Annotated in this window: 413 protein-coding genes, 34 tRNA genes, 3 rRNA genes, 1 other RNA gene, 2 pseudogenes, 3 riboswitches and 2 other annotated features (2 of these 458 cut by a window edge); of the genes and pseudogenes, 110 read left to right on the plus strand and 343 right to left on the minus strand. The window is 38.7% G+C overall.

Annotated features, from left to right (window positions below; genetic code table 11):
- From AC3B5S_RS01820 to AC3B5S_RS01890, 15 genes are all read right to left on the minus strand, one after another.
- Nucleotides 1–1,310, minus strand: partial view of a DNA translocase FtsK gene (locus tag AC3B5S_RS01820; protein WP_489790006.1) — the 5' portion only. 964 nt of this gene lie to the left of the window's left edge; only the first 1,310 of its 2,274 coding nucleotides appear in the window; it begins with the start codon at nucleotides 1,308–1,310; its stop codon lies beyond the left edge, outside the window.
- A 210-nt stretch (nucleotides 1,311–1,520) separates the two neighbouring features.
- Nucleotides 1,521–2,936, minus strand: coding sequence for an oligosaccharide flippase family protein (locus AC3B5S_RS01825; protein ID WP_489757347.1), 1,416 nt, complete (start codon nucleotides 2,934–2,936; stop codon nucleotides 1,521–1,523).
- Between the two features lie 20 nt (nucleotides 2,937–2,956).
- A complete protein-coding gene (locus AC3B5S_RS01830) occupies nucleotides 2,957–3,955 on the minus strand; it encodes a Stealth CR1 domain-containing protein (RefSeq protein ID WP_489790007.1) in 999 nt (332 codons plus the stop codon).
- Complete coding sequence (locus AC3B5S_RS01835) at nucleotides 3,955–5,064, minus strand: hypothetical protein (RefSeq protein ID WP_489769106.1); 1,110 nt, start codon at nucleotides 5,062–5,064, stop codon at nucleotides 3,955–3,957. Before AC3B5S_RS01835 ends, AC3B5S_RS01830 begins: the two co-directional genes overlap by 1 nt.
- A 75-nt stretch (nucleotides 5,065–5,139) precedes the next feature.
- On the minus strand, nucleotides 5,140–6,183 hold the full coding sequence (locus AC3B5S_RS01840) for a glycosyltransferase (RefSeq protein ID WP_489769107.1): 1,044 nt from the start codon (nucleotides 6,181–6,183) through the stop codon (nucleotides 5,140–5,142).
- A 10-nt stretch (nucleotides 6,184–6,193) separates the two neighbouring features.
- On the minus strand, nucleotides 6,194–7,246 hold the full coding sequence (locus AC3B5S_RS01845; RefSeq protein ID WP_489769108.1) for a glycosyltransferase: 1,053 nt from the start codon (nucleotides 7,244–7,246) through the stop codon (nucleotides 6,194–6,196).
- Between the two features lies 1 nt (nucleotide 7,247).
- A complete protein-coding gene (locus AC3B5S_RS01850; RefSeq protein ID WP_489757342.1) occupies nucleotides 7,248–7,946 on the minus strand; it encodes a sugar transferase in 699 nt (232 codons plus the stop codon).
- A gap of 31 nt (nucleotides 7,947–7,977) precedes the next feature.
- The gene (locus AC3B5S_RS01855) at nucleotides 7,978–8,823 is read right to left on the minus strand and encodes an LCP family glycopolymer transferase (RefSeq protein ID WP_489757341.1); all 846 of its coding nucleotides are present in this window, start codon (nucleotides 8,821–8,823) and stop codon (nucleotides 7,978–7,980) included.
- Nucleotides 8,824–8,870: 47 nt separating this feature from the next.
- Nucleotides 8,871–9,575 (minus strand): CpsD/CapB family tyrosine-protein kinase, encoded by a 705-nt coding sequence (locus AC3B5S_RS01860; RefSeq protein ID WP_489769110.1) that lies wholly within the window; start codon nucleotides 9,573–9,575, stop codon nucleotides 8,871–8,873.
- A 27-nt stretch (nucleotides 9,576–9,602) separates the two neighbouring features.
- Entirely contained in the window at nucleotides 9,603–10,325 is a 723-nt protein-coding gene (locus AC3B5S_RS01865; protein WP_489790008.1) for a YveK family protein, read from the minus strand.
- Between the two features lie 416 nt (nucleotides 10,326–10,741).
- Complete coding sequence (locus AC3B5S_RS01870; RefSeq protein WP_489790009.1) at nucleotides 10,742–11,143, minus strand: DUF1149 family protein; 402 nt, start codon at nucleotides 11,141–11,143, stop codon at nucleotides 10,742–10,744.
- A gap of 11 nt (nucleotides 11,144–11,154) precedes the next feature.
- Complete coding sequence (gene trmL / locus AC3B5S_RS01875; protein WP_489790010.1) at nucleotides 11,155–11,664, minus strand: tRNA (uridine(34)/cytosine(34)/5-carboxymethylaminomethyluridine(34)-2'-O)-methyltransferase TrmL; 510 nt, start codon at nucleotides 11,662–11,664, stop codon at nucleotides 11,155–11,157.
- Nucleotides 11,665–11,967: 303 nt separating this feature from the next.
- The gene (locus AC3B5S_RS01880) at nucleotides 11,968–15,246 is read right to left on the minus strand and encodes a pectate lyase-like adhesive domain-containing protein (protein WP_489790011.1); all 3,279 of its coding nucleotides are present in this window, start codon (nucleotides 15,244–15,246) and stop codon (nucleotides 11,968–11,970) included.
- 369 nt (nucleotides 15,247–15,615) lie between these two features.
- Nucleotides 15,616–16,779, minus strand: coding sequence for an AI-2E family transporter (locus tag AC3B5S_RS01885; RefSeq protein ID WP_489757335.1), 1,164 nt, complete (start codon nucleotides 16,777–16,779; stop codon nucleotides 15,616–15,618).
- Nucleotides 16,780–16,789: 10 nt separating this feature from the next.
- A complete protein-coding gene (locus AC3B5S_RS01890) occupies nucleotides 16,790–17,149 on the minus strand; it encodes a PTS glucitol/sorbitol transporter subunit IIA (RefSeq protein WP_489757334.1) in 360 nt (119 codons plus the stop codon).
- A gap of 93 nt (nucleotides 17,150–17,242) precedes the next feature.
- Between AC3B5S_RS01890 and AC3B5S_RS01895 the strand changes: the two genes are divergently transcribed.
- On the plus strand, nucleotides 17,243–18,262 hold the full coding sequence (locus AC3B5S_RS01895; protein WP_489790012.1) for a lactonase family protein: 1,020 nt from the start codon (nucleotides 17,243–17,245) through the stop codon (nucleotides 18,260–18,262).
- Nucleotides 18,263–18,287: 25 nt separating this feature from the next.
- Nucleotides 18,288–19,115 carry an undecaprenyl-diphosphate phosphatase gene (locus AC3B5S_RS01900; RefSeq protein ID WP_489769113.1) on the plus strand — a complete coding sequence of 276 codons (828 nt, stop codon included), beginning with the start codon at nucleotides 18,288–18,290 and terminating at the stop codon, nucleotides 19,113–19,115.
- A gap of 60 nt (nucleotides 19,116–19,175) precedes the next feature.
- Here AC3B5S_RS01900 and AC3B5S_RS01905 read toward each other — a convergent pair whose 3' ends face one another.
- Genes AC3B5S_RS01905 through yjbM form a run of 3 tightly spaced genes read right to left on the minus strand, consistent with a single transcriptional unit; the run spans nucleotide 19,176 to nucleotide 21,512 of the window.
- On the minus strand, nucleotides 19,176–20,060 hold the full coding sequence (locus tag AC3B5S_RS01905; RefSeq protein WP_489790013.1) for an RluA family pseudouridine synthase: 885 nt from the start codon (nucleotides 20,058–20,060) through the stop codon (nucleotides 19,176–19,178).
- The gene (locus AC3B5S_RS01910) at nucleotides 20,060–20,857 is read right to left on the minus strand and encodes an NAD kinase (protein ID WP_489790014.1); all 798 of its coding nucleotides are present in this window, start codon (nucleotides 20,855–20,857) and stop codon (nucleotides 20,060–20,062) included. The genes AC3B5S_RS01905 and AC3B5S_RS01910 overlap by 1 nt, the downstream gene beginning before the upstream one ends.
- On the minus strand, nucleotides 20,835–21,512 hold the full coding sequence (gene yjbM, locus AC3B5S_RS01915; protein ID WP_489769116.1) for a GTP diphosphokinase: 678 nt from the start codon (nucleotides 21,510–21,512) through the stop codon (nucleotides 20,835–20,837). Before yjbM ends, AC3B5S_RS01910 begins: the two co-directional genes overlap by 23 nt.
- A 297-nt stretch (nucleotides 21,513–21,809) precedes the next feature.
- Between yjbM and AC3B5S_RS01920 the strand changes: the two genes are divergently transcribed.
- Entirely contained in the window at nucleotides 21,810–22,436 is a 627-nt protein-coding gene (locus tag AC3B5S_RS01920) for a DsbA family protein (RefSeq protein ID WP_489757328.1), read from the plus strand.
- Here the strand turns inward: AC3B5S_RS01920 and AC3B5S_RS01925 are convergent.
- The 4 genes from AC3B5S_RS01925 to AC3B5S_RS01940 all read right to left on the minus strand — a co-directional run bounded on the left by AC3B5S_RS01925 (nucleotide 22,387) and on the right by AC3B5S_RS01940 (nucleotide 25,380).
- Nucleotides 22,387–23,295, minus strand: coding sequence for a competence protein CoiA (locus tag AC3B5S_RS01925; RefSeq protein ID WP_489790015.1), 909 nt, complete (start codon nucleotides 23,293–23,295; stop codon nucleotides 22,387–22,389). The two genes, AC3B5S_RS01920 and AC3B5S_RS01925, sit on opposite strands and share 50 nt — an antisense overlap.
- Nucleotides 23,296–23,383: 88 nt before the next feature.
- Entirely contained in the window at nucleotides 23,384–24,025 is a 642-nt protein-coding gene (locus tag AC3B5S_RS01930) for an adaptor protein MecA (RefSeq protein WP_489769118.1), read from the minus strand.
- Between the two features lie 74 nt (nucleotides 24,026–24,099).
- Nucleotides 24,100–24,501: a transcriptional regulator SpxA gene (spxA, locus tag AC3B5S_RS01935; protein ID WP_489757325.1), complete on the minus strand. Its 402-nt coding sequence runs from the start codon at nucleotides 24,499–24,501 to the stop codon at nucleotides 24,100–24,102.
- 141 nt (nucleotides 24,502–24,642) lie between these two features.
- A complete protein-coding gene (locus AC3B5S_RS01940; RefSeq protein ID WP_489774833.1) occupies nucleotides 24,643–25,380 on the minus strand; it encodes an MBL fold metallo-hydrolase in 738 nt (245 codons plus the stop codon).
- A gap of 27 nt (nucleotides 25,381–25,407) precedes the next feature.
- Here AC3B5S_RS01940 and AC3B5S_RS01945 point away from each other — a divergent pair, with 27 nt between their 5' ends.
- Nucleotides 25,408–25,821, plus strand: coding sequence for a hypothetical protein (locus AC3B5S_RS01945; protein WP_489757323.1), 414 nt, complete (start codon nucleotides 25,408–25,410; stop codon nucleotides 25,819–25,821).
- Between the two features lie 68 nt (nucleotides 25,822–25,889).
- Here AC3B5S_RS01945 and AC3B5S_RS01950 read toward each other — a convergent pair whose 3' ends face one another.
- Complete coding sequence (locus tag AC3B5S_RS01950) at nucleotides 25,890–26,303, minus strand: CopY/TcrY family copper transport repressor (RefSeq protein ID WP_489790016.1); 414 nt, start codon at nucleotides 26,301–26,303, stop codon at nucleotides 25,890–25,892.
- Nucleotides 26,304–26,422: 119 nt separating this feature from the next.
- On the opposite strand from AC3B5S_RS01950, the gene AC3B5S_RS01955 reads away from it, so the two are divergent.
- Nucleotides 26,423–26,953, plus strand: coding sequence for a DapH/DapD/GlmU-related protein (locus AC3B5S_RS01955; protein ID WP_489769120.1), 531 nt, complete (start codon nucleotides 26,423–26,425; stop codon nucleotides 26,951–26,953).
- A 126-nt stretch (nucleotides 26,954–27,079) separates the two neighbouring features.
- Here the strand turns inward: AC3B5S_RS01955 and ptsP are convergent, their stop codons facing one another.
- The 3 genes from ptsP to AC3B5S_RS01970 form a co-directional block, all read right to left on the minus strand.
- Nucleotides 27,080–28,813 (minus strand): phosphoenolpyruvate--protein phosphotransferase, encoded by a 1,734-nt coding sequence (ptsP, locus tag AC3B5S_RS01960; RefSeq protein WP_489790017.1) that lies wholly within the window; start codon nucleotides 28,811–28,813, stop codon nucleotides 27,080–27,082.
- Nucleotides 28,813–29,079 (minus strand): phosphocarrier protein HPr, encoded by a 267-nt coding sequence (locus AC3B5S_RS01965; RefSeq protein ID WP_489757319.1) that lies wholly within the window; start codon nucleotides 29,077–29,079, stop codon nucleotides 28,813–28,815. Before AC3B5S_RS01965 ends, ptsP begins: the two co-directional genes overlap by 1 nt.
- Nucleotides 29,080–29,215: 136 nt before the next feature.
- Nucleotides 29,216–29,401 carry a hypothetical protein gene (locus AC3B5S_RS01970; protein ID WP_489757318.1) on the minus strand — a complete coding sequence of 62 codons (186 nt, stop codon included), beginning with the start codon at nucleotides 29,399–29,401 and terminating at the stop codon, nucleotides 29,216–29,218.
- Nucleotides 29,402–29,884: 483 nt separating this feature from the next.
- Here AC3B5S_RS01970 and AC3B5S_RS01975 point away from each other — a divergent pair, with 483 nt between their 5' ends.
- On the plus strand, nucleotides 29,885–32,125 hold the full coding sequence (locus AC3B5S_RS01975; protein ID WP_489757317.1) for an ATP-dependent Clp protease ATP-binding subunit: 2,241 nt from the start codon (nucleotides 29,885–29,887) through the stop codon (nucleotides 32,123–32,125).
- Nucleotides 32,126–32,216: 91 nt separating this feature from the next.
- Here the strand turns inward: AC3B5S_RS01975 and AC3B5S_RS01980 are convergent, their stop codons facing one another.
- The 8 genes from AC3B5S_RS01980 to AC3B5S_RS02015 form a co-directional block, all read right to left on the minus strand.
- On the minus strand, nucleotides 32,217–33,080 hold the full coding sequence (locus AC3B5S_RS01980; RefSeq protein WP_489757316.1) for an aldo/keto reductase: 864 nt from the start codon (nucleotides 33,078–33,080) through the stop codon (nucleotides 32,217–32,219).
- 29 nt (nucleotides 33,081–33,109) lie between these two features.
- Nucleotides 33,110–34,114 (minus strand): aldo/keto reductase, encoded by a 1,005-nt coding sequence (locus AC3B5S_RS01985; protein ID WP_489757315.1) that lies wholly within the window; start codon nucleotides 34,112–34,114, stop codon nucleotides 33,110–33,112.
- 23 nt (nucleotides 34,115–34,137) lie between these two features.
- The gene (locus AC3B5S_RS01990) at nucleotides 34,138–34,668 is read right to left on the minus strand and encodes an NAD(P)H-dependent oxidoreductase (RefSeq protein WP_489757314.1); all 531 of its coding nucleotides are present in this window, start codon (nucleotides 34,666–34,668) and stop codon (nucleotides 34,138–34,140) included.
- Nucleotides 34,665–35,060, minus strand: a complete 396-nt coding sequence (locus tag AC3B5S_RS01995) for a MerR family transcriptional regulator (protein ID WP_489757313.1) — start codon at nucleotides 35,058–35,060, stop codon at nucleotides 34,665–34,667. Before AC3B5S_RS01995 ends, AC3B5S_RS01990 begins: the two co-directional genes overlap by 4 nt.
- A 102-nt stretch (nucleotides 35,061–35,162) precedes the next feature.
- Entirely contained in the window at nucleotides 35,163–36,044 is an 882-nt protein-coding gene (locus AC3B5S_RS02000) for a DUF4097 family beta strand repeat-containing protein (RefSeq protein ID WP_489757312.1), read from the minus strand.
- Nucleotides 36,041–36,712, minus strand: coding sequence for a DUF1700 domain-containing protein (locus tag AC3B5S_RS02005; protein ID WP_489769124.1), 672 nt, complete (start codon nucleotides 36,710–36,712; stop codon nucleotides 36,041–36,043). Before AC3B5S_RS02005 ends, AC3B5S_RS02000 begins: the two co-directional genes overlap by 4 nt.
- Nucleotides 36,684–37,019 carry a PadR family transcriptional regulator gene (locus AC3B5S_RS02010; RefSeq protein ID WP_489769125.1) on the minus strand — a complete coding sequence of 112 codons (336 nt, stop codon included), beginning with the start codon at nucleotides 37,017–37,019 and terminating at the stop codon, nucleotides 36,684–36,686. Before AC3B5S_RS02010 ends, AC3B5S_RS02005 begins: the two co-directional genes overlap by 29 nt.
- A gap of 109 nt (nucleotides 37,020–37,128) precedes the next feature.
- Entirely contained in the window at nucleotides 37,129–38,706 is a 1,578-nt protein-coding gene (locus tag AC3B5S_RS02015; RefSeq protein ID WP_489790018.1) for a peptide chain release factor 3, read from the minus strand.
- A gap of 416 nt (nucleotides 38,707–39,122) precedes the next feature.
- Here AC3B5S_RS02015 and AC3B5S_RS02020 point away from each other — a divergent pair, with 416 nt between their 5' ends.
- Nucleotides 39,123–39,584 carry a hypothetical protein gene (locus AC3B5S_RS02020; RefSeq protein ID WP_489757308.1) on the plus strand — a complete coding sequence of 154 codons (462 nt, stop codon included), beginning with the start codon at nucleotides 39,123–39,125 and terminating at the stop codon, nucleotides 39,582–39,584.
- Nucleotides 39,585–39,635: 51 nt separating this feature from the next.
- On the opposite strand, the gene AC3B5S_RS02025 is transcribed toward AC3B5S_RS02020, so the two are convergent.
- Nucleotides 39,636–40,172, minus strand: a complete 537-nt coding sequence (locus tag AC3B5S_RS02025; protein WP_489757307.1) for a DUF402 domain-containing protein — start codon at nucleotides 40,170–40,172, stop codon at nucleotides 39,636–39,638.
- Between the two features lie 66 nt (nucleotides 40,173–40,238).
- Nucleotides 40,239–41,018 carry a recombination regulator RecX gene (gene recX / locus AC3B5S_RS02030; RefSeq protein WP_489790019.1) on the minus strand — a complete coding sequence of 260 codons (780 nt, stop codon included), beginning with the start codon at nucleotides 41,016–41,018 and terminating at the stop codon, nucleotides 40,239–40,241.
- Between the two features lie 83 nt (nucleotides 41,019–41,101).
- Between recX and rlmD the strand changes: the two genes are divergently transcribed.
- The 3 genes from rlmD to AC3B5S_RS02045 are packed head-to-tail and all read left to right on the plus strand — an operon-like array spanning nucleotide 41,102 to nucleotide 43,121.
- Nucleotides 41,102–42,478 carry a 23S rRNA (uracil(1939)-C(5))-methyltransferase RlmD gene (rlmD, locus tag AC3B5S_RS02035; protein WP_489790020.1) on the plus strand — a complete coding sequence of 459 codons (1,377 nt, stop codon included), beginning with the start codon at nucleotides 41,102–41,104 and terminating at the stop codon, nucleotides 42,476–42,478.
- Between the two features lie 23 nt (nucleotides 42,479–42,501).
- Nucleotides 42,502–42,849 (plus strand): hypothetical protein, encoded by a 348-nt coding sequence (locus AC3B5S_RS02040; RefSeq protein WP_489790021.1) that lies wholly within the window; start codon nucleotides 42,502–42,504, stop codon nucleotides 42,847–42,849.
- Nucleotides 42,846–43,121 (plus strand): hypothetical protein, encoded by a 276-nt coding sequence (locus AC3B5S_RS02045; RefSeq protein ID WP_489790022.1) that lies wholly within the window; start codon nucleotides 42,846–42,848, stop codon nucleotides 43,119–43,121. The genes AC3B5S_RS02040 and AC3B5S_RS02045 overlap by 4 nt, the downstream gene beginning before the upstream one ends.
- A gap of 8 nt (nucleotides 43,122–43,129) precedes the next feature.
- On the opposite strand, the gene AC3B5S_RS02050 is transcribed toward AC3B5S_RS02045, so the two are convergent.
- From AC3B5S_RS02050 to AC3B5S_RS02065, 4 genes are all read right to left on the minus strand, one after another.
- Nucleotides 43,130–43,552, minus strand: a complete 423-nt coding sequence (locus tag AC3B5S_RS02050; RefSeq protein ID WP_489790023.1) for an OsmC family protein — start codon at nucleotides 43,550–43,552, stop codon at nucleotides 43,130–43,132.
- A gap of 382 nt (nucleotides 43,553–43,934) precedes the next feature.
- Nucleotides 43,935–45,095 (minus strand): hydroxymethylglutaryl-CoA synthase, encoded by a 1,161-nt coding sequence (locus AC3B5S_RS02055; protein ID WP_489790024.1) that lies wholly within the window; start codon nucleotides 45,093–45,095, stop codon nucleotides 43,935–43,937.
- Nucleotides 45,079–46,344, minus strand: a complete 1,266-nt coding sequence (locus AC3B5S_RS02060; RefSeq protein ID WP_489790025.1) for a hydroxymethylglutaryl-CoA reductase, degradative — start codon at nucleotides 46,342–46,344, stop codon at nucleotides 45,079–45,081. The genes AC3B5S_RS02055 and AC3B5S_RS02060 overlap by 17 nt, the downstream gene beginning before the upstream one ends.
- On the minus strand, nucleotides 46,323–47,501 hold the full coding sequence (locus tag AC3B5S_RS02065) for a thiolase family protein (RefSeq protein WP_489790026.1): 1,179 nt from the start codon (nucleotides 47,499–47,501) through the stop codon (nucleotides 46,323–46,325). Before AC3B5S_RS02065 ends, AC3B5S_RS02060 begins: the two co-directional genes overlap by 22 nt.
- A gap of 47 nt (nucleotides 47,502–47,548) precedes the next feature.
- On the opposite strand from AC3B5S_RS02065, the gene AC3B5S_RS02070 reads away from it, so the two are divergent.
- Entirely contained in the window at nucleotides 47,549–47,845 is a 297-nt protein-coding gene (locus AC3B5S_RS02070) for a hypothetical protein (protein ID WP_489769134.1), read from the plus strand.
- 131 nt (nucleotides 47,846–47,976) lie between these two features.
- Here AC3B5S_RS02070 and galU read toward each other — a convergent pair whose 3' ends face one another.
- Genes galU through map form a run of 3 tightly spaced genes read right to left on the minus strand, consistent with a single transcriptional unit; the run spans nucleotide 47,977 to nucleotide 50,677 of the window.
- Nucleotides 47,977–48,870 carry a UTP--glucose-1-phosphate uridylyltransferase GalU gene (galU, locus tag AC3B5S_RS02075; protein ID WP_489757294.1) on the minus strand — a complete coding sequence of 298 codons (894 nt, stop codon included), beginning with the start codon at nucleotides 48,868–48,870 and terminating at the stop codon, nucleotides 47,977–47,979.
- A 52-nt stretch (nucleotides 48,871–48,922) separates the two neighbouring features.
- Nucleotides 48,923–49,876: a YihY/virulence factor BrkB family protein gene (locus AC3B5S_RS02080; protein ID WP_489757293.1), complete on the minus strand. Its 954-nt coding sequence runs from the start codon at nucleotides 49,874–49,876 to the stop codon at nucleotides 48,923–48,925.
- A gap of 12 nt (nucleotides 49,877–49,888) precedes the next feature.
- Nucleotides 49,889–50,677, minus strand: coding sequence for a type I methionyl aminopeptidase (gene map / locus AC3B5S_RS02085; RefSeq protein WP_489757292.1), 789 nt, complete (start codon nucleotides 50,675–50,677; stop codon nucleotides 49,889–49,891).
- 199 nt (nucleotides 50,678–50,876) lie between these two features.
- On the opposite strand from map, the gene AC3B5S_RS02090 reads away from it, so the two are divergent.
- Both AC3B5S_RS02090 and AC3B5S_RS02095 read left to right on the plus strand, forming a co-directional pair.
- The gene (locus tag AC3B5S_RS02090) at nucleotides 50,877–51,326 is read left to right on the plus strand and encodes a flavodoxin (RefSeq protein WP_489757291.1); all 450 of its coding nucleotides are present in this window, start codon (nucleotides 50,877–50,879) and stop codon (nucleotides 51,324–51,326) included.
- Nucleotides 51,327–51,348: 22 nt separating this feature from the next.
- Entirely contained in the window at nucleotides 51,349–51,795 is a 447-nt protein-coding gene (locus tag AC3B5S_RS02095) for a GtrA family protein (protein ID WP_489757290.1), read from the plus strand.
- Nucleotides 51,796–51,853: 58 nt separating this feature from the next.
- Here AC3B5S_RS02095 and AC3B5S_RS02100 read toward each other — a convergent pair whose 3' ends face one another.
- Nucleotides 51,854–53,209 (minus strand): serine hydrolase domain-containing protein, encoded by a 1,356-nt coding sequence (locus AC3B5S_RS02100; RefSeq protein WP_489769135.1) that lies wholly within the window; start codon nucleotides 53,207–53,209, stop codon nucleotides 51,854–51,856.
- A gap of 120 nt (nucleotides 53,210–53,329) precedes the next feature.
- Here AC3B5S_RS02100 and AC3B5S_RS02105 point away from each other — a divergent pair, with 120 nt between their 5' ends.
- Nucleotides 53,330–54,250, plus strand: a complete 921-nt coding sequence (locus AC3B5S_RS02105) for an aldo/keto reductase (protein WP_489774813.1) — start codon at nucleotides 53,330–53,332, stop codon at nucleotides 54,248–54,250.
- A 100-nt stretch (nucleotides 54,251–54,350) separates the two neighbouring features.
- On the opposite strand, the gene wecB is transcribed toward AC3B5S_RS02105, so the two are convergent.
- The 5 genes from wecB to AC3B5S_RS02130 form a co-directional block, all read right to left on the minus strand.
- On the minus strand, nucleotides 54,351–55,502 hold the full coding sequence (gene wecB / locus AC3B5S_RS02110) for a non-hydrolyzing UDP-N-acetylglucosamine 2-epimerase (RefSeq protein ID WP_489769137.1): 1,152 nt from the start codon (nucleotides 55,500–55,502) through the stop codon (nucleotides 54,351–54,353).
- 256 nt (nucleotides 55,503–55,758) lie between these two features.
- Nucleotides 55,759–55,832, minus strand: a tRNA-Arg gene (locus AC3B5S_RS02115).
- Between the two features lie 39 nt (nucleotides 55,833–55,871).
- Nucleotides 55,872–57,068: a DEAD/DEAH box helicase gene (locus AC3B5S_RS02120; protein WP_489769138.1), complete on the minus strand. Its 1,197-nt coding sequence runs from the start codon at nucleotides 57,066–57,068 to the stop codon at nucleotides 55,872–55,874.
- A gap of 7 nt (nucleotides 57,069–57,075) precedes the next feature.
- On the minus strand, nucleotides 57,076–58,059 hold the full coding sequence (locus tag AC3B5S_RS02125; RefSeq protein ID WP_489769139.1) for a Gfo/Idh/MocA family protein: 984 nt from the start codon (nucleotides 58,057–58,059) through the stop codon (nucleotides 57,076–57,078).
- A 1-nt stretch (nucleotide 58,060) separates the two neighbouring features.
- The gene (locus AC3B5S_RS02130) at nucleotides 58,061–58,810 is read right to left on the minus strand and encodes a GH25 family lysozyme (protein ID WP_489769140.1); all 750 of its coding nucleotides are present in this window, start codon (nucleotides 58,808–58,810) and stop codon (nucleotides 58,061–58,063) included.
- A gap of 74 nt (nucleotides 58,811–58,884) precedes the next feature.
- Here AC3B5S_RS02130 and AC3B5S_RS02135 point away from each other — a divergent pair, with 74 nt between their 5' ends.
- Nucleotides 58,885–60,192 carry an APC family permease gene (locus AC3B5S_RS02135; RefSeq protein WP_489757283.1) on the plus strand — a complete coding sequence of 436 codons (1,308 nt, stop codon included), beginning with the start codon at nucleotides 58,885–58,887 and terminating at the stop codon, nucleotides 60,190–60,192.
- 98 nt (nucleotides 60,193–60,290) lie between these two features.
- Here AC3B5S_RS02135 and adhP read toward each other — a convergent pair whose 3' ends face one another.
- The 3 genes from adhP to AC3B5S_RS02150 form a co-directional block, all read right to left on the minus strand.
- The gene (gene adhP / locus AC3B5S_RS02140; RefSeq protein ID WP_489774810.1) at nucleotides 60,291–61,310 is read right to left on the minus strand and encodes an alcohol dehydrogenase AdhP; all 1,020 of its coding nucleotides are present in this window, start codon (nucleotides 61,308–61,310) and stop codon (nucleotides 60,291–60,293) included.
- Nucleotides 61,311–61,489: 179 nt separating this feature from the next.
- Complete coding sequence (locus tag AC3B5S_RS02145) at nucleotides 61,490–62,521, minus strand: branched-chain amino acid aminotransferase (RefSeq protein WP_489757281.1); 1,032 nt, start codon at nucleotides 62,519–62,521, stop codon at nucleotides 61,490–61,492.
- Between the two features lie 165 nt (nucleotides 62,522–62,686).
- A complete protein-coding gene (locus tag AC3B5S_RS02150; protein ID WP_489769142.1) occupies nucleotides 62,687–63,418 on the minus strand; it encodes a GntR family transcriptional regulator in 732 nt (243 codons plus the stop codon).
- A 153-nt stretch (nucleotides 63,419–63,571) separates the two neighbouring features.
- Here AC3B5S_RS02150 and AC3B5S_RS02155 point away from each other — a divergent pair, with 153 nt between their 5' ends.
- Together AC3B5S_RS02155 and AC3B5S_RS02160 are read left to right on the plus strand one after the other, a co-directional pair.
- Nucleotides 63,572–64,945: a glycoside hydrolase family 1 protein gene (locus AC3B5S_RS02155; protein ID WP_489774809.1), complete on the plus strand. Its 1,374-nt coding sequence runs from the start codon at nucleotides 63,572–63,574 to the stop codon at nucleotides 64,943–64,945.
- A gap of 72 nt (nucleotides 64,946–65,017) precedes the next feature.
- On the plus strand, nucleotides 65,018–66,340 hold the full coding sequence (locus AC3B5S_RS02160) for a PTS sugar transporter subunit IIC (protein WP_489757278.1): 1,323 nt from the start codon (nucleotides 65,018–65,020) through the stop codon (nucleotides 66,338–66,340).
- 186 nt (nucleotides 66,341–66,526) lie between these two features.
- Here AC3B5S_RS02160 and AC3B5S_RS02165 read toward each other — a convergent pair.
- The 30 genes from AC3B5S_RS02165 to AC3B5S_RS02310 all read right to left on the minus strand — a co-directional run bounded on the left by AC3B5S_RS02165 (nucleotide 66,527) and on the right by AC3B5S_RS02310 (nucleotide 74,325).
- A tRNA-Leu gene (locus AC3B5S_RS02165) sits at nucleotides 66,527–66,611 on the minus strand.
- A 33-nt stretch (nucleotides 66,612–66,644) separates the two neighbouring features.
- Nucleotides 66,645–66,715, minus strand: a tRNA-Cys gene (locus AC3B5S_RS02170).
- Between the two features lie 9 nt (nucleotides 66,716–66,724).
- A tRNA-Gln gene (locus AC3B5S_RS02175) sits at nucleotides 66,725–66,796 on the minus strand.
- A 10-nt stretch (nucleotides 66,797–66,806) separates the two neighbouring features.
- Nucleotides 66,807–66,880: transfer RNA gene (locus AC3B5S_RS02180), tRNA-His, on the minus strand.
- Nucleotides 66,881–66,890: 10 nt separating this feature from the next.
- A tRNA-Trp gene (locus AC3B5S_RS02185) sits at nucleotides 66,891–66,961 on the minus strand.
- Between the two features lie 7 nt (nucleotides 66,962–66,968).
- Nucleotides 66,969–67,051: transfer RNA gene (locus AC3B5S_RS02190), tRNA-Tyr, on the minus strand.
- A gap of 5 nt (nucleotides 67,052–67,056) precedes the next feature.
- Nucleotides 67,057–67,129 (minus strand) — tRNA-Phe (locus AC3B5S_RS02195).
- 6 nt (nucleotides 67,130–67,135) lie between these two features.
- A tRNA-Asp gene (locus AC3B5S_RS02200) sits at nucleotides 67,136–67,209 on the minus strand.
- 3 nt (nucleotides 67,210–67,212) lie between these two features.
- Nucleotides 67,213–67,286: transfer RNA gene (locus AC3B5S_RS02205), tRNA-Met, on the minus strand.
- Nucleotides 67,287–67,296: 10 nt separating this feature from the next.
- Nucleotides 67,297–67,384: transfer RNA gene (locus tag AC3B5S_RS02210), tRNA-Ser, on the minus strand.
- Nucleotides 67,385–67,414: 30 nt separating this feature from the next.
- Nucleotides 67,415–67,502 (minus strand) — tRNA-Ser (locus AC3B5S_RS02215).
- A 2-nt stretch (nucleotides 67,503–67,504) separates the two neighbouring features.
- Nucleotides 67,505–67,578, minus strand: a tRNA-Ile gene (locus AC3B5S_RS02220).
- 3 nt (nucleotides 67,579–67,581) lie between these two features.
- Nucleotides 67,582–67,652 (minus strand) — tRNA-Gly (locus AC3B5S_RS02225).
- Nucleotides 67,653–67,667: 15 nt separating this feature from the next.
- Nucleotides 67,668–67,740: transfer RNA gene (locus AC3B5S_RS02230), tRNA-Phe, on the minus strand.
- A gap of 6 nt (nucleotides 67,741–67,746) precedes the next feature.
- A tRNA-Asp gene (locus AC3B5S_RS02235) sits at nucleotides 67,747–67,820 on the minus strand.
- A 3-nt stretch (nucleotides 67,821–67,823) separates the two neighbouring features.
- Nucleotides 67,824–67,897, minus strand: a tRNA-Met gene (locus AC3B5S_RS02240).
- A 37-nt stretch (nucleotides 67,898–67,934) separates the two neighbouring features.
- Nucleotides 67,935–68,008: transfer RNA gene (locus tag AC3B5S_RS02245), tRNA-Ile, on the minus strand.
- Nucleotides 68,009–68,014: 6 nt separating this feature from the next.
- A tRNA-Met gene (locus tag AC3B5S_RS02250) sits at nucleotides 68,015–68,088 on the minus strand.
- A 19-nt stretch (nucleotides 68,089–68,107) separates the two neighbouring features.
- Nucleotides 68,108–68,181: transfer RNA gene (locus AC3B5S_RS02255), tRNA-Pro, on the minus strand.
- Between the two features lie 9 nt (nucleotides 68,182–68,190).
- Nucleotides 68,191–68,264, minus strand: a tRNA-Arg gene (locus AC3B5S_RS02260).
- Nucleotides 68,265–68,273: 9 nt separating this feature from the next.
- Nucleotides 68,274–68,359 (minus strand) — tRNA-Leu (locus tag AC3B5S_RS02265).
- Between the two features lie 14 nt (nucleotides 68,360–68,373).
- A tRNA-Gly gene (locus AC3B5S_RS02270) sits at nucleotides 68,374–68,445 on the minus strand.
- 4 nt (nucleotides 68,446–68,449) lie between these two features.
- Nucleotides 68,450–68,522 (minus strand) — tRNA-Thr (locus AC3B5S_RS02275).
- Nucleotides 68,523–68,565: 43 nt separating this feature from the next.
- Nucleotides 68,566–68,648, minus strand: a tRNA-Leu gene (locus AC3B5S_RS02280).
- Between the two features lie 4 nt (nucleotides 68,649–68,652).
- Nucleotides 68,653–68,725 (minus strand) — tRNA-Lys (locus AC3B5S_RS02285).
- Nucleotides 68,726–68,727: 2 nt separating this feature from the next.
- Nucleotides 68,728–68,800, minus strand: a tRNA-Val gene (locus AC3B5S_RS02290).
- Nucleotides 68,801–68,815: 15 nt separating this feature from the next.
- Nucleotides 68,816–68,932, minus strand: a 5S ribosomal RNA gene (gene rrf / locus AC3B5S_RS02295).
- A 73-nt stretch (nucleotides 68,933–69,005) separates the two neighbouring features.
- A 23S ribosomal RNA gene (locus AC3B5S_RS02300) occupies nucleotides 69,006–71,922 on the minus strand.
- A 155-nt stretch (nucleotides 71,923–72,077) separates the two neighbouring features.
- Nucleotides 72,078–73,644: ribosomal RNA gene (locus AC3B5S_RS02305) — 16S ribosomal RNA — on the minus strand.
- The 16S, 23S and 5S rRNA genes sit together here with 26 tRNA genes alongside, the layout of an rRNA operon.
- 273 nt (nucleotides 73,645–73,917) lie before the next feature.
- Complete coding sequence (locus AC3B5S_RS02310; RefSeq protein WP_489757277.1) at nucleotides 73,918–74,325, minus strand: CvfD/Ygs/GSP13 family RNA-binding post-transcriptional regulator; 408 nt, start codon at nucleotides 74,323–74,325, stop codon at nucleotides 73,918–73,920.
- A gap of 70 nt (nucleotides 74,326–74,395) precedes the next feature.
- On the opposite strand from AC3B5S_RS02310, the gene AC3B5S_RS02315 reads away from it, so the two are divergent.
- Nucleotides 74,396–75,379: an NAD(P)/FAD-dependent oxidoreductase gene (locus tag AC3B5S_RS02315; protein ID WP_489769144.1), complete on the plus strand. Its 984-nt coding sequence runs from the start codon at nucleotides 74,396–74,398 to the stop codon at nucleotides 75,377–75,379.
- A gap of 67 nt (nucleotides 75,380–75,446) precedes the next feature.
- Nucleotides 75,447–76,082, plus strand: coding sequence for a VTT domain-containing protein (locus tag AC3B5S_RS02320; protein WP_489757275.1), 636 nt, complete (start codon nucleotides 75,447–75,449; stop codon nucleotides 76,080–76,082).
- A gap of 53 nt (nucleotides 76,083–76,135) precedes the next feature.
- Here the strand turns inward: AC3B5S_RS02320 and AC3B5S_RS02325 are convergent, their stop codons facing one another.
- The 5 genes from AC3B5S_RS02325 to AC3B5S_RS02345 all read right to left on the minus strand — a co-directional run bounded on the left by AC3B5S_RS02325 (nucleotide 76,136) and on the right by AC3B5S_RS02345 (nucleotide 79,931).
- Complete coding sequence (locus tag AC3B5S_RS02325; RefSeq protein ID WP_489757709.1) at nucleotides 76,136–76,771, minus strand: TIGR01906 family membrane protein; 636 nt, start codon at nucleotides 76,769–76,771, stop codon at nucleotides 76,136–76,138.
- On the minus strand, nucleotides 76,771–77,544 hold the full coding sequence (locus AC3B5S_RS02330; RefSeq protein WP_489757274.1) for a TIGR01457 family HAD-type hydrolase: 774 nt from the start codon (nucleotides 77,542–77,544) through the stop codon (nucleotides 76,771–76,773). Before AC3B5S_RS02330 ends, AC3B5S_RS02325 begins: the two co-directional genes overlap by 1 nt.
- Before the next feature lie 7 nt (nucleotides 77,545–77,551).
- Nucleotides 77,552–78,163, minus strand: a complete 612-nt coding sequence (locus AC3B5S_RS02335) for a YutD family protein (protein WP_489757273.1) — start codon at nucleotides 78,161–78,163, stop codon at nucleotides 77,552–77,554.
- A gap of 1 nt (nucleotide 78,164) precedes the next feature.
- On the minus strand, nucleotides 78,165–79,556 hold the full coding sequence (locus AC3B5S_RS02340; protein ID WP_489769145.1) for a bifunctional metallophosphatase/5'-nucleotidase: 1,392 nt from the start codon (nucleotides 79,554–79,556) through the stop codon (nucleotides 78,165–78,167).
- A gap of 63 nt (nucleotides 79,557–79,619) precedes the next feature.
- On the minus strand, nucleotides 79,620–79,931 hold the full coding sequence (locus tag AC3B5S_RS02345) for a hypothetical protein (protein ID WP_489757271.1): 312 nt from the start codon (nucleotides 79,929–79,931) through the stop codon (nucleotides 79,620–79,622).
- Nucleotides 79,932–79,961: 30 nt separating this feature from the next.
- On the opposite strand from AC3B5S_RS02345, the gene AC3B5S_RS02350 reads away from it, so the two are divergent.
- Nucleotides 79,962–81,380, plus strand: a complete 1,419-nt coding sequence (locus AC3B5S_RS02350) for a glycerophosphodiester phosphodiesterase (protein WP_489769146.1) — start codon at nucleotides 79,962–79,964, stop codon at nucleotides 81,378–81,380.
- Nucleotides 81,381–81,439: 59 nt separating this feature from the next.
- Nucleotides 81,440–82,837 (plus strand): dipeptidase PepV, encoded by a 1,398-nt coding sequence (gene pepV, locus AC3B5S_RS02355; RefSeq protein WP_489774806.1) that lies wholly within the window; start codon nucleotides 81,440–81,442, stop codon nucleotides 82,835–82,837.
- Nucleotides 82,838–82,974: 137 nt separating this feature from the next.
- Here the strand turns inward: pepV and AC3B5S_RS02360 are convergent, their stop codons facing one another.
- The gene (locus AC3B5S_RS02360) at nucleotides 82,975–84,141 is read right to left on the minus strand and encodes an MFS transporter (RefSeq protein WP_489757268.1); all 1,167 of its coding nucleotides are present in this window, start codon (nucleotides 84,139–84,141) and stop codon (nucleotides 82,975–82,977) included.
- Nucleotides 84,142–84,387: 246 nt separating this feature from the next.
- Here AC3B5S_RS02360 and AC3B5S_RS02365 point away from each other — a divergent pair, with 246 nt between their 5' ends.
- Nucleotides 84,388–87,219 (plus strand): transglycosylase domain-containing protein, encoded by a 2,832-nt coding sequence (locus tag AC3B5S_RS02365; protein WP_489757267.1) that lies wholly within the window; start codon nucleotides 84,388–84,390, stop codon nucleotides 87,217–87,219.
- Between the two features lie 96 nt (nucleotides 87,220–87,315).
- Here AC3B5S_RS02365 and ccpA read toward each other — a convergent pair whose 3' ends face one another.
- Nucleotides 87,316–88,323 (minus strand): catabolite control protein A, encoded by a 1,008-nt coding sequence (gene ccpA / locus AC3B5S_RS02370; RefSeq protein WP_489757266.1) that lies wholly within the window; start codon nucleotides 88,321–88,323, stop codon nucleotides 87,316–87,318.
- A gap of 149 nt (nucleotides 88,324–88,472) precedes the next feature.
- Between ccpA and AC3B5S_RS02375 the strand changes: the two genes are divergently transcribed.
- Nucleotides 88,473–89,576, plus strand: a complete 1,104-nt coding sequence (locus AC3B5S_RS02375; RefSeq protein WP_489757265.1) for a M24 family metallopeptidase — start codon at nucleotides 88,473–88,475, stop codon at nucleotides 89,574–89,576.
- 82 nt (nucleotides 89,577–89,658) lie between these two features.
- On the opposite strand, the gene AC3B5S_RS02380 is transcribed toward AC3B5S_RS02375, so the two are convergent.
- Nucleotides 89,659–89,937 carry a hypothetical protein gene (locus AC3B5S_RS02380; RefSeq protein ID WP_489757264.1) on the minus strand — a complete coding sequence of 93 codons (279 nt, stop codon included), beginning with the start codon at nucleotides 89,935–89,937 and terminating at the stop codon, nucleotides 89,659–89,661.
- Nucleotides 89,938–89,951: 14 nt separating this feature from the next.
- A complete protein-coding gene (locus AC3B5S_RS02385; RefSeq protein ID WP_489757263.1) occupies nucleotides 89,952–90,353 on the minus strand; it encodes a DUF948 domain-containing protein in 402 nt (133 codons plus the stop codon).
- Nucleotides 90,354–90,463: 110 nt separating this feature from the next.
- On the opposite strand from AC3B5S_RS02385, the gene AC3B5S_RS02390 reads away from it, so the two are divergent.
- Nucleotides 90,464–91,372: a mechanosensitive ion channel family protein gene (locus AC3B5S_RS02390; RefSeq protein ID WP_489757262.1), complete on the plus strand. Its 909-nt coding sequence runs from the start codon at nucleotides 90,464–90,466 to the stop codon at nucleotides 91,370–91,372.
- A gap of 133 nt (nucleotides 91,373–91,505) precedes the next feature.
- On the opposite strand, the gene AC3B5S_RS02395 is transcribed toward AC3B5S_RS02390, so the two are convergent.
- The 36 genes from AC3B5S_RS02395 to AC3B5S_RS02570 form a co-directional block, all read right to left on the minus strand.
- Nucleotides 91,506–92,099, minus strand: coding sequence for an XTP/dITP diphosphatase (locus AC3B5S_RS02395; RefSeq protein WP_489790027.1), 594 nt, complete (start codon nucleotides 92,097–92,099; stop codon nucleotides 91,506–91,508).
- A 3-nt stretch (nucleotides 92,100–92,102) separates the two neighbouring features.
- Nucleotides 92,103–92,897, minus strand: coding sequence for a glutamate racemase (gene murI / locus AC3B5S_RS02400; RefSeq protein WP_489790028.1), 795 nt, complete (start codon nucleotides 92,895–92,897; stop codon nucleotides 92,103–92,105).
- 140 nt (nucleotides 92,898–93,037) lie between these two features.
- On the minus strand, nucleotides 93,038–94,318 hold the full coding sequence (dltD, locus tag AC3B5S_RS02405; RefSeq protein ID WP_489757259.1) for a D-alanyl-lipoteichoic acid biosynthesis protein DltD: 1,281 nt from the start codon (nucleotides 94,316–94,318) through the stop codon (nucleotides 93,038–93,040).
- Nucleotides 94,311–94,553 carry a D-alanine--poly(phosphoribitol) ligase subunit DltC gene (gene dltC, locus AC3B5S_RS02410; RefSeq protein WP_489757258.1) on the minus strand — a complete coding sequence of 81 codons (243 nt, stop codon included), beginning with the start codon at nucleotides 94,551–94,553 and terminating at the stop codon, nucleotides 94,311–94,313. Before dltC ends, dltD begins: the two co-directional genes overlap by 8 nt.
- An 83-nt stretch (nucleotides 94,554–94,636) precedes the next feature.
- Entirely contained in the window at nucleotides 94,637–95,857 is a 1,221-nt protein-coding gene (gene dltB / locus AC3B5S_RS02415; RefSeq protein ID WP_489757257.1) for a D-alanyl-lipoteichoic acid biosynthesis protein DltB, read from the minus strand.
- On the minus strand, nucleotides 95,850–97,361 hold the full coding sequence (dltA, locus tag AC3B5S_RS02420) for a D-alanine--poly(phosphoribitol) ligase subunit DltA (RefSeq protein ID WP_489790029.1): 1,512 nt from the start codon (nucleotides 97,359–97,361) through the stop codon (nucleotides 95,850–95,852). The genes dltB and dltA overlap by 8 nt, the downstream gene beginning before the upstream one ends.
- Before the next feature lie 11 nt (nucleotides 97,362–97,372).
- Entirely contained in the window at nucleotides 97,373–97,513 is a 141-nt protein-coding gene (locus tag AC3B5S_RS02425; protein WP_489757255.1) for a teichoic acid D-Ala incorporation-associated protein DltX, read from the minus strand.
- A gap of 172 nt (nucleotides 97,514–97,685) precedes the next feature.
- A complete protein-coding gene (gene trxA / locus AC3B5S_RS02430) occupies nucleotides 97,686–97,994 on the minus strand; it encodes a thioredoxin (RefSeq protein WP_489757254.1) in 309 nt (102 codons plus the stop codon).
- Nucleotides 97,995–98,071: 77 nt separating this feature from the next.
- On the minus strand, nucleotides 98,072–100,426 hold the full coding sequence (locus tag AC3B5S_RS02435) for an endonuclease MutS2 (RefSeq protein WP_489790030.1): 2,355 nt from the start codon (nucleotides 100,424–100,426) through the stop codon (nucleotides 98,072–98,074).
- 251 nt (nucleotides 100,427–100,677) lie between these two features.
- Nucleotides 100,678–101,220, minus strand: coding sequence for a CvpA family protein (locus tag AC3B5S_RS02440; RefSeq protein ID WP_489757252.1), 543 nt, complete (start codon nucleotides 101,218–101,220; stop codon nucleotides 100,678–100,680).
- Between the two features lie 24 nt (nucleotides 101,221–101,244).
- A complete protein-coding gene (locus AC3B5S_RS02445; RefSeq protein ID WP_489757251.1) occupies nucleotides 101,245–101,550 on the minus strand; it encodes a DUF1292 domain-containing protein in 306 nt (101 codons plus the stop codon).
- Between the two features lie 12 nt (nucleotides 101,551–101,562).
- On the minus strand, nucleotides 101,563–102,003 hold the full coding sequence (gene ruvX / locus AC3B5S_RS02450) for a Holliday junction resolvase RuvX (protein WP_489757250.1): 441 nt from the start codon (nucleotides 102,001–102,003) through the stop codon (nucleotides 101,563–101,565).
- The gene (locus AC3B5S_RS02455) at nucleotides 102,000–102,263 is read right to left on the minus strand and encodes an IreB family regulatory phosphoprotein (RefSeq protein ID WP_489757249.1); all 264 of its coding nucleotides are present in this window, start codon (nucleotides 102,261–102,263) and stop codon (nucleotides 102,000–102,002) included. Before AC3B5S_RS02455 ends, ruvX begins: the two co-directional genes overlap by 4 nt.
- Before the next feature lie 111 nt (nucleotides 102,264–102,374).
- Nucleotides 102,375–105,017 (minus strand): alanine--tRNA ligase, encoded by a 2,643-nt coding sequence (gene alaS / locus AC3B5S_RS02460; protein ID WP_489774801.1) that lies wholly within the window; start codon nucleotides 105,015–105,017, stop codon nucleotides 102,375–102,377.
- Between the two features lie 327 nt (nucleotides 105,018–105,344).
- Nucleotides 105,345–106,688 carry a DEAD/DEAH box helicase gene (locus AC3B5S_RS02465; RefSeq protein ID WP_489757247.1) on the minus strand — a complete coding sequence of 448 codons (1,344 nt, stop codon included), beginning with the start codon at nucleotides 106,686–106,688 and terminating at the stop codon, nucleotides 105,345–105,347.
- 32 nt (nucleotides 106,689–106,720) lie between these two features.
- Nucleotides 106,721–107,662 carry a DHH family phosphoesterase gene (locus AC3B5S_RS02470; protein WP_489757246.1) on the minus strand — a complete coding sequence of 314 codons (942 nt, stop codon included), beginning with the start codon at nucleotides 107,660–107,662 and terminating at the stop codon, nucleotides 106,721–106,723.
- A gap of 9 nt (nucleotides 107,663–107,671) precedes the next feature.
- Nucleotides 107,672–108,817 carry a DNA polymerase IV gene (gene dinB / locus AC3B5S_RS02475; RefSeq protein ID WP_489774799.1) on the minus strand — a complete coding sequence of 382 codons (1,146 nt, stop codon included), beginning with the start codon at nucleotides 108,815–108,817 and terminating at the stop codon, nucleotides 107,672–107,674.
- The gene (gene zwf, locus AC3B5S_RS02480; protein WP_489774798.1) at nucleotides 108,774–110,261 is read right to left on the minus strand and encodes a glucose-6-phosphate dehydrogenase; all 1,488 of its coding nucleotides are present in this window, start codon (nucleotides 110,259–110,261) and stop codon (nucleotides 108,774–108,776) included. Before zwf ends, dinB begins: the two co-directional genes overlap by 44 nt.
- Before the next feature lie 274 nt (nucleotides 110,262–110,535).
- The gene (gene yajC, locus AC3B5S_RS02485) at nucleotides 110,536–110,967 is read right to left on the minus strand and encodes a preprotein translocase subunit YajC (protein ID WP_489769159.1); all 432 of its coding nucleotides are present in this window, start codon (nucleotides 110,965–110,967) and stop codon (nucleotides 110,536–110,538) included.
- A gap of 66 nt (nucleotides 110,968–111,033) precedes the next feature.
- Complete coding sequence (gene tgt, locus AC3B5S_RS02490; protein WP_489757242.1) at nucleotides 111,034–112,176, minus strand: tRNA guanosine(34) transglycosylase Tgt; 1,143 nt, start codon at nucleotides 112,174–112,176, stop codon at nucleotides 111,034–111,036.
- A gap of 186 nt (nucleotides 112,177–112,362) precedes the next feature.
- Nucleotides 112,363–113,400: a tRNA preQ1(34) S-adenosylmethionine ribosyltransferase-isomerase QueA gene (queA, locus tag AC3B5S_RS02495; RefSeq protein ID WP_489769840.1), complete on the minus strand. Its 1,038-nt coding sequence runs from the start codon at nucleotides 113,398–113,400 to the stop codon at nucleotides 112,363–112,365.
- Nucleotides 113,396–114,412 carry a Holliday junction branch migration DNA helicase RuvB gene (gene ruvB, locus AC3B5S_RS02500; RefSeq protein WP_489790031.1) on the minus strand — a complete coding sequence of 339 codons (1,017 nt, stop codon included), beginning with the start codon at nucleotides 114,410–114,412 and terminating at the stop codon, nucleotides 113,396–113,398. The genes queA and ruvB overlap by 5 nt, the downstream gene beginning before the upstream one ends.
- A gap of 16 nt (nucleotides 114,413–114,428) precedes the next feature.
- Nucleotides 114,429–115,025 carry a Holliday junction branch migration protein RuvA gene (gene ruvA, locus AC3B5S_RS02505; RefSeq protein ID WP_489769161.1) on the minus strand — a complete coding sequence of 199 codons (597 nt, stop codon included), beginning with the start codon at nucleotides 115,023–115,025 and terminating at the stop codon, nucleotides 114,429–114,431.
- Nucleotides 115,026–115,034: 9 nt separating this feature from the next.
- Nucleotides 115,035–116,945, minus strand: coding sequence for a DNA mismatch repair endonuclease MutL (gene mutL, locus AC3B5S_RS02510; RefSeq protein WP_489757238.1), 1,911 nt, complete (start codon nucleotides 116,943–116,945; stop codon nucleotides 115,035–115,037).
- Between the two features lie 119 nt (nucleotides 116,946–117,064).
- Nucleotides 117,065–119,656: a DNA mismatch repair protein MutS gene (gene mutS / locus AC3B5S_RS02515; RefSeq protein WP_489757237.1), complete on the minus strand. Its 2,592-nt coding sequence runs from the start codon at nucleotides 119,654–119,656 to the stop codon at nucleotides 117,065–117,067.
- 58 nt (nucleotides 119,657–119,714) lie between these two features.
- Complete coding sequence (locus AC3B5S_RS02520; RefSeq protein ID WP_489757236.1) at nucleotides 119,715–120,497, minus strand: TIGR00282 family metallophosphoesterase; 783 nt, start codon at nucleotides 120,495–120,497, stop codon at nucleotides 119,715–119,717.
- Between the two features lie 177 nt (nucleotides 120,498–120,674).
- A complete protein-coding gene (gene groL, locus AC3B5S_RS02525) occupies nucleotides 120,675–122,306 on the minus strand; it encodes a chaperonin GroEL (RefSeq protein WP_489769165.1) in 1,632 nt (543 codons plus the stop codon).
- Between the two features lie 63 nt (nucleotides 122,307–122,369).
- Nucleotides 122,370–122,654 carry a co-chaperone GroES gene (gene groES / locus AC3B5S_RS02530; protein WP_489757708.1) on the minus strand — a complete coding sequence of 95 codons (285 nt, stop codon included), beginning with the start codon at nucleotides 122,652–122,654 and terminating at the stop codon, nucleotides 122,370–122,372.
- 349 nt (nucleotides 122,655–123,003) lie between these two features.
- The gene (locus tag AC3B5S_RS02535; protein ID WP_489757234.1) at nucleotides 123,004–124,935 is read right to left on the minus strand and encodes an LTA synthase family protein; all 1,932 of its coding nucleotides are present in this window, start codon (nucleotides 124,933–124,935) and stop codon (nucleotides 123,004–123,006) included.
- Nucleotides 124,936–125,258: 323 nt separating this feature from the next.
- Entirely contained in the window at nucleotides 125,259–126,236 is a 978-nt protein-coding gene (gene manA / locus AC3B5S_RS02540; RefSeq protein WP_489769166.1) for a mannose-6-phosphate isomerase, class I, read from the minus strand.
- A gap of 108 nt (nucleotides 126,237–126,344) precedes the next feature.
- On the minus strand, nucleotides 126,345–126,974 hold the full coding sequence (locus AC3B5S_RS02545; protein ID WP_489757232.1) for a redox-sensing transcriptional repressor Rex: 630 nt from the start codon (nucleotides 126,972–126,974) through the stop codon (nucleotides 126,345–126,347).
- 103 nt (nucleotides 126,975–127,077) lie between these two features.
- Nucleotides 127,078–129,702, minus strand: a complete 2,625-nt coding sequence (locus AC3B5S_RS02550; protein WP_489790032.1) for a glycoside hydrolase family 38 N-terminal domain-containing protein — start codon at nucleotides 129,700–129,702, stop codon at nucleotides 127,078–127,080.
- 21 nt (nucleotides 129,703–129,723) lie between these two features.
- The gene (locus AC3B5S_RS02555; RefSeq protein WP_489790033.1) at nucleotides 129,724–130,821 is read right to left on the minus strand and encodes a PTS fructose transporter subunit IIC; all 1,098 of its coding nucleotides are present in this window, start codon (nucleotides 130,819–130,821) and stop codon (nucleotides 129,724–129,726) included.
- A gap of 22 nt (nucleotides 130,822–130,843) precedes the next feature.
- The gene (locus AC3B5S_RS02560) at nucleotides 130,844–131,164 is read right to left on the minus strand and encodes a PTS fructose transporter subunit IIB (protein ID WP_489757229.1); all 321 of its coding nucleotides are present in this window, start codon (nucleotides 131,162–131,164) and stop codon (nucleotides 130,844–130,846) included.
- A 20-nt stretch (nucleotides 131,165–131,184) separates the two neighbouring features.
- The gene (locus AC3B5S_RS02565) at nucleotides 131,185–131,631 is read right to left on the minus strand and encodes a PTS sugar transporter subunit IIA (RefSeq protein WP_489769169.1); all 447 of its coding nucleotides are present in this window, start codon (nucleotides 131,629–131,631) and stop codon (nucleotides 131,185–131,187) included.
- 2 nt (nucleotides 131,632–131,633) lie between these two features.
- Nucleotides 131,634–133,559 (minus strand): BglG family transcription antiterminator, encoded by a 1,926-nt coding sequence (locus AC3B5S_RS02570; protein WP_489769170.1) that lies wholly within the window; start codon nucleotides 133,557–133,559, stop codon nucleotides 131,634–131,636.
- Nucleotides 133,560–133,920: 361 nt separating this feature from the next.
- Between AC3B5S_RS02570 and AC3B5S_RS02575 the strand changes: the two genes are divergently transcribed.
- The gene (locus AC3B5S_RS02575) at nucleotides 133,921–135,843 is read left to right on the plus strand and encodes an ABC-F family ATP-binding cassette domain-containing protein (protein ID WP_489790034.1); all 1,923 of its coding nucleotides are present in this window, start codon (nucleotides 133,921–133,923) and stop codon (nucleotides 135,841–135,843) included.
- Nucleotides 135,844–136,002: 159 nt separating this feature from the next.
- Here AC3B5S_RS02575 and AC3B5S_RS02580 read toward each other — a convergent pair whose 3' ends face one another.
- The 4 genes from AC3B5S_RS02580 to AC3B5S_RS02595 form a co-directional block, all read right to left on the minus strand.
- Complete coding sequence (locus AC3B5S_RS02580; protein WP_489769171.1) at nucleotides 136,003–137,343, minus strand: aspartate aminotransferase family protein; 1,341 nt, start codon at nucleotides 137,341–137,343, stop codon at nucleotides 136,003–136,005.
- A gap of 177 nt (nucleotides 137,344–137,520) precedes the next feature.
- Complete coding sequence (gene tsaD, locus AC3B5S_RS02585) at nucleotides 137,521–138,540, minus strand: tRNA (adenosine(37)-N6)-threonylcarbamoyltransferase complex transferase subunit TsaD (protein WP_489790035.1); 1,020 nt, start codon at nucleotides 138,538–138,540, stop codon at nucleotides 137,521–137,523.
- Nucleotides 138,541–138,881: 341 nt separating this feature from the next.
- Nucleotides 138,882–139,604 carry a tRNA (adenosine(37)-N6)-threonylcarbamoyltransferase complex dimerization subunit type 1 TsaB gene (gene tsaB / locus AC3B5S_RS02590; RefSeq protein ID WP_489774787.1) on the minus strand — a complete coding sequence of 241 codons (723 nt, stop codon included), beginning with the start codon at nucleotides 139,602–139,604 and terminating at the stop codon, nucleotides 138,882–138,884.
- Between the two features lie 54 nt (nucleotides 139,605–139,658).
- The gene (locus AC3B5S_RS02595) at nucleotides 139,659–140,177 is read right to left on the minus strand and encodes a folate family ECF transporter S component (protein WP_489790036.1); all 519 of its coding nucleotides are present in this window, start codon (nucleotides 140,175–140,177) and stop codon (nucleotides 139,659–139,661) included.
- 34 nt (nucleotides 140,178–140,211) lie between these two features.
- Nucleotides 140,212–140,308, minus strand: a riboswitch (THF riboswitch).
- An 81-nt stretch (nucleotides 140,309–140,389) separates the two neighbouring features.
- On the opposite strand from AC3B5S_RS02595, the gene AC3B5S_RS02600 reads away from it, so the two are divergent.
- Entirely contained in the window at nucleotides 140,390–141,358 is a 969-nt protein-coding gene (locus tag AC3B5S_RS02600; RefSeq protein WP_489757221.1) for an asparaginase, read from the plus strand.
- 485 nt (nucleotides 141,359–141,843) lie between these two features.
- Here AC3B5S_RS02600 and AC3B5S_RS02605 read toward each other — a convergent pair whose 3' ends face one another.
- Entirely contained in the window at nucleotides 141,844–143,790 is a 1,947-nt protein-coding gene (locus AC3B5S_RS02605; protein ID WP_489790037.1) for a PTS sugar transporter subunit IIABC, read from the minus strand.
- 228 nt (nucleotides 143,791–144,018) lie between these two features.
- Between AC3B5S_RS02605 and treR the strand changes: the two genes are divergently transcribed.
- Both treR and treC read left to right on the plus strand, forming a co-directional pair.
- Complete coding sequence (gene treR / locus AC3B5S_RS02610; protein ID WP_489790038.1) at nucleotides 144,019–144,744, plus strand: trehalose operon repressor; 726 nt, start codon at nucleotides 144,019–144,021, stop codon at nucleotides 144,742–144,744.
- Between the two features lie 9 nt (nucleotides 144,745–144,753).
- Nucleotides 144,754–146,421, plus strand: coding sequence for an alpha,alpha-phosphotrehalase (gene treC, locus AC3B5S_RS02615; protein WP_489790039.1), 1,668 nt, complete (start codon nucleotides 144,754–144,756; stop codon nucleotides 146,419–146,421).
- A gap of 178 nt (nucleotides 146,422–146,599) precedes the next feature.
- Here treC and AC3B5S_RS02620 read toward each other — a convergent pair whose 3' ends face one another.
- Entirely contained in the window at nucleotides 146,600–147,685 is a 1,086-nt protein-coding gene (locus AC3B5S_RS02620; RefSeq protein WP_489774784.1) for a PTS sugar transporter subunit IIC, read from the minus strand.
- 138 nt (nucleotides 147,686–147,823) lie between these two features.
- Nucleotides 147,824–148,057: a binding site (T-box leader), on the minus strand.
- Nucleotides 148,058–148,136: 79 nt separating this feature from the next.
- Nucleotides 148,137–149,063: a homocysteine S-methyltransferase gene (gene mmuM / locus AC3B5S_RS02625; protein WP_489790040.1), complete on the minus strand. Its 927-nt coding sequence runs from the start codon at nucleotides 149,061–149,063 to the stop codon at nucleotides 148,137–148,139.
- 113 nt (nucleotides 149,064–149,176) lie between these two features.
- Between mmuM and AC3B5S_RS02630 the strand changes: the two genes are divergently transcribed.
- Complete coding sequence (locus AC3B5S_RS02630) at nucleotides 149,177–150,529, plus strand: amino acid permease (protein ID WP_489757707.1); 1,353 nt, start codon at nucleotides 149,177–149,179, stop codon at nucleotides 150,527–150,529.
- A gap of 129 nt (nucleotides 150,530–150,658) precedes the next feature.
- Here the strand turns inward: AC3B5S_RS02630 and AC3B5S_RS02635 are convergent, their stop codons facing one another.
- The 3 genes from AC3B5S_RS02635 to AC3B5S_RS02645 form a co-directional block, all read right to left on the minus strand.
- A complete protein-coding gene (locus AC3B5S_RS02635; protein WP_489769175.1) occupies nucleotides 150,659–151,366 on the minus strand; it encodes a glucosamine-6-phosphate deaminase in 708 nt (235 codons plus the stop codon).
- Between the two features lie 86 nt (nucleotides 151,367–151,452).
- Nucleotides 151,453–152,616, minus strand: a complete 1,164-nt coding sequence (locus AC3B5S_RS02640; RefSeq protein WP_489757706.1) for a hypothetical protein — start codon at nucleotides 152,614–152,616, stop codon at nucleotides 151,453–151,455.
- A gap of 345 nt (nucleotides 152,617–152,961) precedes the next feature.
- Nucleotides 152,962–154,188 carry a NupC/NupG family nucleoside CNT transporter gene (locus tag AC3B5S_RS02645; RefSeq protein WP_489757214.1) on the minus strand — a complete coding sequence of 409 codons (1,227 nt, stop codon included), beginning with the start codon at nucleotides 154,186–154,188 and terminating at the stop codon, nucleotides 152,962–152,964.
- Nucleotides 154,189–154,537: 349 nt separating this feature from the next.
- Between AC3B5S_RS02645 and AC3B5S_RS02650 the strand changes: the two genes are divergently transcribed.
- Nucleotides 154,538–155,188: an HD domain-containing protein gene (locus tag AC3B5S_RS02650; protein WP_489790041.1), complete on the plus strand. Its 651-nt coding sequence runs from the start codon at nucleotides 154,538–154,540 to the stop codon at nucleotides 155,186–155,188.
- A 122-nt stretch (nucleotides 155,189–155,310) separates the two neighbouring features.
- Here AC3B5S_RS02650 and AC3B5S_RS02655 read toward each other — a convergent pair whose 3' ends face one another.
- The 12 genes from AC3B5S_RS02655 to AC3B5S_RS02710 all read right to left on the minus strand — a co-directional run bounded on the left by AC3B5S_RS02655 (nucleotide 155,311) and on the right by AC3B5S_RS02710 (nucleotide 163,720).
- The gene (locus AC3B5S_RS02655) at nucleotides 155,311–156,033 is read right to left on the minus strand and encodes an alpha/beta hydrolase (protein WP_489790042.1); all 723 of its coding nucleotides are present in this window, start codon (nucleotides 156,031–156,033) and stop codon (nucleotides 155,311–155,313) included.
- Entirely contained in the window at nucleotides 156,030–156,782 is a 753-nt protein-coding gene (locus AC3B5S_RS02660; protein WP_489757211.1) for an acyl-[acyl-carrier-protein] thioesterase, read from the minus strand. Before AC3B5S_RS02660 ends, AC3B5S_RS02655 begins: the two co-directional genes overlap by 4 nt.
- On the minus strand, nucleotides 156,779–157,660 hold the full coding sequence (rsmI, locus tag AC3B5S_RS02665) for a 16S rRNA (cytidine(1402)-2'-O)-methyltransferase (RefSeq protein ID WP_489757210.1): 882 nt from the start codon (nucleotides 157,658–157,660) through the stop codon (nucleotides 156,779–156,781). The genes AC3B5S_RS02660 and rsmI overlap by 4 nt, the downstream gene beginning before the upstream one ends.
- A 1-nt stretch (nucleotide 157,661) precedes the next feature.
- On the minus strand, nucleotides 157,662–157,991 hold the full coding sequence (locus AC3B5S_RS02670; RefSeq protein WP_489757209.1) for a DNA replication initiation control protein YabA: 330 nt from the start codon (nucleotides 157,989–157,991) through the stop codon (nucleotides 157,662–157,664).
- A 2-nt stretch (nucleotides 157,992–157,993) separates the two neighbouring features.
- Nucleotides 157,994–158,932 (minus strand): hypothetical protein, encoded by a 939-nt coding sequence (locus tag AC3B5S_RS02675; protein WP_489757208.1) that lies wholly within the window; start codon nucleotides 158,930–158,932, stop codon nucleotides 157,994–157,996.
- Nucleotides 158,932–159,258 carry a cyclic-di-AMP receptor gene (locus tag AC3B5S_RS02680; RefSeq protein WP_489757207.1) on the minus strand — a complete coding sequence of 109 codons (327 nt, stop codon included), beginning with the start codon at nucleotides 159,256–159,258 and terminating at the stop codon, nucleotides 158,932–158,934. The genes AC3B5S_RS02675 and AC3B5S_RS02680 overlap by 1 nt, the downstream gene beginning before the upstream one ends.
- 2 nt (nucleotides 159,259–159,260) lie before the next feature.
- Entirely contained in the window at nucleotides 159,261–159,899 is a 639-nt protein-coding gene (gene tmk / locus AC3B5S_RS02685) for a dTMP kinase (protein ID WP_489757206.1), read from the minus strand.
- Between the two features lie 69 nt (nucleotides 159,900–159,968).
- Entirely contained in the window at nucleotides 159,969–160,568 is a 600-nt protein-coding gene (recR, locus tag AC3B5S_RS02690; protein WP_489757205.1) for a recombination mediator RecR, read from the minus strand.
- A 17-nt stretch (nucleotides 160,569–160,585) separates the two neighbouring features.
- Nucleotides 160,586–162,295, minus strand: coding sequence for a DNA polymerase III subunit gamma/tau (gene dnaX / locus AC3B5S_RS02695; protein WP_489790043.1), 1,710 nt, complete (start codon nucleotides 162,293–162,295; stop codon nucleotides 160,586–160,588).
- A 152-nt stretch (nucleotides 162,296–162,447) separates the two neighbouring features.
- An RNA gene (gene ffs, locus AC3B5S_RS02700) (signal recognition particle sRNA small type) lies at nucleotides 162,448–162,535 on the minus strand.
- A gap of 107 nt (nucleotides 162,536–162,642) precedes the next feature.
- The gene (locus AC3B5S_RS02705) at nucleotides 162,643–163,137 is read right to left on the minus strand and encodes a nucleoside deaminase (RefSeq protein WP_489757203.1); all 495 of its coding nucleotides are present in this window, start codon (nucleotides 163,135–163,137) and stop codon (nucleotides 162,643–162,645) included.
- Nucleotides 163,112–163,720, minus strand: coding sequence for a class I SAM-dependent methyltransferase (locus tag AC3B5S_RS02710; protein WP_489757202.1), 609 nt, complete (start codon nucleotides 163,718–163,720; stop codon nucleotides 163,112–163,114). Before AC3B5S_RS02710 ends, AC3B5S_RS02705 begins: the two co-directional genes overlap by 26 nt.
- Before the next feature lie 911 nt (nucleotides 163,721–164,631).
- Here AC3B5S_RS02710 and AC3B5S_RS02715 point away from each other — a divergent pair.
- Entirely contained in the window at nucleotides 164,632–167,922 is a 3,291-nt protein-coding gene (locus AC3B5S_RS02715) for an Ig-like domain-containing protein (protein WP_489757201.1), read from the plus strand.
- Nucleotides 167,923–167,990: 68 nt separating this feature from the next.
- Here AC3B5S_RS02715 and AC3B5S_RS02720 read toward each other — a convergent pair whose 3' ends face one another.
- The 18 genes from AC3B5S_RS02720 to AC3B5S_RS02805 form a co-directional block, all read right to left on the minus strand.
- Complete coding sequence (locus tag AC3B5S_RS02720; RefSeq protein WP_489790044.1) at nucleotides 167,991–169,529, minus strand: ABC-F family ATP-binding cassette domain-containing protein; 1,539 nt, start codon at nucleotides 169,527–169,529, stop codon at nucleotides 167,991–167,993.
- Between the two features lie 79 nt (nucleotides 169,530–169,608).
- Nucleotides 169,609–169,977: a 50S ribosomal protein L7/L12 gene (gene rplL / locus AC3B5S_RS02725; protein WP_489757199.1), complete on the minus strand. Its 369-nt coding sequence runs from the start codon at nucleotides 169,975–169,977 to the stop codon at nucleotides 169,609–169,611.
- A 30-nt stretch (nucleotides 169,978–170,007) separates the two neighbouring features.
- Nucleotides 170,008–170,517: a 50S ribosomal protein L10 gene (rplJ, locus tag AC3B5S_RS02730; RefSeq protein ID WP_489790045.1), complete on the minus strand. Its 510-nt coding sequence runs from the start codon at nucleotides 170,515–170,517 to the stop codon at nucleotides 170,008–170,010.
- A 24-nt stretch (nucleotides 170,518–170,541) separates the two neighbouring features.
- Nucleotides 170,542–170,658 (minus strand) — a sequence feature (ribosomal protein L10 leader region).
- Nucleotides 170,659–170,676: 18 nt separating this feature from the next.
- Nucleotides 170,677–171,360 carry a 50S ribosomal protein L1 gene (rplA, locus tag AC3B5S_RS02735; protein WP_489757197.1) on the minus strand — a complete coding sequence of 228 codons (684 nt, stop codon included), beginning with the start codon at nucleotides 171,358–171,360 and terminating at the stop codon, nucleotides 170,677–170,679.
- Nucleotides 171,361–171,446: 86 nt separating this feature from the next.
- The gene (gene rplK / locus AC3B5S_RS02740; protein WP_489757196.1) at nucleotides 171,447–171,872 is read right to left on the minus strand and encodes a 50S ribosomal protein L11; all 426 of its coding nucleotides are present in this window, start codon (nucleotides 171,870–171,872) and stop codon (nucleotides 171,447–171,449) included.
- 379 nt (nucleotides 171,873–172,251) lie between these two features.
- The gene (nusG, locus tag AC3B5S_RS02745) at nucleotides 172,252–172,800 is read right to left on the minus strand and encodes a transcription termination/antitermination protein NusG (RefSeq protein ID WP_489757195.1); all 549 of its coding nucleotides are present in this window, start codon (nucleotides 172,798–172,800) and stop codon (nucleotides 172,252–172,254) included.
- Between the two features lie 148 nt (nucleotides 172,801–172,948).
- Entirely contained in the window at nucleotides 172,949–173,122 is a 174-nt protein-coding gene (secE, locus tag AC3B5S_RS02750) for a preprotein translocase subunit SecE (RefSeq protein WP_489757194.1), read from the minus strand.
- 11 nt (nucleotides 173,123–173,133) lie between these two features.
- Nucleotides 173,134–173,283 (minus strand): 50S ribosomal protein L33, encoded by a 150-nt coding sequence (gene rpmG / locus AC3B5S_RS02755; protein WP_489757193.1) that lies wholly within the window; start codon nucleotides 173,281–173,283, stop codon nucleotides 173,134–173,136.
- A 35-nt stretch (nucleotides 173,284–173,318) separates the two neighbouring features.
- Nucleotides 173,319–173,930 (minus strand): hypothetical protein, encoded by a 612-nt coding sequence (locus AC3B5S_RS02760; protein WP_489790046.1) that lies wholly within the window; start codon nucleotides 173,928–173,930, stop codon nucleotides 173,319–173,321.
- Nucleotides 173,931–174,003: 73 nt separating this feature from the next.
- The gene (locus AC3B5S_RS02765) at nucleotides 174,004–175,410 is read right to left on the minus strand and encodes a D-alanyl-D-alanine carboxypeptidase family protein (RefSeq protein WP_489790047.1); all 1,407 of its coding nucleotides are present in this window, start codon (nucleotides 175,408–175,410) and stop codon (nucleotides 174,004–174,006) included.
- Nucleotides 175,347–175,874 carry an NYN domain-containing protein gene (locus tag AC3B5S_RS02770; RefSeq protein ID WP_489757190.1) on the minus strand — a complete coding sequence of 176 codons (528 nt, stop codon included), beginning with the start codon at nucleotides 175,872–175,874 and terminating at the stop codon, nucleotides 175,347–175,349. The genes AC3B5S_RS02765 and AC3B5S_RS02770 overlap by 64 nt, the downstream gene beginning before the upstream one ends.
- Nucleotides 175,875–175,877: 3 nt before the next feature.
- On the minus strand, nucleotides 175,878–176,651 hold the full coding sequence (rlmB, locus tag AC3B5S_RS02775) for a 23S rRNA (guanosine(2251)-2'-O)-methyltransferase RlmB (RefSeq protein WP_489757189.1): 774 nt from the start codon (nucleotides 176,649–176,651) through the stop codon (nucleotides 175,878–175,880).
- A complete protein-coding gene (locus tag AC3B5S_RS02780; RefSeq protein WP_489757188.1) occupies nucleotides 176,632–177,045 on the minus strand; it encodes a Mini-ribonuclease 3 in 414 nt (137 codons plus the stop codon). Before AC3B5S_RS02780 ends, rlmB begins: the two co-directional genes overlap by 20 nt.
- Complete coding sequence (cysS, locus tag AC3B5S_RS02785; protein WP_489790048.1) at nucleotides 177,042–178,454, minus strand: cysteine--tRNA ligase; 1,413 nt, start codon at nucleotides 178,452–178,454, stop codon at nucleotides 177,042–177,044. Before cysS ends, AC3B5S_RS02780 begins: the two co-directional genes overlap by 4 nt.
- A 67-nt stretch (nucleotides 178,455–178,521) precedes the next feature.
- Nucleotides 178,522–180,012, minus strand: coding sequence for a glutamate--tRNA ligase (gltX, locus tag AC3B5S_RS02790; RefSeq protein ID WP_489769185.1), 1,491 nt, complete (start codon nucleotides 180,010–180,012; stop codon nucleotides 178,522–178,524).
- A gap of 221 nt (nucleotides 180,013–180,233) precedes the next feature.
- Nucleotides 180,234–188,279, minus strand: coding sequence for an immunoglobulin-like domain-containing protein (locus AC3B5S_RS02795; protein ID WP_489790049.1), 8,046 nt, complete (start codon nucleotides 188,277–188,279; stop codon nucleotides 180,234–180,236).
- 135 nt (nucleotides 188,280–188,414) lie between these two features.
- Entirely contained in the window at nucleotides 188,415–189,782 is a 1,368-nt protein-coding gene (radA, locus tag AC3B5S_RS02800; protein WP_489757184.1) for a DNA repair protein RadA, read from the minus strand.
- 26 nt (nucleotides 189,783–189,808) lie between these two features.
- The gene (locus tag AC3B5S_RS02805; RefSeq protein WP_489757183.1) at nucleotides 189,809–190,345 is read right to left on the minus strand and encodes a dCTP deaminase/dUTPase family protein; all 537 of its coding nucleotides are present in this window, start codon (nucleotides 190,343–190,345) and stop codon (nucleotides 189,809–189,811) included.
- 93 nt (nucleotides 190,346–190,438) lie between these two features.
- Between AC3B5S_RS02805 and AC3B5S_RS02810 the strand changes: the two genes are divergently transcribed.
- The 3 genes from AC3B5S_RS02810 to AC3B5S_RS02820 all read left to right on the plus strand — a co-directional run bounded on the left by AC3B5S_RS02810 (nucleotide 190,439) and on the right by AC3B5S_RS02820 (nucleotide 192,840).
- Nucleotides 190,439–190,753, plus strand: a complete 315-nt coding sequence (locus AC3B5S_RS02810; protein ID WP_489757182.1) for a GNAT family N-acetyltransferase — start codon at nucleotides 190,439–190,441, stop codon at nucleotides 190,751–190,753.
- Complete coding sequence (rpiA, locus tag AC3B5S_RS02815) at nucleotides 190,740–191,426, plus strand: ribose-5-phosphate isomerase RpiA (protein WP_489757181.1); 687 nt, start codon at nucleotides 190,740–190,742, stop codon at nucleotides 191,424–191,426. Before AC3B5S_RS02810 ends, rpiA begins: the two co-directional genes overlap by 14 nt.
- 70 nt (nucleotides 191,427–191,496) lie before the next feature.
- Nucleotides 191,497–192,840 (plus strand): C1 family peptidase, encoded by a 1,344-nt coding sequence (locus tag AC3B5S_RS02820; RefSeq protein ID WP_489774772.1) that lies wholly within the window; start codon nucleotides 191,497–191,499, stop codon nucleotides 192,838–192,840.
- 240 nt (nucleotides 192,841–193,080) lie between these two features.
- On the opposite strand, the gene AC3B5S_RS02825 is transcribed toward AC3B5S_RS02820, so the two are convergent.
- From AC3B5S_RS02825 to AC3B5S_RS02840, 4 genes are all read right to left on the minus strand, one after another.
- On the minus strand, nucleotides 193,081–193,578 hold the full coding sequence (locus AC3B5S_RS02825; RefSeq protein ID WP_489774771.1) for a shikimate kinase: 498 nt from the start codon (nucleotides 193,576–193,578) through the stop codon (nucleotides 193,081–193,083).
- A gap of 3 nt (nucleotides 193,579–193,581) precedes the next feature.
- A complete protein-coding gene (aroA, locus tag AC3B5S_RS02830; protein WP_489774770.1) occupies nucleotides 193,582–194,871 on the minus strand; it encodes a 3-phosphoshikimate 1-carboxyvinyltransferase in 1,290 nt (429 codons plus the stop codon).
- A gap of 97 nt (nucleotides 194,872–194,968) precedes the next feature.
- A complete protein-coding gene (gene aroC / locus AC3B5S_RS02835) occupies nucleotides 194,969–196,135 on the minus strand; it encodes a chorismate synthase (RefSeq protein ID WP_489774769.1) in 1,167 nt (388 codons plus the stop codon).
- A gap of 9 nt (nucleotides 196,136–196,144) precedes the next feature.
- Complete coding sequence (locus AC3B5S_RS02840; protein WP_489790050.1) at nucleotides 196,145–197,203, minus strand: serine hydrolase domain-containing protein; 1,059 nt, start codon at nucleotides 197,201–197,203, stop codon at nucleotides 196,145–196,147.
- 358 nt (nucleotides 197,204–197,561) lie between these two features.
- Here AC3B5S_RS02840 and AC3B5S_RS02845 point away from each other — a divergent pair, with 358 nt between their 5' ends.
- The gene (locus AC3B5S_RS02845; RefSeq protein ID WP_489790051.1) at nucleotides 197,562–199,649 is read left to right on the plus strand and encodes a KUP/HAK/KT family potassium transporter; all 2,088 of its coding nucleotides are present in this window, start codon (nucleotides 197,562–197,564) and stop codon (nucleotides 199,647–199,649) included.
- 111 nt (nucleotides 199,650–199,760) lie between these two features.
- Here AC3B5S_RS02845 and AC3B5S_RS02850 read toward each other — a convergent pair whose 3' ends face one another.
- Nucleotides 199,761–200,441, minus strand: coding sequence for a 2,3-bisphosphoglycerate-dependent phosphoglycerate mutase (locus AC3B5S_RS02850; protein WP_489769195.1), 681 nt, complete (start codon nucleotides 200,439–200,441; stop codon nucleotides 199,761–199,763).
- Nucleotides 200,442–200,454: 13 nt separating this feature from the next.
- On the minus strand, nucleotides 200,455–201,396 hold the full coding sequence (locus AC3B5S_RS02855) for an AEC family transporter (RefSeq protein ID WP_489769196.1): 942 nt from the start codon (nucleotides 201,394–201,396) through the stop codon (nucleotides 200,455–200,457).
- 111 nt (nucleotides 201,397–201,507) lie between these two features.
- Here AC3B5S_RS02855 and lepB point away from each other — a divergent pair, with 111 nt between their 5' ends.
- Nucleotides 201,508–202,092 (plus strand): signal peptidase I, encoded by a 585-nt coding sequence (gene lepB, locus AC3B5S_RS02860; protein ID WP_489757172.1) that lies wholly within the window; start codon nucleotides 201,508–201,510, stop codon nucleotides 202,090–202,092.
- On the opposite strand, the gene AC3B5S_RS02865 is transcribed toward lepB, so the two are convergent.
- Nucleotides 202,089–202,985 (minus strand): cation diffusion facilitator family transporter, encoded by an 897-nt coding sequence (locus tag AC3B5S_RS02865; protein ID WP_489757171.1) that lies wholly within the window; start codon nucleotides 202,983–202,985, stop codon nucleotides 202,089–202,091. The genes lepB and AC3B5S_RS02865 overlap by 4 nt on opposite strands.
- Before the next feature lie 252 nt (nucleotides 202,986–203,237).
- Nucleotides 203,238–203,447 carry a hypothetical protein gene (locus tag AC3B5S_RS02870; protein WP_489757170.1) on the minus strand — a complete coding sequence of 70 codons (210 nt, stop codon included), beginning with the start codon at nucleotides 203,445–203,447 and terminating at the stop codon, nucleotides 203,238–203,240.
- 226 nt (nucleotides 203,448–203,673) lie between these two features.
- On the opposite strand from AC3B5S_RS02870, the gene AC3B5S_RS02875 reads away from it, so the two are divergent.
- Nucleotides 203,674–204,606 carry a DUF5067 domain-containing protein gene (locus AC3B5S_RS02875; RefSeq protein WP_489769198.1) on the plus strand — a complete coding sequence of 311 codons (933 nt, stop codon included), beginning with the start codon at nucleotides 203,674–203,676 and terminating at the stop codon, nucleotides 204,604–204,606.
- Nucleotides 204,607–204,913: 307 nt separating this feature from the next.
- On the opposite strand, the gene rpsI is transcribed toward AC3B5S_RS02875, so the two are convergent.
- The 35 genes from rpsI to rpsJ all read right to left on the minus strand — a co-directional run bounded on the left by rpsI (nucleotide 204,914) and on the right by rpsJ (nucleotide 223,187).
- Nucleotides 204,914–205,306, minus strand: a complete 393-nt coding sequence (gene rpsI / locus AC3B5S_RS02880; protein ID WP_489757168.1) for a 30S ribosomal protein S9 — start codon at nucleotides 205,304–205,306, stop codon at nucleotides 204,914–204,916.
- A gap of 13 nt (nucleotides 205,307–205,319) precedes the next feature.
- Nucleotides 205,320–205,763 (minus strand): 50S ribosomal protein L13, encoded by a 444-nt coding sequence (gene rplM, locus AC3B5S_RS02885; RefSeq protein WP_489757167.1) that lies wholly within the window; start codon nucleotides 205,761–205,763, stop codon nucleotides 205,320–205,322.
- A gap of 149 nt (nucleotides 205,764–205,912) precedes the next feature.
- On the minus strand, nucleotides 205,913–206,656 hold the full coding sequence (truA, locus tag AC3B5S_RS02890; RefSeq protein WP_489769199.1) for a tRNA pseudouridine(38-40) synthase TruA: 744 nt from the start codon (nucleotides 206,654–206,656) through the stop codon (nucleotides 205,913–205,915).
- Nucleotides 206,657–207,454: an energy-coupling factor transporter transmembrane component T family protein gene (locus AC3B5S_RS02895; protein ID WP_489774763.1), complete on the minus strand. Its 798-nt coding sequence runs from the start codon at nucleotides 207,452–207,454 to the stop codon at nucleotides 206,657–206,659.
- Entirely contained in the window at nucleotides 207,447–208,310 is an 864-nt protein-coding gene (locus tag AC3B5S_RS02900) for an energy-coupling factor transporter ATPase (protein ID WP_489757164.1), read from the minus strand. Before AC3B5S_RS02900 ends, AC3B5S_RS02895 begins: the two co-directional genes overlap by 8 nt.
- Nucleotides 208,286–209,122, minus strand: a complete 837-nt coding sequence (locus AC3B5S_RS02905; protein ID WP_489774762.1) for an energy-coupling factor ABC transporter ATP-binding protein — start codon at nucleotides 209,120–209,122, stop codon at nucleotides 208,286–208,288. Before AC3B5S_RS02905 ends, AC3B5S_RS02900 begins: the two co-directional genes overlap by 25 nt.
- 199 nt (nucleotides 209,123–209,321) lie before the next feature.
- Entirely contained in the window at nucleotides 209,322–209,702 is a 381-nt protein-coding gene (rplQ, locus tag AC3B5S_RS02910) for a 50S ribosomal protein L17 (RefSeq protein WP_489769202.1), read from the minus strand.
- Nucleotides 209,703–209,722: 20 nt separating this feature from the next.
- Complete coding sequence (locus AC3B5S_RS02915; protein ID WP_489757161.1) at nucleotides 209,723–210,658, minus strand: DNA-directed RNA polymerase subunit alpha; 936 nt, start codon at nucleotides 210,656–210,658, stop codon at nucleotides 209,723–209,725.
- 69 nt (nucleotides 210,659–210,727) lie between these two features.
- Nucleotides 210,728–211,123: a 30S ribosomal protein S11 gene (gene rpsK / locus AC3B5S_RS02920; RefSeq protein WP_489755290.1), complete on the minus strand. Its 396-nt coding sequence runs from the start codon at nucleotides 211,121–211,123 to the stop codon at nucleotides 210,728–210,730.
- 21 nt (nucleotides 211,124–211,144) lie between these two features.
- Nucleotides 211,145–211,510 (minus strand): 30S ribosomal protein S13, encoded by a 366-nt coding sequence (gene rpsM, locus AC3B5S_RS02925; RefSeq protein WP_489757160.1) that lies wholly within the window; start codon nucleotides 211,508–211,510, stop codon nucleotides 211,145–211,147.
- Nucleotides 211,511–211,528: 18 nt separating this feature from the next.
- A complete protein-coding gene (rpmJ, locus tag AC3B5S_RS02930) occupies nucleotides 211,529–211,645 on the minus strand; it encodes a 50S ribosomal protein L36 (RefSeq protein ID WP_045922249.1) in 117 nt (38 codons plus the stop codon).
- A 49-nt stretch (nucleotides 211,646–211,694) separates the two neighbouring features.
- Complete coding sequence (infA, locus tag AC3B5S_RS02935) at nucleotides 211,695–211,913, minus strand: translation initiation factor IF-1 (RefSeq protein WP_489757159.1); 219 nt, start codon at nucleotides 211,911–211,913, stop codon at nucleotides 211,695–211,697.
- Between the two features lie 107 nt (nucleotides 211,914–212,020).
- Nucleotides 212,021–212,677: an adenylate kinase gene (locus tag AC3B5S_RS02940; RefSeq protein WP_489790052.1), complete on the minus strand. Its 657-nt coding sequence runs from the start codon at nucleotides 212,675–212,677 to the stop codon at nucleotides 212,021–212,023.
- An 18-nt stretch (nucleotides 212,678–212,695) separates the two neighbouring features.
- Complete coding sequence (gene secY / locus AC3B5S_RS02945; protein ID WP_489757157.1) at nucleotides 212,696–214,000, minus strand: preprotein translocase subunit SecY; 1,305 nt, start codon at nucleotides 213,998–214,000, stop codon at nucleotides 212,696–212,698.
- Nucleotides 214,000–214,440, minus strand: a complete 441-nt coding sequence (gene rplO / locus AC3B5S_RS02950) for a 50S ribosomal protein L15 (RefSeq protein ID WP_489757156.1) — start codon at nucleotides 214,438–214,440, stop codon at nucleotides 214,000–214,002. The genes secY and rplO overlap by 1 nt, the downstream gene beginning before the upstream one ends.
- 29 nt (nucleotides 214,441–214,469) lie before the next feature.
- Nucleotides 214,470–214,652, minus strand: coding sequence for a 50S ribosomal protein L30 (gene rpmD / locus AC3B5S_RS02955; protein ID WP_489757155.1), 183 nt, complete (start codon nucleotides 214,650–214,652; stop codon nucleotides 214,470–214,472).
- An 11-nt stretch (nucleotides 214,653–214,663) separates the two neighbouring features.
- Entirely contained in the window at nucleotides 214,664–215,164 is a 501-nt protein-coding gene (gene rpsE, locus AC3B5S_RS02960) for a 30S ribosomal protein S5 (protein ID WP_489757154.1), read from the minus strand.
- Nucleotides 215,165–215,182: 18 nt separating this feature from the next.
- Entirely contained in the window at nucleotides 215,183–215,548 is a 366-nt protein-coding gene (rplR, locus tag AC3B5S_RS02965; protein ID WP_489757153.1) for a 50S ribosomal protein L18, read from the minus strand.
- A 30-nt stretch (nucleotides 215,549–215,578) separates the two neighbouring features.
- A complete protein-coding gene (gene rplF / locus AC3B5S_RS02970; RefSeq protein WP_489757152.1) occupies nucleotides 215,579–216,115 on the minus strand; it encodes a 50S ribosomal protein L6 in 537 nt (178 codons plus the stop codon).
- Nucleotides 216,116–216,142: 27 nt separating this feature from the next.
- On the minus strand, nucleotides 216,143–216,541 hold the full coding sequence (rpsH, locus tag AC3B5S_RS02975) for a 30S ribosomal protein S8 (protein ID WP_489755280.1): 399 nt from the start codon (nucleotides 216,539–216,541) through the stop codon (nucleotides 216,143–216,145).
- A 26-nt stretch (nucleotides 216,542–216,567) separates the two neighbouring features.
- A complete protein-coding gene (locus AC3B5S_RS02980; RefSeq protein ID WP_489755279.1) occupies nucleotides 216,568–216,753 on the minus strand; it encodes a type Z 30S ribosomal protein S14 in 186 nt (61 codons plus the stop codon).
- 20 nt (nucleotides 216,754–216,773) lie between these two features.
- Nucleotides 216,774–217,316 carry a 50S ribosomal protein L5 gene (rplE, locus tag AC3B5S_RS02985; protein ID WP_489757705.1) on the minus strand — a complete coding sequence of 181 codons (543 nt, stop codon included), beginning with the start codon at nucleotides 217,314–217,316 and terminating at the stop codon, nucleotides 216,774–216,776.
- 25 nt (nucleotides 217,317–217,341) lie between these two features.
- Nucleotides 217,342–217,605, minus strand: coding sequence for a 50S ribosomal protein L24 (rplX, locus tag AC3B5S_RS02990; RefSeq protein WP_489757151.1), 264 nt, complete (start codon nucleotides 217,603–217,605; stop codon nucleotides 217,342–217,344).
- 31 nt (nucleotides 217,606–217,636) lie between these two features.
- Nucleotides 217,637–218,005 carry a 50S ribosomal protein L14 gene (gene rplN / locus AC3B5S_RS02995; protein WP_489755276.1) on the minus strand — a complete coding sequence of 123 codons (369 nt, stop codon included), beginning with the start codon at nucleotides 218,003–218,005 and terminating at the stop codon, nucleotides 217,637–217,639.
- A 39-nt stretch (nucleotides 218,006–218,044) separates the two neighbouring features.
- Nucleotides 218,045–218,320 carry a 30S ribosomal protein S17 gene (rpsQ, locus tag AC3B5S_RS03000; protein ID WP_489757150.1) on the minus strand — a complete coding sequence of 92 codons (276 nt, stop codon included), beginning with the start codon at nucleotides 218,318–218,320 and terminating at the stop codon, nucleotides 218,045–218,047.
- Nucleotides 218,321–218,336: 16 nt separating this feature from the next.
- Entirely contained in the window at nucleotides 218,337–218,534 is a 198-nt protein-coding gene (rpmC, locus tag AC3B5S_RS03005) for a 50S ribosomal protein L29 (protein WP_249514631.1), read from the minus strand.
- Nucleotides 218,524–218,958 (minus strand): 50S ribosomal protein L16, encoded by a 435-nt coding sequence (gene rplP / locus AC3B5S_RS03010; RefSeq protein ID WP_489757149.1) that lies wholly within the window; start codon nucleotides 218,956–218,958, stop codon nucleotides 218,524–218,526. The genes rpmC and rplP overlap by 11 nt, the downstream gene beginning before the upstream one ends.
- Nucleotides 218,959–218,961: 3 nt before the next feature.
- Complete coding sequence (rpsC, locus tag AC3B5S_RS03015) at nucleotides 218,962–219,645, minus strand: 30S ribosomal protein S3 (RefSeq protein ID WP_489757148.1); 684 nt, start codon at nucleotides 219,643–219,645, stop codon at nucleotides 218,962–218,964.
- Nucleotides 219,646–219,665: 20 nt separating this feature from the next.
- Entirely contained in the window at nucleotides 219,666–220,019 is a 354-nt protein-coding gene (rplV, locus tag AC3B5S_RS03020; protein ID WP_489757147.1) for a 50S ribosomal protein L22, read from the minus strand.
- 17 nt (nucleotides 220,020–220,036) lie between these two features.
- Nucleotides 220,037–220,315, minus strand: coding sequence for a 30S ribosomal protein S19 (gene rpsS / locus AC3B5S_RS03025; protein WP_489755271.1), 279 nt, complete (start codon nucleotides 220,313–220,315; stop codon nucleotides 220,037–220,039).
- 38 nt (nucleotides 220,316–220,353) lie between these two features.
- Entirely contained in the window at nucleotides 220,354–221,193 is an 840-nt protein-coding gene (gene rplB, locus AC3B5S_RS03030; RefSeq protein WP_489757146.1) for a 50S ribosomal protein L2, read from the minus strand.
- A gap of 17 nt (nucleotides 221,194–221,210) precedes the next feature.
- The gene (rplW, locus tag AC3B5S_RS03035) at nucleotides 221,211–221,498 is read right to left on the minus strand and encodes a 50S ribosomal protein L23 (RefSeq protein WP_489757145.1); all 288 of its coding nucleotides are present in this window, start codon (nucleotides 221,496–221,498) and stop codon (nucleotides 221,211–221,213) included.
- A complete protein-coding gene (gene rplD / locus AC3B5S_RS03040) occupies nucleotides 221,498–222,121 on the minus strand; it encodes a 50S ribosomal protein L4 (RefSeq protein ID WP_489757144.1) in 624 nt (207 codons plus the stop codon). Before rplD ends, rplW begins: the two co-directional genes overlap by 1 nt.
- A gap of 26 nt (nucleotides 222,122–222,147) precedes the next feature.
- Nucleotides 222,148–222,837 (minus strand): 50S ribosomal protein L3, encoded by a 690-nt coding sequence (gene rplC / locus AC3B5S_RS03045; RefSeq protein ID WP_489757143.1) that lies wholly within the window; start codon nucleotides 222,835–222,837, stop codon nucleotides 222,148–222,150.
- Between the two features lie 41 nt (nucleotides 222,838–222,878).
- The gene (gene rpsJ / locus AC3B5S_RS03050) at nucleotides 222,879–223,187 is read right to left on the minus strand and encodes a 30S ribosomal protein S10 (protein ID WP_489757142.1); all 309 of its coding nucleotides are present in this window, start codon (nucleotides 223,185–223,187) and stop codon (nucleotides 222,879–222,881) included.
- Between the two features lie 264 nt (nucleotides 223,188–223,451).
- On the opposite strand from rpsJ, the gene AC3B5S_RS03055 reads away from it, so the two are divergent.
- Nucleotides 223,452–224,006 carry a cysteine hydrolase family protein gene (locus AC3B5S_RS03055; protein ID WP_489757141.1) on the plus strand — a complete coding sequence of 185 codons (555 nt, stop codon included), beginning with the start codon at nucleotides 223,452–223,454 and terminating at the stop codon, nucleotides 224,004–224,006.
- Nucleotides 224,007–224,072: 66 nt separating this feature from the next.
- Here AC3B5S_RS03055 and fusA read toward each other — a convergent pair whose 3' ends face one another.
- Genes fusA through rpsL form a run of 3 tightly spaced genes read right to left on the minus strand, consistent with a single transcriptional unit; the run spans nucleotide 224,073 to nucleotide 227,126 of the window.
- Nucleotides 224,073–226,166 (minus strand): elongation factor G, encoded by a 2,094-nt coding sequence (gene fusA, locus AC3B5S_RS03060; protein ID WP_489757140.1) that lies wholly within the window; start codon nucleotides 226,164–226,166, stop codon nucleotides 224,073–224,075.
- 35 nt (nucleotides 226,167–226,201) lie between these two features.
- Nucleotides 226,202–226,672, minus strand: a complete 471-nt coding sequence (gene rpsG, locus AC3B5S_RS03065; RefSeq protein ID WP_489757139.1) for a 30S ribosomal protein S7 — start codon at nucleotides 226,670–226,672, stop codon at nucleotides 226,202–226,204.
- 40 nt (nucleotides 226,673–226,712) lie between these two features.
- Complete coding sequence (gene rpsL / locus AC3B5S_RS03070; protein WP_489755262.1) at nucleotides 226,713–227,126, minus strand: 30S ribosomal protein S12; 414 nt, start codon at nucleotides 227,124–227,126, stop codon at nucleotides 226,713–226,715.
- A 299-nt stretch (nucleotides 227,127–227,425) separates the two neighbouring features.
- On the opposite strand from rpsL, the gene AC3B5S_RS03075 reads away from it, so the two are divergent.
- The gene (locus AC3B5S_RS03075) at nucleotides 227,426–228,103 is read left to right on the plus strand and encodes a prepilin peptidase (RefSeq protein WP_489774760.1); all 678 of its coding nucleotides are present in this window, start codon (nucleotides 227,426–227,428) and stop codon (nucleotides 228,101–228,103) included.
- Here the strand turns inward: AC3B5S_RS03075 and msrA are convergent.
- Nucleotides 228,095–228,613 (minus strand): peptide-methionine (S)-S-oxide reductase MsrA, encoded by a 519-nt coding sequence (gene msrA, locus AC3B5S_RS03080; protein ID WP_489757137.1) that lies wholly within the window; start codon nucleotides 228,611–228,613, stop codon nucleotides 228,095–228,097. The genes AC3B5S_RS03075 and msrA overlap by 9 nt on opposite strands.
- A gap of 143 nt (nucleotides 228,614–228,756) precedes the next feature.
- On the opposite strand from msrA, the gene AC3B5S_RS03085 reads away from it, so the two are divergent.
- Nucleotides 228,757–229,539, plus strand: a complete 783-nt coding sequence (locus tag AC3B5S_RS03085; protein ID WP_489774759.1) for a TraX family protein — start codon at nucleotides 228,757–228,759, stop codon at nucleotides 229,537–229,539.
- 71 nt (nucleotides 229,540–229,610) lie between these two features.
- Here AC3B5S_RS03085 and rpoC read toward each other — a convergent pair whose 3' ends face one another.
- The 22 genes from rpoC to pth all read right to left on the minus strand — a co-directional run bounded on the left by rpoC (nucleotide 229,611) and on the right by pth (nucleotide 255,240).
- The gene (rpoC, locus tag AC3B5S_RS03090) at nucleotides 229,611–233,252 is read right to left on the minus strand and encodes a DNA-directed RNA polymerase subunit beta' (RefSeq protein WP_489774758.1); all 3,642 of its coding nucleotides are present in this window, start codon (nucleotides 233,250–233,252) and stop codon (nucleotides 229,611–229,613) included.
- Between the two features lie 14 nt (nucleotides 233,253–233,266).
- Nucleotides 233,267–236,938, minus strand: coding sequence for a DNA-directed RNA polymerase subunit beta (gene rpoB / locus AC3B5S_RS03095; RefSeq protein WP_489790053.1), 3,672 nt, complete (start codon nucleotides 236,936–236,938; stop codon nucleotides 233,267–233,269).
- Nucleotides 236,939–237,159: 221 nt separating this feature from the next.
- Nucleotides 237,160–239,625, minus strand: coding sequence for an ATP-dependent Clp protease ATP-binding subunit (locus AC3B5S_RS03100; protein WP_489790054.1), 2,466 nt, complete (start codon nucleotides 239,623–239,625; stop codon nucleotides 237,160–237,162).
- Nucleotides 239,626–239,982: 357 nt separating this feature from the next.
- A tRNA-Pro gene (locus AC3B5S_RS03105) sits at nucleotides 239,983–240,056 on the minus strand.
- Between the two features lie 3 nt (nucleotides 240,057–240,059).
- Nucleotides 240,060–240,133 (minus strand) — tRNA-Pro (locus tag AC3B5S_RS03110).
- An 8-nt stretch (nucleotides 240,134–240,141) separates the two neighbouring features.
- Nucleotides 240,142–240,213: transfer RNA gene (locus tag AC3B5S_RS03115), tRNA-Gly, on the minus strand.
- A gap of 36 nt (nucleotides 240,214–240,249) precedes the next feature.
- Nucleotides 240,250–240,323 (minus strand) — tRNA-Arg (locus tag AC3B5S_RS03120).
- Between the two features lie 9 nt (nucleotides 240,324–240,332).
- Nucleotides 240,333–240,418, minus strand: a tRNA-Leu gene (locus tag AC3B5S_RS03125).
- Between the two features lie 14 nt (nucleotides 240,419–240,432).
- Nucleotides 240,433–240,504: transfer RNA gene (locus AC3B5S_RS03130), tRNA-Gly, on the minus strand.
- A gap of 26 nt (nucleotides 240,505–240,530) precedes the next feature.
- Nucleotides 240,531–240,603: transfer RNA gene (locus AC3B5S_RS03135), tRNA-Lys, on the minus strand.
- Nucleotides 240,604–240,682: 79 nt separating this feature from the next.
- Complete coding sequence (gene lysS / locus AC3B5S_RS03140) at nucleotides 240,683–242,173, minus strand: lysine--tRNA ligase (RefSeq protein WP_489757132.1); 1,491 nt, start codon at nucleotides 242,171–242,173, stop codon at nucleotides 240,683–240,685.
- Nucleotides 242,174–242,184: 11 nt separating this feature from the next.
- Nucleotides 242,185–243,177, minus strand: coding sequence for a tRNA dihydrouridine synthase DusB (dusB, locus tag AC3B5S_RS03145; RefSeq protein ID WP_489769205.1), 993 nt, complete (start codon nucleotides 243,175–243,177; stop codon nucleotides 242,185–242,187).
- 138 nt (nucleotides 243,178–243,315) lie between these two features.
- Nucleotides 243,316–244,188, minus strand: coding sequence for an Hsp33 family molecular chaperone HslO (gene hslO / locus AC3B5S_RS03150; RefSeq protein ID WP_489774753.1), 873 nt, complete (start codon nucleotides 244,186–244,188; stop codon nucleotides 243,316–243,318).
- A 108-nt stretch (nucleotides 244,189–244,296) separates the two neighbouring features.
- Nucleotides 244,297–246,369 (minus strand): ATP-dependent zinc metalloprotease FtsH, encoded by a 2,073-nt coding sequence (ftsH, locus tag AC3B5S_RS03155; RefSeq protein ID WP_489757129.1) that lies wholly within the window; start codon nucleotides 246,367–246,369, stop codon nucleotides 244,297–244,299.
- A gap of 189 nt (nucleotides 246,370–246,558) precedes the next feature.
- The gene (gene hpt, locus AC3B5S_RS03160) at nucleotides 246,559–247,101 is read right to left on the minus strand and encodes a hypoxanthine phosphoribosyltransferase (RefSeq protein ID WP_489757704.1); all 543 of its coding nucleotides are present in this window, start codon (nucleotides 247,099–247,101) and stop codon (nucleotides 246,559–246,561) included.
- Between the two features lie 8 nt (nucleotides 247,102–247,109).
- A complete protein-coding gene (gene tilS / locus AC3B5S_RS03165) occupies nucleotides 247,110–248,432 on the minus strand; it encodes a tRNA lysidine(34) synthetase TilS (protein WP_489769207.1) in 1,323 nt (440 codons plus the stop codon).
- Between the two features lie 39 nt (nucleotides 248,433–248,471).
- Nucleotides 248,472–248,879 carry a S1 domain-containing RNA-binding protein gene (locus tag AC3B5S_RS03170; protein WP_489757127.1) on the minus strand — a complete coding sequence of 136 codons (408 nt, stop codon included), beginning with the start codon at nucleotides 248,877–248,879 and terminating at the stop codon, nucleotides 248,472–248,474.
- A gap of 16 nt (nucleotides 248,880–248,895) precedes the next feature.
- Nucleotides 248,896–249,261, minus strand: a complete 366-nt coding sequence (locus AC3B5S_RS03175) for an FtsB family cell division protein (protein WP_489774751.1) — start codon at nucleotides 249,259–249,261, stop codon at nucleotides 248,896–248,898.
- Between the two features lie 96 nt (nucleotides 249,262–249,357).
- Nucleotides 249,358–249,600 (minus strand): RNA-binding S4 domain-containing protein, encoded by a 243-nt coding sequence (locus AC3B5S_RS03180; RefSeq protein ID WP_489757125.1) that lies wholly within the window; start codon nucleotides 249,598–249,600, stop codon nucleotides 249,358–249,360.
- A gap of 16 nt (nucleotides 249,601–249,616) precedes the next feature.
- On the minus strand, nucleotides 249,617–251,146 hold the full coding sequence (locus AC3B5S_RS03185; protein ID WP_489790055.1) for a putative polysaccharide biosynthesis protein: 1,530 nt from the start codon (nucleotides 251,144–251,146) through the stop codon (nucleotides 249,617–249,619).
- 4 nt (nucleotides 251,147–251,150) lie between these two features.
- A complete protein-coding gene (mfd, locus tag AC3B5S_RS03190; protein WP_489790056.1) occupies nucleotides 251,151–254,672 on the minus strand; it encodes a transcription-repair coupling factor in 3,522 nt (1,173 codons plus the stop codon).
- A 10-nt stretch (nucleotides 254,673–254,682) separates the two neighbouring features.
- On the minus strand, nucleotides 254,683–255,240 hold the full coding sequence (pth, locus tag AC3B5S_RS03195) for an aminoacyl-tRNA hydrolase (protein ID WP_489757122.1): 558 nt from the start codon (nucleotides 255,238–255,240) through the stop codon (nucleotides 254,683–254,685).
- 410 nt (nucleotides 255,241–255,650) lie between these two features.
- Between pth and AC3B5S_RS03200 the strand changes: the two genes are divergently transcribed.
- The 3 genes from AC3B5S_RS03200 to cbpA all read left to right on the plus strand — a co-directional run bounded on the left by AC3B5S_RS03200 (nucleotide 255,651) and on the right by cbpA (nucleotide 257,600).
- On the plus strand, nucleotides 255,651–256,622 hold the full coding sequence (locus AC3B5S_RS03200; protein ID WP_489757121.1) for an L-lactate dehydrogenase: 972 nt from the start codon (nucleotides 255,651–255,653) through the stop codon (nucleotides 256,620–256,622).
- Nucleotides 256,623–256,776: 154 nt separating this feature from the next.
- Nucleotides 256,777–256,920 (plus strand): hypothetical protein, encoded by a 144-nt coding sequence (locus AC3B5S_RS03205; protein ID WP_489757120.1) that lies wholly within the window; start codon nucleotides 256,777–256,779, stop codon nucleotides 256,918–256,920.
- 14 nt (nucleotides 256,921–256,934) lie between these two features.
- Nucleotides 256,935–257,600, plus strand: coding sequence for a cyclic di-AMP binding protein CbpA (gene cbpA, locus AC3B5S_RS03210; RefSeq protein ID WP_489757119.1), 666 nt, complete (start codon nucleotides 256,935–256,937; stop codon nucleotides 257,598–257,600).
- Nucleotides 257,601–257,673: 73 nt separating this feature from the next.
- Here cbpA and thiW read toward each other — a convergent pair whose 3' ends face one another.
- From thiW to AC3B5S_RS03250, 8 genes are all read right to left on the minus strand, one after another.
- On the minus strand, nucleotides 257,674–258,183 hold the full coding sequence (thiW, locus tag AC3B5S_RS03215; RefSeq protein ID WP_489757118.1) for an energy coupling factor transporter S component ThiW: 510 nt from the start codon (nucleotides 258,181–258,183) through the stop codon (nucleotides 257,674–257,676).
- Between the two features lie 152 nt (nucleotides 258,184–258,335).
- Nucleotides 258,336–258,424: riboswitch (TPP riboswitch) on the minus strand.
- Between the two features lie 44 nt (nucleotides 258,425–258,468).
- On the minus strand, nucleotides 258,469–259,182 hold the full coding sequence (locus AC3B5S_RS03220) for a C39 family peptidase (protein WP_489769211.1): 714 nt from the start codon (nucleotides 259,180–259,182) through the stop codon (nucleotides 258,469–258,471).
- A gap of 183 nt (nucleotides 259,183–259,365) precedes the next feature.
- Nucleotides 259,366–259,710, minus strand: coding sequence for a type II toxin-antitoxin system PemK/MazF family toxin (locus AC3B5S_RS03225; protein ID WP_489757116.1), 345 nt, complete (start codon nucleotides 259,708–259,710; stop codon nucleotides 259,366–259,368).
- Entirely contained in the window at nucleotides 259,694–259,957 is a 264-nt protein-coding gene (locus AC3B5S_RS03230) for a ribbon-helix-helix domain-containing protein (protein WP_489757115.1), read from the minus strand. Before AC3B5S_RS03230 ends, AC3B5S_RS03225 begins: the two co-directional genes overlap by 17 nt.
- Nucleotides 259,958–260,187: 230 nt before the next feature.
- Nucleotides 260,188–261,312 (minus strand): alanine racemase, encoded by a 1,125-nt coding sequence (alr, locus tag AC3B5S_RS03235; RefSeq protein ID WP_489790057.1) that lies wholly within the window; start codon nucleotides 261,310–261,312, stop codon nucleotides 260,188–260,190.
- Nucleotides 261,272–261,673, minus strand: coding sequence for a holo-ACP synthase (gene acpS, locus AC3B5S_RS03240; RefSeq protein WP_489757113.1), 402 nt, complete (start codon nucleotides 261,671–261,673; stop codon nucleotides 261,272–261,274). The genes alr and acpS overlap by 41 nt, the downstream gene beginning before the upstream one ends.
- An 11-nt stretch (nucleotides 261,674–261,684) precedes the next feature.
- A complete protein-coding gene (gene cshA, locus AC3B5S_RS03245) occupies nucleotides 261,685–263,190 on the minus strand; it encodes a degradosome RNA helicase CshA (protein ID WP_489790058.1) in 1,506 nt (501 codons plus the stop codon).
- 331 nt (nucleotides 263,191–263,521) lie between these two features.
- Nucleotides 263,522–264,889 carry a UDP-N-acetylmuramoyl-tripeptide--D-alanyl-D-alanine ligase gene (locus AC3B5S_RS03250; RefSeq protein ID WP_489790059.1) on the minus strand — a complete coding sequence of 456 codons (1,368 nt, stop codon included), beginning with the start codon at nucleotides 264,887–264,889 and terminating at the stop codon, nucleotides 263,522–263,524.
- A 93-nt stretch (nucleotides 264,890–264,982) separates the two neighbouring features.
- Here AC3B5S_RS03250 and AC3B5S_RS03255 point away from each other — a divergent pair, with 93 nt between their 5' ends.
- The gene (locus AC3B5S_RS03255; protein ID WP_489757110.1) at nucleotides 264,983–266,197 is read left to right on the plus strand and encodes a multidrug efflux MFS transporter; all 1,215 of its coding nucleotides are present in this window, start codon (nucleotides 264,983–264,985) and stop codon (nucleotides 266,195–266,197) included.
- A gap of 94 nt (nucleotides 266,198–266,291) precedes the next feature.
- Here the strand turns inward: AC3B5S_RS03255 and AC3B5S_RS03260 are convergent, their stop codons facing one another.
- The 5 genes from AC3B5S_RS03260 to AC3B5S_RS03280 form a co-directional block, all read right to left on the minus strand.
- Nucleotides 266,292–266,540 (minus strand): type B 50S ribosomal protein L31, encoded by a 249-nt coding sequence (locus AC3B5S_RS03260; protein WP_489757109.1) that lies wholly within the window; start codon nucleotides 266,538–266,540, stop codon nucleotides 266,292–266,294.
- A gap of 111 nt (nucleotides 266,541–266,651) precedes the next feature.
- Nucleotides 266,652–267,920 (minus strand): UDP-N-acetylglucosamine 1-carboxyvinyltransferase, encoded by a 1,269-nt coding sequence (murA, locus tag AC3B5S_RS03265; protein WP_489757108.1) that lies wholly within the window; start codon nucleotides 267,918–267,920, stop codon nucleotides 266,652–266,654.
- A gap of 153 nt (nucleotides 267,921–268,073) precedes the next feature.
- Nucleotides 268,074–269,687 (minus strand): CTP synthase, encoded by a 1,614-nt coding sequence (gene pyrG, locus AC3B5S_RS03270; RefSeq protein WP_489790060.1) that lies wholly within the window; start codon nucleotides 269,685–269,687, stop codon nucleotides 268,074–268,076.
- 238 nt (nucleotides 269,688–269,925) lie between these two features.
- Complete coding sequence (gene rpoE, locus AC3B5S_RS03275) at nucleotides 269,926–270,468, minus strand: DNA-directed RNA polymerase subunit delta (RefSeq protein ID WP_489757703.1); 543 nt, start codon at nucleotides 270,466–270,468, stop codon at nucleotides 269,926–269,928.
- A gap of 287 nt (nucleotides 270,469–270,755) precedes the next feature.
- Nucleotides 270,756–271,190: a YwiB family protein gene (locus AC3B5S_RS03280; protein ID WP_489757106.1), complete on the minus strand. Its 435-nt coding sequence runs from the start codon at nucleotides 271,188–271,190 to the stop codon at nucleotides 270,756–270,758.
- A gap of 65 nt (nucleotides 271,191–271,255) precedes the next feature.
- Between AC3B5S_RS03280 and AC3B5S_RS03285 the strand changes: the two genes are divergently transcribed.
- The 3 genes from AC3B5S_RS03285 to mscL all read left to right on the plus strand — a co-directional run bounded on the left by AC3B5S_RS03285 (nucleotide 271,256) and on the right by mscL (nucleotide 273,924).
- Nucleotides 271,256–272,074, plus strand: coding sequence for a lipoate--protein ligase family protein (locus AC3B5S_RS03285; protein WP_489774746.1), 819 nt, complete (start codon nucleotides 271,256–271,258; stop codon nucleotides 272,072–272,074).
- A complete protein-coding gene (locus AC3B5S_RS03290) occupies nucleotides 272,067–273,407 on the plus strand; it encodes an HD domain-containing protein (protein WP_489774745.1) in 1,341 nt (446 codons plus the stop codon). Before AC3B5S_RS03285 ends, AC3B5S_RS03290 begins: the two co-directional genes overlap by 8 nt.
- A gap of 142 nt (nucleotides 273,408–273,549) precedes the next feature.
- Nucleotides 273,550–273,924: a large conductance mechanosensitive channel protein MscL gene (gene mscL, locus AC3B5S_RS03295; protein ID WP_489757103.1), complete on the plus strand. Its 375-nt coding sequence runs from the start codon at nucleotides 273,550–273,552 to the stop codon at nucleotides 273,922–273,924.
- 196 nt (nucleotides 273,925–274,120) lie between these two features.
- Here the strand turns inward: mscL and AC3B5S_RS03300 are convergent, their stop codons facing one another.
- The 3 genes from AC3B5S_RS03300 to purR form a co-directional block, all read right to left on the minus strand.
- The gene (locus tag AC3B5S_RS03300; protein WP_489757102.1) at nucleotides 274,121–275,095 is read right to left on the minus strand and encodes a ribose-phosphate diphosphokinase; all 975 of its coding nucleotides are present in this window, start codon (nucleotides 275,093–275,095) and stop codon (nucleotides 274,121–274,123) included.
- Nucleotides 275,096–275,121: 26 nt separating this feature from the next.
- Nucleotides 275,122–276,513: a bifunctional UDP-N-acetylglucosamine diphosphorylase/glucosamine-1-phosphate N-acetyltransferase GlmU gene (glmU, locus tag AC3B5S_RS03305; protein WP_489790061.1), complete on the minus strand. Its 1,392-nt coding sequence runs from the start codon at nucleotides 276,511–276,513 to the stop codon at nucleotides 275,122–275,124.
- 70 nt (nucleotides 276,514–276,583) lie between these two features.
- Nucleotides 276,584–277,429 carry a pur operon repressor gene (gene purR, locus AC3B5S_RS03310; RefSeq protein WP_489757100.1) on the minus strand — a complete coding sequence of 282 codons (846 nt, stop codon included), beginning with the start codon at nucleotides 277,427–277,429 and terminating at the stop codon, nucleotides 276,584–276,586.
- Between the two features lie 323 nt (nucleotides 277,430–277,752).
- Between purR and AC3B5S_RS03315 the strand changes: the two genes are divergently transcribed.
- On the plus strand, nucleotides 277,753–278,667 hold the full coding sequence (locus tag AC3B5S_RS03315) for an L-lactate dehydrogenase (protein WP_489769219.1): 915 nt from the start codon (nucleotides 277,753–277,755) through the stop codon (nucleotides 278,665–278,667).
- A gap of 165 nt (nucleotides 278,668–278,832) precedes the next feature.
- On the opposite strand, the gene AC3B5S_RS03320 is transcribed toward AC3B5S_RS03315, so the two are convergent.
- From AC3B5S_RS03320 to AC3B5S_RS03350, 7 genes are all read right to left on the minus strand, one after another.
- Nucleotides 278,833–279,066, minus strand: coding sequence for a Veg family protein (locus AC3B5S_RS03320; RefSeq protein WP_489757098.1), 234 nt, complete (start codon nucleotides 279,064–279,066; stop codon nucleotides 278,833–278,835).
- Between the two features lie 75 nt (nucleotides 279,067–279,141).
- Nucleotides 279,142–280,029: a 16S rRNA (adenine(1518)-N(6)/adenine(1519)-N(6))-dimethyltransferase RsmA gene (gene rsmA, locus AC3B5S_RS03325; protein ID WP_489769220.1), complete on the minus strand. Its 888-nt coding sequence runs from the start codon at nucleotides 280,027–280,029 to the stop codon at nucleotides 279,142–279,144.
- A complete protein-coding gene (rnmV, locus tag AC3B5S_RS03330) occupies nucleotides 280,019–280,591 on the minus strand; it encodes a ribonuclease M5 (protein ID WP_489757096.1) in 573 nt (190 codons plus the stop codon). Before rnmV ends, rsmA begins: the two co-directional genes overlap by 11 nt.
- Nucleotides 280,578–281,357 carry a TatD family hydrolase gene (locus AC3B5S_RS03335; protein ID WP_489769221.1) on the minus strand — a complete coding sequence of 260 codons (780 nt, stop codon included), beginning with the start codon at nucleotides 281,355–281,357 and terminating at the stop codon, nucleotides 280,578–280,580. The genes rnmV and AC3B5S_RS03335 overlap by 14 nt, the downstream gene beginning before the upstream one ends.
- Nucleotides 281,358–281,372: 15 nt before the next feature.
- Entirely contained in the window at nucleotides 281,373–283,382 is a 2,010-nt protein-coding gene (metG, locus tag AC3B5S_RS03340; RefSeq protein WP_489790062.1) for a methionine--tRNA ligase, read from the minus strand.
- A 443-nt stretch (nucleotides 283,383–283,825) separates the two neighbouring features.
- Entirely contained in the window at nucleotides 283,826–284,521 is a 696-nt protein-coding gene (locus AC3B5S_RS03345) for an NAD-dependent protein deacylase (RefSeq protein ID WP_489790063.1), read from the minus strand.
- A 12-nt stretch (nucleotides 284,522–284,533) separates the two neighbouring features.
- Nucleotides 284,534–285,469 (minus strand): hypothetical protein, encoded by a 936-nt coding sequence (locus tag AC3B5S_RS03350; RefSeq protein ID WP_489790064.1) that lies wholly within the window; start codon nucleotides 285,467–285,469, stop codon nucleotides 284,534–284,536.
- 120 nt (nucleotides 285,470–285,589) lie between these two features.
- Between AC3B5S_RS03350 and AC3B5S_RS03355 the strand changes: the two genes are divergently transcribed.
- Nucleotides 285,590–286,102, plus strand: coding sequence for a YbhB/YbcL family Raf kinase inhibitor-like protein (locus AC3B5S_RS03355; protein WP_489757091.1), 513 nt, complete (start codon nucleotides 285,590–285,592; stop codon nucleotides 286,100–286,102).
- 111 nt (nucleotides 286,103–286,213) lie between these two features.
- On the opposite strand, the gene AC3B5S_RS03360 is transcribed toward AC3B5S_RS03355, so the two are convergent.
- The 10 genes from AC3B5S_RS03360 to trpS form a co-directional block, all read right to left on the minus strand.
- Nucleotides 286,214–287,116, minus strand: coding sequence for a Ppx/GppA phosphatase family protein (locus AC3B5S_RS03360; protein ID WP_489790065.1), 903 nt, complete (start codon nucleotides 287,114–287,116; stop codon nucleotides 286,214–286,216).
- Nucleotides 287,117–287,240: 124 nt separating this feature from the next.
- On the minus strand, nucleotides 287,241–288,128 hold the full coding sequence (locus tag AC3B5S_RS03365; RefSeq protein WP_489757089.1) for a DNA/RNA non-specific endonuclease: 888 nt from the start codon (nucleotides 288,126–288,128) through the stop codon (nucleotides 287,241–287,243).
- A 765-nt stretch (nucleotides 288,129–288,893) separates the two neighbouring features.
- The gene (locus AC3B5S_RS03370) at nucleotides 288,894–289,058 is read right to left on the minus strand and encodes a hypothetical protein (RefSeq protein ID WP_489757088.1); all 165 of its coding nucleotides are present in this window, start codon (nucleotides 289,056–289,058) and stop codon (nucleotides 288,894–288,896) included.
- A 180-nt stretch (nucleotides 289,059–289,238) separates the two neighbouring features.
- Nucleotides 289,239–290,723, minus strand: coding sequence for a CAP domain-containing protein (locus AC3B5S_RS03375; protein WP_489757087.1), 1,485 nt, complete (start codon nucleotides 290,721–290,723; stop codon nucleotides 289,239–289,241).
- A 1-nt stretch (nucleotide 290,724) separates the two neighbouring features.
- Complete coding sequence (locus tag AC3B5S_RS03380; RefSeq protein WP_489757086.1) at nucleotides 290,725–291,153, minus strand: hypothetical protein; 429 nt, start codon at nucleotides 291,151–291,153, stop codon at nucleotides 290,725–290,727.
- 455 nt (nucleotides 291,154–291,608) lie between these two features.
- On the minus strand, nucleotides 291,609–292,928 hold the full coding sequence (locus AC3B5S_RS03385; protein ID WP_489757085.1) for a PTS sugar transporter subunit IIC: 1,320 nt from the start codon (nucleotides 292,926–292,928) through the stop codon (nucleotides 291,609–291,611).
- A 23-nt stretch (nucleotides 292,929–292,951) separates the two neighbouring features.
- On the minus strand, nucleotides 292,952–293,476 hold the full coding sequence (locus tag AC3B5S_RS03390; RefSeq protein ID WP_489757702.1) for a GrdB-related putative oxidoreductase: 525 nt from the start codon (nucleotides 293,474–293,476) through the stop codon (nucleotides 292,952–292,954).
- Nucleotides 293,477–293,492: 16 nt separating this feature from the next.
- Entirely contained in the window at nucleotides 293,493–294,449 is a 957-nt protein-coding gene (locus tag AC3B5S_RS03395; protein ID WP_489790066.1) for a glycosylasparaginase, read from the minus strand.
- A gap of 15 nt (nucleotides 294,450–294,464) precedes the next feature.
- Nucleotides 294,465–295,775, minus strand: coding sequence for a Sapep family Mn(2+)-dependent dipeptidase (locus tag AC3B5S_RS03400; RefSeq protein ID WP_489790067.1), 1,311 nt, complete (start codon nucleotides 295,773–295,775; stop codon nucleotides 294,465–294,467).
- A 237-nt stretch (nucleotides 295,776–296,012) separates the two neighbouring features.
- Nucleotides 296,013–297,029, minus strand: coding sequence for a tryptophan--tRNA ligase (gene trpS, locus AC3B5S_RS03405; RefSeq protein ID WP_489757082.1), 1,017 nt, complete (start codon nucleotides 297,027–297,029; stop codon nucleotides 296,013–296,015).
- Between the two features lie 1,049 nt (nucleotides 297,030–298,078).
- Between trpS and helD (AC3B5S_RS03410) the strand changes: the two genes are divergently transcribed.
- Complete coding sequence (gene helD, locus AC3B5S_RS03410) at nucleotides 298,079–300,367, plus strand: RNA polymerase recycling motor HelD (protein WP_489790068.1); 2,289 nt, start codon at nucleotides 298,079–298,081, stop codon at nucleotides 300,365–300,367.
- A 230-nt stretch (nucleotides 300,368–300,597) separates the two neighbouring features.
- Here the strand turns inward: helD (AC3B5S_RS03410) and coaA are convergent, their stop codons facing one another.
- Nucleotides 300,598–301,527, minus strand: coding sequence for a type I pantothenate kinase (gene coaA / locus AC3B5S_RS03415; RefSeq protein WP_489774731.1), 930 nt, complete (start codon nucleotides 301,525–301,527; stop codon nucleotides 300,598–300,600).
- A 95-nt stretch (nucleotides 301,528–301,622) separates the two neighbouring features.
- Here coaA and AC3B5S_RS03420 point away from each other — a divergent pair, with 95 nt between their 5' ends.
- Nucleotides 301,623–302,210 (plus strand): SGNH/GDSL hydrolase family protein, encoded by a 588-nt coding sequence (locus AC3B5S_RS03420; RefSeq protein ID WP_489757079.1) that lies wholly within the window; start codon nucleotides 301,623–301,625, stop codon nucleotides 302,208–302,210.
- A 139-nt stretch (nucleotides 302,211–302,349) separates the two neighbouring features.
- On the opposite strand, the gene AC3B5S_RS03425 is transcribed toward AC3B5S_RS03420, so the two are convergent.
- The 4 genes from AC3B5S_RS03425 to AC3B5S_RS03440 form a co-directional block, all read right to left on the minus strand.
- A complete protein-coding gene (locus AC3B5S_RS03425) occupies nucleotides 302,350–303,756 on the minus strand; it encodes an amino acid permease (protein ID WP_489769235.1) in 1,407 nt (468 codons plus the stop codon).
- Nucleotides 303,757–304,331: 575 nt separating this feature from the next.
- Nucleotides 304,332–304,988: a beta-phosphoglucomutase gene (gene pgmB, locus AC3B5S_RS03430; RefSeq protein ID WP_489757077.1), complete on the minus strand. Its 657-nt coding sequence runs from the start codon at nucleotides 304,986–304,988 to the stop codon at nucleotides 304,332–304,334.
- Nucleotides 304,985–307,798 (minus strand): alpha-L-rhamnosidase, encoded by a 2,814-nt coding sequence (locus tag AC3B5S_RS03435; RefSeq protein WP_489769843.1) that lies wholly within the window; start codon nucleotides 307,796–307,798, stop codon nucleotides 304,985–304,987. The genes pgmB and AC3B5S_RS03435 overlap by 4 nt, the downstream gene beginning before the upstream one ends.
- Before the next feature lie 160 nt (nucleotides 307,799–307,958).
- On the minus strand, nucleotides 307,959–309,662 hold the full coding sequence (locus AC3B5S_RS03440; protein WP_489757075.1) for a glycoside hydrolase family 3 protein: 1,704 nt from the start codon (nucleotides 309,660–309,662) through the stop codon (nucleotides 307,959–307,961).
- Nucleotides 309,663–309,844: 182 nt separating this feature from the next.
- On the opposite strand from AC3B5S_RS03440, the gene AC3B5S_RS03445 reads away from it, so the two are divergent.
- The 8 genes from AC3B5S_RS03445 to AC3B5S_RS03480 all read left to right on the plus strand — a co-directional run bounded on the left by AC3B5S_RS03445 (nucleotide 309,845) and on the right by AC3B5S_RS03480 (nucleotide 321,101).
- A complete protein-coding gene (locus AC3B5S_RS03445) occupies nucleotides 309,845–310,855 on the plus strand; it encodes an AraC family transcriptional regulator (RefSeq protein WP_489757074.1) in 1,011 nt (336 codons plus the stop codon).
- A gap of 257 nt (nucleotides 310,856–311,112) precedes the next feature.
- Entirely contained in the window at nucleotides 311,113–311,841 is a 729-nt protein-coding gene (locus tag AC3B5S_RS03450; protein WP_489757073.1) for a hypothetical protein, read from the plus strand.
- 100 nt (nucleotides 311,842–311,941) lie between these two features.
- Nucleotides 311,942–313,675, plus strand: a complete 1,734-nt coding sequence (locus tag AC3B5S_RS03455) for a hypothetical protein (protein WP_489757072.1) — start codon at nucleotides 311,942–311,944, stop codon at nucleotides 313,673–313,675.
- A 255-nt stretch (nucleotides 313,676–313,930) separates the two neighbouring features.
- Entirely contained in the window at nucleotides 313,931–315,229 is a 1,299-nt protein-coding gene (locus AC3B5S_RS03460) for a PTS sugar transporter subunit IIC (RefSeq protein WP_489757071.1), read from the plus strand.
- A gap of 10 nt (nucleotides 315,230–315,239) precedes the next feature.
- Nucleotides 315,240–316,646 (plus strand): glycoside hydrolase family 1 protein, encoded by a 1,407-nt coding sequence (locus AC3B5S_RS03465; protein ID WP_489769240.1) that lies wholly within the window; start codon nucleotides 315,240–315,242, stop codon nucleotides 316,644–316,646.
- Nucleotides 316,647–316,852: 206 nt separating this feature from the next.
- The gene (locus AC3B5S_RS03470; protein ID WP_489757069.1) at nucleotides 316,853–318,061 is read left to right on the plus strand and encodes an MFS transporter; all 1,209 of its coding nucleotides are present in this window, start codon (nucleotides 316,853–316,855) and stop codon (nucleotides 318,059–318,061) included.
- A 27-nt stretch (nucleotides 318,062–318,088) separates the two neighbouring features.
- Entirely contained in the window at nucleotides 318,089–319,555 is a 1,467-nt protein-coding gene (locus AC3B5S_RS03475) for a GH39 family glycosyl hydrolase (RefSeq protein WP_489757068.1), read from the plus strand.
- 355 nt (nucleotides 319,556–319,910) lie between these two features.
- Nucleotides 319,911–321,101, plus strand: a complete 1,191-nt coding sequence (locus AC3B5S_RS03480; protein ID WP_489790069.1) for an MFS transporter — start codon at nucleotides 319,911–319,913, stop codon at nucleotides 321,099–321,101.
- A gap of 130 nt (nucleotides 321,102–321,231) precedes the next feature.
- On the opposite strand, the gene AC3B5S_RS03485 is transcribed toward AC3B5S_RS03480, so the two are convergent.
- The 12 genes from AC3B5S_RS03485 to AC3B5S_RS03540 form a co-directional block, all read right to left on the minus strand.
- Entirely contained in the window at nucleotides 321,232–322,410 is a 1,179-nt protein-coding gene (locus AC3B5S_RS03485; RefSeq protein ID WP_489757066.1) for a CynX/NimT family MFS transporter, read from the minus strand.
- A 178-nt stretch (nucleotides 322,411–322,588) separates the two neighbouring features.
- Complete coding sequence (locus AC3B5S_RS03490; RefSeq protein ID WP_489757065.1) at nucleotides 322,589–322,987, minus strand: PTS sugar transporter subunit IIA; 399 nt, start codon at nucleotides 322,985–322,987, stop codon at nucleotides 322,589–322,591.
- Nucleotides 322,988–323,067: 80 nt separating this feature from the next.
- Nucleotides 323,068–325,359 carry an RNA polymerase recycling motor HelD gene (gene helD, locus AC3B5S_RS03495; protein ID WP_489790070.1) on the minus strand — a complete coding sequence of 764 codons (2,292 nt, stop codon included), beginning with the start codon at nucleotides 325,357–325,359 and terminating at the stop codon, nucleotides 323,068–323,070.
- 1,074 nt (nucleotides 325,360–326,433) lie between these two features.
- Nucleotides 326,434–327,210, minus strand: a complete 777-nt coding sequence (locus tag AC3B5S_RS03500) for a hypothetical protein (protein WP_489774726.1) — start codon at nucleotides 327,208–327,210, stop codon at nucleotides 326,434–326,436.
- Nucleotides 327,211–327,244: 34 nt separating this feature from the next.
- Nucleotides 327,245–328,030: a hypothetical protein gene (locus AC3B5S_RS03505; RefSeq protein WP_489769246.1), complete on the minus strand. Its 786-nt coding sequence runs from the start codon at nucleotides 328,028–328,030 to the stop codon at nucleotides 327,245–327,247.
- Between the two features lie 19 nt (nucleotides 328,031–328,049).
- Nucleotides 328,050–328,832: a hypothetical protein gene (locus tag AC3B5S_RS03510; RefSeq protein ID WP_489757061.1), complete on the minus strand. Its 783-nt coding sequence runs from the start codon at nucleotides 328,830–328,832 to the stop codon at nucleotides 328,050–328,052.
- Complete coding sequence (locus tag AC3B5S_RS03515; protein WP_489757060.1) at nucleotides 328,825–329,547, minus strand: ATP-binding cassette domain-containing protein; 723 nt, start codon at nucleotides 329,545–329,547, stop codon at nucleotides 328,825–328,827. The genes AC3B5S_RS03510 and AC3B5S_RS03515 overlap by 8 nt, the downstream gene beginning before the upstream one ends.
- Nucleotides 329,537–329,914: a GntR family transcriptional regulator gene (locus AC3B5S_RS03520; protein ID WP_489757059.1), complete on the minus strand. Its 378-nt coding sequence runs from the start codon at nucleotides 329,912–329,914 to the stop codon at nucleotides 329,537–329,539. Before AC3B5S_RS03520 ends, AC3B5S_RS03515 begins: the two co-directional genes overlap by 11 nt.
- A gap of 176 nt (nucleotides 329,915–330,090) precedes the next feature.
- Nucleotides 330,091–330,621, minus strand: a complete 531-nt coding sequence (gene hdcB / locus AC3B5S_RS03525; protein WP_489757058.1) for a histidine decarboxylase maturation protein HdcB — start codon at nucleotides 330,619–330,621, stop codon at nucleotides 330,091–330,093.
- 46 nt (nucleotides 330,622–330,667) lie between these two features.
- Entirely contained in the window at nucleotides 330,668–332,152 is a 1,485-nt protein-coding gene (locus AC3B5S_RS03530) for an amino acid permease (RefSeq protein ID WP_489757057.1), read from the minus strand.
- A 19-nt stretch (nucleotides 332,153–332,171) separates the two neighbouring features.
- Entirely contained in the window at nucleotides 332,172–333,107 is a 936-nt protein-coding gene (gene hdcA / locus AC3B5S_RS03535; RefSeq protein WP_489757056.1) for a histidine decarboxylase, pyruvoyl type, read from the minus strand.
- Between the two features lie 331 nt (nucleotides 333,108–333,438).
- On the minus strand, nucleotides 333,439–334,491 hold the full coding sequence (locus AC3B5S_RS03540; RefSeq protein WP_489790071.1) for a lipoyl protein ligase domain-containing protein: 1,053 nt from the start codon (nucleotides 334,489–334,491) through the stop codon (nucleotides 333,439–333,441).
- Nucleotides 334,492–335,193: 702 nt separating this feature from the next.
- Here AC3B5S_RS03540 and AC3B5S_RS03545 point away from each other — a divergent pair.
- From AC3B5S_RS03545 to AC3B5S_RS03570, 6 genes are all read left to right on the plus strand, one after another.
- On the plus strand, nucleotides 335,194–335,754 hold the full coding sequence (locus AC3B5S_RS03545) for a TetR/AcrR family transcriptional regulator (RefSeq protein ID WP_489757054.1): 561 nt from the start codon (nucleotides 335,194–335,196) through the stop codon (nucleotides 335,752–335,754).
- Between the two features lie 140 nt (nucleotides 335,755–335,894).
- A complete protein-coding gene (locus AC3B5S_RS03550; protein WP_489790072.1) occupies nucleotides 335,895–338,411 on the plus strand; it encodes a hypothetical protein in 2,517 nt (838 codons plus the stop codon).
- Nucleotides 338,412–338,616: 205 nt separating this feature from the next.
- The gene (locus AC3B5S_RS03555) at nucleotides 338,617–339,522 is read left to right on the plus strand and encodes a proline-specific peptidase family protein (RefSeq protein ID WP_489769250.1); all 906 of its coding nucleotides are present in this window, start codon (nucleotides 338,617–338,619) and stop codon (nucleotides 339,520–339,522) included.
- A 615-nt stretch (nucleotides 339,523–340,137) separates the two neighbouring features.
- On the plus strand, nucleotides 340,138–340,809 hold the full coding sequence (locus AC3B5S_RS03560; protein WP_489774720.1) for a histidine phosphatase family protein: 672 nt from the start codon (nucleotides 340,138–340,140) through the stop codon (nucleotides 340,807–340,809).
- A 214-nt stretch (nucleotides 340,810–341,023) separates the two neighbouring features.
- A complete protein-coding gene (locus AC3B5S_RS03565) occupies nucleotides 341,024–341,671 on the plus strand; it encodes a TetR/AcrR family transcriptional regulator (protein WP_489774719.1) in 648 nt (215 codons plus the stop codon).
- Nucleotides 341,672–341,691: 20 nt separating this feature from the next.
- Nucleotides 341,692–342,522, plus strand: coding sequence for a glycosyltransferase family 8 protein (locus tag AC3B5S_RS03570; RefSeq protein ID WP_489774718.1), 831 nt, complete (start codon nucleotides 341,692–341,694; stop codon nucleotides 342,520–342,522).
- On the opposite strand, the gene AC3B5S_RS03575 is transcribed toward AC3B5S_RS03570, so the two are convergent.
- Entirely contained in the window at nucleotides 342,519–344,282 is a 1,764-nt protein-coding gene (locus AC3B5S_RS03575; RefSeq protein WP_489774717.1) for an ABC transporter ATP-binding protein, read from the minus strand. The two genes, AC3B5S_RS03570 and AC3B5S_RS03575, sit on opposite strands and share 4 nt — an antisense overlap.
- Before the next feature lie 99 nt (nucleotides 344,283–344,381).
- On the opposite strand from AC3B5S_RS03575, the gene AC3B5S_RS03580 reads away from it, so the two are divergent.
- From AC3B5S_RS03580 to AC3B5S_RS03590, 3 genes are read left to right on the plus strand one after another with little or no spacing between them, the layout of a single operon-like run.
- On the plus strand, nucleotides 344,382–345,161 hold the full coding sequence (locus tag AC3B5S_RS03580) for a 1-acyl-sn-glycerol-3-phosphate acyltransferase (protein ID WP_489790073.1): 780 nt from the start codon (nucleotides 344,382–344,384) through the stop codon (nucleotides 345,159–345,161).
- Complete coding sequence (locus AC3B5S_RS03585) at nucleotides 345,158–346,114, plus strand: glycosyltransferase family 8 protein (RefSeq protein ID WP_489769254.1); 957 nt, start codon at nucleotides 345,158–345,160, stop codon at nucleotides 346,112–346,114. Before AC3B5S_RS03580 ends, AC3B5S_RS03585 begins: the two co-directional genes overlap by 4 nt.
- Nucleotides 346,111–346,965: a lysophospholipid acyltransferase family protein gene (locus AC3B5S_RS03590; protein WP_489769255.1), complete on the plus strand. Its 855-nt coding sequence runs from the start codon at nucleotides 346,111–346,113 to the stop codon at nucleotides 346,963–346,965. Before AC3B5S_RS03585 ends, AC3B5S_RS03590 begins: the two co-directional genes overlap by 4 nt.
- Nucleotides 346,966–347,205: 240 nt before the next feature.
- Here the strand turns inward: AC3B5S_RS03590 and AC3B5S_RS03595 are convergent, their stop codons facing one another.
- The 7 genes from AC3B5S_RS03595 to AC3B5S_RS03625 all read right to left on the minus strand — a co-directional run bounded on the left by AC3B5S_RS03595 (nucleotide 347,206) and on the right by AC3B5S_RS03625 (nucleotide 354,355).
- Nucleotides 347,206–347,862, minus strand: a complete 657-nt coding sequence (locus tag AC3B5S_RS03595; protein ID WP_489757044.1) for an amino acid ABC transporter permease — start codon at nucleotides 347,860–347,862, stop codon at nucleotides 347,206–347,208.
- A gap of 13 nt (nucleotides 347,863–347,875) precedes the next feature.
- On the minus strand, nucleotides 347,876–348,514 hold the full coding sequence (locus AC3B5S_RS03600) for an amino acid ABC transporter permease (RefSeq protein ID WP_489757043.1): 639 nt from the start codon (nucleotides 348,512–348,514) through the stop codon (nucleotides 347,876–347,878).
- Nucleotides 348,514–349,326, minus strand: coding sequence for a transporter substrate-binding domain-containing protein (locus AC3B5S_RS03605; protein ID WP_489790074.1), 813 nt, complete (start codon nucleotides 349,324–349,326; stop codon nucleotides 348,514–348,516). Before AC3B5S_RS03605 ends, AC3B5S_RS03600 begins: the two co-directional genes overlap by 1 nt.
- 11 nt (nucleotides 349,327–349,337) lie before the next feature.
- Nucleotides 349,338–350,075, minus strand: a complete 738-nt coding sequence (locus AC3B5S_RS03610; RefSeq protein ID WP_489757041.1) for an amino acid ABC transporter ATP-binding protein — start codon at nucleotides 350,073–350,075, stop codon at nucleotides 349,338–349,340.
- A 102-nt stretch (nucleotides 350,076–350,177) separates the two neighbouring features.
- Nucleotides 350,178–351,368, minus strand: coding sequence for an MFS transporter (locus tag AC3B5S_RS03615; protein ID WP_489790075.1), 1,191 nt, complete (start codon nucleotides 351,366–351,368; stop codon nucleotides 350,178–350,180).
- A gap of 167 nt (nucleotides 351,369–351,535) precedes the next feature.
- Nucleotides 351,536–353,341 carry an FtsX-like permease family protein gene (locus AC3B5S_RS03620; protein ID WP_489790076.1) on the minus strand — a complete coding sequence of 602 codons (1,806 nt, stop codon included), beginning with the start codon at nucleotides 353,339–353,341 and terminating at the stop codon, nucleotides 351,536–351,538.
- Nucleotides 353,342–353,602: 261 nt separating this feature from the next.
- On the minus strand, nucleotides 353,603–354,355 hold the full coding sequence (locus AC3B5S_RS03625; protein WP_489790077.1) for an ABC transporter ATP-binding protein: 753 nt from the start codon (nucleotides 354,353–354,355) through the stop codon (nucleotides 353,603–353,605).
- A gap of 135 nt (nucleotides 354,356–354,490) precedes the next feature.
- Here AC3B5S_RS03625 and AC3B5S_RS03630 point away from each other — a divergent pair, with 135 nt between their 5' ends.
- From AC3B5S_RS03630 to AC3B5S_RS03665, 8 genes are all read left to right on the plus strand, one after another.
- Entirely contained in the window at nucleotides 354,491–355,936 is a 1,446-nt protein-coding gene (locus AC3B5S_RS03630) for an APC family permease (protein ID WP_489757037.1), read from the plus strand.
- 159 nt (nucleotides 355,937–356,095) lie between these two features.
- Nucleotides 356,096–357,382 (plus strand): GTPase HflX, encoded by a 1,287-nt coding sequence (gene hflX / locus AC3B5S_RS03635; RefSeq protein WP_489790078.1) that lies wholly within the window; start codon nucleotides 356,096–356,098, stop codon nucleotides 357,380–357,382.
- A 268-nt stretch (nucleotides 357,383–357,650) separates the two neighbouring features.
- Nucleotides 357,651–359,294, plus strand: coding sequence for a peptide ABC transporter substrate-binding protein (locus AC3B5S_RS03640; RefSeq protein WP_489790079.1), 1,644 nt, complete (start codon nucleotides 357,651–357,653; stop codon nucleotides 359,292–359,294).
- 184 nt (nucleotides 359,295–359,478) lie between these two features.
- Nucleotides 359,479–361,119 (plus strand): peptide ABC transporter substrate-binding protein, encoded by a 1,641-nt coding sequence (locus AC3B5S_RS03645; protein WP_489790080.1) that lies wholly within the window; start codon nucleotides 359,479–359,481, stop codon nucleotides 361,117–361,119.
- A 79-nt stretch (nucleotides 361,120–361,198) separates the two neighbouring features.
- Entirely contained in the window at nucleotides 361,199–362,134 is a 936-nt protein-coding gene (opp3b, locus tag AC3B5S_RS03650; protein WP_489769262.1) for an oligopeptide ABC transporter permease, read from the plus strand.
- Nucleotides 362,134–363,153 (plus strand): ABC transporter permease, encoded by a 1,020-nt coding sequence (locus tag AC3B5S_RS03655; protein ID WP_489757032.1) that lies wholly within the window; start codon nucleotides 362,134–362,136, stop codon nucleotides 363,151–363,153. Before opp3b ends, AC3B5S_RS03655 begins: the two co-directional genes overlap by 1 nt.
- Before the next feature lie 13 nt (nucleotides 363,154–363,166).
- A complete protein-coding gene (locus tag AC3B5S_RS03660; RefSeq protein ID WP_489757031.1) occupies nucleotides 363,167–364,243 on the plus strand; it encodes an ABC transporter ATP-binding protein in 1,077 nt (358 codons plus the stop codon).
- Nucleotides 364,243–365,196, plus strand: coding sequence for an ABC transporter ATP-binding protein (locus AC3B5S_RS03665; RefSeq protein WP_489757030.1), 954 nt, complete (start codon nucleotides 364,243–364,245; stop codon nucleotides 365,194–365,196). Before AC3B5S_RS03660 ends, AC3B5S_RS03665 begins: the two co-directional genes overlap by 1 nt.
- Before the next feature lie 70 nt (nucleotides 365,197–365,266).
- On the opposite strand, the gene AC3B5S_RS03670 is transcribed toward AC3B5S_RS03665, so the two are convergent.
- The 7 genes from AC3B5S_RS03670 to AC3B5S_RS03700 form a co-directional block, all read right to left on the minus strand.
- Entirely contained in the window at nucleotides 365,267–366,427 is a 1,161-nt protein-coding gene (locus AC3B5S_RS03670; RefSeq protein ID WP_489774708.1) for an MFS transporter, read from the minus strand.
- Nucleotides 366,428–366,440: 13 nt separating this feature from the next.
- Nucleotides 366,441–367,547, minus strand: a complete 1,107-nt coding sequence (gene menC, locus AC3B5S_RS03675; protein ID WP_489774707.1) for an o-succinylbenzoate synthase — start codon at nucleotides 367,545–367,547, stop codon at nucleotides 366,441–366,443.
- Complete coding sequence (menH, locus tag AC3B5S_RS03680) at nucleotides 367,537–368,346, minus strand: 2-succinyl-6-hydroxy-2,4-cyclohexadiene-1-carboxylate synthase (RefSeq protein WP_489790081.1); 810 nt, start codon at nucleotides 368,344–368,346, stop codon at nucleotides 367,537–367,539. Before menH ends, menC begins: the two co-directional genes overlap by 11 nt.
- Nucleotides 368,336–370,063: a 2-succinyl-5-enolpyruvyl-6-hydroxy-3-cyclohexene-1-carboxylic-acid synthase gene (menD, locus tag AC3B5S_RS03685; RefSeq protein WP_489790082.1), complete on the minus strand. Its 1,728-nt coding sequence runs from the start codon at nucleotides 370,061–370,063 to the stop codon at nucleotides 368,336–368,338. Before menD ends, menH begins: the two co-directional genes overlap by 11 nt.
- A 41-nt stretch (nucleotides 370,064–370,104) precedes the next feature.
- Nucleotides 370,105–371,376, minus strand: coding sequence for an isochorismate synthase (locus AC3B5S_RS03690; protein ID WP_489790083.1), 1,272 nt, complete (start codon nucleotides 371,374–371,376; stop codon nucleotides 370,105–370,107).
- A 500-nt stretch (nucleotides 371,377–371,876) separates the two neighbouring features.
- Entirely contained in the window at nucleotides 371,877–372,548 is a 672-nt protein-coding gene (locus tag AC3B5S_RS03695) for a C40 family peptidase (protein ID WP_489769267.1), read from the minus strand.
- A 153-nt stretch (nucleotides 372,549–372,701) separates the two neighbouring features.
- Nucleotides 372,702–373,250, minus strand: a complete 549-nt coding sequence (locus AC3B5S_RS03700; RefSeq protein WP_489790084.1) for an AAA family ATPase — start codon at nucleotides 373,248–373,250, stop codon at nucleotides 372,702–372,704.
- Between the two features lie 327 nt (nucleotides 373,251–373,577).
- Between AC3B5S_RS03700 and AC3B5S_RS03705 the strand changes: the two genes are divergently transcribed.
- A complete protein-coding gene (locus AC3B5S_RS03705; protein ID WP_489757022.1) occupies nucleotides 373,578–373,802 on the plus strand; it encodes a DUF2187 domain-containing protein in 225 nt (74 codons plus the stop codon).
- 57 nt (nucleotides 373,803–373,859) lie between these two features.
- Here the strand turns inward: AC3B5S_RS03705 and AC3B5S_RS03710 are convergent, their stop codons facing one another.
- Nucleotides 373,860–374,480, minus strand: coding sequence for an LVIS_2131 family protein (locus tag AC3B5S_RS03710; RefSeq protein ID WP_489757021.1), 621 nt, complete (start codon nucleotides 374,478–374,480; stop codon nucleotides 373,860–373,862).
- Nucleotides 374,481–374,898: 418 nt separating this feature from the next.
- On the opposite strand from AC3B5S_RS03710, the gene nrdH reads away from it, so the two are divergent.
- The 5 genes from nrdH (at nucleotide 374,899) to AC3B5S_RS03735 (ending at nucleotide 379,756) form a co-directional block, all read left to right on the plus strand.
- Entirely contained in the window at nucleotides 374,899–375,132 is a 234-nt protein-coding gene (nrdH, locus tag AC3B5S_RS03715) for a glutaredoxin-like protein NrdH (protein ID WP_489774703.1), read from the plus strand.
- Nucleotides 375,132–375,509 (plus strand): class Ib ribonucleoside-diphosphate reductase assembly flavoprotein NrdI, encoded by a 378-nt coding sequence (nrdI, locus tag AC3B5S_RS03720; RefSeq protein ID WP_489769269.1) that lies wholly within the window; start codon nucleotides 375,132–375,134, stop codon nucleotides 375,507–375,509. The genes nrdH and nrdI overlap by 1 nt, the downstream gene beginning before the upstream one ends.
- Nucleotides 375,490–377,664, plus strand: coding sequence for a class 1b ribonucleoside-diphosphate reductase subunit alpha (nrdE, locus tag AC3B5S_RS03725; protein ID WP_489774702.1), 2,175 nt, complete (start codon nucleotides 375,490–375,492; stop codon nucleotides 377,662–377,664). Before nrdI ends, nrdE begins: the two co-directional genes overlap by 20 nt.
- 473 nt (nucleotides 377,665–378,137) lie before the next feature.
- A complete protein-coding gene (nrdF, locus tag AC3B5S_RS03730; protein WP_489774701.1) occupies nucleotides 378,138–379,106 on the plus strand; it encodes a class 1b ribonucleoside-diphosphate reductase subunit beta in 969 nt (322 codons plus the stop codon).
- 338 nt (nucleotides 379,107–379,444) lie between these two features.
- Entirely contained in the window at nucleotides 379,445–379,756 is a 312-nt protein-coding gene (locus tag AC3B5S_RS03735; RefSeq protein ID WP_489757016.1) for an ArsR/SmtB family transcription factor, read from the plus strand.
- Nucleotides 379,757–379,949: 193 nt separating this feature from the next.
- On the opposite strand, the gene AC3B5S_RS03740 is transcribed toward AC3B5S_RS03735, so the two are convergent.
- Genes AC3B5S_RS03740 through AC3B5S_RS03750 form a run of 3 tightly spaced genes read right to left on the minus strand, consistent with a single transcriptional unit; the run spans nucleotide 379,950 to nucleotide 382,506 of the window.
- Nucleotides 379,950–380,849 (minus strand): ribokinase, encoded by a 900-nt coding sequence (locus tag AC3B5S_RS03740; RefSeq protein WP_489769270.1) that lies wholly within the window; start codon nucleotides 380,847–380,849, stop codon nucleotides 379,950–379,952.
- Nucleotides 380,850–380,852: 3 nt separating this feature from the next.
- On the minus strand, nucleotides 380,853–381,521 hold the full coding sequence (gene rpe / locus AC3B5S_RS03745; protein ID WP_489769271.1) for a ribulose-phosphate 3-epimerase: 669 nt from the start codon (nucleotides 381,519–381,521) through the stop codon (nucleotides 380,853–380,855).
- Nucleotides 381,514–382,506, minus strand: a complete 993-nt coding sequence (locus tag AC3B5S_RS03750; protein WP_489769272.1) for a LacI family DNA-binding transcriptional regulator — start codon at nucleotides 382,504–382,506, stop codon at nucleotides 381,514–381,516. Before AC3B5S_RS03750 ends, rpe begins: the two co-directional genes overlap by 8 nt.
- Before the next feature lie 171 nt (nucleotides 382,507–382,677).
- Here AC3B5S_RS03750 and AC3B5S_RS03755 point away from each other — a divergent pair, with 171 nt between their 5' ends.
- Nucleotides 382,678–384,066, plus strand: coding sequence for a PTS transporter subunit IIC (locus AC3B5S_RS03755; protein ID WP_489790085.1), 1,389 nt, complete (start codon nucleotides 382,678–382,680; stop codon nucleotides 384,064–384,066).
- A gap of 63 nt (nucleotides 384,067–384,129) precedes the next feature.
- On the opposite strand, the gene AC3B5S_RS03760 is transcribed toward AC3B5S_RS03755, so the two are convergent.
- The 3 genes from AC3B5S_RS03760 to AC3B5S_RS03770 are packed head-to-tail and all read right to left on the minus strand — an operon-like array spanning nucleotide 384,130 to nucleotide 385,832.
- Nucleotides 384,130–384,495 (minus strand): DUF1634 domain-containing protein, encoded by a 366-nt coding sequence (locus AC3B5S_RS03760; protein ID WP_489757015.1) that lies wholly within the window; start codon nucleotides 384,493–384,495, stop codon nucleotides 384,130–384,132.
- Nucleotides 384,496–385,353, minus strand: a complete 858-nt coding sequence (locus AC3B5S_RS03765; RefSeq protein ID WP_489757014.1) for a sulfite exporter TauE/SafE family protein — start codon at nucleotides 385,351–385,353, stop codon at nucleotides 384,496–384,498.
- On the minus strand, nucleotides 385,350–385,832 hold the full coding sequence (locus tag AC3B5S_RS03770) for a hypothetical protein (protein ID WP_489774700.1): 483 nt from the start codon (nucleotides 385,830–385,832) through the stop codon (nucleotides 385,350–385,352). The genes AC3B5S_RS03765 and AC3B5S_RS03770 overlap by 4 nt, the downstream gene beginning before the upstream one ends.
- A gap of 234 nt (nucleotides 385,833–386,066) precedes the next feature.
- Here AC3B5S_RS03770 and AC3B5S_RS03775 point away from each other — a divergent pair, with 234 nt between their 5' ends.
- From AC3B5S_RS03775 to AC3B5S_RS03785, 3 genes are all read left to right on the plus strand, one after another.
- Nucleotides 386,067–387,401 carry an amino acid permease gene (locus AC3B5S_RS03775; protein WP_489774699.1) on the plus strand — a complete coding sequence of 445 codons (1,335 nt, stop codon included), beginning with the start codon at nucleotides 386,067–386,069 and terminating at the stop codon, nucleotides 387,399–387,401.
- A 232-nt stretch (nucleotides 387,402–387,633) separates the two neighbouring features.
- Nucleotides 387,634–387,858, plus strand: a complete 225-nt coding sequence (locus tag AC3B5S_RS03780) for a hypothetical protein (RefSeq protein WP_489757719.1) — start codon at nucleotides 387,634–387,636, stop codon at nucleotides 387,856–387,858.
- Entirely contained in the window at nucleotides 387,839–388,024 is a 186-nt protein-coding gene (locus AC3B5S_RS03785; RefSeq protein WP_489757011.1) for a hypothetical protein, read from the plus strand. The genes AC3B5S_RS03780 and AC3B5S_RS03785 overlap by 20 nt, the downstream gene beginning before the upstream one ends.
- A 396-nt stretch (nucleotides 388,025–388,420) precedes the next feature.
- Here AC3B5S_RS03785 and nagA read toward each other — a convergent pair whose 3' ends face one another.
- From nagA to AC3B5S_RS03800, 3 genes are all read right to left on the minus strand, one after another.
- Nucleotides 388,421–389,581 carry an N-acetylglucosamine-6-phosphate deacetylase gene (gene nagA / locus AC3B5S_RS03790; RefSeq protein WP_489790086.1) on the minus strand — a complete coding sequence of 387 codons (1,161 nt, stop codon included), beginning with the start codon at nucleotides 389,579–389,581 and terminating at the stop codon, nucleotides 388,421–388,423.
- Between the two features lie 129 nt (nucleotides 389,582–389,710).
- The gene (locus tag AC3B5S_RS03795) at nucleotides 389,711–393,796 is read right to left on the minus strand and encodes a hypothetical protein (protein WP_489790087.1); all 4,086 of its coding nucleotides are present in this window, start codon (nucleotides 393,794–393,796) and stop codon (nucleotides 389,711–389,713) included.
- Between the two features lie 955 nt (nucleotides 393,797–394,751).
- On the minus strand, nucleotides 394,752–398,894 hold the full coding sequence (locus AC3B5S_RS03800; RefSeq protein WP_489790088.1) for a hypothetical protein: 4,143 nt from the start codon (nucleotides 398,892–398,894) through the stop codon (nucleotides 394,752–394,754).
- A 1,048-nt stretch (nucleotides 398,895–399,942) separates the two neighbouring features.
- On the opposite strand from AC3B5S_RS03800, the gene AC3B5S_RS03805 reads away from it, so the two are divergent.
- Nucleotides 399,943–400,008: a putative holin-like toxin gene (locus AC3B5S_RS03805; RefSeq protein ID WP_489757701.1), complete on the plus strand. Its 66-nt coding sequence runs from the start codon at nucleotides 399,943–399,945 to the stop codon at nucleotides 400,006–400,008.
- Between the two features lie 901 nt (nucleotides 400,009–400,909).
- On the opposite strand, the gene AC3B5S_RS03810 is transcribed toward AC3B5S_RS03805, so the two are convergent.
- Nucleotides 400,910–403,576 carry a BspA family leucine-rich repeat surface protein gene (locus AC3B5S_RS03810; protein ID WP_489790089.1) on the minus strand — a complete coding sequence of 889 codons (2,667 nt, stop codon included), beginning with the start codon at nucleotides 403,574–403,576 and terminating at the stop codon, nucleotides 400,910–400,912.
- Between the two features lie 413 nt (nucleotides 403,577–403,989).
- Between AC3B5S_RS03810 and AC3B5S_RS03815 the strand changes: the two genes are divergently transcribed.
- Together AC3B5S_RS03815 and AC3B5S_RS03820 are read left to right on the plus strand one after the other, a co-directional pair.
- On the plus strand, nucleotides 403,990–408,366 hold the full coding sequence (locus AC3B5S_RS03815; protein ID WP_489790090.1) for a hypothetical protein: 4,377 nt from the start codon (nucleotides 403,990–403,992) through the stop codon (nucleotides 408,364–408,366).
- Between the two features lie 493 nt (nucleotides 408,367–408,859).
- On the plus strand, nucleotides 408,860–412,723 hold the full coding sequence (locus AC3B5S_RS03820; RefSeq protein WP_489790091.1) for a pectate lyase-like adhesive domain-containing protein: 3,864 nt from the start codon (nucleotides 408,860–408,862) through the stop codon (nucleotides 412,721–412,723).
- Between the two features lie 165 nt (nucleotides 412,724–412,888).
- Here AC3B5S_RS03820 and AC3B5S_RS03825 read toward each other — a convergent pair whose 3' ends face one another.
- From AC3B5S_RS03825 to AC3B5S_RS03860, 8 genes are all read right to left on the minus strand, one after another.
- Nucleotides 412,889–413,053 (minus strand): hypothetical protein, encoded by a 165-nt coding sequence (locus AC3B5S_RS03825; RefSeq protein ID WP_489769284.1) that lies wholly within the window; start codon nucleotides 413,051–413,053, stop codon nucleotides 412,889–412,891.
- A gap of 211 nt (nucleotides 413,054–413,264) precedes the next feature.
- Nucleotides 413,265–413,435, minus strand: a complete 171-nt coding sequence (locus tag AC3B5S_RS03830; RefSeq protein ID WP_489790092.1) for a hypothetical protein — start codon at nucleotides 413,433–413,435, stop codon at nucleotides 413,265–413,267.
- A gap of 675 nt (nucleotides 413,436–414,110) precedes the next feature.
- Nucleotides 414,111–414,275 (minus strand): hypothetical protein, encoded by a 165-nt coding sequence (locus tag AC3B5S_RS03835; protein ID WP_489769286.1) that lies wholly within the window; start codon nucleotides 414,273–414,275, stop codon nucleotides 414,111–414,113.
- Nucleotides 414,276–414,497: 222 nt separating this feature from the next.
- Entirely contained in the window at nucleotides 414,498–414,653 is a 156-nt protein-coding gene (locus tag AC3B5S_RS03840) for a hypothetical protein (RefSeq protein ID WP_489769287.1), read from the minus strand.
- 215 nt (nucleotides 414,654–414,868) lie between these two features.
- The gene (locus AC3B5S_RS03845) at nucleotides 414,869–415,036 is read right to left on the minus strand and encodes a hypothetical protein (RefSeq protein ID WP_489769288.1); all 168 of its coding nucleotides are present in this window, start codon (nucleotides 415,034–415,036) and stop codon (nucleotides 414,869–414,871) included.
- Between the two features lie 313 nt (nucleotides 415,037–415,349).
- Nucleotides 415,350–418,055, minus strand: a complete 2,706-nt coding sequence (locus tag AC3B5S_RS03850; protein ID WP_489790093.1) for a BspA family leucine-rich repeat surface protein — start codon at nucleotides 418,053–418,055, stop codon at nucleotides 415,350–415,352.
- A gap of 503 nt (nucleotides 418,056–418,558) precedes the next feature.
- Nucleotides 418,559–421,063 carry a hypothetical protein gene (locus AC3B5S_RS03855; protein WP_489790094.1) on the minus strand — a complete coding sequence of 835 codons (2,505 nt, stop codon included), beginning with the start codon at nucleotides 421,061–421,063 and terminating at the stop codon, nucleotides 418,559–418,561.
- Nucleotides 421,064–421,443: 380 nt separating this feature from the next.
- On the minus strand, nucleotides 421,444–422,499 hold the full coding sequence (locus tag AC3B5S_RS03860; protein ID WP_489790095.1) for a D-alanine--D-alanine ligase family protein: 1,056 nt from the start codon (nucleotides 422,497–422,499) through the stop codon (nucleotides 421,444–421,446).
- Nucleotides 422,500–422,784: 285 nt separating this feature from the next.
- Between AC3B5S_RS03860 and AC3B5S_RS03865 the strand changes: the two genes are divergently transcribed.
- Nucleotides 422,785–423,726 (plus strand): DUF1002 domain-containing protein, encoded by a 942-nt coding sequence (locus AC3B5S_RS03865; RefSeq protein WP_489756997.1) that lies wholly within the window; start codon nucleotides 422,785–422,787, stop codon nucleotides 423,724–423,726.
- Between the two features lie 68 nt (nucleotides 423,727–423,794).
- Here the strand turns inward: AC3B5S_RS03865 and AC3B5S_RS03870 are convergent, their stop codons facing one another.
- Together AC3B5S_RS03870 and AC3B5S_RS03875 are read right to left on the minus strand one after the other, a co-directional pair.
- Nucleotides 423,795–425,162: a bacteriocin secretion accessory protein gene (locus AC3B5S_RS03870; RefSeq protein WP_489769292.1), complete on the minus strand. Its 1,368-nt coding sequence runs from the start codon at nucleotides 425,160–425,162 to the stop codon at nucleotides 423,795–423,797.
- A complete protein-coding gene (locus AC3B5S_RS03875; protein WP_489790096.1) occupies nucleotides 425,155–427,329 on the minus strand; it encodes a peptide cleavage/export ABC transporter in 2,175 nt (724 codons plus the stop codon). Before AC3B5S_RS03875 ends, AC3B5S_RS03870 begins: the two co-directional genes overlap by 8 nt.
- A gap of 237 nt (nucleotides 427,330–427,566) precedes the next feature.
- Here AC3B5S_RS03875 and AC3B5S_RS03880 point away from each other — a divergent pair.
- Nucleotides 427,567–427,683, plus strand: a pseudogene (locus AC3B5S_RS03880) (type II toxin-antitoxin system mRNA interferase toxin, RelE/StbE family); the annotation flags it as partial.
- Nucleotides 427,684–427,775: 92 nt separating this feature from the next.
- Here the strand turns inward: AC3B5S_RS03880 and AC3B5S_RS03885 are convergent.
- The 3 genes from AC3B5S_RS03885 to AC3B5S_RS03895 all read right to left on the minus strand — a co-directional run bounded on the left by AC3B5S_RS03885 (nucleotide 427,776) and on the right by AC3B5S_RS03895 (nucleotide 429,596).
- On the minus strand, nucleotides 427,776–428,132 hold the full coding sequence (locus AC3B5S_RS03885) for a hypothetical protein (protein WP_489769294.1): 357 nt from the start codon (nucleotides 428,130–428,132) through the stop codon (nucleotides 427,776–427,778).
- A gap of 21 nt (nucleotides 428,133–428,153) precedes the next feature.
- Nucleotides 428,154–428,915 (minus strand): CPBP family intramembrane glutamic endopeptidase, encoded by a 762-nt coding sequence (locus tag AC3B5S_RS03890; protein WP_489769295.1) that lies wholly within the window; start codon nucleotides 428,913–428,915, stop codon nucleotides 428,154–428,156.
- 144 nt (nucleotides 428,916–429,059) lie between these two features.
- Nucleotides 429,060–429,596, minus strand: a complete 537-nt coding sequence (locus AC3B5S_RS03895) for a hypothetical protein (protein WP_489769296.1) — start codon at nucleotides 429,594–429,596, stop codon at nucleotides 429,060–429,062.
- 194 nt (nucleotides 429,597–429,790) lie between these two features.
- Between AC3B5S_RS03895 and AC3B5S_RS03900 the strand changes: the two genes are divergently transcribed.
- The 3 genes from AC3B5S_RS03900 to AC3B5S_RS03910 all read left to right on the plus strand — a co-directional run bounded on the left by AC3B5S_RS03900 (nucleotide 429,791) and on the right by AC3B5S_RS03910 (nucleotide 431,408).
- Entirely contained in the window at nucleotides 429,791–430,420 is a 630-nt protein-coding gene (locus AC3B5S_RS03900; protein ID WP_489769297.1) for a helix-turn-helix domain-containing protein, read from the plus strand.
- Between the two features lie 169 nt (nucleotides 430,421–430,589).
- Nucleotides 430,590–430,736, plus strand: a complete 147-nt coding sequence (locus tag AC3B5S_RS03905) for a hypothetical protein (protein WP_489769298.1) — start codon at nucleotides 430,590–430,592, stop codon at nucleotides 430,734–430,736.
- Nucleotides 430,737–431,069: 333 nt separating this feature from the next.
- The gene (locus AC3B5S_RS03910) at nucleotides 431,070–431,408 is read left to right on the plus strand and encodes a hypothetical protein (protein ID WP_489769299.1); all 339 of its coding nucleotides are present in this window, start codon (nucleotides 431,070–431,072) and stop codon (nucleotides 431,406–431,408) included.
- Nucleotides 431,409–431,497: 89 nt separating this feature from the next.
- On the opposite strand, the gene AC3B5S_RS03915 is transcribed toward AC3B5S_RS03910, so the two are convergent.
- From AC3B5S_RS03915 to AC3B5S_RS03925, 3 genes are all read right to left on the minus strand, one after another.
- Nucleotides 431,498–431,686 (minus strand): hypothetical protein, encoded by a 189-nt coding sequence (locus tag AC3B5S_RS03915; protein ID WP_489769300.1) that lies wholly within the window; start codon nucleotides 431,684–431,686, stop codon nucleotides 431,498–431,500.
- A gap of 89 nt (nucleotides 431,687–431,775) precedes the next feature.
- Complete coding sequence (locus tag AC3B5S_RS03920; RefSeq protein ID WP_489769301.1) at nucleotides 431,776–431,955, minus strand: ComC/BlpC family leader-containing pheromone/bacteriocin; 180 nt, start codon at nucleotides 431,953–431,955, stop codon at nucleotides 431,776–431,778.
- A gap of 40 nt (nucleotides 431,956–431,995) precedes the next feature.
- Nucleotides 431,996–432,178: a hypothetical protein gene (locus AC3B5S_RS03925; protein ID WP_489769302.1), complete on the minus strand. Its 183-nt coding sequence runs from the start codon at nucleotides 432,176–432,178 to the stop codon at nucleotides 431,996–431,998.
- Nucleotides 432,179–432,612: 434 nt separating this feature from the next.
- On the opposite strand from AC3B5S_RS03925, the gene AC3B5S_RS03930 reads away from it, so the two are divergent.
- A complete protein-coding gene (locus tag AC3B5S_RS03930) occupies nucleotides 432,613–433,281 on the plus strand; it encodes a helix-turn-helix domain-containing protein (RefSeq protein WP_489774686.1) in 669 nt (222 codons plus the stop codon).
- Nucleotides 433,282–433,441: 160 nt separating this feature from the next.
- On the opposite strand, the pseudogene tnpA reads toward AC3B5S_RS03930, so the two are convergent.
- From tnpA to AC3B5S_RS03945, 3 genes and pseudogenes are all read right to left on the minus strand, one after another.
- Nucleotides 433,442–433,648, minus strand: a pseudogene (gene tnpA, locus AC3B5S_RS03935) (IS200/IS605 family transposase); the annotation flags it as partial.
- Between the two features lie 172 nt (nucleotides 433,649–433,820).
- Nucleotides 433,821–433,949 carry a bacteriocin gene (locus AC3B5S_RS03940; RefSeq protein ID WP_489774685.1) on the minus strand — a complete coding sequence of 43 codons (129 nt, stop codon included), beginning with the start codon at nucleotides 433,947–433,949 and terminating at the stop codon, nucleotides 433,821–433,823.
- A gap of 92 nt (nucleotides 433,950–434,041) precedes the next feature.
- The gene (locus AC3B5S_RS03945; RefSeq protein ID WP_489774993.1) at nucleotides 434,042–434,713 is read right to left on the minus strand and encodes a ribonuclease H family protein; all 672 of its coding nucleotides are present in this window, start codon (nucleotides 434,711–434,713) and stop codon (nucleotides 434,042–434,044) included.
- Between the two features lie 82 nt (nucleotides 434,714–434,795).
- On the opposite strand from AC3B5S_RS03945, the gene AC3B5S_RS03950 reads away from it, so the two are divergent.
- The 3 genes from AC3B5S_RS03950 to cls are packed head-to-tail and all read left to right on the plus strand — an operon-like array spanning nucleotide 434,796 to nucleotide 437,511.
- A complete protein-coding gene (locus tag AC3B5S_RS03950; RefSeq protein WP_489774684.1) occupies nucleotides 434,796–435,632 on the plus strand; it encodes an alpha/beta hydrolase in 837 nt (278 codons plus the stop codon).
- A gap of 1 nt (nucleotide 435,633) precedes the next feature.
- The gene (locus AC3B5S_RS03955; RefSeq protein ID WP_489769306.1) at nucleotides 435,634–436,029 is read left to right on the plus strand and encodes a hypothetical protein; all 396 of its coding nucleotides are present in this window, start codon (nucleotides 435,634–435,636) and stop codon (nucleotides 436,027–436,029) included.
- Between the two features lie 21 nt (nucleotides 436,030–436,050).
- Nucleotides 436,051–437,511 carry a cardiolipin synthase gene (gene cls / locus AC3B5S_RS03960; RefSeq protein ID WP_489769307.1) on the plus strand — a complete coding sequence of 487 codons (1,461 nt, stop codon included), beginning with the start codon at nucleotides 436,051–436,053 and terminating at the stop codon, nucleotides 437,509–437,511.
- Between the two features lie 88 nt (nucleotides 437,512–437,599).
- Here cls and AC3B5S_RS03965 read toward each other — a convergent pair whose 3' ends face one another.
- Nucleotides 437,600–438,073: a hypothetical protein gene (locus tag AC3B5S_RS03965; RefSeq protein WP_489756984.1), complete on the minus strand. Its 474-nt coding sequence runs from the start codon at nucleotides 438,071–438,073 to the stop codon at nucleotides 437,600–437,602.
- A gap of 246 nt (nucleotides 438,074–438,319) precedes the next feature.
- Between AC3B5S_RS03965 and AC3B5S_RS03970 the strand changes: the two genes are divergently transcribed.
- Nucleotides 438,320–439,156 (plus strand): aldo/keto reductase, encoded by an 837-nt coding sequence (locus tag AC3B5S_RS03970; protein ID WP_489756983.1) that lies wholly within the window; start codon nucleotides 438,320–438,322, stop codon nucleotides 439,154–439,156.
- Nucleotides 439,157–439,239: 83 nt separating this feature from the next.
- Here AC3B5S_RS03970 and AC3B5S_RS03975 read toward each other — a convergent pair whose 3' ends face one another.
- A complete protein-coding gene (locus tag AC3B5S_RS03975) occupies nucleotides 439,240–440,625 on the minus strand; it encodes an MFS transporter (RefSeq protein ID WP_489756982.1) in 1,386 nt (461 codons plus the stop codon).
- A 254-nt stretch (nucleotides 440,626–440,879) separates the two neighbouring features.
- Here AC3B5S_RS03975 and AC3B5S_RS03980 point away from each other — a divergent pair, with 254 nt between their 5' ends.
- On the plus strand, nucleotides 440,880–442,445 hold the full coding sequence (locus AC3B5S_RS03980; RefSeq protein WP_489756981.1) for an Nramp family divalent metal transporter: 1,566 nt from the start codon (nucleotides 440,880–440,882) through the stop codon (nucleotides 442,443–442,445).
- 84 nt (nucleotides 442,446–442,529) lie between these two features.
- Here the strand turns inward: AC3B5S_RS03980 and AC3B5S_RS03985 are convergent, their stop codons facing one another.
- From AC3B5S_RS03985 to AC3B5S_RS04005, 5 genes are all read right to left on the minus strand, one after another.
- Nucleotides 442,530–443,225, minus strand: a complete 696-nt coding sequence (locus AC3B5S_RS03985; protein WP_489756980.1) for a MurR/RpiR family transcriptional regulator — start codon at nucleotides 443,223–443,225, stop codon at nucleotides 442,530–442,532.
- A gap of 102 nt (nucleotides 443,226–443,327) precedes the next feature.
- Nucleotides 443,328–443,648, minus strand: a complete 321-nt coding sequence (locus AC3B5S_RS03990) for a PTS lactose/cellobiose transporter subunit IIA (RefSeq protein ID WP_489756979.1) — start codon at nucleotides 443,646–443,648, stop codon at nucleotides 443,328–443,330.
- A 14-nt stretch (nucleotides 443,649–443,662) separates the two neighbouring features.
- Nucleotides 443,663–443,974: a PTS sugar transporter subunit IIB gene (locus AC3B5S_RS03995; RefSeq protein WP_489756978.1), complete on the minus strand. Its 312-nt coding sequence runs from the start codon at nucleotides 443,972–443,974 to the stop codon at nucleotides 443,663–443,665.
- A gap of 48 nt (nucleotides 443,975–444,022) precedes the next feature.
- Entirely contained in the window at nucleotides 444,023–445,321 is a 1,299-nt protein-coding gene (gene celB / locus AC3B5S_RS04000; RefSeq protein ID WP_489790097.1) for a PTS cellobiose transporter subunit IIC, read from the minus strand.
- A gap of 16 nt (nucleotides 445,322–445,337) precedes the next feature.
- On the minus strand, nucleotides 445,338–446,783 hold the full coding sequence (locus AC3B5S_RS04005; RefSeq protein WP_489790098.1) for a 6-phospho-beta-glucosidase: 1,446 nt from the start codon (nucleotides 446,781–446,783) through the stop codon (nucleotides 445,338–445,340).
- A gap of 246 nt (nucleotides 446,784–447,029) precedes the next feature.
- Between AC3B5S_RS04005 and AC3B5S_RS04010 the strand changes: the two genes are divergently transcribed.
- Complete coding sequence (locus AC3B5S_RS04010) at nucleotides 447,030–448,136, plus strand: DUF871 domain-containing protein (RefSeq protein ID WP_489790099.1); 1,107 nt, start codon at nucleotides 447,030–447,032, stop codon at nucleotides 448,134–448,136.
- A gap of 118 nt (nucleotides 448,137–448,254) precedes the next feature.
- On the opposite strand, the gene lplA (AC3B5S_RS04015) is transcribed toward AC3B5S_RS04010, so the two are convergent.
- The 5 genes from lplA (AC3B5S_RS04015) to AC3B5S_RS04035 form a co-directional block, all read right to left on the minus strand.
- Nucleotides 448,255–449,268 (minus strand): lipoate--protein ligase, encoded by a 1,014-nt coding sequence (gene lplA, locus AC3B5S_RS04015; protein ID WP_489790100.1) that lies wholly within the window; start codon nucleotides 449,266–449,268, stop codon nucleotides 448,255–448,257.
- Nucleotides 449,269–449,295: 27 nt separating this feature from the next.
- Nucleotides 449,296–450,309 carry a lipoate--protein ligase gene (lplA, locus tag AC3B5S_RS04020; RefSeq protein WP_489790101.1) on the minus strand — a complete coding sequence of 338 codons (1,014 nt, stop codon included), beginning with the start codon at nucleotides 450,307–450,309 and terminating at the stop codon, nucleotides 449,296–449,298.
- 72 nt (nucleotides 450,310–450,381) lie between these two features.
- Nucleotides 450,382–450,954 (minus strand): energy-coupled thiamine transporter ThiT, encoded by a 573-nt coding sequence (thiT, locus tag AC3B5S_RS04025; RefSeq protein ID WP_489769314.1) that lies wholly within the window; start codon nucleotides 450,952–450,954, stop codon nucleotides 450,382–450,384.
- Nucleotides 450,955–450,994: 40 nt separating this feature from the next.
- A riboswitch (TPP riboswitch) is annotated at nucleotides 450,995–451,094 on the minus strand.
- A gap of 125 nt (nucleotides 451,095–451,219) precedes the next feature.
- Complete coding sequence (locus AC3B5S_RS04030) at nucleotides 451,220–451,957, minus strand: DUF4811 domain-containing protein (protein ID WP_489756971.1); 738 nt, start codon at nucleotides 451,955–451,957, stop codon at nucleotides 451,220–451,222.
- A gap of 2 nt (nucleotides 451,958–451,959) precedes the next feature.
- A complete protein-coding gene (locus tag AC3B5S_RS04035) occupies nucleotides 451,960–453,417 on the minus strand; it encodes an MDR family MFS transporter (protein ID WP_489774992.1) in 1,458 nt (485 codons plus the stop codon).
- A gap of 265 nt (nucleotides 453,418–453,682) precedes the next feature.
- Here AC3B5S_RS04035 and AC3B5S_RS04040 point away from each other — a divergent pair, with 265 nt between their 5' ends.
- The 9 genes from AC3B5S_RS04040 to AC3B5S_RS04080 form a co-directional block, all read left to right on the plus strand.
- Nucleotides 453,683–454,144 (plus strand): MerR family transcriptional regulator, encoded by a 462-nt coding sequence (locus AC3B5S_RS04040; protein WP_489756970.1) that lies wholly within the window; start codon nucleotides 453,683–453,685, stop codon nucleotides 454,142–454,144.
- A gap of 175 nt (nucleotides 454,145–454,319) precedes the next feature.
- The gene (locus AC3B5S_RS04045; protein WP_489756969.1) at nucleotides 454,320–455,057 is read left to right on the plus strand and encodes a DUF475 domain-containing protein; all 738 of its coding nucleotides are present in this window, start codon (nucleotides 454,320–454,322) and stop codon (nucleotides 455,055–455,057) included.
- A 238-nt stretch (nucleotides 455,058–455,295) separates the two neighbouring features.
- Complete coding sequence (locus tag AC3B5S_RS04050; RefSeq protein WP_489756968.1) at nucleotides 455,296–456,501, plus strand: betaine/proline/choline family ABC transporter ATP-binding protein; 1,206 nt, start codon at nucleotides 455,296–455,298, stop codon at nucleotides 456,499–456,501.
- Nucleotides 456,494–457,126 carry an ABC transporter permease gene (locus AC3B5S_RS04055; protein ID WP_489756967.1) on the plus strand — a complete coding sequence of 211 codons (633 nt, stop codon included), beginning with the start codon at nucleotides 456,494–456,496 and terminating at the stop codon, nucleotides 457,124–457,126. Before AC3B5S_RS04050 ends, AC3B5S_RS04055 begins: the two co-directional genes overlap by 8 nt.
- Nucleotides 457,127–457,138: 12 nt before the next feature.
- The gene (locus AC3B5S_RS04060; protein ID WP_489756966.1) at nucleotides 457,139–458,074 is read left to right on the plus strand and encodes an osmoprotectant ABC transporter substrate-binding protein; all 936 of its coding nucleotides are present in this window, start codon (nucleotides 457,139–457,141) and stop codon (nucleotides 458,072–458,074) included.
- Nucleotides 458,075–458,734: an ABC transporter permease gene (locus tag AC3B5S_RS04065; protein ID WP_489756965.1), complete on the plus strand. Its 660-nt coding sequence runs from the start codon at nucleotides 458,075–458,077 to the stop codon at nucleotides 458,732–458,734. It abuts the gene before it with no gap.
- 91 nt (nucleotides 458,735–458,825) lie between these two features.
- On the plus strand, nucleotides 458,826–459,251 hold the full coding sequence (locus tag AC3B5S_RS04070; protein ID WP_489756964.1) for an Hsp20/alpha crystallin family protein: 426 nt from the start codon (nucleotides 458,826–458,828) through the stop codon (nucleotides 459,249–459,251).
- Between the two features lie 203 nt (nucleotides 459,252–459,454).
- Complete coding sequence (locus AC3B5S_RS04075; RefSeq protein WP_489757699.1) at nucleotides 459,455–461,005, plus strand: APC family permease; 1,551 nt, start codon at nucleotides 459,455–459,457, stop codon at nucleotides 461,003–461,005.
- A 58-nt stretch (nucleotides 461,006–461,063) separates the two neighbouring features.
- Nucleotides 461,064–461,373 carry the start of an aldo/keto reductase gene (locus AC3B5S_RS04080; protein ID WP_489790102.1) on the plus strand. It continues 560 nt past the right edge of the window, so the window shows 310 of its 870 coding nt (coding positions 1–310); its start codon is at nucleotides 461,064–461,066; the stop codon falls past the right edge of the window.

Here is a 461,373-nt window from a genome sequence, read left to right on the forward strand (position 1 = left end):
CCACTACCGGTGGAACCCGCAATTAGTAAATGCGGTAATTGCGCCAAATCACACATTGCAATTTGTCCATAGACATCTTTGCCCAAGGGAACAGCCAAAACCTGTTGCGCATGCTCTGGTTGATTTTCAATAATTTCGCGAAAGGAAACCATAGAAGGCGTTTGGTTCGGGACCTCAATGCCAATATAAGGCTTGCCAGGAATAGGGGCTTCAATACGCAAGTCTTTGGCGGCCAAGGCCAGAGCTAAATCGTCCGCTAAATTAACAATACGACTGACTTTAACACCAACTGCCGGCTGAATTTCGTACTTCGTAACTGTGGGCCCCAGCGTAGCTTTTTTAACTTCCACTTCAACTCCAAAACTAGCTAAGGTTTCTTTTAATTTTTTCCGATTTTGATCAATTAATGCATACTCCTGCGATTGATCTGCTGGCGGAACTTGTTTGAGCAACGAAAGATCTGGCAATTGATAATATTCATTGGATACGCTACTAGTGACTGGTTGTAAATTAGGGGTTACCGGTTTTAAAGTTGGGGGCGTTTCAATTTTAAAATCATCATCCCCTTGAGTTGCTGGCTCAGTTTTAGGAACAGCTGGCTGATTGTGATCTGAACTTTCAGTTGCAGAACGTTGCGGTTTTAATTTTCGATTCGTTAAATGTGGCTCATGAACTGGCTGTTCTTGATAAGCTGTTTTTAAATAATTACCTAACCATTGACAACCACTAATCATTTTTTGAAACACCATTACTACTTGTTTAATCTGCACATTCAAAATCATTAGTATCCCACAGATTATTAATAAACCACATAATAAGTAAGTTCCGGGCATCGAAAATAATTCTTGGAACAGTGTCAGTAACCAAGCACCCAGCATTCCACCACCAACATTTGAAGCCACTTGATTAATAGCTATATCTCCCGCTAACATGCGCCACGTGATATGAACTAAATCATGACTTAATTGTAATTGCTTAAACAAAGCCGCATGCATTAACATTAACAAACTGCTAGTAACAAAGATGATTCCCCATAATTGTTTACCAGCTAAGCGCGGTATCCGCCCCAAAACAAACATACTAAGTCCAACAATAGTTACTACAACCGCTAACACTTGAAATCCGTTACCAACTAAAATGCGGTATAAATTAGCACAAAAGCGCCCAACTAGACCTAATTTAAAATCCGCCAAAATTGAAAGCAATACTAGTGCTAAGCCCACCAAATTGATAACATAATCCGCTTCTTTTACTTGTGCATGTTTTTTACGCTTCTTCTTACTAGTTTGTACCGCTTTTTTACGAACCATTTTCTTCTCCCATTAACATTACTTGACTAATCGTTGAACAAGCACAGCCATTAAAATAATGTTTTTTAACCAGTCTCTAGAATTTAAATGATCTATCGTTACTTACTACCGGTTTGTCTTCACCACTATTTTTAGTGTCTTATAATATAGTATTAAAAAAGCCGACCAAGTACCAGCCCGCTTACCTTTTTTTACCAATCTTTATCAAAATTAATGTTGCTTGAGTAAATTTAACACAACTGTTTTAACTTGCGGATGTAGAATCCACAACAAACTAAAATAGATTACTACGCCTAAAACCACTTCTAATAATAGCGTAACAATGTTAAAGCTTAACCACAAGTTCAGTTGATAAACCACTAAGAACATGATACTACCAGCTAAAAAGGCTTTCCAGCAATCTCCAAACAATTCTTTCCAAGAAACTACTTTTCTGAGCGCAAATAATTCATAAAGTAAGATACTACTTTCCACTATTACCATGGCAAAGGTGGCACCTATTTGTCCAAAAAATTTGGCTAATGGTGGATTCAACAATAAACTCACCAGCGCTCCTACTAAAATTGCTTTCGTATAAGTTGCTGTTTGATTAGTGGGAATTAAATATTGATTACCCAACACATTTTCCCAGGCAATAATGACAATCACCACTGCTTCTAGCATCGTTAATACACTCACAACTTGATAATGGTGACCTAGAAAAAACGGAATAAATTTGGGTGCAATGGCAGCCAAACCAAACATAATTGGCACAGCCAAATAACTAATTCCGTTAAATAACAAACATAGATAACGTTTGACTTTAGTCAAATTGCCTTGAGCAAACATTTGCGCCATTCGTGGTAACATGACGGTTCCTACCGCCGTGACCACCGCTAATGCTAAGCGGACAATTCGATCAGCGTAGTCAAACATCCCTGCAGCAGTAACTGAAACTAACCAACCCAGAATAGTTTTGTTAAACGAAGTATATAAGGATACTGAAATTTGGGGTATAAAAAACAGTAAGGCTTGACGGAAATGCTTAGAAAAATGCAATGGCCATTGCGGCCAAATCACATAGTTTTTGAGATAAGTAAACATAGATAAATTACCTAACAATTGGGCTACAGAAGTAATAAGAATATAGATGACTGTATCTGCTTTCGACTTAACCAAAATAAAAATTAAAACCAAGGAAATGAGTTTGACCACAAAGTTACGCATCACCGTCACTTTAAAATTTTCTAAGCCCATAAAAAACCACGAAATATCAAATGCCGTGGCAATAATTAAAACAGATTGTGCCATGTAAGCCATGACATATTGCTTCTGTCCTATTAATAAGAGCGCAAATAACCCCAGGGTTACAAACATCATAATAAGTCGTAAACTAAATAATTCCCAAAAAATTTGTGATAATGTGCGTCGATCTTGGCGATGATAAGCCACCTCTCGGTTGCCGTAAACTGATATTCCTAACGAAGCCAGTAATACAAAATATTGCGTATTGGAAGCCGTAAAGGCCACAATACCAGAATTTTTTGCTCCCAAAACGCGGGCAATATATGGCATCGTGACTAACGGAATTAGTAATACAAAAATTTGGTAAACTGCGTTATATAAATAGTTCTTAATTAACTGCACTACTAAAATCTCCCATTGTTTTAATTTTTTTCAAACGATGATTTATGGGGTAATCTTTGCTCCAAAATTCCCGCCAAATTATTCTGCACATCCAGTAATTGTGTCGTTGTCATTGGAACATCATTCACACAAATAGTTTTACAATGCCGATCAGTTAAAGCTGTTTGAATAGCAGGCAAGTCAGTTAATGGTAAATATTTACCAAAACGATAGCTGCGCGGTTGAAATTGTCCCGTGCACAGCTGCCAGTAACGAACCAACCAAATGGTCAGATCACCATTTGAGCGCAAGCGGTGTTTGTTAGTCTGTAAAAATTGTTGAGGAAATTGTTCTGCCAAAGCTTGTAACACACTTTTTTTGAGTGATAGTGGAATATGAAAGTCCATAAAACCACTAAACTTGGTATAAGGCAACAAAAACAAAGTCCGTAAATTATAGGGGCCGTTACGCCAATTAAAAAATTTTGACCAATAGTTTTTTACCACTGCTTTTTGGGTAAATTGCGAGTTAATCAACTTGACATCATTAGCCATCGAGCTTTCAATTCCATCAATCTCTGGGCAAATGGGGGATAAAGCGGCGGTATCTTTAGGTAAATCATGCACAAAAAAATCTGTAGGTTGCACTGGTCGGGTTAACAACGTATCGTCATTAAATAAAATAAAATTTTCAGACAATTCAGCTATTTGGTATAGATTGATTTCAATCACATTGGAATTAAAAGTCGGAAGAAATTCCGTTGGAATAAAGTCGCGATGATCAACGACTTGTAACTTTGCATGATGCTCAACTAGCCACTGTGGCACTTGTTGATCCGTTATTAAAAAAATTTTGTGAATCCATGGCGCAAAATCAGCTAAAGAACGCAAGACATACTTTAAGGTATCAAAATCTCGGTACCGTGCTGCTCCATTTAAAAACTGATCTGCTTGGGGTTGATAATGATTTTTTTTAGCTAACCACTTAGGATCATTGTCATTAACCCAAGTAATTACAGCATCAATATTTGCCTCGGACATCATTTACTCTCCTTTTGGGCCGAATCGTTCATAAACCAAATTAATAAACCAATATTGTACTGAAAATAATTTAAACGCGATTCCATTAAACTAACGAGACAAACAACGACGACTAAGGCAAATAGTTGAAAATTATGTCGTTGAATTAAGCGTTTGATGACAGCGCTGAGATAGCCTAGAAAAATAATAATGGAAATCAGACCCGTCCGCATTAAAATGGAAAAATAAGAATTATCGATGACGTTGCGGTTTAAATCTTGATAAAAACCACTTCCAGTGGGGATAAATTGTCCCCAAATAGTCACCGGATAATAATTCCAAACGTTATTCATGTAAGCTAAACGATTGGATAATAATTCATTCAAACGCCAATAAAAATTACTGCCCGAAAAGTTAGTAATCAAACCAACTGAAATCCCAGTAAAAACCCAAGGTAACACCATCCACATTAAGATCCATGTTTTAGATAGACCGGCCGATTGCTGCCAATTAAAATACAAATTAAACAGCAATAACACCACTAATCCTAATTCGGTGGAGCGTGAATCAACCATAACCATATTCCATATAAAAACTGCAAGAATGGTGAAATTAACCAGGTAAGGATGCTTGCGCCCGTAAAGAAACGCTAAATCACCCATCAAAGCCAGCAACATTTGTCCCGTCGTATTCGGATGATCAAATCCTAACGAAGAACGTAAGCCACTACCATTACGATTCAATAAGAGATTGGGAATGAGGTGCATAATTGACAAAAGTATAACTAAACTGACCGCCACAAGCCGCATTAACCAATCTTTTTTAACAAAAGCTCTAACGGGCACATTTTGTGCACTAAAAATAAAGACAATTAACACAATAAAGACGGTTGTATGTGACGTCACGGAAACCATGATCGCCATGATCATGCTCCCCACCAAAACTAAAAATTCAGTTAAAGAATAAGTGCGCCAAAGTAAAAAGGGACCAAACCCCAGCATGGAAACAATCAAAAAAGGAAATTGCAGTGTCGTGGTTAGCCCTAAATTACTCGTCATTAATACAATATAACCAAATAAGTAAATACCGTACATATTCAGCCAAATTTTAGACCTCAATTCCCATTGCACTAATTATAATCTCCTTTGAGTTACTTACAGTTTCCATTACACTCACATTACCTAGCTGCTGACTGCAGCAAAATTTTATTGATAAATCTGACTAAACTGCTGTTGAAACCGATCCAAACGGTTAATTTGCTGAGCTTTTTGCTGGGCTGCTACAGCTTTAGAATGGTACAAAGTCGGTGATTGTAAGAGCTGCATAATAGCCGTTACAAATTCTGCCTTCGTCTGCACTAAAGCTCCGCAAGTGGAATCAACAATTTCAACAAGCCCCCCAACCGGTGGAGCAATCACTGGTTTGGCCAGTAACAAACTTTCCAACGCCACTAAACCAAAACCTTCATAATCAGAAGTGATGACTAATAACTTAGTAGCATTAAGATATACATACTGATCTTTTTGAAAGCCCAATAAAGTAATATTATTTTGCAATCCTTCTTGCCTAATCATTTTTTGTAATTGCGTCATTAAAGGCCCTGAGCCTAACATTGCTGCTTGCAAATCAGGCTTTCTTTTAACTAGTTCTGCCATAATAGCGACAAATTTCAAAGGTTGCTTAGCCGCCACTAATCGTCCAATAAATAAGCAATCCCACTGCTTCTTCAGTGTTTGAGCAGACTGTAATTGTTGCTTAATGCTTTGTGGATTAATCACATTTTCAATAGCTGTAAATTTATCAGTAATCAGTTTCTTGAATAAAAATTCATCTAAAACAGCTTTTGACACTCCAATCACTCGGTCGTAACTCAAACTACTCACTGCATATAATAATGACCGCCACGTCAAATGTGTCATTTGGGGATCATTACTATGCAATTGGGAAATAATTTGAATTTGGCTTTGATGACAATAATGAGCATTGGCTGCTAAACACAAACTGGCGACCACATCATGACCTTGGACAATATCTGGCTGATATTGTTCAATCACTTGCCGGACAATCCTAGGAGTTAATTGCTGAACAATAATATGTTGAACATGAGCTGCACTTAAATAGTCATCAATTACTCCTGATGGTGAAACATAAGCTTGCTGATAGCCAGGAACTAAGGTGCAAATATTTAAAACCGTACTTTCCAAGCCACTAAAAATATTTGTACGCACAAAATGTAGAATCTTTTTCACAATAGTTTCCTCATGAATTATATAATTGGTAATATTTTTTAACCATCCGTCGTACATCATAATTCTGCAGCACGCTTTTTTGGGCAGCTCTACTATATAAATCAGGTTGCTTTAATAACTCGTTTAATGCCGCCACAGCTTGCGGTAAATCGGCAACCACCAAGCCTGTTTGCTGATCCTGAATCACTGCTTGATTACTAGCAATGTTACTGACTATGCAGCTATTCTGGCAATACATCGCTTCTAATAATGCCAATGATAATCCTTCCCATTTAGACAATAAAATGAAAATTGACGTTTGTTTGAGAATAGCCAATACTTGCTCGTGCGCTAACCAACCTAAAACTTGAATATTTGGCGCCGTTAATTGTGACTTCAAGGGTCCATCACCCAACCACAAAAACTGTTGTTGCGGAAACTTTTGCGCCAACTGATTAAAAAACTTCGGATTTTTTTGTTCACTAATGCGCCCTACCGTTACAATCGCATGCTGATATGGCAAATCAGTTGGCTGAATTGGATCAATTGCTTGGACGTCAATACCATTATTGATACATTGTACATTTTTAGTAACTTTTTGAGCTTGCTGGTACTCACTGAAACTCACCGTGACTGTTTGCACACGTTTGCGGTATCCTAATAATTTTTCAGCCCAAAAATATAAATTTAATTGGGGCTTTGACTGCGGTGCGTTTAAAAAACTATAACCATGTGGTGTGTAAAAAATTTTGGTTTGTGCATTAAATGGTAACAAGCGACCTAAAAAGCCCGCCTTAGAAGAATTCAAATGTACAATATCGGGCTGTAAAGTTTTAAGTAGTTGATACAAGTGACAATATGCGCGACTATCGGCTATCAAATTTAAACTGCGTTGAAAGTCTTTAATTTCAATTAATTTGATCTGACTTGAAAACAGATCAGCCACATTCTCGGGTGTTTGCGCGCGGCGACCATACAAAATGATAATTTCAAAATCTCCAATTAACCCTTGCGTTAACTCCCGTAAAAAAGTTAACACCCCGCCACCAAAAGATTCCACAATATAAACTAATCGTCGTTTCAACTTAATAAGCTCCTACGTGTTTAATGACACTGATAATACTTTTCCAAAAAATCCAAAAATCAAAGCTAAAAGAGGCATTTTTAACGTAATATAACTCCAAGGAACAGCGTCTGGGATAAGGAATATTACTGCGGCCACAAGCCTGCCAATATCCTACAATCCCAGGGCGCATCGACAGTAATTGTTTAATTCTTTGGGGCGTCCGATAATTCCGCAATTCTGATGGAACTAACGGTCGCGGACCAATCAAACTCATTTCACCTTTTAAAATATTCCAAAATTGTGGTAGTTCATCTAACGACCACTTACGCAAGAAAATTCCCACTTTAGTCACGCGTGGATCTTGCTCAATCGGAATTTTATAGTCATTAGCAACATACAATTGATTTAATTGCGGATCATTTTTCAATAATACATCGGCACCAACAACCATTGTTCTTAATTTATAAATCGTAAATAATTGGCCATTTTTACCCACACGCTGTTGCCGATAAAAAATGGACTGGTAGTCACCATGCATTACATAAATTAATTTGATAATTAGCGCCGCTATTACCAGGACTAGTAGACCAATAATTGCAAATATAATATCGCATAATCGTTTACTAATTAGATAAAATTTAATATTTAATCCTTTGTCAGAAGTATTCCATGTTTTTGTCGTCAGTTTAAATTGTGGCTTAACTTTACGTTCCTCCACTATTTTCTTATTCCCCTTTCATCAGGTTATACTATTTTAATTGTTGTTTTAATGCTTGTTGCACCTGTAATTTGACCGTCTTAGAACTAGTAGGCAGTAATTGATACTTTTTGACGTGTTGCGTAACACCACGATAATGCAGTGTCAAATGTTGAAAGTCGGCAAATGTCAAATTAGTTTGGACATTATCTTCCAAACTATTGAGCAGGTCTGAATAACTAGTTAAAGTTTGGGGCTGATAAATTTTCCGAATCAAAGCTTGAACAACTTGATCTTGACGTTGTTGACGTACAGTGGCACCAACGGCCACATAACGGATTACTTTTTGACCATCAAAAGGCGTTTTTTGTGGAGCCGATTGCCCCGTTAAGGATAAGTAATTCATTTGAATGCCCCCAACGTTATCTACCAAGCGACCTAAGCCCGGTAAATTTAAAGCAAAGTAATAATCTACTGGAATTTTTAGGTAATTTTGAACTAAATTAATGACCAAGTTAATATCTTTTTGATTGTAGGCTTGTCCTAACAAAACTTTTTGCTTTTGCGAAGAAACAGCAATTTTTTCACTTAAACTAGTCAAGGTCACGGTTTTAGTTTGCGGATTCAAAGTTGCTACAGTTAGCGAAGGCAGAGAACTGTGGCTCACCTTGCGCGAATTATTAATTCCCAATAGCAAAATAGAAATTGGTCGCTGTTGTTTGATGGTTGACTGAGTCGTATGTCGTAAATTGTGCGCAGCTTTAGGATGATAAATATTTTTACTAGCAGAATAAACATCATAATATAATTGTGCGGCGTAAGTGACACTACCAACAACCACTAAACTAATCACTATGACAATAAAACTTTTCAACCAATGTTTGACTTGTTTACCCATTATTTTACCTTCCAATCAATTTAACAATTGTGAAGCTATTGTAGATTTTAACCGTAGTAATACCCAGATTGTGCTTGCATAGCATAGTCATTACAAATTACGCCAAAGATTGTGGAGTGTACTAAATTCAAGGTTTCTTGCGCTTGCATCAATGATTTTTTAGTAGTCATTCCCGGACGAACCACTAACAACGAGCCTGTAACTTGCCGCGACAAGATTTGTGCATCTGTTACCGCCAAAACAGGTGGAGCATCAAAAATTACCAAATCAAACTTAGTTTCCATTTGCTGCACGAGATGCTGCAAATTATTGGAATTAAGCAATTCTGCTGGATTAGGTGGCCGAAAACCACTAGTAATTAATGATAAGTTGGGAATTTTAGTTTCTTGAATACAGTCAGTTAGGCTAACTTGATCAACTAACAAATTGCTGAGTCCGCTTTGATTATTGATGTTAAAAGTCCGATGTACCGTTGAACGGCGCATATCCGCGTCCACTAATAAAACGCGTTGTGCTGCTTGCGCAAAGACCACTGCTAAATTAGCAGCCACTGTGGACTTACCTTCACCTAAACTTGGAGAAGTTAACATCATGGAATATAAAGGGTGATCTTTAGTCGCAACAAATTGTAAATTAGTTCGAATCGTACGAAATTGTTCCGTGATTGGCGATTGCGGTTTAAAAAAGCTAATCAAACTCACTCCATTTAATTGCTCTCGATCATGAGTATGTGATCTGTACTTCTTAAACATCAATTCACTCTCCTATTGTGAAATAACTTAACTATTTTTGAGTAAAGATTCTTGATTTTCAGACAATCGTAATTGCTTTTTGGAAATTTTCGCAACCCGCCCCATAATTGGTAATGCTAATTCTTGTTTGATAAATTGTTCGTCCTTCACCGTTTGATCGGTTAATTCCAAAAGAATACTTAAAAAGAGCCCTGACAATAATCCCAGGAAGCTGCCTAAGCCTAGAAATAACATTTTAGGAGGAAAAGTCGGCTTCTGGGGTAATTTAGCTTGTGAAATAATTGCAATCTTATCTACATTTAAGTATCGTTGAACATTTTTTTGAAACATCTGTGCTAATAAATTAGCTGTTTCCGTTGCTGCAAAACGATCTTTATCTGTTACTACAATGCTAAACATCAGTGAATTAGGTGCTTGTTTAATCTTAACTTCTTTTTTCACCTGCGCACTACTGCGATGTACGCCTAATTGATCAAGGTGGGTTACCGTTTGTTCAAGTACCACATCCCCCGTCACAAACTCCTTATACGTATTAACTAATTGCAAATTATTATTGACATCATTATCTGTTTGCTGTGACTGATGAGGTAAAGTTGCCACCACTTGTGTTTGCGCTTGGTACTGCGGTTTTAAAATTACAAACGTTAAAATAGCCGCCACGCCCAATCCGACAATGACACAATTAATCAACATTTGCCAATGTTTTTTAATAATTAAGTCTAAACGAAGTAGATTAATTGTTGGATTCAAATTCCTACCTCCCTTATTAAGAATGAGACCAAAAGAAATTTTTAATGATTGATCCAAGTAATAATTTCTAAAAGTCTAAAGTCGATGTCTTGCTAAATTCAAGCATTTAATTACAGTTAATAATTTTGTGTCGATACCGGTATTGTCGACTGCTGAGCGATTTTTACCTCTAACTATTGTAGAGTTAACACTAAATTAATACCTAAATTATACTATAATTTATATTAACAATCACTAAAACTGCTTATTTCTGTTAATTATTTTATTTAAAATCTTTTTTACTTTTTTCAAATCAATATTGTTAAAATAACTCTCAAAAACCACAAAAAAAGACCGATTATCACGCTTAACTTTAAAAGTTTTACCACTTTTAAAGTTAAACATGCCTCAGTCTTATCAACTTATTATCAACTTAATTAATTATCCTGAATTTCTCCTGAACCAAAATCCGCCTGAAAGTCCAAATGATAACCATGTTCTAAAGTCAAAGCCGTCACTTGATAAGTAATGGTTTGAATTTGTTCAATCATCGGTTGTGATAATTGTGCAACCATTTCCGGTGTTATTTCTGATAGCTCACCTGTAAAATCAGGCAATTGAAAAACTTGTCCAATTAATCCAGAAACGGCAAATTTCGCTTGAGCTGGATGAACATTAAACGGTGTTAAAATTTGCACCATTTTCCCTGATAATTCTTCACCATCGGCTACCGGATAATCTTGAACTTGAACTTGAATGTCCGTTTGTGGCTCAGATTGGGGATCAACTAAATCATAATGAAACGATTGCACAACAACGGGTCCTGTGTTAACTTTCATACTCACATCTCCTAATGTAACTTATCATGTTCATAACGATGTGTTAATTCTAACCCAGCAAAATGCTGTTGTCGAACTGCTTCATAAATTACCAAAGCACAACTATTGGACAAATTTAAAGCCCGAATGTTTTGAGTCATTGGTATTCGCAGGCACTTTTCAGGATTATCGCGCATAAATTTTTCCGGCAAACCCGTCGTTTCTTTACCAAACAAAAAATAATGATCCACATCCGTATTGGAATAATCAACATCACTGTAAACTCGATCGGAAAACTTGCTAATCAAATACAAATAACGTTGATCGGGTACACTAGCCAAAAAGTCGGTTAAATCATCATGCATCACCAATTTAACCTTATCCCAATAATCCAAACCGGCGCGCTTCATATGCTTATCATCTAAACTAAATCCTAATGGTCGAATCAAATGCAAGACAGTATCGGTCCCCGCACAAGTTCGGGCAATGTTGCCAGTATTAGCTGGCATTAACGGTTCAAAAAGTGCAATATGATTAGTCATGTATCAAAGCTTCCTTTATATCAGTTTTCTACAAAAAAACGCATCCCCTCGGCAAATGCAGCAAGAAGATACGTTAAATTACTTCTGATTAAGCTCTTTTATCAAACCAGGTCTGATAAAAGAGTTTAAGTTAAGTCCACGTTTAATAATATACAACTTATTTAATAGACTGACAAGTCAAAATGAGTACTTAACTAACTAAATTCCGATAGAATTCAACTTGTTTTCAAAAAATATACTTTAAAGTGGCCATAACTGTCCAGTATTATTAATGAATAATTAGCCTTGAACAGAGCAGTAACCTTAATTAACGCTGTTGGTCAAAGACCAAGCTAAACAACCTGTATGATTTTTTGTAGGCATCGTTGTGGCAGCACTAACATTTTTTAAATATGGCCCTTGAGGAACATTCTCCATCGTTTGCGGATCAATCGTCCATGAATGGGAAATATCTAAAATATTATCGACAATTGGTGGCTGATCATTTTGGAAAATTGCTAATGGCGTCGTCGTAATTTGTGAACTAGCTAGACCTTCACCATAGTATAGGGGCAAATTAGCCGTCCCCAAATCATCCCCAACTTGATTGTCCAGCTTAACGTTAACTGCCCAATTCGTTGCTTGATGATCCGTATCGGTTACCGCTAAATTACCATCTAATGCAGTAATGGGAATATTATGATGATCATTAGCACGCTGCTGACCAAAATCTAATTTGGTAGGCACTTGCAGCGTCAATTCTCCCTTCACCGCTAAGGTCGTTGCTCCGGGCAAAATGGTATCGTGATAAGTCACTGTCGTCTGCGGATTAGTATTATTGGCTGCATCAGTTAACAGAACTTGCAGTTGATCACCTGAATTCAAACCGTGCAATCGCTCTAAACGCCACTGACCCGCGCTATCAACTTGCGTATTCTCTGAAGGCATCGACGAATATTTAAGACTACCATCAGCGTTTAAAATTCGCCACGAAACGATTGCATTAGCAGCCGCTGTCCCCGTCAATTCAGTCGTGGAGGGTACAATTTTTGTCAGATTAGTGGCGGTTTGATTGTTCGTTAAGGTCGACTTGGCGGATAAAACTTTGGCTGGTAGTGGTGGTGTTTTATCAACGACAGTTTTTTCACTATCATCAAAATCTTTTTGTGGTTCGGACACAATGGCACTTGAACTATAATGTCCGTTGTCATAAGTACCATTTCGCCAAACTCGTAAAATCTTAATTTTCGTTCCTGTCGGCAGTAGTTGCAAATCAGGCGCAGCAATTTTCATCACGCCCTTAATTGTTGTTTGATCATAATAAGTGTCTTGTAGTGCAGAAGTCCCGCGCAAAATTTTGACGGTGCCATCAGGTAAAGTAACCTGTAATTCTGCCTGCACTTCATTATCTAAGCCCGGTCTTAAGGCATCGTTCTCGGCGGGAACTTGCGCTTTGAGCCAAATATATTTATCAGTATTGGCTGGATCAATAAACTGATTATTCGTATCTTGTAACCAACTCACTTTAGCGGGCGTGACGTTAGCTGTCATCCGCGTAATTTTATTCAATCCTTTAGCACCACTTTTAGCCAATGGAGTTTCTAAATATTGTTTAAAATCAGCGGCTTCTGTCGCATCGCTGTCAGAAGTTGGAACTACAACTTCAAATAATTTGGCAAACAAACCAGATGTCGATTGATAACTAGCACCAACGTGTTGCCAATTTCCCGAAGGATTGCCATTGATGTCACTATTACTGTCCCAAACTTGTAAAGGTAAAGCATTATGTTGAAAAGTACTGTTCTTAGAACCATCAAACAAGTAACTATTACTACCACTTGGAGCTTGATTTTGAAAATCAAAGTAGCGCGGATACGGCATATTAAATGTTAATTTTTGCCCACTAGGAGCAGAAAAAATTCCTCCCTTCGGATAATTACCGCGCGCTACGAAGGAAATCTTATCATTAGCAGTATCCCCTGCATCAATTTTTAACGGTGTCGAATTCGTCATAATGGCAGCACCACTTTGAGCAGCAACCAAAACTTGCGAATTAGGATCTTTTAAAACAAAAGAATTATACGGATCAACGGTGCCATCAGCTCGAGCATCGCGATACAAAATACCTTGTCCACCAGATTCACCTGCACTAGGCGTTCCTACCGCATTATTATTATGCAGATTAAACTCGGCTCCTTGGGAAACAGAAATTTTATTACCCATTCCGTACATCCGAATACCGGGCGGATTGTCCCCTTTACTATTCACATTTTGATAATTTTGATTAACATTGACTTTCGCATTGCCCTGAATATCAAAGAACATGCCGCCAGTCCAAATAAAACGCACCGCCGGATTGGTCGAATCACCACCACCGCCTTCGCCGCGGGTAGCATTCAATGTCGTCGTTTGATCATTGGCAGCACCAGTAACTTTAAACTGACTATTATTGCCTGAGATACTGATCGCAGAACCATTAATATTTTTAATCGTTAAATTGGAACCACTGGCTAATGTAAAGAGTGAATTAGCTCCATAGATTCGAATGACTCCAGATTGATCCAAATTTCCTGCATTGTTATAAAGAACATTAATTTTGGAATGATCATTAATATTCAGATTTAGACCAAAATAATTGCGTTGCGTGGTATTATCATTGGCACTATTTAAGAATAAATTATAATTTTTAGTATATAAATCACTTGCTTGAACAGCGGCAATGGTCGAGTTCTTGATATTAACTGTTTTATCAACACTTAAATTACTATTCATATTCGGGAACATGATATAATTATTAGCTTGAATTTGTAACTTACTATCATTGATAGTTAATTGACTACCACTAGAACTATTCATCACAATCGCATAATCGTTAGTATTACCAATACTAGTTTGAACCAGATCGGCACTCACTTGTTGTGACACATTAGCATGATCAAAAGTTAGTTGAACTGGCGCTTGGGCTTTTTCAGCTGTGTAAAAGCCGCCATTAATAATGGTACTGTTCGTATTAGTATTATCCATATCCGCCGGTGAAGCATTAGTTGTCAGATTGGTATCTTGAACCACCAGGTTTCCTTGAGTGGCTGTAAAACAATAATAAGTAGCAGCACTAGTATGATCAGAAACCACATTAGCATCTTGCACCGTGGTCGTCCCCTGAGTTAATGAGATGGTTTGCTTGGCAGTATTGATTTGATAATTGTTAAAATTAATGGTTTTATCAGTCGTAATGCTCGGCGAAGAAGTAGCTGTTAAATTATTCGTTAAAATAATGGTAGCTACTTGTGGGTTTTGAACCTGTTCACAAAATTCTGCCCAAGTACTAACACTCACAGTCGTGGCATCTGGAATTGGTGTTTGGTGCTGTGTTTTATAACTTAATTTATTAGTTAAGTCAGTTGTGAAATTCGTTTGCATTTGCAATAAATCACTATAATCACTACGCAGTAAATTCTGACTCCAATCACCTGTGACTTGATTACTACGACTTAAGCCAACTGGTAAACCCTGATTTTGAATTAACTGCTCTAATGCAATACCTTTAAGCGTCTCCGCTCGTAACGTGGTTGCGTAAAAGACACTTTCAACCATAACTATCATTAAAATCAAAAACTTGATATGACGTCGATCAGCGCATTTTGTGATAAAGAAACCTCCCAATGATTCATCTACAAAAACATCACGCTAAGTATAACTTTCAGCTAATATTTTATCAATTTCTTATTATAAATAATAAATTCCTAACAAATCTGTAAAAAACATTTAACTCATACTAACCAATCAGTTTTTTTAGTTTAGTTTAAAATTTTAATTAAAATTTAGCTTTTTTAAGGCTAAATTTTCGAATTAGCCTCAATAAAAAAACTAATTTGGAAAATTTTATCCAAATTAGTTAAATTCATGAACCTTTTTTACATAGCTGTGCTTAGTTATAAGCACAAGTTTGTTCTTGCATTATTTGTTCTTGCATTAATGGGAATCTTTTGGCTGTTGTGTTTCTAATAAATTTTCATCTTGGTACCAATTAGAATTAGTTTCAAACCAATTAAATGTTTTAGTGAATAGAATTTTTAAAATAGCATACATTGGAATGCCTCCAATAACTCCTAATAAACCAAACATTCCGCCTGAAACCAATAATACAAAGATCGTCGTTACTGGATGCATATTCATTTTATTGCCCACAACTAACGGTGAAACCACGCGCGTTTCAATAGTTTGTTCAATAGCAAAAATAATAATTACACTAAAAATCATTCGGTGTCCGGATAATAAAGCCAGAATCACCGCGGGCAATAAGCCAATTGCCGAGCCGACATAAGGAATCAGATTGCAAATTCCCGCAAAAATCCCTAACAGAATACCATAAGGCATGCCCACTATTAAATAGCCAACACTAAACATCACTGCGACCCAGAAAGCGACCGTTAATTGTCCACGAATATAAGAACTAAGTGCCGCATTGATTTCGCTTAAAGTCTGTGCTGTCGCTGCTTTTAAGCGATTAGGGATAAATTTTAAAATTGCTGGTTTAATTTTTTGATCATCCTTCAGTAAAAAGAAGAGGACAAACGGTGCCGTTAAAAAGATCATGATCACATTGGAAATAACTCCTAAAGCCGAAGTAAAATTATTCCAAGCCGTATCAAAAGTCCCGCCCAAACTGTTCATAAAAGTATCCGAAAATTTACTCCAAGATAAATTATCTTGCAGATGCAAATTTTGTAAATGCGGCTCATGGCTAATTGCATTAATCGTATGTTGAATTAAATGCCAGTAGGCCGGCAAGTTTTTGATTAAAGATGTTGCCTGACTCTGTAAAATTGGGATCAATGTCAAAATTGCCCAGACTAAGATACATAAAATCACTAAAAAAACGACTGCAATAGCTACAATTCGATTCAAATGCAACCGCCGTTGCAAAAAATTGGTCAACGGCTTAATTAAATAATACAAGATCATGGCCACAATTAAAGGTGGACAAATAATTCCTAAAATTTGCCACAATGGGCGAAAAACATAACTAATTTTAGCAAAAACCGCAATGATCAAAAATAATAAGAGTACATTCAGTAAAACCACTGTAAACTTATTATTTAAAAACCATTTTGTAAACCAAGTTTTTTTTTTCATACTTACCTCATTATTGTTCATAACAAATGATAGAGCCAACTTGTAGCTTTGGCATTGTACCTGTTACATAAACACCGTTAATCTGGGGATTACTGGGAGCTTTTTGGAAATACAAGATCGTATGACCAATGGCTCGCAATTGATCGTTGACCTGTTGACCAACCGCTTGAATTGTAAAACTGTGGTGATCAATCATTATCTTTTGTCCTACTTGTAAATTTAACAATTGCTGCTGTCCCGCGGCAAACTCTTGAATCAGAGCAACTTTGCGCAAATCCAAGGTTGCACTGGAATTGAATAATATCAAAAAATCATCACTCGAATCAAGTGCTTGTGGACCAATTTCAGTTATTTTTGCTTTGATTTCCATATCTTTTACACTCACTTTTATGATAAATTACTATAATACTACCAGCATTTTAATGGAAGTTGTTATAAAATGTTGTTCAAGGAGGTTTTCTTCATGCAAGAAAAATTATTAATCGGTGGTTACACAAAACAAACCAGTCAGGGAATTTATCAATTAGAATTTGATACACAAAAAGCTAGCCTGTCTGCAGCTCATTTAGCTGTCAAACTACAAGGACCAACCTACTTTACAATTTCTAATAATAATATTTTATATTCCATTGTTCAAGATGGCGACCAGGGCGGGATTGCCGCGTATGATCTCAATAATAACTTTAACTATCTGGGCAGTGCCCTACAAACTGGAAGTTCACCGGCTTATGTGGAAGTAGCTGAACAAAAACAATTAGTTTTTTCCGCTAATTTTCATACTGGAATTGTGACAATCCATAAAATTAATCCCGACAAAACTCTCACCATTACTGATACCATTCAATTAGAAGGCAGTAGTGTTAAACCAGAACAAGAAGCAGCTCATCCGCACATGGCTCATCTCACACCTGATGAACAACTAGTTGTCTGCGATTATGGTACAGATCAAATTACTACTTACCAAATTGATGATCAAGCACACGCTACATTAAATAGTACCTTTACTGCTCCTGCTGGTAGTGCGCCGAGACATTTGGTCTTTAACCCGCAACATCCTGATTTAGCTTATTGTATTTGTGAATTAAGTTCTGTGGTTTTAGTTTTACACTATGATCACGGCCAATTTAATTTATTAGATTCCTATCACTTACTACCGCAAGAATATTTAGGTGAAAATACTGCCGCTGCTATTCGCATCAGCGCTGACGGTCAATATCTCTATACTTCCAATCGGGGCCACAATTCCCTAGTTTCATTTCGGATTAGTGCTGATGGTAAGAAACTGGAACATTTACAAACCATCAAAACACAGGGTGATTTTCCGCGTGATTTTTGCTTAGATCCTACGGGCCAGTTTGTTTTAGTGCCGCACCAAAAATCCAATGACGTTACGATTTTTAATCGTGATTTAGATTCCGGTCAATTAACTTTTAACAATCACGATTGTCAAGTTCCCGAGGGTACTTGCATCAAATTTTACTAATCACTAATCTGAAACGAGGAAACTGATGTTAAACATTTTTAAAGCCATTATTTTAGGCATTATTGAAGGAATTACAGAATTCCTCCCTATTAGCTCCACGGGGCATTTATATTTAGCTAATGAATTTGTTAAATTAAAGGAATCCACCGCCTTCATTAATATGTTTATGGTGGTGATTCAATTAGGCGCCATCTTGGCCGTGGTCGTAATTTACTTCCATAAATTAAATCCTTTTTCACCCACCAAAGATAATCAGCAAAAAAAATCAACTTGGGTTTTATGGTTGAAAGTATTACTAGCTTGTTTGCCTTCTGTCATCATTGGCCTACCATTAAATGATTATATGGACGAACATTTTAATAACTGGCAAGTTATTTCTGCCACTTTATTAATCTATGGGATTTTATTTATTATCATTGAAAATTGGAACAAAAAACGTCAGCCTCGGTTAACGAACTTGGATAAGTTACCTTATTCGATTGCTTTAGCCATTGGTGTCTTTCAAGTTTTATCATTAATTCCCGGAACCTCACGCTCCGGAGCAACTATCTTAGGCGCCATTTTAATCGGCACTTCCCGCTTTGTGGCCACAGAATTTTCATTTTTCTTAGCTATTCCAACAATGGTTGGTGCTAGTGGTTTAAAACTGGTTAAATATTTTTTGCATGGTAATACTTTTACTGTCATGCAAACTAGTGTCTTATTAGTCGGCACATTGGTTTCATTTATTGTAGCTTATCTATCAATTAAATTCTTACTCAACTACATTCAAAGAAACGATTTTAAAGCCTTTGGCTGGTACCGAATCATCTTAGCAATCATCGTTATTGGTTACTTTGGCTTTTTGAAATAATATTGTTGATATTAAAAAGGTTGCAGTTTTTAACCTGCAACCTTTTTTCATACATAAAAATTAACTTTTGCTGACTAAACGAGTTAAATCTGAAGGTAATGGGGCCTGAATAACAAGCTGTTTTTGCCCAATTGCATCAAAGAAACTTAACTTTGAGCAATGTAGTGCCTGTCTTTTAATTAAAGGACTAGCTCCCCCGTAAGCTTGATCACCTAGTAGCGGATGCCCAATTGCTGCAAAATGAACACGGATTTGATGTGTTCGCCCCGTAATCAGTTGCACTTTAACCTCCGTGAAATCCGACATACGATGCAATACTTGATATTTGGTTAAAGCCCATTTTCCCTGTTGGTCGACACAACGCAAATTATGATTTTTAGGATCTACACCAATTGGTAGATCAATTTCGCCTTGATTAGCAGATAAGTGTCCTTCTATTAGGGCTATATACTCTTTGGTGATACTTTGTGTGCGAAACTGTTGATCAATTAAGTGATGTGCATAAGCATTCTTAGCAAATGTCAAAACGCCTGAAGTATCACGATCTAATCGGGATACCAAGTGAATCACATCATTGACTTGGTGCGTTCTTTGTAAATAAGCCTTCACCAAATTAGCCATTGTTACAGTCGTTAACCCCTTTGCAGGTAACGAAGCAATCCCGGCTGGTTTATTAACTAATAAATAGTTATCATCTTCATATAAAACTGCCAGTGCCCCTGAAATGGGTTGAATTTGCTCGGAGCCTTGTTCAGTTGGTAAAGTGACAATAATTTCATCACCCACTTTGACTTTAAAGCACCAATAACGTCGTTTGTGGTTAACGTAAACATGTCCTTGATGATATTGAATTTGTTTGAGTTGCGTTTTAGAAAAGCCTTGTTGCTGTAAAAATTGTCGTAAATTTTGTTCATTAGAACTGGTCTTGAGCCACCGATAATTCATTAACTACCATCCGTTAAAAATGCATTCCGTACTCGTTGCCAAAAATTCTTGGTACGATAAGATGCAATTTGAATTTTTTCATCTGCAATTTGGTATTGAGTTTTTTCAACTAAATTTTTATCATAAGCCAAATTATCTACGGTCAAAACATAATCAGTTGCCATCTGTGGTACCACGGTAATCACTTGACCTTTAGGCAAAATTAAAGGTGAATTAACGGTCCGATAAACACGATTATTAATCGGTGCTACTTCATTAAACTGCATCACTTCTAAATTAGGATTAATAATGGCGCCACCAATAGACTTTGCATAAGCTGTCGAGCCTGTAGGAGTAGAGACCGTGATACCATCTCCGCGAAAACGTTCAAATAATTGACCGTCAATTAAAATGTCAGCGCGCATCGTTTGAGAAACCCGTTTCAACTGCGATTCGTTTAACGCCAAAAACTGTCGACGACAACCATTCGTATACTGTATCTGAACTTTTAGCAATGGATAAGTAACCACTTGTTGGGGTCCTTGTAAAATTTGTTCCACTAGTTCATCTACTTCAGAATCTTTCCAATCAGTATAAAAACCTAAGTGTCCCGTATGAATGCCAACAAATTGCACTTGATCTAATTGCTGGGCGAATTTATGAAAAGTACTCAAAAAAGTCCCATCGCCACCAATTGTAATGACTAGGTTTGGGTCTTTTTGAGTAATTACTACTCCAGCTGCTAATAACTTAGCATTTAATTGCTGGGCCAATTTTCGCGATAAATCTTTAAAATTATTTTGAATCCACACCTTCATGTGGTTGTTTCTCCTTTGATTGCTTCGAATTATTAAATTTTTGATTAGCAAAATATTTAGGGGCATCTTGAATTTCTTCACGGATTTTAGACATTTCTTCATCCAACATGAAAGATGCTTCTGCAGCCCTTTTTAAACGCGAATTAATATCTTCTGGAAAATCTCCTTGATATTTGTAATTTAAAGAATGCTCAATTGTTGACCAAAAGTTCATAGCCAATGTACGAATTTGAATTTCTGCTAAAATTTCCTTCACACCGGTGGCTAATTGGACTGGATACCGTAAAACCACGTGATAGGAACGATAACCACTAGGCTTACTGTTAGTTACATAATCACGTTCCTCAACCACCGACAAATCCGTACGATTATGCAAAATATCAACTACTTGATAAATATCTTCCACAAATTGGCATTGAATTCTTAAACCAGCAATGTCCTGCATATCCTGTTCCAATAATTCCGGTGTGATAAACCGCCGTTGCATTTTTTCTTTAATACTGGCTACAGTTTTTACCCGGCCCGTTACGTATTCAATTGGCGAATGTTCTCCTAAATTGATAAATTCTTTGCGCATACTACGTAATTTGATTTTTAATTCGTCAACTGCTTGTTCATATGGCAATAAAAAAGTATCCCAATTTTGATCATTCATTTTAATCACCTCGCCCGTTTAACTATAACATAATGCTTGTCATTTCCAGTTTAAATTTATTTTTTATTTGAAAAGACTGCAATCCGAACATTATTTTAATTCCTACCAAATAAGTCCCTTGGTTCTATCATCCTAAAACTCCAGCTTTTACGTTAAAGTTCGTTTTTTAAACATCCAAAGCTGTTCAAAATCGCGCTTCACTGAACTTTTGAAGGCTTATTATTTGAAAAATATTTCAGATCTGGTATCTTAATTTATATATGTTCTAATTATGGGGTTTTAGGAGGTATTAGCAATATGTGGGAAGTATTTGTTTTTGTTAATCCGATTGGTCAACGTTGTTTAAAAACGGAACAATTAATTATTGATTTTGCTAAAAAGCATCACATCAATGCACATTTTAAGTTTGTCGCTTTAAACAATTTTTTATCAATGGATCATTATTTAAAAAACAATAACTATAACTTACACGACATTAATCTGCGCAATAAGTTAACCGATGATGTTTATCAAGCAACACTTTATTATAAAGCAGCTACTTTTCAAGGCAACAAAAAAGGCCGCCAATTCTTAATTAATCTTCAACATGCCATCAACTTTCAATCGCAAAAATTTACGATTCAGTTAATGCAAGAAATTGCTCAAAGCGTTAATTTAGATTGGCGTACAATGGTTAAAGATACTAAAAATGAATTAACCTTGAGCCAATGCATTGAAGATCAAAAAATTGCTTCTGAATTAGGAATCAATGAAACACCGACAACGGTAATTTATGATTATTCTCAAAATCAAGAAGCCCAAGCCTTTTGTTTGAAGAATTGTTCACCGATTGAATTGACGACAGTCTTAAAATCATTAATCTCTGATACTGAGCTTAATGATCAACAAATTGCTGCCAATCCTGTTTTGCATTTAGTAAAGTAATTTCTGAATTAATTAGGGGAAAATCAGAAAGAGCTTGAATGTTAAAATGATAAACTAATGGCAAATAACAACCTAGGTATTTATAAATGGGAAACACCGTCTGCGACGGTGTTTTTTTGACCCAATCAAGCAAGTTTTGCTGTTGTTGATAACACCAATTTTGAAATTGAATAAACTGCTGGTCAGGATAACGACAGTGTGTCAGATACCATTGTGACCAATCAATCGTAGCAATTTGATAATGACTAGATGGCCTTTGAAATTGTAACAGTTGCGTCCAGGTATAAATCTTTTTCATTTGCCAAAATAATTGTCTACTACTCGGATTCAAAGCAAAATGATAACACAACCGCAAAAAATCTTCTCGTGGTAATTTATACAAAATGTAATATCCCCACTGCTGATTAAAACTCAATAAACCTTGGCTGTGTGTTAATTGATTTTTCAACCGGTAATGTCGCGGTCCAAAAATCCACAACGGATGTAACCCTTTTTTTAAATACTGCTGTTGGCGTGTTGCTAATTCTTGCGAACTAATGGGCGAACATTGATATTCCACTGCTAACCGAAATTGATGGTTATAAGCATAGACATCAATGCGCTGCTTGGGATCTATAACATATTCTAATTGAACGGTAAATTGTTCACGCAACCATTGCGCTAACCATTGTTTACCTTGCAGATGGATTGGCGTTTCATTATTTCCCGCATGTGAAACCACATGTCGAAAATAAGGTCGCTGCTGCTGGCGCACAACTAATTGTACTGGTTGATGACATTGCGGACAAAATACCGCTTGTGGTGCTTGATATTCGGACGCATATATTAATTCTCCGGCTTGATTCTTTGCTACTAACATATAATTAACACCTTATTTTAATTACAAAAAAGATACTAGTTTTAATTTGAATTAATCAAATTAAAACTAGTATCTTTAAGAGAATTATTTATGCAAAATAATAACGTGTTAATTCCAATGCAGATTGTTCCATCACTAAATGACCATACTCTGACAACATTGGCTCAGACACATTAGCCAATTGGCCGTATTCTTTAGCCAAGGCAATAATATCAGCAACACTAACGCTACGTAATTGATCAGTATAGATAATTAATTCTAAATAATATTGACCTTGAAGTTGGTACAAGTTACTAACAACCGAATTAACTCGTAAAGCTTTACTTAATTCCACGAAATCTTCGAACTCAGAAAAACTAAAAATAATTGTTTTTATTGGGTCATCAAGATTAACTAAATCATCATTGGAAGAATCTGTTTCTGTGGGATTAGCCACAACGTCTAATGCTTGCAAAAGATCATGGTCTTCTTCAGTATCTTCTTGTTTTTGATCAGGAACTTTAGTTATTAATAACTCTAAGCCCTTATGACTTGGAATAACCTGAAAGGTAACGGTCTGATCTTTAACAAATGTATGAGTTGTATCTACTTCTTCTAAAATATTATAAAAGAAACTCTCAATTTGCTTGCGATTACCTAATAAATCTAGAACCGTTACTCCACGTTCCTTTAAGTCATGACTTTCCAATGTTACTCGAATCATGTTTTCATTAACGTGTTCCACTTCCATGGCTGACCCACCTCACTTATTAATTTATTCTAACAGGCATCACCAGAAAGTAAAAGGTTAATCTGAAAAATTTACTAATTAAATGCTTGCGCACGTTGTAGTTCTCGTAATTCCATTACCCGAATTGCTCTTGGCAAAAAGCGGCGAATTTCGTCTTCATTGTAGCCCACTTGCAAACTTTTCTCATCCATCATAATTGGACGTCTTAATAAGCCTGGATTTTTTTCAATTAAACTGATTAATTGATCAACCGTTAAATCATTTAAGTTAACATTTAAAGCCTGATAAGCTTTAGAACGCTTGGAGATGATTTCTTCGGTACCATCTTCAGTTAATTGAAGAATTTTTTTAATTTCATCTTTTGAAAGTGGTTGTGCAAAAATATTTCGCTCTTTATAAGGAATATTATTGTCCTCAAACCATTTTTTGGCTTTCCGACAAGAAGTGCAACTTGGAGATGTGTATAAGGTTACCATATAGAATTTCTCCTTTTTTAAATAATTTAGCGATTATTTTTAATCACAATTCAATTATAGGTAAGTCAAAATTTAATGTCTAGCTTTCTGCTTAGCTGAGGGCTTAACTACAACGAATCAGCAATCTTTGTCGGAATAGCCCTAATCAATTACCTTGCGCCAGCCAGTATTGGCCCGAGCAACCGGAATCTCACCAGCGGCTTGTTGCGTCTCAGCAACTAATTTATCTAACGGATAATTTTGTGGTAAATGAGAAATTAATAAGGCATCTACTTGAGCATCATGGGCCAGCTGTCCTGATTGAGTAGAAGTCATGTGCCACAATTGCCCTGTCTTAGCTGTTCCAAAATTAGTATCGGTAATCAATAAATTAGATTTTTGAGCAAAAGTAGCTAGATCAGCAAAATAGGCCGTATCAGCAGTAAAAGTCAGCACTTTATTTTGCGAATCAGTAATACGAGTTGCAAAAGTTGGCACTGGATGAATAGTTTGTTTAAAATCAAGCGTAAAGGGACCCAAGTTTAACGATTGCAACGGCGAATAAGCCTTTGCTTGTGTAAAATTACCAAATGTTAAACTAGCAAAATTCAATGGGTCTTGAGTATGACCATAGATGGGCAAAACAGCTTGTTTTTTGGTTCCTTCATGTAATTGCCAATAATATTGTAAAACACCAATATCAGCAATATGATCATGATGATAATGAGTTAAAACTACCGCATCTAACTGCAACGGATCCAAAACATTTTGTAATGAATTTAAAACACCACTACCGCAATCCAACAGCAAGTTATAGCCCTGGTCTTGTAATAAGTAACCAGTCGTTGCTTGTTGACGGTATGGATAACCGCCATAATAACCTAAAACTGTGATCTTCATTATTTACACCTCATAAGGAGAATTAATATGTCCAACATTAAATTAATTTTTGGTACGCAATCCTTTTTAACCACATATTTGAATCAGAATAGTCTATTTGCACATAATGTGCAACACCCGCATGATTATTTATTAATTCAAAAAAATGTCGCGCCGACACAAAAAAATGTCTGGCAAACCGTATTTCCACAAGCTAAGCTCACCATTGCAACACACTTTTACTTGGCTTTTATGCAGTTAAATACAGACAATCGGGCACTTTTAATTAATCAAGCGGTCAAGTTACCTAGTCATAGTATCTTGTACCAACAACTTGAACAACCAGAACTGTTAATTATTACCTCACATCCTCAAATTTTACAAACAGTCAGTCAATTACTAAATATTTCCGTCAAGCAACTCAATGCTTCTTTAACTGGCTATCTCCAAGTTGGGCAATGACATCAACGTAAAAACAATTAGTTGTCAAATATGCCAGCTGTTCTGCTAATTAAATTCTATGTTAATTACTATTTACAATGTGCAGCCTTTAAACAATTACAAGCAATTGTCTGTGGCGCGGTCTTTTCTTTTTGTGACAATAATTGTTTTAGTGCTTGAAGATCTGCTTGGCTCAAATTAATTTGCTTCACCAAATTAATTAAGGCCGCTCCCTGCTTCATTGCGCAAAGATGCTGAAACAAATCAACAACCGCTTGATTCATCATTTGTTCTTCTTGAACTAACGGATAATAAATTTGCGGACGATGCGACTTATCAACCCCCACTACCTGCTTTTTAGTTAAGCGCGTAATCAAGGTTTTAATGGTATTAGGTTGCCACTTAGTTTGTTCCAAGTTAAGTACGATTTCATTAGCTGATGCCGATTTTAAAGTCCATAACACTCGCATGACTTCCCATTCTGAATTGGAAATACTCTCCATTAACTTTTCTCCTTCAAATTATCATTGTCAATTAACAAGCTGGCGCTCTCATAGTCTCATAATTAACTTGCAATAGTTCCTTAAACAATTATAATAGCCTGTAAAAAAAGGATATTGCGATGTCACTATTAGATTTTACCACTCCTGAATATCAAGCAACTTACCGGCCTGCAATTGACCGTAACATGCAACTAGTACAAGAATTAAATACCGGTTCAAGATCTCAACAAGAGATTCATAAATATTTATGTAAAATTACCGGCCACACAGTTGATCACAGTGTCTCCTTGAAATTGCCCTTTTATACGGACTTTGGAGGCAATATCCATTTTGGTAAAAATATTATTATTAATACCGGCGTAATGTTTACTGATTTGGGTGGTATTTTTTTAGAAGATCATGTCATGATTGGACCCCGAGCATCATTAATTACTGTAAACCACTTAACCGATCCTAGTCAAAGAAATATTTTAGATTTAAAACCTATTCATCTACAAAAAAATGTTTGGATTGGTGCCAATGCTACCATTTTACCGGGTGTGACCATTGGCGAAAATTCTATTGTTGCTGCTGGTGCAGTAGTTAATCATGATGTACCTGCCAATCAAATGGTTGCTGGCGTTCCGGCTAAAATCATCAAAACATTGTAAGGTTTCACATCTAATTGTTTTCCACTTTCTAATTCGATCAAATAAAAAAACTAGGCCAAAAGTTGTTCTCTACAATTAAGTAGTCTCAACTTGATCCTAGTTTTTTATTTGCTATTAATTAAATAATTACTTACGATGTGTCGCAACAAAATCGTTAACTAACTTTTCATTATCCGCATTACTTAAGGAAACATTCAAAGCTTGATTGACTAAGTCTGATAACTCTGTCGTATCCAGATGCTTCATCAATGAACGTACTCGTAAAATGGAAGTAGCACTCATTGAATATTCATCTAAGCCCATACCTAACAATAATGGTACCATGACAGAATCGCCAGCTGCTTCACCACACATACCAACCCATTTGCCTTCTTGATGGGCCGCTTTAATCACATGATTAATTAAGCGTAAAATAGATGGGTTGTATGGTTGATAAAGATAAGAAACGTGTTCATTACCGCGGTCAGCAGCCATAGTATATTGAATCAAATCATTCGTTCCAATACTAAAGAAATCAACTTCTTTAGCAAATTGATCTGCTAAAACGGCCGCTGCTGGAATTTCAATCATGATTCCAACTTCTAAATTGGCATCAAATGGAATCTGCTCAGCAGTTAATTTATCCATTTCTTCTTGTAAAATACCTTTAGCTTGACGGAACTCTTGAAGAGTAGCAATCATTGGGAACATAATCCGCAACTTGCCATAAGACGAAGCGCGTAGCAAAGCCCGTAATTGTGTCCGGAAAATATCTTGACGATCCAAACTAATTCGAATAGCCCGATAACCCAAGAATGGATTCATTTCTTCAGGCAATGGTAGATATGGTAAATGTTTATCACCACCAATATCCATTGTCCGTACAACAACTGGTTTACCATCCATACCTTCTAAAACTTCTTTATAAGCTTCAAACTGATCGTCTTCAGATGGTAATTCGGCAGAATCCATATACAAGAATTCAGTCCGATACAAGCCAATTGCTTCCGCACCATTGGCCTTGACACCAGCTAAATCTTTTGGTGTTCCAATATTAGCTGCAATTTCAAAATGCTTCCCATCAGCAGTCACGGTCTGAGCACTCTTGAGCTTAGCCCATTCTGCTTTTTCTTCAGCATACTGATCAGCTAAATCTTGGTAGTGTTTAACGTCGTCAGCGCTAGGGTTGATGACAGCATCACCGTGAACACCATCAACAATTAATTCATCGCCTAACTTAACATCCGCAGTAATCGTATCTGTACCCACAATGGCCGGAATTTCCAACGAACGTGCCATAATAGCTGAGTGCGCAGTCCGTCCGCCGATATCAGTAATAAAAGCTTTAACATACTTTTTATTTAACTGTGCTGTATCACTTGGCGTTAAATCGTGTGCAACGATAATAACTTCGTGATCAATCAAGGCCGGATTAGGTAATTCAACCCCTAATAAATGACTCATAACGCGCTTCGAAACATCGCGTACATCAGCCGCCCGTTCTTGCATGTACTTATTATCAGTCATCGCTTCAAACATGGCGATAAATTTGTTAGAAACATCACTCAAAGCTTGTTCAGCATTAACTTTATCGTCTTTAATTTGTTGAGCAACTGCACCCGTAAATTCGGGATCAGCTAAAATCATTTTGTGGGCATCGAAAACTTGAGCTTCTTCTTCACCCAAAGCCTCTTTAGCAGCATCTCTAATTGTTGTCAATTCAGCATCAGATTGCTTGATCGCAGCTTGCAAGCGTTCTGCTTCAGCTGTTGTATCAGTCACTGTCTGCTTTTTAAAGGATAAATCAGGTTGCACCAATAAATAAGCCGGTGCATTCGCAAAACCATCACTGGCAGCAATTCCCTTTAAAGTCTTCGTCATTAGTCTGAAAGTCCTTCTTTAGTCATGGTTTCGGAAATAGCAGTGATTGCTTCAGCAGCATCATCACCATCAGCGGTAATCGTTACATCAGCGCCTTGACCAACACCAAGAGACATCACACCCATAATAGATTTCAAATTAACTGTCTTACCATCATATTCTAAGTTAATGTCAGAGCTAAACTTGCTAGCTGCTTGTACTAACATTGTTGCAGGACGTGCATGAATTCCGGTTTCTGCAATTACGTGAAAATCTTTCTTTTCCATATTTAATAACCTCTCTTTAAGCCTAATTTTCATTTTGAGTGAAAAGGGTTAACTTAACATCAAAACTACATTACCATTATTCAAAATACAAGGCAAGTTTTTTCCAATAAAATTCCGAAGCCATCAGCCTTAATAACTAATTGCTTCCGTTTTCAGAAAATTTATATGTGACACGCCCATTTCGATGTGCAGAACCAATAATTTGTTTATGCTGAGGACAATTTAGCCACGCTTGATTAAATTCAAAAAAATGTTCACTATCAACTTCTATTTGATCAATTTTTCCAGCAATTAAATCTAAAATTTCTTGTTCGTAATCCATTTTCTACCTCACAATGCAAAATACTTTAATAACTAAATCATTCCTTATATACTGTGTTCAACATGTAAAGTCAAGTATTTTTAAACAAAAAATTCATTTTTTTGTTTTTAGCACTTGCATGTTGAGAGTGCTAATTGTATAATTCACATTGTACTAATAATTAGTACTCAATCGTCAAACACTCCTGAAGTAAAACTCAATAAGTACGGTTGGGACAAAGCTATTCAGAAATTGAGTACCAACTGCATCCAACATAAAGTATGAACTTTTACTTGATTGTTCGGTGTAGTTCAGCCCCAAATTCTGATTTTCAGAGCACCATAAAGAAAAAATATTTGTATTAAATATGAATATTTTCTTTATGTCTCAACTTCACTTAACAAGTGTGTTCTTTTGAAGACAATTGTGGTTTGAACTTCACGATTCAATTCAACGGTTTGAAAATTGATCTAAATTCTTCTTCAGAAAGGTGGAATGTAGTTAATGCTTTGCCAAAACTGTCATAAGAATGAAGCAACTATCCATCTCTACACTAGTGTTAATGGACAACGCGCAGAAGTAAATTTATGCCAAAGTTGTTATCAAAAGTTGCGTGAGCAACAAGCGATGGGAGGTAATTCAAATATGAATAACGATCCATTTGGCTTTGGAGATCTTAGTTCTCTATTTGGCGCCATAGATCCACAACAAGAAATGCGTCGTCAGCAACAAATGTCCGCACAAAGCCAACGTAGTGGCGGTAACAATAATAATGGAAATAGTATTTTAGCCCAATTTGGGGTCGATCTTACTGCTCAAGCGAAGGACGGGAAAATCGATCCAGTGATTGGTCGTGATAAAGAAATTGAACGTGTCATTGAAATTCTCAATCGGCGTACTAAAAATAATCCCGTTTTAATCGGTGAAGCTGGGGTTGGTAAAACTGCCGTTGTAGAAGGATTAGCCCAAAAAATTGTCGATGGCGAAGTTCCGGAAAAATTACAAGATAAACGTGTCATTCGCTTGGATGTCGTTTCTTTAGTTCAAGGAACTGGCGTGCGGGGGCAATTTGAACAACGCATGCAAGAATTGATTAAAGAATTGCAAAGTAACAAAAACATTATTCTCTTTATTGATGAAATTCACGAAATTGTCGGTGCTGGTAATGCTGAAGGTGGTATGGACGCTGGTAATGTCTTAAAGCCCGCCTTAGCACGTGGCGAATTGCAATTAGTTGGTGCGACAACTTTTAATGAATATCGGCAAATTGAAAAAGACTCTGCTTTAGCCAGACGTTTACAACCAGTCGAAGTCAATGAACCTAGTGTTGAACAGACTCTGCAAATTTTAAAAGGCATTGAACCAAAGTACGAAGCTTATCATCATGTCAAATATACCCCAGAAGCGATTAAAGCGGCAGCGGTGTTATCAGATCGTTATATTCAAGATCGTTTTCTACCTGATAAAGCTATCGATTTATTAGATGAATCTGGTTCACGAAAAAATCTTACTTTAAATCCTGTTGATCCTAAAGAAATTGAGAAAAAAATCAAAGCGGCGGAGGCTAATAAGCAAGCAGCCTTAAAACAAGAAGATTATGAAAAAGCTGCTTTTTACCGCGATCAAACCAAAAAGCTCGAAAATGTTCGTGATAATAAAACCGATACTGAAAAAGAACCCAAGGTAACTGAAAAAGATATTGAAAGTATCGTGGAAGAAAAAACTAATATCCCCGTTGGTGAATTAAAGGCGCAAGAACAAGAACAATTGCGCAACTTAACACCTGAACTTGAAGCTCATGTCATTGGTCAGGATAAAGCCGTAGAACAAGTTAGTCGGGCAATTCGCCGTAATCGAGTTGGTTTTAACAAAACGGGACGGCCAATTGGATCCTTCCTCTTTGTAGGACCGACTGGCGTTGGTAAAACCGAATTGGCTAAACAATTAGCACGCCAACTCTTTGGTAGTGAAGATTCCATGATTCGCTTTGACATGTCGGAATACATGGAAAAGCACAGCGTTTCTAAATTAATTGGTTCCCCTCCAGGGTATGTCGGTTATGAAGAAGCGGGACAATTAACTGAACAAGTCCGGCGGCATCCGTACAGTTTAATTTTATTAGATGAAATTGAAAAAGCTCATCCGGATGTTATGCATATGTTTTTACAGATCTTAGATGACGGCCGTTTGACCGATTCTCAAGGACGTACTGTCAGCTTCAAAGACACCATCATTATTATGACGTCGAATGCTGGGCAAGGTGAAAGTGAAGCCAGCGTTGGCTTTGGTGCTGAGGCCAATGGCACCACTAATTCCGTATTAGACAAATTAGGCAATTACTTTAAACCTGAATTTTTAAATCGGTTCGACGGCATTATTGAGTTTGATCCGTTATCTAAGGACAGCTTATTAAAGATTGTCAACTTAATGATTCAAGACACTAACAAAATGATTGCTGATCAAGGTTTAGATATTGAAGTTACCCAACCTGCCAAAGAAAAGATTGTGGATTTAGGTTACGATCCAGCCTTGGGTGCTCGTCCTTTACGGCGGGTCATTCAAGAACAAATTGAAGATCGTGTGGCCGACCATTATCTTGATCATCCTAAGGAAAAGCATCTTAAAGCAGTGTTAGACAATGACAACATTAAAATTGAAACTAATAATGGTGAAACTAAAAAAACTGCTGAAAATAAGACAAAGACTTCTTCCGATGATGACAATCAAGAGCAGTCGAAAAAATAAGCAGCTTTAATTATAGTTACTAAAAAAGCGAATCAGTTGAAAGATTGGTTCGCTTTTTTTACATATTTCTATATTTCAAACATTAAAGTTTTTAGAGACTGGTCAAAACTGGATGATTTAAATAATCATAAACGCGACGTACTTCACTAATTTGGTTTAAATCTAACATTTGTGGATGTTTCAAGTCCATATTGGTAATCTCTTTCATTTCTGAATCAGTTAATGTAAAGTCCCAAATATCTAAATTTTCTTGCATTCGTTTTTCATGAACCGACTTAGGAATAATAACTACGCCTCGTTGAATATTCCATCTCAAGATCACTTGCGCTGTTGACTTGTGATGCCGTGAAGCAATTGTTTGCAAACATTGCTCGTGAAAAATGTCTTGTCGACCTTCCGCAAAAGGTGCCCACGCTTCGGGTTGAATTCGTTGTTGCCTCATAAAATCAAGCTCTGCAGTTCTCTGAAATAGTGGATGCGTTTCAATCTGATTAATCATTGGTTGAATGTCAAAATTAAAACTTAAGTCCAATAAATTAGTTGTTGAAAAATTGCATACGCCAATTGCTCGGATACGGCCTTGTTGGTACAACTGCTCCATTGCTCGCCAAGAACCATAATAATCAGCTAGCGGCATATGAATTAAATATAAATCCAAATAATCTGTGCCTAATTTTTGACAAGACTTTTCAAATGCCGTTAGCGTGGCCTGATAACCCATCTCCGGAATATAGGCTTTAGTGGTCAAAAAGATCTCGTGTCGCGGAACGGAACTTTTTTGCAATGCTCGCCCCACTGCGGTTTCATTTTGATAACTACTAGCGGTGTCTAATAACCGGTAACCGGTATTCAAAGCTTTTAAAACAACTTGCTCACAGTCCTTATTAGCAACTTGAAAGACACCAAAACCTTCCTGCGGCATTTGCACACCATTAGCTAGCTCAACTGTTTTCATCTGATCACAGCTTTCTTATTTAGATACAATTATTTCTTTTCATCTAATAACACAACGCCCTCAGGGGGATTTTGATCAATCGCGCCCACAATTGGGTGCGGAACATACGGTTCTTCTAAATATTGCACATCTTCTGGGGTCAGTTGAACATCTAAAGCTTGGACGGCACTATCAAAATGCCGTGCTTTGGTAGCTCCAATAATTGGTGCTGTCACACCTTTAGCCCATTGCCAAGCAATTGCAATTTGTGCCATAGTAACCTGATATTTATCAGCTAACTCATGCACCCGTTGCACGATTTTGACATCTTCGGCTTCCATCCGATCATACTTCCCCACTGCTACCCGGTCTGTCTTGGCTCGTAAAGTATCACCTTGCCATGTGGAACGTGCCAAATGGCCGGCGGCCAACGGACTATATGGCATTAAGGATACATCATATTGTTGACAAATTGGAATCAATTCGTGTTCGTCTTCACGATATAACAGATTATAGTGGTTTTCCATAGCTTGAAATTGTGCCCAACCATGTTGTTGCGCCACTAACTGCATATTATGAAATTGATAACCATACATGGCAGAAGCACCAATTGCTCGAACCTTACCCGCAGTCACTAACTCATTTAAAGCTTCCATAGTTTCTTCAATCGGAGTCTGATAATCAAACCGGTGTACCAAATATAAATCGACATAATCTGTGCCTAGACGTTTTAACGTCCCATCAATTTCATGTTGAATGGCTGTTTTGGATAACCGCCCGGGATTAAAATAAACCTTCGAGGCAATAACAACTTGATCCCGCGCAACATTCTTTTTGAGTGCTTGACCTAAATACTCCTCACTAGTTCCTTTTGAGTAGCCATTGGCTGTGTCAAAAAAATTGACTCCTAAATCTAAAGCATGTTTAACCACTTGTTCCGTCGCCGCAGCATCCAACGTCCAATCATGCATGGTTCCTGCTTTGCCAAAACTCATGGCTCCTACACACAAGGGTGAAACTTGAATATCGGTCTTTCCAATTGTTTGATATTGCATTGTAATTAATCTCCTATTCTTATTTAACCAAAAGTGGCCAGTGGCGCTAACCGTTTGGTATGCAGATACTGATTATATTTTTGTGCTTGCTGTTGTAACTGTGCATCGCTCAAGCTAGAAGCTCCTAACGTCACAAATGGTTGCATGAATTGCATTTTGATCAAATGACAAGTTGCTTGAAACGAACGCAATAATTCATTAACGGTATATTGCACAAATTGCTCACGGCCATAATTATTAGCTCCCGGAGAAACCGCAATCACCAATTCTTTGCCAGCCAAAGCGGTGCCTTGACCACCAAAGTCACCTTGCAATACGTCACATTCCCATTGTTTCAACAATGCAGGCGCACTATACCAATACATCGGAAATTGTAAAACAATACGCTGATTGGCGGTCAACAATTGTTGCTCAGTTTTAATATCAATGTGAAAATCAGGATATAATTGATACAGATCACGTACTACAATATCCGCAGTTAAAGCCTGACTTAATTGTCGGTTCACTCGTGAAGTTGTTAAATGCGGATGAAATAATAAAACTATTGTTTTCATGATTCCTCCTGACTAAAGATGGGATACTCTTTCACTTGTCCTGTTTCGTATAAATTAATTTTATGATCCAAACGTTGAATGGACTTGTGAAGACTGACTTGTTTTTGCTGCAGTATGGCACGCTGTTGTTCCAACAAAGTTTGACGTTGTTTTAAAGTCTTGGGTCCCTGTTGCATTAAACGAACATATTCAATTAATGGCTCTACCGCCACTCCTGAATTACGCAAGCAAATGATCATTTCAATTAAATCTTGAATTATTTCCGGATAATAGCGATTACCATTGGGCTTGCGAGGAATCGGCGGCAACAAACCAATTTGTTCATAATAACGCAACGTTGCCGGCGTAATATTGTACTTTTGACTAACCGCAGTTATCGACAAATCCTTCATACCATCACCTCTAAAACTAAAATTAACTTACTTAACAAAAAAGCTAGGATTATTTTTAATCCTAGTTTCATCATATTACTTAAAGTTAACTTTAAGTCAATATTAATTTAATGTTATGTGACTATCTTGTGCTTTTAAATTTAGTTGTTCTAAATTAACTGTACTATGGTGAACCCAGTAATTTTGGATTTGCCGACCAGCAATTTTTAAGACCGTGGCGTGTCCTTTGATGCGATAATTAATAGCTGGTTGGCGCAATTGAACATTTAGATGACTATCAGCCAACTGTAAGTGCGAACTATCTTGTAAAAGTAAATCCTGCATTTTAACTCGCGAGTCCTGTAATCGACCTTGTAAATTAGCTTGCACATGTTGGGCCTGCACGCTACTATCAGCTAGCTGCCAACGCCAACTTGGTAATTGACAATTTTGAACTCGCAAATTGGAGTCCCACAATTTTGTTTGTGCTTCTTGCTGAGCTTGAACGTTTTTTAGTGTTAAGTGACTATCATGTTGCTTCACTAATAACTGTTGCAGTTTTAACTGCTGCACTTGAACGTTGGAATCGGTTGTTTGCAAGCGCAACTGCCGAAGATCATGTTTCTTGGGCACTGTCAGCACTAATTTTGGGGCCTTGGTTCCGGCTATATTAACAAAGTTAAAATTCGGTTGCTTCGTAATGACTTGCAGCTGTTGACCATTTTGTTTGATTTTCACGGGCTGTTTATAAGCACCAATTAACTGCAATTGGTAAGCTTTACCTAATTTAATTTGTACATCAGTATCGGAACTATTGAGCGCAAGCTCTTGAAATGCTGGTAATTTTCGCTTAATTTGCACTTTCTTGTTATTACTAAGAACTGTTACTTTCGCAGTTAGTGAGTGGCTAATTAAGGACTGAAAACCATTATTAGAGGCCCCAATAATTAACAAAACCAATCCTAATAAAAAGATTGCCAGACTAGTCTGATACCATTTTTTCATGATTGATCTCCTCGGTGTAATGATTTTTTTTGAAAATAATTAGTTTTCAAAAATTTTTGTCCCAAATGACGAATCAAAACTACGCCCCGATTAGTCAAATAACGCATCAACTTGATTAACAGCGGTCCTAAGCCAACTAAAATTGCTAACATCATCAACGCAATTCCGAGATAAAAGCACCCCACTGCCCAATGAGCGGTCATTAGAAGTGGTGTAATTTTGACCAGAAGGAAAACACTACTGAATAAACAAGCCAACATAACTGCAATAAAGATTACCACTAATGCAACGATTAACACTAATATTGCTAAAAAGGCGCCCACCACAAGTAAAATGGCAGGAATTCCAATGGGGGCAGCCAACATTCCTAAGACAATCCACCAAATCACATGCAAATTATGGCGCGAAGACTTTTTAGCTGCAATTGGCGCCGCTGGCTCAGTAACTGTTGGCAACAAAGGATCCGCTGCTAAGTAATAATCAGCTAAAATTTTATGGGCTAATTGTTTGGGCGTTCCCAATTCATCATCTAATTGCCAGCGTTCTTTAAAACCAGCATCTAAAATAAATTCTTGGTAAAACAAGATCACATCTTGAGCTTCATCAACTGGCAAAGCAGTTAAGTTGTTCTTCAGTTCCTCAAGATAACTTTTCACGATTGAATTCATGAGCTTCCCCCATCACCTGATTAATTTGTTGACTAAACTGTTGCCAATCAGCTTGAATCTGACCAAATAGCTCTTGCCCCGCCGCCGTTAAATGATAGTAGCGGCGGTTACGTCCCTGATAGGGCTGATCATATGTTTCCAAATAACCATTCTTTTTTAAACGTCGTAAGACGGGATAAATCGTCGATTCAGAAATATCTAAAATACCCTGTACTTGTTGTGTCAAAGCGTAGCCATACAAATCTTGGGTACGCAAAAATGATAAAACCGTACCATCTAATAATCGCGTGGGAACTTGAATTGCCATCACGCTATCTCCTTTAATGTTATATTTCATATAGTATTATATGATAAAAAAGCATCATTGACAAATGTGCCAATGATGCTTTTACAAATTTCATCCAAAAATGACTCAATTAGAGTTTCGCAGTTAATTGCACATCTGGATACTTATTTTCAAACCATTGTTCAGCAAAACGGTTTTCAAATAAGAATAAAGGTTGATCATCTAAATCTTTGACTAAAATGTTTCGACTAGAAGACATAGCCGGATCAAGTTGGTCGGGATTAATCCAGCGGGCAATCCGGGAACCAATCGGTTTCATAATCACTTCTGTGTTATATTCATTTTGCATTCGAAATTTAAAGACTTCGAATTGTAATTGCCCGACGGCACCTAAAATATAATCGCCCGTTTGGTAATTGCGGTAAAGTTGCACCGCCCCTTCTTGTACCAATTGTTGCATTCCTTTATGAAAGGACTTTTGTTTCATCACATTTTTGGGAATAACATCCATAAATAACTCCGGTGTAAATTGTGGTAAGTCTGGGTATTGCACTGCTCGTTTACCAGCATAAATGGTATCGCCAATTTGAAAATTGCCCGTATCATATAAACCAACAATGTCACCCGCAACTGCATTCTTTACTTGTTCACGCTGATCTGACATAAATTCAGTCGCATTATTTAAACGGAGTTGTTTCTGGGTTCTATTTAAAGTGACATCCATTCCCTTTTCAAATTCTCCGGAACCAATCCGGACAAACGCAATTCGATCACGATGCTTAGGATTCATATTGGCTTGAATCTTAAAGACAAAACCGGAAAATTCCGGATCATCGGCGGCAATTGTCGAATCATCAATTAATTGATGTTCACTAGGAGCTGGTGCTAATTGTAAGAATTGATCTAAAAAGGTTTGTACCCCAAAGTTGGTCAAGGCAGAACCAAAGAAAACGGGGGTTTGTTGACCTTGAGCAATCTTGACGGGGTCAAAAGCATTACCAGCTTCCTTAATCAGTCCAATTTCCTCTAAAGTCTGTTGATAAATACTATCCGTCGTCAGCGGCTGCTCTGGACTTAAATGTCCTTGATCATCTAACGGTAAAAAGCGCTCATCAGCGTTTTTGGGATGATACAATTCAATCCGATTATTACTCAAATCATATAATCCTTGTAAGGTTTTACCGCTACCCATCGGCCAATTCATCGCACAACCTTCAATATCTAAAAGGTCTTCCAATTCGCCAATTAAATCCAAGGGTTCACGACCATCCCGATCTAATTTATTCATAAAAGTAAAAATGGGAATTCCCCGTTGTTTAACCACTTTAAATAATTTCTTGGTCTGTGCTTCGATCCCCTTAGCCGAATCAATCACCATCACCGCAGCATCAACGGCCATCAAAGTCCGATAAGTATCTTCGGAAAAATCCTCATGACCAGGCGTGTCCAAAATGTTAACATGCTTGCCCTGATAATCAAATTCCATCACCGAACTAGTGACTGAAATGCCCCGCTTCTTTTCAATTTCCATCCAATCTGATGTTGCATAATTACCAGTTTTTTTACCCTTAACCGTGCCGGCAGACCGAATTACTCCACCAAATAATAACATTTGTTCCGTAATTGTGGTCTTACCAGCATCCGGATGCGAAATAATCGCAAACGTCCGTCTTTGGTTAACCGCCTGTTTTAAATCCGATTGCTTCATTTGATTACTCTCCATTAATTAATATTTATATTTAACAGCAAAGAAAAATATACTCATTAAAAGAAACTACTTTTAAAAATTAAGCGTTCCCTTATTGGATATTTAAATTGCACTTTCACACTATTATTAATGATTTTGACTACTAATTGCTGTAGTTTACATGTCATGTTCTCCTTTAAAAATAAGTTCTGACCAAAAATGCTGAACAGCTCAGTTACTAACGCCTAAAATTAGTTCTTAACTAAAAAATTTAGTCATTATTAAATCAAAGTATCTTCCTTTTAGCACGATATTCATCTAAATTTTAACCATCATTTTTTCTGCTCGCCAATTCTGACTTTGGAGTAGTTGACGTACCATTTTTTTACAACAAATGCTAAAATTAACTTTGAATCAAGAAATGAAAGGACCTCATTATGTCTAATAAAAAAGTTTTTGTAATTTACACTTTCTTATTCATTATACCTTATCTTTTATGTCTCGCTTTAATCGGCACTGGTTATGATGCACTTGTTAATCATTATAACAGTTGGTGGCGGTTAATTATATGTGCAATTATTGGTGCAATTTTAATGGTCGCGGTTAAATCAATTGCTCATCGGCCCATCAAAATTATTACCCATCAAACAACTAATCGTTCACTACGCACCATTATTAATTTTTTCAATATTGATTACAGTTTAACCAATTTTTATCTCAACTTTATTATTGATTTTATTTTAACCATTACCGCAGCTAAGTTAATCCATGTATTCTTTCAACCTTATCGCATTCAGGGTACTTTGATGGGATGGTTGATTGCCCTCTTAGTTCTCTCTTTAATTCTAGCTTCCAACCTAGAATACAGTACCTTAAGTATTGATTCTTCCCAAAAATAACGTATTAAAAAAGCAGGAAAACCTGCTTTTTTAATTTACATAGTCAATTCCTCAAGCACGATGCAATAATTCTTGATATCTTTGATACCATAAGGCAACATACCCGGGCGAAAATGGTCCTTTTTTAGTTTCAACCCAATCAATTAAAGTTTCCGTACTTTCCTTTAAGATCTGATCAATTTCTGAAGAATAACGCCACATTCGTTTATGAGCCGCATATTCATCCACATCCAATAGGCGTTTTTCACCATCCGGAAATACTTTAACATCTAAATCATAATCCACATACTTCAAAGCCTCACGGTCTAACACAAAAGGCGTTGCCAAATTACAATAGTAAGATGGACCATTTTCTCGTAACATTGTGACAATATTAAACCAATAATGTTTGTGAAAATAAACTAAAGCTGGCTCACGGGTAAACCACCGCCGATGGTCACTTTCAGTTACTAAAGTTCGGTCATTACAACCAATCAATTCATTTTCACTAGTTTTCAAAACCATTGTATCACGCCAAGTACGATGCAAATGACCATTATGCTTATAGCTCTGGATTGCTATGTAATCTCCTTCTCTTGGAACTTGCATAGTTGAACCAGCTTTCCACTTTCTCACGCAATTAAATTATATCAAACTAGGCCGTTTATGCCACAACTATTTTAAGTTTTCGAGTTGGGGACGAATTTGGTCACTTGTAAAGCCGCGCTGTAATAAAGCTGCGTATAGTTTGTTGCGCCCTTGATCTTTTGCTTGATAACGAGGCCACAATTTTTGCAGCGTCTTTTGGAGTAATTCTTGTTCTTGATCTTCATCTTTTATTTGGGGTAAATCTTGCAGAACTAATTGATTAATCTCACTACTAAATCCGGCAGCCATTAAACGCTGTAAGACCTTTTGTAAACGTCTTTTATGCGGATGTTGTTGATTTTGATGCCAACATTTTTGCGCTAATTTCGTAGCATTAATTACTTGTTGTTCAGTGGTATACAGTTCTAACGCTTGCTGAATTAAAGTCGGAGCAATGTGTTTTTGTTGCAATTTATGTTGTATTTTCTTTGGACCATCTAATGTCGTTTTAAATTCCGTTCGGACAAAACTTTCCGCATATTGTAAATCATCTAAGTAATGATTTTTTTCTAGTTTAGTAATAATCGCGGTAATCGTTGGAGTGTCAACATCTTGACGCTTTAAGTAAGTTTTAACTTCGGCAGTACTGCGTAATTGATAACTCAAATAATTTAAAGCTTGATTATAAGCGTAATCTTTTTGTTCCGATTGTTGTATTTGCTTAACCTGTTCAGGTGTTAGCATTTGATCCTTGATTAAATGAAACTTAATCAAGACATTTTCGCCTACAGCAAAAGCAAACTGGTCATCTAAAAAAATATTATAGCGTCCCGGACGTTTTTGTGCGGTAATTTTGGTAATTTTCACGAATTATTATCTCCTCTGCACCTATGCTATACTAGCTTTAATAACTTCATCATGGTCACAATTTAATTTAAAGGAAACTAATTTTGAAAGATCAAAAAGCAACTGTTCAAATAGGACAAACCATTTCAATTATTATCAAAAAAATGGGCATTAACGGCGAAGGTATCGGCTATTACCAACAAAAGTTAGTTTTTGTACCTCAAGCTTTACCCAATGAACTAATCCAATGTGAAATTACCCAAATCCAGCCTCATTTTTTACGCGGTAAATTGCTATCTTATCAAAAACCCAGCTCTTGGCGCAATTTACAGCCACCTGCTTTGTACAATCAGGTTGGCGGTTTAGAATTGGCCCATCTGAAATACTCAGCACAATTAAAATTCAAACGTTCCATCTTAAAACAAGCCTTACAGCACTTCAAACCAGCCGGCTACCAACATTATTTCTTAGCGTCAACTATTGGCATGGCTAACCCGTGGCATTATCGTAACAAAGCCCAATTTCAATTACAAGTCCAGAACGGACACGTCACCTGTGGACTCTATCAAAACCACACACATCAAGTAGTTGATTCACTTCAAATGCCGACGCAAAGTAAATTAACACTCAGTGTGTTGCAACGCTTGGTTCCTATTATTGAACAATTGAACTTACCAATTTATGATGAACAAAAACAAGCTGGAATTTTTAAAACGGTGGTCGTGCGGCAATCACACGCTCAACAAGAAGTTCAATTAACTTTAATTACACACTCCCGTAAATTTCCAAAATTAAAACAATTTTTACAATTAGTTCAGCAAGATATTCCCGAAGTCCAAGGAATTTTTCAAAATTATAATCCGAAAACTACGAGTGAAATTTGGGGTGAGGAAACCAAACTTCTTTGGGGTCAAGAATATCTGCCTGAAGTGATTAACCAACAACAATTTTTGCTGTCTCCCCGTGCTTTTCTACAATTAAATTACGAACAAACACAAAAGTTGTACCAACTGGTTCTAAAAGCCCTTAACCCTCAAGCCCATGACATTATTGTCGACGCTTACGCCGGTGTTGGTACAATTGGCCTGAGCATCGCACCTTATGTTCAACAAGTTTTAGGTAGTGAAATAATCCCTGAAGCTGTCCACGACGCCAATTTAAATGCCCAAGTTAATCACTTAACCAATGCGCATTATCAATTAGGAACCACCGCAGAATTATACCCCCAATGGTTACAGCAAGGCATTCAGCCCACTGGACTGGTTGTTGATCCTCCCAGAACTGGTTTAGAACATAGTTTAGTTCAATTGCTGGTGAAACAAGGACCTCAAAAACTGCTGTATGTTTCTTGTAATCCTTCTACCTTAGCGCGTGACTTACGTCTGTTAACTAAAAGTTACCATGTTAAAAAGATTCAACCTTTGGATATGTTTCCGCAAACCCCACATGTCGAAAGTTTAACCATTCTTCAACGCCATTAAGTTTTGTAGAAAGGACTGTTTCGATGCCACAAAATTCAGTAACTTCTCTTCAGATTACTTTTGATCGGCACGGCTGTAAACCATTCTTTAAAAAACATGCTGGTCAAAAACAAATCGTGTCACAAAAAATCGCCAACGTCCTGAGTCGCGAACTAAGTACAGGCATGACTAAGATTAAATTAGCCACAGAGCAAAAAATTGCTGGTCATCCTTGTTACGAATTGCGCCTCAATTTAGGGACCATTGGTTCCGCCCGCATCGCTTTTACAGTCTACGATAAACAAGTACAGGTGATTTTCATTACGAGTCAACTCCAAAAGGCCACCTTTACTCACGACTTAAAGCAAGTCTTAAAGGGAGTTATTTTATGAAAAGTATCCCCATTAAACAAGCTGCAACCCTAATTAAAAAAATTACCAAAACTAAACAAGCGCAAACTTTAACACTCTTGACACGCAAAAAAGACCGCTTCTTAACCATCTTAATTGCTAATCAACAGCTTACCCTCACTGAGCACGGTTATCTTAACCAGAAGGTGACTTATTCTTTAACTGACCGGCAATTAAAACACCAATTGCAAACGGCTTTTAAGCGCGAATTTCCGCGTAGCCATCAAATTTACATTTCTCAAAGTAGCAACTGAAGCTAAAGCTAATTCAGTAATTTGACAGAATAATTAGGACTGCCACTTAATAGCTTAGAAACTGGACAGCGTTTTTCAGCTTGGTCAACCATTTCCTGGGCGTGAACTTGACTAACCCCCGGAATATTGACGCGCGCTTGCACCAAAAATTCTAAACCGGTATTTGCTTTAATCATTTTCACGTGCACATTCACACTGGCACGATGCTCTAATCCTTGTTCAGACTCGATAGCTTGTAAGGTTGCATTTAAACAAGTACTTAGTGCTAAGCCCAATAACTGTTCAGGATTAGTTCCCGGAACATCACCTTTTTGTGGATCACTAACCGCTACACTAATCTCATGCGGTACATAAGCATAGCCTTGAATTCCATCTTGATTATAAATATCTGTCTCGTATAATGTGTGTGCTTTGGCAATATCTGTCAACATTTTTACATCTTCTCTTTCTACTAAAAGCTAGATAATTAAAAAGCCAAGGAAAGATTTCCCCGGCTTTTTTAGATGAGACAAGCAACTGCTCCCAATCCATTTTGACACAAAAACTTTTAACTTGCCTATTAATTCATCCAAAAGACTACTTGTAATAAATAAGAAAGTTTGATGTCTGATAAACAGGAACATCCGCATTGACCAATTTTATCTTTAGAATGAATTTGTAAAGTTTTCGACTAATTGCCGAAACTCTTACCTGATCCATTTTAAAACTATCACCTTATCGAAAGATGCACATTGCATCCTGATAGCAGTTGCAGTAAGGTTTCATCTCACCACGTCTTTATTATAGTCTGTTTTGTAACCGATTTCTACTATTTTATTGATATTTTCGTTCATGATTAACAATTTTAGCTAAACGATGGGCCGCCTGCGGATCCGAATTGGCTAAAACTTGGGTCGAGCCATCAGTCACTAAACTGTGTTGAAATTGTTGTTCATATTGTTCTATCGTTAATTGTTGCCGCTGGCGCAACAATTGTTGATGCTTCTCTATGTTTAAACCAGCGCGAAAATGTGGCTGTAAAATACCAAAAAAGAGTTCTGCTTCTGAGCCCGAACCGTAACTATATAGACCAATCGATTCTCCCGGATGTAAGCTGGTATCATTTTCTAATAAAGACAGTAAACTCAGATACAAAGAACCCGTATAAATATTGCCCACTTGTTGGCCATACATAATGCTTGCCTCAAAACGGTGGGTTAAGCGCTGATAATCCGGTTCTGAAATTTTAGAGGCCAAACTTTTTAAAGCTTTGCGTCCCATTTTGGAAAAGGGAATATGAAATAACAAGGCTGCCAAATCAGACACTGCCAATACATCACTAGTCACAAATTGTTGCCATAACTCTGTAAACATCGCGATGTAAACTTCTTCGGAGTATTTCCCCCGAGCAAAAGCTTCCGTCGAATAATTCGGGCGCCAAAAATCCCCTGTACTTTGACTCATATAAAATGACTGTTCTTCTAAAACTAAAATTTGTGGATCAGACCCCACTAACATGGCCACCGCACCAGCACCCTGGGTGACTTCGCCGGCACTTTTTAAACCATACCGAGCAATATCGCTAGCAATTACTAAGGCTTTTTTATGCGGATGTAAGCGCACAAAATCGGCTGCTAATTGCAGACCAGCAGTAGCTCCAAAACAAGCCTCTTTTATTTCTAAGGCACGTAAATTAGTTGGTAAAGCTAATACCTCTTGAACAAAGAGGGCTGAAGCTTTCGATTGATCAACGCCACTTTCCGTACCTACTATCACTAAGCCCAATTGCTGTTGGTCTTGAAGCGTCAATAACGGCTCAGCCGCATTAGCCGCCATAGAGACAATATCTTGATCTAATGGTGCTACAGCCATTTTTTGTTGGCCAATCCCAATCAAGTATTTATTGGGGTCCACTTGGCGGGCACTAGCCAAATCTTTTAAATCTAAATATTGGTTGGGTGTATAAAAATCAATCTTATCAATGCCGACTTTCATAATTTTCTCCTAAACGTAATTGTTGTAAAATCTGGCGAGCTGTTTGTAAGTTAGCCTTGGTGGGTGCTAACCGTAATTGTTTAACTACTGGTTCAACCTCTGTTGCTGTAGCCCCGGCCATCAACGCTAAACTTTTAAATTGTAAATTCATATGTCCGGCTTGAATGCCTTGTGTGACTAAAGCTCTGAGTGCCGCTAAATTTGAAGCCAACCCCACACTAGCAACAATACTCATTAACTGTCGTGCAGAAGGTTGTTGCAAAATTTTCATACTTAATTGGGCCATGGGTAAGGTCGAAATTGCACCGCCTAAACTACCTAAAGGCAACGAAATTGTAATTCGACCAACTAACAATTCATCTTGGATTTGCCAAGAAGTCCACGTTGGTCGCTGCTTAGATAATCCAGCATAACTCGCCGCATTAATACTGCGCGGATCATTACCGGTGGCTAACACTACAGCGTTAATACCGTTCATAATGCCCTTATTATGCGTTGCAGCTCGTAAAGTAGATTCTTGGGCAAACCGGGTGGCAGCGACAATTTTTTGAGCTACGACTTTACCGGTATCGTGTTTCGTCGCCAAATCAGGTAAGGCAAAAGCGGCTGTTGCCGTAACTGATTGTTGGGGGGCCTGATTAGACAAGATGGCCATTAACAAACTTAACTGTGGCAGTTGTGTGGCTAAATATTGGGCCACTGCCTCAGCCAGAGTATTGACTATATTAGCGCCCATAGCTTCACCAGGATCAACTAATAAGAGAAATTCCACAAAGTCGGCTGACACATGAACACTAACTTGTTTTAGTCCCCCGCCGTATTGTTCTAGACTAGGATGTGCGCTCAGAGCAACTTGGCGGATCATTGCTAAATGCTGGTTCAAAAAAATCTGTGGGGTTTTTAATTGTCCTTCAAACACAATTTGACCAATTAAGCCCGCGCGTTGGACTGTTGTTTGAAAACCGCCCTTTGCCAAACAACGCTTGGCGGCATTACTGGCAGCCGCAATCACTGATGGTTCTTCCGTAGCCATGGGAATCAATAACGATTGTCCATCAATCACAAAATTTTCTGCCAAACCTAGCGGCACTCCAAAAACTCCAACTTGATTTTCAATTAAATTAGTCGCGATAGCCGTTGGCAAATTAGGATAAGAATGTAATAATTCTAAATCTGCTGTCGTTAAAATTCCCGTCTGATATAATTGCTGTAAACGCTGCTTAGTTGTTAATTCATAGAATTTGACCATTGCAAATTTTCCACCTCTAATGCTATTGCTTGACCACCACCAATACACAAGGCTGCGATCCCACGATGTTGGTGAGTTCGCTGTAAATTGTGAATTAAAGTAGTTAAAATACGAGCGCCAGAAGAACCTAACGGATGTCCCAAAGCCAAAGCACCGCCAGTGATATTATATTGACTATCGGCAATTTGTAATTCTTGTCGCACTAACAAAGCTTGACTACTAAATGCTTCATTAACTTCAAACAAATCAATGTCGGCAACTGTTTGTTGTTTTTGCGCCAGTAATTTTTGAATAGCAATTACTGGGGCATAACCCATTAATTGCGGTTGGTACCCCACTTCTTGATAAGCGGTAATTTTAGCTAGTGGTTGCCATTGATTCCTACAGGCCACATTAGTAGTCGTTAAGACAAGTAAGCTAGCACCATCACTTAGCGGTGATGCATTCCCCGCTGTCACTAACCCCTCAGCCTGAAATGCGGGGGATAATTGTTGTAAAGCCGATAACGTAGTTTGCGGGCGCACGGTTTCATCGGCCGACAACCCCGTAATCGGCAAAATTTCTTCATCAAACCAACCAGCAGCTTGCGCTTGCACCGCTTTTTGTTGTGACTGTAGTGCAAATTGATCTAACTGCTGCCGCGTTAAATGATATTTTCGATTTAAATTTTCTGCTGTGATTCCCATCGGTTGCTGACTAAAAGCATCCGTCAAACCATCATTAAACAACGTATCCTGCCAATCATCGGTTGCAAAATCTTGTTTAGTCAAGCGCGCTGCCACTGCTGGTGCCTGCGACATACTTTCCACACCGCCAGCCAAAACAACTTGAGCATCATCTAACATTAATGCGCTTTGCGCTAGTCGAACTGCTTTCAGCCCTGAACCACAGACTTGATTAACAGTCATTGCCGTCCCCGTCAAATCTAACCCAGCATTTAACTGGACTTGACGCGCAATGTTTTGTCCGCTCCCCGCTGTTAAAACACTACCTAAAATCACCTGCTGAATCAGTTGGGGAGCGATCTTTTCTTTCACTAAAATCTGTTGACATAATTGGGTTGCCAATTGAACTGCTGTAAAATCTTTGAAACTACCTTGAAATTTACCGGTTGGCGTCCGATAGGCAGCAGTAATTACAATCTCATTCAAATTCAAACTTTTTACTCCTGTTAATTTATTGAATAATCATTAAGGAGGCCACAATGGACACTCAAACTTTAATAAAACTTTTGCTGGATGTGAAAACTAATTTACTAGTTTTTTATGAAGATAATCAGCATAAAACTTGGGGAATCTCTAGTATATCATCAGAATTTACTAATGAAAATCATTATTTAATATTAAATTTGCAATCTCACAATCATTCTTATCAAGTTTGGGAATTAATCACTCTGCTTAAAACCAAATCTGCTCAAGCCTTAGTTTACGTGAAATTTTCAAAAAAATATCACCAAATCTTTGGTTTAAGATTTGGTGATAAACATATTTATCTCAAGTAATACTACACTCAAAAGCCGCTTAGCAATTGAGTAATAAACTTGCCCTTTAAACTGACCAAGTCAGCTGTCACTAGAAACCAGCTACTAATAAGCACGCACAGCCAAATATCATGACCAAAAATCATAATATTTTATTTTTTATCTGCTGCTAATTGTTGGCCTAAATTAATAATATATTTGCGAAGTTCATCTTTCACTTCGGGATGATTCAACCCATATTCAATACTAGTTTTCATATAACCAAATTTATTACCAACATCAAATCGTTCGCCTGTAAATTCATGTGCAAACACCCGTTGGGTTTTATTTAAGCGATCAATCGCATCTGTTAGTTGAATTTCGTTGCCCGCACCGGGAGCCTGCGTATCCAGCATAGCAAAAATATCCGGCGTCAACAAATAACGCCCAATAATTGCTAAATTGCTTGGTGCATTTTCCACAGCGGGCTTTTCTACAAAATTATTAACCCGATATAATCCTGGCTTAACTTCGCCATCTGGATCAATCACTCCGTACTTAGAAACATCTTTTTGAGGAACCTGCATGACAGCTAAGGTCGAAGCATGCGTTTCATTATAATCATTAATTAATTGCTTGGTCAACGGTACTTGATCTTTCATTAAGTCATCACCAAGCATTACAACAAACGGTTCGTCACCTACAAAAGACTTGGCTAAGCTCACCGCATCCCCTAAACCATTAGGATATGACTGACGCGTAAAATACAAATTTACACCAATGTTGGTTGTATCTTGTACCACTTTCAATAGTTCATCTTTATGCTTAGATTTCAAATTTTGTTCTAATTCTGGTGCTGAATCAAAATGATCTTCAATGGGGCGTTTACCCTTGCCAGTAATAATTAAAATATCTTCAATTCCGGAAGCTTTGGCTTCTTCCACAATAAATTGAATCGTAGGTTTATCCACGATGGGCAACATCTCTTTTGCCATTGCCTTAGTAATGGGCAAGAATCGGGTGCCTAATCCTGCTGCTGGAATAACCGCTTTTCTAACTTTTTCCATAGATAATTGTTCCTCTCATGGTAAAATATGTTCTCATCATACAACAAAATAACTATTTATGGTGATTTTTTCGTTGTTGGTAAAACTGTTTTAAACCACCAGATTGTTCTAACTGACCTTGAAATGCTTGAAGCACAGCGGCATTAATGGCAGCCCCGATCAAAAAGATATACGCAAGAAAGTTAAGCCACAATACTAGAATAAAAAAAGTACCAATCGTGCCATAAGAATGCCAGCGACTACCAAAATATTTAATATATAACGAAAAGCCTTGTGATAATAAACTAAAACCTATTGTTGTAAACACCGTTCCTGGCCAAACATAACTAATCTTTTCGTGAGAATTCGGCAAAAAGATATAGGCGACTAGTAAGATGACGACTAAAACCAAACCGGTTACCGGCCATTTCCAATGAATAAATTCTTGTAGTAACTTCGGTCCCCATAAAACATAGGATTGCAACCAATTTAATAATTGTTGCCCAACTAAAACTGTCAGAAACAGTATTAACAAAATCACAATTAATGAAGTGGTTACCAAAATCGCTACACTTCTTAGAATAAGAAAATTTAACAATGATTTTTTTGTATAAATAGTTTGATTATCTAATCCATAAACTTGGTTAATACTTCGTTTTAAAATATTAACCACCCCTGAACTAGACCAGAGTGTTCCCAAAATACCAAATGACAGCAGCCCGTTACTTTTTTGAGTCAATAATTTAGTTAAGATTGGGTCAATAAATTTAATTAAACGCGTCGGCATTAAATTTTGGGCATATCCTAGTAACATTTGCGGATCCAAATGAAATAATGGTAACGCACTACCAACCAATGAAATTAGTGGAAAAAATGACAGTAAGCCGTAATAAACTACTGCTTTGGAAGAAAGACCAATATTGCCACTTTTAATCCGTTGCATCACTAATTGACAAAAATAAATCAATTTTTGAAACCACGTTAAATCAGAAGCAAATAAGGACTGTTTTTCTTTATCAGAAGCCAAATTATTATCCTTTTACAAATATTTTTGATCACCAATAGGATCTTGCGAAGTTAAAATTTTAGGACCATCTTTGGTAATAGCCAAGGTGTGCTCATACTGAGCTGAAGGAGTTCCATCAGCTGACACAAAATATTCCCAATTATTATCTGTAAACTTGCTGGTAATTTCCCAAGTTCCCAAGTTAACCATTGGTTCAATGGTAATAGTCATGCCTTCTTTGAGCCGTAAGCCCTTGCCTGGTTCACCATAATGGGGCACATTCGGTGCTTCGTGCATCGTCGGTTGAATCCCGTGACCAATTAAATCACGCACATCACCCATATGTTCTTGATCTTCGACATAATGTTGAATAGCGTAACCAATATCACCTAAGCGATTACCGACTTGAGCCTGATCAATTCCTAAATATAAAGCTTTTTTAGTGACTTCCATCAAATGCTTTTTTTCGGGCGAAATTTCCCCCACAGCATAACACCAGCAGGAATCACTTTGATAACCATCCAATTCAACTGTCATATCGACTTTCACAATATCGCCGTTTTTTAAAATCAAACTGTGGCGTGGTTCTGCATGCGCTACTTCATCATTCACACACACACAAGTTGCGTAACGATAGCCTTCAAAACCTTTTTCTGATGGATGCCCACCATGATCTGTAATAAATTTATCAGCAAACTTTTCAATTTCAAAACTAGAAATTCCCGGTTTGATAATGTTCCGTAAACCAATATGGGTTTGCGCCAACAAAGCACCTGACTTTCTCATACCTTCAATTTCTCTAGCTGATTTTAATGTAATCAAACAAGTTACCTCCACTCTTTCACGCTAATTTTATTATAGCTCAACGGACGAATAATTGACTAATAATTTCCTTTTTACTTTCAAACGCTCAAAAAATTTTAGAATTTTTAAACTTATTAATAAGTATCTAGCTAGTAATTTATCCAAATCAAAATTATGATATAATAGTTGCCGAGATTATGGGAATGGAGCAAGATTCGTGACAAAAGTAAAAATCGTTTATGCCAGTATGACTGGTAATGATGAAGATATGGCAGATATTTTAAGTGAAGATTTTGAAAACGCCAAGATGGAAGTGGACGTCTCAGAAATCTCCCAAACTGATGTCCAAGATTTTCAAACCGCCGATCTCTGTATTGTGGTTAGTTACACTTATTCTGATGGCTTAGAAGGTAACATTCCAGACGAAGGCCTCGACTTTTATCATGACTTACAAGAAGCCGACCTCTCAGGCAAAATCTTTGGTGTTTGTGGTTCAGGCGATACTTTTTATCAAGATTTTGCCATTGCAGTTGATCATTTTGAACAAGCATTTGAACAAGCTGGAGCCATCAAAGGCGCCACTAGTGTCAAAGTAGAGCTCGCCCCGCAGAGCGCCGATATTGCTAAATTAGACCACTTTGCCCAAACATTGATTGACCTATTCTAAGTAAGAGAAAAGAAGTTGACTCATGGATATCTATAAAAAGCATCGCGATTTTATTGTTTACACATTTTATGGTTTCTTAGCTTCTGTTATTAATGTCTTTGCTTTTCATATTTTACACAATCACTGGCGTATTAATATGTTAGTTGCCAATACTGTCGCCTGGCTGATTGCGAATGTTTTTTCTTTCATTGTTAACAAAAAAATTGTCTTTCAAAGCAGCTATCAAAATTGGAAAACTTTTATCCAAGAAAGTGGACTTTTCCTTTCGCAGCGGTTACTGTCATTAATTTTAGATAATATTTTGATGTGGATTGGCATCAGCCTGTTACAATGGAACAATTTAATTGCTAAAATGTTAGACCAAATCATCGTTGGTTTAGTCAATTATTTATCCACGCAAGCTATTTTTTTGCGAGAAAATAGCGCCATGATTCAACATCTACATCAGCGGATTCATCGTGAAAAATGAAAGCACGATCAAAAAAAAGGTGAGATAAAAGTCTCACCTTTTTTAATTACCATCATTATTACTGCCGTGAAAAAATGATCGGTTCATTTAGTGCTGTTTCTGCAAACAAAGCAATTTGTTGTTGCGTAATGTTTAATTGTACGATTTTATTCAATGGAGCAATATCAATCCAAGCTTGTCCCTTTAAATCAGTGACAATAGCAAAATCAAATTGCGCAAATTTAATATGCAACTGCCCCTGCTCTGCACACAACTCTAAGCGACCATACCCCGGATTAGCGTAGACACCTAACCACTCTGGACGACTCAAAACAACTTGTTTAGTAGCCCCAAATTGTTGTTGTAGCTGCTGCTTTTTTTGGCTAGCTTTTTGATGGTCATCTTGTAAAATCTTGTGTGTCCAATCAACTGTTGGTAATTGAGCTGCTTGATCAATTATTTGATAAGCCAAACCAAACATTGCATTTGTTGAATCTAAATTGGTGACCATGCCAAAAGCTAAATCTAATTCCGGTACAAAACCTAAAATTGCACAATAGCCAATAAAAGAACCCGTATGATAAAAATATTTATACCCGCGATAGGTTTCCATCATCATTCCAAAGCCGTAAGCACTCAATTGTGGCTGGGCATAATTGCGACTAGGTTGCATAACAATTTGTGGTTGATACATTTGCGCCGCATTATTATGTGACTGTTGTTGATAATTCTGCAATTGAAATTGCGCCCAGGTCAATAAATCTTGTGGCTTTGCTAACATACTGCTGGCCCCACCTAAATGACCAGGAGACATGAATTGCATTGGACGATAATGATTACCTTCTGGCAAATAAGCTGGAGCAATTTGTTCTAACGCTACTGCTTCATCATGTACATAAGTATTAGTTAAGTTTAAATCTGTTAATAGATGTTGTTGTAGATAAGAATAATAATCCGTTCCTAAAACCTGCTCTAACGCAAATGTTAATTCAGCAAACATTAAGTTACTGTATTGCATTTTATAGCGTAGATCAACGTTCGGTTTTAAATATGGCACTTTCGTGACTACTTGACTTAAACTCAGTGGACCATTGGTAAAGCGCATTAAATCATGTGCCGGCACTCCACTACGATGACATAACAAATCACGCCACGTTAAATGTTTAGTAGCATAATCATCATAAACTTTAAATTGCTGCCAACTATCAATAATCGGTTTATCCAAATCTAAAACGCCCTGATCAGCTAGTTGACAAATGGTGGTTGCCAGAAAACTTTTGGAAATGGAACACAGGGGAAAGACCCATTGATCATCATAATCACCGTATCCCTGAACCATCGTTTGATCATGACTCGCTATTCCGACTCCACAAGCGGGCAAGTTGAACTGTTGAATACTATTAGCTAAAGTTTCATTTAATTGTGCAAAATCCATTAAATTTTCTCCTTTTTAATCATATTATAAAGAGTTAATTTAAAAAAACAAGTTACCAAGTCAATTGGTACAAATCGAACTCGTTTCGTCGTATACTTATTTTCATCAGGAGGTTCTTCAATGAAATATTTGCAGATTAGTCCAAACTTACCACCAGTATCCACTGTAGCTTTAGGTCTTATGCGCTGGAAAGATTTATCCACGGCTCAAGCCACTGCTAATTTAATTGCTGCCCAACAATGTGGTATTAATTTCATTGATTCTGCCGATATTTATGGCAATGGTCAATCTGAACAAGTTTTCGGTAATGCTTTCACTACAGGCAATTTTCAACGCGAAGATTGGATTATTCAATCTAAGGCTGGTATTGTCCCGGGTCAACGTTATGATTTTTCAGCGCAATATTTATTGCACAGCGTCGAGCAAATTTTACAGCGCCTGCAAATCGATTATTTAGATTTGTTTATTTTACATCGCCCCGATCCACTGATGGATTTAGCAGAAGTTAATTCGGCTTTTCAACAACTACAGCAAGCCGGTAAAGTCAAAAACTTTGGCGTTTCCAACTTTAATGCCGCCCAGATTCAACTTTTACAATCAGGCTTATCTACTCCAATAGTTGTAGACCAATTGCAATTTAGCTTAGCTCATACTCAACTGATTGACTTTGGCTTACATGTTAATATGGCCAACGCTTTCGCTATTGATCGCACTGGCGGCACTTTAGAATATTGTCAACAACACCACTTGACCCTTCAAGCTTGGTCACCTTTTCAAGCTGATTTTTCGAAAGGAACTTTTATTAATAGCGCACAATTTCCGCATTTAAACCAAGTTTTAGCCCAATTGGCCCAGAAATATCAAACTAATAAAAATGCGATTGCCGCTGCTTGGATTCTACGCCATCCCGCCAAAATCCAAGTTCTCTTAGGAACTACGCAGCCCAAACATATTATCTCTAGCAGTGAATGTACTGATTTTTCATTGAGTCGTCAAGAATGGTACGATCTGTACTTGGCAGCTGGTCATGATTTACCTTAAATCAAATGCCTATTGTTAGGACTAATTTATGACTTTTAAAGTACCATGAAAAAAAGATGTTCGTATTACTGCGAACATCTTTTTTAACAAATAATTCATTTTATTTATGGTAACTAAACTCCGCTGGACGCTGCGCTAATTGTTGAAAATGATAACGAATAGCCGCACAAATGCGTTCACTCGCTAAACCATCACCATAGGGATTTTTGGCTTGAGCCATCGCTTGATAAGCTGCGGAATCATCTAACAGTTGACTCATTGCCGCTTTGACCTTTTGGGGATCAGTACCTACTAATTTCAAAGTCCCGGCTTGAACTCCCTCGGGACGCTCCGTCGTGTCACGTAAAACCAATACTGGCTTACCTAAAGCTGGGGCTTCTTCTTGAACACCGCCAGAATCGCTCATGATAAAATAAGACCGCGCAGCCAGATTATGAAAATCTAACACATCTAACGGATCAATTAAATGAATGCGTTCATGATCACCTAAAACTTCATGAGCAGCTTGTTGAACCACTGGATTTAAATGAACGGGATAGATAATTTCTACATCAGAATGACTTTGGACGACTTCTAGCATCGCTTGAAACACTCGTTTCATCGGTGCACCTTGATTTTCTCTGCGGTGCATGGTCACCAAAATCATTCGCTTATTATGGTCAACAAGATCTAAAGCGTGATGATGATAGTCACTTTGGACAGTTTGTTCCAGCGCATCAATGGCAGTATTCCCAGTGACGAAAATTTGTTCTGCTGGATGATTTTCAGTTAATAAATTAGCTTTGCTTTGCTCCGTCGGCGCAAAATACAAATCCGCCAGATCATCGGTCATTTGCCGATTCATTTCCTCAGGCCAAGGTGAATACTTATTCCAAGTACGCAACCCCGCTTCCACATGACCAATCGCCGTTTGGTGATAAAAAGCTGACATGGCAGCCGCTAACGTGGTGGTTGTATCGCCATGTACTAACACAATATCCGGCTGTTCTTGTTCAAAAACATCATCCATGTCTAGCAAGACTGAACTAGTAATTCCACTTAATGATTGCTTTTTCTTCATAATGTTCAAGTCATAATCTGGATGAATATGAAAAATATCCAAGACTGAATCTAACATTTCTCGATGTTGAGCAGTAACAACTGTGGTGGTTTGAAAGTATTGGGCTTGCTGCTGTAATTTCAAGACCAAAGGTGCCATCTTAATGGCTTCTGGACGCGTTCCAAAAACCGTCATAACCTTGATTTTTTGCAAAAGTGTTCCTCCTCAATCACCTATTTTATTTACACTAGGAGTTTTTTTATGATTTATTTAATAATTTGCGGCATATTATTATTAATTTGCGGCTTTAGTTTAGTTTTTACTTTTGATCAAATTTTACACCAACATTGGCGCTACAGCTTCTTTTTTATTTTAAGTTTAATTATTTGTGGTTTAATTTTTTATTTCTTTCAAACAAAATTTTTGAAATAAAAAAGCCGCAGATCACTAATGAACAGCGGCAACACGATGATCTCGATCGGATTCGAACCGATGACCTACTGCTTAGGAGGCAGTTGCTCTATCCAGCTGAGCCACGAGACCATGGTTTAATCTTGCCACGAAATAACTCAACTGTAAAGATTATTTTTTGACACCATGATAACCTTGGCGTTTTTGATCACGTTGTCGTTTTTTAGAACGATGCCGAATAACTTTTGCTTTAGCCCCACTTTTGGAGGACTGGGCCGTTACCAACTGTTCATCAACTAACTGCACTTTCCATAATTTAATATGTTGCGCTTGCAATAATTCTTGTAATTGTCGAAAATCATGTTCGTTACCTAAAGTAATTACCTCGCCGTTACGCCCCATCCGACCAGTCCGACCGCTACGATGAATATACTCTGTTAAATTTTGCGGATTGTTCCAATTAATGACTGTCGTTAAATCTGGCAAATCCATGCCCCGAGCTGCTACATCCGTCGTCAATAAAAGTGAAGTATCACGCTTTTTAAAATTAGCTAGTGCATCAGCCCGCCGTTTTTTCGGATCACTGGTATCTAATACTGTAAAATACGTTTTACGATACCGCATATCGGCAGCGTATTGGTGTAATTCTTTACTAGATTGATAAAAAACTAAATTGCGTTTGTGTTTGCGATGTGCTAAACGTTGTAAAGTAGCTGCTTTTTGTGAATTACTCGTCAATAAAAAGTAATGCTTGATCCCCGCCCGAAACTGTTGGTCGGCACGCAAATCAATCTTGAGAAAATCTTGAGGAAACCACTTAGACAATTCTTGAAAAATCGGCGCCGCCGTCGCTGAAAACAAGGCTAATTGAAACTGACCTTGCAAGCGACCCAATAAATCCCGTACCGGCGTCAATTTATCCATCAACAAATCATCAGCCTCATCAATGACCACCGTCTGGATTTTATTTAATTTAAATTTGCGTTTAACAACTAGATCTTGAATGCGCCCAATTGTTCCGACAACGACCTCAGGTTTTTGTTTTAAATGTTCAATTTGCCGCTGAACATTAGCACCTCCAATCACCTCTAACACCCGTAACTGGGGATTTAAAGAGCGTAACACATTGCGCGTTTGAATAGCCAACTCCTGAGAAGGTTCCAGTACTAGTAACTGAATCCCACCATTAAGCGTTAATTTAGACAATAACGGCATTCCAAATGCTAATGTTTTACCAGAACCAGTAGGAGCTAAAGCCAGTAAGGATTTTCCTTGTTGTAGCGGTTCATAGACTTGTTCTTGAATCGGTGTCAAACTTTGAAAATGATGTTGCTGATAATATTTTTGATAAATCTTTGGTATTTGCATATTTTCCTCATTTCTCATCGGCAGTAAAGTGAATTTTCGCTGCTAAGCGCACCGTTGTTAAAATTTGATTCACTTGATCAGCTAATTGCCAGAGCCGTAAGAATTCTTTGTGATCATGTTGTTGAATAATTTGACTAAAAACTTGCGCTTCCGCCAGCATCGGATTGTGATCCGCAAATTTTTGCACTTGCTGGTTTTGATCATCCCAAATTTTTCGAATGGTGCCACCATCATTAAATAAAAGCGTTTGGTGATTACTATAAATTTCCGATGGTAATAAAGAGTTACTAATTTTGCCTACTAATAGGGTTACGTCGAACTCGTGATAATGTAAGACTAAAGTCCCTTGACCATCAACTTTCGTCGCAATCATTTGCGGAAAATACTGAGCCGTTAGTGGTTGTCCAAATAAGCAAAGGGCATCATAAATTAAATAAACTCCCAAATCATACAAGGCGCCGCCCGAAAATTTGGGTGAAAACACATTCGGTTCTTGGCCCGCTAAGACTTGATCATAGCGACTAGAGTATTTGCGATAAATAATCGTGGCGCCCGTAATTACTGGTAATTCGGCCACTCGTTGTTGTAATTGGTGAAATTCAGTCTCATGAATATGCCGGGCAGCTTCAAAAACAAATAACTCCGGATGTTGTTTTAAAAAAGCTTTAATTTGTAAAAATTCAGAGCGCGTGGAGACCAACGGTTTCTCTACAATCACATGTTTGTGGCATTCTAAAGCGGCCATAATATCTTGAAAGTGACAACTATTAGGTGAAGCCACATAGATCACATCAACTTGGGAACTAGTAAAAAGTTGTTCACGTTGATCGACTAACTTAACGTCTTCTATTTTTAATTGCTGCGCCAATTTTTGAGCATGACTTAATGTGCGTGAATAAATTGTTGTCAATTGAAAACTAGCCGTAGCCTGAATTGCTTGCACAAATTGTTTAGTGATCCAATTGGTACCAATTACACCTAAACGTAACATTTTACCAACCTCCTGTTTGCAAAAAAGCCGCCCATTGCTGCTGATTGCCGTTAAACACTAATAAACTATACTGATTGGCAGTTGCCAAACTAGGAATGCGTCCAGCATCCGTATATTGCCAAAATTTCACTTGATCACCCTTAATGGGATGGGGTCTAGTCTGTAAAATACCGCCACATGAATTATGATTGATCAAATAATTCAAGGCTGGATCTGTTTGAATTAAAACTGGGCGCTGATAATATTTTACCAGCAAACTTTGTAATCGTGAAACAGATTTATCAATTTGGTGCGCAGTTAACTGCGAAGCTGAGGGAGCTTTAACTTGCAGAACTAACGGTAACGTTCCTACTCGAGTACCAACACTAGCCTTAATATTAGTAAACTGGGCCTGTGGTGAAGTTTGCCAACTAAAATCATGCTCAATACCATACGGTAATTGCGCGCCTTGAATCCGCCAATAATTACTTAAGAATGCATCATCAAAATAATCTGCACCTTGAGTGGCCCTTAAATAAACAAAATCTATGCCATGTTTCTTCAGCAAATGAAAGTCCTGATAGCCATCCGTTTGACTCAAGCTAACTCCTAAAACTGGATAGTTGCTAGTACTGGGACGACCACTTTTTTGCCAATAATTGAAAATTTGTTTACTCACAAAAAGCCCTGCCAAAACCAATAATAAAAAGCCCACAAAGAGCAGTTGTTTTTTATGAAATTTTTGTTGACGGACCATTAATCGTGACTGCATTAAAAATCTTTGCCTCTCTCTTAAAATCAAGTACAATACTCAGTATTAAGAAAATTTAGTTAGGAATGAAGCAAATGAAACGTCAATTATCTCTTTTCTCGGCTCTGGCTACCGTCATGGGGACTGTCATCGGTGGCGGAGTCTTTTTTAAAGTTGCTAGTATTACGCAATTAACCAAAAGTTCCTGGCTTAGTATTTTAGTTTGGCCATTAGCCGGAATTATTACCCTCATGGCTGGTTTAACCGTTGCCGAATTAGCTGCTACTTATCCTGAAAACGGTGGTCCCGTTAAATACCTCAGCGAAATTTATGGACCCAAGATTGCTTTCTTGTTTGGTTGGTCCTTAATCATTGTATACTATCCCGCTAATATTGCAGCAATTTCCATCGTTTTTGGAACGCAAGCACAACAACTATTTAATTTACCACACATTTCGCCAACCATGTGGGCGCTAATGTGCCTTTTTTCATTAGTTATTGTCAACTGGTTAGGTAGTAAGCTCAGCAGTCAAGTACAAAAATTGACTTTAATTATTAAATTGATTCCAATTATCGCTATTATTATTGCTGCCTTGGGGTTTAATACCACTAACAATTTAAATTGGAGTCATTTAACATCAGCCTTAACCTTTCAACATCCGCAAGCTTTCGGGCAAGCTTTACTCGCTACTTTATTTGCCTACGATGGTTGGCTAAGCATTGGTAATTTAGCTGGTGAAATTAAACGTCCGGAAAAAAATTTAGCGCATGCTATTATTTGGGGATTAATCGCCGTAACCATTGTTTATACTTTACTCAACTGGAGCTTTATCAAAATTTTGCCCTTTACCCAAATTGCGGGCAATCAAAACGCTGCTATGCAAACGGCCCAAAAATTATTTGGGCCGCTGGGTGGCAAAATTTTAACCATCGGTATTTTAGTATCAGTTTATGGTGCAGTGAATGGTCACTTAATGGTTGGTTCTCGCATGCCGTATACTTTAGGTATTCAAAAACAATTACCAGCAGCCCATTTTTTTAGCCATTTAAATGCCAAAACAAAAATGCCCACCAACAGTTTATTATTCGAAAGTTTAATTGCCGTCATCATGATTTTTTCGGGAACTTTTGACACTTTAACCAATATGTTGGTTTATATCTCTTGGATCTTTTCAATTCTTCTGTTCATCGGAATTTTTATTCTCCGTAAAAACAAACCTAATTTGCAGCGACCGTATCAAATTATTTGGTACCCCATCCCTCCTATTTTAGCAATTTTAGGTGGTTTATTTATTGTGATCAATACTACGGTCAGTCAACCATTACTAGCCTTAGCCGGTTTGGGATTAACCTTAACTGGCTGGCCCGTTTATTACTGGCAGCACCGCCAATTGCAAAATTAAGTACTAATTATGAATAATCTAAAAAGTGATGCGACTAAGCACAATTAGTTCAAACCAACTGTGCTTTTGTCACATCACTTTTTGTTTTGGCTAAAATATTAATTATTAGTAAAATCAACTACCATTCGTCCAACAATTTGATTGTTTTTCATTTCATCAATAATATCGTTAATTTCCGATAATTTACGTGTTTGGACAATCGGCTTTACTTTTTGTTCAGCTCCAAAAGCAAAAGCTTCAGCCAAATCTTGCCGAGTACCAACTAATGAACCAGCAACTTTAATCCCATCTAAAACAGTCTTAGAGATATTTAAAGACATGTCTCCTTGAGGTAAAGCAATCGCTACTAACGTTCCGTCTGGTCTTAATGAGTTAACTGCCGATGTAAATGCCGACGGGCTCACAGCCGTAATAATTGCACTATGAACACCACCAACTTTAGTTTGTAAAACATCAGCAGCATCTTCGGTTTGCGAATTAATTGTCAGATCAGCCCCTAACTTTTTAGTAGCTTGCAATTTTTCATCATTAATGTCGACTGCTGCTACATGCGCACCAAAAACATTCTTAGCATATTGTACTGCTAAATTGCCTAAGCCACCAGTGCCAACCACTTCAACCCATTGACCAGGACGAACATTTCCGGTCTTCAAGCCCTTATAAACTGTTACTCCCGCGCAAGTTAGAGAAGTAGCCTCAATCGGATCTAAATCAGCGGGAACTTTAACTGCATAGTCAGCAGGAACGATACATTCTTCAGCCATCGCACCGTCAACATTAAACCCAGAGTTTAAAACATTACGGCATAAAGTTTCACGGCCAGTCGTACAATATTCGCAATGCCCGCAGCCTTGATAAAACCACGCAATTGATACTCGATCACCAATTTTTAAAGTAGAAACTCCAGCGGCTACTTGAATCACTTTACCAACACCTTCATGCCCGATAATGCGGCCGGGAACTTTACCAAAGTCACCCGCGGCTACATGCAAATCCGTATGACACAAGCCACAGTATTCCATCTTAACTAAAGCTTCACCGGCTCGCAGATCACGTAACTTAACATCTTTAATATCAACATAACCATCGCAATTGTCCCGTACTACTGCTGCTTTCATATCAGTTAACCTCTTTTTGATTTTTTGAATCCCACAATTGAATTTTAAGTGAATATCTTCACATGGTCAAGAGATTTTTTAATTTTTACTTAAAAAACAAAAAAAGCATTTAATATAATTAGTTTATAACTATATTAAATGCTTTGAGATTTTAATTGAAGTTTATTAATAAATTGCTTTTATTCAACTGGTTCAACCCAGCCTTCAGGTCCTTTGCGATCACCAAATTGAATGCCAGTTAAGATGTCATACAACTTCTTGGTCACTGGTCCGACCTCAGTTTGACTATAAAAGACGTGCATCTTACCATTGTGCTCCAAACCACCAATTGGTGAAATAACTGCCGCTGTACCACAAGCCCCAGCTTCTGCGAAACGATCTAAATCATTGATATAAACATCACCTTGCTCAGTTGGCATGTTTAACTCATGCTCAGCTAAATACAAAAGTGAATATTTGGTAACACTCGGTAAAATAGATGGTGATTTTGGTGTCACAAACGTACCATCTTTCGTAATTCCAAAGAAATTGGCTGATCCAACTTCTTCAATCTTTTCATGATTAACCGGATCCAGATAAACACAATCGGAAAAACCATGCTTTTGCGCAGCGTCACCAGGCATTAAACTAGCAGCATAGTTACCACCAACTTTACTTTGTCCAGTTCCTTTATGCGCTGCCCGATCATATTGCGAAGTGGTGAAATTAGTTGGTGTTAAACCACCTTTAAAGTAATTACCAACTGGCATTGCAAAAATCCGAAAAATATATTCAGTTGCCGGATGTACACCAATCATGCCGCCAACACCCATCATAATTGGTCGTAAATATAACGTTGCTCCGTTACCATAAGGTGGCACAAAATCAATGTTCGCCTTCACCACTTGTTTCACAGCATCTACAAACATGTCAGTTGGTACTTGTGGCATCAACAGACGCTGACAACTGTTTTGCATTCGTTGCGCATTTTGATCGGGACGGAATAATTGCACATGACCATCTTTAGTACGATAAGCTTTTAAACCTTCAAAAACTGATTGTCCGTAGTGTAAGGCCGTTGAATCCTCATTAATTGTTACATCACTTTCGGTGACCAAACCTTCATCTTGCCATTGACCATCTTTGTAAGTTGCCTGGTAGCGATAAGGTAAGTCTAAGTAATTAAATCCTAAATTATTAAAATCAACCTCTGATGCTTTTACTTTAGCCATCTTACTTACCTCTCTTTTTAATTTTTATTTAATTTAAAGAATAGCATTAAATCCTATTTTGTCAAGAATGGTTTTATAGAAATAGCTTATCTTTTAATTTTTATTAATTTAAAAATAGCTATAATTAATTTTAATTAATGTTGCATTCTTAATAAATTAGTAGCGTCACTTAGTATGTCCTGGCAGATAAACTGTAATTTGCTCTTTATCATATCGATGATGTGTTTCAGACAATTCAAACGGAACATTATTTTCTAAAAAAACGACCTGACGCAAACGCAAAATGGGATCAGAATTTTGACAAGCTAAATACTGTTGGTCAGCTGCCGTGGCTTTTGCAGCACTAATCTTACGGTAAGCAGCACCAATTTTTTGATGCAACGTGGTTTCAATGTAACGATAGACTGAAGCCTTTAAAACCGTTTCATCGATGCCGGGCACAATTTTGACTGGCATTTTTGTATACTCCAAAGCATAGGGTTCGCGATCGACTAAACGTTGGCGTTGAATATCATAAACCATTTCGTGCGGTGTCAAATTTAGTAACTGACACTCTTCAGCATTAGGATAGCGAATTTGAAATTGAATAATTTGACTGGTCACACGACTTTGATCACCAACTAATTTAGTCGTACCAATATATTGATCCACTGCACGATCAAAGTGAGAAGTTTTTAACACGGTAGTTCGAACAAAAGTCCCCGCTCCTCGCTGAGTATAGACCAAGCCAACCTTTATCAACTGTTCAATGGCTTTGCGAACTGTTACGCGACTAGTTTGAAATTCTTGAGCCAATTTACTTTGCTGTGGAAAAGGTGTTCCCGGTAAATACGTTCCGTTTTGAATCCGTTTTTTTAAAGTTGCAGCAATGATTAAATATTTAGGTTTTTGTGCCATCAACTGATCCCACCTTTTTATCACTTGAATTAAGTTTATCACTCTCCACTAGGCCATTGAAAGATTCAATAAAAAGTATTTACATTTAAAAATAAATGTCTATACTTAAAAGTGGTTTTAAATGTTAGCGATTACAAAAAAGGAGTATAAATTATGACACAGTTACCAGATAACTTTTTCTGGGGTAATTCTACCTCTAGTATGCAGACTGAAGGTGCAGCTAACGAAGGTGGCAAAGGCGCTTCTGTTTATGACCTACGCCCCAGTGGCCCCAACAATTCTGATTGGTCGGTAGCCATTGATGAATATCACCGCTATCCCGAAGATATTGCCTTAATGAAGGATTTAGGAATGAACTTCTATCGTTTTCAAATCTCTTGGAGTCGTGTGCAACCTGATGGCGAAGGCCAGTTTAATAAACAAGGTCTCAAATTTTATCATGACTTAATTGATGAATTACTTAAAAATGGTATTCAACCGATGATTTGCTTATATCATTTTGACATGCCTTTAAAGCAAGCACAAAAATATAATGGCTTTGTGAACAAACATGTGGTTGACAATTTTGTGACTTACGGTCAACAAATGGTGATTGAGTTTTCTTCACAAGTCAAATATTGGCTCACGTTTAACGAACAAAATTTATATAGTACCCAAGAAGCCTTTCATTGTAGTGGCTACTTAAAGGGGCAAAAAACTACTCGTGAACTGTTTCAAATTCAACATAATTTAGCTTTAGCTCATGCGCGTATCGCTAACTTTATTCATCAAAATTATCCTGATTTAAAAATTGGCGGAATGGAAGCTTTCCAAGAAATTTATCCCGCTACTGCTAATCCACAAGATGTGGCCGCAGTTAGAAAATTTAAAGAATTTACAGATTATAATCTTTTGCGCATTTTTACTGAAGGACAATATTCAGACGAAGTAGTGGCCTTTATGAAGCAACAACACTTAGAAGACATTTTACAAACTAGTGAGCTAGCTGAAATCAAACAAACCCGTAGTGATTTTATCAGTTTTAGCTATTATGCAACCTCTTGCCTAGACAGCTCTAAAATCCCCGTTGGGACTATTCCTAATGACTTTGGTTCCGTAGGTCATGCGCATAATCCTTATTTACAAACTAATGAATGGCAGTGGCAAATTGATCCCCAAGGTTTTTATGGTATTTTAATGGACTTAGCTAACCGCACTCACTTACCGATTTTCCCAATTGAAAATGGTCTTGGGGTCCGTGAAAGTTGGGATGGTCAACACGAAATTAATGACTATTACCGTATTAACTACCATCGCCAACATTTGGTGGCCTTGAAACAAGCAGTCCAAGATGGAGCTCACGTTATTGGTTATTTGGGTTGGGGGTTAATTGATATTCCAAGTTCCCAAGGCAATGTGGATAAACGTTATGGCGTTGTTTATGTCAATCGCACGAATCATGATCTCAAAGATTTAAAACGGGTCCCCAAAAAAAGTTATCACTGGCTGCAAAAAGTAATCCAATCCAATGGTAATCAATTATTTTAATTGTAAATAGACCAACAGTGAAACACGAGCAAATATTCTTCAATCAGATTTAACCATAAGGAGGTTGTTTTAATGGCTCAAACTGCTTCAGCAAATAAAAGTCGTGGCAAACGCTTTTTTGATAAATTTACTGAAATTTCTGTCAAAATTGGTAATGAAGTTCACTTACGCTCTTTGCGAGATGCTTTTGCCACAATCATGCCCCTCTTCATTTTAGCTGGCTTAGGTGTCTTAATGAATAATGTAGTCTTTCCTCTATTTGCTCATGGCAAAACCTTAGCCAATTTACAAATTTGGGGCAGTGACATTAGCAACGGGACCTTAAACATTGCCGGATTAGTTTTAGCACCAGCAATTGGTTATACCTTATCAGTTAATAAAAAGTATAAGAACGGAATTCTTGCGGCTATTATTTCCTTAGCTAGCTTAATTATTATGATGCCCGCTACAGTTAAGTTAACCATTGCCCACAGTACGAAAAATATTAACGTCACCGGTGGCTTATCTTATACTAACTTGGGCACCACAGGAATGTTCTCTGGCATTATTATTGGATTATTAGCAACCGAATTATTTATTGGTTTATCAAATATTAAACATTTAAAAATTCATCTCGGGGAAAATATTCCGCCAGCGGTAGCCGCTTCGTTTAACGACTTGATTCCCTCTATCTTAACTTTAAGTATTTTTGCACTCATTTCCGCCCTATTGATGGTTTTCGGTAAAACTAACTTGATTGACCTGATTACCAACTTAATTCAAGAACCATTACGCGGCTTTACAACTAGCTTACCGGGGATGCTTTTTATCTATAGTGTAGGAAACTTTCTCTTTACTTTAGGTATTCACCAAACAGTTATCAATGGGACTTTACTGGATCCATTATTATTAATCAATATGAATAAGAATATGGCAGCCTTTGAAGCACACAAACATATTCCCTATATTTTGACTTATACTTTTCGCGATGTGTTCGGAATGATTGGTGGTACGGGCTGTACCTTGTGTTTATTAATTGCTATTTTTATTTTTTCCAAAATGAAATCCAGCAAAGAAATTGCGGGATTAGCCATTGCGCCTAGTATCTTTAATATTAATGAACCCGTCATCTTTGGCTATCCTATCGTTTTTAATATTCCTATGATGATTCCCTTTGTTTTAATGCCCGTCATTGGTGATTTAATTGCTTACTTTTTCACAGCCATTGGTTGGATGAATCGTGTCGTGGTTTTAGTTCCTTGGACCACTCCGCCCCTCTTAAATGCTTATTTATGTACTGCCGGTGATTGGCGTGCCGTCATTGTACAATTATTAATTATCATTATCGGCGTGCTATTTTATTTACCATTCATGTTTATTAGTGAACGTACAATGCAAAAAAGCGCACAATTGTAAAATTAAAATAAACAAATTTTAAAAAACAAGTCTTGTTTGATTTTCTGACCAAACAAGACTTGTTTTTTAAGGTTCTATAATATTGAGTGTTGATAAGTATTTCGTCGGCACTCTTTTTTATGTAGACCAATTTATTTTGAAACACAAAAAAACAGCTAACATAATTAAGTTAACTGTTTCATCAGATACCGGTGATCGGGGTCGAACCGATACTCCTTTAACAGGAACTGGATTTTGAATCCAGCGCGTCTGCCAATTCCGCCACACCGGCAAAATATTAATAATAAACCATGGCTAAAGCCAAAGGCGGTAACCGGATTTGAACCGGTGGTCAAGGTTTTGCAGACCTCTGCCTTACCACTTGGCTATACCGCCAGGTAAAAATTGGGTTAGCTGGATTCGAACCAGCGCATAATGGAGTCAAAGTCCATTGCCTTACCACTTGGCTATAACCCAATAAAGAAAGGGCGGTATATGAGACTCGAACTCATGTATGCCGGTGCCACAAACCGGTGTGTTAACCAACTTCACCAATACCGCCAGGATATAACAGGGATAGTAGGAGTTGAACCCACATCGACGGTTTTGGAGACCGTTGTTCTACCATTGAACTATATCCCTATTATGATGGAAGGGAGTGGATTCGAACCACCGAACCCGAAGGAGCGGATTTACAGTCCGCCGCGTTTAGCCAGACTTCGCTACCCTTCCATAAATGGCGCGGGACAGAATCGAACTGCCGACACATGGAGCTTCAATCCATTGCTCTACCGACTGAGCTACCGAGCCATCTAACGGTCCTAACCGGACTTGAACCGGTGATCTCCTGCGTGACAGGCAGGCGTGATAACCAACTACACCATAGGACCAAATTGCGGGAGTAGGGTTTGAACCTACGACCTTCGGGTTATGAGCCCGACGAGCTACCAGACTGCTCCATCCCGCGATAATTATAAAGGAGGATGTGGGATTTGAACCCACGCACGCTGTTACACGCCTGACGGTTTTCAAGACCGTTCCCTTAAGCCACTTGGGTAATCCTCCAAATCGCAATAAACATGGAAAAAATTCCAACGGAGAAGGAGGGATTTGAACCCTCGCGCCGCTTACGCGACCTACACCCTTAGCAGGGGCGCCTCTTCAGCCACTTGAGTACTTCTCCAATGGGCCTAAATGGACTTGAACCATCGACCTCACGCTTATCAGGCGTGCGCTCTAACCAGCTGAGCTATAGGCCCATAAGCGGGTGACGAGAATCGAACTCGCGACAACAGCTTGGAAGGCTGTGGTTTTACCACTAAACTACACCCGCAATCTTTAACAAAAATGGCGCGGGACAGAATCGAACTGCCGACACATGGAGCTTCAATCCATTGCTCTACCGACTGAGCTACCGAGCCATCTAACGGTCCTAACCGGACTTGAACCGGTGATCTCCTGCGTGACAGGCAGGCGTGATAACCAACTACACCATAGGACCAAATTGCGGGAGTAGGGTTTGAACCTACGACCTTCGGGTTATGAGCCCGACGAGCTACCAGACTGCTCCATCCCGCGATAATAAAATCTTACCACAAAGTCCATAAAAAATCTATGGACCTTGTAGGACTCGAACCTACGACCGAACGGTTATGAGCCGTTTGCTCTAACCAACTGAGCTAAAGGTCCGATTAATAGCGGCGAAGGGGATCGAACCCCCGACCTCCCGGGTATGAACCGGACGCTCTAGCCAGCTGAGCTACACCGCCATAGCTATTAAAAAGCTAATCGGGAAGACAGGATTCGAACCTGCGACCCCCTGGTCCCAAACCAGGTGCTCTACCAAACTGAGCCACTTCCCGAAAAAAACATGCACCCAGTAGGAGTCGAACCTACAACCTTCTGATTCGTAGTCAGACACTCTATCCAATTGCGCTATGGGTGCTCATTATAATGCCGAGGACCGGAATCGAACCGGTACGGTAATCACTTACCGCAGGATTTTAAGTCCTGTGCGTCTGCCAGTTCCGCCACCCCGGCGTGATTATAATGAAAGCGGAAGACGGGATTCGAACCCGCGACCCCCACCATGGCAAGGTGATGTTCTACCACTGAACTACTTCCGCAAAATGCCGACTAGAGGATTCGAACCTCCGACCCTCTGTTTACAAGACAGATGCTCTGCCAGCTGAGCTAAGTCGGCATAATAAAAATAAAACTATAACATATTTCAAAGAACATGCAAGTGCGGGAGAAGGGACTTGAACCCATACGTCCAAAGGACACTAGAACCTAAATCTAGCGCGTCTGCCAATTCCGCCACACCCGCAAAATGAGTCGCGTGGGGCTCGGACCCACGACCCACGGCTTAAAAGGCCGTTGCTCTACCAACTGAGCTAGCGACTCAATGGAAGATACAGGGCTCGAACCTGTGACCCTCTGCTTGTAAGGCAGACGCTCTCCCAACTGAGCTAATCTTCCAAGATAATAAGAGCAGCATGGCAACGACCTATCCTCGCAGGTAGTTTCCCACCAACTACTTTCGGCGCTGAGAAGCTTAACTTCTGTGTTCGGCATGATTCCAGGTGTTTCCTCCTCGCTATCGCCACCACACTTGCTCTCTTCTTACCTTCTGAAAGAACCTTAGTCCTCTCAAAACTGAATATTATGTTCTTACTCGACACCCTTGGTTAAGCCCTCGACCGATTAGTATTGCTCAGCTCCATGTATCACTACACTTCCACTCGCAACCTATCTACCTCATCTTCTTTGAGGGGTCTTACTTCATTACTGAATGGGAAATCTCATCTTGAGGTGGGTTTCACACTTAGATGCTTTCAGCGTTTATCCCTTCCATACTTAGCTACCCAGCTATGCCTTTGGCAAGACAACTGGTACACCAGTGGTATGTCCATCCCGGTCCTCTCGTACTAAGGACAGATCCTCTCAAATTTCCTACGCCCGCGACGGATAGGGACCGAACTGTCTCACGACGTTCTGAACCCAGCTCGCGTACCGCTTTAATGGGCGAACAGCCCAACCCTTGGGACCGACTACAGCCCCAGGATGCGATGAGCCGACATCGAGGTGCCAAACCTCCCCGTCGATGTGAACTCTTGGGGGAGATAAGCCTGTTATCCCCAGGGTAGCTTTTGTCCGTTGAGCGATGGCCCTTCCATACGGTGCCACCGGATCATTAAGCCCGACTTTCGTCCCTGCTCGACTTGTCTGTCTCGCAGTCAAGCTCCCTTCTACCTTTACACTCTACGAATGATTTCCAACCATTCTGAGGGAACCTTTGGGCGCCTCCGTTACTGTTTAGGAGGCGACCGCCCCAGTCAAACTGCCCACCTGACACTGTCTCCCGCCGTGCTTCAACGGCGCGGGTTAGAGCTTTCATATAACAAGGGTAGTATCCCACCAGCGCCTCCTTCGATACTAGCGTACCGATCTCTACGGCTCCTACCTATCCTGTACATGTTACACAAAAACTCAATATCAAGCTACAGTAAAGCTCCATGGGGTCTTTCCGTCCTGTCGCGGGTAACCTGCATCTTCACGGGTATTATAATTTCACCGAGTCTATCGTTGAGACAGTGCCCAAATCATTACGCCTTTCGTGCGGGTCGGAACTTACCCGACAAGGAATTTCGCTACCTTAGGACCGTTATAGTTACGGCCGCCGTTTACTGGGGCTTCAATTCTGGGCTTCGACCGAAGTCTAACTCATCCTCTTAACCTTCCAGCACCGGGCAGGCGTCAGCCCCTATACGTCATCTTACGATTTTGCAGAGACCTGTGTTTTTGATAAACAGTTGTTTGGGCCTTTTCACTGCGGCTGGCTCTTACACCAGCACCCCTTCTTCCAAAGTTACGGGGCTATTTTGCCGAGTTCCTTAACGATAGTTCTCTCGCTCACCTTAGGATTCTCTCCTTGACTACCTGTGTCGGTTTGCGGTACGGGTATTCAGTGTCTCACTAGAAGCTTTTCTCGGCAGTGTGACTATTGTGCTTCGCTACTTTAATTTCGCTCCCTATCACAACTCATCCTTCGCGGTTATAAGCATTTGACTCATATCCAGACTCGCTGCTTAGACATGCTTTTCCAGCTGCATGCTCACAATTCATCTCCTGCGTCCCTCCATCGTTCAAACAACACTGAACAGTACAGGAATCTCAACCTGTTTTCCATCGATTACGCCTCTCGGCCTCATCTTAGGTCCCGACTAACCCTGGGCGGACGAGCCTTCCCCAGGAAACCTTAGTCATCCGGTGGACCAGATTCTCACTGGTCTTTCGCTACTCATACCGGCATTCTCACTTCTAAGCTCTCCACCAGTCCTCTCGATCTGGCTTCTTCGTGCTTACAACGCTCTCCTACCACGTACATCTTTCGATGCACATCCACAGTTTCGGTACCATACTTAGCCCCGGTACATTTTCGGCGCAGAACCACTCGACTAGTGAGCTATTACGCACTCTTTAAATGAGTTGCTGCTTCTAAGCCAACATCCTAGTTGTCTGTGCAGTTCCACTTCCTTTTCCACTTAGTATGGATTTTGGGACCTTAACTGGTGATCTGGGCTGTTCCCCTTTCGACGATGGATCTTATCACTCACCGTCTGACTCCCGGAGAAAGATCTTTGGCATTCGGAGTTTATCTGAATTCAGTAACCCATGTTGGGCCCCTAGTCCAAACAGTGCTCTACCTCCAAGATCCTCTTCTCCGAGGCTAGCCCTAAAGCTATTTCGGAGAGAACCAGCTATCTCCAAGTTCGTTTGGAATTTCACCGCTACCCACACCTCATCCCCGCAATTTTCAACTTACGTGGGTTCGGTCCTCCAGTGCGTTTTACCGCACCTTCAACCTGGACATGGGTAGGTCACTTGGTTTCGGGTCTACGACTACGTACTCGCTTTCGCCCTATTCAGACTCGCTTTCGCTACGGCTCCGTCTTCTCAACTTAACCTCGCACGCAATCGTAACTCGCCGGTTCATTCTACAAAAGGCACGCCATCACTCTTTAACGAGCTCTGACTACTTGTAGGCACACGGTTTCAGGATCTATTTCACTCCCCTTCCGGGGTGCTTTTCACCTTTCCCTCACGGTACTTGTTCTCTATCGGTCACTAGGGAGTATTTAGCCTTGGGAGATGGTCCTCCCTGCTTCCGACGGGGTTTCACGTGCCCCGCCGTACTCAGGATACTGGTAGAGTGTCTCTGATTTCGCCTACTAGACTATCACTATCTCTGGTTCAGCTTCCCAACTGATTCAGCTATCTTCGACTATCTCACGTCCCAGTCCTACAACCCCAAAGAGCATGCTCTCTGGTTTGGGCTCTTTCCGTTTCGCTCGCCGCTACTCAGGAAATCGATTTTTCTTTCTCTTCCTATGGCTACTTAGATGTTTCAGTTCACCACGTCTTCCTCACTTACAACTTTCGTCGCAGTGTGACTAAGCTTTACCTTAGCCGGGTTCCCCCATTCGGATATCTCCGGATCTTCGTTTACTTACAACTCCCCGGAGCATTTCGCTGTTCGTTGCGTCCTTCTTCGGCTCCTAGTACCTAGGCATCCACCGTGCGCCCTTATTATCTTAACCTTAATTACTACTGTTTCTTACTTTCTTCGAATCTCTCGATTCTCGGTGTCTTTCTTCTCATAATATTCAGTTTTCAAAGTACTAATGTTTGAGAGTAGACCTCTCAAAACTAAACAAAGTTTCTTGCCAACTGCTTTCCGTTTATTTTTCCTTAGAAAGGAGGTGATCCAGCCGCAGGTTCTCCTACGGCTACCTTGTTACGACTTCACCCTAATCATTTGTCCTACCTTAGACGGCTAGCTCCCCGAAGGGTTACCCCACCGGCTTTGGGTATTACAAACTCTCATGGTGTGACGGGCGGTGTGTACAAGGCCCGAGAACGTATTCACCGTGGCATGCTGATCCACGATTACTAGCGATTCCAACTTCATACAGGCGAGTTGCAGCCTGCAATCCGAACTGAGAATGGTTTTTAGAGTTCTGCTTGCCCTCACGAGTTCGCTTCTCGTTGTACCATCCATTGTAGCACGTGTGTAGCCCAGGTCATAAGGGGCATGATGATTTGACGTCGTCCCCACCTTCCTCCGGTTTGTCACCGGCAGTCTCACTAGAGTGCCCAACTTAATGCTGGCAACTAGTAACAAGGGTTGCGCTCGTTGCGGGACTTAACCCAACATCTCACGACACGAGCTGACGACAACCATGCACCACCTGTCTTCCTGTCCCCGAAGGGAACCCTGTATCTCTACAGCTTTCAGGAGATGTCAAGACCTGGTAAGGTTCTTCGCGTTGCTTCGAATTAAACCACATGCTCCACCGCTTGTGCGGGCCCCCGTCAATTCCTTTGAGTTTCAACCTTGCGGTCGTACTCCCCAGGCGGAGTGCTTAATGCGTTAGCTGCAGCACTGAGAGGCGGAAACCTCCCAACACTTAGCACTCATCGTTTACGGCATGGACTACCAGGGTATCTAATCCTGTTCGCTACCCATGCTTTCGAGCCTCAGCGTCAGTTACAGACCAGAGAGCCGCCTTCGCCACTGGTGTTCTTCCATATATCTACGCATTTCACCGCTACACATGGAGTTCCACTCTCCTCTTCTGCACTCAAGTTTGACAGTTTCCGATGCACTTCCTCAGTTAAGCTGAGGGCTTTCACATTCAGACTTTTCAAACCGCCTGCGCTCCCTTTACGCCCAATAAATCCGGACAACGCTTGCCACCTACGTATTACCGCGGCTGCTGGCACGTAGTTAGCCGTGACTTTCTGGTTGAATACCGTCACTACTTGAGCAGTTACTCTCAAGCACGTTCTTCTTCAACAACAGGATTTTACGATCCGAAAACCTTCTTCATCCACGCGGCGTTGCTCCATCAGACTTTCGTCCATTGTGGAAGATTCCCTACTGCTGCCTCCCGTAGGAGTTTGGGCCGTGTCTCAGTCCCAATGTGGCCGATTACCCTCTCAGGTCGGCTACGTATCATCGCCTTGGTGGGCCTTTACCTCACCAACTAGCTAATACGCCGCAGGTCCATCCTTTAGTGACAGCCGAAACCGTCTTTCATTCCTTAATCATGTGATTAAGCACTTTATGCGGTATTAGCAACTGTTTCCAATTGTTATCCCCCGCTAAAGGGCAGGTTACCTACGTGTTACTCACCCATCCGCCGCTCGCGTCCATATCTTCCTACCCGAAGGTATTCCGTTACTTCTGCTCGCTCGACTTGCATGTATTAGGCACGCCGCCAGCGTTCGTCCTGAGCCAGGATCAAACTCTCATTTTTTGTTAGTTTGTTGACTCAGACTTAGAACTCTAACGTTCTTTGTCTTCTTTATTACTTTTAAATTGACAGGTTCTTTTTCAAGAACCCAGCACTTGGCTTTTAAAGAAACTTTGTTCAGTTTTCAAAGATCTACTTAACTTTTTGTTGATTACCACTTGATTAAGTGGCTCATTTAGTTTATCATCTTATCATGAGCTTGTCAACTGTTTTTTTTATTTGCTTAACAGTGACGCGCATGACTCATTGACAACAGAAAATATATTATCAACTTTTTTACCCTTTTGCAACCCCTTTTTGACATTTTTTTGATTTTTTTTCAATTTTCTGTAGTTCTTCCTTAATCCAAGCCTCTTTATGCCTGGCAATTGTATGATAACCGATGTTCTTTTGTTGATCGGTCCAGTAACTTTTTCGATTATAATGTTGACTATCATATAAAACTGGCTTTAATGCTCGTAATGATAAACTGATTTTTTCATCATATTCATCAATATTTAGGATACGCACTTGAATTACCTGTCCCAAATGTAAAAGCTCAGAAATATCATCAACATAACCATTCCGAAATTCCGAAATATGAATTAATCCTTGTCGATTACTATCCTTTATTTGGACAAATGCACCATAAGATCTAATTCCCGTAACGGTTCCTGAGACAACCTGGCCTATCGTTAAATCCATAAAATTATTACCTCTTTACTAAGATTAACATATAATATTAACCAATGTAATTATATTTGAGGTGCTACTTATGAAAGATAAAACGTTTGATGTCGCAATTATTGGTGGAGGGCCAATCGGGATTTTTACTGCTTATTACGCTGCTATGCGGGGCTTAGATGCAGTCTTAATTGAAGGAATGCCTAATCTAGGAGGCCAACCACGCAACTTATATGCGCAAAAAAAGATTTACGATGTTGCTGGCAAATTTGGCATTACTGGTCAAGGTTTGATTGATGATCTAATTCAAACTGGAACCCAAATTCAGTATACTAAGCGATTAAATACCATTGTCAATAATATAGTTAAACAAGATGATATTTATCAATTAGTAACTAATCGTCAAGATATTTTCGCTAAAGCCGTCATCATCACCGTCGGCAATGGTCCTTTCAAGCCGCGCAAATTAGCCTTTGACTATGATCAAAAACTCGAAGGCCATCAGTTAGACTACTTTGTTCAAGATATTAATTCTTATCAGAACAAAACAGTGTTGATAGCTGGAGGTGGTGATACTGCCGTAGATTGGGCCTTAACAATCAACAAAATTGCACATAAAACTTTTCTCTTACATCGCAGAGATCAATTTCGTGCGTTAGAATCTAGTGTCCAGGCTTTAAAAGAATCTACCATTCAACTATTAACGCCCAAAATAATCACTAACCTTGTGTTAGCTGACAATCAGCAACTAACTGTTAGCTATAAAGAAGTGGGACAAAATCAAGTAGAGACTATTAATGTTGACAAATTATTAGTTAACTATGGCATTATGAGTGATTCACGTCTTTTAAGAAATTGGGAGCTTAAACTTCAAGGCCCGTTTATTCAAGTTGATTCCAAAATGCGAACCAATCGTCCTAATATTTATGCTGCCGGCGATGTCGTTAGCTATCCGGGGAAGCAGCGCCTAATTACTTTAGGATTTAGTGAAGGCACCATTGCCGTTAATTCTGCTGTTGAGGCAATCAATCCGAAGAATAGTCGTTTAATGCACAGTTCTTCCATGTTCAATTAAGTTTTTATGGAACTTCTCACTAGCAACCAGTAAAATATACATCAAAAGCAAAAATTAAGGAGTCTTTATGCAACTAATTGATTTTGTAATGAATGTCGACAAACACCTTGCTGGGTTGGTTAACCAATTTGGTAACTGGTCTTACATTATTTTATTTTTGATTATTTTTATCGAAACTGGAGCAGTCATTCTTCCATTTTTACCCGGTGACTCACTTTTATTTGCTGCTGCCGCTTTAGCAGCCAACAAAGCTAGTGGGCTTAATGTTTGGTTATTATTTTTACTCTTTCTGCTGGCTGCCATGGGTGGTGATTCTTGTAATTATTCAATTAGTAAGTATCTCAATCATTGGCTGCAAGGAAAAGCTTGGTTTCATAAACTGGTTAAACCCGAATATATCAATCAAGCTCAAACATTTTTTGATAAACATGGTGGTAAAGCCATCGCTATGGGCCGATTTATTCCAATAGTTCGCACGTTTGTACCTTTTGTAGCCGGCAGTGGCGCATTAAAGTATCGACGTTTCTTGCACTATAACTTCATCGGTTCTTTTATCTGGGTTAGTATTTGTTTAATTTGTGGGCACTTTTTTGGCAACTTGCCCTTCGTTCAAGAGCATTTTTCCATGATTGTACTGGCAATTATCGTCATTTCGGTACTGCCTGCCGTCGTGGGCATGCTTCGGGCCAAATCAACTAAATAAAAACTATTAAAAAAGGCTGAATTCTTCTAATTGATAGAATTCAGCCTTTTTTATTATGATTTTAGTCTTTTTTGGGCATAACAATGTTGCCAATATAAGCTTATTAATACCAATAATTCAAAAACTAGAAATGCTAGTATAAAGCAATGTAAAAAGAAGGTATCTGGCAAAATATTAATAACCGGATCTTTTAACGGATCAAACAACCAATCATTATTGCGAAAAAGAAGCTGGTGAAATACTACAAAAAAGCCATCAAAATCTAAACCAGCCAATGCCCCTAAGATTAACGGCACTACTCCTAAAATTCGCAACCATTGCAAATTAATCGTCATTAAAGGTAATAATTGGTGGTGCTTTTGCCACCAAATAATGATTGCTCCACTGAACAGCCATACTAAGCCCACTAATAAAAACAGCTCCTTGACCTCTCGAAAATGTTCCAAGCCCTGAGCCGAACTAAAAAAGTTAGCCAATACCAAATGTTTTTTTAACGGATTAATTAAGTACAGCATAATTTGACCATAATTATGCCAAATTTGATGATTAGAAAGGTGCACTACCAAATTTAATTGTAAATAATGTAAGTCACACCAAAAAATCAAAAAACTGCCTAAAATCGTCACGATCACAGCCGACGTTAAAATAAAAACTAAACTAACTACCAAAAAATTGAGGTTTAATATCATCAATCCACACGCCACTCATCCAAACTAGCAATTTGATAAGTTGGTTTGCGCGCATATTGTGCCACTTGTGCTGGCGTACTGACCCCTGTATAAACTAAGATTGTATCAATTCCGGAATTAAAACCACATTCAATATCTGTATGATAATTATCACCAATAATGGCCACTTGTTGGCGTTGCCAACCTAATTGTTTCAAAGCAAAATCAGCAATCGTCCGTTCCGGTTTACCAATATAAATAGCTTTTTGTTGTGTCGAAGTTTCCACAAAAGAAACAATTGACCCCGCTCCAGGGACTAATCCACGTTCATTGGGCAAATTAGTGTCCGCATTGGTTCCAATAAATTGCGCACCATTTTTGATCGCCAACGTAGCTACTTCTAATTTATGGTAAGTTAAATCTGTGTCTAACCCCACTACTACATAATCAGGATTGACCTCTGAATACTGAATACCAGCTTGAAAAAGTGCCGACTTTAAGCCCCATTCACCAATCACGAAACAAGTATTTGCTGCCGAAAGTTGATGGTGTTGAATATAATCAGCACTCGCTGCTGCCGGGGTAATAATTTGCTGCGGTGTCACCTTAATCTGATGATTAACACGTAAATTATCAGCCACCTGCTGTGGCGTTTTGGTAGTATTATTACTCAAAAAAGCAAACGGAATCTGTTGTTGCTGTAATCGCGTAATAAAGCGTGCGGCGGCAGCAATTTTTTGCCGCCCCCGATACATTGTTCCGTCCAAATCAATTAAATAGCCTTGATATTTCATACTTCATTTATCCTTGTTGTTTAAGATTTCGAATTTTAAAATTGGATTTTTTAGTAACTTTTCCCCGTGAATGAACCACAGGCGTTTTCTTTAGTGAACGGCGCTTAAACTGTTGCGCCGTTGTTTTAACTTTATGCTGATTCGCATACTTTTTTTGAATATTACGCTTTTTAATCAGCTGTTTATGAACTTCGGGGGCCTTTTGTTCCCGCTCTAAGACAAAATAAGCACAGCCAAAATTACAATATTCTAACAGATAATCCTGCAGTGTATTAATCTTTTGATCAATCTTGGCATGAATTCGATTATTATCATAGAACCCCCGTAAGCGTAATTGCCCGTAGCCCCAATCGCCGACAATATAATCGTACTTTTGTAAAACGGAATTATAACGTAGCGCCAGCCGATTTAAATCCAAACCATTCTGGTGGTTAGTGACAATCAAATACGGTTCTTGATTGATTTTAATCTGTTCAGGACTAATCTGTAAAACTTCAGCCGCTGATTGTTCCGCCTCGTCTGATAACTCATCATTTGTCACAGCAATGGCATGTTCAATACTGCGACTCAGAATCGATTTTTTTTTCGTCGCTACAGTAACGCTCTTTTTCTCTGGCATACTAATCACCTTCTTTTATTAATGGAAATTTTTGTTGCAAATACTTCCCTAACACTTCCCGTAAAAAATCAGGGTACAAAATCGTATTCTGACCAACAATTTGCAAAGTAGGGAAAAAAGGAATAAACAAATAATGATCCAGTAAAGCAATTTGATACTCTTTTTGTGGTTGAATTTCTTGACCGCAATAAAATACGCGGTTAGTTGTTGCATCAAATTCTACGCCTGAAAAGAAAATTTCACCAAAAATTTTGCCACGAAAGCCCATTCCTTTTTGATGAAAGTTCCGCAAAAAATTACGATTCTTTTCTACTTCCATGATAAAGCGCCAAAAATCTCGCCCCTTTAATTTGGTAATCATTAAATGAATGGCATGCGGTAATTGGCGATGCAAATCGTCCGCTGTAATTACCCCCGCAGATAAATCTGTCAAAAACAAGCCACTATTTAGCATTGCCGCTGGCACCTGAGTTCGTTCCAACAAAGCCTGTAGTGTGAGTTTTAAAGCTGCCTGCTTGGCAAAAGGATCTTGCGTTAAGGTGAACGGTAAGTTGGCGATTTTTTGTTGACGGAGTAACTGGTGTCCCTGATCTTCATACTTAGCAATCACAGCTTGGTCGTCGTCTTGACTTGGCATTTGAGCTACCGTCACTGTTTGGGCTTGTTGTTTAATTAGTTGATGATCAGCCAAAGTTAAAGTCACGGTCCCAACGTGTTGCCCATACTTGCCAGCAGCTGTTAATAATGTATGATCAATTAATTGACCTTGCGGTAACAAATGATGCGTATGCGAACCAATAATCAAATCTAATTGTGGATATTGCCGAGCCAAGCGTTGATCTATTGGCAAACCTAAATGCGACAATAAGATTAAGACATCCACCTGTGGCCGCACGGTTTGAATCAAGTTTGGTAAAACTTCATCAACCATTTGAATTTGCCAACCAGCTAAGGGATACGTTAAGGTATAAGGTGCCGTCAAGCCTAAGACACCAATTTTCGTTTGCTTGGAAGTTTGTAGAATCTTATAATCTTGCACAAATGCTGGGGGCAGGCCATTTTTTTCTTTCAAATTACCTAAAATCACATCAAAATTAGCTTGATCATACATATGTTCTAAATCTTGATGGCGATAATATAGACCTTCACTGTTACCAATCGTCACTCCATCATAATGTAATTGATTCATCCATTGAACATTAGCTTGCGCTTTAGTCGCTTCAGTTAAGGGATGCTGCCGATCCGAAGCATCACCCAAATCAAACAAAAGCAGCGTTTGCCCCGCCTGCTTGGCTGACGTTCGTTGTTGTTGAATGAACCGCTCAATTTTGGGAAAATTTTCAAAATGTGAATGCAAGTCGTTAGTATGGATTATCTGAATTTCTTCTGACATACTTTTCCCCCTCTGGTTAATTTAGTTCCACCGATGACTTATTAAAAGTATTATCATATAATCTTAGTTAATGTTATTAGCATGTAAAATTTGTTCAAAGGCAGTTTTAATGGGGCCAGCGGGCTTTTCCCATTCCTGCCAATGATCAAAATCTTCTTTAGGAAAAGTATATGTTTTATTAATATAGTCTTCATAGACTTGAACAGCTGTCGAATGTGGAATATTTAGCTGCAAAATGCGGACTTCTTTAATCATTTTCCGTTCCGCAGCTAACTCCGCGCGCCCATTCATAAACATATTGGCAATTTCATAATAACGACTGCCATCATTTCGCGTAATCTGTTCAATTAAATCTAAAGTTTGATAATCGTGCAAAAAATCCGCTCCTTTAAGAGGTTACAGTCTGTGTTTAAAAAATCTTTCTTTTCTATTCTACTATTAATTAGTCTAATTTTTAATACCGGTTTTATTGTGGTTGGTCATCGTGGCGATCCGTTAAAGGCCCCCGAAGAAACTTTTGCTAGTATTGATGCGGCCTTTAGTGATGGTGCGCAATGGGTTGAATTAGACGTTCATGAATCTAGTGACAATCAATTGATCATTTCTCACGATCGTAATTTGCAGCGAGTAACTGGCGCCAATTTAATCGTCTCCCAACATCCGGCTAGCCAGCTGACACAACTCAAGCAAAGTAACGGTCAAAATATTTATACAATTGAGCAGTTGTTTAGCCATTACCAAAATAACCCTAACGTTAAGTTTTTAATTGAAACTAAAAAAACTAAGCATAACAATCCCCAAAATATGGAACAACTCTTAGTTAATGCTATCAATAAGTACCACATGCAGTCCCGCATTATGGTTCACTCTTTTTCAATTGATAGTTTAAAGAATATGCAACAACTCGCGCCCCAAATCCCACGAATTTTTATTGCCGGAAGTCTGGGACGTTTAAATTTTGACGTTTTCACACATACCAATGCAGTTAACGTCTCTTCAGCTTTACTAACCCCGGAATTAATTAGTCAATTGCACGCCATTGGGCAACAGGTCTTTGTCTGGGATGAAATGACTGAAAATCCCAAGCAATGGAATTGGCTTGTTAATCTGCCCATTGATGGGGTAGTGACTAATTTTCCGGCGCGGGCTAGTTATTATCAACAATTAAAACGCCAAGCTAATCAAAGTAACGTGAGTTTTGACGCCACTTTGATTAGTCAAAATCCACAAATAATCTGGGAAAATCCTTACCCACAGTCACCACAAAAAGGCATGTTACAGCCCAATGACACCGTTCATGTCCAAAAAATTGTGCGCTGGAATAACGACAATTACTTACAAATTGATAACAATCGTTTTATTACTGCTAATGGTTTAGTACAAAGTGACTTTGTTGCCAATCTTGCTCCCTTTTTAAATCAAACAGTTATCCCCGAAAATAACAAAGTTAATCGCAATTTATATTTACAGCCGGCTACTAAAGCTGCCCAAAAAGGCAGTTTAAACTGTAATCAAGCTTATCAAATCACTGCCTTGCAAAATATTGATGGCCATAATTGGGCCCAAATCAATAATCAAGGCTGGATCAAACTGAAAAATTTATTGGTCTTAGCGGCCAACCCAGATTTGAATCCACAACTAACCACAACGGATCCCTTAATTAATAATTTGAATCATCCGATTGATATTAATACTCAACAAGCTCTACGCTCTAATGCTAACCGCCCACCAAGCGCCCACCAAGTTTCTAACTTACCAGCGATCACTTATACCGATTTGGTCGCTAATAACCTCACTGCTTTAAAAAATAATATTTGGTGGTAAATACCACAGTTGAAATCTGCTATATTAGTAATGATTGATTGAACAACAGGAGGTTTATTATGAATTGGAAACAATTAGCAACCAATTATCAAACAGCAATTTTAAATGATTTACAAACATTAGTGGCCATTAATAGTGCCAGCGATGAAGACCATCAAAGTTCTACTTTTCCCTTAGGACCTGGTCCGGCCAAAGCTTTACAGCAAATGCTAGCTCTGGGTGAACGGGATGGCTTTACAACTAAAAATGTCGATAACTTAGGGGGGCACATTGAATACGGTCAAGGCGAAAAAATTTTAGGTATCTTTGCCCATATGGATACCGTTCCTGCTGGAGAAGGCTGGGACAGCGATCCTTTTTTGTTAACCCAAGTAGACGATAAATTATTTGGTCGTGGTACTTTAGACGATAAAGGCCCCGCATTAGCAGCTTACTATGCCTTAAAAATTTTAAAAGACCAAAATTTTCAGCCTCAAAAGACTATTCGATTAATCTTCGGAACTGATGAAGAAAATCAGTGGCGAGGTGTTAACCGTTATTTAGAAGTTGAACCACTCCCGGATCTGGGATTTTCACCAGACGGTGAATTTCCTGTAATTAATGGCGAAAAAGGCATTGCTTCATATGAACTACACTTTGCCCCCCAAACCAGTGAAGGTGAACAAATTTTAATTAGTTTCAACAGTGGTTTACGGCCTAACATGGTTCCGCAAAGTGCAACTTGTCAAATTCAAACACTGGACAGTTCCAAAGTCGTTAATGCTTTTAATCAATACTTGAAACAAAACCCAAAATTACAAGGCAATGCTTTAATTCAAGATCAAATTGTCACACTCAAATTAATCGGTCAAGGTTCCCACGCGATGGAACCAGAAAATGGTTTAAATGCCGCCACTTTTCTAGCCAACTTGTTAATTAACTTGCCATTAGATCAGCCTGGACACGACTTTCTTCAAACTATTGTTGACAACTTTCATCTAGACTATCTGGGCAAAAAAGTAGGTATTAACCATCAAGACGTAACAATGGGTGCTTTAAGTCAAAGTCCCGATATTTTTGAATATCAACTGAACCAAGGTGGCCAAATTATCGTTAATGTCCGTTATCCTAAAGGCATCACTGCTGATAAAATAGCCACACAATATCAAACAGCTATTCCTAAGGCTACCGTCAAATTGGCTGCCCATGCTCAAGAACCACATTTTGTGGAAGCTCATGACCCACTAGTCAAAGAATTATTAACTGCCTATCAAAATCAAACTGGTGATTATCAAAGTAAACCGATGACCGTCGGCGGTGGAACCTATGGCCGCTTACTAGAACGTGGCGTCGCCTTTGGCGCTTTAATGCCAGGAGCCGCTAATGTCATGCACCAAGCTAATGAATATATTACTTTAGACAACCTACTAACTGCCACCGCCATTTATGCAGATGCCTTGTGGCGCTTATGTAAATAAAGAACACAAAGAGATTGGGATTAAAGACACTTCAAAGTTAAATCTAATAAAATACGTTTAACTTTTGCAGTGATCTAAGAAAAAATTATTCATATTTCATTATGAAAATTTCTTCGATGCCCAATCTCTTTTTTGTTCTATTCTTTAGATTTTTGTAAAACAGCCACCCTTTGTACAATTAACGTTATCACAAAAGAAATGAATAAAATAATTGTCACCAATAGATACGGACTATTAGCTCGCCAATCCATCAACATCCCCGAAACTAACGGGCCAACGACGTTACCCACACTCGTCAAGGACGTATTAAGACCATTAATTAAACCTTGATTAGCATGACTCATCTTCGTCAGAACCGTCGTAATCGAGGGCCGCAACAAATCAAAAGCCGTAAAGACAATCAAAGTAGCAATAATCACTACTACATGATTATGTGTTTGTGTGATCCATAAAGTGGCTACTGAGCCTAACAAAAAGCAAATCGCAATTAGGCGAATTTCGCCAACAGAGCGAGTTAACCAATCAAACAAAACCACCTGAAAAAAGAGGGAAATAATTCCATTTAAAGTTAAGACTAAAGCAATTGAGCTCATGTTAAAATGAAAAACTTGATTAACATAAATACTATAAATACTTTCAAAGCCCTGCAAACCAAATGATGAGATAAAAATCATGACAAATAAAATCAATAAAATAGGAGTCATAAAAGTCCGCCAATTAATTTTGGCAACAGCTTTTTGCGTAGTGGTTTTGACATTAGGTAAACAAAAGAAGGTAAAAATACTACTGATTAACCCCAAGACTCCTGCGGCCCAAAAGGGTAATTTATAAGTAACATTAGCAAGCAAGCCCCCAATTCCGGGTCCTAAAATTAACCCCCCACTAAAAGCCGCGGAAATCCAACCAATGACTTTGGCACGTTGCTGTTGATTGGTCATATCAGCAGCCATGGCCATTGAAGTTGGGACAAACATGGCTGCTGAGATACCGCCAATAATACGTGAAACATTAAATAACCAAAAATAGTTCGACACCGCAAACAAAAATTCAGAAAACATATATAAGACTAAGCCTGTTAAAATCACTGGCTTACGTCCGACACGATCAGAAATCCGGCCCATAATCGGGGACACAATAAATTGCGCCAAAGCGTATAACGAACTCATAATTCCCACGTCAGTTGTCGTTAAATCATAAGCTTTCTTAATATAAGGCTGAACGGGAATCACCAAACTAATTCCCAAACAAATTAAAAAGTTTCCCACTACTAGAATATAAATGGCCCGTTTTGCTTCTTTATTCACGTTTTAACGCCTCCTAAACAAAAAGCTCAATAACAGGTTTAACTAAAAACCAATTATCAAGCTATTGACTGCTAGCTAGTAAATTAGATTAATGATAGCATATTATCTGCTGAAGATATACTTTAGATTTTAATCATTGTCATCAGATGAATTATCTTGTTGTATAATAATTAGAATAGATTTATTATTGCCCAAATAATTCTAGGACTATCAAGAACTAAATTATAGCCAAAGGTAGGTTTTTTTGTGAGAAATCAAGATTCATGGTGGGACCGGCTTTTTAATAAGCTCCGTAACCATTTTTTAGAAACTGATCAACCAATTGGAGTTCATTCCCAAAATCATTTTCGTTCGCAGCCTGCACCACAGCCAACACCAAGCGCCCCGACTCCAAATTCCAATCGGGTGGTAGACCCCGACGATTTACCAACTACTTGGACCGGACGGATTACCCTTGGCATCAGCGTTATTCGGAAACTATTTTTAGTACTTTTTGTCGCTGGTATTTTAGTCATTGGCTTAGGAGCAGGAATTGGTGGCGGCTATTTAACTGCTATTATTAGCCGTGAACCGATTCCTAGTTATACTAGTTTAAAAAATCAAATTGAAAAAGTCGATCAATCGACGACGCTTTATTTTGCCAATAATGTCAAGATGGAGCGGGTTCCTTCAGATACCAAACGCCAACCGGTCAAGTTTAATCAAATCTCGCCTTATCTTAAAAAGGCCGTCGTTGCCACAGAAGATGAAAACTTTTATCAACATCACGGCGTCGTTCCAAAATCAGTGATTCGCGCCATCTTGGGGCAAATTACGGGTTACGGAACGCAAACTGGAGGTTCCACTTTAACGCAGCAATTAGTAAAAATGCAAATCCTTTCATCAGAAACCACTTGGAAACGGAAAGCGACTGAAATTTTGCTAGCTACCCGTTTAGAAAAGCATTTTTCCAAATCGCAAATTTTAGAATCCTACTTAAATGTCATACCTTTAGGCCGCAATAACCGTGGCCAAAATATTGCCGGTGTAGAAGCTGCTGCAGAAGGTTTATTTAATACCTCCGCAGCCAATTTAAGCTTAGCTCAAGCTGCTTTTATTGCTGGTCTACCACAAAGTCCTTCAGTTTATACTCCGTTTGACCAAAGCGGTCATTTAAAACAAAACTTAAAGCTTGGTTTAAAACGTAAAGATATTGTTTTGTTTAGAATGTATCGCAGTGGTGATATTACGCATCAACAGTATTTAACTGCCAAAAAAGTTGATCTCTCCAGTCAATTCATTGCCCATCAGGCTGCGCCAAAAACCAAAATTAAATATGGGTATCTGTATAATTTACTGACTGATAAATTACGGGTCAAGTTGATGCACCAATTGGCGACAGAAAATAAATTAAGTTATCACCAAGTTACGCATGACAAAGATTTATATCAAGTCTATTATCAAAAAGCCAACCAAATGATGAGTGAACATGACTACCATATTCATTCAACCATTAATAAAGATTTATATGATAATATGCAAACTGCGTTTGCTCAAAATGCCGACTTATTGGGAACCACACATCAATCAACCGCCAAAGATCCGAATACTGGTGTCAATGTTAAGGTGCAAGAACCCGTGCAAAATGGTAGCATTTTGCTAGACAACAAGACTGGTGCGGTCTTAAGTTTCGTGGGTGGCCGTGATTTTAAAAAGAACCAACTCAACCACGCTTTTGATACGCTGCGTTCACCTGGATCTTCCATTAAGCCAATGTTAGTTTACGCGCCCGCCATTGAAAATGGACTCATTGGTAGTAAGAGTCTAATTGCGGACTTTAAAGTTAAATTTGGCAAATATGCGCCAACCGATTTTGACGATACCATCGGTAATAAATTTGTGCCGGCTGACAAAGCTTTAGAGCAATCATTAAACATTCCAGCAGTCCAGTTGTACCAGAAGTTACAGCAAAAAGTTAATCCCAAAACTTATATGGATAAAATGGGCTTAGCTTTAAGTAACCGAGAATATCACGAACTAGGTATTTCTTTAGGTGGGACTCGTAATGGTTTCAGTGTTGAACAAGAAGCCAGTGCGTTTTCTACTTTTGCCAATCAAGGTGTCCATGTTAATCCGTATTATATTTCCAAGATTACTGATGTTAATCACCATGTTATTTATCAACACAAAACCAAAAAACAGCGCGTCTTCCAAAAAGGGACCTCTTATATCATGCAACACATGATGCACGGAGTTATTGAACAAGGAACAGCTTCATCCTTAACTTACCAATTAAACTTTAATTACAAGAATGCCTTTGGTAAAACCGGAACTTCGAATAACTTCCGTGATAACTGGTTTGTTGGTAGTACACCAGGGGTCACATTAGCTTCGTGGATGGGTTATGATAATTTATACGGTCATAACTACAATTTAGCCGAAGATTCCACAGAGACGAACCAAACTACTTGGGCTAATTTAATGAATAGTGTCTACCAAACTAATCCCCAACTTCTCAAGGCCAATCAAACAATGCAACGTCCGACAAGTGTGCATGCCCAAAAAGTTCTCAGTGCTACTGGTACTTTGCCTGGTCATACCACTTATCAAGGCTATGACACTGATCTTAATTCGCCTTTGACAACCAGCTTATTTTATAAGCAAACAGCCCCATCACTTAGTCACCACTTTGCAATTGGTGGTACTAATAAAAATTATCGTTTATTCTGGAATCATTATTTTGGACGCGATAACGGCTACGGTGTAACCCAATACTTGGATGACGAAACGCCAAGCCATAAAACCAATCGTAAACGTAGCTCCAATGGTTTACCGGATTCTCTTTTAGGCGATTATGTCCCACCAACTCGCAGTACAGAAAATTCCAACAGTATTTCCAATAGTGAAAGTAACAATTCCTATAACAATTCGACGATTAGTGGTGCTGGAAGTAATACTAATTCAACCAGTACTTCGCAATTACCAGCCACTAATAGTCCGACCAATAATTCAACTTCTTCAACAGTCGATACTCCTCCAGCAACTACCCCCAATGAAGACAGTACTACTACCAATCAATCTAATGATTTGGAACAATAGCAAACAAAAAGACGTCGTATCAGAAAAAATTCTGATAACGGCGCCTTTTTTATTTAAGTTGGAACCAAAATTCTAAGCGATTTTCATTCCAATTTTTTATTTAGTAGTATTACGTTTAATTAAGCTGTAAGGTAAGCTAACTTCCAATTGATCCACAGGTTCATTATTCATCAATTTAGTTAACATCCGCATTGCAACGGCACCAATATCATACAACGGTTGAGCAATTGACGTCATTTTGGGGCGTGTAACATCACACAAAATGGTATTACTGCTAGTAATCAATTCAAAATCTTCCGGAATCTTAACGCCCGTTGTCGCTGCTGCATTGACAATGCCGGCCGCCAATAAATCATTAGCCACATAAACTGCTGTGGCCCCACTTTCATGAATGGCATCCCAAACTGCAGCCCCTGCTTGTAAATTGTAAACTGTTTCGAAAACATTACTGGAAGAATAAGTTAAGCCGGCTTGTTCTAAGGCATCACGATAACCTTGTAAACGATATTTGCCATTAATTGAGTTACTTAAATCATCGGCTACCATGGCAATTTGTTGGTTGCCATTATTGATTAATAATTGCACTACATCACGAACCGCTGTGCGATAATCAATATTCACACTAGCAATCTTGCCGCTATCATCAATCGCACCAGCGAAAACTACTGGCACGCGAGAATTAATCATTTCTTTATGCAATTCAGGTGAAACACTTTCTCCCATATAAATAATTCCATCGACTTGCTTAGCCAATAATTCATTAAATAATTGTTGTTCACTGACAATGCCCTTATTTAAACTAGTCAACAAAATATTATATTTATACATTGAAGCAACGTCATCAATTCCTTTAGCTAGATTAGCGTATAACAAATCCGTCATACTAGGAATAATGACACCAATCGTGGTACTCTTTTTGCTTGCTAGACCACGTGCCACCGCATTGGGCCGATAATGTAATTTATCAATTACCGCCATTACTTTCTTACGCGTAGTTTCTTTAACATTATTATTCCCATTAACAACCCGAGACACAGTTGCCATGGATACGCCAGCTTGTCGGGCCACATCCGTAATTGTTATGTCTTTCTCTGGTTTATCCATTTTCAATACCTCAACTCAATTGAACTTATTTTCATTTATTTTCATAACTAATTTAACAAAAATCAAGCATATTTGCAAGCGCTTCGATGAAAATACATCATTTTTTCAAAAAGTGCTATACTTGATATAATTATGTTGGGAGGTATGACATGAATCATTTACAAAGTTTACAACAATGGGTTACTGATCAAAATTACGATGTTGTTTATATTAGTAATCCAACTGATATTTTATATTTCACAGGTTTTCATAGTGATCCTGAAGAGCGCGTGCTAGCATTATTTGCTTTTCCAGATGCTGAGCCGTTCTTATTCACACCGCAATTAGAAGTTGGTGCCGCCAAAAAAGCCGGCTGGAAACATGATGTGTTTGGTTATTTAGACCATGAAGATCCATTCCAATTAATCGCTGATCATATTAAAGAACGAACCAGTAAGACTACTAATTGGGCAATCGAAAAAGCCGATTTATCCTACATTCGTTATGAAGCAATTAAGAAACAATTTCCAGATGCGCAATTTCCTGGCAATGCTTCTGAATTCTTGGATCAATTAAAATTAATCAAGTCACCAGCAGAAATTGAATTGATGAAAGAAGCTGGCAAACAAGCTGATTATGCCTTTAAATTAGGGTTTGAAGCTTTATCAACTAGCCGCACGGAACAGCAAGTAGTAGCTGAAATTGAGTATGGTCTGATGAAACAAGGTGTCATGCATACGAGTTTTGATACTATCGTTCAGTCCGGTGACAATGCTGCTAATCCACACGGTGTACCAGAAAAACGTAAAATTGAGGCCAATGCCTTGGCCCTCTTTGATTTAGGAACTGTCAACCAGGGTTACATGAGCGATGCAAGTCGGACAGTAGCTTTTGGCACTTTAAATGATCAACAAACAGATATCTATAATGTTTGTTTGGAAGCCCAATTAGCTGCCATGGATGCTGCTAAACCAGGAATTACCGCTGAACAATTAGATGCGATTGCGCGCAAGATTATTACAGACGCTGGTTATGGTCAATACTTCATCCACCGGCTTGGTCACGGCATTGGCACTTCTACGCATGAATTTCCATCAATTATGGAAGGCAACCAGATGGAATTAAAACCTGGTATGTGCTTCTCTATTGAACCTGGAATTTATGTTCCTGGTGTCGCAGGTGTGCGGATTGAAGACTGTGTTTACTTAACAGACAATGGCTGTGAAGCATTTACCCACACCACTAAAGAATTACAAACTATTCCGGTTCGTTAAGTTAAATCGCGCTTGAATCTTCCAGAATAATATCATTTGCTTATCTTATGTAATAAAAAAATGAGGTTAACACCTCATTTTTTTAATCTTCAGTTTTGACAATTTGACTTTCATCTAATTTGATATCATCAAAATTGGTTTTAGTGTCATCATTGGCCGAGGTAACATTTTGGTGTAATGTTTGAGTATTCTGATGATGCAAAATTTGCTGAACTTGACCAAAATCAAATTGCGCTAATTGACTTAAATGTTCAATCACGTAATCAGTAATTTCACTTTGATGCTCCTGCCATTTTTTAAAGGCCCAATAACTTAAACCTGTACCTAGTACTGTGCCTAAAATAAACTTACCTTTTGCCATTTTAGATTACCTCTTTATTTCTTACGATAGATCTTCCACGCTACTTTTGCTAATTTACCGGCAGTTTTGGGACTTAACTTGCCCAAATGTAATTTAGAACTAGCTTCAGATTTATCAGTCATTTTTTCTAAACTCGTTCCTACATTTTCCAAAGTTCCAAACAATGGATTCAAACTTGCTATTTTTGAATTAACATCATCCATCAATACATTTACTTTGGCAGTTAAATCATTGCCCTGATTAGCGATTTTATCAACATCGATCGTTAACGTCTTAACAGTTTTAGTAGTTTCTTCAACAGTAGCTTGTAAGTTCTTTAAAACCTTCGCTAATTGAACCAACATCATTCCTAAAAAGATTACTAAAACTACAAAGGCTAAAGCTGCAATTAAGCCTGCTACTTGTCCCAATGTCATATTAATTCCTCCAGTTTTTGTATTATCATTATAAATTCTATCATCAATTCATGACAACGGCAATTTTAGCGGTTATACTTTAAACTAGTTCTTAAAGGAGTGTACTTTCATTGAATAATATTTTAGGTAAATATAACCTCAATAATAATACGCAACAACAGCAACAAAACAATGCTAATCACAATCAATTATTCTGGCAACAGCTCAATAACCCCCAATACTGGATTAACTTACTGAATACAATCGTCAGTGACTTGATCAAGATTATTCTATTAACTATTGCCTTTTGGCTACTTTATAAATTAGGCCGCCGCTTTGTTTCGCGGATTGCCAACAATCTAAAAAGTAGTGAAACTAGCTCCAATCGTACGCGCACGATTGCGACTTTAACTCAAAATATTTATTTTTATTTTTTAGCCTTTATTTACATTTATATGGTTCTATCTATTTTGGGCGCCCCCGTCGGTACTTTAATTACCGGCGCCGGTATTTTCAGTTTGGCTTTAGGGCTCGGTGCTCAAGGCTTCGTCAGTGATGTGGTTACTGGCTTTTTCATTCTAGTGGAACAACAATTTGACGTTGGCGATTCAGTTACCGTGGGCGATATTTCTGGCACAGTCACTTATATTGGTTTACGAACTACGCAAATTCGCAGTGCTGACGGTACTTTGAATTATGTTCCCAATCGCAATATTACCATCGTTAAAAACTTATCCCGCGGTAACATGACGACAATTATTAACTTACAGTTATTTCCGCATACGGATATTAAAGCTGTCACCAAAGTTTTGAGTCAAGTCAATCAACAACTAACTCCCGAAGATCCTGATTTAGTGAATGCGCCGCATTTATTAGGACCAACGGATGTTGTGAACGGCATCTTAATTTATCAAATTCAAATTGATACTCGTAATGGTGCCCAACTAATTGTTAAACGTAAATTTTTGGAGGCTTATCTAGCCGCGTTACAAACTGCTAAGATTGCTCTACCCGAAAATAAACTTGATTTAACCCAATAAATTGTCGCAATTAAAAGACAGAAATGGTTAGAAATTTAATAATTTCCTGCCACTTCTGTCTTTTTTATAGCTTGTTAAAATTGACGATTTGTGTAAAAGAATATTGGCTTTAATCTAGTCAATTAACTAGCATCTAACCTAATTCTTGATAAGCTGTCACAAACTTTTTCAGAGCTTGTGCTCGATGACTGACTTGATTCTTTTCAGCGGTAGTTAACTCGGCCAAAGTTTTCTGTAGTTGTGGCACATAAAACAAGGGATCATAACCAAAGCCATCATTGCCTCGCGGAACTGTTAATATTAAGCCATCCAACTGTCCTTTAACCACTAATTGTTGCTCTTGAATGGGATCTTTATAAACTAAAGTCGTGACAAAGTGGGCAGTTCTTTGCTCCAGAGGAACTCCGCCTAATTCCGCTAACAGCCGCGCATTATTGGCAGCATCATCATGATCACCGGCATAACGCGCTGAACGTACCCCAGGTTGCCCATGTAACGCATCAACCATCAACCCTGAATCATCAGCAAGTGTTGGCAAATTTAATTCTTTGATGGCTGCGTTAACTTTTAACCACGCATTTCCCTCAAATGTCGTAGCGGTTTCGGCAACGTCCGGCACTTGTGGATAATCTAATAATGTGGTAATTGTAATTGCTTGTTGTGCTAATAATTGCTGTAATTCTCGAACTTTATTTGCGTTCTTGGTTGCCACTAATAACTTTTTCATTGATCAAACCTCCACTTGCTGCGCTGTAATCGGTTGTTGTAACCATTGCGTTGCTAACTTTTTAAATTGTTGCGCAGAGCCAGTAGTATAGTACTGATGTTGAGCTAAGTGATCTGGAGCAGCTGTTAAATTCTGTTGCTGTAAAAAATCTTTTAATTCAACGACCGCAGCACTACCCGCATCAATTAGCTGAACTTTAGGCCCCATTGCTGCTTGAATTAAAGGTGTCAGTAACGGAAAATGGGTACACCCTAAGATTAATGTATCTAACGACTGCGGCATTAATGGCGCTAACGTTTGTTGAACTAGCAATTGGGCAGCTGAACTTTTTAAATCACCTTGTTCCACCAACGTCACAAATTCCGGTGTTGGTAAACCGCAGATTTGTATCTGTGGCGCTAACTGCTGAATTTCTTTTTCATAAGCTTGAGAATTAATGGTGCCCTGGGTCGCAATTAATCCCAATTTATTTTGCTTAGTTTGGCGAACTGCTTGACGACTGCCCGCATCAATCACGCCAAAAATGGGAATTGGAAATAATTGTTGCATTACTGGTAGGGCCGCAGCGGTTGCTGTATTACAAGCAATTAAAACTACTTTCACCTTTTTAGTGATTAAAAAAGCAATTAACTGTTTGGTAAATTGCTGGATTTCTTGCGGTGAACGAGGGCCATATGGCAACCGTGCCTGATCACCAATAAAAACAGAACTTTCAGCTGGTAATAATTTTAAAGCAGCCTTGACTGCCGTCAACCCACCCAATCCGGAATCTAAAAAACCAATTGGCCGATTATCCATCGACTCACACCCTTCAAATTTAAATTGTAATTAATACTTGAATTTCTAGTGTACTACAAATGAGCGGCTATATGTAAAAATGCAGTCCAATTAAGCTAGAGTTGATACAATCTCAATCTTACTGAACTACATTTTAAGCATTAGTGATATTTATTAGAGATGGTAGTAGGTTTACGCTGCTGCCAATCTTTGGTATAGAAATAATCTTTTAAATGGTAACTAGTCTGTTGTGGCTGTTTTTCGTGCACAAATTGATTAATACCTTGATCAACCTTAACCCAGCCGCGCCAGCCTAAATGAATCGTATCTTGCATAAAGTAAGGTATATTACCATCAGAATGCAAATCTAAAATATGCTGAAAACCTTGGGAACGTAACTGATAAGTGATTTTATGGTCAAAACGATTTAGCATGGACTCCTGTAAACCAGTATAGTCCATCCATTGCCGATTAATCGGTGGAATCACAAATAGAGGTGTCACGTGGTGTTTTTGAAATTGATTTAATAATAATTGAAAATCAGAAAATTCTGGGCCATATTCATAGGTATAGTGTTCTTGACTATTTTTTAATCCCCGCATAGAGTTCTTTAATTTCTGATTATAAAATTTATTTTCAATCCCCAAATTATTATCAGTGGAGTGTTCTTGACCTAAGTCTTTGGCCATCACATCTAATTGTTGGTAATTATAATGCTCAGGCAAAGCGCGCGCATGTTCAGCAATCATTGCTCGACGATCTTTTATGAAAAAGCGCGTAAATAATTGATCCTGATGCTGCAAGTTTTTGCTAGCTAAACCAGTAATCATCAAGCGTTGCTCGGCATTAATTGGTTGGCCGGCGGCAATATTTTTTAATGCACTTTCCACATTTTCGTCGGCACTACCTGCCGGCATACTTAACAAGCGTCTAGCAGCGTAACGATCCGCTTCAGTCTGTGGTCGGGCATGATTAATAAAATATGTCGCTTGTTGCTTAGAATAATAGTAGTCAAACATATTTTTATCAACGCCCTTTTGCACGAACCATTGCGGCGAAATAATTACAACTACGCGGTGATGATCCAAATGCTTTCCCATGGCTTGTGCTGAAAAGAAATGCGTCAAAGACTGCGTTCCTGGAGCTCCCAATAAAAATGGTTGGTAGCCACGGTGGTACTTCTGCGTCAAGACAGATGGATGAAAAGAATCAAACCGTGATAATTCTGAAGACCCCATAATCATCAAATAATTCTCATCCAAAGCTCTATCTTTAATTTGATCACCACGCAAAACATTCGCTGATAATGAAGTGGCGGCCTTTTTGACCGTGGTAGCTCCTGGTGCGGGCACTTTCAACGGACCGTATAAAACTAATAAGGCTAAAAGTGCCGCGGTTAACATTGGAGCAATAATTTTGATTAACTTTTTAAAGTTACTCATTGGCCAGATCTTTTACCTTCGCAATAATTTTATTCGGTGTATCCCATTCGCTACGCTCTAATTCGGAAACCGGAACGTCAATACCTAATTGCTGCTGTAATTCGAGTAATAATTGCACCGTAGCCATCGAATCCAACAAACCACTATCAAATAATGATTCATCTAAATTTTCCTTCACAGAATCTGTCCCTGTTAAATCTGCCAAAATATCTAAAACTGTTGTTTGAATATCCATAATCATTGATCTCCTTTAATTTTACTTAAATTAGATAAAACTATATCCAATTTGATGAACTATTACCGCATTAACCAGTTTGTTTAATTAAACCATAATTGGTTTAAAAAGCCCGAAAAGATTAAAAAGCTAAAACAAACTGTATTAAAAGTTAAAAAGATGCCCAAATATTTGGTCCAGCGATTAGACGGAATTTGTTTACGATGCCGTTTCTTAAATCTTAACCAAGCATCAGTCCCGATAATTAAACAGGCGTGAAATAACCCATACACAATATAGTACCAGGTCTCGCCGTGCCAAATTCCCATTAAACCAAACAAGAGCAAATAACCTATATTCGCCATTGCGATCCGACTCTTTAAAACTTTATGCTTCATCGCCCAAAAAACAAAACGCATATAAATATAATCACGGAACCAGAAGGACAAACTCATATGCCATCGATTCCAAAATTCTTTAATATTCGGTGCCAAAAACGGTTTATTAAAGTTAATCGGAGTTTGAATTCCCATTAAATAACTGGTCCCAATTGCAAACAAACTGTAACCGGCAAAATCAAAGAACAAATACATACTATAACAATACATAACTAAAATCACATAAACAGATAGTCCTAAAAAATGACTATTGCGTTGCAATAAGGCAATGTGCTCCAAACGCGGCAACATTACCGTTCCAAATAGGTAACCTAAAAGAAACTTATATAAAAATCCTAAAAAGATATTATGCAGCCCTTTACCAATAAGCTCAACATATTGAGCTTGCGTCGGCACATTATCGTAATCTTTAATAAAGCGCCGGTAACGGTCAATTGGTCCCGATGACAACGTTGGGAAAAATAATAGAAAATGTAAGAATTTTCCTAAATGAAATTCCTTAATAGCACCGTCGCGAATTTCCATTAACATTCCGACCGTTTTAAAAGTTAAATAACTAATTCCTAAAAACGCCACAATCGAATCCCGCCCGTGATCAAAGAGGGGCGTAAACTTAACAATTGCTACTTGAATAATAGATAAGAAGACTGCTAAGGCAAAAATTCCAAATTTATTAGGTGAGTCTTTCTTCGTCCGATAATGACTGTAGCTTGCCACGATAATGACTTGGATAATCGTATACCCAATTAAAGCTAAGCCTTGTTTCAGTTTATCATTGTCAAAAATTAAAACCAAAAAGATCAGCGAAATGATTGTTTCGTACCACCGCCAACGCTTACCATGATATAAACCAATCATTAATGGCAGTAAGGCAATGAGTAACAGAATAAAATACTGTGGATTTTGATAGGGTTGCACATTAGGCATGATGATTTACCTCAGCCATCAATTTTTTCCGATCAATTTTGCCATTAGCGGTTTTCGGTAAAGCTTGTCGTACCTCAATGCGCTGGGGCACCATATATGACATGACATTTTGTGCTAACTCTTGCTTTAAGGTGGTAGATGCTTGCTCTAGTTCTTGATTCAAGACTACAAAAGCCACCAATTGGCTCACCTTATGCTGCGCATCATAACGCGGAACAGTGACGGCTTGATCAACTTGTGGCAAAGCCGCTAAATTTTGATCAATATCTTCTAGCTCAATGCGATAACCATGTAACTTCACCTGAAAATCCGTGCGTCCACGATAAAACAATAAACCGTCCGAATCCATAGTTGCCAAATCGCCAGAACGGTAAGCCAAACGTCCAGCCTGTTTTTCAAAAGCTTGAGCCGTTTTATCAGGATTATTCAAATAGCCCTTCGAAACACTGGGACCACTAATAATCAATTCCCCGGCTTGGGATGATTGTCCTAATTCATCAACCAAGGTAATATTCGTGTCAGCTTTAGCATAACCAATTGGTAAACGCTCATACTGTTCAATGATCTGTGGAGTGATTTCAATCGAAGTTACCGCAACACAAGCTTCAGTTGGTCCATAGGTATTAAAGACTTGGGCTTGTGGAAAACGTTGTAACAGTGTTTGGGCTGTACTGCGCGTTAATTCTTCACCACAAAACAAAAAATGCTGTAATTGTGGATAGTGTTGTTGATCAAAATTTTTATCTAATAAGCACAATTCCACAAAAGATGGTGTTGAAACCCATTCCTGTAAGTCTAGTGTCGGTAAAACCTGAAATAATTGCGCAAAGTTATCAGTCGTTGCTTGATCTAAAGCCAATAATTTGCCACCCAACACTAAAGTCGGATACAAGTCCATTACCGACAAATCAAACGAATACGGCGGCTGTGATAAACAACGAACTTGCTGTGGCAAATTAAAATCAGATAACATCCAATTAACATAACTTAGCAAATTATTATGACTAATTTGAACTCCCTTAGGTACCCCCGTAGTCCCCGAAGTAAAGATAATATAAAAATTATCATCACCTTGGACACTTAAATCAGAATCTAATGGTGGTTGTGAACTAACCAAAGCGGTCTGTAATTGCTGTGGTGTAACAGTTATCACATCCAGAGTAATTGGCAACTCTTGGACACCAATTACCGCCGCTGGGTGAGCAATCTCACTAATTTGTAGTAAGCGCTCATTGGGTGAATGAACATCAACTGGAATATAGGCATGACCGGCTTTGACACAAGCTAACATAACCACTACAGTTTGAAAACTTTGATCTCCATAAATCATGACCGGCTCACCAGTCGGCAAGTCCAAACTTTGCAAATAAGCTGCTAATTGTTGACTATCATGAAATAATTCTTGATAAGAATGCTGACCGGCAGTATCTTGATAGCAAATAGCCGGATTATCTTGCGCAATCTGATCGATTGTTGTCAAAAGATTAGTTATTTTTTCATTCAAAAGGCTTCCTCCTAAAATTCATTGTAGATGAATTTACTATTATTAATACCAGAATAACTATATAAATACACCAAAGCCATAATGATGAGAAAATACAGTAAAGTCAACGATACAAACCGCACTGTTGGATGCTGCCAAAATTTTTTGAACATAAAAACTCCCCAAACTAAAAAATTTAAACAAACACATTATAACGCAATATTCTAAAAAAAAAGAACTTTCCCTCTACTACTTACAAAAAAATATCTTTTTTGCACAGTGTAAACAAAAAGTTCCTCATAAATTATTTATTAATAACTATCAAATAACGCAGCACAGTCCTGTTTAGGAGTGTTTAGCAATTACTTGTTTTAATTGGTCTTCACTTTGATAACCTACCAAAGTTTCCACAACTTGACCATCTTTTTTCAAAATTAAAGTTGGGATTGCCCGAATACCAAATTGTTCTGGTGTCTTGGGATTAGCGTCAACATCCATTTTGGTAAATTTAACATCATCGTATTGCTCAGATAATTTTTCAACTACTGGTGATTGCATCCGACAAGGACCACACCAAGTTGCCCAAAAATCGGTCAACACCAAGCCTTCTTTAGTCTCATTTGCAAAATCCTGATCAGTTAAACTGTCAACCATGAGCTCATCTCCTTTAAATAATTACACAATTTATTATAACAATTATCTATTCAGAAACCAATTAATTGCCTGGCACTTTAGCCAAACTTCACAATGGTTGCACCCTGGCCACCAGAACTAGCTGGGGCATATTCGAAAGATTTAATACGAGAATTTTGTCGTAACATTTTCCAAACGCCTTTGCGAATCACTCCTGTACCAAAGCCATGCACAATTGTGACCTGCCCGTAGCCCGCCATCAAGGCTGAATCCAAATACTGCTCCAAATCATTCATGGCCTCTTCATAACGTTCGCCTCGTAAATCAAGCTTTAAGGGGACGTTAGTGTGTGCCCGCTTTTGGGAAAAATGACTCTGTTGCGCAGCAGCTACATTTTTGACCTTAGTTAACTGTTCCGGTTTTAATTTCATTTTGATAATTCCCAACTGCACTTCAAAATTACCTTTTTTATCCTGACCAACAACCACTCCATCTTGACCGTATTCATCAACATGGACATCATCGCCCACTTTGATCTGTTGCTTGCGTTTTTCCCGTTGCAAGACCTTATTTTTTTTGAGCACGGGGTCTCGATGCAAGTTTTTCAAACCAGTTTTGGCCGCAATAATTCGATCTTCTTTGATTAAATTAGGGGCTTTTTTTTGTAAACGGTGCAAATCTTGAATAATTTGGTCTGATTGTTGTTGTGCTTGATCCACCAGCTGATTGGCTTGTTGACGAGCCTGATTTAAAATTTGATCTTGTTGTTGTTCTAAAGCTTGTTGCTCTTGTTTTAATTGTCGTTCTTGCGCTTGCAGTTGTTGGGATTGTTGTTGATAATGCTGATATTGTTTTTCAAATTGCTTCCGCTGACGCTCTAGATCTTGAATCATTTCATTCAAATCTTGATCAGCGCCACTCTGTAAATGGCGTGCCCGCTCAACAATCGTGGTTTGCATCCCTAGTCTTTGAGCAATATCAAAAGCATTACTACTTCCTGGAATCCCAATTAACAATCGATAAGTAGGCTTTAAAGTTTGCAAATCAAATTCCATGGAAGCATTGGTTGTTTGCGGATAGTTATAAGCAAATAATTTTAACTCAGGATAATGGGTGGTGACCATCAATAAGCAATGACTTTGACTCATCGCCTCAATTACAGCAATTGCCAAGGCTGCTCCTTGTTGTGGATCCGTGCCCGCACCTAATTCGTCTAATAAAACTAAACTAGAATCGCTTAATTGCGGTAACATTGTAATAATGTTGTCCATATGTGACGAGAACGTACTCAAATTTTGTTCGATTGATTGTTCGTCACCAATATCAGCAAAAATTTCAGTCATGACTGCTACTTTACTCCCCGTTTGTGCAGGAATAAATAACCCCGATTGCGCCATTAATTGCAATAAGCCGACCGTTTTTAACGTTATCGTCTTACCACCCGTATTTGGACCCGTAATAATTAAATTCTGAAAATCTTGCCCCAAATTAATCGTATTCGCTACGACCTGTTGCGCATCAATTAGCGGATGACGTGCTTGATTTAAAGCAATAACTTGATTAGCAGTGACTATTGGCTGAGTAGCTTGTTGTTGTTGCGCCAATTGTGCTTTAGCTTGAATTAAGTCCAATTGGCCAATTAAATCGCTGTCTTGTTGTAACTCGGTGACGTAAGGTCGCAATAAATCACTTAATTGCTGATAAATGCGTTGAATAATTTGTTTTTCTAAAGCTTGTTGCTCTTGAATCGTATTATTTAAATTAATGACACTCTGAGGTTCTACATAAACTGTTTGACCACTAGCACTTTGGTCATGAATAACTCCACCAAAGTGATTGCGTGCCTCTTGACGCACAGGTAAAACTAAGCGGCCATCGCGAATGGTAATTAAATTTTCTGTGAGATATTTGCGACTATTGCCTTGTAAATAATGATCCATTTGGGCCCGTACTTTTTGTTGCGAATGATTAATTGTCCGTCGAATTTGCTTTAATTGCGGATCAGCATCATCTAACAGATTCCCTTGTTCATCGACCGATTGCTGCAAACGTTCATTAATACTAGCTAGTGTAACGAGTTGCTCACCATAGCGGTATAACTGATTTAATGACACCCCATCAACACGTAATTGATCAAAGAAAGTCTTTAATTGATTGCTAACCCGTAATACACTACTAACTCGATATAGTTCATTACCATTGAGCACTGCGCCAATTTTAATGCGCTTTAATTCAGATTGTAATTCGTGAACCGGTTCTAACGGCAAATCTTGTGCTAAGCGATGTAATTCCACAATATCGGCAGTTTCATCCAGTAATTGCTGCACCAAAGACCGCTTGGTTTGCGGTTTTAATTGTTTCAGTTGTCGTTTTCCAGGCTCTGTTATTAAAAATGGCGTCATTAAATTTAAAACTTTGTCGTACTCCAACGTTTCTAAAATCCGTTGATTCATCTTGTTCTTCCTTTATTGTTAAATTAATTTCACAACATTACATCAATATTGTTCGTCAGCTGGCGCTGTCTGTATAACTACCAGCATACTTTGAATAAATTTTCAGTAGTGGTTAATTTTCTAACCAAACAAAAAACTGAGTCCAAAGTTCTTAGAATTTGCGATAACCTAGACAAATCTTTTCAGTAAGCACACCTTTTGATTTGTTCCCATTATTTTGCATGTTCTAAATAACTTTATGCTCAGTTTCTTTATAAAACACCAATTAACAAATTAGTAAACAATTGTGTTAGTCCAGTTGAGTAACGGATCATTGTTGAAGCAATTGTCGAACGACTTAAAATATGCTGCAAGCCCGTAATTGGAATTAAGGCTAAAATATATAAGACCATAAAAATTCCCACATAATTGCATACTAAAGCCAAAATTGCACTCAAAGGGCGATTAAAATCGCCGCCGAAAGAAAGATACGTCAAATCGTTAAAATACGCTCCAACTATTCGCGTTAAACACCAACCACCAAAAACCACAAATAAGAATGCAATTCCTAAATAAAAGGAACTATCTAAACTTAATCGTACACGTTGACTAAAAAAAGCAAAATAGCTTTGCGGCGAAGCGGATGGATAAGGAACAATTAAGTCTAATTTAGGACCTAACCAGCGATAAGTGCCCCACGCACAAACGAAACTAATTACATAACCGATTGTATAAACGCTTTGCAGCGCTAATCCTCTTCTAATCCCAGCATAAATTCCGTAAGCCAAAGTTAGAATTATTAATACACTTAACATTCTGACACCTGATCATTATAAAATTTATTGTTGTGAATTATCTTCATCACTAGAAAAGGTATTTAAAACTTCCTGTACCATTTCCCACTCATCGTCATCAGTAATTGGCATCAAGTCACCAGAAGTTACATCCCCATTTTCATCAGGAATAAAGCTAAAAGCTTGAATTTCAATTTCATCGTCATCTTCTTGAGCAGCGCGATACATTAGAACATATGATTTGCCATAATCATCCGAATCAAATGTAAATAAAATTTTATAAACTTCTTGGTTGCCTTGATCGTCACTTAAGACAATTTCTTGGTCAATATTTTCAGGTTTGCCGTCCATTAGTTAACCTCTCTACTGTGGATTAGCCTTTTGATAGGCCAGTTTATCTAAATAATTTTGCAGAATCATCATCGCTGCGACTTCATCAATTACTTGATGACGTTTATGCCGTGATACATCAGCCTCTTCAATCAACATCCGTTGAGCTTGCACTGTCGTTAAGCGTTCATCAATATAATCAACGGGTAAATTAAACTTTGTGGCAATCATTTTACCATATTCTTGGGATTTAGTAACACGTTCACCCTCAGAATTATCCATATTTTTAGGTAAGCCCACGACAAATTGCTCTACTTGATATTGCTGTACTAACTGTGCCAAGCGCTCCAAACCAAACTCTTGTTGGTCTTCATCAATACGGATAATTTCTACACCTTGAGCAGTCCAGCCTAGTAGGTCACTCACCGCGACACCAACGGTCTTGGAGCCAACATCTAAGCCCATAATTCTCAATGATTGTCACCATTTTCTAAATAATAACGAACTAATTCTTCAATAATTTCATCCCGCTCATGCTTTAGAATCAAATTACGCGCATCATTATAACGGGGAATATAAGCTGGATCACCCGACAACAGATAACCTACAATTTGGTTGATAGGATTATACCCCTTATCTTCCAGTGCCTTATAAACCTTTTGCAAAGTATCGCGAACATCCTGTCTTCGACTCTCGTTGAAGTCAAAGCTCATTGTATTATCTAAAGAACTCACAAGCTACACCTCTTTTTATAATCCTTATCATACTCAAAAACTGATTCAATCACAAATCTATTTTCAAGTAATCATTATATCATAGTCTAAAAAGAGGTCCTTGACCATTGATTAAGCTTGAGCAATTAATTGACGGGCCAAAGTTAAAGCTGCATCTAATCCAGTAGCATCTTTCCCGCCCGCCTGGGCTAATTGAGCGCGACCACCGCCGCCGCCATTGATTTTCGGAGCAATTTGCTTAATTAATTGTCCAGCTGTCAATCCTTGGGCAATCGCCTTAGAACTAGCAGCTATAATTAAATTAGCTTTACTTCCGTTTTTAGTTCCCAATACCAAGACATCTGATTGCGACTTTTGCTTCCAAGTATCTGCCATTTGCCGCAATTCATTCATTCCCGTATCGGGTACGGCTGTAATAATCGCTGTCATGGAACCAAGTTGTTCAACTTGATTTAATAAGTCACCGGCTTCTTGTTGGGCCACCTTGGTTTTTAAATCTCGTAATTTTTGCTTAGTACTCTTTAATTCGGCGGTCAATTGTGTGACTTTTTCAGGCAAAACTTTCATCTGCGGAACTTTTAATTCTTGCTGCATTTGTTGCAAATAATGCAACTGTTCTTGATCGGCCTCGTAAGCTTCTTGGCTTGTAACCGCCGTAATTCGTCTGACACCGGAACCAATAGCTGTTTCAGCAATAATCTTAAACATGCCAATTTCGGCCGTATTTTTGACATGCGTACCGCCACAAAATTCCATGGAAAAGTCAGCAATTTTCACAACTCGGACTTGATCACCATACTTGTCATCAAATAGTGAAATGGCACCTAATTTCTTCGCCGATTGCAAATCTGTTTCAATCGTTTCTACAGGAATTTCTTGCCAAATTTGTTCATTAACGATTTGCTCAATTTGGCGCAACTGCGCGTCAGTCAAACGATCTAAACTAGTAAAATCAAAGCGCAGATAATCTGGCTCGACTAATGAACCCGCTTGATGGGTTTTATCGCCCAAAACATTCCGTAACGCCTGATCCAATAAATGCGTAGCTGTATGATTCCGCCGGACTTTTTTCCGGAAAGTTTGATCAATAGCTAAATGATAGGTTTGGCCTTGCACCAACGGTGCTTTGACATCAACTAAATGTAAATTTTGACCATTTGGTGCATGTTGAACGTCGATAACTTGGGCAACCGTGGTTCCGTTTTGATCTTGAATCACCCCAATATCGGCCACTTGACCACCCATTTCAGCGTAAAAAGGCGTTCGATCAAAAATTAATTGTGCTTGACCAGCTTTGACCTCAGCAACTGTTTGATCAGCCACGATAATCGCTTGTAAAACACCATCATCAATGCTCATTTGGTCATAGCCGACAAATTCACTCTCAATGTTTAAGCCCATTAATAATTGATCTTGATTGCCCATGGACTGTTGCTTACCACGTGCTTGCCGAGCACGTTGCTTTTGTTGCTCCATTTGGGCATCAAATCCAGCACGATCGACACTTAAACCTTGCTCTTGTGCTGACTCAACCGTTAATTCATACGGAAAACCATAGGTATCAAACAATTTAAAAGCCGCACTACCACTAATTTGTTGGCTGCCGTTAGCTTTAACTTGAGCAATCGTTTCATTTAGCAAAGCTAAACCATCATTCAGGGTTTCGGCAAACCGCTTTTCTTCACTAGCAATCACCTTTTGAATGTATTCTAATTGGGCCAATATCTCTGGATAATAACTGTCCATAATTTTTCCAACTACGGGAACTAATTGACTTAAAAATGGACCTTGGATTCCTAGTTTATGACCATTTAAAACCGCACGTCGAATTAAACGCCGCAAAACATAGCCCCGACCTTCATTCGAAGGCAAAGCGCCATCACCAATTGCAAAACTAACCGTCCGCACATGATCGGCAATAATCTTAAAAGCCACATCATCGCTAGCAACAGCACCATAATGTTTATCAGCAGTAAAAGTTTCTGTAGCTCGAATGATTGGTAAGAACAAATCAGTTTCAAAATTTGTTGGTGCATTTTGAATCACGGAAACAATCCGTTCTAAGCCCATACCAGTATCAATATTTTTATGTGGTTGATCCACATATTGACCGTCAGGCAAATGGTTTAACTGGGAGAACACGATGTTCCAAATTTCCAAGTAACGTGCATTTTCGCCCCCAGGATAATTCTCAGGATCGTTTTCCGCAACATCATTATTTTCCTGTCCGCGATCATAAAAGATTTCAGAATCTGGACCGCAAGGACCCACCCCAATATCCCAAAAGTTATCTTCAACTTTATAAATATGATCAGGCCGCACACCTTGTTTAATCCAACAATCATACGCCGCTTGATCCTTAGGATAAACTGTGACAAATAATTTTTCCGGATCAAAATCAAACCACTCGGGACTAGTCAACAACTCCCATGCCCAAGCAACAGCCTGATCTTTAAAATAATCACCGACTGAAAAATTACCTAACATTTCAAAAAAGGTTTGATGCCGAGCAGTATGTCCCACATTTTCAATATCATTAGTACGAATACTTTTTTGTGCCGAAACTAAACGCGGATTTTTCGGAATTACTTCACCATCAAAGTATTTCTTCATCGTTGCTACACCAGAATTAATCCACAATAATGTTGGATCATCTTTGGGTACTAATGATGCACTTGGCTCAATCGTATGACCTTTTTGAGCAAAAAAATCTAAGAACATTTGGCGCACTTGCGCACTAGTCATTTGTTTCATAATTTCACTCCTCAATAAAAAAACAAAATCATTGCTTCACAAGGGCGCTTAAGCGTGGTACCACCTTGATTGCAACGATTTTGTCGTTTGCCACTTCATTTATTATTTTAATTTAAACGTTGGGAGCACTGCATTAAAACCAACAGGTAATTCCACCAACCTTACCCTCTCTCAAGAAAGTTTGAACACAGCATATCCAATTAATTTTAATAATAATTTTAAAATTCTAGAAAGTCAATTCTTTTTCAATAATCTGCTCATAAAAAATGCCTCCAAAAATTAAGATTATTGTCCTAATTCTCAGGGAGGCATATCATACTAAACACTTTAGTGCTGTTGTTTCCGCATTTTTTTGCGTTGATTGCGCTGAGCACGTTGTTCTATTTTACGTTTTTGCCGTCGGTCTTGGTCAACCGCTTGTTTAATTTTCTTACGATAACCAGGCTTTTTCTTCTTCTTTTCTTTTTTAACTAAGCCGACTAATGTTGGATCTAACTGATGCTGCGAAGCCGTGCGTTGTTGGCGGCGATCATGCTGATGGGTCGCAACTAATTCACCGTTTTTAATTTCTTTAGCTGCAAATTTGATTCCTAAATTTTCTAAATGTTGTAACTTTTCTTCCTCTTCCGGCGCATATAACGTAATAGCGCTCCCAGCCATTTGATTGCGCCCAGTCCGTCCCACGCGGTGAACAAAAAAGTCATCATCGTCCGGAATTTCATAATTAACTACATGAGAAACTCCCGGAATATCAATCCCCCGAGCAGCTAGATCAGATGCTACAACAAATTGATAATCCATATTTTCAATCGCCTTCATGGTGCGCTTACGTTCCCGTGGCGTTAATCCACCATGAATGCGGGCAACATTTAACCCTTTAACTTTCAAAAAATTAAAAACTTCATCAACCGTTTTTTTCGTATTCGCAAAGATTAACGCTAAATACGGTTGACCTAAGGTTAAAACTTGATATAAAACAGTCTTCCGATCCCGTCCACGCGTAAAAATTGCCAAATTCGTAATATTAGGGGCAATAATTGTTGGAACCGCTAGTTTAATCACTTGTGGTTCATATAAATATTTTTTCAAAAATGGTTGTAACTTATCCGGAATTGTTGCTGAAAACACCATCGTTTGTAATTTGTCAGGCAAACTGCTGGCAATATGGTCGACCTCTTGCAAAAAACCTAAATCCAAAGTCATATCAGCTTCATCAATCACAAAATATTTAGTTTGGTAAACCAAGAGCGCCTGATTTTTGATCAAATCCCAAATTCGTCCTGGAGTACCAATAACAATTTGAGGTTGCTGCTGTTTCAAGTGTTGTACTTGTTTTAATTTATCGGTTCCTCCAACATATAAACCAATGTGCAAATCTAAAGTACTCGTTTGAATTAATTGCTGTGCTGCTTCGCGAATTTGATACGCTAATTCCCGACTGGGAGCAGTAATTAATAATTGTACTTGTTTAGTAGCCGTTAACTGATTAATTAACGGTAACAAATATGCGTGCGTTTTGCCACTACCCGTTTGTGCCTGGACAATCACATCATGACCTTTTTGGATCACTGGAATGACTTGCTGTTGAACGTTAGTAGGCTGCTGAAAATTAATTTTAGTCAGCGCTGTCTTTAAAAATTCTGCAAAATGGTAATCTGCAAAATTAGCCATAATTTTAACCTCAAATTTCCTTAATCTCTATCTTAATCGTCTAATTTAGCTTGTAGTTGCTGATAAATTTGTTCCACCTCTGCCAAATCTTGCGCATTAGCACCACTAGCTAGTGGATGTCCGCCACCATCATGTTGTGCTGCCAAATCATTAATGGCTACTTGCTTAGAACGCAAATGAATACGGTAAGTGCCATCAGCTTTAGCTACCGCAATGACCCAAGATTGAACATTCTTTAACCGCCCGGGTGTCCCAACGACCACATGGGCATCTGCCTGCTGTAAACCTAATTTCGTTAACAATTCAGCTGGCAAAACCACTTTGGCTGCACCATTAGGAGCAATCACCAAATGTTCAAAGACATAACCTTGTAATTTGGCTTGTTCTAACGTCATTTGCCCCATATTGCGATTTAAAGCGGCGGCATCAAAACGATAACCAATTAATTGCGCAGCTAAAGCTAAAGTATGAGAAGTTGTACTTTGATACATGAAGCGTCCCGTATCACCGACTATTCCTGCATATAAAGCGCGGGCTGCTTGGTCCGTGAAAACCAAATCAGAACCAGCACTATTAATTAAATCACCGATAATTTCTGAACAACTCGAAGCACTCGTATTCACATACTGTAAATCACCATATGAATCCACATTGGGATGGTGATCAATCTTAATCAGTTTTTCACCTTCACTATAACGCTGATCACTAATGCGCGGTTGATTAGCTGTATCAACGACAATCACTAATGCTTGTTGATACTGCAGATCACTAACTTGATCCATCGTACTAATCCAGTCTAAATCACCGACTGACCCCCCCGCTAACAAAACCGTTTTATCCGGATAAGTTGCTTGAATGCTGGATGCTAAACCTAACTGTGACCCTAGAGCATCTGGATCAGGATTTTCATGTCGATGGATAATGATTCGCTCATATTGTTTAATTTGGGTAATAATTTCTCCAAAAGTATTCATAATCTTCTCCTAAAAAAGCTCAATTTCCTCAAAATTTTGTGGCACTAAGTTGGTTACCGTAATTCCTAATAAGCGCAGTGGTTGATTCTCTAACATTAAAGTGGCTAACAATTCTTGACTAGTTTGGTAGATTAATTGTGCATTATTAGTCCAATTAGTCAAAGTTTTGCGCCGTGTATAAGTCACAAATTCCATCGTCCGAACTTTTAAAACAATCGTTTGCCCATGCAGCTGCTTTTGTTGCAAAGTTTGTGCCACCGATTTTGCCTGTTCCTTTAAAACATCATTAATCTCTTGGTCATTAAAAATTGGTCGATCAAAGGAACGTTCATTACCAATCGATTTATGCTGGCGCTGTGCGCTCACTTGGCGATCATCAATTCCGTGAATTCGCTGATACAAGAGAAAACCCGTTTTTCCCAACAATCGCGTTAAAAAAGTCACTGGACATTGCTGCAACTGTTGACCGGTAGTTAAGCCAGCTTGTGCTAGTTTAGCCTGTGTGGCTTTACCAATACCATGTAATTTAGCAATCGGCATCTGCGCCAAAAAATTCAACGCTTGGTTGCTACTAATTACCGTGCGCCCGAATGGTTTAGCATAATCAGATGCCATTTTAGCTAAAAATTTATTATAAGAAATTCCTACCGAACAAGTTAATTGTAATGAATTCTTGATAGTATGCTGAATTAACGCGGCAACCTCAATTGGATCTTCCATCTGCAAATGATTATGCGTTATATCTAAATAAGCTTCATCAAACGCTACAGGCTCCCAAACAGCCGTAATCTTCGCAAAAATCTGGTGAATTTGTTGTGAAACTTGCCGATATAACTTAAAATTCGGATCCGTAAATTGCAATTGCTCAGCAGGGATTAACTCCAATGCCTTAATCGCTGGCATTGCCGAATGTACCCCAAACTTCCGCGCCTGGTAATTAGCAGTAGTAATAACGCCATGACCATTGTGCAAGCGCGGATCGCGAGCAATGACTAGCGCTTTATGGCGATAAGCTGGATGCTCACGTTCTTCCACTGAAGCGTAAAAAGCATCCATATCAACATGCAGAATTTGACGTTGATCATTAATAACAATGGGTAATTCCCAAAAATCAGAGTTCAAGATTATCCGAATTCCAAATCCACTCGTTGCCATCTTTCGCTAATAAATCGTCACTAGCTTGAGGGCCAAAACTATTACTATAGTAATTAGGGAACTCAGGCTGAATTTGATCAAAATATTGGCGAATCCGATCAATAAAGCGCCAAGTGTAATACTGTTCTTGCCAATTGGTAAAATTAGTTTGATTGCCCAACAAAATATCAATTAATAATTTTTCATAGGCTTCCTGTGAGTTAACCATGCTATCTGACAATTCATGAAAATCTAAAGTTTTCAAAGAATTGCGCAAACCCTCTCCTGGTGTCGTCAAGTTCAAACTCAATTTAATTCCCTGCGTTGGTTCTACTACAATTGTCAGTATTGGTCGACAAGGTCTGATTTGTTGCGGTAAAACTTGAGCAAAAATATTATCAGTTTGTTCATTAAAAACAATATCAATCCGCGTAGCTTTCTGACGTAATCTCTTACCAGAGCGAACATAAAATGGTACATTTTGCCAACGTTCATTATCAATCAAAATTTTTCCAGCAATAAAAGTTTCTACGACTGAATTATCGGCTACATCATCCGCTGCTCGATAAGAGCGATGATAACCTTTCTTATCAGTACCATATTGACCGCGCACAAAATAGCGCTCAACTTCTTGAGCTGAATATAACTGTAATTGCGAGAATAATTTGACTTTTTGTTGGTGCACTGCATCAGACGTAAAGACCGACGGCTGATCCATCGCCAATAACCCCAAAATTTGTAAGGCGTGATTTTGAATCATATCACGCAAAGCACCAGCTGTTTCATAATAACCCGCACGTTCACCCACACCCAAGGTCTCAGCCAAGGTAATTTGCACATTATTAATATACTGCTTATTCCAAACAGCTTCTAACATCGGATTCGTAAAGCGAAGAATCGGCAAAGCCTGAACCATTTCTTTTCCCAAATAATGATCAATACGATAGATCTGTTTTTCTTGGAAAGTGGCTGCAATACTATCGTTTAATTCCTGTGCGCTTTTTAAATCACGCCCAAATGGCTTCTCGATGACCAAACGGTTAAAACCCGTCGCTGTTAATAAATGTTCTGAATTAATATGTTGTGCCACCACTCCAAAAAACTTGGGCGCAATCGCCATATAAAAAATTTGATTAGCGCCAGTTTGATATTTTTGATCTAAACTAGATGCCAATTTTTTTAAGGCAACATAGTGTTCGGCATCATTAACATCATGTGATTGATAATAAAAATGTTGTAAAAATTGATCAATCTGGTCTTGATCGGCAGTTTCATCAACAATTGATTGTAAAATCGTTTGCCGAAAATATTCGTGGCTCCAAGCCCTTCGCGCTGTACCAATTACTGCAAAATGCTGTTTTAAATAACCTTTTAAATATAATTTAAAAAGCGCAGGATATAATTTACGGTGTGCTAAATCACCTGAGCCACCAAAAATAATAAAAATAACTTTTTGTTCCTGCATTATTCATACCTCACACATCGTAATTTTTGTTTTTGGATTGTAGTTATATAAAAATTACTCCAACATAATAATTACAACCAATTAAAAACCGTCTTCAAACTTAACTAATTGCAGCTAACAAAAAGAGGTTGGGGCAATAATTATCATGTTCTAAACTAACTAAACATTGATTAATTATTGTACTCCAAAAGTCTAAAATTTGTGGCAAACTTACTCAATTATCGTTAGTTTTCAAATTTCAGCGACTTTTGTCCCAACCTCTTCAAAACTCAAATTATTTATCTGCTGTTTCAGTAGTAGTGTCATCATCCGCTTGACTAGCAGGAGCAGCATCGTCACTAGCCGCTTCATCTGACTTTGCTGGTGCTTTAGTTTCTGTCTCAGCCTTAGCTGTTGTCGCTGATTTAGTTGCGGCTGGTTTATTGACACTTCTAATCGCTGAACGATTAAACGTTAAATAAATTCCATCACAGTCGATCACGATGGTCTTTTCTGCATCATTAATCGTATCAATCGTTCCGTAAAGGCCACCGATGGTGACGACCGGATCACCAACTTTTAGTTGACCCAACATTTTTTGACGTTGTTCTTGTTGCTTTTTTTGTGGGCGCCACATCGTAAAATACATAAATACAATTAAAATGACGAAAAAGAGTAATAACATCATGTTACCACTACCACTTGCTTTAGCTGCCAATAAGTTCAATTGCTCCACCTCTAGTTTGATTTTACTACTATTCTAACAAACAATCCTTGAAAACACAGTAACTCATTAAAAATTCTTTGCGTTTTTTTCATTAAAGCCGTACTGTTCGAAGACCTGTTGCTTCAAGTCTAATAAATTATCATCCCGAATTGCTTGGCGAATTTGCGCCATCAAATGCACTAAATAATATAAGTTATGATAACTTGTTAAGTGAATGCCAAAAGTTTCATCAACCTGCAGTAAATGTCTGATATAAGCCCGAGAATAATTTCGACAAGCATAACAATCACAATTCGGATCTAACGGGCCAAAATCGTGGGCATATTGTGCATTTTTGACGACCAAACGCCCATTAGAAGTCATGCAAGTTCCATTACGCGCAATCCGTGTGGGCAAAACACAATCAAACATATCAATTCCACGAATGACACCATCAATCAACGAATCAGCTGTACCCACGCCCATCAAGTATCGTGGCTTATTTTCCGGCAAAAGTGGCGTCGTATAATCTAAAACTTGATTCATTTGCGTTTTCGATTCACCAACAGATAAACCGCCAATAGAGTAACCAGCAAAATCTAATGAAACTAAATCTTTGGCACTTTGCTGCCGCAAATCTTTAAAACCTGCGCCTTGAACAATTCCAAAAATCCCCTGCCGGTTAGGATTACGATGCGCTCTTAAACCACGTTCTGCCCACCGCGTTGTACGTGCAATTGATTTTTGCAAGTAATCATGTGATTCAAAGAAAGGCGGACATTCATCCAAGCTCATCATAATATCTGGGCCCAAATCATTTTCAATATGAATGGCCTTTTCTGGTGATAAAAACATCTTACGCCCATCTAAATGGCTCTTAAAAGTAATACCTTCTTCACTAATACCGCGCCTTTTGGCTAAAGAAAAAACTTGAAAGCCACCAGAATCGGTTAGTATGCCACGATCCCAATTCATAAACTGGTGCAAACCACCTGCTTCACGCACCAACTTAGAACCAGGCCGTAACCATAAGTGATAGGTATTAGATAAAATGACCGTTGCTCCGATTTCCTTTAATTCCTCTGGTGACATAGTTTTGACACTGGCTTGTGTCCCAACAGGCATAAAAATCGGGGTCTCAAAAGTTCCATGCGGGGTAATTAATTCGCCTAACCGGGCGCCAGTATGTTTTTCTTTTTTGATTAAATGATATTTAATTGGTTGTTCCATATAAAACTCCAAATTTCTGTATATTATTGGACATCGTACTGCACCAAATAACAACTCATTGCTTCAACAATGTGGTCCTAACTTGGGTAATGAAGTTGAAAAAATTACTTAGCAATTGAGTGCATAAAAATGTTCGTCTCTATTCACGATAAATTCCGTTTGCCTCAACTAATTTTTACTGCAATTTTATTTAATAAACATTGCATCACCAAAACTGAAGAACCGATATTGCTCTTTAACTGCGTGTTCATAAGCATTTAAGATATTTTCGCGTCCGGTAAAAGAAGCTACTAACATCACTAAGGTGGACTTAGGTAAATGAAAATTAGTAATAAACTCATCCACCACCCGCCAACGATAACCAGGCTTAATAAAGATATCAGTCCAGCCACTGTCTGCCTTAATTTTTCCGTCAAACTTCGTTCCAATTGTTTCTAAAGTTCGAATAGAAGTGGTACCCGTTGCAACAATTTTGCCACCATTAGCCTTAACTTCATTTAAAGTTTGCGCCGCTGCTTCACTCAAACGGTAAAACTCACTATGCATCTGATGATCATCAATATTTTCTTCAGAAACTGGCCGAAAAGTTCCCAACCCCACATGTAAGGTTAAATAAACTAACTTAACACCCTTAGCTTGGACTTTCTCTAATAAGTCTTTCGTCCAATGTAAGCCAGCTGTAGGGGCCGCTGCTGAACCTTCTTCTTTGGCATAGACCGTTTGGTAACGATCAGGATCAGCTAATTTTTCTTTGATATAGGGCGGTAAGGGCATTTCACCTAATTGTTCTAAGATTTCCATAAAAATCCCATCATAATCAAAGTGCACCATCCGGCCACCGTGTTCCAATTCCTTCGTAACCGCACATTTTAACTTTCCATCACCAAATTCGACGACGGTCCCCACTGGTGCTCTGCGTGCTGGTTTCATCAAAACTTCCCAGTCATCACCCTCGGTATTATTTAATAATAAAACTTCTAAGTGTGCCTGCGTCTTTTCCTTAATGCCATACAAGCGAGCTGGTAAAACCTTAGTATTATTCATTACTAAAGCATCACCAGGATTTAAATAATCTAGAATATCAAAGAAGTGTCGATCTTGATATTCACCAGTTTGATGATCTAACACTAACATGCGTGATTGGTCGCGGTTTTTAATCGGAGTTTGTGCAATTAATTCCTGAGGTAAATGATAATCAAAATCTTCTAACGTTAACAATTTAATTCTCTCCTTTAGTTAATGGAATCCCTAAATGTTCATAGGCTTTGGGGGTCACCACCCGACCACGGGGGGTCCGCTTTAAGAAACCTTGCTGTAACAAATATGGTTCGTTCACGGTTTCAATTGTTTCTTGTTCTTCACCTAAATTGACAGCCATCGTTTTAATTCCTAACGGCCCACCCTGATACAGATTAATCATCATTATCAATAATTTGCGATCTGTCTGATCAAGCCCTTGATCATCAACTTGTAATTGGTCTAAGGCCGAAGCTGCCAAAGTTTGATCAATTTCTGCTTGACCAGAAACCTGCATAAAATCGCGGACACGCTTTAATAAACGATTAGCTACGCGCGGTGTTCCGCGTGAACGCCGTGCTAGTTCATGCGCACCGGCGCTGGTTACAGACACATTTAAAACCTGAGCGGAGCGTTGGACAATTTGCGTCAATTCGGCTTCATCATAAAAAGCCATGTGTTCGACAATCCCAAAGCGACTCCGCAAAGGTGAAGATAATTGGCCTGCCCGAGTCGTCGCACCAATCAAGGTAAACGGCGGTAATGGGTAATGAATTGCGTGGGCATCGGAGCCTTGACCAACGACGATATCAATATAAAAGTCCTCCATCGCCGAATACAAAATTTCTTCAATATTTTTTGGTAGACGATGAATTTCATCAATAAATAACACGTCACCAGCTTGTAATTCACTCAAAATAGCAACCAAATCACCCGGTTTTTCAATTGATGGCCCCGTCGTTGTTCGCAGATTGACTTGTAACTCATGGGCAATCACCAAAGCTAGCGTTGTCTTACCTAATCCAGGCGGTCCGTACAACAAGACATGATCCAGTGCTTCCTGGCGCTTTAAAGCTGCTTGAATATAGACATGCAATTCATGTTTAACTTTTTCTTGTCCCAAGTACTGGTCCAAAGTTTGAGGCCGTAAAGATTGTTCAACCGCCGCTTCTTGATCATCGAGAATTTGATCATCAGTTAAATGATCCTTGTCAGACATCTAATCACCTCAGTTCTTAATGTAATAATTTTAAACCTGCCCGGACGTAATCACCTGCATTCTGGGCCGTTACTTTACTTAAAGCCGTTTCAATCTTTTGTAATTCTTTTTGAGAATAACCTAAAGCGGCTAACGCTGCTAAGCCATCAGCAAAATCTTTATTAGCAGTTGCTGTTGGTACATGACTAAATAAGTTAGAGGGATTGGTTGCCAGAGTTGTTTTGGGTAATTTATCTTTTAAATCCAAAACAATTTGTTGCGCCGTTTTTCTACCAACACCAGGAAACTTCGTCAGAAATTGCACATCGTCGCTCCCAATTGCTTCAATCAATCCCGAATGATCATCGTCAGCCAAAATAGCTAACGCACTTTTGGGACCAATTCCAGAAACCGAAGTTAATTGTAAAAATAATTGTTTTTCTGCTAAGTCATAAAAACCATAGAGGGATTGATCATTATCACGAATAATTTGTTCAATATAAAGCTTGAGCGGTTCGTCTGTCTGGTAACGATAAGGGTTCGCCACCAAGATATGATAACCAATGTGTTGGACCTCTAATACCACATAAGTGGGATAAATCGCCGTAATAATTCCCTGAAAATATTCAAACACAATAAAACCTCACTTAAACCGTCTAGATTGATGGGGATCTTGAATTCTCTTAAACATCTTTTGGATTTCCGCATCACTAAAATGAATTAATGTCGGCCGCCCATGCGGACAATTATACGGATTTTGGGCTTGTGCTAATTGATCCAAAATTGCCTGGGCCTGAGGCCGGTCCAAATGATGATTAGCCTTAATAGATAATTTACAGCTCATAGTAATCGCTGTTTGTTCTCGAAAACGGGCTATATTAATTTTACCGTCTTGCAAAATATAATCAATCATTTCTCGAATCGTCTTTTCTTCTTGCTCAACGCCAATCCAAGTAGGATGGCTAGTTACCACAAAACTATTTTGTCCAAACGGAGCAATCTCCACCCCCACCTGACGTAATAAATCTAAGTGTGCACTTAAAGTAATCGCCTCTGAATTAGCGTAATCCAAAATTAACGGTACCAATAATTTTTGTTGATCGCTACTAACTTGACCAATTGCTTGACTAAATTGCTCATACTTCACCCGTTCTTGGGCAGCATGTTGGTCAACCAGATAAAAACCATCACCACTTTGAGCTACTAAATAAGTTTCATGAATTTGTGTCAGGAATTGTAATTGGGGAAAAGCTGATTTGGATAACGACTGTTGTGCCACTGACTTGACTTTGGGTGTAGCATCCGACGCTTTTGGTGGTAATTGCGTCAGAGTGGCATCTTGTTGAGCAATTTGCTGCATTTTTTGATCCCATTGTTGTAGATGCTGAGGATCTTGAAAGATTTCTTGTAAATGCACTGCTCCTGGTTGAATCCAATTAGTCGTTGGCGTGGTCTTGGTAACAGATGGTTCACGTAAAAAAGATGTTGCCGCATTAAATGACTCATCAGTTTGCACAAAAGGCGGTCTTGGTTTGGAGGGAGTTGTTTTTAAAGCATCCGGAATTAAATTTAATTGCCCCAATGCTTGTGCAACGCTTTGTTCAATTAAATTAGCTAATTGTTGTTCTTTACTCAAGCGAACTTCACGCTTGGTTGGATGAACATTAACATCAACTAATAACGGATCAGTCGTAATTTCTAGAACACCTATAGGATAGCGCCCAACCATTAGCTTTGAACCATACCCCGCCAAAAAAGCTTTACTTAATTGATAATTATGAATATAGCGTTGATTAATTAACAGTGCGATATAATTGCGGTTAGCTCTCGTTTGTTCTGGCAAAGATAAATAGCCTTGAACCTGAAAATCAGCATCAACACCTTGACAAGCAATTAAGTCAGCTGCTACTTTGCGGCCATAGATCCCCGCAATAGTTTGTTTGAGATCGCCGTTACCAGAAGTTCGCACTAAGGTTTTCTTTTCATTGTTTAATCTCAACGCAATCTGGGGGTGACCTAAGGCTAGATGATTTACAACCTCAACTACTTTTTTTAACTCAGTATTTAAAGTTTTGATATATTTTAACCGCACGGGTGTATTGTAAAATAAATCGGTCACCACCACTGTGGTCCCCTTTTTAGCCGCGGTCACCTGTGGCGTTTGGAATTGTCCACCTGCTACTTGCAACAGCGTGCCACTGGCTCCATCAGTACTAGTAGTAAGCACGACCTTGGCAACTGCAGCAATACTAGCCAAAGCCTCACCCCGAAACCCTAAAGTCTGTACATTAAATAAGTCCTGGGTTGAACTGATTTTACTAGTGGCATGCGGTTGAAACGCTAGCTGAACTTGATCTCTAGCAATACCATCACCGTTATCAACAACCTTAATTTGCGAAATACCCGCATCTTGCACTTGAATTTCAATTTGTGTTGCGTGTGCGTCAATTGCATTTTCTACTAATTCTTTGACCACGGATGCTGGCCGTTCTACCACTTCGCCTGCGGCAATTTGATTACTTAAAGTACTTGGTAATTCATGAATTTCTGCCATTGAATATCCCTACTCTAATCTAATTTACAGCTAATGTTTACTAACACAATTGGCTTGCAAAACTTCTCAGCAGTTAGTATTGCTACTACTTAATTTTTGAACAACTTTGATGCAGAAAATTAATGTAATTTGGCTTGTAATTGATACAAGAAATTTAACGCCTCTAATGGCGTCATATTCAACACATTAGCTTGCTGCAATTCTTGTAATAATTCTTGATGAGTAGCATCACTTTCTGAAAATAAAGATAATTGTTGCTCCACTGGGGCTTCTTGTACCTGATTAACGACGGGTTGGACTGCTTGGGAAACTGGTGTTTTTTGTAAATTAGTCGGTTTGTGTTCCAGATTATCTAAAATCTCTTGTGCCCGCTGTAATAGATCAGTCGGCAAACCTGCCAATTTTGCAACATGAATTCCGTACGACTTATCAGCGGGACCTGCTAAAACCTTATGCAAAAAGACTAATTGCCCATTTTCTTGAGTTGCATCCACGTGTACATTCGTTACCGTGGTTAAATCTTGAGCTAATTGGGTTAATTCATGATAGTGTGTGGAAAACAGCGTTTTGGCATGAACTGTTTGATCTAAATACTCAATAATTGCCTGTGCCAAAGCCATTCCATCATAAGTCGCCGTTCCCCGCCCAATTTCATCAAAAATAATCAAAGAATTACTCGTCGCGTGCTGCAAGGCATCATTGGCTTCCATCATTTCGACCATAAAGGTGGAATTGCCCGCAATTAAATCATCAGCGGCACCAATCCGCGTAAAAATCTGATCAAAAATCGGCAGCGTAGCCGCATCGGCGGGAACAAAACATCCAATCTGCGCCATAATGACAATTAACGCCGTTTGCCGCATATATGTGCTTTTACCAGACATATTAGGACCTGTAATTAATAAAATATCAGTTTGATCGTTCATCTTCACATCGTTAGGAATATAACTATCACTACCTAATACTTTTTCAACCACCGGATGACGACCATTAACAATTTTAATTTCATGATTGTGCGTAAATTGTGGGCGAACATAATGCTGATCCTCACTAATTACCGCAAAACTTTGTAAAACATCCAACTGGGCTAAAATTTGAGCTAAAGCTTGAATTTGCTCAATTTGTTCTTTAATTTGTTGCCGAACTTGTTTGAATAATTGGTGTTCTAGTAACGTCGATTTTTCTTCTGCTTCCAAAATCAAACGTTCTTTGTCTTTTAATTCCGGCGTAATATAGCGTTCTGAATTAGTTAATGTCTGCTTGCGTTCATAGCGATCCGTGGGCACCTGGGCTTTATTCGCATTAGTTACTTCAATATAGTAACCAAACACCCGGTTAAAACCAATTTTTAAGTTCTTAATGCCTGTAGCTTGTTGTTCATCTGCTTGTAGTTGAGCAATCCAAGCCTTCCCATTCGTCATCGCACTACGGTATTGATCGAGTTGTTGATCGTAATGATCCCGAATTAAGTTACCTTCCGTCACAGAAATTGGCGGATCGTCAACAATCGCTTGTTGAATCAATTGCACAACTTCCTGACATTCTGGCATTTTGGTTAACAAATCATCTAGTAACGGATCATGTAAATCTAACAAAGTTTCCTTAATTAAAGGAACTTGCTGTAAAGAAGTTGCCAATTGAATCAAATCGCGCCCATTAACATTGCCAAACGCAATTCGCCCGGCTAAACGTTCCAGATCATAAACCTTCGTTAAATAATCTTGTAAATTGCCCCGTTGAAAAAAATTATCCAATAAAATTTGAACTAAATCTTGACGCTTTTGAAGAAGAGCTGCATCTAGTAATGGGCGTTGCAGCCATTGCTTTAACAAACGGCTACCCATCGCAGTCTTAGTTTTGTCTAATAGCCAAGCTAATGTCCCTGACTTTTCTCCGGTCCTTAGGGAACGAAATAATTCTAAGTTACTTTGAACATTGTGATCCATTTGTAAATATTTACTAGTTTGGTAAACTTGGGCGATCTGCAAGTGCGCCAAAGAACGTTTTTGAGTTTCAATTAAATAAGAAATTAAATAAGTAATCGCCTGACGTTGGAGCTCAGACTGGACTTTTTGCGTCACAAAAGCTACTTCGGCGTAAGCTTGCTGGGGTTGCTCACTGGATACCAAAATTCCCATCTTTTTTAGTTGGTCCTGTTGGTCTTGATCTAGAGTGGCCGCAATCACAACTTCCTTAGAGCGTAAATTTAATAATTCATTTTGAACTTGCTGCCAATTATGAAACGCAGTTACCCGCACTTCACCGGTGGACAAGTCCGTATAGGCAAAACCATATTCTTGATCTTGAAAAATTACGGCCGCCAAATAATTATTCTCTCGGCTTTGATTCGGCTTATCTTCCAAACTAGTTCCTGGCGTGACTAATTTGATAATCCCGCGCTTGACCATCCCCTTAGCTTCTTTGGGATCTTCTAATTGCTCACAAATAGCAACTTTATACCCTTTATCTACCAAAACATCAATATAACTTTGCACGGCATGGTGGGGCACCCCACACATGGGAATCGGATCAGCGGCATTTTTATTACGGGCTGTCAAGGTTAATTCTAGTATTTGTGCCCCTTTGATTGCATCATCGTAAAACATTTCATAGAAATCACCAATCCGATAAAACAAAAAAGCATCTGGATAATCCTTTTTAATTTTTAAATATTGTTGCATCATTGGTGTATCTTTAGTAGTTTGTGGCATACAAAACTCCTCTAGGCTAGGATCTTATTGATCAGATTAATTCAAAAAACAACAACTTTTATTCAACAAACGGACGATCCGGATTAATTTGATACGCATGAATTTTATTTTTCGTTTCTAGATCAATTACGCAATAATTAATTTGGGGACGACCATGTTCCGTTAATTCATAACGAGTTGGTCTCTGTGTTAAAAAGCGGCGAATACTACTCTGGGCTTGAACGCCAATAATTCCGTCATAATCCCCCGTCATGCCCACATCTGTCAAAAATGCTGTCCCTTTCGGCAGAACTCGGGCATCATTGGTTTGCACATGTGTATGTGTCCCGACAACTGCCGCCACTCGACCATCTAAATAGTAAGCCAATGCCGCTTTTTCACTAGTTGTTTCTGCATGAAAGTCAATAAAAATTTGCGCTTGATCCGGAATTTGCGCCAATAATTGATCAGCTATTTGAAAAGGGTCGTCAATTGCATTCATTAAAGCGCGCCCCTGTAAATTAATTACTGCTAATTGCTCCTGATTGACTTGTTTAATTGTCATTCCTGCTCCCGGAACTGCCCCAGGGTAATTAGCAGGTCGCACCAAATTATCATTCTGTTCCAGTAAATCATTCACTTCTGACTGATCAAAAGCATGATTTCCCAGTGTAATCACATCTGCTCCCGCTTTTAAAATCTTTTTAAATTGTTGTTCCTTAATGCCTCGTCCTTTAGCAGCATTTTCACCGTTAACAATCGTCACTTGGGGGCGAAAATGTGCCTTGATTTGTGGAAGATATGTTTGCAAAGCTTGCAGTCCCAAATCTCCCATGACATCACCCACAAAAATAATTCGCATAAATACTTTCCTTATCTATTATTTAGCTACTTAAGACTTAATGATACCACTAAAACTTCTGCTAATTAATCTCATTAATGCCGAAGTGTTTGAGAATTAGTAATTGACGCAAAAATCCGTGCGATTAAAAAAAGACATTTCCGAAGAAATGTCTTTTTGATTAACAATCAATATTAATTACATCATACCGCCCATACCAGCATTAGGGTCAGCTGGTGCTGCAGGAGCAGCAGGTTCAGGCTTATCAGCAACAACAGCCTCTGTTGTTAAAATCAAAGCCGAAACGCTGGCTGCATTTTGTAAAGCAGAGCGAGTTACTTTAGTTGGGTCAATAATTCCGGCCTCAACCATATTTTCCCACTTGTCAGTTGCAGCATTATAACCAACTTCATTATCTTGTGCCTTCAAATGTTCAACAATAACAGAGCCTTCTTTGCCGGCATTTTCGGCAATTTGCCGAACTGGTGCTTCTAAAGCCCGCTTAACAATGTTAACACCGGTTTGCACATCACCAGTTTCGCCTTCAGCTAATTTGGCAACAGCTGGAATGACATTCATCAAAGCTGTACCACCACCAGCAACGTAGCCTTCTTCAACAGCGGCCCGCGTAGCATTCAAAGCATCTTCAATCCGATATTTGCGTTCTTTTAATTCAGTTTCAGTAGCGGCACCAACTTTAATCACACCAACGCCACCAGCTAATTTAGCTAAACGTTCTTGTAACTTTTCACGGTCAAAGTCAGAAGTTGTTTCGCTAACTTGCTTCTTAATTAAATCAACCCGTTCATCAATCGCATCTTTGGAACCAGAACCTTGGACAATTGTTGTGTTGTCTTTAGTAACAGTTACACGACCTGCTTGACCTAATTGATCAATGGTTGTGTCTTTTAATTCTAAGCCTAAATCAGCTGTAATGACAGTACCACCAGTCAAGATCGCAATATCTTCTAATTGTTCCTTACGACGATCGCCAAAACCAGGTGCTTTAACAGCTACAACATTGAACGTGCCCCGAACCTTGTTCAAAACCAATGTTGGTAAAGCTTCACCATCAACATCATCAGCAATAATCAATAAAGCTTTGCCTTGTTGCACGATTGATTGTAATAATGGCAAAATATCTTGGATGTTAGAAATCTTCTTATCAGTAATTAAAATGTATGGATTATCTAAATCGGCTTCCATTTTATCGTTATCAGTTACCATGTATTGTGATAAGTAACCACGATCAAATTGCATACCTTCAACAACATCAGAAGTTGTTTCAATACCCTTTGATTCTTCAATGGTAATTACACCATCATGACCAACTTTTTCCATCGCATCGGCAATTAATTCACCAACTTGTTGATTGGAAGAAGAAACTGCGGCAACTTGAGCAATTTGATCACGACCACTAACTTCGTGAGAAATCTTTCGCAATTCATCGACAGCAGTAGCAGTAGCCTTCTCAATTCCCGTCCGAATACCAACAGGGTTCGCACCAGCAGTTACGTTCTTCATGCCTTCTTGAATAATGGCTTGAGCTAAAACTGTCGCAGTGGTTGTACCGTCACCGGCAATATCATTAGTCTTTGAAGCAACTTCAGAAACTAATTTAGCACCCATATTTTCAAAATGATCTTCTAATTCAATATCTTTGGCGATAGTTACACCATCGTTGGTAATATTTGGAGAACCATAGGATTGTTCCAAAACAACGTTACGACCTTTAGGTCCAATTGTTGTTTTTACTGTATCTGCTAATTTATTAACGCCTTCAAGCATCTTAGCCCGTGCGTCTTCTGAAAATTTAATTTCTTTTGTCATTTTTCAGCCACCTCAATTATTATTTAATACTTTATGTTCTTAATTTCTAATTAATTACAAAAATTAGTCAACAATTGCCATGACATCTTTTTCATGCATTACGAGATATTTTTGGCCGTCATACTTAACTTCTGAACCAGCATATTTATCAAATAAGACTTTATCGCCTTTTTGAATGCTTAATTCAATTGTTTTACCTTCTGGTGTCCGTTCACCGGCGCCAACAGCAATAACTTCACCAACTTGTGGCTTTTCTTTAGCATTATTGGCTAGAACAATTCCACCAACTGTTTGTTCCTTTTCTTCATCAACTTGTACCAGAATACGATCACCTAATGGCTTTAACAAAGTAATCCCTCCAAATAAAAACATTTTTAGCACTCTTAGCACTCATCTTTATATAGTGCTAATACAAGTTCTATAATAACATGTTCCTTTCCAGATGCAAGTATTTCCGTTTAAAAATATTCGGAAAACTTACTTTTTTACAGTAGCACAGATTGCTTTGAAAACACATTAATTGGCTCAAAATCTAGTAATCTTCCTTTGCTTTTTTTAATCAAAAAGTCGCCCGTAATGGACGACTCACTTGATTTATCAAATTTGGAGCATAAAGAGCTTTCAAGACACGTATGCAATTATTAGATAATTAATTTTGCAAAATAGTTTTCAAATTGTTGACCCGATTCAGCTATGACTAGCGAGGAATTTGAAACATACCATCCTTTTTAGCGTAAGCTTTACCATAAGTCATATCATATTCTAATAACCGATAATCTTTATAAACTCGTGATTGATCCCACTTAGCATTTTTAGGGCCGTGAACATTTTTAGCAGTTAACGCATACGTATCGTTGCTTACTTTGGTTCGATTCTGTTGGCCCGTACCAGAAATTTGTAGTGGTTTGGTCAAAACTGGAACTTGCTGTTGTAATTGTTCCAATAATTGATAAAACGGGGTTTGCGGATAGTTAAGTTGTTGCAATAACTGTAAGGACATATAGTTGGGCGAGAAGTAATTATAATGATGCGTCTGTAAAGGAAAATTAGCCGCCATCACAAACGGCGTTGCATGAGAATACAAGGTATTCTGATTGAAGAGATCATCATAAATACCATCACCAGGATAATGATCGCCATACATGACAATTAACGTTTTTTGCTTAGCATGTTGATAATGTTGCACTAATTGCTTAAATGCTTGATCCGAATCGTGAACTTCTTGAAGATAAGCTTCTAATTTTTTAGTCTTATCAGCATCTCCGGCTACTTTATTCTGGAGTTGATAAGAACTTTTGGGACCTATTTCTGCTTGATAAGGCATATGGTTTTGCATCGTCAACATCAAACTAAATTGGCGACTAGACTTTTTTTGTTGTGCATAAAAGTTCGGATAGGCGGAGGCATCTGTATCATACAAACCATGTGGTGACTTCTTTAAATGCTGTAATTTCGATTGATCTTGGAATTTATGGATACCGATCGCTGGATAAGCTTGATTTCTACGATACATAGTGCCGGCATAAGGATGGTAGGCCTGTGAATTATAGCCAGCATCATTTAAATAATGCATGACACTCGGAAAATATTTTTTATTAGGTAAAATATCCTGATAGGGCGTATTGTTTAAAAAGTAATTGGAGAAACCTGTATTGGCTTCAAATTCAATATTAGCCGTACCCCCACCAAAACCAGGAGACACCATATAGCCCCCAGCTTGTTGGACCGTTGGATTCGTAATCATCTTAGAAATATAAGGCATCGGATTTTTATTGCCAACAAGGGGATACCATTTCTGTGTCCGTAAAGGATTGGTTAAAGATTCATTTAAAATATAAATAATGTTAACTTTCCCAACTTTTTTCCCTTGATTGGCTTTAACCAAACCTTTTTGATAACGTTTAGTAATTTGCTTCATAGTCGCCGCGCTATAATTAGCAGGCTTAATCATTGGCGTAGAATGGGCATTAAAGACAAAACCAATTAAAGTACCCCGATTACGATAATTGGCCAATTGTGAACGATCAACATTAGTAATATTATGCTTCGCCAATTGTTTAGAAGCAAAAGAGCGCGTATTTCCTGCTTGTGAGAACAAGCTTAAAGCTATTATTGCTAACACCAAAAAGCCAATTCTCAACGGCCACAGCACCCGATGATTTTTTAACCACAAGCCTTTGGTAACTTTGTGTAACAGGTAGGCCGCTACAAGTAGTAATACAATGCCAATGGCTAAAAGTAATAATGATTGCCAACTGACCATTTTAATTAAACCACCAGCTTGACCAGCCATGTTTAAATCATTAGGTAACAATGGTTCAGAACGTGAAATAATTTTATTAAAGTCCACATATAAAATAATACTGAAAATAATGACGCTCAGGGATATTCCCCACCAATAATCACCTAACAGCGCAATTAGCATCGTTATAATAACTACTAGGCAAAACCAGTTGATTCGCGTGACGACAGGATTATTCTTAATTTCCCAGAACATCTCATGATAGCCGTGTGTCAAACTACCGGTTAAAGCTAGTTGAAATTCAAAATAAAATCCGTAAGCAATTAAACACACTAAAAGTACTTGCAGTAAAAAATACATAAAGCGTTTGACAGTTAGATTATGCACAATAAATCCTCTTTCGACTTAAATTAATACAGTTTTAAATTTTAGCACAATCTAATTTAGATAGGTATATTACTAGCATAATTTGCCGATAAGTCAAAAGCAGTTAAAATGCGGTATTACAAAAAATATTAAATTAAATATTTAAAAATGAGGTTGTAACTAGCAGCTAAATTGCTTTTGTCACAACCTCATATTAAGTATTAAAAAGTCGGAACAAAAAAATTTCGTAAATCAAACAAACCTTCTCCGCTGATAGTGACTTCAAAAGTCAAAAATCTGTGTTTAACTTCTCAAAACTTTTTGTCCCGACTCTTTTTTGAATATTAATCGACCTTGTCAATTGCTTCGGAAGCAATTATTTGGAGATTTTCCCCTTGAAATTGCCAAGCAGTAATTGGCGCCGGAATAATAAAGTGATCACCTAACTGTAACTCGTAGGTTTTCCCAGCAATCACTAGCTGTCCCGTTCCGGAAATCACGGAACATAAGGTGTAAGCACCCAACTGATGTTGCAAACTTAAAGCATCATTTTGCACTTGTAAGCCCCACACTGCAAAGTATGGCGAAACAGGTGGTTTCACATAAGTGGTGATGGAACTAGCACCAAATTGCTGGACCGCTTGATTAAGTTTTGGTGTTTGGAAAGGAACAGTAATCGTATCTAGAGCCTGTTTTAAATGCAGTTGGCGTTTTTGACCGGTAGCTTGTTCAATACGATCATAATCATACAAACGATAAGTAGTATCACTACTTTGTTGTGTTTCTAAGGCAATAATTCCTTGATTTAACGCATGAACACACCCACTAGGCACAAAAACAAAATCTCCTGTTTTGACTGGCATTTTTTTGAGCAAATGTTCCCAGTCCCCCGAGTCAATCAGTGCTTGTAATTCTGCCTTAGTTTGCGCATTATGTCCATAAATCAAATAGGCACCAGGCTGGGCATCAATAATATACCAACACTCCGTTTTGCCTAGCTCACCTTCATGTGCTTGGGCATAAGCATTATCTGGATGCACCTGAACTGATAAACTAGCTTCCGCATCTAAAATCTTAGTCAATAAAGGGAAAACTTTTCCTTGCGGGTAACCAAACAGCTCTGGTTGTTTTTGCCATAGTTGGGCTAAATCTTGCCCAGCAAAAGGTCCATTTTTAACAGTTGATAAACCATGAGGATGAGCAGAGATGGCCCAACATTCTCCCACTTGACCATCAGGTATGCGATAACCAAAACGTTCTTGTAGCTTACGCCCACCCCAAATTTTTTTTTGGAAAGCGGGTTGTAAAAACAATGGTTCCATCTAATACCTCCTAATAAAAGCAGCCGTAATCAACCAAAATTACTACTAACTTACCGCAAAATTCTCGCCTTACAAGCTAAAAGGTGAATCAAAAGTTAAACATTTAATTTAACTATAGTTATCTAAGAAATAAATTAATGTTTGTAATTCATTCGCTAAATCAACATTGTGCACGCGCACAGAATTAGGAGTTGCCAATCTTAACGGCGTAAAGTTCAAAATACCCTTGACGTTGGCTGCTACCAGTTCATCAGCGACCTTTTGTGCACTGATGACTGGTACTGACAAAATCACAACATCAATCTGTTCATCTGCTAAACGTTGTTCTAAAGAATCGACATCATAAACTTGCACACCATTGACAGTTTGGCCGATTAATTCCGGATTCTGATCAAAAGCGGCCGTAATCTTAATATTGTTCGTCTGTGAAAAGTTATAGTTTAATAATGCACTACCTAAGTTACCTACTCCGACCAACGCTACTTTCGTCGTTTGACTTTGGTTAAGTAACTTTTTAAAAAATTCCAGCATTGGTTCAACTTCGTAGCCGTAACCCCGCTTACCTAAAGAACCAAAGTAAGAAAAATCACGCCGAATCGTCGCACTATCCACTTGAACAGCTTTAGCTAATTCTGTTGAGGAAATCTTTTTAGTATTGGAATCATTTAAAAATTGAAAGTAACGATGATACAACGGTAAGCGCTTAATAGTAGCATTTGGTATTTTGTATTTTGTCATGGTTAATATCCCCTTGTGAACAAGTATAATTGATACTTTCAGTATCTACCTTTTAATATCACAATGTCAAGTAAATAAAATCACAAAGTTATTACCTTGAAAATTAACCATTAATTTTGATAAAAGTTGCCATCTCATACGGTGCTAGTTGTTGCGCGTCTGCTTGTAAAGACTGAACTTCTTCTAACGCATTGGTTCGTTGAAAACCAGCCGCTAAGAATTCCGTTAAAGCAACCGTTTTATTCGCTTGATTACTCAATCTAACCACAATCGCATTCTGAATTGTATAAGCACAGTAGAGAGCCGTAATCGTTACATCCGGATCCAACCGTAAGAAAGTCGCTTGGCGTGGTAACTGAGGTAATGATTTATCAAATTCAACATCCCAAATTTTATTGTCTAACCGATTGACAAATAAATTCAGTTTTTGTAACTGGTAATTAACATTGGGGGCCAACCAATTTTCAGCAGTCCGTGCTAACTGATTCTCGTCTAAGTCCGCAACTGCCACTAATCCAAACGCAAAATGATTTAAGCCGATTTCTTCAGCTAGTGGTGTTGGCGTCATCTGATGACCGACACTAGTAGTGTCGCCCGAAGCTCGCCCGGGACGCCACAATAAATTGGGTTTTCCTAATTGACCCGTAGTGGCTAGTAAAGTGACGGCAAAGCTTTGATTCAATAATTCGTATTCTTTCATGCCGCCACTTAACAAAAACAAACCTTGCTTGGGCTCATACATGCCCACAACTTTATCAAAGTTGTAAAGATTGACCGGTTTTTCAACAAACTCGTCTTGCCAATTATCCGCAATAGGCAAATTAGTAGTGGTTCGAAAACCGCCTTGAATTTGCGCCCACGCCTGTGAACTTTTGATACCCGTGTTAATCTTTAATCTCAAGCGATGATCTAAAGCTTGGTTGTCAATAATTAATTGACCATCTAACACCGAAGAACTTGTTGCTAAACTTAAAATAATTTTGAAGTTCACGTCAATTAATTGCGGATGGTCCTTTTGCCTTTCAGCTAAAGATTTAGGTAACTGCCAAGTACCTTGAACCGTCATAGTTTGTAAATTAGGAGCAGTCTGCACTTGACATTGTCCAGTTAACGGCAAGCTGACTTCTTGTTCCTGCGGTAAAGGCGAATAATCATACGTATCACCATCATTACCCGAATCTAAAATTTCTAACAGCTGTGGATAAACGTGACCTTGCGTTTGAGCAGTAAAGCTTGTTTCTGTGTATTGAACTTGCCACTTTTGATTGTTAATGGACACAGATGAACTATCTTCTAAAGTTGCTAGCTCCGTTGAAGCTACTTGATAAGAAACCACCTGATAGCCTAATCCCTCGTAGTGCATCTTTAACCGAACCGTCAATCGATAATAGCCCGGTTCATCTTTAAATTCAAAACCTTTGGCGGTTTGTTGCATAATGTGCTCACGTTTAGGGACATAAGTTGCACGAACTAGAACAGCTTGATATTGTTCAGCAAATTTCACTTTTTTACTAGTCGTTAAAAATTCTACTTCTTGATAACCATCAAATACCCGTGGTGAAGTATTAAATAATAACAATTGATTACTATCCAGATTTAAACGTTGCGCTAAGCGCTTCTTAATATAATTTTCAATTCCGGCAGCAAGTTCGAAACCTTCTTTGAAACGTTGCTGAACATCAACAGCAACGTTATCCGTAATACTACCGCCTAATGTATCATGTGGTTGACACTTTAATAACTTTTTCCAAAGTTTTAAAACTAATCCGTTGGACACTTTGATTCCACAAGCTTGGGCAATAACCAGCATCGGTTCAACTCGACGTAAAATTTGTTGTTCTAACTTGAAATTTTGACGTTTAAGCTGCGAGCGCACTGAACCAATCGTCCGATGCACCCGTGAATAAGTGGGATAACGTAATTCACCTTGATACTGAGGTAAATCCTGGTGGCGCAATTGTTGCATAAATTGGGGATAACTGCTCAACACTATTTGGTGTTTACTATATTGATTTAATTGTTGAATTACCTGGGAAATATTATGAATAATATTCATCTGATCAATCCCCGAAGGAATTAAAACGGGATCATTATGACCATGTTTAGCTTCTAGGTCAATCCCTGGGTCTAATCTTTGCTCGACAAACTCTTGTAAATGCTGCTTCGAATTTAAATCAATTTGCCCCGTATAATAACCTAAGGGAAAGTTAGCTGCATAAACTTGGTTATTTCCCAAGCCCTGCCACTTAAAGTAAACTGAATCGACTTGTCGAGCAAAATTAGTACCCCGCCAGCAAATAAAATCTTGAATGCCGACTTGATTTAATAGCATCGGTAATTGTGCATTAAAACCAAAGGTATCCGGTAAATAGCCAATCATCATGGCCTGCCCAAAGAGTTGGCGACTGCCGATAATGCCAATCACTAAATTACGAATAATGGATTCACTATCTGGTATTAATGCATCTGTTTGGGTATACCAAGGACCAATAAATAATTGCTTGCGCGAAACCAATTGCTTAATTCTCTGTCGATCTTCTGGATGAATCGTTAAATATTCCCCCACAATCGATAATTGCCCATCGAAAGTAAAGTTAGCCTCTGGATGTTGCTCTAACTCTGTTAAAACCTCACCGAATAATTGATCACTGAGAACTTGAGCATCTTGAGTTGTAAAATACCATTCGCGATCCCAATGAGTATGATTAACAAAATGTGCCGTTACCATATATTATTTACTCCCATATTTTTATTCAAATTCAATCTTAATATCTTCTTCGTCTGCTTCACCATCAACATCTGGCGTATCATTTTGGTTAAAATCAACGGCTAACGGCGCCAATATTCCAATAATCAAAGCACAAGCAAAGAGTCCAATTAGATATGCCCACCAGTTAGTTACTGTTACTGCACCATAAATACCACCAACTGGTGGAATCTTAGCTTGAGCACCTAATAAAATCGCAAGTGCGGGGCCCACTGCTCCAGCAAGCATATTAATGGGAATCAATTTTAACGGACTAACTAACGTAAACGGAATGGCCCCTTCAGTAATACCAATAAACCCCATGAACCAATCACTACGTCCAGCATCCAATAATTCATTAGAAAAACGTTTTTTATAAAACAAAGTAGCAAACGCATAGCCTAAAGGAATACCAGCAATCGCAATATTTACAATCATTGCCGGAGTATAAACTTTTTCTGCCAATAGCACATTACCAGCCATCCAAGCCGCTTTATTAATTGGACCACCTAAATCAGATCCAATCATCGCTCCCATAATGATCGCTAGAGTCATCGCGCTGACCCCGCTGTTACTCATTGCTTTAATCCAAGCGACTAAAGAACTATTAATCCAAGCCAATGGTTGCTTCAATAAGACACCCATTAATAACGCCACGACTATGGTCGATAAAAGTGGTACTACTACTAATGGCATAATGGATTCATATTTAGCACTGACACGGATCTTGTCATGGCACCATTTAGCAGTATAACCAGCTGCAAAACCAGCAACCAATGCTCCTAAAAACCCCATGTTGGAACTAGAAGCTAAGGAACCACCAATAAAACCGGCAGCTAAAGCTGGCTTATCACCAATGGCATAAGCAATATAACCCGCCAAGACAAGATTAACTAAGCCGACACCAATCCAACCAACAGCCTCAATTTGACCCATGTAAAACCAAAAACCCGTTTTATAATGATCAAAACTTGTAATGCCAAATAATAAACCAATTAATTTAGGTACAGCCACGACTAGCGAACCACCAATAACTACGGGTAACATGTAAGAAATCCCCGACATTAAGTAGCCTTTCCACTGTGATAATAACTTTTTCATAATTTTCACCTCTGAAGCGTCACTAAGCTTTTTTCTGAGCCACTGCTTTCATCACTTTGTTAATTACTGCCTTCGGTTTTTTAATGCACATATTGATATCCACGCGAACGGTGGGAATCCCCTTAAAACGATCCATTTTTTCAATTTTTTGGTCAGAACCAATTAACAAGAACTTCGCACTTTGAGCTTCTTGTTCCGTGATTTCATTTTTGAGACCCATAGCTCCTTGTTGTTCAACCTTGGCTGAAAGCTGCAGTTCTTGGGCGGCTTTCTCTAATGCTTTAGCAGCCATAGGGGTATGGGCTAAACCTGCGGGGCAAGAGGTAATTGCTACAAAATCCATAATTTTACTTCCTTTTCGCTTTAATTATTAGTTAAAATTTGATAAACATCTTGAACGCTTTGACTAGCAACCAGTGCTTGGCGCTTTGGGGCATCAATTAATGAAGTGGCCAGATTGGCTAATAATTGTAAATGCTCCTGCGCACCATCTGGAGGAGCTAACATCACAATGATTTGTTGAACTGGTTGATCATCAATCGTTTGCCACTCTGATAACGGACTTTGGGTCCGAATAAACAAAATTGCTGATTGCTTAATCGCCTGAGAAAGCGTGTGGGGGATCGCAATCCCATCCTGCAATCCTGTTGAAGCCTGTTGTTCACGCTCCTGTAGCGATTCATAAATTGCTTGTTCGTCGTCACCTACGCCTAAACTAACTGCTTTTTGGGCAATAAAATGAAACACCTCAGTTTGCGAACGTAGCGGTTGATTTAAAAAAATTTGGTTCTTCGTCAAAATCTTATCCATCCTTATCCATCCTTTATTTCTGTTGAATATTGCAAACATTCAACGACCGTTTCAACATCTTGCGCATTTCTCAACTGCTTCATTTGCTTAGCATTTTGTGTTAAATCGTAGAAATAATCATAAATGTCATCTAAACTGTCCTTGACTGTATCGTTAAACGCCATAAAGAAAACTACATAAACCGTTTCCTTACCCCACAAAATTCCTTTTTGAGAAGTTAAAATACCAATGACCGGTTTTAAAACATGTTCGGCAGCCCCATGGGGAATAGCGTAAGTTCCTAAAGCCGTGGAAGCTAATTGTTCTCGCTTCCAAGCTGACTCTTGCATCGTATCTTTCACGTAATGATTAGCCACTAAAGCTTGCGTAATTTCTTGAATAGCAATTTGGGGGCTTGGTGCTGTTGAATCAACAATGATTGCTGGTTTAGCCACCAAATCCAAAAAAGTTGCTTTCAAATATTTATCGTGCCAAATCTTTTGGCTTAATTGGCGTAACAACTGCAGTTCTTGCTGATTTAACAGTGGACTAACTTGAATGACTACTTGTTGTGTCTGTAATTTAAGCGGAATCGTTGTTAAGATAATGTCAGCACTCACAGGTTTTCGTAATAGCTCAGTCACCGATAAAGTCCCAATTACATTGAGTTTCGGTAACTTATCCTGAATTTTTTGCCGAATTAATTCAGCAGTTCCATAACCGGTACTGCAAACGATCACGACACTAACTTCACGGAATTCTTTTTGCTGCCGCTCGCGAAATGATTCCAAATGTAAACACAAATAGGCCACTTCATCCTCGGGAAAGCGAACTTGATATTTTTGAAAAATAGCATCTGCTAAAGTCAGAGCTTGATCAAAGGCTTGGGGAAAATTAACTTTCACTTGATGACGATACGGATTGTCAATTTTGATGCCATTTTTGATGCGTACCAAAGCCGGTTGCAAATGCAAAGTCAAGTTTTGAATTAATAAGTCATCATAGTTAACCAAAACTTGCTGTAACCAAGTCACTAACTCTTGATTAGAATTTTCACTCGCTGGACTAGGCAGATAGCCTTCTTCAATCGCTACAATATGCACATTTAAATTATTAATTTCTACTGTTGATAACTGGCAGTGAAATTCTTGTTCCACTAACGCAACCAAACGTTGGGTATTAGTAGATATTGCAAATGAAGCTACTGTTTTGGTAGCTGGTGGTGCTTTTTGAGATTGAATTTTTTGAATCGCTAACGCTAAATGAATCAATAAAGATTCATACTGGTATTCACTAATATTACCGGGTAATTTTTGTAAAAATTGATTTAAAACCTTTTGCGTTCGATCCAAAATTTTTTTGTCAACTAGCTGGCTCAAAGCTGGAGGGACTTGAAAATTGCGGGTGAGCCGACCAGTACTTTGATTTTGCTTAATCTCTTCGCCCCAATACATTTGAATAATTTGTGTCTGAAAATGGCGTAATTCAGCTTCAGAATTATTGAGCCTAATGCCTTGTTGAGAAGTACTAAACTGTAAATGATAATTTTGTTTCAGAGAACTCAAATCACGCTCTAAGGTACTGCGACTGACAAAAAAATGGGCGGCCAAGTCATCTAACAAAACTGGTTGCTGGGCTTTGACCAAGAACGAGACTAAATTAATTTGCCGTTCCACGGCATCATTGTTAGGATTCATTGGTGGAAATAAATTTAACAAGTCTTTGGTAGAACCTGTAAAGTAAATGCCATAGCCTTTTTTGCGAACTAATTTAACGCCGTATGGTTGGACAAATTGCTCAACTTGCTTCAAATATTTAGCTACCGTTTTGCGCGATAGGCCTGTGTATTCCATTAAATCTTGATAATGGACAACTGGTTTTGACAAAATAAATTGAATAATACTTTTTGTAATAGTTTTTGGTGAATGCTTTGGCGCCAAACGGATCACTCCTTAACTTTTACATTTTCATCATAATGTAACCGGCTTCAAAAATTAACTTCAAAAAAGTACACTTACCTTAGGTGTACTTTGTCGCTGATTGTTTCAGAAAAAATAACTTCAAATATTGATCAAGATGACAATTTAAGCTGGTTTCAACATTAGCTACCGTTTCAACGAACATTATTGACTAACGCCGTGTTAAAATAAGATTAACTAGAATTCGATTAGCCAAAATTATGTTTCCGCAAACTTTTCACACAGTGATACTAATCTATAATATCAAGCAATAATTGGTGCATAATTTTAACAACGGATAACATCATCCGCCCCCAGATTCGAATGTAATTTAAACTTTAGGAGCTTAAAATTGTTAATTGTACAAGGACAAAATATTGAACGTCGTTTCGGCAGCGATGTTTTATTCAACCATTTAAATTTTCAAATTGCCGAGCAAGCCCGAATTGGTTTAGTCGGACCTAACGGAGCTGGTAAATCAACTTTATTAAAAATCATCAATCAAGAACAAGACGCTGACGCCGGACATATGATTTATCAAAATAATTTAAGTATCGGTTACTTAGCACAGAATCCCACCTTTCAATCCGGGAATACTATTTATGAAGAAATGGAACGGATATTTGAAAAAGTGCAGCAAGATGAACGTCAATTACGTTCTTTGGAACAGCAAATTGCACAACAGAGTAGCCAAGGCGCCACTCCTGCTTATCAAAAATTATTACAACAATACGACCAGTTACAAGTAAAATTTAAAGATGAAAATGGTTACGGCTTCCGATCTGAAATTCGTTCGGTCCTAACCGGTTTTGGTTTTAGTGCTGAGCGCTTTGATGAACCAGCTTTACACTTATCTGGTGGTGAACAGTCCCGCCTAGCTTTTGCCAAAATGTTATTGGAACAACATGATTTATTAATTTTAGATGAACCCACTAATCATTTGGACATTGATACTTTAAATTGGCTCGAAAAATATTTACAAAGTTATCGCGGAGCACTGTTAATCGTGTCTCATGATCAATATTTTTTAGACCATACGGTCAAGGAAATTTATGCGCTAGAAAATGGTACTTTAAAACATTACACGGGTAATTATTCACGTTATTTAAAATTACGAGCTGACGATTTGGACTTAGCATGGAAAGCATATAACAAACAACAAGAAGAAATTAAAAAAACGGAAGACTTTATTCAAAAAAATATCGTTCGAGCTTCCACCACCAAACGTGCCCAAAGCCGCCGCAAGCAATTAGAAAAATTAGAGCGGCTACCTCGCCCACAAGGAACACCAAACAATGTCCATTTTCAATTTACCGTGCATAAAGATAGCGGCAATGACGTCTTACAGGTCAAAGATTTACAAACCGGATATCCGGATAAACAATTAAATCAGGCAATTACCTTTAAGCTCAAAAAAGGCGAGCGCTTGGGAATTATTGGTCCTAACGGTGTCGGCAAATCAACCTTAATTAAAACGTTAATTAAGCAATTATCACCGCTTGCAGGTAGTATCGAATGGGGCACTAACGTCCAAGTTGGCTATTATGATCAGACTTTAAACCAATTAGATTCTACGAAAGATGTCTTGCATGATATTTGGGATGCTAATCCGACTATGGATGAAAAAGATATTCGAACAGTTTTAGGATCATTTTTATTTCAGGCAGACAGTGTCTTTAGTACCGTTCAAGATCTATCTGGTGGTGAAAAAGCACGGTTAACTTTATGTAAATTGGCCTTGGAGCACAATAATTTATTAATTATGGATGAACCAACTAACCATTTAGACATCCAAAGTAAAGAGATCCTTGAAAAAGCCTTAAAAAATTTCGCTGGCACAGTCTTATTTGTTTCTCACGATCGCTACCTATTAAATGAAATTTCGACCAAATTACTCGAATTGCAACCAGCAGAAAGTACCATCTATCTAGGTAATTACGATTATTATTTAGCTAAAAAAGAAGAGAATTTAGCCCTTCAAGAACAGCAAACTGGCGCCCAGAATGCGGAACATTCAACAACCAGTCAAGGTCAACAGGATTATCAACAATCCAAGGCCCAGCAACGCGCCCAACGTAAAAAAGACCGAGAATTAGCAGCCTTGGAAACTCAAATTGATCAATTGGATCAACAAATTGACCAAATTAACCAGGAAATGTTACTCCCTGAAAATTTGAGTAGTTACACTAAATTACAAGATTTACAAGAACAATTAACTACATTGACTGACCAAAAAGAAACAGCCGAAAATCAATGGGAAGCACTACTAGATTAACGGCAAAGAGGTTAATGCCAAAATATTCAGTCTTGACTAAAAAAATCCTAGCTGATGTTCGTTTAAGAACAATCATCGCTAGGATTTTTTGTTAAAAATAACTTTTGGATGCACTAAAAAATGAGACTTAATTACCAACTGTTCGTAATTTGGAGCTGATTACCAGCCAATATGTTGATCACCACTAGGTAATTCCACTTTACCAGCAGCCACATCTTGACAAGCTTGGTCAATGATCTGAAAAGCCTGTTGTAATTGTTCTTCAGTAATTACTAGCGGTGGCTGAAAACGCAAAATATTTCCCCGTAAACTAATCATAACCGCTCCTAAATCAAAAATTCGCGTAATTAGCTTCGTTGTCAATTCAACATCAGGCTGCTTGGTTTGGGGATTAATAATATCAATCCCTCCATTTAAACCATACATCCGTACTTCTCCAATAAAGTCATATTTGGCTTGCTCCTCTTGGAAGAATTGCTCCGCAATTTTACCTAAATTGTGCGAACGTTCCACCAAATGTTCCTGTTCAATCACATCAATTGTTGCATTGGCCGCGGCAGTCACCACTGGATTACCAGCTGTTGTATAAACATTAGCCGGAGCCGCTAAGGATTCCATGATTTCTTTTCGACCTAAAACAGCACTTAACGGCATGCCTGAAGCCAACGACTTGCCCATGGACATTAAATCGGGTTCAATCCCAAAATGTTGAATTGACCACCACTTACCCGTTCTTCCCATGCCTTGGTTAACTTCATCAATTGCTAATAAAATTCCATTATCATGCGCAAATTGGGCCACTAATTCTAAATATTGCTGGGGGGCTTTTACAATCCCACCATCACCTTGAATTGGTTCAATCAAAATAGCGGCTACCTCTTCAGCCGGTAAATAAGTATTGAACGGTAATTGAAATTCGTGAAACATCCGTTGCACAAAATCTGCTTCACTTTCGCCAGCTAACTTTTCGTGGCTGTCAGGATAAGGTACTCGAATGATATCTGGCAATAATGGTCCCATTTTCCGGGCCATGTTTAAACTAACACTTGAAACACTCATTGAACCGTAAGTAGAGCCATGATAAGCACCCGTAAAGCAGACAATATATGGCCTTTTAGTATACGCGCGCGCAAACTTAATAATTGCATCGTTAGCATCTGAACCAGAGTTACCCCAAGCAACTTCTACTGGTCCACTCATCGGCGCTAATTTAACCAAGCGTTGGGCTAGTCGAGCGGTAGTGGGATTGGCAAAATAAGCTGGCGTATATTCAATAAGATTTTGGGCTTGTTCACAAATAGCTTGCACAACGTGCGGGTGCGCATGCCCCGTATTTGTAGCCGAAGCACTAGCTAATAGATCAATATACTGGTGGCCATTTTCATCTGTTAAAATAGCCCCTTCTCCTTTTTTAATTACTAAATTAAAATATTGAATTCGTGAAGCTGTGGCTAAGGCCTGACTTTCTGCTTGCAAAATTTGTTGATTACGATCAGTCATTTCTAATCATCTCTTCTTAATAATTAAATTTAAATTAGTTTATCATTAAAAATAAATTTTAGCAATCACTGATTTTCCCACAAAGTTTGCTCCAACTAAAATAACAGCTAACAGTTATGTCATCATAGCTGTCAACTGTTAAAAAACAATCATTTTAAATGAAATTTAAGCAATTAATTATTCGCCAACGTAACTAAAATCTAATCCTGGATCAGCATTCAGTGTTAAAGGACTAAAATCTTGCTTTCGATATTTAACATCCGCAAAAGCGCCAATCATTGCCGCATTATCGCCACATAAGCGTAATGGTGGAAAAATTAACTCAATTTTGGAATCAATTTCAGTCTGCAAACGTTCGCGCAAACCGGAATTAGCTGCTACCCCGCCAGCAACAATTAATTGCTGCGTCGGATATTTTTGTAACGCGCGCTGAGTTTTAGTAACCAAAATATCCAAGACATCTGCTTGAAAACTAGCAGCAATATCTTTTTTATTAATCTGTTCACCGATTTGATCAGCATGATGAATCGTATTAATCACGGCACTTTTAATACCACTAAAACTAAAGTCTAGATTATCTTCGCTCAGCATTGCCCGCGGAAATTGATAAGTAAGCTTGCCTTCGTGAGCCCATTGGTCAATGGTTTTACCAGCTGGATAATTAACCCCCAACATTCGACCAACTTTATCATAAGCCTCACCAACGGCATCATCACGAGTGTCGCCCAAAATCTGAAAATCGCCTGGTGCAGTTAAATAAACTAATTCTGTGTGCCCGCCAGAAACCACTAAAGCTAACGCTGGATACTTAATTTCACTCACTAAATTGGCTGCATAAATATGTCCTGCCAAATGATTAACACCAATTAATGGTAAATTATGTGCCCAGCTAATCGTTTTAGCCGCCATCAAGCCCACTAATAAAGAGCCCACTAATCCTGGACCATAGGTTACAGCTACCGCCGACAAATCCTTATAATTTACTTTAGCTTGTGCTAAAGCCAACTTTGTGCAATGAATAATTTGTTCAACATGATGGCGACTAGCAACCTCGGGAACCACGCCGCCAAAACGCTGATGACTTTTAATCTGTGTCGCAATCACATTTGATAAAATTTCCCGGCCATTTTTAATAACTGCAACACTCGTTTCGTCGCAACTACTTTCAAATGCCAAAATCAATACGTCTTGATCCATCATTAACCTCTTCTCAAATACTGCAACCAGTAGCGATAAGAAGTTGAGTATAGCCTAGAATAAGGCCATAAGTTTTGGTTTTTAAACTTGAGGACTTATTCGTAGCTAGACGCAGGCTTCTGCTGCTGGGTGCGCTATATCAAACACTGCAACAAAAGCCGGTTAAAAGCTGAGGATTAACCTAAACTAAGATCTTAAGTCGGTCTTTTGGCTTGAAGTCTTAGTTGTAGTTAAGCGCAAGCTTTTGGCTTTTGGTGCGCTATATCAAACACTGTAGCAAAAGCCGGTTTAGAATTGCCAACACTCCGGTCACTTGCTTACAGATATTTTTTATTATATTTTTAAACATCTTGTACATAATCTTGCTGATGCTGAGCCAAATCAGGATGATCTTTCCGCCAGACTAATTCGGCTTGCGTTTGACGCAGATAATTCGGAACAAAACTATCTAAATCTGAAACCGGTGATTGAGCCAATCCCAAATCAACTAATGATTGTGCTTGTGGAAAGCCATCATTTTTAATTTGTGCCTGTGGTAGTTGCTCATTAATTAACCCGACCATTTCATTAGTCAACTGGCCCACAATCATAATCGGTTGTTTTAATGTCTTTAAGTTACTTAACAAATCTATTAAGCGCATATGACTTTCCTGCACTAACGCTTGAAGTTTTCCAGATTGCTGCTGATAAACACCCGCAAAAACATTTAAATTACGTGCATCCATTAAAGCAACAATAACTCCTTGAAAATCAGACACATTTTGTGCTAAAACCTGCAGACCAGAAATGCCGACTAAATCCTTCTTTAAGGTCCAAGCTAACATCTTAGCAGTTGTTACAGCAATGCGAAGCCCTGTAAATGAGCCAGGCCCTTGTGCTACAACAATTCGATCTAAATCTTGAGGTTGCCAACCGGCTGTTTTCACTACTTGATCAATAGCTGGTAATAATTTAATACTATGTGACTTTAAATTCGTTTCACTGACCTGTGCTAAGACTTGATGATCTAAAGCACTGGCCACACTTAAAGGTTGATTAGAAGTATCAATGGCTAAAATCTTCATTACAAAATTACATCCTTATAATTATTCTAAATTCACTATACTTCAAATTTTGTCTTAATGAACAGTAAAATTACGGTTTTGTAACCATTTGAATAATAAAACTAAAATAATTGTTTGAATTGGAATAAAAACAAATTCTTTTATTCCTCGAATCCATAACATTTGACCAAAATTTAAATTTCCCAAAACGCAAACCCAAAGAGTATTTAACAGCCAATTAACAATGAGCGTCACTTCAATTGTGGTCATTAATAAGCGTTGACTAGTGGGCTGATTATGATACAAATTGATTCCATATAAAAAGCCAGTGACTACAGCTGACAACGTAAAGCCCCAAAAAAATCCACCTTGTGGTGGAAAGATAGTATTAGCGATAATATCGGCAATCAGGGCAGCTAACGTTGACTTAGCGGGACCAAAATAATAACCAATTAAGGCAGTAATCACAAAACCAAAACCGACTTTTAAAAAACTTGGCCCTAAGTGAATGCGACCGACAATGACTTGCAAAGCCGTTAACATCGCTAACCAAGTGATATTAAAGGTCCGATTGTTTAACTGTAATTTATTCATTTTAAGCATCTCCTAAAGGAGCTGCCACTGTGATCGTGGCGAATGCGAGAATAAAACCGCAAGCTATCGCTTTTCGTCCAGCGTTCACATTCCGTTCCGCCAGCACTTAACGCTTTATTCCCTACTCCAAGATTTTTAACTTCTTAACCATATCATAGATTCAAACAAACATGTTAAAATTACTATAATAATTGTAAAAAGAGGCTTAAACCGTGAATAAAAAAATTTTAGTTTTACACACTGGTGGGACTATTTCCATGTCAGAAGACGAGCAAGGTAATATTAAACCCAACGCCCAAAATCCGTTAGCTAATTTAGAACTACCTAATTCTGATCAACTACAAATTATTTCCGAGGAAATTTTTAATTTACCGTCGCCACATATGACACCCAAACAAATGCTAATGTTAACCAAGCGTTTACGCCAAGCGGCACAAGAAGGCTTTTTTGGTGCCGTCGTCACTCACGGTACCGATACTTTAGAAGAAACGGCCTTTTTCTTAGATTTAACTTTAGATAATGACATGCCGGTCGTGGTTACTGGTGCAATGCGTTCATCCAATGAAATTGGTAGTGACGGACTGTATAACTTTCGTTCGGCGATTCAAGTAGCCAGTTCAAAAGCATCAATTGGTCAAGGCGTTTTAGTCGTCATGAACGATGAAATACATTCAGCCCGTTACGTCACTAAAACTCACACTACTAACGTCGCCACTTTTCGGACTCCAACTTTTGGTCCCATTGGGATTATCTCTGAGGGTCACGTCAATTATTTTCAAGAAATTGTTCCACATCAACACTTGCCAATTACCAATATTGTCGATCATGTTTATTTAATCAAAGCTTATGCTGGCATGACTGGCGAACTTTTTGAGGCCCTAGATCAAGAACAAACACAAGGCGTCGTCATTGAAGCCCTAGGTGCTGGCAATTTACCTCCAGCTACTTTAACCGCAGTTCATAACTTGTTGGACCATCATATTCCAGTAATTCTAGTATCACGTTGCTTTAATGGTATCGCTGAACCGGTTTATGATTATGAAGGTGGTGGTGTCAATTTGGAAAAAATGGGCATTACTTTTTGTCGTGGCCTCAATGGTCAAAAAGCTCGCATCAAATTATTAGTGGGAGTTAGTGCGGGATTAAATAATCAAGAATTACATCATTATATTAATAATTAACACTGCAACAAAAGCCGCTTAAAAGCTTAGGATTAACCTAAACTAAGATCTTAAGTCAGTCTTTGACTTGAGGGCTTAGTTGTAGTTAAACGCAAGCTTTTGACTTTTGGTGCGCTATATCAAATACTGCAACAAAAGCCGCTTAAAAGCTTAGGATTAACCTAAACTAAGATCTTAAGTCGGCTTTTGACTTGAGGGCTTAGTTGTAGTTAAACGCAAGCTTTTGGCTTTTGGTGCGCTATATCAAACACTGCAACAAAAGCCGCTTAAAAGCTTAGGATTAACCTAAACTAAGGTCTTAAGTTGGTCTTTGGCTTGAGGGCTTAGTTGTAGTTAAACGCAAGCTTTTGGTGCGCTATATCATACTGCAACAAAAGTTGGTTAAAAACTTCAAGTTAAAAGGCAAGACAATCATGGAAAAAATCCCAGATTATCTTGCCCTTTTATTTAGTGGTTAACTTTTGCTGCAACCACTTTTATTTTCACTAAGCTTTGCCAGGACGCTTAGCTTTTTCAACTTTTTGACCCATGACCATTTCGTCATTGTAGCCCCAGAACCAAGTGACAAGAAAGGCAACTACAATCGTGACAGCGCTAGCTAATAAGAATGCGTAAAAACTATGCAAGTCACCAGGATTTTTCGGGTTGAAGAAACTAGAAAAACCAATTAATCCACCTGTAAAGCCAAACATTGTTCCGTGCATTAAACCAGTAACTAAGCCACCAAAAGCGGCACCAATAGATCCAGAAATAAAGACTTTCTTATAGCGTAAGTTAACACCATAAATTGCCGGTTCAGTGACCCCACAAAAGGCACTAATCATGGCTGCAAAACCTAATTCTTTAATATCTGACTTCTTAGATTTAATCGCTACTGCTAAAACTGCCGCTCCTTGAGCAATCATTGTTGAACAAACAATCGCATTGATGGCACTTTGTCCGGTACTAGCAATCTGTTGTGCCACCAGTGGGACCACGCCCCAGTGAAAGCCAAAGATAACCAAAACTTGATACAAGCCACCAATAATAAAGCCGCCGAGCCAGCCAGAAACAGAAACTAACCAGTTGATTAAGACTGCTAAACCATTCGCAATCGTTTGAATAATTGGTCCAGTAATTACTAAAGTAATCGTAGCGACTATTAAAATCGTAATTAACGGGACAAAAATCATTTGTAGATAGGTTGGCAAAACTCGTTTTAACCATTTTTCACATTTCATTGCCAGCCAAGCTGCTAGAATCATTGGAAAAATTGAGTAAGTATAATTTAGAAATTGAAATTTCAACCCACCCAAACTAAACATTACTTTACCAGCTTTACCCCATGTCACTAATTGTGGATATGCTAAGACTCCACCAATCACTGCGGCAATAATGGGATCACTCCCCAAACGTTTAGCTGCACTAAAACCAACTAAAACTGGTAGGAAGAAGAAAGCTGAATCTGCCATTGCACTGACCGTAACATAAATGGCACTCTTCGTACTTAATAAAGAGCCCAATTGCGGTAAAGTTAACAGCGCCAATAAACCTTTAATAATACCCGAGGCTGCAATAACACCAATGACGGGGCTCATAGATCCCGTAATAAACCCAATTAAGTTACCAATTGCCCGAGAAAATGGATTACCACCCGTTTGTGGCGTTGTTGCTGCGGTGGCATCGTCATCATCAGTCTTCGCTAACTCTGGAAAACGCTTTAAGATGGCATCAAAAGCGTTCGCTACCCCGTCGCCAATGACTACTTGATACTGGCCAGAAGCATGCATGACGTTTAAAATTCCACGTTGATTTTTCAAGATATCATCATTAGCCTGAGATTCATCTTTTAAATAAAATCGTAAGCGGGTGATACAGTGAATGACACTTTTAATATTGTCCATGCCACCAACGTTTTTAATAATAAAAGTTGCTAATTCATCATAAGATAATTTTTTATCAGCAGTAGCCGTGGTAGCTTTTGCTTTGAAGTAAGCCTTAGCTACCGGTTGACCTGATTGAACTGTAGCTTCAGTTAAATCTAAACCGTCTAAATAGTCATTGGAATTAGTAATGACCACAATAATTGTAGATTGTAAATCATGTTGCTTAATTGCGGCTAAATCCATTTTGGCCAGTGGCGCACCAGCTTTAATTTTTTGACCGGTTTGAACTGCCACTTCAAAGGCTGAACCTTTAAGATTGACCGTATCAATTCCCATGTGAATTAAAACTTCTAAGCCACTAGCTGTCGTAATACCAATTGCGTGCTTAGTTTCCGCAACCATCGTAATTTGACCACCAACTGGTGCTACCAGTTGACCATCAGTTGGCTCTAAGCCAAAACCTTGGCCCATGGTTCCCTGACTAAAAACAGGATCGTTTACTTTACTTAAAGCAATGGTTTGACCATTGGCCGGAGCTAAAAGCTGCTCCTCTTGATTAATAGCCATAATTTTCCCTCCCATGAAACGCTTACAGGGCATATTTTAAACTTGTATAGACAAGTTGTCAATTACTTAATTACAGCCAATTACTTTAACAGCAGTCAAAAGCTTTTTTAGCAATAAATTCAAGCAAGTAATTCCAGATCAAGTTAATTTTTTCTTTTTATTCTTGGTTTCTTTACTTGTCTAGACAAAAATAGCTATAATATAATTAATTATTGAAAGGACTTCAAAATGACAGAATCAAAAGCCGTGCTCATTGCCAAAGATTTGGCTTCTAAAATTCAACATCAGCAATTTCCCGCCGGAACCTTTTTACCGACTGAAAACCAATTAGCTACTCTATACGGAACTGCCCGCGAAACAATTCGCAAAGCTTTAGCGCAACTCAACGACTTGGGATTGATTCAAAAGATTCGGGGGAAAGGCTCCGTCGTTTTAAATCTCGAAAAATATTCTTTCCCGATCTCTGGAATTACCAGTTTTGCTGAATTAAATAACTCTTTAAAAATGCACGCTCAGACTCAGGTCTTAACTTTAAAAAAGATGGCTACAGCACCTAAAATGTTTCAAGCAAAATTTGCAAATGAGTCTGTCCAAAAGGGCATCTACTTAGAACGTTTACGCTTGATCAACGATGAACCGGCAGTACTAGATTGTGACTTTTTATTTACTCCTCCAATTAATGACTTACCGATGTCCGCCGCTCAAACTTCCATTTACCACTATTTAGAACAAGAATTGGGTCTGGAAGTCTCTTACGCCACCAAAACCATTACAGTCGAACAGGTCACGCCACAACTTCAAGCAAAATTGCACCTTAATAACAACTTAGTCGTGTTAGTGGCCAGTCACAGCTTTTTAAGCGACACTACTTCTTTTCAGTTAACATTATCCTTTCATAATCCTAGTAAATTTAAATTTGTGGATTTTGCTCGAAGAAAAAAAATTAAACTTTAGGAGACAATTATGACTAATTTAGGTAAAAAAGTGATTTACCAAATTTATCCCAAATCGTTTTACGATTCCAATAATGACGGTATCGGCGACCTGCGGGGAATTATTCAAAAAATTGATTATCTTAAAAAATTAAACGTCGATATGATTTGGTTTAATCCATTCTTTGTCTCACCCCAAAAAGATAACGGCTATGATATTGCCAATTATTACCAAATTGACCCGCTGTTTGGTACTATGGCCGATTTTGAAGAGTTAGTTGCTAAACTCAAGCAAATTAATGTTGATGTCATGCTAGACATGGTCTTTAATCATTGTTCCATTGAAAACGAGTGGTTTCAAAAAGCCCTTGCTGGCGATCAAGAATACCAAAAATTCTTTTACTTACGTAAAGCTAAGCCCAATGGTCAACTACCCACTAATTGGCAAAGTAAATTTGGCGGTCCCGCTTGGTCCCGCTTTGGACAAACGGATTATTACTACTTACATCTCTATGATCCCACTCAAGCGGACTTAGATTGGCATAATCCACAAGTTCGCCAAGCCGTTTATCAAGTGATTAATTTCTGGCGCAATAAGGGGGTCAAGGGGTTTCGCTTTGATGTCATTAATGTCACCGGCAAAGCTGCTGTCTTAGTAGATTCCAGTAATCCACTGCAAGAAAAAAGCTTATATACGGATACACCGATCGTGCACCAATACCTCAAAGAAATGAACCAAAATAGTTTTGGACAAGATCCCGAAGCCATTACGGTTGGTGAAATGTCGTCCACAACTATTCCAAATTCGATTGCTTATTCGAACCCTGATAGTCATGAATTATCAATGGTTTTTAATTTTCATCACCTAAAAGTTGATTATTTAAATGGTGAAAAATGGTCCAAAATGCCGTTTGATTTTATGCAATTAAAATCTTTGTTGACTCAATGGCAAGAACAAATGGATCAAGGCCATGGTTGGAATGCTTTATTTTGGAACAATCATGATCAACCAATGGCACTCAATCGCTTTGGCGATCCGGGCAAATATCGGATTAAGTCAGCGCAAATGTTAGCTACTGCGATGCATTTACTGCGGGGAACACCTTATATCTACATGGGCGAAGAAATTGGCATGATTAACCCTTCGTATTCGTCGATGGACGATTATGTCGATATTGAAAGTAAAAATGCTTACGCAAAACTAATTAATCAGGGTTTAACTACCAAAGAAGCCTTAACTATTATACAAACTAAATCGCGTGACAATTCCCGCACGCCTATGCATTGGGACGACAGCCAGTATGCTGGCTTTAGTCAAGTCCAACCGTGGTTGTTGCCCACTGATCAACAAACTATCAATGTTCAAGCCGAATTAGCACACGGAGCAATCTTTGATTATTATCAACAATTAATTCATTTACGCAAAACGGAACCACTAATCTCAGATGGGCACATTCAAATGTTCTTAAAAAATGATCCGCAAGTTTTTGCCTACAGCCGTTACCTTGACAACCAATCACAGCAATTATTAGTTTGGACTAACTTTTATGGTCAAGACACCACTGTTGTTTTACCTAAAAATTTACAAAATAAACCGTGTCAGGTAACAATCAGTAACTACCAAGTTCAATTAGAACAACTGCCCCCGACGCTGAAATTACAACCCTATGAAGCACTAGCCGTTAAAATTAATTTATAAACATTAAAAATACCAGCCGGTTTTTGTAATTAACAAAACTGACTGGTATTTTAATAATTGCCGAACTTGGGGTCAAAAGATAACTTGTATTGGAGACAAAGATTTTGCTCCACAGGCTAGAAGTTTATTTTTACCACCAATCAATCGGCAAAAGTTTTTTAACTAAATTGCTACATTATTAAACTACTTCAACGTGTAACTGACCATCTTTCACTAATTTAACTTTCAACATGAGTTTGTAAATCACTAATGAAAGCACTGCCGGCACTACCACACCCATAATCAAGTAAACTACCAAAGCTTTCGGATTACTTGATGCGAGATTAATTGGCACAATCAATGAATTCAGACCTAAACCTGCCAAAGTATAACTAACTTTAAAATGAAACACGATCGTCGCAATCGGTGCGGCAACCACCGCCGAAATAAATGACGGTACAGCTAACATCGGATTGATTAACAAATTAGGAAATTGAATTTTTGGTGTAATAAAACCTTGCGCAATATTGGCACCTAAATTATTTTGCCGCCAAGAAATCGCTAAAAAGCCGACAAATTGTGCAGTTGTACCAATTAAGGCCGCCCCTGACGAGAGTGGATCTAACATGACTGCCACTGCTAAGGCTGCTGAAGAAGCTGGCGTCATTAAAAATAGTGACCAAGCAAATGAGACACAAATAGAACCTAAGAGTGGATTAACCTGCATTGATTGAGCAATGAATTGACTCAACCAATTTAATGCCGGTGTCGTAACACTTGCCAAACCTAAACCGGAAATCGTCCCCACTAACGTTGCACTTAATGGAACCAAGATCATATCTAATGGTGTTTTACCGGTTAAGTATTTACCAACCAAAGCGGCAATCAATCCGGCAGCAACCGCGCTAATCGGTTGTCCTGAAGTAAAAATTCCCGAATGGGCCGCTTCCACCAACATATTGCCAGTGGGCGTCACCCCTTTCATAGCACTACTTGTGAAGTAAACTGCATTCGCCCCAATTGTCGATGAAATCATCGAACTAAACATTACTAACGAGTTCGTTCTTAATTGAGTTGCAATAACCGCCCCAAAAGCAGGAGCTAACATCCACTGCGCAATGGCTCCAACTTGGTAGAGGGCGTGCCAGTGTACAAAATTAGCAATGGATTGAATCAACAAGCCCACACCTAACATTACTAAGACCGCATTCGATACCCCCGCAGATACTGTATAGACATAATCTTTAACAGTCATCTTATGTTCTTGTTGCACTGTTTCTTCCATAACTAAACACTCCCCATCTCTTCAATATCAACTTGCATCCATTGACTAAATTAAAAATTATTAATGATAACATTCAAATCTTCCTGCGCAGTTTTTACCAAGAGTCAAAAAAAGCCCTTTTAAAGAGTAAATGCTCTTTAAAAGGGCGTCAGTTCACGCGGTACCACCTTTTACTAAACTTATCCGAACTAACCAACTTGATCAGAATCAACTAATTCGCGGCAGTGATAACGGCTGCTTTCCGGTAAAACTTAATTAATTTTCAGTTAACAACTAAGAAGTGAGATTCACATAAGACCTTTCACCTGCTTGCACCTAACCAGGCTCGCTAATAAAGATGTTTATGCTGTTTGTCTTCCTTAACGTTTTTTAATTTTTAATTTAATTGTTTTTAATGATAACCAGAGATGTGGTGCTTGTCAACCCTAAAATTAATTTTTTGTAACTTTATTTAATAATTATCTAAGCAAGTCCTGATTTGCTTCATATCTGCTGGCGTGGTACGACAACAACCGCCTAACACTCCCGCCCCTAATTCTAGCCACTGCGGCACTAAATCTTTAAATTGCAAAGCATCAGCCGTTTTTTGCCAAGTTTTAGTCAGCGGATCATACGTATCTCCATTATTCGGATAAACAATAACTGGTTTAGTGGTGTTTTGTGTAACTGCTGGTAATAATTGCGCCACATTGTCTAAGGCGGTGCAATTAAAGCCTAAAGCTACTATTTGAGGATGAACAGCAAAATACTGCACCGCCGTAGCCAATTTGGTTCCGTCACACAAACTATCTTGACCATCCACACTAAATGATAACCAAGCACCAAATTGGGGAAATTCCGTTTCTAATAAATCTACCAAGGCTTGGGTTTCTGCAAAATTCGGCATCGTCTCAAAGGCAAACAAATCAACGCCCGCTTCAGCCAAAATTTGCAGCCGTGGTCGATGAAAGGCTTGGTACTGTGCTTTGGTTAGCTGATAATCACCACGATATTCACTGCCATCCGCTAAATAAGCACCGTAAGGCCCAATGTCACCCGCAATTAAAACGGGACGTTGTGCAGATTGTTGGCGAACTTCTTTAGCCAATTGGCCAGAGCGTGCAATCAAATCCTGCGCCGTTTGTTCACTGTAACCAGCCTGCACAAAAGCTGGAATATTTGCTTGGTAACTATTCGTCGTCAAGACTTCACAACCAGCTTCTAAATAACTTTGATGAACCTGCTTAATCGCCGCGGGATTAGTAATTAACGCTTCCGCAGACCATAAAGTATTGTCAGTATCAACGCCATTTTTCTCCAGTTCACCCGCCATTGAACCATCAATTAAACGGACTTTTTCTTGGAAAAATTGGTGGACTTCCTTTAATTTCATTGCCATTTCACTCCTCATTGCTATCAATTATACTTTAATGATATTATAATCTGTGCAAATTTAATACACAGAATAAGGTGTAAAATGTGAAAAAAACTCAAACTGATCTCAAAAGAACTATGAACCAGTATCAACTATTCATGATTTCGTTAGGCGGGGTCATTGGTACCGGACTTTTTTTAAGTTCTGGTTATACCATTCATCAAGCTGGCCCCATTGGCACTATTTTGGCTTATGCTTTAGGAGCGGTGATTGTTTATTTAGTTATGTTGTGTCTAGGTGAATTATCCGTAGCTATGCCAGAAACTGGATCATTTCATGTTTATGCAACTAAATTCATTGGACCAGCAACTGGATTTACCGTCGCCATTTTATATTGGTTAACCTGGACAGTCGCCTTAGGTTCCGAGTTTACCGCTGCAGGCATCATTATGAAGCAATGGTTCCCCCATTCCCCCACTTGGATCTGGAGTCTGTTATTTATGACTTTAATTTTTGTTTCCAATGCTTATTCCACTAAGTTCTTCGCGAACACCGAATTTTTATTTTCGAGCATTAAAGTCATTGCAATTGTGGTGTTCATTCTTTTAGGCGCTGCGGCTATCTTCGGGATTATTCCGATGAAAGGTTATACTCACGCACCACTCTTTCATAATTTATTTAAAGATGGACTCTTTCCCAACGGTTTTAAAGCAGTCTTTACAACCATGTTAACTGTTAATTTTGCCTTTTCCGGTACCGAATTAATTGGCGTCACTGCCGGTGAAACTAAAGACCCGGCTGTGGCTTTACCCAAGGCTATTCACACTACCTTATTTCGGCTAGTCCTCTTTTTTATTGGAAGTATCATTGTCATGTCCGCCTTAATTCCGTGGCAAAAAGCCGGCGTTAATCAAAGTCCGTTTGTCCTTGTTTTCAACAAAATGGGCTTACCGTTTGCTGGCGATATCATGAACTTTGTCGTCTTAACTGCCATTTTATCAGCCGCTAATTCGGGATTATATGCTTCAACGCGCATGTTGTGGTCACTGGCTCACGAAAAAATGATTCCTTTAAAGTGCGCACAAACCAATTCCCGTGGTGTTCCTATGATCGCTTTGTGCTTGAGCATGGTGGGCGGCGTTTTGGCGTTGATCTCTAGTGTTTATGCAGCTTCAACCGTGTATTTAGTACTCGTGTCTATTTCCGGCTTAGCCGTGGTCATTGTCTGGATGGCCATTGCTTTATCCGAAATTAATTTTCGCAAGCAATGGCTGCAAGCTGGCCACACTGTCGATGAATTACAATACAAAACTCCTTGGTATCCTGTGGTACCGTGGGCTGCATTTATTGCAAGTTTATTATCATGTGTCTTGATTGTTTTTGACCCAACCCAACGGCCCGCATTATTTTATATGATTCCCTTTCTCATTTTGTGTTATGCTGTTTATTATCTTAAAGAATGGCTGGTCAAACGCCAAACTAAACATTAACTAGTAATACTTTTCAAATATCAAAATAACCAATTAAATTGCTTAACAAAAAAAGTAATGCCCACTTGCATTACTTTTTTTATATTTATAATATTAAAACTTTATCTTTATTTTCTGATTAAACTAAATTTACTTACTTAATAATGAAGCCGCCGCTTGATCTAGTAAGATTACGACATCTGAATGCCGTTGCAACACACTGGCAGGCACGTCCTCAGTCACTGGTCCTTCAATCATTTGTTGCACCGCTTGGGCTTTGTCCGCGCCAAAAGCTTCTAAAATGATCTGCTTGGATTGCATAATCGATGCAATCCCCATCGAGTAGGCTTTCTTTGGCACCTCTTCAATGTTCTTAAAGAAACGCGCATTGGCATCAATCGTAGATTGCGTCAAGTCAGCTACATGTGTCGTTAAAGCAAACGAGGTCCCCGGTTCATTAAAACCAATATGCCCGTTACGCCCAATTCCTAAAAGTTGTAAATCAATTGGATTTTGCGCAATTATTTGGTCATACCGTTGAACTTCTTGGTTTGGATCTGTTGCTAAACCGTCAGGTAAATAAGATTGAGCAAACGGTTTTTGCTTAAACAAATGTTCTTGCATAAAATAATGATAACTTTGATCATTAGCAGGACTAATCCCCAGATATTCATCTAAATTAATGGACACACATTGTGAAAAATCCAAATTACTTTGGACAAGATTTTGATAGGTCATAATAGGAGTTGACCCAGTGGCCAAACCAAAAGTCTGAGCTCCCTGCGTTAAACTAGCCGCAAACATTTGTGCTGCCTGTTGACTAGCAACCACTTGATCCTTAGAAATAATAACTTGCATAGTTGATCCTCGTTCCTCTAAATAATGGTCTAGTCCAATTATAATTAATCTAAACCATTAGTCAAGTTGCAAGCTTGCACTACTGTTTATAATAACTTCAAAAAGATCGTCGCAATCACCACTGAGGCCAACGAAACTGTCGCAAAGCCCCCCACCAACATCTTGGGTAACATTTGATCTAACAAGTATTCATGCTGTTGCGGATCCTGCGTTAAACTATCCACTACTTCGTTGGTCAAGATGTAATCCATTGGAAAGCCGAATAAAGCAGTTAGTGAACAAGCAAAGGCCATTTGCCACGACATTTTTAAAGGTTTGGACAAAATAAACGAGATAATAAACATTCCCAATAAACCTAAAACAATTAACGTAAAAATCTGCACAATTAAGCCCAACACTTCCTGTGGTTTAATTAAACTCAATTGTGAAAATCCGTAAGCCAAAATTCCGTACATTAACCAATTATAGACGCCCGCTTGATTTAAAATTTCATCTTCTAAAAAGCCAATTTGATGAAAGATAACACCTAAAACCAAGCACCAGATACTGGAATTAATGCTTCCGTGCATCAATTGTGACAACCCATTACCTAACAAAGCCACCAGTGCCACTTTAGCTAATAAAAAAGCCGATGTTTGATAAGATTTTGGTAGTCGCAAACGTTGCACCTTCTCGGCACGCTTTTCGTTAGTTGCATTATCAGTTTCAGGTTTCGACGAGAAAGTTTTTAACAGTCGGTGACCTTCTTGTTTTAAAACCAATGAAGTCAAAGGATAACCGACCAAAGAATGCATTACCATCATCGCAATCGGTAACGCTGATAAGGCAATAATTCCTTTTTGCTTGAGACCTTCGGTCATCAATAACGCGGCCACAATTCCACCAGTTAATGGAGGGATCGCCGCTATCACAGTATGCCAGTTAAACAATAACGTTCCAATCGTTAACGTTAATAATAAAGTTCCTAACACCCCACTAATTGCAATCAAAACCGCTTTCCATTGTTGTAACAACTTCTTTAAACTCATCATCGTTCCCAAATGGACTAAGATGAAGGACATAAACATATTAACCGCCGTATTCGTATATGACGCATTAGCTGCTAAATTTTTTGGAAAAAACGTCCAATAGCCAATTAAAAATAAAATAGCCGTAACAAAAATTGAGGGCAAGTAAGCATGAGTCTTAGTTGAAACCCACTCCCCCACAAACATACAACACATTACTGCCAAAAATGATCCAATAATCATTAGCACTTGACTCACCCTCTTCTTTCAATAAAAAATTAGTTTAATTTAATATTATTTAATAATATTTGTCAACGCTTTTTTATTTTCTGACAACTAAGTAGGATAAATCGCAAACTTTTCCAAATCATTTTTTAATAATTATTCAAACTAAAATCTTCAAAAAATCATCTTTCCTCCAAAAAATTTTAACGGTTATTCTTTTTCTTAAGCTATTTAATTCTCTGAAGACTAAAAAATTTCCATCAAAATATTCTCCTCATTTCTTAAATTTGGACCAAAATAAAAAAATACCCGTCTAATTGCCGAGTATTTTTTTAAAGTATTCTTAGAACTAAACTTATTATTTTACCAAACGAATAATCCAACTGTTGCTGCCGACAAAAGTGAAACTAAAATTCCAGACAGTAACAAATAACTAATATTTTTAGCGATATAATTGTTTTTCTCACGATCAATCAAATCTTTAAATGCCCCAATAATCATGCCAATCGTTGAAAAGTTAGCAAAGGAAGTTAAAAAGACGGTTAAGATGGCTTGATAATGTGGCGCCAAATCATGAATTGTTTTCGTAACTTTACCCATGACCACAAATTCGTTCGTCACTAACTTAGTTCCCATGTATTGAGCAAATTGAAAGGCATCGTGGACATTGAGCCCCATCAACCAAGCAAACGGGAACATGACAATTCCCAACAAGTGTTCCAAACTTAACCACGGATTGATAATTCCTAACAATTTATCAATCAAAGCTGCTAAGGCCACAAAGGCCACAACATTAGCCGTAATAATTAACACTAATTTACCAGCAGCTAAAATCGAATCACCTAAAAATGAGAAAAACGGTTCTTTTTCATTGCTACCAGCTTCTTGGTCAGCGTCATTAGCTTGACCACCAACAGTGGCAATTGTATCCTCACTCGGAGTAACTGTTACCGGGTTTAAAACACTAGTAACAATAATGGCATTAATGATATTCACAGGAATCGCGGTCAACACGTATTGTCCGGGCACCATTTTGGTATAAGCACCAATAATCGAAGCCGTCACACAACTCATCGACATCATCGCAATGGTTAAATTACGTTCCTTACTCATTTGCCGTAACTGAAGACCTGAGACTGCTAAGGCTTCAGTATTACCTAAAAACATCATTTCTACAGAAAAGAATGATTCAAAGCGGGGTTGACCAGTAACTTTAGCTAAACCTTTGCCAATCCATTTAATGACCCACGGTAGAAAACCAATATAAGTCAAAATATCAAACAGTGGAACAATCAACAAAATTGGCATCAAAACACTAATCACAAAGTCCATGTTTTTGACATGCACCATGCTTGGCAACGCGAACGCAATTCCGGTATAAGCTACTTGAACAAGTTGATTAAAACCTTCCGCAGCTCCGGAAACAATGTCCCGCCCAATGGCAAAACTAGTTAAGAACCAGGCAATCACTAAATTGATGATTACCATGATAATTACTGACCGCCAATTAATTGCCTTTTTGTTTTTCGAAAACAAAAAAGCTACTCCAATAAAGACCAGTAAACCAATTGCATTAACAATTAAGTACATCGCTCCTTCACTCTCCTATATTATCAGTCTAAATATATCATTACATTTTTTTTCGACGGTGGCAACGGAACTTTACTACAATTTATACATTAGATTTTACTAATTTAACCAAAATATCAAATTTAAACTATTTATTTTTTAATCATGCCGCTACTGTTTTCTCATTCTGATCTGACTTCACTTAAATGAGAAAAATCTTGGATTAGCTCAAAAATTCGCCATAAAAAAATTTTTCAACAATAACTTTTGATATAAAAAATTAAAGCCATTTCCTATAACTAATAAATTGTCATGCTATAATGGCTGTGAATTTTTGCCGTATCAATTGAAATAATATATGGAGGTCTGCATGCAATTAACCCAGATTAAGCGATTTGCTAAAAATAATTTAAAAAACGATGTTAGTGGTCACGACTACTGGCATTTACAACGTGTTGCTAATTTAGCCACTACACTCTATCAGACTGATCACCAGTTAGACTCTACGACCAAAGATTTGCTCACGACGGCCAGTTTCTTACATGAAACGACTGACGAAAAACTGGTCAAAAATCTACAGCAACAACAACAAACAGTGCAAACATTACTAATCACAGCCGGTTTTGACCATTTGCAACAACAAGAAATTCTGCAAACAATTAATAATTTATCTTTCGCTCACAACCTCGCACACCACCAAAAATTGCCCGCCTGGGGATATTATGTACAAGACGCAGATCGCTTGGATGCTTTAGGGGCAATTGGAATTGCCCGGGCTTTTGCCTATGGTGGTAGTCACGAACAGGCAATTTACGAGCCAAATATTCAGCCTATTCAGCTCACCAGCCAACAAAATTATCGTCAACATCCGACGACGACCATTAATCATTTTTATGAAAAATTATTGCACTTAAAAGATTTAATGCAAACCGCTGCCGGACAAGCCATTGCCCAACAACGAACACAAATCTTACAAAATTTTTTAACTGAATTTTTTGCTGAATGGTCTGGGCAAAAATAGCCAAAAAAGCTGAGATAAAAAGAAAATACCTTTCTTCTTGTCTCAGCTTCTTTATTGAGTTTGCAGCAAACTCTTATAGATATTGTCTGGAAACAAACTGCTCTAAAATTTTTGAAAACTATTTACCACAAGAACTGACCAATCTCTGATCCGATCACTGCTGGCTTTGAAGCCGTTAATTCTTGATACTGTTGTACTCGTGGTTTCAAAATTGTTTCGAGCGAATGTGCCGTTAAATCAGTAGTTTGCTGTTGAATATTTAAGACCCGCACGTTACTTTTCAGGTGATGCCGCTGGTGCCAAAAATAATCTAAATCTTGAGCTGGAATTTTGGCAGTAGTGATATTAACTTGCCGTTGTAATTGTGGCAAAGTTGTTTGTTTAGCTGCTTGTACCTGGTAAGCTAACGTTACTGTGTTGCCTGCGTCTTGAGCAACTACATTATATTTTTTAATGCGGTATTGTTGTTGTAATTGGGACAATACTGTCTTCAGATTATGTCCCATTTGTTGATAGCTCAAAGTAGTAGCTTTTTGCATCGTAACTTTAATCAAAGGATGGTGCACCTTCGTTTGCCAATTACCATGCCAGGTAACTTTACCTTGCGGTGAAACCACCGCCCTTAATACGGTCTGCGCCTGATTATGCTTGTTAGCGTATTTCATTAACGATCTTTTAGACTTCTTAGCTTCTTGCACATAAAGTGTAGGAATACTTTGGGCTTGATTGACACTGTGCGGTTGAGTCGAACGCCATGATAAGACTGCCAGCAAAATAAAAATAACTACTAGCGCCAAACCTAATCCTAAATTGTGCCCCCGCAACTGCGCATGCTCTTGCTTCATTGATCAACCTCATCTCTTGAGCGTTTTTGCCAGACAGCTTGCGCCTGTGCATTGACACCAATTGCTGTTTTAATCAAATGGTGGGTTGTTAATTGCTCTTGTTGGACAAAGCTCTGTACCATTTCCCCATAAGGAACTTCACGTTCATATTTAATATCAAATTGTCGCAAACGATATTTTAATAAAAACTCACGCCCTAATGCATCCATCATCCAGTCTAAATAAATCGAATTATTCACATGACCATTAACATCAATATCCGCAAAACGTGTCCGGTAAGTAACGGGTTCATTAACATATTCAATTAAATCTATCCGCGGAAACCGCCAAATTTCATTGGAGTAAGGACAAGCCAAGCGCTCCATAATTTGGGGGTCAATCGCTAACATCTTACGTGTTTGAATATCTAACATCACCCAATTACTGGTTAATTTAACTAACTGTTCACCAGCCATATTTTGCACAGTAAAAGTCCGATAACAAAAGAACTTATTATAACTGTTGGCTTGCGTGGTAATTTTGATTTGTTCATTCAGTTGCGGTAAATGGGCAATTTCTAGGTGATACTTAGTGACCACCCAGCCTAAACCTTGCTGCACCATTTGTTGGGAATCAATCTGAACTTGATGTAATTGATGCTCAGATACTAATAAAATTTCATTAAATAAACTGGATAAATTCATTTCACCAGTGGAATTAATATCGTAGAACGGAACCTTGATTTGTTCCGCAAAGATTTGTGAATTCATACTTTCGGCTCCAATCTGTGATAACTGTTATAAACTTGTTGACGTGATAACTGCTGTTGGTGAGCTACTTGCTTAATAGCGGCATTGGGCTTTAAACCTGTATCAATTTGTTGTTGCACTAAGGTGCGCACTTGCTCACTAGATAATGCTTCATGACTAACTGGCTCTACAGTTCTCCCAGCAACAATGATAACATACTCACCACGCGGCTGATGGGTTGTGAAATAGTCCTGTACTTGTGCTAAACTGCCACGTAAAAAGGCTTCGTGAATCTTCGTTAATTCCCGCGCTAACACGACTTGGCGTTGTTTGCCTAACGTCGCAATCAAGGCCGCCACGGTCTTGACTACCCGATACGGTGATTCATACAAAATAAAAGTCGCGGACAGTTGCGCTAATTTAGCTAACTCCGCTTGCATTTGGGACGCTTTCCGCGGTAAAAAGCCATAAAAATAAAATGGTTGCGGTAATAATCCCGAAGCAATGAGTGCTGTTAAAGCGGCGTTGGGACCAGGCAAGGGAACCACTGGAATTTGAGCTTTAATACAAGCTGCGACCAGTTCTTTACCAGGATCACTAATTGACGGCATTCCGGCATCACTAACCTGCGCAATCTTGAAGCCTGCTTGTAATTTAGCTATGAGCTCGGGCAAACGTTGCTGGGTATTATGTTCGTGAAAACTAATTTGAGGTGTCGTAATTTGAAAATGATTGAGCAATTTTTGTGTATTTCTGGTATCTTCTGCGGCAATCAAATCTACGTCCTTGAGTGTTTGAATCGCTCGTTCACTCATATCTTGTAAATTACCAATCGGTGTGGGTACCAAATATAAGCAACCCGTAGCTGCCGCTTGAAAACTAGCTACTTCTTGAATCATTTTATTTTGGCCCCCGATCACCATAAATTACGTCTAAACAAAAAGCGCATTCTTCATTGTTCTCACGGTGGGCACCATACATAACGGTACAAACATGAAAACCTTCTTCATAAAGTTTTTCTAAAGTCCGCCGCGCATGTGGTAATTCAGGTTCTTTTTTGGGATCCATCTCTGCCAGACGATTACGTAAATGTTCATTTTCAATTTTCAGCTCTGCATTTTCCTCTAAAACGCGTGAAACATCATCTTTCATGGTTGCCAAGGCAGTAGTTAAATCCTGAGCCACTTGTTGTAGTTCTGCAAACTTTGCATAATAATCTGTTTGTTTCATAATCAACTTCCTTTAATGGGCGTTGTTGCTTGTAAAGCTAAAAGTTCCAAACAATTTTCAAAACTAACATTAGCATGCCATAACTTTTGCGAATGTAACAGCTGCACAGTCAAATGCGTAATCCTTTGCAAGCGGGGCGCATCGGCCACACTAGCTTGTAACTGTTTGGTTAACATAGCTTCAATCAAGCCCCAAAATAGCGCTTGTTGGGAATGATTTTCAATTAACGGCACCACTTTTGCCGCCACATTCACAAAAGCTTGCCACGGCTTGGTTTCTAACAATTGGACCCAAGTTTGACTAGTTTGCTTTAATTTCGCAAATTGTTCGCCAGTCAAATCATCCGTGATTAAGCTTTCTAAATGAAAAGCCGTAATCATTTTTTGATCTGGTTGACTAAAAGAACGTGCTTGTAAAGTCTGTGCCAAAGTCAAATCTTCATGTTCCTGCAGATTAAAAACTTGAACCCGTGACAAAATTGTCGGCAACATGGTCGTTGCACTATCAGTTACCAAGATCGTTGTCACTCGACCACTGGGATCTTCTAAAAATTTCAATAAGCTGTTAGCCGCTGCCGCCGTTAGTTTTTGTGCCTGTTCAATCAGTAACAAGCGGCGCGTACTTTCAACCGCACTTTGCTCTAATTGCTGCTTAGCTCCGCGGATTTCATCGACGCCTAAACTTGCTTTAGTGGTCGATAAACGCAAAACATCTGGAAAATCCCAGTGTGCAATCCGGCGACAATGATCACACTGTAAGCAGGGAAAACCGGCTGCAGTATCTAAGCAATAAATGGCTTGCACAAACCAAACACTTAAAGCTTGCGCCTGCAAAAAATTATTGCCCGCTATTAAATAAGCATGAGAAATATGTTGCTGATCAACCTGTTGGGCTAATTGTTTCGTTAAGGCTGGTTGTTCTTGAATAATCGGTGCAGTCATTAAAAATGAACCAGCTTTTCTATCGGTAAAATAAAGACCGTAGCGCCCCCAACAGTCACTTCTACTGGTTGTTCCGGAATTTCACCGAGCATATTCGTCGCAATGGCTGTAGAAACGTATTCTTGGCGTGTTTTAGAATTATCATGAATTAAAGTTAACAATTCGTCCACCCGTTCATCCGCAATTCCAATTAAAAATGTTGAATTACCATTGCGCAAAAAATTTCCGGTCGTTGATAAACGCGTTGACTGAATTTGAGCCTGATTCAGTGCCTTACTTAATTTAGCATGGTCTTTATCTTGAACGATTACAATTACTAGTTTCATAATTAGCCCTCTTTTGTGAAAACCGTGGTGATTTCTTGGAGACAAGCTGCTACTACTGCGGCTGGTGTTTGAGTCGCATCAATTTTTTTAATCCGTTGCGGATTTTGTTGCCATAATTTTAAATACGCTTGGTGCACCCGTTGATGAAAAGCCAACGTCTCTTGCTCCAAGCGATCAGTTGCCGTCGCTCGCTGGCGTTTAATCCGTGCTAAACCGACTTCGGGCGCCACATCAAAGTATAAAGTCAGCTGGGGCATCACGTTTTGCGTGGCAAACTGATTAATCTGCCAAATTTCGTCCGTACCTAACTGTCGTCCAGCACCCTGATAAGCAATCGAACTATCTACATAACGATCACTCAAAACTATCTGACCTTGAGCTAAAGCAGGTTCAATAACATCCACTAAGTGTTGGCGCCTTTGCGCAGCATATAATAAAGCTTCCGTACGCGCATCCATTTGTGTGTTATCAACATCTAAAATCAATTGGCGAATCTTTTCAGAAATACTACTACCGCCTGGCTCGCGTGTCAAAAGCACTGGCTGGTGCAACAACTGGGGCAATTGCTTTGCGAGTTGCTGAGCCGCAGTTGATTTACCAGAACCATCTGGTCCTTCTAAGGAAATAAAAATTTTCGGCACAGCAATTACCTACTTTCTTAGTTTATAGTTTTATTGTACAAAAGAAGTCCGTGAACGAGAAGTTTTTTCTTAAAGTTGTTGTCGACCTTCGACTGCCCGCCGCAACGTCATTTGATCAGCATATTCAATATCGGCGCCGACAGCTAAGCCGTGCGCCAAGCGGGTTACCTTAATGCCCGCCGGTTTAATCAATTTAGCTAAATACATCGCAGTGGCTTCACCTTCTGGTGTGGCATTAGTTGCGACAATCACTTCTTGAAATTGCTGATTTTGCTTTAAACGCTCTAATAAATGTTTGATTTGTAAATCTTCAGGACCTACACCATTAACTGGCGACAAGACGCCACCCAAGACTTGATATAGTCCATTATAACTTTGCATATTCTCCATCGCCATAATATCTTTGGGTTGTTCAACGACTAATAACTGGCTGTGATCCCGACTAGTACTACTACAAATTTCACAAGGTTCTACATCAGTAATGTTGCCACAGATTTGACAATAGTGTAGCTCGGTTTTGACAGCCGTCAAACTTTGCGCAAATTCACTGACATCTTCTTGATCCATTCCAATTGTAAAAAAGGCCAACCGCGTCGCCGTTTTCTCACCAATTCCTGGTAATTTCATATATGAATCAATTAATTTCGTCACTGGACGAGGATATTGCACGTTCACAACTTCCTTTCTTAATCATGATCAACTTCCACTAAATCATCGCCAAATAAGTCTTGGGCTTTTTTGACTAAATCGACAGTTTCTGATTTTTTTTCCGCATGAGTAGCACGGACATCATGCCCCTTTAAAAAATCTTGCCGAATTTGGGGCCAATCTTCTGCCGCTACTAAGACCACATCGGCATCATTTTTCAACAACTTATCCAAATTATCTTTCAATAACGCTAACATTTCTTGATTACTCATCACGCGCTCAAACCAAAGCGCATAATCAAACGAAACAACCACTCCTTCGGCACTGGCGGCCACGGGTTTGGAAACTTTCATCACGGCTTTTTGGGTCACATTTAACATACTCATTAAATCTGGCCAAATATCTTGGACTTGAGTTAAAGCTTGGCGTGTGGCTGATTGTAAAATTTGATTAATTTTAGCTTGATCAACATGAACTGATGCTTTGGGCTTGGCTGTTTGGGGCCTAGTTTGAACTTTACTGTTTTGCGCGGTAGTCGCTGACGGCTCAGTTGTTGGCTTTACTTGTTGTAATTGTTGCACTTGTGTTTGTAAACTTTGCACTTGTGCTTGTAACTGCTGTAATTGGGGAAGTTCAGCGCCTGGGGCCGGAGTTTTCGGTTGTTGTAATTGTTCAATTAATTTAATAGTCAAGACTTCTAAATAAATCGACGGTCGATCAGCTGCGCGTAACTCCTGTTGTGTTTGAGAAACTAACTCAATCAACTGATACAATTGATCGGTGGTAAATTGATCCTTTAAGGTTAATAACTGTTCCGACACCAGTGAGCGATCTAAGTCCGATAATAAATCAACATCCGTTTTAGCCAATAATAAATCCCGGGCTGTTGACATTAAAGCGTCCGTCAAGCGCTTGGCGGAACGTCCACTAGCCATAATTTCGTGCAGGCTAGTCAAAGCTTGGGCGACGTCGGTGGCAGCCAAAGCCTTAAAATAGGTTTCTAATTGTTGATTATCTAAAGCCCCCGTGACTTCTAGCGCATTCTCTAACTGCAATTGTCCTTGCCCCAGCGATAAGGCTTGATCCAAAATACTTAAAGCATCCCGCATCCCACCTTCAGCTGCTTGAGCAATTAAGTCTAATCCTTGCTCGTCATATGGCACTTGCTTCTCTTGCAAAATTAATTTCATGCGCGCCAACAAATCCCTGGCACCAATCCGGCGAAAATCAAACCGCTGTGTCCGCGAAATAATGGTTGCAGGCACTTTTTGTGGTTCGGTAGTTGCCAGAATAAAAATCACTTTGGCTGGCGGTTCTTCTAAAGTTTTTAACAAAGCATTAAAAGCGCCTGTCGATAACATGTGTACTTCATCAATAATATAAACCTTATATTCCGCCTGCGTTGGGGCATACTTAACTTTATCGCGAATATCACGAATTTGCTCCACACCATTGTTGGAAGCCGCATCAATCTCTAAAACATCATTCAAGCTGCCATTAGTAATGGCTTGACAAATTTCACACTGATTGCAGGGCTCACCATTATCTTGATGCGGACAATTGACCGCTTTCGCCAAGATTTTGGCACACGAAGTTTTGCCAGTACCCCGCGGTCCTGTAAACAAATACGCATGACTAACTTGTTGTTCACTAACGGCATTCTTTAGTGTTGTAGTAATCACTTCTTGACCAACAACATCGCTAAACTTTTGTGGACGCCACTGCCGATATAACGCCTGATAAACCATTGAATACCTCCCCAATTAATTATGTTGCTTACTTTTAGAATTGCTAATTTAATATTACGTCAAACTTCTATTAATTCTCACATTGATTCAATACTGGTCATATTTCATTATAATAAAAAAACCCTTAGCTAAACAGCTAAGAGCGTTAATAATCATATCAAAAGGCACATGACCGCACTTACTTAGTGCTGCTTTCTCTCGAACCTGACACGATTCATAAGCCAATCATTGCCTCTGGCCTTACGGCAAAAATAATTATAGCTTACTTTGCAATAATTGACAAGTAAAATTAGTATCTAAATTTTTACAGACATTTTTATACCGGCTTTAACTTGGTTTCCTATGGATCACTTACGGATTTCGCGAAAAAAATTCGTTAATAACTGCGCACATTCCGGCTGCAAAACCCCACCTTGATAATGAGGACGGTGATTATACGGTTGCTCAAATAAGTTCACTAACGAGCCAACCGAACCCGCCTTAGGATCCCAAGCACCAAAAATCACATTATTAATGCGACTATTAATAATTGCGCCAGCGCACATCGCACACGGCTCTAATGTCACAAATAACGAGCACTGTTCTAAGCGCCAGCTTTGTCTTTTCTGACAAGCGGCATCAATTGCCAGTAATTCGGCATGAGCCAAAGCATCTTGCTTAACTTCGCGTTGATTAAAGCCCGTCGCCAGCACTTGGTGTTGAACTTCATCGACAATCACAGCACCAATGGGCACTTCCGCTAATTGGCGCGCTTGATTGGCTGCGGCAATGGCCTGTTGCATATAAGCTGTTAATTGCGTTGGTGTATATAATTCCTCAATCGTGGGTCTTAAGACTTTCAATAATATAATATCCTTTATCTCGTTGAATAATCGTGGCATTACCAAATGTTTGTTGCATTAATTTTTGGTAAGTCTTGGCTCCTTGCTTTTTTTGGCCAACAAACCAGAACTGGCCTTGATTTTGCAAATGTTCACTGGCCTGAGTAATCATTGTACTAACCACCTGTTTGCCGGCACGAAACGGCGGATTCGTATAGATGGCTGCATAATCAGTTTTGCTCACTTGGCGATAACTATCCGAAGCGAAAATTCGCACATTATTAATGGCATTGAGCTGTGCATTCTTGCGCGCCAAATCCAGTGCTCGTTCATTTAAGTCGACTAAGTCCACCAACCGACCTGTTTCCTGAGCTAACGTGAGCCCAATCGGGCCATAGCCACATCCCAAATCTAATAAATCCCCCGTTGGCAAATCTTGCAAATTAATGGCCGCGAGTAACGCGCGCGTGCCATAATCAATCGTTTGCTTGGAAAAAACTCCGCTATCCGTTTGAAATTGCAGTGTTTGCTGGCGTAATTGAAACTTAAATTCTTGATAATCATGCGCTGATGTGGGCTGATTGGTAAAATATTGTTCCGCCAAATCATTGACCTCCTGTTAATCATTACATATTTAGTATAACTAAAATTCGCTACTAGGGAAATTTGAAATTAATTTTGCCCAAAATTGAGGCAACTTTTTCAACTCCAACTATGACTTTTTAATTTTGTTACTGCTGGAAAATAACCGCAAAATTGTTCTTAATTATTCCAATCTACTAAATTTTAAAAAAATTTATCAGCCAGAACTAAAATTAAGAACTAAAAAACAAGCAACTACCTCTTAATCATCGTCGTTGAATGACCTTGCTCACTCTTGAACAGCTTAACGCAACTAACTATCAGAATCAGCATTCTGAGCCTAAATTAATTACGATCAATCAATTCTACATGTGCTTTTAATAGCATTAACAAAATTTTACCTATTATTTATCCCAAAAAGTTTTTGGGTTAAGTTTTGCTTCTACAAAATACTATTTGTCAAATTCATAATATTTTTTACTATAAAATGCGCCGTTGACGGGTCATTAACTAATAGTTATGGTTATTATAATTAATTTATAAATAATATTTAGATTAATGATCCTCAGGAGCCAAGCTATCTATATGTCAATCAAAATCAACCACACTCGTGGGAATTTCATAATCAGCCTTCTTTATTTTAATTTCTGTTACTCTGGCGCCTTACACATAGCCTCCTGTGCTAGGCCACCGTTAAACCAAATCATTCCTATAAAAGGTTTTCCTATTAGTTCAGCAACCCACCTAATCTCCTATAATCTTATCTGCAATGCTCACTTGCCGGTATTCGAACATGCAACTAAGCGCTAATTTAATAATTACGCTTAGCTTTTTCTTTGCTCAATTCCAAAACAATTAAGCAAAATGGACGATAACTTTTTAAAAATTATGAAAAACATCAACAAAATAAAATTTATTTGAGGAGTGTCTAAAATGAAAAATCACCAAAAATTTCAATTGGTTATTTATGTATACACCATTATTATTAGTTTGTTCTGTACCACCACGCTCCACGCTGAAGACAATGATCATTCAAGTGAAGAATCTGCCATGGCCGAAATTATTCACAATCAAGGGTTGCCTAATAGCTTTGTGAATGATTTGATTAACAGTCCCCCGACCGCGAGTACCTTTGCTGGCGATATTAACGATCCTGACTTTCAAGAGATGCTAGATCTGCAAGCTAACTCGGACACTGACCTCCAAAACAAACTCATGTATAAAACCACTCACCACCCCGCAACTACAGCGGCTGGTACTGTCAGTGTCAGTACTTGGAATGATTTTTGTACCCAAGTGAAAAATCCCAAAGTCCAAACAATTATTCTGACCAATAACCTCGTGGCTAGCACCCAATCTGCGCATGTTACTTCAGATAAGACCATTGATTTTAATAATTACCAAATTAATACCACTGATTGTACAATTTCATTAGACCAAGGTACCACAACAGTGAAAGACGCTTATGTCACAGCCACAACTACCGCTGCCAAAATGTACTATAGTTTCACGGCTACTGGCGGTAATTTAATCGTTCAAGACACGCCAATCAATAATGCTACAACGCCTGCGGACATCAATAATGCTACTACCAATAGCACAATTAGCAATGGTGGCTTTTATAGTTCCGAAGCCGCAACTGCTCCTGTATCCATCACTTTTGATCATGCCAATGTTTCTCAACAAATGCCCGCCAATTTAACTACCTCTAGCGCCACTAATACTTCTGTGTACGCAATCGTCTTAAACAGTAGTGTCGGTAGTCAGTTAAATATTAATAGTAGTAAGATGCAAGTTAAAGCTAATAATTATCTGATGTTCCCCGGAATGAGCAAGAATTTAACTGTTGATAAAAGTATTAGCATTAACAACTCCACGATTAATGCAGTACAAGCATCCGCCAGTTACACCAATTACGACAACTTTTTTATTAATGGTGACAATAAAAATACGTATACTGGACTTAATTTGAACATTATAGATCACTCCCAAATTAAAGTTAATTATAGCAATAATAATGATCTGAATTCGTCCGGAGTCATTCGTTTGTATGGTACGGGTTCCCTGCTTAAAATGGCTAGTGGTTCTAGCCTCGATATTAAAAATATTAATGGTCCGGCCGTCAGCATTTCTGGCACCGATAGTAAATTCGAGGTAACGGGAACACCAGACGACAAAACAACCAGTCTTAATATCACACGAGGTACAGGTACTGGGGGCGTCAGCCTCAATCCCGCCATTCGCTTCATCTTGACTGGGGGAATGCTCTTTGATATGCAGGGCAACGTTAAAGTTAACGTTTATCAAAATACTCAAAGTTCGAATGCGCCAGGTATTCGCATGTATGGTACCGGCAACCAAGTTTCCGTTTCGCAAGGTGCTGAATTTAATTTACACAATAATTCCACTGCTGGTTCTCCCGGAACTGGTGATGTTGGTGGTGAAGGTATTTTATACACTGGTAGCACTGGGGGCGCCACGTCTAATTCCTTTACTTTGCGCGATCCAGATTCTCAAGTGCTTGTCGACGCTAATAATGGACCTGCCATTGCCTCGCCTTCACTACCATTAAAGATTGATGCCGGCGTTTCCAGTAATGATTCGATTTCGTTTGTAGCGCGCGGCAATTATCCTAAAAATGCTATTTTCTCTGCGAATAGTAATGACCTCAACTTCAATATGCCGTATCCACGTTATTTTGATTTTCAAAACCGCGCTCCGAGTGGTAGTAATAGCTATTTATTTAACGGTGCGAAGACGAGTCTGTTCAACCATAAAGCTCTGCCGCTACAAGTTTGGGATAGTAATAGTGACGTTAACGGTAATCCTTCCGGTAATTGGGCCCACGTGGGCGCTACTTACCAATCATCTTCGGCTTCTTCGACCTTTGACACCGTAGTTCCCAGTAGTGACAGTGACCCAAGTGACGCTAGTAATTTTAAACAGTATTTAGACACGCCCCTAGGATCTGCAAAGGGCTTAACTAAGATTATCCGCATGACTGCTAATGTCACCCCCGGCAAAGTTAGCTGGTTGCAAGATCAAAATAATCAGTTTATCCATCCAGCTAATACGGATAAATATATTTGGTTACAAGCTCAAGTTCCTGCGGAAAACAGTGCCTTCCGCCCTGCATTGGATAATGAAATTCATGCGGACTTACAAGTCACTTTACCTGATGGCACTGTCCAAGAATTACATGGCCTGTCCAGCACTCAAGAAACTTATTATGACAATACCAATCTCAAAGGTGCTATTAAAGTGGCTGCTCCTGGCTTAAATTTACTGCCTACGGGTACCAAAATTAAAATTTTGCGCGTCTGGCGAAATGGAACCTACGAAAATGGCAAATATAGCTCCAGTGCGATTGTCTCTGAACCCCAAAAAGATTTTGATGACAGTGAAAAAATCGTCATTAATAAAACTCCCCCTGCCCCCGCTAAAGTCTTTCATGCGCAGTCGACTTTAACCGATCATCATTCAACTACTGCTCTGAACACCATTGTTCCGTCAACTACCAGCTTATCCGGAACTGGTGCTGCTAACATGCAAGTTTCCTGGCGCGTTTTAAATGCGGATGGTAGCATTCATTATGAGTCAACTCCTGCTGAAAATACTACAGTTGATAGTGCCGGGCAATGGTCTTTAACCAAAATTCACGGGCTCAGTTCCGGACAAAAATTACAAGTTGTTCTCACTGACGCTGACCAGAACTCCAATCCGCAAGTTACCACGGTTTATCATGATACGACTTTCCCAGCAGCGACCACTTTAACTATCAAAGGGGATCTGACTATGCAAGTTCCGAGTAGCTTAGATTTTGGCACCCATATGTCGGCTGATCGCAAAAATTTGCCTATGAAAACTATTACTGGTAATTTAGCGGTCACTGACACAGATCATCAAGAAGCTAACTGGACGGTCGCTGTCCAACTAGCTAACCAATTAGATGATGATTTAGGAACGGGGAATTTACCACTATATTATGGTAATAATGGTCTGAGTACTCAAATAACAGCGACGCCAACAATGGTCTTTCAAAAAATCGCTCCTGATCCCAATGATAACATCTTAGATATCTCACAAACTTGGACGACCAGCGCTAACTCAAGTGCTGCAACTCCTCAAGGACCATTCTTAAAAAATACCAGTGCAACACCTACGCTGCCAAATACCAATCATCATGGTCATTTAACTTGGACCTTGACCAATAGCTTAACTTAAATACAAAAAGCTTGAACACCGTGTTTAACAACTTTAAACGCAGCGCTTCAAGCTTTTTTACATGCTAATTATTGTAATAATTGTTCAATATCTAAAACTTTACTAATCCACGAACTATCATAAAAATCCGTTTCGTGCGTTATCAAAATGACTGTCCCCGGATAATTAACTAAAGCTTGGCGCAAGGCTAACTTACTATCATCATCCAAATGATTAGTCGGTTCATCTAAAAACAATACGTTGGCAGGTTGGAGCATCAATGCGGCCAACTTAACTTTGACCTGTTCACCACCCGATAGTGTTTTGACTGCCGAACTAGCTTGTTGACTCGTCAAGCCCGTCTGCGCCAAAGTTCGTCGAATAATCCGCGGTGGCTGTTCACTAAAGCGCTGTTCTAAAATTGCTAACGGACTCGCTAGCGGCGTGGACCAATATAAACTTTGCTCATAATAAGCACTAGTAATCGTTGCTGCTAACTCTACTTCTCCACCTAACGCCGGAATTAAACCTTGAATGGTTTTTAATAGTGTGGTTTTACCAATACCGTTAAAGCCTTTAATAACAACTTTTTCACCCATAGCCACCGAAAAATTCAATGGTTGTGCTAATAATGGTTGTTGATAACCAATTACTAGATTATTGGCTTCCAGAATGACGTTGGCTTTACTAGCGACATATGGAAAATTAAATTGGGCAATTTGCCGATTAGCTGGTGGCGTTAACTTATCCATTCGGGCTAATTGCTTTTCACGACTGCGGGCACTTTTCGAGCGCGAACCGGCTTTATTTTTTTGAATATAAGCTTGTGTCTTCGCAATTTTCTTTTGTTGGCTGGCGTAAGCTTTTAAATAAGTCCGTTGATCAGCGGCTTTTTGACGTAAAGCTTGCTTTAACGTTCCCGTATAAGTTTTAATTTGCCCTAATTCAACGTCGCAGACTTTATTGACAACCTGATCCAAGAATTGATAATCATGTGAAACGACCACAAAAGCGCCGGCAAAATTTTGCAAATATTCAGCCAGCCAAGCAATATGTTGTTGATCCAAATAATTAGTTGGTTCATCTAATAATAAAATGTCGGGTTGTTCTAGCAACAATTTTGCTAAAATTAACTTCGAACGTTGCCCCCCACTTAACTCAGCAACGTCATGGTCATAGCCTAAGGCATCTAAACCCAGCCCCTGCGCTACCTGCCCAACTTTCAAATCAATATCGTAATAGCCATTGGCTTCTAAAGCGGTTTGTAATTGACCAGCTAATTCCAAATCATCGGCACTCGGCGTTGATTGTTGATAGATTAATTCTAATTTCTGAGCTTGATCTAACAATGATTGAAAAGCCGTCGTTAAAAATTCCCGCAAGGTTTGGCCCGGTTTTAGATTAGCATACTGGTCCAAATAACCAACCTGAATTTTTTTCTTCCAAGTAATTGTGCCATTATCTGGCGTTAAAGCCCCCGTTAAAATATTAATTAGGGTACTTTTACCAACGCCATTTTGTCCAATGATTCCCAAATGATCTTGTTCATTAACTTGAAAACTCGCATCGGTATATAAAGTTTTATCTAAAAATTGTTGACTCAAATGTTCAACGCGTACAATACTCAAATTCTACTCCTTTAAAAAGTTATTTTAAGCAAAAAAGCTACCGAATAAAAATTCGGTAGCTTTTTCGATATAACAATGACTATTTCAAAGTTACAGTAGCGCCAACTTCTTCAAGTTTAGCTTTCATATCATCAGCATCAGCTTGAGCTACGCCTTCTTTGATAACTGAAGGAGCTTTGTCAACTAAGTCCTTGGAATCCTTCAAGCCTAAGCCTGTGATTTCACGAACAGCCTTGATAACCTTAACTTTTTCTTGGCCAGCTTCGGTTAATTCAACATCGAATTCATCTTTAGCGGCAGCAGCATCGCCACCAGCAGCACCAGCAACTGCAACTGGAGCAGCAGCTGAAACATCAAATTCTTCTTCGATTGCCTTTACTAAGTCGTTTAAATCGGAAATACTTGCTTCTTTTAAGGAAGCGATAATTGAGTCTTTATCGAAAGCCATTTTTATTCCTCCAATGGATTATAAATTTAATTAAGCAACGTCGCCGTCTTCATTTTCTTTATCAGCGATTGCTTTAACAGCATAAGCAACTTTGCGAATTGGATCTTGCAACATTGAAGCAAGAGTAGCCAACAATTCGTCGTGACTTGGCATATGAGCATATTCATCAATTTTGGCTAAGCTTTGAACTTCACCTTCGATGATACCACCCTTGATTTCCAAGACATCAGCAGTTTCCGCAAATTTAGAAATAGTCTTAGCAGCAATAATTGGATCTTCATAAGAAAATGCTACCGCTGTAGGACCTGTGAAGGCTTCATCTAAACCTTCAAAGCCAGCTTTATCAGCAGCCCGCCGTAACACAGAGTTCTTAATAACTCGCATCTCTACGTCTTCAGCACTTAATTGGCGCCGTAATTCTGTTACTTGCGCAACATCTAAGCCTAAATAGTCAACAACAATAACTGATTCAGAACGCTTGATCTTATCAGCGACTTCATCAACTAATTCTTGTTTAGCCTTTAAAACAGCATCTTTCACGTGATTTCACCTCCATAATTATTTCTACCTAAAATTAAAGGACACCTCAGCAAAGCAAGATGTCCTAACGAATGCATCTAGCCTCGGCAGGATATTAAGGCATACTGCCACCTGAGTCTTAGGTAGTTTCTGTTTAGTAATTTAACATTAATTAATTAATTAGTCAACGTTAACTTTGATACCAGGGCCAAAGGTCGAAGTTAAGTAAACAGAGTTTACATATTGACCTTTAACTGTTGCTGGACGAGCTTTAACAATCACATCGTTTAAAGCATTAAAGTTAGCAACTAATTTATCAGTATCAAATGAAATCTTACCTAACGGAGCATGAATCAAACCTTGAGAATCAGCCCGGTAAGTTACTTGACCAGCTTTGATATCATTAACAGCTTTAGTAACGTCCATGGTAACTGTACCAGTCTTTGGGTTTGGCATTAAACCTTTCGGTCCTAAAATTCGACCCAAACGACCAACTTTAGCCATCATCTTTGGTGTTGCAACAACAACATCGAAGTCTAACCAGCCATCAGTAATTTTGTCAACTAAATCATCATCACCAACATAGTCAGCACCAGCTGCTTGCGCATCTTTAGCTTGTTGACCATCAGCAAATACAACGACCCGTTGAGTCTTACCAGTACCATTTGGCAAAACCATTGCGCCCCGAATTTGTTGGTCAGCTTGTTTAGTATCTAAGTTCAAATTATAAGAAACTTCAATTGTTGCATCAAAGTTTGCATAGTTAACTTTCTTTAATAAGTCCATTGCTGCTTGTGCATCGTAAGCTTTGTTTTTATCAACTTGCTTAGCAGCTTCTAAATATTTCTTTCCATGTTTAGCCACGTTCGAGTTCCTCCTTGTGATTGTGGTCAAGTGGGTTTTACCCCTCCCACTGTGACAAGCTCTTGATTGATTAAAGTTAGTGAAGATTAACCTTCAACTGTAAAGCCCATACTCCGTGCTGTTCCTTCGATCATCCGCATAGCGGCTTCGACATCATTAGCATTCAAGTCTTTCAGCTTTGTTTCAGCAATTTCACGTACTTGATCTTTAGTAACTTTCGCTACCTTTTCGTCACGAGGATTACCGGAACCCTTCTTGACACCAGCTGCTTGCATCAATAATACAGCTGCTGGTGGCGTCTTGGTAACAAAATCAAACGAACGATCTTCATAAACTGTGATCACTACAGGAATAATCATCCCTTTTTGATCAGCGGTCCGTGCATTAAAATCTTTCGTAAATTCAACGATATTAATTCCGGCTTGTCCTAAAGCTGGACCAACTGGAGGAGCTGGTGTTGCTGCTCCACCTGGAATTTGCAATTTAACAACATTTGCAACTTTTTTAGCCACGGTACATACCTCCTTAAGTCCGTGATGTGGTCAAAAATGGGAATTGAAATTTTCCCTCCCACAGAAATGTCTAAGACATTCTTAGACAGAATAACATAAATTTCAATGATATACAAATTACTGCGACAAAGAACGGTTTTTAACTGAGCACTAACCTAAACTAAGTCCTTAAGTGGTATTTTAACTTGAGAACTTAGTTGTAGTTAGGCGCAAATTTTTGTTCTTTGAAGTGGCTTATGTCAATTACTGCGACAAAGAGCGCTTAAAAGCCGGAAATTAACCTATGATAATGGCTTAAGCAACCTTTATGCTTGAGTTATTCTCCATAGTTAAATATAAACTTTTGCTCCTTGGAACATTAAGCAATATCACCTTGTCCTCAAGCCTTGGTGATACTTTGATAATCAATTTCCGCTTCGGTCATTCGTTCAAACATATTAATTTCAACTTTGACCTTACCATGTTCATTATCAATTTCGGTAATCGTCCCTTCCATTCCTGAGAACGCACCACCGTCTTGAATCTTAACCACTTCTCCTACTTCAAAATCAATATCATATGGCGTTTGATCTTGCTGCATCGTATTTAAGATTGCATCAACTTCTTCAGGCAAGAGTGGCGCTGGCTTGCTTCCAGCACCGTGGCTTCCAACAAATCCTGTAACACCGGGAGTATTTCGTACCACAAACCAAGACTGATCAGACATTACCATCTCGACTAATACGTAGCCAGGGAAAGTTTTTTTCATTTCCGTTTTTGTCTTACCATTTTTGGTTTCTGTTTCTTGTTCTTCAGGAACAACTGCTTGAAAAATATAGTCTTCCATGCCCATTGATTGCGCCCGTGATTGCAAATTTTCTTTAACACGATTTTCATATCCGGAATAGGTATGTAAAACATACCACATTTTTTGATCTTGTTCTGCCATTAATCTAACCTTCCTTAGTATTCAATCAAACAAAAAAAACCTCGTTTCAACGAAGTTTTTATTAAGCACTGTTTATAGCATAGCAAATTATGGAATAAACTACAAATTATTCAAAAAGTTTCAACTGTAATCTAACCGGTCTTGGTAATTAGTGAGAAACAAACAAAGTAACAAGCGTTTGGAACAACCAATCACAAGCGCCCAAGAAGAGTGCAAAGAAAATAGAAGTTAAGATCACCGTCATCGTATCATGACGATTTTCTTTAGCTGTGGGCCATTGAACTAATTTCATTTCTTGCATAACACTTTTTAAAAATTTCATTAACAATCCCTCTATCTAGTTTCCTGATGAATCGTGTGCTGATTACAATGGTTACAAAATTTTTTAATGGTAAAGCGCTGCTTACGGTCAGTCGCTACTAAAGTGTGATAATTGTGTGCACCACACACGCTACATTCCAAAACAACTTTAACTCGTTTCATTATATCACCTACGTCAATTTTTAACTATACTGACTCTAAGATGGAGTGTCAAGACCTAAGCGCTGGTAAAACGCCAAAAACTTTAAGCGACTTCGCTGACTAGCTTGGAGAATCTGCGTTTTCGAATAAGCGGAGTGTCGTGTGACTTGCTCTAAGTCAGTCCCTAATAAAAAGCGCAAGCCTTGTAACTCCACTAACGACAATTGTTGCAGCATGTGGGGAAACTCTGTTGACAAAAACTCTACTTCATTTTTGAACGTCGTCAATTGCCAACACAAATCATTTTCCAATTCTGGATTAGCCTGTGCTAAAGCTTCCATTGACACAGCATTAACGTTTGTTTGCCGCTTTAATGCCAATTGCTGACGCACTAAATTAGTCCAATGATTTTGTAAACGCAACTTATAAAAACTCCCAAAACGTGATCCTTGACGCTCATCAAAGATTTGACAGGTTTCTAAACATACAATACGCGCCTCTTGCCGCCAATCATCTCGATCAAATAGACGTAAACGATATTTTTGACTGGTACTTTCAATCAAAGGTAAATATTTTTGCACTAAACATTCTAATGCCTGCGAATTATTGTGTTCACGTACCAATTTAATCCATGCCAATTCTTGTTGAAGCGCCTGCTTAGCTATCATAATATTATTTAATTTTTAAAGAATTCATGGATAATATAGCAAATTTAATTTCATTTGATAAGCGAACGAACGTTTAAAAATTTGATAAATAAATAACTTTTTGTGAGTTAATAACTTTTTTTGCAGTAATTTTAGGATTTTTTTGCATAACATTTGCATGATAAGCATCTTGTAGCACTGGTTTAGGCTGACTAGTTGTCCATAAAAATTGCTTCTGAGAGCCAGACCAATGCCTAATTGCGACTTTTTGTAGTTGCAAATGCGCTTGAACAAAATTCAAGATCGCCGTGGCTTGACTAAAGCGCGCGGCATCACTATTTGCATGTAAAATCACCAAAATTACTCGTCGCTGGTGTAACTTAGCGGTGGCCACTAAACCAGCACCAGCTAAATTACCAGTACCGGTTTTTAAGCCATCAACTACATAACCTTTAGTAGCAAATTTACCGCCAGGTACTAACTGGTTAGTATTGGCTAATTCGTGTTGACCTAATTGCATTTGCTTTGGCTTCGTTAAGTTTAAAATTTGTGGATCAACTTGTAACAATTTTTGTGTGATTTTAGCTACTGCCACTGCTGATAATTCATTTTCAGTGGCAGTTGTTTGTGGATTATTATTGACCGCTGGATCCATGGATCTAGGCAGACCGTTAGCATTAACAATTTGATATTTGGTTAAATGTAACTTCTGCGCTTGTTGTAACATTTTTTGCACAAATCGTGCTTGACTACCGTACAGATTTTGACCAATCACCATAATTGCATCATTAGCGCTAGCTAGCATCGCTGCCTGTAATAATTGCTGCACAGTATAACGTGCTCCCACCTGCAGATGAGCACTACTTAAATTAGGCTTTTTTTCCAAACCAGCAATCACCGAGGAAGCTACCATAGGCGTTTGCAAAGATAAATGGCGCTTCTTTAGCGTGTACTCAACAGTTAAAACGGCTAATAATTTAGATATTGAAGCAACAGGCTGGCTCACGTGCGCATTTTTTTGCCACAAAATTTGTCCCGTCGTTTGATCCACCAAAATTCCTGCCATCACATTCTGAAACGCAGGACTGACAACATGATAGTTATCTTTTGGCAATGGTACCGCCGTAGCCGTAATTTGCTGACTTAGCTGTTGCAAACGCTGGGCTGTCTTTTTGATCTTCGGTAAAGTTTTAGTTGTGGTTAATTGGTTAGTGGTCGCCGTCAATTGATCCCACTTTTGCTGATTAAATTGTTTTTGGGCGGTAGTTAATAACCGAATTTGGTGCAAATAATCTTTGGCAAGTGTGGAATTACTTTGCCGTAAGACAGTTTGTGCAACTTGATAGTGGCCATTTTGTACTAATTGCTTAGCGGCTAACAAATTCATCTGCTGCCGTTGTGTGGAACAGCCCACTAATAATAAAATCAGACAAAAAGTTAAGAATTGGAAGATAATTGGTCGCGTAAATGTTCGAGTTCTTTTAATTGATCTTCCCTCCATGGACTATTGCGCTGAATGTCCCGGTCAAAACGTTCGCGACTTTCTTGGTGTAATTGTTGGCGCATTTCTTTAATTCGTTTATATAATTCATACGATGGAATCCGAATCGCCCCCCGCGAAAAAATCGTCCATTGGACTGCTTGATCCGAAGTAACGACCGTGACTTGATTGGTTAATATATTGAGTTCGTTACTCAAGTTTTGAATATAGGTATCGGCGGTCACATCTTCCGGTGTAAAAATTACATCAAGATCCCATTTGGTAAATTGTTCTTTTAAACCAGGAACATACATCGCATCAAACACCACAATAATTTGCCCTTCAAAAAACTTGCGATAATCCGCCAATGTTGCCAATAATTGATCACGCGCATCTGCCAGTAAATCCTGCTGCTTTAATTTTTTCAATTGTGGCCAACTGCCAATAACATTATAGCCATCTACAATTAAGATATTCTTTTTCATATACTACTGACTTTCCCGGTTGCTAAAAGCTTGATACAACAAGACGCCAGTTGCTACACTAGCATTCAAACTTTGTACGTGACCAATCATTGGAATCGTCAACATCTGGTCAACTTGCTTTTTAACTAATGGCGATAAACCTTTGCCTTCATTACCAATGACTAATGCAATCGCCCCTTTAGCATTCCAAGTCCGATAATCACTGCCGTGCATATCTGTTCCAAAGATCCAAATCCCTTGTTCTTTTAAATCTTGAATCGTGCGAACTAAATTAGTCACCCGAACAATGGGTAAATGTTCAATCGCCCCTGTGGATGTTTTGGCTACCACCGAAGTTACCCCGACAGAGCGGCGTTTAGGAATAATAATACCATTGACGCCCACCGCATCCGCTGTTCGTAAAATTGAACCAAAGTTGTGCGGATCGTTTAAATTATCCAAGATTAAAAAGAACGGTTCTTCTTGACGTTGCTTCAACTGTGCTAACAAATCCGCTAATGGCGTATACAAAAAAGGTGTCACGGTTAAAACAATGCCCTGATGATTTCCATTTTGGGACAATTCATCTAATTTTTGTTTGGGCGCATCTTGCGTCACCAGATGTTTTTCCCGGGCAATTTTAACAGCGGCTTTAATACCGTCATTGTGTAAGCCACGTTGTAAAAAAATCTTGTTAACTTTTTGTGGAGCATCCTCAGCTTGTAATACCGCTAAGGCAGCATGATGTCCGAAAATTATTTCTGCTTGATTAGCTTGACTATTGGAAGTTGAATTCATCACTATGACCTGCCTCTACTTGTTCAATGCACCATTGTGCTAATTGTTGGACCCGCTCCAATTGTCCACTAATTTGTAAATACCCAAAAATTGCTTCAAAGCCAGTCGAAATATTATAGGTTTGGACAGAAGTATTTTTGGCGTGCGTATAACTCTTAGCGTTACGGCCGCGTTTAAAAACTGCCACTTCTGTAGGGGTTAAAATCTCTTGTTGTTGCATTAAAGCAATTAACGCCGCCTGTGATTTAGCTGACACAAAATGCGTCGCCCGCTTTTGGAGCCGGTTAACTTTGGTTAGACCTTGCTCTAATAAGTGTTGGCGGACAATAGTTTCCCAGACCGCATCGCCTAGGTAAGCCAAAGTTACACCATTTAATTGTTGATAATCAATCATTGTTTATGCCACCGTGTTCCTTGAGGAGTGTCTTCTAAAATAATTCCTTGTGCTTGTAGTTGATCCCGAATTGCATCACTAGTTGCAAAATCTTTGGCTGCTCGCGCTTGGTCTCTTTGCGTAATTAATTGTTGAATTTGCGCATCAACACTAGAAGTCTGCTCAAACACTAAACCAAAGATTCCAGCCAACTGAGAATAAGTCGCTTTTAATTGGGCCAAGTTTTGCGCATTGACTGCTGTTTGATCAACATATGAATTAATTAAGCGCATCACTTCAAACAGGTCACTTAACCCATTTTGCACATTAAAATCATCGTCCATATGTGCCTGAAATTGTTGTTCTAATTGACTGAGCTGATGAGCTAGTTCGGCATTAAAAGGCGTGGTTTGATCTAAGTTATCCTGACGGAAAATTAAATTTTGCCAAGTTGTTTGTAAATGTTGCAAATTGTTCGCTGCAGTTCGTAAATTAGTGGCTGAATATTGGATTGGGCGGCGATATTGTGTACTAGCAATAAACAACCGTAATACCTGGGGATCAACAGTTTTGAGTAATTCATGAACCGTCACAAAGTTACCCAAGGATTTACTCATCTTTTCATTATCTTCACCCACCGTCACAAAACCATTATGCAACCAATAATTGGCAAATTTTTGTCCAGTATGCACCTGACTCTGGGCAATTTCATTTTCATGATGTGGAAAAATTAAATCTTCCCCACCTGCATGAATGTCAATGGTTGCTCCTAAATATTTGGTGGCCATAACTGAACATTCAATATGCCAACCTGGGCGCCCTTTGCTCCACGGCGAGGACCAAGATAATTCTCCAGCAGGTGCTTTTTTCCATAAAGCAAAATCTAGAGGATCAGCTTTTTTGGCTGTTTCTTGTGCTGTAATTCGTTGACTGGCGCCCTGTTCTAAATCGTCAACTGCTTGATGTGATAATTGCCCATACGCTGAAAACTTACGAGTTCGATAATACACATCACCAGCGCTCTCATAAGCATAGCCCTTTGTGATTAAATCTTGAATAAAGGCAATAATCTCGGGAATATTCTGCGTCGCTTGGGGATTACGTGTGGCCGGCAAAACATTCAAAGCATCCCGATCTTCATTAAAAGCGGCGATATACTTACTAGTTAATTGCTGTGGCGTAATTTGCTGTTGCCGAGCCGCCTTAATAATCTTATCGTCAACGTCCGTAAAATTAGAGACATAATTAACTTGAAAACCACGATACTCCAAATACCGACGAATCGTATCAAACGCGACTAATGAGCGCGCGTTACCGACGTGGATATAGTTATACACAGTCGGGCCACAAACATACATCCGAATTTTATTAGCTTCTAACGGTACTAATTCTTCTTTGGTTCTCGTTAACGTATTATAAATTTTAATCATCAGTTCACCTCTTACGAAAAAAACAGCCGATGATTATTCACACTTATCATACGCTGTTTTTTAATAACTAGTCTGCTAGTTGCTTTAACGTCTCAGCTAAATGCTTTTGTGAGCGTTCTAAGCCTAACAATTCAATTGATTCACCAATTCCCGGGCCATGCATGGAGCGAGTAGTTGCAATACGAATTGGCATATACAATTTACGTCCCTTAACGCCTACTTCATCACGAACAGCAAAAATAGCTTGCATAATCTGAGTTGCTGTAAACCGCGGTAATTGAGCAATTTTCGCTTGAAAGACTTCTAAAGTTTTCAAGGCATCATCTTTTTGCAATTCTGCCATCGCTTGCTCGTCTAATTGATCAGGATCTTTAAAGAAAATTTGAGATAATTCCACAATTTGACTCGTGTAACTCATCTGATCCTTAAATAAGGCGACTAACGCCCGCGCCCACTCAATGGTCTTGGTATCCAATTGTTGCGGCAACAAGCCGGCTTCTTGTAAATTAACAATTGACAAATCAGTAATTTTACTTAAATCGGCTGCCTTAACGTATTGGTTATTAACCCATTCCAGCTTTTTTTGATCAAAAGCGGCGGGTGACTTACTTAAACGTTTGGGATCAAATTGTTTAATAAACTGTTTGCGCGTAAAAATTTCATCTTCACCAACTGGCGACCAGCCTAATAAGGTAATGAAGTTAAACATTGCTTCTGGTAAATAACCACGTTCTTTATATTGTTCAATAAATTGCAAGACACTTTCATCACGCTTGCTGAGTTTTTTACCCGTAGCACTATTGATAATTAAAGTCATATGACCAAACTTCGGTGGTTGCCAACCCAAATAATCATAAATCATTAATTGCTTGGGCGTATTAGCTACGTGATCATCACCGCGTAAGACATGCGAAATTTCCATTAAGTGATCATCAATCACGACAGCAAAGTTGTAAGTTGGCATGCCATCACGTTTTTGAATCACCCAATCGCCACCAATGGTATTAGCGTCAAACTTAACTTTGCCCTTAACCATATCGTCCCATTCATAGACTTTATCTTTAGGAACTTTAATCCGAATAACAGGCTTAATGCCTTGTGCTTTCGCTTCCGCAATCTTGGCTTGTTTTTGTTCCTCAGTCATACCAGCAAATTCATATTCATAATGAGGCATAATTTTGGCAGCCTTTTGAATTTCCCGATCGTGTTCCAATTCTGCTTCCGTTTTATATGACTCGTAAGCTACACCGGCATCAATCAGTTGTTGAATGTACTTGTGGTAAATCGCTTGACGTTCTGATTGCCGATATGGACCGTAATCACCGCCTACGTCAGGACCTTCATCCCAATCCATTCCGAGCCATTTCAGATTTTCTAATTGACTTTGTTCGCCACCTTCAACATTACGCTTAGTATCTGTGTCTTCAATCCGAATCACAAATGTTCCTTTATTGTGACGAGCAAATAAATAATTAAATAACGCTGTCCGCGCATTACCAATGTGTAAATGTCCTGTAGGACTGGGTGCATAACGAACCCGAATTTTATTATCAGTCAAAACTAACTCCTCTTTCTTGACAAGACTTTCTATTATATAGCTTACTTACTTTTACTTAAAAGTCAAAACTTCCAAGCAGGATTCTTCGATTTAATTCGAATTTCATCCACAAATATGAGGTGCAAAAAAGAAAATGCTCGTCCTAATTGAAGCGAACATTTTCTTTTTTATCGTACTCAATTTTAAACATCTTGGTATCAATATCATTTAATTAATTAAATTTATTGCTTGCGCTTATAACCAAACTTCGCTAACAAAACATCAGCTGCGGCGAGTAATCCGCCCGCAACTTGCCAAGAAGTTGCAGAATCATTCCCCGTTTGCGGGTAACTTTCTTGATTACTCTGCGATTTTTGCTGTGGATCAGTTGTCAAACTGGTTATTGGCCGTTGTGTAGTCAATGGCGTCGTCGCACCAGCATTCTGGAAAATCGGCTTAGGTTGCGTCGCCAATGGCTTAGTCGTGGTTATTGTTTGATTTGGCGGTGTTGTAGCACTTGGTTGATTAAGAGCATCCGTCACTTTAACGATCGCCGTATTTTGATACAACTTTCCGTCAGTTGCTCGATAATAATACGTCACAGAATAATTACCCGTTTTTTGAGTATTAACCTGGCCGGAATAGTATAAACCAACCGAAGCAGGCACGTGATCTTGATCACTAACATGCTCAATATTATTCGTATTCACACTAATTTGGTAACCATTTTTATCTGTTAAACCTGAAAAACTAGCTTGTGGTGTCCAGTTACTACCAACTGGTAAATTAATATCCGTCACATGAACAACATAATTGGGCGTACTAGGCGTCGGAGCAGGCGTTGCTGGAACAGTATTATTGTTAGTCTCAGAACCACTTGGTGGTGCAGGATTATTATTCGTTCCCGAATTGTTAGGATTACTATCTTTAGCTGTTACTTTGACATTAGAAGTATTTTGATATAACTGACCATTAGAAGCCCGATAGTAGTAAATCACCGTATAATCGCCGGCCTTGGTCAAATCCACTGTTCCCGAATAATATAATCCTACAGTTAGCGGCACATGATCTTGATCACTAACTTGCGAAATCTTGGTCGAATCCACTGTGACGGGTTGACCAACTTCATCAGTAATGCCGGCGAAGGTCGTTTGCGGTGTCCAAATCTGCCCCGTTCCCAACTGCAAACTAAAATTAGTGACATGAACGGTATAGTTATTTTTACCCGCTATTTTGACATGCGAAACACTTTGATATAATTGCCCTTCCACCGAACGGTAATAATAGGTGACAAAGTAATCTCCCGCTTCGTTAACATTGACATTACCAGAATAATAGAGTCCAGCAGTGGTTGGAACATGATCAACATCAGCGACTTGCTGGATATTATCGGTATCCACCGCAATGGAATGTCCCTCCCTGTCAGTAATGCCCGCAAAAGTCGTCTTGGGCGTCCAAACTCGCCCGTCACCCACTAGTGAACTAAAGTTCGTCACATGCACTGCATAATTGGGTTTAACATCCTGACCTGCTACTTGAATGTGGGCAATGCTTTGATACAGCTGACCATTGGCAGCACGATAATAATAAGTGACGTAGTAATCGCCTACTTTATCAATGTTCACATTACCGGAATAGTATAATCCTGTCTCAGCAGGCACTTGTTTTTCATCAGCCACTTGTGGAATTTTTTGTGTATCAACAGAAACTGGTTGCCCAGCTGCATCAGTAATACCCGCAAAAGTCGTTTGTGGTGTCCAAACTCGCCCATCACCTAGTTGTACATGAAAATCAGTGACATGAACCGTATAACTTGAAGCTTCTCCTGGTTTATTCGGATTTGTCGGATTGGTGCCTGGATTAGTATCTGGCTGATGATTATCTCCAGTATTCGTGTCTGTAGCTTTAGCCTTCACTGTTACCACGGCATCTTGTTGGGTCCAAGTATTTCCTTCACTATCCACATAAGCATAATGAATTGTATAAGTTCCCGGAGTTGTCACATCCACACTACCGGTAACCTTAATTTGATCCTTATTTAACGGATTACCCTTCTCATCAGTACAATGCTGAAGATCCAAGTTGAGCATTGGATCCCAATAAGCATCCGCACCGGCTGTAATTGTACTTGGGTGCGTAATAATTTGCGCTTTACTTGCTTGAACGGTAATCAAAATACTATCCGTCACAGTTTTCGCTGCACCATCAGTATAACTATAATTAATCTGATATTCTCCTGGAGTACTAGGATCGACTTTGCCGTGAGGATAACTTATAACCACTTGACTAGGATCAAGCACTTTACCGTCTGAATCTAATAAACTATTACCATGCTCATCGACTAAACTAGTGATCAAAGCCAAGGACTGTTCATCACTCCATTGCGCATTAGGTTTAGCAATCAAAGTAGTGGCTTGTGCTTTAATCTCTGATACATCGGCGACTACAGTAATCGTCGAATCTGCCGGGGCTTGATTGCCAGCCGAGTCAGTGTAAACATAATGCACTACATACTTTCCAGGTGTTGTTAGATCTACTTGATCACCAGAAATAGTTAATCGACTTGGGTCAATAGCGCTCGGTTGCACCAGATTGCCTTGCTCATCCACCAAGTGATCTAATCCAGTTACTGGATCCCAATGGACACTAGTGCCAGCAACTACCGTTTGATCTTTACCAACTAATGCCACTTGACTTAAGACGACATGGACTGTAACTGCTGTTGCTTGATGATTACCATCTTGATCGGTATATTCATAGGTGACAACATAATCGCCTGGTACTTGTGGATTAACTTGATCTGCTCCCGTAACTTGCAGTTGCTCAATATTTAAAGAACTACCATTCTCATCAGTCGCACTAGTCAGATTATCTTGAGCCTTCCAAGAAGCTTGTGGGCCGGCAATAATAGTTGAATCATGCGCCTTGATCTCTATTGGGCTCAAAACTTGGATATCAGCATCAGCTTGGGCTTGATTGCCCGCTAAATCGGTATAAATATAATGAACTTGATAATTGCCTGGTTTTGTAGGATCCACTTCATCCCCATTAATACTCAACCGACTTGTGTCAATATTATCAGGCTGAATGATATTACCATATTCATCAACCAGATGATCTAATCCAGATATTGGTTGCCATTTAGCGTCAGCAGCAGCAACGATTGTCTGATTTTTACCGGTTAAGGCAACTTGAGTGTTAGCGACCTTAACTGTTGCTGAAGCTGTAATATCATTCCCCAAATCATCAGTATAGTGATAAATAACGCTTTGATCACCTGCTTGCGTCACATCAATTGACCCATCAACATGATAATTAGGATTAGTGACTACTCGACCTTGACTATCTGTTACTTGATCAAAGTTATCGGCTGGCTGCCAAGCTGGTGTATTCGGACCAATAATTACTAACGTATTGTGAACCATAATCTTTGAAGCGGGAACAACTGTCACTGTTCCGATAGCTGTTACTGTTTTACCAGCGTGATCAGTGTAGCTATAAACAATTTCATAATTACCCGGTTTCGTCACGTCGACCGGACCATTAGGATAGCTAATTGTTACTTGAGAGGGATCAATTACCTTGCCGTTACTATCCAGTAAACTACTGCCATTTTCATCAACGAGTTGGGTGATTAAGGCTAAGGATTGATTATCAGTCCAAGCAGCGTGCTCGTCAGTGCTTTGGGTAATGGTCTGATCTTGCGTTTGCATTTGAGCTTGATCGGCCTTCACAGTGACGGTAGCTGTTGTGGTCACTGTCTTGCCTGCATGATCGGTATAACTGTAGTCAATTTGATATTGTCCGGGCGTGGTTACATCCACATTCCCCTGGGGATAACTAATCGTCACTAAATTAGGATCAATTTTACCGTCGCGGCCAATTAACGTATTACCACTCTCACTGACAAAACGACTAATTAAAGCCAAAGATTTATTATCATTCCAGCTATTAGCTGGTTGGGAACTTTGCGTTACCGTCGTATTTTGGGCCGTAATGCTAGCAATATCGGGGGCCACCATCACGGTTGCTTGGGCGGTCACGGTTTTACCAGCATGATCGGTATAACTATAATTAATTTCATAATAGCCTGGTGTCGTCACATCAACATTATCGACATCAATGTACTGATCACCGTCTTTTTTCTGATAACTAATTGTCACCAAATTAGGATTAATTTTGCCATCACGGCCAATTAATGTATTACCACTCTCACTGACAAAACGACTGATTAAAGCCAAAGATTTATTATCATTCCACGCATTAGTTGCTTTGTTACTTTGCGTCACCGTTGTATCTTGCGCTGTAATATCGGCGATATCGGGCGCGACCATCACAGTGGCTTTGGCGGTTACGGTTTTACCAGCATGATCGGTATAACTATAATTAATTTCATAATAACCCGGTGTCGTCACATCAACATTATCGACATCAATATACTGGTCACCGTCTTTTTTCTGATAACTAATTGTCACTAAATTAGGATTAATCGTCCCATCACGACCAATCAACGTATTACCACTTTCGTTCACCAAGCGATTGATCAAAGCTAATGACTTGGACTTATTCCACGCATTAGTTGCTTGATTACTCTGCGTCACCGTTGTATCTTGCGCTGTAATATCGGCAATATCGGGCGCGACCATCACAGTGGCTTGACTGGTTACCGTCTTACCTGCACCATCGGTATAACTATAATTAATTTCATAATATCCCGGCGTCGTCACATCAACATTATCGACATCAATGTACTGATCACCGTCTTTTTTCTGATAGCTAATTGTCACTAAACCAGGAGCAATCGTCCCATCACGACCGATTAACGTATTACCACTTTCGTTCACCAAGCGATTGATCAAGGCTAACGACTTCGACTTATTCCACGCATTGGCAGCTTGATTACTTTGGGTCACCGTTGTATTTTGAGCTGTGATGTTGGCGATATCAGGGGCTACCATGACCATTGCCTTACTGGTTACCGTCTTGCCCACACCATCAGTATAACTATAATTAATTTCATAATAACCCGGCGTCGTCACATCAACATTATCAACATTGATATACTGATCACCGTCTTTTTTCTGATAACTAATTGTCACTAAACCAGGAGCAATTGTCCCATCACGACCGATTAACGTATTACCACTTTCATTCACCAAACGATTGATCAAGGCTAACGATTTTGAATCATTCCACGCATTAGCAGCTTGATTACTTTGGGTGATCGTCGTATCTTGCGCTGTAATGTCAGCAATATCGGAAGCAACCACCACAGTGGCTTGACTAGTTACCGTCTTACCAGCATTGTCCGTATAACTATAATTAATTTCATAATGACCGGGAGTCGTAACGTCAACTTTTCCATTAGGATAGGTAATTTTCACTTTAGTAGGATCAATTACTTGACCCTTGCTATCTAGTAAGCTATTACCCTTTTCATCAACTAATTGGGTGATGAGGGCCAAGGATTGATCCTCAGTCCAGCTAGCATTAGCCTTAGAGCTTTGTGAGACAGTAGTGCCTTGCGTTGCAAGGTTTGCAACATCTGGATTAACAGTAACTTTGGCTGTAGCTGTCACGGTCTTACCCGCATTGTCAGTGTAGCTATAATTAATCGGGTATTGTCCCGGCGTGGTTACATCAACATCGCCTTGCGGATAACTAATCGTCACTAAGTTCGGATTAATCGTGCCATCGCGACCAATTAACGTATTCCCATTCTCGCTCACAAAATGATTAATCAAAGCTAACGATTTCGAATCATTCCACGCATTGGACGCTTTGTTACTTTGGGTCACCGTTGTGTCTTGTGCCGTAATGTTAGCAATGTCGGGCGCAACCATCACGGTCGCCTTGCTGGTCACCGTCTTACCCACACCGTCGGTATAGCTATAATTAATTTCATAATAACCGGGTGTGGTCACATCAACATTATCGGCATCGGTGTACTGGTCACCGTCTTTTTTCTGATAACTAATTGTTACTAAATTGGGCTTAATCGTGCCGTCACGACCAATTAACGTGTTGCCGCGTTCGTTAACCAAGCGATTAATCAAGGCCAACGACTTCGAATCATTCCATGCATTAGTAGCTTTGTTACTTTGGGTCACCGTAATATCTTGCACTGTCATGTCGGCAATATCCGGGGCCACCATCACTATCGCCTTGCTGGTCGAAGTCTTGCCTGCATGATCGGTATAACTATAATCAATTTCATAATAGCCCGGAGTGGTCACGTCAACATTATTAACAGGCGTGTAATTTTGACCCTCTTTTTTTTGATAACTAATCGTGACTAAATCCGGATCAATCGTGCCGTTGCGACCAATCAACGTACTTCCGTGTTCATCCAAAAAACGATTAATTAAAGCTAATGATTGATTCTTAGTCCAAGCCTTGGCTGGTTGGTTACTTTGGGTGACGGTTGTGCCTTGGGCTTCAATAGCCGAAATATCAGGGACAACTGTTACCTGACAATCAGTCTCCGCTTGATTGCCAACGGAATCAATATAAACATAATGAACGTTATAAACACCTGGATTGTGTGGATCCACATTGTCCCCACTAACTGTTAAATTAGCTGCGTTGAGATCACTTGGTTGAACTTTATTACCAGTTTCATCAGTTAAATAAGCTAACCCCTCAATCGGATTCCAAGTGGTGTTAGGTCCAGCAACTAAAGTCAAATTTTGACCAACTAAGGCGACTTGACTTCTAACTAAATGAATTGTTTCTGGCGACGTAATATCATTACCATATTCATCTGTATAGTGATAATTAACCTTTTGCTCACCAGCTTGCGTAACATCTACTGGCTGATCGGTACTAAATTGTGGGTTGTCAACTTTCTGACCATTACTATCAAAAATTGCATCTAAATTATCGGCTGGCTGCCAAACTGGCGTATTCGGTCCCATAACAATCGTAGAACCATGCGTTACAACTTTAGCAGTGGGTGCACTAACCGTGACCTGCGTTGTTGCCTGATGCTGATGATTATTACCATCCGTATAGGTATAAGTTGTTTCATACAAGCCAGCCGTCGTGACATCAACATTGCCGATCGTCTCAACCTTATCTGCTGGCGTAATTGTAATGCCATTTTCATCTGAGCCCAAATCGTAGCCGTCTGCAGCCTGCCACTGGTCGGTTGCTAATTGACTTTGAGGAATAGTTTGATCAGCTTGAGCCTGTACGTGAGCATAGTTCGGCATCACTTGAACCGTTACTGGTACACTAATCACCTGACCCGAAAGAGCGGTAAATTGATAAGTTAAAGTCACTGTTTTGGTTGGCACACTAAAATCAGTAAAATGGGTCTTATCAGTGCAGGTATCATAATTCATCTCCGGATCATTAACCGCCGCCATTAATTCGTCCCAACCTAAAACTGCTACTTGGTTGTCAGCATCGGCTACTGCTTGACCATCACTATCGATCACATCCGCAAAATCCCATTTACTAGGACATTCGTGATTGGTTTCATTGCCAGCATAAACAGAGCGCTTCTTACCATCGGTTTTTACTGCTGCCTGATCTCGATTAACGACAATATTTCTTGAAAAATTAGTCGTCTTACTGCTGTCGCTAACACTGTACGACACTTTATAACTTTTATTAACGGTTAAATGCTGGGGATCAAACCCCGCATTATCAACCACTTGAATTTGATGGGTCAAATCCCCATTAACACCGGCCGCCAATCCAGCATCAATGTCAATGTTCGTTTGATCCGGATAAACTACTAAATCATGAGCAACATATGGAATTTCTGCTCCGACACTTGCTTGGCTTTTGGACTGAGCAGGTTGCACGTTGACCACCCTCTTCTGATCTCCAGTAGCCTCAATATTATTAGCTGAGTTCCTTGATGAGGACACAGGTTGAGTAGTTGTTGGTAAGTTAGTTGTTACATGATTATTAACTTGTGGAACATCATTTGTAGACTCAGGACTAACCGGAGTACTATCATTAACCACAGCTGCGTCAGCATTAGCCTGACTTCTAGCTGCACTATTTTGTGTCGATGGCGTTTCCATTGGTCCTGCTGACTGTGAAGTTGATACCTGCTCTGAACTAGTCGAAGCTGTTTGATCAGTAGCTGCCGCCAGATTCGGATTACTATCCGCTGAATTGAGATCAGTGTCTAGTTTGCTATCTTGAACATCCGCATGAACTGTTTGGCTGGATTTATTAACCCCCATCAAAGCCAAACTAGTTACCGTCATCGTCGCCATAACCCCAATTTTTTTAGGCTTTTTGTTAAGTCCCCTAATATCGTGCTTCATGTAGTTCTCCCCCAAAGAACGCAACCTTAATTATTCCCCAATAATAAAATTGCAAAATTAAAACTGTCTAATCTTTTGTAATCGTAACACACCGATTTTCTGATAGCAATCACTTTTTAGTGAAAAATTATACAATTATAAAAATACTTTTTTGATAGTCTCATTTAAGGTGTGCACCGCAACAATTTGAATGTCTGGATAATCCCCTCGTACTAACTCATTGTTAGCAGGGACATAAATCGTTTGAAAGCCTAACTTTTCGGCTTCCTTGACCCGTTGGTCAATCAGATTAACACGGCGGATTTCGCCCGTGAGGCCAATTTCCCCGACGAAACAAACGTCACTCGCTAAACTCCGATTTTTGCAACAAGAAACAATCGCCATCGCCATCGCCAAATCAATGGCTGGTTCATCTAAACGCACGCCCCCTGTGGCTTTGAGATAGGCGTCCTGATTTTGGAGCAAAATATTGGCTCGCTTTTCTAAAACTGCCAAAATCACCGCCACGCGATTATGATCCAAGCCTGTAGTCGTACGTTTGGCATTACCATACAAAGTTGGCGATGTTAACGCCTGAATTTCTACCAAAATAGGCCGTGTCCCTTCCATAGAAACTACCACCGCAGAACCCGTTGCATTATTCAAGCGTTCGGCCAAAAAAATTTCCGATGGATTTTGGACTTCACGTAATCCCGTATTGACCATTTCAAACATGCCAATTTCATTGGTCGAGCCAAAGCGGTTTTTGACCGAACGCAAAATCCGATAATTATGGTGTAAATCGCCTTCAAAGTATAAGACCGTATCTACCATATGTTCTAAAATTTTGGGTCCCGCAATGGCACCGCCTTTAGTCACATGCCCGACAACAAACACAGTAACGCCTTGTTGTTTAGCAATATTCATTAATTCGGCTGTTACTTCTCTGATCTGGGCGACACTGCCAATAGCTGAAGCTAATTCGGGTTCATTCATTGTTTGTACGGAATCAATCACTAAATAATCTGGCTTTTGTTCATTAATTGCATTGCGAATAGCTCCCATGTCCGTTTCTGGATAGAGATATAAGTTGTCACCTTGAATTTGCAAGCGATTAGCGCGTAATTTAATTTGGGCTGCACTTTCTTCGCCGGAAACGTATAAAACTCGGCCCCCCGTTTGCTCCAGTTGTCCGGAAACCTGCAATAATAAGGTCGATTTCCCAATTCCTGGATCACCGCCAATTAACACCAATGACCCCGGCACTACTCCGCCACCTAAAACTCGATCTAATTCCGTCAAGCCTGTTTGCACCCGTTTTTGTTCATCAAAACTGACCTGATTTAATTTAACTGGTTGACTCGTTGTCGAACTAACGCGACTAGGAGTAGCTTTTGTATTAACCGGCCGCTGAACTTCTTCCACTAATTGATTCCAGGCCCCACAATTTGGACACCTTCCTAACATTTGGGGCGCAATATAACCACAGTTTTGACATACATAACGCGTTTTGGCTTTGGCCAATGTACTTCATCTCCTATTATTAATTTCTACTTACCTGAAGAACCAAAGCCGCCTTGCCGCGGTGTTGTACTAATTTGGTCATCAGCTGTCCGTAAATACTTTATAAAAATGCCTTGGCAAATGCGTTCACCCTTTTTAATTAGATAATCAGTTGGATAATAATTTAACATTTGCACAAAAATTTCGCCTTCATTTTTGGCATTATTATAGTAATCTGCATCAATCACCCCGATGGAATTAGGCAACATCAAGCCCCGCTTCAACGGACCACTAGAGCGATTAACTAACAACAACACTTCATCTGCAGGTAAACTGACTTTTAAACCAGTTGGTACTAAAACTGGTTGTAAAACTTTCTGGGCCCACTGAGCCCAGCGAGTAGTTTCTTGATAGCGACTTTGCCGCCAAATCAGTTGGGCCAAGGGATGTTTCCAAATAGAAGGTACAACAAAATCTTCGGCGGCCGCTAAGTCATATCCTGCGGCGGCTGGCGTTTGCCTTTTGGGCAAAATCAAGCCTTGATTTTGGTACCGAGTGACAAATTCAAATTTACGCTCTACCATAACTTTAATTTTCTTCTTTCAATTTTTTCTTATTATGAATAATTTAGATTATACTTAATTTAACCAGACGATACATTAAGGAGTTGAACAACTTTGGCTTTTGAGCACAAGGACCAAGAATTTTTCCAAACCAATCCCCAAGGTGAGACCATGGTACAATTACACTATACGTTATTACCGCACAAACAGGCGATTAGCATTGATCAAATTTTTGTCCAACCAGAATATCGCAACCAAGGTTTAGCCGGAAAAATTTTATTAGCGACGCTTGATTGGGTACAACAACAAAACTTAACAGTTGTACCAGTCTGTCCGTTTGCGCGCCAATTTTTTCAGCGTGAACCCAAGTTTCAATCGTTATTAGCAATCAATTCAGACAAGGGAGATAATACTGATGAATCAAGATGAATTAAAAAAGATGGCGGCTATTAAAGCCGTAGATTTTGTTCAATCAGATATGATTTTAGGTTTAGGTACTGGCTCCACCGCTTTTTATATGGTTGAAGAACTAGCTCGCCGCGTCAAAGAAGAGCATTTACAAGTTGATTGTGTCTCCACTTCTCAAAGGACCTATCAACAGGCCCAAAATCTGGGAATTAAGATGCACCCACTAGCAGACATCGAGCAGGCCGATTTAACTATTGATGGCGCCGACGAAGTCGATGCCCAATTTCAAGGTATCAAAGGTGGCGGTGCCGCTTTAACTTATGAAAAAACCGTAGCAATTAATTCCAAACGCAATTTATGGATCGTTGATCAATCTAAAATGGTGCAACAATTAGGTCAATTTCCACTGCCTTTAGAAGTTAATCCCTTTGGTGCCCAACAATTAATTGCACGTTTAACTCAGGAACAACTTCACCCCCAATTACGGTATGAAAAACCACAACAGTTAGTCAAAACCGATATGAATAACTATATTGTGGACTTACATTTAAACCAGATTGAACATCCGCACTTATTAGCTGACTGGTTAGACCACCAAACCGGAATTATTGAGCATGGTCTTTTCTTAGACTTAGTCAATACCGTGGTCATCGGTCGCCCTGAAGGTCCCCAAGTTATCGACAATATTCGTTAAAGTACTAGTCAAACGTCCAACTTTCCGCTATATTTAGCTTAAGCTTTTTTAATTTAATGGAGGATTTTTTATGACAAAAGCAATCAGTCAAGCTGATTTACAACAATTTCAAGCAGATTTTGACCAAATGCCCGCGGCACAAGTCATCAAAAACAGTGTTGCCAATAATGGTATTTATCAATCTAGCGAAACTTTACAATCACAAATCGCGATGGATCCGACTTTTTCCATTGATTTAACTACTGGAAAAGTTGCCGATCAAAAACAATCCGGTCTTTGCTGGGTTTTTGCAGCGTTAAATACCTTGCGCCATCCCATGCAAAGCAAATTTAAAATTAAAGACTTTGAGTTATCTCAAGGCTATGTCTTTTTCTGGGACAAACTCGAAAAAGCCAATTATTTCTACGAAAATGTCATTAAAACTGCTGATTTGCCCATTGGTGATCGCAAAGTCGACTTTTTAATGACCACTCCGCAACAAGATGGTGGACAATGGGACATGGTTTGTGCCCTCTTTGAAAAATATGGTGTTGTGCCGAAAAGCGTGATGCCCGATACTGCTAGTCGAACTAATTCTTCAGAGTTAAACAGCGTTTTAAACACTAAATTACGCAAAGATGCTGTTGCTTTACGCCAATGGCTCAAAGACGGTGTTCCCGACGCCACGGTTGAAGAACGTAAAGAAAAGATGTTATCCGAAGTTTACCGGTTATTAGCTTATGCTTTAGGTGAACCACCCGTACAATTTGATTGGTCTTATCGCGATGATGACAATCAATTTCATTGTGAAAAAGCCATTACGCCACAAGAATTTTATAAAAAATATATTGATTTAGACTTACCAGATTATATTTCCACCATTAATGCTCCAACTGACGACAAGCCTTATAATCATGTTTACACTGTCGAATTATTAGGAAATGTCGTCGCTGGCCGCAATGTTCGGCATTTAAACTTAGAATTAGCAGATTTTAAAGCCAGTGCCGTCAAACAACTTCAATCCGGCGAAGCCGTGTGGTTTGGTAGTGATGTCTCCGCCATGTCCGACCGCAAAAAGGGAATTTTAGATACTAAAATCTATAACTTAGCTGACTTATTTAATATCGATTTTTCGATGACTAAAGCGCAACGGTTAGATTATGGCGAAAGCTTAATGAACCACGCCATGGTCTTAACTGGAGTTGACTTAGACGATCAAGGCCAACCAACCAAGTGGAAAGTTGAAAACTCTTGGGGTGAAAAAGTGGGAACTAAAGGATACTTTGTGATGAGTGATGCTTGGTTCGATCAATTTGTTTACCAATTAGTTATCAACAAAAAATACCTGCCACAAAAAGCGCAAGCAGCTTATGATGCTGAATGTGACGATCCAAAAGTTTTGGCGCCTTGGGATCCAATGGGTGCTTTAGCTTAAAGTTAAGTACTAACTGTATTCAATAACAAAGTTCAAACTTTACTTTCAAATTGAATGTCATTCAACACCAACTACTGCTTTGGGCAGTAACCGAAAAAGAAAATGTTCGCCTCAAGACGAGCATTTTCTTTTTTTATCCTTATTTTATTGACACTAACTTTGAAATTACCGACCACTGAGTCCGGCACAAAAAGTTATCCACAACTACTTACTGTTGCTTACATTGTGATTTGACCTTTTTTATAAACTTTGAACTTGCGTTAAGATTTGAGCCATAACTTGTGTTGGCAACAATGTGTCCGTTTGCACAACAATGTCTGCTACCTGTTGATAACTTGCTTGTCGTCTTGCCTTTAATTGCCGTAGCTGTTGCATATTTTGGGCTAGCGGTCTGGAAGTATCATTTTTAATTCGGTGCCAAATAACAGGAATGTGTGCATCTAACCAGATGATCGGTACGGGGGAATGTTTTAAAATTTGCACATTGTCAGTATTTTCCAACGTACCTCCACCTAATGCTAACACTCCTGGTTGCGTTAATACTTGTGCTAACGCCTGCTGTTCCAATTTGCGAAAATACGCTTCACCCTCAACAGCAAAAATCGTGTTCACGCTTTGACCACTGGCTTGTTCAATCCACTGATCTAAATCCCAGAGCGGTAATGCCAATTGCTGTGCTAACAGTTGCCCCACTGTAGTTTTACCTGTTCCCATAAATCCCGTCAAAATAATATCCATGACTTAAACTCCAATAACCTTATCTAAATCCCGCCAAAACTCAGGATAAGAAATTGCCACACATTGTTCGTTATTTAATGTGAGTGCCGCCGGAACAGTTAATGCCGCAATCGCTAACATCATAGCCAAACGGTGATCACCATGACTATCCAATTTAACGTTGTGCTGCTGCCACTGCGTTGGACCTTCAATCTGCCAACCATCAGTTCGCGCTTGAATCTTCACACCTAATTTTTGTAATTCTTGGGCCACTGTTTGAACGCGATCAGTTTCTTTATAATGCAATTCTTGCGCGCCTTCAATCACGCTAGTTCCATGTGCATTGGCCGCTAGTAAAGCTACCAACGGCAACTCATCAATGATGCTAGGAATTTGTGGAGCAGTTAAGTGAATCGCGCTTAAACGACTGGTCCTGATTTCTAAATGCCCCCATAATTCCCCGGTCGTCGTTTGGGGACTAATTTGGATTTGGGCACCCATTTGCTGCAGGACTTGCAAAAAGCCACTCCGCGTAGGATTTAACCCCACATGCTTAATTTTTAAATGGGAATTAGGGACTAAGGTCGCCGCCGTTAACCAAAAGGCCGCCGCCGACAGGTCCCCGGGAATGGTTAATTCCTGACCATTGAATTGAGTAGTTGGTAAAACTGTAATCGTCCTTTGATCCGTTGCGGTGACAACTGGTACCCCAAACTGACGTAACATTACTTCTGTATGATTGCGTGTCGGCAATTTTTCCACAATTGTTGTGGGTTGCGTGGCTTGTAAGGCAGCCAAAATAACCGCACTTTTAACTTGTGCACTCGCCACGGCTAATTCAATTTGCGTACCGTCTAACTTTTGTCCCGTGACGATAACCGGCAAATGTTCGTTAGTGGTCCTAATATTGGCTCCTAACTGCTGCAAGGGAACACTTACCCGAGCCATCGGCCGTTTAGTTAACGAAGCGTCCCCCACTAAGGTTAAGCGCCACCAGCCCCCTGCTAACAGTCCCATTAATAAGCGCACGGACGTTCCCGAATTATTAAAATTAAGCGTTGTTTGAGTGGGACGCCAAAATTTCAAGGGCCGACCACTAATTTTAATTGTCGTGTGCCAGCGTTGGATCGGAATTTGAAAGCTTTGTAACACTGCTAATGTCGTCAAACAATCTTGTCCCAAACTTGCTTGGTGTAAAAGCGTCGGGGTCGAAGCTAACGCTCCCAAAATTAACCCCCGATGCGTAATACTCTTATCACCCGGTAAGGTTAACGTTCCGTGTAAACCTTGCGGCGCATATCGTAAATCTTTCATTCTCTTGATCCTTAATTCTTAAAAATTAATTCCACAGTCAAGTTCGCACTGGAAACTTCTACAACTGTGCAGTCCCTTTAGTTTCAAGCTCAGCTGGTTAATATTCATCCAGTTCTTGACGGTAAGCCGAAACTTGCTCTTGTAAACGTCCCAAGTTGGAACCATCAAAAGTCGTAGTAATTTGTTTGACTAATTCAATGGCCACAACACTTTGAATCACTAACGAGGCGGGGACAATGGCCGTAGTATCTGAGCGCTCAACATTGGCCTTTTGCTCAACTTTCGTATCAATATTCACTGACGGCAAGGCATGATACAGCGTCGGTAATGGCTTCATCGCTGCATTAATAATCAAAGGCATGCCATTAGTCATACCACCTTCAAATCCACCTAAATGATTACTAGAACGCTGCCAGTGCTGATCTTGATAAGTGATGGCATCCATTGCTTGGCTGCCCAAATGCTCACTATTCAAAAAGCCAGCGCCAAAACTAACTCCTTTAATTGCGTTGACGCCCATTACGCTAGCAGCAATTTGGGCATCAAATTTGCTATCCCAACTAGTATAGCTGCCTAAACCAGCAGGCACGTTTTCCACAATAACTTGCACAACGCCGCCTAAAGTATCACCTGCCCGTTTAGTTTGATCAATGAGTTCCTTAATGATCGGTTCTTGTTGATTACTCAAAATTCGTAAATCATTAGTTTGAATTTGCTGTTGAATGGCCTTCACCCCCAAATTCTGAGGATTGCCAACGACCTGCGGTCCAACTTGATAAACATAACCGACTAATTGAATATCTAACTGGTTCAATAATTGCTCACATAAATTGCCAATAGCCACCCGCATTGCGGTTTCGCGCGCTGACGAGCGTTCCAACACATTCCGTAAATCCCGATGACGATACTTCATTCCTCCAACTAAATCTGCATGTCCTGGACGCGGCCGTTTAACTTGCCGCAAGTTAGCCCGCTTGGACGTGGTAGCTAACGGATTCATAACATCTTGCCAATGACTAAAATCACGATTGGTAATTGTTAGGGCAATGGGAGAACCTAAAGTGACTTGTTGGCGAAGACCACCAGTAACTTGCACTTGATCATGCTCAATTTTTTGCCGATTGCCACGACCATAACCACCTTGTCGTTTTGCTAAGGCATTATTAATTTGCTCCAAATCTACTGCCATTCCGGCGGGAAAACCTTCAATAATACCAGTTAATTGCGGGCCATGTGATTCGCCAGCTGTTAAATAAGTAAACATCTTTTAACCTCATTTGTTCATTAATTCGTAAAATTGCTTAGCCAATAAAATAAAATTAGTAGCGTTCGCGTTATGCCGATTACTAAATAAAATTACGGCAGTTTTTGCATCATCACTCATCAAAACCACACTATCAAAGCCTTGTTGCACCCCGTGCGCATAAAAATAATGTTGCCGCACATCATGATAAACACCGCCATTATATAGACCATTAGCTGTTGGCGTTCGTAATTTACGTAAATCGCTTTTCGTAATAATTTTACCTTGAATAATCGCTTTTTGCAGCCGATAAAACTCAGCGGGATTCGAGTATAGTTGGCCGGCACCTCGTTCAAAGTGAATTTGTGACCATTGCCAAGTTAACGGTATTTGATAATTCACCGTTTGATCCTTAACTGCATAGGCAGTTACATGGTACGGGTTAGCTAAATAATCCGCTGTCACATTAGTATTGTGCAGCCGCAATGGTTTTTTAAAAAAACGATTAAATAAATGGCTAAAAGATTGATGGTAAACTCGCTGTAAAATTTGTGCCAACAAAATATAATTAACATCACTGTAATGCCACCGATTAATATATTTTTTATCCACTTTTACATGCATCTTTAAATAATGCTGCAGGTGTTGCGTTGTGACATTAGGATTTTCTGGATCCATCACTAATCCCGACTGCATTGTTAATAAATGCCACAAAGTCAAGTTGGCACTATACGGAATTTGGGGAAAATATTTCCTTAACGGATCTGATAAATGCAATTTGCCCTGCTCTTGGGCCTTCATTAATAGTGTTGCTGTAATCGCCTTTTCCAATGAAGCTAATTGATACGTTGAGTGCTGTGTCAACGGCTGTTTCTGTTGATAATTACTATATCCTTGTGTTGTGCGGTAATAAGTTTTACCATGCTTAATTAACAAGACACTGCCGCTAAATTCATTTTGTTGCAGTAATTGTTGATAAGCTTGGTACCGCGCTTTAGTAGCCTGCGCTTGAATTGGTTTCACAGCAAATACCAAACTAAAAATAAATAACCAACTCAGTAACACTGGGAAAACAACAAACTTTTTCATAAGACACCTTCAAAATTTAATCTGTCTAATCATATCATTTACCTTTCTGTTAGAAAAGCTCTTCAGTTGTTCGCAATTTTTTCTGTTATAATCAACTATGATTAAAGAGCACTTCAAGTTTTAAAAGCAGCAATTTAGCAGTCAGCTTAAAAGTTACATGAAAAATTAAATCTAAGTTTTACGAGGTAACCAGAAAGAGCACAATAATGTAATATTGACACCTTACCAAAAACTAAACAGTGCTGCTAACAAGCGGCATTAAAAATGCTTTTGGCTGAATCTGTTTTGTGTTAATACTCTAGCTTTTTTTGAGTTTTCCTTGATTATCTTTAGATTAAATAAGGACAAGCGATTAACTATGAAATTTCAGAATACAATTCAGCAAAAGAAAAATTTGCAAAATAAACTATCCATGGGTGGTATTTTAGTTGCTTTAGGTGTGGTTTATGGTGATATTGGTACTTCACCAATGTATACCATGTCGTCTTTAATTCATGGCAATGGTGGGTTGAGCCATATTTCAACAGATTTTATTTTGGGAACCGTTTCGTTAATTTTTTGGACTTTAACTATTATCACGACCACTAAATATGTTTTAATTGCTTTACGAGCTGACAATAATGGCGAAGGTGGTATCTTTGCTTTATACACTTTGGTTCGCAAAAAAGCTAAGTGGTTGATTATTCCAGCAATGATTGGTGGCGCCACTTTTCTGGCTGATGGCATGATGACGCCCGCGGTCACCGTCACAACGGCTATTGAAGGCTTAAAAGGTGTCCAAATTTTGCATCATATTCCCATTACAACGCAAGGAACAGTCATTTTAACCACAATCATTATCTTATCGTGCTTATTTTTTATTCAGCGCTTCGGTACGGAAGCCATTGGTAAAGCTTTTGGACCAATTATGATGCTTTGGTTTACGTGCTTAGGAGTAATCGGCCTGTATCGCTTAGCCGGTGATTGGAGTTTTCTGCGCGCTTTAAATCCCTATTACGCTTTTAAAGTGCTCGTGAGTCCACAAAATAAAAATGGGATCTTTATTCTTGGGAGTATTTTTCTGGCAACTACTGGTGCTGAAGCTTTGTATTCGGATATGGGGCACGTCGGCCGCAATAACATTTATGGTAGCTGGCCTTACGTTAAATTGTGCCTCTTAATTAATTACTTGGGCCAAGCGGTTTGGATTAACCAAGTTAAGGGACAAGCAGCTTATCAAAAACTGACCGATCTTAATCCCTTTTTCTTAATGGTTCCGCAACGCTACCGCTTAGCGATGACTTTGTTAGCTACTTTAGCAGCGATTATCGCTTCGCAAGCGTTAATTTCGGGTTCCTTTACGCTGGTTTCGGAAGCCACGAAGTTAAAAATTTTACCGCGTTTACGCATGAATTATCCGACCAATTTCAAAGGTCAATTGTATATTCCGGCTGTGAATAACATTATCTGGGTTATTTGTTCTTTTATTGTTATTTTCTTCCAAACTTCAGCTAAAATGTCCGCCGCTTACGGCTTAGAAATTACCATTACTATGTTGATGACTACTTTATTATTAAACGCCTGGTTATCAACTACCAAAGTTAATCGCTGGTTAACGCGTCTTGTCATTGCCTTTTTCTTAATGATTGAAACGGTCTTTTTAATTACCAATAGCGTCAAGTTCTTACATGGTGGCTATATTACTTTAGGAATTGCGCTTTTATTAATCATCATCATGGTGATCTGGCGGTATGGTGAATTATTGAAAAATGATAATACCTTCCACCGTGAATATGTGTCTTTACTAGCTTATAAAAATCAATTACGCGAATTAAGTCAGGACCAAAGCTTACCCATGTATACCACTAATTTGGTTTATTTAGCCAAAGTTAAAGATGGTTATAAAATCAAAAAAGACATTCTGTATTCTATTTTAGATAAACGTCCTAAACGGGCTCAAGTTTATTGGTTTGTGACCGTGAATGTTACTGATAAACCGTACACGACTGCTTATAGTGTGGACACTTACGGCACTGATTATATGGTCAATGTACAGTTATATTTAGGTTTTCGTATGGAACAAAAAGTTAATTTCTTCTTGCGCCAAATCGTGAACGAAATGATGATTAAAAAAGAACTTCCGCGTCAACCACAACGTTATACTACGATTCCGGATCGTAGTGTGGGGGATTTTTCCTTCGTTTTGATTCGCGAGGTTTTATCACCAGATACGCAACTAAACAATTGGAAAAAGAATTTAATCCAAAGTCGTCTCTGGCTTCAAAAGTATACCGTGACGCCGGCAATTTGGTACGGCTTATCCTACTCCGATGTGGTCACAGAATATGTTCCTTTAACCTTGGGTCAGGTGCGATCTGACCGGTTACAGCTCATTCAACGTGATCCCAAGATTAAATATAATTCGGAAGAGCTGGATGATGAAGACGACGATGAAGATGAATACTAATTAATTGGAATCATAAAAATAGAGGTTAAGATCATTAACACAACGAACCTGCTGGGTGGGGTGGAATGATCATTAACCTCTATTTTTTATGCAATAACCTAATTAAGAGTGTTACTTTGTTAAAACTACTTTACTTATAATCTGTAATTGAGCGTCTAATTGGTAAACAATAGGTTCACAATTTCCCACTTCGACGCCATCAATTGCCTGGTCAGAAATCTGTTCCAAATATTTGATTAATGCTCGTAATGTACTGCCATGCGCAACAATCAATTGATTATGCCCCGCTTTTAATTTAGGACCAATCACCTCTTGAAAATATGGTACCGTCCGTTCTAGGGCCATTTTTAAGCTTTCCGCGCGCGGCAAAATGTCTTGCGGCCACCCTTGATACACACGCTGACTAGTATCTACCGCTGGTAACAACGGCGGCACACTATCAAAGCTCCGCCGCCATAAGGCTACCTGTTGCGCACCAAACTTTTGCCGGGTAAAATCTTTATTCAACCCGCGTAGCGCGCCATAATGACGTTCATTTAAGCGCCAAGATTTATTAATCGGGGTCGCTAATGCTGCACACTGCTCCTGAATTAGATAAGCTGTCAAAATCGCTCGTTTTAAGACTGAAGTGTGTACTTGGGCAAAAGTCAATTGATGTTGCTTTAATAATTGACCAGCATGTTGTGCTTGCTGCCTTCCCTTTGCGGTCAAATTCACATCTGACCAACCTGTATACTCATTATGTTCATTAGCCACGCTTTGTCCGTGCCGCACTAAAATCAACTTAACCATTAATCTTCCTCTATCAAAAACTAATTGTCACTACATTCATTAAAATGGGCACCATCACCAAACTAAAAATCGTAGTCGCAGTAACCATCACAGCTGCATAATCGGAATCCGCACCGTACAACTTCGCTACTACCGGGGCATTCGTCATCACTGGCATCGCTGCTTGTAAAACAAAAACTTGTTTCATTAAAACTGGGACGGATGCCGACTTAACTAAGATAAACATTAAGGCTGGTGCTAAGATAAACCGTCCTAAAAAAATACCCAACATATCTTTACTTAAGCGAATATTCTTTAAGCCCACTTGGGCTAATTTCATCCCAATAAAAAACATAGAGAGCGGAATAGTTAAATTACCAATATATTTAAAATCTGAATTCAAAAAAGTAGGCACTGAAATATGACATAAAACCAAAATCACGCCAATTAAAAAACCAAGTAATGGTGGCGAAAAAATCTTTTTGAGCATCTCTGACCATTTTAGTTTTTCATTATTCGAACCATCCAAGCGAATCAGATACACGCCTAACGTCCAAAAAAACGTCGTATTAGCCATGTAATAAATTAAAACATATGGCAAACTGGCTTTACCAAACAGCGCCATGTTCACTGGTAAACCCACAAAGACCGTATTCGAATTGGAAAACATAGATTTAAACAAACCTCGATGTTTGGAATCAATCCGTAAAACAGACTGCATCACCCAGGAAATTATGAATAATAACATCATTGATAAAATTGGAAATTTTAAATCAGGAAAAATCCGAAAAAGTTCTCCTCTAGAAAACTTAGACGTGATAGTATTAATCATGTAACACGGTAAGGCTATCTGCGTTACTAATTTAGAAACAATCTGACTAAAATTTTCATCAAACCATTGTCTGACTGTCAACCAATAGCCAACTACAATCATTCCTAAAATGATTAACACACCACTAATACTATGCAATAACATAACTTCATCTCACTATCTTACTTAGCCTATCTATTCTATGTTAGCATGATCCCTTCAGATTTTCAGAAGAGATTGACACGGTGGGAATTAAAAAATAAAGGCGGCTTCCGTATGAAGATACAGCTTCACTGGGATTGGAAACAATTTTGGCACAAAAATCACTTATTTATCATCATTTTAGGCGGCTTTATCATTACTGTCGCTTTATTTTCTTATCTTTTATTTAATGTTGTTTGGATTAATGGCACCGTACATGGTCAATCCATGCAGCCCAACTTTTACGCTAACGACCGCGTTTTAGTTAAACCCAATGCTCAGATTCACCGCGGTGATATCGTCTTATTAGATCCCCCCGGATCCACTGAGAACAAACTTTTTGTCAAGCGGGTGATTGGCATTCCGCATGATCAAATCACTTCTAAAAACGATACCACTTACATCAATCACCAAGCTATTAACGAACCTTACCTCGATCCTTACAAAGCCAAATTAGCTCCGGGAAAGTTACTCACCAAGAATTTTAAATTAAAAAATCTGTTTGGTATTTCTCATGTTCCCGCAGATAATTATTTTGTAATGGGCGATAACCGCCGCAAGTCGGCTGATAGTCGTAGTTTTGGCCCCGTCAAAAAAGACCAAATTTTAGGGGTTGTCAAAGTTCGTTATTGGCCCTTAAATCGCATCAAATTCTATTAATCAGGCCGTTTTTGATGGACTATTTGCTCCTGTAAACCATGCTTAAATTCTGGTTGTAGTGTGACGTGTTCTATGCCGTACTCTTTGAGAATTTGAGCAATTTTTTGGTAGAGTTGTTCTAACTGGGAAGTCGGTTCATCCTCCTGAACATTAATATGTGCATCAAAAGCAATCAATTGTTCATCAATGCGCCAAACATGCACATGATGTACCCGCACCACCTCAGGCAAGGCTTGAATCTGTTGACAAACTGCTTGTAAATCGATTTGCGGACTAGCTTCCATCAAAATTGCGACCGTTTGTTTAACCACTTCCAGTGATTCTTTTAAAATCCAAACGGCAGTGATTAACGTAATCACGGGATCCGCCCAGTACCAATTAAACAGTTGCACCAGGATTGCGGCTAAGATGACGCCAAAAGATGACAAGGCATCCGCCGCCATATGTAAAAAAGTTGCTTTAATATTTAAATTATGTTGTGAACCCTGCATCATGATCAGAGCGGAAATCAGATTAGCTACAAAACCAATCACCGCTACAATTAACATCAGATGACCATTAACTTTTTGTGGATGAAAGAGCCGCTTTAGACCTTCCACTGCTAAAAAAATTGTAATTGCAATTAAAATAGCTGAATTGACAAAAGCGGCTAAGATTTCAGCGCGCTGATAACCAAAAGTCTGCCGTTCATCATTAGCCTTTTTACCAATTAAATGAGCAATAAATGACAAAACGACTGACAAAGTATCTTCCATATTATGAAAACCATCAGATACCAACCCTAAACTGCCCGCAACTAAACCGCCAACTAACTCAGCTCCCGTAATTGTGGCATTTAAAAGCGTTACTAGCGAAAATTTCACAGTCGACATTTCTTTATGCTTTTCAGTCATTTAATATTACTCCTTTGAACTTTATTTTAAGTTAAATGACCAAAATGTTCAATCCGAATTCTATAACTTATTCCAATGTACAAAAAAAGATTGACGCTAACTATTGCTTCAATCTTGACTACATAATTTTAATTGCTCAATACCGCTCTCGGTAAATTACTTTAAACTTTTTACTTCAAAAATCAGAAATTTGGTCTGAAGAAGTTAGACTAGTTGGTACCCAATGACTAAATTCAGTTGTCAAAACTGTAATTAATGATTAACTTTCACATTAACCTTAATGGGTTGGTGGACGTCCAGATTGTCAGAATAATTCGTTTGTACCCAATTTTTCATTCGTTGAATAGCTTCCCGCCGTGATACATTATGACAAACTCTTTTAGCAACCACGCGCTCACCATTAACTGTATTAAACACACAAACTACTTCGTAATCACATACCTGACGATTGAAAACAAACATAATCATTCCTCCATCAGAACCCTCACTCTTTTAGCAACCAGAATGTTATATCATTTTTGGTTCAAAAATTCAAGGGGCTTGCTGTATTTTTCTGATTATTGGCGCCTAATTGAAAAAAATTTTTCCTTACCAAACGTTTATTTTTTAAGATTTAGTTGAGTTTTCATCAGAATAGTTTAATTTGAGGGCCAGATTGTATAAGATGTTGTAGAGGAGGCTGATGTATATGCCGAAACAAAGATCGAAACATCAATTTAAAACCAATCAAAACAACAATTTAACTAATAACAATCCCGTGCCACAACAACCCAGCGCTCCCAGAGCACCTGAGCCTGTGGCGCCTAATTTTTCTGAACAACCAAAAGCTCCTTTAAACACTAATCTCCCCCCCAAACCGGATTATCCGCATAATCAAACACCAAATTATCAAATGCCACCGACTAATCCCCAACCAAGTAATGATAGCAATAATCATGGCAAACATAATAAGGCTTGGTATAAACAACCAATTTTTTGGATTATTGCAGTGCTCATTATTGTAGTAGCTGCAATCTTACTAGTTTTCTTACTTTTACATCCGACTAAACAAGCACCGAAAACCACTGATCATCCTAAAAGTGAACAGACAACTTCTAAGCAACTACCGTTAAAGAAGCACCCGAAGACTACGAAAGTCACGCCCGCTTTAAAGAAAGATACTGCAGCCAAAGATGTCCAACATAGTGAAGCTAATGAACGCCAATGGAAAAATCCGGGTTCCTATGACAATATGAAATATGAGACTGATGATTTTACATTAGAGCTGAATAATTCGGCTGACGGCGTTAAATTGATTTCTGACGCTAATAATAAACCAGCTTTATATATTGAATACACAATTACTAATAATTCTAAACAAGATTTGAAACCAGCAGATATTGTTAGTCAAGATTTGCAATTAAAACAGGACAATCAAATTTTAAATGCTAATAACGATATCGGTGATAACCAAGATATGAAAGATCGTTTGAATACCGCTCAACAAGCAGTGGCTGCCGGTCAAAAAGCCCAAGCAGCAATGCTTTATTCCGTGAATAACACTAAGGATCAAATTTCCATGTTCTTTATGAACTTAAAAACTAAACAGCCTATTGCTACAACGCAACCGTTTAAGTTATAACACAACAGCAATTTCAAATTGATCATACTGATAAATGGTTGAATTTATAATGTGGCTCCCGAAGTTAGCACAACTTCGGGGGCCTTTTTGTGTCTAATTATCTAAGTAAAATAAGATTGATCTTTTGTCTTTATGGAAAGATGATAATATACTTCTTTTTTATTGGCATAATTCTACTTTAGGTGTTCTTTTAATGCTCACTGAAACTCAACTAATCAATAGCTATTAAAACTAGCAACTAGCTACCTAATATTTAATTGAACAAATAAAAAACACTTTCGTAATCGAAAGTGTTAGTAGAAATATCTTAACGTTTGGAAAATTGTGAAGCCTTACGAGCCTTCTTCAAACCTGGCTTCTTACGTTCTTTCATTCGTGGATCACGAGTTAACATGCCTGCACGTTTCAAAGGTGCCCGAAAATCAGGATCTACTTCCAATAAAGCCCGCGCAATTCCATGACGGATTGCACCAGCTTGACCAGAAAAACCGCCTCCATGAACATTAACCAAGACATCATAACTATCAGCAGTTTCAGTGATATCCAATGGTTGTTTTAAATCTTTGATCAAACTTGCAGAAGGAATGTAATCTTCTGCAGCACGTTTATTAATTGTTACTTGACCCTTACCAGGGACCAAGCGTACACGAGCAACTGAGTCTTTACGACGTCCAGTTCCAGCATAAGATACTTGTGCCAAATTATTCTCCTCCTTAAATCAACTTATTAACATCTAAAACTTCAGGTTGTTGAGCTGCATGTTTATGTTCTGAACCTGCATAGACATAAAGCTTCTTAAATTGTTGACGACCAAGGGAATTCTTTGGCAACATGCCGCGAACTGAAGTTTCAATCAACCGTTCAGGCTTTTCAGCCAACATTTTACCTGCAGAAGTAGTCTTCAACCCACCAGGATGATTACTATGATGATAGTACATCTTCTTAGTAGCTTTCTTGCCGGTCAACTTCACTTTGTCGGCGTTAATAATAATTACATTATCACCAGTATCAACGTTCGGGGTAAATGTTGGTTTATTCTTGCCACGTAAAATTGTAGCGACAGCTGATGATAAACGACCTAAGACGACATCAGTTGCATCAATCAGATACCATTTACGTTCAACTTCGCTTGGTTTAGCTAATGGTGTTGTACGCATTTGTTTTCCTCCAATATCTGTGTTTGTTCACACACTCAATAAGTTTCCGGGGCTCATCGTGGGGTAAACAATACCATTTATCAGTATAATCGTTAATTTTATTGAAGTCAATGATAAGTCACTGTTGTTTTCAACACTCACGTTTTAACTTAATAGAACACTTGCTTTAAAAATAAACCACTAGCAGGCGCTGTTACCCGGGCCTGTTGTCGATCTTTGACTTCATATAATCGCAAAAAATCGTGCACATCACGCCGACCGTTACCAATTTCCAAAAGTGTTGCGACCATAATGCGCACCATATTATACAAAAAACCATTACCGTGAAAAATAAATTTCAATTGTCGTGGATAGTCACTTAAATCGAGCTGGGCTTGATAAATTTCGCGTACTTTATTTTTAATAACGCCACCACTGGCAGCAAAGCTAGTAAAATCATGAACACCAACAATATCTTGTAGCGCTATCTGTAAGCGTGAAACTTCCAGCGGATAAGGGTAATGACCCGTATATAATCGTAAAAAAGGATCCGTATAACGCCCCAAAGCCACCCGATATTCATATATCTTACTAACCGTATCAAAACGGGCATTAAAATTTTCCGGGACAATTTGGGAATTTGTAAAGAGGATATCTAGCGGCATGAGACTATTTAACGCCTTTAACATTTGCTCCGCTGGAATATTTCCCGGGTAATTAAACGAAATAACTTGTCCTAAAGCGTGCACTCCTGCATCCGTGCGTCCCGAACCAATTATTTCAACTAATTGACCCTTCGTCATCTTAGCTAAGGCCTGTTCAATAGTACCTTGAATTGTTGCTAATTGTGGCTGTTTTTGAAAGCCATGATATTTAGTGCCATCATACGCCACAGTCATTTTATAAGTCGTCATTTAATAACTCCGTAAAATTAAAAGTAAAATTGTCAGTAATCCAAATGTCATTAACATGATGGTATCTTTTTTTTGCCAGTGCAACTGACGATATTTACTTCTACCAGCACTACCTTGATAGCCCCGTGATTCCATCGCCACTGACAAGTCATAAGCAATATTAAAACTACTAACAAATAACGGAATTAAAATCGGAACAATCGCTTTGATTTGTTTAATAATATTTCCTTCGCCAAAGTCCACGCCCCGCGCCCGCTGAGCATTCATAATCTTAGTAGTTTCATCAGATAACAAAGGAATAAATTGTAAAGCAATTGACAACATCAAAGCTACTTCGTCAACCGGAAAATGAACATATCGCAACGGTTTTAATAATGATTCAATCGCGTCAGACATTTGTAACGGAGTAGTGGTAATTGTTAATAAAGTTGAAATGAAAATAATTAAAATAAAGCGAAAAAAAATGTATGCTCCATTAGTCAAACTCAAACTTGATAATGATAAAAAGCCCCAGTGCCAAAAAGGATGCCCCCCAGGTGTCAAAAAGACTTGCAAAGCAACCGTAAATAAAATAAGAATTAACATCGGGCGAATACCACGCAAAAAGAAACTCAGCGAGATTTGCGACAAATAAACCGCCCCAATAACAAATGCCAACAAAGTGGCGTAGGTTAACCAATTATTAGCTAAAAAAACAATAATAACAAATAAAAAAGTGGCCGTAAATTTAGCTCGCGGATCCAACTGATGAATGAATGAATTGCCAGGTAAATAACGCCCAATAATGATTTTACCCATCGTTCTCTCCTCTCAATTGTGGAACTAACTGTGCGACTAGCTCTGGCATCGTAATCGGCAATGATGCAAATTTAAAGCCTCTTTGTAGCAACTTTTGTGCAAATTGCGTACTTTCTGGTTGTAACAAATGATGCTGAGTTAAAAATTCTTGATCATTAAAAATCACTTGTGGACTAGCAGCACGAACCAATTGTGCATGGTCCATCACTAAAACTTGGTCACTGTATAATGCCACATCTTCCATTTGATGAGAAATCAACACAATCGTAGTACCAGTTTGATTCAATTGGGCAAATAACTGCATTAATTCCTGATGTCCTTGGGGATCTAAACCTGCTGTTGGTTCATCCAAAATCAATACTTGTGGCTGCGATGCTAAAACACCCGCAATGGCCACCCGCCGCATTTGCCCACCAGATAAATCAAAGGGTGACTTATCAGCTAAACTTTGTGGTAAGCCAACCAAATCTAACATTTTTAAAGCTAAGTTATTAGCTTCACTCGCATCTACACCAAAGTTTTTCGGACCAAAACTAATATCTTCTTGGATCGTTTCTGCAAATAATTGCTGTTCTGGAAATTGAAAAACCATCCCTACTTGCTGACGCAACGGCTTTAAATGCTTATTTTTTGTCTCTGCAGTAATTTTGTGCTGACCAATTGTTACCGTGCCACTGGTCGGCTTTAAGAGCGCATTCATATGCTGCACTAAAGTTGACTTTCCACTGCCAGTCTGACCAATAATCGAGGTAAAACTGCCATCAGCAATTTCAAAGCTGACGTCCTTTAAGCCAGTATACGCTAATGGTCCATCAGCTTGATAAGTATGTGTTACCTGTTCAAATGTAATTGCCATAATTTTTCAACCAATTCCTGCTTTGTTAAATATTGATTATCAATTGCAATTTTTTGTTCCTGTAATAATAATTGCAAACTTTGCGTAAACGGTGGTTGCAAACCAAAATCGGTTAGTTGTCGCGGATTTTGAAAAATATCTTTCACAGCACCTGTTTTTAAAACATGCCCCGCTTTTAAAACCACTACCTGATCTGCTTGAACGATTTCTGTTAGATCATGGGTAATTGATAAAACCGTCATGCCTAATTCTTGTTGTAAAGCTTTAATTAATTGAATAATATCGCGACGACCTTGCGGATCCAACATACTCGTGGCCTCATCCATCACAATAATTTTAGGTTTTAATGCAATAATACCAGCAATTGCAACTCGTTGCTTTTGCCCACCAGACAGTAACTGTGGCGACTTTTGCGCATAATCTGTCATTTGTACACGCTCTAAAGCCCAAGCCACTCGTTGGACCATCTGTTCTCGGGGCATCCCCTGATTCTCTAGGCCAAAAGCGACATCATCTTCAACAGTAGCACCCACAAACTGATGATCTGGATTTTGAAAAATAATCCTCAACTGTTCCCGAATCGTCCAAAGTGTTTCATCGGATAATACTTGCCCAGCAACCTTAACTTGTCCTGATTGTGGTTGTAATAATCCATTTAAAATTCGGGCCAAGGTACTTTTACCACTACCATTACGACCAATAATAGCGACCCATTGCTTGGGTTTAACTTGTAAACTAACCTGATCCAATGCTGGTGTTACTGCTTCTTCATAAGTGTACGTGACATGGTCTAATTGAATAATATTTTCCATGCTGTCACCTCATCTCAATAGTGCTTTTAATCAATATCATACCATAGACTTTCTTAAATATAATCAAAACCACAAAAAAATCATTCCCGAAAAGTAGCGCTAAAGCATTAGAGCTAGACTTAGCTTTCACCAACATCATTACGCTCACTACTAATCGAAAGAATGATCATTTAAATAGCTATTTAAAAAAATCTATAAATTAAACTAATTCAATAATTGCCATGGGTGCTGCATCACCACGACGAGGGGCAGTCTTTAAAATACGAGTATAGCCGCCTTGACGATCTTGATAACGTGGAGCAATATCACTAAATAATTTTTGCAAAGTTGATTGAATAACTACTGCATCTTCTTCTTCAGTAATACTTGCTACTTCGTTACGCAAATAACTAGCTGCCAAACGCCGAGAATGTAAATCGCCACGTTTAGCTAACGTAATCATCTTTTCAGCTGTTTTTCTAACTTCCTTAGCGCGTGCTTCAGTAGTAACAATATGTTCGTTAATAAACAAATCTGTTGTTAAATCACGTAACATTGCCTTACGTTTATCTGATGCTCGACCTAATTTACGATAACTCATCTGTTTACCTCCTTTTCATCTTAATCATCTAGACGCAGTGACAATCCTAAATTGGCCAACTTCTCTTTAACTTCTTCTAGAGACTTACGCCCTAAATTGCGCACTTTCATCATATCTGATTCAGATTTATCGGTTAATTCTTGGACAGTATTAATCCCCGCCCGCTTCAAACAATTGTATGAACGAACTGAAAGATCAAGTTCTTCGATGGTCATTTCAAGTTTCTTCTCTTTACGAGTTTCTTCCTTTTCAACCATCATCTCAGCGTCTTTAGCTTCATCGGTTAATTCAACAAAAACGCTCAAGTGCTCTGTCAAAACTTTAGCAGCTAAGCTAATTGATTCCCGCGGACCAATTGAACCATTAGTCCAAATATCCAAAGTTAACTTATCAAAATCATTCCGCTTACCCACACGAGTATGCTCTACTTGATAATTAACCCGAGAAACAGGGGTAAAAATCGAATCCACAGGTAAAACGCCAATTGGTGTTTCATCAGTTTTATTTTGATCTGCCGGAATATAACCGCGACCAGTTTTAACAGACAATTGCATGTGCAACTGTCCACCTTCAGCTACGGTACAGATATATTGATCAGGATCCAAAATTTCTAAATCAGCATCCGTTTCAATGTCAGCAGCCGTAACTTGTTTGGGGCCTTCAACATTAATTTCAACTTTTTTCTCGTCGGAATGTAATTTTAAAGACAATTTTTTGATATTTAAAACAATCTCAGTTACATCTTCTAAGACACCATCAATTGTTGAAAATTCATGTAAAACTCCATCAATTTGAATGTCAGAAACTGCTGTTCCTGGTAAAGAAGCCAATAAAACTCGCCGTAAAGAATTACCTAATGTAGTCCCATAACCGCGTTCCAATGGCTCAATTACATATTTACCGTAATTATCTGTTTCATCAATTTTTGTGATAACAGGTTTTTCAAATTCAATCATTATTTATGTTTTGCCCCTTTCACAACACTGTTTAACAACAAAAGTTTAACACTAATGCTTGGGTCAAAACTAAACACGACGGCGTTTTGGTGGACGTGAACCGTTGTGAGGAACTGGTGTGACATCACGAATTGCAGTCACTTCTAGACCGGTAGTCTGTAATGAGCGAATCGCAGCTTCACGACCAGAACCAGGACCTTTAACAGCTACTTCAACTGATTTCATACCATGTTCCATGGATTCTTTAGCAGCAGCTTCACCAGCCATTTGCGCAGCAAATGGTGTTGATTTACGACTACCCTTAAATCCTAATGCACCTGCAGAAGACCAAGAAACAGCATTACCATGAGTATCGGTAATCATCACGATCGTATTATTAAATGTTGAATGGATATGTGCTACACCAGATTCAATATTTTTCTTTACACGACGCTTACGTGAAGTCTTTGCTTTCTTGTTTGCCATTAATCATTACCTCCTTTATTATTATTTTTTCTTGCCAGCAATAGCCATCTTTTTGCCCTTACGAGTCCGAGCATTATTTTTCGTGTTTTGACCACGAACGGGCAAACCACGACGATGACGCATACCACGATAAGAACCAATTTCTTGTAGACGTTTAATGTTCATGCTGACTTCACGACGTAAGTCACCTTCAACCTTAATGCCATCTACTTGCGCACGGATTTTTTCCTCTTGTTCAGGAGTCAAATCACGTGTTCTGATATCTTCAGAAACACCGGCAGCAGCCAACACCTTTTGAGCGGTTGTATTACCGATCCCATAGATGTAGGTTAATGCGACAACAATACGTTTATCACGTGGTAAGTCAATACCTGCAATACGTGCCATATGTTGTTAACCTCCTTTTTAACCTTGTCTTTGTTTATGCTTTGGGTCAGCAGAACAAATAATCATGACGCGACCCTTCCGCTTAATCACTTTACAATGCTCACACATTGGTTTCACTGATGGTCTAACTTTCATAAACTAAATCCTCCCATCTGAACTGACGGACAACTTTGACTCACACTATTTACCGGAAACGATAGGTAATACGCCCCTTAGTTAAATCATAAGGTGAAAGTTCAACCGTAACTTTATCACCAGGTAAAATCCGAATATAATGCATCCGAATTTTACCAGAAACATGAGCCAACACAGTAGCACCATTTTCCAACTTAACTTTGAACATTGCATTTGGCAAAGTATCGGAAATAGTTCCTTCAACTTCGATTACGTCATCTTTAGCCAAAAAAGTATCCTCCTCGTTTCTTTTAAACACAAAAATAGTGAGAGCTTGGCACTCACTAGACGATACACGCGCTTAGTGTACCATATAAATGAAGTGATTGCCACCAATTAATTAATCTGTTTTAAAACTTGATCAATTTCTGCAAAAACTTGATCAATTTCTTGCGCACCATTAACTTTATGCAAGATACCTGCATTTTGATAATAATCAATTAACGGTGTATTCATTTTAATATTAACATCCAAACGATTTTTAACCGTTTCAGGCTTATCATCATCACGCTGATAAAAATCATGACCACCACAACGGTCACAAGTTCCATCAACTTTCGGTGGATTATATAACTTATGATAAGTGGAACCACAATCCCGGCAGATAAAGCGTCCTGATAAACGATCAACCAACAAATCAGTTGGCACATCAATATCAATCACGGCATCCAGTTTTAAGCTTAATTCATCATCAATCTGATCTAAAGCCTTCGCTTGATCCAAATTTCTTGGAAAACCGTCTAGCATATAACCAGCTTGAAAGACATCACTTTGAGCTAAACGTTCCTTAACAATTTCATTAGTAACACTATCAGGAACTAAATTTCCCTGATCAATAAAAGACTTAGCTTTCAAACCCACTGGTGTTTCTTGAGCCATAGCCTCACGAAACATATCACCAGTTGAAATATGAATGACATGATATTGATCAACAATTTTTTCAGCTTGTGTTCCTTTACCAGCCCCTGGTAAACCCATTAACATTAAATTCATCAAACTTCCTCCAAGCTTTTAACGAATAAAACCAACATATTCACGCTTCATCAACAATCCTTCTAATTGCCGATTAGCTTCAATCGCTACCCCAACAACAATTAACAAACTTGTTCCACCTAAACCAATCGATTGTGGTAGGCCAAACAAATTAGTTGCTAACTGAGGTAGTAAAGCAATTAAACCTAAAAAGACAGAACCAACAGTTGATAGACGCATTAATAAACCAGAAATATATTTAATTGTCGCATTTCCTGGCCAAATACCCGGAATATAAGCTCCTTGCTTTTGCAAGTTCTCCGCTAATTTTTCAGGGTTAACCTGAACAAAGGCGTAGAAGAAAGTAAATAGAACAATTAATACAGTATACACAATAGAACCGGTTGTTGTTTGTAAGCTAAAAATATTTTGTAAGACTTGATACCAAGTATCACCGCCATGAGAATTTTGAAAGGCCATCAAAATCGTCGACGGAGTAACAATTAGTGAACTAGCAAAAATAACTGGGATAACTCCCGCTACATTCACTTTCAATGGTAAATAACTTTCAGAACCACCACTAATTGCTCGCCGAGTATATTGAATCGGCACTTTACGATTAGCTTGTTGAACATAAGTTGTAAACTGTGTTACTAACAAAACAGCAACTAAAATCAAAACTAAGAATAAAATGTTCAACCAAAGATCCGAACCAGTCGAACTAATAATTTTATCCTTTACTAATTGATAAGTTCCGTGTGGCAAGCGAGCAACAATACCAGCAAAGATAATCATGGAAACACCATTACCAATACCCTTATCAGTAATTTGCTCACCCATCCAAGTTAAAAGCATTGAACCACCTGTCATGACAACCCCTAAAACTACAAAGGTTTGCCAATCAGGTTTAGGAACTAACTTCAAACCCTTCATTGAACTCAAAGCATTAAAACCAGCGGTTATTCCGACTGATTGTACAAAGGCTAAGAAAATCGTCAAATAACGAGTTACTTGATTTAATTTACGTCGACCAACTTCACCTTGCTTACTCCATTCAACAAACTTAGGAACAATATCCATTTGCAACAGCTGAATTACAATTTGGGCAGTAATATAAGGCGAAACACCTAACGAGAAAATCGAATAGTTAGATAAACCACCGCCACTAACTGTATCCAGCAAAGGAATTAATCCGGTAGAACCAACCTTTTCCATTGCTGCAGCGTTAATACCTGGAACTGTAATTTGTGCTCCCAAACGATACACTGCCAAAATAAACAATGTGAAAAAAATCTTTTTACGAATTTCTTTAACTTTAAGAGCATTCTTAAGTGTTCCTAGCATTAAATCACCTCGATTGAACCACCTGCTGCTTCAACCGCTTCTTTAGCAGCTTTAGATACTTTATTGACTTTAATGGTTAATTTCTTAGTTAATTCACCATTAGCTAATAATTTAACGCCAGCTAATTCTTTCTTGATGATTCCAGCTTTTTTCAAAGCTTGTGCATCTACAACACTACCAGCACGAAATTGGTTCAATTGATCTAAATTAACAACCGCATATTCTTTACGATTAATATTATTAAAACCACGCTTAGGCATCCGCCGGAATAAAGGCATTTGACCACCTTCAAAACCTAGACGAGTCTTACCACCACTACGTGCTAATTGACCTTTTTGTCCGCGTCCGGAAGTTTTTCCAAAACCCGAAGAAGTTCCGCGACCTACACGCTTGCGTGTATGACGTGAACCTGCACTCGTTTGTATTTCATGTAACTTCACGATTAAGGCACCTCCTTAAAATTTAATGATTAAGCTTCTTCAACTTCAACTAAATGAGCAATCTTTAAAACTGCTCCGCGCATTGCAGCATTATCAGGCTTGATTACTGAACTGTTAATGCGTCCAAGGCCCAATTCTTTAACAACTTTACGTTGTTCTGGAATCCGATGTGCCACACTACGCTTCAAAGTAATTTTAATTTTATTAGCCATTGTGTGCTCTCCTAACCTTGTAATTCTTCAGTTGAAATACCACGTAAATTAGCAACTTCTTGCGCAGTCTTCAACTTCTTTAGGGCATCCATCGTAGCACGAATCATATTAATTGGTGTGTTACGACCCAGTGACTTACTAGTAATATCATCGATACCAGCCAATTCCATAACGGCACGAACAGAACCACCAGCAGCAATTCCAGAACCAGCAACAGCTGGCTTCAAGAGAACTCGACCAGCGCCAAATTCACCGATGATTTCATGAGGAATGGTTGTTCCAACTTTTGGTACTTCTACCAAGTTTTTACGTGCATCGTCAACAGCCTTACGAATAGCTTCTGGAACTTCTTGAGCTTTACCTGTTCCTAAGCCAACGTGACCATTCTTATCGCCAACCACAACAATTGCAGCAAACCGTAAACGACGACCACCCTTAACAACTTTAGTAATCCGATTGATAGAAACTAAGCGATCTTCTAATTCTAATTGAGATGGATCAACAAAAGCCATAAATCTTATTCCTCCTTTCTAAAATTTTAAACCATTTTCACGTGCGGCTTCAGCCAATGCTTGAACCCGACCTTGGTATAAGTAACCGCCACGATCAAAGACAACATCTGACTTACCAGCTTTGACAGCACGTTCAGCAATTAATTTACCAACAGCACTTGCTTGTTCGGTTTTGTTAGCTGCTGCTACTTCAGAGTCTAAAGTTGAGGCACTTGCTAGCGTTACACCCGCTACGTCATCAATTAATTGAGCGTAGATGTTTTTATTGGAACGAAAAACGTTTAAGCGTGGGCGCTCAGCAGTACCAGAGATTTTAGCACGAACTCGACGATGACGCTTAGCGCGAGTCTTGTTTTTATCTGGTTTAGTAATCACAATTTTCACCTCATAAATTATTCAGAATAAACTGGTTAACTATTTACCAGTCTTACCTTCTTTACGACGAATATGTTCATCAGCATATTTAATACCTTTACCCTTGTATGGTTCAGGTGGACGAACATCACGAATTTCAGCCGCAAATTGACCAACTTTTTGTTTACTTATACCACTAACATTGATTTGAGTATTTGACGGAACATCGATTGTTAAACCTTCAGGTGTTGTCATTTCAACGGGGTTAGAATAACCAACATTTAAAACTAAGTCATTACCCTTCTTTTGAGCACGATAACCAACACCAACCAATTCCAAATTCTTTTGGAATCCGTCTGTAACACCGAGTACCATGTTATTCACGTTAGCTCTAGTTGTTCCGTGAATAGCTTTGTCACTTTCATTGTGACGTTCAAATTTTAATTGATTGTCTGTTTGTGTAACTGTAATCTTCGGGCTAATATCACGAGTCAATTCACCCTTAGGTCCCTTAACAGTAATAGCATTTTGATCATTATCAATTGCTACTGTTACGCCTTCTGGAAGATCAATTACTTTATTTCCAATACGACTCACGCTAAGCGCACCTCCTTGTTATTGATTTTACCAAACGTAGGCAATAACTTCGCCGCCGATGTCTTTAGCCCGAGCTTCTTTGTCTGTGATAACTCCTTCAGATGTTGAAAGAATAGCTATACCTAAACCATTAAGAACCTTGGGAACTGCATCAGCTTTAACGTAGCTACGTAAACCTGGCTTTGAAATCTTCTTCAAGCCAGTAATGACGCGTTCATTATCTTTACTATATTTCAAGTAAACCTTGATAATACCTTGTTTATGATCATCAATTACTTCATAATCGCGAATAAAACCTTCACGTTTAAGAATTTCAGAAATACTTTTCTTCATATTAGAAGCTGGTACTTCTACTGAAGCATGACGAACCATGTTCGCATTACGAATCCGTGTTAAGTAATCCGCAATTGGATCTGTCATAGACATGTGCTGACCTCCTAAGTTTTATTTTTTTACCAACTAGCTTTACGCATACCTGGAATTTGTCCATCATGAGCTAATTCACGAAGGCAAATACGGCAGAGCTTAAATTTACGATATACAGAATGTGGACGACCACAGCGTTCGCAACGTGTATAAGCTTGTGATGAAAACTTTGCTGGACGATGATTCCGAACAATTTGTGACTTCTTAGCCAATAGTTTGACCTCCTAATTTACTACTTTGCAAATGGCATTCCAATTTGCGTTAATAACTCTTTAGCTTCTTCATCAGATTGAGCTGTTGTAACAATTACAACGTCTAATCCGCGGACTTTGCTAACTTTATCATAGTCAATTTCTGGGAAAATTAATTGTTCCTTAATTCCTAAGGTATAATTTCCACGACCGTCAAATGAACGACCGTTGATACCATGGAAATCACGCACACGTGGTAATGAAATATTAATCAACTTATCTAAAAAGTCGTACATTCTTTCACCACGTAAAGTAACTTTAGCTCCAATTGCCATGCCTTCACGTAAACGAAAACCAGCAATGGATTTTTTAGCTTTAGTAATTAAAGGTTTTTGTCCAGAAATTAAGCTTAATTCTTCAACTGCATTATCCAAGTTTTTAGAATTAGAAACAGCGTCACCAACACCCATGTTTAAGACAATCTTATCAATCTTTGGGACTTGCATAACAGAACTGTAATTAAATTTCTTTACTAAACTAGGAGTAATTTCTTCAACATATTTTTTATGCAAAGCATTTTCCATCTTAGACAAAATCCTCCTTCCTTAATTATTTATCTTTCTTTTTGTCGGACTTTTTAGCAGGTTCTTGAGCTGCTGTCACAACTTTAACATTTGATGCATCAAGCGGAGCTTCAACGTCTTTGATTCCACCGTTAGGTTCTGTTTGAGATGGTTTTTGATGTTTCTTTACCATATTGATTCCCTTAACAGTTACCTTATTGGTCTTAGGAAAAGCCTTAATGACTGTACCAGTCTTACCTTTATCTTTTCCCGCAATGACTTTGACATTATCGCCGGTTTTTACAAACACTGGTCAAGCACCTCCTTATGAATTCCAGATTTTACAAAACTTCGGGAGCTAATGAAACGATCTTCATAAAGTTGTTATCACGTAACTCACGTGCAACTGGTCCAAAAATACGAGTTCCCTTAGGGGTCTTATCAGCGTTAATAATAACAGCAGCATTTTCATCAAAACTGATGTAAGAACCGTCTGGACGATGAGAACTAGATACTGTTCGAACAATAACAGCCTTCACTACGTCACCTTTTTTGACAACGCCACCTGGTGTTGCTTGTTTAACAGTTGCAACAATGACGTCACCAACACCGGCAACTTTGCGACCAGAGCCGCCTAACACTTTAATAGTTAACAATTCACGTGCACCAGAGTTATCAGCAACACGTAACCGCGTTTCTTGTTGAATCAAATTAGGATCCTCCTCTCATGGACTTATCTCAATATCAAATTAAATTTTAACAGCTTTTTCTACAACGTTTAATAAACGGAAACGTTTCAACCGTGACAAGGGACGAGTTTCCATGATACGAACAACGTCGCCAACTTTTGCTTCATTATTGTCGTCTTGGGCATAGAATTTCTTAGAATATCTAAATCGTTTGCCATAGACTGGGTGAGTTTTGTAAGTTTCCACAACGACAGTAATTGTTTTATCCATTTTATCAGAAACTACACGTCCTTGATAAACTTTACGATGGTTACGAGAATTTTCTGTTTCGCTCAATTAATTCCACTCCTTCCTACTTGTCTTCTAATTCTTGTTGACGTAACACTGTCTTAATCCGTGCAATATTTTTACGCACTTGCTTAAGACGTGCTGTGTTTTCTAATTGACCAGTTGCTTGTTGAAAATGCAAATTAAATAGTTCTTCTTTATATTGCTTTTCTTTATCATGCATTTGCGCAGTGGTTAATTGTCTAATTTCACTAGTTTTCATCAGATTCGCCACCTACTTCCTCACGCTTAACAAACTTAGTTTTAATTGGGAGTTTGTTAGATGCAAGCCGCAAAGCTTCACGAGCAACTTCTTCGGAAACACCACCGATTTCAAACATGATCTTTTCACGTTTTACTACTGCTACCCAGCCAGCCGGTGCACCTTTACCAGATCCCATCCGGACACCAACACCTTTTGCAGTGTATGATTTATGAGGGAAGATCTTAATCCAAACTTTACCGCCACGTTTCATGTAACGAGTCATCGCAATACGGGCTGCTTCAATTTGACGGTTAGTAATCCAATGTGATTCTAAGGCTTGTAAGCCATATTCACCAAAAGTTACCTCACGACCGCCTTTAGCAGCACCACGCATTTTACCACGAAATTCACGACGGTGTTTTACACGCTTAGGTACTAACATCGATTAGTTTCCTCCTTTCGCTCCATTATGATCAGTACGATTATTCGTTCTTGGCTTATCTGGTAAAATTTCGCCACGATAAATCCAAGTTTTAACACCCAAATTACCATAGGTGGTTGATGCTTCAACCCAAGCATAATCAATATCAGCTCGTAAAGTATGCAAAGGAACAGTTCCTTCTGTATGCCATTCTGTCCGTGACATATCAGCACCATTTAACCGACCAGAAATTTGAGTTTTGATACCTTTAGCACCAGCACGACGAGTCCGTTGTGTAGCTTGGCGTTGTGCCCGACGAAAAGCAATACGTGCTTCCAATTGGCGAGCAATACTTTCACCAACTAATTTGGCATCCAAATCAGGCTTTTTGATTTCCACAATGTTAATGTGAATATTTTTGCCTGTTAAAGCATTTAATTCTTTACGAAGTTTTTCAACTTCGGATCCACCTTTACCAATAACCATACCTGGTTTTGCAGTATGAATGGAAACATTGATTTTCTTTGCTGCACGTTCAATTTCAATACGTGAAACTGAAGCACTAGCTAACTTCTTTTCAATAAACTTACGAATTTTTAAATCTTCAAGCAAGTATTTAGAAAAGTCTTTTTTATCAGCATACCATCTTGAATCCCAGTCACGGATAACACCAACACGGAATCCAATTGGATTAATCTTTTGACCCACGTTTTTTCCTCCTTATTGGATTATTCGACTTCAGAAACAACAACCGTGATATGGCTAGTCCGCTTGTTAATTGGAGATGCGGAACCTTTAGCCCGTGGACGGAATCGTTTCAAAGTTGGTCCTTCATTTACATAAGCTTCACTAACAACTAAGTTTTGAGCATCCAAATCATAGTTATGTTCAGCATTAGCAATTGCGGATTTTAATACTTTAGCCACAATTGGTGAACCTGCACGTGGAGTGAATTGTAAAATTGCCAAAGCTTCAGCAGCACTTTTACCTTTAATCAACTCTACAACCAAGCGCGCTTTTCTTGGAGCGATGCGAACTGTTTTAGCGGTTGCCGTTGCAGTAGTAATTTGTTCTTCTGCCATCGTATAACCTCTCCTTTCTATGCGCCAGTTTTCTTGTCATCTTTGCTATGACCATGGAATGTCCGTGTTGGTACGAATTCACCAAGCTTATGACCAACCATGTCTTCAGAAATATAAACTGGGACGTGCTTTCTTCCATTGTAAACAGCGATTGTATATCCTACAAAACTAGGAAAAATAGTAGAACGACGTGACCAAGTCTTAATAACAGACTTCTTTTCTTGATCTGCTTGAGCTTCAACTTTTTTTAACAAGTGAGCATCCGCAAATGGTCCTTTTTTTAAACTACGGCTCATTAGACAACCTCCCTTAACGTTATCGTGATCAAACTAAATTATTTTCTCTTATTCTTACGGTGACGTACAATAAACTTCTCAGATTGTGCACGTTTAGAACGTGTCTTCTTACCAAGAGTTTTCTTACCCCAAGGAGAAAGAGGAGATGGATGTCCAACGGGAGCCTTACCTTCACCACCACCATGAGGGTGATCGTTAGGGTTCATAACAGAACCACGAACTGTTGGGCGAATACCCATCCAACGTTTACGACCGGCTTTACCGATATTAATCAATTCGTGTTGTTCATTACCAACAGCCCCGATTGTTGCCCGACATGCAGAAAGGATCATCCGCACTTCACCAGAAGCTAAACGAATTAAGGTATATTTACCATCACGACCCAAAACTTGAGCTGAAGTTCCTGCAGAACGAACTAATTGTCCACCCTTACCAGGCTTTAATTCAATGTTATGAATAACTGTACCAACTGGGATGTTAGCTAATGGTAGTGCATTACCAACTTTGATATCAGCTTGTGCACCAGATTGTAACTTTTGACCAACTTCCAAACCTTTAGGTGCCAAAATATAGGATTTAACACCATCATCATAATGTAATAAAGCAATGTTGGCAGAACGATTTGGATCGTATTCAATAGCCTTAACAGTTGCTGTTACATCATCTTTGGTCCGTTTAAAGTCAATAATACGGTACTTTTGCTTATGACCACCGCCACGATGACGAACGGTAATTTGACCGTATGAGTTACGACCAGCAGTATGACTTTGAGATTCTAATAAAGTCTTTTCTGGCTTCGTCTTCGTGATTTCAGCAAAATCAGAGCCAGTCATGTTCCGGCGACCATTAGTTGTCGGTTTGTATTTAATAATACCCATGCTCATTACCTCCTATTTTACTTGTTTTCAAAAATTTTAATTTCTTTAGAATCAGCAGTCAACTTAACAATGGCTTTCCGCCGACGATTAGTTTTACCAAGATAACGACCAACGCGTTTCTTCTTGGGTTTTACATTCATAATGTTCACTTGAGCAACTTTTACATCAAAGATTTCTTCAATGGCTTGACGTACTTGAATTTTGTTAGCAGTAACTGCAACATCAAAAACGTACTTTTTGTCGTCCATATCAGCCATGGAAGATTCTGTAATTACAGGACGTAAAATGATATCTTGTGCTGCCATTATCCAAGTGCCTCCTCAATTGTTGATAAAGCTGATTGCGTCACAACAATTTGGTTGTTATTTAAAACATCCAAAACGTTAATTCCATCAGCCTTGATTACTTTAACTTTATCAATGTTACGTGCAGATAAGATCGCATTTTCATTGTCAGATTCAACAATCACTAATGTCCGACCTTGAGCATTTAATTGATCTAAAGTTTTCTTAAATTCTTTGGTACTTGGTTTAGTAAAGTTCAAAGAATCCACAACGATCATTTCTTGGTCAGCAACCTTTTGTGAAAGTGCCGACTTAATTGCCAAACGTGCAACTTTACGTGGCAACTTATAAGCATATGATCTTGGTGTTGGTCCAAAGACAACACCACCACCACGCCATTGTGGGGAACGGATAGAGCCTTGACGAGCACGGCCTGTTCCTTTTTGACGCCAAGGTTTACGACCACCACCACGAACTGCAGAACGGTTCTTGACGGCATGATTTCCTTGACGTAATGATGCTTGTTGCATGATAACAGCATCAGCTAAAACATGATTATTAGGTTCAATACCAAAGACTTCATCTTTAATATCTGTAGAACCATTTTTAGAGCCTGTTTGTTTAAAGACATCAATTTGTGCCATTAATAGTTTCCTCCTTTCCTTTCCAATTATTCTTCGTTAGAAGTAGCTTCTTCATCAGAAATCAAAGCACCAATATTCTTTTGGCCTTTAATTCCCTTAATAGTTGATTGAATCTTAACTAATGATTTATTAGCACCAGGAACGTTACCTTTGATCATTAATAAGTTATTCTCAACATCTACTTTGGCAATTACCAAATTTTGTGTTGTAACTTGGTTACCGCCCATCCGTCCAGGTAACATCTTACCCTTAAAGACGCGATTAATGATTGAACCCATTGAACCAGGGATTCGGTGATACCGAGAACCGTGGGTTTCTGGTCCACGTGATTGACCAAAACGTTTGATATTTCCTTGGAAACCATGTCCCTTAGTAATACCAGTAACATCAATCACATCGCCACTAACAAATGTGTCAACTTTAACTTCATCGCCAACTTTGTAATCATCCAAATTTACATCGCGAAATTCACGGATATAATGCTTGGGAGTTGTGTTGGCTTTTTTAGCATGGCCTTGTTGCGGTTTGTTACTTAAAATTTCACGCCGGTCTTCTAAGCCTAATTGAACAGCTTCATAACCATCATTTTCATTGGTCTTAAGTTGCATAACAACATTCGGTGTTGCTTGAATAACTGTTACTGGAATTAATTCGCCTTTATCAGTAAAAAGCTGAGTCATTCCGACTTTTTTACCAAGAATTCCTTTTCTGGTCATGATTACACCTCCATTAATTGATTTATTTTTTAAAGATAAAATTATAATTTAATTTCGATATAGACACCACTTGGAAGATCAAGCTTCATTAAAGAATCAACTGTCTTCGGTGATGGGTTAACAATATCGATTAAGCGCTTGTGTGTGCGCATTTCGAATTGTTCACGTGAGTCTTTAAACTTATGTGGTGAACGAATAACCGTATATACTGTACGTTCTGTTGGTAAAGGAATTGGGCCAGAAATTTGTGCACCAGTTCTCTTTGCGGTTTCAACAATCTTATCAGCTGATTGATCGATAATCCGATGTTCATAAGCTTTAAGACGAATACGAATCTTTTGACTTGCCATGGATTTCCCTCCTTTTTGTATCTTTCAGACACCGGCTCTGTGAAAATTACCGATAGCCCGGCCGTGGCAAAGCGTCCGGGCGTGTCGCAACCTCTCACATCAATGCCGTAGCCACCAATCCAAGTTTTAAGCATAATTATCCCTTGAATCAGCACTCTTACTATATTACACTGATGAATGCCTAATTTCAAGGATTTAGTTGCATTTTATTAGCTATATTTGAAATTGATTATGCTAAAATCAAGAGGAAAGGAAGTAAGCAAAATGTCTAACGAAGCACTATTAATTATTGACTATACAAATGACTTTGTGGCTGATCAAGGCGCGCTAACTGCGGGCAAACCAGCTCAGCAATTGGAATCAGCTATTGTTGATTTAGCTAATCAATTTCTAGATGAGAAGAAGTGGGTTATTTTACCAACCGATCTCCATCAAAAAAATGATCCCTATCATCCTGAAACGAAACTATTTCCCCCACATAATTTAGCGAATACCTGGGGGCGCGAATTTTATGGACAATTACAAACTTGGTACAAACAAAACCAAACTAACTCCTTAGTTTATAATTTTGCTAAGAATCGTTATTCCGCTTTTGCTAATACTAATTTAGATAATTTTTTACGGGAGCGGAAAATTGATACGCTTCATTTAACTGGTGTCTGCACCGATATCTGTGTTTTACACACAGCTATGGATGCTTATAACCGGGATTATCAACTCGTGATCCATGAAAATGGCGTAGCCACTTTTAATCCACAAGGACAGACTTGGGCCCTAGATCATTTTAAAAACAGTTTAGGCGCCACTATTGTTTCATAAGTTAATCATTTCTTTACTGAACACAAAAAAAGCTGGGAAAATTCCCAGCTTTTTTTGATTCAGCAATTAACCAGCGTTACCGCCATTTTTCTTAATAATATCTTCTTGAATACTCTTTGGAGTCTTTTCATAATGATCAAAAGTCATCGTGAAAGTACCACGTCCTTGAGTTGCAGAACGCAAAGTAGTAGCATAACCAAACATTTCAGATAATGGCACAAATGCATTAATCAATTGCGCATTACCACGTTCTTCCATACCTTCGATCCGACCACGACGAGCTGTAACTTGTCCCATAACATCACCTAAGTAATCTTCTGGAGTTACAATTTCAACTTTCATGATTGGTTCCAAGATTACGGCACCAGCATTCTTCACTGCATTATGCAAGGCCATTGAAGCAGCAACTTTAAAGGCAGCTTCAGAAGAATCGACTTCATGGTAAGAACCATCGTATAACTTAGCTTTAATATCAATCAAAGGATAACCAGCTAAGACACCATTAGCCATTGAATCTTTCAAACCATCTTCAACTGATGGAATGTATTCACGTGGAACAACCCCACCAACAATAGCATCTTCAAATTCAAAGCCTTTGCCTTCTTCATTTGGTGTAAATTCAATCCAGACATCACCGTATTGACCTTTACCACCAGACTGACGAACAAACTTACCTTCAGCAGAGGCTTGTTTCGTGAAGGTTTCACGATAGGCAACTTGCGGTTCACCAACTTGAGCATCAACCTTGAATTCACGCCGCATCCGATCAACCATGATATCCAAGTGCAATTCACCCATACCAGCGATTAAAGTTTCACCAGTTTCCGGATTCGTTTCAGCACGGAAAGTTGGATCTTCTTCAGCTAATTTTTGAATAGCAACATCTAATTTATCACGGTCTTCTTTAGACTTCGGTTCAATAGAAACTTGGATCACAGGATCAGGAATTTCCATTGATTCCAAAATCAAAGGATGATCAGGATCAGTCAAAGAATCACCAGTTGTCGTATTCTTCAAGCCAATTGCGGCAGCAATATCGCCAGAGAACACTTCTGGAATTTCCATTCGGTGATTAGAATGCATCTGTAATAAACGACCAACACGTTCCCGCTTATCTTTGGTAGCATTCAAGACATAAGAACCAGCTTCCAAAGTACCAGTATAAACCCGCAAGTAAGTTAAACGACCAACAAATGGGTCCGTAGCAATCTTGAAAGCTAAACCAGCAAATGGCTTAGTATCATCAGCTACTAATTCAACATCATCACCAGTTTCTGGATCTTTGGCATTATATGGACGAACATCCAATGGTGATGGCAAATAATCAACCACGGCATCCATCAACATTTGCACACCTTTATTCTTAAAGGCAGAACCAGCTAAAACAGGGAACAATTCCAAGTCAATAGTAGCTTTACGAATAGCTGTCCGAATTTCATCATTACTGATTTCAGCACCGTCAAGGTATTTCTCCATGATTTCATCATCAACATCAGCTAATTCTTCAATCATTTGTGCCCGACGCTTTTCAGCTTCTTCTTTATATTCATCAGGAACATCAATGGTATCCCATTTAGAACCTAATTCATCTTCGTCATAAAGATCAGCTTTCATTTCGATTAAGTCAATAACACCTTCAAAAGCATCCTCGGCCCCAATTGGCATTTGAATTGCTAATGGTTTAGCATCCAAACGATCTTTGATCGTTTGAACAGAATAATCGAAATCGGCTCCTAATTTATCCATTTTGTTAACAAAAACGATTCTAGGAACATGGTAAGTGGTAGCTTGACGCCAAACATTTTCTGTTTGTGGTTCAACACCAGATTGACCATCCAAAACTGTAATTGCACCATCTAACACACGTAAAGAACGTTCAACTTCAATCGTGAAGTCCACGTGTCCTGGGGTATCGATAATGTTAATCCGATGATCCTTCCATTGAGCAGTTGTCGCAGCTGAAGTAATAGTAATACCACGTTCCTGTTCTTGTTCCATCCAGTCCATTTGGGAAGCTCCATCATGAGTTTCACCAATTTTATGAATTTTACCAGTGTAATAAAGGATCCGTTCTGTTGTTGTTGTTTTACCGGCATCAATATGTGCCATGATCCCGATATTACGTGTTTTCTCTAAAGGAAATTCACGTTTATTAGCCATAAGACTAGTACTCCTCTCAATAAATCGGTTTTAAATTACCAACGATAATGTGCAAAAGCCCGGTTGGCATCAGCCATCTTATGAGTATCTTCACGTCTTTTGACAGCTGCACCAGTATTGTTAGCAGCATCCATAATTTCTTGAGCTAAACGTTCATCCATTGTGTGTTCACCACGTAAACGTGCGTAGCTAACAATCCAACGTAAGCCTAAAGTTGTCCGCCGTTCTGGACGTACTTCGATCGGAACTTGATAGTTAGAACCACCAATCCGGCGAGCTTTAACTTCCAAAACTGGCATAACATTTTTCATTGCTTCGTTAAAAACTTCAACTGGATCGTTACCAGTTTTATCTTTAATAATATCAAATGCATCATACAAAATAGTTGAAGCTTTACCACGTTTACCATCGATCATTAAGTGATTAATTAAACGAGTAACAAGCTTTGAATTATAAATTGGATCTGGCAAAACATCGCGCTTTGCAACTGTACCTTTTCTTGGCATTGGAAATCCTCCTAAATAGATCTCTTAGAATTTTGATTGCTTATTTTTTAGGCTTCTTTGCGCCATACTTGGAACGGCCTTGCATCCGACCATCAACACCAGCAGTATCTAACGCACCACGAACAATATGGTAACGAACACCAGGTAAATCTTTCACACGGCCGCCACGAATCAAAACAACACTATGTTCCTGCAAATTATGACCAATTCCTGGAATATAAGCAGTAACTTCGATTAAGTTTGATAAACGAACACGAGCATATTTACGTAAAGCAGAGTTTGGTTTCTTTGGTGTCATAGTACCGACACGAGTTGCAACTCCCCGTTTTTGTGGAGCAGGATTATCAGTAGCAATTTTCTTCATACTGTTATAGCCGAAGTTCAAAGCTGGAGAATCAGACTTTGAAGTTCTTGATTTACGACCTTTACGTACCAATTGGTTAATTGTTGGCATTAAAAGTTCCTCCTTAAAATTTTAAGTACACACATCCAGGTGGTTCTTTTTTGATTAAATAAAAAGACCACACGTGTGGTTTACTAAGCTAATTATGGCACACTAAACCTCTAAAAAGCACAACTATCATGGTAGCATTGAATCAACTTAATGTCAAATTAAATTCCACGCCAATTGCTAACGACCGTCAAAAAATTAATCTCTCTACGATCTTAACATTTACACTCTGGTATCCAATTTTTTTACACTTTATTCAAAAAAATCACCGCAATTTACGTAGTGTGAATTGAGGTGAAAATATGATTATTTTTAAATTATGCTTGAGTATCTGTCTGGCATCTTTCTGTGGCTTAGTTGCCTTACGTTTACCATTAGGATATTCCATTGTCCGCGGACGTTCCCGTTGTGACGTCTGTGCCAAACCACTGAAGTGGTATCATGAAATTCCTATTATCAGCTACCTATTACTACGTGGTCGTTGTGCCTATTGCCACCGCAGAATCTATCCGGGCATTTTTTGGATTGAAGTAATTGGACTAGTTATTGGGCTAGAGGCTAGCTTGCAACATACTGTCAATTCTTATTTATTAATCTTAGTTGGCTTAACTATCGCTCTAAGTGCCATGACCGATTACATCTTTTTGAGTATTTGGCCAGTAACTTTAGTTCCTGCTTATCTCGCTTGCATTATCTTCAACTTCCCCAACTGGCACCAATTGATTTTCATTGGACTTTTTAGTTTATTTATAATTGGTTTTTATTTCTGTTGTCGTCCACGCTTCGGTTTAGGCGATTGCGAAATACTGATTTTAATGAGCCTTTTAACTCCTAATCAGATAACATTACAAATCGTCCTCATTGCATGCGGATTAGCATTAATTGGATTTTTGATTTTATATCATAAACAACATCGTCGAGTTTTAATGCCCTTTATTCCGTTTATTCTCATAGCTTTCATTTTACGCTTTTTATTTTGACCAATGCTCCTTTAAAAACTGTTCTCGCCCACCAGCTTCTTCTAATTGATAACGTGCAGGATTTTTTTTATAAAAAGCTTGATGATAGTCTTCCGCCGGATAAAAAGTTTGTGCCGGTTCAATTTTGGTCACAATTGGTCGATCAAAATGGCCACTTTGAATCAAACTTTGTTTTGAGGCTTCAGCAATCTTTCGTTGTTGTTCATCTTTCACAAAAATAACCGGTCGATAGTTGTCTCCGCGGTCTTGAAATTGACCCATTGCATCTGTAGGATCCGTTTGCTGCCAGTAAATATTAACTAAATCTTGATAAGAAATAATTGCTGGATCAAATACAATTTTGACTGCTTCAGTATGACCAGTTTGGTGACTGGCCACTTGTTCATACGTCGGATTGGGGACGTGACCACCAGTATAACCAGAAATGACTTGTTTAATGCCCGGCATTGTATCAAATGGTTTAACCATGCACCAAAAACAACCGCCCGCAAAAATTGCAGTTTCTTCCATAATTGAAAACCTCCTTTTTATTATTAACTAAGAATAGCACGATTTTAACTAAGATTGGCATAATTGAATTAATGGACAGTTGCAATTGTATAACCCAAAAGTTATAATTCTTATTCGATGTTAAATATAGCAGGAGGATTCCCATGAATCTCAAACTAACTAATTTTAAAAAAGGGTTAACCACTTTTGATTTAAAAATTTTAGGTATTATTCTCATGGTCGTTGACCACATTCATCAAATGTTTTTGCCATTTGGCGCTCCCAATTGGTTAGACTGGTTTGGTCGCCCCGTAGCGACGATTTTCTTTTTTACTTGTGTTATTGGTTTTAGTTACACACATAGCAAAAAGAATTATATGTGGCGCTTATATTTCAGTATGGTCTGTATGTCCCTATTAACCTTTGGTGTAGAACACTGGGTTAAATATGACAAAGTCGTTTTATCAAATAACATTTTTCGAGACTTATTCATCGGTACTATTTTTATGTTAGCTATTGATTATTTTCAAAAGGCGCGCCAACAACAACGTGGCAAAAATATTATTATTGGTCTCTTATTATTTAGCTTACCTTTTGTTGCTTCATTATTAATTTTACCGTTAACTAAAGCTCCTGTACCATTAATGGTCATTGGTACTAGTCTCTTACCAGCTTTGTTATTAGCCGAAAATAATTTTATGGTTTTGCTGATTCCTTTACTTTATCTTTTTAAAGACAATCGCAAAATCCAATGTCTCATTATTGCTTTAGTCGCCCTGATTTACGCTTTATTACGAATGGATCAATGGTTGATGGTTCTGGCGATTATTCCTATTCTATTTTATAACAATCAAAAAGGGCCCGGAATGAAGTACTTCTTTTATATTTTCTATCCAGCGCATATTATTATTTTATATTTAATTTCAGCTTTCATTTATATGCACTAGTTCCATGAACTTGGCAAATTAACGCCAGCAAAAAAACCTTACGAAAAATTTCGTAAGGTTTTTTCTTTACATTAATCACGATTCATTTCAGCTTCAATATCGGATAAGTTAGTATGATCAGTGGTATCGCCTAACACTGCGCCCACCTTTTGTGGTTGCATGTGCCGATACTTAGCCATACCGGTACCAGCTGGAATAATCTTACCAATCATGACATTTTCTTTTAAGCCGACCAATGGATCGCTCTTACCACGAATCGAGGCATCAGTTAGAACTCTCGTAGTTTCCTGGAAGGAAGCGGCTGACAAGAAACTATTGGTTTCTAATGAAGCTTTGGTAATTCCTAATAAGACTGGCGAACCAGTTGCTGGCAATTTACCCTTAATTAAAGCATCGGTATTCGTGTCAGTAAAGTCACCAATATCTAATAAGGAACCCGGTAAGACTTCAGTATCTCCAGGATCTAAGACCCGGATCTTACGTAGCATCTTACGGACCATAACTTCAATATGCTTATCACTGATATCAACACCTTGCATCCGATAAACTTTTTGCACTTCAGATAGCAAATAGTTTTCGGTAGTTTGGACATCAGTAACTTTAATTAATTGCTTAGGATCAATTGAACCAGAAGTTAATTTATCACCCCGCTGAATCACATCGCCTTCACTCACAGCAACACTCGCTGTGTAAGGAACACTGTAGGTGCGGTTATCAATTTTACCTTCAACAGTGATTTCACGAGTATGTTCTGCAGGATTTTCATCAATAGCAGTAACTGTCCCATCAACTTCAGAAATATAAGCTAGACCTTTAGGATTCCGGGCTTCAAAAATTTCTTCAACCCGCGGCAATCCTTGCGTAATATCTTCGCCACCAGCAACACCACCGGTATGGAAGTTTCTCATGGTTAACTGGGTACCGGGTTCACCGATGGATTGTGCAGCAACAACCCCGACAGCTTCACCAACTTCAACTTCTTCACCAGTTGCCAAGTTGCGACCGTAACATTTTTGGCAAACACCATGCAATGTGTTGCAGGTGAAAGCAGAACGAATCGTTACTTTGGTTACACCAGCATCCAAAACTAACTTGGTTAATTCTTCATCCAATAAAACGTTACGTCCAACTAATTCTTCACCAGTTGCGGGATCTAAAATTTCCTTTTGCGTGTAACGACCTAATAAACGATCGGCCAAAGGTTCAATAATTTCATTACCTTCAGTAATGGCCGAGACCTCTAAGCCCCGATCAGTACCACAATCTTCTTCTCTGACAATCACGTCTTGGGCAACATCAACCAAACGTCTAGTCAAGTAACCAGAGTTAGCCGTCTTCAAAGCCGTATCAGTCATACCCTTCCGGGCACCGTGAGTGGACATAAACATTTCCAAAACAGATAAGCCTTCACGGAAGTTCGAAGTAACAGGAACTTCCATCATTCCGCCGTTAGGAGCGGCCATTAAGCCCCGCATTCCTGCTAACTGCGTAAAGTTAGAAATATTACCCCGGGCTCCAGAATCAGACATCATGGAAATTGGGTTCTTCGGATCAAAACTATCAACCAATTGTTGTTGAATCTCGTCTTTAGCATCATTCCAAATGCTAATAACCCGATTATGCCGTTCTTCATCAGTAATTAAACCACGCCGGAATTGCTTAGCTACAGTAGCTACTTGTTTATGTGCTTCATTAACAATATCTTGCTTATCAGACAATTGTGGTACGTCAGAAACCCCAACGGTTAAACCAGATAAAGTACAGATCGTATAACCCAATTCTTTCATATCATCTAGCAATTCGGAAGTGCGTTGAACTTTATAAATCTTAAAGACTTGTGCAATGATATCACTTAAATAACCTTTTTTAAATGGATCAATTAACGGCATATCCGTTAAGCGTTGGTGAATATCTTCACCTTCATTTAAGAAGTATTGATCAGCAACGCCATCAGTTAAGTTAGCCGCAGTTGGTTCATTAATATATGGCATTCCTTCTGGTAAAATCCGATTAAAAATCACTTTACCAACACTAGTTATCATAATCCGATCTTTTTGATCTTCTTTGAAGGCAAAATTAGTCAAAGACTTAGTTGACAAACCAATTCTTGTATGCCAATGAACGACCCCATTTTGAAAGGCCATCTCCACTTCGTCCATGTCTTTAAAGATCATGCCTTCGCCTTCACGACCACGTTCTTCTAGCGTTAGATAATAGTTACCCAACACAACGTCCTGTGAAGGAGTAACGATTGGTTTACCATCTTTCGGAGCTAAAATATGGTGAGCAGCTAACATTAACATCCGCGCTTCTGCTTGTGCTTCATCAGATAAAGGAACGTGAACAGCCATCTGATCGCCATCAAAATCGGCATTATAAGCTTCACAAGCCAATGGATGCAATCGAATGGACTTACCATCAACTAAGACGGGCTCAAAAGCTTGAATACCTAACCGGTGTAAAGTTGGTGCCCGGTTTAACAACACTGGACGTTCTTTAATCACATCTTCGAGGACGTCCCAAACCACATCATCTTGCCGTTCAATTTTGCGTTTAGCATTTTTAATATTGGAAGCTAATTCCCGTTCAACCAATTCGTGCATGACAAATGGCTTAAATAATTCCAAGGCCATTTCCCGTGGCAAACCACATTGATAAAACTTCAACGTTGGTCCAACATCAATAACCGAACGCCCAGAATAATCAACACGTTTACCTAATAAGTTTTGACGGAAACGTCCCTGCTTACCTTTAAGCATATGCGATAAGGATTTTAATGGTCGATTTCCTGGGCCGGTTACTGGACGACCCCGTCGGCCGTTATCAATCAAAGCATCGACTGCTTCTTGTAACATCCGTTTTTCATTTTGCACAATGATATTTGGCGCATTTAAATCTAATAACCGCTTCAAACGATTATTACGATTAATGACCCGCCGATATAAATCGTTCAAATCAGATGTGGCAAAACGCCCACCTTCTAATTGCACCATTGGCCGTAAATCTGGCGGAATAACTGGGATACAGTCCATAACCATCCATTCGGGACGATTACCGGAATCCCGAAAAGCATTTAAAATATCTAAGCGCCGAATTGCCCGCGTCCGCTTTTGACCAGTAGCAGTTTTTAAGAGTTCTTTCAAACCGGCAACTTCTTTATCTAAATCTACGGCCTGTAATAACTCTTTAATACCCTCGGCACCCATTTTGGCATCGAAAGCTTTACCATACTGCTCCCGTTTTTTACGATACTCAGTTTCGGTTAATAATTGCTTATCTTCCAGATCAGTATCACCGGACTTGATAACAACATATGCGGCAAAATAAATAATTTCTTCCAATGCTCTAGGACTCATATCTAACACTAAGCCCATCCGACTCGGAATTCCTTTAAAATACCAAATATGCGTTACAGGAGCTGCTAATTCAATATGCCCCATCCGTTCACGACGAACTTTTGAGCGCGTTACTTCCACACCACAGCGGTCGCAAACAATTCCTTTATAACGGATGCGCTTATATTTACCACAAGCACATTCCCAATCCTTGGTGGGTCCAAAAATTCGTTCATCGAACAAACCATCACGTTCTGGTTTTAAAGTCCGATAATTGATAGTTTCTGGCTTCTTAACTTCGCCGTAAGACCAACTTCTAATCTTATCTGGTGAAGCCAGACCAATTTGCATACTTTCAAACTTATTGACGTCTATCAATTGGCAACCTCCTATTATTTATCAGTTGTATCGCCATCATCCGCGTTTAAACTATTAATTTTATCCATTAAATTATCTAAATTAGGTTGTAATTGTGCTTCTTGTTCTTTATTCTTATCAGCCATTTCTTGCAGTTTCTTTTGTTCCTGCTCTTGTGCTAATTTGGATAAAGCATCAACACTCTTAGACGTAGTATCTTCATCCATATCACGTAAACCAATTTCTTGATGTTCATGATCTAGAATCTTCATATCTAAGCCCAATGATTCCAATTCTTTAATTAAAACTCTGAAGGATTCTGGAACCCCAGGTTTAGGAATTGTCTCACCTTTAACAATAGCTTCATAGGTGTTGACCCGACCAGTTACATCGTCAGACTTATAAGTCAAAATTTCTTGTAAGGTATAAGCTGCACCATAAGCTTCTAAGGCCCAAACTTCCATTTCACCAAAACGCTGACCACCAAATTGTGCTTTACCACCTAATGGCTGTTGCGTAACTAATGAGTAAGGTCCAATGGAACGCGCATGGATTTTATCATCAACCATATGCGCTAATTTCATATAATACATAACCCCGACAGCTACCCGGTTATGGAAGGGTTCACCTGTCCGGCCATCGTACAAAATAGTCTTAGCGTCAGAAGCCATATTAGCTTCTTTAACAGCTTCCCACAAATCATCATCACTGGCCCCATCAAATACAGGAGTAGCCACGTGAATACCTAAATTCCGAGCAGCCATACCTAAGTGTAATTCCAAAACCTGCCCAATATTCATACGGGAAGGAACACCCATAGGATTTAACAAAATATCAATTGGGGTACCATCTGGCATATATGGCATATCTTCTTCAGGAACCACAATGGAAACTGTTCCTTTGTTACCATGACGTCCGGCCATCTTATCACCCACTTGAATCTTCCGCTTTTGAGCAATATAAACCCGAACCATCGTATTAACACCAGGGCTTAATTCATCGCCGGCTTCGCGAGTAAAGACTTTCACGTCTTGCACAATTCCACCGCCACCATGAGGCACCCGTAAGGAAGTATCACGTACTTCACGAGCTTTTTCACCAAAAATGGCGTGCAGTAAACGTTCTTCAGCTGATAATTCAGTCATACCTTTTGGTGTCACCTTACCAACTAAGATATCACCATCACGAACTTCGGCTCCAATCCGGACAATTCCAGTTTCATCCAAATCTTTTAACGCATCTTCACCAACATTTGGAATTTCGCGTGTAATTTCCTCTGGTCCTAATTTGGTATCCCGAGATTCTGATTCATATTCTTCAATATGAATTGAGGTATAAACGTCATCTTTGACCAAACGTTCAGATAAAACAACCGCATCTTCGTAGTTGTACATGTTCCAAGTCATAAAAGCAATTAGTGGATTTTGACCTAAAGCCAATTCCCCCTCTTGCATTGCTGGACCATCGGCAATAATTTCACTCTTATCAACATGGTTGCCCTTTTCCACAATTGGCCGTTGATTGTAACATTTACCCGCATTAGAACGCCGATATTTCATCAAATGATAGGTGTCAATAACATCTTCATTGTCACGTTTAACCTTGACAATTTTAGCATCAACATATTGCACTACTCCGGCATGATGGGCTAATAAAGCTGTTCCCGAGTCATGGGCAGCGACATATTCCATACTGGTTCCCACCAATGGAGAATGTGGCTTTAATAATGGAACCGCCTGCCGTTGCATGTTAGCACCCATCAACGCCCGGTTGGAGTCATCGTTTTCCAAGAATGGAATACAAGAAGTCGCTACCGACACAACTTGACGCGGTGAAACATCCATATAATCGACTTTATCGGCGGTCGTTTCAATATTATCATCTTTATGCCGGGCCAAAATCCGTTCTTCAGCAAATGAACCATCATCATTCAAAGGCGTGTTAGCCTGGGCCACCACATAGTTATCTTCTTCATCGGCAGTCAAATAGTCAATCTTATCAGTAACTTTATGCGTATCCCAAGAAACACGACGGTAAGGAGTTTCAATAAAACCATACTTATTAACAACCCCATAAGTGGCCAAGTTATTGATCAAGCCAATGTTCGGTCCTTCAGGTGTTTCAATCGGACACATCCGTCCATAATGCGTATAGTGCACGTCCCGAACGGCATATCCAGCTCGATCACGAGTTAAACCACCAGGTCCTAAAGCTGATAAACGTCTCTTATGCGTCAATTCACCCAAAGGATTGTTTTGATCCATGAACTGGGACAATTGTGAAGAACCAAAGAATTCCTTAATAGCTGCTACCACAGGCCGAATATTAATCAATTGCTGCGGCGTTACAGTTGCTGTGTCTTGAATGGACATCCGTTCCCGAACAACCCGTTCCATCCGGGATAAACCTAAACGAAATTGGTTTTGCAACAATTCACCAACAGACCGAATCCGCCGGTTACCCAAGTGGTCAATATCATCAGTGGTGCCAATGCCCTCTTGTAAATTCAAGAAGTAATTAATTTCAGCTAAAATATCAGCTGGGGTAATATGCTTGATTTTTTCATCAATATTACCATTGCCAATGATATTGACAATCCGATCTTCATCAGTTTGTGAATAGACTTTAATAATCTGTAATTTAACTGGATCGCCCAAAATTCCTTCATCAGCTGGTTGGAAAGTAACCGCCTTAAAGTCAGGATTTTTGAGATATGGAGCTAATTTGCTCATCGCTTCCCGGTCAATTTTGGTATCTTTAGCTAAGATAACTTCACCAGTTTCTGGATCGGCTAAAGTTTCGGCGAGTGTTAAACCTAACAAACGTGTTTTTAAATTTAATTTTTTGTTTACCTTATAACGTCCCACTGGCGCTGTATCGTAACGCTTTGGATCAAAGAAGCGCGCGTACAATAAGGACCGTGAACTTTCAGCAGTCTTAGGTTCACCAGGGCGTAACCGTTCATAAATATCTTTTAGAGCTTCGGCAACCCGCGAATCACTGGTATCCTTGTGGACATCTTTTTCTAAAGATAAGTTCAAGGAATCACTGTTACTGCCAAAAATTTCCGTAATTTCTTGATCAGAACCAAAACCAATGGCCCGAATCAATTCAGTAATCGGTAATTTTCGTGTTCGATCAATTCGAACATAACTAATATTTTTCGCATCGTTATCGAATTCTAACCAAGCTCCCCGATTGGGAATCACCGTTGTGCCATAAATCATGCGACCGTTTTTGTCAGCTTCGGCAGTGTAATAAACGCCCGGTGAACGTACTAATTGGGAAACAATTACCCGTTCGGCACCATTAATGATAAAAGTTCCTTGCTCAGTCATTAAGGGAAAATCACCAAAGAAAACATCTTGGGTCTTGATTTCGCCTGTGTCATGATTAGTCAAACGCAAAGTAACGTGTAGTGGTGCAGAATAGTTGGCATCATGATCACGTGCTTCTTCAACCGTATATTTAGGCTTTAATAGTTTATAACCAACATAATCCAAAGATAATGTTCCTGCAAAATCATTAATTGGCATAATATCTTGGAACATTTCTTTTAAACCTTCATCCAAGAACCAATTATAAGAATTAGTTTGAATGTCAATTAAATTTGGTAATGGTAAAACTTCCTTAATCCGCGCATAACTCCGCCGCGTCCGGTGTTTTCCATAATTGACATTGTGGTAACGTACTGTGTCTTGCGTCAAACTATTCACCCTTTCAAATCAAATAAATTACCAGTCAAATATTACAATTTCATTACAAATTAGCATTTAACAATTCGAAAGCAAAAAAAAACCAAAAATAGTTCAAACTATTTTTGCTTTTTTATAATTCCGGCTCGGACAAGATTTCGAGGGAATACGCCCACTGCACCACGCTAATTAATTATAATTAGGATAAAACAAATTCACCTAAGTGTCAAGTTCTAGACTTGAACTTTTTGAGCATGACGAATGTTAAATGATAACTGACCCTTAGCTACCCCTACCGACAAACGATCACCTGCAACTAATTGCCGCGACAATAATAAATCACTAATTTGATCTTCGACTTGGCTTTGAATCGTCCGGCGTAACGGCCTTGCACCCATTTGGGGATTGAAGCCTTTCTCCACTAACCAATTTAAAGCTCGCGTTGTAATCGTCAATTTGATTTGCCGTTGTGTCAAACGCTGAACTAAATCTTTCGTCAAAATCTTGACCACTGCTTGTAAATCAGTTTTAGTCAACTCATGGAAAATCAAGATTTCATCAATTCGATTTAAAAATTCAGGCCGGAAAAACTCCTTGGTTGCCGCTAAAATATGATTCTTCATGGTCTGATAATCGTGAGCTGTCGTTTGGTTAAAGCCCACATTATGTTCTTCATTGAGGCTATCAACGCCTAAATTAGAAGTCATAATAATGATCGTATTGCGAAAATCAACTCTGCGACCCTTAGAGTCTGTCAAAAAACCATCATCCAAAACTTGGAGTAATAAATTAAACACATCACGATGAGCTTTTTCAATCTCATCTAATAAAATCACAGAATAGGGATGATTGCGAACTTGTTCAGTTAGTTGTCCGCCTTCATCGTAGCCCACATAACCAGGAGCTGCTCCTACTAAGCGTGAAGTACTAAATTTTTCCATATACTCAGACATATCAATACGAATAATTTCGTCTTCGCTGCCAAAAACACTTTGTGCTAAAGCTTTGGCTAGCTCAGTTTTCCCAACGCCAGTAGGTCCTAAAAACATGAAAGAACCAATGGGGCGTTTCGGATCTTTTAAGCCACTACGCGCACGACGAATAGCTTTGGCAATGGCTGTCACAGCTTCATCCTGACCAACAATCCGTTGATGTAATTCATCTTCTAAATGTAGTAATTGTTTGGATTCTTGTTGAGTAATCTTCGTTACCGGAACATTCGTCCATTGCGAAATGATTGTTGCAATATCATCACTAGTTACTTGAGATTGATCATCTGTTGGCTGTGCGCTGCTTTGTTCACTTTCGGCAAGTTCTTGTTGCAGTTTTAATTCCTGCTTCCGTAAAACTGCCGCTTTTTCAAAATCTTGTTGGGCAATAGCCTGATCTTTTTGCATCCCCACATTACTCAACTCTTGCTCCAGGGCCTGCCATTTTTGCGGTTGTTGCTGTGCAGACTGATTAATGTGCACCCGCGCAGCGGCCTCATCAACTAAATCAATCGCTTTATCGGGCAAGAAACGATCTGTCAAATAACGTTTGGATAAATCAACTGCAGCCTGTAAAGCCGCATCGGTAATTTTTAAATGGTGATGTTGTTCATATTCTGGGCGCAAGCCTTTCAAAATCTCATAAGTTTGTTCGGTAGTTGGTTCTTCCACCACAATCTTCGCAAATCGACGAGCAAAAGCCGCATCTTTTTCAATATATTTTTGGTATTCATCTAAAGTAGTGGCACCAATCATTTGGAGCTCACCGCGTGATAGTGGTGGCTTTAAGATGTTCGAGGCATCAATGGCCCCTTCAGCTCCGCCTGCACCGATTAAAGTATGCAACTCATCAACAAATAAAATAACATTTTGATCTTGGTTGATTTCATTAATTATCTTTTTCAGACGATCTTCAAATTCACCACGATACTTGGTGCCAGCTACTAGTGAACCCATATCCAACATCATTACCCGTTTATTGAGTAACTCTAACGGAACCTCTTGCTTAACAATTTTTTGAGCAAGACCTTCAACAATTGCCGTTTTACCGACTCCTGGTTCACCAATTAAAACTGGATTATTCTTGGTGCGACGGCTTAAAATCTGGATCATTCGTTCAATTTCTTTGTCTCGACCAATGACCGGATCTAAGTGTTTTTGTTTGGCTGAAATAGTTAAGTCACGGGCTAAAGAATCCAGTGTTGGTGTCGCACTTTGTGAACCATTCATACTCTTTTTTTGGTTAGCCCGATCAACTCGTTCAGAAATGCCCATATTTTTTAATAATAAGCGCTTGGTCTTAACAATACTTAAGCCCAAACTAGTTAAAATCCGTGAAGATAAAATTGTCTGATCATGTAATAAAGCCAATAAAAGATGGCCGGTTCCAACTTGATTAGCACCTAACAATTTGGCTTGTTGACTAGCTTGTTCTAGAACTTGCCCCGTTCTAGGTGAATACGGTAGATAGAGCTGATCTTGGCGCTCATCCGTATTATCGCCATAGCCTGTGAGGGCTTCAATTTCGTCTTTAATATCCTCAGAAGTGACTGTCATTTCAGTAATTGTTTGAGCTGCAACTCCAGAACCCTGTTCTACTAAACCATAGAGTAAATGTTCTGTACCTACAGCTTGATGACGAAAAGCCATTGCGATCTTTTGTGCCAAACTTAGAGCAGTTTTGGCACTATCAGTAAATAATTCGCTCATAACAATCTCTCTTTCTTTTACTTCAATTGAATATTCTTAAAACATTACGTTGTTTGACTATTTTACCGCAGATTAACAAGAGTACCAATGAAAAGTCATCGTAATGAATTAAATTATTAATTTTAGTTTATCGTCAAACACTCATTTGAACAATGATTAAGAATTAGAACCAAAAGCTCCAAACTATTGAAAGTGTGGCTTTTGCCCATAGCAACTCTTGTTCAGTAACATAACATCTTAAAAGCATATAGGTTTAAACAGCATTAATTACGTGACCTCCCTTACTGAACTTTTCAATATACAAAAAGATACGATAAATAATATCGTATCTTCAACCATCATATGTAACTGGACTTATCGGGAAAACAAGATTCGAACTTGCGACCCCTACGTCCCTAACGTAGTGCTCTACCAAGCTGAGCTATTTCCCGAAATCGGGAAAACAAGATTCGAACTTGCGACCTCTACGTCCCGAACGTAGCGCTCTACCAAGCTGAGCTATTTCCCGATGAAAAAAGCGGAAGACGGGATTCGAACCCGCGACCCCCACCATGGCAAGGTGATGTTCTACCACTGAACTACTTCCGCAATCAAATTCACAAATATAAATGTACAATCGTACAATGCACCCAGTAGGAGTCGAACCTACAACCTTCTGATTCGTAGTCAGACACTCTATCCAATTGCGCTATGGGTGCTCATTATAATGCCGAGGACCGGAATCGAACCGGTACGGTAATCACTTACCGCAGGATTTTAAGTCCTGTGCGTCTGCCAGTTCCGCCACCCCGGCGTGATTATAATGAAAGCGGAAGACGGGATTCGAACCCGCGACCCCCACCATGGCAAGGTGATGTTCTACCACTGAACTACTTCCGCAATTAAAACTATCTTCAACGATAGTATGAGTCGCGTGGGGCTCGGACCCACGACCCACGGCTTAAAAGGCCGTTGCTCTACCAACTGAGCTAGCGACTCAATACAATCATCAGCTAACCCAACGACTGTATTAGTATAACAATTTTAATTTCAAAATGCAACTCTCTCAAACAAAAATTTACTTATTTTGTTCACCTGGCCGTAATGTTGGGAATAAAATGACATCACGAATGGATGGCGCATCGGTTAACAACATGACCAAACGGTCAATTCCAATGCCTAAACCACCAGTTGGTGGCATCCCATATTCCAAAGCTTCCACGAAATCTTCATCAATTGGTTCAGCTTCATCATTACCAGCTTCACGTTCTTTCGCCTGAGCTTCAAAGCGTTCCCGTTGATCAATTGGATCATTTAATTCAGTAAAGGCATTGGCATATTCATTACCTAAGATAAACAATTCAAAGCGATCAACAAAACGGGGATCGCGTTCACTCTTTTTAGCTAACGGTGAAATTTCAATTGGATGACCATAGATAAAAGTTGGTTCAGTAATGGTTTCTTCAACAAATTCTTCAAAGAAAGCATTAATAATATGACCAACTTGCCAATAATCTTCGTAATGAACCTGATGTTCATCTGCAAGCTTGCGAGCTTGTTCAATGGACATTTCGGGCCAAAAATCAACTCCGGTCCGTTCCTTAATGGCATCAACCATATGTTGGCGTTTGAACGGCTTACTTAAGTCAACAGCATGACCTTGATAAGTCACTTGCTGGGTACCTAAAGCTTTTTTGGCGGCATAGCGAAAAATACCTTCAGTTTCGTCCATCACATCTTCAAAGTTAAAGTAAGCAGCATAACTTTCTAATTCAGTAAACTCAGGATTATGCTTGGTATCAATCCCTTCGTTTCGAAAGACTCGACCAATTTCGTAAACCCGTTCCATGCCACCAACAATCAAACGTTTTAGTGGTAGTTCCAAGGCAATACGCATATACAAATCAATATCCAAGGCATTATGGTGTGTTAAAAATGGTCGTGCCGACGCGCCACCGGCTTGACTATGCAAAACGGGCGTTTCCACTTCTAAGAAGCCATTTTGGTCCAAATATTCTCTAATTGCTGAAATAATTTTGGTCCGCTTCACAAAACGATCGAAACTTTCTTGGTTGGTAATCAAATCCAAGTACCGTTGCCGATAAATTTGTTCCACGTTGGTTAAACCGTGATACTTATCCGGCAATGGTCTTAAGGCCTTCGTTAATAAAGTAACATGATCAGCCCGCACAGTTAATTCACCCATGTCGGTCTTCATCACCGTTCCTTCAATGCCAAACAAATCCCCTAAGTCCGCTTTTTTAAAAATCTGATAATTTTCTTCACCGACAACATCTTTACGCACATAAAGTTGAATCTTACCCGTCCGATCTTTTAAATCAGCAAAACCAACTTTACCTTTGCCACGTTTGGTCATCATCCGACCAGCAACTTGCACTTTAACTGGCTCAATTGCATCTTTATCTAAAGCATCATATTGCTCATGCAATTCTTGGGCAGTTGCTGTTGGTTGATAACGATGACCAAACGGGTCAATCCCAGCATCACGTAAGTCTTGCATCTTTTGTCGCCGAACACGTAATTGATCATTCATTTCATTTTCTGCCATATTACTAACCCCTATCTTTGTAATTGTCGTTGCATTGCTTGCTGGGCAAATTGATCCAGCAAGTCATCAACTTCCTGTTGCGTATTCACTTCATTAATGGCCGCTTTCGTGCGGGCTGAACGAGGAATTCCTTTTAAATAGTAAGCGGCCTGCTGCCGAAATTCTGGAACACCAATTCGCTCACCTTTTAATTCCACTAACCGCGCTAATTGTTCTTTCGCAATTTGAATTTTTTCAGCCGGTGTTGGTTCTGGCAATAATTCACCGGTGTCTAAATAAGTGACCATGGCTTTTAATGCCCAAGGATTACCAATCGCGCCCCGCGCTACCATCACTGCATCGGCTCCGACTTCATCAATCATTACTTTAGCATCTTGGGGCGTTTTCACATCACCGTTACCCATAAACGGAATGGTTAAATGTTGTGCCACTTCATGTAATAATTCCCAATCCGCATGCCCCGTATACATTTGCGCTTTAGTCCGACCGTGCATGGCAATGGCATCAGCGCCACCTTCTTGGGCCGCTAAGGCATTCTCTACAGCCAAAATATGATCGCTATCAAACCCTGTGCGCATTTTCACAGTCAAAGGCTTTGAGATTTCTTGTTTGACCGCTTTCACTAAATCATAAATACTATCCGGATCCAATAACCAATGTGAACCAGCCCCGGTTTTAGTAACCTTTTTCACGGGACAGCCCATATTAATATCGATAATGTCCGCCGCTGTATTTTCGGCCACATATTTAATCGCCGGAACTAACGTTTCCTTCGAACCACCAAAAACTTGAATGCTAATCGGATGTTCGTTAGGATTCACATACAACATTTCATGGGTCTTTTGATTATTGTATAAAATACCGCGATCACTAACCATTTCGCAAACTACCAATCCTGCCCCAAATTCTTTGGCCGTCATGCGAAATGAATAATTAGAAATTCCCGCCATTGGGGCGACCACAACTTGATTGGGGATCGTAACATCCCCTATTTTCCACTCCATACTCTCTTCTTCTTTCTTTTAAAATCAAACCTCAGCCTGTTAAAATTAGCGTCTAGCGTTAATCAATGAATTGGTTAGTTTTAATTTTTTCAGATAACTATCATTTACATGATAGCAAAGTCAATACCCTACTGGCAATTATTTCTGTGAAATCATTTGTTGAATTTCAGTCGGTGTAAAATGATACTTTTGTCCACAAAATTTGCAAACCACTTCTACTGGTTGATTTTCTTGTTCCATAGCCTGCAATTCAGTTAATGGCAAAGCTTGAATCGTTTTTGCAAAGCGTTGTTTGGAACAATCACAAGTAAAACTCACTGGTATTTTCTCTAAAATTTTATTTCCCGTGGCAAATAATAACGTTAAGATTTCTTCGGGACTTTTTTCTTGCAGTAATTCATGCAATGGTGGTAATTGCTGAATCTTGGTGGTTAACGCCGTTAACTCTTGTTCCGTAGCCTGCGGCATGGCTTGCACCATAAATCCGCCAGCACAACTCACATGATTATCACTTTCTACGTAAACAGACAGTCCCACTGCTGCGGGAATCTGTTCTGACTGTACTAAATAATACGCATAATCTTCGGCTAATTCACCCGAAATTAATGGAACCTTGCCCGTAAAAGGTTGAGCTAAATGCTGATCTTTGGTAACCGCTAAATAACCATCTTGTCCCACGGCTTTAGCCACATCAATTTTGCCCTTTTGATTCAGCGGCAAACTAATATGTGGATTTTGAACATAGCCTTTCACTTGGCCCTGTGCATTACCGTCCGCAACAATTAACCCGACTGGTCCGCCACCAGCAATTCGCGTAGTCAATAATTCATCATTTTTTAGCATGGAAGTACTTAATAATAATGTTCCGATTAAACTACGCCCTAAACTAGCCGTGGAAGCACTCCATGTATCATGATTGACTTGCGCCGTCGCCACTAAGTTAGTGGCCCGTACGACATAAATTCGAAAATGACTATTTTGATTTAAAGCTTTAATTAAATAATCTTGCATCGCAAGTTCTCCTTTAAAATTCAGTTGTATCATTTGAAACTCGTTATTAAATCTCCAAAAGCAAGTAAGCACAGACCACTACAGTCTGTGCTTACCAACTTGATTTTGTTATTCTTCAGTTTGATCATCATCACTATCAGCAGGATCTGCAGTGATAGTTTCTTCATGATGTTGTGCAACTTCATGCGCTTGTTTAGCTTCATCACGACGTTGCGCAGCTTGTTTAGCTTCTTCAAAAGTTGAAGCCTTTTCTGATGGAAATTCGTCTTGATTAGTTTCTGGCATATGACCAGTATTATATAAACTCAAAATTTGTTTTTCATCTAAAGTTTCATACTTTAATAGTGCTTGTGCAATCGCCTTATGTTGTTCACGATGGCTTTGGATAACTTCTACCGCTGTTTGATGACCTTCATCTAAAATCTTGCGAATTTCTTCATCAATGGCAGTTGCTGTTTCTTGAGAATAGTTAGGTTGACCGTAGGCCCCAACTGGAGCACCACCTTTTTCAAGTTGGACCATCCCCAAGCGCTCCGACATTCCGTATTCAGTGACCATGGACCGCGCAATTTGCGTTGCTTGTTCAAAATCATTGGAAGCACCAGATGATTGTACCCCAAAGATAATCTCTTCAGCAGTGCGACCACCCATTAAGCCAGCAACTTGCTCCATTAAATCTTTCTTAGTCAGCAAGTTCTGATCTTCTTTAGGCAACATAATCGCATAACCACCCGCACGACCACGCGGAATAATCGTAACTTTGCGGACAACGCGGGAATCACTCAAAACCACACCAATGATCGCATGTCCTGCTTCATGGTAAGCCACGGTTTCACGTTCTTTAGCAGAAATCACCCGATCCTTTTTAGCGGGACCCGCAATTACACGATCTTCAGCCTCATCAATATCGGCCGCATCAATTTTAGTTTTATTACGTTCAGCCGCTACTAAAGCTGCTTCGTTTAAGACATTTTCCAAGTCAGCTCCGACAAACCCAGGGGTTTGTTGGGCAATAACTTTCAAATCAACATCATCAGCCAAAGGTTTATTCTTGGCATGGACTTTCAAGATGGCTTCGCGCCCTTTGACATCCGGTTGACCAACTAAAATCTTTCGATCAAACCGACCTGGCCGCAATAAGGCAGGATCTAACACATCCGAACGGTTAGTAGCCGCCATCACGATTAAACCTTCTTTACCGGTAAAGCCGTCCATTTCTACCAATAATTGATTTAAAGTTTGTTCGCGTTCATCATTGCCACCACCGGTTTTACCGTTACCACGTTGGCGACCAATGGCATCAATTTCATCAATAAAGATAATGGCGGGAGCATTCTTTTTAGCGCTACTAAATAAATCACGCACTCTGGAAGCACCAACACCGACAAACATTTCCACAAAATCAGAACCAGAAATAGAATAGAATGGCACGGCTGCTTCACCAGCAACTGCACGAGCTAATAGTGTTTTACCAGTTCCGGGAGGTCCCTCTAATAAAACACCTGATGGTATCCGCGCACCTAAAGCTAGATATTTCCGCGGATCCTTTAAGAAATCAACTACTTCAACTAATTCTTGTTTTTCTTCTTCAGCACCAGCAACGTCAGAAAAACGAACCTTATTTTTCTTAGGATCAACTGGCTTGGTTTGTGACTTGCCAAAACTCATGATCTTGCCAGCACCGCCACCTTGACCAGCTTGGCCCATCATAGAATACAATAAGAATGCGAAGAATAAAAACGGAATTACCGTTAAGGCAATATTAAGCCACATTCCATTTTGTGATTCCTCACGCGTACTCATTTTTGTTTGCGACTTCTGTGCCGCGCGATTAATTTCTTGCAACGTTGAATTATTCGGCAAAACGGTAGCCGTAAAATTCTTTGCCTTAGTTACAGTCGCTGCTGAGTGTGAAAATAAATTAACATTTGACTGACTGCCTTTACTAGTTTCAGACTTTTTTAAAGTTCCTGAAACTTTATAAACACCATTAGACGGTTGAAGCGAAAAATGTTTAATTTTATTAGCTTTTAATTTGGACACAAATTCACTCGAAGAAAGGTTTTCAACTTGTGATGATCCTTGTCCTCCAACAAACCAACTAGTAGCCAAAATTAACAACACGAAAATAATGATATAAAATAGACTATTATTTCGTAGTCCATTTCGATTATTTTTCAATCTATTTTTCCTCCACAAGAATAAACTTGCTTTTCATGCTAACACAATCTCGCATGAGCCGCTAGCCTTGATTAAGATATAACTATGTGAAACAAATGCTTACCACTTAAGCCCTTAACAGCTTTCAGCTACTCAGCAATTAAAACCAGTATATCATATTGTTTTGATTCCACTTGAATTAGAATTAACTTAATTTTGCGTGTAAACTTCTGGCTTTAAAACACCGATATATGGCAAATTACGATAACGTTCTTGATAATCCATACCATAGCCTACAACAAATTCATCTGGACACTGTAACCCCACGTAGTCCACATGCACATTTTGTTGCCGGTTAGCTGGCTTATCAAGCAGGGTCACAATTTTAATGGACTTAGCATGACGAGACTTAAACAAATTCGTTAATTCTTTTAAGGTAATGCCTGTATCAATAATATCTTCGATAAAAACGACATCGCGACCCGTCACTGATACGTCTAAGTCTTTGAGAATTCGAACCTGACCAGACGTTGCGGTTTGACCGTTATAACTTGAAACATCCATAAATTCAATTTCGGCACTTTGAGGTAGTTGCCGCATTAAATCGGTTAAAAAGACAATTGCTCCTTTTAAAATACAAACAAACAGTGGGTCCTTATCTTTATAATCAGCTGCTAACTGTTGTCCTAACTTTTTGTTAGCTTGTGCGATTTCTTCCGCAGAAAAAAGCACTTTCTGCATGTCCTGATCCATTTCCATAATTAATCTCCAATCTTAATTTCAAATAAATATTGTGTAGGGGAAATTTGATAACGATAAATATCTTTAATCCAAACAATTTCTTCATCAAAAGTGACTACCCACAATTGATCTCGCAATAAGCGGGGCAACTTCAAGTTAATCAAACGATCTTTTAGCTTTTGATGCTGCCCGTTCATTAAACGCACACGATCTCCTGGCTGGCGTGTCCGAATCCGAATTCTTTGTGGCAAACGATTAAAATAAAAAGTATTGCGATTGATTTTTGAAGACTGTTTAATTGTAAACTTTTGTCCATCATTTGCAAGACAGGGCTGATTCAACTTGAGCGCAAGCGCGAACGTCTTTTTCGATTGTGACTTCTGAAGCAAACTTAATTTTTGATAAGCTTTCACCAGTAACCAATTTTGTCCAATATCCATCTGGGCGTTAGCCTGTGGTAATAAGCGTTTAACTTGTTGCAATTGGCGGTTAGTTAAATCTAAGTTTAACTGGTGATGGCATACATACTGAATAAATAAAACTGTTTGCTCTGCATTTAAAGAATTAATCGCCGTTAAATCCATATCTAATGCTCGCGCGCCAACACTAATACTAAGCGTTTGTAATTGTTCAAACATTGCTGTCGTTAATTGCACTGACTGTTGTAACTGGGTAGCAAAATTAGTTACGTGCTGGGAAAATTGCGGATTTAATGCTTGCAGTTGGGGAATGATTTGATTGCGCAATTGATTGCGCCACGTAATATCTTCAAAGTTAGTTGCATCAACTGCAAAGCTAATGTGCTGGCGTTGTAAGTAAGCCACTAATTCTTGCTTAGAAAAATTGAGCAACGGTCGTATTAATTGTCCAGAAGCAAAAGCCCGACACCGCTGCATTGCCGGCACTTCCCACAAACTACCACTTCGGATCAATTTCATTAAGATTGTTTCCACTTGATCATCTTGCTGATGCGCAACTAATAATTGTTCTAGATCAAATTGCTTCATTAATTGTGCAAAGTACTGATAACGAAATTGGCGGGCTTGATTTTCTAAATCCGTCATTACCGACTCATGCTGCCAGGTAATCGTATGAAAAGCAATCTGGTGCTGTTGACAAAACTGCTGCACTAAAGCCACTTCTGACACACTTTGCGCTCGCAACTGAAAATCAACAGTTGCCACATGAATCACAGGGCGCCAAGCTTGAGGTAATTGTAACACTAAGTTTAACAATGCTAGGGAATCACTACCGCCAGAAACAGCAATTAACACACGCGTTTTAGCAGTCCAATCTTGATAAGTACGCACTTCTTGAACAAATTTAGCTTCTGTCACATCCATAATTTATACTAAAAAAGTCCGGGCTAAACTTGCTCGCACTTAACCACGACGACCACCACGGCCGCCTCTTTTCCCTTCAGTGTTCTTTTTAATCGTTGCCAAACGATCCTGACTTTCTTTCATAAAACCAGCTAATAAGTCATCAAAATCCTCCGATTTATGTGTAGCAACATGACCATGATTATTATGTCCACCATGACGTTTATAACTAGGCTTGGGTTCAGCTTTTTTCATTGATAAAGCAATTTTACCATTATCAACGCTCACCACAATAGCGGTAACTTCATCACCAATACTCAACTTATCATGAATATCTTTGACATAATCATTAGAAATCTGGCTAATATGTACCAGACCACTCTGGCCATTACCAATATCAACAAAAGCTCCAAAATTTTTAATGCCAACCACTTTACCCGTTACTTTTGTTCCTACCGATACGGTCATTTTCTTTCCTTACTCCTTAAAAATTTAAATTTTTATTTGATTCATTAGGAATATTATAAATGATTTCCCCATTTTTAGAATAGTTGAATCGATAACGAATTAAATTGTCGAGATATTCTGGTCGATGTAATTGCTGAATTTCGTTTTGTAAATCGGCATTTTTATTTTTTGCCGCTGTCAACTTCTGTTGCTGTTGAAAGACACTTTGCTTAGTTACGGCTTGCGTTTTATTAGCTTGATAAATGCGTCCACCAAATAACAGACTAATCAAGGCTAGTACTCCCAGTAATACCGTTACCCGGCGCCGATGAACTGCTTGAACATGCCGTTTAAATTGACGTTCAGCTGACCGATCTTCATTATCAATGTTAATTGGACTCACGTTATTAGTCCTCGGCTGATTAGACAAAATAATCCCTCCGTTTAGCTATCCTATTTTGAGTATAACAACATTAATATTATATTGTCTATTATTTAATCAGTCTAATCTTTGATACATCTTCGCTGCATCTTCTTTTTTAACAATTTGCGGTGTTGCCACTACGCGTACTTGCACTTGACGATTACCATAGTGAATTGTAATTTGATCACCAATTTCTACATCACTAGCGGATTTAGCAACTCGCTCATTGACTTCTACTCGTCCTTTGTCAGCCAACTCTTTAGCTAATGGCCGTCGTTTCACTAATCGCGACAACTTCAAATATTTATCTAAGCGCATGTTTGACTCCTTTTTTTCACAGAAATTTTGCTCCCGGTAATAACTGCCATTCTGCTTTTGACCACAGATGGCTATAATAACTACCTCCTAAGACTAAGATCACTCCCAAACCAGCTTCGAACAGTGTTTCAATGGCAGCATGGAAACGATCTAGTGGCCAAATAAATTGCCAGCACCAACTAGTAGCTCCAACAATTAATCCCATTGTACCAACAATAACAATAACTTTTAAGCAGAAATTTTCTTTCCAGATAATTTTTTGTAAGAAAGCACCTGAATAATGATAAATCAGTGCGGCCATGACTAAACTAGCTAATAAAGTAGCCCAACTAGCCCCTTGAATTCCCAAAATGGGCATCAAGCCCAAATTAGCTAATAACTTGACCACAATACCAACGACTAACACCCGCCAATTTTTTTGTTGTTGATGAAAAGCATGCATAATCGTATTGATAATGGTGACATAAGAAATAAAGATGAGCGATAAAACATAAATTGCTAAACTCAGACTTTGCTGAGCATTGGTAAAAAGTAAGGTATTGATTTGTGGCATTAAAACGGCCAACCCCACTGCACAAGCACTCGCTAACACCAAGGAAACATGTAAAGTAGCCGCCACCAACTGTTGAGCCTTGGGTCCACGTTGTGCGCTAATTTGTGGTAGTAAAGTTGTCGCAAAAGAAACAGCAATCACAATGCCTAATTGGGCTAGTGGTTGCCCGCGATCATAAATGCCCTTTACTACTTGCGGATGTGCTACGTGGATCTGGCGTAATAACTTCAAGACCGTGACGGAATCAACTAATTGTAACAAAATTAAAATGCTACCAAATAAACTAAGGGCTAAGCCTTCGGTCAAAAAGCGGTGTCTTAGTTGCTGCCAAACAACTGGTTGCGAATTGTCTGTTACTTGCTGTAGGTGAATTTGTGTCCAAAAATACCCTAATACTAATAAACCAACTATGGCTCCTACAATGGCCCCTGCGTGTGCTAAACTTCCCATTAAATATAACGACCAATGAAATTGTTTAAAACCCAGCGCAACGAACACAATCACTAGCACGCGTGCAATTTGTTCACTCACCTGCGCTAAAGCCGTAGGCAACATCAAGAGCTTACCTTGAAAAATCCCACGAAATAAGGCCGCCAGTGGCGCTAACAGATAAAAGCCTGCTACCGTTTGAATTAAATAACTTAAATTTCGATCGCCCATCAACCGTGCCAAATCTGGCGCAACTAACCACAAAGTTACTGCTGAAATAATCGCTAGTAACACTAACCAATTACGCAAATGCTGATAATTACTTTGTTGGTGATCAGGATCCTCCACCATTATTTGCGAAATAAACATTGGCAAACCGGTTAACGTAATCGCTGTCCAAAGTCCGTAAATTGGATAAACCTGCTGGTAGACAAAAAAGCCGCGATCACCAACAATATTTTGTAATGGGATGCGGTATAAAGCACTCAAAATTTTAGTAATTAGTGCTGATAATGACAAAATCCACGTACTTTGCCACCAAAAATGTAATTGCTTTTTTTTCATTGTTTTAACTTGTCTTTTCTAATTTGGCCTGCGCCTGTTTAGCAAATGGCGTTAAAAGTTGCTTTAAACCAGCTAATAAATCATCGGTTGGTTTTAACTGTAATTTTATCACAAAATAATGGTGCTCATTAGCCACGCGGGCCTTAAAATCAACAGTTGCCAAATTAGCGAAAAGTTGTTTCCCTGTTAAATAACGATTAGCCGCTGGATCAAACGTTATTTCGACTTGTGTCTCTAGTTGCACAATCTTCTTAACCAATGCTTGATCGGCTAAAATCTTTATGGCACTAATCTGCAATAAATTAGTTACTTCTTGTGGAAAACGGCCAAAACGTTCCTGAAGTTCCTGCCCTAATTGGGTAATCTGCTCTAGGGACTTGGCTTCACGTAGCCGCTTATAAATTTCAATTTTTTGACTTTCATCACTGATATACTCATGTGGTAAATAAGCTTCGACATTTAACCGTAATTGAGCATCGGTTAACGGCGTTTGTGCTTGTTGATTGCGCTTTTTGGCAACTGCTTCATTGAGCATTTGCGTATACAAGTCATAGCCCACAGAGTCAATAAAACCATGCTGTTGCTGGCCTAATAAATTACCAGCACCTCGAATAGCTAAATCGCGCATTGCAATTTTGAAACCAGAACCTAACTCTGTAAAATTCTTAACAGCTTCCAAGCGCTTTTCGCCAACTTCTGTCAAAGTTTTATTAGGTTGATACATAAAATAAGCATACGCCACGCGACTGGAACGCCCAACCCGCCCACGTAATTGGTACAACTGAGATAAGCCATAATGATCTGCGTTCTCAACAATTAGCGTATTGGCATTGGCAATATCGACACCGGTTTCAATAATTGTGGTGGTCACCAACACATCATATTCACCATTTAAAAAACTAGTAATCACACTCTCTAACTGGTTTTCGGACATTTGACCATTAGCAATCCCGACTCGAACATCCGGAATCAAATCCTCCAAGATACTAACGGTTTGCTCCATATCTTCAACCCGATTGTGTAGATAAAATACTTGTCCACCACGCTGGATTTCGCGTTCAATCGCGTTTCGAATGACTTCATAATTTTGTTCCATAACAAATGTTTGAATCGGATAGCGGTTAGGAGGAGCCGTCTCAATCACCGACAAATCCCGAACCCCCATCATCGACATGTTCAAAGTTCGTGGAATTGGGGTGGCAGTCATGGATAAAACATCAATTTGTGATTTGAGTTGTTTTAAGCGTTCTTTATGCTTTACACCAAAACGTTGCTCTTCGTCAATAATCAATAGACCTAAATCTTTAAACTGGATATCCTTCGACAACAAGCGATGGGTGCCGACAACAATATCCACGCTGCCATCAATTAAGCCTTGCTTAGTTTGCCGCTGCTGTGCTGTGGTTTGAAACCGTGACATAATCGCAATCTGTACCGGAAAATCCGCAAAACGCTCCAACATCGTCTGGTAATGCTGCTGTGCCAAGATAGTTGTTGGTACCAAAAAGGCCACTTGCTTATTATCATTGACTGCTTTAAAAGCTGCGCGTAAAGCGACTTCTGTCTTACCAAACCCCACATCACCCACTAATAGCCGTTCCATGGGATGGGGTTTTTCCATATCCGCTTTCACTTCCGCAATACTGCGCAATTGATCTGGTGTTTCAATATAAGCAAATTGTTCGTCAAACTTTGTTTGCAAATCATCATCTGGGGAAAAAGCAAAACCCGGTTCTGATTCTCGCTGAGCATATAATTTCACCAAATCATCAGCAATATCTTCGATGTTTTTTTGAACTTTTTGCTTAGTCTTATGCCATTCACTACCACCTAACTTATTTAACTTCGGTGATTTGCCTTCAGCAGACACATATTTTTGGACCATGTTCAATTGAGTAACGGGAATAAACAACTTGCCATCATCACGATACTCAATGGTCATATAGTCCTGGTGCTTACCGTCCACTTCTAATGTCTGCGTACCCAAGAATTTACCAATACCATGATTAACATGGACTACGTAATCTCCCGGTTTCAAATCCGTATAACTTTTTAATCGTTGCGCATTACTAATCGTTGAACGGACACGTTTGCGTTGCGGCTGGCGATTGAATAACTCTTTATCAGTAATAATAACCACTTTTTCTTGGGGCAGATCAACGCCAGCATGAAAACCGCCAGCTACTAATTGAGTCTGACCTTTTTGTAAAGTGGTAAGCGTTGCGGTTTTGGCTGTGATCTCAAAATCGGCTAAAGTTCGTTGTAATTTTTGTAAATTACTTTGATTACTGATTAATAAAACAATCGTGTATCCTTGCTTTTGCCACCGGTTGATCTCCGTCTTTAATAACGGTAAATTACTAAAAAATTGTTGAACACTGCGGCTATTTACATGCAGCAATTGCTGTAAGCGAAAAGTATAACTACTTCTTTGAAATAATGATAGATAAATTTGCGGCTGCTGGATTTTAGTCGTCACTTGATTAAATGTTTGCCGCAATTGTTGTTGTGGCGATAACTTCCCTGTTTCCAATTGTCCGCTCATCCACGCCGTATTTTCTTCAACATTGGCGCGCTCTTGTTCTTGCAAACGGTTATAGTCATCGTAAACCAAAACCCCAGTGGGCGCTAAATAATCAGTTAGCGTCGTAGTCGTAGAATATAATAAATCCACATATTGATTTAAATTAGCTGGCAGTTGTGCACGTAACATTTGGTCAATATCAGCTTGAAAATTGGTTCGCAACGCCTTTTTAGTAGCGTCATCTTTAATTTTCTTTAAATCAGCTTGCAAACGCTTTTGTAAGCGTTGACCACTTTGTTTCAAGACTTCTGGCGTGACTAATTGATCTTGCGCTGGCGTAATAGTTATTTGTGATAACTGCGCTTGGCTGCGTTGACTTTGTGGGTCAAATTCATGAATCGTATCAAGCTCATCGCCAAACAATTCTAATCTAACTGGTTGGTTACTGGTTAACGGATAAAAGTCTAAGATATCGCCGCGCAAAGCAAACTCACCGGGATGGGCAACTAAACTATCCCGCCGATATCCCAAAGTCACTAGTTGTTGTAGCAGGTGTTCCACCGTAATTTCTTGGCCGACTTTTAAACTTACTTGCGCTTCAGCAAATTGTTCTGGTGTTGGTAACAAATATTCCAGACCACTAACCGAAGTCACCACAATTCCCGGACGTTTCGTCTGTAAAAAATTCAAAGCTAAAATCCGTTGCCGTAAAGCCTGCGGTGAGCTAGTTGCTACTTGCGTCGCAATTAAGGCTTCCACTGAAAAGTTATACAGTTGCTGTGCTGGTAGCAATTGGTGTAAATCATCACATAACAAATCTGCATGGTAATTATTATCAGTAACGAGCAACACTGGTTGTTGTGTTTGCTCAACTAAAGTGGCTAAAAATAATGCTTTAGCCGATCCACTAAGACCCGTCAATAATTGTTTTGATTGCGGTTGTAATTGCGCAATAAATTTTTTCAAATCATGATTTTGTTTTAAAAAATCAACTAGTTGCACTATCTTTCTCCTAATTAAAATCATTCATTGTTTGTTGAAAATTATCCGTAGTAATCCATTGTTCAATCGCTTCAGCTGCCCGCTGGATGCCAGCTTGCGCCTGGGGCGCATCAGCCTCAGAAAATGGATCTAACACCCAATTAATCACTTGTGAACGTTTAGGATGCCCAATTCCAATCTTAACCCGCTTGAATTCTTTGGTTCCGACCGCAGAGATAATACTTTTTATACCATTATGTCCACCAGCTGAGCCTTGTTGACGTAAACGGACCTTCCCAATTGGCATATCTAAATCATCTTGAATCACTAAAATTTCTTCCGGACGAATTTGATAATAATCCATGAGCATTCGTACCGCATTACCTGAAGTATTCATAAATGTTAAGGGCTTAACTAAATAAATTGCTTCGCCCTGTAATTTAAAACGCACATCTAGTGCGGAACATTCTTTTTTGTTTAATTCCACTTGATAATACTGGGCCAATTGATCAATTGTCATAAACCCCATATTATGTTTTGTCTGATCATATTGTACGCCCGGATTGCCTAATCCAAAAATTGCCTTCATAATTTTTCACCTAGTTTTCAAGTTTTAATTACATAATTTATTAACTAATATTGCTTAATTTTTCCAATTCAATCTTTCTCTAAAAAATTTAAGTCCCTGCGGCTTAAAATGCTAGTGTTTAGGTTATCACTAATAATTAATGTTCGTTGTGGTTGAAAACAAAGCCCAGCAATTAATATTAATAGCTCGTAATTTTTGATTTCAACATAATTTTAACAAGCATTGCTGCTTGATTATAACATTTATCTTGAAAAAATATCCGTCATAGTAATGGAACTCAAATAGCTTTCTCAGGCTATTTTAGTCTAATTTAATAGTGTCAAATTACACAAACCACTTTTTTTTCAGAAACTTGCGTGGTAAAATCAAGTCGTGCAGTTATTAACAAAGTAAAAAAAGGGGTAGAATTCATGACAAGTATTACAGATAAAAACCATACTAAAATTTTATTAGTTGGTGATGGTGCTGTTGGTTCAACATTTGCTTACGCAATGACTTTACAAGGTATTGCTAACGAAATTGGCATTACTGATATTGCTAAAGATAAGACCAAAGGTGACGCATTGGACCTTGCTGATGCCACACCTTTAAGTTATCCAACTAAACTTTATTCTGCTGAATATAGTGACGCCAAAGATGCTGATATCGTTGTCATTACTGCTGGTGCTCCACAAAAGCCCGGGGAGACGAGATTAGATTTAGTTAATAAGAATTTAAAGATTCTACAAACGATCATTAAACCAATCGTTGATTCTGGATTTAATGGAATCTTTTTAGTTGCTGCTAACCCAGTAGATATTTTAACTTATGGTACTTGGAAGATTTCTGGTTTCCCAAGAGAACGGGTTATCGGTACTGGTACTTCACTAGATACTGCTCGTTTACGGAAATTTGTTGGTCAAGAATTAAATGTTGACCCTCGTTCAGTTCACGGCTATATCTTGGGTGAACACGGTGATAGTGAATTTGCTGCCTGGTCTCATGTAACAGTTGGGGGCTTAACAATGGCTGAATTGCGTGCTACTCATCCAGAATTAACTGAAGAAAAATTAGCTGAACTCAATGATACCATCGTTAATGCTGCTTACGACATTATTAATACTAAAGGTGCTACCTTCTATGGTATTGGTACTGCTTTAGCACGAATCTGCCAAGCTTTGTTACGTGATGAAAATACTGTTTTACCATTATCCGTTGGGATGAACGGTCAATACGGTGTCCAAGATCTATACATCAGTTCACCAACTGTGATTAACCGCAATGGTGTCCAAAAGATTTTGGAAATTCCTTTAACTGATGCCGAAAAAGCTAAAATGGACAATTCTGCAGCGCAATTACGGAAAGTTGCTGAAGATAGCTTTAAAGAAGTTGGCATTAAATAATTTAATTAAACAAAAGACTGAATTAGAGATTGGAGCAATCAGAGTAACAATCACTTCAGTCTTTTTTTATGGCCAAATTAATCGTCATTAATTTGTCAAACCCGGAACTTGGCTTTACAATAAAAGATAATAGATAATGATTGGAGGTTCATCAATGAAGAAGTTCATGATTATTTTATTAGTCTTATGTGTATTATGCGTTTTAGGCGGCATTGCTTTAGAAAATTGGTGGTTAGGTATTGTACCTTTGTTTGTTGCCTTTTGGCCAGCAGCTTATTTTGCTTCCAGCGATGAGTAGTAAAGGAGACAATCATGCTGATTAAATCACTTGTTTTAAAAAAACAATTTTTAACTACGGTTCAAGAATCAGTTACTTTAGCTGAAGCTTTACAAATTTTAGAAGATACTGGTTTTCGGTGTGTCCCGATTTTAGATGAAACGGGAACAATCTTTCGGGGCAATATTTATAAAATGCACATTTACCGTCACAAATCACGTGGGGGTGATATGAACTTACCAGTTACCTATCTAATCAAGAATGCAACCAAAACCATTCCCGTGAACGCTCCCTTTTTTAAAGTCTTTTTTAATATTAAAGATTTACCTTACATTGCTGTTTTAGACGAGAACAACCATTTTTACGGAATTTTAACACATACTAAATTATTAAATATGTTATCTGAAGCCTGGAATATTAATACTGGTAGTTACGTCTTAACGGTAATTTCCTCGGGACAAAGCGGCGAATTAGCAGCTATGTCTTCAATTATTAGTCGCTATGCTAATATTGCTGGTTGCTTAACCTTGGATGCCCGCAAAACAGCTCTCGTACGGCGGAATTTATTTACGTTACAATCGGGACTGACACCAGCTACGCTAGCAAAAATTGTTCATGAACTAGAAGAAAACAACTTTCGCGTAGCCGAAATTGATGATTTGCAAAAGGGCACTATTTTAAACGAGCTCCCCCAAGCTTAAAGTCAATTGAAGAATTTTTTTAATACTAAAATGAGGCTCGGACAATTTTGGTCCGAGCCTCATTTTTTATTTTTTAACGAAATAACTTTTGGATCTTTTGAAAGGTAGATAATTTACCCAATTTAATTAATAATAAACAAGATACAATAGAACCCATAATGGCTGCGCCTAAAAAACGGGGCGTATAAACGAATAAATATAAGCCACTAGCTGATCCTGTGAACCAGGCCATTACTGGATAAGATAATAATGAACCAATAATGCCCGTACCAATTATTTCTCCCAGAGCAGCTGCCCACGAATGCGGCCAAACTTTGTAAAAGAATGCCGCTAAAAAAGCGCCAAAAACCGCTCCTGTTAAAGCTAATGGCGGAATACCTAAAAATAGCATCCGCATTAACCCACAAATCAAGGCCATCAACGTCGCAGCGAACGGATTCATTAATACCGCCGCAATGATATTGACAACACTCGACATGGGAGCCATGCCCTCGACTCTCAAAATTGGTGATAGGATAAAATCCAACGCAATCATTAATGCTATCACTGTTAATCTTTTGACCTGCAAACTTTGTTTCGTCATCACTGTTTCCTCCAACTATTGAATTAAAGTCGAAGGGGGTTCACAGCCTTAAAAACATCTTGAAACCAAAATAAGTTCAAGAACTAATCAGCTTCAGCCAGATCTCAAAACAATTCCCTTATCTCAAGATCAGTTATCAACAATTAGCTGCCAGCTTATTTTGTGTCTATTCCTGCGCTAGTATTATCTAGATCAGGTTCACGAGTATGTTCTCAGCTATTTAGCACCCCGTAGACTTTCTAAAATTCATTATAGTAGCTTTTGTTGATTTAGGAACACCCAAATTTATTTTTGACTTAAATATAAATATTGAGCTCGCATTCCCGTAAAGGAACGCAATAATTTTTTAATTGGAACTTTCCGATCTTTTTTCTTGAGTGGGTCATTTACATAAAAATAATGTTGATCAATACCAGTCACAACTACCGAATGAATCAAAGGACTGACGGTCATTGTTCCTGAAGGCGTCTTCCATTTGAGCAAATCATTTTTGGTCACTGGTTGAAAATCTAACGTAGCCAAAATCCAAACTGGTTTCTCATGGTGTATCAAACGTTTTAAATCGGCTGGCTGTAAATTTTCGCCACTGTGAACCTGATATTTGTTACCGACAATTTGCCGACACAACTTACTAATTGGTTCCACGTAAACGCCCATAGCTGCATAACCATCTTTGATATTACCAACAAAACCCTTACGCGGATCACCATGGTGCGTCGCATCTACCAAAAAAGGCTGACGGTCAATCTGAGCTGCCAAGTCATTTTTAGTTTCGTGAAAACCATAGTATCGCAATAACATTGACAATGAAGTCACTTCACAGCCATTTTTTAAAGGATTATCCTCTAGTTGATTTTCGTAAGGTACATCTAATAAAACCTCTTGATGGTAAGTGAACGGATTATGCAGACCATCGGCGGCGATAAACAAATAATAACCTAGACCACCGAGTAAGAAGATTGCTAAAAAGAATATGACGAACTTTGTAGTTTTTTTCATATAAATAATTATACTCAGATACTAGCTTTTTTGTACGATAATTATTAATTTTGCTAGTCAAAAAAAGTTAAAACAAAAAATGCCCACAAATTTTTAAAAATTTGCGAACATTTTTGTGAAGACTGCTTTCTCAAATGCTATTTAGTACTTCCACTTACAACATCTTTTATCGCAATCTTAATTTTATACATGAATACTAATTCTTAAAGCTTTATCAACTGCACTCATTTTTTCTGCTGACAGAGTCGTTACTTTTTCTTTTAAACGTTGCTTATCAATTGTGCGAATTTGTTCAGTTAAAATCACTGAATCTTTACTAAAACCATCTTCCTTAGTAATACCAACATGCGTCGGCATCTTCGGCTTTTCGATTCGCCCAGTAATGGCAACAATAACGGTTGTCGGGCTGTAACGATTACCGACATTATTTTGTACTACTAATACTGGTCGCATTCCACCTTGTTCGGAACCAACCACGGGTGATAAATCGGCGAAAAATACGTCGCCACGTTTAATTGGAATAGCCACTGACTTGCCTATCTACTTCCTGTTCACAAATTGAAAAAGCATTACTTATTTCTTCGTTAATATCTGCCATATTTAAATAACCATCAACTAATTGACCTACCATCCGATCCTCTTGCTGAAAGAAGTTAAACAATGCTTCATCAATAACATAATTAGTATCACAAGCATTTTCAGCGCTATACTTCTGCAATCGATCGACGACATCAGAATCTAATTGAACGGAAAAATTTTTCTGAAATGCGGCCATGGTTATTCTCCCCCCTAATCTTTTACCAATTAAATATCATTGTCAACTACCGGACTCAGTCGCTAGCAACTAATTATCCAAAAATCAGCTAATAACTATTATATCTTGTTTAAAAGTTATTCATAGCTAGAGTTCAGTGTTCCAGAAGTCTGTTTTTTTAAACTTAATGTTATTTTAACACAATTAATTTAAAAAACAGGACTGCTTCTGACGTTAATTCAGTTGAGTACTTAATTAATATACGTGCGGGGAATTCGCTCGGATAGAGAACATAAAATTTCATAGTTAATGGTTTGACCATAACTAGCTACATCATCAACACTAATAGTTTGCTGGTCTTGAGTACCGATCAGCGTCACGGTAGTTCCTAACGCGTAACGCTGAGGAACTTTAATCATTAACTGATCCATACAAATGCGCCCCACAATCGGACACTTATGCCCTGCTACTAAGACCGAACTACCACTCAAATTTCGATGCCAGCCGTCAGCATAACCCAGTGGCACCGTGGCAATCCATTCCGACTCAGCTTGCACGGTATACGTTGCTCCATAGCCGACTTTGTCACCGGCATGTAACTGGCGCAAAGCAACAATTTGACTAGTTAAGCTTAAAGCAGGTTTTAAAGGTAACGACACATCACTACGCAACTTCCCGGCCGGACTTAGTCCGTACAAACCAATCCCGAGCCGCACCAAATTACTGTTGTCCAAAGTTGGCGCCCAAATAGCAGTGGCCGTATTAGCCATATGCACATAGGTAAACTTAAGTGGCAATGCAGTTACCGTCTGTTCAAAAGAGGCCCATTGTTGTTGAAAATAAGCCGAATTCTGTTCATCGGCAGTCGCAAAATGCGTAAAAATTCCTTCCGGAATTAATAACGGTGATTGCTCCAAGATTTGACAAGCCGCTAATAAACTTGCCTTATCTGCTGGCATTCGAAAACCAATCCGCCCCATCCCAGTATCCAGAGCTAAATGCACCTTCACCGGGGTTTTAACCTGTTTACTAGCTTGCACTAACCATTCATAGCTATCGACGGTTAGCGAAATGTCATGTTGTGCCGCCAACGGTGCTTGTTCAACCGGAACAACATTTAAGACCAAGATCGATTCTGTAATATGAGCCTGCCGCAATTGTAAGGCTTCGTCAATAGTAGCAACACAAAAACCATCCACTTGGACTTCCTGTAAAGCTTTAGCCACTTCTACCGCACCATGATGATAAGCATCAGCCTTCACAACTGCAAAAACTTGCCGCTGAGGACCGGCCAATTGCCGAAAAGTCAAATAATTCTGTCTTAGTGCCTGCCGATCAATCGTGATCATTGTCGGACGGTGGATTGAAGGTTGCATCTGAACCACTTCCTTTTTCCAAGATAACTTCGGTCATTACATAAGTTTGAGTATGTGAAATCGAAATCCAAACAGTTCCAGTATATACCTTTTGTTTAACATAAGGTTGTCCATTATCACTATTTAAAATTGTTAAATCTTGAAAACTAACCGGCCCAATACCGGTGCCCAAAGCTTTACTAAAAGCCTCTTTAGCAGAAAAGCGGCCCGCCAAAAACTCTTTTTGACGCTGACCGCGATATTGATGAAATACATTTTGTTCTGCTACCGTTAAAACTTTGGTTAAAAAACGGGGCTGTTTTTGATAAGCCTGCCAAATGCGCTCAATTCCTGCTATGTCAATTCCTAAGCCTTGAATCAACTGAAACTCCTTTACCGACTACTATTAGTCCTAATTGTAAAGTTACGATGATGGTTGTTATTATTATTGTTGCGTTTTTGCCGGTCATCATGGGAATAATGCCGGCGATCATTATTATTGTGCCGCCGACGGTCGTTACCCCGATAACGAGAATGTGACCGGCGATCATTACCACCACGGTAATTACGGTTATGGCGACTCGGCAATGGCCGTTCTGGCGTAATCTTTACCGGAATGGCTTCGGGATCTTTCGTCAAATTCTTCAATAATAATTCAACTAATTGAACATCATCATATTGTTCCAATAACTGTTGTGCCACTGTTTGAAACTTATCCAATTTACCATGGCTAATTTGTTCAGCAATCTTTTTAGTTGCATCTTCTAGCTGTCCAGCTAATGCTTGTTGATCAGTGGGTGGTTTTAAAGGCAACATCCGCACCTTAGTTAATTGCTCAATTGCGCGTAAATAACTCATTTCATTTGGTGATACAAACGTGATGGAAATTCCAGAACGACCGGCACGACCCGTCCGACCAATTCGATGCACATAACTGTCTGGATCTTGGGGAATATCATAGTTAAATACGTGACTAACACCAGAAATATCTAAGCCTCGCGCAGCAACATCCGTTGCCACTAAATATTCTAATTTTCCCGCTTTAAATTGCTTCAGAACACTCATCCGTTTTTGTTGGGACAAATCACCATGAATACCTTCAGCATTATAGCCCCGTGCTTTTAACCCCCGAGTAATTTCATCAACCCGCCGTTTGGTCCGCCCAAAAATAACGGCTAGTTCTGGCTTTTGAACGTCAAATAACCGAGTCATGGTATTAAACTTTTCATATTCCTTAGAACGAATCATATATTGTTCAATTTTATCTGCGGTTAATTCCTTAGACTTAATTTGAACTATTTTGGGATCCTTCATAAACTTTTCAGCAATATTCATAATTGGCCGCGGCATGGTTGCTGAATAAAGTAAGGTTTGATGATCCGCTTGCACATTCTTCAAGATATTTTCAATATCTTCAACAAAGCCCATATCCAACATTTCGTCTGCTTCATCTAACACAACCGTTTGGACATGGTCTAATTTTAAAGTATGGCGCTTAATATGATCCAAAACCCGTCCAGGAGTGCCCACGACAATTTGGGGATGATTACGCAAAGCTTGAATTTGCCGCCGAATATCGGAACCACCATAAACTGCTTGCACTGCTACATGATGATAGCGACCTAAACGATGCAACTCTTCTTGCGTCTGCACAGCTAGTTCTCGAGTTGGTGAAATAACCAAAGCTTGAACATAAGGTGCATGTGTATCCACTGTTTGCAATAATGGCAAACCAAAAGAAGCGGTTTTACCAGTACCGGTTTGTGCTTGACCAATGACGTCCACCCCTGATAAAACTAGCGGAATGGTCTTTTCTTGAATGGGCGTTGTCTCTTCAAAGCCCGCTTCCTGTGTTGCTTTTAATAAGTCTTCATTTAAATTAAGTTCACTAAATTTCAAAAAATATCCTCCTAGAATTGTGAAAGTCAATCACAAAACAGGGGCTAGTTTTGTATCAAATCAACTGTCTTGTAATCATTATCATTATTTTTCAGAAACTTTCACTAGCTAACTACTTTACCACGTTTTGAATTGAAGATAAAGAACTTTAACTCAAATCAACTGTGACATGGAACATTGAGAAGTTAAGTAGGGCTTCGTTCAAGGACTTAAGTTTTGGTTTTTAAACTTAAGAACTTGGCCGTAGCTAGTCGCAAACTGCTGCTTCCGGGAACGTCACACCATTACAATCAGCTGTGCGCTTGAGTTTTAAATTAAATACCGGAGCAATTTATTTCAATAGTGCCCGCACAACTTCATCTAAGTGCAAACCATTGCTAGCTTTTAATAAAACTAAATCATTGGCCTGAATCGTTGTTTTTAAATCATTAATTAATTGCTGCTTTTGGGTTAGTTCATAAAAAGCTACTGGAAAATCGGGTGGTAAAGCTTTTTGTAAAGCTGCTATCTGTTGACCATATAAGTAAATTTTATTAATTTTAGAAAAATCAATGGCTTGTGCCACACTAGCATGCAACTGGGCTGACTTTTCTCCTAACTCTAACATATCACCCAACACTAATAAGCGTCGGCCTGGTTGCGTAATCGGAAATTCTTGAAAATTTTTAATCACATCAATCATCGCCGTCGGATTAGCATTATAGACATCACTTAAAATTTGTGTGCCGGCAGCTGTCCGCAACCACTGGGTCCGGTTTTTAGTAGGTTGAAAATCACGCAATGCTGACTGCATTCGTGTTAATGGCACTTGATAATGTCGACCTACTAACAGGGCTGCTAGAGCGTTATCCACATTATAATCACCCATTAACGGTAAACTAAACTCTAAGTTTTCATCCCAGTTAATTTTAAAATTAGTATGTGTCTGATAAGTCTGAATCATCGTCGGATACACATCTAATTGTGATTGCTGACCGAAAGTTTGTTTAGCCTGAGAAACAGTTTGGGCTCTAGTTTGCAATAGCGGCTCTGAGCCATTGTAAATAAACAAACCCGTTGTTTTTAAAGCCGAAACGATTTCCATCTTAGCATCCGCAATTTTAGCTCGTGTGCCGAAGAATTCAATGTGAGCTTCACCAATCATCGTAATGACTGCCACATCGGGACAAACTAATTTTGATAAAGCGGTCAACTGACCGGGACGATCCATTCCCATTTCTACCACTAAAATTTCCGTATCGGGGGCCATTTGTAAAATGGTTAGCGGTACTCCAATTTCATTATTAAAATTAGCCGGTGTTTTCGCTACGCGATATTTTTGCGCTAAAATCGCCGCTACCATATCTTTCGTCGTTGTTTTGCCATTACTGCCAGTAATGCCCACTACTTGGGGATGAACCTGAGCTAAATAGGCTTGGCTCAACTGTTGCACTGCTTTTAGTGGGTCAGCCACCACTAAATAATTCTCAACATTCGTAGCTGGTAACGGATGATCCGCTTGCCACAAGGTGGCCACAGCTCCTTGGTTCAGTGCTTGTGCAACAAATTCATGACCATCACGTTGATCAATCAAGGGAACGAACAAGGAACCAGGCGTCACTTTACGACTATCAAAAACCACATCACGCACGATGGGATCCTCACTAAAGGTTTGCTTCAATTGCAGCAATTGCGCAATCTGACTTAAATGCATTTTCATAAATGTACTCCTTAATTATTTTTATTGAGAATAATTGCCAGAAATTAACTTTTTGAGTGCTATAATATTTTCATGTAAATGGAAGTGAAATTAATGCAGGAAGATCGATATTGGCAAAGAAACATGTATATCTTAACGTTTGGCAATTTTATTGCCGGCATTGGTTTTAGCATGGTTGTGCCATTTTTATCATTATATATTAACACGTTACAACATTTTAGTAATGCTCAATTATCATTTTGGTCGGGAATTACATATTCCATTACCTTTTTAGTTTCCGCGGCTATTTCTCCGATGTGGGGCAAATTAGCAGACCGAAAAGGACGTAAGACCATTATCTTAAGGGCCTCACTGGGCATGGCTATCGTGATTGGTTGTATGTCTATCGTCACTAATGTGTATGAATTGTTAATTTTACGGGCTCTTCAAGGCATCTTTTCAGGATATATTAGCAATTCTAACACTTTAATTGCTACAACTGCGCCCTCCAAAAATGTAGGTAAAGCTTTGGGAACCTTAACAACCGGAACCGTGACAGGTAATCTATTGGGGCCGTTAATTGGGGGCGTGATCGCACAATCCTTCGGTTACCGCCTACCGTTCTTGATTACCGGTATTTTGTTATTGAGTGCCTTCGTTCTTTGTCTATTTTTCGTCAAAGAAGACTTTACTCCGGTACCTAAAGATCAACAGGCAACCTTTAAAGAAGTGTACCACCAAATTCCTAATCCCAAAATTATTATTGGCATGTGTATCACGACCTTCATTATTCAAACAGCTAATAATTCGATTAACCCTATTATTAGTTTGTACGTACATCAATTAATGCATGGTCAAGGTAAAGTGGCCTTTATTAGTGGTTTAGTTACTGCCATGCCGGGAATTCCATCCGCACTGTTAGCTTCGCGCCTAGGCGCTTTAGGTGACCGCATTGGGACTAAACGAGTCTTAATTGTGGGACTCATTTTTGCAACTATCGTTTATATTCCACAAGCTTTTGTCACTAATGTTTGGCAACTAATGGCTTTACGCTTCTTAGTGGGTATTTCAAACGCTGCCCTACTCCCTCAAGTTCAAACTATTTTAGCCAAAGAAAGTCCGCATGAAATTTCTGGCCGGATCTTCGGCTATAATCAAAGTTTTATGTACATTGGCAATTTTGCCGGTCCTTTATTAGGATCGTTAGTTTCAGGAACCTTAGGTTACGCCATGGTCTTCTTATCTACCGCTTTCTTAGAGCTAATCAATTTAGGTTTTGTTCAACAAGTGACCAAGAAACCTAAATTAAAAGACAATGTTAACCAATAGTCTACTAAGAATAACTTAACTACTAATTCTGAGCCGAAAATATTGGCCAATAAAAAACGTCCTCGTAATTGAGGACGTTTTTTTAGTAAAACAATTATTTTTCTGTCAAGCCATACTTCTTGTTGAAACGATCGATTCGACCATCAGCTTGTGTAAACTTTTGCTTACCAGTGTAGAATGGATGAGAATCAGAAGTAATTTCAACCCGAATCAAAGGATATTCTTTACCCTCATAATCGGTAGTTTCATTTGATTGAACTGTTGAACCAGCTAAAAACTTCTTACCCGTTGCTGAGTCCATAAAAACAACTTCATGGTAATCAGGATGGATTCCTTTTTTCATAATTGACACTCCTTGGCCCTAGACCATTTGCTGATCTAGAGATTAATTTGACTAACAACTTGTTATGATAGCACTAAACAAATAAGGACGCAACCAGCTGACTGTCCGATATTAAAATTCTTGTTTTCCATTATAGGAAACATCAGCGCGCAAATTGCGTAATTTCGTAATGATTCGGTCATAACCCCGCATGATATTTTCAGCTTGATGAATGACTGTCGTGCCTGAAGCCATCAGTCCCGCCACCATCAAACTAGCACCACCACGAATTTCTTCTGCAGTTACTTCAGCGCCAATTAAATCATCAGTATGCGTTACTTCAATTTTGCCTTCGACAACTTTAATATTCGCACCCATTTTGATTAATTCGGGGACGTGGCGTGTCCGCTTCGGATAAAGGGTATCAATAATCGTGCTTTTACTATCGGCACGGAACAATAAAGGAGTCAAGGGTTGTTGTAAATCAGTGGCAAAACCCGGATAAGGACTGGTCTTGATTTCCACCCCACTCAATTGACTGTTTGGATAGACAAAAATACTATCCTCGCGAACATCAATATGGACACCTAACTCTTGAACTTTAGCCAAAAAAGCATCTAAATGTTCCGCAATAATATTTTTGATTAAAATACCGTCACCCATTGACGCTGCAATGGATAAATAAGTTCCGGCTTCAATCCGATCGGGAATAATCGTGTGCGCATTAGTGGCGCGTAAACTTTGCACACCCGTAATACGAATAGTTTGTGTACCCACACCCCGAATTTTGGCACCCATATTATTCAAAAATGTTGCCAAATCAATGATTTCAGGCTCTTTAGCAGCATTTTCAATGATGGTCGTTCCCTGTGCTCTGACAGCAGCCAAAATAATATTAATAGTGGCTCCCACTGAAGCCATATCCAAGAAAATCCGGGCTCCATGTAAACCTTCAGGCGCTTCAACGACAATACAATGATCTTTTTCAGATACTTGCGCACCTAAAGCCTTAAAACCTTTAATATGTTGATCAATCGGCCGCGGACCAATATCATCCCCACCAGGAAAACCAACCACTGCCTTGCCAAATCGTCCTAATAAAGAACCAATAAAATAATAAGATGCACGTAAACTATTAACTTTACTATGTGATAAAGAAATCGGAAAAATCGCAGTTGGATCAACTTTTAAAACTTCATCTTTAAACTGTGATTTAACGCCCATTTCCTGTAATAGATCCATTAAGTTATAAACATCCCTAATTTGCGGTACAGAATCTAAAACGACCGGCGTATCTGACAAAATGGTCGCGGGAATAATTGCTACTGTACTATTTTTAGAGCCACCAATAGTGACTGATCCGGAAAGTCTTTTTCCCCCATGAATAACCATTTCTGCCATAATTTTCAATCCTTCTTTGTTAGTCGTTGCCTCAATAGATTATTATCATTATTTTATAATACACGAGATAGTGATGGTCAGTTATCAATAATAATAAATCCCACTATAAAATAATAATATAAACTGTACGCAAAGTACACCTATTATTGGTCTTTAAAAGTCTATTTCGGACAAGTTGCTAGCAGCTTTCATAAATTCTTTAAAAATTGGTTCTGGGCGGTTCGGACGCGACAGAAATTCTGGATGATATTGTGTCCCCACAAAGAATTTATTCTTCGGCAATTCAATAATTTCTACTAAATGATTATCTGGCGAAACCCCAGACATAACTAAACCTTTATCTTGTAATAATTCTCGATAATCATTATTAAATTCATAACGATGACGATGACGTTCTTGAATCACACTTTGGCCGGCATAAGCCTGGGCTGTTAAGGTATTCGGTTTTAACTTGCAAGGATATAAACCTAATCGTAAAGTTCCACCGATATCTTCCACGTCTTTTTGATCCGCCATTAAATCAATGACTTTATGCGGCGCATTTTCGTCAACTTCACCACTAGTAGCATCTTTAACTCCAGCCACATTACGAGCATATTCAATGCTAGCCATTTGCATACCCAAGCAAATTCCCAAAAATGGCAAATCATTTTCACGGGCATACTGGATTGCTTGAATCATTCCTTCCAAACCACGGGTACCAAACCCACCAGGAACAATTAAACCATCGACACCTGCTAATTTTTCAGCAACATTATCTTTGGTTACTTCTTCCGCACTAATCCGCACGACGCCAATATCGGTGTCAAAACAAAAGCCAGCATGTTTCAAAGCTTCATTAATGGAAATGTAAGCATCCTTTAAATCAACGTATTTACCCACCAAAGCAATTTTAGTCTGATGCTTCAAGTTCAATACCCGCTGTTCTAGCTTCTTCCATTCACTCATATCAGCTTGTGGGACATCTAAATGCAAGTAATCACAGACAATTTGGTCCAGATTTTGTTTTTGTAAATTCAAAGGTACTGAATAAAGTGTTGGTACATCCATCGATTCCACCACGGCTTCAGGATCAACATCGCAAAATGAAGCAATTTTATTGCGCATTCCTTGTGAAATTGGCTTTTCTGTCCGCACAACCAAAATATTAGGCTGAATACCCAAGCCCCGTAATTCCTTGACACTATGCTGTGTCGGCTTAGTTTTCATTTCATCAGCGGCGCGTAAATAAGGAACCAACGTTGTATGAATATAAACTACATTTTCCGAACCTACTTCGGATTTCATTTGGCGTAAAGCTTCTAAATAAGGTAAAGATTCAATATCGCCGACTGTGCCCCCAACCTCTGTAATGATCACATCTGAATCCGTGGTTGTAGCAGCCCGCATAATCTTTTCTTTAATCATATTCGTTACGTGTGGAATCACTTGGACAGTAGCCCCATTGTACTCACCTTTACGTTCTTTGCGTAGAATTTCGGCGTACAATTTTCCAGTTGTGACGTTGGAATATTTGTTCAAATCATTATCAATGAAGCGTTCATAATGACCTAAATCCAAATCAGTTTCCGCACCATCATCTGTGACAAAAACTTCTCCGTGTTGATATGGACTCATCGTTCCTGGATCAACGTTGAGATACGGGTCAAACTTTTGTAAAGTCACCTTCAAGCCACGATTTTTTAGCAAACGTCCCAAAGATGAAGCGACGATCCCTTTGCCTAAAGACGAAACAACACCACCAGTGACAAAAATATATTTGGTCATTCAATTTACTCCTTTGAAAATTAATTGAGGGAAAGATTAATGATTTAAACCTTAAACGAAAGCCAGAAACAAAAGCAGAAGTCTCTTTGTCAATCAGCTTCCATTCAAAACTAAAAAAGCTCCCTATTCTATAAGAACAGAGAGCCTTTATTGCACATTGTAAAGTGCCCAAGCGGTATTTTACAATGAATTAAATATCTTGTCAAATTAGATTTAGGCTATGTTATAATGACTGTGCTTATTCAGCATCAGAATCATCGTCATCGTCTTCATCAGAAAACTCACTCAGATCGCCTTCAATACCATCCTGCAAATCATCAGTCGGATCGTCATCGATGTCACTATCATCCGTATTGCCAAAAGTTAGATCTTGATGTGAAAACTTCGATAAATCTGGCGTGTGATCATTAGAGTCTTCCTCGTCATCATCACCTGTGTCGACGGTATCGTCATCATAGTCAATGACATCATCGTCATCGTCTTCATCATCCAAGAAAGCGTTAACGCGTTTTAACGTCGGTGCTTTAACATTATCTGCATCTTCAGGATGGTTGACTTCTTCATCAACAGAATCATAAGGATACCACGTACGTAGTCCCCAGACATTTTCACCTAAAGAAATAAAGCCGCCGTCATCATTTAAATCTGTATAAAATTGCGGTAACCGTTCACGAATCTCGCTATCACTTTTACCCATGAATTGCTGGATTTCATTCACAATATCCGCAAAGGGGAGCACTGAGCCTTTTTGTTCCAAGATTGCGTGCGCTACTTCGATCATGGACAAATCTTTTTTGTCTTCGCCATCGAATTGTTTGAGTTCTAAAGCCAACTACGTACACGTCCTTTCAACGTGGATGGAACCAAAAGAGGATGTTTATAATTGAGACAATTAAAAACACCGCTTGTCAATAACGTTTCAAAAAGTCCTGAACTACCTCTTCATTCCTGCCAATTGCACCAGGAAGGTCCAAAACTTCAAACGACTATCTGTTATAGAATGCTCAACTCGTGAGCAACTTTGGTTCCAACCTCTTTCAACAGTCTAGTTCTAATATTACAGATTACTTAACTAAAAATCAATTGTAACTTGTAATCTCCCACCAAATTAGTTCCTGAATGCAGTGAATAATCTAAGTGCACACTACCCGATAACGGCATTTTCGACACTGCCACTTGCAACTGGTTAGTATGTGATACTAACGGAATTTGACCATACTCTGTCATATAATTAAAAGCTTGATCATTTTGTTGGTCGAACATCATATTCGTGGTTAAGTGTTCACCCGTTTGGCGCTTAATCGTGATTTGATTATTGGTGGCAATTTTAACAATCACCTTAATATTTTCTTGTTCTTTTGGTGATTCCTGGTAACGAATATATAGTTTATCACCCATAATCACCGCTTGTCCGGTTTGATCAACCCGATAATTATGAACTTGCCCTTCTTGTATAACCTGCGTTTTTAATTGCACTTGAATATCTTGAGCAGTTCGTTCCACATTATTCACCTCGTTTTATTTGACTGTACTTATTATAAGCTATTTATTAAATTGTGAGGAAAATTATGCTAGAAAAAAAATTATTAATTTATGATGTCAATTATCAAACACCGACGCAAATTCAAACTATTTTTCCAGAGACTGATTATCTCTTAGATTACTGCCAAACAATTCAGCAGCCCTTGCTCCAATTTTGGCAAACTAGTCCGACAGTGATTTGTGGTTTACGCGATAAACATTTGGATCATTTTGCGAATGGTTTGCGTTACTTAAATCAACAAAATTATCACTTAATCATTCGCAACTCTGGTGGTTTAGCAGTTGTGAGCGATCCTGGTGTCTTAAATATTAGTTTACTATTGCCCAATGCAGAGAAATTCTCAATTGATCAAGGCTATGAATTAATGTTGGACTTAATTCAAGGTTGCTTGCCAAACATCAACCTAACACATTACGAGGTTAAAAATTCTTACTGTCCAGGTAATTTTGATTTAGTCATTAATCATCAAAAATTTGCCGGTATTGCTCAACGGCGCCAACACCAAAGTTTAGCCATTATGGCCTATATTTCAATCAACGGTGACCAGTTCAAGCGTGGGCAAATTATTCAGCAATTTTATCAATTAGCTAATCAAGCACACAACGATGTTTATCCAGATGTTGATCCACAGACAATGAACACATTAGCAGCTTTGACAGCTAACGAGCTGAGTGTCATGCTGTTTAAACACCAATTATTGCAAGTTTGTCAACAACAATTTACAATTTCAGATATTACTCCCGCCCAGCTGCAACAATTGCCAAATTATACTGCTACTATGAATGCCAAATTAGAACAACAACAACGTTTAAATCATATCATCAAGGAGAGTCTACATGAATAAAATTGATTTTTTACCCCGCGAAAAAGTTTTACGCGATCCAGTTCATAACTATATTCACGTCCCCTATCGCATTATTTTAGATTTAATCAATACCCCAGAATTTCAACGCTTGCGCCGTGTCAAACAATTAGGAACCACCTCATTTACTTTTCATGGTGCTGAACATTCACGTTTCACACATTGTGTTGGCGTTTACGAAGTTACGCGTTTAATTTGTGATTCTTTTCAACAAAATTATCCCACCCAACATCCTGGTGATGGTTTATGGGATGATCACGAGCGCCTAGTGGCTTTATGTGCTGCTTTATTGCATGATATCGGACACGGACCTTATTCTCACACATTTGAACATATCTTTCATACTGATCACGAACAATGGACCCAACAGATTATTACTTCGCCACAAACTCAGGTTAATCAAGTCTTGCGTCAAGTTAGTCCGGAATTTCCCGCACAAGTTGCCAGCGTAATTGCCAAAACCTACCCCAACGCTCAGGTGGTCCAAATGATTTCTAGTCAAATTGATGCTGACCGCATGGATTACTTATTGCGGGATGCTTACTTTACTGGTACCCAATATGGCATGTTTGATTTAACGCGCATTATGCGGGTCATTCGTCCTTACCAAAACGGAATTGCCTTTGACATTGGGGGCATGCACGCCATTGAAGATTACATTGTCTCGCGTTTTCAGATGTATCAACAAGTTTATTTTCACCCGGTTTCTCGGGGGATGGAAGTCGTGCTGACTAAATTGTTACACCGAGCTAAATTTCTCTATGAGAATAGCCAACTCGTTGGTTTAGAAACGCCCAGTTTACTCATTCCATTCTTTGAAAATCAGATAAGCGTTCAAGATTATGTGCGCTTAGATGACGATGCTCTCAACACCTACTTTAATTTATGGCGGGAGCACCCGGATGCAATTTTACGGAATTTAGCGCACCACTTTCTCGATCGGATTCCTTTTAAATCAATTACCTTTACCGAACAACAAACACCATTAATTGCCAAAATGCAAGCTCTCGTTGAAGCGGCTGGTTTTGATCCCAACTTTTATACTGCGGTTAACAACAGTTTTGATTTGCCCTATGATTTATATGACCCGTCTTCTAAAGAACCCAAAACTCAGATTGAATTAATGCAGCCTGATGGCACCTTGCAAGAACTCTCAACAGTCAGTCCCATTGTCAAGGCGCTCAGCGGTCGTGTCAGTGGCGATCATCGGTTCTATTTTCCTAAAGAAATGCTCGCTGATCCGCAAAGTTCCACCTTTAAAGCCGCATTAAGCGAATTTCAAAGTCATATTCGTAACAATTCTTTGCAAGATTAGCTATGATTAAGAAGAGGGTTTACTTAACAAAAAGTTGGGATCATAAAGACGGTTTGCTATTCAAAAACCACCTCAATACGCTCATCTCAACTTTGAATTATTAGTTGTGACCCTACTTTTGGCAAAGAGGAGTTTGGTGTTCATGTTAAAAGAATTTAAAGAATTTATTGCACGCGGTAGTGTCGTGGACTTGGCCGTAGGGGTAATTGTGGGCGGAGCTTTCAATAAAATTGTCAGCGCCTTAACTAAATACATCCTGAATCCCTTTATTGGATTGTTTTTAGGAAAAATTGATTTATCGTCTATCAAATTGGGAATGTTTCGCGTGGGTGATTTTTTAAATGCAGTCATTGAATTCTTGATTATTTCCTTTGTCGTTTTTTTAATTGTCAAAGGATTAAACGCGTTAGAAAAACCACACGCTCAAGCAGAACCAGAACAGCCGAGTAATGATGCATTATCAGTCCAGTACTTACAAGAAATTCGTGATCTTTTACAAAAGCAAAATCATTCTTAAACTAAATAAGTGATAACATTTAAAAAGCTATGGCAACAGTTGTTTCTTGAGCAATCAAGAACAAACCGTGGTCATAGCTTTTTTTATTACCAACATTATGTCAAAAGAACTGGAATTCAGATATTTATTCCAGTTAAACTACTATTCTGGAAAAGTAAACTGATTAATACCTTGTTCCCCAGCCTTAGGTTAATGACTAGTGTCGTTTAAATCTAGTTTTAAATAATGGACTAACTGGCGCATTGTCATAAATCCGCTTAATGGCTTCACCCATCAATGGTGCCACCGAAATTTGGACCATTTTATCAATTTTCTTTTCTTCAGGCAATTGAATAGAGTCCGTTACAATCACTTGCTTAATTGGTGACTCTTCTAAACGACTAATTGCCGGACCTGACAACACTGCATGTGTACAAGAAGCGTAGACTTCCTTCGCACCCGCATTCATTAACGCTTGGGCCGCTAACGAAATTGTTCCGGCCGTATCGATCATATCATCAATAATGATACACCGTTTGTCTTTCACATCACCGATGATATTCATCACTTCGGATACATTTGGTCGCGGACGGCGCTTATCAATAATCGCAATCGGTGCTTTTAAAAATTCGGCTAATTTCCGAGCCCGCACTACGCCACCATGATCGGGTGAAACCACGACAGCATCTTGATCAAGACCCTTTTCTAAGAAATAGTCAGCTAATAATGGTGCCCCCATTAAATGATCAACAGGAATATCAAAAAAGCCTTGAATTTGGACGGCATGTAAATCTAAAGCTAAGATCCGATCAGCCCCCGCAGTTTGTAACATATTAGCCACCAATTTAGAGGTAATTGGTTCTCGCGCCCGCGCTTTGCGATCTTGACGGGCATAGCCATAATAAGGAATGACCACATTAATCATCGCTGCTGAAGCGCGGCGTAAAGCATCAATCATGATTAATAATTCCATCAAATTATCATTGACTGGTGCGGAGGTTGATTGAATAATAAAAATTTCAGAACCCCGGATACTTTCTTCAATATTAATTTGAATTTCTCCATCACTGAAACGTTTGACCGAAGACTTACCTAATGGTACTCCGACTTCTTTAGCAATCTTTTCTGCTAAAGGTTTATTAGAATTCAACGCAAAGATTTTCATGGGACTATTAGCTCTCAGTGTAGACATTATTTTCTCAACTTTCTTTTAATCAATTAATCATTCCAACTTTGATCATCAGCTACTGGCAAATGCGACCAGTAATTAGCTTTATTAACTTGCCGAGCACGCCCTAAAGCTAAATCGTGATAGGCCACGTCCTTGGTAATCGTGGAACCAGCAGCGATAAACGCATGATCGGCCACCTTTAATGGTGCCACTAAATTCGAATTACTACCAATGAAGGCATGATCGCCTACCTCAGTGGACCATTTCTGGACACCATCATAGTTTACGAAAACCACGCCACAACCAATGTTAACATCACTGCCAACAGTGGCATCGCCTAAATAACTCAGATGCCCCATCTTAGAGCGGGCCCCCAAAGTTGCCTTTTTGACTTCACAAAAATTACCAACATGCGCTTGTTGACCAATATGTGCTTGGGGTCTGAGATGTGAATGTGGTCCAATATCACTCTGATCTGCCATCGTTGCTTCTTGCAAAGTAGAACTAGTAATTGTTACGCCATCACCAATCGTTGAATCAACAATTCTGGAGCCACTCGTAATATAGCAGTTTTGACCAATCTTCGTCTGGCCTTTGATGACTACACCGCCTTCAATGGTTGTATCCGGACCAATTTGGACATCAACATCAATCGCAGTTTGTTCAGGAGACGTTAGCGTCACTCCCGAACGCATTAATTTTTGGTTAATCCGCAGCTGCATTAATTTAGTAGCTTGGGCCAATGCCACGCGATCATTAACGCCTAAAGACTCTGAAAAATCAGCCATCTGGTACGCTAACACCCGCTTGTGATCAGCTTGCATCATCCCAATAACGTCTGGCAAATAATATTCACCTTGAGCATTATCATTATTCACTTGATGCAAATAAGTAAATAATTGTTGGTTATCAAAACAATAAACACCAGTATTAATCTCTTGTACTTTTTGTTCCGTAACCGTTGCATCTTTTTGTTCTACAATCCGTAAAACTTGATCATTTTGATCCCGAATTACCCGACCATAACCAAAAGGATCCGGGGCTTGGGCCGTTAACACTGTGGCCCCAGCTTGATTTTGTTCATGAAAAGCAAACAACTTTTCTAAAGTAGCAGCAGTAAATAAAGGTGTATCACCACTAATAATTAAGGTTGTACCTTTTTTAGTTCCCAATAATTCCTCAGCTTGCAAAACTGCATGAGCAGTGCCTAACTGTTCTTTTTGCAAAGCATAAGATGTACGTTCTTGTAATAGTTCTTGAACTTGTTGAGAACCAAAACCCACGACCGTGACAATCTGGCTGGGATGAATTTGCTCGACTTGCGTTAGCACATGGTCGACCATGGCCCGTCCACAAACTGGATGCAACACTTTATAAAGTTGGGACTTCATTCTTGTGCCCTTACCAGCAGCCAAAATTACCGTAAAACGTTCAGACATGAAAATTCCTTCACTTCACTAAATTTATAAATCTTTACCTATACAATCATACATTATTGTTTTAGAGCACTCAATCTTTTGTTTCAAAGCGACTGAAGTCCGTTCGTTCTAAATAGTTGCCTAACGAAATTTGCACTTGTTGATCTTGATGTGCTAACGGTTGAATTTGGAATAAGGAAGTTGCCTGTGTCTTAACCATGGTTGGTTCTCGAACTTCAACTAAAACAGTTACTCCGATCAACTGACCGGAAAATTCTTGAATCAAATTTTCCATGCCTAACACCGTTCCGCCACCCTTCATAAAATCATCAACCGCCAAGACTTTCGATCCTGCCGCTAAGCTACGTTTTGATAATTCCATTTTCTCCACATAATCGGAGGAACCAGCTGTGTAGTTAACGCTTAAAGTCGGGCCTTCTGTAATCTTGGACTCGCGGCGAACAATCACAAACGGCACATTTAAGTATTCAGCAACACTTTGGGCAATCGGAATGCCCTTGGTGGCCATCGTCATAATGGCATCAATGTCTTGCTTCGCATACTGCGTCGCAATTAATTGACCTATTTTATCCAAAATTGTCGGATTCCCCAAGAGATCTGACAAATATAAATAGCCGCCAGGTAAAATCCGCTGGGCATCAGCTAACTGCTCTTTTAATTCTGTTAAATATTTTTGAGCTGTCGCTTGATCAATTCCGGGTGTAAAAATAACTCCACCACCGGCTCCCGGCACTGTTTCTACTAAGCCGATATGTGCGTGCAAAAAGGCCTGCTTAATAATCGTCATATCTTCGCTCAAGGAAGATTTGGCCGAATGATACCTTTGCGCAAAAAAAGTCAGCGGAACTAACTGATATGGTCGTTGCTCTAAATAATGCGTAATATCAATTAAACGTTCACTACGACGAATTTTCATGAAATATACCTACTTAAATTCTATTTTTATTAATATTATACCGAGAAACCGAACATTTTGAAACAAAGTACCTTTTAGCAGACATCAATGATTCATCTATTGATAAGAATTTGGCACAACTTTACCAAATTAATTACCAATAATTATTGCCAAACATCTATAATGGAAAAGGTGGGTGTAACCGATCACAAGTATTGCTAAAGCACCAGCTTGTCATCCCCCACTTCAATCTGATAGTGCTTAGGTACCTGTTCTTTGGCGCAACTTATTAAAATTTTGCTTGGTACTCAATCATCTATCTAATTCAAAAGGAGTAATTTATTATGTCAGTGAAAATTGGAATTATCGGTGATGGTCATGTTGGTGACACTCTAGCGCATCATTTAGTGATTACTGGCTTAGTTAATGATTTAGTCTTAATTGATACAAATGAAGCTAAAGTTAACGCGGATAAAATAGATTTTGAAGATTCCATGGCTAACCTTGACCATCATGTGAATATCACGGTTAATGACTATGCCGCTTTAAAAGATGCTCAAATCATTGTCAGCACCTTAGGAAAGATTTCATTGACCGCCAAAGGTGATCGCTTTGCAGAATTAAAGTACAATAAAGAACAATTGCAACCAATCACCGATGCTATTAAAAACAGTGGCTTTGACGGGATTTTAATTGTCATTTCTAATCCTGTTGATGCAGTAACCAGTTTATACCAAGAATTAACTGGTTTGCCTAAAAAGCACGTGCTGGGCACCGGCACACTATTAGACACTGCGCGCATGAAAAAAGTCGTGGCCCAAAAGTTCGATGTTGATCCCCGTTCTGTTCAAGGGTTCACCTTAGGTGAGCATGGCAATTCTCAATTTACAGCTTGGTCAACTGTCAAAGTTTTAGAACAACCGATTGTTGACTTAGCTCAAAATGCCCCTTGGAAATTGGCTGACCTTAATGAGACCATTAAATTCGGTGGTGCGACTGTTTTCCAGGGTAAGCATTATACTAATTATGGCGTCACAGCGGCAGCGATTCGTCTTATTAAAACCATTTTAAGTGATGCCAAAAGTGAATTACCTATTTCTAGTTATCAAGACAAATATCACACTTACATGTCATATCCGGCGATTGTGGGGCGCGATGGCGTAATCAAAACCATTGAGCTGCAACTTACTCCCCAAGAGCAAGCACAATTAGAAAGTTCCGCGGCAACTATTCGCGAGAAATCACAGGGTGCCAACTGACCAATAATTCGATCAGATCACAAAATTTACTCAAATAATGTTCGTACAACTGGAAAAAGTTGACGGGCATTTTTTATTTTTTATAACATAAGACCAGTGTTATCGGCAAAAACTGGCATGTATTACTGTAAAAAAAGCATAAAAAAAGATTGTCCTCAAGACAATCTAATCAAATGACAATTCAATTGATTTAGTCAACAAATCAGCATAACTATAAGAAACACGTTCAAATGAATTTTCTGTTGGATCCAAATCAACTACAAAAACAGAATGAAATGTTTCAGCTAACTTGCCGTGGCGGCGAGTAACTTTTTTACGTCCAACTTGGGCAACAACTGTAATTCCTTCGCCCAAGTGATTATCCAATGTACGTTTAATAGAATCAAATGTTATTGGCATTAACTCAACCCCTTTAGCACAAATTCTACCATTAAACAATGAAAATTTCAATTTTTTAGCTAAAAAACAGCACTTTTAGGCAAATTGTTGTTTTAGCTGTTGTGTTAATTGCTCCAATTGTTCAATCGTTAACTGTTCGGCTCGCACTTGATGTTGCCAATTCAAGTTGGTAAACACCGTTTCTAGTTTTTGCTTATTAACCGGCGATTTACCCACTAATACTAACAAATTATTCCACAAATTCTTACGTTTTTGCTGAAAAGCTGCTTTCACAACTCGTTCAAACCAAACTTCATCATCAATTTGGTAATCAGGACGTTGTGCTAAATCTAAACTAACCACAGCGGAATCCACCTTTGGTTGGGGCACAAAAGCTTTTTTATCAACCAGTTGTTCAATTTTCACGGTCGCTTTAGTCTGGACATTAACACTTAATTCACCAAACTCACGGTGTCCTGGAGTCGCAGTAATTCTTTGAGCAACTTCTTTTTGCATCATCAAAACTAAACGCTGCAAAGTCACTGGCGCTTGCAATAATTTCCATAAAATAGGCGTCGTAATATAGTACGGTAAATTAGCAACTACCTTCAAGTTAGCTTGCGTTAAATGTTCGGTTTGCACAAATTTAGCTAAATCAACTTGCAAAAAATCAGCTTGGATAATTGTTAAATTATGATAATCCGCCAAATTTTCCTGCAACAGCGTAATCAAATCCGCATCTAACTCAAACGCATAAACATGCTGCGCCACTTTCGCCAATTGTTGCGTGAGCGCCCCAATTCCCGGACCAATTTCTAAAACCACATCCCCCGGCGTAATCTGAGCACTGGCCACAATTTGATCAATTACCGTAGGCTCTTGTAAAAAATTTTGTCCTAAACTTTTTTTAGCATGAATTTGATACTGATTTAAAATTGCTTGTGTCCGTAATGGATCAGCAATATCATACTTTTCAACTACCATGAATACTCCCTTGAACCTTTTGCACCGCTTGCGCTAACTGCTGGGGTGTAATTTGTAACATTGTTAACCGCCGTAAAAATTGTTTAGCATTGGCGTAACCAATATGCAACTCATCACCAACCAACTCACGTAAATGTCTGGACTCTTTAGCGCCAATCAAATGCCAATCTAATAAGTCCTGTTGCGTAATTAAATTAGTTGCAGCTTGATCGGTGGTAAAGACGGATTGCAACGCCTGTTTAATAACCTGGGCATTCGCATGTTCCAAGCCTAAACTCCCGTGACGATTAGCAGGGACACTATCTTGCCGGCGTAAAAAAGCTTGCTTGACACCGGGAACTTGTTCCACGATTTTTCGGCGAATACGTTCACCATTAAAATCGGGATCGGTAATCACGATCACGCCCCGCTTGGCCTGCGCTTGCTGAATCAACTTAATCGTCTCATCATTAATTGCCGAGCCATTGGTTTCAATCGTATCAATCGCGTTACCAAAAACTTGTTGAAGGCGGGCCGTATCGTCACGCCCTTCCACAACAATGACTTCTTTAATTTTTTCCATTTAAATCATAAACCTCATGTGCATTTTGATATGTTTGCGCCGCAATGGTTGCCACACTTTCTTGCCGGCACTTGGCCACGGCTTCAACCACAAAACGACTAAAAGCTGGTTGATTCATTTCTCCGCGGTGCGGTTCCGGCGTCAAATATGGCGCATCGGTTTCAACCAAGAGACGCTCCAGTGGCGTTTGTATCGCTGCGGCTCGTACTTCAGGCGCATTCTTAAAAGAAACCACACCACTATAAGAAATATAACACCCCAAAGCCAAAAATTTATCCAACCAAGCTAAACTGCCATTGAAGCTATGCATAATCACACCATGTGCGGGCCAATGCTGTTTTAAAATCGCATAGGTATCCTCCAGCGCATCCCGCGTATGAATGCTGACTGGCAAGTGTAATTGCTGAGCCAATTGCAATTGTTGAATAAAAACCGCTTGTTGAATTGTCGGAGCCGGATTTTGCTCCCAATGATAATCTAAGCCAATTTCACCAATCGCAATGGCACGTGGGTCTTGCAGCTGCTGTAGTAATTTTTTTTGCGCGGCAGCATCAAAATGAGCACTATCTTCAGGATGCCAGCCAATCACTGCAAAAAGTTGGGGGTAACTTTGGGCCAATTGCAAAGCTCGTGCATTTAGCTGCGTGTTCGAGCCCACAATCGCCATTTCTACCACATCCAAGTCTTGAGCTTGCTGTAAAAAAGCAGGCGTTTGCCCCCAAAAAGGATCATCATTTAGATGCGTATGGGAATCAAATATTTTCAAATTATAACCTCATTATTATTCAACACTGGAACCATTAACTAAGTTAGCTGGAACTGTTACTAACTGTACCTGTCCAGCATGTTCAGCAGAAAGTAGCATGCCTTGGCTCAGTTCTCCACGCATTTTCCGTGGTTTCAAGTTAGTAATTGCTAAAACCTTTTGATGGACTAATTGTTGTGGTTCTGGATAAAATTCGGCAATTCCTGAAATAATTTGCCGTGTTTGACCACTGCCATCATCTAATTGAAATTGGAGTAAGCGATCAGCACCCTTAACTTTTTGGACAGCCAAAATTTCCACTACTTGGACTTGAATTTTGTTAAAATCATCAATTTGAATCTCGGATTTAGTTTGGGCTTGTTTCTTCTTAGCGGCAGCAGATTTAGTCACTTTCAACGTCCCACTAGCTTGCGCTTTTTGTTGTTCTTGACGCATTGTATCTTTGATATAAGCAACTTCTTCATCATAATCTAACCGTGGAAAAATTGGGGTTGGTTTAGCCACTACTTGACTCTTCGGCAAATGGCCAAATTCAATCTCATTATCCTGTTTCCAATTAAAGCCCAGTTGTGCAAAGATTTTTTGGGGCGCATGGGTCATTACGGGACTGATTAAAATGGCAATAATCCGTAAAGCTTCAGCTAAATGCGCCATCACATTGTCTAAAGTCGCTTTTTGCGCAGGATCTTTGGCTAAAACCCAAGGCTGGGTTTGATCAATGTACTTATTAGTCCGCGAAATCAAAGTCCAGGTAATATCTAAGGCCGTCGAAAATTCAAATTGATCCATGGCTTGATTATAATCGGCAATAGTTTTAGCTACTACTTGCTCTAAATCTTGATCAACGGCAGTTTGCCCCAGCACTAAATCGGGAATTTGTCCCGCACAATATTTATTAATCATTGACACAGTACGATTTAATAAATTACCTAAATCGTTAGCCAAATCATAATTAATGCGGTGTACAAAGTCTTCGGGTGTGAACACTCCATCACTACCAAACGGAATGGCGCGCATTAAATAATACCGCAAAGCATCTAAACCATAGCGTTCCACTAACATTTCTGGATAGACGACATTGCCACGAGACTTAGACATCTTGCCATCTTTCATTAATAACCAACCATGACCAAAAACTTGTTTAGGTAATGGTAAGTCCAAAGCCATCAAAATAATTGGCCAATAAATGGTATGAAAACGAACGATTTCTTTACCGACAAAATGCACATCAGCTGGCCAGTAGCGATCAAATAAAGTTTGATCAGCCGTACCGTAGCCTAAAGCTGTAATATAGTTTAAGAGCGCGTCAATCCAGACATAAACCACATGCTTAGGGTCGCTCGGGATCGGTACACCCCAATGAAAACTCGTCCGGGAAATAGCCAAATCTTCTAGCCCGGGCTTAATGAAGTTATTAATCATTTCATTTTTACGGCTATCCGGTTGGATAAAGTCCGGATGATCCTCATAATACTGCAATAAACGATCAGCATACTTACTCATCTTAAAGAAATATGACGGTTCTTTGACTAACTGGACTTCATGACCACTCGGTGCTTTACCACCAATAACTTGACCCTTTTCATCACGATAGACCTCGGCTAACTGTGATTCAGTAAAATACTCTTCATCATCGACGGAATACCAGCCAATGTATTCACCTAAGTAGACATCGCCACTGTCAATTAATTTTTGAACAATTTGTTGGACTGCAGCCACGTGTTGCTGATCAGTAGTCCGAATAAATTTGTCGTTGGAAATCTCGAGTAATTGCCATAATTTTTTAATACCTACCGCCATTTCGTCCACGTAAGCTTGCGGCTGCATGTGCTTAGCTTCAGCTTTTTGCTCAATCTTGAGCCCATGTTCGTCGGTGCCAGTTAGAAAGAACACGTCAAAGCCCTGGGAACGTTTATAACGTGCTAAGGTATCCGCGGCAACAGTCGTGTAAGAATTGCCAATCGTTAACTTCCCTGATGGATAATAAATTGGTGTTGTAATATAAAATGTTGGTCGTTGTGCCATTGATCTGCCCCATTTCTTCTAAATGATTACTAAATTGCTTAAATAATTAACATGATTATCTGGATTTAAAAAACGACTGTGAACGTAACGCTCAAACATTGAGATTGACAGATAACTATCCTTTATTGAGAACAAAACGAGCATTAAATCCGTAGTACATTTCAAAAGTTCACCATTGTACTTTCCAGCATTTACTCTGCAAAACCCATTTGACCTTTAAAATGTACTCTGGTTAATACTCTCCTGCTCAACAGTTTGATTCTAATCTTCATGTGGACGTCATTATTGCTTCCAGTCTCACTCAAATTGGCGATCTAGTCTTTGCTTTAAAGATGACGATTTTATTTAAGCTAAACAGTCGCTTTTATAGTGCTTCCACAATCAGAAGCTTGTCCCAACTTCTTTATTATACCTTATCAAAATGCGGAAAACTTGCGCGCTTCTTAATTTAATTGTGCAAAAATTTGCTGAGCATCTGCGGTAATCATAATTCCATCAGCCCCCACGTCAAGTGGTGTCTTATTAACAGCAACCAATTGTGCTTGAGGCTTGCGATATTGAATTAATCCCGCAAACGGATAAACTTGAAAACTTGTACCCACCACAATTAAAACATCAGCTTGTTGAACAGCCAAAACTGCTTGTTGAACAGCCATTTGGGCAATTGGTTCGCCATATAAGACAATATCCGGGCGAATCACTCCGCCACAATTTTGATGATGGTAGTCTATTAAATAATCATGCCAGTCAACTTTTTGACCACACTTTAAACAAGTTGTTTGGTATAAGGTTCCGTGAAACTGCACTAATTCGTGATTATCCGCCTTTAAATCTAAATCATCAATATTTTGTGTGACAACCTTGCCCTTTTGATTCGCAATTACTGCCATTTTTTGATGAATGACATTGGGCTTAGCTTGTGGAAAGTACAAACTTTGTTTGACAAATTGCCAAAAATCAGCGGGATGATTCATCAGATAATCGTGACTTAGTAATTCTTCCGGACGCTTGTGACCGGAACCAGAATACAAGCCATTTTTCGACCGATAATCTGGAATTCCCGACGCTGTCGAAACGCCGGCTCCCGTTAAAAACGTAACATAATGAGCTTGATCAATAATTGTTTGTAAATCCTGCATCATATAACCTCCTTAACGCAAATGATAGGCCAAATGCTTTAGCTGAAGAAAAGTTTGTAAAGGTTGTTGATAAACTTGGAGATAAGTTTCAGGCAGCAAGGCTTGACCACTAAAGTCTTTGACAGTACCACAATTTTGTAAATCACGTTGATCAACTAATAACACTGCGGGCTTTTTCGTTTGTAAATCCAAAAAATCGACCCGCTTAAATTGAAAAATTTGCCCCACATTGAGCCGTAATTGCCGCGCACTTAGTAACGGCTCAAAAGTAACAAAATCGCTAAAGGGCAAAGCTTGATAGCCTTGCGCTTGTAAAATAGTATTAAACTCTTGCAAGATGGCGATCTCATTGCGCCGCAAGCCCAGCATCGTAGTTTTAAAATGTTGACTAGCTACTTGCCAAAGTTGTTGCGCCTTTTGATAAGCTTGCGGTAACTGATCCGCATAGGAAGCTAGTTCCTCAGCTAAACCAAAAACCAAACCATCCAGTAACTGTAAAGTTTGATAGATGGGATCACTGATATGCTGCAAATGTTGCTGGATTCCTTTAACAAAAGCAGCTTTTACTGCCGGTGTAATCTCGCCAGCCGCTAGTTGTTGTTTAGTTAAAGCCACATGCTCTACGGCACCAATTAAAGTTCGCGCCGTTAATTGTAATTGGCGATCAAACTCCGGCTCGGTAGTTGTAACTAAAAAATCAACCTGGGGCGCAATGGTCATTTCTAACAAAACGTGCCGCAATTCATGTGCTAAAGTAAAATTTAGATTTTGAGAATGCGCTAGAATAATTTCTAAATTCCCCTGCTGATCCATGCGGTGACCTGATTGATCAAAAGCTAACCAAGCTTCATGGCGTTGACTCAAACGCAACTTGATATTACTTTTAGTTTGAGCTTGGACTTGCTGATATAAAGTTTGTACTGCCGGTTCAAATTCTGTAATTTGCATCATTGTTCTCTTCAATCATCTTAGACTTAGTGATTTAGTTGCTTTCTGCCTTAAAATTGCTACAATTTAAGCAAGAATAATTGTACTTATTATAACATTGTTGCAAAGGAAGTCTTACGCATGAAAATCAGTGTGCCCTTAGTCCAGGGACTATTACCTAAAAAGTATGGCAAATTTGCCCCACTGGATGAATTAATGAATGGTTCGAATCCGATTAAATCTTTTCCAATTACCATTCAAGATGTACCTACGCTTACCAAATCTTTAGCATTAACGTTCCTAGATCCCGATTCTATTCCAGTATGTGGTTTTGAATGGATTCATTGGAGTGCTGCGAACATTGACCCCCGTGTCACCCAAATTCCTGAAGATGCGAGTCAGCATCCGTTACCACAAATGATTCAAGGCAAAAATTCCTCCGCAGGTTCGCTTTTAGGAGAGACTAACCCCCAGCTCAATCAAACTTATCATGGTCCGACTCCGCCTAGTGGAATTCACCAATACGAATTACGCGTTTATGCGCTAGATCAAGTGTTACCACTCGACAATGGCTTTTGGCTCAACGAGTTATTACACGCTATGGCTGGTCACGTCTTAGCACACCAAAAACTGATTCTGCCATACCGCGGTTAATTTCTGGCGCAAGCACTAGCATTATGTAACTGACCAGAGGACAAGACCAAAATAATTTTTCAAACGTTTTTTGATAATATTTTCTACCCTAGAAGTCTGCCAAAAGCTATTTTAACTTTTCGGCGACTTCTTTTTTTGTTGTAAAAAGTCCACCAGAATTCCATCACGCAAAGCATACGAACAAAAATTGATTTGTTGAATATTAAATTTTTGAATAATCGCTTTTAAGGGCATTAACCCCACCGGCATAAAAGGCGCCCGCGCAAATTCCATATTAGTTAGTGCTGAATTAGCTGCTAAATTATTATGTTGAATCCGCTTAATCCAGCGTAGAATAACACTCGCTGGCTGCCACTGATTGGCCGGTAGTTGCATGACTTCAAACAAGGCGCGGTGAACGCCACCAATAACCACTAATTGTTGTAGCTGTGCACTATGACATTTTTGTAAACACGGATCTAGCAAAGTTTGCAGTTGTTGTTGTTGCAGCACCGTCAAACAATCCGGTTGTCCTAAACGATCGTATAGTTTAACGGCGCCGTAAGGCCAACTATGTGCTTGAACTAGCTGATGCTTTAATACTGTTCCTAATTCAAAACTGCCGCCCCCCATATCTAAGAATAGAAAGTTAGGCTCATCAACAGCTTTTTGAATGGCTAAAGAATCAAAATATGCTTCTTGATAACCGCTTAACACTTGAATATCGATCTGAGCTTGCTGTTTGACAGCCTGCAAAAAGGCAGCTTGATTCTTGGCTTGCCGAATGGCTTCGGTCGCCGTCGCAATGATTTTTGTAATATGATTTTGATCTAAGATTTGACGAAATTGTTTTAATGTTGCCACCCCCGCTTTAAAATTGGCATCATTAATACAACCATCATTCGTCATCTCTTTGGCCAGTTGCACAAATTCTCGATAACGTTGAATTTCTTGAGATACTTGTTGATTTTTAATTTGATAAATCGCCATCCGAATCGAATTAGAACCAATATCAATCAGTGCTAGTTTTAACATAAAATCCTCCTCAATAATATTAGAATACACAATTTTTTACGGAATTACGACCATTAAAATTATTTTATTAAAAAAACAATCTCACACTTTCGTCTAAGATTGTTTTAATTAGGATTTTGTTAACTTACTGCGTATTGGCTTGACCAGTTGTATAGTTAATAGCTGCACCAGCCTGGGTATTAAACGTCCAAACATTAATCGTCAAAGCGTTGGGATCTTTGATCGCTTGTGCCTGAACTTGCACTCCACGTGGCACTAATTCATTACCAACATATTCTGGAATAGCTTTATAAAAGACAACTTCGTCTTGATGATTATATAAGAAATTGCGGACTTTGGTTTCCGCATAAGCCATGCCTCCGGGATCATTATTATTATTCGTTCCTACATTCTGAGCCCGTGTTCCCAGAACAATATTATCACTATCCATCGAACCGCCTAATGACCACGCTAATAAATGACTTTTATTATAAATATAGCCACGATAACCTGATAGCTGCACAATTCGATTATTGGAACGTGTCCCCGACCAACGCTGTTGTTGTTCATCATAATGACCGTCAGCATATTCACCCGATATTTTAGCAGTTGGACTAAACGATGGGCGTTGCATTACTCGTGAGGAATGTTTGACCACATCTTTATACCGAACAAAACTGCTAACCTCACGTGTCCGACCCAACGAATCAAAACCGCGATAATTAGTTTCTTGTTGATCATTACCGGCCTGCAAATACTGCAAACGTTCTTGTTGCATCCGCGTAATTTGTTTTTTAGTATTCACCGAAAAATTAGGTTGATTGTTTAATAAGATCGCATAATTTTGGGGATATTTATGAATATTAAATTGTAAGTTCACTAAATTATCATGATTAACAACCTTAATATCTTGGGCAGATTGGCCCGCATTATTGGGTGTTCGACCTTTGCCAAAAATCACCACCGCTACAATAATGATGACAATCAGCCAAAAACTTAAATTAGAACCTCTGCTTTTACTTTTTTTTCGCATAACTTTTCCTTCAAAAATCTTTTCAGTATTGCTTAAGCATACCATGATTCTAAAGTAAACTACGCATTTTTTAATTAAAAAATTTGAGTACTAACTGCATCACATAAAAATTCGAGCTTTTACTTTAGTGCTGAAAATAGTTAAACAACAATTTCTGACTTTGAAAACAGCGTAAACAATGCGAATATTCCTTGTAGTCTAGGAGCAGTCTTCTTAATCTTTATTAAGATTAAATCTCTTGAGTTTAAAATTTCGGACACAAAAAGAGGCTGGTTCTTTTTGTCCCAGCCTCTTATTTAAAATATTAATTAAAAATCTTTGCAAAGCTAAAAAAACCATCTGAAAAATTGCTAAGGCAAAATCATGAAGAAACTAATTAGTTCAAACAAGTTAACCATGAATCCACCTTTCAAAACTTTTCTGGTTGCGTTTCAAAAAGTCGTCTGACCGTAAAACATTTAACCCCAACTAATTTAAGCAATCTTTTATTTCACCAACTGCTTTAAAACAGTCTGTTCCACTAATAGCTAAAAACCATAACAATTTTCCCAACCAATCATATAATAAATTTTGTTCTTCAGGGCACAAAAAAAGCCTTCTAGATATTCCAGAAGGCCTAAGGCTCAAAGATCACTTTCAAAACTGGTAATCACTCCAGCTAATTTAAAAAGTAAACTCATAACCTCATCTCTACCAGTAGTTATTATAACACAGCTAACTAGTGTGATAAAATTAAAGCTGATCATTAATAAGAACCAATCACTCTTAAGTAATGATTAGGAGGTGAACCATAGCCTTGTCTCTATCAATTTCTTTACCTTTTGGAATCTTCATACTTGCTTGTATAGCAGTATACAATATTACCAAAAGAAAATGAGCCAAAAGTCCTCGGAAATCAAGGACTTTTTTCAATGGCACGTAATTTTTCATAAAAATCTCTCCTCTTCTTTAAAATTTTGAAACACTAATAAACCGACATAGGCACCACCTCCTTAATCTGTACCACGAATAAATCTCTCAAACACGCTCTTTGTTTTTTATTTTGGGCACAAAAAAAGCTCAACACTAGTTGTGTCAAGCCTTTGAGCTTTCTAATTTTTTTACATTAAATTATTCATCTGATCGAGGAGCTCCAATTTCAATTACTGTATAAATTTTATCATGTAAACCGGGTTTGTCAGAATATCTAATAGAAACCCCAATTTCTTTTGCTTGTGGTGACATATAATCATCAGAATATCCGGGAGCAGTTTCATATAGTAACGTTAAAGCTTTAGCTACTTTATCAGGCGTGTTCAATTGTGTTAAATCAGAATAACTATCAGACAACAAGAAATTCAATTCACGAGCATAACTCCAATTATATCCGACTTCACTAAACACAGAGAAGATACCAGATCCATCTGGACGTGAACCAGTAGTAGTATTCTCATTTTCAGTTGGATCATTATATTGTTCAGTAGTTCTAATCGTAGCTGCTTGCGTTAACTTAGAGTTGATTGTTAATGCTGGTAATCCTTGAGCAGCACGTTTTGCGTTGAAAGAATCTACAACAGCTTGTTGATAAGCAGCAGCTGATTCATGAGGAGCAATATTAGTAGTCATATCATCAGCTGGTGATGTTGAATGATGACTAGAACCATTGCTGGAAGAACTGGAGCTACCTGTATTAGAAGAACTATTACTGTTACTGCTATTTGATGAACTGCCAGTATTGGCTGCTGCTCCACCGTTAGTTGATGAACTTCCAGTATTAGAAGCTACTGGTGTAAAGTTGGTTGAGCAGTCGTTGGCGTTTAGCCACTCATTATCTCCAATTTCAAAGAAGAGGCCACCGTTCATTTCGAATGTTCTTAACACGCGCCAATCTGAGTTGGCTGGAACACTGGAACTGGTAGATACTCCATTGTGATCATAAATCTTAGCACCATTACTTCTGATTACCCGAGCTACGTTGTAACTGTAGCCGGTTGGTTTGTTACTGCTATTGGAGCTAGAGCTAGAACTTGGAGCAGTAACAGTGGTTGCTGGCTTACCATTCAAACCAAAGTTTGGCACATCTTTGATGTTATTAGGTGTTACATTCAAGGTCATATCATCATCACGAACATACATATTAGGTGCTACTTGATAGAATAAGCGTCCTTGAGAGTTGCGAACAACTTTGCCAACTGTCCATTGTGATTGATAAGCTAAGTTAACACCATCATCGTAAGTGTTGTTGCCTTGGTTGTCGTAAATAGATGTGATTGTACTATTGATTGTGCCAATTAGCTTTTGATTCAACTTACCTGTAGCTGGATCAAAGTTAGCCTTCACATCATTAGCGGCTACCCATTCATCACCGGCTACTTGATAGTAGTAAGTACCATTAACTTGTTTAGTTTTACCAACCCGCCAATCGGACTTATTCATGATAACCCGTGGAATTGACTGCATGTTATTGTCATACAATTGAGCATATGGATCTTTCTTTACGGTAACAACCTTATAGCTATAGTCTTTAGCTTGAACTTGTTGTTGATTCGTTGTTACTAACGAAATAAGTAATCCCCCAGCAATTAATAACCCACTCAAAACTTTTGATTTTTTCATTTTAGTAACCCTCCACTTTAAAATCTACTTTGCCATGGATATGCTTGCCTTTAATTACACGGTGCACTTTATAACTGTAACCTGTCGGCTTTTTACCTGAAGTGTTACCGCGTGAACTATTAACTTTACCATTTTTATCAAAGTTGGGTTTCACATCGCTACTATTAACCCATTCATCATCGGCTACTTGATAGTAGTAAGTACCGTCAACTTGCTTAGTTTTACCAACGCGCCAATCAGACTTATCATTAATGGCCTGGGGAATGGCCTCCATATCATTGTCATACAGTTGCGCATATGGAGCTTTCTTTACGGTAATAACTTTATAGCTATAATTTTTAGCTTGGACATTCTGTTGATTCGTTGTTCCTAACGCAATCAATAAGCTCCCAGCTAAAAATGCCCCACTCAAAACCTTTGTCTTCTTCATTTTCGGTCGCCCCCTCAAATTAAAAACCTACCCTGCTTTAAATACCGTTTTAGCGGATTTACTCAAACGACAAACAGTTCATTCAATATAATCTATCTTTGATTTAAGTAATCTCTGAATTAACTCAACATCAACAAGACTATTCAAACTCTAACTAATATATTATTCTCCTTTAAAGTAATCTCATTATAACGGTGTAATAGTTAATCGTGAAGAGAAAATATTTAAATAAATTAAATATTAATGAAAAATTGTCAATTTGGGGCTGCGACATCTAACGGCCAAATAGCCTCCGACTTAAGAAATCTATAATCTTTTTTATTAGACAAAAAGTGGTGGATAAATAATTGCAACGAATTATTTATCCACCACTCAGCTTTAAATTTTTTCCAAGCGATCGGCACCACATAGCGTACTGGTTGAATACTTAGCAGCTGAAAATTGATAATCTGAGATTAAACTTCACTAAAATCAATATCTACACTATCCGTTGCTTGTGCGGACTTTTCTTCTGCCAAGTACTGCTTATCTAGCATTTTAATAAACGGATAATAGATTAAAATTCCTAAAATGATTTCAACAATTTGTAAAACTGAGCCTTTCCAACTACCGGTTGCTAACCAGCCAGAAATAATTGGTGGCGTCGTCCAAGGTAACTGCACGCCATTGGTTCGTGGTACCCAACCAGCCATAAACACTAGTCCAGAAATCAAGGTATTTAATGTCGGCACAACAATAAAGGGAATCGAAATAATTGGATTCAAAACAACTGGCAAACCAAAGATTATCGGTTCATTAATTCCAAAAATCCCCGGGACAATCGCTAATTTAGCTAATTCTTTAATGCGTTTAGACCGACAGATAAACAACATAATAACTAATAAAGACAAGGTACTGCCCCCGCCACCATAAGTCGTAAAGATATCAATAAATGGTTGCGTAAAAATGTGCGGTAATGCGGCATGATTTTTAAATGCTGTTAAATTATCCTGTGTTAAAACGAAAAAGATGGGTTGCCAAACCGAGTTAGTGATCGTTGGCCCATTAATCCCAAAGCACCATAGTAAGCTCGCCAAAAAGTTATATAACAAAACCGACGGTAACGAATTGCCAACATGTTTTAATGGTAACTGCAACAATGTATAAATAAAGTTATAAGCTGTATTAAAACTGGTCAAACTAAAAATGATATGCACCAAAAAGAACAGCAAAATGACTAACGCACTCGGTACTAAAGCATCGAATGATTGGCCCACAGCTGGTGGCACACCGTCAGGCATTTTAATTCGCCAACCACGTTTAACAGCAAAACGATAAACTTCTACACTAATTAACGCAATAAAAATTCCTAGGAAGACACCGTTTGGTCCCAAATACATCGTTTGCACGGCACTAACCATTGTCTTACCCGTCTTCACCGTTGTAGGCGTCAAAATTAGAAAAGAAATAATGGCAATGACACTCGAATGAATGGCTTGTAAACCGCGATTTTTACCGTAAGCATAAGCGATCCCCATGCATGATAAAATGCCTGTGAAATTAAAGACCGAATTGGAAACTGCGGAAAACCAATCGTCCCATTTGGAACCTAAAATATGCGTCCAAAATTCACTCCAACCGGGAATTGGAAAGTTACCAATTAACAGAAAAATTGAAGTAACAATAATCAATGGCATGATAATTAAGAATCCATCACGTAAAGATCTCAGCACCACATTGTTGCCTAATTTAGTCGCAATGGGCATTAAAACTTTTTCCATCTTGTTGTTGTGCATTACTGATCCCCCTCATCAATTAGTTAATAACAATACTCAGCTTTAAAACTGGTTAAATCACCTTGATCAACTAGAATATTTCCACCTTTAACTAAATCACTAACGGCTTGATCCACACCTCCGCCGCCTTTTTTCGGCATTTTAACTAAAGTGAGTTCTTCGTGATACTGATTAATTAATGCGGTATTTTTTTCTTGCGCTAATGCCACAATCGGCGCAATTTGCGTATTTTTTTGAAGATAGGCGCTTAATTCACAGGCCATTTGCGAAAACTCAGGGTAATCATAGGTTGGTCCTAAAATAATCAAGTTAGCGGCCATTTTTTCTGCCATCTTGGCAAATTTACTTTGAACTACACTGGCATGAGCACGATAGTAGTCTGTACCACAGTAAAAAGTTCCTAATAATGTCCCCGACTGGGCCTTTAATTCCTGTTCAATCGCTGCCGCGCTCCCCATAGCTAAGCGTTTGCCACCATATGGCGTATCAGCTTTTTCTTTGCCGCCTAAACCGGCTTGAATTTGATCCAAAATAATAATTGCTTTAATCATTTCTACCCCTCAACTAATCAATTGGCTTTTTGATGCGTTGCTCATATTCGTCTAACCACTGCTGACTAACCGGTTGAATCTTGGTTGTATCAGCTTTCGCTGGATAAGCAATCAAAATTTGGGGTTGACTATGTTCAGTTGCCACACTAAAAGTAAACTCGACATTCGTAGCTACTCCCCATTGGCCTTGAGGATTCATGGCAATCAAGGAAAATTCACCCGCTTGACCATATCTCTGTTTTAAATCTCTGATAAACGGATAAACTGCTTGATCACAGGCTTGTTGTGGTGTCAAACCGGCGGCCATTCGCCGCACAATTTCGTAAGACAAACAACCTTTCATAATATCTTCACCTAAACCGGTAGCCGCTGCGGCCCCGATTTGACTATCAGCGTAAAAGCCAGAACCGGACAACGGCGAATCACCCACACGACCCGGTTGTTTCATAAATAAACCCGACGTGGAGGTCCCGACCGCCAGCGCTTGCGTTTGATCTAAAGCAATGGCGCCTACAGTATCGTGACCATCGTATGGATTTAAGGATTGTTGTTGCAATTCTAATTTTTTATTTTCCCAAATTTTTTTAGCGCGAGCTGTCAACATGTTAGTCGTTTCAAAACCGTGCAGCTTGGCGTATTGCGTTGCGCCGGTGCCTACTAAAAAACTATTGTAGTGATTCTGACTTAAAGCTTTGGCCACACTAATGGGATGCTTAACATCCTCAATCCCAGCCACGGCGCCTTGTGCTAACGTAGTGCCATCCATAAAGGCGGCATCCATTTGTACAACGCCACAAGCGTTCGGTAACCCACCGTATCCAACAGATTTATAATATTGATAGCCTTCTACTTCCTTGATCAAAGCTTCAACAGCATCACCAGCAGATTCATCTTCAGCCAAAAGTTTACTAGCTGTAACTAAGCCTTCATATGACATGCGCCACGTGGCAATTGTTCCCCATTTTGTCATTGATTGTTTCCTTTCTTACCGTGTCATGGTATAAATTGCTTGCGTATAGATCTCCATAATGGTTAACAGATCCGTTAGTTTCATCCATTCATCTTGTTTATGCGCAATTCCTTTTTGGCCTGGAAATGACGGGCCAAAGGCAACAATGTTGGGCATCACACGGGCATAAGTTGCCCCCGTTGTCGTTACCGGCGTAGCATCCAAGTTCGTCACTTGTTGATAAATTTGGGATAATTGTTGAATTCTCGCATCGTTCGGATCATGATAAACGCTCGGCAAACTGCGAATGATTGTTAATTGACTCCCAGAAAATAATGCTTGCTTCATGCCAGCAGTTACTTGTTGCTCGGTAAATGAAACTGGGTAGCGAATTGCGACTTTTAACACCAAATTATGGTGGTCTTTTTGTAAACTGTATGGCGTTTGAATTAACTTACCACTCGCTTCATCGTGTAACGCTAAATTGAGTCCTTCACCATAGTGTTGCTCATGAAAGCTCCGTTCTAACCAGTGAAAGTATTGGGCTAAATGCCCTGTTACTAATTGTTGTTCATTAAGCAATTTTGCTAAATAAGTAATCGCATTTTGCCCCATTTCCGGCGCATTAGTTGGTGACCTTTGTCCTTTAACAGCATAGGTTTGCCCATTGATTTGTACTTGTAATTGATCCGGAACATGATCACTGGCTTGATCACCACTAATTTGCGAAAAGTTGGCTAATTCAGCGCCCGCAAATGGTGTCGTGATTTGATAATTAACAATCCCGCGTTCACCATAGACTACTGGAAATTTACAATCCGGGGTAAACCCAAAAGTCGGCGGTGCCTCTTGCTGTAAATATAGTGCAATATCTTGACTGCCACTTTCTTCGTCAGAACCAAAAATCAAGCGAATAGTGTGGTGCGGTTTCACACCCAAATCTTTAAGAATTTTCATACCATATAAACATGTAAAGCTGGGCCCTTTATTATCCAAAATACCGCGGCCATACAGCATTTGCTGCACTTGCGTGACAGCAAAGGGTTCACTTGACCAATCATTGCCCGCAGCTACGACATCTAAATGGCCCACAATGGCTTGATAATTTTGATTATCCAAGCCCCACTGGACATAAGCCATTGCGTTATTAACCACCTTAGCTGTAAAGCCATATTGCTGAGCTAGTTGAACTATCTCTTGTAACACTTGCCGTGGTCCCAGACCAAATGGCGCCTGCGGTTGAGCTTGCGACTTCACACTCGGAATTTGCATCAATTTTTGCAAGTCAGTTAAAAAATCAGTTTGTTGCTGGTAAATTCTCTGGTGCACTTGACTTGGTGAAAACATGACATCCTCCTTCAACCAGGATTTTCAGATTAGTAATTAATAATTAAAGCCAATCTCATGCCTATGGCTTTAAAAATAAGATTGGTCTAATCCATTAATTATTTTTCTTTGAGCTTAATATTAATCTTCTCCGAAAGCATTTACAAGATATTTTTTTAAATATATCGTGTCCTAAAATGAGATTGGTAATTGCGAATACAAAAAAAGCGGTGCTGAAAGCCCCACTTTTTCTCAAACTTAATTAAAATAATTGACCCCAATGGCTTGCCGCACTTCTTGCAAAGTTTGTTGGGCAACTTCATTGGCCTTTTGACTACCAGTTTGTAAAATCTGATAAACCGCACCTAAATCTTGCGCATATTCAGCTCGACGCTTCCGAATTGGTGTTAAAACTTCATTTAAAACTTCTTCCAAATACCGTTTAACTTTCACATCACCCAAACCACCATGTTGGTATTGCTCTTTTAGGGACGCAATTTTTTCAGTATCTTGACCAAATAAATCTAAATATTGAAAGACAATATTTCCAGCAATTTTCCCCGGATCTTCTACATGAATATGATCTGGGTCTGTGTACATACGCATTACTTTTTTATGCAAATCTTCTTCAGAATCCGACAAATAAATGGCGTTATTCAATGATTTACTCATTTTGGCATTGCCGTCTATTCCGGGTAAACGTCCCTGACCCTTAGGCGGAAACAAGCCTTGTGGCTCCACCAAAACTGCAGCTTGATAAGTTGAGTTGAAGGTCCGCACAATTTCTCTAGTTTGCTCTAACATCGGTTCTTGATCATCGCCAACTGGAACGGTATCTGCTTTGAAGGCGGTAATATCGGCAGCTTGACTAACTGGATAAGCCAAAAAGCCCGCCGGAACACTTTCACCAAATCCTTTTTGTTGAATCTCGGTTTTGACAGTCGGATTACGTTTTAGTCGGGCGACAGAAACTAAATCTAAATAATACATGGTTAATTCATTCAATGCGGGAATCTGTGATTGTACAAAAATAGTAGATTTACTAGGATCAATTCCCACTGCCAAATAATCCAACGCTACTTCAATCAAACTGTTTCGAATTTTTTCCGGATTACGCGCATTATCAGTTAAAGCCTGCATATCAGCAATCATTATAAAGCTTTGGTACTGACCACTGTTTTGCAAACGCACCCGATTTTTCAAGGAACCTAAATAATGCCCAATGTGTAATTTGCCGGTTGGCCGATCTGCTGTTAGAATTGTATGTCCTGTCATAATAATTTCTCCTTATTAAATAATATACTGCGACCAGTAGCGCTTAGAAGCTGAGTATAGCCTAAATAAAGGACTTAAGTTTTGGTTTTTAAACTTGAGAACTTTAGCTTAACTAGACGCAACCTTCTGCTGCTGGGAGCGCTAATTAAGATACTGCGACAAAAACCGGTTAAAAGTTGAGGATTAACCTAACCTAAAAGCTTAAGTCGGTCTTTGACTTGAGTTTTTAGGTGTAGTTAAACGCAAACTTTTGGTTTTTGAAGCGCTAATTAACACACTGCGACAAGTGCCGCTTAAAAGCCGCGGACTAACCTAGGATAAACCATTAAGTTGTGGTTTTTAACTTGATGGTTTATTCGTAGTTAGGCACAGGCTTTTGGTACTTGGAGCGCTAATTAACACACTGCGACAAGTGCCGCTTAAAAGCCGCGGACTAACCTAGGATAAACCATTAAGTTGTGGTTTTTAACTTGATGGTTTATTCGTAGTTAGGCACAGGCTTTTGGTACTTGGAGCGCTATATCAAACACTGCGACAAGTGCCGCTTAAAAGCCGCGGACTAACCTAGGATAAACCATTAAGTTGTGGTTTTTAACTTGATGGTTTATTCGTAGTTAGGCACAGGCTTTTGGTACTTGGAGCGCTATATCAAACACTGCGCCCCAAATAAAAAGTCCTATTGTTCACTGAACAATAGGACGAATGACCGCGGTACCACCTGTTTTGCAGAAATAAATTTCTACCACTTACTTTAAAATAATCTAGTATTAAGTTCCACTTCTTAAATAATAGGGCTAACTTTTCAGCAACCAGTCAGTTTCTAATTTCCCAATTAAATAATACTTTGCGCTTAATAGATACTTGTTAGATGTTCCATTAACTGTTAACGTGATTGTAATGAAACTACATCAAAGTACTGAATTGTATCAGCCATCATTCATTTTAGAATATTAGTTGATCAATCTTAAGTGTTATTTTATCACAATTAACTACGAACTTCTTAATAATTAATTTTAGTGCCAATTAATAATTTACTGAAAGGATCAATCATGTCATTTCCTAATAATTCACAAGCTGACGAACAAGCACACTTAGATTTTGTCGAACAACAAATTACTGATCAATTACAAAGCACTTCAGAAAAATTATTGCAAGCTAAAAAAGAACGTCGACGAGTCGAAATCAATTATGGCGCTAACACTCGGGCCAACTATATTGAAACTGATGATATCATGGAAACTTATGCCACCACGCAGCAACAAAAACAATTATTAAACAGTGCTACCAGTAATGAAGAAATTTTACAAAAAAAGCAAATCAACTTACACAATTTACAAGGTTCACCTTATTTTGGACGCATTGATATTACTGAAGAGGGGGATGACGATTCCTTATACATTGGCATTGCTTCGTTAGATGATGAACAAGGTGCTGACTTTTTAATCTATGATTGGCGGGCGCCGATTGCCGCCATTTATTACAACGGCACTTTGGGTCCAGTTAAATATCAAACACCTTTAGGGCAACAGACTGTTGATTTAAAACGCAAACGGCAGTTTTCCATTCAAGCAGGCCAAATCAAAAATATGTTTGATACCAATGAAACGATCGGTGACGAGATTTTACAAAACGTGCTTGGGCAAGCTAGTAGTGCGCAAATGCAAAATATTGTCGCAACTATTCAGCGCAAACAAAATCAAATTATTCGTGACACCAAATCCAACATCTTAATTGTTCAAGGCGTGGCAGGCTCTGGTAAAACTTCGACTATCATGCAACGCATTGCGTACTTGTTATATCATAGTCGCCAAAATTTAGATGCCGATCAGATTATTCTGTTTTCGCCCAATCGTTTATTTTCCAATTATATTGCTGAAGTATTGCCTAGTCTGGGCGAAAAAAATATGCGCCAAGTAACTTTTAGTGACTTTTTGACGCAACGGTTACAAGGATTTCATGTTGAAACTTTATTTGAACGTTTTGAAAATGACCAAGTGCAACAAACAATTAGCTATCAAAAAATTCGCCAATTTAAAGAGAGTACTGCCTTAGTCAAAATTTTAGATCATTACGCTGATTATCTTTCCCAGCCAGTATTTAGTAATTTATATTTTAAAGGCCAAATTATTTTTTCTGCTCAAGACATTAGTCACATCTTTGCCAGTTGGCCGAAAAACTTATTAGCTGGTGACAAATATTTAAAAACTAAAAATCATTTAATTAATCAAGTCAAGCATTTAATGCGTAGTCAGCAAAATGCTGATTGGGTCAGTGAAAGCTTTGATAATTTAAGTGATGAACAATATCAACAAATTTTACAGGAGCAAGACTTATTAGACGCCGATTTAACACAACAGCAACAAGCTCTCAGCCATTATTTATTAAAGCAATATTATTTACCACTTTATGATGCCATCTATAATGACTATTTCTTTGATGAAGTCCAGACCTATATCAAGCTGCTCAAGCAAGTTCAACCAACTGATATTACCACCACAGCTTGGCAAGAAATGATTACCGAAATTAATGACCATCTCGAACGACATCAGCTCCACTTAGACGACGCCACTGCCATTTTATATTTACGGCATCTGATTACTGGTCGTGGACAAAATCATCAAATTCAATATTTATTTGTGGACGAAATTCAAGATTACTCTTATGTGCAATTAGCGTACCTGCACCAAGCTTTTCCTAACGCTCAATTAACACTGGTAGGCGACATTGAACAAAATGTTTACCAAACTGATGGCTTACCGAGTGAGCATTTTCAAACGATTGCGCAACTGTTAAATAGTTCGAAGACCAGTTTGATCACCCTCAATCAAAGCTATCGTTCCACAGCTACAATTACGAATTTTGCTAAGCAATTGATTCCGAGCGGATCACAAATTCAAGCTTTTAATCGATCCGGCCACCTGCCAACAATTATTATCAGCAACCAGTTAATCACTGTTGCTAAACAACAAGCACAAGCTTTACTCAAGCAGTACCAAACAGTCGCGTTAATTACGAAGACCCAACTACAAGCCCAACAACTGAGTGAACAAATTGGACTCAAGCATCAACTACTTTCACAAGAAACGTTAAAAATCCCACAAGGCTTAGTAATTTTACCAGTTTATTTAGCCAAAGGCTTAGAATTCGATGCGGTGATTGCTTACGACATTAGTGATGCTAATTATCACACATTAGGCGATCAAGGCATTTTATATACCATTGCTACTAGAGCAATGCACCAATTAAGTTTACTTTGTCGCAATCAATTGCCACAAATTTTACAAAAGATAGAACCCAAAACATATCAAATACTGCGACCAGCAGCGCTTGGAAGTTGAGTATAGCCTAGATAAAGGACTTAAGTTTTGGTTTTTAAACTTGAGAACTTTATCGTAGCTAGACGCAAACTTCTGCTGCTGTGAGCGCTAATTAAAATACTGCGACAAAAACCGGTGAAAAGCCGAGGACTAACCTAACCTAAAAGCTTAAGTCGGTCTTTGACTTGAGTTTTTAGGTGTAGTTAAACGCAAGCTTTGAGCATCCGAAGCGACTAGATCAACCACTGCAATTAATATTTCCGCAAAAAAATTCGATCAATTAAATGTTGTTTCGTTTTGTGCAAAATAACATCGGCACGGTTCATCGTAGGTGCGATATATTCAACCAAATTCTTGTAATTAACATCTTGCCAAACTTGATGGGCTTGCTGCAAAACTTGTTCCTGGGGTTGACTTAAATAACGATAATAATAATCGTTCGGGTTAGGATTTTGTTTTTCCGTTTGTAAAAAGCCTAAAAAGCGTTTCAAATACCATTGCTCTATGAGTTGTGGATCTGCGTCCACATAAATAGAAAAGTCAAAATAATCACTCACATATAAGTTTTGATTTTGTGGTAATTGTAAAACATTAATCCCCTCTAAAATTAAAATATCCGGCTGTTCTAATTTTCCTTGCTGGTCGGGAACAATATCATAAATTTCGTGCGAATATAGTGGATAAGTAACGGTCCCTTGATTGGCTTTGACCGCTTCTAAGAACTGCAGTAATTTTTCATTATCGTAACTCCACGGAAATCCCTTTTCACTTAAAATCTGCCGTCGTTCTAATTCTTGGTTGGGATACAAGAAACCGTCCGTGGTCATCTGGGCAATCTTATATTGGGGGTAAGCACGTTCTAACATAATTTTTAAAAGCCGTGCTGTGGTACTTTTACCAACAGCCACACTGCCACTAATTCCAATAATAAATGGTGTTGGATGCGGCTTTTTGCCTAGAAAGTCAGCTTTTTTAATTAGTAACTGCTGATAATTTTTAAAATAGATATGTAACAAATGTCGTAGTGGTTCATAAACTTCCCGGACATCTGTCAACGAAATATGATCGTCAACTGAACGGATTCGTTGGAGATCTGCTGTATCAACCGTCTGTAAATTAGCACCGTGAAATTGCGCCCATTGTTGTCGTGAATATTCATTATAATTCATAAAATCTTGCATTTAACTGCCTCACTCATGATATGATTAAATTAATATTTAGCACTTATTATATCAAAATTTTAAACGCTATCACACTTAACTAAAGAGGTTTTGCTATGCAAAGAATTGTTTTGTTTGGTGACGAAATTCTCGGCGGAGTATATCACAATCAAGTTACCGAGACCTTTACCAAGCGCATCGCCCTAGCCTTTCCTGAAGACGAGGTTATTAATCTCTCTATTCCGGGACACAAAACTACTGACGCCTTAACTCATGTCAACCGCGATTTGGTGGCTTTAGATCCGACCATCGTCATTTTGGGATTTGGTGTAAATGATGTTTCTATTCATGATGAAATTAAACCTGGCTTTTTCACGAATAATCTAACCAGTTTAATTCAAACCATCGGCACTTCTAAAGTAATTCTTTTATCGCCACCGTATACTGACTATCACCATCATCTTAATCATAATTGGCCTCGTCAACTGCAATTTACTTTGGCGGCAGAACACGTTGCTCACAAATTGCAAGTTCCGTTTATTAATCTGTTAAAAAGCATGCAACAACAAAATAATCCGCAGCAATATTTGCAAGCTGATGGTTTACATTTTAATGAGGATGGCTTTGATTTATTATTTGATCTATTACAACCGATCTTAAAGCAGGCTTTAACTACTGCAAAACTCAAAACCCAAGACGCTTAATACGGGACTTGTAAACAAAAAATCATTAATTCATCAAGCATCATAAAAAATGTTCGTTCATACGAGCATTTTTATTTTGTCTCAGTTTAATATCAGGACAAAAAAAGTGCTCCTGAAATTAATCAACAGCACTGTAAATTTAATTTAATTGCTTAGACGTTTTCGGTTGTAAACCACGATTTTGAATCAAATAAACAACCACCATCAACACTTCAAATCCTACACCAATGATAATGGAAATTTGTGTTTCTGGATTCACAAACATAAAGACCAACGTAATTAATAAACCAAAAAGCGCAATATAGTTAGTCACTGGTGCTCCTGGCATTTTAAATGGATGTTCCTGCAACACCTTGGCGTCGGTCTGCTTGCGAAAGCGTAAATGACTAATCAAGATAATGAACCACGGCATCATCCCTGGTAACACACTGGCACCATAAACTAAAACAAACGGATTGGTTTTTAAATGTAGCATTGTGGGCACAAAATCATTTAACAATAAGCCAATTAAGATTCCACCAGACATGATAATTACGGGCAAATAAGGAACCTTATGCTTCGAAACTTTAGTCAAAGTCTTTGGCAAGCTACCGTTCTCCGCCAAAGTATAAATCATCCGACTAGCACTAAAAATGCCCGAGTTGCAGCCTGATAAAGCTGCGGTTAAAACCACAAAGTTGATAATTTCTGCGGCAAAAGTTATTCCGACTTTCGCAAAGGTCTGAACAAAGGGTGACCCAATTTTTCCTAATTCATTCCACGGATAAATCGCCACAATGACAAAAATTGCCCCGATGTAAAAAATCAAAATTCGGAAAATCAACGATTTAATGGATTTCACAATACTCTTTTGGGCATCTTGGGCTTCGCCGGCCGTAATACCCACAATTTCAATTCCCTGATAAGAAGCAATGACTAAGGACAAGGAGAAGAAAAATCCTTTCCAACCGCCCGTAAAGAAACCGCCATGAGACCACAAATTACTAATTCCTACCGGATGACCATGATTACCTAAGCCAAAAATAATTACCAACAGTCCTAAAATAATCATCAGAATAATCGTCAATACTTTAACCAGGGCAAACCACGACTCTAATTGACCGTAAGCTTTGACTGAGGCCAGATTAGCCAACGCCAATGTGACAACTACGATCACTCCGGCAACCCAACCAGGAAAATGTGGCCACCAAAATTGCAAATATTGCCCCACTGCAATCGTTTCACTAATACCTACTAATAAAAATTCAAAAATATTACTCCACGCTGCTAAATAGCCAGCCAAAGGATGGACGTATTCCGTTGCAAAATCCGCAAAGGAACCCGTTACCGGATTAATATATAACATTTCACCTAAAGCACGCATCACTAAGTACAAGATACCGCCAGCCAACGCATAGGCTAACATCACCGAGGGCCCCGTCCACTTGATGGTGGAAGCTGAGCCCATAAATAGCCCTACACCAATAGTTCCACCTAGAGCAATCATCTGCATTTGATTGGGTGATAATGATTTATTTAACTGTGGTTCCTGCTGCTTTTTTGCCATAACACTCCTCCAAATTAAAAATTAATTAATTCAATCTTACAACTTGCTTTGAAATTTAAATTCTTCATATGCATAAAGTTTGACCATTAATTCATCAATCCGACAATAATTACCACATTTTAACGAACTACGTACCAAAATGCAAAGTGTTTTTTAATCTATCAGCGTTTTAGTTTAATAACTTTCACGAACAAGAGTTGCAATTCGGTACTAATGAAGGATTATTAAATTAAAAAAATCAATTATTTTTAATCTTTGATATGTTTTCGTAGTATATCCGGCAATGCTGCTAACATAGCTAAAGATTGAGCTTCATTTTCCATAGATAACTTATTCAAATAATACAAAGATATTCTCCTTTTATATAGAAAGCGAATGAATATTACTTTTCAAAAAATCTAACTAACCTGCAGAAAACCTGCAGAAAAATCATTACTTTTACCCAATAATTTCTCTGCTATATTATAGCCTATTGTTCTAATATTTAAGTATCTATTATGTAAAAGCAAAAGAGATTGCGACACAGTCATTTAGCAAACATTCACTAAATTGTCCCAACCTCTTCATTGAAATCATTAAGCCGGCATATGCTGTTCAATCGTTGCTAAATCTAATTGAGCAGTTGTTGGTAATAACAATTTGGCTGCTCCTAACTCTTGAGCATCACCAATACCGACTGAAAAAGCCCCCGCCGCATTGATGGCCTGAATTCCTGCAATAGAATCTTCAATCCCGATGCAATTCTGGGGATCTTCATTAATTCCTGCCGCTGCTGCTAAAAAAATGTCTGGTGCTGGTTTACCAGCTTGCACTTTTGCGGGATCAGCAATTGCAGCAAAATAATCAGTTAATTGCAGTTTATCTAAAATCACTGGTGCATTGCGACTAGCCGAAGCTAAGGCAATCTTAACGTGATGTTTTTGCAACTGCTTTAAAAAAGCCACGATACCAGGTAACGTATCACTAGGTTGCAATTGTTGCAATGATTTTAAATATAAATCATTTTTTTCCGCCATCATTGCTTGAAACTCCGTTTCTGGAACTTCAATCTGCAAATAATTCAAGATAGCGGTTAATGAATCAGCCCGACTAACGCCCTTGGTTTGTTGCTCTAATTGATCCGGCAATTCTTTTTGAAAATGATTGGCAATTAATTGCCGCCAAGATTGAAAATGATAAACTGATGTATCAGCGATCACGCCGTCTAAATCAAATAATGCTCCTTGAATCATTTTTTACCCTGCTTTCGTTCACTTAAAATTGGCGTTTGCGCTAATAATTGGTTAACTTGTTGTAAATGATCAGTTGAAATATTAATAAATGGGAAGGTGACACTGACTTCAGTTAAGTTCATATCGCCCATACCACCGTTAACTTCATTGGGATTTTGCTTAAAGTAGTCAAGCACCGGATCAATTTGGGAAATTTGCTCTACTAATTCGGAATCAGCCATGATTGCTTTAATCGTCGTCTGGGCTTGATAACGTTCTACATAATCTGTCGTGGGTTGATAACTGATTTGATAAGTGCCCGCTGACAATTCAAAATTGCCACCAGTAAATTGCTGGTCATTAACTTGAACAGTTTGTTGTTCAGCTCTGGGCAAGCGTACTTGAGCGCTAACGCCAAATGGAATCGTTAATTGAATCTTAATTGTATGCTGTGCGTCAGTTTCCACTTGATTATGCACTTTAATTTCACCGTAAGAACTTTGGAAATGACCTTGCACATCAGTTAACCGGTAATCAAATTGTGGCGCAAAAGTAAATTCTTTAAATCCTGGTGTATGCTCTGTCAAGCCTAATAAATATTTATAAGCCCACTGCATAATGGCACCAATACTGTAATGATTCAAAGAATTCATTCCTTGCGGATTCATTGAGCCATCTTCTTGAACCGAATTCCAACGTTCCCAAACTGTTGTTGCCCCTAAATTGACTGCATATAACCAACTTGGAAAGTCTTCATTCAAGAAAATTTCCGTAGCCAATTTATGTTGACCGTTAGCCGATAAAGCTTGGCACAGATAAGGTGTTCCGACAAAGCCCGTTGTTAAATGATTATGATCTAATTTCAAACGTTGCACTAAATCATCCACCACGTGTGCTTTTTGTTGCGGCGTAATTAAATCAAAGAATAGTGCCAAGGCGTAGGCCGTTTGTGAATTAATCGCCACGCGGCCAGTAGCCGTAATATATTCTTGTTGAATAGCTTGTTTAATTTGGCTAGCCAAATCCCCGTATTTTTGGGCATCGGCTGACTGATCCAACAATTGAGCAGTTTGTGCCATAATCGTAGCGGAATAGTAGTAATAAACAGAAGCAATAAAATCTTCATCAGTTTTACCAGTTGGCTTAGCTGGATTTTCTCCATCTAAAGCTAACCAATCACCAAATTGGAACGTTCCTGTCCACAAGTTGGGCGTCGTGGTCTGTGCGCTAATCCAATCAACCCAAGATTTCATATCCGAATAGTTTTGCTGCAAAATAGCTGGATCACCGTAAGCTTGATACATATTCCACGGAATAATCGTGGCTGCATCAGCCCAAGCAGCCGCGCCGCCGTCACCTTGACCCATAGCTGGCGCATACATTGGTAACATACCACCGCGCTGTTGTTGTTCAATTGCCATATCTTTCGCATATTTCTTAAAGAAAGCAAAGACATTCATATTAAAGGCTGCGGTTTCGGAGAAAATTTCACCGTCGCCACTCCAGCCCAACCGTTCATCACGCTGTGGGCAATCCGTCGGGACGTCGATGAAGTTACTGCGTTGACTCCAAATAATATTTTGGAACAAGCGGTTAACTAGTTGATTATTCGTCGTAATGGAGCCGGTATCTTGCATATCGGAATACAAAACATCAGCTTGATAATCGGTCATTTGTAACGGTTGGGTATTGCCGCTAACACGCACATAACGGTAACCAAAATACGTAAAGTGGGGCCGCACCCAACCAGTCGTTCCATCCGAAACATAGGTAAAACTAGCTCGGGCTTCGCGCAGATTATCGCGATAAAAGTTGCCGTTTTGTAAAATTTCACCCATTTCAAAGGTGATCTTGGTACCTTTTGGCTCACGATTATAAAATTCTAACCAGCCAGCCTGATTTTGTTGGAAGTCTAGCACTTGCTCACCAGCTGGCGTTTGAATTAATTGTGGCGTTAATTGTTGGTGGACGGTAATTGGTAAACTCAAGCGATCTGCTAAAATAGCCTTCGAATGGTCAATGACCACTGCCGGTTGCCAATCAGTCACTTCTTTAGTAGCGTCATAATCTTCACCGTAATAAATGGCCGATTTAATTACCTTACCGGCAGTCGTTTGCCAATCCGTGTCTGTCTTAATTACTGCGTGAGTGCCATCAGCATAATCTAAATGATATTCCGCAATCGCCATTTGACGATTACCGTAAATACAATCTTGACCACCATCAAAGCCAAAGTTACCTTTATACCAACCATCAGCCAACGAGATGAGTAACTCATGCTGCCCCGTTGTCAGTTCTTTAGTTACATCGTAAGTTTGCACTTGCACCAACTGATCATACGCTGTCACACCCGGTGTTAAATATTCATTGCCAACTTTTTGGTCATCAATATATGTTTCATATAATCCTAAACCACTAATATATAAGCGCGCTTGTTTTAACGGCTTCTCAATGGCAACTTGTTTTTTCAATAAAGTATTTTGTAAATCAGCATTTTGATTACCAATCCAAGCAGCACTAAAGGCTTCCGTCATTTTGCCCGTTTCAAACCAACTAGTTGCTCTGGCAGTCTGCGTGCCTGCTTGCACCTCAATAGTGACATCATAACGGGTGCGGGGGGTTAAAGCTTGTTGAACTGTAAAGTAATTATCACTAAATTCTTGCCAGTCACTTTCATAAACGGGCTGTTGTTTAGATGTGGTAATAGTTAATTTTTTTTGCACCGGTTGTTGAGTAGCAACGTTTTGTAATTGAAATTCAATTCGTAAATCACTCAAATCAAAGCCGAGTGGTTGTTGCATATGATTAATTAAGATATTCGTAATTTCCATTCTGGTCATCCTCCTAACTTAAGCTGCGAAAAAGAGCGGGTAAAAGGCTAAAGCTAACCTAGACAAATTCAAAAGTCTGAATTTGACTTTTAATTTGGCGTAGTTAGACAGAGACTTTTGCTCTTTAGAACGTATTTATCAAGCTGTTACAAGCAATTTATTACAATCTTGTAGTAAAGTCGCCACAAAATGGATCGACAGGATTAATGCCCTTGAATTCACTTTGACCTGTTAATTTATCAAAAACTGCCTGGATGGTTTCAGCATTGCCAGTATAAGCATTCACAAAAGTTGAGACATTGGGAATATCAAATAAATGATACGGATTAGCAGTAGACACAAAAATTGTGGGAATAGCCTTCATGAACCACGGAGCATCAGCGGCCATCAAATGAACCCAATCAATCCGTGTAGTTGTCTGATTGCTGGCAGTTTCAATATTCGCTACATATAAAGCCAAATCAAATTTTTGCTGTAAATCAGCAACCCCTTCTTCAAAAACTTCATGAAAGTCTAAGTGTGCTTGATCAAATAAAGTGACTTCAAAGCCCCGCTCTTGTAATTGTTTCATAATGCTATCAGTAACACTACCGCCTTCTTTAAAGCCGCCATCATCGCTATCACCTAAAACCACTAAGCGGACCCGAGGATATTTTTGCGGCGTCATTGGTAATAATTGGTCACGGTCTTTGACCAAAGTGACTGATTGATCAGCTAATTTTTTGGTTGCTTGATGATGCTGTTCTAGTTGCAAATCTAACTTGGCGGGTACTGCATCACAAAATTGACCGTTAGTGTCCATAATGCCTTGCGCTAATTTAGTTGCCAAAATTCGGGTCACCGCTTCATCCAAACGTGCTTGTGTAATCACATTATCGGCTACTGCTTGTGTAATATATGCATAGTCTTCATCAATATTCTTATTAAACAAAATCATATCAATCCCAGCATTAATCGTCGCTGGTAATAAATCTTTGCGCGCCATGGCAGCATTGTAACCAATCATCGGTGTTGCATCAGTGATGGTTAAGCCATTAAATTGAAGAACATTCCGTAACAAACCATCGATCAACAACTTGGAGCTCGAAGCTGGCCGTAAGTCTTGGTCACTAATTCCAGGTTCTAAGGCCCGTTCCCAAGCCGGTTGCATAATATGCGCAATCATGACTGCGGGAGTACCATCATTAATTAATTGATGGTAAATTTGCCCGTAAGAATTCATCCAATCATCTTTAGACAAGGAATTCACTGAACTAACTAAATGTTGGTCGCGTTCATCCACGCCATCACCAGGGAAATGTTTAATCACCGGAATCACATGGGCGTCTTTTAAGCCCTTAACTTGAGCTTGAGCCATCTTAATCACCCGATGTTTATCGCTCCCAAAAGTCCGCGTATTCATAATTGGGTTCCGGAAATTATTATCAATATCTACAATTGGCGCAAAGGACATATTGTTTCCGACTTGATGTGCTTCATTACCGGCAACATTACCTAATTGGTACGCATTTTCGGGATTGTCACTAGCGGCTACTTGCAGTGGTGTGCCAAACCAAGTGCCTTCATTGACAATACCATTACCACCAGATTCCAAATTAGCAGCTGTCAATAACGGAATTTTACTATTAGTTTGCGCCGTTTCTAACTCCCGCTTAATTTTTTCTGCTTGATCAGGCCGGTACATCACCCCACCAGGTTGATACTTGCGCATAAATTCTTTGAGATCTGTTGTTTGTTCATCGGGACCAATGACAAAGAATAACTGTCCAATTTTCTCTTGAGTATTCATTGCTTGTAATTTTTGTTGAACATAAGTAATTTGTTCTTGTGTTAAGTTATAAGGCTTTGCTGTTAAATCAACCATTTCATCAACCTCCATCAGGTTCTAATCATATAACGATTTTATTGTAACGAAGAAAATTTCATCCAACTATGGTTAAACAGTATAAATCTTCTGTTTATTTCCTAGATAAGCTTCAGAAAAAAGTTATTTTCTACTTTAAATGGTTTATGATTAAAGTAAAAACCAGTGTGGAGGGAATTATTGTGAAACAAAAACTATTAAAAATTTTGCGCTCCAAAAATCAGCCCCGTGATTGGCAAGATGTTTCTGCCACTTTTGCACAACAAGGGAATACATTGAAACGTGCTGGTCAAATCACTGATGAGCCAACCTATGAGTTTTTTGAAACTTACTCTGATGATCTCGTTTTAAATCTCAATGCGATTACGATCTCCGTGCAACCAGTCAATTCTTTTATTCCCTACCATTTACATAATTACATTGAAATTATGATTCCCTTAGTAGGCAATTGCACCGTACATTTGGATAAGCAAACTGTTCAGTTAAATAGTGAAGATGTTTTATTCATTGGTAATCACACGCCTCACAAAGTTGAACCTATCGGTCCAAATGATATTGTCGTTAATCTAGCACTCAAAAGTTCGGCCTTTTCCCTCAACGACCTCAACTTTTTACACCGTAATGGTACCAACTCCAATATCTCAAACCTGTTATTCACCCTCCTATCCAACGAAAATTATAGTGCAGGCCGTTATGTTTGGTTTCAAGTAGAACATCAACCGAAAATTGTCAATAATATTTATGACATTATTGACGAATATTACAATTACGACATTCAATCCCACCAAATCATTCGCTTTGATATTTTAACGCTATTTTCTCGCCTCATTCGCCAAGCCTATCACGCTAAAGCCCACACTCATAAAGTCAAAGATTCGCAAATCAATCTGTTGTCACTATTACTTTATATTGAGAATAACTACCGCACCATTACCCTGACCCAAATGGCCAAAGATTTTGGCTTCAATCCCAACTATCTTTCTACTTATTTAAAGAAACAAACGGGGCAATCTTTTATTCAATTGGTTCATCTCCAACGCGTCAATACTGCAGGGGAATACTTAATCTATACCAAAGCCCCCATTGAAACAATTGCCAGTGAAGTTGGCTATGAAAATCCTTCATACTTTTATAAAGTTTTTAAAAAAATTATCGGCGTTTCTCCTGCCGAATACCGGCGTAATAATCAGTAAAATGATAGCGAATACACAAAAATTATCATTCTTTTGATTTTGAAATGCCATCATGAATTAACGTGGGGATAATTGGCGTTCATCGAATTATTCAAATTGCTCTTAATGAATTTCATAATTAAATAACAAATAATCACGTCAATTTACATCTATTAAATTGGGATTATAATTGTGGTAATTGTTGTTGTGATTTCAGTATCTAATTTCATAATATTTTTAAATAAGATTTGATTGAATTATCAGATTGGAGATAGCCAATGTTGAAAAAGTATCTACAACCGTTGAACTTGATTATCATTATTTCTATCTGTTTGTCGCTACTCACTTTCTCCGGACTGGTCACCCCCGTAAAAGCTAGTAGCCTCTCAAATTTATTGACTAATAACAGCAATGCCACTTTTATGACCAGTCCACACTGGTCCAAACAATCAAACATTACAACAAATAATCTCCTCACTAACACCAATTTATTAAAAGACACCAGTAGTTTGCTTGGAATTAATTATGCCGATGGGACAACAGGTTTTAACTTGCATAGTCAACAAAATTTTGACCAAGCTGCTTATGTTAGCTTAAATTGGGAACAGCTAGCTAATTTATCAGGTGATTATAATGTGCAACGGAGTACCGATCCGTCCAATCTCACCTCATGGCAAAACGTGGCCAGTAATTATGGCAAGACCATTAATGTTTTAAATATTTATCCCACTAATGGCAATCACCTCCAGAATTGGTTACAGATCAAGTACACTAATCCGCAAACGCAGCAAATTCAGACTGTCTCCCAAGGCTTAATCAAAGTCACACCCGTTTCGGCAGCCGATTTTGCGGCCAATCCTACGCAGTATTTGTTTAAAGATAGTTCCGGTAATTATAATTACGACGAACTTTATTTTGGTGCCGCCGATGGCGGTTGGAATGTCGATATTACTAATCAGGTTAAAGATTTAATTAATTACAGGACGCGGTGTTGTCTTCGGTCATGATACCTTAAGAGACAGTCGTCCAGTTTACGATACTTTTGCTCCCAAACTTGGCTTAAAGATCTTCGGCACTCGTGATCTCACTTCCCAAGGTGATGATCGCTTGGGCTCTACTACTGTCGAATTGACCCCAGCTTTTATGAACGAATCCTTAGCCCAATACCCAAATAATCTCTTGAATTATAATCCATCTAATAAATTTACGATTCAATCTTCCCACACTTCTAATCAATTTTATCTTTACAATGGCGGCTCCCAAAAATGGATGGACTTCTTACCACTCACTGACAAAGATCCACATTATCATATTTTGGGACAAACCAAATACAATACTACCGACGAACATTATATTGACCAGTCTGGTCAGAAAAGTTTTACTGCCACCAATGCTACGGCTGACAATAATTGGTATTTAATCACCAAAAACAACTATGCCATGATTCAAACAGGTCACGTCACTAACGCTTGTACAATCGAAGAAGCAATGATCAATGCCAATTTAATGTACTATACCAGCACTCTCAATACTGGCACGACTGGTGAAGATCGAACTGTCAAAGATACTGCCGCCCCTGATGCGCCCACTTTAGATCATGTCACAGCTACGACTGACCAAGATCAAGTTAGCGTTAATGTTCACAGTTTAGATAATGCCACCAACTACTATTATCGAGTCAAAGGCAATGCTGATAATACCACGCAATACTCCAACACCATCCAACAACCAGTCAAAAGTGATATTAAGGGTTATATTTACCAATTAGATGACAATCCTGACACGACGATTACGCCTCATAAAAATACTCAGGGAATCATTGATGGTTCTGATAATGACAACTTCATTGGCGTGAGCGATCCTACCGCTAGTGCTAGCATTGCCAATCTAGATCGCTTTTCCAAGCAATATCTACACGTTATTGCTGTTGATCGGGCCAATAATTACTCCACGACAAGCACCCAAAAAGTTGCTGATTTAATCACTAAATGTCCCGACTTTAGTTACCAAATTTGGAATGACCAGAACTATAACGGTATTTTTGATAGTGACGAAACCGTTAATAATGACCAACAAGTGACTGTTTTCTATAAAAAAAATGATGGCTCTTATGTACCGATCACTTCAGTCACTAGTCTTAGTGGGGAACATGACTTTTTAAACGAATTGCAAGTTAACGCCACTGTGCAAATCGGTCTTAATACCCAGGCTAGCGGTTTTCAAGGCCTGGCCCCTACTAGCGCTAGCGATCTTTCTGAAGGCGATCCCGTAACTATTAATGGGCAACAATATTTATTGTCTCACCCCATTAACCTGACCAAAACTAGTCAAACGCAAAAACTTGGGCTGGTTAATCAGTTACGCTTTTTAAGTTTTCAAAATTTACCACAAATTCAATTTGGCAATGACAAAACGCCAATTCCTGAACAACAAGCGAAAACTTTTATTAATAACAACACCTCTAATTTACAAAATGAATTACAAATCAAAGATACCAGAGCTAGCCAGCCCCAATTCAATCATTACTTTGTACCTTATCAAGTCACAGCACGTCTCTCAAACTTTACCAAAAATGGGCAAGTCGGTTTACAACAAGCACAACTGCTTTTTCAAGAGCAAAATTCTGGACAATCGACTACTCTCAGTCCCAATGATTCCGAGACTTTACTCTACAATTCCAATGCTACTGTTTTAAATGATCTCAACACTATTTACTACTTCGATCCAGCTGGCAACTCACAAATTAAGTTACAAGTCCCCCCACGCGGTTTGAATAATCAGATTCAAGGCGGCGCTTACCACGCAACATTAACGTACACGATTAATAATGCTTTAACATAGACAGACCAATACTCCGCCGCTTGGTAGTGACACCGCCAAATGAGCTTGGTTCTTGCATAATGATTCAGACTTCAAGATTGAGTTGAGCGTTTGCTGTAGCCTTAATAAGATGTCTGACTACGCACTTGATTCCTAAATTAAAAATCTATGAAATCAACACAAAAGCTCACTTTTTTCAATCTAGTCATTCAGCACTTATTCCAACTATACTTAATTTATGAAATCGAATTCAAATTAAGTGTGAGGAGTAAGTCAATGAATAAGTTCCAAGAACTTCTGCAAAAAACTTTGGTGCCCGTTTCTAATAAAATTGGTCAAAGTAAGATTTTACAAAGTATTTCAGCTGGTATGGTCATGACTTTACCAATTACCATTGGTGCTTCTGTCTTTTCCATCTTAGCTAGTTTTCCGATTAAAAGTGTTAGTAATTGGTTTAATTCTTTAAGAATTACTCAACCAATGAACGCTGTCGTTAACGGTTCGATGAACATCTTGGCCGTTTTTATCGTTTTTTGTATTGCTTACAGTTATGCTCAAAAAAGCAAATCGAATGGTGTAATCGCCGGTCTGTTTAGTTTATCGAGCTTTTTTGTGTTAGCACCACAAACTGTCGGTCATGGTAAAAAAGCTATTAACGCTTTTGAAATGCAGTACATGGGTAGTCAAGGAATTATCGTAGCTATTATTTTAGCTATTTTAATTAGTATGCTTTATGTCCGCTTGAACAAAGTTCAAAAACTAAAAATCAAATTACCCGATTCCGTGCCTAGTATGGTTAGTACCTCAATTGAGCCCTTAATTATTGGGATTATTATTTTCACGATTGTCTTTATTGTGGGTGCTATCTTTAGTTATACTCCATATAAAGATGTCTTCCATTTCGTCAACCAATTGATTACGACACCGTTATTGCATGTGGGTGGTTCTGCTTGGACAATTATCTTAGTAATCACCTTGTCCAACTTACTCTTTTTCTTTGGTGTGCATCCAGCTGCTATTCAATCTGTTTTAATGCCAATTGTTATTTCGATGATGGTTGCTAGCGCTCCCGCTTTTCAGCAAGGTAAAACCATTCCGTATTTGCAAAATTTAGTTGCCTTTTCTTTTTCCAATAATGATGCCGCTGGTGCGACCTTAAGTTTGGTGCTGATTGGCTTAATCTTTGGTAAATCGAAACGTTATAAAGAATTCTTTAAAGTTTCCTCAATTCCTAATTTATTTAATATTAATGAGCCAATCGTCTTTGGTTTACCAATCGTTCTTAATGCCTTATTATTCATTCCCTTTGTCTTATCATCATTGGTGTCCGGATTAGTGGCCATCGGTGCAGTCAAAATTGGTTTTATTTCGATGTATAATCCAACCTTAAGTCTGGGTATGCCTTGGACCATGCCCAAAGTCATTGCTGACTTCTTAATTATGGGCTGGCAAGGAATTGTTATTTGGCTCATTAACTTTGCTTTAATGGCTTTGATTTACTTGCCATTCTTTAAAATTTTAGATCAACAAGCTTTAAAAGAAGAACAACAAACCGCAATTAATAAAGGAGAATAACTTTAATACGATGAAACAATTACCCACAGATTTCCCAGATAACTTTTTATGGGGCGCCAGTACCTCCGCTTTTCAAGTTGAAGGTGCCAGCCAACTGGATGGCAAAGGCTTAACGGTCGCCGATTTAAGAGCGCAACAAAGTAAATATTTGGATACCTCTGTTTCGGTTGATCACTATCATCACCTAGAAGAAGATGTGCAATTAATGGCAGACTTAGGCTTAAAAAGTTACCGCTTCTCCATTAGTTGGGCCCGAATTTTTCCTAACGGTAATGATGAACATTATAATCAAGCGGGTGTAGACTTTTATAATCGCCTAATTAATTTACTCGTTGACAATCATATCGAACCTATCGTGACAATGTTCCACTTTGATCTGCCGCAGGGACTGGTAGAGCAGTATAACGGTTGGGCCAATCGCCAATGTATCGCGGATTTTTATCGCTATGCTCAAACTTTATTTAAATTATATGGTGATCGGGTGCACTACTGGTTAACAATCAATGAGCAATCGCTATTAGCTAACGTTCCTTCAATGAATGGTATTAAAGCTGATAACCCGCAAGATTTACGCTTTAAAGGTGAACAATCTAACTACAACATGTTCATTGCGCAAGCGAAAGTTTACCAACTTTGCCATCAAATGTTACCCGATGCTAAAATTGGCCCCGCCGTTTCTTACATGACCACCCTGCCTTACGATCATACTTCCAGTGATGTTTTAAAAAGTAAACAATTAGAAGACTTTATTGGCTACATTGATATGGATATTGCTATCCGTGGACAATTACCTAGCTATTATCTACGTTACTTGCAAGATAATAATTTTCAATTAGAAACCAAGCGCGAGGACGAGCAAACCTTACTTAATGGGCGTGCTGACTTTTTAGGATTAAATTGGTATTCGACTAGTATTTTTAAGCTCAACGACCAAGCCAATCCCAAAATGTTAGACGGAGTGATTTCTGGCGTGGAAAAAGTTCAAGACGAACGTTTACTCAATTCCGAGTGGGATTTTTCCTGTGATCCTCAAGGCTTACGTTATGCTTTACAAAAAGTCAATGACCGCTTTCCTAATGTTCCCATTATTATTACCGAATGTGGTTGGTCGCAAAAAGAAGCTTTAACCACTGATGGTCATGTTCATGATCAAAAGCGTGTGCACTACTTGCATGATCATATTTTCCAATTACGCGAGGCCATTAAAGATGGCGTCAATGTTATTTCCTTTAATCCATGGTCATTTCTGGATTTAATTAGCGTTCATGATGGTATTGATAAACGTTACGGCTTAGTTTTTGTTGATCGCGATAATTATAGTGAAAAAGCTCAAAAACGTTACCCGAAAGATAGTTTTTACTTTTATCAAAAAGTCATTGCCACAAATGCTCAAAACATTACAGCAATGGACAATTAAGATCAAAACGAAGCCGTTTAGTAAAAAATTTGAAGAGACTAGAACAACAAGTTAAATGTGTTCTGGTCTTTTTTTGCTGCAATAATCAAAGCACTTTTATATACGAAATGAACAGACAAGCCCTGCTTTTTCGCTATGGTCTGAAAATTAAAAACAGTAATATACTCAAGACGTCGAGAAAGCGTAACCAAAAAAGGAGAATAGCTATGAATAAAAAACAAATTTCCATGGCTGTCGGGATTTTGAGCATGAATTTATTATTAATGCTCAGCACCACGGCCAGTGCAGCAATTGCAGCGATTGCTCGTTCGTTTCCCCATGAACCAGTTTCCAAAGTGCAATTGATTGGTTCTATTCCTCAGTTAGGTCAAATCATTGCCACCGCCATCTTTACTTACTTAGCTTTTATTATGACGCGCAAAAATTTAGGCCTCTTAGCCGTCGGAATTGTAGCCATTGCTGGGATGTTACCGGCCATTTACAGTAGTAATTTAAATATTATTTTAGCTTGCATGGTCCTGGTTGGTTTTGGTACCGGTACCATTACTAACCTCGTACCCGTTTTACTACAAGAAAATTTTGAAGGTGAGACTCGAGCTACTGTGATGGGCTGGGCATCAGGTGTCACGAACGCTGGAATGATGATCTTTACTTTCTTAGGTGGATTTTTAGGAAAACTAAACTGGCGTAATTTATTCTGGGTTTATAGCTTAGCCTTAATTGTTTTTGTTTTGGCATTTATCCTGATTCCACAAGATACCAAATTAGCCAATACTAAGCAGGATAAAACAGGAACCAAAACTAAAACGGGCTTGTGGTCTTTATTAAAAAGTTTAAACGGTTATGTTTACATCATTTATATTATTAACTTCATGTTATCTTTAGCTATGATGACCTTTGTTTCTAATCAGTCAATTGTCCTCGCTGCTCAAGGTAAAGGTACTGCTTATGTAGCTGGGGTCACTGCTTTGGGGAATGCTGGTGGTATTTTAACTGCTGCCACGCTCAAATATATTCGCAAATTGACTCGCAATGATACCATTGCTTGGGGATTTGTTGCCTTTGCTTTGTCATTTATTTGTATCATTTTTTCATCTAATGTAGTAATGCATGTTATTGGTAATGCTTTCTCAGGCATGGGAATTGTTTTAGTTAACGCCACCGCTCCTTATGAAATGTCGATTTTAGCTGACCAAAAGCAATTTACTATCGCCATTTCTATTAACACACTCTTAGGCTCCATTGCTGGAATGATTGTCCCAATTTTACTAGCAGCATTAAAAATTAAACCGGGTTATAACTCCTTCATTGCGGGCATGATCGTTTCGATTGTTGTAGCTGTAATCTTACTCATTACACGGTTTGGTACTCGTGTAGAAAAAATCAGTCAAGCTAAACAAGCTGCGAATAATTAAACAACTAATTCAAGTGAGGTTTAAAACATGATTAACTTTCAAATTCAAACAGATCAAGTTACTGATTTCCCCCATTATTGGGAAGTGTGCGTCGGTAGTTGCCACGCTTATACGGCGTTACGTGCTGATTATCAGGCGCAATTAACCAAAGCCCATCAGGAATTGGGCTTTAAATACGTTCGTTTTCATGGCTTATTCGATGATGAGATGAGTGTTTGTATCGAGAATTTTGATTTCCAAGGCCAATCGCTTGGTATAACCTACAACTTTACTAATATTGACAAGATCTTTGACTTTTTATTGAGTATTGGCATGAAACCCTTCTTAGAATTAGGCTTTATGCCCAGTTGCTTAGCTTCTGGTGGTAAAACTATTTTTGCCTATGGTGGTAATAATTCGATGCCGGCTTCAGATGCGCAATGGCAAGAATTAATTCACCGCTTTACCAATCATTTACTAGAACGCTACGGCAAAAGCGAAGTGGAATCTTGGTTTTTTGAAGTTTGGAATGAACCCAACTTGCCGCTCTTTTTTGCCGGTACACAAGCCGATTATTTTCATCTATACGAAATTACTGCCAAAACACTGAAAGCCATTGATCCCAAATTAAAGGTCGGCGGACCAGCCACATCCTTTAATGCTTGGATTAAAGAAATGGTTAATTTTTGTGAAGAAAATCAGGTACCACTAGATTTTATTTCATCACACCACTACCCTACGGATGATCCGTTGTGGCAAAGCGGTATGGATATTGACGAATTTTTCAAGCAAACTGGCGGTCAAATCACCGAATATCGCCGCGGTGTTCTCCAAAAAATGACGCGCATCGCCCACCAAGACGCTCAAGGTTATCCGTTGTACTATACCGAATGGAACGTTTCAGCGATGCTAGGTGATTCCATTCATGATGAACCCTATGCGGCGGCAATGATTGCTAAAACTTTAGCCGATAATGATGGCTTAGTCGCTGGTTATTCTTTTTGGACTTTTTCGGATATTTTTGAAGAACAATCCCAAAAGCCCGGACTTTTTCACGGTGGTTTTGGCTTGCAAACTACCAACGGTATTGCTAAACCTGCTTATCGCATCTTTGAGATTTTTCATCAATTAGGAACCAAACGTTTAGCTGTCACAGCTGACTCTAATGCAACTGCCGAATTATTAGCAGTCCAAAACCAAACTGACTTACAATTACTGGCTTACAATCATAATGTTCCTGACCAACCAATTGCGACTGAACAAATCAGCATTCAATTGTCTGGTCCAGATAAAGATTGCACCATTCAAAGAATTGATACTGACCACGCTAATGCCAAGCAAGTTTGGGAGCAAATGGGTAAACCAGAATACGTCAATGACCAACAAGTTCAGACATTACAAGCTGCTTCAAAATTAACCACAGAAACAATTACCCTGAAAAATCAACACTTGCAGCTTTCGTTAAGGCCAAATTCTTGTGCTTTCATTACTGTCCCAGATTATTTTGCTCAATAGCACAATCAAAAAAGTTTCTTCAACAATTAAGCTATTGCAAATCTTAACTGTCTCCAAAATTGATTTTCATTTTGGAGACTTTTTATATGTACAAAGTTTAATTATTTTTAAACTAAAAAGCACTTAAAAATCCCCTACTGCATTTATTTAGCAATTTTTAAAATAAAAATAGCATTAATTATTTACTAACAAATAATTGGTTCTAGACATCAATAGTTTCATATATTGATAATTATTTTAAAAATATCTAAGAAATCAACACATAATTACTCACTTTTACATATGGAGGAAGCGGTTAACACCCTTTATGATAGTTAACGAGTAGTACATAACTCATAATAGAAAGGAATTTAATATGAATCGAAAGAAAACAGTTTTAGCGATTGGTATCTTAAGTATGAACTTACTGCTGATGACTGGATCAGTTATTGGCTCTGCTATTGCCGCCATTGCTAAATCATTCCCCAATGAACCTATTTCCAAAGTACAAATGGTTAGCTCCATTTCCCAGTTAGGCCAATTAATCGCTACATTAGCTTTTACTTGGTTAACGTATAAAATGACACGGAAAAATATTGGTTTAATGGCCGTTTTGTTTGTTTTAATTAGTGGAATTGTTCCATTATTCTACTCTAGCAGTTTGAATTTAATCCTCGCCTGTATGGTCCTACTGGGTTGTGGAACTGGTCTAATCAGTAACGTTAGTCCTATTTTATTACAGGAACATTTTGAAGGTGAAGACCGGGCAAACGTCATGGGTTGGTCCGTTGGTTTTAACAATATTGGTATGATGGTCTTTACTTACGTAGGCGGCTATTTAGGTGGTTCTAATTGGCGCAATTTATTTTGGGTTTACTGGTTAGCTTTAATCGTCTTAATAGCGGTTTGGTTTATGGTACCTCAAGATACTAAAATTGTGGCTACTCAAAATGATAAAGATAATAAGCAAAGCTTTTGGAGTTTGCTTAAGGGTTTAAACTGGCATGTTTATTTGATTATTATTATTACTTTCTTTACTTCTTTAGCTTTAATGATCTTTATGTCTAATCAATCTATTGCCTTAGCCGCTCAAGGTCGGGGTACTACTTACGTCGGCATGGTCACTGCTATTGGTAATATCGGAGGTATTTTGACCGGCTTCTTATTGAAGTATATTCGCAAGATGACAAAGTCGGATACCATGGCCTTTGGTTTTGTAGCTTTTGCTTTATCCTATGTATTTGTCATCTTCTTTAATAATCCGGCTTGCCACATTATCGGTAATATGTTTTCTGGTATGGGCATTGTAATGGTTAATGCGACAATTCAATTCGAATTATCCATCTTAGCTGACGAGAAGCAATTTCCAGTTGTTATTTCGATGAACACCCTAGTTTCCTCAATTGCCGGTGTGATTGCACCAATGCTCTGGGCCGCAATTAAAATCCCTGCTGGTAAAGCATCATTCATTGCCGCAACTATTATGTGCGCTGTGATTGCTTTAGTATTACTAGTTACCCGAATGGGCAAGGTGATTGAAAAGCAACAAACTCAAACTGAAGCTTAATTTTCAGTAGTTAACTTAACATCCAAAAAAAGCGAATTAGCCTTAAAGACTAGTTCGCTATTTTTGTGTATTAAGATTATTAAAAAAGGGCTCGCTACAGTGACAAAACACTAGCTAACCCTCAATTAAATTATTCATTCGGCAATGGTTTTTGATGAGTGATCACAATACCACTGATCAACAATAAAATGCCTAAAATGCTATAAGCAATGAAGATCGGCGTAAAAGAATGAAGCTGCCCTTCAATTACCCCCGTTAGGGTTGGTCCAATTGCTGCTAACAAATAACCGACTGATTGCGCAGTTCCTGATAATTTTGCTGTTTGATAAACGGAACTAGTTTTCCGCTGGAAAAAGACCATACACAAACTAAAGGCAGAACCCGAAGCTAAACCGGCAACAATTGCCAAAATCATATTGCCCATAAAACTATGTGGCACTAGTAACAAGCCAAAGGTTCCGATCGCAAAGCCACCACCAACAATCGCTACACTCGCATACATTCCCGGCTTTTTGCTAGCTAAAGCAGGAATTATTAAGGACATTGGCATTCCACACAGTTGATAAACGGTGGCTAATAATCCGGCTTGTGTGGTTGAAAAACCATTATGACTCCAAAAAACAGGCAACCAAGTTAACATGGAATAATATAACAACGATTGTGTCCCAAAGAAAAAGGTCATAAACCACGTTAAGCGGTATTTTTTAATTGATGGTACTTTAACCGCTTCATGTTTGGCCACTGATTGTTTTTTTGGTAGTTGGCGAACCACAACCCACCAAATCACAAAAGCAATTAAACTAACGGTCGTCATTAATGCAATTGTGGCCGCTAAATTAGTCTTTTTAACTAAAGGTGCTGCTAAACCTGTGCCAGCCGAAGCCACCAATCCCATCGTAAAGGTATATAAACTGGTTAATAAGGTCGCTTTTTGGGGAAAATATTCTTGAATCACTGCTGGTAATAAAACATTGCCGCCAGAAATACCTAGTCCGACTAAAACTGTCCCAATTAATAAAACCCAGGTACTCGGAATGACCCGTAAATAACCCCCAACCGTTAATGTCAGTAACGTACACCACAATACTTGCGCATTGCCGAAACGAATGCCCCATTTAGCAATCATTGGTGATAATAAGGCAAACATCAGCAGAGGAATCGTCGTCAACAACCCACTTAAACTAGTTGCAAAACCCAGTGCACTATGTAACCACGGCAAGATTGGCGGTAACATCGTAATCGGCAAGCGTAAGTTGGCCGCAATTAAAATAATTCCTATAGCTAAACCAAAATATGTTTTCTTTTTCAAAATACAACATCCTTTACTTCTAATTCTAATACGTTTTAGACACAGCAAGAATAACTTTACTAGCAATTATGCTATTTGGCAACTAATTGGCAACTTTTATCAACCAAAAAGCAGCTCAGACAAAAAGAAAATGCTCGTATACAACGAACATTTTCCTGAATTTATATTATTTTCAATTTTAGTTATAACGTCTTAACTTAGCATTAACATCAACAATCCCATTCTTGCTGGCTGCTAGTAACTTTGTTTTACTTAAATGACCCGCCGTTAAAGATTGGTTCGCAAACTCAATTACCATGGGTAGATTAATCCCACTAACCACCTGCAAGCGCGGATATTTCACCATCAATCGTAAAACGACATCTGACGGCGTTCCACCTAAAAAGTCAATGGCTGCCACTGTCTCTTCTTCCAAGTTTTGTTCCAAAAAATATTCCGCTGCTTTTTGAAAATCGGCCGCACTTTGATCAGCACTTAGACCAACTGCATAAGCATTCGGCAATTCTCCCACAATCATTTCTGCACTAGCTAAAGTTGCCTGAGCCATTTGTCCATGACTCATCAATAACATTCGCATTTTGTTTCCCCCAAGTTACTATTCAATTGGTTTATCAACCAAACTTCAATAGTTTAACATGGTTGTCAAGTAACATTGATTTACTCTTGTATATACAGCTGCTGCGGAACTTGCGCTACCAGTGGTTCCAGTTGCTTAACCGCCAAAATGCTGAGGCGGTGCATTGCCCGCGAAGCAATTGTATAAATTAATTGGCGTTCGTCAGCTTGGAATTGTCCCGCACTAGTATTCCACATAATAACAGCATCAAATTCTAAGCCTTTCGCTAAGTAGGCCGGAATCACAATATTACCAGCGGCTAAGCGCTGATTTTCTGAACGAATTAAAGTAATTTTTTCAATTGATTTTAACTGATCATAAACTTGTTGCGCTTGGGCCAAATCACGTGTGATAATAGCCGTCACATATTGATCTTGTTGGTTTAATTGTAATTGATGTAAAACGGCTTTGAGCATCTGTTGTTCATCCGCATTAATCTTCACGTTCGGCAAGTCACCCTCCCGATTAAACGGTGTGATTTTTTCACCTTGCGTTAACAATGCCTTCGTAAACTCGGTAATTTGTTTCGTAGAACGATAAGAATGTGTCAACTGGACCACCCGCGTTTTAGACGCATCAAACAATTGCGTAATTTCTTTGAGCAAAGTATTGTTTTGTTCCTTGACTAAAATCGACTGGTTCAAATCACCCAACATTGTATAACGAGCTCTAGGAAAGCTGTACTTTAAATAAGCTAACTGAAATGGAGTATAGTCTTGAATCTCATCAATAAAGACAAACTTCATACTTGTGTCCCCGTGATAACCCGTAATCAAATCATAGAGATATAAGTACGGTGAAATATCCGTAATCGTAATTCTTTTAGCCTTTAAATTTTGCCGAAAGTCTGTTAAATGCTGTTGCCATTGTTGAGGCGTAATATGCCACTGTTGTAAATCTAATAATTGCGGTACTGTTTGTAAAAATTTTTGATACGTCGCAGTTAAGTTGACAAAATTGTTATGCTGAATCTGGCGTGCTAAAGGTTTAAAGGCTTGTGTCACAATCTTACGGGCTAAAAACTTTTGTTCTGCATCACTGTTTTTAAATTCTTGGTCAGGATAATCATACAAAGCCCGTAATTGTTCTTGGCTCAACGACTCAATCGTTTCTTGAACCCATTTCTTGCGCATTTCTTGACCCAAACGTTGATTCAAAATCTTCATGAGTCGTTGTCTAGTACCATCAATGCGATTGATTAACTTATATTGCGAACCAAAGCCATAATAAATTTCGGCAATTTTGGTTTTGGAAATCAAGACCCGTTTCTTAAATTTCAAATCTCGAAAATAAACACCGCCACTGCCTAGAATCTGAGCATAGTTGGTTTCCAATTTAAAGAATTCGATATCGGTCATCAAATCAGTGACCACATCTTGAGCTTGATGAATTGTTTGTTCAAACTGCTCAAACAGAGTTTGTAATTGTAAATGTGGCAAGCGCCGCGCAACATATTGCAAATAAGTCATTTGCACCATATTTTGTTCGCCCATCTCGGGCAAGACTTGGCTAATATAGTCATTAAATAACATATTAGGCGAAAACATTAAGACTTGACCTGAAGTCAATTTACGACGGTAACGATAAAGTAAGAAGGCAATTCGTTGCATAATAGCTGACGTTTTACCCGAACCAGCCGCACCTTGCACAAACAGCAAGTCCGAAGTAGTATCACGAATAATTTGATTTTGTTCGCGTTGAATGGTTGTCACAATGCCCCGCATTTTGGTACTGGCTTTTTCATCCAAAACTTCCAGTAACATCTGATCACCAATGGTTTCTTCGGTATCATATAAAGTCTTAATCTGTCCATCTTGGATAATAAATTGACGCTTTAATTGCACGTCAACTGCTTGCTCACCGTCCGGTGTTTGATAAGTGATTTTCCCCAAATCACCATCATAATAAATTGAAGAAATGGGCGCCCGCCAATCATAAACTAAAAAGTGATCATGGCGGTCGGTAAATGATCCTAAACCAATATAGATGGTCTCTGGTTTACCAGCTGGTAATTCTTGAAAATCAATGCGTGCAAAATAAGGATTTTGTTCCAGCTTTCGTAAGACCCCCAGTTGTTGGTGCGAACGTTGCCAAGAATTATTTCTTTCGGCCAGCATCTGTTGCTGTTGATGAATCGATAATGCCCCCGCCATTGAAATAGCGTCATCACCCATGCCAATATGCACATCATCCCCAAAAGTCCGGTCAATTTCTTTAATGTCGGCTTTGGCGGTGGCCATACTGTGCGTTAATTTTAGTTCGGCCTGTTGAATCTTTTGAACAACATCATTCAAATGTGCTTGTTCTTGTTGCTTGGCTGTTTGTTTTGTCATTCTTTAACTATCCCCAAATTTTTTATTAATAGCTAAACATTTAGTGAAATATTCTAGCATAGAGTGATACAAAATCATAGTTAATACTGCGACAAGTGCCGCTTCAAAGCCGCGGACTAACCTAGGATAACCAATTAAGTTGCGATTTTTAACTTGATTGGTTATTCGTAGTTAGACACAGGCTTTTGGCACTTGGAGCGCTATTTAAATACTGCGACAAACAGCGTTTAGAAGTTGAGTATAGCCTAGAATAAGGACTTAAGTTTTGCTTTATAAACTTGAGGGCTTATTCGTAGCTAAACGCAGACTTCTGCTGTTTGGAGCGCTAATAAACACACTGCGACAAAGGGCGTTTAGAAACTGAGCACTAACCTAACCAAAACTAAAGTTGATTCTTAACTTTAGTTCTTGGGCGTAGTTAGGCGCAAGTTTTTGCCCTTTGGAGCGCTATTTAAGCACTGCGACAAACAGCGTTTAGAAGTTGAGTATAGCCTAGAATAAGGACTTAAGTTTTGCTTTATAAACTTGAGGGCTTATTCGTAGCTAAACGCAGACTTCTGCTGTTTGGAGCGCTAATAAACACACTGCGACAAAGGCTGTTCAGAAACTGAGCAATAACCTAGACTAAGACTAAAGTTGGTTTAGACTTTAGTTCTTAGGCGTAGTTAGGCACAAGTTTCTTGCCTTTGGAGCGCTAATAAACACACTGCGACAAAGGCTGTTCAGAAACTGAGTACTAACCTAGACTAAGACTAAAGTTGGTTTAGGCTTTAGTTCTTAGGCGTAGTTAGGCACAAGTTTCTTGCCTTTGGAGCGCTAATAAACACACTGCGACAAAGGGCGCTTAGAAACTGAGCAATAACCTAGACCAAAACTAAAGTTGATTCTTAACTTTAGTTCTTGGGCGTAGTTAGGCGCAAGTTTTTGCCCTTTGGAGCGCTATTTAAGCACTGCGACAAAAGCTGAGCACTTACCCAGCTCAGACACTGAAAGCTTTGTAATTAATATTGAATGTCGTTAGCACAAATTTTACTACTTAAAGTAGCAGATTATAATGTAATGCCACATAGATTTTTACCGATTAGTCTCTAAGTTATACATTAAAATTGTATTACCCTCAAACAAAAGGAAATCAATAACAATAAACAATCCATCATTAACCATAAAAGTTCCTAAAATGGTAGAAACATTTAATCTACGATAACCAACAAACCAACTTAACCAATCTGAAAAGTCAAACAGTCGCAAAACCAAATAAATAGTTATCACCGTAACAGCTAAGTAAATTAGCCATTTAATCCACTTTTGATTGGGCACAAAATCAGTAATAAATTTTCCTATGAAGCTCACTAAATGTACTACTAATACAGCAAACACTAGCATAATGGCAATAGTTAAAATTACCATTACACCAACTTGAACAATTTGTTTTGTGGTTAACATTAAGTCACTTTTACTGGGCCAATTTACTCGATCTTTCAGAAAAATGGTAAAGCAACTAATACCTAATAAGATGATATCCACTAAAAACATGTATAACCAATTCAACAACACATTCAAAATTTGAACAGCATATAGTTGCCAATCTTTAATTGGTAACAGCCGGTATTGATTGGTAAAAGTTTGATTTTTAGAATTAAAAATCGTCAAAATAACTAAAATAATATCGAAGATAACTTCCCAAATAATCACATTGGCAAAAATTACCAATGACCAATCCGAATGTGGACCTGCACCAATTGAAACCGCACTAGCAAACACAATCATTAATAAATTAATCAATAATAGCTTAGTCGTCTGAATAATTTGTTGACGTGTTAAAACTTTGAAAACTTGTCGCCACTTAGTCATAATCTTGATCCCCCTAATCAATTTGATTAGTTAGTTAATAAGTCGTTTCAACATGTTCCACTAACCAACTATTAATAATCAAAAAGACTAAACTTAACAGTAAAATACCACCAGCAATGATCCAAATTGACGTACTAGCACCCGCATTAACGCTAAAGTAACCACCACTAATTTTCAGATTGAACTGACGGGGACCAATTAACCTGGTAAACAATGGAATTAATAACGTAGCTAGTTTAATAGTTAAAACCATCACGATTAAATAAATGATCCATTTAACTAGTTTAGACGTTCCACCCGGCAAATAATTCAATAAAACATGACTAATCAAATCGACAAAATTGATTAATAAAATTGCCACCACCACTATTAACAGCATGAGCACCAATCCACCCCAGATCACATGCCAATCATTCTGGTTAAGGGAACTACTAGTTGCGTAATGGTGCTGACTAATAATGAAACTTACCGCAATTAAGACAGCTTGAACAACAAAGAAATATAACCAACTACCTACCATACTAACCACTTGCACGATATAAGTTTTCCAGGTAGCAATCGGTAATAACTGATAGCGATTGCTATACATTTGCCGCCGAATTAACATCGCTAACTGCCAAATATAGACAATTCCAAAAACAAAACTCCAAGCTATTAAACTGATTGCTACTGCATCACTAAAATTATGCACACTGCCTTTATTAAATAAAACAATTAAACTAGTCACGAAAACAAACAACAAATTAATAATTAATGTCATAGTAGCCTTTTTAAATTGTTCTCGACTGACTACTTTGAAGACTTGCCAACTATTAGTCATAACTTTCCCCTTAAATAGTTTATTTTTTTGGCTCCAAATAGTTCGTTAACCAAGCATTAACCAGTAACAACAAGATAATCGCCCCAAACAATAAAACATAATTAGCATGCGTATTGCCAGCGAGACTACTCATATGCATCATGGAATTAAACGCAATTGCCCTGAACCAACGAAACATTAATTGTAAAAACTTGATAGCTAGCCATGTAATGACCAAATAAACTACCACCGTCACTACTTTAGACTGCCGTAATGGTAAATAATCCAGAGAAATGCGGCTGGTAAAATTAATGGTATTGACAAACAACAAACTCAAGATTAACCAACCCAAGGAGATTAAGACGACTACTAAGAACACTGACCAATGAGCATGTTCAAAAATTTGAAAATGCTGCATAAAATAATAAAGCGTGCGATTTTGCTGCCAAATTTCTAACAAGACCAAGCCAAAGGCAATAATCAATAGACAGACTTGCATTACCAAAAATATCAGCCAATTCACAACCACCCCGAGAATTTGAGTCAGGTAAATTTTCCACGTAGAAAAAGGAATGAGCTGGTAGCGATTGCTATTGATTTGATTTTGCGTCAAGATGATGGTTTGCACCAGTAGCACTACGGCAAAAACCATGGCCCAAATCAGAACACTGAAGAAGAATTCTTCACCCCAATAGTGATTGCCAGAAAACAACATAAACACCACGGAAATCACCAAAAATAATGCATTGAATAAAATAATAGTACGCAACTTTTTAAATTGTTCTAGAAATACGGTTTGAAACAATGACCACCAGTTAGTCATCCAGTGTGTCCTCCTGTTCTTCATATAGACCTTCAAAATATTCTTCCACCGAACAGTGTTCTTGTTCCACAATTTCTTCGGTCGAACGATGTGTAAGTACTGTTTGGTCTTTAATGATTACTAATTCATCTAAAATCTGACTAATTTCTTCTAAATGATGACTGCTAATCAACACAGAAGCCGAATCATCTACCCAATTGAGCATGCCTTGAATAATTTTTTTTCGACTCATCACATCAATGCCACTAAATGGTTCATCTAATAAATAGAGTTGGGCCTTGCGCGCCAGCGTCAACGCAATCGTTAAACGTTCGCGATTACCTTTGGAGAGGTTACCTAATTTTTGTTTACCTTCCAAATTTAAAAAGTCAGCTAGTTGTTGGTAACGATCTACCACAAAGTCTGGATAAACACTTTGGTAAAACTGCATAATTTTATTAATTGGGGTTTGTGGGGCAAAACCTTGTAGTTCATCGGAATAGCTAACATGCGCTTTTCTTTGTACCACATTATCATCATCTTCGAACAAAATTCTTCCTTTATAATGTTTGGCTACACCAGCAATTAAACGAATTAACGTGGTTTTCCCAGCACCATTAGCCCCTGCTAAACCAATGAAGTGCCCCGTATCTAAAGTCAAATTCACATCATTTAAAATTAATTTATTGTTTTTCCGGTAAGTTAAATCTGCAATTTGTAATAGTTTAGTCGTCATTGTCATTCATCCTCTCACCCAAATATAATTTAATATAATAGAACATTTCTCCCTGATCTAAACCCATTTGCGACAATGCTTCATACATTTCACTCAGTGTTTGATCAATAATCTGATCCCGTAAATGGTCAATAATCTGCGGATTCTCCGTTACAAAATTACCTAATCCCCGCTTCGTAATTACTATCTGTTCTTGAATTAATTCGCCTAATGCTTTTTGAATAGTATTAATATTAACTTCTAAACTCACAGATAGTTCCCGAACAGATGGTAATTTATCACCCAGTCGGTATTTACCAGCGATAATTTGGCGATTGATTAGATCTTTAATTTGTAAATAGATCGGAATATTATCTTTAAATTTCATAATATCCTCCTTCACCTGTGTACCATTACAGTATAACACTAGCACGGCCAATTACAAGTTCCCCGCCAAAAAAGACGACTTCTCAAAATAAAACTTGCCTTTTGAACAATCGTCTCTTTGCATGCCAATTTTTATCAAATTATTCGTTGAATGACTAATGTTTTTTAATTAACGACTCATTTACCAGCTTTAGGCAAAGCTGGATTACTATCTTCATACTCGTATTGGCTAATATAACCATTTTGCATATAATTGCGTAAACGATCCACTTCCGGACCATGATCCGCATCTAATAATTGCGGAAAACCACCCCGAATAGTGTTATCATAGGCCGCTTGCGTATTTTCCTGCGGTGAAATAGCCTGAACTAAATCAAAGGCGCGCCCCGCAATTAAATCATTAAATTGCCATTGTTCTAAATCTTCAAACACAATTTTAATTTTGCCATGCGGTACTCCCTTTAAACATTGCGCACTTTTAACTTCATTTCGACTCCGTTCCTGTAAGGAATGAGGTTGCTTTAAATCATAGTAATAAACTTTCGTGCCCGCGGTAAATATCACCTGTTCCAACTCTCCGTCTTGATTCAGGGCAATACTGGTCATTTTTTCTGGAACCGCAGTTAAGGCCGGCAGCACCTTTTTCACTTTGATTTCTGGTAAATATTTACGAACAAATTGTTCATTATCGGCTAAATCCATACTCATTAACGCACCCTCCTTTTTTATTACCATGCTTCAAATACTAAATCACTTAATGTTTAGACATCACAAAGATTAAGCCCAAGACAGCGACTAAAATAATTACCCCGGCAAAGATCTTTTCGTATTTCGTAAAAATCGCAGCTTGAGGAGCATATTGCTTGCGCGCATACATAAAGACCGGAATTCCCAGCGCATAAATAATAAATGACAAAGTTGTATATTCAATCCCCGCAGCGTATCCCATAAAAATAGTTCCTAAAGCTCCTAAGAGACTGATGTAATGGGCTTTCGTGCGCGAAGAAGTTGTGGTTAAATGTTGTGGATTAAAGGTTTTTTCGCTGCTACTTTCTTTAAATAGATAGAGCATCGAAATTAAATACGGCGGTACAGTCATGGTGCCGACAATCGTTAGCATCGTATTAAACGCATTGCCCGCAAAATGCGTGCCAATAATAATAATCTGCATGACAATCGTGGAAACAACCACTGAAAAAGAAGGCACTTTATTTTTATTAATTTTGGCAAAAGCCCGTGGAAAAGTCTGATCTTGAGCAGCCGCCGCCGGCATTTGCGAGAGCAGTAAGGTCCAAGTTAACCAACTAGATAAGACCGCTAAAATGACCCCAAACGTGATAATCAAACGTCCCCAAGGTCCAACTACGAGATTCATTAATTCTCCGGAAGATGGCGAATGCATCACCGCAATTTGACCATAACTTTTTAAACCGAGGGGTAATAGTGAGGCCAACGCATATAACACTAAACAAATTAAAAAGCCATATTTGGTCGCCGTCCGAACATCTTTTTGACTACGAGCCTTATCAGACAAAACAACTGCTCCTTCAACCCCACCAAAGACCCATAAGGTCGTCATCATCGTATTTTTGACTTGTGAAGCTAAAGAACCAAGATTCTTATCTCCTAAACTAGCAATAGCATGATTAGCAAACATATTAGTCGTGAAAGTCTGCCAATTAAAGACGACAATCATCGTAATTAAGAAGATTGCAGTTGATAAGAGCATTACAACGGTACCAGTGATATCCACCCAACTAGCACCTTTAATTCCATTGAGAATTAATAAACTCATTCCCCACAGAATTAAACTATTTAAGATTAAGGACGGAATATTATTGCCATTGCCAAAAGTTCCCGGCCATAAAGTGTTTAACGTGGACATTAATAATACGGCATATGTTACGTTGGCAAAACACTCGCAAATCCAATAACCCCAACTAACAAAAAAGCCTGTAAAGCGACCAAAACCATCATCGGCATACTTATATAATCCTGTCGTAAACTGCGGCCTGATTTCTGACAAAGTCAAAAAAGAACGCACAATAAACCACATGATCACCCCGGTTAGAATCCAACCGAAGACTTGTCCCAACATCCCAGCTTTAATCGCCATATTTTGCGGCAAATCATAAATGCCACCGCCAACCATAGCGGATAAAACAAACGCAATGAGTCCTAAGACTCCGACTTTTTGCGTCGTTGAATTTTTTGTTGCTTGTTTTTTCTGGGCAGTCACAAGTAGTTTCCTCCTCCCCTTAATACTTAATCTGTTTAGTTTCTACAATGGATTCATAGCCCATTTGGTCTAGCCATTGCGGCAAAGTCAGTTGTTCCATAATTTCCATATCTTTATCTGGCGTTAGTAATGAGCCGTTAGGAATGGCATCAATTGGTAAGGAAAAATAAGGGGCCGCTGTGATAGCATTGCCAATTTGCCCCGGTTCCATCATCGTATGTGCAAAACCAATCCACGAACTAGCAAAAGATGTGTCAGCATCTTGACCACAGGCAGCAATTGATTTAGCAATGGCGCGGCGCCGTTGTGCCAAAAACTCATTCAGCTCAGCTTCACTAGGTGTATTCCAAACGCCAGCATCTTCGATATACATGCTAGAATTATGTTCTGGATCTTTCGCAAACGAAATTGCGATAGCGGACCAAACACCATAACCTTGTCCGGGTTTCATGGCTTGGTCAGCTTTGGGACGCGAAGCGGTCACTCCTTTGTTAGCACAAACAATAAAACTCCCCGGTGCTGGATAATGGCGACGTTCATCGCGGACGCCAAAATATTCAACTAAAGAATCTTGTAATGGTTTAGCGTCATAAATTGGTAATCGACTGCCATCCCACTGTTCCACACTGAATAATGGCTCTGCTTGATCAACCGTCGGATTGCGCAACAAGTCATATCCTAAGAAATGCCCCTGCGGCCCAGTAAAACTTGAGGCTGTTGTCATATTAATTTGTCCGATATAAGCGTTTTTGGTTTCTGCCCGATCATAGGAAACAATACCGTCTAAAACATCATCATCGGTTTTGTCACGCACACCAGCATCAACTTTGATTCCGGTGACGTAACCGTTCCCCAGATTTCCTGGTTCCATGTAGCCTCGTGAATACTTGGTATACGGACTAATTGCAATCCGATCAATCCCCATTTGGTTAAGTTTTAAATCTAATTCTGCCATTTGATAACCCCCATCAATGTTTCAAATTATGAAAATTAATTTCTAGGGCAATCATAAAAGGCTCTAATTTTTTTAGCAAGAAATAAGCTATATAAGTGCTATTATTTGACAATAAATAGCCGCATGGTATTTTATAAGCAATAAGTATGCATTTTTTAGACTTGATTATCAAATTATTTAATATGTAAATCAATGAAAAACCATTACATTTTAGACCAAAAAATGCTCACCCAAGCAAAAGCTTGGACAAGCATTCCTGTTTTAAAATGAAGTGGAACAAAATAACTGAGAAGTTGTGTACTAATTAAAAACTCCGTCAAGACAAAATAATTTATTGGAATGTAGGAATTTGGATCGCATATTGTTCTTCCAGCAAAATTTTGGCTAACGCTGCTGGTTGAAAAGCGCCTAAATTTTCAGGTAAATTGCTTTGTTGAAAAGCATCAATTAACGGCTTTAACTGAAAGGAAACCCCAATTAAATTCTGTTCAATCAATTGCAAATTTCCTGAAGCCAACGCAAAATCACCATAAATTTTGATTTGCGTCAGCACGTCGTGCTGCACAGTAAACGCAAATTCAATTGTCCCCAAATTAGCGAAGTGGCGTGCATGAAAATGGGCTCCGGTTTGCTGTGAACCATAAATCCATTCCGGCGTACTGTATTTAGTAGCTGCCAATTTAGTTACCGCTTGCCAGTCTTCATCTGTCATGTGATAAGTTGGAAATGCTGTTAAATCAGTCGTTTGAAATTCCATCTGTAAAAATAAGTCTTGAATTTGTTGTCGAGTAATATCTTGATATTTTGATTTCAAATAAGGCCGAATATTAGTAATTCGACGTTGAACTGAGGGAACACCCTTGATCGCCACATGCTGTAAAGCTGCTTTGGCTTGAGCCATATCAACATCCAACATTAAGGTGCCACCACAAGAAAACCGTTGCTTAATTCTCGCAGAGGACAGGCTAGAACACTTTTGATCTGCCACCGTAAGATCAGTTCGACCATTCATAATTGCGGGTACGCCTAATTCATGCAAAACTTTCAGCATCGTTTGGGCATACAAATCAAACTGCTGATAATTAGTTCCCCGATCACTATCTACATAAAAATAAGTTAAGCTCCCAGCGTCGCTATAGATCGCACCGCCACCAGAACTGCGCCGCGCTAAAGTAAATTGCTGGTTCTTTAAGTAACCCAAGTTGACTTCTGCGCAAACATTTTGATTAACTCCACAAGTGACCGCTGGTTGTGAAGAATGTGTAAAGCCAATGAGTGTTTCATCACCAAACTTAGTTTGCGTTTCTAAGTATTCAATCACTGCTTGACTTAAATACGGATTCTGACAATCAACTCCTCTGTTAGCTAGATCAATATATAACACTGTTTTTTCCTCACTTTTTTGTAATCGCTAACATTTATTATTAGCACAAAGCTTCTAATTTTTCAATCAGACTGAGCTGATATTTATTAATAAATTATCAAAATTTTAATAAACATCTGCAAAAACAACACATTACCCTTTATTTTCAACAGCCGAGCGCGCATTATTCGGCAAGCGTGAACTATGGCAGCACGAAAGTTTCGAGCTGCTGGGAATAGACTTAACTACAACTTAGTGACAATTGATCCCAATTTGCTATGGCTTGTTCCAAATTTATGCAATAATCAAATCTTAAATTTACTTCAGAAGGTTTTTCTGGTCGTCAGTTACATAGTTAAATTTGATGGCTCTTAATATTGAAATGATGGTAAAAACTGCATCTCCAGACCAAAAAAATAATTATCAAAAATTGTTAAAGATGCTTCATTACTGTGATAATTAGTCAACTACCGATATGGCTGCAGAACTTGGTACTCATTCACTAAATATCTTTGATAGCAATCGTTTTACAACCATCAAATAAATTAGTAAAAAAGCAATAAAAAATATTGCAATATTTTTGAAATAAATTGATTAAAGTAATATACCACAAAATGCCGCTTTTGTAGCACTTGTTTGTGAACTGTTCTTTTTTATGAATCCTAGGTTAATAATTACTCATGTAGCAAAATGAAAAGAAAATTATTACTTTAGGAGTGAACGATGAATGGTAAAAAACAAACTACTAAAGAACAATCACGTCAATGGTTATGGCAATCATTTCTCCGACTGTTGACTCAAAAGGATTATTCGCACATCACAGTCACAGAAATTGCCGCTAATGCTTCGTTGGATAGAGGGACATTTTACCGCGCTTTTGCTAATAAGGGGGATTTAATTGATTGGCATTGTCAACAAGATTTTTATGAATATTGTCAAGTGATTTTAGCAGAAGACCTAAAAAATTTGACTGCTGAACAATTTCTGGGTAATCTGTTCAATTTTTGGTGGGATAAACGCGCAACCATTAAAATTTTGATTCAGCAAAATTTAACTTACCATTTTTTAAAGATTTGGAATGATAAGTTTAGCGACATATACGATAATTTTAAACTACCAACTCATATACAAGGTACACAAGCAGAGATCCAATATTTACAAACTTTTACTTCGGGAGGATTTTACTTTGTCATTATTACTTGGCTGGCTAAAGAAAATCCAGAGCCACCTAGTTATCTGGCGCAGTGTTTTACACGTGCTTATAATCACATTTTAGAGAACTAACTTTTTGAAATTGAATAAAAGGTCAAAAAGCATCCCGTTTTTACTAAAAACTATCTAGAATTTCTGTTTTTTTTATGTAAGAACAACAACGGCTAATTTATTACTTTTAAATCACCATAACAAAAAAGGTAAAGAAAAAAATGAGTAAAAAATCTTTCTTTAATGTAGCATTAACATTAATTTCTTTAGTTATCAGTATTATCTTCGCCAATGGTTTTCAAAGTCAAACCATTTTAGCAACAGCTAAACAAGAACCATCAGCTGCTCTTGTTAAGCAAGTTGAAGGAATGAATTTACCTAATGAACAACTATTAAAAACGCCCGTTATGACAGTTAGTAATTTCACCTTGAATCCTCCACAAGCTACTGATATTGATGATGGCTTAACTTGGTCAGCACCGCAAAATAACTTGGAGATTGGTTATACTAATCCTATGGCTATTAACGGCAAAACAGTTAAAATGGGCTTTACTTTTGGTAGTTGGTCGGCAACTAAATTTTCCGGACAAATTACTTCAAATTCTAATATTTTTCTGCAAGATGGCTTAAATTCTAATGGTACACCAAATAACATTCAAGCCTTTAGTCACGGTGCAACTGAGGGACCTTCAACTAGTTCGGATTACGTTCTTTTTCAGGGGGGCGGGGCGAACTCATTAATGTATACAGCATTACTTACGTATGGTCATCAACCGACTTATTTTGTATCTAAAGATAGTAGTGGTGCCGTACAAGCGGTTAAAGTCATGGGGTATTGTACTAATGGTGATTCTAACGATTCATTCGAATTTGAAGAAATTTTGCGGCGTTCCCCCTACCGTAATGGGAATGTTGCTCAAGAATTATATGTAAAAAACATTTCTAGTTCACCACAGCTTTACCTTATTGGTGAACATGAGGATACACAATTAGAAAATGGTGCGCTGATTGGCAACTATGTTCCAGATCGAGTACCAGTTTATGCCTTGGGAGATAATCGTGGTATGTATCTGGAATCACCTAATCATCGGTTAAATATTAATTTTGATCTTACAAATGGACCAGCGCATTGGTTAGCTGAAGATTATAGTGATCGGTTTAGCTATAGCCCAACAGGTCTTAGTAATGCAGTTAATCGTGATAAAACTCCAGTTTTTAAGGGACCGAATTTTACAAATGTTACTGGACAAGAGATTTATAATTATTCAGCAGGTAAGATATTGTTACCGAAAATTAAAAACCGCAATAACGGTAAAATCGAATATCCTGATTCAGGTTATGCTGTATTATGGCCACAATTTACTTTACCAGTAGGACAAACGCAACATTATGCATTGGATATTGGGGTGGGTGCTAGCTCTTCTTCCAACCCATGGCTAAAAGAAAATTGGCAAAATGAATCCCGATCAGACGGCAAAAATTATCCAGGGAATAAAATTAAGTTTACTGTTAATTTAGGAAATGATGGTAAAGATAGTGAGTATAAGACAACTAACTTATCCGATTTAGTACCCGCAGGAATAGATGTAGATAATAGCAGTTTTAAGTTAACTGATGCTAATGGTACAACTAAGTCTGTCACTTATAATGCTGCTAATCGTGGTTTGCAGTTAAGTAATGCTGATGCCATAGACTTAAAAGATAATCAAACTGCAACTTTAACATTTTTGGGAACTATTTCGAATTCTGCTAGTGGACCAGCTTTAACGACGACTCCTAAAGCAATAGCTATTGAACAAAAGTTAGATGGCAATCCTACTAAGGACTTTTCTGGACCACAGGTTAGTATCCCATTATCACATAAATTTCAGGCCGAATTAACACAAGATGCCTCAGACCAAACTCACAAAGAATTACCAGCAAACCATTATATACCGGGGGATACGATTGATTTTCATATACACTACAAGATTAATGCTGATGTTACTGATAGTGTATCGGAACTTCACTTTATTCCTAGTGTTAGTGCAGGATTAACAGCTAGTGGCCATGTAGCAGCGACAATGGATAATTCTGAGACTAATGACTTAAAAGTAACTTATCAACAAACAGAAGGTTCTCCTTGGCCTTCTCAAGTTAACGTTACTAAAAGTGATGGAACTGCTTTTAAGGCAGGTGATCAAATAACGGTAACCATTACGGGAACCGCGGAAAAATCACCCGATGATCAGTCTGATGGTAAGTTAAGTCAGACAGTTGATGTGACTGGTACTTTAGACTCAGGTGAAGCAATTGCTTCAAACCCAAACACTTTAACAATCTTACGTCAAAATCTGACCCGCTTAAGCGTACCGAAGAGTATTGATTTTGGGACACATTACAAAGGAGAAGCAACCGAATTCTTAAATCCAGAGTTAGATGCTAATTTGACAGTGGAAAGTGGAGTTAAATTAAATTCTAATTCTAGATTTTTGGTTCAAGCCCAGGGTAATGCGCAATTAGCTGGTGGATTATTTTTGAAAGATCAAACCAATCAATGGCAGGATTTATCAACGCCAACATTGCTACCTGTGCCATCACCATCGCCAGCTCCAACAACTGATGTTGATTATCAGTATATTTATGATTTTTCTGCCTTAATCCAGCCTAAAAAATGGAAATTAGTAGTACCGGTTAATGCTCAAAAACCAGGCCAGGCTAATCAAACTGTTACTTGGACCATCTCGAACTCATTATGAGTTAGTAAAATTGAGAAGTATTTAATTTTGAGCGGAACCATCACTTAATCCAAGGTTAATCCAATTAATCTGAGACCAAGTGGTTTGATTTCATCAGGTCTTCAAAGAATGTGTTCCTTGCTCACTTTCAAAAAATTAATAATATGTCTAAACTAGGCAAAATTTGCTATGATAGAAGTAATTACTTCAGAAAAGAGTGAGTTGCATGAAACAAGGAACACATATTCTAACCTTAGATAATGGTTACCATTTATGGACACGCACCGTAGGTCACGGTGATATTAAATTATTATGCTTACACGGTGGTCCCGGTGGTACCCATGAATATTGGGAAAACTTCGGTGATGAATTGGCCGATTTAGGTGTCGAAGTTACGATGTACGACCAATTAGGTTCATTTTATTCTGACCAACCAGATTACAGTGATCCCCAAATTGCCGAAAAATATTTAACGTATGATTATTATTTGGGTGAAGTTGAAGAAGTCCGTCAAAAATTAGGTCTTGATAATTTTTATTTAATCGGCCAATCTTGGGGTGGCTTGTTAGTTCAATTATATGCTGCCAAATATGGTCAACATTTAAAAGGCGCTATTATTTCTAGTATGGTGGACGAAATTGATGACTATGTTAAACATGTCAACCAATGCCGTTTAGATTGCCTCGGCCCTGATAAAGTAGCCTACATGGAGCAAATTGAACAAGCAAACAAACTGGATGACCCTACCTACCAAAGTTATGTTGACGTTTTGAACGCCGAATACGTTGATCGCAAACAACCTGAAGCCATCCGACATTTAGTATCAACCATGGCAACTGATGTTTACAACGTTTTCCAAGGCGACAATGAATTTGTTGTGACTGGTAAATTAAGTCAATGGCATTTTCGCGAACATTTGCACGAAATTCAAGTTCCAACCTTGCTGACTTTTGGTGAACACGAAACTATGCCGTTATCATCTGCAAAAATTATGCAGGAAAAAATTCCACATGCTCGCTTAGTAACCACGCCTAACGGTGGTCATCATCATATGATCGACAACGCACCAGTGTACTTTGATCATTTGAAACAGTTTATTAAAGATGTGGAATCCGGTAATTTCAACGATTAAATAATCACTGCGACAAGTAGCGTTTAGAAGTTGAGTATAGCCTTAGATAAAGGACTTAAGTTTTGATTTTTAAACTTGAGTCCTTTATTGTAGCTAGACGCAGACTTCTGCTACTTGGAGCGCTAAATCAATTACTGTGACAAAGGGCGATTAAAAACTGAGCACTAACCTAGACCAAGACTAAAGTGTATTTTAGCTTTAGGACTTGGGCGTAGTTAGGCACAAGTTTTTGCCCTTTGGAGCGCTAAATCAATCACTGTGACAAGTAGCGTTTAGAAGTTGAGTATAGCTTAGATAAAGGACTTAAGTTTTGATTTTTAAACTTGAGTCCTTTATTGTAGCTAGACGCAGACTTCTGCTACTTGGAGCGCTAAATCAACATCGCGACAAAAAACGTTTTTAACCGAAAACTAACCTAGACTAAGGACTGAAGTTGAACTTTAACTTGAGTCATTAGTTGTTGTTAGGCGAAATTTTTCAATACTTAGCTGAATTTCATAGTATAAAATTCAAGCTAAGTAATTATTTTATTCATTAAATTAAATAATGTCATCATTAAAACAACTCCGCCATTTTCTCATAAAACGAGTACAATAATTGACAGGAGGTAGTGAAATGAAATACACAGTTTATTTAATCCGTCACGGCCGCACCTGGTTTAACAACTACAATAAAATGCAAGGTTGGTCTGATAGCCCACTAACAACTGAAGGTACTGCTGTTGCCGAAAAAGCAGCTCAACAACTAAAAGATGTTCCGTTTGATCTTGCCATTTCTTCTGATGCACGACGAGCCATTGATACTTGTCGCATCATTATTTCTGAAAATGTTAATCATGAACAACTAGTTCCTCAAAAATCTTCCCGCTTTCGGGAAGAATTTTATGGTTACTTTGAGGGAATGAACTCTGACGAAGCTTGGCATATGATTTTAACACCTCATGGTTATACCAGTTATAATGACGCTGCCCAAAAAGTGGGGTTGGATCAAACCAAAGACTGGATGAAAGTCGCGGATCCATTTCATGACGCTGAAGATTCCACGGAGTACTGGCAACGATTAGAGGCGGGATTTAATGATTTAGATCACCTCGCATTTGATGGCGCCAAAGTCTTACTAATCAGTCATGGCACCACCATTCGTTCTTTAGCTCAACGCTATGGTGATGGCTCTTTTGAAGTTGATCGTGGCCCGGCTAATGCTAGTTTAACGACTTTAGTGCGTGAAGATGGTCAAAATACCGTAACCAGCTATAACCAAAATCTCTTTACCGCAGACGAAGTTTAATTATCTAGTTGTCCCAAATTTATTATCTATTCAATCTTACCTGAGAGTTAGATTTCTAAGTTTCTACTTTAGAAATTTAACTCTTTTTATCTGCTTAAATTTTCACTTGACTCCTGTTCAAAATAAATTATAGTAAAATAGGATTAGTTAGTGAGTGTTTACTCATTGATTTTTGAGTAATTACTCAAAAATTATATTATCAGGAGGTAGCCCTATGGAAGATCGGGCTTTATACACGCTCTTTCCTGAAGCCCAGTTGTTTACCAATACGAAGTATAAATTATTTAAAAGTGCGATTGAATTATTTGCACAACAAGGCTTTAACAAAACGAGCACTCGCCAAATTGCTCAACAAGCACAAGTATCCGAAGCTTCGCTGTTCAAATATTTCACGAATAAGCGTGGAATTTTAACCGCGATTTTAAAGCCGATGGCGCAGCAAATTTTTCCCGACGTCATTCGCGAATTTTCTCAAACCGTTTTGCAGAAACACACGGCCAATCTTCAAGAACTCATTACTTTAATTGTTCATAATCGCATTGATTTTTACAAAAAAAATCCCGAGTTAACTAAAATTTATCTCAACGAACTCAGCACGAACCCCACTTTAAGCCAAGAGCTGCTACGTTCTTTTCCTAAAGAAGCTATTCAAGATTTTAATGCCGAAATTAATTATTTAAAGCAGCGGCAAACTATTGTCACTTGGCAAAATTCTGAAATTTTTCGCTTTATTATCACAACCTTGTTAGGTTATTTTGTCGAACATTATATTTTGTTTCCCCAAAAAAAGTGGTCTCAAACCGTTGAGGTCAATCATTTAATCACTTTTATCACTGACGGTTTAACCGTCAATAACCACTAAGCATTTTTGATGTCAAGTATTTGGAGGTCCTAAAGATTAATATTTTATATTGTGGTGATGATAACATGTTTCATGGTATTTTATTATCCATGTTATCAATTGCTAAACATGAACCAACACCGTGTCATTTTTATATTATTACTGCTTCGCTCTACAACAAAAAGCATCAGTTTCAAGCCTTGAGTACTGCACATGTAAACTTTTTGACGAAAGTTTTACATGACAAAAATCCGCAGCATACGCTAACCAAAATCGATTTAACCGACCTATTTAACCGTTATTCACCGTTGGCCAACTTGAATACCATGTTTACACCTTACAGTATGTTGCGACTATATCTTGACTTAGTTCCAGAAATTCCCGATCGTTTGCTTTATTTAGACGCTGATGTTATTTGTCACCATGCTTTTGATGATTTTTATGATCAAGATTTGCGTGATACCGAATTAGTGGGCGTTTTAGATTATTACGGTCGGTGGTTTTTCCATTACCAATGGCAGAAGTTTGATTATCTCAATTCTGGGATGTTACTACTTAATATGCAAAAAATTCGTCAGACCGGTCTCTTTGCCAAATGTCGCACTTATTGTCGCAAACATAAATTAATTATGCCGGATCAATCAGCCATCAACAAATTTGCGCGCACCAAACGCTTCGCCGCCACTAAATACAATGAACAACATGGCGTGAACGAAGCCACGGTCTTTCAACATTTTTCTACCAATTGGAAATTGTTACCAGTTATTCATGTAGTTAGTGTCAAGCCTTGGGAAACTGACAAGGTTTTCCAATTAAATTTAACTGCGAATGACCAAGATATTTACTTAGAATATCTTGCTTTAATTAACTAGTGCTTGTTCAACGTGCCAAATTGTTCCTGAAAATAAGCTTGGTAAGGTGGATAATTTTGTAATAGCTCCTCATGCGTCCCCGAACTTTGCACTTGACCATTTTTAATAAAATAGATTTGATCAGCATGAATAATGGTATTGAGTCGATGAGCAATAATGAGTGTCGTGCGGCCAATCATTAATTGCTGCAGTGATTGTTGAATTAATTTTTCAGATTCTAAGTCTAAACTGGCAGTTGCCTCATCAAGTAATAGCAGTTTGGGATTGCGCAAAAACACCCGTGCAATCGCTAAACGCTGGCGTTGACCACCGGACAAATTCGTTCCTTGCTCTCCCACTGGCGTGGCCAATTTTTGGGGCATTTGTTGGACGAATTCGCGCGCATTGGCTAACGCCAATACTTGCCATAATTGTTCATCAGTATAATGTTTTGATAATCCATAAGTGAGATTATCCCGAATTGTGCCAGTAATGGCTACTGAATTTTGATCAACCAAACCCAATTGCTGACGCCAAGAAGTCAAGTTAACCTGGTTTAAATCGACTTCACCAATTCTGACTTGACCGTGGGTGGGCTGGTAAAAACCTTCTAACAAGTTAAAAATTGTAGACTTGCCGCTACCTGAAGGTCCCACAAATGCCACTGTCGTCTGCGGTTTAATCGTGAACGCTACTTGGTCTAAAGCTTGCCGGCCATCCGGATAAGAGAATTGCACATTATCAAAAGTTATTTTTTGCCGTTGATAATCAATTTTTTGCCCACTGTGTGAATTTTCTGCTCCTTCATCTAACAATTCCCGAATTTTATCGGTGGAACCATCCACTTTGGCTAAATCCGTTAAGAATTGCCCTAATGTCGTAAAGGGGACCATTAATTGAATTAGATACATCATAAAGGCCAACAACGTTCCCAAATCCAAAGTACCATTTTTGATCCGCACTTCACCATAAAGTAAAATGCTAAAGACCGTGGCTAACATAATAATGCCCGTGACAGGACCGACAATAGAATCATAAATGGCTTCTTTACGTCCAACCTGATACAATTGCTGTAATTGATTTTGACCGCTCTGATATTCTTGAATTTCGGCGTTATCAGCCTTAACTAAGGTAATGCCACTAATCATTTCGCTAACTTTACCACTAAATTGTGCTAACAAGCTTTGCCGTTGCCCCGCAATTTTGGTGGAACGGTGAAACACTGGTAATAAAATCAAAATCAATAACGGGACCGCAATAAACAAAATCAGCGTTAATTGCCAATCCATCGCTAGCATAAATAACAAAGCCCCGACTAACTGCAACAAAGAAGTTAACATTTTGGGTAAAGAATTAGCTAACAACTCTTTAACTTGGTTGGAGTCATTAATGACTCTTGACGCAATTTCGCCGGATTGTCTTTGATCAAAATAACCTACCGGTACCGTTAACAACTTATCCCACAATTTTAAGCGTAATTTCAAGACCACCTCTTCGCCAAAAAAGCCCAAAAAGCTGCCTGAAAAAGCCCCAATCAAAGTACTCAATAAAAACAGCCCACCGCCTAAGACCACTAAACCTACATCCACGTGTGCTAGAGATTTTTGTACCATTGCCACTAATTGTTTAGCAATCATGGGCACAATTAATTGGATCACAATCGAAACCGCCCCTAACACAATGCCAAGGAGTAATTGCCAATAGTGCGGTTTAATTTTATGTATTAAAGTCATCAAATTATGATAACTATCTCTTAATTTGTTACTATTGAAAAATGACATAATTTTACTCCTATGATTGCTAAATTAAAGAGTTCTATGTAATATTAACCGAACCAGCTAGCATAAGTAAAGCCATTATTTTACTAGGAAGGATGGACTATGACTCAGAAAACCATTTACTATGAGTCTTATCAAGACGATGTTGTTACTTCTAAAAACCAAGCGGCCAAATTACCAGCTAACCATCGTTGGATTCATCATAATTTATTTTACCGCTGTTTTTCACAATTATTTTATTATTTAGTAGTTGTTATTAGCATTATATACTGTTATGGTTGGTTACATTTAAGATTTCAAAATTTACATAAACTACGCCAAAACTCCAAGAAAGGTGGTGTTGTCTATTGTAATCATACTCAGCCTTTAGGGGATGTTTTCTTGCCTTTTTTAGCGGCTTTCCCCAAACGGCCTTATATTATCTGCTCCCAAGCCAATCTCGGATTGCCAATTATCGGTAAATTACTGACATTTGCCGGCGCGTTAATCATCCCTGATGGTAAAAAGCAATTTAATCAATTTAATCAAGCTATTAAATATCACTTAAACAAGCACCACCTCATCTTTATTTATCCAGAAGCCCATGTTTGGCCGTACTTTACTGAAATTCGGCCCTTTACCGCCACGAGCTTTCATTATCCTGCCGCTTGTAACAAACCTAGTTTTAGCTTAACCGTGACCTACCAATCAGCTAACTACTTCAAGCGGCCACAAATAATTGTTTATACTGATGGACCTTTTACGGTTGCTTCGCAACTTTTGCCCAAGCAAAGGCAATTCCAATTGTATCAACAAATTCGCAAAACCATGATTACTCGCAGTCATCAGAGTAATTGTCAATACATTAATTACCAACAACGAAAGGACTTCGTCAAACAATGACAAATCTTAATCAAGAAATTCCCGTTTTCTTTTCTGTCGATGACAGATACGCACCTTATCTAGCTGTAGCTATAAATTCCTTAATTCAAAACAGCAATCCTGAAAGAAATTATCATATTATCGTTTTGTGTGATGACTTATCACTGACTAACCAACAAAAACTCCGTACCTTAGTCCAATCAAATATTCAGTTAGAATTTGTTTCCATCACCGAGCAAATCAAAAAACAAATTACGGATACGAATAACAAGTTACGTGCCGATTATTTCACCTATACCATCTACTTCCGCTTATTTATTGCAGAATTATTTCCACAATTTGACAAAGCTATTTACTTGGATGCCGATACTGCTATCAATCATGATATTGCGGATTTATTTGATCTGCCATTAGGTGACAACTGGATCGGCGCAGCCGTTGATCGCTTCATCGTGGAAAATCCTGAAACTTTTAATTACGCTCAAGAGGCTATTGGCGTTGCCGGTGATAAATATATCAATTCGGGCGTTTTACTCATGGATTTACAGGCCTTACGCGATAATCATTTTGCTGATCATTTTTTTAACTTATTAAATCAATACCATTTTCGTAGCTTAGCTCCCGATCAAGATTATCTCAATGCTATCGCTAAGAATAAAATTATGTACCTAGATTCCACCTGGAACGTAATGGTAACTTTTCCTGAGGAGACACCAGCTGCTTTAATCCACTGGAACTTATTCAACAAACCTTGGTACTACCAAGATGCCCCCAGACAAGAATATTTTTGGAAATACGCCCAAACAACACCGTATTATGATCAATTACAACAACAACTGCATAGTGTGGATGCTCAAGCCATTCAAAAAGATGAAAAAAATGCTGACGAATTAATGAACTTAGCTGTGCAAATTGCTAAAACTTCTAATACTTTTCATGCCCGTGCCCAGCAAGGAGTGAAGATCGCCTTATGATGATTGATCATTTTATTGATATTGGTGATCGAAAACCGGTCATCGACAACATCAAGCATAACGTTCAACAGCACGCTTTAACCGCTAAAGTGGAAGTTAATGATCCCGTCATGAGCTTAGCTGACGAACAGGCAACCATTCACGAATTTGAACAACTGTTACCAACTTGGAAATATCGGCTGAATAATTCTACGGCCCGCCATATCATGAACTTAGCGGCAGCGACTTTAAAAAGCAATCTTCAAGTAACAAACCAACATAATTTAACCGGCTTACAATTGCCTGCGGTCATTACTTGCAATCATTTTAACCCCATCGACAGTTTATTGGTCCGCCAAGGATTGCATTTTAAGCGAATGGCCATTGTGATTGAGCCTACCAACTTGAAGATGCCCGGACTGTTAGGATATCTGATGAACTATACCGATACCATTCCTATCAGCCAAAGCTTCAATTATATGAAAAAAGATTTTCAACAGTTGGTCGCTCACAGTTTGCAACAAAAATTACCCTTATTGATTTTTCCCGAAAGTGAAATGTGGTTTAACTATCGTAAGCCGCGCACTTTCCAACGCGGTGCTTATTATTATGCGGCTAAAAATCATGTTCCTATTCTTTCCTGTTTTATTGCAATTTTTGACGCACCAACTGCCAAGGATCCACATGCTGTTAAGTATCAATTAATGATCCTCAAGCCGATTCATGCGGATCCTGATCTATCTATCAGTGATGCGTCTGAACAGATGCGACAAATTGATTACCAACAAAAGGTCGCTGCTTATGAGCAGGCCTATCAAAAAACATTTACGCCTGAGTTTGAGGACACAGATATTGCGGGACATTACCTTTAAGTAAAGATACACATTATAAAAGGCTTAGAACTAAAGCTTACGATCTCAATATTCAAACATTTTTTGAATATTGTTAGATCCTAATTGCTTAAGTTCCAAGCCTTTTTTGATTTACGGACATTAAACTTATTTGATCTAGTCTCCAAGTATCATCTAACTACGAATCAGCCACCAAGTCAAAAGTCGAAATTAATTGTTAATCCTTAGCTTTTAGATAGGTACTGGTCAAAGTCTTTGCTGTTAACCAGCCATGCGCTTATCAATATGATTACCTAATAATGATAAGCTGAAACAAACGATAAAATATAACACAGCTAATGCTGCAAACATTGGCAAAATATAGTTGGCATTTTGTCCATAAATTACTTGCGCATGTTGCATCATTTCAGGAACCACGATAATTGTGGCTAACGATGTATCTTTAATCAAAGAAACAAATTGACTAATCAGTGCCGGAATCATTTTTTTATACGCTTGCGGCAAAATAATATGCCACAAGGCTTGCAAAAAGCTCATCCCCACTGAGCGCGCGCCTTCCATTTGTCCCGTATCAACCGCATTCAAACCCGAACGAACAATTTCGGCAATCATCGTTGATTCGAAAACCGTCATCGCAATAATTGCTGCAACGATGGTATCGGGCTTTAACCCAAAATTAGGCAAACCAAAATAAGTGAAGAAAATAATCAACAAAAGCGGAATATTGCGAATAATATCAATCACAAAACCAAAAATAGCCGAGACATATTTGATTTTAGAATAGCGAATAATCCCTAAAATGGAACCAAAGATAAAGCTTAATACCACCGAGATCACAGAAATATAAATTGTCACCCAAAGTCCCATTAACAAGAAACGCAGGTTCAACCATGAAAAAGCTTGAATCCAATTTTGCATTGATGATCACCTCCTAAGCCAGTTTCTTTTCTAAATGTTGCATGTAATAACTCAATGGCAACGTAATTATTAAATACAAAACCCCCACAACCAAATAACTATTGATGGTATCAAAAGTCGTGGAAGCAATCGAATTAGCTTGATACATTAAATCAAAGCCCGCCACAAACGCCAAAACAGACGAATTCTTAACTAAGTTAATAAATTGATTACCTAAAGGAGGAATCACAATTTTGACAGCTTGCGGCAAAATAATATAACGCATTGCTTGCCAATAAGTCATCCCTACTGATAGGGCTCCTTCCATCTGGCCTGTCGAAACTGACTGAATACCCGAGCGAATGGTTTCGGCAATAAAAGCGGAAGTATATAACGTCAAGCCAATGGTCCCTGCGGTAAAACCGTTGATTTTTACAACGTACATCGGAATAACTAAATAAAAGAACATGGTAATTACTAATAACGGAATATTACGAAAAATTTCCACATAAGCCTTGCCAATTACCCGGGCAATTTTATTGGGCACCACTTCCATAATGGCAAACAACGTACCAATGATTAGGCTAAAAAACAAGGCCAAGATACTTGATAAAACGGTCCAACCAAAGCCGCTTAATAGTTGGTGGCCGTAATGTGTAAAAATATTAATCATTATCGATACAGCTCCTTATAATTAAACCCCGGCACATTACCAAACCATTTTTTGATTAAACGATTATACTCACCATCACGTTGCATTTCTGTCACTGCACGGTCCACGGCCTTCGTAAAGGACTTTTGGCCCTTGTTAACTGCCACCCCGTACGGTTCTTTAGTAAACGTTCCGCCCCGCACTTCAAAGCCAGGATTTTCGACAGCTAACCCGTACAAGATCCCATTATCGGTCGTTAGCGCATCACCTTGGTGCGACTTTAAAGCATTCATTGCTTGGGCATAATCTTGCAACTCCACGACGCGAGCTTTCGGTGAAACTTTTTTGATATTATCAACTGAATTAGAACCGACTACGCCAATCACGGTTTTATGATTTAAGTCACGCGCATTTTTAATGGTAGAATTTTTGGGAACTAACAACGATTGACCAGCATCAAAATAAGAATGTGAGAAATCAATGGTTTTTTCACGTTCCGGTGTAATCGACATGGTCGCAATGACCGCGTCAACGTTACCATTTTTTAGTAATGGTACCCGGGACTGCGAGGTAACCGTGACAAATTTGGCGTGGCCATGAGGGCCTAAAATATGCTTCGTAATGTGCTTGGCCATATCAACGTCAAATCCTTTTTGCTGCCCGTCAAGTACATCAATCAAGCCAAATAATTTCACATCACCTTTGACACCCCAAGTAATGGTATTCGACTGACGATCATTTTGTAAAACCGATTGACTGGACAGTTTTTGACCACAACCACTTAAGAATACAATCCCTAATAATAAGGAGAACAACCAAAATTTCTTTTTCATCGCGGTTCCTCCTAATGTGTAATAATCTTACTCAAGAATTGTTGTGCCCGTTGCGTTTTCGGCTGCTTAAAGAATGACTCCGTGTCATCATCTTCCACAATGCGCCCGGCGTCCATAAAAATAACGCGGTTAGCCACCTCTTTAGCAAAGCCCATTTCATGGGTCACGATTAGAGAAGTCATATCACTATCAGACGTAATTTTTTTAATAACTTGTAAAACATCATCAATCATTTCTGGATCTAGCGCCGAAGTTGGTTCATCAAATAATAAGAGTTTCGGACGCATAGCTAGAGAGCGGGCAATCGCCACCCGCTGTTTTTGACCACCCGAGATTTGACTCGGCATATTTTGAGCTTTCGTTTCTAAACCAACCATTTCTAATAATTTCATGGCTTGTTTTTTGTTATCAGCTTCTGGAATATGGCTGACAATTCTCGGAGCCAACATAATATTTTCTAAAACTGTTTTGTTCGCGTATAAATTGAAATGTTGAAAAACCATGCCAACATCGCGACGTAAAATATTTAAATCAGTCTGGTCTGATGAAAGATCATGATTATTGACAATTAATTGTCCCTCTTGAATCGACTCCAGTCCATTCACCGTTCGCGCTAGCGTACTTTTCCCTGAGCCAGATGGACCGATTAAAACTACCGTCTCTCCCTGATCAATTTCCAAATTAATATCGTACAATGCATGAAACTGTCCGTAATACTTTTGGACATTATGAAATTCAATCATTGACATGTTATCGCCTCTTTCAAACTTGTTTCCTAATAGCTTCTGTCTAGAAACTATTTTTTCAATTATACTCTTCTAAGGACAAATTAAAAATAGTCTTTCTTATAATTAATTTTTCTTAATTTTATAATCCCATCGCCGAAACCGCCAAGCTAACGTCAAAACTACTGCAAAACCTAAGGTGGCCAGTATTAAATCTAAGAAGAAAATTTGCTGAATATTCTGCGTCATGCGTCCCGTAACTAATGGAATCACCACTGCAGCCACAGCGCCCGCCGAGTTATAAAGTCCCGTGGCCCAACCTTTTTGTTGCGGCCAAACTTCTAATAATAATGTCAATCCTAACTGCATGACGCCACCAGCAGCACTAAAGCCGATTAAACCAGACATTAAAATGCAGACCGCCTGATTATTAAAAAAGCAGAGCAGACTTAAAACAATAACTGATAATAATGTATAAACGAGCATCAAGCTAAGGGTTTTCGCGCCGTGTTGGGTCAACCAGACGGTCAGCAAAACGCACACCACCGATCCTAGACTGTAGTAACTAATTAATGCTTGAGCCTGTGACGTTGTTAAGTGAACCACTGTTTGCCCTAAGCGCGTTAACCACTGGCTTACTAAATAAAACGTTGCTTGGGCCAAAAAGCCATAACTAATTAATAAGCCAATATCAAAAGTCGTTGCTTTAACCGGCAACAAAGCAGTCTTTTTAGTTGTCGATGGTGATATTTGAGGCACTGATTGGCGCCAATTGATGACCCATAAAACGACTCCATTACAAAACATTAAGCTTAAACATAAAAGAATGTTCCAACCAAACCATTGTTGATGCAAAGTCAACCAACTCACCAATAGCGGTAGCATGAATTGTCCCAAAGACATACTGGCTTTTAATAACACGTTGGCGCTACTGGCATGTTGTGGAAATAATTCCGTTAAACTCGGATACGTTCCGGCGTCTAAACACGCATTAGCGACACCTGCCAAAAGAGCACTTAACTGAGCCATTAGCAGCGTTGAACTGCTTAATAAGCCACCAAAAAAGCCCGCATAACAAACCATTCCTAATAAAATGATCTTTTTTCTGCCCAAATGATCAGATAATTGACCTGCTAATAATTGCGTCAGTAAGCGACCAATTCCAATATTGGCAATCACGGTAGCAATGCCTGCCAAGTCAGTCTGCCAATACTGCATCAGACTAGTAGCATTTTGGGCAATCATAATGGCACCCATCCCGTGAATAACATAATTTAAATAGAGGCTGCTCGCCAAGATTTTACGTTGAACTTTCATAAAGTGGTTCTCCAAAAGAAATTATTTTTTCTGGTACAAAAAAGGTTGGAACAATAATATTAACATTTCCCACCTTGGGCAACATTATTTACTATTATTGTGCTCCAACCACTAAATTGCGTCTACTGATTCATTTGAACTTGGATATTGTTTCCATTCTGTAAAAACTAATCCGAACTATTTTTCTTCAATACAATAACTTTATATAAACCAACTGTTACTAAATAATACAACGCATATAACAAAATAAAAATAATCATTGGCCACCACAAGTGTTGGTAGGGATTACGTAACAGCGGTTTGAATAAGCGCAACCCAAATAACAAGTTAATAATGCCTAAGCCAGCCGGAATACCAAAGAGGACGGCCAATTCTTGTTGAATCGAAGTTGTTAATAACTTTTTTCGAGTACCAATTTTTTGTAACATGACATACCGTTGGCGATCTTGATTAGCTCCTGATAAGACTTTAAACATCAAGCAACTGGCTAGCATTGCTAAAAAGGCAAAGCCTAAGAAAAAGCCCATAAACTCTAAGCCACTGTACATTTCGTTAATCATTTGGTAAGTCAAAAATTTCGGCATCGCTCCTTGATCCTTTAACATTGGAAACCGGCTTTGTTGCGCAGCGACTAATTTCCCAATGACTTTGGTATTTTGATAAAAATCACTAGTCTTCACCAGAATTAATTGATTAGTAGGCTGCTTAATTTGATCAAAGTCACTTTGATCTACCCAACGTAAAGATTTTTCTAAGCCCTGTGGGATTAATAAGTGTTGTAAATGATTCCCCACTTCTGATTCTGGACGTTGCATTTGCTTAGCCGATGGGGTCAGCGTGGTCACTTTTTGGTTATTCGTTAATAAATATTTAAACGGTTGTCGTTGTAATTGTTGTCGGACCAAATAGACCTGTCCCGCCTGAATTTTATATTGATAACGCGTTTGTTGTGGCTGTTTTAATTGGTGCAATAATTGCTGTTCATGATATGTCGGATTATTAACCGTAACATCGTAATACTCGGCATGATCAGTGACAGTCCGCACATTTTGTTGAAAGCTCATTCCCACACTCAAAGCTCCCAACGCCAACGAAAAGAGCAATGACACAATCGTTAAAATTTTTGTATAATCAGCAATTCGAAAATTCAATTGTCCTAACGTAAATTCGTGCAAGCCTTGCAAAGCCCACCGGCTTTTTCGCAAATGGTTTAATAAAATTCGAAACAAAGTATTGATAATCAGATAAGTTCCGAAACTAACCGCAATTAAAGATACCGCCAACGCTAGAATAGCCAGTTGACTAACTAACCCCATCATCCAATAACCAATGCCTAAACAAACTAGTCCCAAGATTAGCCTAATTACCTGTCCCACTGAAATAGCATTCAACCGTGGATTAATTCGCGGACTTGCTGGCTTTACCAGTTGTAAAATTGGTGTATGACTAATCTTCCAACTGTTTTGGCAAGCCGCTAATAAAAAGATTAAGCCCAACACAATGATCGTTGATAATAAAGCTGGACCATAGAAAATGTGAAATCCAGTTAATGAGGTGTGAAGTTGGTGTGCCAAGGCTTGAGCAACTAATTTTGTCAAGCCTAAACCAACCAGCACACCACTAAGCAAACTAAACAAGCCAATCAACATCGTTTCCAGAATGACTAGTTGACGAATAGTCTTCGGTCTGGCACCGAGCATCAAAAACATTCCGTAATCTTTTTGGCGCATACTCATCAAAAAGTTATTCGCATATAAAACATAGACGAGTGTAATCACTACTAATAAGACAGTTCCTAATTGAAAGACAATTGGCGTCACGGCAATTGGAGAATTAGTTTTTAAAAACTTTTGATTCAAAGCTAGCGCTTGAAACATATAAAAAATGGCGGCCGAGATTAATAACCCCGAAAATAATACCGCGTAATCTTTCAATCGATGTTTAATTCCACTTAAAGCTAATTTATGAAGCATAATTCCTCCCTACTGCGACCAGTGTCGTTCAGAAGCCGAAGACTAACCTAGAATAAACAATTAAGTTGCGTTTTTTAACTTGATGGTTTATTCGTAGTTAGACGCAGGCTTTTGGCACTTAGAGCGCTAGATCAAATACTGCGACCAGTGCCGCGTAAAAGAAACGGACTAACACTTAGGCTGCTTTGTACTTAAAGATTGCGTGTCGTTAAATAACCTTGAGAGCAGCTCAATTCCTATTGAAAATTTTTGTTTTCAATCTTATTCCACAAAAGTACCCAAATTATTTAATATTTGCTGATAAAACTCCGGGCGTGTGGCTTGTTGCCGCTTTAATTCCAAACCAATTTGACCATCACGAATAAACAAAATACGATGGCAAAAACTGGCTGAAAATGGATCATGTGTCACCATTAAAATAGAAGTTTGATCCGTTTGATTAATTTTAGTCAGTGTATCTAGTAAAGCCCGGGCACTTTTAGAATCTAAAGCACCAGTGGGTTCATCACCTAAAATCAAGGCTGGATCATTGATTAAGGCCCGAGCCGCCGAAACGCGTTGTTTTTGCCCACCCGATAATTGATTAGGATAATGTTTTAAATACTGCTCTAAGCCTAACTTTTGTGCAACCAACTGTACTTTTTGTTGAATCAGTCGCGGTTTAACTTTTTGTAAGGATAAAGGCAAGGCAATATTTTCAAAAGCCGTTAAATTATCTAATAAATTAAAGTCTTGGAAAATAAAGCCAATTTGCCGCGCTCGAAAATCAGCTAATTGATTTCCCTTTAACTGCGTAATGTCCTGACCATTAATTGTCACCGTGCCACTGGTTGGTCGATCTAACGTCGACATCGTATTTAATAACGTCGTCTTACCCGAACCAGAAGCACCCATAATCCCCACAAATTCACCCGCATCTACTTGCAAATTAATATCTTTTAAAACTGGAGTGGCGACTGTATTTTTCTGACCATAAACTTTTTGAATATTTTTTAATTCTACAACTGGTGTCATAATATCCTCCACAACAATATTTTTTATTATGTTATATTATATGATAAATAGCATTGTACAATAAATTATATATTTGCGTCAAACCTTTTTTGGCGTATACTATTTACGTTTTTGATTAATTGGAGGAGGACGATCATGTTTGAAGATTTAGACCCTGATCGTAAAAAATTTATTAGCTGGCCCGTAGTCGCTTTAATGGATTTTGTGACAGTCATCGGCTTTGATGATATTATTTATAACTTTCAAAACCAAGGCTTAGCCGTGGTGACTACTTGGATTTTAATGTTATTTGTTTTTGTCGTCCCTTACGAGATGATTGTGGGACATCTGGGATCCGTCTTTAGCCATGATGGTGGCGGCATGACTTCTTGGGTTCGTCATACTAGTGGCGATCTCTGGGGTTATATCTGTGCCTGGACTTATTGGGTCTCAGGTTTGCCTTATATCGTAGATGTTGCTAACTCAATGGTTGTTTCATTTGGCTGGTTGATTTTTGGTAACAACTCACTATCTAATAAAATGAGTAATGCCATGTTTGCTTTATTAACTGCCGTTATCTTTACCATCTTTATTTTCTTGGAACACCGCTTTAAAAATTCCCTGCAGTTCTTCAGTATTATCGGTGGGGGCGCGATGTTTATTATGACGGTTTTATATGTCATCATGACCTTTGTCTATTTAGGACACGGTGGTGCACCACATACCCAACCATTTACTTGGAAGTCCTTTTTACCGCATGTCGATATGAAATACTTAGGATCATTTGCGTTAATTATTTTTGCCATGAACGGGAGTGAATTTGCGGCTCCTTATGTAACCGAAATGAAAAACGGCAAAAAAGACTTTCCTAAAGCCATGTGGATGTTAGCGATTATGACCGGCTTCTTAACCGTGCTGGGTTCATTTTCACTAGGAATTTTCTTCAATGCCCATCACTTACCGAATGATCTAAAAATGAACGGTTCTTATTATGCTTTTCAAAAAATGGGTGCTGAATTTGGCTTAGGTAAGTTCTTCTTATACGCCTTTGCAATTACCCAAGCCATTTATATGATGGCCCAATTGGCTGTGTTATTAGATGCGGGCACGCGCATGTTCTTATCCGATACGGCGAAAAAATATTTACCAAAGAGCTTAACTAAATTAGATAGTCGGGGCTTACCGATTAACGGCTATTGGTTAACGACTGGCATCTGTACTTTTATAATGGTCGCCAGCGCTACCTTGCCGAATATGAACTCTATTTTTAATCAACTCTTAAATCTGAACGGTATTGTTTCTCCATATACTACATGTTTTCTCTTTTCTTCATTTATACTAGTGCGCCTGCACGATAAAAAATATCCTTCCGATTTTGTCTTTATTAAAAATAATAAATTAGCTGTCGCGGTAGGGATCTGGTGTTTTGCCATCACCTTTGGTTTTGCGACACTCGGCATTTGGCCCGTTGATGAAAAACCGGGTACTGCCACGTTCTATCAGGTTTTAGCTTTAAATATTATTGAGCCCTTGGTCATGCTAGTAATCGGTGCCATTTTACCAATGATTGCCCGCCATCAACAAAAAAAGGCTTTGGAATAATTTTTACTATTAAAAAAAGACTGACTAACATCAGTCTTTTTTTAGTTATAACTAGTAGAACTTCAATATACACCATGAGCTATCTTAGCTAAAATAGATAATATTAAGATTAGTATTTGAAATCATCAGCCCACTTTCTTAAATTACAGGAGGTCTATTATGCAGCAACTAATACCAGTTATTTTGATCGGCGTCAGCCAATTTCAAAGTGATTTTTCCAGTTCGATGGCCGAATTAAAGCAATTAACTTTGGCGGCCAACTTAAAACCGCAAGCTCAACTGACCCAAAATATGGCCCAAATTAATCATCAAACTTACTTTGGTCAAGGAAAAATTCAAGAACTTATTCAATTAGCTCACCGCAAAGCTATTCAGTTAATCATTGTTAATGATGAACTCACCCCAGCTCAGTTACGCAATCTGGAAAAATTGACGCAGTTAAATTTTTTAGACCGAACGGAACTAATTCTCCAGATTTTTAATCAACGAGCTCATAGCCGCCAAGCCCAACTTCAGGTAAAAATTGCCCAGCTGCAATACCAATTGCCACGCATTCACCCGTCTGGCAATCCATTAGATCAACAACGTGGTGGTGGTTTAGCTAACCGTGGCACCGGTGAAAGCCAATTAGAACTAAACCGCCGGACCATTCAACAACAAATCGCCCAACTAAAACATGAACTACAACATCTGCACACCGCACTACAAGTTCAAAGCCAGCGCCAACAACAATCGCGCCTGCCCAAAGTGGCACTAGTAGGTTATACCAATGCTGGTAAATCAACCACTTTAAATGCCATCTTAGATTATGTTCAACAACAAACGACTAAACAGGTTTTAGTCAAAGACCAATTATTTGCCACGTTAGATACAGCCGTGCGGGAAATTAAATTACCGCGCCAAACTAATTTTTTATTATCCGACACCGTCGGCTTTGTCAGTAAACTGCCCCACAACTTAATTGAAGCTTTTAAATCAACCTTAGCCCAAGCTCAAGATGCCGACTTATTGGTACAGGTCATTGATGCCGCTGATGTTCACCATGAACAAATGGTCCAAATTACAGAGCAAACCTTACAAGCCATTGGCATCAACCAAAAGCCCATGATCTACGCATATAACAAGCTAGATCTAGTCACAACGAAGACCAATGCCGTGACTATGAATCGCAATACTATTCGTTATAGCGCTCAAAATCCGGCCGATATTGGGCAATTGTTACAATTGATTGAACAATTTTTGACGGCGCAGTACCAAACTATTGCCGTGCTGATTCCCTACACTAACGGTAAAATGGATAATTATATCCAAACACAGCTCACCATTATCGATAAATACTTCACCACAACCGGGACCTACTACCAACTCAAAGTCGCGCCCGCAGCAAAAAAGCTTCTCCAAAAATTCAGATTACCTAGTGCTCAAAAGCTGGCTCCTCTGAGTTAATTTTTACGCTTCGAACTAAAATCGCACATTACTCAAATAATCAAATTGCCCTGCTGCACTCCCTCGACTATTGGCAAATTAATTCTTATTGCCCGCTTCCACTTCAAAATATTTAATTTTTTTAATAGTAATTCGCTATGTAAACAGTGTTTTTTCGATATTAATTAATCTATCATCATTTTATATAATTTATTTTTAATATCACTATTTACTTTTAGATTATTAGTCGGTACACTTTGAATAATCTTTTAGTAAGGAAGTGATGTTGATGAAGTTTACTAAAATGCTCTTAGTAAGTAGCACTTGTTTATTAGCCGGTAGTTTATTAGCTGGTTGTCATTCTCAGAATCAGTCTCAAACTAGTTCCCATAGTACAGTTAAATTTATGGCTAAAGATGTCATTGCCACGATGGATCCCTCTTTAAATACCGATGTGATTGGTTCCCAAAACCAAGGTAATACGATGGAAGGATTATATCGCTATCATGGCAAGCAATTAGAACCCGCCATGGCCACGAAAATTGTGACCCCGACCAATAACGGTTTAACCTATACTTTTCCTTTAAGGAAAAATGCCAAATGGTCCAATGGTCAACCCGTAACTGCCCAAGATTTTGTCTATGCCTGGCAAAGAACGGTCAATCCCAAAACCAAATCCCAATATGCTTATGCTTTTGAAAATATTGTCAACGCCAAGGATATTTCCGCGGGCAAAAAAGCCGTAACCACCATGGGCGTGAAAGCCTTAAATCGACATACATTACAAGTTCAACTGAATCAACCGGTTCCTTATTTTAGTCAATTAATGACGACTCATGCTTTTTTACCTCAAAATCAAAAAAACAATGCCAAGTGGGGCAAAAAATATGGCACCAGCTCCAAAACATTAGTGTTTAACGGGCCGTATAAATTAATCAATTGGAGTAGTCCCGATACTACTTGGACTGAAGTTAAAAATAATCAGTATTGGAATGCTTCCGCTGTTAAAGTTAAAAAATTACAATACCAAGTGGTCAAAGATCCCTCAACCGCGTTAAATCTTTACCAATCCAAGAAATTAGACGATGTGGTTTTAGGTGGCGACACAGCCAAGCAAATGCGTAAAGATAAAGCCTATAATATTGTGAAATTAAACGCGACTTTCTATATCCAAACTAATCAAAGAAAAGACCCGCTGTTTAAAAATGCCAAAATTCGCCAAGCCCTATCTTTGAGTTTGGATCGCCCCCAGCTCACTAAACAAATTTTAGGTGATGGTAGTTTTCCGGTTTCGTCAGTCACTCCCAAGCAAATGGCCTATAACCCCAACAATAAACAGCAAGATTTTGTGCAAGCTACTAATAAATCGGGGCAAAAATATACCACGTACAATCCGACTTTAGCCAAAAAATTATGGCGTCAAGGTTTAGCTGAAAGTGGTCAAACTAATAAAAAATTCACTTGGACCTTGTTAGGTGATGATACTGATGGTTCCAAAAAGCAAGGCGAGTTCTTACAAAACCAATTAGAAAAATTGCCAGGCGTCAAAATTAATTTGAATAACGTTCCCTTCAAAAGTCGCTTAAGCAAAACCGATGCGGGTGATTTTGATTTAGTTGTAACTGGTTGGAGTGCTGATTATCCCGATCCAATTAATTTCTTAACACTGTTCACTAGCGATGCCAGCAACAATGATGGTCACTGGAACAATAGTAGCTATGACAATCTCGTCAATAAGAGTTTAACCACTGATTCCAACAACGCCACCAAACGTTGGCAGGATATGGTCCAAGCTCAAGATATTTTAAATGAACAACAGGCTGTCTTACCGTTGTACCAAAAAGGTGAAGCTCACTTGACGAGCTCACGTTTAAAGGATGTGCAATACGACCCGGCTGGTAAATGTGATGTGTTAACTTTAAAGATTAAATAACTACTGAACTATTTTCTCATGACATTTAAATGTTTATTAGTAAGTTTATTCGACTTATTAATAAGCATTTTTTTGATTGAAGCTAGATTAGTTGGCCCATGAGCAATTTTTAAGATTACCCGTTTACTTTTAATCTTAAACATTGTAAACTTAACTAAATGCTTATGAATGAGGAGAGGTTTTTATGAAGTTAAAACAAGTGTTAGTTGCTAGCACAACAGCACTCGTTAGTATCGGTGTTTTAGCTGGTTGTGGCTCTTCCAAATCAGCTGCACCTTCTGATACTGTACGAATTATGCGTAAAGATGTGATCGCCACCATGGATTCTTCCATGAATACTGACGTCATTGGTGCCCAAGCACTAACTGATACAATGGATGGTTTATATCGCTACCATGGTAAAGATGTGAAACCAGCGATTGCTACTAAGGTAGTTAAGCCAACTAACAATGGTCTAACCTATACTTTCCCATTACGTAAAAATGTTAAATGGTCCAATGGTGATCCTGTAACTGCCAACGATTTTGTCTATGCTTGGCAAAGAACAGTTAACCCTAAGACTAAGTCGCAATATGCTTATATCTATGAAGGTATTGCCAACGCCAAAGCTATTACTGATGGCAAAAAGCCGGTTAATTCCTTGGGCGTTAAAGCTTTAGACAAGCATACCTTGCAAGTTAATTTAGAAAAACCAATTCCTTATTTTAATGAATTAATGACTTCATCAACTTTCTTCCCACAGGATAAAAAGGTTGTTAATAAATGGGGTAAGAAATACGGTACTAGTTCTAAAACGCTAGTCTTTAACGGACCTTATACTTTGAAGAAATGGAATGGTCCAGACAATACTTGGAATGAAGTTAAGAATCCGAACTATTGGGATGCTAAACGCGTTAAGGTTAAAAAGCTGCAATACCAAGTAGTTAAAGATCCTTCCACCGCGTTAAACTTATACCAATCGAATAAACTTGACGATGTGACCTTAACTGGCGATACTGCTAAGCAAATGAAGAATTCTAAGGGCTTTAATGTTAAGAAAATGAATGCTACTTTCTACATGCAGATGAACCAAAAGAAAGATCCCGTCTTTAAGAACCAAAAAATTCGGCAAGCTTTAGCAATGTCGATTGACCGTCAGCAATTAACTAACAAGATTTTAGGCGACGGTAGTGTGCCACTATTATCCACTACTCCTTCGGATATGTCTTATGATCCCGCTAATAAATCCCAAGACTTTGTCAGTGAAACCAAACAAAGTGCCAAAACTGCTGAATACAATCCTACCAAAGCTAAACAGCTCTGGAAGCAAGGTTTAGCCGAAACTGGCAATACTGGTAAGAAGTTCAACTTGACTTTATTAGGTGATGATACTGATTCTGCCAAAAAACAAGGTGAATTCTTACAGAATGCCTTTGAAAAACTACCTGGTGTTAAAGTTACCCTGAATAACGTGCCGTTTAAGAGCCGTTTAACCCGTTCTACGAATGGTGACTTCGATTTAGTCGTAACTGCTTGGAATGCCGATTATCCTGATCCATCGAACTTCTTAACCCTCTTTAACACTGGCGCAAGTAATAACGATGGCAATTGGAGTAATAGTCAGTACGATAACTTAGTTAATAAGAGCTTAACTGACGATGCCAATAATGCCACTGCACGGTGGAATGACATGAAGCAAGCTCAGGATATTCTGAATAAAGAACAAGGAATTATCCCACTATATCAAACTGGTGAAGCCCATATGACCCGCTCAAATGTGCAAAACTTGAATTATGGTCCATCAGGTAGCTACGATACAGCTTCACTTCGTGTTCATAAAAAATAGCAATTATTAATTCATGAAAACGGAGTTACAGGTAACGCTGGAACTCTGTTTTTGTTTTATATCAAAGGAGTTGGTGACATTGACCAAATATATACTCAAGCGTCTTGGTTACATGCTTTTAACACTATTTATTGTTGCTAGTGTGACCTTCTTCATGATGAAATTGATGCCTGGGACGCCCTTTTCGAATCAGGATAAACTCTCGGCAGCACAATTAAAAATCATGAACGAACAATACGGTTTAAATAAACCCATTTGGCAACAATATGTAATTTATATTGTTAACTTATTACACGGTGATTTTGGAACCTCGTTCCAATTTAATAATCAACCCGTACTCTCTTTAATCATGACCCGCTTAAAGCCTTCCATGTTGATTGGGGCACAAGCCATGATTATTGGTTCACTCCTTGGTATTTTATTGGGAGCCATTGCTGCGATTAACAAAAATAACTGGATTGATAGTTTAGCTACTTTTGTTTCCATTGTGGGCATTTCGATTCCAAGTTTCGTCTTAGGTGTTTTGTTACAATTCTTCATTGCCTTTAAATGGCATCTGTTGCCCATCGCGTTGTGGAATGGTTGGCAGTCTAGTATCTTACCGTCTCTAGCATTAGCCGTTTCGCCGTTGGCCCAAACCGCGCGCTTTATGCGGACGGAAATGGTTGATGTCTTAAATAGTGATTATATTGAATTATCCAAAGCTAAGGGAAATACCCGCTGGCAAACCGTGGTTAAACATACTCTGCGGAACTCTTTAATTCCAGTTATCACAATTTTAGGACCGTTAACTGCTAATATCTTAACTGGTTCTTTGGTGGTTGAAAACATTTTCTCCATTCCTGGTATTGGGGAACAATTCGTCAAGTCAATCATGACCAACGATTACCCCACGATCATGGGCTTAACAATTTTTTACTCCATCATGTTCATGGTAATGTTATTAATTACTGATATTTTATATAGTATTATCGATCCACGTATTCGCTTAACTAATAGTAAGGGGGCTAACTAATGGCTGATCTCAAAATCACAGCTGATAGTTTTGAAAAACTCAGTAGTGACCAAACTCAAAATCAGGAAAAAATTAGCGCACCTTCATTAACTTTTTTCCAAGATGCCGTGCGGCGTTTAAGAAAGGATAAAGTCGCGGTCGTTTCGTTTATTGTTTTAGTCTTAATTGCGGTCGTAGCTTTTTGTGCCCCGATTCTTTCACCCAGAGACCCGAACGCGCAAAATCCCGATTACGCCAATTTACCTCCCCGTATTGCCAATACCAATATTCCAGGTTTTCGTGGAGAAATTAAGAATGCTGCTGGCATTAAAACTAATCCTTATGAAACCAATAATGTGCCGAAGAATCGGACTTACATTCTAGGGACTGATTATCTTGGACGTGATTTATTCTCACGAATCCTTTATGGAACGCGTTTATCACTAATTATTGCGGTAGTTGCCACCTTGGTCGACTTATTAATTGGTCTACCTTACGGGATTATTTCCGGTTGGAAAGGTGGGACGGTGGACTTAGTTCTGCAACGCATTATCGAAATTATTTCTTCCGTGCCTAACTTAATCATTGTTATCTTGCTGTTATTAGTCTTAAAACCGGGACTTTCTTCGATTATCATCGCGATTGCCTTTAGTAGTTGGGTCACGATGGCGCGACTCATTCGAGCGCAAACTTTACAGTTAAAAGAAGAAGAATATATTTTGGCTTCGTTAACTTTGGGTGAATCACCCTTCAAAATTGCGATGAAGCATTTAATTCCTAATTTATCTTCAACAATCATTATTCAAACGATGTTTTCCATTCCCAATGCCATCTTCTTTGAAGCTTTCCTCAGTTTCATCGGAATTGGGATTCCAGCTCCAAACGCTTCATTAGGTACCTTATTATCTGATGGTCAAAAAGCTTTCCGGTTCTTACCATATCAAATGTGGTACCCCGCTTTAGTCCTTTGTATTTTAATGATTGCCTTTAATTTATTTGCTGATGGCTTACGCGACGCGTTTGATCCAAAATCAGAATAAGGAGGTTGACATAATGGCGAATAATATTCTAGAAGTTAAACATTTACAAATTGATTTTAAAACTTTTGCCGGTACTGTGAAGGCTATTCGAGATGTCAGCTTTACTTTACGTAAGGGTGAAACGCTCGCCATCGTTGGTGAATCCGGTTCCGGTAAGTCCGTTACTACCAGAAGTATCATGGGCTTGTTAGCTTCTAACGCCCAAATTACCAATGGGGAAATTTTATATAAAGGTAACGACTTACTCAAAGAATCAGAAAAACAAATGGATCATCACCGTGGGAATGACATTTCAATGATTTTCCAAGATCCGATGACTTCGTTAGATCCAACAATGCCGATTGGTAAACAAGTAGCAGAACCACTGCGAATTCACGGCAAAATTTCCAAAGAAAAGGCGCTCAAACGTGCTCAAGAAGTTCTTGAATTAGTCGGTATTCCGAATGCGAAAGAACGGATGAAAGATTATCCCCACCAATTTTCTGGTGGCCAACGGCAAAGAATTGTGATTGCTATTGCCATTGTCAATTACCCTGAAATCTTAATTGCTGACGAACCGACCACGGCTTTAGATGTTACCGTGCAAGCCCAAATTATTGATTTAATGCGCGAACTACAAGAAAAACTTGAAACTTCAATTATTTTTATTACGCATGACTTAGGTGTGGTGGCCGGTATTGCCGATCGCGTGGCTGTGATGTATGCTGGCAAAATTATTGAATATGGCACAGTTGATGAAATCTTTTATCAACCAAAACACCCTTATACTTGGGGGCTATTAAGTTCAATGCCTACGTTAGATACTAAAGGCACTAAGCTATCATCCATTCCGGGCACGCCACCAGACTTATTGGATCCACCCAAAGGCGACGCTTTTGCCCCCCGGAATCCGTATGCTATGAAAATTGATGTGGAAGCTCAACCACCATTCTTTAAAGTCAGCGATACACATTATGCGGCTACGTGGTTATTGCACCCCGATGCACCGAAAGTTGAGCCCCCTGCTGCTATTGTCAAACGCGCACAGGAATATGATCATTTACTCCACAATGGTCAAATAACTGATCCCATTGAGGGAGGAACCAATTAATGAGTGACAAGAAAAAGATCGTTCAAGTTCAACATTTAAAACAGTATTTTAGTCCTGGTAAGCCTAATGAAGTCCGGGCGGTTGACGATATTAGTTTTGACATTTATGAAGGTGAAACCTTCGGCTTAGTCGGTGAATCTGGTTCGGGTAAAAGTACTACCGGTCGCAGTATTATCCGCTTATACAATCCAACTGCCGGCAAAATTTTGTTTGACGGTCAAGATGTAAGTCAAATCAAAAATCATAGTGCTGAAATGTTAAATTTTCGGCGGGAAATGCAAATGATTTTCCAAGATCCATATGCTTCCTTAGACCCGCGGATGAAAGTAAAAGATATTATTGCTGAAGGTTTAGACATTCACCACCTCGTTAAAAATGACCAAGAACGTGATCAACGTGTTAACGATTTGCTCAAAATCGTAGGTTTAAATCCTGATCATGCAACTCGTTACCCGCATGAATTCTCGGGTGGGCAACGCCAGCGGATCGGCATTGCGCGCGCTTTGGCTGTTGATCCTCAGTTTATTATTGCTGACGAACCAATTTCTGCGTTGGATGTTTCCATTCAAGCACAGGTAGTTAACTTAATGAAAGACATTCAAAATCGCAGTAATTTAACTTACCTCTTCATTGCCCACGATTTATCAATGGTTAAATATATTAGTGACCGCATTGCCGTAATGCATCAAGGCAAGTTAATGGAAATGGGTGATGCTGAAGAAGTTTATAATCACCCATTGCATCCTTATACTAAGAGCTTACTGTCCGCGGTGCCTACGCCAGATCCCGAATTAGAGCGGCAGCGCACCCGAATTGCTTATGATGCTTCCATTGAAGATAGTAATCCGGATCACCAACGTAAATTACGCGAGATCACTCCTGGACATTCTGTTTTTTGTACTGAAGAAGAAATTACTCACTATCAACAATTAGCTGCACAACAACAAGCATAAAAGCTGCTACCACAGCAAATAAGCCATGAACTCAATTAGTTCATGGCTTATTTTGATGGAATAACAACCATCAATGTTTTGGCGACAGCAGATTGAAGCAACAGCAAGCGATGATTAAAACAACAATACATAAAGCAAACAGCCAGTGGTAACTTAACTGGCCAATAATGACCGCACCAAAAATGGGACCCAATGCTTTACCGGCGGCTGTAAACATTTGCACGCGCCCTTGAAAATAGCCACTCATGGCCGTAGGCGTTTTGGCAGCTACCCAACTTGAGATACCGGGATATAACAGAATTTCGCCTAAAGTTAAAATCCCCATCGCAATAAAATAACCCACATACTGGCGATTACTCAATAAGAAAACAAAGGAACCAATAAAAAGCACCAAGCCAACATTTAATCGCGCCCTTAAATGCTGCATCAAAAACTTGTCAAAATGCGTAATAAATGGTTGGCAGATCACAATCACAATTGCGTTAAAAGTCCAGAGTAAACTATAATCTTTGACTTGATAACCTTGACCAACCATAAAAGTGGATAGATTACTTTGCCATTGTGTATAGACCAGCCACGCACACAAAACCGTAATTAACGCGCCCACGATTTTACCGAAGTAGCCTTGCTGACGTTGTTGTACGACTTTAGTACCAGCAGTTTGTGTAGCAGGAGTAATTTGAATCCGATAAAAACAAAAAACCACTATTAAAAAGATAATCTGAATCAAAACTGCGGCCAAAAAAACTGTCGCAATACCCAATGGTAAGATATAGCCCACAATGGCTGTGCCAATCACAATGCCAAGATTTAACATGAAATAGGTGGCATTAAACACGTAACTAGCCGCCCGTTTGGTGACATGCGTCGCCAAGGAATTTTCACAAGTGGCGGAAATTCCATTCGCAAAACCAGACAGTGTAATTAAAATTGCGTAACTGGGCCAACCATGCCAAATTACCAAACATCCTAAAGCCACAATATTGAGACTAACACCTAACAAAATCGTATAGTACGGATCCCAATGATCAAATAAATGGCCTCCTAACACATTACCTGCCATCGTGGCAACTTGGTTAATACATAAGACCACCGCAGCTGTAACCAAACTTTGATGTAGAGTTTCATGCATATAAATAGTGTTCAAAGGCCAAATAAAACTCATGGCGATACTCGTGATTAGCGTCCCCAATAATAGCCACTTTAAATCAATGGTTTGCGTTCGTTTCATAACTTACTCCTATTTATAAAGTTGGTTGTTGCTGTAATAACTGTTGATATTCCGGTAATAATTGTACTCCCAAACCAATTTTTTGTGGCACCTGTAACTGGCCCTGATTAAACAATAAACTCGTCGTATAATCATGCTCATAATAGCGACTGTTGGCCGATAAATCACCCGGAAAATTAAAATTGGCTAAGCTAGCGAGTGCTAAATTAGCGGCCCGACCAATCCCACCTTCTAACATACCGCCACACCACATTAGAAATTTTCGTTGCGTTTGCGCTGGAATTAACTGCAAAACTGGGGTAATGCCCCCCATCACTGCTAATTTAACACTAACGATTTGACATTGTTGCAGTGCCACGGAGGTCAAAGCACTGCGAACATCCTCAATCGGTTCATCAAAACACAGCGGTGTTTGCATTTGTTGTTGTAGGTCAGCACTTTGTTGGAATTCACTGGGTGCAAACGGATCTTCAATAAAGGTTAATTTTAATTGATCGATTTCATGCGCTAAGCTTTTTGTCCACCGCAAACTGCCATTAGCGTCCAACGTTAAATTAAAATCGGGCATGCTTTGGCGTAATTGTTGAATACGCTGTAAATCTTGATTACCATTGACCTTGATTTTAATTCGGGTATAACCAGCTTGGAGTGCCTTATTCACAGCAGTGCGCGTTGCCGCTAAATCCTGCAAGCCGACACTAATGCCTACCGGTACTTGTTTTTTATATGGTAAGCCACTAATATCCGCCAAGACCGCGGCCAAACTTTGGTGCCGTCTTTGTGCAAATAAGTCCCACATTGCCATATCTAGAGCGGCTTTCGCAAAGTTATTAGCTTTGACTGCTTGTAACTTATGCCACATTTGCTTAGGATCACTAAATTCTTGGTTCTTAATTAACGGCCATAAAAATTGCTGTAAAACACTTACGGCCATGGCTTGGGTTTGTGCGGTATAAAATGGGGTTTGAAAAGCCTCAATTTCCCCATAACCCCAATTGCCTTGTTCATCAGCTAATGCCACTAAGGTGACGGGGCGTTTTTGCATGGTTTCATGTGCGGAAACAAACGGTTTCTTTAATGTTAAAGTTAATGGTAATAATTTTAACTGTTTAAGTTGCATCGGCTAAACTCCGTAAAATCATTCGGTAAATCTTAGGCTGCTCTAAATGCACATTATGGCCGGCCTGTGCCACTACGTAACGTTGAACTCGTGGTAGTTGTTGCGCTATTTGTTGCGTTATTTTCCGAAACTTTGCATCTTGCGCTCCAGTAATCAACGTTACTGGTAAGGATAATTGAACCAATTGAGGCCAAAAATTCGGCATTGCCCCCGTTCCCATCCCTAATAAACTGGCTGCTAAAGCTTTGGGATCTTGAGTTAAACGTTGTTGTCGAATCTGAGCTTGTAATTGGGCTGGCAACTGCCGTTGGGAAGCAAACAATGGTAGTTGCTCCCACTGGTTAACAAATTCGACTAACGGTCGCGTTTGTAATTGATGCGCTAACAGAGCATCATGCGCCCGCCGGGCTGTTTGTTGGTCAACAGTTTTTAGTCCTGCGGTACTACTTTCTAAAATCAAATTTAATAACCGTTTGGGATAAGCGAAAGCATACCCTAATGCCAAGCGGCCACCCATTGAATAACCTACAAGATTAATTGGTTGATAACCCAGTAATTGCTGCAATAACTGCTCTAAAACTTGCACTTGTTGTTCCATGGCATAAGTGGAGGCAGTGTAAACTTTGGAAGTTTGCCCATGACCTAGTAAATCAATATACCAACTCGTCCCCGGCAATTGTGCTCCAATACGCGCAAAATCGGCACCACTTCCCATAAAACCGTGCAAAAATACCCAATGAGGCGTTGCTTGCCCCGTTTTAGTAACATAAAAAGTTTGCTGTGCTATTTTAATTTTCATGAAAGTCTTGCTCCCAAAAAGTAGCCACGGCCGCTTTAATTTGACCATCAATTTGTGTCAATAACGGACGCTTAGTCGTGACTTCAATAATGGTCAAACCCGTCTGCTCTTGTGCCAGCAATTGTGCCAATTCGCTTTGCTTGTGTGCGCGATAATATTGACCACCAAATAACTGCGCTACATCGGCAATTTGATAATTTAAAGGAGTGCCAAAAACTTTTTCAAATTGTGTGGGCTCTTGCGCTTGTGGCAAAAAGGAAAAAATGCCGCCCCCCTGATTATTTTGCACAATGATTGTTAGTTGTAGTTTTTCTTGGCGCGCCATCATTAAGCCGGTTAGGTCATGGAAAAAGGCCAAATCACCAATGTATAAGTATGAATTTTTTGACCGCTGACTAGCCATCCCTAACGCGGTCGAATTGATCCCATCAATTCCGTTTGCACCTCGATTAGCCAACACTAACTGTGGCTTGGTGGGAGCAAAATAATCATCAATTTCCCGAATTGGCATGGAATTGCTGACAAACAAAGCGGAATCCGCTGGGAGATTCTGCCCTAAGGTCCAAGCAATTTGCGGTTCCGTTAATGTCGTCGACGAAGTAACAGCTTGCGTTATAACTTGACGCAGTCGGCGATCAAGTTGTTGCCATTGAGCCAACCAAGTACTTGGACTGGGTGGTAATTGTAAAGCGGGCAATAATTGCTGTGGCGCTAAGGCGATCGCGATGGTCGTATTTAACGTATGGTCTAATTGAGCGCGATTAGCATCTAAATAAACTACCGGAATGGTCGTTTTTGCCAGCCAATCACTTAAGGCGGCAGAAACCGGTGTTGCTCCCAAGCGAAGAATTACCTCTGGCTTTAGGTCAGCAGGCCAAGAATTCGCTTGTTGAAACAACCAATCGCCAGTAGTTAAGACCGCTTCCTGTCCTCGCAAGCAACTCAAAGGATCCGCAATAATCGGCCAATTCATCGTGTGCGCAAATTCCAGGACACTAGCAGTATCTTGTTGCGTCCCCACCTGCGGGCCCGCAAGAATGAGGCCTTTTTTATTGCGTAACAAATCCTGAACTTGCTGAATTAATTGTGGACTGGCTACTTGGCCCTGCCATTGTTGGGCTACTGACAGCTGGGCAGTTGGTAATTCTTGTGCGGTCGCGGGCAACAAGGGCTTGCGCAACGGTAAGTTAAGGTGTACAGGCCCTTGGGGTGTTTGTAAAGCTAATTGCACAGCTTTTTGGGCAATATAACTAAAATATTTTTGGGCCTGGGTAGGTAAAGTTGCTTGAGGCGTTGGTAGTTGGTAAAAGGCCTTGACTTGTTGACCGTAAAGACGTTCTTGAGTCAACGTCTGTGGCGCACCAACTTGTTGCAGTTCGGGGGGGCGATCGGTCGTCAGAATTAATAAGGGAATATTGCTGGCCTGGGCTTCACAAATTGCTGGATAATAATTAGCCGCAGCCGTGCCTGAAGTACAGACTAATAACACCGCCTGTTTTTTAGTTTTGGCAATGCCCAACGCCAGAAAAGCCGCCGAACGTTCATCAACATCTACGTGTAACGTTAACCGTTTTAAATCTGCAAGTTTACCTAATAAAATCGCCACCGGCGTCGAACGTGAACCCGGTGATAAAACAACTTCGGTAATCCCGTTGGACAAAAAAGTTTCTAAAAATGGTGTTAATTGTTGTGTTAAATAATTTTCACCAATGGTCATTGTGATTACTTCCTTCGATAATTTTACGAATTAATCCGTGTTTACTTTTGTAAAGCTTGATATAGTGATTGTAATTTCAGTCCCGTCTCTTTTTGCTCTGAAGCAGCCTGGGAATCGGCTACAATCCCTGCCCCAGCAAAGAAAACCAATTGCTGATCTTTGATTAAAGCGCTCCGAATACCAACCGCAAATTCGCCGGTTTGTTGAGCGGATAAATAACCAATGGGGGCCCCAAATAAACCACGAGCATGGGGTTCCAACTGCCTGATTAATTCTACCGCTAATTGTTGGGGCATCCCGCCCAAGGCGGGCGTTGGATGCAATTGTGCAATAATCGACCACGGCTGAACTAGGCCGCGACCTGTAATCGGGGTGTACAAATGTTGCAAATTAGCAGTAGTTAAGATTTCCGGCGTTGCTGGTGCTTGCACCGTCAATTGCGCTTGCTGTAAAACTCGTTTAATCCCTCGAACTACTATATCATGCTCTTGGCGGTTTTTGGCATCATGTAATAATTCGTGGGCCAATTGTGTTGCCTTTTGTTGATCAACATCATTGGCAATCGTACCAGCCACTGCACCGGTTTGTACCATCTGCGCTTGGAAACTAGCTAACCGCTCCGGCGTAATACTAATAAAACTAGCTCCTGGCACACTTAATAAAATATGATATCCTGGTTGCTTTTGACTCAAATAAAGCCAAACTGCTACCCAGTTGGTAGCCGCACATTGAGCCGTAGCCTGTCGTGCTAAAACTACCTTTTGTAATTGTGTTTGCTTAATTTGTGCTACTGCTGTTGCTACGGCAGTTGACCATTGATCCACTGCCTGTTCTTGATAATTAACTAGCTGTACCGCCTGGGGTGCCAAATTCGGTAACTGCAAAATAGTGTTAATAATTTCGTTTAACTTGGTTTCATCCGTGGCAATTACTGTTAACTGCCATTGTTGAGCTGTTTGAAAAAAACTGACTTCTGGGATGAAGGCAATTCCGTTTTGTAAAGCGCCCCAAGTTGAGTTCCGGGAATCTTTCGGATCAAACAAAAAACTACCAACTAATTTAACATCTTCCCAACTACTAGAAGGTGTTAACTGTAACGTCGTTTGAGCTTCTTGTAATAAATTTTGTGCTGCGCCCATAGTAATTGGTTGGGAACTCTTAGCCTGCAAAACGCTACCAGCCGTAAATAATTGTTGCGTGCGCGGCGGATTTTCCCACAAAAAAATTTGGGTCTGCTGCGCCAACCACTGCAAAATTTGGGAACGTTGAATTTCAGGCGGTAAAACTGTTGTATATACTTTTAATTGTGTCATGGATTGCTTCTCTTTTCTATCATACAATACTGCGACAAAAACCGGTTAAAAGTTGAGGATTAACCTAACCTAAAAGCTTAAGTCGGTCTTTGACTTGAGTTTTTAGGTGTAGTTAAACGCAAACTTTTGGTTTTTGGAGCGCTAATAAACACACTGCGACAAGTGTCGCTTAAAAGCCGCGGACTAACCTAGAATAAACAATTAAGTTGCGGTTTTTAACTTGATTATTTATTCGTAGTTAGACACAGGCTTTTGACACTTGGAGCGCTAGATCAATACTGCGACCAGCAGCGCTTAGAAGTTGAGTATAGCCTAGATAAAGGACTTAAGTTTTGCTTTGTAAACTTGAAGACTTATTCGTAGCTAAACGCGGACTTCTGCTGTTTGGAGCGCTAATAAACACACTGCACTTCATATCGCTTAACGACCAAATATTTTTACACAATAAAAAAACCAGCTACAATTGCCGCTGGTTAACTTAATTATTTATTGAATTGGTTTTAGTTAATTGCCCGCACACCAAATGATGGATAGAAGTAACCAGAAATTGTGGAAACTTGAACACCTTGACCAGGTTGTGGAGCATGAATGTATTGATTATTACCAATGTATAAACCAACATGATAAGAATTACCTTGTGAACCCCAGAAAACTAAGTCACCAGGTTGTAAATCATTTACAGAAACCTTCGGACCAGCACTTTCTTGCGCTACTGTGTAACCACCAATATCGACACCTAAAGCTTGTTTAAAGACGTAATACATTAAACCGGAGCAATCAAAGGAATTTGGTCCTTTAGCGCCCCAAACGTAAGGCTTACCGCCTTGAATTTGTGCCATGTTAATTACTTTTTGAACTTTCGCATTCCGGGCTTCTGTCATGTCTGTAACATCATTAGCTGGAATCCAATCATTTTGACCTAAGTTATACCATTGACCATCAGCACTAATTTGTGTCACAGCCCAAGAAGATCCGTTCGAAACATATTGTCCAGTTAAAGTGCCAGCATTATTTGGTTGGCTCCGCAAACCGACTTGATTGTTGCTAGTAACAGTCACACCATCACCAACATTAGCAGCTTGTGCGTCTTGATTATGACTTAAAAATGTAGAAGTAGAAATACCAATAACACCTGCAGCAATTAAACTAAGAAAATGTTTTTTAGAAATCATGAAAATTGTTCGCCTCCGAGAATAAGTAACAAGTTATTTTTACGAGAATTGATTTGAATTTAATTTGGAAATAACTTAACAATCAAAATAGTACACTTCTTACATTGCAATCATGTTACAAACAAACAAACAAACCGTTACAAATCCCGAATTTTATGACATCTTTGTAATCAATTGATCAATGGTCTGCTTTAATTGGGGCCAAGAATCATTAATCAAAACCAACGCTGTACCTTTTAAAGCCTTCGGCAGTTGCAAGTCACGCGCAAATTCTTGACTGGTTAACCGCTGGTGAATTGCTGCCGTTTGATCCCCACGCTGCAACAGCCGTTGCTGTAAAACTTGCCGATCAGCAGTTATAAACCAAATGACTACTTGCTGGGGATAAGCTTTTAAATACGTCAAAGCACCTTTAGTGTCTAAAACGATACTAACTATCTCAGCTTTCGCAAAAGCCCGCTGTAAGCCCTGGCGCGAAGAGCCATATTGATGGTGAGCATATGTAACTTGTTCTAGATAATCATTTAAGAGAAAACTCTGGGGCGTCTCAAAATAGTAATCCACCCCATTTTGCTCGTTAACGCGTTGCGGACGCGTCGTATGCGTTACAACACTCGGAATTTGGTATGCTTGCGTCAAATAATGACTGACGGTCGTCTTACCTACACCGCTCGCACCGGTAATAACAATAATCTTTTTCATTAATTTACTCCTTTTAAATTGTTCAATTAAAGAACCCAGGCCAAAAGTAAGCCTTACTTTTATCGTTCCAACTTCCAATTAACGACCGGATAATCCTTCTTTGGCAACTATCTGTGGTAAGATAGTACTTAAGAATTCTACCGACCAGGAATTCTGGTAGCTCTAACTTTTTAAGCTACTGTTGCTTGATAGTGCTCAACCTTTGGCGTACAATCTTTCCAAGAATTTTACCAAAATGGGAAAAACACCAAGCTTGGCGCACTATCAATGGTCTTCGCTTAAACTCAAAACCAACTCCACGTTTAATTAGTCCAGGAGGAACTACACATGAAAATTGCCAATATTAAAGTCGGCGACAAATTACAAGGTTCAGTCGAAGAAGATTTAGAAAAGCCCTTCGTTGGCACGGTTGAAAAGATCTATACCAATGCCGTTTTATTAGACATTGAAGACTTTGATCCACAAGATAGTGATAACGTCGTTGAACTGAACCATAAAATTGTGATTAATGCTCAAAATTTGAAAAAGCTGCCCAAAAAAGCAGCTAAATAAATAACCATAAGAAAAGTTCCTCAATTTGACTCATTCAATAGTCATTGAGGAACTTTTTTAATCCAATGTTTTAACAAAAGTGGTTCCAGGAATACGAATCAATGCATAATCCGTCGCTACATTACCGGCATGAACGCCTAAGCCGTTGCGCCAGTTATTCTTATAATGAGCCACCATCATCATCACATATGCTTGCTGATATTTTTGATCATAGCGTTTCGTATTTGGCCACGGATAGTTCTTCGCGTTTAAACTAGCTGATTGATTACCATCTAAAACTGAGGCATTATTGCCCGGAATACTGTACTTAGCTCCTTGGACCCAATAATTATAATACTTAACCGTTTTTTTATTGTCTGCTGACTTAACTTCTACATAATAACCTTGACCATTCTTGGTCTGCATCACTAGAGGTTTAACCGTATAGCTCAATTGAACGCGCTGTGTATCTTTCACATCAACTTTATCTAAAAAAGTCATATAAAACATAAAGCCCACTAACACAAAAGCGCCAATAAACTCACAAAAATCCCAGCAGACATTGCCTAATGAGTGGTGCTTGCGGTGCACGACAATCATTTTTAAATGACGGCGTCGAATATCAAAGATAATCACCGCTACCAAACAAAAAACAATTAACCACGCGCCAACCCCTAATAAATTCCAGTTTAATTGCATCCTGCTTTCTCCAAACTCCAGATAAATTTAATTAGATTTATTATAGCTCACTTTCACACTGACTGCACTGTCCAAGTCTAGTGAAAACCTTCCGACCTACGTAACTGTCATCAGCGTAATTGAAAAAAACTTAATAAAAAAATTACTTGACTTATGCAGCGAACAAATGTTTTTTATTTTTTTCTTACCCAAAATCCAAGCCTGGCAACCACACTATCATGTGGTTCGATTTCGAATCAAACACAATATATTGTATTTTGACTAGTAGGGTTTTATAATTGGGCTCAGTTATTCCGATCAAAAGTTCCGCAGCAACAACTGGTTAACTAATGCCAGTACAACTCAACTGTGAAACTTTTAATCGAAAATTGATCGGTGCGCACTACCGTGATTTTTTCATCATTAAGGAGGTTTTTTCATGAATCAATCAGTAAAGATTTTTACCAAAGATGGCTGTATGCAATGTAAAATGACCAAACGTTTTTTGAATGATCACCAAATTCAATTTGAAGAACATAACATTAATCAACAACCTCAGGCCTTAACTTACCTCAAACAGCAAGGATTTCAAAGCGTCCCCGTCGTAGTCACGAATAATCAGCCCCCGATCATTGGTTTTCGCCCGAGTGAATTGAAAGCACTGGTGCAATAATGCAAATTGCTTACTATACAATTACTGGTCAAACCCGCCGTTTTATTCAAAAAGTTAAGCTACCTGCTTACGAGATTAATGATGCTAATCCTTATCACGTCATGAACGGTCCGTACTTGTTAGCTGTGCCCGCTTATGATGACAATATGATGGATGCGGTCATTGACTTTTTAGGTTTTCAAAATAATGCCCAACAATTAGTCGGTGTCGTCGGCAGTGGTAATCGCAACTTCAATGAACTCTACATTCATACTGCCAAAGATATCGCTGCTGGCTTAGGTGTCCCCGTTGTTTTCGATTATGAATTTAACGGCACCGCGGCCGATGTTAAAAATTTCAGGAAAGTAGTGGAGCAACTTGAGTCTAAACAACATTGATATCGCTAAAGTTAATTACTTTAAACTAAATAACGAATTAAATATTCCGGTTAACGGACAGATCCCTTTAGATCGTGACCAAGCCGCACTCCAGGCTTTCTGGCAAGAAAATGTTCAACCTAATCTGAAAATGGAACCAGATATATTAAGCCAGTTACAAAAGTTAGTGCAAGCTGATTATTTAGAAGCAGCTTTTTTAAAGCAATACTCGCCAGCTTTTATTAAAGAACTTTACCAATATTTACTGCAACAACATTTTCAGTTTAAATCCTTTATGGCTGCTTACAAATTTTACAATCAGTATGCGTTAAAAACCAACGATGGTGCCTACTATCTAGAAAATTATGAACTCCGGGTGTTAAATAATGCTTTATATTTTGCAGACGGTGATGAGCAACTCGCACACCAATTAGCTGATGAAATGATTCATCAACGTTATCAGCCCGCCACGCCTTCGTTTTTAAATGCGGGTAAAAAGCGCCGCGGCGAGTTTGTTTCGTGCTTTTTAATCCAAATAACTGACGACATGAATTCCATCGGTCGTAACATCAACAGTGCATTACAATTGTCGCGTATTGGCGGCGGTGTGGGTATTACCTTGTCTAATTTGCGAGAAGCTGGCGCCCCCATCAAAGGGGTTGAAGGTGTTTCGAGCGGTGTTTTACCCGTGATGAAATTATTGGAAGATAGTTTTAGTTACAGTAATCAATTAGGGCAGCGTCAAGGAGCAGGAGCTGTTTATCTCAACGTTTTTCATCCCGATATTTTAGACTTTTTATCTGCTAAAAAAGAAAATGCGGACGAAAAAATCCGTGTCAAAACCCTCTCCTTAGGCATTATTGTCCCTGATAAATTTTATGAATTAGTGCGCCAAGACGCGCCAATGTATTTATTCAGTCCTTACAGTGTGGAACGTGAATACCACCAGCCCTTTTCTTACGTTGACATTACTCAAGAGTATGACAAGTTAGTGGCTAATCCCAAAATCAAAAAATATCAGATTAGAGCACGTGATTTGGAGCTAGAAATTAGTAAATTACAACAAGAATCTGGCTATCCTTATATTCTAAATATTGATACCGCCAATCGCCACAATCCGGTAGCGGGCAAAATTATTATGAGTAACCTGTGCTCCGAAGTTCAACAAGTCCAAACACCATCTTTATTAAATGACAAACAAGACTACGTGCAATTGGGACAAGATGTCAGTTGTAATCTTGGTTCAACGAATATTCCCCAATTAATGACTAGTCCAGACTTTGGTCAATCCGTGCGCGTCATGACCCGTGCTTTGACTTTTGTCTCCGATCATTCACAAATTGACGCCGTACCGTCGATTAAACACGGTAACGAGCTGAACCACGCCATCGGCTTAGGGGCGATGGGGTTGCATACTTTCTTAGCAACTCACCAGATTGAGTATGGCTCACCACAAGCCCTCGAATTTACCAGCGTTTATTTTATGCTCTTAAATTATTGGACTTTGGTCGAAAGCAATCAGATTGCCCGTGAACGACACAGTATGTTTCACGATTTTGCCAAATCCAAGTACGCTGACGGTTCTTATTTTGCGAAATATACGCAGCGCTCCTTTGCACCGCAAGATCCCCAGGTGCAAGCTTTATTTAAAGATATTTTTATTCCTACTCAAAAAGACTGGCAATTATTACAACATAAAGTCCAAGCGACTGGTTTGTACAATGCCTACCGCTTAGCCGTGGCTCCTACGGGTTCAATTTCTTATATTGATGATACTAGTGCCAGTTTGCAACCAATTACCTGGTTAGTGGAAGAACGCCAAGAAAAAAAGAACGGCAAATTATATTTTCCAGCACCACATCTGACTAACGATACTATTCCTTACTATCGTTCTGCCTATGATACCGATATGCGCAAAGTCATCGACACCTACGCCGCTGCGCAAGAGCATGTCGATCAGGGCTTAAGTCTCACTTTGTTTATTCGTTCCAGCATTCCGGAAGGTATGTACGAATGGAAAACGCCCGCTGAGGAGAATAAACAAACCACCAGAGATTTAACTATTTTGCGTAATTACGCCTATTACAAAGGGATTAAATCACTTTATTACGTGCGTACCTTTACCGATGATAACTCAGAAATTGGCGTAAATGAATGTGAAAGCTGTTCAATCTAACAAGTTGTGACAAGAAGCGTTTAACAGTTGAGTATAGCCTAGATAAAGGACTTAAGTTTTGGTTTTTAAACTTGAGAACTTTACCGTAGCTAGACGCAAACTGCTGCTTCTGGGAACACAATTTAACCAAGTTGTGAGCAAAACCTGGTAAAAGACGTAGGCTAACCTAGATTAAACTTTTAAGTTTTGGTTTGAACTTGAAAGTTTAATTGTAGTTAGACATAGGCTTTTAGTTTTGCGAACACAATTAACAAGTTGTGGCAAAGAGCGTTTAAAAGACGAAAAGTTAACCTAAGCCACTAAAAAGTCTGCATTTGACTTTTTTAGTGGATGTAGTTAGATAGAGTCTTTTGCTCTTTGGAACACAATTTAACCAAGTTGTGACAAGAAGCGCTTAGCAGCTGCGGATAATCTGCCAAATTAAGTACTATGCTGAGATTCTCTGGAACTATTATTCTAAGAAGGGATTTATTATGGCGAAAACATATTATCAAGCAATTAATTGGAACCAAATTGAAGACCAAGTTGATAAGGCCACTTGGGAAAAATTAACCGAACAATTTTGGTTGGATACGCGCATTCCGCTATCCAATGATCGTGATGACTGGCGTGAATTAAGTGCTGTAGAACATACTGTCGTCGGTCATGTTTTTGGTGGTTTGACTTTACTGGATACCTTACAATCACAAGATGGAGCTGCCGTTTTACGACAAGATGCGCGCACTCCCGAAGAAATTGCTGTTTTCAACAATATTCAGTTTATGGAATCAGTTCATGCTAAAAGTTACTCATCAATCTTTAGTACGTTAAATACTGCCGAAGAAATTGAAGAAATTTTTGATTGGACGAATCATAATGAATTTTTGCAAAAAAAGGCCTACATCATTAATAATTTGTACCAAAACGGTGATCCTCTGCAAAAGAAAGTCGCATCCGTCTTTTTAGAAACTTTTCTCTTCTACTCTGGCTTTTATACACCGCTTTACTATCTCGGTAATAATAAGTTGACCAATGTGGCCGAAATTATTAAACTGATTATCCGCGATGAATCTGTGCATGGTACTTATATCGGCTACAAGTTCCAGCTAGGCTTTCAAGAATTATCCCAAGCAGAGCAAAGTAAGTTCCAAGATTGGATGTATGATTTACTGTATCAACTGTACGATAATGAAGAAAAGTATACTGCTCAACTCTATGATGAAATTGGCTGGACCCAGGAAGTTAACTGTTTCTTACGCTATAATGCCAACAAAGCTTTAATGAACCTTGGCCAAAACCCCTTGTTTGCGGACGGTAATGCAGAAAATGTAAACCCAATTGTAATGAATGGGATTTCTACCGGCACTAATAATCACGACTTCTTTTCCCAAGTCGGCAATGGCTATCTTTTAGGCAAAGTCGCCGCAATGAAAGATTCTGATTACGAAATCGGACGCAATTAAAATTGTCATAAGAAACTACCGACTTATACTTTTGACGCATATAAAGAGAAAATGTTCGTATTAATACGAGCATTTTTTTATTTCTGCTTTCCACCATATCGCAGAGCAAAAGATGATTAATTTAAAAAATTTCCACCCCGTAACTGAACAAATTTTCAACATACAAGAAATAAAACCAAATATAAAATAATCAATTATTGCGTAATTAATTATTTGTCAAAATTATTTTGATAATTTTGACTGCTTTTAAAAAAGGTACAATAATTCATAAACGATTGAACATTGAACTATGATAGCGCTTTAGTTATAATGAGTTTGCTAACAAGGAGGTTAACAAAATGACTTTAATTACTCATCCAGCTATTCAAACCATCAAAGTAGAACAAATTCTCAATGCTTTATGTGAACCCCTACGTTTACAAATTATTGCATCATTAAAGCAAAATGGTGAAACCCCTTGCTGTGAGTTCGACTATTTAGGTAAAAAAAATAATCTCTCACATCATTTAAAAGTCCTCCGTGAAAATGGTTTAATTCACGTGCGCATCGACGGCCGACAACGCTTCATTAGTTTGCGCAAATCTGAATTAGAACAAAAATTTCCTCATTTAATTGATACTATTATCTATAGCTACTTATGTAATATTTAAAGTAATCTTTAGGCAAAGCAGCCAAAACAAAAATGCTCGTATTATGACGTGATCTCTAAAATCCAAGAATTTTTTAGAAATCTATCATTGATACGAACATTTTTTCTTTTAGGCAATACAGAGATCAAAAGTTTAGATTGAAAATAGTTATCGCTAAGCTGCTAAGTAGCTTTTATATTAGCCCTTTCAATCCTTATAACATTTCATGCGCTGTGGGCATAGACTTTTGACCGCCCGTTCGACTAACTTTAATTGCTGCTGCCTTGTTACCATATTCAATTGCAGCTAATAAATCTTTATGTTGCGCATAGTGAACTGCCAACCCAGCGGCAAAAGTATCCCCTGCACCCAAAGTATCAACTGCTTTAACTCGATGAGCAGCAATAAAATCAATTTGCCCTGCATGATACACCAAATTACCCTGACTACCCATCTTAATAATGACATTTTCTACCCCTTGAGCAGCAATTATTTTAGCTGCTTGGAGTGCAGTTGCTTGGTCAACAACTTTGATACCAGTAATTTTTTCTGTTTCTTGAATATTTGGAGTAACACAATCTGCATAAGGTAAAGCTTCTTTAAAAAAGTTATCTGCCGGAGCGGGATCCAAAATCACAAACATGCCTTTCTTTTTAGCACTTTTTAGCGCTGACATAATAGACTCAGGACTAGTCTCCATCTGTAAGAGAAGTACTGGAGCATCAATTTCTGCCATTGCCTTATCAATATCAGCTGTAGTTAATGTTGCGTTAGCTCCTAAAGTCCCAACCATGGTATTTTCACCTTGGTCATCCAACCAAACAATAAAACTACCGGTACCTGTATCAGCACTTTGTTTAATATACTGGGGGTCAATATCAAAATCTTTCAAATTTTGAATCATCTGTTGACCACTACCATCTTGACCAACAGCGCCCATAAAAGCTAATTTACCACCTAAACGTGCTACCCCGATGGCTTGATTAGCTCCTTTACCTCCAGGTAAAGTTTCTACACTTTTAGCAGTCATTGTCGCACCATAAGCAGGGTATTTTTCGATCCTTGCCTTAATATCAACATTAATACTACCTAAAACCGCAACATCGTATTGCATTCTTTAATCCTCCTGTAACCATTCACGAGTTTTGTCTACGTTTTGTGTTAAAGAGCTTCCGGCATGGTAAATAGAACTGGTTCCGCCAACAAACCAATCAGCTCCCGAAGCTACGCAGCGTGGTATTGTTTGTTGGCCTAAATTGCCATCTACTTCAATGGCAACATTTAATTTGGCAGCTTGGATTTTCGATTTTAATTGTTCAATCTTAGAATACATTTCAGGAATAAATTTTTGACCAGCAAAACCGGGATTCACAGTCATTAAGACTACATAGTCAACTACTGGCAAAACATAATCTAACACATTCAAAGGGGTCGCGGGATTAATCGCCACTCCGGCTTTCATACCAGCATTTTTGATAGCTACCAAAGTTCCCTGCAAGTTATTAGTTGCTTCAGCATGGATGGACATCATATCAGCGCCAGCTTGTTGAAATAAAGTGACAAAACGCTCCGGTTGTTGGACCATTGTGTGAATATCTAATGGTTTAGTTGTTAGCTGCCGCACTGCTTGTACAAAGTCCGGACCCAAAGTAAAGTTGGGTACAAAACTACCGTCCATAATGTCGATATGATAATAATCAACACCAGCAGTATCCAATTCTTGTACATCACGCGCTACATTACCTAAATTGGTACACATTAAAGATGGTGCAATTTTTTTATTCATTATTGATCTCCTTGGGAGTTGATTCTCTTGAAATATATTTTGGTGTTAAAAGATATTGGTGTGACTCAGCTGATTGCAATAATTCTTGAATCATTAAATTAAAATAATCTGGTTGAAACTGTTGCACGGAGCTTAATCGCGGATTCGTATACTTACCTAAATCGGTATTATCATAACCTACTATTTGTAAATCTTGCGGTACCACTAGGTTATGATCTTGACATGCCCGTAGTGCACCGACAGCCATAGCATCATTAGAACAAACAATTCCCGTACAATGAAAATTGTGCTGCAAAAATTGATCAATTTGCTGATAACCACCTTGAAAAGTAAAGTCGCCATACAATACGGCTAGAGAGCGACCCTGACTTTCATTAATAGCCCGCAAATAGCCCTGGTAGCGATCCTTGGAACTTTGTTCACCAGCTGGACCAGATAAAAAGAGCAACTGCGCCTGTGGATTATTATTTAAAACTGCTTTAGTTGCTAAATATTCACCTTGAACATGATCAATTCCAATTGAAGCATAAGGATGTTCCAAATTTGTCCGATCAATTGTAATTGTGGGAATGCCACTTTGTTCTAACTGATCTAAATCACTACGCTGTACATATAAAGAGTTGATAATAGCCCCTGCTACGTAGTTATCTTGCATTGTTTCTAAATAATACTTAACTTTATCTCGATCGTCTTCACTATTGCACAAATAAATTTGATAGCCTCGACTATTAGCTGCCACTTCAATTTGCTGCACTAATTCACTAAAAAAAGGATTTTTTAAATTAGGAATTAATAACGCAATTAAGTTAGAACGGCGACTAGATAAAGCTTTAGCAGTACGATTAGGGCGATAATTTAAATCTTTGATTAAATTTTCAATTTTTTTCACCGTTTGGGGACTAGCTTCCCCTTTCCCGTTCATTACTCTTGAAACTGTTGCTGTAGAAACACCAGCCAAGCGTGCAATATCTTTTAAAGTTGTCATTTTTAAGCCTCAATTTATTCCGTAACCGATTACGGAAACTAGAATAGCGTTTACAACAAAATTTGTCAAGTGTTATTTAAATTTGCATTTTGGTTTCGAAAGCGGTATATTTTGTTTAATCTCAATTTACGTAACCGGTTACTCACAATTTCATAGAATTGGAGTAACATTATGATTAATACAATTCGTGCTGGTTTTAACTTTTTTATTGGTTTAGGCGGATCAGCCATGATGTTTTTTATCATTACTATCCTTGCCCTCTGCTTTGGTGTTAAATTTTCTAAGGCAATTGAAGGCGGCCTAAGAATGGCCACCGCTTTAACTGGAATGAGTGCCGTCATTTCATTATTGACTACTTCATTTGGTCCAGCCTTAAATGCTTTTGTTAAATCAACCGGCGTCAATCTAACAATTACAGATTTAGGTTGGGCCCCGCTAGCTGTCATTACCTGGGGATCTATTTATACACTATATTTTGCTTTTTTAGAGATCTTAACTAATCTCGTAATGCTCTTTTTAAAATGTACCAATACTTTAAACGTCGATTTATTTAACATTTGGAACGTGTCAATTCTTGGTTTATTAATTCATCACTACTCTGGTAATAACATTTTTATAACTTCACTCTTTGTTGTCATCATTGTGATGTTGATGTTGTTTAACGCAGATGCCATTAAACCGACCATTAACTATCTATTAAAATATGACGAAACTAACATCACTACAACGGCGCATCCATCGTTATTAATTATGCCTTTAGCCATGGTAATTAATAAACTCATTGATTTATTAATTCCTTTTGTAGATAAATTTGATTTTAACGCTGACACACTTAATGAAAAAATTGGCTTTTGGGGAAGCAAATTTGCTATTGGTGCTTATTTAGGAATCTTTATTGGTCTATTAGGTCACCAAAGTGCCGCTCATATTTGTTCCCTAGCCTTTACTGCTGGTGTTGCTTTAGAATTATTTGGTTACGTCGGCGATTGGTTTGGACCTGCAATTGAACCTTTGTCTGGTGGTATCCAAAAATTTATGAGTTCTAAACTACGTGGTCGAAAATTATTTGTGGCGATCGATTGGCCCATTTTAGCTTCACGAGCCGAAATTTGGGCAGTGGCTAATATTTTAGCTCCTATCATGCTAGTTATTGCCATGGTCTTGCCAGGTAATAAAGTTTTACCATTAGGTGGTATCATTTTGACGGTCTTAACTCCTGCATTATTACTGGTAACTCAAGGTCGTGTCATTAGAATGACAATTATCGGTACGGTTTTAGTACCACTTTACCTTTGGGGAGCAACTGCAATTTCCAAGTTTATTACTTCCACTTCGATTGCCATGGGTAACTTTCCTAAAGGCTTATCCAAAGGACAAATGTTTAGTTCCATTGATTCTGATCCCATTGAAAAATTTTTAGCAATTCTTTTTGGTAAAACTTTCAAAAGTTGGGATCCCAAATTGATAGTGATTTCTTTAATAGCAATAGTCGTTTATGCTTTAGTATTTATTTGGTATCTTAAAATTATTAAAAAAGTTCGTTTTCCAAAAGAAAATTAATTCACAAAAATAACCTTAAGTCAAAACAACTTAAGGTTATTTTTATAGTTCAGTTAAGTTCATCTACCGATTAGCTAGATAACCGCCGATCATCGCAAAAGCTAAAATTACTAAAACTAAAGTAGTAATAGCTACATATAAATAATCATGTTCCTTAAAGAAAGCATAAATGGAAACGACCACACGTAACACGGGGGTCAAAATCAATAAAAAGACACCTAACATCATCACGGCAAAAGGTTTGAATTGAATGATGCCCTGATAAATCGCACTAAAGGTGGTTGGATGACTCTGCCCTGGATAACCACTATTACCTTGAATTAACATCATCACAATCCCTAAAGCCATCACAATGACGGAAATAATTACCCCGACACGCAAAATTTTACCAATGATTAATTCAATATCCTGCATCTCATCTTTTTTCATTTAAATGTTCACCCCAAATCCCTTTAAGAACATTTGTAAACCTAAGTACAATAAAATTGGAATAAAGATAATCCGGATTACTTTCGGATGTAAATGCTGCATAATGCGACTACCAATCATCGCGCCAAAGACCACTCCTAAGGCTAATGGCACCGCAATATTTGGTAAAATCGTTCCGTTAAAGAAGTACACCGTCGCACTGGCCGCCGCAGTCACGCCCATCATTAAATTACTGGTAGCACTAGACGGCTTGAGTGGCATTTTCATAATGTTATCCATCGCAATCACTTTAAAAGCACCACTCCCAATGCCTAATAAGCCACTGGCAATGCCGGCAGCTAACATCATCAAGAAACCACCCGGAACGTTTTTGACTTGATAGTCCACCGGCTTTTGTAAAGCTTTATCATAGTAGCTACCATTTAGTCGCAATTTTTGCGATAAATAATCCGGTTGTACCTCTTGGTCACTTTTAGCAGATTTTTTATTCATGAGCTTTTTAATCATGTTGTAGCAAGATTGGAATAACAAAAAGCTAAATAAGACATATAAAACTGCTTTGGGGATAATCCCGTTTAAAGCCGCACCAGTTACCGCACCGACTGTCGTTGCAATTTCTAAGAACATGGCAACCCGTAAGTTCAACATTTCATCCTTTAAAAACGAAATGGTCGCTCCAGAACTGGTGGCAATGACGACGATAATACTGGCCCCAATCGCGTACTTAATATCTAAGCCCATCGCGATCGTCAAAATCGGTGTGACAATCATGCCACCACCAATACCTAAGATTGAGCCTAAAGTTCCCGCTAATAAACCAGTAATCAACATTATTAATAAATTACTTGTCGTAATCATGATTTCTTTGCAGCCTCTTTTGTTTGAGTTTGATTAGTAATCGCCTGTCGACATTGATCAATAATTAGTTGCACGATGGCAGCTTGTTGTTGCTGTAAGTCCGCAGCATCTGTGGCCACTTGATCAATCCGTAAGTGGGAAGCATTAATAAATTCACAGCTCGTTACTAAGTAAAACGCTAATTCTACTTGTTCGTCCCGATCAAAAAAATGACTCACTTTGGCAGCGTCTTGCCACGGCAAGTTCAAGGGACTGAGTTGTAAATTACAAACCACCGGAAAGCCCAATCCTTCAATGGTTAACTCCCCCTGCGCTAAATAACCACCATTTACTGCTTCTTCCAGTTGCTGGGTTAATTGCTGAAGCGCTGGCGTTACTTTACTGGCAGCTAAACGCTTCGTTAATTTAATCGTTTGCTGAAAAGTTTGATATTCTGCGTTCGCAATTTTATCTTGAAATTGCTGAATTGTCATTTTCATATAATAACCCTCTTTAATAATCAAAATTATTATATTACTGTGCTACGCTCGTTGCAATTATCACTATCTTTAGATAGATTAACCTGGCTGGTTTGATTATTCAGTACTCATTTAAATTAATTTTGTATGAATAAGCCAACAAAGTTCTCATACACTTTTCACTTATCATCTAGTTTGTGCTATGATATAGGCTTAAACAATTCGATTGTCATAGACCTAATAGGAGGATTTCTCATGACAGAAAAAAAGGCGCTCTCGCGCAGCCTATCAGCACGGCATGTCAGTATGATTGCCTTAGGCGGAACCATTGGTACCGGTTTATTTTTAGGTTCAGGCGAATCCATTCATAAAGCCGGACCATTAATTTTGGTAATTTATCTTTTAACAGGCGCGTTTGTTTTTTTAATGATGCGCGCGCTCGGCGAATTGCTTTTATCCGATACACATAAAATCATTTTTATTGATTTTATTAAAGAATATCTCGGTGATCGCTGGGGCTTTATCATGGGCTGGACCTATTGGCTAGGTTGGTTAGTGATTGCCATGTCCGAATTGACTGCCGTGGGTAATTATATGCAGTTCTGGTTTCCCCATGTGCCAGCTTGGATTTGGGAATTAATCTTTTTAGGTGCTTTATATCTTATTAATATCACGGCGGTCAAAGCTTTCGGCGAAACCGAGTTTTGGTTTGCGTTAATTAAAATCGTAGCCATCTTAGCGATTATTGCCGTGGCTGTGATCATGGTCTTATTTCATACCAAAACCAATCACGGTTACGTCGAATTTAGTAATTTGTGGCGCTTTGGTGCCACTTCTGGCAATCTGAAAGAAATTATTTCCGCCTTTCAAATGGCATTTTTCTCTTTCTTGGGTGTCGAATTTGTCGGTGTATCTGCCGCCGAAACTAAGGATCCCCAGGCGAATATTCCGCATGCGATTAATTCTGTCATTATGCGAATTTTGATTTTTTATATTGGCGCGTTAGCAGCCATCATGATCATTCAACCCTGGACTGACTATAGCGCGGGGCACTCACCTTTTGTCCAAGTCTTTGGTGGGATTGGGATTAAGGCCGCAGCCGGCATTATCAATTTCGTCGTCTTAACGGCCGCCGCTTCGTCGTTAAACAGCTCCCTGTTTACTACAGGACGAATGTTATATTCCTTATGTAAACCGACTAGTTATTTTGCTAAACTCAACAAGAATCAAACACCTATGCGGGCCATTTCTTTTTCGACCTTATTAGTAGCAGCGGTCGTGATTGTTAATTATATTTTTCCTCAAGGTGCGTTTAAATTAATCACTTCCATTGCTTCAGCCGGCTTTTTAGTTATTTATATGTTTTTAATGGGCACCCACGCCAAATACCGCCACTCTCAGAACTTTCAAACTAGCGAGCAACACTTTTTAATGCCGGGTGCTCCGATGACTGATTATTTAACCATTATTTTTATGTTAATTATTTTTGGTATTTTACTATTCACTCCCGAAACGACTTGGACCACCATCGCGACCATTGGTTGGTTCATCGTTATTTATCTACTGAGTTTCAAAGCCGTGAAAAAGTAAAGCACCTAACAAGTGGCAAAGTTTCGAATAATCTCGGAATTTTGCCACTTTTAATTATGTTAAACTAAAACTTGTAAAGTTAAGCTAAGGCAGTGGCTATTCCTGAAAGGTAGTGGTGCTTATGGTGTAAAAACTGTAAACCCAGACCCTAAAGGAGTAGCAATTTGTTTCATTTGAATGTCCACGATCTTTGCCAAATAATCAATACGATTATTGATGTGGCAAGTTTCGTTTGGATGGTCAAACAAAGCACAAAAAAGCTGAAATTATCCAGAAGATGAGTCAATTAGCGCAAACATTACCTGAATTTGAGATTTTATGTAGTATTCCTGGAATTAATGAATTAAGTGCTAATTTAATAATCGCCGAATTTAGTTTTTGTACCCTTAAGGATTTAGCAATCCTGTCAATCATTCATAATACAAAGGAGACTAATAATGGAAAACGCCAAAAATAAACAGACCGAAGCCAATAAGCGATGGCAAGAAAAAAATCGCGATCATACTAAATATTTAAGAAATCGATCAACTGCTAGGAGCTTTGTTAGAAAGTGGGCAACACTTGAAGATATTCAAGAATTGGAACAACTTATAGCAGAACGGAAAGAATTACTAAGCAAATAGACTTTAAAATGTGCTCTCATTGGTCGTTTGACAGACAGTTTCCATTTAAAGAGATTGAACTTGACAAATGTGGGCGCATTTTCCCATGATATTATATGTAGGTTGCGTCCCCGACACAGCAACAGTAGGGGGCGAAACTATTGTTTCAAAATATCCTAGCACCAATTATTGTTATTGACGCGAAATAAAAAGGCATCTAGTTACTGTCCAAGGAAACTAGGTGTCTTTTTTATTATTAAGTTGCGTAAAACTAATGTTTCAAAATATCCATATGCATTTTAACACAAATATCATATCAAACGCCGGCGCTGCTCTTTTTCAATTTAAACAATACCAGATTTAACCAAGAATTTCAGCTAACAGAAAAACTGCCACAAACAATTGTTACATAAAGAATTAAGCCTCTGCTTGATAAGCTAGTTGGCCATCTAAATAGGTAGCTTGCAATTTCATCTTTGGTGTTAACACGATGAAGTCAGCCGCGCGTCCTGGCAAAATAGCCCCGGCAGTTTGGTCAATGTGCACACTTTTGGCCGGTGTCGCAGCTGCCATTTGAATGGCCGCTTGCGGCGTTACCGTGTTCCAATCTACCAAATTTTTAATTGCATCATTCAATTTCAAAATGCTACCAGCCAAATTATGCGTTTCATCTTTCAACCGCGCCGTACCATCAGCCACAACAACGGGTAATTCTCCCAACATGTAATCCCCATCGGGCATTAAACCGGCTGACATACAATCCGTCACCAACACTACGTGTTCGGGCGATTTTTGTTTAATTAAAATTGCAGCCGCATTAGGATGAACATGGTGACCATCACAAATTAATTCAGCATTAACGTTGTTTAAACTCATGGCTGCTCCAACCATGCCCGGTTGCCGGTGGTTCAAGCCACTCATGCCGTTATACGTATGAGTAAATGTTGTGGCTCCCGCTTCCACGCAAGCTTTGGCTTGCTCAAAAGTGGCAGATGAGTGCCCTAATGCCACGACTACTCCCGTTTGACTCACAGTACGCGTGAATTCGACCGCGCCTTGGCGTTCCGGAGCGATGGTAATTTGGCGCAACAAACCTTGAGCGGCATCTTGCCAATCGTTAAACGTATCAACATCCGGATCGCCAAAGTATTTCGGGTTTTGAGCACCTTTATGTTCCGGCGTAAAGAATGGGCCTTCAAAATTAATGCCCGCAATTTTCGCACCCGAAATTTGTTGATAATTTTGCGCGATGGTTTGACAAATAGCCGTTAATTCCGCTTTGGAACCAGTAATTGTTGTAGGTAACCACGAAGTAACCCCACACTTTAACAAAGCTTGCGCCATGGCTTCTAAGCCCGCCGGATCATTATCCATAACATCGTGACCCGCCAGTCCGTGAATATGCGTATCAATTAATCCCGGCGCAATCCACTGCTGGTCGTAATCAAGAATCTCACCTTCTGGACGTTGGTCTTCTGGCAAGTACTGACCAAAGGTTCCATCAGCATTAATCGCTAAATAACCACCATTTTCAGTCGTATTTTTCAAAAAAAACTTGGCTGCGTGAATATATTTCATTGACTTAAACCTCCATTTGCTTGCCTTAATTGTAACGAGCTTTCACAAGAAAGTAAATTAACGCTAAGAAAAAGAAAATGTACGAATGAATCATTACGCAGCATTTTCTTTACTAAGCTAAATTTCAAATTAATTCAAAGTATTATTAACTGTCCAAGTAAGCGTGGACTGGTATTTTTTCGCCGCAGGTTGATCTTGCGTCGGTTGGAGATAAATCCCTTTCTTTGCTCCAGTCAAAGGCCACCAATTCGTGGCAAACTTCGCTGGTGAACTCGTGCTGGTACCTGTTTGAAAGACAGGCACATCCCCACTATTAATAACTTTGGCCACCGAACCAGCAGTACCATCTTGATAAATCAAATTAAACAAAGCATTACTGGAATCACAACGCACACCCACCGTGTAGTGGAAGGTGGCATTGGCAGGTGCTTCATATTTCAACTGGTAAGCGGTCTGCTTATTACTCGTATTGGCTGGACGATACTGGTCTGTCGTTTTCACCGAATTACGTGTATGGCGACCATAATCAATGTTGGTCGGAACCGTCAAAGTCACATCATATAGGTTATTGTACGTCAATGAACCCGAAGCACCTAAGTTCAATTGCTGCGTTGGAGCTGTAGCGGGGGCTTCTGGATCCGTTGTTTGTAAGGTTGAACCATGCAAAGTTAATTGCGTATCAGCTTTGGACTTCTGATAAGTCACCGGCGTATCCACTTCAAAACTCGTTCCGGCAGGAAAACTTGTTTGGGACAAATTAAAGTCTTTGGGAGTATAGGTCTTTTCGTAAGCAAAATTCGTTAACGTCTGGTCTTTTTGATTTGGGATATGCAAAATCACTTTTGCTGTTCCCTTCTGAATACCACTGCCATCATCGGCGGGTTGAGTTAAACGAAAATCCTTTAAACCGACGGTACTAATCTTTGGTTGATACAAATCTTTTTCCAGATAGTGTCCACTAGCCATATAGGTTTTGTGATCAGCGCTAGTCGTAGAATCTAGTAACTTGGTAGAATCATTTTGTTGATACAATTCTTTATAACCGTTAAAGCCGGGCACATTTTCGACATGATAGTTATATTGTAATAGATCTGATGTCGCCAAATTACCAGTAGCGTCCGGCTTAACATAAGGACTAAGGCCTTGTTGGTCATCACTGCCCTGAATATACAAAGTGTGATCACCTGGTGTTTGCGTCACTTGCCCAACGTCCCAAGTATGTTGGGCTAAGGCCGTCGAAGCTGGTGTAACATCCGCAGTTTGTGGCGTGGCTGTGGTGGTGTTCAGACTACCAGTGTCGCCTGCATCGTAACCTTTTAAATGAATAATATTCTTGTCGCTAATATCATCTTGATATTCTAACGGTACAGAAACTTTGTCGCCCAGCAATACCTTCGGTCCTTGATAAACGTTTGCTTTCGTAGCAGCTTTTTGGTTAAAGCCTAAATACAAGCTATTGATATCTACATTTTTAGCAGCGGATTCTTGGTTATTAGCAACAGCACTAACCTTAACTGTATCATTGGGTTTTAAGGTTAAAGGTGTAAAACCAGTTTGACCACTATTCTTATCGTTATAATTTTTCACTGCTTGGTCAATATCAAAGGAGAAGTCAGTTGTTCCCGTTGGCCAAGTAACAACTTGACCATTGGCTAAATATAACGGCGCAGCTGTAACTTTCTTGCCAAGATCCCAAGTGGTTGTGCCATCAGTAGCTGTACTATAAGCAATGTCGTCGTCGTCATTTAAAATATCCGGCGTTGACGGGCTAAAATTAGGATTATAACTCCCACCAGAAGAAGTAAAACTGCTGACAATATAGCCTTGTGTATCCTGCTTATCAGCATCTGAAGCACTCGCATCTTCATTTCGGACAGTTCCCAAATCATAATCTTTGACTCCATCATTAACTACCACTTTCAGCATCGGTGGATCCGGGTGAAAATCATCGGTTGAAGCATTTAACGACCCACTAACTGTGCGGGAACGCGGATCGATGACCGAAGTTTTCATGTGTTCCACCGGCCCATCAATTTCTGAAAAATGAATGTGACGGAATTCTTTAGAAAGACCCGAACTAGCCGAGGTTTGCATTTGATTCAAATAAGTTAATAATCGTCCAATCTCTGCCTGACTACCAGTTAAGTCTTCGGGTGTCGTCGCTAGGACAAACTTCGTCAAATCAATATAGCCAACTCCCCAACTATTAGTGAACGGAATACTGAGGTGTTGCATTGGTACGGGCTTTTGGTCATTGCTTGGAGAATCATTAAAGCCAAACGATACTGATTGAGATTTAGAATTCGTCCCACTGGCGGCCATTTTGATATCGTAAGCCTTGATATCCGTCGCCGCACTCGGCGAAACCATACTTGATGAAGTCCCCGTGTTATTACCCAGATTCAAATCAACACCTTGGGGTTTATACAAGCTGATGTCAGTAGTCCCTGTGACATTCAATAACTGCACATTACCAGAACTTGGTTGCTCAGGCGTATCCGCAATCTTTATATTAAAGTTTCCACCTTTACGCACATTTACCGTCGAAGCTCCTAACGTAAATAACCCTGAATTGCTGGCAGAGCCCAGATTATTTGCCGTAATATTAAAGTCCCCACGATCTAAATCAGCTTCACCACCAGCAAATTGAACTAATGGTTTAGTATCAGCCCCATCACTTTCCACATTAATAGCTTCGTCATCCGAACCTTGTTGATAACCGCCTGTGTTATAAATAATTTTTGAACCAGTACCGCCCATATAAAGCGCATTGGACGTCGTAGTTGTGGAATACGGATCGCTATAAGTAGCGGTCGTATCATAAGCACTCGTATCACCACTTAACTGTGCCATGGAATCTTTCATCGAATCATTTTTGACATCAATGTTTAAATGGGTCCCGGGATTTAATGTTAAAACACCTGTATTCATTAAATAAAGTCCGGAGGAACCGTTGGGGGCATCTTCCCCACTGCCGCGCGGATAGAGATTAACCTCTGCACCTTGTTTCTTATCAGCATCACTCAATAGCGTGGCATTTTTCGTCAATTCCAACACATTACCATCATAAGTCGAGCCATTAAATACCGCGTCTGGTTCAAAGGTAACATTCGACACCTGCATAACTTGTTGACTACCCCAACCTTGACACGTATAAACTCGTTGATCCACTGGACTTTTATAATAATATAAAGAATAAGCCGTCGTGTGCCCCGAAATATAAACATTAGATGTTCCACTAGCTGTCCACAAAAATTGTGAACCATAATACGTAACGTCGCGATAAAACTCGTTAGAAACACTTGCAGCTCCAATTCCTAATCGTACAAATCCATAATAAGTGGAGCCATATAACTTTAAATTGTCTAATGTTACATTATCGGTTTGTGTTGAAGTATTTCGGGCAAAACGTAAACTATAGTTACCTGCATTAATTTTCGGCGTACTCTGATCCGGACCATGATTACCAACAATCGTCAAATTATGATTATCGGATGAATCACCAGGACGATCTGCTAAAACGGTAAAATTGCCAGTACCTCCACCGGAACCATCTCCAAGAACATCAGTTACCCCACTTAAAGAACTATTAACAAAATTATACTTATTTAATAATGGATTATCCTTAAACACATCTGACGAAACAAAATCCAAGTCATTAACAATAATAATTCGCTTCACATCACTATAACTAGTACACTTATCGCTACCAGTACCTTCATTAACATCAACAGTATTGGCTGGTCCCGTGTTTTTAGTACCGTAAACCGCTAGTAAAAATTGCAAAACATTGCGTACATAAACGGTTTTTCCATCTTCATCAGAATCAATACTCTGGGTTCCGGTACCATCACCACCAGTAATCGCCCCTGGTTGAACATCTTTCGTGGCATCAGCATACATCCCATCACTAGGCCAGTTAATTTTGGAGGGGTCAATTTTCGAATAGCCTAACTCTTCGAGTTTGTCATCATCGCCGAAACCAGTTTCAGAAACATCTTTATCTGTTTCTAATAACGAACTCGTAGCACTAGTAATTCTAGAATTGAACCGAGCTGGCGTACCACCAGTCGCTGGCAAACCACTATTTAGTTGCGCCAAGTCTTGCTGAAAGCTATCCGCATTAGCAGCCCCCTGAACCAGATTCCCCTGTTCACCACAAATAACTGTCAAAGAAAACAACATCAGACTAAAAATCAACCGAATTTTTTTCATATTATCCCCTAATATTCTTGATTATGTAATATAATTAAAATTATTTTGCTAATTTAACAAAAATAAATAATGATCCCCAAAAATAGGTATCTCATTTATAATTTAGTTTTAATTACACTAATAAAACAATCATTATATGATAATATCATCATTATGCATGCTTTTAAACCATGTTTTTTACATTATTTATTTTTTTAGGCAAAAAATTAAGTCAAATCAAGGATAACAGCTGTTTCAAAAAGATATTTTTAAATTTAAAGTTATTTTTTTCAGAGGTGGATAACACCTTAATTAATTTAATTTTAAACATTAATCCCAATCATTGTGAAAAAAATAATTTTTAATTAATTTTAATTAGATGTTAAGCTTACAAAAGCTCAACATACTAAAAAAGCAGTTTAGTTTTAGCAAGTCTAAACTACTTTTATCATTAAATGTCATTTTACTAAGAACCAAAGATTGAAGAAAATGCCGGTTTCAACAGATGATTCTACTATAATATTAATATGCTTCCCAAGAATTAGGATAATAATTTTTGGAAGCATTTTTTATTGCTATCTCAATAAGACAAAATTGATATTTATAATTCAAAAAACTATCTGAAAAGTTATTAATTTAGCAATCTACTATTTATATATTTAGTGGCTTTAATTGATCGACGCGGTATTAAAGCTCTCAAAACAAGCAAGTGTGTATCTCTTAATAACAGGAGAGAAAGACCGACTAACGAAAGCTTAAACTCAACAAGTCAAGCTGCTTCAACAAAGAAGCCAAAGTCTAGAGCAATCAAACCTGAAAATGCATATCGAGACCGAATTAAAAATATATTCATTACTAATCACCAAAGCATCAAGACCAAATAAAAAGGACCAACACCGATCGAATATCGGAAATTAGTCCTAATTTAAAAACTGTTTTACATTTTGGGTTCATATCACTTTTTTCATTACTAAATTTAATTATTCAAAGCATTATTAACCGTCCACGTTAGCATTGATTGATATTTTTTCGCTGCAGGTTTATCTTGCGTTGGTTGGAGATAAATTCCTTTCTTAGCTCCGGTTTTAAGCCACCAATCTTCGGCAAATAATGCCGTCGCACTAGGACCAGTACCTGTTTGAAAGACGGGCACGTCACTGTTAATAACCTTAGCCACTGAATCAGTAGTACCATCTTGATAAATCAAATTGAATAAAGCATTGTTGGAATTACAACGCACATCAACTGTGTAATGGAAGGTGGAATTGGCAGGTTGCTCATATGTCAACTGGTAATCCTTCTCCTTATAACTATCACTCGTATCCACCGGACAATACTGATCTGTCGTTTTAACCGAATTACGTGTATGGCGACCATAATCAATGTTTTTTGGAACTGCCAAAGATACATCATATAGATTGTTGTAAGTCAGTGAACCCGAAGCACCTAAGTTCAATTGCTGGTCAGGTGCTTCTGGATCCGTTGTTTGTAAAGTTGAACCATGTAGAGTTAATTGCGTATCAGCTTTGGACTTCTGATAAGTCACCGGCGTATCCACTTCAAAACTCGTTCCAGCAGGAAAACTCGTTCCCGTGAGTTTGAAATTACCCGGGGTATAGTGCTGACCATAAGCAAAGTCCGTTAACGTCTGGTCTCCTTGATTAGGAATGTGCAAAATCAATTTTGCAGTTCCCTTCTTAATGCCACCGCCATAATCGGCTGGTTCAGTCAAACAAAAATCGTTTAAGCCGACGGTACTCATCTTTGGTTGATACAGATCTTTTTCCAGATAATTTCCACTAGACAGATAGGATTGGTGCTCACCTTTAGCGGTCGTATCTAGCGGCTTGGTAAGATCATTTTGTTGATATAACTCTTTATAACCATTAAAGGCGGGCACATTTTCGACATGATAGTTATACTGCAATAGATCTGACGTAGCCAAATTGCCAGCAGCGTCCGGCTTGACGTAGGGACTCAGGCCTTGTTGATCATCACTACCCTGAATATACAGGGTGTGATCGCCTGATGTTTGTGTCACATGATCAACATCCCAAGTATGTTTTGTTAAGGTAGGCACGTCTGGTGGCGTAACAGCTGGCGGTGTAACATCTGCAGTTTGAGGTGGAGTGTCTGTGGCGGTATTCAGGCTGGTAGTGCTTCCCTTTTTATCATAGCCCTTTAAGTGAATAATATTATTACTGCTAATATCATCTTGATATTCTAACGGTACAGAAACTTTGTCGCCCAATAATACCTTTGGTCCTCGATAGACATTGGACTTGGCAGCAGCTTCTTGGTCAAAGCCCAAATACAAACTATTGATATCCACAGTTTTAGTAGCAGATTCTTGGTTATTAGAGACGGCGCTCACCTTAACCGTATCATTCGGTTTTAAGGTTAATTTTGTAAAGCCATCCTTCCCCTCATTTTTAGTATTATAATTATCCACCGCTTTATCAATATCAAAGGAGAAGTGAGGAATATTATTCGTGTCAATTTGCCAAGCGACGCCTTGAGCCCCGGATAAATATAACGGCGCAGCTGTAACTTTCTTGCCAAGATCCCAAGTGGTTGTGCCATCAGTAGCTGTACTATAAGCAATATCGTCGTCATCATTTAAGATATCGGGCGTTGACGGACTAAAACCAGGGACATAACTCCCACCAGAAGAAGTAAAACTGCTGGCAATATAGCCTTGTGTATCCTGCTTATCAGCACTCGCATCTTCATTTCGGACAGTTCCTAAATCATAATCTTTTCCTCCATCATTAACTACCACTTTCAGCATCGGCGGATCCGGATGGAAATCATCTTCTGACTTATTCAAAGAGCCACTAATCGTACGAGAGTGTGGATCGATGATTGGGGTCTTTAAATGTTCAACTGGTCCATCAATTTCTGAAAAATGAATATGACTAAATTCTTTAGAATTTCCCGAACCAGCGGATGTTTGCATTTGATTCAAGTAATTTAATAATCGGCCAATTTCTGCCTTACTACCAGTTAAATCTTCGGGTGGTGACTTTAAGACAAACTTTGTCAAATCAATATAGTTACCAGTAAACGGAATACTAAGATGTTGCATTTGTACAGGATTTTTGTCATTGGTTGAAGAATCATCGAAACCAAACGATACTTTGGACTGAGAATTCGTCCCACTAGCTCCCATTTTGATATCGTAAGCTTTAATATCCGTCGCTGCACTTGTCGAAACAATATTTGATGAAGCATTAGTATTATAACCGAGATCCAGATCGACATTTTGGGGTTTATACAAGCTGATGTCAGTTTTTCCCTTAATATTCAACAATTGCACATTACCCGAACTTGGTTGCTCAGGTGTATCAGCAATCTTAATATTAAAGTTACCACCCTTCCGTACAATTATCTTCGAAGTTTCTAATGAAGATGGAGGTCCTAACTGGAATAAACCCGAATTACTCGTAGTACCCAGATTATTCGCGGTAATATTAAAGTCACCACGATTTAACTCAGCTGTACCATCAGTAAACTGGACTAAAGGTTTAGTATCAGCTCCCTCACTCGTCACATTAATGGCTTCATCCAAACCTTTTTGATAGCCACCTGAATTATAAACAATCTTTGAACTAGCACCTTTCATATAAATCGCATTGGCAGTCGTAGTGGAAGAATAAGGATCATTATAAGTAGCGGTCGTATCATAGGCACTCGTATCACCACTTAACTGTTCCATGGAGTCTTTCATCGAATCATTTTTGACATCGATATTGAGATGAGTATTAGGATTTAATGTTAAAACACCTGTATTCATTAAATACAATCCGGAAGAACCGTTGGGGGCATCTTCCCCACTGCCGCGCGGATAGAGATTAACCTCCGCGCCTTGTTTCTTAGCATCATCCCCTAATAACGTGGCATTACCAGTCAATTCCAAAACATTACCATTATAAGTAGAACCATTAAAAACAGCGTCTGGTTCAAAGGTAACATTCGTCACTTGCATAACTTGTTGATTACCAGGCCCAAAAAAGTTTTCACACTGATATCTTCGTTGATCCACTGGGCTTTTATAAGTGTTTAGTGAATAAGCCGTCGTGTGACCCGAAATATAAATATTAGAAGATCCAGAGGTGCCAGATCTAGTCCACAAAAATTGCGCGCCATAATAAGTGATATCACGATAAAATTCATTAGTAGAACTACTAGAATCATTTCCTAACCGAACAAAACCATAATAAGTCGAACCGTAAATTTGAAGATTATCTAACGTGACATTATCCATTTGATTAGCGTCATTATAAGCAAACCGCAAACTATAATCACCCGCATTAATTTTGGGCGTACTTTCATCTGGACCGTGATTACCAACAATCGTCAAATGATGATTAGTTGCTGAATCGCCTGGTCGCTTTGTTAAAATAGTAAAATTACCTGTACTACCACCAATATTACCCACAATAGGTTGTATGATGTTGGCGGCTTTGGTTACTGAACCTATGGAACCACTATTAAAAACATAATTAGTTGAAAGTGGATTAGTTTTATCAAGCACATTTGGTGAAACAAAATCCAAATCTTGAACTATAATAATACGTTTAACCGGACTAGTAGACGTTGTTGCATTAATACCGGTACCACCATTACCCTCATTAATATCAACAGTATTCGTTCCAGTGTTTTTAATACCGTAAACCGCTAGTAAAAACTGCAAAACATTACGTACATAAACCGTTTTTCCGCCATCGGCATTAATCTCATCGGTACCAGTACCATCACCAGTAATCGCCCCTGGTTGAACATCTTTCGTGGCATCAGCATACATCCCATCACTAGGCCAGTTAATTTTGGAGGGATCAATTTTTGAATAGCCTAACTCTTCAAGTTGGTCAGCATCGCCAAAACCAGTTTTGGAAACATCTTTATCTGTTTCTAATAACGAACTCGTAGCACTAGTAATTCTAGAATTGAACCGGGCTGGCGTACTACCAGTTGGTGGCAAACCACTATTTAATTGTGTCAAATCTTGCTGAAAGCTATCTGCATTAGCAGCCCCTTGAACAAGGTTCCCCTGTTCACCGCAAACGATCGTCAACGAAAGCAACATCAAACTAAAAATCCACCGAATTCTTTTCATATTATCCCCTAATATTCATGATTATGTAATATGATTTAAATATCATTAAAATTATTTTGTTAATTTAACTAAGATGACTTTTTATCTAAAAAATAATTGTATCATTTATAATTTAGTTCTAATTACATACACAAAATAATCATTACATAATGATATCATCATTAGACTCACTTTTAAACAACATCTGTACATTATTTATGTTTTTAGGATAAAAATTCAGTCATAGCAGGTATAATATCTGTTTTCAAAAAGATATTTTTTCATTTAAAGTTGTTTATTTAGTGCCAATACACCACCTTAATTAAATTAGTTTCAATCATTCAGCTCAACAATCGTGAAAAAATGAATTTTAAGCTAGCTTTAACTAGCTGTTAAGTTTATAACCATAAAAAAAGCAGTTTAGGCTTAAAGAACAATTCCTAAACTGCTTTCATCATTAAATTGTCATTTCACTAAGATCTTTGGGTTGAAGACAGTCACTACTCATTGGCTAATGACCATTCACTTCAAGTTGAAGAAAAATACCGGCTGCAACGCATGATTCTGCTATAATACTTGTGAGTAAAGTTACTGCTAAGGTGGCGACTATTCCGCAAGGAAGTGGTGCTTATGGTGTTAATGCTGTAATCCCAGAGCCTATTGAAAGGAATAGTAATTTGAAACTACTAGCTATTGCTTATCTAAGCCATAGCTTTATTGGATTAGTCCGCATAGTTGTAGAACTTGTCAAGTTCATAAACAAGACAAGAAAATAGCCATCCTTAGCTTGTACAGAGCTAGATGGCTATCAATATAATATAAATAGTCGCTACTTTGGCAACTTTACCAAGAGTCAGTGTATCCAGCACTGGCTCTTTTTCTATCCTTAGAATAACACAAACTAAAGAAAATACCAGTTTCAGCAGATGATTCTGCTATCATATTTCTAGTAAAGTTAAGCTAAGGCGGTAGCTATTCTACAAAGGAGTGGTGCTTATGGTGTAACAACTGTAACCACAAATCCTACGAAAGGAGTAGCAGTGTGTCCGTATCAGACGCTCTTCAATTAATGTTTGCATTCGGTATGTTTATCATAGCGTTGCTTTCATATATTGATCAGCATAATGATCGGTGATACAAAAATAATCGCCTTAGCCGAGCAGGGCTAGCGATTATTAATATTTTCAATATTTAATAGCTGCTGTTTTAGCAACTTTACTAAAAATTCAGTGTATCTCTACTTCTATCACTAGGATAACACAAACTAAAAAAAATACCAGTTTCAACAGATTATTCTGCTATAATATTTACTAGTAAAGTTAAGCTAAGGTGGCGGCTATTCCACAAGGGTGTGGTGCTTATGGTGTTAATACTGTAATCCTAGATTCCATTGAAAGGAATAGCAATTTGAAGCTACTAGCTATTGCTTATCTAATCCATAGCTTTATTGGATTAGTCCGCATAGTTGTAGAACTTGTCAAGTTGATAAACAAGACAAGAAAATAGTCATCCTTAGCTTTCACAGAGCTAGATGACTATTTCAACAATTTTTAATAAATAGAATAGTCGCTGCTTTGGCAGCTTTACTAAAGAGTCAGTGTAACCAGCGCTGGCTCTTTTTCTATTTTTAGAATAACACAACTGGCAGAAAATACCAATTTCAACAGATGATTCTGCTATAATATTTACTAGTAAAGTTAAGCTAAGGTGGCGGCTATTCCGCAAAGGAGTGGTGCTTATGGTGTTAATGCTGTAATCCCAGATTCCATTGAAAGGAATAGCAATTTGAAACTACTAGCTATTGCTTATCTAATCCATAGTTTCATTGGATTAGTCCGCATAGTCGTAGAACTTGTCAAGTTGATAAACAAGACAAGAAAATAGCCATCCTTAGCTTTCGCAGAGCTAGATGACTATAAGATTTATAAAGAATTCAATAGTCGCTACTTTGGCAACTTTACTAAGGAGTCAGTGTGTCCAGCACTGGCTCTTTTTCTATCACTAGAATAACACAACTGGAAGAAAATACCAGTTATTTAGTTCTTAGTATAGTAAACATCCACCACTTGATCTTGGTCATTGCTGGTGACTGTTTGTGCGGCAACCGTTGCTTGACTAGCAGTATAACCACTAATCACTGGTGCCGAAAATTCATCCCAGTTGCCCGTACTCCAAGTGCCGTAAACCTGATTGCCGGTAACTTGATCAATATACAGATTTTGCTTCAAAACAGCAACTTGATCGTAACTCTTGGTCATACCACTGGGATAATTGACATTAATCGTCCGCAGAATGGTCTTGGTTTGTGAACTAGTTTGAATTTGATGATCAACTGCTACTTGAATAATCTGCTGGCCTGAGCCGTCAATGGTAATCGTGGTTTGCGGTTGTTCCAATAATTCATAGCCCTTTGGAGCATGATAATTAAGCGTCAAAATATCACCCACATAACCCGTCAAAGTTTGAGTGCCAACTTCTTGGCCATCATCTAAATATTGAATCGTCACTGTTTGTTCAACCGGTGTGTAATCAATATCAACCGTCTGATCTTGTCCATAAACATCAGCATTTTGCGCGGGTACTTCAGCTTGACTGGCTTGATATCCTGCAAAAGTCGGTACCACATAAGCATCCCATTGATCTTGTGACCAGTCGCCATAATCCACCGTGTCATCATCGTTGTAGTGAACATTGCGCTTTAAAGTGATCGTTTGCGTCTGTGTTTGCAGCCGCCCATCGGGTTGATGAATATTAATCGTGCGCGTTACGGCTTTTTTCTCAACCCGATCAGGAATGAACGGTTCGCTGTCCCAATCATAGGTAGTGATTTGGTCACGATCAGTAGTTTGTGCAAGTTCTTCTGGCGTATATTTAGTTCCTTGCTGGTAACCCTTTGTTGCGACCCAATGTTGTGAGAGCAGAGTTTTATTAGTTCCTGGAATTTTAGTTCCTACTTCAGGGAAACCAGCAAATGAAGATGAATACACGTTTAAAGGAATGTTGGGACCAACTACAATGTGATTCAATGGAATATTATAAAAAATATCATTAATACCCTCCACAACTTCAGGACATAATATATGCCAGCTGCTTAAGTCCAAACTATATAACTTATAGTTGCAACCAAACATACCGCCCATAGTAGTGCCCAAAACATCTGAATTATCGACAGTCAGCTGAAATACTTTGAGATTCTCACAAGACACCATTGTATTAAACATATCATACATATTAGTACCTTGCTTAATAACCCAATTGGACAAATCTAAGTCAGTTATGGATGAACAATAGAAAAACATCCCATACGTGCTGGTCACATTAGAAACGTCCCAATTATTAATATCTAAACTCTGTAAATCAGTGTCCCACGCAAACATCCCTCGCATATTGGTCACTTTAGATGTATCAAATGATGACAAATCAATTGTTTTTAAACTTCCACATGTATCAAACATGCCCATCATATTGGTCACTTGGGATGTATCAAAATTACTAATATTTAAATCAACTAAATTAGGACAAAAATAAAACATACCATACATGGTTGTTACTTGGGATGTATCAAAGTTGCTTAAATCTAAAGTTGTTAGATTATAACATCCAGCAAACATGCCATACATCGTATTAACTTTTGATGTATTAAAGTTACTGACATCTAAACGAAGTAAATAATAATCGCCGTAAAACATACCATACATATCAGTTACATTAGACGTATCAAAACTGCTTAAATCCAAATGTTGCAAATTTAAATCACTAAACATTTCTTTCATTGTGGTAACTTTCGAAGTATTCAGTTTACTAGTATTCAAGCTAATAAACTTGCTGCCAGCAAACATATCACTCATATCTGTAACATTAGATGTATCTAAATTACTTAAATCCAAATTGCCATAAGAACCCCGACCAAACATGCCCCGCATGTTCGTCACATGACTGGTATTAAAGCGGCTTAAATCTAAATCGGCTGTTAATTGAATATTACGAAACATCCCCTGCGTAGTTGTAACATTAGACATATCTAAATTACTCAAACCCAAAATTCGTTTGACTGGTAAGTACGCAAATAAGAACGAAGAATTTGCATTAGCAACCACTCCGGGATCAAATTGAATCTGTGTTAGTTCATTATTCCAATTAAAATTTTCATTGAAAACATCCGGATCGCCACCAATGCTTCCGTATTTATATTCAGTCGTTGTATCTATCCCATTGACATACAAGTTATACCGGTGTCCTTCCCCCAGCGTACCAGCATGAAAAGTCAACGTATAATCGTCACCTTGGTGGACATAATCCCAATTGCTGGTGCCCCAAGTTCCTGTTGCAATGACTTCGCTTGTAGTAGCGTCAGGTGTTGGATTAGTCGGCGTCGTTGTCGAAGCAACATTAGTAGTAACATTCACATTATTTGAAGCGCTATCATTAGTTGCCGAATTAACACTTGTTGTAGTTGTCGTAGAACTCGGCTCCACATTATCCGTTGATGCTGGTGCAGGAGTTACACTTACGTCTGTGGTTGGTGCCTCGTTGTTCGCCCCAACATTATCATTGCCAACATTTTGCTCTGATGTTGTCGGTGTAGTCACCGCCACCGCTTGATTAGTTTGATTCGTGTCCGCAGCCACTTGTTGCGTTAACGCTAAGCCACACACTAAACCTAATAATGTCCCCGTTGTGGTTAGCCATCGTTTCTTATCCAAAAGAACTCCTCCTCAATTCAAGTGATTTATTTAACAAATTTAATTATATCTTGATAATTTTAATTTTCAAGCCAACTTTTTTTAAAATTTAATGTGTATTGTATTAATACATATCAAAAGATAATTGTCAGTTTTTAATCAAAAATTAAATATCTAATGTCTTTAAAAACTAATGAGTACAAAATTAGCTTTTTTCACACCCGACAATTGCGCTAATTATTTATTTAAAGCTCATTATGTAGTTTCATTAAATCACAAATAAATAATAGTAAAATGCAAAATAACTGTAATTCAATTCATTTGATTAATAAAAAACAAGGAATTATAATGATGGCGCATACTTTTTTATACATTATGAAAAATCGACAGCATATTTATTGATGATTTCTAGAAATTCAATTGAGGTCGTATTTATGTCTAAAATTAAAGTCATCTTATCTACCATTCTATTTACCGCAATTATCGCCCTAGCCCAACTAACACCTGTAAAGGCTGACTTATTGAAGCCGACTACACCTAACGATGAGATAATTGGATCCTACACAAAAAATCCAGCAATTCAAAAAACACCTACTTTCACTCCCCAAGAAGTGACACGCGAATCTCCCTTATTAAAAGATGATAGCCAAGATGGAGTAGCTTATACCAATAAACCCGATTATTCTATATCTGACGGTACAATAACGAATAACACTGAAAATCAATCAATTATTGCTGACGGTTTAATTAATCAAGATGATATTATACGCAACGGTAATAACGATGACATTACCTATAATGAAAACACTAATTCAGTTGACCCAAACAACTCCGATACTTATACAGTTTACGTATCGAATGCATATCAATTCTTAGAAGCTATATATGATTTACATGCTAGTGGAGCAACCACTTCGACAGATAGAATTTCTACGCAAGAACAAAGCGTATCACATATCAGCAAAATAGTTCTCACAAAAGATATTGATTTAACTAACTTACCACAAGTTATTAAGAATAAATATATTCTTGAAGGGTCTGGAGATTACTCAAGTATTTATACCAGACATTTTAAACTAACCATAGATGGTCAAGACCCCTATAACAAAAATATTGAACATTCAATAAACTTAGGTGCATACTCTTTTGCCATTACGGGAGATGCTAGAAACGGTGATGGTAAAAACCTCAAATTGTATAAGGAAGATTGGACTTGGAAAAACATCCATATGTATGGACAAAGTTGGTGGGGACCAACAGCAGCTAACACCGGCTATTCGAAAAATGCAGAACACCCAGAATATTCTAATGCTGATTTATTTGCCAAAGGCGGTTATACAAAGTTGAATTTTGAAAATTGTACTTACATCGGGTGTCAATTACACAACTCCTACAGTAGTCGATCCAATGCTTTGGTAACAATTAAAGGTAGAGTTAGTGCATCGTCTGTTAAAAATTTTCAATACAACGGTAAACAATACGTATCTGAAGACAAAAACCAACAAATTTTCGAAGCATCTAAAATTAGATTTGAAAAAAATAGCTACTTTACTGGCTATACGTACGATAGTCCTGCTATTGAATTAAACTCCACGTCGCAAAGTGATTTTATTGATAAAACTCCAGCCACTTCCAGCATGACTCTGGAAGACGGAGCAAAAGTTTTCATTTACCCACATGGAGACAATTCTATGGAAAGAGCTGGTGATACTTCACCCTATGGCATGCCTTACGGGTTGGTAACCCAAGCTACTAATTCTCAATTAATTATGAACGGTAATTCTCAGTTAAATTTCATTTCTAATGATGCACCAGCCAAAGGACAGTATGTAGGTGATGAGAGCAAATACCTTACTTACGGTGGAAGTATTAATACGGACACTCCTACTTTAAGAGAAAGTAATAATTTAGCAGGTGCAATTTATTTAGCTGGCAGTAACCAAATTCGATACAAAAAGGACGACTCTGGATCTCCAACCATTAATGTACAAAGCAATGACCAAATCAATATGAACTACGACGATACAGTTACCACAACCGACACTAGCTCTAATGGTTTAAATAAATATGAAAACGGAACTCAAGAAGATGAAAAAAATCTTATAGATAATGGAAATATAACTGCACCTACAGAAATCGGAAATGAAGCAAACTACAATAACAATTATAGCAAGTATGTAAATTACCTTTACTCTAAAGGTCAAGACCAATCTAAAACAGGCGCAACTTATAATAGTTCTCCGTTAGTTGCTTTCTTAGGCAAGGGAGACATTCAACTAGATCATGGAACATTTAGCATAGTGTCGAATAATATGGACGATTTTGGCGGAGCTAATGTAGGTTTGGATCCCGGTAATAAAGGAAGCATAATGTATGTAGGTGGAACATCAAATATAGATATCAAAAAAGATGGTATTTTTAAATTATTAGTTGATGGTAGTTACCCCGATACTATAGATGGAGGAAAGGGAGGAGTTATTAACTTATTAACTGCCGCAAATGGATTATCTTTAAAAATTTCAAATCCCGAACAAATCACATTAGATGCTGGGCCTAATAATAACGAAAATACACACATTGTTTACGTACAAGGTGGAAGTAAAACTGATGGAGGTGGCGATGTTGATTTACAAGATTCTACATTCTCCGCATGGGGAAACACTTCACCAATTAAATCTCCTGCTGGAGATATGCTGGGGACAGATCCTTCTAAAGATATCAAGCTATTGAATATTCCAATTCAAAGAATTGATATTCCGTTTACCTATTGGTCTATACCTGCTAATCTTTTTCAAAATGGTCACAATGCAGTTTATGCACGTAATCAGCTCTCTGGGCAAAGTGATTTAAACGAATTAAATAGTGCCTTAAGTTCTATGAATGGTAAAGAATTTCATAAAATTGAATTTGGTAAATTAGACAGTCCTAAAATCAATAATACAGTTACCCACATCATTCCCAATCTTCCTAAACATGACGATGATAAAATTGATAGTATGACGATTGCAGGAACAATTAATCACTATGATGGCGATACACCGTTTACTCCTGCTATTCCATTAATTAGTTTAAAAATTGAGCATCATGCTCCTGATGGATCTGTAACAACTGTTGATGATTTAGGAACTATCAATAATAGTGATCAAGCTTATGGTATTAGTCCATCAAATACAACAGTTCCTGTTTCAGTTACTCCTAACATTTTAGGCATTGATGACAAGGGTAAACAAACCGGAGTAGCAGATGTCACAGGTTCATTAACAGATGTCACTAATCCAATGCCCAAATATTTGAATGTTGATTCGACTAAAGACGGACCATCTCCTTTGATAATGAGTAAAAACTTGGATGATGGAACTGCCAATGATTACAAAGATTCTTATAATTATCAAATAAATGTTCAGCAGGCAATCAAGAACTATAATAACTCGCACCAAGATAACCCAATCCCAGAATTAAAATCCAGCGATGTTATTCAAGTTGGTGCAGTTACTAACTTTCAGAGTACTCCGTTACAAAATATCAAGGTTACCGACCTCTTTTTAAGTACCACTACTAAAACTGATAAATACTTATTAGGTGATACTGTTCGCGTACCCGTAACCTATTTCGATGGTAATACTAGTTCTACCAAAGTTAATTTGACTGGTTCAGTTACTAGCGATAGTGATACTTCCAAATCTGTTAGTGGGTCATTAATGTTTGATCAAGATGAAGATCACCACTATGATCATAATTCTGAAGTTACTAAAAATTGGAACATATCAGGAATCGCCGATAAAGTTAGTTCTATCAATACCTTAACCTTTAATGGTCAAGATGATGCTACTCCAATTAATAAGTACCCGTTCGATCAAACTGACAAACCATTAACTTATAATTATCAAGTTCTGCCTTACCCAAAGTATAACGGCAAAAAATATTTAACGAAGGTTAATCACGATGGCAAAACTATTGATAAGGGTGCCAATACTTTAGAGACCGACTTTACACCGGTTGGTCATCATGATTTAAGTAACGTCCAATTTGTCATTGGCGAACTGAATGGTGATAGTGCTGATGCCCCGGCCAAATCAAATGGTAGTTTGACTATTACTGCCACTACGCCTGCTGGTAAAAGTGGCACTTATAGCACAACTACTGTGCCTGACGGCAACACCTATAATCTAACTGGTACCGACTTTGGCTTTGGCTCCGCCACTTTGCCCGCAGACACGACCTTCACGATTAAGCAACCAGTCACTTTTCCTAATGACAGTGGCTCTTTCACGCCAAGTATTGATTACATGAACTCGAAGAGCACCGATGGCACTTATATTCAGTTAGCTGAATCTGCCCATAGTGATTATGGTATCGGGCTGCCGGATCTTAGTTTAACCGTCCCTCAGCAATTAGACTATTCCGCAATTTTAAAGGGTGAAGAACAAAAAATCTTTCCTAAAAAGCTTGCTGACATTGATCCACAAGTTACCCTAACCAATAACTACGTCGCTCCTTTGAATGTTCAATTGACGGCACAAGTTAATGCCAAAACTTCAACAATTCGAGACTTGTTCTACTTCCAAGAAGCACCAACTACTGCCGACAGTACTACGAATGCAGCGCTAGCAGCACCAGTAACCGTCTTAGATCAACAATTCCCCAGTCAGCAAACACAAAAATTAACTTTATCAACTGATAAACAAGCCGCTAGTCCGAATATTGGGCCCTATTTGCAGATAGATAAAGACGACAGTAGCCTTAAAGCTTTAGCAAAAGAGCCCCAATCGGCTAGCATCACCTGGACTGCTACCAACAGTCTCGTTAATTAACGTCCTTCCCCGAACAATGTAATTCAGATAGAACACAAAAAAGCCAACTAGAAAATTCTAGTTGGCTTTTTTATTCATTAATAATAATTTGTACCAGTCTATCACTTAGGCAACCCTTACCTAAAGTAAGTTTAGGCTGTAACAAACCCTTTTTATTTTATCTAACTATCTGAGGGAATGCAATTCTTAATTTAATCTTTTGCTTAGTCTAAATTAATTTTAATCATAAAAAATAATTTTTTGAACTGCTTTTTGGAAAATAGTCTATAAAATCTGGCTTCGCTTACAAAATCAATTTTTGCTTAACATCGTGAAATATTTTACCACAAATACTCATTTTATTATTTTACTTAATTTTATTTACTAGATTACTTGCCTAGCAGTAGATATAGGTTTATAATACCTTAGCTTTCCAGATTAATTAATGCAATATTTTTAATCAAAAAATATTTTTCCTAATCATAATGTAATAAAAATAGGTGAGATAAGATAAATGACCAAAAAAATCAATTTTATATTCTATTTATTATTCATAGTCTTTATTAGTAGCAATTTCTCAACTAAAGTTAAAGCTGATCTACTAAAACCACAAACAGGCGCCGATGCACAACTAATCAGTGCTGTTAACCAACAGACTCCTAACACCCAAACTACTAGTCCATTACAAGCATCCCCTTTACTGGATAATCCCGCCCGCTCGGGCAGCGCTTATCCGGATATGCCCCAGTATTCTGATATGGATGAAATTATCTACGACGGAACAAACCCCGATGTCGGCAATACCTATACCGTATATGTTTCGACACCCAAAGCTTTTTTAGAAGCCGTCTATGATGACCAAGCTCCAGGTGGCGTTTCACATATTGACCACATTATTTTAAAAAATAATCTGGATTTATCTAATGCCGGTGTGTATGGCTTTAGCGGTGGTGGCTATAGTTACGACTTCACGCGCCACTTCAAACTAACCATTGACGGTGCAGGCTATACGCTCAATTTTGGTTACAATAGCATTGCGCTAAAGGGTAATAACGCGGGCTTAGTGACCAGCAACTTATATAAAGAAGACTGGACTTTAAAAGATGTTAATTTGTTTAGCTCTTCATACTGGGGACCCATTGCAGGTAATTCCGGTAATTCACAAAATGTTGATTTAACCGATAACGCGGCGATTCAAGCCGCTGGCGGTTACACCCAAATCACTTATGATAATGTCAATTACGTGGGTTCACAAACCCATAACTCACTGAATGGCGTCGGCACGACTGCCATTATCATTAAGAATCGGGTTAGTTTGTCCTCCGTTCAAAAATATAAGTACCACGATAAAGTCTACACAACTGACTCCGACGGTAACCAACAAATCTTCGAAGCTTCGCGGATTACTTTTGATAAAAACAGCCATTTTTCTGGTTATACCTATAATGGCAACGGGATTGAGTTAACAGGGCCCAAAAACAGCGTGGTCTTAAAAGATGGCGCCCAAGTTTACCTCTACCCCCACGGCCAATCAGGTGAAAATAGCGGTTTTGGCTATGTGGAAAATCATAATTACGCCTTAGTGATGCACCCATCAGACTCTAATGCCACTTCTGATATTGACCTTTACGGTAATTCGCAATTAAATATTATTTCTAACGATGCTCCCGCCAAAGGCCAGTACTCTGACGGCACCAATGCACTGCGCAGTACGACTAACTTAGCCGGCGCTATTTATGTTTCTGGAACCAGCAGTATTCACTTCCACAAAGAAGCCAGTGGCTCTCCCATTATTCGCCTGCAAAGTAATGACCAAAGTACCATGGATTACCAAACAGATGCCAACAATTTATTAGATGACCAAGGCAATATCAAGGATACCTCCGCGCAAGCCGTCGGCGATGCCGCTAGTTACGCTTCTAATCACGGTGCCGACTACGGCAAATATATTACGCCTGATAGCCCCAATGCCAAAAGTACGCTCAATCACAGTCTCCCCTTAGTCGATCTCAACGGCGGAAATATCACATTAGATCACGGGACTTTTGATGTGCAGTCTAATAACTTACACGACTTTGGCGGTAGTGGTACTACCCTAAATCCCCGATTTGGTAATTTAATGCGAATTGGTTCCAAAATGAACATTACCATCAAAAAAGATGGCGTTTTTAAATTACACGAAACCGGCACCAAACAAACAAGCAATAGTATGAATTTATTAGATACGGATGCGGGCTTAAATTTGAATATTTATAACCCTAAGGAAATCATGCTAGATTTAGGTAACAACGATAACGACAATGCTCATATCGTCAACGTTGAAGGTGGTAATGACAGCAGTGCGGGCGGTGACGTTATCGTCCAAAACACGACTTTTAGCGCCCAAGGTAATCCTTCACCAATCACTGGCCCATCGCAGTCTTTAGGAACTGCTAATTACCCCGAACTGACCCTTGATAAAGTTCCCGTTCAAAGAATCGATGTCCCGTTTGCTTATTGGGCTATTCCCGCCACCTTATTCCAATCTGGTAACAAACAAATTTATGCTAAACAAGCGGATTTAATGCAACTAAATCAAGGGTTAAGCATTATGCACGGCAAAGAGTTTCACAAAATCGTCTTTGGCAAGCTCGGGAGTCCGACCATCACCAATCACACCGCGCAAATCATCCCTCACCAAGATGCCAGTGAAGACATGCATATCAAAGGCAGCGTCCAACCCTACAGCGATGATACCCAAGAAAGTTTTAACCCCACTCCACCTTTAATGCACCTGGTACTCAATCGCTTAGGTCAACAATATGACTTAGGGACAGTGACCAACTCCCAGCAAGCCTATGGAATCAAAAATGCTAATACAATTTTGCCGGTTACCCCCGGAATGTTGCTGGCCGACGATCAAGGCGTGCAAGATGGGGTGGCTGATCCGGATAACCTCGGTTCCTTAGTTGATAGTGTTGATGCTATGCCGCAATACGTTGCCGACACTGCCATTAAGTGGACCCCTGATGCAAAAGACTCGACCGTGCAAAATTACGATATTGATTTACAAAAAGTGTTAGCTAATTACAATACGCTGCACCCCACAGCTCATTTAGAATTTAATTCCAGTGATACTTTGCAGTTAAGTGCGGTATCGAATTTTCAAGAAACGCCTAAGCAAACCATCGGGGTTACCAACCTTTCTTTAGGAATCCCCGATAAAGTGGATCAATATTTAATTGGTGATACGGTTAAAGTTCCCCTGACTTATTTTGATGGTGATACAACTGCTAATAACATTAGTATTACGGGTCAGGTAAATGACGGTCGCAACGTTGATTTACAAAAGCACATTGCAATCACTTCGCACAAGGAACCCATCAAAGATTCTTCTTGGCAAATTGATAACATCACTAACCAAGCCGATAGCGATACCTCGACTCACCAACTACAGTTCCGCGGTCAAGATGATGCCAGTCCTACGAACGATTATCCACTCAAAAAAGAAGACCAGGCCACTTATCAATACAAAGTCTTGCCGTTTCCTAAGTACTCAGTTACCAAAACTGTGAAAAAGATTAACAAGGGACAAAATACTATCAGTCGGGGCGCTAATCATTTGCAAACCACTTTTAAACCGGTGGGGCAACATGCTTTAGACACGGTTCAATTTAAGCTAGGTAGTTTAACTTCTAATTCTACGGTAGCAACAACTAGTCCGCAACTGACATTTACTGCGAAGACTCCTGATGACCAAAAATCCATCCAAGTAGCGACGAATTCCAAAGATACCTATACCTTAACGGGCAAGGATTTTGGCTTTAGTGACGGTCAAATTCCGGCTAACACCACTTTTACAGTGGAACAACCACTGCAAGTTGTCGGTAAGAACAATAGTCGTTTAACTGGTCACAGTGATCAATTACTGGCGGTTGCCGCAGACAAAAGCACTCATTTCTTAGGCCAGAGTAAAATCCTCAATTATTTAATTACTGAACCAGATATTGAATTAGATGTTCCTCAGCAACTAGGTTTTAGTGTGATTTTAAAGCACCAAAACCAAACGATTTTTTCTAACACGCCTAGTGCTACTGCCAAATTAACAAATCACACTAAAAATGCCACTAACGTTTCTCTCTTAGCCAGTTTCAGCGGTAATAAAATTTTGACACCCTTAATTTATTATCAAACCACAAAGAGTGCCGCCGCTTTAGCTGATCCTGCAACAATTTTCACTGGCACACTCACTGCCAATCAAAAAAAGGACATTCAACTTAATCCTTCCGCTGCTACTAAGCAAGGACTTGCTTTAAAGATACCAGCCAATGACACTGCATTAAAACCTGGATCTCAGGGCGGTACGTTGACTTGGACAGTGCAAAACAGCTTAAAATAAATAGTTGAATTTTAACTAGACCAACTGCCAAGCTAATATTATTGTCTGCTATTACCCAAAATAATATGTAATGTGTTACAATTAATAACGAAAAAGGGACTGGTGCTAGTACACCAATCCCTGAACGATCCGCTTTAAAGGCGGTGACTAGTTATTTAGACAATTTTAAATCGCCCTATAACTTGCCAAAGTTACTGTAGGACGGTTTTTTATTACTTTTTGTTCATGATTGTGGCAACTAATGTGCCAAAAGCAATCATCAACACCAATACCTGATAGGTATTCAAGTAAGACTGGATATCCTTTCTGTTGATTCTTCCGTATTCTCATACGCAAGCACCTCCTTGAGAACAAACAGTCACCGCCCATAAAACTTATCGCATTAACTATTGTAGCATATCGATTAGCGTGAACCACTTCTTAATTTTAGAAAATGATTTTTCCCGAATAATATGTTATTATAATATTGAAAAAGGGATCAGTGCTCCAAACACTAATCCCTCAGCGATCCGCTTTAAAGGCGGTGACTAAATTATAGAATTTATTTGATCGTCCTATAACTCGCCAAAGTTATTAGTAGGACGATTTTTGTTACTTTTTGTTGTTCATGATTGTGGCAACTAGTGTGCCAAAAGCAATCATCAACATTAATACCTGATAGGTATTCAAGTAAGACTGTGCATCCTTTCTGTTGATTCTTCCGTATTCTCATACGCAAGCACCTCCTTGAGAACAAACAGTCATCGTCCATAAAACTTATCGCACTAACTATTGTAGCATATTACTGAGATTAAATTATTTATCAATTAAAAAATGATTTTTGCTAAAGAATATGTTATATTGGTAATGAAAAAGGGATTAGTGCTGGTACACCAATCCCTTAGATAAGGTTGCTAAGACAGCAGCTACTAAATTTTGGTAAATTTAATAATCGCTAGCCTTGCACGGCTAAGGCGATTATTTTTTTGTCTTGTTTTTCAACTTGACAATTTCTACAACCGTACGTACTCCGTTAACAAAACTGTTAACTAAATACGCAATGGCTAGTAGTTTCAATCGGCTACTCCCTTCCTTAGAATTGTGTTTACAGTTATTACACCATAAGCACCACCCCATTTCTGGAATAGCCACCGCCTTAGCATTTACTTTATCTGAAACCATTTTAACATATTGCTTAATCTCTTTTCATTATAGCCAAAAAATCCAGCTCCAAATCCGCTAAAAATTTGAATCTGGATTACAATTTCAGATTTTTCTATTGCTAAATCCCTAAGGGTATAAAAACATTATAGCATGTGTTATCATTGATACTGAAAAAGGAATCAGTGCTGTCACACCAATCTCTTAACGACCCGCTTTAAAGGCGGTGACTAGATAACGAACGACTTTAAACCGTCCTATAACTTGCCAAAGTTAGAGTAGGACGATTTTTTATTACTTTTTGTTCATGATTGCGGCAACTAGTGTGCCAAAAGCAACCATCAACATTAATACCTGATAGGTATTCAAGTAAGACTGTGTATCCTTTCCGTTGATTCTTCCGTATTCTCATACGCAAGCACCTCCTCAAGAACAAACAGTCACCGCCCATAAAACTTATCGCATTAATTATTTTAGCATATCGATTAGCGTGAACCACTTATTAATTTTAGAAAATGATTTTTCCCGAATAATATGTTATATTGGTAATGAAAAAGGACTGGTGCTGGTACACCAATCCCTCAGCGATCCGCTTTAAAGGCGGTGACAAATTGTTAAAAGACTACAATCGTCCCTAACTCGTCAAAGTTAACATGGGACGGTTTTTTATTACTTTTTGTGGTTCATGATTGTGGCAACTAGTGTGCCAAAAGCAATCATTAACATTAATACCTGATAGGCATTCAAGTAAGACTGGATATCCTTTCCGTTGATTCTTCCGTATTCTCATACGCAAGCACCTCCTTGAGAACAAACAGTCGCCGCCCATAAAACTTATCGCATTAACTATTTTAGCATATTACTCAAACTGCATGACTTTTCAATTTTAAAAAATGATTTTTGCTAAAGAATATGTTATATTGGTAATGAAAAAGGGACTAGTGCTGATACACTAATCCCTTAGCGATCCGCTTTAAAGGCGGTGACAATTGTTATAAAACTATTTTAAATCGTCCTATAACCTGTCAAAGTTAACATGGGACGGTTTTTTATTACTTTTTGTGGTTCATGATTGTGGCAACTAATGTGCCAAAGGCAATCATCAACGTCAATACCTGATAGGTATTCAAGTAAGACTGGATATCCTTTCTGTTGATTCTTCCGTATTCTCATACGCAAGCACCCCCTCGAGAACAAACAGTCACCGCCCATAAAACTTATCGCACTAACTATTGTAGCATATTACTTAAACTGCATGACTTTTCAATTTTGAAAAATGATTTTTGCCAAAAATGTATTGAAAAAGGGACTGGTGCTAGTACACCAATCCCTGAACGATCCGCTTTAAAGGCGGTGACTACGTTATTAAGACATTTTTAATCGCCCTATAACTTGCCAAAGTTAGAGTAGGACGATTTTTTGTTGTTCATATCAAAAGCTCCAATGACTTTTGGTTTATTTGAAATGCAATTACCAACAATCATTTTTAATTCATCAACGAATTAGTGATTGACCACGTCAATTGTCCCTGATATTGACCACTTTGAAGGTTAAGCAAAGCCGTGCGCAAATCTAACATCAATCCAGCTACTTGTTGCCCATTAGCAGACCACCAAGCTTTTGAAATATCTGTCGTGTCAATCTTCGGCGTCTGAATAGTATCAACAGTCGCTGTTTTACTATCTACCAAAGTATCATTGGTACCTACTGTTTCTAAAGCGCCATTACTTCTTTGCTGATATTTCAAAACATTACTCAACAAATCGTCATTATGATTCGTCAATGGTTCTGATAACCTAACTAATAATTGCCAATTAGGCTTTTGGGTAGTGTCCACCACTTGCAAGTTTTGGTTGGATGAACTCTCAGGCAAATGGTTTAATTGTCTACTTTGTGAAATAATCTTAGTGCCAAAATCTAAATTATTAGGAACACCTTGCAGCATTAGGCTACCGACCTCGGTATATACTATCTTGACTTCAACAGGATTAGCACTTGGTTTGGAACCATCAGCATTCGCGACTGATTGATAGGTCACTGAAGCAGGGCGTGTTTTTAAATGATAACGATGATATTTGGTATAAATATCGTCCGGATAATTAGTCGTATCTTGGGCAAGATTCAAAGTCTCGCCTACCGAACCATAATAAGAAGCCGCGGGTCGGTTGCCGGTTTCCTCAGCGTTAGGTAACGGATTACCATTTTGGTCAACCGTATCCACCGTAATTTTACTATTTTCTCTAATTGTCAACTGCGCCGTGGTAACTCGGGGATTAATCGTCGTAAATTGGCCACCACTATCAACCCCATATAGGTAGATTTGATGTCCACCTTGTTTCGGTATAGCTAATGTCTTGAGATCAGAATCAACTTTAATTTGAGCTGGGTAAGTGGTATTAATCGGAGCCGAACTAGTGCCCGAGAAAGCTGTTAGTTGCTGACACTTTTTGATATCTGTTAAATTAACCAACTGCTTATCAATAGAGTAATACAGTGCCACGGTCGTACTATCAGGATCTTGAACTCGAACATCAAACTCAAATGGCGGTAATTGGTTACTATTCCAATCTTGCGCATAGGTGTAACTGGTTTGAGTCGGTGTTAATGTTGGCGCAGTGTTGGCCCACTTTCTTTGCCAGACTAATGTTTCGGGCAGAATATGATTGGTTGCTAAATGACTATTTAAACTATCACTGTTCGAATAAATGGTACCTGCCGGGGCAATATCACTGCCGCCAGCAACGCTTTGCCAACCACCTACATTTTCATATTGGTAACCATTGTAAGTTGAGATTTGTCCTGCTTGGGGCATTGCTAAATCCGGCGAATTCGTAAACTTGGTATCCGTACCTAATTGTAGTTTCCACAGTTTCAAATCCAAAGTGAACATTTGAGTCATGCCGGTCAAATGAGCAGTGTTAAAGGAACTTAAATTCAAAGTTTGCAAATTAGAACACCCGTAAAACATGTAAGACATATCAGCGACTTTGTTAGTGTCAAAGGTGCTTAAATCCAAAGTTGGTAAGTTATAACAGCCATAAAACATATACGACATATTAGTAGCTGATGAAGTTTTAATTTGACTAACATCCAAACTGGTCAAATGACTGCACTGATTAAACATTGACTTCATTAACGTTACATTACTCGTATCAAATCCCGCACCGAAGGTGATTTTTGACAAGTTGGAACACCCATAAAGCAGCCATCCCATATCAGTCACTTTACTAGTTTGAAAAGAACTTAAATCTAAATTACTTAAGCTGGAACAGCCGTAAAACATTGCTTCCATATTAGTAACTTTGCTTGTAGCAAACTTCTGACCAAAATCAATCTCCGGTAGCTTAGTACAATTATAAAACATGTAGCTCAGATTAATTACTTGACTCGTGTCAAAGTTATTACCAAAATTAATATGCGTTAAGCTGGAACAGTTATCAAACATATAACCGATGTCATGATTATTACTGGTATTAAAACTGCTCAGATCAATATCCGTCAAACTTGCACAATCGAAAAACAAGCTGCGCATTCCTTCTATATTATTAACATTCACAGTCTTAAAATTACTTAAATCAACTTTCTTTAATGAAGTACAACTTCGAAATAAATTTCCCATCATAGTAGCTTGACTTGTATCCAAGTTTGTTAAGCCAACAATCTGCTGTAAATTAGTTAAATTAGCAAATAAATAAGAACAATCACTATTTGTTTTCACGCCGGGGGCAATCTTGACGGTGGTAATCTGATCGCGATAAGCAATCCAAGGACCGCAGCGATTCCGGTAAGTGCTATTAGGATCTTCACCAGGCATTGTATTGTTCACGGTTCCTATAGTTCCAGCATTAATATTTAAAATCGTATTGTTATCAGATAAATACCAATAACAACTGCCTAACGTCCCCGAATTAACCGCAGTTGTTGGATCAGCTTGAACATTAATGACATTGTTCAAAGTTGGCGCCGGTGCAGGGGACCGAGTTAAATTCTGCGGTACAGATAATAAATGCAGCACTGGTTGCGTGGTTATAGTTGTTGAACTCTTAGTATTACTTTGCTGTTGAATATTGCGAGATGTAGCTGCTTGTCCCTGATTAGAAATCGCTAGTACGACCGTGTGCTGCGAGCATGCCCAGCTCATCACGAATAACAGCAACGCAGTTATGAGCACTAACTTGCCAGATTTAAACATTTCCTGCACCACCCTTCTCTCGTTAATCGCCCCGTTCAGGATTGATTATTTTTACTTAAACAGTGTTTAATCCAAAGTTGCCATCAAATACTTTTAAGTCTCATCATTAATAACAGTCAGATAATATTTAATTCTTTTAAATGTTGTTTTTATCTTTTACTCTAAAATAATTAATCAAATTATATATTTATTCACTCGTAAAAACTGAATAATACATAATTTGATTCAAAAAATAAGATTTATATTATTAAACTTCGAAGAGATTATAGCACTCATCTATAACAAATAACAAATATTTTCCAATTTTTTCTAATAGTTAATTTTGAAATGTTTTTTGACATTTTTTAATTAGATTGCTTTTTTAAATATTTGTTGATGATCAATGCCGACGGCTGTAAATTAATATTGTCATCCAGAGTTAACACAACAGCACTCACAGCACAAAAAAGACTAATTGTTTAATCCAAGAATTAAACAATTAGCCTTTTATTTTCGGTTCAATTTTACAGCGAATTAACCATCGACCACGTTAGCTTTCCTTTATAATCTCCCGCTAAAGCATTACGCTGCGCATGTAATTGCCACTGGTTAGCTCCCACTAAATCAGTCAAATCAATCCCACGTTCATTAATGCCAATACTATTACCAGAACTAGGCGTAATCTTGGCCACCTTAATACCGCTGCTTAAAACCGGCTGTTCTTGATATGCTAATAACGACGTTCCTTGTGGTATTAAGCCAACCGAGCCGTTTGTTAATCTTTGACTACCAGTATTATCATAAGCCACTCGGATCTCATAACCTTGAGCGGTCGCATTTTGAAAATAGCTATTAACTTTTAACGCTCCCTTGGTAGCACGATTAGTTACGGATTGCCCTGCATTCACGACCTTACCAAAATCAATCGTCGTCGGTATCTCAGTAAAATAAGCGAAATTCGCACGCTGCAATATTAATATTGGCGCGTTAACAGTATTCCCTTGCCCAGAATTGAGAGGTGCTGAAGCATTGACATTATGTTGTAAAGTTTGATAACTACTATTATGTGCTCCAGATAAATCCCCTACGGCTACACCAGTAATCGTTAAACGCAAGTGATCGCCCGCTTTGAAAGCTTCTCCGCTGCGTTTTTTAACTACAATTGTTTGCGGCCAATTGGCATTTGTCTGATCTGTCATATGAGTAGTTACTAAATCAGTATTATTAATGCCGTCGCTCGCAAAAACATAATTAGCAAACTTCAAACCAGCACTGGCTTGTGTTGTAAAGACTAGCTGTGATGCCGTGGCCGTACTATCCGCAGCAATCTGATAGTCTAAATAAAAATCAATCGTATCTCCGGGAACATAATAATTGGTTGGTAAACTGCGCGTACGATCCACCGCGGTTTGCGTTAAATTGGCAGAAAAAGTTAATTTTTCAACTGGAATACTCAAAGTGGAACCATAAAAATCACTGGTTGGATGACTACTTAAATTCTGTTCTATGGCTGTCGCCTTAGGCGTCGTACTTAAAGTTGTTCCATTAGCACTCGTATTAATTGTCCCCAGAAAAGTAATCTTTGCCTTTTGGTTATCCTTGAGTACAATTGCATCAGCAGGGCTCAATTGCAGTCCTCGATTAGCAATATTATAAGCAACCGTTTTGTCCTGACCATTGGCGTAAGTAATTTTAGCACTTGTAACTTGGAAATCAGTGGGGAGCAAATTACTTAAGTTGGTGGTTTGATAAGCACTCGCAAAACCATCATTACCTAAAGTCACATCAAACTCAATTTGATCTTGGGGATAATTTTTGCCATCACTCCGGGAAACGTTGCGCCAAGTTTCTGTCAACCATGGTTTAGAATACGCACTAGCATTAATTCCCAAATCAACCGCGTAATGCTTAGTTTGACCAACCGCCAAATTAGTTACTGGCCACAGCAGAGCATACGCTGAATCGGGATAGGAACCGCCACTTTTTGGTAATAACTCAGAGCCAGCAGGATAACTACCAACCTCTTGACCGGTAGCATTGGCTAAACTACTGCCCTTAAACACGGCAGTGCCATAAGCAAAAGTACTGACTCCACTCGTATTGCACTTGATATAATCGCCATAAAAACCCGCGAGCCAATGCGTAGGACCATCGGTAACATCGGTATTAATATTTAAACGATGATTTGGAGACTGGATATACATGCCCCGATTATCCCCCAAGGCATAAACCGGTACCCGGTCACTAACATAAGAGCCAATCTGATCTTCATTTTCTAACTTCGTATCTTCCCCTTCAGCTACCACATAATTTTGTAACGTCGTTGAAACATTCTTAACATACAATTCCTGAGCTACGCCACCATCTGAGTAACGAGAAGTCCGCAACACTTCTTCCACTTCCAAAGCCCCAGAACGTAAGTATCCCATAATCTTAACTGCCTGGACTCTTCCACTGGCATCTTTAGAAACAAAATACGTCAAATTAGACATCGTTTGTAAAACTCCTCCTGTTTGCCCAATGGAGGTCGTCGTACTATCTAATAAGGCATAATCAACACTGGTACTGGGACCAATACTGACACCACCATAGAAAGCTTGAATATTGTTGGGAGTTCCGTTATCTTTTTGACCATCATGTAAGAAGATATTGGCCTTGCGGCTAGCAGTTAATTGACCCGAAATCGTAAGATCACCCCAACCACCAAAGGTAAAACCCATATTGACACTTTTACCTTGATTATTCGTAATAGCTGACGTTTGGCCGAGCTCAATCCGGTTTTGAGCCGGCGACCAAGTCAAGCCATCATCAATATCTGTAGCTTGTGGCGGATTAACTGCCAAATTACTGACAGTAATGGTCGGCGCCTGTAAAACTTGATTATTCGGTAACGTAACTGACCCCACTTGTTTGACCAGCGGGGCAGTCACATCATTGGGATCAGCATTAACATTATTAACGTGCAGTTGCAAAATCAAAGCCCAACTAAATAATAAAATTACTATTGATAAAATTTTATCGTTACGCATTAGCCTCACTATCCATAATATATTTTAGAAAATATTTATTCAAAATATAATTATCAAAATTACAGCAGCAGTTATACTTTTATCGATAATAAAACACCTAAAGATGGGGATTACATCAGTTTTTTGTCAGTATCATTTGTTAGAGTATACCATTAATCACGAATTTTGTTGAGTAATATATTCATTATATCTAATATATTTTTATATTTAATAAATATAAAAATATTTAGATTTAATTACTAATTATTCTTTTTAATGTAAATTATTAAAGTAAAACCATTATTATGTAACATTTGAATTAATTCATTGGCTTTTCTAAAGCACAAAAAAACGACTGTGGCTTTTTTGAACCATCAGTCGTTTTGTTTATCTCTTAAAATTTAAGCTTGTTGCTCGTACCAACGCCATTTACTTTGAATAATCTTCTCACATAAATCAGGATAACTAATCCCCACGGCAGCCGCTTCACGCGGAATCAAGGAGCGCGGCGTCATGCCCGGTAGTGAGTTAGCTTCCATGACGTAAGCCCCTTCTTCACTTACCAAGAAATCAATGCGCCCATAATTTTGCATATCTAAGGCCGCAAAAGTTTGGCGCGTCAACTTTTCTAAAACTTGCGCTGTTTCATGATCCAACTCGGGTGGTGTAATGAATTGCGTTTGGTTATTATCTTGGAACTTATGCTGAAAATCATACCAACCAGTCGTCACCACAATCTCCACGGGTGGCAAAACTTCGCCATCAATAATGGCCACCGAAAATTCGCGCCCTTGGATGTACTTCTCAATCAAAGCTTCCTCGTCAAATAAAAAGGCATCCTCTAAGCTCGCCGCCAAATCCGCATATTCGCGCACAATGTGCGTACCTACACTCGAACCACCATTAGCCGGTTTTACCACAACTGGAAAACCAAACGGAATGTCCGCTGGAGCGACTTGCGTGGTTTTGGTCGTTATATAAGGTGCCGTGGGGATTTGATTTTGCACAAAAACTTCCTTAGAAAACTTCTTATTCATTGCCAGACCGGAAGCTAAGGGACCGCTACCCGTGTAACGAATATCAAAGACATCTAACACGGCTTGGACTTTGCCATTTTCGCCATCTTCACCGTGCAAACCAAGATAAACCAAGTCAGCAGCTTGGCAAATCTGGAGCACATTTTTGCCAAGTAAGCCACGTGTGCCATCCGTGCGCAAAGCATTAATCTTTTCATCTGTGAGCACTTCATCATCAATCACTAACTTGGTCTCATCCGCTAATTGCGTCGTGAAAAGATCTTCAACCTTCTGATTGGCCGCTAGTTCTTGGCCCAAGAAAGAATCCACCAAGGCTACAGAGTAGCCTTTAGAGCGTAAAGCATTGGTAATTTTGACACCAGACGATAGTGAAACATTGCGTTCGGTGCTGCGGCCACCGGCCAAAACAACTATTTTCATTTGTTTAACTCCTTTAATTAAATTGAAGTTCATTTATCGGTCGTACTTAGAACCTTGAGTATAACACATTTAATTAAAGAACCAATAGAAAATAGTTCATCCCGGTAGCTATCTACCACTGAAAAGTTTAGTGATAGTGACTCCAAGCAGCATAAATTCTAACAATTTTCTGCTAATCATTGACCGAATAAGTTTGTCATTACATAAGTACTCTTTGCGCGAAAGTAGTCAGTAATTTGTTAAGTTGTTATAATAATCCTAGATCCCCATGAGGAGGAAAACACCATGAAATTACGAACACGTTTATTAACCTTATTGACTGTGTTAATTGGTGGCTGGTGGCTAACGACGACCACCACCCAAGCGGACAATAATTGGGACACCCCGGTGATGACCTTAGGAACTTCATTGTCCAACGCCCAAAAGCAAGGGACGATTGACGTTTTATCGAATCAAATCCAAAATAAAAACTTTCAACAAATCACCGTCACCGGTGCCACGTTAGTGCAATACCTCAATCCGGCAGGCGATAACTTCACGGAGCAATCAGGCGTTTGGTCCTCAGCTTTAATTGAAAAGACCAGCCGTGGTTCGGGCATTAACGTCCAAATTTTAAAATATGACGGTCACAATAACATCACCACGATCACTGCTAATCAATACCGTAATGCGGCTTTAACCGCCGGGATTAGCGACGCTAATATCTACGTCACTTCGGCCACTCCGATTGATGGTTCGGGTGCCTTAGCTGGTGTTTACGCCGCCTTTGCTCAAAATGGCCAACAACTCAATGAGAATCAAGTCGCAGCAGCGCAAAATGAAATGGGAACGTTAAGCCAAATTAGCCAACAAAATAAGGGCCAGCAAGGCTATAGTGATACCCAACTCAACAACGCGATTGCGCAGGCTAAGAGTCAAATGGCCAAGATTGGGAATAACGTGACGGTTAATCAAATCACCAATATCGTCAACAACACGATTCAAAATAATAATCTGCAAAACATTATTACTGATAATCAGAAACAAAAAATCATTAACTTATTGGTTCAAATTCGGGATTCCGGTGCTTTAAAAAATGGCAACTTTCGCCAGCAGGCCAATAAATTAAGTTCGGATATCAAAAGTCATGCCCAAGATTTATTTAACAAAGTCAATACTCCCCAAAATCAAGGCTTCTTACAGCAATTGTGGACTAAAATCGTCAACTTCTTTCAAAATTTGTTTTAATTGATATGTCAAAAGGCTAGGTATCAGTCAGCAAGACAGCGACTTTGATCCTAGCCTTTTTTATTAACTTAATTATCTTCATGATTAAATAAGCGGTTTTTATAATAAGTGAAAAATGATTCCCGACCGGTGATAATGGAACCTTGTCCCGCCATGCCATAATGCAAATTAGCAATTTGTGCTGCTGGGACTTTTGCCAATGCTTCAACGACATAATAATTACTCTTACCCACAGTCACCGGCGCGACACTAATGGTTTTAATGCGTCCGCTCAAGACAATGGGGGTCGGCACATTGCGACTGATTTTAACTCGTAAAATTTGCTGGCGCCGTACGGTTGAAATATCATTGGGCGCAACATAAGCCTGCAATTTGAGTGGTTTTTGGACCGTCAACGGCGGATAAATTTGGGCCAACGGATTGCCCGTGCCCACCAATTTATTACGCTGATTGGGATTTAACACATGGACGATCCCCGTAATCGGTGCTTTAACTTTCAAATCATGCGTGGAATCTTGAACTTCTTTGAGTTTTAAATTATTCTGACTTTGCTTTTGTTTCAGATCTATTTGTTGTTGGGAACAGGACCTCAATTGTTCCGCTTGTAGACTAGCTAATTTTTGCTGATTAGTTGCCACATCGTATTGACTACTATCAAAATCGCTTAACTCTAATTTTTGCTGAGTCGTCGCTTGAATGCTGTCTTGCAACTGGTCAATTTGTTGCTGAATATTGGTTAAAGCATCTGCTTGCGCAGTGCTCGGATCTTGGGTTTGTTTGGCTGTGAGATAAGCTGTATATAAATAACGATAAGTGGAATTGCCCGGATCAGAGCCTTGCTTAATCGCTTGGGCAATATTTTGATAAGCAGCCAATTTGGTTTGCGCCGTTTGTAAACTAGTATTTAAATTCGCGATCAACTTATTCTTTTTGGCAGTATTCGTTTGGGACTTTTGTTGTAACAACTCATTTTCCAAGAGATATACTTGGCGTTGATTTTGATAACTGTGATACAAATCCTCATAACCAAATTGATCCGTCTGGGCAAACAAATCTTGATTTTGCTGCAGGCTATTATTCAAAGTGGTGAGTGCCGTTAACTGTTGTTGAAATAACTGTTGTTGTTGCCGTAATAAAGTCAACTGATGCTTTAAAGATTGGGACTGATAAGTGACCAATAGCTGCCCCTTATGAACGTGTTGTCCTTCTTTTAAATAATCATGCGTAATTTGATTATTACTCGTCGATTGTAAAATGGAAACTGCTTTGCCCGAGGCGACTTGACTAGGCGCCTTAATCGTAATTTCACGTTGGCCAATCAAAGAAAATAAAATTACTAACACAATCAAAATGGCCACCGGCACAATTAATAATGTCGAAAAGTTATTAAAGCGCGCATGATAAAATTCACTACTCTCTAATTGAGACTCATCCATTTAAACCACCTCCCGTTGCGTTTAATAAGCGGAAGTATTCGCCTTGTTGGGCGACTAATTCTTGGTGCGTTCCTTGTTCAATTAATTGGCCCTGTTTTAAAACGACAATGTTATTGGTTTTTTCCGCAATTGCTAAGCGGTGGGCGATAAAAATCACCGTTTGTGGCAATTTTAAGAGTGCCGCCACCAACTTAGCTTCCGTAATAGCATCTAGCCCACTGGTTGATTCGTCAAAAATCAAAACTTGCGCCGGTGATAATAGTGCCCGTGCAATTGTTAAGCGTTGCTTTTGCCCGCCAGATAAAATATCGCCATTTTCATCAAGTTTGGTTTCATATTGTAAGGACATGTGTTCAATGTCGGATTGAATTTGCGCCACCGCACAAGCTTGGCGAATGTCTTCAAACGTAACCCCCGGGCGATTGCCTAATTTGAGATTCTCCAAAATCGTCCCCGAAAAAACATACGGATCTTGTGGTACATAGACAATCTGGTGCCGCAAAGCGGTTTTATCAATTTCTTGGACGTTATGATCATTAATCAACACTTGTCCTTTGGTCGGTTCAAAAAAATCAACTAATAGTTTGACCATGGTGGACTTGCCCGAGCCACTCATCCCCACGATTGTTAACTTAGAACCCGCTTGAATTGTTAAATTGATTTGGTGCAAAACGTCTTGACCGTAACCATAGCGGTAGCTCACATTTCGCAATTCTAAATCACCATGCAACAGTTCTTGTTCTTTCAGCGGACGTTCTTGATTAAACTCCGATTCCACCAAATATATTTCGTTGAGTCGATTATTAGCTACCTTGGCACTTTGAAGTTTGGGTTGCAGGTTCACAATATTTTGCAGCGGATTAGTAAAATAAGTCAGTAAGGCGTTAAAGGTCATTAATTGGCCGACTGTCAGCACATTTTTGACCACCAAATTGGACCCCACCCATAAAACTATGACGCCGAGTCCCAATTGCACAAAGAGCTTGAGTGCTTGTTGTAATTGATCAGCTTTGGTATATTTTAAATTTTTTTGGAGTAAATCCACAAATTCATGATCAACTTTTTGATAACTCTGTTCTTCGCTCGATAATGACTTGATCGTTTCAATTCCGTGCAAGTCTTCAATAATGGAAGAATCTAACACTGCACTGCTTTCCATTTGCTTGCGATTCAAGGTTTCAAACGGTTTATTAAACGCCCAAATAATTACGATATAAATCGGCAACGCAATTAATGTAATTAAAAATAACGTTCCGTTTTGCAGCGTTAAAACTGTTCCCATAATAACCACGATGGTTAAATCTAAGCCAATCGAAATAATGGAACTCGCTAGCGCATCAATAATTTTGTTGGCGTCATTAAACCGTGAAATAATATCGCCCGTTTTGCGCGTGGTAAAAAACGACATTGGCAATTCAAAAATATGGCGCACATAGCCTAAAATAATCTCAATTGATAGTCGCTGACCTAAAATTGCCAGTAAAAAATTTTGTGCATACGAAAAAATTGCCTGAAAGATGTAAGCCACTACTAACCCCAGTGCAATAATTGATAAGGTGTGAATCATATTGTTGGGAATATATGTATCAATTAAACTTTGGAGAAAATACGATCCCAGAATACTGATTAACGTCACTAATAGTGCGGCTAAAATAATGTTGACTAATAACTTTTTTTGCTTGAAAATTACGGGCAAGAATTGTGCCAATGAATTCTTTTGTTGGTCTTTCACCGGCTGATACGTTGGTTTGGGCGCAAAAAACAAACTCACCCCCGTCCACTCTTGGTTAAACTGCTCGTAAGTCATCTTTGTAACACCAACATCTGGATCGGGATCAGCAATCAACACGCCTTTCTGTTCTGCCTTGAGCACGACATAATAATGTTCCAAGGCTTCATCTTTCACGACGTGCGCAATAAACGGATATGGGACATCCTTCATTTGAAATAACGAAGCATCAGCTTGCACGGCTTGAACTTCCAAGTCAAAATGTTCCGCGGCCTTTTTTAAGCCAAGGGCTGTGGTGCCTTCATTCGTTGTCTTAGTAAAAGTGCGCAAACGCGCTAAGGAAAATTCCGAACCATAATTTTTCAAAATCATGGCTAGAGCTGCCACACCACAATCTTCTTCATCAACTTGAGGAATATAAAGTTTTTTGGGATTCATCAACACACTCCAACTTGTCTTTAAATTAAGCTAAATAATAATTTAGCAGATTCTAGACATTCATTAAAATGAAAAATCTACTAATATACTTAATGTAAAACCATTTTTCTCAAAGTACAAGCTATCTGTGACAGACATTATTACCTAGGAAATATTAATGACAAATAACTTAAACAGTAAAATATTTTAAATCCATAATATAATTTTGAAAGACGCTTTAAAAGCTACTATAAAAACATCTTAAAAGTCGTTATAAAAAAGAAGATTTTGAAAAAGTATATAATTTGCCATTGAACTTGGGTGAATCGTAAACCGGAGCGTGATTTACATATTAAGCCAGATTGGTTATTGATGCTGGTTCACACGTAGAGCTTTTCAGATAATTAAATACATTCAAAATCCTGCCTAGCTAACAAGCTAAGTAGGATTTATCAATTGCAGTAAAATTACAAAATCAAAAATAAACTAATACTAAAAATAATGTATACGACCGTTTTGCCAATGTTTGTCCAATAAAATTTTGTTTTATTCTCAGCTTTAATTGAAGTGTGGGCAACTTTAGTTTTCCAAAATAAAGCTGTCCAAATTACGGCACCAATAATGTAGACACCAATTAGGACTACGAACAAAATATGATAATTGGTTATCGACAAATGGGCTACATTTCTCTGCAAAATTACATTGCCTAAACAAATTGCTAAAGTCCATAACATTAAATTAACGAAATCAGAATTTTTCTTAGAATGGATTGTTTGCTTCATCTCCATGCCAACGCCAGTAAAGGCACCATCTTTTTGAGCCATTTATTACTTCCTCCAAGTTTATTAATTGTTTATATTATGAGTTTTTAATTTTGATAATCGCCAAATTAAATAACAAATTGGCACAAAGAAAACAACAAAAGCTAGCGCCAATGGCCACCATGGATTGACTGGCTGAACGCCAGTAATGCTTGGAGCAAAATCCAATAAAAAATGTACAACAATAGGTAACGTAAATCCATGAAAGACAATACGCAAATATGCTAAGAACAATCCCATAATCAAAGCCATGAACATTTGTTGAACGGTAGAAATGAATGATTGTCCCTCAAGAAAATTCATTAAGTGTAATAGTGCAAAACAGACACTACTCCCAACGGACGCCCACAATAAGCGATAGCGACTATTTTGTTTCCATTGCCAAAACAGATCAAATAATAAGCCACGGTTTAATAACTCTTCAAATATGCCTGCCGCAGCAGCTATCAAAAAGATATTAAAAATTTGTAATGGCTTTTCTTGTAGCGCATTAACCACCCCTACAATTGTTCCGTTAAACAAAAAGTACAAGATCATATAAATTAAAGCTACAAAGTAATAGACCAATCTATGAGAGAACTTAGCTGTCACCAATACCTTAACAGGTTCAACCTGTGATAAACGTCTAATACCAACAATTGCTAAGCTTAAAACAGCTGCCAAGATGAACTTAATCACACCTAAGCGAAAATTGTTATCGTTACCGTATTGAGCCAATAACGCATCTACTCCAAAATAAACAATTATAATACCAATTGCCAACTGTACTTGTTTACTTAACTTCATTCAAGTCACACTTTAAATTTAATTTTCATCACATATGGTTGTTGGACGCTGAAATAAGCAAAACAACTAACACAATATCCAACATTATTGCACCCAACGACTTACTAAATCGCTTCACTAAGATTAGTGAAAAAGTTCAAATTTTTATTCAGGTAAATATGGTTGTAAACCAGTCAACTTTTGCCGGAAATTTTGTTGATCATAAACATAGTCAATTGATAAATCAATCGTAATAGTTTGCGAATTTTTTAAAGTTAACGTTAAATTAATTGGATTCTTAGCAGCCAGCATTCCTGGCAAGAAAGCCCCGTAAGCAGTGGAAACTGGCAGTGGCAAATTAACATCAGTAAATTTATCATGGCGCCCTTGAATTTGATAAGATGACACCTCATCAATTGCAACACTTTGTGGTTTTTTAAAAGGCAATAAAACTAAGGAAATCCGCTCACCAAAACTAGCTGTAGGATAATAATAAATTCTCTGCTCATCAACTTGTAAATAACCATCTAACGTGGCAACTTTCCGCGTATAATTTAAAATCATCAAAATAAAAACTACTACAAATACTGCGACACCTAAACCCACGTTCCAAACCGATCCAACAAACAAGCCAAACACTGCACCTATTAACAAACTCATTATTAATGGACGATATAACGGTTTACGACCAAAAGTTAACATAATTTAACTCCCCCTGTAAAATAGCATTTTATTATACGCTTACATTTAAAGACTTTTTCTTCAATTTAACAAGCTTCATTTCTCAGACACTACTTATTTGGGGCAATATTTCCCTGGAAATATTTGGCTCAGCTGAAAAATTCGTAATATAATTAAAACATTGTTTATTAAGTCAAAACTTAGGGGTACAAACAATGAATATTGGCGAAAAAATCAAATTTTACCGTCAACAACAAGGATTAACTCAAGCGCAACTGGGACAAAAAATTATGGTTTCTCGCAAAACTATTTCTGGCTGGGAGAACAACCATAGTATTCCCGACATTAACATTCTTATCAATTTATGCGATATCTTTCAGACGAGCTTAGATGATTTAATTCGTAACGATCCCCAAGTATTAGATCATTATGAACAGCAAGAAAAGAAACTATCACGTTTCAAGCATTTAAAACTATACATTTATTGGCTACTGCCAATATTATTAGGACTAAACTATTTTAAATTTTTTGGAACGATTCCTCAGGTACGCTTTGTTTTTACAACAATGGTCGTGATTTTGATATTTTATCTTTATCTTTTTGATGATTGGCAAAGATTCCAACAACACCGCCTACTGTTCCGTCTCATGATCTCTAGTATATTGGCATTCATTTTCAACCTTTTAATTTTGTTATTTAACCAACATATTATTAATACTTTTTCAACTAACCACGTCTTCGATTTGGGCCTGTGCATTGGTATTTTACTAATGACTCTTATCAATACTTGTTACTTAATTATGATTTTTAATTTGTATCCTACAAAATATTACTCAAAATCGTAGACAAGTTTAAAAAACAAACATTTGCTGACTGCCATTTGTGAACGTTAATCATTGAAAAATAGACGTTAAAAACAAGCCGACCTTTTCTAAAAAATATTTATTAAAATAAAAGTTGTAAGTTACAACGACTTACGTCAATAAAAATAGTTGATGGAAAGGAGTACAACCAATGAATAACTTTCAGATTATTGATAATATTAAACTGCAAAGTGTTACTGGTGGTGGTAAAGCTGATTATAACTTTGGTTACGGCATTGGCCACGGTCTACACAAGGGATGTAATAGCGTTAGTTCTTGGCTTCATAAACATTTATAAAAATACAAGATGAATAGTATTGATTTAACCAATACTATAATACAAGTATTTAATAAAAGGGAAGCATCTTTTCGCTTTTTAGTTTAGTAAAATAACAAACTACACAAAATAACGAGGAGTCAATAAATATTGAAAAAAGTTTTAATTTTTATAGCTGCTCAAATTCCATCACTGGCAGAGACTTTTTGGAATAATGAAAATAAATATCACGCGTGGTGCCAGTTAAAAAATAGTTGAAATAAAAAGCCTGACTAGGCTACACTTTAAGTTACCTCTAACAAGAAAGTGATAGCCATGTCAGACCTACTTAAGTGTAACCAAGAATCTCTTAGCTTGCAATCTTTAATTCAAACTTGGATTAACATTTTAACGCCACTCTATCAAGAATTTGTCCCTATTACTATTCAAAACCTCCGCAATGTGCATTTGGCTAAATTATCAGACGTCCAATTATTAGCTTTAATGGTGTCTGCAAGTACAATTGGTATCTCTAATCAACGTAGTTTTTATCGTTTATTAAGCTTGTTAAATTTGTTTGATTTACCAGAAAGATCAAGATTTAATAGTCTCACCCAAAGATGTGATGATTTATTTCAATACATTAGAACTGGTATCGTTAATCAGAAAATTAAACCAAAATATACGATTATGAAATCAAATATTCGATATTAAGCGCAACCATGACCGTTATTTAGCGTAATTCGTTATAACAATGTTTATTTGTAGATAATTTGGAAAAAATAATTAGCACAACGCGTATTTTATTTTTCAAATATAAAATATATTAGTCCCAAAAATGTTGCCAGTAAAAGTAAAGCATCTATAATAAAAGCAAAAATATTAGTATCCAAAAATTGCTTTATATGCTCCAGACAAAAATAATTTATTACAGATAAAATAACTATTATTAATCTTTTATTACAATGGCTTTTTATTAATTTTTTAATCATAATGAACTCCATTTCTACAAATACAAAACGAGCCAAAGAAATTGATATTTCTTCAGCTCATTAAAATCACTTACAAAAGCAGCTTTTTGTTATCCCCATTTAATTCCTTGTTCATAATGTTGAGCGTAGTAAACATTGTTATTACATGCAACATGTGACCAATAACCAACTCCATACCAAAATTTTGATTCCCAATTTCCTCCATTGATATTATTCAATGCTTCAGTATCAATTTTATCAAAATTATTAACTTTAAAGTTTTGGGTCATTTTACTATTCCTCCATAATTAATTAAAATTACATTATAAATTATCTTTTATGACCAGCATGCTTCCAACCAGAATAAATATTGCCAACGTGGCTTATAGCTGAACTTGCTATATTACTACCGACAAATCCCAATATTCCGCCCCATGCACCGCCACCATTAATATTAGTCATATCAGCTTCAGACAAATTATTAAAGGCACTATTTTTATTAAAGTCAACCATATAAATTTCTCCCTTAACTATAAATTTAATGATATAAATATCCGTAAATTGATTAACTAGTATTTAATTTTCGGACATCTTTATATTATTTTAAAATAGTTATACTCTCAAGCTGCTTAATTAAGACATTCAAAGTTTTCCATTAAAAATATACTATCTTAGTCCTAACAGTATTATCAATGCTGTATATCTTTAATCAACGTAGTTTTTATATCCTATTAATCTTTAACAACTTATTTACTTCCTGCTAATCAAATATATTCTAATTAGAAATTCAACTTATAATTAAAGACTCCCGGTATCTTTAAAAATAAGACATAAAACTACCTATAATTTTAAACAACAGAATATTTATACTGAAACTTAATAACCATTGTCATATAATGTAAATATGTAAGCGAATTAATATAATTAAACCAGGAGTATACATAAAGATGACAATCGGTGAGAAAATCAAATTAAATCGGCAAAAGCTGAACTTAACCCAAGAACAACTGGGACAAAAAATAATGGTTTCGAGGAAAACTGTTTCTGGTTGGGAAAATAATCGCAGTATTCCGGACATTAATACTTTAATTGATCTAAGTAATTTGTTTGATCTTTCCTTAGATTATTTAATTAAAGATGATGCCGTGATTTTAGATCACTATGAAAAACAAGAGAAAACTGCTAACCATAACCACTATATGGAAAGCTTTTTATATGTATTGTTGATTCCGTTATTATGTTTAAACTACTTACATTTATTTGGTCAGTTACAGCAGATTAAGTTTGTACCTTTGTTAACATTAATCGTCTTAATTATGTATTTATGTTTCTTCACTGATTGGCAAAGATTCCAAACAAAAAAGAAACTAGTTTGGTTACTAATTTCTTTTGCTGGATCTTTAATAGTTAACATTGCTCTTTTGATTAATAACCCTTACATCACAAACATATTATCAAGCGATTCCAATGCAACGCAAACTCTAGGAACATCCATTAGTATGCTAATAATAATTATTATAAACACATTTTTATTAGCAACACTTCTAACCCTATATCCACTTTGGATTAAAAATAAATCCGATTATTTGTCAAAAAAATACAATAGTGCTAGTTAAATTTAAATACTAGTTAATTATCCACTAGCTGAGCTGGTGGCTTTTTTATTTAGCCCTAAAAGGGCTCTCACCCGACGCAAAAAGTCCCTTTAAAGCCCCAGTCAACACACTACCAACTGCTACTACTCGTGATTTTTATTTGTTCTTACTTTTTAAGTAGTATTTTCACTAACATGTGAATATAATCTGGCGTCGCATGTGCTTCAATAATTTCCAATTCTTTTAATTCACACAAACGCCTTAAGATTAAGACAAATGTCTGGCCGTAATTCTCCATAGATTACTTTTCGACGATATTTAGGTTAAAAATAATGTGATACTTACAATTCCATCTTGTATGTGCTAGGCTATTAATATCTTGTTTCAAGATTAGAAAAACTCCCTTTCGATAACAGTATTGGTTGGTAGCCAAAAACTATTATATCGAAAGGGAGTTTTTAACGCTAAAGCTATTTCTGACCCCCACAAGGGTTTATTTTCAACTTATATAAATTAAAAACGCCAATAAAAAATTCATCAGCGTTAATTATTAAATAGTATTAATTAGTAAAAGATTTAAATAATGGCTTAAATCCTACCCATAAATCATGCCACATATTTTTCTTTCCCCCAATAACACTATTTAATTCATTATTACTTAAATTTTTAAACTCATTTACATTTTTCATTTAATTTTCCTCCTTACATCCTTTAACATAACGTGAACTTGACCCTGGTTTCAAGCTGAATATCTAAGACATCAACAATTTTTACTTCTAGCTTACATCTGATCCATTGTCCGATTTAACAGCTCGTCAACAAAGACATTACCGGCATTATCCGCGTGTCCTTTTGTCCATACAAATTTAATTTGAGGAAACTGAGGTAATAAGGCGGCAATTTGCTGCCACAACTCGACATTTAAGACCGTTTCGCCGGATGCTTTTTTCCAGCCACGGCGTTGCCACCCCGCTAACCACTTTTGATTAATAGCATTTAAAACATATTTAGAATCCATCACAACTGCAATTTTTAACCTATTGAATTGTAAATCCACTAAGCGCTGCAAGCCCATTTGCAGCGCGGTTAGTTCCATTTGATTATTGGTTGCCCCTAAACAACCCTGAGTGCCAGAAAATTCTTTTCCTGCACTTTGAATTAAGTACGCCCACGCGGCTTTATCGCTAGCTTTGACATGACCACCTAAGACATTGCCCGTATTACGCGTGCCACCATCAGTATACATTGTCACTTGCGCCGTCCAGTTTGGCGCTTTTTTAGTAGCAGTGGCCGTGGCCGTCTGCGCAACCATAAATGTTTGGGCTTGTTTTAAAGTAGGAAAACTTTTGAAAATTGCCCCTTTGAAACCTTGAACTTGTTTTTGGCAATCGGGCCAATTGTGATAAATTCCCGGCTTTCGACCCTTTTTAACTGCATAATATTTTGGCATAATTTCTCCTTGAACCTAGAATTACTAGTTTAGAACCTGTATCATATTTAATAGTTAACTTTAGCTAGTAAGAGGCACTTTCTCCATGAAACTTTGGCATTCTTCCAAGCATCAGACCGCAACTATTCCCATCTGTAAATTAGACGAACGAGTTTCCGTTGATTCGAGCACTGAACAAATCCCCACTTTTTATCTTCATGGCTTTCGTGGTGGTAATTATACCACGGAAAAAATGGTCGGTTCGGCGCAAAAAATGACTGGTTCACCCGTTTTTTTGCGTGCCACGGTGGATTGGCAGAGTAAGATCCATTATTCTGGTTACTGGTCCACCGCCAAATATCCAATTGTCCAATTAATTTTTAAAGATCGCTGGATCCCGTCTAGCACGATGGAACGTTGGTTTAATCAAATCTTAAGCGACTTATACCAACGTTATCACTTTCAACAGTATAATGCCATTGGACATTCGCTGGGTTCCGTGGCCTTAGTTTCCTATCTAATTAAAACTTACAATCGTCCCTTACCCAATATCAATCGCTTGGCACTGATTGCCGGTCCGTTTGACGGTTTAGTCGCGTTTGGTGATTTACCTAATATTAACCCTTTAGCAGTTTCCGGCAAACCCGCTTTTATGACGCCCAAATACTTATGGATGTATTTGAATCGTTTTAAGTTTCCTAAAACAGCACGGGTTTTAAATATTTATGGTAACATCAATGACGCGTCCAACACAGACAAGTATGTGTCCGTGAGTTCTGCGCGCTCCATTAAATACCTTTTACAAAATCACGTCCAGGAGTTTCAAGAATACAGTGCCTTAGGCGTGAGTGGCGAACATTCGCAAATGCATGATGACGAAGACGTGCTCAACAAGATTAATAATTTTATTTATCCCGAATTTACTACAACTAAGGAGGATTAATTTGCCACAAGTTAATAACTTACACCCCATAATCACCGCCCATTATCAACTGGATTTTCTCAGTTACTTATCTGGTCAAGAACTACAAAAATTTTTGGCCGTGGACTTACCCGAGTCCGCACACATCATTAATCACGCTATGCAACAGACGATGGCTAATCAAGCCGTCATCTGGGGCGTTACAGCCAAACAATCAGCCACCATTTTAGGACTGATCACGTTAAGTCATTTTGCAACCACGCCACTAACTTTAGATTTAAACTTTAAGCAAGCTGTGCCTGAAGAAATTTTGACACGCTTAAAACAGTTAATTCACGTGCAATTTTCCAACCAGGCGGTCCAAGTCACGCCGTCATCCAAGAATGCGACACAAGTTCAACAATTTTTTAATCATTAAACCTTTTTGAGGAGTAGGTTCATGCGTATCTTTTTTTTAATTTTGAGTTTAATTTTATTACTTAACACGATTGCCGCCATTATTACCGTGTTTCACCGGCGGCGTAGTATTCCCACCACTTTAGCGTGGTTGATTGTCTTAATTTTATTACCTGTCATTGGCTTTTTAATTTTTGCTTTCTTTGGCCGCGGGATTGCCCAAGAAAACCTCTTTGCCATTAGTAATGCCGAACATATTGGGCTTGATCGATTGAAGCAGATGGTCAACCAGAGTAGCGAGCAAAAGCGCCCGTTAACCCCCAGCGATACGACTTTACTTGCCCAACGTCAAATCGATTACTTTAATCATAATGATGATGTTCCTGTGACAATCCATAATGATCCCCAGATTTTTACCGATGGTCACGCCAAATTCGCCGCGTTAGAACAGGATTTGCGTAATGCCCAAGAAACCATTCATTTAGAATACTATTCTTTTTTTAATGATGAGTTAGGGCGCCAAGTCTTAGATATTCTGACTCAAAAAGCTCAAGCTGGCGTTGAAGTACGCGTGATTTACGATCGCTGGGGGTCTCCCGGGGCCAACAAAAAGTTCTTTCAACCACTAGTTGCCGCTGGGGGGCAAGTCATGCCCTTTATCACTTCACAAAATGCCATCGCTAAGTACCGTTTAAACTACCATTTGCACCGCAAAATCGTCGTCATTGATGGGCGCATTGGTTGGACGGGCGGATTTAATATTGGCAATCAATATCTTGGCCTCAAACCCAAGTTTGGTTATTGGCGCGATACTCATGTGCGTATTTACGGTTATGCCGCGTTATCTTTACAAGAACGCTTTGTTTTAGACTGGAACGCTTCCGTCGATCGCCACCACGAAAAGATTTTATTTCAGGAAAAATATTTTCCCACGCAAATCAAACAGCCCCAGCACATTACCCCGATTCAAATCGTTTCTGATGGTCCTGACAGTAATTTTGACACGCTTAAGGGTGGGTTCATGAGTTTAGTCATGAGTGCCAAAGAAAGTATTTTAATCCAAACGCCTTACTTAATTCCGGATGAACCAATGATTGACGCCCTCTTAGTGGCCGCACGCTCCGGTATTAAAATTAAAATCATCATCCCCGACAAACCAGATCATCCCTTTATTTTTCGGGCTACACAATTTTATGCCAATTTATTAAGCGAGCACAATATTGAAGTTTATAATTATAATAATGGTTTTATGCATGCCAAAACGGCTGTTTTTGACAATCAAGTCAGCGCTATTGGTTCAATGAACCAAGACTACCGCAGCTATAGCCTCAACTTTGAAGCAGATGCCTTCTTTTACGATACTCAGGTCAGCCAACAGCTAACGGAGATCTTTCAAGAAGATTTAAAACACAGCACCTTGTTGACCCCCGAAATCATTCAGCAACAGTCTTACTGGCTTCGCTTTAAACAACTTTTCTCACGCTTACTGTCACCAATCTTATAAATAATTATGTACTAAAAAACCTTGTTTTCCAGAAAATCATCTAGAAACAAGGTTTTTTTATTATATTTAATTTTTGTCCGCAAACTACCTACATGTGAGCAATTTCGACTTCGATATTCTGTGGTAAAACTGCTTTTAACTCTTGCTGTAATTGGGCGACCGACTGTTTAAACGTCATTTGAATATTTTGCCGATTAGCCACGGTAAAAATCGAAATTACTTGCACGGGGGCATTAGGCAATTCTACCGGAATCAGTGTTACATGAGTCAATTTTTGATAACTCAGTGAATTAGAAAAAAAGCCGCTGGTCACTAAGCGCTTTTGCGCCATACCGCCAGTACCTTGCATTAAGGTCACTGTTAAAAAGGCAGCCACCATTACCACGTACCACCACGAATCTTCCGGCATAGATAGAACCCAGACTCCAAAAATCACCGCAATAATTAAACTGGAAATTTTATATTTAGCATGTACCACAATCTGAGATTGCCAATACAAATTATTCAGTAGCATCGCTACAAAAAAGATATCAATTAAGATTAGTAGCCAATCGTTTAGCATAATGTCCCCCAATTAGTTAATTTGTGAAAGCAAATAAGCTGGAACTACAAAAATTTTTCGTCAATTTACACGAACATTTTTTCTGATGGTACTCCATTTGTCCCAATCTCAATGAATTGCTTCTAAACTTAAATATGATAACATTTAAGTGAGAACTCGCAAACCAAAAGTTCGCAAAAATCTGGCTTTTTGTACCAGATCATTAACATGTAACAACAGTGGTTTTAATATTAAAGGAGGTTCCTTATGAAAATTCCTACCCGCACCACTTATGATGGCTTAATTTTACCACAGATTGGCTTTGGAACTTACAAATTAAATGGCGCAACAGGCGTCAATGCCATTACCAGTGCCTTAAATGCCGGCTATCGGCTCTTAGATACAGCTTTTAATTACGAAAATGAAGGCGCTGTCGGTCAAGCCATTAAGCAAAGCGGCTTGCAACGCTCGCAAATTATTGTTTCTTCTAAATTACCCGGACGACACCATCGCTACCAAGAAGCACTTCAAACAATTCAAGAATCGCTTTATCGTGCCGGTTTAGACTACTATGACCTGTACTTAATTCATTGGCCTAATCCTAAAGAAGACCTCTATGTCGAAGCTTGGCAAGCCTTAATTACAGCTCAGCAAATGGGTTTAATCAAAACAATTGGCGTGTCTAACTTTTTACCAGAGCATATTGACCGTTTAATTGCCGAAACTAACGTCAAACCAGCAGTTAATCAAATTGAATTGCATCCTTATTTCTCTGAAGCCACATTACGGCACTACGATGATCAACATCAAATCATCACTTGGGCTTGGAGTCCGATCGGCCGTGCTAGTTCTATGTTATCCGACCCCATTATTCAAGGTATTGCGCAAGATTTAGGAAAAAGTGTCGCGCAAGTGATTTTACGCTGGGAAATTCAACTCGGCGTCTTGCCGATTCCAAAAGCTACACATTTTAGTCGGCAGCAGGAAAATTTGCAGGTCTTTGATTTTGAATTAACTCCTGCACAAATGCAGACAATTACTAATTTAGACCGACCTGATGGGCGACTCAAGAATCAGGATCCCGCTGAATATGAAGAATTTTAATAATTAAAATTAAAAAAGGTCCAAAGTTACTGTCAAATTATCGCAATGTTTGACCAGTAATTTTGGACTTTTTTGCTGTCTGACTACCGGCCGTGCTGATTTTTAATCAAACACGCTATCCCTAATCCGAATAAACTAATTGCGAAAAATACCCCAAAGACCAAATGAAATTGTCGTTGTTGCCGCAGAACTAACGTCGCACCATTGGCGGGTAACGCCAATAAAAGTGTGGCTAACGTGACGCCAAAAGAGCCTAAGATTTGTCGTGCGGTGGTAATAACCGCCGTACCATGCGCAATATATTTTTGAGGCAACACATCGGCTCCCAAGGTCACCGCTGGCATCATTACAAAGGCATTGCCACCTTCAATCAGCGCTGCCAAAATCATTAACCAACCTAAATTTAACCGTTGCTGCAACACAAATAATAGTAACCAACCGCCAGTAATCATACTCATTCCTAATAGTAACGTCACTTTAAAGCCCCAATGATCCGCTAATTTTCCGGTTAAGGGGTTCAAGAGACTTAACAAAACCGCTCCTGGAACTAACGCCATTCCAGAAGTAAAGGCCGTTAAATGCAAGATGTTTTGGTAATACAACGGAAAAATAATCGTTACCACGATTAAGGCAATATAAGAAATCCCCGTTAATAATACTGCCCAATCAAAATTAATTTGTTTCAAGACCCGCAATTCTAGCATGGGGTGCAAGCTAGTCAATTGTCGCCAAATAAAAACTGCTAAGCCCAGACTACTCAAAATTAAAATCACACTTAAACTAAAGGTCCACTGCTTACTTTGCCCCCACTTAGTTAAAACATATAAAAAGCCAATAAAATTCACGGTTGAAAGAGCAGAGATGAAATCCAGTTTTGTCGGTTGTAAAACTAAGGGGCTCGTGATCGTAACTAAAGAAAGACCTAAGACCACTGTAATAATGAAGGCAAAACAAATGAAGACCGCTTGCCAAGTAAAAAAGCGTAACACAATCCCCGAAATAATCGGTCCAATGGCTAATGCCGATCCCATAACTAAGCCCGCGGTCCCCATCACGCTGCCACGCCGCTTGGTTGGTGTAATTTTCAAGAGCACCGTTTGATAGGCAGGGAATAAAACACCCACAGCCATCGCTTCCAGAATGCGTCCGAATAGCATTAAACCAAACGTTGGCGCCCAGATAATGATCATGGTGCCCACATCAAAAATGGCTAATAAGCTCATAAATAACTTTTTAAAAGCCACATTAGCCAACAACCACGGACTCACTGGAATCATCACCGTCATCACCAACATAAAACCGGTAGTCAACCATTGAATAGTGGTTGCCGGTACCGCAAAATAATGCATTAAAGTCGGATACGCTGTTGACAAGGAAGACTGACTGATGGACATCGTAAAAGTTCCTGCTAATAACGTGGCCACAAACCACCAATGCGCACTTTTGGATAAATGGATTGAATCAGCCATTGACATCGCTTCTTTCAAACAAACAAATTAAAACAGTTTTATTAGTTAAACGCCCGCAAATCCTTGATAATTAAGGCAACTACTCGCCACAAAATTATTGTTAGTTACTAACCTCGACTTATTTTCCCCTCATTATTAAACCCTTTTCAGAAAATAGCAAAGAAAATGTTTTTTAAGTTCACCTAATTTAAGGTTTAATTTTGGCGAAAGTAGGAGTATCATTGTTTTTTGGAAAAACATGAGGAGGAATTCTTTTGGTTGAAAATACAAAGAAAAAACACCATTTAATTGAATATGCCAATGGTCCTTCCTTGGAGGAAATCAACAGTACCGTTGAAGTTCCCCATGGCAAAGGCTTTTGGCGCACATTATTTGCCTATTCTGGTCCTGGAGCCTTAGTTGCTGTCGGTTATATGGATCCCGGTAATTGGTCCACATCTATTACTGGTGGTCAGAATTTCCAATATTTATTAATGTCCATCATCTTAATTTCAAGTTTAATTGCCATGCTTTTACAATACATGGCCGCTAAACTTGGCATTGTGACGCAAATGGACTTAGCGCAAGCAATTCGCGCTCGGACAAGTAAATCGCTTGGTGTCATTCTCTGGATTTTAACGGAGTTAGCGATTATGGCGACGGATATTGCGGAAGTTATTGGGGCCGCGATTGCTTTATATCTCCTGTTTAATATTCCGTTAGTCATCGCCGTTTTCATTACCGTCCTGGATGTTTTAGTCTTGCTGTTATTGACTAAAATTGGTTTTCGAAAAATTGAAGCGATTGTTGTGGCCTTAATTTTAGTAATCTTGGTCATCTTCGTTTATCAAGTAGCTTTATCTGATCCCAATTGGGGTGGCGTTTTGAAGGGATTAGTTCCTTCAGCTCAAGCCTTTTCTTCACATCCTGTTGTTAATGGCATGAGTCCGTTACAAGGTGCTTTAGGAATTATTGGGGCGACAGTTATGCCACATAATTTGTATTTGCATTCTTCAATTTCGCAAACACGGAAAATTGATCACAACAATCCCGACGAAGTCGCTGATGCTGTGAAATTCTCTGCTTGGGATTCTAACATTCAATTAACCTTTGCCTTCTTTGTTAATGCGTTGTTATTAATTACTGGTGTCGCAGTCTTCAAGACTGGCGCTGTCAAAGATCCATCATTCTTTGGTTTATATCAAGCTTTATCCGATACTTCCAAATTAAGTAACGGCATTTTAATCTCCATTGCCAAAACAGGCGTTTTATCTACCTTATTCGCGGTCGCTTTGTTAGCTTCTGGTCAAAATTCGACCATCACTGGTACTTTAACTGGTCAGGTTATCATGGAAGGTTTCGTGCACATGAAGATGCCACTGTGGTTACGGCGTTTAGTAACCCGGGTTATTTCCGTGATTCCGGTCCTCTTCTGCGTCTTGATGACTAGTGGTCAAAGCCCCATTAAACAGCACGCTGCATTAAACGACTTAATGAATAATTCACAGGTCTTCTTAGCCTTTGCCTTACCATTCTCCATGCTACCGTTATTAATGTTTACCGATAGTAAGGTAGAAATGGGAACCCGGTTCAAAAACTCACTTTGGGTCAAAGTGTTAGGTTGGATTTCGGTTATTGGTTTAACTTTCTTGAACTTGAAAGGTTTACCAGATTCCATTGCCGGTTTCTACGGTGATAATCCAACAGCCGCGCAATTAACCCAAGCCAACGTGATTGCTTGGATCTTAATTGTCCTAGTTTTAGCTTTATTAGTTTGGACGATTGTGGAATTATACAGAGGCAATAAGCGCTTTGAAGAATCCCAATTAGCTAAACAATAAAAAAGTTAAGTATTTGAAATATGACTTTAATTAAAAGAAGTGTTCGCATTGATTGTGAACACTTCTTTTTTAGTTCCAACTGTTTTAACAATGAACAACTTGGGCCAAACGCTCTAACAAGTAAACTACTGGCACTTGACTAGTGAGATTCACCGATTGGCCAATAATACGACTATTAATATGGTAGGAAAAATTTAAATCCGCTAAAGTAGTTAAGGAATTATGGTCATCATTGGTAATACTAACCAAGGTTGCCTTTTGATCATGAAAACTCGTCGCCTGCTCCAGCATTTGCTCAGTTTCACCACTCACCGATAAAATCATCACCACATGATTATTCATAGCCGCATGTCCTAGTTGAATAGGATAAAAAGGATCAGCAATCACGTAAGCTTCACGCCCATTATTCACAAACTGCCGCGCCCCGTAACTAGCCAAATCACCGGAAGTCCCTACACCGAGAAAAACAAAAATCGTCGCCGGATCAAACAATGTTTTAAACTGCTGAATCTTTTGGTCATAGTTTTCAATATGGGAAAAATAATCGTGCGCTTGATAGGTAATATCATCCACTAAGCCTTGACCAGCTACTTCTTGCTGTAATTGCTGGCAAAATTCATAATAGTGCTGATAACCTAAACGATTAATTGTCCGTAAGACTGAGGCCGGCGCCACCCCTAGTTTAGCAGCCAAATGACGCAAACTGTAATCTTTGACTTGCTCCTTATGGACTTTAATGTATCGATAAATTCTTTTCTGCGTCGCTGTTAATTGTGCCAATGACTTGTTGAACAACTCCTTTTTTAAAAAAAGACGTAGTCATGACAAAAGTTAACCTCAGCTTTTGTCTCAACCACGTCTTAATTAATTATTGCATCATTCTTATTTAGCAGCTAATTGCTTATATAAATCAACAATTTCTCCTGCTAAATCGCGAAAAGTGATCGCATTCATGATATGATCTTGACCATGAACCATCAATAGCGTCACTTGCTCATGTTCACCACTAGCTTCTTTAGTTAACATGCCCGTTTGCGCGTTATGGGCTTCTGCTAAAAATTTATCCGCTTCTTTCAGCTTGGCTTCCGCAGTAGCAAAATCATTCACCTTAGCGGCTTTAATGGCTTCAAAAGCAGCACCCTTGGCATTGCCACCATTCATGATGAGACCCATAACTGTTTGTAAATTTTCTTCTTCGTTCATTAATTAAATATCCTTTATTCCTGAATTAAACTTAAAGCTTCATCTAAAACTTTCGGTCCGTTCATCATACCGTAGTCTTGCATATTGATGACTTCGACTGGAATGGAAACCCGCTTCTTAAAATCATCTAACATGTAGCTAACTTGCGGTCCCAACATCAAAACATCTGGGTTTTCGGTTTCCATTTTGGAATCTGCATCTGCAGCAGCGGTTGCAAAGATATTAGCTTCAACGCCCTTTTCTTCAGCAGCTTTTTGCATCTTGCTAACTAATAAACTCGTGGACATGCCGGCGGCACATACTAACATAATCGTCTTTTTACTCATAATTAAATTCTCCTTTAATCTTTTACTTACTTATATTAAACCACTAATCTAGGCATTTTGCGCTGCTTTTTCTTCTTTTACTTTTTGATTATCCATGCTCTTAAAGAAGAAGAAGTAAATCAAAGTATCTAAGACAATATTGACAATTTGTAAGACTGCTCCTGAAATATGACCAGTAGCTAAATAACCTGACATAATCGGTGGTGTGGTCCAAGGTACCATGACACCCATCGTTTTAGCAACCCAACCCCATTTCATAGTTAAATAGGTCACGGTAACATTCGTTAACGGTGCTGCAATAAACGGAATGACCATCTTATAGTTCATGACAATTGGTAAACCAAAGATAATCGGTTCGTTAACATTAAAGATCGCAGGTCCAACGACTAATTCACCCAAGGTCTTATACTCTTTACTCTTGGACATAAAGGCAATCATCAACGCTAAACCAATCGTGGCGCCAGAACCACCCATGTGAACAAAGTTATCAAAAAATTGTTGTGTAACAATATTTGGTAAAGCATGGCCAGCTTTTAAAGCAGCCGAATTTTGGGCCATCGCAGCTAACCAAATAGGTTGCATCACGCCAGCCACCGTATTGGAACCGTGAATCCCAAAGATCCACAAAATGCAGACTAAACCTTCTGCAACTAGTGCTCCCGGTAAAGTATTACTCAAATGACTCAACGGATCCTGTAAGAAGAAGGTAATCACATTAGGAATACTCTTCATTGGCGTAGCTTCAATTCCCAAGCGAATGACCCACACAACTAGTAACGAAATCGCGCCCGGAATCAATGACGAGAATGAATTACTAATGGCCGGTGGCACACTCGCGGGCATCTTAATCGTCCAGTTCTTATGAACAATCCAGACATATAAATCAGTAATAAATAAACCGACTAAAATCGCAATAAATAAACCTGAGGAATCCAGTTCTTTTAACGGTACCCACAAATTACCAGCTTTATCCGTTTTTAGTGGAATGGTTAAAATATAGGCTCCAATAGCAACGATCATCGCTGAAAAAGCATCAACTTTATAGCTGCGTGCTAAGTTATACGAAATCCCGGCGACAGCGATTAACCCCATAATATGAAACGATGCATTAGTGATATACTGGGCCACATTCGCCCAATTTGGCCCAAAAGTATGCGCCATAAAAGCTAAATAACCTTTAATCGGAAATTGCGCAATAATCATGAAGATTGAACCAATGATAATCATTGGAATCGCAGCTGCCATCCCATCACGTAAAGCTACCATATGACGTGCTGACGATATTCTTTGGAAAAATGGAATCAGTTTAGTCGTTAAAAAACTATTTTTAGACTTTTCTTCAGCCATTTTAACTGCCCCCTTTTTAAGCTAAATCTTCGCCGTTAGATGCAATGACTTTTTGATACCAAGCAAAGGAATCTTTTTTCGAGCGTTCCAAAGTGCCGTGACCTTCATCATCTTTATCCACATAGATAAAGCCATAACGCTTAGACATTTGTCCTGTCCCCGCAGAAACCAAGTCAATGCACCCCCATGGTGTATAACCCATTAAATCAATCCCATCTTCTTCGACGGCTAACTTCATTTGTTCAATATGTGCGCGCAAATAATCAATCCGGTATTGATCATGGACTGAACCATCAGCTTCTTTTTGATCAACTGCGCCAAAACCATTTTCTACAATAAATTGCGGTTTATTGTACCGATCTGCTAACCAATTCATGGCGTAACGCAAACCCTCAGGGTCAATTTGCCAGCCCCACTCAGAGGACTTGACATACGGATTAGGAGTTCCATCTTGGTCTTCATCATAATGATAATTAACTGGTTCATGGTCTTTTGCCCGAACAGCCCGGGACATATAATAACTAAAGCCAATATAATCAACGGTGCCTTGTGCCAAAGTTGCTAAGTCTTCAGCGGTAATATCCATCTCCCAGCCTTGATTAGCTTGATAAGTCCGAAGCCAATGCGGATAACGACCATTAGATTGCACATCTTCAAACCAATACCGCGCTTCATTCGCCCGTTGGGCTTTTAACATATCCGCTGGTTTAGGACTTGCTGGATATAACGGCACCATCGCGATCATCGAACCAATTTGAAAGTCCGGATTAATTTGGTGTCCGATTTGGACCGCTTTCGCACTCGCCACCAATTCATAGTGTGCGGCTTGATACATGGTCTGTTCCATATTTTCACCCGGACGTTTTAACAGCCCGGAATTAGTCATCATCGAAAAATCATTTTTGTAATCGGTTTGATTATTGATCTCATTAAAAGTCATCCAATATTTAACTTTATTTTGGTAGCGCTTAAAGACAGTCTCAGCAAAATTCAAGAAGAAATCAATCACCTTACGGCTGCGCCATCCACCATATTCGGTAACTAGATGATATGGCATTTCAAAATGTGATAACGTAATGACCGGTTCAATGTTATACTTTAAGCATTCATCAAATAAGTCATCGTAAAACTTCAATCCTGCTTCATTAGGTTCTTTTTCATCGCCATTAGGAAAAATGCGCGTCCATGCAATTGACGTCCGAAAACATTTAAAACCCATTTCGGCAAACAATTTAATATCTTCCGGATAACGGTCGTAAAAATCAATGGCTTCGTGATTAGGATAGTACAGCCCGTCTTTAACACCATCGGTAATTTGCCGGGGAACACCATTAGCGCCAGCCGTCATAATATCGGCAACACTCACACCTTTATGACCTGCTTGCCAGCCACCTTCTAATTGATGCGCTGCTACAGCGCCTCCCCACAAAAAATCTGGTCGTAATTGTTTCTTGTTAGTCATCAAACAGCCTCCCAATTTATAAAAACGTTTTTATGTAACGCTTACAAGAAACATTTTACTATTTTGTTTCTAAAAATCAAGATTATGTGGTAAAAAATCAGAAACACGTTTCTCAAAGAAAAATATCTTTTTCCGTCATTCTTGCAAATTAGGCTCATTCAGTTAAACTAAAATTACAATTTAATTAATTAGTTAACACAATGCCCAAGAATTTGCTCGCTGATGAATTTGCTAAAGGAGTTTATTATGACAAAACGACAATTAGGACTATCGATTTATCCAGATCATAGCAATTTTGCAGAAGATAAAAAATACTTAGAATTGGGACACAAATACGGCTTTTCCCGAATTTTCATGAGTATGTTAGAAGTTACCGGTTCTCCGGAACAAACTAAAGCTAAATTTCAAAAAATTATTGACGTGGGTAACAAGCTCGGTTATCAAACCATTATTGACGTCGCTCCTAACATCTTTGATGAATTGAATATTTCTTACGATGATTTATCATTTTTTGCTGAATTACATGCAGCGGGCATCAGGTTGGATCAAGCTTTTGATGGAGCCACTGAAGCCATGCTGTCCTATAACCCTTACGGCTTAATTATTGAACTGAACCTCAGTAATAATGTTGATTACTTAAATAATATTTTAAGTTTTCAAGCCAATACGCCCTTTATCTATGGCTGTCACAATTTTTATCCGCAAATAGGAACTGGTTTACCCTATGATTATTTTATGGAGTGTAATCGACGCTTCAAAAAAGCTGGGATTCATACTGCCGCCTTTGTGGCAAGTCATGTGGGCGACCAAGGGCCGTGGAATGTCAACGATGGCTTACCAACTTTAGAAATGGATCGAAAATTACCTATTGCTGTGCAAGCCAAGCACTTATTTGCCTCCCAAATGATTGACGACGTGATTATCGGCAATGCTTACGCTAGTGAAAGTGAGTTGCAAGCCTTAGCCCAAACTGATCGCTATCAATTAGAATTTGACTTGGAGTTAAATGATACTGTTAATCCGGTTGAAGCAGACATCATGTTCAAGCCACAACATTTTCGGCGCGGTGATATTAATCAATTAGTCATTCGTTCCACTATGCCGCGCGTTACCTATCAAGCTGTAGCCAATCCACCGCATGATAATGACCAAGTTTTCCAACGTGGCGATGTTTTAATCGGCAATGATAACTTTGGTGTTTATAAAAATGAACTGCAAATTGCTTTAGAGCCTCATCAAGATTCACGTAAAAATAAAGTCGGACAATTAAAACCGGAAGAACTATTCTTGTTGGACTTCATCAAACCGTGGACAAAATTTAAATTAACGCATCGAACTGAATCCAAGAATTAAATTCTAAGCAGAAAAAACAGCTAGCCTTAGTCCAAACTATTGCTAGCTGTTTTTTAATTGTTAGAAACTGGAACCCAAAGAAGGCTGCGGGAATTGCAACGACTTTTGTTCTAATCTTTCATGGCTTTAACAAATCAACTAATTGCTGTGCCGTAAAATTGGTAAAATATTGATCCACATCAACCGAAGCTAAGGCCTGCGTTAAAGCTGATTCCGTATAGTCAATGCCAACTAAATATGCTGGTAATTCACTAACATCTTGTTGGCCAAAGAAATCTCCATAAAACTTAATTTGAGCAATTTTCCCATGGTCAATCAATAACCGCGCATCAATGGTCCCCGCATTAAAATGCTGACGCTTTTGAATGGTAAATTGTGGCGATTGTCCATAAACCCAATCCCAATTGGAATATAATTCTTGATTTAATTGGGCAATTCCCGCCTGATCTTGAGCATTCAAATGATACTCTTTATCCTTGATGTCTGCTAAGTCTCGTGCTTCAAACAGACTCAACAACAATGCATCGCGAAATTGTTCAATGGTTAAGTTTTGATATTCAGGTGCCAAGTAAGGTTTCAAGTTCGTCACGCGACTACGGATTGACTTAATACCCTTAGACGCAATTTTATCAGGTGCCACCTTGAGTGCTTGACTCAAAACATCTAAGTCCACATCATAAGTCAACGTCCCGTGCGAGAAAGTTTTGCCATTTTTAGTATACATGGCATTGCCGGAAAACTTTTTACCAGCAATTAATAAATCATTGCGCCCGGAAACTTCTACCCCCGTGGCTCCCATCCGCTGTAGAGCTGCTACAATCGGTTGGGTCATTTTTTGAAAATCGCCAAACCGCTCATCTTGCGCATTAATCACAAAACTAAAAGAGACGTTACCTAAGTCATCATACACGGCGCCACCACCCGAAAGCCGTCGGGTGACCGTAATTTGGTGTGCTTTCACGTAATCTAAGTTTAATTCTTCCAAAGTATTTTGATTGCGTCCCACAATAATACACGGTTTTTGAATATAGAACAAAACCAATGGTTCATCAAAGTCCTTATTGTTCATTAAATATTGTTCGGTTGCCAGATTTTCACGAATATCTTGTGCTGGCATGCAAAAATAATACACGGTCCTGCACTCCTTTGGAAAAGATTTTTAAGGTGTCACTAGCTTGATCAAATCAGCTGCTTTAATACCGGTAAAATACTGGTCTAAATCAATCGTTTGTAATTTTTGAGCAAGATGATCATAATCATAAGTCACACCTTGAAGTTGTTGTTCTAATTGTTCAACATCTTGTGTACCAAAGAAATCACCGTAAAACTTAGCTTGACTAATCTTGCCTTGCTCAATGACAAACCGTGCATCAATGGTCCCCATCTCAAAGTGTTGGCGATTCTTCACGGTAAACTCGGGTGATTTGCCGTACACCCAATCCCAATTAGCGTAAATGTCTGTTTTTAATTGCGCAATTGCTTGCTGGTCTTGGGCGGTAATTTGGTATTCATGATCTTTAATGTCCGCTAAATCATCAGCTTGAAAGAGACTTAATAACAAAATATCGCGAAATTGTTCCGTCGTTAAATTTTGATACTGTGCATCTAAATACGGCCGAATATTCGTTACCCGACTGCGCACCGACTTAATACCTTTAGAAGCAATCTTATCTTTTGGTACATGCAAGGCTTTTGTCAAGACGTCTAAATCGACATCATACGATAAAGTACCATGTGAGAAAGTTTTGCCATTCTTGGTATACATGGCATTGCCCGAAAACTTTTTACCGTCTATTAAAATATCATTGCGCCCGGAAACTTGTGCCCCAGTTGCCCCTAAGCGGTGTAAGGCGTCAACCAGCGGTTGGGTTATTTTTTTAAAGTCACCAAACTTTTCATCTTTTGCATCGACTACAAAACTAAAACAAAGATTACCTAAGTCTTGATATACTGCGCCGCCCCCCGAAAGTCGTCGAGTAACCGTGATTTGATGTTGACGGACATAGTCGTTATTCAATTCTTCAATTGTGTTTTGATTATGACCAACAATAATACAAGGACTTTCAATATAAAACAATACTAGTGGTTCATCAAAATCCTTATTATTCATTAAATACTGCTCAGTGGCTAGATTATCACGGATATCATGCGATTGCATTACTACATAGTACATTCAGAGCACCTCTCTTTATAAACGTTTTCAATAACATTATAAAGAAATTAAGCTCAAATGACTATCTTTAATTTATTTTATTTTTAAATTTAATAATTTAACTAAAATATTTTTTAAACAGCCAAAGACGATTAACGCAAAAACTAAACTGGCAACTGCACTACCACCATTAACTAATAACGACCATGTCCACGGATTAAATGCTTTGGGAGCATAAGAACCCCACACCAAGACGCCCGCCACAAAATGACAAAAGTATTTGATAAATAATGCAACACTACTGCTAACTAATACTGCTGGCAAAATCGATCGGTGTTGTTGAATTCGCTGCTCAATCACAGGCGCCCAAAGACCGGCTAAGCCTAAGACCCCAAAGGCCACAGGATATTCCAATATTCCTTGCCACACATTTAAAACCGAACCACTACTTAAGCCTCGTAAAATCAAATCCAATAATCCCCACACAATACCAGCGATAATGCCGGCTTTAACACCCCGGCGCCAAGAATATAAACACAAAGGAACGACTCCATACAAAATCTCAATTGAGGAAATTCCTAAACTGTGAGGAATATACGACAAAGCCATGGCTAGCGCCACGATGATTGCACCTTCAACCAACGTTTGTAACTTATTTTTTGACATCAAAAAACACTCCTTTTTAACTATCTCGCAAAAAAGAGTGTCTACCACTCATCACAATTCCTACGCTTGTACTAACAAACAGGTTCCAAGGGTCTGAACTTAATCACTCTCAGCTATTTAGAGCTCCCCTTTGCGATGATAATCTGATTTAATTAATTCGAGTGTAACCGAATTGATGTTAAAACACAAGAAAACATCCAAAAAAATAGACTTTTGAGAAATTTCTCAAAAGTCTATTTGGAACATTTAGTTGTTGTCACACAGTTTATTGACCAACTGCTTTTTTAATCAATTGCGTTTGAAATTCTTGCGCATATTGTTTACTCAAAGCTGCCATCTGGGCCTTATTAGTCATTAAACTAGGATCTTTCTTCGCTGCAGCAGCCAATTTTTGTTTAACATAAGCTTGAGCTTGTGTTTTAACTTGCGCTTGACCAGCTGGCGTTTTCATTTGGGCCATTTTCTTTTGTAATTGCTTAACTTGGTTCATTGATAAATGTAACCAATTCTTAGGCAAATAGAACGTATTAACCCGTTTAACTAATTTATTATCCATCCCAGAAACGCCAAACCAAATCTTATCCGCATTTGATTTATACTTCCAACGCGTAACCGTCTCTTTTAAAGAACCGTCTTGTTTAGTGGTGGACTTAATGTGGTTATTAGAAATTGTTTCTTCATTAACTTGTGAATGAACGGGCTTTTTCTGATCTGGATCAGTTTTATAAACTTGCACCGTTTCTTTTCCATTAGTACCCACAGTCTTATACAACATTAAGTTCAAGCCATTAGCTGATTTAGCTGGGTAAATCTGGGTAGTTTTACTTTCGGTCACTTGGTGCATACCGAAGTGATTATAATCATTCAAGACTAAAAAGACGAGTGACAATCCGAAAATAATTAAAGCAATAAGCGTAGCGAATGTCCGTAAAAGTGGTTTTCTTAAATAGACAAAACTCATAAAGGTAGCGACTGCACCGATAACTAAAGTTACTAAAATCATGCCTATTCACCCCCCTTTACTACTTTGTTCACATCAACATCTTTAGCCTGGTTCTTTTCTTTTAAGAAGAAGGCCAAAACCACACCAATTACAGCAAAGACTAAGGAGAACATAAAGGAAGCATGATAACCTGCTAAAGTCGCATTTAAGAAGTCATGTTTATATTGGAATGGTGCTGCATGCAATAAATGCTTACCTGGTTGTTGACCCTTAGTAACATTAGTCAATAACGTAATCATAATCGCTGAACCAATCGAAGACGCAATCTGACGTGCCGTGTTGTTAGCTGCCGTACCATCAGCAATTAAATCATCTGGTAAAGCATTCATTCCGGAAGTGGTAACTGGCATTAAGACCATAGAAATTCCTAATGTCCGTACTACCTGTAAAATAACAATGTAACTGGTTGGTGTGTCAGCAGTTAACCACACGAATGGCAACGTTGCTAACGTCAAAATAACCAAGCCAATAACCGCTAAACGCCGACCGCCAAATGCGTCAAAGGTCCGTCCTGTAATAGGACTCATGAAGGCCATGACTAACGCTGCTGGTAGTAAAATTAAACCAGACTTCAAAGCACTCATACCGTGCACAATTTGTAAATAAAGTGGTAAGACTGTAGAAACACCTAACATCGCAATTGTCACAATGGAGGACAAAATAGCTGCTAAAGTAAAGTCTGCTGTCTTAAAAACTCGTAATTCCAAGAACGGCTTAGGAATTACTAATTGCCGCCAAATAAAGAGAACGACACCAATTGCACCACCAATTAAGGTTGCTAAAACGTTAGCGGAAGTCCAGCCGTCATTCCCTGCGGCGGAGAAGCCATACAATAAGGCTCCAAAACCTGCCGTGGATAAGAAGACGGATAACCAATCCAATTTTTGTTTGTGGGTTTTTATAACTGGCTTCATGAAGATTAAAGCCAAAATAACTACGACCACCACAAATGGAATTAATAAACCAAATAAATCACGCCAATTCATGTTATCGACGATCCAACCAGATAGAGTTGGTCCAATCGCTGGCGCAAAGCCGACAACAATACCAACTAAGCCTAGCGCGGCTCCCCGCGATTCTGCCGGGAACAACGATAACATAATTGTCTGTAATAATGGCATGGTAATTCCCACACCAACTGCTTGGATTAACCGCGCAGCTAACAAAATGCCGAAACTAGGAGCAATAAAAGCTAAAACTGTCCCAAATAAGAAAATAACCATCGCTGAGATATATAACCATTTAGTATTAACAGTCGTTGCTAAATAAGCAGACAATGGAATCATAATTCCGTTCACCATCAAGAAGCCAGTCGTTAACCACTGAACCGTTGCTGTCGAAACATTAAATGTGGACATCAACTTTGGTAATGCTGTCGATAATAAAGTCTGATTTAACACAGTACAAAATGTTCCAACTAGTAGAACAATAATCAGCATTAATTTGCTGAACTTATTCATTGTGTTACTTTCTGCCAAGTAAAATCCTTCTTTCCAATAAAATTATTCATTAAACATGTAGAACCGATTTAAGAACTTCTTAAATCCCGATAGCAAAGCAATACTGTACAATATAAACTATCTCCTACTCTTTGTCAATTATTTGATATTCATGTTAACAAATTTACAAATTAACAGAAGAACTTTATAATAAGAAGACGTTTAGTTTTGCTACACAAATTTTCTTGATGCTCAGATTTTATTTTAGACAAGAACTAGGTGAAAAATGGCTCAAATTAATGATTACGCACAATGGTTTCATAATATTATTCGACCAGACAATCTGTATCTCAGCATTCGCGACACTGCCCGTGCCTGTCAAGTTACTGATACGCAGATTCGCTACTGGATTAAAAATGGCTATCTCAAAACCGTCAAAACCGAAAACGGCGCAGTGAAGTTACCCTACCAACAAGTAATTCACGCCCGCATGATTAAAAATTTTTTAGACGATGGTTATACCCTGCACGCTGCCGTTGACAAGATGAGAGACAACCTGTCAATTGCCCGCTCTGTCCAGCACATTTTATTAGATAGTATTCAAAATATCTCTATCCAAAATGATAATATTATTTTAGATTTTGGTCCGCTAGCCGAAGATCATAGTCAACATGTCTATTGCATTGATAATCATCAACAAACAAAATTTACTATTCAAAAACCGGAGCTGCTCAATCAAACATTTTAGTCAAAATAACTCTTATGCCAGGCTGCACAGCCGCACTGGCTTTTTCTTTTCAGTAGTAGATTTGTTACAATAAACTAAATTGCTAGTAGCTGGTTAATTGGCTTTATAACCGAAAGCAGCAGTTAATATGAGCTGAATGCATTTTTTTGACGTTACTATTCTAAAGGAGAATTCTGTGAATTTCATTATTAATTTGTACCGGCCGTTTTTTGAGTTACACAATTGGGAGAAAGTCATTCAGTCACCGAATGACTGGTTATTGATTATTTCGTTAATTATTATGGAGTGTCTTTTGTCTGTTGATAATTCGATCGTTCTCGCCGCCCAAGCACATACCTTAAAAACTAAAAAAGAACAGGCAGATGCCCTGTTTTACGGTATTTGGGGAGCTTTTATTTTTCGCTTCTTAGTAATTGGCATTGGCACTTATTTAATTGACTTTTGGTGGATTAAAATCCTAGGTGCAATTTATCTAGTATATATGTCAGTTCATTTTTTCTGGGAAAAATTTTCCGGCGAAAAAAAGCAGATTAAAATGTTTAAAATCAAAGGCTTATCTCCGTTATGGCAAGTGATTATTTCGGTTGAATTTACCGATATTATGTTTTCCTTGGACTCCGTGTTAACCCTCATCGCGGTATCCAATAATCCCGTCATTATTTTAATTGGTAGTGTGATCGGAATTATTGCCATGCGGGGAGTGGCCGAAGTAATTATGAGTTTAATGAACAAAATCCCCGAATTGGAACCCATGGCTTATATTTTAATTTTATTAATTGCCGTGAAATTATTTTTGACGATTCCCGCCATTAACATTGAAATTCCGAATTCCATGTTTACGCTGGCTTTAGCCGTTGCTTTTATTGTTACTTTTGTGATCCATTTTATCCGTAAAAAACAGACTAAAAAATAGTCTGTTTTTTGATTTCATTCTAGCGCTTCGTTATTATGGTAGTAAGATCTCTCCTTAAAATACAAGTATTTTTGCCAAGATCGATTCTATTACCTAATGGTATCAAGACAACAATTAATTGGATTTAACTTGACGCTTATAACACTGGCGTGATTTTAATTAATTGTACTTTTGTCGTAGCTATTTTTAATGTCAGCGACTATTAATCCTGACAAACACAGAGAGGAGTATCAACTGCATGACAGATAATACACCAATGGTGGAGTTTAAAAATGTCACTAAAATCTATAAAGGAAAAACGCCCGCGGTTAGTAACGCTAATATCAAAATTGCTCAAGGAGAATTTTGCTGTTTTATCGGTACTTCCGGTTCGGGCAAGACCACTTTAATGCGAATGATTAATCGCATGAATAGCATTACTTCTGGTGATGTTTTAATTAAGGGAAAAAGTGTCAACAGCTTTAACGCGGTCGATTTGCGCCGCAAAATTGGGTATGTGATTCAAAATAATGGGCTCATGCCCCATATGACGATTAAAGATAATATTATTTTAGTTCCAAAACTATTAAAATGGCCTAAAGACAAACTAGACAAACGGGCCAAAGAATTAATTCAACTGGCCGAATTACCAGAAGAGTATTTAGACCGCTACCCTTCCGAATTATCCGGTGGCCAACAACAAAGAATTGGTGTGGTTCGCGCCCTCGCAGCTGATCAAGATTTGATCTTAATGGACGAACCATTTGGGGCATTAGATCCTATTACGCGGGATAATTTACAAGATTTAGTTCAAAAATTGCAACGCGATACGGGCAAAACCTTTGTCTTTGTCACTCACGATATGGATGAAGCTTTAAAATTAGCCACCCATATTGTCATTATGCATGATGGTCAAGTGGTCCAAGATGATACCCCTGATCAAATCTTACGACACCCCGCTAATGATTTCGTGGAAAACTTAATTGGTGAAGATCGGTTAGCTGAAGCCAAGCATGATATGGTGCAAGTTAAAGAAATCATGTTGACGGAGCCGGTACAAATCAACTTGGGTGCTTCCTTAAAAGAAGCTTTGGTTTTAATGAAACAACGGCATGTTGATACCTTATTAGTAACCGATGATGACAAACACCTCAAAGGTTTGATTCGCATTGAGCGCTTGGAACATCGTTACCATAAGGCCGCAGGAGTCAGTGATATTTTAGATACGAATATCTATACTGTACGTCCTGAAGCCTACTTGCGTGATACAGTGGATCGAATTTTAAAACGGGGTTCTAGTTATGTACCTGTAGTTGATCATAATGGCGTTTTAGTCGGGATTGTTACCCGTTCAGCTTTAGTTAATTTGGTTTACAACACCATCTGGGGGGATAGCGATCCGCTCGCTGAAAGCCAGGATAATAATCACACGCCATCTAAAGGAGCTGAGCAAAATAATGAGTAGTTTTTTAGCACAGCATGGTTCTGAATTATTAGTTAAAACTTGGGAACAAATTTATATTTCAGCTATTTCTCTAGGCTTGGGCATTTTGGTCGCTGTTCCCTTGGGCATTGTATTATCTCGTTTTCCCAAAACGGCCAATATTGTCATGAATATTGCTAGTATGCTGCAAACTATTCCGGCCTTAGCTTTATTAGCCTTAATGATCCCAGTGTTTGGCATTGGGCAATTACCCGCAATTATTGCTTTATTCATTTATAGTTTAATGCCGATTTTGCGTAACACTTATATTGGTATTAAAGGGGTCGATCCTAATATTATTGACTCCGCCAAGGGCATTGGCATGACTAATTGGCAATCAATTATTAAAGTCGAGGTTCCTTTGGCGATGCCCGTAATTATGTCGGGGATTCGTTTATCCGCTATCTATGTCATTGCGTGGTCCACCTTAGCTTCTTACATTGGTGCTGGTGGTTTAGGCGACTTCATTTTTAATGGTTTGAACTTGTTCCAACCAGCCTTAATTTTAGGAGGCACCATTCCAGTCATTATCTTAGCCATTCTCACCGACTATCTATTAGGCAAATTAGAACAAAAGCTAACACCAGTTTCCAGTAAAATTAACTAAGGGGGTTGAACTATGAAAAAGAAACTACGCCGCTGTTTACTGGCCTTAGTTTTATTATTAACAACTGTCACCGCTAGTGGTTGCAGCCTACCCGGTCTCAGTTCCGCACAAGGCAATAGTGATACGGTACGAATTGCTTCTTTAAATACAACTGAATCACAGGTTATTGCTAACATTATCAGCGAATTAGTAGCTCATGAAACCAATTATCATACCGAAATCGTCAATAACCTCGGTTCGGCACCGCTTATGCACCAAGCTTTAATTCGTAAAGATGCTGACATTCAAGCTGTATCTTATAGTGGTACCGAATTAACCACGACGCTAAATCTACCGCCAACTAAAAGTGCAGCTAAAGCAACCCGAATTGTTAGTCAAACGGTTAAACGCCGCTATAATCAAACCTTATTTCCTACTTACGGTTTTGAAAACAAATTTGCCTTTATGGTCACACAAAAAACTGCTAAAAAGTATGGTTTAAACAAGGTGTCCGATTTAGGTAAAGTGGCCAATAGTTCCACGATTGGTGTAGATGCTAACTGGTTAAATCGTAAGGGCGATGGTTATAAAGATTTTACTCGTTATTATGGTTTTGAGTTTGCGAAAGCCTATCCCATGCAGATTGGGTTAGTTTATTCGGCATTAGCCTCTAACAAGATGGATGTCGTTTTAGGTTACTCTACTGACGGACGCGTAGACAGCTATCACTTAAAGCAACTACAAGATGATAAAAAGTTTTTCCCACCATATAAGTGTTCTATGCTCGTGAACAATTCTTTATTAAAAGAACATCCTGATTTAAAACCCATTTTACACCGCTTAGATGGCAAGATTAACGTCCATACCATGCGTAAGCTCAACTATCAAGTTGATGATCAATTGCTAGAACCCCAAGTTGTCGCCCACAAATTCTTACAGGAAAATCATTATTTCCGAGGTGATAAGTAGATGTCACATTTAAATATTTGGCAACAATTAATTTATTATTATCAGCACAACGGCATGTATATCTTGCAACAATTCTGTCGGCATTTTTTAATTTCGATTTATGGCGTTTTGTTCGCGGCCATCATTGGTATTCCTGTGGGCATTTTAATTGCTCGTAATCATAAGCTTGGTAACTTCGTGATCAGTATTGCCAATGTAATTCAAACCATTCCGTCTTTAGCCCTCTTGTCGATTATCATGATTGGCATGGGGTTAGGCGTCAATACGGTCATTGTGACTGTGTTCTTATATTCTTTATTGCCAATTATCAAGAACACTTACACTGGTATGCGCAATGTTGATGCTAATATCATTGATTCTGGTAGAGGCATGGGGATGACCAATTGGCAAATCTTGTATATGGTCCGTTTGCCCCTATCATTATCAATTATTATGGCCGGCATTCGCAACGCTCTGGTCTTAGCGATCGGGATTACAGCAATCGGGGCATTTGTTGGTGCCGGTGGTTTAGGCGACATTATTATTCGGGGTACCAACGCCACCAATGGTGGTGCCTTGATTTTAGCTGGGGCTTTACCGACTGCCTTAATGTCAATTATTTCCGATACCCTTCTCAACTTATTAGAAAAATGGTTAAAACCCGCTGGTTTAGAAGGTTAATTAGCACTATCTAATTAATAGTGATAATTAGTTGAAATTTATAACGTTGGAGGCTACAATGTGGTTATAAATTGAAAGGAAGTAATCAGTTATGAATAATAATTTAACGAATCGTCGTGGCGATATGTTTGATATGTTCAACAATATGGATCGTTGGTTTAACAATATGACACCGAGTTTTACTAACTCTAATATGAAGACTGATGTTTCTGAATCAAGCCAAGCCTATGATGTTGCCATTGATTTACCCGATTTAGATAAGAAGGATATTAGCATTAATTACGACCGTGATATCTTGACCGTATCTGCAAAGCGTGATTCTTTCTCTGACGCCAGCAATGACCAAGGTCAGATGATCATGAATGAGCGCTCCTACGGTCGCTTTAGCCGCCAATATCGCTTACCTAATGTGGAGCGTAATCAGGTCAGTGCGCAATATACCAACGGTGTTTTACAAATTCATTTACCTAAAGCTCAACCAAATTCTAGTAACGATACCAAAATTGACATTCAATAATTAATACTTCACAACGTCCTCTGTAATTGTCGATAACAATTGCAGGGGATTTTTTTATAATCATTAGCACAACCAGCTTTAGACTTGATTGCTCGTTTTCAAAAATTTTTTTATGTTGCTTATCAAAAAGTGGTAAATTAATTAAGTATTAGTACTCTTGGGAGAATGAAATGAAAAAGAAAATTAATTTATTTCACTTAGTCATGCTGGCACTGGGATCATTAATTGGTTCCGGTTGGCTCTTTGGTTCGTGGGAAGCCGCCAAAATTGCCGGTCCGGCGGCCATTTTAGCTTGGGTAATCGGAGCAGTCATTATTGGCGCAATTGCTTATAATTATGTCGAATTAGGGACCATGTTTCCCGAATCTGGGGGCATGAGTAAATTCGCCCAATATAGTCATGGTTCCTTACTCGGCTTTATTGCTGCCTGGGCCAACTGGATCTCTTTAATTACTCTAATTCCGATTGAAGCAGTAGCGGCCGTGCAATATATGAGTTCGTGGCCGTGGTCTTGGGCTCAATTTACCCACCATTTATTAAATCATGGAGTAATTACCAATTCCGGCTTACTAGTCGTTTTTGTATTCATCATCGTGTTTACACTGATCAATTACTGGTCTATTGATTTATTAACGCGTTTTACCAGCTTCATTTCTATCTTTAAAGTCGTTGTTCCCCTATTAACTATCATTCTATTAACCATCAGTAGTTTTCATCCGGCTAATTACGGCCATAGTTGGCACACTTTTATGCCTTATGGTAGTGCGCCCATTTTTGCGGCCACTTCTGTTTCCGGGATTATTTTTTCCTTTGATGCTTTTCAAACCGTGATTAATATGGGTAACGAAATTACTAATCCGAAAAAAAACGTAGGCCGGGGCATTACCATCTCACTCAGTATCAGTGCTGTATTATACATTCTCTTACAGAGTACCTTTATTACCACATTAACACCCAAAATGTTAAGTCATGGCTGGCAAGGTTTGAATTTTAATTCACCCTTTGCGGATTTAGCCATCTTAATCGGACTTTCCTGGCTGTCAATTCTTTTATACTTAGATGCTTTTGTTTCGCCCTTTGGTACGGGAGTTTCGTTTGCTGCCTCCAGTTCGCGCGCTTTAGCGGCTATGGTCGACAGTGAACACTTGCCGACTTTCATTGGCAAAATGAATGCCAAATACCACACTCCGCGCACGGCCATGATTATTGATGCCGTTTTGAGCATGATCATGGTGAGTGTTTTTCGTTCCTGGTCCACGCTGGCAACGGTCATTTGCACTTCCACATTAATCGCCTATCTTACAGGACCAGTCACTGTCGTTTCCTTGCGTAAATTAGCCCCGCAGTTTCACCGTCCTGTCAAATTAAAACATTTATCCTGGTTAGCACCGCTTGCCTTTGTGCTAACTTCTTTAGCGATTTATTGGGGCATGTGGCCCACTACCATTGAAGTTATTTTAGTCATTTGCCTGGGTCTACCAATTTATTTTTACTATGAGGCCAAAAATCATTGGCAACAAACCAGCGCTAATCTCAAAGGTGCCGCCTGGTTGTTATGTTATTTACTATTTATGACACTTAGCTCTTTACTAGGTAGCCATGAATTTCACGGTTTGAATTGGATCAAATATCCTTGGGACTTTGGTGTCATTATTATCGGCAGTCTATTATTTTACTTCTGGGGTTTGAAAAGTGCTTGGCCATCCACCTTCTTAAAAAAAGCTCAAACGGCCAACCAAAAATCGCACTCTTAATCCTTGACTTCGTGTTACTCGAAGGTGCTACAGTCAATTTATCCTAGGAGGTTAGATCATGAAGCAAGTTCCAAATATTACGTTGAATAATGGTGTGCAAATGCCTCAAGAAGGTTTTGGCGTCTTCAAAATTGCTGATTTAAAGCAGTGTCAAACTGCCGTACAAACAGCTTTAGATACTGGTTATCGCTTAATTGATACCGCGCAAGCTTACTATAATGAAGAAGCTGTCGGTCAAGCAATTGCTGAGAGTTCCGTCAATCGGCAAGATATTTTCTTAACTACTAAAGTTTGGGTTTCAAATTACGGTTATCAACAAACTAAAGATTCTCTCCAAGAATCAATGCACAAACTCCAAACTGATTATT

The sequence above is a fragment of the Bombilactobacillus sp. ESL1094 genome (genome assembly GCF_058107425.1).

Excerpts from the sequence above, each read along its gene's own strand:
- AC3B5S_RS02915 (WP_489757161.1), bottom strand. The coding sequence starts at position 210,658 with ATGATTGAATTTGAAAAACCTGTTATCACAAAAATTGATGAAACAGAT.
- AC3B5S_RS03905 (WP_489769298.1), top strand. The coding sequence starts at position 430,590 with ATGAATAACTTTCAGATTATTGATAATATTAAACTGCAAAGTGTTACT.
- AC3B5S_RS01925 (WP_489790015.1), bottom strand. The coding sequence starts at position 23,295 with ATGTTAGTAGCAAAGAATCAAGCCGGAGAATTAATATATGCGTCCGAA.
- ccpA (WP_489757266.1), bottom strand. The coding sequence starts at position 88,323 with ATGGATAAACCAGAGAAAGACATAACAATTACGGATGTGGCCCGACAA.
- AC3B5S_RS02875 (WP_489769198.1), top strand. The coding sequence starts at position 203,674 with ATGCCGAAACAAAGATCGAAACATCAATTTAAAACCAATCAAAACAAC.
- secY (WP_489757157.1), bottom strand. The coding sequence starts at position 214,000 with ATGCTAGGAACACTTAAGAATGCTCTTAAAGTTAAAGAAATTCGTAAA.
- rpsH (WP_489755280.1), bottom strand. The coding sequence starts at position 216,541 with ATGTCTATGACAGATCCAATTGCGGATTACTTAACACGGATTCGTAAT.
- rplM (WP_489757167.1), bottom strand. The coding sequence starts at position 205,763 with ATGCGTACAACACCATTAGCTAAACCAAGCGAAGTTGAACGTAAATGG.
- AC3B5S_RS03775 (WP_489774699.1), top strand. The coding sequence starts at position 386,067 with ATGACAGAAAAAAAGGCGCTCTCGCGCAGCCTATCAGCACGGCATGTC.
- tsaD (WP_489790035.1), bottom strand. The coding sequence starts at position 138,540 with ATGGATCAAGACGTATTGATTTTGGCATTTGAAAGTAGTTGCGACGAA.
- manA (WP_489769166.1), bottom strand. The coding sequence starts at position 126,236 with ATGGAACCATTGTTTTTACAACCCGCTTTCCAAAAAAAAATTTGGGGT.
- AC3B5S_RS03470 (WP_489757069.1), top strand. The coding sequence starts at position 316,853 with ATGAATAAAAAACAAATTTCCATGGCTGTCGGGATTTTGAGCATGAAT.
- AC3B5S_RS02020 (WP_489757308.1), top strand. The coding sequence starts at position 39,123 with ATGTCTAATAAAAAAGTTTTTGTAATTTACACTTTCTTATTCATTATA.
- yjbM (WP_489769116.1), bottom strand. The coding sequence starts at position 21,512 with ATGAATGATCAAAATTGGGATACTTTTTTATTGCCATATGAACAAGCA.
- rnmV (WP_489757096.1), bottom strand. The coding sequence starts at position 280,591 with ATGGAAAAAATTAAAGAAGTCATTGTTGTGGAAGGGCGTGACGATACG.
- AC3B5S_RS03830 (WP_489790092.1), bottom strand. The coding sequence starts at position 413,435 with ATGAGAATACGGAAGAATCAACAGAAAGGATGCACAGTCTTACTTGAA.
- AC3B5S_RS03645 (WP_489790080.1), top strand. The coding sequence starts at position 359,479 with ATGAAGTTAAAACAAGTGTTAGTTGCTAGCACAACAGCACTCGTTAGT.
- AC3B5S_RS03300 (WP_489757102.1), bottom strand. The coding sequence starts at position 275,095 with ATGTCTACACTGAGAGCTAATAGTCCCATGAAAATCTTTGCGTTGAAT.
- AC3B5S_RS03700 (WP_489790084.1), bottom strand. The coding sequence starts at position 373,250 with ATGAAAAAGATTATTGTTATTACCGGTGCGAGCGGTGTAGGTAAGACG.
- AC3B5S_RS02805 (WP_489757183.1), bottom strand. The coding sequence starts at position 190,345 with ATGGTAGAGCGTAAATTTGAATTTGTCACTCGGTACCAAAATCAAGGC.
- AC3B5S_RS02070 (WP_489769134.1), top strand. The coding sequence starts at position 47,549 with ATGGACACTCAAACTTTAATAAAACTTTTGCTGGATGTGAAAACTAAT.
- rpsJ (WP_489757142.1), bottom strand. The coding sequence starts at position 223,187 with ATGGCAAGTCAAAAGATTCGTATTCGTCTTAAAGCTTATGAACATCGG.
- AC3B5S_RS03610 (WP_489757041.1), bottom strand. The coding sequence starts at position 350,075 with ATGTCAATGATTGAATTTCATAATGTCCAAAAGTATTACGGACAGTTT.
- AC3B5S_RS02795 (WP_489790049.1), bottom strand. The coding sequence starts at position 188,279 with ATGAAGCACGATATTAGGGGACTTAACAAAAAGCCTAAAAAAATTGGG.
- hdcB (WP_489757058.1), bottom strand. The coding sequence starts at position 330,621 with ATGAGTATGGATTTAGCCGATAATGAACAATTTGTTCGTAAATATTTA.
- AC3B5S_RS02715 (WP_489757201.1), top strand. The coding sequence starts at position 164,632 with ATGAAAAATCACCAAAAATTTCAATTGGTTATTTATGTATACACCATT.
- AC3B5S_RS03545 (WP_489757054.1), top strand. The coding sequence starts at position 335,194 with ATGAATGGTAAAAAACAAACTACTAAAGAACAATCACGTCAATGGTTA.
- rplV (WP_489757147.1), bottom strand. The coding sequence starts at position 220,019 with ATGGCAGAAGAACAAATTACTACTGCAACGGCAACCGCTAAAACAGTT.
- rpsM (WP_489757160.1), bottom strand. The coding sequence starts at position 211,510 with ATGGCACGTATTGCAGGTATTGACTTACCACGTGATAAACGTATTGTT.
- AC3B5S_RS02580 (WP_489769171.1), bottom strand. The coding sequence starts at position 137,343 with ATGACTGATCGTAATCAACAAATTTTGCAAGCAGAAAGTCAGGCCTTA.
- AC3B5S_RS03170 (WP_489757127.1), bottom strand. The coding sequence starts at position 248,879 with ATGACCGTATCGGTAGGAACAAAAGTAACGGGTAAAGTGGTTGGCATT.
- AC3B5S_RS01900 (WP_489769113.1), top strand. The coding sequence starts at position 18,288 with ATGTTAAACATTTTTAAAGCCATTATTTTAGGCATTATTGAAGGAATT.
- AC3B5S_RS03185 (WP_489790055.1), bottom strand. The coding sequence starts at position 251,146 with ATGAAAAAAAAGCAATTACATTTTTGGTGGCAAAGTACGTGGATTTTG.
- AC3B5S_RS02640 (WP_489757706.1), bottom strand. The coding sequence starts at position 152,616 with ATGATTATTGGATCATTTTTGGCAGTAATGTGTTGTATGTTTGTGGGG.
- AC3B5S_RS03820 (WP_489790091.1), top strand. The coding sequence starts at position 408,860 with ATGACCAAAAAAATCAATTTTATATTCTATTTATTATTCATAGTCTTT.
- AC3B5S_RS01895 (WP_489790012.1), top strand. The coding sequence starts at position 17,243 with ATGCAAGAAAAATTATTAATCGGTGGTTACACAAAACAAACCAGTCAG.
- AC3B5S_RS04075 (WP_489757699.1), top strand. The coding sequence starts at position 459,455 with ATGCTGGCACTGGGATCATTAATTGGTTCCGGTTGGCTCTTTGGTTCG.
- AC3B5S_RS02130 (WP_489769140.1), bottom strand. The coding sequence starts at position 58,810 with ATGCAGTCACGATTAATGGTCCGTCAACAAAAATTTCATAAAAAACAA.
- murA (WP_489757108.1), bottom strand. The coding sequence starts at position 267,920 with ATGGCAGAAATGGTTATTCATGGGGGAAAAAGACTTTCCGGATCAGTC.
- alr (WP_489790057.1), bottom strand. The coding sequence starts at position 261,312 with ATGCAACCTTCAATCCACCGTCCGACAATGATCACGATTGATCGGCAG.
- tgt (WP_489757242.1), bottom strand. The coding sequence starts at position 112,176 with ATGGAACAACCAATTAAATATCATTTAATCAAAAAAGAAAAACATACT.
- AC3B5S_RS03260 (WP_489757109.1), bottom strand. The coding sequence starts at position 266,540 with ATGAAAAAAGGAATCCATCCTGATTACCATGAAGTTGTTTTTATGGAC.
- AC3B5S_RS03625 (WP_489790077.1), bottom strand. The coding sequence starts at position 354,355 with ATGACACCAGTTGTAGAATTAAAAAATATTCAAAAAGTTTATGGTCAG.
- rpoE (WP_489757703.1), bottom strand. The coding sequence starts at position 270,468 with ATGATCGAAGTAGCGCACGCAATCTTGGAACAAAAAGGCTCAGTGCTC.
- AC3B5S_RS03475 (WP_489757068.1), top strand. The coding sequence starts at position 318,089 with ATGATTAACTTTCAAATTCAAACAGATCAAGTTACTGATTTCCCCCAT.
- rplW (WP_489757145.1), bottom strand. The coding sequence starts at position 221,498 with ATGGCAGCACAAGATATCATTTTACGTCCTGTAATTACAGAATCTTCC.
- AC3B5S_RS03865 (WP_489756997.1), top strand. The coding sequence starts at position 422,785 with ATGAAATTACGAACACGTTTATTAACCTTATTGACTGTGTTAATTGGT.
- tsaB (WP_489774787.1), bottom strand. The coding sequence starts at position 139,604 with ATGAAGATTTTAGCCATTGATACTTCTAATCAACCTTTAAGTGTGGCC.
- mscL (WP_489757103.1), top strand. The coding sequence starts at position 273,550 with ATGTTAAAAGAATTTAAAGAATTTATTGCACGCGGTAGTGTCGTGGAC.
- AC3B5S_RS03205 (WP_489757120.1), top strand. The coding sequence starts at position 256,777 with ATGAAGAAGTTCATGATTATTTTATTAGTCTTATGTGTATTATGCGTT.
- AC3B5S_RS03490 (WP_489757065.1), bottom strand. The coding sequence starts at position 322,987 with ATGCGAATGTTATTGATGAGTCATGGACAAATGGCTCAGGCAACTTTA.
- lysS (WP_489757132.1), bottom strand. The coding sequence starts at position 242,173 with ATGGCAGAAAATGAAATGAATGATCAATTACGTGTTCGGCGACAAAAG.
- menH (WP_489790081.1), bottom strand. The coding sequence starts at position 368,346 with ATGAAAATTAAAATAGCACAGCAAACTTTTTATGTTACTAAAACGGGG.
- murI (WP_489790028.1), bottom strand. The coding sequence starts at position 92,897 with ATGGATAATCGGCCAATTGGTTTTTTAGATTCCGGATTGGGTGGGTTG.
- AC3B5S_RS01885 (WP_489757335.1), bottom strand. The coding sequence starts at position 16,779 with ATGAAAAAAAAAACTTGGTTTACAAAATGGTTTTTAAATAATAAGTTT.
- AC3B5S_RS01910 (WP_489790014.1), bottom strand. The coding sequence starts at position 20,857 with ATGAAGGTGTGGATTCAAAATAATTTTAAAGATTTATCGCGAAAATTG.
- rplD (WP_489757144.1), bottom strand. The coding sequence starts at position 222,121 with ATGGCACAAATTGATGTCTTTAAACAAACAGGCTCTAAAAATGGTTCT.
- AC3B5S_RS03500 (WP_489774726.1), bottom strand. The coding sequence starts at position 327,210 with ATGACTAAGTGGCGACAAGTTTTCAAAGTTTTAACACGTCAACAAATT.
- AC3B5S_RS02045 (WP_489790022.1), top strand. The coding sequence starts at position 42,846 with ATGAAAAGTATCCCCATTAAACAAGCTGCAACCCTAATTAAAAAAATT.
- nusG (WP_489757195.1), bottom strand. The coding sequence starts at position 172,800 with ATGGCAGAACAAGATCAAAAAATGTGGTATGTTTTACATACCTATTCC.
- AC3B5S_RS02025 (WP_489757307.1), bottom strand. The coding sequence starts at position 40,172 with ATGCAAGTTCCAAGAGAAGGAGATTACATAGCAATCCAGAGCTATAAG.
- ptsP (WP_489790017.1), bottom strand. The coding sequence starts at position 28,813 with ATGACGAAGACTTTAAAGGGAATTGCTGCCAGTGATGGTTTTGCGAAT.
- truA (WP_489769199.1), bottom strand. The coding sequence starts at position 206,656 with ATGACGACTTATAAAATGACTGTGGCGTATGATGGCACTAAATATCAT.
- AC3B5S_RS03285 (WP_489774746.1), top strand. The coding sequence starts at position 271,256 with ATGCTAGAAAAAAAATTATTAATTTATGATGTCAATTATCAAACACCG.
- AC3B5S_RS02050 (WP_489790023.1), bottom strand. The coding sequence starts at position 43,552 with ATGTTGACAGATATTGCCAAAGCACACACATTATACGAGACAGATATT.
- AC3B5S_RS03695 (WP_489769267.1), bottom strand. The coding sequence starts at position 372,548 with ATGATTTCTAAAAAACATTTTCTTAGTTTAATTGCTGCAGGTGTTATT.
- helD (WP_489790068.1), top strand. The coding sequence starts at position 298,079 with ATGTCATTTCCTAATAATTCACAAGCTGACGAACAAGCACACTTAGAT.
- AC3B5S_RS03705 (WP_489757022.1), top strand. The coding sequence starts at position 373,578 with ATGAAAATTGCCAATATTAAAGTCGGCGACAAATTACAAGGTTCAGTC.
- trpS (WP_489757082.1), bottom strand. The coding sequence starts at position 297,029 with ATGACAGGACATACAATTCTAACAGCAGATCGGCCAACCGGCAAATTA.
- AC3B5S_RS02760 (WP_489790046.1), bottom strand. The coding sequence starts at position 173,930 with ATGATAGCTAAGCAGGCGCTTCAACAAGAATTGGCATGGATTAAATTG.
- AC3B5S_RS03565 (WP_489774719.1), top strand. The coding sequence starts at position 341,024 with ATGGAAGATCGGGCTTTATACACGCTCTTTCCTGAAGCCCAGTTGTTT.
- nagA (WP_489790086.1), bottom strand. The coding sequence starts at position 389,581 with ATGAAATATATTCACGCAGCCAAGTTTTTTTTGAAAAATACGACTGAA.
- AC3B5S_RS03350 (WP_489790064.1), bottom strand. The coding sequence starts at position 285,469 with ATGCAAATTACAGAATTTGAACCGGCAGTACAAACTTTATATCAGCAA.
- AC3B5S_RS03640 (WP_489790079.1), top strand. The coding sequence starts at position 357,651 with ATGAAGTTTACTAAAATGCTCTTAGTAAGTAGCACTTGTTTATTAGCC.
- rpsE (WP_489757154.1), bottom strand. The coding sequence starts at position 215,164 with ATGGCTTTTGTTGATCCATCTCAATTAGAATTAGAAGATCGCTTAGTT.
- AC3B5S_RS02000 (WP_489757312.1), bottom strand. The coding sequence starts at position 36,044 with ATGAAAAAATGGTATCAGACTAGTCTGGCAATCTTTTTATTAGGATTG.
- AC3B5S_RS01870 (WP_489790009.1), bottom strand. The coding sequence starts at position 11,143 with ATGAAAGTTAACACAGGACCCGTTGTTGTGCAATCGTTTCATTATGAT.
- AC3B5S_RS03785 (WP_489757011.1), top strand. The coding sequence starts at position 387,839 with ATGGAAAACGCCAAAAATAAACAGACCGAAGCCAATAAGCGATGGCAA.
- AC3B5S_RS01970 (WP_489757318.1), bottom strand. The coding sequence starts at position 29,401 with ATGGATTACGAACAAGAAATTTTAGATTTAATTGCTGGAAAAATTGAT.
- AC3B5S_RS03755 (WP_489790085.1), top strand. The coding sequence starts at position 382,678 with ATGATTAATACAATTCGTGCTGGTTTTAACTTTTTTATTGGTTTAGGC.
- AC3B5S_RS04055 (WP_489756967.1), top strand. The coding sequence starts at position 456,494 with ATGAGTAGTTTTTTAGCACAGCATGGTTCTGAATTATTAGTTAAAACT.
- AC3B5S_RS03580 (WP_489790073.1), top strand. The coding sequence starts at position 344,382 with ATGACTCAGAAAACCATTTACTATGAGTCTTATCAAGACGATGTTGTT.
- AC3B5S_RS03835 (WP_489769286.1), bottom strand. The coding sequence starts at position 414,275 with ATGAGAATACGGAAGAATCAACGGAAAGGATACACAGTCTTACTTGAA.
- AC3B5S_RS01980 (WP_489757316.1), bottom strand. The coding sequence starts at position 33,080 with ATGAAAACAGTTGAGCTAGCTAATGGTGTGCAAATGCCGCAGGAAGGT.
- AC3B5S_RS03480 (WP_489790069.1), top strand. The coding sequence starts at position 319,911 with ATGAATCGAAAGAAAACAGTTTTAGCGATTGGTATCTTAAGTATGAAC.
- AC3B5S_RS01990 (WP_489757314.1), bottom strand. The coding sequence starts at position 34,668 with ATGAAAACAATAGTTTTATTATTTCATCCGCATTTAACAACTTCACGA.
- AC3B5S_RS03385 (WP_489757085.1), bottom strand. The coding sequence starts at position 292,928 with ATGCACAACAACAAGATGGAAAAAGTTTTAATGCCCATTGCGACTAAA.
- AC3B5S_RS02655 (WP_489790042.1), bottom strand. The coding sequence starts at position 156,033 with ATGAAGCAAGAGCATGCGCAGTTGCGGGGGCACAATTTAGGATTAGGT.
- AC3B5S_RS03660 (WP_489757031.1), top strand. The coding sequence starts at position 363,167 with ATGGCGAATAATATTCTAGAAGTTAAACATTTACAAATTGATTTTAAA.
- AC3B5S_RS01905 (WP_489790013.1), bottom strand. The coding sequence starts at position 20,060 with ATGAATTATCGGTGGCTCAAGACCAGTTCTAATGAACAAAATTTACGA.
- trxA (WP_489757254.1), bottom strand. The coding sequence starts at position 97,994 with ATGGTTGACAGTTTAACTGATCAGGATTTTGCAAATGAGACTAAAGAA.
- rpmC (WP_249514631.1), bottom strand. The coding sequence starts at position 218,534 with ATGAAAACTAGTGAAATTAGACAATTAACCACTGCGCAAATGCATGAT.
- AC3B5S_RS03255 (WP_489757110.1), top strand. The coding sequence starts at position 264,983 with ATGCAGGAAGATCGATATTGGCAAAGAAACATGTATATCTTAACGTTT.
- AC3B5S_RS03860 (WP_489790095.1), bottom strand. The coding sequence starts at position 422,499 with ATGAAAATAGTTGTTTTGGCCGGTGGCCGCAGCACCGAACGCAATGTT.
- AC3B5S_RS02940 (WP_489790052.1), bottom strand. The coding sequence starts at position 212,677 with ATGAATTTAATGTTAATGGGTTTACCAGGGGCTGGTAAAGGAACACAA.
- AC3B5S_RS02395 (WP_489790027.1), bottom strand. The coding sequence starts at position 92,099 with ATGAAAAAGTTATTAGTGGCAACCAAGAACGCAAATAAAGTTCGAGAA.
- spxA (WP_489757325.1), bottom strand. The coding sequence starts at position 24,501 with ATGGTAACCTTATACACATCTCCAAGTTGCACTTCTTGTCGGAAAGCC.
- AC3B5S_RS03995 (WP_489756978.1), bottom strand. The coding sequence starts at position 443,974 with ATGAGTAAAAAGACGATTATGTTAGTATGTGCCGCCGGCATGTCCACG.
- rpe (WP_489769271.1), bottom strand. The coding sequence starts at position 381,521 with ATGAATAAAAAAATTGCACCATCTTTAATGTGTACCAATTTAGGTAAT.
- AC3B5S_RS03375 (WP_489757087.1), bottom strand. The coding sequence starts at position 290,723 with ATGAAAAAATCAAAAGTTTTGAGTGGGTTATTAATTGCTGGGGGATTA.
- AC3B5S_RS03920 (WP_489769301.1), bottom strand. The coding sequence starts at position 431,955 with ATGACCCAAAACTTTAAAGTTAATAATTTTGATAAAATTGATACTGAA.
- AC3B5S_RS03075 (WP_489774760.1), top strand. The coding sequence starts at position 227,426 with ATGATTATTTTTAAATTATGCTTGAGTATCTGTCTGGCATCTTTCTGT.
- AC3B5S_RS02670 (WP_489757209.1), bottom strand. The coding sequence starts at position 157,991 with ATGAAACAAACAGATTATTATGCAAAGTTTGCAGAACTACAACAAGTG.
- AC3B5S_RS02545 (WP_489757232.1), bottom strand. The coding sequence starts at position 126,974 with ATGACAAAATACAAAATACCAAATGCTACTATTAAGCGCTTACCGTTG.
- AC3B5S_RS02120 (WP_489769138.1), bottom strand. The coding sequence starts at position 57,068 with ATGCAAATACCAAAGATTTATCAAAAATATTATCAGCAACATCATTTT.
- adhP (WP_489774810.1), bottom strand. The coding sequence starts at position 61,310 with ATGAAAGCAGCAGTAGTACGGGACAATTGCGATGGTTATGTTGATATT.
- AC3B5S_RS03815 (WP_489790090.1), top strand. The coding sequence starts at position 403,990 with ATGTCTAAAATTAAAGTCATCTTATCTACCATTCTATTTACCGCAATT.
- AC3B5S_RS02765 (WP_489790047.1), bottom strand. The coding sequence starts at position 175,410 with ATGGAGGGAAGATCAATTAAAAGAACTCGAACATTTACGCGACCAATT.
- rpiA (WP_489757181.1), top strand. The coding sequence starts at position 190,740 with ATGAATCAAGATGAATTAAAAAAGATGGCGGCTATTAAAGCCGTAGAT.
- AC3B5S_RS02605 (WP_489790037.1), bottom strand. The coding sequence starts at position 143,790 with ATGGCTATTAATCAAGAGGAGCAGCTTTTAGCTCCGGCCAATGGTCAA.
- AC3B5S_RS02635 (WP_489769175.1), bottom strand. The coding sequence starts at position 151,366 with ATGCAAGTTATTATTTCTAAGGATCAAGTGGTTGCTAGTCAACAGGCA.
- AC3B5S_RS02820 (WP_489774772.1), top strand. The coding sequence starts at position 191,497 with ATGACAAAAGCAATCAGTCAAGCTGATTTACAACAATTTCAAGCAGAT.
- treR (WP_489790038.1), top strand. The coding sequence starts at position 144,019 with ATGACAGAATCAAAAGCCGTGCTCATTGCCAAAGATTTGGCTTCTAAA.
- AC3B5S_RS03890 (WP_489769295.1), bottom strand. The coding sequence starts at position 428,915 with ATGAAGTTAAGTAAACAAGTACAGTTGGCAATTGGTATTATAATTGTT.
- rplE (WP_489757705.1), bottom strand. The coding sequence starts at position 217,316 with ATGGAAAATGCTTTGCATAAAAAATATGTTGAAGAAATTACTCCTAGT.
- AC3B5S_RS03605 (WP_489790074.1), bottom strand. The coding sequence starts at position 349,326 with ATGAAAAAGAAATTTTGGTTGTTCTCCTTATTATTAGGGATTGTATTC.
- AC3B5S_RS03765 (WP_489757014.1), bottom strand. The coding sequence starts at position 385,353 with ATGATTACGACAAGTAATTTATTAATAATGTTGATTACTGGTTTATTA.
- thiT (WP_489769314.1), bottom strand. The coding sequence starts at position 450,954 with ATGTCAAAAAATAAGTTACAAACGTTGGTTGAAGGTGCAATCATCGTG.
- cysS (WP_489790048.1), bottom strand. The coding sequence starts at position 178,454 with ATGATTAAAATTTATAATACGTTAACGAGAACCAAAGAAGAATTAGTA.
- AC3B5S_RS02325 (WP_489757709.1), bottom strand. The coding sequence starts at position 76,771 with ATGATATTAAACCTCAATTTTTTGGTAGTTAGTTTAGTTTTTATTTTA.
- AC3B5S_RS03355 (WP_489757091.1), top strand. The coding sequence starts at position 285,590 with ATGAAAATCAGTGTGCCCTTAGTCCAGGGACTATTACCTAAAAAGTAT.
- AC3B5S_RS03450 (WP_489757073.1), top strand. The coding sequence starts at position 311,113 with ATGTTGAAAAAGTATCTACAACCGTTGAACTTGATTATCATTATTTCT.
- cls (WP_489769307.1), top strand. The coding sequence starts at position 436,051 with ATGCGTATCTTTTTTTTAATTTTGAGTTTAATTTTATTACTTAACACG.
- AC3B5S_RS03875 (WP_489790096.1), bottom strand. The coding sequence starts at position 427,329 with ATGAATCCCAAAAAACTTTATATTCCTCAAGTTGATGAAGAAGATTGT.
- AC3B5S_RS02005 (WP_489769124.1), bottom strand. The coding sequence starts at position 36,712 with ATGAATTCAATCGTGAAAAGTTATCTTGAGGAACTGAAGAACAACTTA.
- celB (WP_489790097.1), bottom strand. The coding sequence starts at position 445,321 with ATGGCTGAAGAAAAGTCTAAAAATAGTTTTTTAACGACTAAACTGATT.
- AC3B5S_RS01855 (WP_489757341.1), bottom strand. The coding sequence starts at position 8,823 with ATGGGTAAACAAGTCAAACATTGGTTGAAAAGTTTTATTGTCATAGTG.
- AC3B5S_RS02645 (WP_489757214.1), bottom strand. The coding sequence starts at position 154,188 with ATGTACTTAATTGTTAATGCAATTGGTTTACTGGTCTTTATTGGAGTA.
- AC3B5S_RS03940 (WP_489774685.1), bottom strand. The coding sequence starts at position 433,949 with ATGAAAAATGTAAATGAGTTTAAAAATTTAAGTAATAATGAATTAAAT.
- AC3B5S_RS03250 (WP_489790059.1), bottom strand. The coding sequence starts at position 264,889 with ATGAAAATGCATTTAAGTCAGATTGCGCAATTGCTGCAATTGAAGCAA.
- thiW (WP_489757118.1), bottom strand. The coding sequence starts at position 258,183 with ATGACGAAACAAAGTTTGCAGGTCAAAAGATTAACAGTGATAGCATTA.
- AC3B5S_RS02425 (WP_489757255.1), bottom strand. The coding sequence starts at position 97,513 with ATGTTCAAAAAATTTTGGCAGCATCCAACAGTGCGGTTTGTATCGTTG.
- AC3B5S_RS02845 (WP_489790051.1), top strand. The coding sequence starts at position 197,562 with ATGAAATTTCAGAATACAATTCAGCAAAAGAAAAATTTGCAAAATAAA.
- AC3B5S_RS04050 (WP_489756968.1), top strand. The coding sequence starts at position 455,296 with ATGACAGATAATACACCAATGGTGGAGTTTAAAAATGTCACTAAAATC.
- AC3B5S_RS03850 (WP_489790093.1), bottom strand. The coding sequence starts at position 418,055 with ATGTTTAAATCTGGCAAGTTAGTGCTCATAACTGCGTTGCTGTTATTC.
- AC3B5S_RS01950 (WP_489790016.1), bottom strand. The coding sequence starts at position 26,303 with ATGGAGAGTATTTCCAATTCAGAATGGGAAGTCATGCGAGTGTTATGG.
- AC3B5S_RS02100 (WP_489769135.1), bottom strand. The coding sequence starts at position 53,209 with ATGGATTTTGCACAATTAAATGAAACTTTAGCTAATAGTATTCAACAG.
- AC3B5S_RS03670 (WP_489774708.1), bottom strand. The coding sequence starts at position 366,427 with ATGAAACGAACGCAAACCATTGATTTAAAGTGGCTATTATTGGGGACG.
- AC3B5S_RS03200 (WP_489757121.1), top strand. The coding sequence starts at position 255,651 with ATGACAAGTATTACAGATAAAAACCATACTAAAATTTTATTAGTTGGT.
- AC3B5S_RS04060 (WP_489756966.1), top strand. The coding sequence starts at position 457,139 with ATGAAAAAGAAACTACGCCGCTGTTTACTGGCCTTAGTTTTATTATTA.
- AC3B5S_RS03895 (WP_489769296.1), bottom strand. The coding sequence starts at position 429,596 with ATGTTAACTTTTGGTCGTAAACCGTTATATCGTCCATTAATAATGAGT.
- hflX (WP_489790078.1), top strand. The coding sequence starts at position 356,096 with ATGCAGCAACTAATACCAGTTATTTTGATCGGCGTCAGCCAATTTCAA.
- AC3B5S_RS02520 (WP_489757236.1), bottom strand. The coding sequence starts at position 120,497 with ATGCGAATTATTTTTGTGGGTGATGTCATGGGAGATTTGGGACTGCAA.
- AC3B5S_RS03055 (WP_489757141.1), top strand. The coding sequence starts at position 223,452 with ATGTCTAACGAAGCACTATTAATTATTGACTATACAAATGACTTTGTG.
- AC3B5S_RS03420 (WP_489757079.1), top strand. The coding sequence starts at position 301,623 with ATGCAAAGAATTGTTTTGTTTGGTGACGAAATTCTCGGCGGAGTATAT.
- AC3B5S_RS03440 (WP_489757075.1), bottom strand. The coding sequence starts at position 309,662 with ATGGTTGATTTAACAGCAAAGCCTTATAACTTAACACAAGAACAAATT.
- AC3B5S_RS03690 (WP_489790083.1), bottom strand. The coding sequence starts at position 371,376 with ATGACACAATTAAAAGTATATACAACAGTTTTACCGCCTGAAATTCAA.
- dltB (WP_489757257.1), bottom strand. The coding sequence starts at position 95,857 with ATGCCTAATGTGCAACCCTATCAAAATCCACAGTATTTTATTCTGTTA.
- AC3B5S_RS03345 (WP_489790063.1), bottom strand. The coding sequence starts at position 284,521 with ATGCAGGATTTACAAACAATTATTGATCAAGCTCATTATGTTACGTTT.
- dnaX (WP_489790043.1), bottom strand. The coding sequence starts at position 162,295 with ATGGTTTATCAGGCGTTATATCGGCAGTGGCGTCCACAAAAGTTTAGC.
- AC3B5S_RS02375 (WP_489757265.1), top strand. The coding sequence starts at position 88,473 with ATGAATCATTTACAAAGTTTACAACAATGGGTTACTGATCAAAATTAC.
- AC3B5S_RS03900 (WP_489769297.1), top strand. The coding sequence starts at position 429,791 with ATGAATATTGGCGAAAAAATCAAATTTTACCGTCAACAACAAGGATTA.
- rpmD (WP_489757155.1), bottom strand. The coding sequence starts at position 214,652 with ATGGCTAATAAAATTAAAATTACTTTGAAGCGTAGTGTGGCACATCGG.
- AC3B5S_RS03760 (WP_489757015.1), bottom strand. The coding sequence starts at position 384,495 with ATGAAAAAAGATGAGATGCAGGATATTGAATTAATCATTGGTAAAATT.
- rsmI (WP_489757210.1), bottom strand. The coding sequence starts at position 157,660 with ATGATTCAAGAAGTAGCTAGTTTTCAAGCGGCAGCTACGGGTTGCTTA.
- dinB (WP_489774799.1), bottom strand. The coding sequence starts at position 108,817 with ATGGCAACGAGTGGATTTGGAATTCGGATAATCTTGAACTCTGATTTT.
- AC3B5S_RS02770 (WP_489757190.1), bottom strand. The coding sequence starts at position 175,874 with ATGAAAAAGAATATCTTAATTGTAGATGGCTATAATGTTATTGGCAGT.
- AC3B5S_RS02385 (WP_489757263.1), bottom strand. The coding sequence starts at position 90,353 with ATGACATTGGGACAAGTAGCAGGCTTAATTGCAGCTTTAGCCTTTGTA.
- rpmJ (WP_045922249.1), bottom strand. The coding sequence starts at position 211,645 with ATGAAAGTTAGACCATCAGTGAAACCAATGTGTGAGCATTGTAAAGTG.
- aroA (WP_489774770.1), bottom strand. The coding sequence starts at position 194,871 with ATGAAAGATTTACGATATGCGCCGCAAGGTTTACACGGAACGTTAACC.
- AC3B5S_RS01920 (WP_489757328.1), top strand. The coding sequence starts at position 21,810 with ATGTGGGAAGTATTTGTTTTTGTTAATCCGATTGGTCAACGTTGTTTA.
- mutL (WP_489757238.1), bottom strand. The coding sequence starts at position 116,945 with ATGGCAGAAATTCATGAATTACCAAGTACTTTAAGTAATCAAATTGCC.
- AC3B5S_RS04035 (WP_489774992.1), bottom strand. The coding sequence starts at position 453,417 with ATGAATAAGTTCAGCAAATTAATGCTGATTATTGTTCTACTAGTTGGA.
- AC3B5S_RS01940 (WP_489774833.1), bottom strand. The coding sequence starts at position 25,380 with ATGAAGATCACAGTTTTAGGTTATTATGGCGGTTATCCATACCGTCAA.
- rpsS (WP_489755271.1), bottom strand. The coding sequence starts at position 220,315 with ATGAGCCGTAGTTTAAAAAAAGGACCATTTGCGGATGCTCACTTGTTA.
- AC3B5S_RS03100 (WP_489790054.1), bottom strand. The coding sequence starts at position 239,625 with ATGAGCGAATTATTTACTGATAGTGCCAAAACTGCTCTAAGTTTGGCA.
- AC3B5S_RS02380 (WP_489757264.1), bottom strand. The coding sequence starts at position 89,937 with ATGGCAAAAGGTAAGTTTATTTTAGGCACAGTACTAGGTACAGGTTTA.
- AC3B5S_RS02445 (WP_489757251.1), bottom strand. The coding sequence starts at position 101,550 with ATGGACGGCAAACCTGAAAATATTGACCAAGAAATTGTCTTAAGTGAC.
- AC3B5S_RS01860 (WP_489769110.1), bottom strand. The coding sequence starts at position 9,575 with ATGTTTAAGAAGTACAGATCACATACTCATGATCGAGAGCAATTAAAT.
- AC3B5S_RS03800 (WP_489790088.1), bottom strand. The coding sequence starts at position 398,894 with ATGAAAAGAATTCGGTGGATTTTTAGTTTGATGTTGCTTTCGTTGACG.
- AC3B5S_RS02320 (WP_489757275.1), top strand. The coding sequence starts at position 75,447 with ATGCAACTAATTGATTTTGTAATGAATGTCGACAAACACCTTGCTGGG.
- hpt (WP_489757704.1), bottom strand. The coding sequence starts at position 247,101 with ATGGATCAGGACATGCAGAAAGTGCTTTTTTCTGCGGAAGAAATCGCA.
- rplP (WP_489757149.1), bottom strand. The coding sequence starts at position 218,958 with ATGTTAGTACCTAAGCGTGTAAAACACCGTCGTGAATTTCGTGGTAAA.
- AC3B5S_RS03710 (WP_489757021.1), bottom strand. The coding sequence starts at position 374,480 with ATGCAATTAAACTGGAATTTATTAGGGGTTGGCGCGTGGTTAATTGTT.
- AC3B5S_RS03180 (WP_489757125.1), bottom strand. The coding sequence starts at position 249,600 with ATGCGCTTAGATAAATATTTGAAGTTGTCGCGATTAGTGAAACGACGG.
- AC3B5S_RS03885 (WP_489769294.1), bottom strand. The coding sequence starts at position 428,132 with ATGGCTCAAAAAGATGGTGCCTTTACTGGCGTTGGCATGGAGATGAAG.
- galU (WP_489757294.1), bottom strand. The coding sequence starts at position 48,870 with ATGGAAAAAGTTAGAAAAGCGGTTATTCCAGCAGCAGGATTAGGCACC.
- AC3B5S_RS02435 (WP_489790030.1), bottom strand. The coding sequence starts at position 100,426 with ATGAATCAACGGATTTTAGAAACGTTGGAGTACGACAAAGTTTTAAAT.
- groL (WP_489769165.1), bottom strand. The coding sequence starts at position 122,306 with ATGACAAAAGAAATTAAATTTTCAGAAGACGCACGGGCTAAGATGCTT.
- AC3B5S_RS02825 (WP_489774771.1), bottom strand. The coding sequence starts at position 193,578 with ATGGATATTATTTTGACGGGATTTATGGGAACAGGTAAAACTACAGTG.
- AC3B5S_RS03365 (WP_489757089.1), bottom strand. The coding sequence starts at position 288,128 with ATGCGAAAAAAAAGTAAAAGCAGAGGTTCTAATTTAAGTTTTTGGCTG.
- AC3B5S_RS03515 (WP_489757060.1), bottom strand. The coding sequence starts at position 329,547 with ATGACGACTAAACTATTACAAATTGCAGATTTAACTTACCGGAAAAAC.
- AC3B5S_RS02105 (WP_489774813.1), top strand. The coding sequence starts at position 53,330 with ATGAAATATTTGCAGATTAGTCCAAACTTACCACCAGTATCCACTGTA.
- AC3B5S_RS03425 (WP_489769235.1), bottom strand. The coding sequence starts at position 303,756 with ATGGCAAAAAAGCAGCAGGAACCACAGTTAAATAAATCATTATCACCC.
- AC3B5S_RS02015 (WP_489790018.1), bottom strand. The coding sequence starts at position 38,706 with ATGAAGCAATCGGATTTAAAACAGGCGGTTAACCAAAGACGGACGTTT.
- AC3B5S_RS02095 (WP_489757290.1), top strand. The coding sequence starts at position 51,349 with ATGGATATCTATAAAAAGCATCGCGATTTTATTGTTTACACATTTTAT.
- rsmA (WP_489769220.1), bottom strand. The coding sequence starts at position 280,029 with ATGGTAGTTGAAAAGTATGATATTGCTGATCCATTACGGACACAAGCA.
- AC3B5S_RS03585 (WP_489769254.1), top strand. The coding sequence starts at position 345,158 with ATGACAAATCTTAATCAAGAAATTCCCGTTTTCTTTTCTGTCGATGAC.
- AC3B5S_RS01975 (WP_489757317.1), top strand. The coding sequence starts at position 29,885 with ATGCTTTGCCAAAACTGTCATAAGAATGAAGCAACTATCCATCTCTAC.
- AC3B5S_RS01945 (WP_489757323.1), top strand. The coding sequence starts at position 25,408 with ATGTCCAACATTAAATTAATTTTTGGTACGCAATCCTTTTTAACCACA.
- AC3B5S_RS03845 (WP_489769288.1), bottom strand. The coding sequence starts at position 415,036 with ATGAGAATACGGAAGAATCAACAGAAAGGATATCCAGTCTTACTTGAA.
- AC3B5S_RS03460 (WP_489757071.1), top strand. The coding sequence starts at position 313,931 with ATGAATAAGTTCCAAGAACTTCTGCAAAAAACTTTGGTGCCCGTTTCT.
- mmuM (WP_489790040.1), bottom strand. The coding sequence starts at position 149,063 with ATGGCAATGAAATTAAAGGAAGTCCACCAATTTTTCCAAGAAAAAGTC.
- AC3B5S_RS03370 (WP_489757088.1), bottom strand. The coding sequence starts at position 289,058 with ATGAAAAATTACGTGCCATTGAAAAAAGTCCTTGATTTCCGAGGACTT.
- AC3B5S_RS03795 (WP_489790087.1), bottom strand. The coding sequence starts at position 393,796 with ATGAAAAAAATTCGGTTGATTTTTAGTCTGATGTTGTTTTCTTTGACA.
- AC3B5S_RS02565 (WP_489769169.1), bottom strand. The coding sequence starts at position 131,631 with ATGGATAAGATTTTGACGAAGAACCAAATTTTTTTAAATCAACCGCTA.
- AC3B5S_RS02060 (WP_489790025.1), bottom strand. The coding sequence starts at position 46,344 with ATGGTCAAATTCTATGAATTAACAACTAAGCAGCGTTTACAGCAATTA.
- AC3B5S_RS03320 (WP_489757098.1), bottom strand. The coding sequence starts at position 279,066 with ATGCCAATAACATTTGATTCTATTAAACGTACATTGGATAATCACTTG.
- AC3B5S_RS01930 (WP_489769118.1), bottom strand. The coding sequence starts at position 24,025 with ATGGAAGTGGAACACGTTAATGAAAACATGATTCGAGTAACATTGGAA.
- AC3B5S_RS03915 (WP_489769300.1), bottom strand. The coding sequence starts at position 431,686 with ATGATTAAAAAATTAATAAAAAGCCATTGTAATAAAAGATTAATAATA.
- coaA (WP_489774731.1), bottom strand. The coding sequence starts at position 301,527 with ATGCAAGATTTTATGAATTATAATGAATATTCACGACAACAATGGGCG.
- mutS (WP_489757237.1), bottom strand. The coding sequence starts at position 119,656 with ATGCCACAAACTACTAAAGATACACCAATGATGCAACAATATTTAAAA.
- AC3B5S_RS01985 (WP_489757315.1), bottom strand. The coding sequence starts at position 34,114 with ATGCAATATCAAACAATTGGAAAGACCGATATTCAAGTTTCACCCTTG.
- glmU (WP_489790061.1), bottom strand. The coding sequence starts at position 276,513 with ATGTCTGAACGTTTTACGGTAATTTTGGCTGCTGGTAAGGGCACAAGA.
- AC3B5S_RS03550 (WP_489790072.1), top strand. The coding sequence starts at position 335,895 with ATGAGTAAAAAATCTTTCTTTAATGTAGCATTAACATTAATTTCTTTA.
- AC3B5S_RS03085 (WP_489774759.1), top strand. The coding sequence starts at position 228,757 with ATGAATCTCAAACTAACTAATTTTAAAAAAGGGTTAACCACTTTTGAT.
- AC3B5S_RS03600 (WP_489757043.1), bottom strand. The coding sequence starts at position 348,514 with ATGATTAATATTTTTACACATTACGGCCACCAACTATTAAGCGGCTTT.
- AC3B5S_RS03290 (WP_489774745.1), top strand. The coding sequence starts at position 272,067 with ATGAATAAAATTGATTTTTTACCCCGCGAAAAAGTTTTACGCGATCCA.
- AC3B5S_RS04005 (WP_489790098.1), bottom strand. The coding sequence starts at position 446,783 with ATGACTAACAAGAAACAATTACGACCAGATTTTTTGTGGGGAGGCGCT.
- lepB (WP_489757172.1), top strand. The coding sequence starts at position 201,508 with ATGAAGATACAGCTTCACTGGGATTGGAAACAATTTTGGCACAAAAAT.
- AC3B5S_RS02550 (WP_489790032.1), bottom strand. The coding sequence starts at position 129,702 with ATGGTAACGGCACATTTTGTTAATCATACTCATTGGGATCGCGAATGG.
- AC3B5S_RS03590 (WP_489769255.1), top strand. The coding sequence starts at position 346,111 with ATGATGATTGATCATTTTATTGATATTGGTGATCGAAAACCGGTCATC.
- AC3B5S_RS03750 (WP_489769272.1), bottom strand. The coding sequence starts at position 382,506 with ATGACAACTTTAAAAGATATTGCACGCTTGGCTGGTGTTTCTACAGCA.
- AC3B5S_RS02870 (WP_489757170.1), bottom strand. The coding sequence starts at position 203,447 with ATGTTTGTTTTCAATCGTCAGGTATGTGATTACGAAGTAGTTTGTGTG.
- AC3B5S_RS03620 (WP_489790076.1), bottom strand. The coding sequence starts at position 353,341 with ATGCTTCATAAATTAGCTTTAAGTGGAATTAAACATCGATTGAAAGAT.
- cbpA (WP_489757119.1), top strand. The coding sequence starts at position 256,935 with ATGCTGATTAAATCACTTGTTTTAAAAAAACAATTTTTAACTACGGTT.
- secE (WP_489757194.1), bottom strand. The coding sequence starts at position 173,122 with ATGAAATTTTTAAAAAGTGTTATGCAAGAAATGAAATTAGTTCAATGG.
- pth (WP_489757122.1), bottom strand. The coding sequence starts at position 255,240 with ATGAAGGCAATTTTTGGATTAGGCAATCCGGGCGTACAATATGATCAG.
- AC3B5S_RS02330 (WP_489757274.1), bottom strand. The coding sequence starts at position 77,544 with ATGAAATATCAAGGCTATTTAATTGATTTGGACGGAACAATGTATCGG.
- dltC (WP_489757258.1), bottom strand. The coding sequence starts at position 94,553 with ATGGATATTCAAACAACAGTTTTAGATATTTTGGCAGATTTAACAGGG.
- AC3B5S_RS03595 (WP_489757044.1), bottom strand. The coding sequence starts at position 347,862 with ATGCAAAATTGGATTCAAGCTTTTTCATGGTTGAACCTGCGTTTCTTG.
- pgmB (WP_489757077.1), bottom strand. The coding sequence starts at position 304,988 with ATGATTCAAGGAGCATTATTTGATTTAGACGGCGTGATCGCTGATACA.
- AC3B5S_RS02135 (WP_489757283.1), top strand. The coding sequence starts at position 58,885 with ATGAAACGTCAATTATCTCTTTTCTCGGCTCTGGCTACCGTCATGGGG.
- AC3B5S_RS02865 (WP_489757171.1), bottom strand. The coding sequence starts at position 202,985 with ATGACTGAAAAGCATAAAGAAATGTCGACTGTGAAATTTTCGCTAGTA.
- AC3B5S_RS02905 (WP_489774762.1), bottom strand. The coding sequence starts at position 209,122 with ATGGAAAATATTATTCAATTAGACCATGTCACGTACACTTATGAAGAA.
- purR (WP_489757100.1), bottom strand. The coding sequence starts at position 277,429 with ATGAAAATTCGTCGTAGTGAACGTTTAATTGATATTACGCATTATTTA.
- rlmB (WP_489757189.1), bottom strand. The coding sequence starts at position 176,651 with ATGAATTCAACTTCCAATAGTCAAGCTAATCAAGCAGAAATAATTTTC.
- AC3B5S_RS02555 (WP_489790033.1), bottom strand. The coding sequence starts at position 130,821 with ATGAAAAAGTTATTATCACAGTGGAAAGGCTACTTAATGTCGGGGATT.
- tilS (WP_489769207.1), bottom strand. The coding sequence starts at position 248,432 with ATGGATGTGACAGAAGCTAAATTTGTTCAAGAAGTGCGTACTTATCAA.
- AC3B5S_RS02150 (WP_489769142.1), bottom strand. The coding sequence starts at position 63,418 with ATGGCACAAAAACCTAAATATTTAATCATTGCTGCAACTTTAAAAAAA.
- msrA (WP_489757137.1), bottom strand. The coding sequence starts at position 228,613 with ATGGAAGAAACTGCAATTTTTGCGGGCGGTTGTTTTTGGTGCATGGTT.
- AC3B5S_RS02675 (WP_489757208.1), bottom strand. The coding sequence starts at position 158,932 with ATGACTGCACCGATTATTCAAGAACAACCAGCCTTAACGAAACAATTA.
- hslO (WP_489774753.1), bottom strand. The coding sequence starts at position 244,188 with ATGCAAGATTATTTAATTAAAGCTTTAAATCAAAATAGTCATTTTCGA.
- treC (WP_489790039.1), top strand. The coding sequence starts at position 144,754 with ATGACTAATTTAGGTAAAAAAGTGATTTACCAAATTTATCCCAAATCG.
- AC3B5S_RS02125 (WP_489769139.1), bottom strand. The coding sequence starts at position 58,059 with ATGTTACGTTTAGGTGTAATTGGTACCAATTGGATCACTAAACAATTT.
- AC3B5S_RS03395 (WP_489790066.1), bottom strand. The coding sequence starts at position 294,449 with ATGACAAAATGGGGAACAATTGCCACGTGGCGCATGTCATATGAAGGC.
- AC3B5S_RS01955 (WP_489769120.1), top strand. The coding sequence starts at position 26,423 with ATGTCACTATTAGATTTTACCACTCCTGAATATCAAGCAACTTACCGG.
- AC3B5S_RS03560 (WP_489774720.1), top strand. The coding sequence starts at position 340,138 with ATGAAATACACAGTTTATTTAATCCGTCACGGCCGCACCTGGTTTAAC.
- AC3B5S_RS03770 (WP_489774700.1), bottom strand. The coding sequence starts at position 385,832 with ATGAAAATGACAATTCAGCAATTTCAAGATAAAATTGCGAACGCAGAA.
- ruvB (WP_489790031.1), bottom strand. The coding sequence starts at position 114,412 with ATGTCTGACAAGGATCATTTAACTGATGATCAAATTCTCGATGATCAA.
- AC3B5S_RS03615 (WP_489790075.1), bottom strand. The coding sequence starts at position 351,368 with ATGAAAGTTCAACGTAAAATCTTGGCGAGCAGCCTCTATTTAAATTAT.
- AC3B5S_RS03990 (WP_489756979.1), bottom strand. The coding sequence starts at position 443,648 with ATGAACGAAGAAGAAAATTTACAAACAGTTATGGGTCTCATCATGAAT.
- AC3B5S_RS03950 (WP_489774684.1), top strand. The coding sequence starts at position 434,796 with ATGAAACTTTGGCATTCTTCCAAGCATCAGACCGCAACTATTCCCATC.
- AC3B5S_RS02315 (WP_489769144.1), top strand. The coding sequence starts at position 74,396 with ATGAAAGATAAAACGTTTGATGTCGCAATTATTGGTGGAGGGCCAATC.
- AC3B5S_RS03975 (WP_489756982.1), bottom strand. The coding sequence starts at position 440,625 with ATGGCTGATTCAATCCATTTATCCAAAAGTGCGCATTGGTGGTTTGTG.
- hdcA (WP_489757056.1), bottom strand. The coding sequence starts at position 333,107 with ATGGCAGAATTAGATTTAAAACTTAACCAAATGGGGATTGATCGGATT.
- AC3B5S_RS03315 (WP_489769219.1), top strand. The coding sequence starts at position 277,753 with ATGTCAGTGAAAATTGGAATTATCGGTGATGGTCATGTTGGTGACACT.
- AC3B5S_RS02895 (WP_489774763.1), bottom strand. The coding sequence starts at position 207,454 with ATGGGTAAAATCATTATTGGGCGTTATTTACCTGGCAATTCATTCATT.
- rplQ (WP_489769202.1), bottom strand. The coding sequence starts at position 209,702 with ATGAGTTATCGTAAATTAGGTCGAGCATCAGATAAACGTAAGGCAATG.
- AC3B5S_RS03510 (WP_489757061.1), bottom strand. The coding sequence starts at position 328,832 with ATGACTAACTGGTGGTCATTGTTTCAAACCGTATTTCTAGAACAATTT.
- AC3B5S_RS02850 (WP_489769195.1), bottom strand. The coding sequence starts at position 200,441 with ATGGTTAAGTTGATTTTAGTGCGGCACGGACAAAGCGTGGCTAATGAA.
- rpsL (WP_489755262.1), bottom strand. The coding sequence starts at position 227,126 with ATGCCAACAATTAACCAATTGGTACGTAAAGGTCGTAAATCAAGAACT.
- AC3B5S_RS03400 (WP_489790067.1), bottom strand. The coding sequence starts at position 295,775 with ATGTTTTCACCAAGTCAAGTGCACCAGAGAATTTACCAGCAACAAACT.
- dusB (WP_489769205.1), bottom strand. The coding sequence starts at position 243,177 with ATGGAGTGGAAAATAGGGGATGTTACGATCCCCAATCAAGTTGTGGTC.
- AC3B5S_RS03555 (WP_489769250.1), top strand. The coding sequence starts at position 338,617 with ATGAAACAAGGAACACATATTCTAACCTTAGATAATGGTTACCATTTA.
- alaS (WP_489774801.1), bottom strand. The coding sequence starts at position 105,017 with ATGAAACAAATGACTAGTGCGCAAGTGCGCCAAATGTTCTTAGATTTT.
- AC3B5S_RS03930 (WP_489774686.1), top strand. The coding sequence starts at position 432,613 with ATGACAATCGGTGAGAAAATCAAATTAAATCGGCAAAAGCTGAACTTA.
- AC3B5S_RS04065 (WP_489756965.1), top strand. The coding sequence starts at position 458,075 with ATGTCACATTTAAATATTTGGCAACAATTAATTTATTATTATCAGCAC.
- AC3B5S_RS03855 (WP_489790094.1), bottom strand. The coding sequence starts at position 421,063 with ATGCGTAACGATAAAATTTTATCAATAGTAATTTTATTATTTAGTTGG.
- AC3B5S_RS02680 (WP_489757207.1), bottom strand. The coding sequence starts at position 159,258 with ATGAAACTAGTAATTGTAATCGTTCAAGATAAAGACCATGCTAAATTA.
- rplL (WP_489757199.1), bottom strand. The coding sequence starts at position 169,977 with ATGGCTTTCGATAAAGACTCAATTATCGCTTCCTTAAAAGAAGCAAGT.
- AC3B5S_RS02900 (WP_489757164.1), bottom strand. The coding sequence starts at position 208,310 with ATGGCAATTACATTTGAACAGGTAACACATACTTATCAAGCTGATGGA.
- AC3B5S_RS02470 (WP_489757246.1), bottom strand. The coding sequence starts at position 107,662 with ATGAATACTTTTGGAGAAATTATTACCCAAATTAAACAATATGAGCGA.
- AC3B5S_RS01965 (WP_489757319.1), bottom strand. The coding sequence starts at position 29,079 with ATGGAAAAGAAAGATTTTCACGTAATTGCAGAAACCGGAATTCATGCA.
- lplA (WP_489790101.1), bottom strand. The coding sequence starts at position 450,309 with ATGTACTATGTAGTAATGCAATCGCATGATATCCGTGATAATCTAGCC.
- rplB (WP_489757146.1), bottom strand. The coding sequence starts at position 221,193 with ATGGGTATTATTAAATACAAACCGACAACTAATGGTCGCCGGAACATG.
- AC3B5S_RS03505 (WP_489769246.1), bottom strand. The coding sequence starts at position 328,030 with ATGACTAATAGTTGGCAAGTCTTCAAAGTAGTCAGTCGAGAACAATTT.
- AC3B5S_RS04030 (WP_489756971.1), bottom strand. The coding sequence starts at position 451,957 with ATGATTTTAGTAACTTTAGTTATCGGTGCAGTCGCTACCTTTATGAGT.
- AC3B5S_RS03520 (WP_489757059.1), bottom strand. The coding sequence starts at position 329,914 with ATGAAATTTAAAGATAATATTCCGATCTATTTACAAATTAAAGATCTA.
- AC3B5S_RS04070 (WP_489756964.1), top strand. The coding sequence starts at position 458,826 with ATGAATAATAATTTAACGAATCGTCGTGGCGATATGTTTGATATGTTC.
- AC3B5S_RS02040 (WP_489790021.1), top strand. The coding sequence starts at position 42,502 with ATGCCACAAAATTCAGTAACTTCTCTTCAGATTACTTTTGATCGGCAC.
- AC3B5S_RS03665 (WP_489757030.1), top strand. The coding sequence starts at position 364,243 with ATGAGTGACAAGAAAAAGATCGTTCAAGTTCAACATTTAAAACAGTAT.
- AC3B5S_RS02145 (WP_489757281.1), bottom strand. The coding sequence starts at position 62,521 with ATGGCTAAAGTAAAAGCATCAGAGGTTGATTTTAATAATTTAGGATTT.
- rpsK (WP_489755290.1), bottom strand. The coding sequence starts at position 211,123 with ATGGCAAACAAGAAAGCAAAGACTTCACGTAAGCGTCGTGTAAAGAAA.
- AC3B5S_RS02055 (WP_489790024.1), bottom strand. The coding sequence starts at position 45,095 with ATGAAAGTCGGCATTGATAAGATTGATTTTTATACACCCAACCAATAT.
- AC3B5S_RS03575 (WP_489774717.1), bottom strand. The coding sequence starts at position 344,282 with ATGTCATTTTTCAATAGTAACAAATTAAGAGATAGTTATCATAATTTG.
- AC3B5S_RS03465 (WP_489769240.1), top strand. The coding sequence starts at position 315,240 with ATGAAACAATTACCCACAGATTTCCCAGATAACTTTTTATGGGGCGCC.
- rpmG (WP_489757193.1), bottom strand. The coding sequence starts at position 173,283 with ATGAAACGAGTTAAAGTTGTTTTGGAATGTAGCGTGTGTGGTGCACAC.
- AC3B5S_RS03230 (WP_489757115.1), bottom strand. The coding sequence starts at position 259,957 with ATGGCCGCATTTCAGAAAAATTTTTCCGTTCAATTAGATTCTGATGTC.
- AC3B5S_RS02650 (WP_489790041.1), top strand. The coding sequence starts at position 154,538 with ATGCAATTAACCCAGATTAAGCGATTTGCTAAAAATAATTTAAAAAAC.
- AC3B5S_RS03970 (WP_489756983.1), top strand. The coding sequence starts at position 438,320 with ATGAAAATTCCTACCCGCACCACTTATGATGGCTTAATTTTACCACAG.
- AC3B5S_RS03870 (WP_489769292.1), bottom strand. The coding sequence starts at position 425,162 with ATGGATGAGTCTCAATTAGAGAGTAGTGAATTTTATCATGCGCGCTTT.
- AC3B5S_RS01890 (WP_489757334.1), bottom strand. The coding sequence starts at position 17,149 with ATGGAAATCAAAGCAAAAATAACTGAAATTGGTCCACAAGCACTTGAT.
- AC3B5S_RS04010 (WP_489790099.1), top strand. The coding sequence starts at position 447,030 with ATGACAAAACGACAATTAGGACTATCGATTTATCCAGATCATAGCAAT.
- AC3B5S_RS02310 (WP_489757277.1), bottom strand. The coding sequence starts at position 74,325 with ATGGATTTAACGATAGGCCAGGTTGTCTCAGGAACCGTTACGGGAATT.
- AC3B5S_RS03825 (WP_489769284.1), bottom strand. The coding sequence starts at position 413,053 with ATGAGAATACGGAAGAATCAACAGAAAGGATATCCAGTCTTACTTGAA.
- AC3B5S_RS02630 (WP_489757707.1), top strand. The coding sequence starts at position 149,177 with ATGAACCAGTATCAACTATTCATGATTTCGTTAGGCGGGGTCATTGGT.
- AC3B5S_RS02440 (WP_489757252.1), bottom strand. The coding sequence starts at position 101,220 with ATGTTAAGTGTATTAATAATTCTAACTTTGGCTTACGGAATTTATGCT.
- AC3B5S_RS02840 (WP_489790050.1), bottom strand. The coding sequence starts at position 197,203 with ATGAAAAAGTTTGTTGTTTTCCCAGTGTTACTGAGTTGGTTATTTATT.
- AC3B5S_RS03380 (WP_489757086.1), bottom strand. The coding sequence starts at position 291,153 with ATGAAGAAGACAAAGGTTTTGAGTGGGGCATTTTTAGCTGGGAGCTTA.
- menD (WP_489790082.1), bottom strand. The coding sequence starts at position 370,063 with ATGACCATTGGTGAAAATTATTTAACACAACAATTAACACCATTTTTA.
- AC3B5S_RS01880 (WP_489790011.1), bottom strand. The coding sequence starts at position 15,246 with ATGATAGTTATGGTTGAAAGTGTCTTTTACGCAACCACGTTACGAGCG.
- dltD (WP_489757259.1), bottom strand. The coding sequence starts at position 94,318 with ATGAGTAACTTTAAAAAGTTAATCAAAATTATTGCTCCAATGTTAACC.
- AC3B5S_RS02155 (WP_489774809.1), top strand. The coding sequence starts at position 63,572 with ATGACACAGTTACCAGATAACTTTTTCTGGGGTAATTCTACCTCTAGT.
- AC3B5S_RS02010 (WP_489769125.1), bottom strand. The coding sequence starts at position 37,019 with ATGGCAATTCAAGTTCCCACGCGATTATTAGATGGTACGGTTTTATCA.
- AC3B5S_RS03740 (WP_489769270.1), bottom strand. The coding sequence starts at position 380,849 with ATGCAATACGATGTTGCGGTTTTAGGTAGTATTAATGTTGATATTAAG.
- AC3B5S_RS03925 (WP_489769302.1), bottom strand. The coding sequence starts at position 432,178 with ATGGTTGACTTTAATAAAAATAGTGCCTTTAATAATTTGTCTGAAGCT.
- AC3B5S_RS03965 (WP_489756984.1), bottom strand. The coding sequence starts at position 438,073 with ATGCTAAACGATTGGCTACTAATCTTAATTGATATCTTTTTTGTAGCG.
- AC3B5S_RS02780 (WP_489757188.1), bottom strand. The coding sequence starts at position 177,045 with ATGATTGATTATCAACAATTAAATGGTGTAACTTTGGCTTACCTAGGC.
- AC3B5S_RS01995 (WP_489757313.1), bottom strand. The coding sequence starts at position 35,060 with ATGAAGGATTTGTCGATAACTGCGGTTAGTCAAAAGTACAATATTACG.
- AC3B5S_RS02340 (WP_489769145.1), bottom strand. The coding sequence starts at position 79,556 with ATGTCAGAAGAAATTCAGATAATCCATACTAACGACTTGCATTCACAT.
- zwf (WP_489774798.1), bottom strand. The coding sequence starts at position 110,261 with ATGCAGGAACAAAAAGTTATTTTTATTATTTTTGGTGGCTCAGGTGAT.
- AC3B5S_RS02595 (WP_489790036.1), bottom strand. The coding sequence starts at position 140,177 with ATGAATAAATTACAGTTAAACAATCGGACCTTTAATATCACTTGGTTA.
- AC3B5S_RS02660 (WP_489757211.1), bottom strand. The coding sequence starts at position 156,782 with ATGAATTCACAAATCTTTGCGGAACAAATCAAGGTTCCGTTCTACGAT.
- AC3B5S_RS02160 (WP_489757278.1), top strand. The coding sequence starts at position 65,018 with ATGGCTCAAACTGCTTCAGCAAATAAAAGTCGTGGCAAACGCTTTTTT.
- nrdH (WP_489774703.1), top strand. The coding sequence starts at position 374,899 with ATGAATCAATCAGTAAAGATTTTTACCAAAGATGGCTGTATGCAATGT.
- AC3B5S_RS02465 (WP_489757247.1), bottom strand. The coding sequence starts at position 106,688 with ATGGCTAATTTTGCAGATTACCATTTTGCAGAATTTTTAAAGACAGCG.
- trmL (WP_489790010.1), bottom strand. The coding sequence starts at position 11,664 with ATGACTAATCATATTGCACTTTTTGAACCGTTAATGCCAGCTAATACT.
- AC3B5S_RS02620 (WP_489774784.1), bottom strand. The coding sequence starts at position 147,685 with ATGGAAGAAACAGTGCAACAAGAACATAAGATGACTGTTAAAGATTAT.
- AC3B5S_RS03840 (WP_489769287.1), bottom strand. The coding sequence starts at position 414,653 with ATGAGAATACGGAAGAATCAACGGAAAGGATATCCAGTCTTACTTGAA.
- fusA (WP_489757140.1), bottom strand. The coding sequence starts at position 226,166 with ATGGCTAATAAACGTGAATTTCCTTTAGAGAAAACACGTAATATCGGG.
- rplC (WP_489757143.1), bottom strand. The coding sequence starts at position 222,837 with ATGACCAGAAAAGGAATTCTTGGTAAAAAAGTCGGAATGACTCAGCTT.
- rpsG (WP_489757139.1), bottom strand. The coding sequence starts at position 226,672 with ATGCCAAGAAAAGGTACAGTTGCAAAGCGCGATGTTTTGCCAGATCCA.
- nrdI (WP_489769269.1), top strand. The coding sequence starts at position 375,132 with ATGCAAATTGCTTACTATACAATTACTGGTCAAACCCGCCGTTTTATT.
- menC (WP_489774707.1), bottom strand. The coding sequence starts at position 367,547 with ATGCAACTTAAACAGTTAAAATTATTACCATTAACTTTAACATTAAAG.
- AC3B5S_RS04040 (WP_489756970.1), top strand. The coding sequence starts at position 453,683 with ATGGCTCAAATTAATGATTACGCACAATGGTTTCATAATATTATTCGA.
- AC3B5S_RS03220 (WP_489769211.1), bottom strand. The coding sequence starts at position 259,182 with ATGAAAAAAACTACAAAGTTCGTCATATTCTTTTTAGCAATCTTCTTA.
- AC3B5S_RS02855 (WP_489769196.1), bottom strand. The coding sequence starts at position 201,396 with ATGTTATTGCATAGTATTAGTGGTGTGTTAATCATTTTAGGAATGATT.
- AC3B5S_RS02335 (WP_489757273.1), bottom strand. The coding sequence starts at position 78,163 with ATGCCAGAGAAAAAGAGCGTTACTGTAGCGACGAAAAAAAAATCGATT.
- AC3B5S_RS02560 (WP_489757229.1), bottom strand. The coding sequence starts at position 131,164 with ATGGATTTTGTAGCAATTACCTCTTGCCCCGCAGGTTTAGCCCATACC.
- metG (WP_489790062.1), bottom strand. The coding sequence starts at position 283,382 with ATGGCACAACGACCAACATTTTATATTACAACACCAATTTATTATCCA.
- aroC (WP_489774769.1), bottom strand. The coding sequence starts at position 196,135 with ATGTTTACTTATTTAACAGCTGGCGAATCACATGGCCCGCAATTAACT.
- AC3B5S_RS03435 (WP_489769843.1), bottom strand. The coding sequence starts at position 307,798 with ATGGAAATTACGAATATCTTAATTAATCATATGCAACAACCACTCGGC.
- pyrG (WP_489790060.1), bottom strand. The coding sequence starts at position 269,687 with ATGACCAAATATATTTTTGTCACTGGTGGTGTTGTTTCGTCTTTAGGC.
- AC3B5S_RS03735 (WP_489757016.1), top strand. The coding sequence starts at position 379,445 with ATGACTTTAATTACTCATCCAGCTATTCAAACCATCAAAGTAGAACAA.
- nrdF (WP_489774701.1), top strand. The coding sequence starts at position 378,138 with ATGGCGAAAACATATTATCAAGCAATTAATTGGAACCAAATTGAAGAC.
- AC3B5S_RS01830 (WP_489790007.1), bottom strand. The coding sequence starts at position 3,955 with ATGTCCGAGGCAAATATTGATGCTGTAATTACTTGGGTTAATGACAAT.
- AC3B5S_RS03360 (WP_489790065.1), bottom strand. The coding sequence starts at position 287,116 with ATGTTAAAACTAGCACTGATTGATATTGGTTCTAATTCGATTCGGATG.
- AC3B5S_RS03630 (WP_489757037.1), top strand. The coding sequence starts at position 354,491 with ATGTTTGAAGATTTAGACCCTGATCGTAAAAAATTTATTAGCTGGCCC.
- pepV (WP_489774806.1), top strand. The coding sequence starts at position 81,440 with ATGAATTGGAAACAATTAGCAACCAATTATCAAACAGCAATTTTAAAT.
- AC3B5S_RS03655 (WP_489757032.1), top strand. The coding sequence starts at position 362,134 with ATGGCTGATCTCAAAATCACAGCTGATAGTTTTGAAAAACTCAGTAGT.
- helD (WP_489790070.1), bottom strand. The coding sequence starts at position 325,359 with ATGACAAAACAAACAGCCAAGCAACAAGAACAAGCACATTTGAATGAT.